General features: G+C 70.4%; 435 protein-coding genes, 18 tRNA genes, 1 other RNA gene, 4 pseudogenes and 1 riboswitch (1 of these 459 only partly in view). Of the genes and pseudogenes, 267 read left to right on the top strand and 191 right to left on the bottom strand.

Going from position 1 to position 453,510, the window contains the following annotated elements; translation table 11 throughout:
* Positions 1 to 118: 118 nt before the first annotated feature.
* The 5 genes from dnaA to H9L21_RS00025 all read left to right on the top strand — a co-directional run bounded on the left by dnaA (position 119) and on the right by H9L21_RS00025 (position 5,714).
* Positions 119 to 1,588: a chromosomal replication initiator protein DnaA gene (gene dnaA, locus H9L21_RS00005; RefSeq protein ID WP_373681481.1), complete on the top strand. Its 1,470-nt coding sequence runs from the start codon at positions 119 to 121 to the stop codon at positions 1,586 to 1,588.
* Between the two features lie 330 nt (positions 1,589 to 1,918).
* The gene (dnaN, locus tag H9L21_RS00010; protein ID WP_187411628.1) at positions 1,919 to 3,064 is read left to right on the top strand and encodes a DNA polymerase III subunit beta; all 1,146 of its coding nucleotides are present in this window, start codon (positions 1,919 to 1,921) and stop codon (positions 3,062 to 3,064) included.
* A gap of 27 nt (positions 3,065 to 3,091) precedes the next feature.
* Positions 3,092 to 3,994 carry a phosphogluconate dehydrogenase (NAD(+)-dependent, decarboxylating) gene (gnd, locus tag H9L21_RS00015; protein WP_154597275.1) on the top strand — a complete coding sequence of 301 codons (903 nt, stop codon included), beginning with the start codon at positions 3,092 to 3,094 and terminating at the stop codon, positions 3,992 to 3,994.
* Between the two features lie 117 nt (positions 3,995 to 4,111).
* Positions 4,112 to 5,239, top strand: coding sequence for a DNA replication/repair protein RecF (gene recF, locus H9L21_RS00020; protein ID WP_154597274.1), 1,128 nt, complete (start codon positions 4,112 to 4,114; stop codon positions 5,237 to 5,239).
* Positions 5,232 to 5,714, top strand: coding sequence for a DciA family protein (locus H9L21_RS00025; protein WP_154597273.1), 483 nt, complete (start codon positions 5,232 to 5,234; stop codon positions 5,712 to 5,714). Before recF ends, H9L21_RS00025 begins: the two co-directional genes overlap by 8 nt.
* 97 nt (positions 5,715 to 5,811) lie before the next feature.
* Here H9L21_RS00025 and H9L21_RS00030 read toward each other — a convergent pair whose 3' ends face one another.
* From H9L21_RS00030 to H9L21_RS00045, 4 genes are all read right to left on the bottom strand, one after another.
* Positions 5,812 to 6,609, bottom strand: a complete 798-nt coding sequence (locus tag H9L21_RS00030) for a phosphatase PAP2 family protein (RefSeq protein ID WP_154597272.1) — start codon at positions 6,607 to 6,609, stop codon at positions 5,812 to 5,814.
* A 21-nt stretch (positions 6,610 to 6,630) separates the two neighbouring features.
* A complete protein-coding gene (locus H9L21_RS00035; RefSeq protein WP_255467101.1) occupies positions 6,631 to 7,956 on the bottom strand; it encodes a sugar ABC transporter permease in 1,326 nt (441 codons plus the stop codon).
* A complete protein-coding gene (locus H9L21_RS00040) occupies positions 7,953 to 8,765 on the bottom strand; it encodes an ATP-binding cassette domain-containing protein (protein WP_154597270.1) in 813 nt (270 codons plus the stop codon). Before H9L21_RS00040 ends, H9L21_RS00035 begins: the two co-directional genes overlap by 4 nt.
* Before the next feature lie 63 nt (positions 8,766 to 8,828).
* Complete coding sequence (locus H9L21_RS00045; RefSeq protein WP_154597269.1) at positions 8,829 to 9,905, bottom strand: ABC transporter substrate-binding protein; 1,077 nt, start codon at positions 9,903 to 9,905, stop codon at positions 8,829 to 8,831.
* Between the two features lie 165 nt (positions 9,906 to 10,070).
* Here H9L21_RS00045 and H9L21_RS00050 point away from each other — a divergent pair, with 165 nt between their 5' ends.
* The 13 genes from H9L21_RS00050 to H9L21_RS00110 all read left to right on the top strand — a co-directional run bounded on the left by H9L21_RS00050 (position 10,071) and on the right by H9L21_RS00110 (position 24,024).
* The gene (locus H9L21_RS00050) at positions 10,071 to 10,859 is read left to right on the top strand and encodes a DeoR/GlpR family DNA-binding transcription regulator (RefSeq protein ID WP_154597268.1); all 789 of its coding nucleotides are present in this window, start codon (positions 10,071 to 10,073) and stop codon (positions 10,857 to 10,859) included.
* Between the two features lie 77 nt (positions 10,860 to 10,936).
* Positions 10,937 to 11,977, top strand: a complete 1,041-nt coding sequence (locus tag H9L21_RS00055) for a 2-hydroxyacid dehydrogenase (protein ID WP_222865806.1) — start codon at positions 10,937 to 10,939, stop codon at positions 11,975 to 11,977.
* Positions 11,974 to 13,422 (top strand): FGGY family carbohydrate kinase, encoded by a 1,449-nt coding sequence (locus tag H9L21_RS00060; protein WP_154597266.1) that lies wholly within the window; start codon positions 11,974 to 11,976, stop codon positions 13,420 to 13,422. Before H9L21_RS00055 ends, H9L21_RS00060 begins: the two co-directional genes overlap by 4 nt.
* Entirely contained in the window at positions 13,419 to 14,912 is a 1,494-nt protein-coding gene (locus tag H9L21_RS00065; RefSeq protein ID WP_187411629.1) for an FGGY-family carbohydrate kinase, read from the top strand. The genes H9L21_RS00060 and H9L21_RS00065 overlap by 4 nt, the downstream gene beginning before the upstream one ends.
* The gene (locus tag H9L21_RS00070; protein WP_154597264.1) at positions 14,909 to 15,517 is read left to right on the top strand and encodes a histidine phosphatase family protein; all 609 of its coding nucleotides are present in this window, start codon (positions 14,909 to 14,911) and stop codon (positions 15,515 to 15,517) included. The genes H9L21_RS00065 and H9L21_RS00070 overlap by 4 nt, the downstream gene beginning before the upstream one ends.
* Before the next feature lie 194 nt (positions 15,518 to 15,711).
* Positions 15,712 to 17,697, top strand: coding sequence for a DNA topoisomerase (ATP-hydrolyzing) subunit B (gene gyrB, locus H9L21_RS00075; RefSeq protein WP_187411630.1), 1,986 nt, complete (start codon positions 15,712 to 15,714; stop codon positions 17,695 to 17,697).
* Between the two features lie 138 nt (positions 17,698 to 17,835).
* Positions 17,836 to 20,331: a DNA gyrase subunit A gene (gyrA, locus tag H9L21_RS00080; protein WP_230081716.1), complete on the top strand. Its 2,496-nt coding sequence runs from the start codon at positions 17,836 to 17,838 to the stop codon at positions 20,329 to 20,331.
* Positions 20,324 to 21,307: a DUF3566 domain-containing protein gene (locus H9L21_RS15375; RefSeq protein WP_255467102.1), complete on the top strand. Its 984-nt coding sequence runs from the start codon at positions 20,324 to 20,326 to the stop codon at positions 21,305 to 21,307. Before gyrA ends, H9L21_RS15375 begins: the two co-directional genes overlap by 8 nt.
* 93 nt (positions 21,308 to 21,400) lie before the next feature.
* Positions 21,401 to 21,475 (top strand) — tRNA-Ile (locus tag H9L21_RS00090).
* A 143-nt stretch (positions 21,476 to 21,618) separates the two neighbouring features.
* Positions 21,619 to 21,694 (top strand) — tRNA-Ala (locus H9L21_RS00095).
* A 175-nt stretch (positions 21,695 to 21,869) separates the two neighbouring features.
* Positions 21,870 to 22,397, top strand: a complete 528-nt coding sequence (locus H9L21_RS00100) for a hypothetical protein (RefSeq protein ID WP_154597263.1) — start codon at positions 21,870 to 21,872, stop codon at positions 22,395 to 22,397.
* Between the two features lie 344 nt (positions 22,398 to 22,741).
* The gene (locus tag H9L21_RS00105) at positions 22,742 to 23,290 is read left to right on the top strand and encodes a DUF2238 domain-containing protein (protein ID WP_154597262.1); all 549 of its coding nucleotides are present in this window, start codon (positions 22,742 to 22,744) and stop codon (positions 23,288 to 23,290) included.
* The gene (locus H9L21_RS00110) at positions 23,287 to 24,024 is read left to right on the top strand and encodes a glycosyltransferase family 2 protein (RefSeq protein ID WP_222865807.1); all 738 of its coding nucleotides are present in this window, start codon (positions 23,287 to 23,289) and stop codon (positions 24,022 to 24,024) included. Before H9L21_RS00105 ends, H9L21_RS00110 begins: the two co-directional genes overlap by 4 nt.
* Here H9L21_RS00110 and H9L21_RS00115 read toward each other — a convergent pair.
* The 7 genes from H9L21_RS00115 to idi are packed head-to-tail and all read right to left on the bottom strand — an operon-like array spanning position 24,011 to position 29,656.
* Positions 24,011 to 24,886, bottom strand: a complete 876-nt coding sequence (locus H9L21_RS00115) for a prenyltransferase (protein WP_187411632.1) — start codon at positions 24,884 to 24,886, stop codon at positions 24,011 to 24,013. The genes H9L21_RS00110 and H9L21_RS00115 overlap by 14 nt on opposite strands.
* On the bottom strand, positions 24,883 to 25,194 hold the full coding sequence (locus H9L21_RS00120; RefSeq protein ID WP_154597261.1) for a lycopene cyclase domain-containing protein: 312 nt from the start codon (positions 25,192 to 25,194) through the stop codon (positions 24,883 to 24,885). Before H9L21_RS00120 ends, H9L21_RS00115 begins: the two co-directional genes overlap by 4 nt.
* A complete protein-coding gene (locus H9L21_RS00125; protein ID WP_187411633.1) occupies positions 25,191 to 25,520 on the bottom strand; it encodes a lycopene cyclase domain-containing protein in 330 nt (109 codons plus the stop codon). The genes H9L21_RS00120 and H9L21_RS00125 overlap by 4 nt, the downstream gene beginning before the upstream one ends.
* Positions 25,517 to 27,112: a phytoene desaturase family protein gene (gene crtI / locus H9L21_RS00130; protein WP_154597260.1), complete on the bottom strand. Its 1,596-nt coding sequence runs from the start codon at positions 27,110 to 27,112 to the stop codon at positions 25,517 to 25,519. The genes H9L21_RS00125 and crtI overlap by 4 nt, the downstream gene beginning before the upstream one ends.
* Positions 27,109 to 28,002: a phytoene/squalene synthase family protein gene (locus tag H9L21_RS00135; RefSeq protein ID WP_154597259.1), complete on the bottom strand. Its 894-nt coding sequence runs from the start codon at positions 28,000 to 28,002 to the stop codon at positions 27,109 to 27,111. The genes crtI and H9L21_RS00135 overlap by 4 nt, the downstream gene beginning before the upstream one ends.
* Positions 27,999 to 29,036, bottom strand: coding sequence for a polyprenyl synthetase family protein (locus tag H9L21_RS00140; RefSeq protein WP_154597258.1), 1,038 nt, complete (start codon positions 29,034 to 29,036; stop codon positions 27,999 to 28,001). The genes H9L21_RS00135 and H9L21_RS00140 overlap by 4 nt, the downstream gene beginning before the upstream one ends.
* On the bottom strand, positions 29,033 to 29,656 hold the full coding sequence (idi, locus tag H9L21_RS00145; protein WP_154597257.1) for an isopentenyl-diphosphate Delta-isomerase: 624 nt from the start codon (positions 29,654 to 29,656) through the stop codon (positions 29,033 to 29,035). Before idi ends, H9L21_RS00140 begins: the two co-directional genes overlap by 4 nt.
* Before the next feature lie 111 nt (positions 29,657 to 29,767).
* Here idi and H9L21_RS00150 point away from each other — a divergent pair, with 111 nt between their 5' ends.
* Positions 29,768 to 30,286, top strand: a complete 519-nt coding sequence (locus H9L21_RS00150; RefSeq protein WP_154597256.1) for a MarR family winged helix-turn-helix transcriptional regulator — start codon at positions 29,768 to 29,770, stop codon at positions 30,284 to 30,286.
* A gap of 10 nt (positions 30,287 to 30,296) precedes the next feature.
* Here H9L21_RS00150 and H9L21_RS00155 read toward each other — a convergent pair whose 3' ends face one another.
* The 4 genes from H9L21_RS00155 to H9L21_RS00170 form a co-directional block, all read right to left on the bottom strand.
* Positions 30,297 to 31,217 (bottom strand): LLM class F420-dependent oxidoreductase, encoded by a 921-nt coding sequence (locus tag H9L21_RS00155; RefSeq protein ID WP_154597255.1) that lies wholly within the window; start codon positions 31,215 to 31,217, stop codon positions 30,297 to 30,299.
* A complete protein-coding gene (locus tag H9L21_RS15325) occupies positions 31,217 to 31,693 on the bottom strand; it encodes a hypothetical protein (RefSeq protein ID WP_154597254.1) in 477 nt (158 codons plus the stop codon). The genes H9L21_RS00155 and H9L21_RS15325 overlap by 1 nt, the downstream gene beginning before the upstream one ends.
* Before the next feature lie 60 nt (positions 31,694 to 31,753).
* Entirely contained in the window at positions 31,754 to 32,608 is an 855-nt protein-coding gene (locus tag H9L21_RS00165; RefSeq protein ID WP_154597253.1) for an oxygenase MpaB family protein, read from the bottom strand.
* Between the two features lie 150 nt (positions 32,609 to 32,758).
* On the bottom strand, positions 32,759 to 33,244 hold the full coding sequence (locus tag H9L21_RS00170) for a universal stress protein (protein WP_187411634.1): 486 nt from the start codon (positions 33,242 to 33,244) through the stop codon (positions 32,759 to 32,761).
* A gap of 113 nt (positions 33,245 to 33,357) precedes the next feature.
* Here H9L21_RS00170 and H9L21_RS00175 point away from each other — a divergent pair, with 113 nt between their 5' ends.
* The 3 genes from H9L21_RS00175 to H9L21_RS00185 all read left to right on the top strand — a co-directional run bounded on the left by H9L21_RS00175 (position 33,358) and on the right by H9L21_RS00185 (position 35,754).
* Positions 33,358 to 34,515: a GAF domain-containing sensor histidine kinase gene (locus H9L21_RS00175; RefSeq protein WP_187411635.1), complete on the top strand. Its 1,158-nt coding sequence runs from the start codon at positions 33,358 to 33,360 to the stop codon at positions 34,513 to 34,515.
* 5 nt (positions 34,516 to 34,520) lie between these two features.
* Entirely contained in the window at positions 34,521 to 35,153 is a 633-nt protein-coding gene (locus tag H9L21_RS00180; protein ID WP_304518638.1) for a response regulator, read from the top strand.
* 157 nt (positions 35,154 to 35,310) lie between these two features.
* Entirely contained in the window at positions 35,311 to 35,754 is a 444-nt protein-coding gene (locus H9L21_RS00185; RefSeq protein WP_154597250.1) for a VOC family protein, read from the top strand.
* Positions 35,755 to 35,895: 141 nt separating this feature from the next.
* Here H9L21_RS00185 and H9L21_RS15575 read toward each other — a convergent pair whose 3' ends face one another.
* The 3 genes from H9L21_RS15575 to H9L21_RS00200 form a co-directional block, all read right to left on the bottom strand.
* Positions 35,896 to 38,583 carry an ABC transporter ATP-binding protein/permease gene (locus tag H9L21_RS15575; protein WP_154597249.1) on the bottom strand — a complete coding sequence of 896 codons (2,688 nt, stop codon included), beginning with the start codon at positions 38,581 to 38,583 and terminating at the stop codon, positions 35,896 to 35,898.
* Positions 38,583 to 39,665 (bottom strand): ABC transporter permease, encoded by a 1,083-nt coding sequence (locus tag H9L21_RS00195; RefSeq protein ID WP_255467104.1) that lies wholly within the window; start codon positions 39,663 to 39,665, stop codon positions 38,583 to 38,585. The genes H9L21_RS15575 and H9L21_RS00195 overlap by 1 nt, the downstream gene beginning before the upstream one ends.
* Positions 39,666 to 39,744: 79 nt before the next feature.
* A complete protein-coding gene (locus H9L21_RS00200) occupies positions 39,745 to 41,328 on the bottom strand; it encodes an ABC transporter substrate-binding protein (RefSeq protein WP_154597248.1) in 1,584 nt (527 codons plus the stop codon).
* 154 nt (positions 41,329 to 41,482) lie between these two features.
* Here H9L21_RS00200 and glyA point away from each other — a divergent pair, with 154 nt between their 5' ends.
* From glyA to H9L21_RS00215, 3 genes are read left to right on the top strand one after another with little or no spacing between them, the layout of a single operon-like run.
* Positions 41,483 to 42,760: a serine hydroxymethyltransferase gene (gene glyA, locus H9L21_RS00205; protein WP_154597247.1), complete on the top strand. Its 1,278-nt coding sequence runs from the start codon at positions 41,483 to 41,485 to the stop codon at positions 42,758 to 42,760.
* Positions 42,757 to 43,491 carry an SURF1 family protein gene (locus H9L21_RS00210; protein WP_154597246.1) on the top strand — a complete coding sequence of 245 codons (735 nt, stop codon included), beginning with the start codon at positions 42,757 to 42,759 and terminating at the stop codon, positions 43,489 to 43,491. Before glyA ends, H9L21_RS00210 begins: the two co-directional genes overlap by 4 nt.
* A 9-nt stretch (positions 43,492 to 43,500) precedes the next feature.
* Positions 43,501 to 43,839, top strand: coding sequence for a DUF3817 domain-containing protein (locus H9L21_RS00215; RefSeq protein WP_154597245.1), 339 nt, complete (start codon positions 43,501 to 43,503; stop codon positions 43,837 to 43,839).
* Positions 43,840 to 43,843: 4 nt separating this feature from the next.
* Here the strand turns inward: H9L21_RS00215 and H9L21_RS00220 are convergent, their stop codons facing one another.
* The 3 genes from H9L21_RS00220 to H9L21_RS00230 all read right to left on the bottom strand — a co-directional run bounded on the left by H9L21_RS00220 (position 43,844) and on the right by H9L21_RS00230 (position 45,414).
* A complete protein-coding gene (locus tag H9L21_RS00220; RefSeq protein ID WP_154597244.1) occupies positions 43,844 to 44,047 on the bottom strand; it encodes a helix-turn-helix transcriptional regulator in 204 nt (67 codons plus the stop codon).
* Positions 44,047 to 44,421, bottom strand: a complete 375-nt coding sequence (locus H9L21_RS00225) for a hypothetical protein (protein ID WP_154597243.1) — start codon at positions 44,419 to 44,421, stop codon at positions 44,047 to 44,049. Before H9L21_RS00225 ends, H9L21_RS00220 begins: the two co-directional genes overlap by 1 nt.
* A 219-nt stretch (positions 44,422 to 44,640) precedes the next feature.
* Positions 44,641 to 45,414, bottom strand: coding sequence for an enoyl-CoA hydratase/isomerase family protein (locus H9L21_RS00230; RefSeq protein WP_187411636.1), 774 nt, complete (start codon positions 45,412 to 45,414; stop codon positions 44,641 to 44,643).
* A 173-nt stretch (positions 45,415 to 45,587) separates the two neighbouring features.
* Here H9L21_RS00230 and H9L21_RS00235 point away from each other — a divergent pair, with 173 nt between their 5' ends.
* Positions 45,588 to 46,118: a peptidylprolyl isomerase gene (locus H9L21_RS00235; RefSeq protein ID WP_222865808.1), complete on the top strand. Its 531-nt coding sequence runs from the start codon at positions 45,588 to 45,590 to the stop codon at positions 46,116 to 46,118.
* 98 nt (positions 46,119 to 46,216) lie between these two features.
* Positions 46,217 to 46,981, top strand: a complete 765-nt coding sequence (locus tag H9L21_RS00240; protein WP_222865809.1) for a rhomboid family intramembrane serine protease — start codon at positions 46,217 to 46,219, stop codon at positions 46,979 to 46,981.
* 77 nt (positions 46,982 to 47,058) lie between these two features.
* Here H9L21_RS00240 and H9L21_RS00245 read toward each other — a convergent pair whose 3' ends face one another.
* Positions 47,059 to 47,307: a cell division protein CrgA gene (locus tag H9L21_RS00245; protein ID WP_187411638.1), complete on the bottom strand. Its 249-nt coding sequence runs from the start codon at positions 47,305 to 47,307 to the stop codon at positions 47,059 to 47,061.
* A 63-nt stretch (positions 47,308 to 47,370) separates the two neighbouring features.
* Between H9L21_RS00245 and H9L21_RS00250 the strand changes: the two genes are divergently transcribed.
* Entirely contained in the window at positions 47,371 to 48,114 is a 744-nt protein-coding gene (locus tag H9L21_RS00250; protein ID WP_154597241.1) for a DUF881 domain-containing protein, read from the top strand.
* A gap of 5 nt (positions 48,115 to 48,119) precedes the next feature.
* Here H9L21_RS00250 and H9L21_RS15380 read toward each other — a convergent pair whose 3' ends face one another.
* The 7 genes and pseudogenes from H9L21_RS15380 to H9L21_RS00280 form a co-directional block, all read right to left on the bottom strand.
* Positions 48,120 to 48,956: a PASTA domain-containing protein gene (locus H9L21_RS15380; RefSeq protein WP_255467105.1), complete on the bottom strand. Its 837-nt coding sequence runs from the start codon at positions 48,954 to 48,956 to the stop codon at positions 48,120 to 48,122.
* A 25-nt stretch (positions 48,957 to 48,981) separates the two neighbouring features.
* Positions 48,982 to 49,851, bottom strand: a pseudogene (gene pknB / locus H9L21_RS15385) (Stk1 family PASTA domain-containing Ser/Thr kinase); the annotation flags it as partial.
* A gap of 51 nt (positions 49,852 to 49,902) precedes the next feature.
* A complete protein-coding gene (locus H9L21_RS00260; RefSeq protein WP_255467106.1) occupies positions 49,903 to 51,348 on the bottom strand; it encodes a peptidoglycan D,D-transpeptidase FtsI family protein in 1,446 nt (481 codons plus the stop codon).
* The gene (locus H9L21_RS00265; protein WP_187411639.1) at positions 51,345 to 52,730 is read right to left on the bottom strand and encodes an FtsW/RodA/SpoVE family cell cycle protein; all 1,386 of its coding nucleotides are present in this window, start codon (positions 52,728 to 52,730) and stop codon (positions 51,345 to 51,347) included. Before H9L21_RS00265 ends, H9L21_RS00260 begins: the two co-directional genes overlap by 4 nt.
* Positions 52,727 to 54,040 carry a PP2C family protein-serine/threonine phosphatase gene (locus tag H9L21_RS00270; RefSeq protein WP_154597239.1) on the bottom strand — a complete coding sequence of 438 codons (1,314 nt, stop codon included), beginning with the start codon at positions 54,038 to 54,040 and terminating at the stop codon, positions 52,727 to 52,729. Before H9L21_RS00270 ends, H9L21_RS00265 begins: the two co-directional genes overlap by 4 nt.
* Complete coding sequence (locus H9L21_RS00275; RefSeq protein WP_154597238.1) at positions 54,041 to 54,532, bottom strand: FHA domain-containing protein FhaB/FipA; 492 nt, start codon at positions 54,530 to 54,532, stop codon at positions 54,041 to 54,043.
* A 19-nt stretch (positions 54,533 to 54,551) separates the two neighbouring features.
* Positions 54,552 to 55,262 (bottom strand): FHA domain-containing protein, encoded by a 711-nt coding sequence (locus H9L21_RS00280; protein WP_187411640.1) that lies wholly within the window; start codon positions 55,260 to 55,262, stop codon positions 54,552 to 54,554.
* Positions 55,263 to 55,457: 195 nt separating this feature from the next.
* Here H9L21_RS00280 and H9L21_RS00285 point away from each other — a divergent pair.
* Positions 55,458 to 55,540: transfer RNA gene (locus tag H9L21_RS00285), tRNA-Leu, on the top strand.
* Positions 55,541 to 55,621: 81 nt separating this feature from the next.
* Complete coding sequence (locus H9L21_RS00290) at positions 55,622 to 56,251, top strand: M15 family metallopeptidase (protein ID WP_154597237.1); 630 nt, start codon at positions 55,622 to 55,624, stop codon at positions 56,249 to 56,251.
* Between the two features lie 104 nt (positions 56,252 to 56,355).
* Here H9L21_RS00290 and H9L21_RS00295 read toward each other — a convergent pair whose 3' ends face one another.
* On the bottom strand, positions 56,356 to 56,658 hold the full coding sequence (locus tag H9L21_RS00295) for a DUF4235 domain-containing protein (RefSeq protein WP_154597236.1): 303 nt from the start codon (positions 56,656 to 56,658) through the stop codon (positions 56,356 to 56,358).
* Positions 56,658 to 56,948, bottom strand: coding sequence for a WhiB family transcriptional regulator (locus H9L21_RS00300; RefSeq protein WP_154597235.1), 291 nt, complete (start codon positions 56,946 to 56,948; stop codon positions 56,658 to 56,660). Before H9L21_RS00300 ends, H9L21_RS00295 begins: the two co-directional genes overlap by 1 nt.
* Before the next feature lie 129 nt (positions 56,949 to 57,077).
* Here H9L21_RS00300 and H9L21_RS00305 point away from each other — a divergent pair, with 129 nt between their 5' ends.
* From H9L21_RS00305 to H9L21_RS00320, 4 genes are read left to right on the top strand one after another with little or no spacing between them, the layout of a single operon-like run.
* Entirely contained in the window at positions 57,078 to 57,959 is an 882-nt protein-coding gene (locus H9L21_RS00305; RefSeq protein WP_154597234.1) for a MerR family transcriptional regulator, read from the top strand.
* Positions 57,960 to 57,963: 4 nt separating this feature from the next.
* On the top strand, positions 57,964 to 58,767 hold the full coding sequence (locus H9L21_RS00310) for a crotonase/enoyl-CoA hydratase family protein (protein ID WP_154597233.1): 804 nt from the start codon (positions 57,964 to 57,966) through the stop codon (positions 58,765 to 58,767).
* Between the two features lie 48 nt (positions 58,768 to 58,815).
* Entirely contained in the window at positions 58,816 to 59,580 is a 765-nt protein-coding gene (locus H9L21_RS00315) for a class I SAM-dependent methyltransferase (RefSeq protein ID WP_154597232.1), read from the top strand.
* A gap of 1 nt (position 59,581) precedes the next feature.
* Complete coding sequence (locus tag H9L21_RS00320; protein WP_187411641.1) at positions 59,582 to 60,184, top strand: IMPACT family protein; 603 nt, start codon at positions 59,582 to 59,584, stop codon at positions 60,182 to 60,184.
* A gap of 9 nt (positions 60,185 to 60,193) precedes the next feature.
* On the opposite strand, the gene H9L21_RS00325 is transcribed toward H9L21_RS00320, so the two are convergent.
* Positions 60,194 to 60,712 carry a TetR/AcrR family transcriptional regulator gene (locus tag H9L21_RS00325; RefSeq protein ID WP_154597231.1) on the bottom strand — a complete coding sequence of 173 codons (519 nt, stop codon included), beginning with the start codon at positions 60,710 to 60,712 and terminating at the stop codon, positions 60,194 to 60,196.
* Positions 60,713 to 60,838: 126 nt separating this feature from the next.
* On the opposite strand from H9L21_RS00325, the gene H9L21_RS00330 reads away from it, so the two are divergent.
* The 4 genes from H9L21_RS00330 (at position 60,839) to H9L21_RS00345 (ending at position 64,677) form a co-directional block, all read left to right on the top strand.
* Positions 60,839 to 62,344: an MFS transporter gene (locus H9L21_RS00330; protein ID WP_154597230.1), complete on the top strand. Its 1,506-nt coding sequence runs from the start codon at positions 60,839 to 60,841 to the stop codon at positions 62,342 to 62,344.
* A gap of 19 nt (positions 62,345 to 62,363) precedes the next feature.
* Complete coding sequence (locus tag H9L21_RS00335; RefSeq protein WP_154597229.1) at positions 62,364 to 63,170, top strand: hypothetical protein; 807 nt, start codon at positions 62,364 to 62,366, stop codon at positions 63,168 to 63,170.
* Between the two features lie 25 nt (positions 63,171 to 63,195).
* Positions 63,196 to 63,681 (top strand): NUDIX hydrolase, encoded by a 486-nt coding sequence (locus H9L21_RS00340; protein WP_187411642.1) that lies wholly within the window; start codon positions 63,196 to 63,198, stop codon positions 63,679 to 63,681.
* An 84-nt stretch (positions 63,682 to 63,765) separates the two neighbouring features.
* Positions 63,766 to 64,677, top strand: coding sequence for an EamA family transporter (locus H9L21_RS00345; protein ID WP_187411643.1), 912 nt, complete (start codon positions 63,766 to 63,768; stop codon positions 64,675 to 64,677).
* Here the strand turns inward: H9L21_RS00345 and H9L21_RS00350 are convergent.
* A complete protein-coding gene (locus H9L21_RS00350) occupies positions 64,607 to 65,161 on the bottom strand; it encodes a TetR/AcrR family transcriptional regulator (protein ID WP_255467108.1) in 555 nt (184 codons plus the stop codon). The genes H9L21_RS00345 and H9L21_RS00350 overlap by 71 nt on opposite strands.
* Positions 65,162 to 65,214: 53 nt before the next feature.
* Between H9L21_RS00350 and H9L21_RS00355 the strand changes: the two genes are divergently transcribed.
* From H9L21_RS00355 to H9L21_RS00365, 4 genes and pseudogenes are all read left to right on the top strand, one after another.
* Positions 65,215 to 66,747: a carboxyl transferase domain-containing protein gene (locus tag H9L21_RS00355; protein ID WP_187411925.1), complete on the top strand. Its 1,533-nt coding sequence runs from the start codon at positions 65,215 to 65,217 to the stop codon at positions 66,745 to 66,747.
* A 5-nt stretch (positions 66,748 to 66,752) separates the two neighbouring features.
* Positions 66,753 to 67,940 (top strand): annotated as a pseudogene (locus H9L21_RS00360) (ATP-binding protein); the annotation flags it as partial.
* 400 nt (positions 67,941 to 68,340) lie between these two features.
* Entirely contained in the window at positions 68,341 to 68,544 is a 204-nt protein-coding gene (locus tag H9L21_RS15390) for a biotin/lipoyl-containing protein (protein WP_255467109.1), read from the top strand.
* Entirely contained in the window at positions 68,541 to 69,467 is a 927-nt protein-coding gene (locus tag H9L21_RS00365; RefSeq protein WP_255467110.1) for a hydroxymethylglutaryl-CoA lyase, read from the top strand. The genes H9L21_RS15390 and H9L21_RS00365 overlap by 4 nt, the downstream gene beginning before the upstream one ends.
* A gap of 92 nt (positions 69,468 to 69,559) precedes the next feature.
* Here H9L21_RS00365 and H9L21_RS00370 read toward each other — a convergent pair whose 3' ends face one another.
* Positions 69,560 to 70,243, bottom strand: a complete 684-nt coding sequence (locus H9L21_RS00370; protein WP_154597226.1) for an EcsC family protein — start codon at positions 70,241 to 70,243, stop codon at positions 69,560 to 69,562.
* 87 nt (positions 70,244 to 70,330) lie between these two features.
* On the opposite strand from H9L21_RS00370, the gene H9L21_RS00375 reads away from it, so the two are divergent.
* The 4 genes from H9L21_RS00375 to H9L21_RS00390 all read left to right on the top strand — a co-directional run bounded on the left by H9L21_RS00375 (position 70,331) and on the right by H9L21_RS00390 (position 73,468).
* Entirely contained in the window at positions 70,331 to 71,293 is a 963-nt protein-coding gene (locus H9L21_RS00375; protein WP_154597225.1) for a phosphotransferase, read from the top strand.
* The gene (gene aat / locus H9L21_RS00380; protein WP_154597224.1) at positions 71,290 to 71,946 is read left to right on the top strand and encodes a leucyl/phenylalanyl-tRNA--protein transferase; all 657 of its coding nucleotides are present in this window, start codon (positions 71,290 to 71,292) and stop codon (positions 71,944 to 71,946) included. Before H9L21_RS00375 ends, aat begins: the two co-directional genes overlap by 4 nt.
* Before the next feature lie 98 nt (positions 71,947 to 72,044).
* A complete protein-coding gene (locus tag H9L21_RS00385) occupies positions 72,045 to 72,323 on the top strand; it encodes an HU family DNA-binding protein (RefSeq protein WP_146826569.1) in 279 nt (92 codons plus the stop codon).
* 71 nt (positions 72,324 to 72,394) lie between these two features.
* A complete protein-coding gene (locus H9L21_RS00390) occupies positions 72,395 to 73,468 on the top strand; it encodes a CPBP family intramembrane glutamic endopeptidase (RefSeq protein WP_154597223.1) in 1,074 nt (357 codons plus the stop codon).
* 70 nt (positions 73,469 to 73,538) lie between these two features.
* Here the strand turns inward: H9L21_RS00390 and H9L21_RS00395 are convergent, their stop codons facing one another.
* The 3 genes and pseudogenes from H9L21_RS00395 to H9L21_RS00405 all read right to left on the bottom strand — a co-directional run bounded on the left by H9L21_RS00395 (position 73,539) and on the right by H9L21_RS00405 (position 76,859).
* On the bottom strand, positions 73,539 to 75,854 hold the full coding sequence (locus H9L21_RS00395; protein WP_154597222.1) for an MMPL family transporter: 2,316 nt from the start codon (positions 75,852 to 75,854) through the stop codon (positions 73,539 to 73,541).
* Positions 75,855 to 75,897: 43 nt separating this feature from the next.
* Positions 75,898 to 76,491 carry a TetR/AcrR family transcriptional regulator gene (locus H9L21_RS00400; RefSeq protein WP_187411645.1) on the bottom strand — a complete coding sequence of 198 codons (594 nt, stop codon included), beginning with the start codon at positions 76,489 to 76,491 and terminating at the stop codon, positions 75,898 to 75,900.
* Between the two features lie 49 nt (positions 76,492 to 76,540).
* Positions 76,541 to 76,859, bottom strand: a pseudogene (locus tag H9L21_RS00405) (rhodanese-like domain-containing protein).
* A 158-nt stretch (positions 76,860 to 77,017) separates the two neighbouring features.
* Here H9L21_RS00405 and H9L21_RS00410 point away from each other — a divergent pair.
* The 4 genes from H9L21_RS00410 (at position 77,018) to H9L21_RS00425 (ending at position 81,567) form a co-directional block, all read left to right on the top strand.
* The gene (locus tag H9L21_RS00410) at positions 77,018 to 77,392 is read left to right on the top strand and encodes an ATP-binding protein (RefSeq protein ID WP_187411646.1); all 375 of its coding nucleotides are present in this window, start codon (positions 77,018 to 77,020) and stop codon (positions 77,390 to 77,392) included.
* Positions 77,393 to 77,430: 38 nt separating this feature from the next.
* Positions 77,431 to 78,270, top strand: a complete 840-nt coding sequence (locus H9L21_RS00415; protein ID WP_154597220.1) for a DUF5926 family protein — start codon at positions 77,431 to 77,433, stop codon at positions 78,268 to 78,270.
* 79 nt (positions 78,271 to 78,349) lie between these two features.
* A complete protein-coding gene (locus H9L21_RS00420) occupies positions 78,350 to 79,066 on the top strand; it encodes an HAD family hydrolase (RefSeq protein WP_154597515.1) in 717 nt (238 codons plus the stop codon).
* Positions 79,063 to 81,567, top strand: coding sequence for a glycoside hydrolase family 65 protein (locus tag H9L21_RS00425; RefSeq protein WP_187411648.1), 2,505 nt, complete (start codon positions 79,063 to 79,065; stop codon positions 81,565 to 81,567). The genes H9L21_RS00420 and H9L21_RS00425 overlap by 4 nt, the downstream gene beginning before the upstream one ends.
* Before the next feature lie 6 nt (positions 81,568 to 81,573).
* Here the strand turns inward: H9L21_RS00425 and H9L21_RS00430 are convergent, their stop codons facing one another.
* The gene (locus H9L21_RS00430; RefSeq protein WP_154597219.1) at positions 81,574 to 83,184 is read right to left on the bottom strand and encodes a bifunctional phosphatase PAP2/diacylglycerol kinase family protein; all 1,611 of its coding nucleotides are present in this window, start codon (positions 83,182 to 83,184) and stop codon (positions 81,574 to 81,576) included.
* A gap of 84 nt (positions 83,185 to 83,268) precedes the next feature.
* On the opposite strand from H9L21_RS00430, the gene serS reads away from it, so the two are divergent.
* From serS to H9L21_RS00450, 4 genes are all read left to right on the top strand, one after another.
* Positions 83,269 to 84,546 carry a serine--tRNA ligase gene (serS, locus tag H9L21_RS00435; protein WP_187411649.1) on the top strand — a complete coding sequence of 426 codons (1,278 nt, stop codon included), beginning with the start codon at positions 83,269 to 83,271 and terminating at the stop codon, positions 84,544 to 84,546.
* A gap of 3 nt (positions 84,547 to 84,549) precedes the next feature.
* Positions 84,550 to 85,335: an HAD family hydrolase gene (locus tag H9L21_RS00440; RefSeq protein ID WP_154597218.1), complete on the top strand. Its 786-nt coding sequence runs from the start codon at positions 84,550 to 84,552 to the stop codon at positions 85,333 to 85,335.
* 133 nt (positions 85,336 to 85,468) lie between these two features.
* Positions 85,469 to 87,439, top strand: a complete 1,971-nt coding sequence (gene acs, locus H9L21_RS00445; protein WP_187411650.1) for an acetate--CoA ligase — start codon at positions 85,469 to 85,471, stop codon at positions 87,437 to 87,439.
* A gap of 74 nt (positions 87,440 to 87,513) precedes the next feature.
* Positions 87,514 to 87,942, top strand: a complete 429-nt coding sequence (locus H9L21_RS00450; protein ID WP_154597216.1) for a phage holin family protein — start codon at positions 87,514 to 87,516, stop codon at positions 87,940 to 87,942.
* Here H9L21_RS00450 and H9L21_RS00455 read toward each other — a convergent pair.
* Genes H9L21_RS00455 through nth form a run of 4 tightly spaced genes read right to left on the bottom strand, consistent with a single transcriptional unit; the run spans position 87,920 to position 91,278 of the window.
* Complete coding sequence (locus H9L21_RS00455) at positions 87,920 to 88,735, bottom strand: hypothetical protein (protein ID WP_154597215.1); 816 nt, start codon at positions 88,733 to 88,735, stop codon at positions 87,920 to 87,922. The two genes, H9L21_RS00450 and H9L21_RS00455, sit on opposite strands and share 23 nt — an antisense overlap.
* Entirely contained in the window at positions 88,735 to 89,901 is a 1,167-nt protein-coding gene (locus H9L21_RS00460) for a MarP family serine protease (RefSeq protein ID WP_154597214.1), read from the bottom strand. Before H9L21_RS00460 ends, H9L21_RS00455 begins: the two co-directional genes overlap by 1 nt.
* 1 nt (position 89,902) lies before the next feature.
* Entirely contained in the window at positions 89,903 to 90,550 is a 648-nt protein-coding gene (locus H9L21_RS00465) for an NUDIX hydrolase (RefSeq protein ID WP_154597213.1), read from the bottom strand.
* Positions 90,547 to 91,278, bottom strand: coding sequence for an endonuclease III (nth, locus tag H9L21_RS00470; RefSeq protein ID WP_255467112.1), 732 nt, complete (start codon positions 91,276 to 91,278; stop codon positions 90,547 to 90,549). Before nth ends, H9L21_RS00465 begins: the two co-directional genes overlap by 4 nt.
* A gap of 81 nt (positions 91,279 to 91,359) precedes the next feature.
* On the opposite strand from nth, the gene H9L21_RS00475 reads away from it, so the two are divergent.
* Positions 91,360 to 92,037 (top strand): Crp/Fnr family transcriptional regulator, encoded by a 678-nt coding sequence (locus H9L21_RS00475; RefSeq protein ID WP_309221726.1) that lies wholly within the window; start codon positions 91,360 to 91,362, stop codon positions 92,035 to 92,037.
* Between the two features lie 97 nt (positions 92,038 to 92,134).
* On the opposite strand, the gene H9L21_RS00480 is transcribed toward H9L21_RS00475, so the two are convergent.
* Genes H9L21_RS00480 through sp36 form a run of 4 tightly spaced genes read right to left on the bottom strand, consistent with a single transcriptional unit; the run spans position 92,135 to position 94,323 of the window.
* Positions 92,135 to 92,896, bottom strand: a complete 762-nt coding sequence (locus H9L21_RS00480) for an MBL fold metallo-hydrolase (protein ID WP_255467113.1) — start codon at positions 92,894 to 92,896, stop codon at positions 92,135 to 92,137.
* A complete protein-coding gene (locus tag H9L21_RS00485; protein WP_222865810.1) occupies positions 92,893 to 93,705 on the bottom strand; it encodes an NUDIX hydrolase in 813 nt (270 codons plus the stop codon). The genes H9L21_RS00480 and H9L21_RS00485 overlap by 4 nt, the downstream gene beginning before the upstream one ends.
* Position 93,706: 1 nt before the next feature.
* Complete coding sequence (locus H9L21_RS00490; protein WP_154597210.1) at positions 93,707 to 94,165, bottom strand: RidA family protein; 459 nt, start codon at positions 94,163 to 94,165, stop codon at positions 93,707 to 93,709.
* A gap of 2 nt (positions 94,166 to 94,167) precedes the next feature.
* A complete protein-coding gene (gene sp36 / locus H9L21_RS00495; protein ID WP_153302903.1) occupies positions 94,168 to 94,323 on the bottom strand; it encodes a Sp36 family protein in 156 nt (51 codons plus the stop codon).
* A gap of 75 nt (positions 94,324 to 94,398) precedes the next feature.
* On the opposite strand from sp36, the gene bagA reads away from it, so the two are divergent.
* On the top strand, positions 94,399 to 95,379 hold the full coding sequence (bagA, locus tag H9L21_RS00500) for an ATPase BagA (protein ID WP_255467114.1): 981 nt from the start codon (positions 94,399 to 94,401) through the stop codon (positions 95,377 to 95,379).
* Positions 95,376 to 96,575 (top strand): ArsA family ATPase, encoded by a 1,200-nt coding sequence (gene bagB / locus H9L21_RS00505; RefSeq protein ID WP_154597208.1) that lies wholly within the window; start codon positions 95,376 to 95,378, stop codon positions 96,573 to 96,575. Before bagA ends, bagB begins: the two co-directional genes overlap by 4 nt.
* 11 nt (positions 96,576 to 96,586) lie before the next feature.
* On the opposite strand, the gene H9L21_RS00510 is transcribed toward bagB, so the two are convergent.
* Positions 96,587 to 96,844 carry a WhiB family transcriptional regulator gene (locus tag H9L21_RS00510; protein WP_154597207.1) on the bottom strand — a complete coding sequence of 86 codons (258 nt, stop codon included), beginning with the start codon at positions 96,842 to 96,844 and terminating at the stop codon, positions 96,587 to 96,589.
* A gap of 241 nt (positions 96,845 to 97,085) precedes the next feature.
* Here H9L21_RS00510 and H9L21_RS00515 point away from each other — a divergent pair, with 241 nt between their 5' ends.
* Positions 97,086 to 99,287: a transglycosylase domain-containing protein gene (locus H9L21_RS00515; protein ID WP_154597206.1), complete on the top strand. Its 2,202-nt coding sequence runs from the start codon at positions 97,086 to 97,088 to the stop codon at positions 99,285 to 99,287.
* A 68-nt stretch (positions 99,288 to 99,355) separates the two neighbouring features.
* Here H9L21_RS00515 and H9L21_RS00520 read toward each other — a convergent pair whose 3' ends face one another.
* From H9L21_RS00520 to H9L21_RS00530, 3 genes are read right to left on the bottom strand one after another with little or no spacing between them, the layout of a single operon-like run.
* Positions 99,356 to 99,817 (bottom strand): GatB/YqeY domain-containing protein, encoded by a 462-nt coding sequence (locus tag H9L21_RS00520; protein ID WP_154597205.1) that lies wholly within the window; start codon positions 99,815 to 99,817, stop codon positions 99,356 to 99,358.
* A 35-nt stretch (positions 99,818 to 99,852) separates the two neighbouring features.
* A complete protein-coding gene (locus tag H9L21_RS00525; RefSeq protein ID WP_154597204.1) occupies positions 99,853 to 100,596 on the bottom strand; it encodes a hypothetical protein in 744 nt (247 codons plus the stop codon).
* Positions 100,593 to 101,531, bottom strand: coding sequence for an ABC transporter ATP-binding protein (locus H9L21_RS00530; RefSeq protein WP_154597203.1), 939 nt, complete (start codon positions 101,529 to 101,531; stop codon positions 100,593 to 100,595). Before H9L21_RS00530 ends, H9L21_RS00525 begins: the two co-directional genes overlap by 4 nt.
* 98 nt (positions 101,532 to 101,629) lie before the next feature.
* On the opposite strand from H9L21_RS00530, the gene H9L21_RS00535 reads away from it, so the two are divergent.
* From H9L21_RS00535 to H9L21_RS00555, 5 genes are all read left to right on the top strand, one after another.
* Entirely contained in the window at positions 101,630 to 102,754 is a 1,125-nt protein-coding gene (locus H9L21_RS00535; RefSeq protein WP_154597202.1) for a sensor histidine kinase, read from the top strand.
* A complete protein-coding gene (locus tag H9L21_RS00540; protein ID WP_187411652.1) occupies positions 102,751 to 103,347 on the top strand; it encodes a response regulator transcription factor in 597 nt (198 codons plus the stop codon). The genes H9L21_RS00535 and H9L21_RS00540 overlap by 4 nt, the downstream gene beginning before the upstream one ends.
* Before the next feature lie 32 nt (positions 103,348 to 103,379).
* Positions 103,380 to 104,282: a metallophosphoesterase gene (locus H9L21_RS00545; RefSeq protein WP_154597201.1), complete on the top strand. Its 903-nt coding sequence runs from the start codon at positions 103,380 to 103,382 to the stop codon at positions 104,280 to 104,282.
* Positions 104,283 to 104,300: 18 nt separating this feature from the next.
* A tRNA-Pro gene (locus tag H9L21_RS00550) sits at positions 104,301 to 104,377 on the top strand.
* A gap of 442 nt (positions 104,378 to 104,819) precedes the next feature.
* Entirely contained in the window at positions 104,820 to 106,769 is a 1,950-nt protein-coding gene (locus H9L21_RS00555) for an acetoacetate--CoA ligase (RefSeq protein ID WP_154597200.1), read from the top strand.
* Positions 106,770 to 106,848: 79 nt separating this feature from the next.
* On the opposite strand, the gene H9L21_RS00560 is transcribed toward H9L21_RS00555, so the two are convergent.
* The 7 genes from H9L21_RS00560 to H9L21_RS00590 form a co-directional block, all read right to left on the bottom strand.
* The gene (locus tag H9L21_RS00560; protein ID WP_154597199.1) at positions 106,849 to 107,886 is read right to left on the bottom strand and encodes an aspartate-semialdehyde dehydrogenase; all 1,038 of its coding nucleotides are present in this window, start codon (positions 107,884 to 107,886) and stop codon (positions 106,849 to 106,851) included.
* Positions 107,883 to 109,172: an aspartate kinase gene (locus H9L21_RS00565; protein WP_154597198.1), complete on the bottom strand. Its 1,290-nt coding sequence runs from the start codon at positions 109,170 to 109,172 to the stop codon at positions 107,883 to 107,885. The genes H9L21_RS00560 and H9L21_RS00565 overlap by 4 nt, the downstream gene beginning before the upstream one ends.
* A 124-nt stretch (positions 109,173 to 109,296) precedes the next feature.
* Positions 109,297 to 109,893: a recombination mediator RecR gene (gene recR / locus H9L21_RS00570; protein WP_187411653.1), complete on the bottom strand. Its 597-nt coding sequence runs from the start codon at positions 109,891 to 109,893 to the stop codon at positions 109,297 to 109,299.
* A gap of 13 nt (positions 109,894 to 109,906) precedes the next feature.
* Positions 109,907 to 110,224 (bottom strand): DMT family transporter, encoded by a 318-nt coding sequence (locus tag H9L21_RS00575; protein ID WP_154597508.1) that lies wholly within the window; start codon positions 110,222 to 110,224, stop codon positions 109,907 to 109,909.
* A 10-nt stretch (positions 110,225 to 110,234) separates the two neighbouring features.
* Positions 110,235 to 110,301: riboswitch (guanidine-III (ykkC-III) riboswitch) on the bottom strand.
* Positions 110,302 to 110,309: 8 nt separating this feature from the next.
* Positions 110,310 to 112,922 (bottom strand): aminodeoxychorismate synthase component I, encoded by a 2,613-nt coding sequence (locus H9L21_RS00580; RefSeq protein WP_222865811.1) that lies wholly within the window; start codon positions 112,920 to 112,922, stop codon positions 110,310 to 110,312.
* Positions 112,923 to 112,932: 10 nt separating this feature from the next.
* Positions 112,933 to 114,936, bottom strand: a complete 2,004-nt coding sequence (locus H9L21_RS00585; protein WP_187411655.1) for a DNA polymerase III subunit gamma and tau — start codon at positions 114,934 to 114,936, stop codon at positions 112,933 to 112,935.
* A gap of 33 nt (positions 114,937 to 114,969) precedes the next feature.
* Positions 114,970 to 117,801 (bottom strand): beta strand repeat-containing protein, encoded by a 2,832-nt coding sequence (locus tag H9L21_RS00590; RefSeq protein ID WP_187411656.1) that lies wholly within the window; start codon positions 117,799 to 117,801, stop codon positions 114,970 to 114,972.
* Between the two features lie 266 nt (positions 117,802 to 118,067).
* On the opposite strand from H9L21_RS00590, the pseudogene H9L21_RS00595 reads away from it, so the two are divergent.
* Positions 118,068 to 118,271, top strand: a pseudogene (locus H9L21_RS00595) (integrase core domain-containing protein); the annotation flags it as partial.
* Positions 118,272 to 118,450: 179 nt separating this feature from the next.
* Here H9L21_RS00595 and H9L21_RS00600 read toward each other — a convergent pair.
* On the bottom strand, positions 118,451 to 119,047 hold the full coding sequence (locus H9L21_RS00600) for an HAD family hydrolase (protein WP_154597196.1): 597 nt from the start codon (positions 119,045 to 119,047) through the stop codon (positions 118,451 to 118,453).
* A gap of 121 nt (positions 119,048 to 119,168) precedes the next feature.
* The gene (locus H9L21_RS00605) at positions 119,169 to 120,146 is read right to left on the bottom strand and encodes an alpha/beta hydrolase (protein WP_154597195.1); all 978 of its coding nucleotides are present in this window, start codon (positions 120,144 to 120,146) and stop codon (positions 119,169 to 119,171) included.
* Positions 120,147 to 120,294: 148 nt separating this feature from the next.
* Between H9L21_RS00605 and H9L21_RS00610 the strand changes: the two genes are divergently transcribed.
* The 4 genes from H9L21_RS00610 (at position 120,295) to H9L21_RS00625 (ending at position 125,046) form a co-directional block, all read left to right on the top strand.
* The gene (locus H9L21_RS00610; protein WP_154597194.1) at positions 120,295 to 121,368 is read left to right on the top strand and encodes a glycoside hydrolase family protein; all 1,074 of its coding nucleotides are present in this window, start codon (positions 120,295 to 120,297) and stop codon (positions 121,366 to 121,368) included.
* Between the two features lie 82 nt (positions 121,369 to 121,450).
* Complete coding sequence (locus H9L21_RS00615; protein WP_154597193.1) at positions 121,451 to 122,758, top strand: threonine/serine exporter family protein; 1,308 nt, start codon at positions 121,451 to 121,453, stop codon at positions 122,756 to 122,758.
* Between the two features lie 70 nt (positions 122,759 to 122,828).
* Positions 122,829 to 123,944, top strand: a complete 1,116-nt coding sequence (locus tag H9L21_RS00620) for an acyl-CoA dehydrogenase family protein (RefSeq protein ID WP_154597192.1) — start codon at positions 122,829 to 122,831, stop codon at positions 123,942 to 123,944.
* A 1-nt stretch (position 123,945) separates the two neighbouring features.
* Positions 123,946 to 125,046 carry an acyl-CoA dehydrogenase family protein gene (locus H9L21_RS00625; protein ID WP_154597191.1) on the top strand — a complete coding sequence of 367 codons (1,101 nt, stop codon included), beginning with the start codon at positions 123,946 to 123,948 and terminating at the stop codon, positions 125,044 to 125,046.
* 107 nt (positions 125,047 to 125,153) lie between these two features.
* Here H9L21_RS00625 and lplAB read toward each other — a convergent pair whose 3' ends face one another.
* The 5 genes from lplAB to H9L21_RS00650 form a co-directional block, all read right to left on the bottom strand.
* The gene (gene lplAB, locus H9L21_RS00630) at positions 125,154 to 126,203 is read right to left on the bottom strand and encodes a lipoate-protein ligase LplAB (protein WP_154597190.1); all 1,050 of its coding nucleotides are present in this window, start codon (positions 126,201 to 126,203) and stop codon (positions 125,154 to 125,156) included.
* A gap of 64 nt (positions 126,204 to 126,267) precedes the next feature.
* A complete protein-coding gene (locus tag H9L21_RS00635) occupies positions 126,268 to 126,480 on the bottom strand; it encodes a DUF6458 family protein (protein WP_154597189.1) in 213 nt (70 codons plus the stop codon).
* 348 nt (positions 126,481 to 126,828) lie between these two features.
* Positions 126,829 to 126,916, bottom strand: a tRNA-Ser gene (locus tag H9L21_RS00640).
* Between the two features lie 53 nt (positions 126,917 to 126,969).
* Entirely contained in the window at positions 126,970 to 129,519 is a 2,550-nt protein-coding gene (locus H9L21_RS00645) for a DUF4153 domain-containing protein (RefSeq protein ID WP_154596100.1), read from the bottom strand.
* Positions 129,516 to 130,211, bottom strand: coding sequence for a response regulator transcription factor (locus H9L21_RS00650; protein WP_154596099.1), 696 nt, complete (start codon positions 130,209 to 130,211; stop codon positions 129,516 to 129,518). The genes H9L21_RS00645 and H9L21_RS00650 overlap by 4 nt, the downstream gene beginning before the upstream one ends.
* A gap of 124 nt (positions 130,212 to 130,335) precedes the next feature.
* On the opposite strand from H9L21_RS00650, the gene ffs reads away from it, so the two are divergent.
* Positions 130,336 to 130,432, top strand: an RNA gene (ffs, locus tag H9L21_RS00655) — signal recognition particle sRNA small type.
* Between the two features lie 3 nt (positions 130,433 to 130,435).
* Here ffs and H9L21_RS00660 read toward each other — a convergent pair.
* A complete protein-coding gene (locus H9L21_RS00660) occupies positions 130,436 to 131,200 on the bottom strand; it encodes a M14 family zinc carboxypeptidase (protein WP_187411657.1) in 765 nt (254 codons plus the stop codon).
* 144 nt (positions 131,201 to 131,344) lie between these two features.
* Between H9L21_RS00660 and H9L21_RS00665 the strand changes: the two genes are divergently transcribed.
* Complete coding sequence (locus H9L21_RS00665; RefSeq protein WP_187411658.1) at positions 131,345 to 131,647, top strand: type II toxin-antitoxin system VapB family antitoxin; 303 nt, start codon at positions 131,345 to 131,347, stop codon at positions 131,645 to 131,647.
* Positions 131,644 to 132,159 carry a LytR C-terminal domain-containing protein gene (locus tag H9L21_RS00670; protein ID WP_154596097.1) on the top strand — a complete coding sequence of 172 codons (516 nt, stop codon included), beginning with the start codon at positions 131,644 to 131,646 and terminating at the stop codon, positions 132,157 to 132,159. Before H9L21_RS00665 ends, H9L21_RS00670 begins: the two co-directional genes overlap by 4 nt.
* A 1-nt stretch (position 132,160) precedes the next feature.
* Here H9L21_RS00670 and H9L21_RS00675 read toward each other — a convergent pair whose 3' ends face one another.
* A complete protein-coding gene (locus tag H9L21_RS00675) occupies positions 132,161 to 133,666 on the bottom strand; it encodes a potassium/proton antiporter (protein WP_187411659.1) in 1,506 nt (501 codons plus the stop codon).
* A 32-nt stretch (positions 133,667 to 133,698) separates the two neighbouring features.
* Complete coding sequence (gene aroQ / locus H9L21_RS00680) at positions 133,699 to 134,145, bottom strand: type II 3-dehydroquinate dehydratase (protein ID WP_187411660.1); 447 nt, start codon at positions 134,143 to 134,145, stop codon at positions 133,699 to 133,701.
* A gap of 121 nt (positions 134,146 to 134,266) precedes the next feature.
* Here aroQ and H9L21_RS00685 point away from each other — a divergent pair, with 121 nt between their 5' ends.
* Together H9L21_RS00685 and H9L21_RS00690 are read left to right on the top strand one after the other, a co-directional pair.
* Entirely contained in the window at positions 134,267 to 134,794 is a 528-nt protein-coding gene (locus H9L21_RS00685; RefSeq protein ID WP_154596096.1) for a flavodoxin domain-containing protein, read from the top strand.
* 4 nt (positions 134,795 to 134,798) lie between these two features.
* A complete protein-coding gene (locus H9L21_RS00690; RefSeq protein ID WP_187411661.1) occupies positions 134,799 to 135,671 on the top strand; it encodes an LLM class F420-dependent oxidoreductase in 873 nt (290 codons plus the stop codon).
* 63 nt (positions 135,672 to 135,734) lie between these two features.
* On the opposite strand, the gene H9L21_RS00695 is transcribed toward H9L21_RS00690, so the two are convergent.
* From H9L21_RS00695 to H9L21_RS00705, 3 genes are all read right to left on the bottom strand, one after another.
* Entirely contained in the window at positions 135,735 to 136,412 is a 678-nt protein-coding gene (locus tag H9L21_RS00695; RefSeq protein WP_154596095.1) for a DUF6629 family protein, read from the bottom strand.
* Positions 136,413 to 136,480: 68 nt separating this feature from the next.
* A complete protein-coding gene (locus tag H9L21_RS00700) occupies positions 136,481 to 137,056 on the bottom strand; it encodes a hypothetical protein (RefSeq protein ID WP_154596094.1) in 576 nt (191 codons plus the stop codon).
* 145 nt (positions 137,057 to 137,201) lie between these two features.
* A tRNA-Ser gene (locus tag H9L21_RS00705) sits at positions 137,202 to 137,291 on the bottom strand.
* Positions 137,292 to 137,367: 76 nt separating this feature from the next.
* Between H9L21_RS00705 and H9L21_RS00710 the strand changes: the two genes are divergently transcribed.
* Positions 137,368 to 138,336: a YdcF family protein gene (locus H9L21_RS00710; protein ID WP_154596093.1), complete on the top strand. Its 969-nt coding sequence runs from the start codon at positions 137,368 to 137,370 to the stop codon at positions 138,334 to 138,336.
* Positions 138,337 to 138,344: 8 nt separating this feature from the next.
* Here the strand turns inward: H9L21_RS00710 and H9L21_RS00715 are convergent, their stop codons facing one another.
* The 4 genes from H9L21_RS00715 to H9L21_RS00730 form a co-directional block, all read right to left on the bottom strand.
* Positions 138,345 to 138,944 (bottom strand): CE1759 family FMN reductase, encoded by a 600-nt coding sequence (locus H9L21_RS00715; RefSeq protein ID WP_154596092.1) that lies wholly within the window; start codon positions 138,942 to 138,944, stop codon positions 138,345 to 138,347.
* Positions 138,941 to 140,038 carry an LLM class flavin-dependent oxidoreductase gene (locus H9L21_RS00720; RefSeq protein WP_154596400.1) on the bottom strand — a complete coding sequence of 366 codons (1,098 nt, stop codon included), beginning with the start codon at positions 140,036 to 140,038 and terminating at the stop codon, positions 138,941 to 138,943. The genes H9L21_RS00715 and H9L21_RS00720 overlap by 4 nt, the downstream gene beginning before the upstream one ends.
* Positions 140,039 to 140,137: 99 nt before the next feature.
* Positions 140,138 to 140,560, bottom strand: a complete 423-nt coding sequence (gene tadA / locus H9L21_RS00725) for a tRNA adenosine(34) deaminase TadA (RefSeq protein WP_154596399.1) — start codon at positions 140,558 to 140,560, stop codon at positions 140,138 to 140,140.
* 14 nt (positions 140,561 to 140,574) lie between these two features.
* On the bottom strand, positions 140,575 to 141,036 hold the full coding sequence (locus tag H9L21_RS00730) for a tRNA adenosine deaminase-associated protein (RefSeq protein ID WP_187411662.1): 462 nt from the start codon (positions 141,034 to 141,036) through the stop codon (positions 140,575 to 140,577).
* A gap of 46 nt (positions 141,037 to 141,082) precedes the next feature.
* Here H9L21_RS00730 and upp point away from each other — a divergent pair, with 46 nt between their 5' ends.
* On the top strand, positions 141,083 to 141,724 hold the full coding sequence (upp, locus tag H9L21_RS00735) for a uracil phosphoribosyltransferase (protein ID WP_154596091.1): 642 nt from the start codon (positions 141,083 to 141,085) through the stop codon (positions 141,722 to 141,724).
* Positions 141,724 to 142,725, top strand: coding sequence for an adenosine deaminase (locus H9L21_RS00740; RefSeq protein ID WP_154596090.1), 1,002 nt, complete (start codon positions 141,724 to 141,726; stop codon positions 142,723 to 142,725). Before upp ends, H9L21_RS00740 begins: the two co-directional genes overlap by 1 nt.
* A gap of 79 nt (positions 142,726 to 142,804) precedes the next feature.
* On the opposite strand, the gene pntB is transcribed toward H9L21_RS00740, so the two are convergent.
* Together pntB and H9L21_RS00750 are read right to left on the bottom strand one after the other, a co-directional pair.
* On the bottom strand, positions 142,805 to 144,193 hold the full coding sequence (pntB, locus tag H9L21_RS00745) for a Re/Si-specific NAD(P)(+) transhydrogenase subunit beta (RefSeq protein ID WP_187411663.1): 1,389 nt from the start codon (positions 144,191 to 144,193) through the stop codon (positions 142,805 to 142,807).
* 11 nt (positions 144,194 to 144,204) lie between these two features.
* Positions 144,205 to 145,743 (bottom strand): Re/Si-specific NAD(P)(+) transhydrogenase subunit alpha, encoded by a 1,539-nt coding sequence (locus H9L21_RS00750; RefSeq protein ID WP_222865896.1) that lies wholly within the window; start codon positions 145,741 to 145,743, stop codon positions 144,205 to 144,207.
* Positions 145,744 to 145,915: 172 nt separating this feature from the next.
* Between H9L21_RS00750 and H9L21_RS00755 the strand changes: the two genes are divergently transcribed.
* Entirely contained in the window at positions 145,916 to 146,806 is an 891-nt protein-coding gene (locus H9L21_RS00755) for an SDR family oxidoreductase (RefSeq protein WP_154596088.1), read from the top strand.
* 3 nt (positions 146,807 to 146,809) lie between these two features.
* Here the strand turns inward: H9L21_RS00755 and H9L21_RS00760 are convergent, their stop codons facing one another.
* Positions 146,810 to 147,460 carry an ACT domain-containing protein gene (locus tag H9L21_RS00760; protein WP_154596087.1) on the bottom strand — a complete coding sequence of 217 codons (651 nt, stop codon included), beginning with the start codon at positions 147,458 to 147,460 and terminating at the stop codon, positions 146,810 to 146,812.
* A gap of 87 nt (positions 147,461 to 147,547) precedes the next feature.
* Between H9L21_RS00760 and H9L21_RS15545 the strand changes: the two genes are divergently transcribed.
* The gene (locus H9L21_RS15545) at positions 147,548 to 148,270 is read left to right on the top strand and encodes a DapH/DapD/GlmU-related protein (protein ID WP_154596086.1); all 723 of its coding nucleotides are present in this window, start codon (positions 147,548 to 147,550) and stop codon (positions 148,268 to 148,270) included.
* A 17-nt stretch (positions 148,271 to 148,287) separates the two neighbouring features.
* Complete coding sequence (gene ku, locus H9L21_RS00770; RefSeq protein WP_154596085.1) at positions 148,288 to 149,115, top strand: non-homologous end joining protein Ku; 828 nt, start codon at positions 148,288 to 148,290, stop codon at positions 149,113 to 149,115.
* Positions 149,116 to 149,118: 3 nt separating this feature from the next.
* Here ku and H9L21_RS00775 read toward each other — a convergent pair whose 3' ends face one another.
* Complete coding sequence (locus H9L21_RS00775; RefSeq protein ID WP_255467491.1) at positions 149,119 to 149,850, bottom strand: GAF and ANTAR domain-containing protein; 732 nt, start codon at positions 149,848 to 149,850, stop codon at positions 149,119 to 149,121.
* 62 nt (positions 149,851 to 149,912) lie between these two features.
* Between H9L21_RS00775 and H9L21_RS00780 the strand changes: the two genes are divergently transcribed.
* Entirely contained in the window at positions 149,913 to 152,294 is a 2,382-nt protein-coding gene (locus tag H9L21_RS00780) for an ATP-dependent DNA ligase (protein ID WP_154596083.1), read from the top strand.
* A 42-nt stretch (positions 152,295 to 152,336) separates the two neighbouring features.
* Positions 152,337 to 152,783, top strand: a complete 447-nt coding sequence (locus H9L21_RS00785; RefSeq protein ID WP_154596082.1) for a hypothetical protein — start codon at positions 152,337 to 152,339, stop codon at positions 152,781 to 152,783.
* A 64-nt stretch (positions 152,784 to 152,847) separates the two neighbouring features.
* On the opposite strand, the gene H9L21_RS00790 is transcribed toward H9L21_RS00785, so the two are convergent.
* Complete coding sequence (locus H9L21_RS00790; protein WP_154596081.1) at positions 152,848 to 153,021, bottom strand: CsbD family protein; 174 nt, start codon at positions 153,019 to 153,021, stop codon at positions 152,848 to 152,850.
* A gap of 354 nt (positions 153,022 to 153,375) precedes the next feature.
* A complete protein-coding gene (locus H9L21_RS00795) occupies positions 153,376 to 157,035 on the bottom strand; it encodes an Ig-like domain repeat protein (protein WP_154596080.1) in 3,660 nt (1,219 codons plus the stop codon).
* A 316-nt stretch (positions 157,036 to 157,351) separates the two neighbouring features.
* Between H9L21_RS00795 and H9L21_RS00800 the strand changes: the two genes are divergently transcribed.
* On the top strand, positions 157,352 to 158,128 hold the full coding sequence (locus H9L21_RS00800; RefSeq protein ID WP_154596079.1) for an MBL fold metallo-hydrolase: 777 nt from the start codon (positions 157,352 to 157,354) through the stop codon (positions 158,126 to 158,128).
* Positions 158,125 to 160,182 (top strand): alkaline phosphatase family protein, encoded by a 2,058-nt coding sequence (locus H9L21_RS00805; RefSeq protein ID WP_154596078.1) that lies wholly within the window; start codon positions 158,125 to 158,127, stop codon positions 160,180 to 160,182. Before H9L21_RS00800 ends, H9L21_RS00805 begins: the two co-directional genes overlap by 4 nt.
* Before the next feature lie 109 nt (positions 160,183 to 160,291).
* Here H9L21_RS00805 and H9L21_RS00810 read toward each other — a convergent pair.
* Positions 160,292 to 160,367 (bottom strand) — tRNA-Arg (locus H9L21_RS00810).
* A gap of 123 nt (positions 160,368 to 160,490) precedes the next feature.
* Between H9L21_RS00810 and H9L21_RS00815 the strand changes: the two genes are divergently transcribed.
* The 3 genes from H9L21_RS00815 to H9L21_RS00825 all read left to right on the top strand — a co-directional run bounded on the left by H9L21_RS00815 (position 160,491) and on the right by H9L21_RS00825 (position 161,828).
* Positions 160,491 to 161,114 (top strand): TetR/AcrR family transcriptional regulator, encoded by a 624-nt coding sequence (locus tag H9L21_RS00815; protein ID WP_187411664.1) that lies wholly within the window; start codon positions 160,491 to 160,493, stop codon positions 161,112 to 161,114.
* 44 nt (positions 161,115 to 161,158) lie between these two features.
* Positions 161,159 to 161,248, top strand: a tRNA-Ser gene (locus tag H9L21_RS00820).
* 145 nt (positions 161,249 to 161,393) lie between these two features.
* Positions 161,394 to 161,828, top strand: a complete 435-nt coding sequence (locus H9L21_RS00825) for a hypothetical protein (RefSeq protein WP_154596076.1) — start codon at positions 161,394 to 161,396, stop codon at positions 161,826 to 161,828.
* A gap of 25 nt (positions 161,829 to 161,853) precedes the next feature.
* Here the strand turns inward: H9L21_RS00825 and H9L21_RS00830 are convergent, their stop codons facing one another.
* From H9L21_RS00830 to H9L21_RS00845, 4 genes are all read right to left on the bottom strand, one after another.
* Positions 161,854 to 162,297 (bottom strand): hypothetical protein, encoded by a 444-nt coding sequence (locus tag H9L21_RS00830; protein ID WP_154596075.1) that lies wholly within the window; start codon positions 162,295 to 162,297, stop codon positions 161,854 to 161,856.
* 1 nt (position 162,298) lies between these two features.
* Positions 162,299 to 162,387, bottom strand: a tRNA-Ser gene (locus tag H9L21_RS00835).
* A gap of 79 nt (positions 162,388 to 162,466) precedes the next feature.
* Positions 162,467 to 163,519, bottom strand: coding sequence for a hypothetical protein (locus H9L21_RS00840; RefSeq protein ID WP_154596074.1), 1,053 nt, complete (start codon positions 163,517 to 163,519; stop codon positions 162,467 to 162,469).
* Positions 163,516 to 164,289: a carbon-nitrogen hydrolase family protein gene (locus H9L21_RS00845; protein ID WP_154596073.1), complete on the bottom strand. Its 774-nt coding sequence runs from the start codon at positions 164,287 to 164,289 to the stop codon at positions 163,516 to 163,518. The genes H9L21_RS00840 and H9L21_RS00845 overlap by 4 nt, the downstream gene beginning before the upstream one ends.
* 34 nt (positions 164,290 to 164,323) lie before the next feature.
* Between H9L21_RS00845 and H9L21_RS00850 the strand changes: the two genes are divergently transcribed.
* Genes H9L21_RS00850 through H9L21_RS00860 form a run of 3 tightly spaced genes read left to right on the top strand, consistent with a single transcriptional unit; the run spans position 164,324 to position 166,429 of the window.
* On the top strand, positions 164,324 to 165,298 hold the full coding sequence (locus H9L21_RS00850; RefSeq protein ID WP_154596072.1) for an NAD(P)H-quinone oxidoreductase: 975 nt from the start codon (positions 164,324 to 164,326) through the stop codon (positions 165,296 to 165,298).
* 42 nt (positions 165,299 to 165,340) lie between these two features.
* Positions 165,341 to 165,856: a bacterial proteasome activator family protein gene (locus H9L21_RS00855; protein ID WP_154596071.1), complete on the top strand. Its 516-nt coding sequence runs from the start codon at positions 165,341 to 165,343 to the stop codon at positions 165,854 to 165,856.
* A gap of 33 nt (positions 165,857 to 165,889) precedes the next feature.
* Positions 165,890 to 166,429, top strand: a complete 540-nt coding sequence (locus H9L21_RS00860) for a winged helix-turn-helix domain-containing protein (protein ID WP_154596070.1) — start codon at positions 165,890 to 165,892, stop codon at positions 166,427 to 166,429.
* A 1-nt stretch (position 166,430) separates the two neighbouring features.
* Here H9L21_RS00860 and H9L21_RS00865 read toward each other — a convergent pair whose 3' ends face one another.
* Genes H9L21_RS00865 through H9L21_RS00890 form a run of 6 tightly spaced genes read right to left on the bottom strand, consistent with a single transcriptional unit; the run spans position 166,431 to position 170,972 of the window.
* Entirely contained in the window at positions 166,431 to 167,936 is a 1,506-nt protein-coding gene (locus H9L21_RS00865) for a sodium/solute symporter (RefSeq protein WP_154596069.1), read from the bottom strand.
* Positions 167,933 to 168,337, bottom strand: a complete 405-nt coding sequence (locus H9L21_RS00870) for a DUF485 domain-containing protein (protein WP_187411665.1) — start codon at positions 168,335 to 168,337, stop codon at positions 167,933 to 167,935. Before H9L21_RS00870 ends, H9L21_RS00865 begins: the two co-directional genes overlap by 4 nt.
* The gene (locus H9L21_RS00875; protein WP_154596068.1) at positions 168,334 to 169,071 is read right to left on the bottom strand and encodes a LytR/AlgR family response regulator transcription factor; all 738 of its coding nucleotides are present in this window, start codon (positions 169,069 to 169,071) and stop codon (positions 168,334 to 168,336) included. The genes H9L21_RS00870 and H9L21_RS00875 overlap by 4 nt, the downstream gene beginning before the upstream one ends.
* 10 nt (positions 169,072 to 169,081) lie before the next feature.
* Positions 169,082 to 169,711 (bottom strand): energy-coupling factor transporter transmembrane component T family protein, encoded by a 630-nt coding sequence (locus tag H9L21_RS00880; RefSeq protein ID WP_154596067.1) that lies wholly within the window; start codon positions 169,709 to 169,711, stop codon positions 169,082 to 169,084.
* Positions 169,708 to 170,397, bottom strand: coding sequence for an energy-coupling factor ABC transporter ATP-binding protein (locus H9L21_RS00885; protein WP_154596066.1), 690 nt, complete (start codon positions 170,395 to 170,397; stop codon positions 169,708 to 169,710). Before H9L21_RS00885 ends, H9L21_RS00880 begins: the two co-directional genes overlap by 4 nt.
* 2 nt (positions 170,398 to 170,399) lie before the next feature.
* Positions 170,400 to 170,972, bottom strand: coding sequence for a biotin transporter BioY (locus H9L21_RS00890; RefSeq protein ID WP_154596065.1), 573 nt, complete (start codon positions 170,970 to 170,972; stop codon positions 170,400 to 170,402).
* Positions 170,973 to 171,044: 72 nt separating this feature from the next.
* Between H9L21_RS00890 and H9L21_RS00895 the strand changes: the two genes are divergently transcribed.
* Positions 171,045 to 171,527 carry a TetR/AcrR family transcriptional regulator gene (locus H9L21_RS00895; RefSeq protein ID WP_187411666.1) on the top strand — a complete coding sequence of 161 codons (483 nt, stop codon included), beginning with the start codon at positions 171,045 to 171,047 and terminating at the stop codon, positions 171,525 to 171,527.
* Here H9L21_RS00895 and H9L21_RS00900 read toward each other — a convergent pair.
* Genes H9L21_RS00900 through H9L21_RS00915 form a run of 4 tightly spaced genes read right to left on the bottom strand, consistent with a single transcriptional unit; the run spans position 171,514 to position 175,361 of the window.
* On the bottom strand, positions 171,514 to 172,017 hold the full coding sequence (locus H9L21_RS00900) for a GNAT family N-acetyltransferase (RefSeq protein ID WP_187411667.1): 504 nt from the start codon (positions 172,015 to 172,017) through the stop codon (positions 171,514 to 171,516). The two genes, H9L21_RS00895 and H9L21_RS00900, sit on opposite strands and share 14 nt — an antisense overlap.
* 30 nt (positions 172,018 to 172,047) lie before the next feature.
* Positions 172,048 to 173,520: a GuaB1 family IMP dehydrogenase-related protein gene (locus H9L21_RS00905; protein ID WP_187411668.1), complete on the bottom strand. Its 1,473-nt coding sequence runs from the start codon at positions 173,518 to 173,520 to the stop codon at positions 172,048 to 172,050.
* Positions 173,521 to 173,539: 19 nt separating this feature from the next.
* Entirely contained in the window at positions 173,540 to 174,679 is a 1,140-nt protein-coding gene (locus H9L21_RS00910) for a sensor histidine kinase (protein WP_255467117.1), read from the bottom strand.
* Between the two features lies 1 nt (position 174,680).
* On the bottom strand, positions 174,681 to 175,361 hold the full coding sequence (locus tag H9L21_RS00915) for a class I SAM-dependent methyltransferase (protein ID WP_154596064.1): 681 nt from the start codon (positions 175,359 to 175,361) through the stop codon (positions 174,681 to 174,683).
* 60 nt (positions 175,362 to 175,421) lie between these two features.
* Here H9L21_RS00915 and H9L21_RS00920 point away from each other — a divergent pair, with 60 nt between their 5' ends.
* The gene (locus H9L21_RS00920) at positions 175,422 to 176,138 is read left to right on the top strand and encodes a Fic family protein (RefSeq protein ID WP_187411669.1); all 717 of its coding nucleotides are present in this window, start codon (positions 175,422 to 175,424) and stop codon (positions 176,136 to 176,138) included.
* Between the two features lie 223 nt (positions 176,139 to 176,361).
* Here the strand turns inward: H9L21_RS00920 and H9L21_RS00925 are convergent, their stop codons facing one another.
* Complete coding sequence (locus H9L21_RS00925; RefSeq protein ID WP_154596063.1) at positions 176,362 to 177,180, bottom strand: HAD family hydrolase; 819 nt, start codon at positions 177,178 to 177,180, stop codon at positions 176,362 to 176,364.
* 131 nt (positions 177,181 to 177,311) lie between these two features.
* Here H9L21_RS00925 and ssd point away from each other — a divergent pair, with 131 nt between their 5' ends.
* The 8 genes from ssd (at position 177,312) to H9L21_RS00965 (ending at position 182,215) form a co-directional block, all read left to right on the top strand.
* Positions 177,312 to 178,349, top strand: coding sequence for a septum site-determining protein Ssd (gene ssd / locus H9L21_RS00930; RefSeq protein WP_154596062.1), 1,038 nt, complete (start codon positions 177,312 to 177,314; stop codon positions 178,347 to 178,349).
* Positions 178,346 to 179,464 carry a TadA family conjugal transfer-associated ATPase gene (locus tag H9L21_RS00935; protein ID WP_154596061.1) on the top strand — a complete coding sequence of 373 codons (1,119 nt, stop codon included), beginning with the start codon at positions 178,346 to 178,348 and terminating at the stop codon, positions 179,462 to 179,464. Before ssd ends, H9L21_RS00935 begins: the two co-directional genes overlap by 4 nt.
* A complete protein-coding gene (locus tag H9L21_RS00940; RefSeq protein ID WP_154596060.1) occupies positions 179,461 to 180,249 on the top strand; it encodes a type II secretion system F family protein in 789 nt (262 codons plus the stop codon). The genes H9L21_RS00935 and H9L21_RS00940 overlap by 4 nt, the downstream gene beginning before the upstream one ends.
* Positions 180,246 to 180,950, top strand: coding sequence for a type II secretion system F family protein (locus tag H9L21_RS00945; protein WP_154596059.1), 705 nt, complete (start codon positions 180,246 to 180,248; stop codon positions 180,948 to 180,950). Before H9L21_RS00940 ends, H9L21_RS00945 begins: the two co-directional genes overlap by 4 nt.
* 117 nt (positions 180,951 to 181,067) lie before the next feature.
* A complete protein-coding gene (locus tag H9L21_RS00950; RefSeq protein ID WP_222865812.1) occupies positions 181,068 to 181,262 on the top strand; it encodes a DUF4244 domain-containing protein in 195 nt (64 codons plus the stop codon).
* Positions 181,263 to 181,329: 67 nt separating this feature from the next.
* A complete protein-coding gene (locus tag H9L21_RS00955) occupies positions 181,330 to 181,536 on the top strand; it encodes a DUF4244 domain-containing protein (RefSeq protein WP_154596058.1) in 207 nt (68 codons plus the stop codon).
* Positions 181,533 to 181,868, top strand: coding sequence for a TadE family protein (locus H9L21_RS00960; protein WP_154596057.1), 336 nt, complete (start codon positions 181,533 to 181,535; stop codon positions 181,866 to 181,868). The genes H9L21_RS00955 and H9L21_RS00960 overlap by 4 nt, the downstream gene beginning before the upstream one ends.
* Positions 181,865 to 182,215, top strand: a complete 351-nt coding sequence (locus H9L21_RS00965) for an Rv3654c family TadE-like protein (protein WP_154596056.1) — start codon at positions 181,865 to 181,867, stop codon at positions 182,213 to 182,215. Before H9L21_RS00960 ends, H9L21_RS00965 begins: the two co-directional genes overlap by 4 nt.
* Before the next feature lie 20 nt (positions 182,216 to 182,235).
* On the opposite strand, the gene H9L21_RS00970 is transcribed toward H9L21_RS00965, so the two are convergent.
* Together H9L21_RS00970 and H9L21_RS00975 are read right to left on the bottom strand one after the other, a co-directional pair.
* Positions 182,236 to 183,954: a BCCT family transporter gene (locus H9L21_RS00970; RefSeq protein WP_154596055.1), complete on the bottom strand. Its 1,719-nt coding sequence runs from the start codon at positions 183,952 to 183,954 to the stop codon at positions 182,236 to 182,238.
* Between the two features lie 139 nt (positions 183,955 to 184,093).
* Positions 184,094 to 186,379 (bottom strand): DEAD/DEAH box helicase, encoded by a 2,286-nt coding sequence (locus H9L21_RS00975; protein ID WP_154596054.1) that lies wholly within the window; start codon positions 186,377 to 186,379, stop codon positions 184,094 to 184,096.
* 85 nt (positions 186,380 to 186,464) lie between these two features.
* Between H9L21_RS00975 and H9L21_RS00980 the strand changes: the two genes are divergently transcribed.
* Both H9L21_RS00980 and H9L21_RS00985 read left to right on the top strand, forming a co-directional pair.
* Positions 186,465 to 186,797 carry an STAS domain-containing protein gene (locus tag H9L21_RS00980; RefSeq protein WP_154596053.1) on the top strand — a complete coding sequence of 111 codons (333 nt, stop codon included), beginning with the start codon at positions 186,465 to 186,467 and terminating at the stop codon, positions 186,795 to 186,797.
* A gap of 2 nt (positions 186,798 to 186,799) precedes the next feature.
* Positions 186,800 to 188,254: a DUF7059 domain-containing protein gene (locus H9L21_RS00985; protein ID WP_255467121.1), complete on the top strand. Its 1,455-nt coding sequence runs from the start codon at positions 186,800 to 186,802 to the stop codon at positions 188,252 to 188,254.
* Here H9L21_RS00985 and H9L21_RS00990 read toward each other — a convergent pair.
* On the bottom strand, positions 188,251 to 189,438 hold the full coding sequence (locus H9L21_RS00990; RefSeq protein WP_369412430.1) for an MFS transporter: 1,188 nt from the start codon (positions 189,436 to 189,438) through the stop codon (positions 188,251 to 188,253). The two genes, H9L21_RS00985 and H9L21_RS00990, sit on opposite strands and share 4 nt — an antisense overlap.
* A 113-nt stretch (positions 189,439 to 189,551) precedes the next feature.
* On the opposite strand from H9L21_RS00990, the gene topA reads away from it, so the two are divergent.
* From topA to H9L21_RS01015, 5 genes are all read left to right on the top strand, one after another.
* A complete protein-coding gene (topA, locus tag H9L21_RS00995; RefSeq protein WP_187411671.1) occupies positions 189,552 to 192,254 on the top strand; it encodes a type I DNA topoisomerase in 2,703 nt (900 codons plus the stop codon).
* Between the two features lie 85 nt (positions 192,255 to 192,339).
* Complete coding sequence (aqpZ, locus tag H9L21_RS01000; protein ID WP_154596050.1) at positions 192,340 to 193,116, top strand: aquaporin Z; 777 nt, start codon at positions 192,340 to 192,342, stop codon at positions 193,114 to 193,116.
* Positions 193,117 to 193,166: 50 nt separating this feature from the next.
* A complete protein-coding gene (gene tmk, locus H9L21_RS01005) occupies positions 193,167 to 193,829 on the top strand; it encodes a dTMP kinase (protein ID WP_154596049.1) in 663 nt (220 codons plus the stop codon).
* Positions 193,826 to 194,956, top strand: a complete 1,131-nt coding sequence (locus H9L21_RS01010; RefSeq protein ID WP_187411672.1) for a DNA polymerase III subunit delta' — start codon at positions 193,826 to 193,828, stop codon at positions 194,954 to 194,956. Before tmk ends, H9L21_RS01010 begins: the two co-directional genes overlap by 4 nt.
* Positions 194,953 to 196,473 carry an alpha/beta hydrolase gene (locus H9L21_RS01015; protein WP_154596048.1) on the top strand — a complete coding sequence of 507 codons (1,521 nt, stop codon included), beginning with the start codon at positions 194,953 to 194,955 and terminating at the stop codon, positions 196,471 to 196,473. Before H9L21_RS01010 ends, H9L21_RS01015 begins: the two co-directional genes overlap by 4 nt.
* A gap of 9 nt (positions 196,474 to 196,482) precedes the next feature.
* Here H9L21_RS01015 and H9L21_RS01020 read toward each other — a convergent pair whose 3' ends face one another.
* Complete coding sequence (locus tag H9L21_RS01020; RefSeq protein ID WP_187411673.1) at positions 196,483 to 196,770, bottom strand: chorismate mutase; 288 nt, start codon at positions 196,768 to 196,770, stop codon at positions 196,483 to 196,485.
* A 95-nt stretch (positions 196,771 to 196,865) separates the two neighbouring features.
* On the opposite strand from H9L21_RS01020, the gene H9L21_RS01025 reads away from it, so the two are divergent.
* The 5 genes from H9L21_RS01025 to H9L21_RS01045 all read left to right on the top strand — a co-directional run bounded on the left by H9L21_RS01025 (position 196,866) and on the right by H9L21_RS01045 (position 201,792).
* Positions 196,866 to 196,941: transfer RNA gene (locus H9L21_RS01025), tRNA-Thr, on the top strand.
* A gap of 111 nt (positions 196,942 to 197,052) precedes the next feature.
* A complete protein-coding gene (locus H9L21_RS01030; protein WP_154596047.1) occupies positions 197,053 to 198,498 on the top strand; it encodes a site-specific integrase in 1,446 nt (481 codons plus the stop codon).
* Positions 198,499 to 198,575: 77 nt separating this feature from the next.
* Positions 198,576 to 199,067 carry a hypothetical protein gene (locus H9L21_RS01035; protein ID WP_154596046.1) on the top strand — a complete coding sequence of 164 codons (492 nt, stop codon included), beginning with the start codon at positions 198,576 to 198,578 and terminating at the stop codon, positions 199,065 to 199,067.
* 161 nt (positions 199,068 to 199,228) lie between these two features.
* Entirely contained in the window at positions 199,229 to 199,435 is a 207-nt protein-coding gene (locus H9L21_RS01040; RefSeq protein WP_154596045.1) for a helix-turn-helix domain-containing protein, read from the top strand.
* A 1,466-nt stretch (positions 199,436 to 200,901) separates the two neighbouring features.
* Entirely contained in the window at positions 200,902 to 201,792 is an 891-nt protein-coding gene (locus tag H9L21_RS01045) for an HNH endonuclease family protein (RefSeq protein WP_154596044.1), read from the top strand.
* Positions 201,793 to 201,931: 139 nt separating this feature from the next.
* Here H9L21_RS01045 and H9L21_RS01050 read toward each other — a convergent pair whose 3' ends face one another.
* Both H9L21_RS01050 and H9L21_RS01055 read right to left on the bottom strand, forming a co-directional pair.
* A complete protein-coding gene (locus H9L21_RS01050) occupies positions 201,932 to 204,532 on the bottom strand; it encodes an AAA family ATPase (protein ID WP_369412431.1) in 2,601 nt (866 codons plus the stop codon).
* Positions 204,486 to 204,665, bottom strand: a complete 180-nt coding sequence (locus H9L21_RS01055; protein WP_187411675.1) for a hypothetical protein — start codon at positions 204,663 to 204,665, stop codon at positions 204,486 to 204,488. The genes H9L21_RS01050 and H9L21_RS01055 overlap by 47 nt, the downstream gene beginning before the upstream one ends.
* 1,065 nt (positions 204,666 to 205,730) lie before the next feature.
* On the opposite strand from H9L21_RS01055, the gene H9L21_RS01060 reads away from it, so the two are divergent.
* The 5 genes from H9L21_RS01060 (at position 205,731) to H9L21_RS01080 (ending at position 213,937) form a co-directional block, all read left to right on the top strand.
* The gene (locus H9L21_RS01060) at positions 205,731 to 206,960 is read left to right on the top strand and encodes a hypothetical protein (RefSeq protein ID WP_154596042.1); all 1,230 of its coding nucleotides are present in this window, start codon (positions 205,731 to 205,733) and stop codon (positions 206,958 to 206,960) included.
* Positions 206,960 to 208,036, top strand: a complete 1,077-nt coding sequence (locus tag H9L21_RS01065) for a YwqG family protein (protein WP_154596041.1) — start codon at positions 206,960 to 206,962, stop codon at positions 208,034 to 208,036. Before H9L21_RS01060 ends, H9L21_RS01065 begins: the two co-directional genes overlap by 1 nt.
* Positions 208,037 to 208,291: 255 nt before the next feature.
* Positions 208,292 to 211,171 (top strand): class I SAM-dependent DNA methyltransferase, encoded by a 2,880-nt coding sequence (locus H9L21_RS15400; RefSeq protein ID WP_230081302.1) that lies wholly within the window; start codon positions 208,292 to 208,294, stop codon positions 211,169 to 211,171.
* Between the two features lie 617 nt (positions 211,172 to 211,788).
* Positions 211,789 to 212,475 (top strand): hypothetical protein, encoded by a 687-nt coding sequence (locus tag H9L21_RS01075; RefSeq protein WP_154596040.1) that lies wholly within the window; start codon positions 211,789 to 211,791, stop codon positions 212,473 to 212,475.
* Positions 212,476 to 213,271: 796 nt separating this feature from the next.
* The gene (locus tag H9L21_RS01080) at positions 213,272 to 213,937 is read left to right on the top strand and encodes a cutinase family protein (protein WP_154596039.1); all 666 of its coding nucleotides are present in this window, start codon (positions 213,272 to 213,274) and stop codon (positions 213,935 to 213,937) included.
* Between the two features lie 161 nt (positions 213,938 to 214,098).
* Here the strand turns inward: H9L21_RS01080 and H9L21_RS01085 are convergent, their stop codons facing one another.
* Positions 214,099 to 216,150 carry a discoidin domain-containing protein gene (locus tag H9L21_RS01085; RefSeq protein ID WP_222865813.1) on the bottom strand — a complete coding sequence of 684 codons (2,052 nt, stop codon included), beginning with the start codon at positions 216,148 to 216,150 and terminating at the stop codon, positions 214,099 to 214,101.
* Between the two features lie 80 nt (positions 216,151 to 216,230).
* Complete coding sequence (locus tag H9L21_RS01090; protein ID WP_255467124.1) at positions 216,231 to 217,403, bottom strand: pyridoxal phosphate-dependent aminotransferase; 1,173 nt, start codon at positions 217,401 to 217,403, stop codon at positions 216,231 to 216,233.
* A gap of 243 nt (positions 217,404 to 217,646) precedes the next feature.
* On the opposite strand from H9L21_RS01090, the gene H9L21_RS01095 reads away from it, so the two are divergent.
* The 6 genes from H9L21_RS01095 to H9L21_RS01120 all read left to right on the top strand — a co-directional run bounded on the left by H9L21_RS01095 (position 217,647) and on the right by H9L21_RS01120 (position 221,678).
* Positions 217,647 to 218,297, top strand: coding sequence for a sortase domain-containing protein (locus H9L21_RS01095; RefSeq protein WP_154596037.1), 651 nt, complete (start codon positions 217,647 to 217,649; stop codon positions 218,295 to 218,297).
* A gap of 35 nt (positions 218,298 to 218,332) precedes the next feature.
* Positions 218,333 to 218,977 (top strand): orotate phosphoribosyltransferase, encoded by a 645-nt coding sequence (pyrE, locus tag H9L21_RS01100; RefSeq protein WP_187411676.1) that lies wholly within the window; start codon positions 218,333 to 218,335, stop codon positions 218,975 to 218,977.
* On the top strand, positions 218,974 to 219,582 hold the full coding sequence (locus tag H9L21_RS01105; protein ID WP_187411677.1) for a TrmH family RNA methyltransferase: 609 nt from the start codon (positions 218,974 to 218,976) through the stop codon (positions 219,580 to 219,582). Before pyrE ends, H9L21_RS01105 begins: the two co-directional genes overlap by 4 nt.
* A 31-nt stretch (positions 219,583 to 219,613) precedes the next feature.
* Complete coding sequence (gene fbaA, locus H9L21_RS01110) at positions 219,614 to 220,630, top strand: class II fructose-bisphosphate aldolase (RefSeq protein ID WP_154596036.1); 1,017 nt, start codon at positions 219,614 to 219,616, stop codon at positions 220,628 to 220,630.
* Between the two features lie 178 nt (positions 220,631 to 220,808).
* Positions 220,809 to 221,243: a universal stress protein gene (locus H9L21_RS01115; protein WP_154596035.1), complete on the top strand. Its 435-nt coding sequence runs from the start codon at positions 220,809 to 220,811 to the stop codon at positions 221,241 to 221,243.
* Between the two features lie 30 nt (positions 221,244 to 221,273).
* Positions 221,274 to 221,678, top strand: coding sequence for a DUF3151 domain-containing protein (locus H9L21_RS01120; protein WP_154596034.1), 405 nt, complete (start codon positions 221,274 to 221,276; stop codon positions 221,676 to 221,678).
* On the opposite strand, the gene H9L21_RS01125 is transcribed toward H9L21_RS01120, so the two are convergent.
* The 3 genes from H9L21_RS01125 to H9L21_RS01135 are packed head-to-tail and all read right to left on the bottom strand — an operon-like array spanning position 221,671 to position 225,368.
* Positions 221,671 to 222,570 (bottom strand): diacylglycerol/lipid kinase family protein, encoded by a 900-nt coding sequence (locus tag H9L21_RS01125; protein ID WP_154596033.1) that lies wholly within the window; start codon positions 222,568 to 222,570, stop codon positions 221,671 to 221,673. The genes H9L21_RS01120 and H9L21_RS01125 overlap by 8 nt on opposite strands.
* Positions 222,571 to 222,579: 9 nt before the next feature.
* Positions 222,580 to 223,980, bottom strand: a complete 1,401-nt coding sequence (locus tag H9L21_RS01130; protein ID WP_154596032.1) for a condensation domain-containing protein — start codon at positions 223,978 to 223,980, stop codon at positions 222,580 to 222,582.
* Positions 223,977 to 225,368 (bottom strand): condensation domain-containing protein, encoded by a 1,392-nt coding sequence (locus tag H9L21_RS01135; RefSeq protein ID WP_154596031.1) that lies wholly within the window; start codon positions 225,366 to 225,368, stop codon positions 223,977 to 223,979. Before H9L21_RS01135 ends, H9L21_RS01130 begins: the two co-directional genes overlap by 4 nt.
* Positions 225,369 to 225,618: 250 nt before the next feature.
* On the opposite strand from H9L21_RS01135, the gene H9L21_RS01140 reads away from it, so the two are divergent.
* The 11 genes from H9L21_RS01140 to H9L21_RS01190 all read left to right on the top strand — a co-directional run bounded on the left by H9L21_RS01140 (position 225,619) and on the right by H9L21_RS01190 (position 237,114).
* Entirely contained in the window at positions 225,619 to 226,902 is a 1,284-nt protein-coding gene (locus tag H9L21_RS01140) for an adenylosuccinate synthase (protein WP_154596030.1), read from the top strand.
* A 29-nt stretch (positions 226,903 to 226,931) separates the two neighbouring features.
* A complete protein-coding gene (locus H9L21_RS01145; protein WP_154596029.1) occupies positions 226,932 to 227,459 on the top strand; it encodes a hypothetical protein in 528 nt (175 codons plus the stop codon).
* A 122-nt stretch (positions 227,460 to 227,581) separates the two neighbouring features.
* Positions 227,582 to 228,112 (top strand): hypothetical protein, encoded by a 531-nt coding sequence (locus H9L21_RS01150; protein ID WP_154596028.1) that lies wholly within the window; start codon positions 227,582 to 227,584, stop codon positions 228,110 to 228,112.
* Complete coding sequence (locus H9L21_RS01155) at positions 228,109 to 229,047, top strand: hypothetical protein (protein ID WP_154596027.1); 939 nt, start codon at positions 228,109 to 228,111, stop codon at positions 229,045 to 229,047. Before H9L21_RS01150 ends, H9L21_RS01155 begins: the two co-directional genes overlap by 4 nt.
* Positions 229,041 to 229,796, top strand: coding sequence for a hypothetical protein (locus tag H9L21_RS01160; RefSeq protein WP_154596026.1), 756 nt, complete (start codon positions 229,041 to 229,043; stop codon positions 229,794 to 229,796). Before H9L21_RS01155 ends, H9L21_RS01160 begins: the two co-directional genes overlap by 7 nt.
* A gap of 53 nt (positions 229,797 to 229,849) precedes the next feature.
* A complete protein-coding gene (locus H9L21_RS01165) occupies positions 229,850 to 230,764 on the top strand; it encodes a hypothetical protein (protein ID WP_154596025.1) in 915 nt (304 codons plus the stop codon).
* Between the two features lie 66 nt (positions 230,765 to 230,830).
* Complete coding sequence (locus H9L21_RS01170; protein ID WP_154596024.1) at positions 230,831 to 231,382, top strand: hypothetical protein; 552 nt, start codon at positions 230,831 to 230,833, stop codon at positions 231,380 to 231,382.
* 9 nt (positions 231,383 to 231,391) lie between these two features.
* Positions 231,392 to 232,636, top strand: coding sequence for a phosphoribosylamine--glycine ligase (purD, locus tag H9L21_RS01175; protein ID WP_187411678.1), 1,245 nt, complete (start codon positions 231,392 to 231,394; stop codon positions 232,634 to 232,636).
* Between the two features lie 59 nt (positions 232,637 to 232,695).
* Positions 232,696 to 233,706, top strand: a complete 1,011-nt coding sequence (locus H9L21_RS01180) for an Lrp/AsnC family transcriptional regulator (protein WP_187411679.1) — start codon at positions 232,696 to 232,698, stop codon at positions 233,704 to 233,706.
* 49 nt (positions 233,707 to 233,755) lie between these two features.
* A complete protein-coding gene (gene purB, locus H9L21_RS01185) occupies positions 233,756 to 235,186 on the top strand; it encodes an adenylosuccinate lyase (protein WP_154596022.1) in 1,431 nt (476 codons plus the stop codon).
* On the top strand, positions 235,183 to 237,114 hold the full coding sequence (locus H9L21_RS01190; protein ID WP_154596021.1) for a DUF6077 domain-containing protein: 1,932 nt from the start codon (positions 235,183 to 235,185) through the stop codon (positions 237,112 to 237,114). The genes purB and H9L21_RS01190 overlap by 4 nt, the downstream gene beginning before the upstream one ends.
* 4 nt (positions 237,115 to 237,118) lie before the next feature.
* Here H9L21_RS01190 and H9L21_RS01195 read toward each other — a convergent pair whose 3' ends face one another.
* Both H9L21_RS01195 and H9L21_RS01200 read right to left on the bottom strand, forming a co-directional pair.
* The gene (locus H9L21_RS01195) at positions 237,119 to 238,012 is read right to left on the bottom strand and encodes a glycosyltransferase family 2 protein (protein WP_187411680.1); all 894 of its coding nucleotides are present in this window, start codon (positions 238,010 to 238,012) and stop codon (positions 237,119 to 237,121) included.
* Positions 238,009 to 238,632: a class I SAM-dependent methyltransferase gene (locus H9L21_RS01200; RefSeq protein WP_154596020.1), complete on the bottom strand. Its 624-nt coding sequence runs from the start codon at positions 238,630 to 238,632 to the stop codon at positions 238,009 to 238,011. Before H9L21_RS01200 ends, H9L21_RS01195 begins: the two co-directional genes overlap by 4 nt.
* Before the next feature lie 18 nt (positions 238,633 to 238,650).
* On the opposite strand from H9L21_RS01200, the gene H9L21_RS01205 reads away from it, so the two are divergent.
* Positions 238,651 to 239,403, top strand: a complete 753-nt coding sequence (locus H9L21_RS01205; RefSeq protein WP_230081301.1) for a glycosyltransferase family 2 protein — start codon at positions 238,651 to 238,653, stop codon at positions 239,401 to 239,403.
* On the top strand, positions 239,403 to 239,762 hold the full coding sequence (locus H9L21_RS01210) for a DUF2304 domain-containing protein (RefSeq protein ID WP_230081300.1): 360 nt from the start codon (positions 239,403 to 239,405) through the stop codon (positions 239,760 to 239,762). Before H9L21_RS01205 ends, H9L21_RS01210 begins: the two co-directional genes overlap by 1 nt.
* Positions 239,763 to 239,772: 10 nt before the next feature.
* Here the strand turns inward: H9L21_RS01210 and H9L21_RS01215 are convergent, their stop codons facing one another.
* Together H9L21_RS01215 and H9L21_RS01220 are read right to left on the bottom strand one after the other, a co-directional pair.
* Complete coding sequence (locus H9L21_RS01215) at positions 239,773 to 240,330, bottom strand: maltokinase N-terminal cap-like domain-containing protein (RefSeq protein ID WP_154596019.1); 558 nt, start codon at positions 240,328 to 240,330, stop codon at positions 239,773 to 239,775.
* A gap of 17 nt (positions 240,331 to 240,347) precedes the next feature.
* Positions 240,348 to 241,514: an MFS transporter gene (locus tag H9L21_RS01220; RefSeq protein ID WP_154596018.1), complete on the bottom strand. Its 1,167-nt coding sequence runs from the start codon at positions 241,512 to 241,514 to the stop codon at positions 240,348 to 240,350.
* Between the two features lie 71 nt (positions 241,515 to 241,585).
* On the opposite strand from H9L21_RS01220, the gene H9L21_RS01225 reads away from it, so the two are divergent.
* Positions 241,586 to 242,446: a phosphoribosylaminoimidazolesuccinocarboxamide synthase gene (locus H9L21_RS01225; protein ID WP_154596017.1), complete on the top strand. Its 861-nt coding sequence runs from the start codon at positions 241,586 to 241,588 to the stop codon at positions 242,444 to 242,446.
* Positions 242,447 to 242,528: 82 nt separating this feature from the next.
* On the top strand, positions 242,529 to 244,091 hold the full coding sequence (locus tag H9L21_RS01230; protein ID WP_187411681.1) for a long-chain-fatty-acid--CoA ligase: 1,563 nt from the start codon (positions 242,529 to 242,531) through the stop codon (positions 244,089 to 244,091).
* Positions 244,092 to 244,145: 54 nt separating this feature from the next.
* Here the strand turns inward: H9L21_RS01230 and H9L21_RS01235 are convergent, their stop codons facing one another.
* Genes H9L21_RS01235 through H9L21_RS15405 form a run of 3 tightly spaced genes read right to left on the bottom strand, consistent with a single transcriptional unit; the run spans position 244,146 to position 249,657 of the window.
* A complete protein-coding gene (locus H9L21_RS01235) occupies positions 244,146 to 246,707 on the bottom strand; it encodes a CDP-glycerol glycerophosphotransferase family protein (RefSeq protein WP_154596016.1) in 2,562 nt (853 codons plus the stop codon).
* A complete protein-coding gene (locus H9L21_RS01240; RefSeq protein ID WP_154596015.1) occupies positions 246,704 to 249,178 on the bottom strand; it encodes a CDP-glycerol glycerophosphotransferase family protein in 2,475 nt (824 codons plus the stop codon). The genes H9L21_RS01235 and H9L21_RS01240 overlap by 4 nt, the downstream gene beginning before the upstream one ends.
* A complete protein-coding gene (locus H9L21_RS15405) occupies positions 249,175 to 249,657 on the bottom strand; it encodes a hypothetical protein (protein WP_230081299.1) in 483 nt (160 codons plus the stop codon). Before H9L21_RS15405 ends, H9L21_RS01240 begins: the two co-directional genes overlap by 4 nt.
* 151 nt (positions 249,658 to 249,808) lie before the next feature.
* On the opposite strand from H9L21_RS15405, the gene H9L21_RS01250 reads away from it, so the two are divergent.
* Genes H9L21_RS01250 through H9L21_RS01260 form a run of 3 tightly spaced genes read left to right on the top strand, consistent with a single transcriptional unit; the run spans position 249,809 to position 252,177 of the window.
* Entirely contained in the window at positions 249,809 to 250,090 is a 282-nt protein-coding gene (locus tag H9L21_RS01250) for a GNAT family N-acetyltransferase (protein ID WP_154596014.1), read from the top strand.
* A gap of 5 nt (positions 250,091 to 250,095) precedes the next feature.
* Positions 250,096 to 251,301, top strand: a complete 1,206-nt coding sequence (locus H9L21_RS01255) for an Nramp family divalent metal transporter (protein WP_154596382.1) — start codon at positions 250,096 to 250,098, stop codon at positions 251,299 to 251,301.
* Between the two features lie 18 nt (positions 251,302 to 251,319).
* A complete protein-coding gene (locus H9L21_RS01260) occupies positions 251,320 to 252,177 on the top strand; it encodes an Fpg/Nei family DNA glycosylase (protein ID WP_154596013.1) in 858 nt (285 codons plus the stop codon).
* A gap of 56 nt (positions 252,178 to 252,233) precedes the next feature.
* Here H9L21_RS01260 and H9L21_RS01265 read toward each other — a convergent pair whose 3' ends face one another.
* Complete coding sequence (locus H9L21_RS01265) at positions 252,234 to 253,151, bottom strand: DUF6801 domain-containing protein (RefSeq protein WP_154596012.1); 918 nt, start codon at positions 253,149 to 253,151, stop codon at positions 252,234 to 252,236.
* A 184-nt stretch (positions 253,152 to 253,335) separates the two neighbouring features.
* On the opposite strand from H9L21_RS01265, the gene H9L21_RS01270 reads away from it, so the two are divergent.
* The gene (locus H9L21_RS01270) at positions 253,336 to 253,959 is read left to right on the top strand and encodes a hypothetical protein (protein ID WP_154596011.1); all 624 of its coding nucleotides are present in this window, start codon (positions 253,336 to 253,338) and stop codon (positions 253,957 to 253,959) included.
* Here the strand turns inward: H9L21_RS01270 and H9L21_RS01275 are convergent, their stop codons facing one another.
* Together H9L21_RS01275 and H9L21_RS01280 are read right to left on the bottom strand one after the other, a co-directional pair.
* Positions 253,960 to 254,685, bottom strand: coding sequence for an ABC transporter permease (locus H9L21_RS01275; RefSeq protein WP_187411683.1), 726 nt, complete (start codon positions 254,683 to 254,685; stop codon positions 253,960 to 253,962).
* Positions 254,682 to 255,398: an ABC transporter ATP-binding protein gene (locus H9L21_RS01280; RefSeq protein WP_154596010.1), complete on the bottom strand. Its 717-nt coding sequence runs from the start codon at positions 255,396 to 255,398 to the stop codon at positions 254,682 to 254,684. The genes H9L21_RS01275 and H9L21_RS01280 overlap by 4 nt, the downstream gene beginning before the upstream one ends.
* A gap of 109 nt (positions 255,399 to 255,507) precedes the next feature.
* On the opposite strand from H9L21_RS01280, the gene purL reads away from it, so the two are divergent.
* The 4 genes from purL to H9L21_RS01300 all read left to right on the top strand — a co-directional run bounded on the left by purL (position 255,508) and on the right by H9L21_RS01300 (position 261,348).
* Positions 255,508 to 259,362: a phosphoribosylformylglycinamidine synthase gene (gene purL, locus H9L21_RS01285; RefSeq protein ID WP_187411684.1), complete on the top strand. Its 3,855-nt coding sequence runs from the start codon at positions 255,508 to 255,510 to the stop codon at positions 259,360 to 259,362.
* An 88-nt stretch (positions 259,363 to 259,450) separates the two neighbouring features.
* On the top strand, positions 259,451 to 259,630 hold the full coding sequence (locus H9L21_RS01290) for a hypothetical protein (protein ID WP_154596009.1): 180 nt from the start codon (positions 259,451 to 259,453) through the stop codon (positions 259,628 to 259,630).
* A gap of 77 nt (positions 259,631 to 259,707) precedes the next feature.
* A complete protein-coding gene (locus H9L21_RS01295) occupies positions 259,708 to 260,325 on the top strand; it encodes a DUF47 domain-containing protein (RefSeq protein ID WP_187411685.1) in 618 nt (205 codons plus the stop codon).
* A gap of 18 nt (positions 260,326 to 260,343) precedes the next feature.
* Positions 260,344 to 261,348: an inorganic phosphate transporter gene (locus H9L21_RS01300; protein WP_154596380.1), complete on the top strand. Its 1,005-nt coding sequence runs from the start codon at positions 260,344 to 260,346 to the stop codon at positions 261,346 to 261,348.
* A gap of 105 nt (positions 261,349 to 261,453) precedes the next feature.
* On the opposite strand, the gene pstB is transcribed toward H9L21_RS01300, so the two are convergent.
* From pstB to H9L21_RS01335, 7 genes are all read right to left on the bottom strand, one after another.
* A complete protein-coding gene (pstB, locus tag H9L21_RS01305) occupies positions 261,454 to 262,233 on the bottom strand; it encodes a phosphate ABC transporter ATP-binding protein PstB (RefSeq protein WP_154596007.1) in 780 nt (259 codons plus the stop codon).
* 20 nt (positions 262,234 to 262,253) lie between these two features.
* Positions 262,254 to 263,321, bottom strand: a complete 1,068-nt coding sequence (pstA, locus tag H9L21_RS01310; protein WP_154596006.1) for a phosphate ABC transporter permease PstA — start codon at positions 263,319 to 263,321, stop codon at positions 262,254 to 262,256.
* On the bottom strand, positions 263,321 to 264,265 hold the full coding sequence (pstC, locus tag H9L21_RS01315) for a phosphate ABC transporter permease subunit PstC (RefSeq protein ID WP_187411686.1): 945 nt from the start codon (positions 264,263 to 264,265) through the stop codon (positions 263,321 to 263,323). The genes pstA and pstC overlap by 1 nt, the downstream gene beginning before the upstream one ends.
* Positions 264,266 to 264,346: 81 nt before the next feature.
* Positions 264,347 to 265,438, bottom strand: coding sequence for a phosphate ABC transporter substrate-binding protein PstS (gene pstS, locus H9L21_RS01320; RefSeq protein ID WP_255467126.1), 1,092 nt, complete (start codon positions 265,436 to 265,438; stop codon positions 264,347 to 264,349).
* Positions 265,439 to 265,580: 142 nt separating this feature from the next.
* Positions 265,581 to 266,444 (bottom strand): NUDIX hydrolase, encoded by an 864-nt coding sequence (locus H9L21_RS01325; RefSeq protein ID WP_154596005.1) that lies wholly within the window; start codon positions 266,442 to 266,444, stop codon positions 265,581 to 265,583.
* Between the two features lie 10 nt (positions 266,445 to 266,454).
* Positions 266,455 to 268,587, bottom strand: a complete 2,133-nt coding sequence (locus H9L21_RS01330) for an RNA degradosome polyphosphate kinase (protein ID WP_154596004.1) — start codon at positions 268,585 to 268,587, stop codon at positions 266,455 to 266,457.
* Positions 268,588 to 268,626: 39 nt separating this feature from the next.
* Complete coding sequence (locus H9L21_RS01335; RefSeq protein ID WP_154596003.1) at positions 268,627 to 268,815, bottom strand: hypothetical protein; 189 nt, start codon at positions 268,813 to 268,815, stop codon at positions 268,627 to 268,629.
* A gap of 131 nt (positions 268,816 to 268,946) precedes the next feature.
* On the opposite strand from H9L21_RS01335, the gene H9L21_RS01340 reads away from it, so the two are divergent.
* A complete protein-coding gene (locus tag H9L21_RS01340) occupies positions 268,947 to 269,978 on the top strand; it encodes an alpha/beta hydrolase (RefSeq protein WP_154596002.1) in 1,032 nt (343 codons plus the stop codon).
* A 1-nt stretch (position 269,979) separates the two neighbouring features.
* Here H9L21_RS01340 and mshD read toward each other — a convergent pair whose 3' ends face one another.
* Positions 269,980 to 270,771: a mycothiol synthase gene (gene mshD, locus H9L21_RS01345; protein WP_154596001.1), complete on the bottom strand. Its 792-nt coding sequence runs from the start codon at positions 270,769 to 270,771 to the stop codon at positions 269,980 to 269,982.
* Positions 270,768 to 272,195 carry a carboxyl transferase domain-containing protein gene (locus H9L21_RS01350; RefSeq protein WP_222865815.1) on the bottom strand — a complete coding sequence of 476 codons (1,428 nt, stop codon included), beginning with the start codon at positions 272,193 to 272,195 and terminating at the stop codon, positions 270,768 to 270,770. The genes mshD and H9L21_RS01350 overlap by 4 nt, the downstream gene beginning before the upstream one ends.
* A gap of 73 nt (positions 272,196 to 272,268) precedes the next feature.
* Here H9L21_RS01350 and H9L21_RS01355 point away from each other — a divergent pair, with 73 nt between their 5' ends.
* Positions 272,269 to 273,321, top strand: coding sequence for a mannose-1-phosphate guanylyltransferase (locus H9L21_RS01355; RefSeq protein ID WP_255467128.1), 1,053 nt, complete (start codon positions 272,269 to 272,271; stop codon positions 273,319 to 273,321).
* A gap of 3 nt (positions 273,322 to 273,324) precedes the next feature.
* Here H9L21_RS01355 and H9L21_RS01360 read toward each other — a convergent pair whose 3' ends face one another.
* Together H9L21_RS01360 and manA are read right to left on the bottom strand one after the other, a co-directional pair.
* The gene (locus tag H9L21_RS01360) at positions 273,325 to 273,741 is read right to left on the bottom strand and encodes a VOC family protein (protein WP_222865816.1); all 417 of its coding nucleotides are present in this window, start codon (positions 273,739 to 273,741) and stop codon (positions 273,325 to 273,327) included.
* Positions 273,742 to 273,769: 28 nt separating this feature from the next.
* The gene (manA, locus tag H9L21_RS01365) at positions 273,770 to 274,981 is read right to left on the bottom strand and encodes a mannose-6-phosphate isomerase, class I (RefSeq protein ID WP_154595997.1); all 1,212 of its coding nucleotides are present in this window, start codon (positions 274,979 to 274,981) and stop codon (positions 273,770 to 273,772) included.
* A 24-nt stretch (positions 274,982 to 275,005) separates the two neighbouring features.
* On the opposite strand from manA, the gene H9L21_RS01370 reads away from it, so the two are divergent.
* Positions 275,006 to 275,764, top strand: a complete 759-nt coding sequence (locus tag H9L21_RS01370) for an HAD-IIB family hydrolase (RefSeq protein WP_187411687.1) — start codon at positions 275,006 to 275,008, stop codon at positions 275,762 to 275,764.
* A 23-nt stretch (positions 275,765 to 275,787) separates the two neighbouring features.
* Here H9L21_RS01370 and H9L21_RS01375 read toward each other — a convergent pair whose 3' ends face one another.
* Positions 275,788 to 276,543 carry a winged helix-turn-helix transcriptional regulator gene (locus H9L21_RS01375; protein ID WP_187411688.1) on the bottom strand — a complete coding sequence of 252 codons (756 nt, stop codon included), beginning with the start codon at positions 276,541 to 276,543 and terminating at the stop codon, positions 275,788 to 275,790.
* 169 nt (positions 276,544 to 276,712) lie between these two features.
* On the opposite strand from H9L21_RS01375, the gene H9L21_RS01380 reads away from it, so the two are divergent.
* The 5 genes from H9L21_RS01380 (at position 276,713) to H9L21_RS01400 (ending at position 280,496) form a co-directional block, all read left to right on the top strand.
* Positions 276,713 to 277,141, top strand: a complete 429-nt coding sequence (locus tag H9L21_RS01380; protein ID WP_154595995.1) for a TlpA family protein disulfide reductase — start codon at positions 276,713 to 276,715, stop codon at positions 277,139 to 277,141.
* Positions 277,142 to 277,370: 229 nt separating this feature from the next.
* On the top strand, positions 277,371 to 277,808 hold the full coding sequence (locus H9L21_RS01385; protein ID WP_154595994.1) for a DUF4395 domain-containing protein: 438 nt from the start codon (positions 277,371 to 277,373) through the stop codon (positions 277,806 to 277,808).
* A 51-nt stretch (positions 277,809 to 277,859) separates the two neighbouring features.
* A complete protein-coding gene (locus H9L21_RS01390; RefSeq protein ID WP_154595993.1) occupies positions 277,860 to 278,708 on the top strand; it encodes a sulfurtransferase in 849 nt (282 codons plus the stop codon).
* 1 nt (position 278,709) lies between these two features.
* The gene (locus H9L21_RS01395; RefSeq protein WP_154595992.1) at positions 278,710 to 279,006 is read left to right on the top strand and encodes a DUF1416 domain-containing protein; all 297 of its coding nucleotides are present in this window, start codon (positions 278,710 to 278,712) and stop codon (positions 279,004 to 279,006) included.
* 170 nt (positions 279,007 to 279,176) lie between these two features.
* Positions 279,177 to 280,496 carry a putative hexosyltransferase gene (locus H9L21_RS01400; RefSeq protein WP_222865817.1) on the top strand — a complete coding sequence of 440 codons (1,320 nt, stop codon included), beginning with the start codon at positions 279,177 to 279,179 and terminating at the stop codon, positions 280,494 to 280,496.
* Positions 280,497 to 280,668: 172 nt separating this feature from the next.
* Here H9L21_RS01400 and H9L21_RS01405 read toward each other — a convergent pair whose 3' ends face one another.
* Entirely contained in the window at positions 280,669 to 281,136 is a 468-nt protein-coding gene (locus tag H9L21_RS01405) for an adenylyltransferase/cytidyltransferase family protein (RefSeq protein WP_369412432.1), read from the bottom strand.
* Positions 281,137 to 281,209: 73 nt separating this feature from the next.
* Here H9L21_RS01405 and H9L21_RS01410 point away from each other — a divergent pair, with 73 nt between their 5' ends.
* Positions 281,210 to 281,623: a CoA-binding protein gene (locus H9L21_RS01410; RefSeq protein ID WP_154595990.1), complete on the top strand. Its 414-nt coding sequence runs from the start codon at positions 281,210 to 281,212 to the stop codon at positions 281,621 to 281,623.
* A 3-nt stretch (positions 281,624 to 281,626) separates the two neighbouring features.
* Here the strand turns inward: H9L21_RS01410 and H9L21_RS01415 are convergent, their stop codons facing one another.
* Together H9L21_RS01415 and dtd are read right to left on the bottom strand one after the other, a co-directional pair.
* Positions 281,627 to 282,733: an LCP family protein gene (locus H9L21_RS01415; RefSeq protein ID WP_154595989.1), complete on the bottom strand. Its 1,107-nt coding sequence runs from the start codon at positions 282,731 to 282,733 to the stop codon at positions 281,627 to 281,629.
* Positions 282,734 to 282,793: 60 nt separating this feature from the next.
* Entirely contained in the window at positions 282,794 to 283,219 is a 426-nt protein-coding gene (gene dtd / locus H9L21_RS01420) for a D-aminoacyl-tRNA deacylase (protein WP_154595988.1), read from the bottom strand.
* Between the two features lie 48 nt (positions 283,220 to 283,267).
* Here dtd and H9L21_RS01425 point away from each other — a divergent pair, with 48 nt between their 5' ends.
* The 3 genes from H9L21_RS01425 to H9L21_RS01435 are packed head-to-tail and all read left to right on the top strand — an operon-like array spanning position 283,268 to position 286,465.
* Positions 283,268 to 283,762 carry a heme-binding beta-barrel domain-containing protein gene (locus H9L21_RS01425; RefSeq protein WP_154595986.1) on the top strand — a complete coding sequence of 165 codons (495 nt, stop codon included), beginning with the start codon at positions 283,268 to 283,270 and terminating at the stop codon, positions 283,760 to 283,762.
* Positions 283,755 to 284,681, top strand: coding sequence for a CAF17-like 4Fe-4S cluster assembly/insertion protein YgfZ (gene ygfZ / locus H9L21_RS01430; RefSeq protein WP_187411689.1), 927 nt, complete (start codon positions 283,755 to 283,757; stop codon positions 284,679 to 284,681). The genes H9L21_RS01425 and ygfZ overlap by 8 nt, the downstream gene beginning before the upstream one ends.
* Positions 284,681 to 286,465, top strand: coding sequence for a DEAD/DEAH box helicase (locus tag H9L21_RS01435; RefSeq protein WP_154595985.1), 1,785 nt, complete (start codon positions 284,681 to 284,683; stop codon positions 286,463 to 286,465). Before ygfZ ends, H9L21_RS01435 begins: the two co-directional genes overlap by 1 nt.
* 96 nt (positions 286,466 to 286,561) lie before the next feature.
* Here the strand turns inward: H9L21_RS01435 and H9L21_RS01440 are convergent, their stop codons facing one another.
* From H9L21_RS01440 to H9L21_RS01450, 3 genes are read right to left on the bottom strand one after another with little or no spacing between them, the layout of a single operon-like run.
* Positions 286,562 to 287,860: an endonuclease/exonuclease/phosphatase family protein gene (locus H9L21_RS01440; protein WP_154595983.1), complete on the bottom strand. Its 1,299-nt coding sequence runs from the start codon at positions 287,858 to 287,860 to the stop codon at positions 286,562 to 286,564.
* Positions 287,861 to 287,898: 38 nt separating this feature from the next.
* Complete coding sequence (locus H9L21_RS01445) at positions 287,899 to 289,437, bottom strand: endonuclease/exonuclease/phosphatase family protein (RefSeq protein ID WP_154595982.1); 1,539 nt, start codon at positions 289,435 to 289,437, stop codon at positions 287,899 to 287,901.
* A gap of 9 nt (positions 289,438 to 289,446) precedes the next feature.
* On the bottom strand, positions 289,447 to 290,919 hold the full coding sequence (locus H9L21_RS01450; RefSeq protein ID WP_154595980.1) for an endonuclease/exonuclease/phosphatase family protein: 1,473 nt from the start codon (positions 290,917 to 290,919) through the stop codon (positions 289,447 to 289,449).
* A gap of 144 nt (positions 290,920 to 291,063) precedes the next feature.
* Between H9L21_RS01450 and H9L21_RS01455 the strand changes: the two genes are divergently transcribed.
* From H9L21_RS01455 to H9L21_RS01465, 3 genes are all read left to right on the top strand, one after another.
* Positions 291,064 to 291,447: a helix-turn-helix domain-containing protein gene (locus tag H9L21_RS01455; protein WP_222865818.1), complete on the top strand. Its 384-nt coding sequence runs from the start codon at positions 291,064 to 291,066 to the stop codon at positions 291,445 to 291,447.
* Complete coding sequence (locus H9L21_RS01460; RefSeq protein ID WP_154595979.1) at positions 291,444 to 292,262, top strand: hypothetical protein; 819 nt, start codon at positions 291,444 to 291,446, stop codon at positions 292,260 to 292,262. Before H9L21_RS01455 ends, H9L21_RS01460 begins: the two co-directional genes overlap by 4 nt.
* Positions 292,263 to 292,329: 67 nt before the next feature.
* Positions 292,330 to 292,581, top strand: coding sequence for a DUF2516 family protein (locus H9L21_RS01465; protein ID WP_154595977.1), 252 nt, complete (start codon positions 292,330 to 292,332; stop codon positions 292,579 to 292,581).
* Here H9L21_RS01465 and H9L21_RS01470 read toward each other — a convergent pair.
* The 3 genes from H9L21_RS01470 to typA all read right to left on the bottom strand — a co-directional run bounded on the left by H9L21_RS01470 (position 292,575) and on the right by typA (position 295,849).
* Positions 292,575 to 293,519, bottom strand: coding sequence for a hypothetical protein (locus tag H9L21_RS01470; RefSeq protein ID WP_154595975.1), 945 nt, complete (start codon positions 293,517 to 293,519; stop codon positions 292,575 to 292,577). The two genes, H9L21_RS01465 and H9L21_RS01470, sit on opposite strands and share 7 nt — an antisense overlap.
* Complete coding sequence (locus H9L21_RS01475) at positions 293,516 to 293,851, bottom strand: PadR family transcriptional regulator (protein WP_154595973.1); 336 nt, start codon at positions 293,849 to 293,851, stop codon at positions 293,516 to 293,518. The genes H9L21_RS01470 and H9L21_RS01475 overlap by 4 nt, the downstream gene beginning before the upstream one ends.
* A gap of 120 nt (positions 293,852 to 293,971) precedes the next feature.
* Positions 293,972 to 295,849: a translational GTPase TypA gene (gene typA / locus H9L21_RS01480; protein WP_187411690.1), complete on the bottom strand. Its 1,878-nt coding sequence runs from the start codon at positions 295,847 to 295,849 to the stop codon at positions 293,972 to 293,974.
* Positions 295,850 to 295,960: 111 nt separating this feature from the next.
* On the opposite strand from typA, the gene H9L21_RS01485 reads away from it, so the two are divergent.
* From H9L21_RS01485 to H9L21_RS01495, 3 genes are all read left to right on the top strand, one after another.
* Entirely contained in the window at positions 295,961 to 296,407 is a 447-nt protein-coding gene (locus tag H9L21_RS01485) for a MarR family winged helix-turn-helix transcriptional regulator (protein WP_154595972.1), read from the top strand.
* Positions 296,397 to 297,968 carry a DHA2 family efflux MFS transporter permease subunit gene (locus tag H9L21_RS01490; RefSeq protein WP_154595970.1) on the top strand — a complete coding sequence of 524 codons (1,572 nt, stop codon included), beginning with the start codon at positions 296,397 to 296,399 and terminating at the stop codon, positions 297,966 to 297,968. Before H9L21_RS01485 ends, H9L21_RS01490 begins: the two co-directional genes overlap by 11 nt.
* Positions 297,969 to 298,061: 93 nt before the next feature.
* Entirely contained in the window at positions 298,062 to 298,700 is a 639-nt protein-coding gene (locus H9L21_RS01495) for a LysE family translocator (protein ID WP_154595969.1), read from the top strand.
* 4 nt (positions 298,701 to 298,704) lie between these two features.
* Here the strand turns inward: H9L21_RS01495 and H9L21_RS01500 are convergent, their stop codons facing one another.
* Both H9L21_RS01500 and H9L21_RS01505 read right to left on the bottom strand, forming a co-directional pair.
* Positions 298,705 to 300,006, bottom strand: a complete 1,302-nt coding sequence (locus H9L21_RS01500) for a glycoside hydrolase domain-containing protein (protein WP_154595967.1) — start codon at positions 300,004 to 300,006, stop codon at positions 298,705 to 298,707.
* 98 nt (positions 300,007 to 300,104) lie between these two features.
* Positions 300,105 to 300,181: transfer RNA gene (locus H9L21_RS01505), tRNA-Phe, on the bottom strand.
* A 162-nt stretch (positions 300,182 to 300,343) separates the two neighbouring features.
* On the opposite strand from H9L21_RS01505, the gene H9L21_RS01510 reads away from it, so the two are divergent.
* Positions 300,344 to 301,057: a hemerythrin domain-containing protein gene (locus H9L21_RS01510; protein ID WP_154595966.1), complete on the top strand. Its 714-nt coding sequence runs from the start codon at positions 300,344 to 300,346 to the stop codon at positions 301,055 to 301,057.
* Between the two features lie 55 nt (positions 301,058 to 301,112).
* Here the strand turns inward: H9L21_RS01510 and H9L21_RS01515 are convergent.
* From H9L21_RS01515 to H9L21_RS01540, 6 genes are all read right to left on the bottom strand, one after another.
* Positions 301,113 to 301,189, bottom strand: a tRNA-Asp gene (locus tag H9L21_RS01515).
* A gap of 71 nt (positions 301,190 to 301,260) precedes the next feature.
* Positions 301,261 to 302,127, bottom strand: coding sequence for a tRNA glutamyl-Q(34) synthetase GluQRS (gene gluQRS / locus H9L21_RS01520; RefSeq protein WP_187411691.1), 867 nt, complete (start codon positions 302,125 to 302,127; stop codon positions 301,261 to 301,263).
* Positions 302,128 to 302,157: 30 nt separating this feature from the next.
* Positions 302,158 to 302,892, bottom strand: coding sequence for an MBL fold metallo-hydrolase (locus H9L21_RS01525; protein WP_154595965.1), 735 nt, complete (start codon positions 302,890 to 302,892; stop codon positions 302,158 to 302,160).
* Positions 302,893 to 302,957: 65 nt separating this feature from the next.
* Complete coding sequence (locus H9L21_RS01530; RefSeq protein WP_154595964.1) at positions 302,958 to 303,431, bottom strand: nitroreductase/quinone reductase family protein; 474 nt, start codon at positions 303,429 to 303,431, stop codon at positions 302,958 to 302,960.
* A 61-nt stretch (positions 303,432 to 303,492) separates the two neighbouring features.
* Positions 303,493 to 304,083 (bottom strand): DUF2238 domain-containing protein, encoded by a 591-nt coding sequence (locus H9L21_RS01535; RefSeq protein WP_154595963.1) that lies wholly within the window; start codon positions 304,081 to 304,083, stop codon positions 303,493 to 303,495.
* Positions 304,084 to 304,125: 42 nt separating this feature from the next.
* A tRNA-Glu gene (locus H9L21_RS01540) sits at positions 304,126 to 304,201 on the bottom strand.
* Positions 304,202 to 304,282: 81 nt separating this feature from the next.
* On the opposite strand from H9L21_RS01540, the gene H9L21_RS01545 reads away from it, so the two are divergent.
* The 5 genes from H9L21_RS01545 to H9L21_RS01565 are packed head-to-tail and all read left to right on the top strand — an operon-like array spanning position 304,283 to position 308,737.
* A complete protein-coding gene (locus tag H9L21_RS01545; RefSeq protein ID WP_187411692.1) occupies positions 304,283 to 304,633 on the top strand; it encodes a metallopeptidase family protein in 351 nt (116 codons plus the stop codon).
* Positions 304,626 to 305,297, top strand: a complete 672-nt coding sequence (locus tag H9L21_RS01550) for a pirin family protein (RefSeq protein WP_187411693.1) — start codon at positions 304,626 to 304,628, stop codon at positions 305,295 to 305,297. Before H9L21_RS01545 ends, H9L21_RS01550 begins: the two co-directional genes overlap by 8 nt.
* 40 nt (positions 305,298 to 305,337) lie before the next feature.
* Positions 305,338 to 306,666 (top strand): FAD-binding oxidoreductase, encoded by a 1,329-nt coding sequence (locus H9L21_RS01555; RefSeq protein WP_255467129.1) that lies wholly within the window; start codon positions 305,338 to 305,340, stop codon positions 306,664 to 306,666.
* Entirely contained in the window at positions 306,663 to 307,949 is a 1,287-nt protein-coding gene (locus H9L21_RS01560; RefSeq protein WP_154595961.1) for a class I SAM-dependent methyltransferase, read from the top strand. Before H9L21_RS01555 ends, H9L21_RS01560 begins: the two co-directional genes overlap by 4 nt.
* Positions 307,949 to 308,737, top strand: a complete 789-nt coding sequence (locus H9L21_RS01565) for an exodeoxyribonuclease III (protein WP_154595960.1) — start codon at positions 307,949 to 307,951, stop codon at positions 308,735 to 308,737. Before H9L21_RS01560 ends, H9L21_RS01565 begins: the two co-directional genes overlap by 1 nt.
* Before the next feature lie 9 nt (positions 308,738 to 308,746).
* On the opposite strand, the gene mnhG is transcribed toward H9L21_RS01565, so the two are convergent.
* Genes mnhG through H9L21_RS01595 form a run of 6 tightly spaced genes read right to left on the bottom strand, consistent with a single transcriptional unit; the run spans position 308,747 to position 314,818 of the window.
* On the bottom strand, positions 308,747 to 309,076 hold the full coding sequence (gene mnhG / locus H9L21_RS01570; protein WP_154595959.1) for a monovalent cation/H(+) antiporter subunit G: 330 nt from the start codon (positions 309,074 to 309,076) through the stop codon (positions 308,747 to 308,749).
* Positions 309,073 to 309,345, bottom strand: a complete 273-nt coding sequence (locus tag H9L21_RS01575) for an MrpF/PhaF family protein (protein WP_154595958.1) — start codon at positions 309,343 to 309,345, stop codon at positions 309,073 to 309,075. Before H9L21_RS01575 ends, mnhG begins: the two co-directional genes overlap by 4 nt.
* A complete protein-coding gene (locus H9L21_RS01580) occupies positions 309,342 to 309,899 on the bottom strand; it encodes a Na+/H+ antiporter subunit E (protein ID WP_154595957.1) in 558 nt (185 codons plus the stop codon). The genes H9L21_RS01575 and H9L21_RS01580 overlap by 4 nt, the downstream gene beginning before the upstream one ends.
* Entirely contained in the window at positions 309,892 to 311,505 is a 1,614-nt protein-coding gene (locus tag H9L21_RS01585) for a Na+/H+ antiporter subunit D (protein ID WP_230081298.1), read from the bottom strand. The genes H9L21_RS01580 and H9L21_RS01585 overlap by 8 nt, the downstream gene beginning before the upstream one ends.
* Complete coding sequence (locus tag H9L21_RS01590) at positions 311,502 to 311,963, bottom strand: Na(+)/H(+) antiporter subunit C (protein ID WP_222865819.1); 462 nt, start codon at positions 311,961 to 311,963, stop codon at positions 311,502 to 311,504. Before H9L21_RS01590 ends, H9L21_RS01585 begins: the two co-directional genes overlap by 4 nt.
* Entirely contained in the window at positions 311,960 to 314,818 is a 2,859-nt protein-coding gene (locus H9L21_RS01595) for a Na+/H+ antiporter subunit A (protein WP_154595956.1), read from the bottom strand. The genes H9L21_RS01590 and H9L21_RS01595 overlap by 4 nt, the downstream gene beginning before the upstream one ends.
* Positions 314,819 to 314,962: 144 nt before the next feature.
* Here H9L21_RS01595 and H9L21_RS01600 point away from each other — a divergent pair, with 144 nt between their 5' ends.
* Positions 314,963 to 315,508 (top strand): hypothetical protein, encoded by a 546-nt coding sequence (locus H9L21_RS01600; protein ID WP_187411694.1) that lies wholly within the window; start codon positions 314,963 to 314,965, stop codon positions 315,506 to 315,508.
* On the top strand, positions 315,501 to 316,265 hold the full coding sequence (locus H9L21_RS01605; RefSeq protein WP_187411695.1) for an exonuclease domain-containing protein: 765 nt from the start codon (positions 315,501 to 315,503) through the stop codon (positions 316,263 to 316,265). The genes H9L21_RS01600 and H9L21_RS01605 overlap by 8 nt, the downstream gene beginning before the upstream one ends.
* 1 nt (position 316,266) lies before the next feature.
* On the opposite strand, the gene pgm is transcribed toward H9L21_RS01605, so the two are convergent.
* From pgm to H9L21_RS01620, 3 genes are read right to left on the bottom strand one after another with little or no spacing between them, the layout of a single operon-like run.
* Entirely contained in the window at positions 316,267 to 317,904 is a 1,638-nt protein-coding gene (pgm, locus tag H9L21_RS01610; RefSeq protein ID WP_154595953.1) for a phosphoglucomutase (alpha-D-glucose-1,6-bisphosphate-dependent), read from the bottom strand.
* Positions 317,905 to 317,944: 40 nt separating this feature from the next.
* On the bottom strand, positions 317,945 to 318,769 hold the full coding sequence (locus H9L21_RS01615; RefSeq protein ID WP_154595952.1) for an alpha/beta fold hydrolase: 825 nt from the start codon (positions 318,767 to 318,769) through the stop codon (positions 317,945 to 317,947).
* A complete protein-coding gene (locus H9L21_RS01620) occupies positions 318,766 to 319,452 on the bottom strand; it encodes a lysoplasmalogenase (protein ID WP_187411696.1) in 687 nt (228 codons plus the stop codon). The genes H9L21_RS01615 and H9L21_RS01620 overlap by 4 nt, the downstream gene beginning before the upstream one ends.
* Before the next feature lie 40 nt (positions 319,453 to 319,492).
* Between H9L21_RS01620 and H9L21_RS01625 the strand changes: the two genes are divergently transcribed.
* A complete protein-coding gene (locus H9L21_RS01625) occupies positions 319,493 to 319,900 on the top strand; it encodes a pyridoxamine 5'-phosphate oxidase family protein (RefSeq protein WP_154595950.1) in 408 nt (135 codons plus the stop codon).
* A 3-nt stretch (positions 319,901 to 319,903) separates the two neighbouring features.
* Here the strand turns inward: H9L21_RS01625 and H9L21_RS01630 are convergent, their stop codons facing one another.
* From H9L21_RS01630 to H9L21_RS01655, 6 genes are all read right to left on the bottom strand, one after another.
* On the bottom strand, positions 319,904 to 321,160 hold the full coding sequence (locus H9L21_RS01630) for a DUF1501 domain-containing protein (RefSeq protein WP_154595949.1): 1,257 nt from the start codon (positions 321,158 to 321,160) through the stop codon (positions 319,904 to 319,906).
* A complete protein-coding gene (locus H9L21_RS01635; RefSeq protein ID WP_154595948.1) occupies positions 321,157 to 322,617 on the bottom strand; it encodes a DUF1800 domain-containing protein in 1,461 nt (486 codons plus the stop codon). Before H9L21_RS01635 ends, H9L21_RS01630 begins: the two co-directional genes overlap by 4 nt.
* Entirely contained in the window at positions 322,617 to 323,573 is a 957-nt protein-coding gene (locus H9L21_RS01640) for a hypothetical protein (RefSeq protein WP_154595947.1), read from the bottom strand. Before H9L21_RS01640 ends, H9L21_RS01635 begins: the two co-directional genes overlap by 1 nt.
* Before the next feature lie 99 nt (positions 323,574 to 323,672).
* Positions 323,673 to 324,524 carry a DivIVA domain-containing protein gene (locus H9L21_RS01645; protein ID WP_154595946.1) on the bottom strand — a complete coding sequence of 284 codons (852 nt, stop codon included), beginning with the start codon at positions 324,522 to 324,524 and terminating at the stop codon, positions 323,673 to 323,675.
* 64 nt (positions 324,525 to 324,588) lie between these two features.
* On the bottom strand, positions 324,589 to 325,449 hold the full coding sequence (locus tag H9L21_RS01650) for a DivIVA domain-containing protein (protein WP_154595945.1): 861 nt from the start codon (positions 325,447 to 325,449) through the stop codon (positions 324,589 to 324,591).
* Positions 325,446 to 326,867, bottom strand: a complete 1,422-nt coding sequence (locus tag H9L21_RS01655; RefSeq protein ID WP_154595944.1) for a hypothetical protein — start codon at positions 326,865 to 326,867, stop codon at positions 325,446 to 325,448. The genes H9L21_RS01650 and H9L21_RS01655 overlap by 4 nt, the downstream gene beginning before the upstream one ends.
* A gap of 171 nt (positions 326,868 to 327,038) precedes the next feature.
* Between H9L21_RS01655 and H9L21_RS01660 the strand changes: the two genes are divergently transcribed.
* The 3 genes from H9L21_RS01660 (at position 327,039) to H9L21_RS01670 (ending at position 329,316) form a co-directional block, all read left to right on the top strand.
* A complete protein-coding gene (locus H9L21_RS01660) occupies positions 327,039 to 327,593 on the top strand; it encodes a hypothetical protein (RefSeq protein ID WP_154595943.1) in 555 nt (184 codons plus the stop codon).
* Between the two features lie 127 nt (positions 327,594 to 327,720).
* Entirely contained in the window at positions 327,721 to 328,752 is a 1,032-nt protein-coding gene (locus H9L21_RS01665; RefSeq protein WP_187411697.1) for an NADP-dependent oxidoreductase, read from the top strand.
* 75 nt (positions 328,753 to 328,827) lie between these two features.
* A complete protein-coding gene (locus H9L21_RS01670) occupies positions 328,828 to 329,316 on the top strand; it encodes a GNAT family N-acetyltransferase (RefSeq protein WP_154595941.1) in 489 nt (162 codons plus the stop codon).
* 110 nt (positions 329,317 to 329,426) lie between these two features.
* Here H9L21_RS01670 and H9L21_RS01675 read toward each other — a convergent pair.
* The 3 genes from H9L21_RS01675 to glnT all read right to left on the bottom strand — a co-directional run bounded on the left by H9L21_RS01675 (position 329,427) and on the right by glnT (position 331,935).
* Positions 329,427 to 329,499 (bottom strand) — tRNA-Lys (locus H9L21_RS01675).
* Positions 329,500 to 329,548: 49 nt separating this feature from the next.
* A complete protein-coding gene (locus H9L21_RS01680; RefSeq protein WP_154595940.1) occupies positions 329,549 to 330,553 on the bottom strand; it encodes an alpha/beta fold hydrolase in 1,005 nt (334 codons plus the stop codon).
* Between the two features lie 2 nt (positions 330,554 to 330,555).
* On the bottom strand, positions 330,556 to 331,935 hold the full coding sequence (gene glnT / locus H9L21_RS01685) for a type III glutamate--ammonia ligase (protein WP_154595939.1): 1,380 nt from the start codon (positions 331,933 to 331,935) through the stop codon (positions 330,556 to 330,558).
* Between the two features lie 121 nt (positions 331,936 to 332,056).
* Here glnT and H9L21_RS01690 point away from each other — a divergent pair, with 121 nt between their 5' ends.
* Together H9L21_RS01690 and H9L21_RS01695 are read left to right on the top strand one after the other, a co-directional pair.
* Positions 332,057 to 332,764, top strand: a complete 708-nt coding sequence (locus H9L21_RS01690) for a TetR/AcrR family transcriptional regulator (protein WP_154595938.1) — start codon at positions 332,057 to 332,059, stop codon at positions 332,762 to 332,764.
* Between the two features lie 119 nt (positions 332,765 to 332,883).
* Positions 332,884 to 334,191, top strand: coding sequence for an ammonium transporter (locus H9L21_RS01695; RefSeq protein ID WP_154595937.1), 1,308 nt, complete (start codon positions 332,884 to 332,886; stop codon positions 334,189 to 334,191).
* Positions 334,192 to 334,251: 60 nt separating this feature from the next.
* Here the strand turns inward: H9L21_RS01695 and H9L21_RS01700 are convergent, their stop codons facing one another.
* Positions 334,252 to 335,724, bottom strand: coding sequence for a polysaccharide pyruvyl transferase family protein (locus H9L21_RS01700; RefSeq protein WP_154595936.1), 1,473 nt, complete (start codon positions 335,722 to 335,724; stop codon positions 334,252 to 334,254).
* 143 nt (positions 335,725 to 335,867) lie between these two features.
* On the opposite strand from H9L21_RS01700, the gene H9L21_RS01705 reads away from it, so the two are divergent.
* The 4 genes from H9L21_RS01705 to H9L21_RS01720 are packed head-to-tail and all read left to right on the top strand — an operon-like array spanning position 335,868 to position 338,768.
* Positions 335,868 to 336,725, top strand: coding sequence for a Rossmann-like and DUF2520 domain-containing protein (locus tag H9L21_RS01705; protein ID WP_154595935.1), 858 nt, complete (start codon positions 335,868 to 335,870; stop codon positions 336,723 to 336,725).
* Positions 336,725 to 337,573, top strand: coding sequence for a pantoate--beta-alanine ligase (gene panC / locus H9L21_RS01710; RefSeq protein ID WP_154595934.1), 849 nt, complete (start codon positions 336,725 to 336,727; stop codon positions 337,571 to 337,573). The genes H9L21_RS01705 and panC overlap by 1 nt, the downstream gene beginning before the upstream one ends.
* A gap of 5 nt (positions 337,574 to 337,578) precedes the next feature.
* Positions 337,579 to 337,995: an aspartate 1-decarboxylase gene (panD, locus tag H9L21_RS01715; protein ID WP_154595933.1), complete on the top strand. Its 417-nt coding sequence runs from the start codon at positions 337,579 to 337,581 to the stop codon at positions 337,993 to 337,995.
* Positions 337,992 to 338,768, top strand: coding sequence for a type III pantothenate kinase (locus tag H9L21_RS01720; protein ID WP_187411698.1), 777 nt, complete (start codon positions 337,992 to 337,994; stop codon positions 338,766 to 338,768). The genes panD and H9L21_RS01720 overlap by 4 nt, the downstream gene beginning before the upstream one ends.
* 35 nt (positions 338,769 to 338,803) lie before the next feature.
* Here H9L21_RS01720 and H9L21_RS01725 read toward each other — a convergent pair whose 3' ends face one another.
* Positions 338,804 to 339,565 carry a glycerophosphodiester phosphodiesterase gene (locus H9L21_RS01725; RefSeq protein ID WP_187411699.1) on the bottom strand — a complete coding sequence of 254 codons (762 nt, stop codon included), beginning with the start codon at positions 339,563 to 339,565 and terminating at the stop codon, positions 338,804 to 338,806.
* 74 nt (positions 339,566 to 339,639) lie between these two features.
* Positions 339,640 to 341,202, bottom strand: a complete 1,563-nt coding sequence (locus H9L21_RS01730) for an MFS transporter (protein WP_154595931.1) — start codon at positions 341,200 to 341,202, stop codon at positions 339,640 to 339,642.
* Positions 341,203 to 341,267: 65 nt separating this feature from the next.
* On the opposite strand from H9L21_RS01730, the gene H9L21_RS01735 reads away from it, so the two are divergent.
* The 4 genes from H9L21_RS01735 (at position 341,268) to H9L21_RS01750 (ending at position 345,000) form a co-directional block, all read left to right on the top strand.
* Positions 341,268 to 341,726: a MarR family winged helix-turn-helix transcriptional regulator gene (locus tag H9L21_RS01735; protein WP_154595930.1), complete on the top strand. Its 459-nt coding sequence runs from the start codon at positions 341,268 to 341,270 to the stop codon at positions 341,724 to 341,726.
* A gap of 28 nt (positions 341,727 to 341,754) precedes the next feature.
* Entirely contained in the window at positions 341,755 to 342,324 is a 570-nt protein-coding gene (locus H9L21_RS01740) for a 1-acyl-sn-glycerol-3-phosphate acyltransferase (RefSeq protein WP_154595929.1), read from the top strand.
* 93 nt (positions 342,325 to 342,417) lie between these two features.
* Positions 342,418 to 343,875 (top strand): lysine--tRNA ligase, encoded by a 1,458-nt coding sequence (gene lysS / locus H9L21_RS01745; RefSeq protein ID WP_154596367.1) that lies wholly within the window; start codon positions 342,418 to 342,420, stop codon positions 343,873 to 343,875.
* A gap of 108 nt (positions 343,876 to 343,983) precedes the next feature.
* Positions 343,984 to 345,000, top strand: coding sequence for a heme-binding protein (locus tag H9L21_RS01750; protein WP_154595928.1), 1,017 nt, complete (start codon positions 343,984 to 343,986; stop codon positions 344,998 to 345,000).
* Here H9L21_RS01750 and H9L21_RS01755 read toward each other — a convergent pair.
* Entirely contained in the window at positions 344,979 to 346,340 is a 1,362-nt protein-coding gene (locus H9L21_RS01755; protein ID WP_154595927.1) for a dipeptidase, read from the bottom strand. The genes H9L21_RS01750 and H9L21_RS01755 overlap by 22 nt on opposite strands.
* 49 nt (positions 346,341 to 346,389) lie before the next feature.
* On the opposite strand from H9L21_RS01755, the gene H9L21_RS01760 reads away from it, so the two are divergent.
* The 6 genes from H9L21_RS01760 to H9L21_RS01785 all read left to right on the top strand — a co-directional run bounded on the left by H9L21_RS01760 (position 346,390) and on the right by H9L21_RS01785 (position 353,293).
* Positions 346,390 to 347,553 carry a DUF2776 family protein gene (locus tag H9L21_RS01760; protein ID WP_222865821.1) on the top strand — a complete coding sequence of 388 codons (1,164 nt, stop codon included), beginning with the start codon at positions 346,390 to 346,392 and terminating at the stop codon, positions 347,551 to 347,553.
* A 73-nt stretch (positions 347,554 to 347,626) separates the two neighbouring features.
* Positions 347,627 to 348,226 (top strand): hypothetical protein, encoded by a 600-nt coding sequence (locus H9L21_RS01765; protein ID WP_154595925.1) that lies wholly within the window; start codon positions 347,627 to 347,629, stop codon positions 348,224 to 348,226.
* Positions 348,223 to 348,975, top strand: a complete 753-nt coding sequence (locus H9L21_RS01770; RefSeq protein ID WP_154595924.1) for a zinc metalloprotease — start codon at positions 348,223 to 348,225, stop codon at positions 348,973 to 348,975. The genes H9L21_RS01765 and H9L21_RS01770 overlap by 4 nt, the downstream gene beginning before the upstream one ends.
* Positions 348,976 to 348,999: 24 nt before the next feature.
* Positions 349,000 to 349,989 (top strand): HEAT repeat domain-containing protein, encoded by a 990-nt coding sequence (locus H9L21_RS01775; RefSeq protein WP_154595923.1) that lies wholly within the window; start codon positions 349,000 to 349,002, stop codon positions 349,987 to 349,989.
* Between the two features lie 138 nt (positions 349,990 to 350,127).
* Complete coding sequence (locus tag H9L21_RS01780; protein ID WP_154595922.1) at positions 350,128 to 352,635, top strand: ATP-dependent Clp protease ATP-binding subunit; 2,508 nt, start codon at positions 350,128 to 350,130, stop codon at positions 352,633 to 352,635.
* A gap of 73 nt (positions 352,636 to 352,708) precedes the next feature.
* Positions 352,709 to 353,293, top strand: coding sequence for a GrpB family protein (locus tag H9L21_RS01785; RefSeq protein ID WP_222865822.1), 585 nt, complete (start codon positions 352,709 to 352,711; stop codon positions 353,291 to 353,293).
* Here H9L21_RS01785 and H9L21_RS01790 read toward each other — a convergent pair.
* Positions 353,277 to 354,164 carry an iron-sulfur binding domain-containing protein gene (locus H9L21_RS01790; protein WP_154595921.1) on the bottom strand — a complete coding sequence of 296 codons (888 nt, stop codon included), beginning with the start codon at positions 354,162 to 354,164 and terminating at the stop codon, positions 353,277 to 353,279. The genes H9L21_RS01785 and H9L21_RS01790 overlap by 17 nt on opposite strands.
* Before the next feature lie 46 nt (positions 354,165 to 354,210).
* Here H9L21_RS01790 and H9L21_RS01795 point away from each other — a divergent pair, with 46 nt between their 5' ends.
* Positions 354,211 to 354,972 carry a hypothetical protein gene (locus H9L21_RS01795; RefSeq protein WP_154595920.1) on the top strand — a complete coding sequence of 254 codons (762 nt, stop codon included), beginning with the start codon at positions 354,211 to 354,213 and terminating at the stop codon, positions 354,970 to 354,972.
* A 119-nt stretch (positions 354,973 to 355,091) separates the two neighbouring features.
* Here the strand turns inward: H9L21_RS01795 and disA are convergent, their stop codons facing one another.
* From disA to H9L21_RS01815, 4 genes are read right to left on the bottom strand one after another with little or no spacing between them, the layout of a single operon-like run.
* Complete coding sequence (gene disA, locus H9L21_RS01800) at positions 355,092 to 356,153, bottom strand: DNA integrity scanning diadenylate cyclase DisA (protein ID WP_255467130.1); 1,062 nt, start codon at positions 356,151 to 356,153, stop codon at positions 355,092 to 355,094.
* 41 nt (positions 356,154 to 356,194) lie between these two features.
* On the bottom strand, positions 356,195 to 357,544 hold the full coding sequence (gene radA, locus H9L21_RS01805; RefSeq protein ID WP_154595919.1) for a DNA repair protein RadA: 1,350 nt from the start codon (positions 357,542 to 357,544) through the stop codon (positions 356,195 to 356,197).
* Between the two features lie 56 nt (positions 357,545 to 357,600).
* Complete coding sequence (locus tag H9L21_RS01810) at positions 357,601 to 358,239, bottom strand: VOC family protein (RefSeq protein ID WP_154595918.1); 639 nt, start codon at positions 358,237 to 358,239, stop codon at positions 357,601 to 357,603.
* A gap of 42 nt (positions 358,240 to 358,281) precedes the next feature.
* A complete protein-coding gene (locus tag H9L21_RS01815; RefSeq protein WP_187411701.1) occupies positions 358,282 to 359,022 on the bottom strand; it encodes a DUF3109 family protein in 741 nt (246 codons plus the stop codon).
* Positions 359,023 to 359,124: 102 nt separating this feature from the next.
* Here H9L21_RS01815 and H9L21_RS01820 point away from each other — a divergent pair, with 102 nt between their 5' ends.
* From H9L21_RS01820 to H9L21_RS01830, 3 genes are read left to right on the top strand one after another with little or no spacing between them, the layout of a single operon-like run.
* The gene (locus H9L21_RS01820) at positions 359,125 to 361,029 is read left to right on the top strand and encodes an SGNH hydrolase domain-containing protein (protein WP_154595917.1); all 1,905 of its coding nucleotides are present in this window, start codon (positions 359,125 to 359,127) and stop codon (positions 361,027 to 361,029) included.
* A 26-nt stretch (positions 361,030 to 361,055) separates the two neighbouring features.
* Complete coding sequence (locus H9L21_RS01825; RefSeq protein ID WP_154595916.1) at positions 361,056 to 361,967, top strand: Ppx/GppA phosphatase family protein; 912 nt, start codon at positions 361,056 to 361,058, stop codon at positions 361,965 to 361,967.
* Positions 361,968 to 361,992: 25 nt separating this feature from the next.
* Entirely contained in the window at positions 361,993 to 362,787 is a 795-nt protein-coding gene (locus tag H9L21_RS01830) for a sugar phosphate isomerase/epimerase family protein (protein WP_308209243.1), read from the top strand.
* A gap of 21 nt (positions 362,788 to 362,808) precedes the next feature.
* On the opposite strand, the gene H9L21_RS01835 is transcribed toward H9L21_RS01830, so the two are convergent.
* Positions 362,809 to 363,156 carry a VOC family protein gene (locus H9L21_RS01835; RefSeq protein ID WP_154595915.1) on the bottom strand — a complete coding sequence of 116 codons (348 nt, stop codon included), beginning with the start codon at positions 363,154 to 363,156 and terminating at the stop codon, positions 362,809 to 362,811.
* Positions 363,153 to 364,103 (bottom strand): bile acid:sodium symporter family protein, encoded by a 951-nt coding sequence (locus tag H9L21_RS01840; protein WP_222865823.1) that lies wholly within the window; start codon positions 364,101 to 364,103, stop codon positions 363,153 to 363,155. Before H9L21_RS01840 ends, H9L21_RS01835 begins: the two co-directional genes overlap by 4 nt.
* 90 nt (positions 364,104 to 364,193) lie before the next feature.
* On the opposite strand from H9L21_RS01840, the gene H9L21_RS01845 reads away from it, so the two are divergent.
* The 7 genes from H9L21_RS01845 to H9L21_RS01875 all read left to right on the top strand — a co-directional run bounded on the left by H9L21_RS01845 (position 364,194) and on the right by H9L21_RS01875 (position 369,731).
* Complete coding sequence (locus H9L21_RS01845) at positions 364,194 to 364,751, top strand: LOG family protein (protein ID WP_154595914.1); 558 nt, start codon at positions 364,194 to 364,196, stop codon at positions 364,749 to 364,751.
* Positions 364,752 to 364,817: 66 nt separating this feature from the next.
* Entirely contained in the window at positions 364,818 to 365,600 is a 783-nt protein-coding gene (proC, locus tag H9L21_RS01850; RefSeq protein ID WP_222865824.1) for a pyrroline-5-carboxylate reductase, read from the top strand.
* Positions 365,601 to 365,604: 4 nt separating this feature from the next.
* Entirely contained in the window at positions 365,605 to 366,780 is a 1,176-nt protein-coding gene (locus tag H9L21_RS01855) for an acetoin utilization protein AcuC (RefSeq protein ID WP_154595913.1), read from the top strand.
* A 211-nt stretch (positions 366,781 to 366,991) separates the two neighbouring features.
* Positions 366,992 to 367,177 (top strand): helix-turn-helix domain-containing protein, encoded by a 186-nt coding sequence (locus tag H9L21_RS01860; protein ID WP_154595912.1) that lies wholly within the window; start codon positions 366,992 to 366,994, stop codon positions 367,175 to 367,177.
* Between the two features lie 134 nt (positions 367,178 to 367,311).
* Positions 367,312 to 367,413 carry a 30S ribosomal protein bS22 gene (locus H9L21_RS01865; RefSeq protein ID WP_019143756.1) on the top strand — a complete coding sequence of 34 codons (102 nt, stop codon included), beginning with the start codon at positions 367,312 to 367,314 and terminating at the stop codon, positions 367,411 to 367,413.
* Positions 367,414 to 367,416: 3 nt separating this feature from the next.
* Entirely contained in the window at positions 367,417 to 368,391 is a 975-nt protein-coding gene (locus tag H9L21_RS01870) for an NAD-dependent epimerase/dehydratase family protein (protein ID WP_154595911.1), read from the top strand.
* Positions 368,388 to 369,731 (top strand): lysophospholipid acyltransferase family protein, encoded by a 1,344-nt coding sequence (locus tag H9L21_RS01875; protein ID WP_154595910.1) that lies wholly within the window; start codon positions 368,388 to 368,390, stop codon positions 369,729 to 369,731. Before H9L21_RS01870 ends, H9L21_RS01875 begins: the two co-directional genes overlap by 4 nt.
* Positions 369,732 to 369,782: 51 nt before the next feature.
* Here the strand turns inward: H9L21_RS01875 and H9L21_RS01880 are convergent, their stop codons facing one another.
* The 4 genes from H9L21_RS01880 to H9L21_RS01895 all read right to left on the bottom strand — a co-directional run bounded on the left by H9L21_RS01880 (position 369,783) and on the right by H9L21_RS01895 (position 378,270).
* On the bottom strand, positions 369,783 to 371,615 hold the full coding sequence (locus H9L21_RS01880; protein WP_154595909.1) for a class I SAM-dependent methyltransferase: 1,833 nt from the start codon (positions 371,613 to 371,615) through the stop codon (positions 369,783 to 369,785).
* 108 nt (positions 371,616 to 371,723) lie between these two features.
* Positions 371,724 to 375,596 carry a glycoside hydrolase family 99-like domain-containing protein gene (locus tag H9L21_RS01885; protein WP_154595908.1) on the bottom strand — a complete coding sequence of 1,291 codons (3,873 nt, stop codon included), beginning with the start codon at positions 375,594 to 375,596 and terminating at the stop codon, positions 371,724 to 371,726.
* Entirely contained in the window at positions 375,593 to 375,880 is a 288-nt protein-coding gene (locus tag H9L21_RS01890) for a hypothetical protein (protein ID WP_154595907.1), read from the bottom strand. The genes H9L21_RS01885 and H9L21_RS01890 overlap by 4 nt, the downstream gene beginning before the upstream one ends.
* A 74-nt stretch (positions 375,881 to 375,954) precedes the next feature.
* A complete protein-coding gene (locus H9L21_RS01895; protein ID WP_187411702.1) occupies positions 375,955 to 378,270 on the bottom strand; it encodes an MMPL family transporter in 2,316 nt (771 codons plus the stop codon).
* Positions 378,271 to 378,351: 81 nt separating this feature from the next.
* Here H9L21_RS01895 and H9L21_RS01900 point away from each other — a divergent pair, with 81 nt between their 5' ends.
* On the top strand, positions 378,352 to 378,978 hold the full coding sequence (locus H9L21_RS01900) for a TetR/AcrR family transcriptional regulator (RefSeq protein WP_187411703.1): 627 nt from the start codon (positions 378,352 to 378,354) through the stop codon (positions 378,976 to 378,978).
* Here H9L21_RS01900 and H9L21_RS01905 read toward each other — a convergent pair.
* Complete coding sequence (locus tag H9L21_RS01905) at positions 378,971 to 379,852, bottom strand: HAD family hydrolase (RefSeq protein ID WP_154595905.1); 882 nt, start codon at positions 379,850 to 379,852, stop codon at positions 378,971 to 378,973. The genes H9L21_RS01900 and H9L21_RS01905 overlap by 8 nt on opposite strands.
* 52 nt (positions 379,853 to 379,904) lie before the next feature.
* Between H9L21_RS01905 and H9L21_RS01910 the strand changes: the two genes are divergently transcribed.
* The 15 genes from H9L21_RS01910 (at position 379,905) to ccsB (ending at position 396,802) form a co-directional block, all read left to right on the top strand.
* Positions 379,905 to 381,455: a class I adenylate-forming enzyme family protein gene (locus H9L21_RS01910; RefSeq protein WP_154595904.1), complete on the top strand. Its 1,551-nt coding sequence runs from the start codon at positions 379,905 to 379,907 to the stop codon at positions 381,453 to 381,455.
* Positions 381,452 to 381,706, top strand: coding sequence for a glutaredoxin family protein (locus tag H9L21_RS01915; protein ID WP_187411704.1), 255 nt, complete (start codon positions 381,452 to 381,454; stop codon positions 381,704 to 381,706). Before H9L21_RS01910 ends, H9L21_RS01915 begins: the two co-directional genes overlap by 4 nt.
* Before the next feature lie 61 nt (positions 381,707 to 381,767).
* Complete coding sequence (locus H9L21_RS01920) at positions 381,768 to 383,093, top strand: polysaccharide pyruvyl transferase family protein (protein ID WP_154595903.1); 1,326 nt, start codon at positions 381,768 to 381,770, stop codon at positions 383,091 to 383,093.
* A gap of 2 nt (positions 383,094 to 383,095) precedes the next feature.
* Complete coding sequence (locus H9L21_RS01925; RefSeq protein ID WP_154595902.1) at positions 383,096 to 385,141, top strand: acyltransferase family protein; 2,046 nt, start codon at positions 383,096 to 383,098, stop codon at positions 385,139 to 385,141.
* Between the two features lie 105 nt (positions 385,142 to 385,246).
* Positions 385,247 to 385,921, top strand: coding sequence for a redox-sensing transcriptional repressor Rex (locus tag H9L21_RS01930; RefSeq protein WP_187411705.1), 675 nt, complete (start codon positions 385,247 to 385,249; stop codon positions 385,919 to 385,921).
* Between the two features lie 76 nt (positions 385,922 to 385,997).
* On the top strand, positions 385,998 to 387,296 hold the full coding sequence (locus H9L21_RS01935) for a glutamyl-tRNA reductase (protein WP_154595901.1): 1,299 nt from the start codon (positions 385,998 to 386,000) through the stop codon (positions 387,294 to 387,296).
* Positions 387,293 to 388,216: a hydroxymethylbilane synthase gene (gene hemC / locus H9L21_RS01940; RefSeq protein ID WP_154595900.1), complete on the top strand. Its 924-nt coding sequence runs from the start codon at positions 387,293 to 387,295 to the stop codon at positions 388,214 to 388,216. The genes H9L21_RS01935 and hemC overlap by 4 nt, the downstream gene beginning before the upstream one ends.
* 65 nt (positions 388,217 to 388,281) lie before the next feature.
* Positions 388,282 to 389,889 carry a bifunctional uroporphyrinogen-III C-methyltransferase/uroporphyrinogen-III synthase gene (locus H9L21_RS01945; protein ID WP_154596357.1) on the top strand — a complete coding sequence of 536 codons (1,608 nt, stop codon included), beginning with the start codon at positions 388,282 to 388,284 and terminating at the stop codon, positions 389,887 to 389,889.
* An 80-nt stretch (positions 389,890 to 389,969) separates the two neighbouring features.
* A complete protein-coding gene (gene hemB, locus H9L21_RS01950) occupies positions 389,970 to 390,938 on the top strand; it encodes a porphobilinogen synthase (RefSeq protein WP_154595899.1) in 969 nt (322 codons plus the stop codon).
* A 23-nt stretch (positions 390,939 to 390,961) separates the two neighbouring features.
* Positions 390,962 to 392,281: a glutamate-1-semialdehyde 2,1-aminomutase gene (gene hemL / locus H9L21_RS01955; protein WP_154595898.1), complete on the top strand. Its 1,320-nt coding sequence runs from the start codon at positions 390,962 to 390,964 to the stop codon at positions 392,279 to 392,281.
* Positions 392,282 to 392,297: 16 nt separating this feature from the next.
* A complete protein-coding gene (locus H9L21_RS01960; RefSeq protein ID WP_154595897.1) occupies positions 392,298 to 392,948 on the top strand; it encodes a histidine phosphatase family protein in 651 nt (216 codons plus the stop codon).
* Positions 392,945 to 393,520: a TlpA family protein disulfide reductase gene (locus H9L21_RS01965; RefSeq protein ID WP_154595896.1), complete on the top strand. Its 576-nt coding sequence runs from the start codon at positions 392,945 to 392,947 to the stop codon at positions 393,518 to 393,520. The genes H9L21_RS01960 and H9L21_RS01965 overlap by 4 nt, the downstream gene beginning before the upstream one ends.
* Positions 393,517 to 394,278, top strand: coding sequence for a cytochrome c biogenesis CcdA family protein (locus tag H9L21_RS01970; RefSeq protein ID WP_187411706.1), 762 nt, complete (start codon positions 393,517 to 393,519; stop codon positions 394,276 to 394,278). Before H9L21_RS01965 ends, H9L21_RS01970 begins: the two co-directional genes overlap by 4 nt.
* Positions 394,275 to 395,849: a cytochrome c biogenesis protein ResB gene (gene resB / locus H9L21_RS01975; RefSeq protein ID WP_154595895.1), complete on the top strand. Its 1,575-nt coding sequence runs from the start codon at positions 394,275 to 394,277 to the stop codon at positions 395,847 to 395,849. Before H9L21_RS01970 ends, resB begins: the two co-directional genes overlap by 4 nt.
* Positions 395,846 to 396,802 (top strand): c-type cytochrome biogenesis protein CcsB, encoded by a 957-nt coding sequence (gene ccsB / locus H9L21_RS01980; protein ID WP_230081297.1) that lies wholly within the window; start codon positions 395,846 to 395,848, stop codon positions 396,800 to 396,802. Before resB ends, ccsB begins: the two co-directional genes overlap by 4 nt.
* 49 nt (positions 396,803 to 396,851) lie before the next feature.
* Here ccsB and H9L21_RS01985 read toward each other — a convergent pair whose 3' ends face one another.
* Positions 396,852 to 397,541: a hypothetical protein gene (locus H9L21_RS01985; protein WP_154595894.1), complete on the bottom strand. Its 690-nt coding sequence runs from the start codon at positions 397,539 to 397,541 to the stop codon at positions 396,852 to 396,854.
* A 95-nt stretch (positions 397,542 to 397,636) separates the two neighbouring features.
* On the opposite strand from H9L21_RS01985, the gene H9L21_RS01990 reads away from it, so the two are divergent.
* Both H9L21_RS01990 and H9L21_RS01995 read left to right on the top strand, forming a co-directional pair.
* Entirely contained in the window at positions 397,637 to 398,539 is a 903-nt protein-coding gene (locus H9L21_RS01990) for an ABC transporter ATP-binding protein (RefSeq protein WP_154595893.1), read from the top strand.
* Positions 398,536 to 399,594 carry an ABC transporter permease gene (locus H9L21_RS01995; RefSeq protein WP_222865825.1) on the top strand — a complete coding sequence of 353 codons (1,059 nt, stop codon included), beginning with the start codon at positions 398,536 to 398,538 and terminating at the stop codon, positions 399,592 to 399,594. Before H9L21_RS01990 ends, H9L21_RS01995 begins: the two co-directional genes overlap by 4 nt.
* Before the next feature lie 5 nt (positions 399,595 to 399,599).
* On the opposite strand, the gene H9L21_RS02000 is transcribed toward H9L21_RS01995, so the two are convergent.
* Positions 399,600 to 399,863 carry a PLD nuclease N-terminal domain-containing protein gene (locus H9L21_RS02000; RefSeq protein ID WP_154595892.1) on the bottom strand — a complete coding sequence of 88 codons (264 nt, stop codon included), beginning with the start codon at positions 399,861 to 399,863 and terminating at the stop codon, positions 399,600 to 399,602.
* A 97-nt stretch (positions 399,864 to 399,960) separates the two neighbouring features.
* On the opposite strand from H9L21_RS02000, the gene H9L21_RS02005 reads away from it, so the two are divergent.
* Both H9L21_RS02005 and cds1 read left to right on the top strand, forming a co-directional pair.
* Positions 399,961 to 400,227, top strand: coding sequence for a DUF4229 domain-containing protein (locus tag H9L21_RS02005; protein ID WP_154595891.1), 267 nt, complete (start codon positions 399,961 to 399,963; stop codon positions 400,225 to 400,227).
* Complete coding sequence (gene cds1 / locus H9L21_RS02010; protein ID WP_187411707.1) at positions 400,208 to 401,293, top strand: L-cysteine desulfhydrase Cds1; 1,086 nt, start codon at positions 400,208 to 400,210, stop codon at positions 401,291 to 401,293. Before H9L21_RS02005 ends, cds1 begins: the two co-directional genes overlap by 20 nt.
* Here the strand turns inward: cds1 and H9L21_RS02015 are convergent.
* Positions 401,277 to 402,164, bottom strand: a complete 888-nt coding sequence (locus H9L21_RS02015; RefSeq protein ID WP_187411708.1) for a 1,4-dihydroxy-2-naphthoate polyprenyltransferase — start codon at positions 402,162 to 402,164, stop codon at positions 401,277 to 401,279. The genes cds1 and H9L21_RS02015 overlap by 17 nt on opposite strands.
* A gap of 47 nt (positions 402,165 to 402,211) precedes the next feature.
* On the opposite strand from H9L21_RS02015, the gene H9L21_RS02020 reads away from it, so the two are divergent.
* Complete coding sequence (locus H9L21_RS02020) at positions 402,212 to 403,207, top strand: AMP-binding protein (protein WP_255467131.1); 996 nt, start codon at positions 402,212 to 402,214, stop codon at positions 403,205 to 403,207.
* A gap of 20 nt (positions 403,208 to 403,227) precedes the next feature.
* Here the strand turns inward: H9L21_RS02020 and H9L21_RS02025 are convergent, their stop codons facing one another.
* Positions 403,228 to 403,875 (bottom strand): SDR family oxidoreductase, encoded by a 648-nt coding sequence (locus tag H9L21_RS02025; protein WP_154595890.1) that lies wholly within the window; start codon positions 403,873 to 403,875, stop codon positions 403,228 to 403,230.
* A 93-nt stretch (positions 403,876 to 403,968) separates the two neighbouring features.
* Here H9L21_RS02025 and H9L21_RS02030 point away from each other — a divergent pair, with 93 nt between their 5' ends.
* From H9L21_RS02030 to H9L21_RS02045, 4 genes are read left to right on the top strand one after another with little or no spacing between them, the layout of a single operon-like run.
* Positions 403,969 to 404,910 carry an o-succinylbenzoate synthase gene (locus tag H9L21_RS02030; protein ID WP_255467132.1) on the top strand — a complete coding sequence of 314 codons (942 nt, stop codon included), beginning with the start codon at positions 403,969 to 403,971 and terminating at the stop codon, positions 404,908 to 404,910.
* Positions 404,911 to 404,922: 12 nt separating this feature from the next.
* Positions 404,923 to 406,461, top strand: a complete 1,539-nt coding sequence (menD, locus tag H9L21_RS02035; RefSeq protein WP_187411709.1) for a 2-succinyl-5-enolpyruvyl-6-hydroxy-3-cyclohexene-1-carboxylic-acid synthase — start codon at positions 404,923 to 404,925, stop codon at positions 406,459 to 406,461.
* A gap of 46 nt (positions 406,462 to 406,507) precedes the next feature.
* Complete coding sequence (locus H9L21_RS02040; RefSeq protein ID WP_154595888.1) at positions 406,508 to 408,094, top strand: GMC family oxidoreductase; 1,587 nt, start codon at positions 406,508 to 406,510, stop codon at positions 408,092 to 408,094.
* Position 408,095: 1 nt separating this feature from the next.
* On the top strand, positions 408,096 to 409,625 hold the full coding sequence (locus H9L21_RS02045) for an aldehyde dehydrogenase family protein (RefSeq protein ID WP_154595887.1): 1,530 nt from the start codon (positions 408,096 to 408,098) through the stop codon (positions 409,623 to 409,625).
* Positions 409,626 to 409,680: 55 nt separating this feature from the next.
* Here the strand turns inward: H9L21_RS02045 and H9L21_RS02050 are convergent, their stop codons facing one another.
* The gene (locus H9L21_RS02050) at positions 409,681 to 410,907 is read right to left on the bottom strand and encodes a hypothetical protein (protein ID WP_154595886.1); all 1,227 of its coding nucleotides are present in this window, start codon (positions 410,905 to 410,907) and stop codon (positions 409,681 to 409,683) included.
* Positions 410,908 to 410,998: 91 nt separating this feature from the next.
* On the opposite strand from H9L21_RS02050, the gene H9L21_RS02055 reads away from it, so the two are divergent.
* Positions 410,999 to 411,784 carry an SGNH/GDSL hydrolase family protein gene (locus H9L21_RS02055; protein ID WP_187411710.1) on the top strand — a complete coding sequence of 262 codons (786 nt, stop codon included), beginning with the start codon at positions 410,999 to 411,001 and terminating at the stop codon, positions 411,782 to 411,784.
* Here H9L21_RS02055 and H9L21_RS02060 read toward each other — a convergent pair.
* Entirely contained in the window at positions 411,773 to 412,945 is a 1,173-nt protein-coding gene (locus H9L21_RS02060) for a winged helix DNA-binding domain-containing protein (protein WP_154595885.1), read from the bottom strand. The two genes, H9L21_RS02055 and H9L21_RS02060, sit on opposite strands and share 12 nt — an antisense overlap.
* A 139-nt stretch (positions 412,946 to 413,084) precedes the next feature.
* A complete protein-coding gene (locus tag H9L21_RS02065) occupies positions 413,085 to 414,332 on the bottom strand; it encodes an isochorismate synthase (protein ID WP_308209244.1) in 1,248 nt (415 codons plus the stop codon).
* A 93-nt stretch (positions 414,333 to 414,425) separates the two neighbouring features.
* Here H9L21_RS02065 and H9L21_RS02070 point away from each other — a divergent pair, with 93 nt between their 5' ends.
* The 17 genes from H9L21_RS02070 to H9L21_RS02150 all read left to right on the top strand — a co-directional run bounded on the left by H9L21_RS02070 (position 414,426) and on the right by H9L21_RS02150 (position 433,291).
* Positions 414,426 to 415,118: a demethylmenaquinone methyltransferase gene (locus H9L21_RS02070; RefSeq protein WP_154595884.1), complete on the top strand. Its 693-nt coding sequence runs from the start codon at positions 414,426 to 414,428 to the stop codon at positions 415,116 to 415,118.
* A 119-nt stretch (positions 415,119 to 415,237) separates the two neighbouring features.
* Positions 415,238 to 415,597 (top strand): NADH-quinone oxidoreductase subunit A, encoded by a 360-nt coding sequence (locus H9L21_RS02075; RefSeq protein ID WP_187411711.1) that lies wholly within the window; start codon positions 415,238 to 415,240, stop codon positions 415,595 to 415,597.
* Entirely contained in the window at positions 415,597 to 416,151 is a 555-nt protein-coding gene (locus H9L21_RS02080; RefSeq protein WP_154595883.1) for a NuoB/complex I 20 kDa subunit family protein, read from the top strand. Before H9L21_RS02075 ends, H9L21_RS02080 begins: the two co-directional genes overlap by 1 nt.
* Entirely contained in the window at positions 416,148 to 416,894 is a 747-nt protein-coding gene (locus H9L21_RS02085) for an NADH-quinone oxidoreductase subunit C (RefSeq protein ID WP_154595882.1), read from the top strand. Before H9L21_RS02080 ends, H9L21_RS02085 begins: the two co-directional genes overlap by 4 nt.
* A complete protein-coding gene (locus H9L21_RS02090; RefSeq protein ID WP_154595881.1) occupies positions 416,894 to 418,225 on the top strand; it encodes an NADH-quinone oxidoreductase subunit D in 1,332 nt (443 codons plus the stop codon). Before H9L21_RS02085 ends, H9L21_RS02090 begins: the two co-directional genes overlap by 1 nt.
* An 82-nt stretch (positions 418,226 to 418,307) precedes the next feature.
* Positions 418,308 to 419,120: an NADH-quinone oxidoreductase subunit NuoE gene (gene nuoE, locus H9L21_RS02095; RefSeq protein ID WP_187411712.1), complete on the top strand. Its 813-nt coding sequence runs from the start codon at positions 418,308 to 418,310 to the stop codon at positions 419,118 to 419,120.
* The gene (nuoF, locus tag H9L21_RS02100; protein ID WP_154595880.1) at positions 419,113 to 420,423 is read left to right on the top strand and encodes an NADH-quinone oxidoreductase subunit NuoF; all 1,311 of its coding nucleotides are present in this window, start codon (positions 419,113 to 419,115) and stop codon (positions 420,421 to 420,423) included. The genes nuoE and nuoF overlap by 8 nt, the downstream gene beginning before the upstream one ends.
* Complete coding sequence (locus tag H9L21_RS02105; RefSeq protein ID WP_154595879.1) at positions 420,420 to 422,810, top strand: NADH-quinone oxidoreductase subunit G; 2,391 nt, start codon at positions 420,420 to 420,422, stop codon at positions 422,808 to 422,810. The genes nuoF and H9L21_RS02105 overlap by 4 nt, the downstream gene beginning before the upstream one ends.
* Positions 422,807 to 424,075: an NADH-quinone oxidoreductase subunit NuoH gene (nuoH, locus tag H9L21_RS02110; RefSeq protein ID WP_154595878.1), complete on the top strand. Its 1,269-nt coding sequence runs from the start codon at positions 422,807 to 422,809 to the stop codon at positions 424,073 to 424,075. The genes H9L21_RS02105 and nuoH overlap by 4 nt, the downstream gene beginning before the upstream one ends.
* Before the next feature lies 1 nt (position 424,076).
* Positions 424,077 to 424,631 (top strand): NADH-quinone oxidoreductase subunit NuoI, encoded by a 555-nt coding sequence (gene nuoI, locus H9L21_RS02115; protein WP_154595877.1) that lies wholly within the window; start codon positions 424,077 to 424,079, stop codon positions 424,629 to 424,631.
* Positions 424,628 to 425,461 carry an NADH-quinone oxidoreductase subunit J gene (locus H9L21_RS02120; protein ID WP_187411713.1) on the top strand — a complete coding sequence of 278 codons (834 nt, stop codon included), beginning with the start codon at positions 424,628 to 424,630 and terminating at the stop codon, positions 425,459 to 425,461. Before nuoI ends, H9L21_RS02120 begins: the two co-directional genes overlap by 4 nt.
* On the top strand, positions 425,458 to 425,751 hold the full coding sequence (gene nuoK, locus H9L21_RS02125; RefSeq protein WP_187411714.1) for an NADH-quinone oxidoreductase subunit NuoK: 294 nt from the start codon (positions 425,458 to 425,460) through the stop codon (positions 425,749 to 425,751). The genes H9L21_RS02120 and nuoK overlap by 4 nt, the downstream gene beginning before the upstream one ends.
* Positions 425,752 to 425,761: 10 nt before the next feature.
* On the top strand, positions 425,762 to 427,642 hold the full coding sequence (nuoL, locus tag H9L21_RS02130; protein ID WP_154595876.1) for an NADH-quinone oxidoreductase subunit L: 1,881 nt from the start codon (positions 425,762 to 425,764) through the stop codon (positions 427,640 to 427,642).
* On the top strand, positions 427,639 to 429,177 hold the full coding sequence (locus H9L21_RS02135) for an NADH-quinone oxidoreductase subunit M (protein WP_154595875.1): 1,539 nt from the start codon (positions 427,639 to 427,641) through the stop codon (positions 429,175 to 429,177). The genes nuoL and H9L21_RS02135 overlap by 4 nt, the downstream gene beginning before the upstream one ends.
* A complete protein-coding gene (gene nuoN, locus H9L21_RS02140; protein WP_154595874.1) occupies positions 429,174 to 430,817 on the top strand; it encodes an NADH-quinone oxidoreductase subunit NuoN in 1,644 nt (547 codons plus the stop codon). Before H9L21_RS02135 ends, nuoN begins: the two co-directional genes overlap by 4 nt.
* Positions 430,818 to 430,856: 39 nt before the next feature.
* Entirely contained in the window at positions 430,857 to 431,843 is a 987-nt protein-coding gene (locus tag H9L21_RS02145; protein ID WP_255467133.1) for a polyprenyl synthetase family protein, read from the top strand.
* 161 nt (positions 431,844 to 432,004) lie between these two features.
* Positions 432,005 to 433,291, top strand: coding sequence for a Fic family protein (locus tag H9L21_RS02150; RefSeq protein WP_222865826.1), 1,287 nt, complete (start codon positions 432,005 to 432,007; stop codon positions 433,289 to 433,291).
* Between the two features lie 4 nt (positions 433,292 to 433,295).
* Here the strand turns inward: H9L21_RS02150 and rarD are convergent, their stop codons facing one another.
* Positions 433,296 to 434,228 (bottom strand): EamA family transporter RarD, encoded by a 933-nt coding sequence (rarD, locus tag H9L21_RS02155; protein ID WP_187411715.1) that lies wholly within the window; start codon positions 434,226 to 434,228, stop codon positions 433,296 to 433,298.
* Positions 434,229 to 434,289: 61 nt separating this feature from the next.
* Here rarD and H9L21_RS02160 point away from each other — a divergent pair, with 61 nt between their 5' ends.
* The gene (locus tag H9L21_RS02160; protein ID WP_154595872.1) at positions 434,290 to 435,489 is read left to right on the top strand and encodes an MFS transporter; all 1,200 of its coding nucleotides are present in this window, start codon (positions 434,290 to 434,292) and stop codon (positions 435,487 to 435,489) included.
* On the opposite strand, the gene H9L21_RS02165 is transcribed toward H9L21_RS02160, so the two are convergent.
* Positions 435,480 to 435,971 carry a YajQ family cyclic di-GMP-binding protein gene (locus H9L21_RS02165; RefSeq protein ID WP_187411716.1) on the bottom strand — a complete coding sequence of 164 codons (492 nt, stop codon included), beginning with the start codon at positions 435,969 to 435,971 and terminating at the stop codon, positions 435,480 to 435,482. The genes H9L21_RS02160 and H9L21_RS02165 overlap by 10 nt on opposite strands.
* Before the next feature lie 67 nt (positions 435,972 to 436,038).
* Here H9L21_RS02165 and H9L21_RS02170 point away from each other — a divergent pair.
* From H9L21_RS02170 to H9L21_RS02215, 10 genes are all read left to right on the top strand, one after another.
* Positions 436,039 to 436,120, top strand: a tRNA-Tyr gene (locus H9L21_RS02170).
* A 103-nt stretch (positions 436,121 to 436,223) separates the two neighbouring features.
* Positions 436,224 to 436,526, top strand: coding sequence for a hypothetical protein (locus H9L21_RS02175; protein WP_154595870.1), 303 nt, complete (start codon positions 436,224 to 436,226; stop codon positions 436,524 to 436,526).
* A 20-nt stretch (positions 436,527 to 436,546) separates the two neighbouring features.
* Entirely contained in the window at positions 436,547 to 437,473 is a 927-nt protein-coding gene (locus H9L21_RS02180) for a glucosyl-3-phosphoglycerate synthase (RefSeq protein WP_187411717.1), read from the top strand.
* Positions 437,470 to 438,333: a dihydropteroate synthase gene (gene folP / locus H9L21_RS02185; protein ID WP_154595868.1), complete on the top strand. Its 864-nt coding sequence runs from the start codon at positions 437,470 to 437,472 to the stop codon at positions 438,331 to 438,333. The genes H9L21_RS02180 and folP overlap by 4 nt, the downstream gene beginning before the upstream one ends.
* Complete coding sequence (locus H9L21_RS02190) at positions 438,330 to 438,851, top strand: class III extradiol ring-cleavage dioxygenase family protein (protein ID WP_255467134.1); 522 nt, start codon at positions 438,330 to 438,332, stop codon at positions 438,849 to 438,851. Before folP ends, H9L21_RS02190 begins: the two co-directional genes overlap by 4 nt.
* A gap of 39 nt (positions 438,852 to 438,890) precedes the next feature.
* The gene (locus H9L21_RS02195) at positions 438,891 to 439,916 is read left to right on the top strand and encodes a quinone-dependent dihydroorotate dehydrogenase (RefSeq protein WP_187411718.1); all 1,026 of its coding nucleotides are present in this window, start codon (positions 438,891 to 438,893) and stop codon (positions 439,914 to 439,916) included.
* 86 nt (positions 439,917 to 440,002) lie between these two features.
* A tRNA-Thr gene (locus H9L21_RS02200) sits at positions 440,003 to 440,075 on the top strand.
* A 29-nt stretch (positions 440,076 to 440,104) separates the two neighbouring features.
* Positions 440,105 to 440,178: transfer RNA gene (locus H9L21_RS02205), tRNA-Met, on the top strand.
* A 57-nt stretch (positions 440,179 to 440,235) separates the two neighbouring features.
* On the top strand, positions 440,236 to 440,406 hold the full coding sequence (rpmG, locus tag H9L21_RS02210; protein WP_078699153.1) for a 50S ribosomal protein L33: 171 nt from the start codon (positions 440,236 to 440,238) through the stop codon (positions 440,404 to 440,406).
* 90 nt (positions 440,407 to 440,496) lie between these two features.
* The gene (locus H9L21_RS02215; RefSeq protein WP_154595867.1) at positions 440,497 to 441,522 is read left to right on the top strand and encodes a UDP-N-acetylmuramate dehydrogenase; all 1,026 of its coding nucleotides are present in this window, start codon (positions 440,497 to 440,499) and stop codon (positions 441,520 to 441,522) included.
* Positions 441,523 to 441,540: 18 nt separating this feature from the next.
* On the opposite strand, the gene H9L21_RS02220 is transcribed toward H9L21_RS02215, so the two are convergent.
* Together H9L21_RS02220 and H9L21_RS02225 are read right to left on the bottom strand one after the other, a co-directional pair.
* Positions 441,541 to 442,047, bottom strand: coding sequence for a DUF4190 domain-containing protein (locus H9L21_RS02220; protein WP_187411719.1), 507 nt, complete (start codon positions 442,045 to 442,047; stop codon positions 441,541 to 441,543).
* Positions 442,044 to 443,075: an adenosine deaminase gene (locus H9L21_RS02225; protein WP_187411720.1), complete on the bottom strand. Its 1,032-nt coding sequence runs from the start codon at positions 443,073 to 443,075 to the stop codon at positions 442,044 to 442,046. The genes H9L21_RS02220 and H9L21_RS02225 overlap by 4 nt, the downstream gene beginning before the upstream one ends.
* A 137-nt stretch (positions 443,076 to 443,212) precedes the next feature.
* Here H9L21_RS02225 and H9L21_RS02230 point away from each other — a divergent pair.
* The 11 genes from H9L21_RS02230 to H9L21_RS02280 form a co-directional block, all read left to right on the top strand.
* A tRNA-Trp gene (locus H9L21_RS02230) sits at positions 443,213 to 443,285 on the top strand.
* Between the two features lie 43 nt (positions 443,286 to 443,328).
* A complete protein-coding gene (gene secE, locus H9L21_RS02235; RefSeq protein ID WP_187411931.1) occupies positions 443,329 to 443,550 on the top strand; it encodes a preprotein translocase subunit SecE in 222 nt (73 codons plus the stop codon).
* A 17-nt stretch (positions 443,551 to 443,567) separates the two neighbouring features.
* The gene (gene nusG, locus H9L21_RS02240; RefSeq protein ID WP_222865827.1) at positions 443,568 to 444,383 is read left to right on the top strand and encodes a transcription termination/antitermination protein NusG; all 816 of its coding nucleotides are present in this window, start codon (positions 443,568 to 443,570) and stop codon (positions 444,381 to 444,383) included.
* A gap of 83 nt (positions 444,384 to 444,466) precedes the next feature.
* Entirely contained in the window at positions 444,467 to 444,898 is a 432-nt protein-coding gene (gene rplK / locus H9L21_RS02245; protein ID WP_154595866.1) for a 50S ribosomal protein L11, read from the top strand.
* A 109-nt stretch (positions 444,899 to 445,007) separates the two neighbouring features.
* The gene (rplA, locus tag H9L21_RS02250; RefSeq protein ID WP_154595865.1) at positions 445,008 to 445,724 is read left to right on the top strand and encodes a 50S ribosomal protein L1; all 717 of its coding nucleotides are present in this window, start codon (positions 445,008 to 445,010) and stop codon (positions 445,722 to 445,724) included.
* A 113-nt stretch (positions 445,725 to 445,837) separates the two neighbouring features.
* Positions 445,838 to 446,680: an SCO4651 family lipoprotein gene (locus H9L21_RS02255; RefSeq protein ID WP_154595864.1), complete on the top strand. Its 843-nt coding sequence runs from the start codon at positions 445,838 to 445,840 to the stop codon at positions 446,678 to 446,680.
* Positions 446,681 to 446,896: 216 nt separating this feature from the next.
* Positions 446,897 to 447,532 carry a 50S ribosomal protein L10 gene (gene rplJ / locus H9L21_RS02260; protein WP_154595863.1) on the top strand — a complete coding sequence of 212 codons (636 nt, stop codon included), beginning with the start codon at positions 446,897 to 446,899 and terminating at the stop codon, positions 447,530 to 447,532.
* A gap of 57 nt (positions 447,533 to 447,589) precedes the next feature.
* Positions 447,590 to 447,979, top strand: coding sequence for a 50S ribosomal protein L7/L12 (gene rplL, locus H9L21_RS02265; RefSeq protein WP_154595862.1), 390 nt, complete (start codon positions 447,590 to 447,592; stop codon positions 447,977 to 447,979).
* 361 nt (positions 447,980 to 448,340) lie between these two features.
* Positions 448,341 to 448,610, top strand: a complete 270-nt coding sequence (locus tag H9L21_RS02270) for a hypothetical protein (protein WP_154595861.1) — start codon at positions 448,341 to 448,343, stop codon at positions 448,608 to 448,610.
* 445 nt (positions 448,611 to 449,055) lie between these two features.
* Entirely contained in the window at positions 449,056 to 452,604 is a 3,549-nt protein-coding gene (gene rpoB, locus H9L21_RS02275) for a DNA-directed RNA polymerase subunit beta (protein WP_154595860.1), read from the top strand.
* A gap of 44 nt (positions 452,605 to 452,648) precedes the next feature.
* Positions 452,649 to 453,510: the start of a DNA-directed RNA polymerase subunit beta' gene (locus tag H9L21_RS02280; protein ID WP_187411721.1), read on the top strand. The gene runs 2,963 nt beyond the window's last position; only the first 862 of its 3,825 coding nucleotides appear in the window; the start codon lies at positions 452,649 to 452,651; the stop codon falls past the right edge of the window.

The following is a 453,510-nucleotide window of genomic DNA, read 5'->3' on the forward strand; positions in this document are numbered from 1 at the left end:
CAACAGTGTGAACAACCCCTCGGGCGGCCCGCCCTGCTCTCGGCCGCTCACGAAAAAATCCCGGGAAACCCGCCCGCTGTGGCGGAAGGAAGGCTGTGCAGTGCGCGACGAGGTTGAAGTGGACTTGGAGTCCGTCTGGCGCGATTCGGTCGCCACCTTGTCGCCAGGGGCGAAGGTCTTCGTCTACGGGGCCAAGCCTCTCTCGCTGCACAACGGCATCCTGATCGTCGCCGTCCAGGACGACCTCTCGCGCGCGCAGCTCGAATCGCGCGTCCGCCCGGCCCTGGAACAGGCGCTCACGACCCAGGCCGGTGAGGACATCCGCCTCGTGGTGACGATCGACCCCGAGGTCGTCGACGACGCACCCGAGCTCTTCTCCCCCGCGATCACGGTCGCCGAGGAACCGACAGACATCGACAAGTCGTCAAGTCGATTTGTCGACAGGGATGACGAGATCGAGGAGGACGACGACAGCCTCACCCCCAGCTGGGTCAGCCGGCCGGCCGCCTCCAAGGGCGGGCCGGGCCCGTCGCATCGCGCGAACATCGCCGAGGCACGACTGAACTCGCGCTACCAGTTCGAGAACTTCGTCATCGGCTCGTCGAACCGCTTCGCCCACGCCGCCGCGGTCGCCGCGGCCGAGGCACCGGGCAAGGCGTACAACCCGCTGGTGATCCACGGCGACTCCGGCCTGGGCAAGACGCACCTCCTGCACGCCATCGGGCACTACGTCATCAACCTCTACCCCTCGTCGCGCGTCCGGTACGTCAGCTCCGAGGAGTTCGTGAACGACGTCATCAACGCGATCGGTGAGAACCGCACCCCCGCGCTGCGTCGCAAGTACCGCGAGATCGACGTGCTGCTCGTCGACGACATCCAGTTCATCGAGAACAAGGACGCGACGCAGGAGGAGTTCTTCCACACCTTCAACGCGCTCCACAACGAGAACAAGCAGATCGTCATGACGTCCGACCGGCCGCCGTCGGAGCTGCGGACGCTGGAGGAGCGCCTGCGCAACCGATTCAGCTGGGGCCTGCAGACCGAGATGCTCCCGCCCGACCTCGAGACGCGCATCGCGATCCTGCGCAAGAAGGCCGCCACCGAGAAGCTGACCGCGCCGGCCGACGTGCTGGAGTTCATCGCCAGCAAGGTGCAGACCAACATCCGTGAGTTGGAGGGCGCCCTCATCCGCGCCACCGCGTTCGCCAACCTCAACGGCACGACCGTCGACCTGCAGTTGGCGCAGATCGTGCTCAAGGACCTGATCGCCGAGGGCGACGACCCCGAGATCACCGCCGGCATGATCATGGCGCAGACCGCGGCCTACTCGGAGTACACGATCGAGGAGCTGTGCGGCCCCAACCGCTCGCGCAACCTCGTCCTCGCCCGCCAGATCGCGATGTACCTGTGCCGCGAGCTCACCGAGATGTCCCTGCCGCAGATCGGCAGCGAGTTCGGCGGGCGCGACCACACCACCGTGATGCACGCCGAGCGCAAGATCCGCAAGCTCATGGCCGAGAAGCACGCCGTCTACAACCAGGTCACCGAGCTCACGGCACGCATCCGCCAGCAGGCACGGCAGTCCTGACGACTTTTGTTCTTCCCCACCTGGGGACACGGGTGTGGATGAACCGCCAGAATCGGTGCACCGGAGCTCCCAGGGTGTGAACACGATGTGAACGACAAACGTTCGTCCACAGCCCGACCGAGTCCCCCCACTGCGCCCACCACAACTTCATCCACAGGCAGAAAACACCGCTGACCAGCACAAACAAGGGTTGTCCACCGAATCCACAGGCCCTACTACGACGACGGAAAGTACAAAGAGCCAAATCCGAGTAGAAGTCACGACGCCCCATGGGTGTGGATGACCGCCCACCGTGGCAGGATTCGACTGACGAATGAGAGGCCCCAGAACGTGAAGTTCCGCATCGATCGCGACACCCTTGCCGACGCTGTCGGATGGACCGCCCGCAGCCTGCCGACCCGCCCGAGCGTGCCGGTGCTGACCGGGCTGTTGCTCGAGACCGTCGGCGACGAGCTCCACCTGTCGGGCTTCGACTACGACACCTCCACGCGCGCATCGCTGCCCGCGGAGGTCAACGACGAGGGGAAGGCGCTCGTCTCGGGCCGTCTCCTGGCCGAGATCGTGCGCGCGCTCCCCGCTGGGAAGCCGGTCGACGTCGTCCATGACGGCACCAAGGTCCAGGTCACGTGCGGCAGCTCGCGCTTCAGCCTGCAGACGATGCCGGTCGACGAGTACCCGCAGCTGCCGGCGATGCCCACCTCCACCGGAACCGTCAAGGCCGACGACTTCGCCACGGCGGTCGGCCAGGCCAGCGCCGCCGCCTCGCGCGACGAGATGCTGCCGTTGCTGACCGGAATCCGGGTCGAGCTCGAGGGCTCGACGATCTCGCTGATGGCCACCGACCGGTTCCGCGCCAGCCTGCGCGACCTGTCCTGGTACCCCGAGACCTCCGACATCTCGGCGCGCGCCCTCGTCCCGGCGCGCGTCCTGTCCGACACCGCCAAGGCACTGACCGCGGGCGGCGACATCACGATCGCGGTTTCCACCAGCGAGAACGGCGACGGACTCATCGGCTTCGAGGGCACCGTCGGCGGCGGCGTGCGCCGCACCACCACGCGTCTGCTCGAGGGCGACTTCCCGCGCGTCCGCCAGCTGTTCACGGCCCAGGCCGAGACGGTCGCGTACGTCAGCACCCACGCTCTGGTCGACGCCGTCAAGCGTGTCGCCCTCGTCGCCGAGCGCAACACCCCGGTCCGGCTCACGTTCTCCGAGGGCCAGGTCCTGCTCGAGGCCGGCAGCGGTGACGAGGCCCAGGCCTCCGAGAGCGTCGAGGCCACGATCGACGGCAACGACATCTCGATCGGCTTCAACCCGAACTACATGCTCGAAGGACTCTCGGTCATGACCGAGCCGGTCGTGCACCTGTCGTTCACCCAGCACACCAAGCCTGCCGCGATGTCCGGAGTCGCGGAGGTGGGAGCGGATCCCGATGGCGCGTTCCGCTACCTGATCATGCCGGTACGGCTCCAGAACTGAATCGCGCCAACGACGTCGGGAGGCGCCATGCACATCGGACTCGTCGGACTGGGGAAGATGGGCGGGAACATGCGTACGCGCATGCGCAACGCCGGTCTGACCGTGGTCGGATACGACCGCGATCCGGACGTCAGTGACGTCGGCTCGCTGGCCGAGCTGGTCGAGCAGTTGCCCAGCCCCAAGGTGGTCTGGGTGATGGTGCCCCACGGTGAGCCCACGCACAGCACGATCGCCGAGCTCAACGAGCTGCTCTCCGAGGGCGACGTGGTGGTCGATGGCGGCAACTCGCGCTGGACCGACGACGAGTTGCACGCCGAGATGCTGGGCGAGAAGAAGATCGGCTTCGTCGACTGTGGCGTCAGTGGTGGCGTCTGGGGTCTCGAGAACGGGTACGCGCTGATGGCCGGCGGCGACGCCGCGGACATCGCCAAGGTGCAGCCGGCGTTCGACGCCCTGCGCCCTGATGCCGAGAACGGCTTCGTCCATGCCGGCAAGACCGGCGCCGGGCACTTCAGCAAGATGGTCCACAACGGCATCGAGTACGCCATGATGCAGGCCTACGCCGAGGGCTACGAGCTGCTCGAGAAGGTCGACATGGTCGACAACGTCGCCGAGGTGCTCAACTCGTGGCGCGTCGGCACGGTCGTCCGATCGTGGCTGCTGGACCTGCTGGTCAAGGCCCTCGAGGACGACCCGGGCCTCTCGCAGATCCGCGGTTACGCCGAGGACTCGGGCGAGGGACGCTGGACCGTCGAGGCCGCCATCGAGAACGCCGTCCCCGCTCCGACGATCGCCGCCTCGTTGTTCGCCCGCTTCGTGTCGCGCCAGGACGAGTCGCCGGCGATGCAGGCGGTCGCGGCGATGCGTCAGCAGTTCGGTGGCCACGCCGTCCGTGCGACGCAGGAGAGCCCGGACGTCCCGCCGGCCTGATCCTCGAGCAGTCGCGTCCCGCGCCCGAGATGTGTAGCGGTAACCACCCGATTCGGGCCGAAAACGGTTCAAACGGGTGGACACCGCTACACATCTGGTCGGCCGTAGGCTGAGCGCATGCACGTCACTCGGCTCGAACTCACCGACTTCAGGTCGTACGAGTTCGTCGGGATCGACCTGCGGCCCGGTCCGGTGGCGTTCATCGGGGCCAACGGGCAGGGCAAGACCAACCTCGTGGAGGCGATCGACTACCTCGCCGGGCTGGACTCGCACCGGGTCTCGTCCGACACCCCGCTCGTGCGTGCGGGTGCCGAGCGGGCGATCGTCCGGGTGCAGCTCCAGCGCGACGACCGATCGGCCCTGCTCGAGCTCGAGATCACGCCCGGCAAGTCCAATCGCGCGCGGGTCAACGGCAATCCCCTGCCGCGGGTCCGTGACATCGTCGGCATCGCGCGGACGGTGCTGTTCTCGCCCGAGGACCTGGCCCTGGTCAAGGGCGACCCGTCCGACCGCCGGCGTTTCCTCGACCACCTGATCGTCATGCGGGCGCCGCGACTGGCGGGCGTCAAGGCCGACTACGACCGCGTCCTGCGTCAGCGCAACACGCTGCTCAAGACCGCCGGCCGACGCAGCAACGTCGAGATCTCGACCCTGGACATCTGGGACGAGAACCTCGCGCGCACCGGCGGCCAGCTGATCGCCGCACGGCTGGCGTTGCTGGACGCATTGGCTCCGCACGCCACCGAGGCCTACCGGGACGTGGCAGCCGGCGCCGCGGCCGATCGCCAGGTCGTGTCCCTCGTCTACAAGCCGTCGGTCGAGGGCGTCGAGGAACTGCGTGACGTCGACGACATCGCCAAGGCACTGCTCGACGAGATCGGCCGACGCCGTCGCGAGGAGCTCGAGCGCGGCATCAGCCTCGTGGGGCCGCACCGCGACGACGTCGTACTCGGGATCGGCGAGCTGCCCGCCAAGGGCTACGCCAGTCACGGCGAGTCCTGGTCCCTCGCGCTGGCGCTGCGCCTTGCGGCGTTCGCCCTGCTGCGGGACGAGGGCGACGACCCGATCCTGATCCTCGACGACGTCTTCGCCGAGCTCGACTCTGATCGGCGCTCCCGCCTGGCCGCCCGGGTCGCCTCGGCCGAGCAGGTGCTGGTGACGGCCGCCGTGCAGGGAGACGTCCCGCCCGAGCTGGTGGGTCAGGTCTTCGACGTGGCCCGAGGGGCGGTGACCCCACGTGACTGACGATGACGACGTGCTCCGGTTGGCCCGCGAGATCGCCGACGCGTACCGCACCGGGGGCCAGCCGGCGACCAGGCGGCGCCGGCCGATGCGGCGCACGGGTCCGGCGCGGCGCCCTGGTCGTGAGGATGCGGTCGCGCTGGGTGACGTCCTGGGCGAGATGGTGAAGAACCAGGGCTGGAACGACCGGCTCGCCGCGTCGCGCGTCTTCTCGGACTGGGCCGCGATCGTCGGCCCCGAGGTGGCCCAGCACTGCACGGTCGACCACTTCAGCGACGGGGTCGTGCACCTGGAGGCCGACTCCACCGCGTGGGCCAAGGAGCTCAAGCTGCTGGCGCCGCGGCTGGTGGCCAAGCTCAACCAGGAGCTCGGTGACGGTCAGGTGCTGCGGATCGACGTCCGTGGTCCGCAGGCACCCAGCTGGAAGAAGGGTCCGCGCTCGATCAAGGGACGCGGGCCGCGCGACACCTACGGATAGTGGGCCGGCCGCGCTCGCTTCGCTTCGCGCTCACTCCCGGCTCCGCAGAGCTCCGCCGGGCCGGCCCCTCGTCGCTTCGCTCCTCGCCATGGCGGGGTCACACCCGGGAGGCGTCCGGGCAGATCCAGGACATCAGCCAGATGGCGCACGCGGAGGCCAGGGCCACGGCGCCGAGCACCAGGGACGCCTGCAGGAATCCCTCGAGGCCCGACACCGGGCGCACGCCGATCAGGACGATCCCGATCAGCGACGCGACCGCTCCGCTGAGCGCCGTGAGGAACACCGCGGAGTCCCGCGATCGGCGGCCTCCGTGCACGAGAACGCCGACGGCGCACCACCCGAGGGTCACGAGCAGCGCGGCGACGACGTCGGCCGGCCGGTGCCAGCCCGCGACGATCGTCGACAAGCCGGTCAGGCCGGTGGCGAAGGTGCCCAGCCCGGCGACAGAGGCTCGCGCAGCGGGCGGGACGACGATCAACAGCGCGGCCACCGCGGCCGCGACGACCGTGACGTGGCCGCTCGGCAGGGAGTTGTGCACGCCGTAGCCCAGGTCCGCGCGGTCGAGCACGCCGTGCTTGAGCACCTGCGTGGTCACGTTCGCTCCGACGATGACGGTGAGGGCTGCCAGCGCGGCGCGGCCGTGCCGGCGCAGCGCGGCCAGCAGCAGGCACCCGACGGCGAGGACCGCCACCGTGCCGATCGAGACGCGACCCAGGATCGACAGCACGGTCAGCCGGGCCTCGCGACCCGCGGTGACCGCGAGCATCGCGTCCTCGTCCGCGGCCTGACCCGTCGTCGACCACAGCGCCACGCTCACCACGGCGAAGAACAGCGCGGCGGCACCGGCACCGACCACGAGGGCCGGTCCCACGACGGAGGATCTCGATCGGGTCATCGAACTCACCCCTCCAGCCTTTCAGACGGCGCAACGGCAACGGCCGCGTGCCGTCCGAGGGACGGACACGCGGCCGTGTGCGAGGTGCTGCGGAGCAGCTAGGCCCTGCCGTGACTGACCCGCGATCGCCGTGCGACCGAGTCCAGGATCACGGCGCAGCAGCACGCCACCGGTGACCATGAAGCGCCACGACGAGTCGAGGTTGACCAGGGTCAGGCCGCTGGAGATCGAGGAGATCACCAAGATGCCCAACAGTGCCGCGAAGGCCGACCCGCGGCCGCCGAAGAGGCTGGTGCCACCGATCACGGCCGCCGCGATCGCGTTGAGGTTCACGTCACCGGTGCCGCTGCTCTGAGCGGCGGCGGCGAGACGACCCGCGGCCAGGACTCCACCCAGCGCCGCCAAGGTCGAGGCCAGCATGAAGACGGTCATGTAGACCCGGTTCACGTTGACGCCGGCGCGGCGGGCGGCCTCCTCGTTGCCACCGACGGCGAAGACCGAACGGCCCCAGCGCGTGCGGGTGAGTGCGTAGTGCATCGCCAGGACGAGGCCGACGAACAGCACGAACATCCAGCCGATGCCGCGGGCCTGGTTCATGTACCAGGCGGCCGCGAGCAGGACGACGGCCATCGCACCGGCCTGCAGCGCGAGGTGCGACACCGGGACCGAGGACAGGCCGGCCGCAGCGCGAGCACGCGACCGTCCGAACCGGGCCAGGAAGAAGCCCGCCGCGGCCAGCACGACCAGGACGTACGACAGCGTCGCCGGCACGAACCACAGCTGGCCGAGCTTCACGATCGGGGAGTCGAACGGCAGGTTGATCGTGCCGCTGGGGCCGAGCACCTTCAGCTGCAGGCCCAGGAAGCCCAGCAGGCCGGCCAACGAGATGACGAACGACGGCACACCGAAACGCGTGTAGACGACCGAGTAGACGAAGCCGATCGTGGCGCCCGCGGCGAGCGAGGCGAGGACGGCCAGCCACACCGGCCAGTCGTGCTGGACGAAGGAGACGCCCAGGATCGCGGCCGACAAGCCGCTCACGGAGCCGACGGACAGGTCGATCTCGCCGACCAGCAGCACGCAGACGATGCCCAGCGAGATGACGCCGACCGCGGCCGACTCCATCAGCAGGTTGCCCAGGTTCGCACTGGACAGGAACGACGAGTTCAGCGACTGGAACACGGTCCAGATCACGACGAGGCCGACGATCACGGGCAGGACCCCGAGGTCACCGCCGCGGATCCGCTCGCCCAGCGAACGCACGAAGCCGCCGAGTCCCTCACTCGTGCGCAGGCGCTCGTCCTGCAGGTCGGCGGCGACGGGGCTCAGGCCCTCGGGGGTGGTCATCGGATCTCCTCATGGGTCGAGGCGGAACGGTCGGCACGGCGCGTCACGGCGTTGTCGGTGGCGCCGGTGATCGCCGCGACCAGCTCCTCGGTCGTGACGTTGCGGGCGTCGAAGACACCGTTGTTGCGGCCCAGACGCAGCACGGCGACGCGATCGGCGACGGCGCGGACGTCCTCCATGTTGTGGCTGATCATGATCACGGCGAGGCCGTTCTCACGCAGGCGCTCGACGAGGTTGAGGACCTCCGCGGTCTGGGCCACGCCCAGGGCGGCGGTCGGCTCGTCGAGGATGATGAGCTTCGGGTCCAGCAGCAGCGATCGGGCGATCGCCACCGTCTGGCGCTGACCGCCCGACAGCGAGGCGATCGGGATCCGCACGGACGGGATCTTGGCCGCGAGCTGGCGCAGCAGCTCCCAGGAGCGGACCTCCATCTGCACCTCGTCGAGGCGCAGCGGCGAGATCTCGCTGTTGAGGAAGAGGTTGCTGACGACGTCGAGGTTGTCGCACAGCGCGAGGTCCTGGAAGACCGTCGCGATGCCGAGGTCGATCGCGTTCTGCGGGCTCGTGATGCTGACCTCGCGGCCGTCGAACTCGAGCGTGCCGGACGAGGCCGCGTGGACGCCGGACAGCACCTTCACGAGGGTGGACTTGCCGGCGCCGTTGTCGCCGACGACGGCCACGACCTCACCGGCGTGGACGTCGAGGTCGACGTCGGTCAGTGCGGCGACGGCGCCGAAGTTCTTGCTGATCGCCCGAAGGCTCAGGATGGGGCGCCCGGACGCGGGGGTCGCCTCGGTGGGTTGGTTCATGTCTCTCCCTGTGGATCGACGACGGCCGGTCCCCACACGCGTGCGGGGACCGGCCGAGCGTGATCAGTTGATGCCGAGCTTCTTGCAGCCGGCGGCGTAGGCGCCGGTGCACACCTGGTCGGCGGTGTAGATGCCGCTGTCGAACATGACCTTCTTCACGTTCTCGGTCGTGACGACCTCGGGCGTGAAGAGCTGCGACGGAGTGTCGAACAGCTCGGTGTCGGCCTTCGGCTCCTCACCCTTCAGGAACGCGACGGCGGCCTCGGCGGCGGCGCTGGCGACGATGCTGATCGGCTTGGAGATCGTGTTGTACTGCTCACCGGCGATGATCCGCTGGATCGCGGCGACCTCGGCGTCGTTGCCGGTGACCGGCGGGACCGGGTCGATGCCCGCGGCCTTGAGGGCCGCGACGGTGCCGCCGCCGGTGCCGTCGTTGGCCGCGACCGCGCCCGCGATGTCGTCGCGGTACTTGGTGATCTGGCCCGAGACCCAGTCCTGGGCCTTCTGCGGGTTCCAGTCCGGCGTGTCGTACTCGGCCAGCACGTCGTACTTGCTGCCCTCGACGCCGGCCTTCATGCCCTTCTTGATGAGCTGGGCGGCGTCGTCCGTGGGCGACCCGTAGACCATCAGCAGGCCGCCGTCGGCCTGGTCGGCGTCGAGCTTCTTCACGAGCGACTCGGCGATCATCTTGCCGATCCCCTCGTTGTCGAACGACACGTAGAAGTCGGCCGGCTTGGTCGTGATCGGGCGGTCGTAGGTGATGACCGGGATGTCCTGCGCCTGGGCGTTGGCGACGATCGTGGCCGCGGCCTTCGTGTCGACCGCGTCGAGCACGAGGACGTCGACGCCCTGGGCGATGGCCGAGTTGGCCTGCTGCTGCTGCTTGTTCGGGTCGCCGTCGCCGTTCTGGTAGAGGACCTTGCAGTCCTCGCACAGTTCCTTGACCTTCTTCTCGAACAGCGGGCGGTCCTGCTCCTCGTAGCGCGTGGACGCGCGGTCCGGCATGAGGAACGCGATCGTGCCCGAGGCCTTGTCGCCGTCCTTGCCCTCGGAGTCGTCGCCCGAGCCGCAAGCGGCCAGCGTTCCCAGGGCCATGACCGCCGCGGCGACTGCCGCCATGCGGAAGCTCGTTGTCTTCATGTGTCTCTCTCTTCTGAACCGGGCGTCCGACCGAAGCCGTGCCTATACCATCGCTTGTGACAGCTGTCACACGCTGAATGCGGGGACCGTAACATTTAACACGTTAAGTCTGTCAAGTGGGCTGTTACCCCGACACACCGCGTGTTGACCCGAGGAAGGACACACATGACCGAGCAGGCTCCAGCCCGGCCATCGCGTGCTCAACGCCAGCGACGGATTATCGATCGCGTCGTCGAGCAGGGCTTCGCCAGCGTCGCGGAACTGGTCGAGGACGCGGGCGTCAGCGTCATGACGATCCACCGCGATCTCGACGATCTCGCGGGGCGCGGACTGCTCCGGCGCGTGCACGGCGGGGTCTCGGCGCTGCCCACCGGCGTCTTCGAGTCCAGCTCGGAGTTCCGGATGCAACGCCAGGTCGAGGCGAAGGACGCGCTCGCGCGCACGGCGCTGGGCTTCGTCGAGCCGGGGATGTCGGTGTTGCTCGACGACTCGACCACCGCCCTCGCCCTCGCCCGGCTGCTCCCGACGGTGGGCGCGGTCACCGTGATCACCAACTACCGGCAGGTGCTGGAGGTGTTGATGGACCAGGACGAGGTCTCGGTCATCATGCTCGGCGGGGCGTACTCGCGGACCCACGACTCGTTCATCGGCGCGCCCGACGCGTCGGGTCTGGCCACCTACGCCGTCGACGTCTCGTTCCAGTCGACGTCGACGATCGACGACGTCCGCGCCTACCACCAGGAGCAGGAGCTGGTGCTGATGAAGCGCGCCATGATCGGGGCCGGCGAGCGCAGCGTGCTGATGATCGACGGCTCGAAGGTGGGACGGCGCTCGCTGCACCGGTTCGCCGAGCTGTCGGAGTTCAGCGACCTGGTGGTGACGCCGGACGTTCCCGTGGCGATGCGCGAGACGATGGCCGAGCACGTGCGGCTCCACGTCACGGACGGCACGTGACACCGTCACAGTCCCGGTGATATAGATAACAACAATCTTGTTATCTCGGCGGGGCGTGCGCGCCGCCCTCGGAAAAGGTGAACCCATTGACCACGATCCTCTCGGCCGGCGACCGCTTCGTTCGCCCGGAACTGTTCTCCGACGCCATCCGTGCCGCGGTCGGTGACGCAGTCCCGCTGGACTTCCGGTCGACGTGCTCGGAGTGGCCGCACGAGCCCTTCGGTCCCGTCGAGAACGTCGACGAGGCGTCGGGCACGGTCGACGGCATGATCGAGGCGCTCCGCGGGGTCGAGATCGCCGTCACCCAGCTCGCGCCGTTCTCGCGCTCGATCATCGAGGCGTCGCCCGAGCTCAAGCTCATCGGTGTCAGCAGGGGTGGACCCGTGAACGTCGATCTCGAGGCTGCGACCCGTGCCGGCGTGATCGTCGTCAACGCGCCGGGCCGCAACGCTCAGGCAGCCGCCGAGTTCACCATCGGGCTGATCCTGGCTGCCAGTCGTCGCATCCCGGCCGCCCACGGCGAGCTGGCCCGCGGCACGTGGCGCGGCGACTACTACTCCTGGGAGGAGGCCGGCGGAGAGCTCGCCGGTGAGACCGTCGGCCTGATCGGCCTGGGTGCCATCAGCTCGATCGTCGCGCGCATCCTGCAGGCCTTCGGCGCCACCGTCATCGCGTACGACCCGTACGCCGCGCCCACCGGCGGCGTCGAGCTGGTCGAGCTCGACGAGCTGATCGCCCGCAGCGGGATCGTCAGCCTGCACGCCCGCCTGACCGACGAGACGCGGCACATCCTCGACGAGACGCGCCTGCGCGCGATGCGTCCCGGTGCGGTCCTGATCAACACCGCCCGCGGTGGTCTGCTCGACTATGCGCCGTTGCCCGAGCTGCTCGAGTCCGGTCATCTGCGCGCCCTCGGCCTGGACGTCTACGACATCGAGCCGCCGCCGGCCGACTGGCCGCTGCTGTCCGCGCCGAACGTCGTGCTCTCGCCGCACCTCGCCGGTGCCACGCGCGAGACGGCCGAGCGCGCCGCGTCGATCATCGCCGGCGAGGTCGCCGCGTACCTGGGCGGCGGCGAGCTGCGCCACGTGTGCAACCCGGAGGTGCTCCGGGGATGATCCTCGGCGTCGACATCGGCACGTCGGTCACGAAGGCCGCGCTGATCGCCCGCGACGGTCGCAGCGTGCGATCGGCGAGCCGCCCGTCGGAGCTCCTGCGTGGGCCCGGTGGCGTGGTGGAACAGGACCTCGACGACGTCGTGGCCTCGGTGGTCACCGTCGTCCGCACCGTCATGGACGGCACGGACGAGCCGATCGACGCGATCGCGCTGACCGGTCAGGGTGACGGCCTGTGGCTCCGCGACGAGCACGGTCGCCCCACGCGGCGCGCCATCTCCTGGATGGACGGCCGCGCAGCGGACCGCGTGGCGCGCTGGCGCAGTGAGGGCGTGCTCGACCGCGTGCACGCCCTCACCGGGTCGGGCGTCTTCCCCGGATCGCATGCGGCGCTGCTGGCCCACCTCGCCGAGCACGAGCCCGAGGTGCTGGAGCGCTCCGCCGTCGCCGGCTACTGCATCGATGCCGTGCTGCAGCGGTTGACGGGGGTCGTCTCCGTCGACGCGTCGGACGCGTCGCTGCCCTTCCTCGACGTCCGCACCCGCCGGTACGTCGAGGAGGCCCTCGTGGCGTGCGGCGTGGAGTCGTGGCGTCGCCTGCTGCCCGAGCCCGCCGCGCCCCGGGCGGTCTTCGCCCTGGACGCCACGGGCGCGCAGTTGCTCGGGCTGCCCGAGGGCCTGCCCGTGACGGCCGGTCCGTACGACGTCATGACGTGCGGCATCGGCGCCGGCGCGCGGCGGCCCGGGCAGGGCACCGTCGTGGTGGGCACGACGCTCAGCTGCGAGGCGCTGACCCGCGACGCGACGATCGATCCCGACAGCGAGCCGGCCGGGATGTGGCTGTGCACGCCCGACCCCGACCTGTTCCTGCGGACGATGCCGTCGATGGCGGGCACCGCGGCGATCGCGCACGCCCTCTCGCTGGTGGGTGCCGGCACGGCCGACCTGCAAGGGTTGCTCGAGCAGTCGGCACCGGGTGCGTCGGGGATCCGCGCCCTGCCGTTCGTCTCGGGCGCCGGTGAGCGCGCCCCCTTCGTGGAGCCGCGGGCCACCGGACAGATCCTCGGCATGACGCTGGCGCACGGCCCGGCCGACCTGGTGCGAGCCATGTGCGAGTCCGTGGCCTACGCCGCGCGGCACTGCCTCGAGGCCGCCGGCCTCGACGGTGAGCTCTCGGGATGCGGCGGCGGGCTCGGGACACCGGCCTTCGCCCAACTGATCGCCGACGCCACCGGGCAGGCGCTGCACGTCCCGTACGAGCCGTTCGTCGGCGCGCGCGGAGCGGCGGCCGTGGCCTGGGCGGCCCTGGGCACACCCGTCGACGAGGACGCCTGGGCGGAAGACCGACAGGTGATCACCCCGCAGGACGACCTGCGCGACCGGTTCGAAGCCGGATACGCCGCCTACTTGGCGGACGTCCGTGAAGCACGACAGAGATGGACGGCATGAGCAACGTGAACCCCGTGAGCATCGGCGTGGACCTCGGCACCCAGAGCGTCAAGGTCCTCGCCGTCGGCCTCGACGGAACGGTCCTGGCCGAGGCGGCGCGTCCGCTGACCAGCACCCGGGACGGAGTCCGCCACGAGCAGGACCCGCACGAGTGGCTCGCGGCGACGGCCGCCGCGACCGCCGAGGCTGTCGGCCGGCTCGACCCCGACCAACGCGCCGCCATCGCGGCGGTCTCGCTGTGCGGCACGTCCGGCACGGTGATCGAGGTCGACGCGGCGGGTCGTCCCGCAGGTCCGGCGATCATGTACGACGACGCCCGCGCCGCGGCCGAGGCGGCCGAGGTCGCCGCCGCCGATCCCGCTCGCTGGGACCGGCTCGGCTACCGCATCCAGCCCAGCTGGGGCGTCGCGACGATCGTGCACGCGGCCCGTGGCGGGCTGCCCGCGGGACATCGCTTCGCCCACCAGCCCGACGTCGTCGCGGCCGCGATGTGCGGCGGCCCGGTCGCCACGGACTGGAGCAGCGCGCTCAAGAGCGGGTACGACCTGCTCGAGCTGGCGTGGCCCACCGACGTCCTGGGCGGTCTCGGGGTCGACCCGGGCACTCTGCCCGACGTGGTGGCTCCCGGTGCCCCGCTGGGAACGGTCGCGGCGGACTGGGCCGAGCGGACCGGCATCCCGGCCGGCACCCCGGTGGTCGGCGGCATGACCGACGGCTGCGCCTCGCAGCTGGGCGCCGGCGCGATCGGCGACGGCGACTGGCACTGCGTCATCGGCACGACCCTCGTGCTCAAGGGCGTCACCTCGACACCGCTGAAGGACGACGGCGGCGCCGTGTACTCCCACCGCTCGCCCGTGCCGGGTCGGTGGTTGCCCGGTGGTGCGTCGAGCGTCGGCGCGGGCGCGTTGGGCGCGCTGCTCCCGGGCGCCGATCTACCGGGCCTGACGATCCAGGCCCAACGCCTGTGGGACGACGGCGCCTCCGTCGTGCCGGCCTACCCGCTGACCGGCACCGGCGAGCGGTTCCCGTTCGTGCGCCCGGACGCCGGCGGGTTCGCGCTGGTCGACGGTGTCGAGCGCGACCTGTCCGTCCTCGGCTTCGGGGCCGACGCGTACCTGTCGGTCATCGTCGGCGTGGCCGCGCTCGAGCGCACCTGCATCGACGTGCTGGCCGCCGCCGGCGGCTCGGTCGACGGCCGCTACAGCACCTCGGGCGGGGGCACGCGCAGCGACCTGTGGAACCAGCTCCGCGCCGACATGCTCCAGCGCCCCGTGACGATCCCCCGCTCGGCCGAGCCCGCGGTCGGTGCCGCGATCCTGGCGGCATCGTCGATCGTGGGCGCCGAGACCGAGGCCGACTGGACCGCCCTCGTGCGCGGTATGTCCGGTGTCGCGTCGGTCGTCGAGCCGCGTCGGGAGTCGTCCGAGCGGCTGTTGCAGGTGCACGGCCGCCTGGCCGATGCGTGGCGTGCCCGAGGATGGCTGGCATGACCTCCGTGATCCACCTGGCCCGGCACGGCGAGACGGTCTGGCACGCCGAGAACCGGTACGCCGGCTCCTCCGACGTGGGACTGACCGAGCGCGGGATGGAGCAGGCGCGCGATCTCGGCGCCTGGGCCGCGGCGCACGGGCCGCTCACGGTGCACAGCTCGGACCTGAGCCGTGCGGTCGTGACGGCGACGCCCGCGGCCGAGGCCCTGGGCCTCGAGCTGCAGGTCCGCCCGGCGCTGCGCGAGGTCGACTTCGGTCGCGGCGAAGGGCTGACCCGCGCCGAGATGGCCGAGCGGTTCCCCGACGACCTGGCTCGGTTCCTCGAGCGACCCGCCGAGTCGCCGCTACCGGAGGGTGAGCCCGGCCGGGCCGCCGTCGAGCGGGCGCTGCCCGAGCTGCGTGCGCTGGCGTCGCAGTCCGAGGCGCCGGCCCTCGTCGTGATGCACTCGACCCTGTTGCGGCTCGTGCTCTGCACGCTCGTGGGCATCGATCCGAACCGGTATCGCAGCGTCATGCCGAAGGTGCGCAATGTCGCGGTGACGACGCTGGAGCTCTCCGCCGACGGCCGGTCCGCGGCCCTGCTGGGGTTCAACGTCCCGGTCTGAGCCCGGCCGGAACGACCAGCGGTCCGTGAGGCCCGCGCGGAGGGGTCCGGACGATGGGTGCCTTGGTCGGCCCCCTGGTCGTGACTCCCAGAGGCCGTTATGAGCCGTTCAGCGGCATCTGTGGATGAACATCGGAGCCTCCACAAAAGGTGTCGTGTCGTGAGACGAACAGAATGGCCCCGTATACTGGATAGGTGACCCAGGCGCCCGAGACACCCAGCACGTACGACGCGAGCAACATCCAGGTCCTGGAGGGGCTCGAGGCGGTCCGCAAGCGACCGGGCATGTACATCGGCTCCACGGGTGAGCGCGGTCTGCACCACCTCGTGTACGAGGTCGTCGACAACTCCGTCGACGAGGCCCTCGCCGGTTACGCCACCGAGATCTTGGTGGTCCTGCAGGCCGACGGCGGCGTCAAGGTCGTCGATGACGGCCGTGGCATCCCGGTCGACGAGCACCCCGAGGAGAAGATCCCCGCGGTCACCCTGGTGCTCACCTCGCTGCACGCCGGCGGCAAGTTCGGCGGCGGCGGCTACAAGGTCTCCGGTGGTCTGCACGGCGTCGGCGTCTCGGTCGTGAACGCCCTGTCGTCCAAGCTGTACGTCGAGGTCAAGCGCGACGGCCACCGCTGGACGCAGTCCTTCACGTACGGCGTCCCGGACGGGCCGCTCGTGCGCGAGGAGGAGACCGACGAGACGGGCACCACCACCACCTTCTACGCCTCGGACACCATCTTCGAGACCACGACCTACGACTACGAGACCCTCAAGACGCGCTTCCGCGAGATGGCGTTCCTGAACAAGGGCCTGCAGTTGACGCTGCGCGACGAGCGCCACCTCGAGGACGATGCCGAGACGGGCGTCATCGACGACGTCGAGCGCGAGGTCACCTTCCGCTACGACGGCGGCCTGGTCGACTACGTGAACTACATCAACGTCGGCAGCAAGGCCCCGATCCACCGCGACGTCATCAGCCTCGAGCGCGATGACGAGGCCAACGGCCTGTCGCTCGAGCTGGCGATGCAGTGGAACGACAGCTTCAGCGAGTCGGTGCACACGTTCGCCAACACGATCAACACCCACGAGGGCGGCACGCACGAGGAGGGCTTCCGCGCGGCGCTGACCACCACGGTCAACCGCTTCGCCGAGACCAACAACCTCATCAAGCGCAAGGAAGACCGCCTCACTGGCGACGACATCCGCGAGGGCCTGACCGCGATCATCTCGATCAAGCTGGCCGAGCCGCAGTTCGAGGGCCAGACGAAGACCAAGCTCGGCAACACCGAGGCCAAGGGCTTCGTCCAGCAGGTCCTCAACGACGAGCTGGGTGCCTGGTTCGAGCGCAACCCCGCTGAGGGCAAGACGATCGTCCGCAAGTCGATCGACGCCGCCGCGGCGCGCGTCGCCGCCCGCAAGGCCCGCGACCTGGCCCGCAACCGCAAGGGCTTCGGCTCCGGCGGCGGCCTGCCCGGCAAGCTGATCGACTGCTCCAGCCGCAACCCGGAGGAGTGCGAGATCTTCGTGGTCGAGGGCAACTCGGCCGGCGGCTCGGCGCGCAACGGACGCAACCCCGCGACGCAGGCGATCCTGCCGCTGCGCGGCAAGATCCTCAACGTCGAGAAGGCCCGGATCGACAAGATCCTGCAGAACGCCGAGGTCCAGGCGATCATCAGCGCGCTCGGCACCGGCGTCCACGAGGACTTCGACATCGCCAAGCTGCGCTATCACAAGATCGTGCTGATGGCCGACGCCGACGTCGACGGCCAGCACATCACCACCTTGCTGCTGACGCTGCTGTTCCGGTTCATGAAGCCGCTCATCGACGCCGGTCACGTGTACCTGGCGCAGCCGCCGCTGTACAAGATCAAGTGGACCAACCACCATCACGAGCTGGCCTACTCCGACTCCGAGCGCGACGCCGTCATGGCGGCCGGCCTCGACGCCGGCTACCGGCTGCCCAACACGGCCCCGGTCCAGCGCTACAAGGGCCTCGGCGAGATGAACGCCAGCGAGCTGTGGGAGACCACGATGGACCCCGACGGCCGACTGCTGCGCCAGGTCACGCTGGCCGACGCGGCCGCCGCCGACGAGATCTTCACCATCCTCATGGGCGAGGACGTCGATCAGCGGCGCTCGTTCATCCAGCGGAACGCCAAGGACGTCCGCTTCCTCGACATCTGACCCCATGGACCACCGGTGGTCCGGCAGCACGGTGAGCACAGCGAGCCGCAATAGCCAGGCCACGGAACGAAGGACACAGAAGTGACCGACTCCCCGATCGAAACCGACCGCACCGAACCGGTCGAGCTGCAGGACGAGATGCAGCGGTCGTACATCGACTACGCGATGAGCGTCATCGTCTCTCGCGCGCTGCCCGACGTGCGCGACGGCCTCAAGCCGGTGCACCGCCGCGTCCTGTACGCGATGTACGACGGTGGCTACCGCCCCGACCGCGGTTTCAACAAGTGCAGCCGCATCGTCGGTGACGTCATGGGTCAGTACCACCCGCACGGCGACTCGGCGATCTACGACACCCTCGTGCGTCTCGCGCAGCCGTGGGTGATGCGGGCGCCGATGATCAGCGGCCAGGGCAACTTCGGCTCGCCGGGCGACGATCCCGCGGCCGCCATGCGGTACACCGAGTGCAAGCTCGCGCCGATCGCCATGGAGATGGTCAAGGACATCGACGAGGAGACCGTCGACTTCAAGGCCAACTACGACGGCCGCTCGCAGGAGCCGACCGTCCTGCCGGCGCGCATCCCGAACCTGCTGGTCAACGGCTCGGCCGGCATCGCGGTCGGCATGGCCACGAACATCCCGCCGCACAACCTGCGCGAGGTCGCCGAGGGCGTCCAGTGGGCGCTCGAGCACCCCGAGGCCTCCCGCGAGGAGCTCCTCGAGGCCCTGCTGGAGCGCATCAAGGGCCCCGACTTCCCGACTGACGGCCTGATCGTCGGCACCAGCGGCATCGAGGACATGTACCGCACGGGTCGCGGCTCGGTCCCGATGCGCGCCGTGGTCAGCATCGAGGAGGACACCAAGGGACGGATGCAGCTCGTCGTCACCGAGCTGCCCTACCAGGTGAACCCGGACGGCCTGATGCGCAAGATCGCCGACCTCGCCCAGAGCGGCCGGGTCCAGGGCATCAGCGACCTGCGCGACGAGTCCAGCGATCGCGCCGGCCGCCGCATCGTCATCGAGATCCGCCGCGACGCCGTGGCGCGGGTCGTGCTGAACAACCTCTACAAGCACACCGACCTGCAGACGAACTTCAGCGCGAACATGCTGGCGATCGTCGATGACGTGCCGCGCACGTTGACCCTCGACGGGTTCATCTCGCACTGGATCACCCACCAGATCAGCGTCATCCGGCGCCGCACCGAGTACCGCCTGCGCAAGGCCGAGGAGCGCGCCCACATCCTGCGCGGCCTGGTCAAGGCCCTCGACCTGCTCGACGACGTCATCGCGCTGATCCGGCGCAGCCCCACCGTCGACGAGGCGCGCCAGGGTCTGATGGAGCTGCTCGACATCGACGAGCTCCAGGCCACCGCCATCCTCGACATGCAGTTGCGTCGTCTGGCCGCCCTCGAGCGCCAGAAGATCATCGACGACCTCGCCGCCATCGAGCAGGAGATCGCCGCCTACAAGCTGATCCTGGCCAGCGAGGCCCGCCAGCGCGAGATCGTCGGCGAGGAACTGGCCGTCATCGTCGACAAGTATGGCGACGACCGACGCACCAAGATCATCGCCGCCGACGGCGACCTGTCCGACGAGGACCTCATCCCCGACGAGGACCTGGTCGTCACGATCACCAAGGGCGGCTACGCCAAGCGCACCAAGACCGATCTGTACCGGGTCCAGAACCGTGGCGGCAAGGGCGTGCGCGGGGCCTCGCTGCGCGGCGAGGACGTCGTCGAGCACGTGTTCTCCACGACGGCCCACCACTGGATCCTGTTCTTCACCACGGCCGGCCGGGTCTACCGTGCCAAGGCGTACCACCTGCCCGAGGGCGGCCGTGACGCCCGCGGCGGCCACGTCGCCGGCCTGCTGGCGTTCCAGCCGGACGAGGAGATCGCCCAGGTCCTGGCCATCCGCGACTACGAGCAGGCGCCGTACCTGGTGCTCGCCACCAAGCGCGGCCTGGTCAAGAAGACCCGCCTCACGGACTACAACAGCCCGCGCCAGGCCGGCGTCATCGCGATCAACTTCCGCGACGAGGACGACGAGCTGGTCGGTGCCGAGCTGGTCTCGCCCGAGGACGACATCCTGCTGATCAGCCGCAAGGCGCAGTCGATCCGCTTCCGGGCCGACGACGAGCAGCTGCGTCCGATGGGCCGCGCGACGTCCGGCGTCACGGGCATGAAGTTCCGCGACGACGACTCGCTGCTGTCGATGACCGTCATCAAGGCGGGCGCCGACGAGGAGGGCAAGGACGACGAGAGCCAGCAGCTCTACGTCTTCACCGTCACCGACGGCGGCTTCGCCAAGAAGACGCGCATCGACGAGTACCGCGTCCAGGGACGTGGCGGTCTGGGCATCAAGGCCATGCAGATCACCGAGTCCCGTGGGGAGCTGGTGGGTGGATTGGTCCTGCGTGACGACGATGACGTCATCAGCGTGACCGAGCACGGCCAGATCACGCGAAGCCTCGTGTCCGGTGTTCCTGTGAAGGGACGTGGCACGATGGGAGTGAGTTTCGTGAAGTTCAAGGGGAACGATCGGGTCGTGACCATCGCGCGCAACACCGATCTGACCGTCGAGGACGCCGCGGAGCCGGCCGAGGAGTCGAACACGAGTGGGGACGACAGTGACTGACCAGAAGCCCGGCGACGGCCAGCAGAACGGCACGCCACAGAACGGCACTCAGCCGAACGGTGCGAAGTCCAACGGTGTGCAGCCCAAGGCCAAGTCGAACGGCACGGGTCCGACGGTCTCGGCACGCCGTCCATTGAGCAAGGCCGAGTACGCCCGCACGACGAAGGCGGCCCCCGACGTCACGGCGGTGATCCCGGCGGTGCGTGACGACCAGCCGGCCCCCGGTGACGCCAAGGCGCCACCGACCGGAGACGACCGTCCCACACAGACGTTCAAGGCCGTCCCGCGTGAGGCACCGGAGAAGAAGCCGGCGCCCAAGCCGCAGCAGAAGGCGGACCAGTCCGCCCCGAAGCAGCAGCCGAAGGCCCGGCCGACCGAGTCCAAGAAGCCGGCCGCCCCTGCCGCGGCCGCCGGTGCCGCAGCTGCGGCCGCGAGCGCGCCCACCGCTCCCGCGCCGAAGGCCCCGGCTCCCGTGGTCCCCCGCCCGGGCGAGCCGAAGCCCGCTCCGGTGACGAAGACGGCGCCGGCCGCGCCGAGCAAGCCTGCTGCCAAGAGCACGCCGAGTACGTCCTCGACCACGTCGTCGGCCCCGGCCGCGGAGTCGGCCACGACCCGCTCGGCCCAGCTCAAGGTCAAGCACGTCGACCCCTGGAGCGTCACCAAGATGGCGTTCGTCGTCTCGGTGTCCCTGATGGTCGTCAGCGTCGTCGCGGTGACGGTGTTCTGGCTCGTCATGCAGATCACCGGCGTGTGGGGCTCGCTGAACGACAGCGTCTCCAACGTGCTCGCCGACGACGCCTCGGGCTTCGACGTCACCGACTACCTCGGCTTCGGCCGGGTCGTGGGCCTGACGCTGTTGGTCTCGAGCCTCAACGTGATCTTCATGTCCGCCCTGGCCACGATCGCTGCTCACCTGTACAACCTCGCCGCCGGGATTCTGGGCGGAATCGAGGTCACGTTCGGCGAACGCCGCTGACCACGGCGGCCGATCGGGTCCGCGCGCGCAGCACGCGCGGACCCGATTGGAAGTCCCCCAGGGGCTTGCGGTAATCTCTTCTATTGCTGCCCGGGGCCTATAGCTCAGCTCGGTTAGAGCGCTTCCCTGATAAGGAAGAGGTCGATGGTTCAAGTCCATCTAGGCCCACCCGAAGGAGGATCGACATGAAGAAGCTCCTCACCCTCGCGGCCGCGGTCGCCGGGGCCGTCTGGTTCTCCCGCCGCCGCAAGTCCGCCGCACAGCCCGATCCGTGGGCCGCGCACAGCGATACGGTCTGATCACTCCCACCAGGGGCCTTGGCGCAATTGGTAGCGCACCTGCTTTGCAAGCAGGGGGTTAGGGGTTCGAGTCCCCTAGGCTCCACCACCTTCCCCAGTCCTTCGATCGCGGGGCTGATCCGGCGCAGGGCGTCTCAGCCGCCTCAGCCGTCACGAACCGTCACCTTCCGACGAGCGGTATCGGTCCCACTGCGGTACCAAGGGTGGAGGGCTCGGCGCTCCAGTGTCGACCGACGCAGCCGCGCCCGTGGAGGAGAAAACCCATGGACAACATCGACACCTGGGTCTGGGTACTGATCGCCGTCGTGGCGGTGTTGCTGGTCGCCGCCCTCGTCTGGGCCCTCACCAAGGGCCGTCAGGCGAAGGAGCAGCGCCGGCTCGAGAAGGAGCGCGAGAACCGCGAGGAGGCCGCACGCCTGCGCGACGAGGCCCATGAAGCCACGGTCACCGCTCGCCAGACGGAGGCCGAGGCCGCCGCTGCCCGCGCGGACGCCGAGCAGGCCCGGCTGGACGCCGAGCGGCTCGAGCAGCGAGCCGGCAAGCTCGAGGGCGAGGCCACCGAGGTCAAGCAGCACGCCGAGCACCACTCGACGCAGGCCGACAAGATCGACCCGGACGTCACGACCGACAAGCACGGCAACGTGACCGAGACGTACGAGACGCGCGAGACGACGACGGCCGCCGACCCCGCGGTCGCCGGTGGCGAGTACCGCGAGACGCGCACGGACGTCACGCGCGACGAGGTCCTGCCGCCCGATCCGGGCCAGGGCCCCGACGCGACGCGTCGCTGACCGACCGATCCACGACCTCTCGGGTGATCCGCCAGCCAGGCGGGTCACCCGATGTCGTCGTGCCGGGTTCAGCAGGCCCATTGCGCGGGTGTCACCTCGAGACCGTCGCGGCGCGGCGCGGTGATCATCAGCGACGTCCCCTCGTCGAGTCCGGGGTCACCCACGACACGGTGACCTCCCCCGGTTCCTTCACGGCTGGGGACGAACCTGTGGACAGACGACGGCGTTGTCCCCAGGTGTGCACAGAGGTGTGGACAAACTACACGCATGTAGTTTCCTGTCATTTCACCGCAGAACGGCCGCCGCGCCCGGCCCGTGCACGACCGGCTCAGTAGGATGGCCGAATGCCGTTGACCGCCCCCGATGTCCTGCGCGCGGCAGGTGTCATCAGCCTCGTCGCGGCGACGATCGAGGGCGGGTGGCTCGGCTTCGCCCTGTTCTTCCTCGTCCTCGGAGCGCTGTTCGTTCCGCGGGCGATCGGCTCGTCACCGTGGCTCGACCTGGCGTACTGCGGCACCCTGCTGCTCGGCGGCTGGGCGGCCCAGCTCGACTGGTACGTGGCCATCCCGGCCCTGGATCTCGTGGTCCATGCGACCGCCACCGGGCTCATCGCCGTCATCACCTGGCAGGTGCTCGTGCGCGCCGACGCGCTGCCCCGGCACCGCGATCCCCGGATCGGCCGTCCCGCGCTCGGCGCCTTCGTCACGACCGCCACGGCCGCCGTCACCCTGGCCGTGCTCTGGGAGTTCGGCGAGTGGCTGGGTCACACGTACCTCGACGAGCGCATCCAGGTCGGCTACGACGACACGATCGGCGACCTGGCCGCCGGAGCGCTCGGAGCGGTGGTCGCCGCGCTCATCGTCAGCTGCACCGACATGGCGGAGCCGCAGTGACCCGTCCTCGTATCTCCGTCGTGATCCCGGTCCACGACGACGCCGTCGAGCTCGGCGCCTGCCTGCGCCTGCTGGCCCGCCAGACCGTGGCGCCCGACGAGGTCGTCGTGGTCGACAACGCCAGCACCGACGCCTCGGTCGAGGTGGCGCTCGCGTACGGAGCACGTGTCGTGACCGAGCCCCGGCTCGGCATCCCCGTCGCCGCGGCGTGCGGCTACGATGCCGCGACCGGCGACGTCATCGCCCGCCTCGACGCCGACTCGCGCCCCGAGCCCGACTGGGTCGCCCAGATCGCGCGAGCCATGTCCGACCCCAGGGTCGACGCCGTCACGGGCCCCGGCCGGTTTCACGACCTGCCCGCCGTCCTGCGACCTCCCGCCGCACTCGTCTACCTGGGTGCCTACTTCGTGCTGACCTACCTCGCGCTGGCGCACGTGCCCCTGTGGGGCTCGAGCATGGCGGTGCGGCGCACCAGCTGGCAGCGGGTCCGCGACGAGGTGCACCGGCTCGACGACGTCCACGACGACATGGACCTGTCCTTCGTCCTCGGACCGGAGTCGGTGATCCGCTACGACCGCGGCCTGCGCGTCGGGGTGTCGGCCCGGTCCCTGCGCGGCTGGCCGCAGTTGCGGCGCAGGATGGGGCGGGCCGTCACGACGCTGCGGCTGAACTGGGCCGTCCGCCCCCCGTGGACGCGTTGGCAGGACCGGATCCGGCGGATCAGCGCAGGCTGATCCAGATCAGCAGCTGGGTCACCAGGAAGCCGGTGAGGAAGTTGAGCCACAGGAACCTGCGCCAGCCCGCATTCGCCTGCTCGCACGTCTCGTCGGTGACCGACAGGAACGGAGCGATGTTCGCGGCGTACGGCAGCACCAGCAGCGCGGCCAGGGTCGCGGGCCACGGCAGCGCCAACAGACACACCCCCGCCAGCAGGTAGGCCGCCAGCGCGAACCACGTGGTGTTGCGGGCGCCCAGCACCGTGCCGATCGAGCCGATGTCCGCCGCGCGATCGGCCGTGACGTCCTGCACGGCGCCGAAGGCGTGGGAGCCGACGCCCCAGAGGAAGAAGCCGACGAGCGCGGCCACGACCGTGACACCGAGTTCGACCTCGTGACCGCGGGCGTCGGCCAGGGCCAGCCCGAACACCGCCGGGCTGACGAAGTGGGTGCTGGAGGTGATCGAGTCCAGGAAGGGCCGCTCCTTGAAGCGCAGGACCGGCGCCGAGTACGCCACCACGGCGAAGATGCTGATCGTGAGGACGAGATTGGACGCGACCGATCCGACGGCGGCGAACAGCACGACGAACGGCACGTTCGAGACCACCGCGGCCCAGATGGTGAGCCGGTGGACGCGGCGGTCCAGGACGACACCTTCGACGCCGCCCTTGCGCGGGTTGCGCAGGTCGGACTCGTAGTCGAAGACGTCGTTGATTCCGTACATGAGCAGGTTGTAGGGGATCAGGAACCACAGGCAGCCCAGCCAGAACAGGGCGTCGGGCCCGCCCCCGGCCAGCAGGTAGGCCGCACCGAACGGGAACGCCGTGTTGACCCAGGACAGCGGACGGGACGAGGCCAGCACCTGTCCCAGAGGGCTCACGCCCGTGCCTCGTCGCGGTCGAGCAGCAGCGTCAGCGCCGACACGAGGACGGTCGCCGCGATCGGCCACGCGAAGTCCTCGATCGGCGCGAGTCCCACGTGGATGCCGATGAGGGACGACTCGTCGAAACGGAACAGGTCCGCAGCGATCATGATGCTGTCGAAGACGGCGGTCAGCACGCACAGAACCAGGGCGGTCAGGCCGGTCGCGGCCCACCAGCGCCGATCCGGACGACGGACGAACACCGCGACGGCCAGGACAGGCAGGGTCACCGCGACGAAGACGGTCGCCAGTTGCAGGTAGGTCATCGGCGCACCGACTCGCGCTGGCGCAGCAGGAGACCGAACAGTCCGTGCAGCACGCCGGTGACGTAACAGAGGAAGACGATGAAGAACAGCTCCTCCAGCGGCAGGTGCGGGGCGAGCTCGATGCCGGTCATCGCGGGCGACTCGCCCCTGCCGTAGACGCCGATCTCCAGGGCCACGAGGTCCCAGACGAGGAAGAAGACGAAGCCGGAGGCCAGGACGGCGAGCGCGACGCGCGGGCCGCGGAACGCGAAGAGCCGCCACCGGTGGTCGACCAGACCCATGCAGAAGCCCGCACCGATCACCGAGGCGAGGTAGAGCCAGCTCACGCGACCACCGTAGTGCCGATTCCGGGTTCGGGTGAGGGTCCGGCGGACCGGTCGCCGCGCAGGCGCTTGAGCACCAGCTCGGCACTGATCAGGCACATCGGCAGACCGATGCCCGGGATCGTGCTGGATCCGGCGTACAGCAGCCCGTCGACACGACGCGAGGCGTTGTTCGCGCGCAGGAAGGCGCTCTGGCGCAGCACGTGGGCCGGGCCGAGCGCGCCGCCGGACCAGGCGTTGAGGTCGTCGGCGAAGTCCCGGGGCCCGACCGTGCGGCGGACGACGACACGCTCGGCGAGGTCCGGCACGCCGGCCCACTGGGCGATCTGGCCGATCGCCGCGTCCGCGACCTTCTCGACCGCGGGGTCGCCGGCGCCGTCGATCCCACCCCGCCCGAGCCGGACGTCGGCGGGCACGGGCACCAGGACGAACACGTTCTCGTCGCCCGCGGGAGCCACGGAGGGGTCGGTGGCCGAGGGCCGGCAGACGTAGGACGACGCCGGGTCGGGGACGCGGCCGGGACGGCCGAGGACGTCGTCGAAGTTCCGGTCCCAGTCGCTGGTGAAGAACATCGAGTGGTGCGCCAGCTCGGGCAGGCGACCCTGCACTCCGAGGTAGGCCAGGACGGCACCCGGTCCGGGATCGCGACGTTGCCACCACGACTCGGGGTACGTGCGCAGGTGCTCGGGCAGCAGCCGGGTCTCGAGGTGGTGCAGGTCGTTGGCGCCGACGACGACGTCGGCGGGTACCTGCTCGATGCCGTCGGACGTCCGTACGGTGACGCCGGTGACGCGGGCCTGCCGCCGCGACGGACGCCGCCGGTCGCCACGCTCGGTGTCGATGCCGACGACCGTCGCGCCGGTGTGGATGCGGACCCCGCGCGAGACGGCCAGGGCCGCGATCGCGTCGATGATGGTCGAGAAGCCGCCCTGGGGATAGCGGACCCCGTCGGCGAGGTCCATCCAGCTCATCAGGTGGTACATGCTCGGCGTCCGCGAGGGCGAGGAGCCCAGGAAGACGGCCGGGTACCCCAGTACCTGCCGCAGGCGCGGATCGGCGAACCGCGACCCGACGAACGACTCCAGGGAGCGGCCCAGCAGCTCGGCGAGGCGCGGCAGGCGTCGCACCACGTCCGGGTGCGCGAGGTTCGTCGGCCGGTCGAAGCTCGTGTAGAGGAAGTGGTCGATCGCCATCTGGTGCGTGTCGCTGCCCGAGTCGAGGTACTCCTCGAGCCGGGCGCCCGCCCCGGGCTCGAGCGACTCGAACAGGGCGACGTTCTCGGCGCGGGTGGCGCGCACGTCGACGGGCTGGTCACGGCCCTCGAAGAAGACCCGGTAGCCGGGGTCGAGCCGGACGAGGTCGAGCTGCTCGGCCGACGTCGTGCCCAGCAGGCGGAAGAAGTGGTCGAAGACCTCGGGCATCAGGTACCAGGAGGGACCGGTGTCGAACCGGAAGCCGCCACTGGCCCAACTGCCGGCGCGGCCCCCGAGCTCGGTCCGCTGCTCGAACAGGTCCACGGACCACCCGTCGGCGGCCAGCAGTGCGGCGGTGGCCAGGCCCGAGATGCCGCCGCCGATGACCGAGACGCGGCTCATCCGGCGCCCACCATCACCGCTCGCGCCACGATGCGCGCCTTCACCGGTCCGGGGACGCGGATGCGCTCGGTCCGGATGCGCTCGGGCGATGCGGCTCGCAGCCGGTGGGACAGCTCGGCGAAGAGCGCGTGGGCCGCAGCGACGGCACGACGACTGCCGACGGGAAGAGCCGGGATGACCGCGGCCGCGGCCCCCAGGTCGGCGTCGATGTCGTCGAGGAACCGGTCGCGCGCGGCCTCGTCGAAACGGTCGGGGTCCAGGCCCGGGAAGTAGCTGCGTCCCAGCTGGTCGCGGTCGGCGGCGAGGTCGCGCAGGAAGTTGACCTTCTGGAACGCGGCGCCCAGCCGCCGGGCGCCCGGAGCGAGGGCGGCGTACTCGCGGTCCGCCTCGGGGCGCCCGGTGAGGAAGGCTCGCAGGCACATCAGGCCGACGACCTCGGCCGACCCGTAGACGTACGCCGCGAAGCTGGCCTCGTCGTGCTCCACGCGGAAGAGGTCGGTGCGCATCGAGGCGAAGAAGGGATCGACCAGATCGGTACCGATGCCGCACGACCGCGCGGTGCGGGCGAAGGCGTGCACCACGAGGTTCGCGCTGTGCCCCGTGCGCAGGGACTCGTGGACCTCGGCCTGCAGCGCGTCGATCAGCCGCAGCTGGTCGGCCGGCTCGCCGAGAGGGCGCGGCGCGTCGACGATCTCGTCGGCGACCCGGACCAGCGCGTAGATGTTGCGCACGCGGGTGCGCACGGGCCCGTTCAGCAGGCGCGAGGCCATGCCGAACGAGGTCGAGTACCGCCTGATGACCAGCGCGGCGCTCTTCTCGGCGACCTCGTCGTACAGCTCGTAGCCGGTCGTGGGCTGCTGGTCGCGGTCGTGGGTCCAGGGTGCGCTCATGCGGCACCGGCCCGCGTGGACGGGACGTCGCTCCACGCATGGGTCAGGAGCGGCTCGAACAGGGCCGCGTCGAGCCCGAGCGAGCGGGACTGCTCGCGGGCGATCTCGATGTGCTGGTCGGCCAGCTCCTCGATGTGTCCGCGCGAACCGCAGGACTCCAGCAGCTCGCGCACGGTGGCCGCGGTGGTCTCGGTCAGGTGCGGGTCGCCCAGGTGCGGGGCGATCCGCGGCCACGAGGAGGTCTGCGAGGCGTGCACCATCAACGGGGTGCGCTTGCCCTCGCGTAGGTCCCCCAGCCGGTCTTTTCCGGTCTCGATCGGGTCGCCGAAGATCGCGCGGACGTCGTCGCGCAGCTGGAAGGCGATGCCGAGGCAACGACCGATCTCGCCGAGTGCCGCGACGTCGTCGTCGGTGGCGCCGGCCAGCACGGCCCCGGCCTGCATCGGCAGCACGAACGAGTAGGCGGCCGTCTTGTGCTCGGCGACGGCGAGGGCCTCCTGGGCATCGGGCATCCGCGGACTGAGCGCCAGCCGGACGTCGGCCAGCTCGCCGGCCGCCGACGCGTGCAGCGTGTCGTCCAGCAGGTCGAGGAGTCGCCCGGTCGTGTGCGCGTCGGCACCGCACGTCGCGACCGCGCGGATCGCCGCCGCCAGGGCGAGGTCGCCGGCCAGGATCGCGCCGGCGCGGGTGTAGGTGTCCTGGTCGTCGGGCGCGGTGTCGAGCGCGATCGCGTCGGCGCGGAACCAACCCGGGACGCTGGGCCGCCCACGGCGGGTGTCGTCGTTGTCGATCACGTCGTCGTGGACCACGAAGGCGGTGTGCAACAGCTCGGTGGCGGCGGCGGCCCGGTCGACCACGGACTCGGGCTGGGTGCCCGCGAACGCGGTGTGCACGCTCGTCACGAGCCAGGGCCGGAAGCGCTTGCCTCCCGAGGTGCCGACCTCGACGGCGGCCATCAGGGCGCCGTGGTCGCGGCTCAGGTCGGGGACCTGGGCCGGACTCACCAGGTCGTCGAGCTCGTCCTGCAGGCTCATGGTGCGGTCTCCGTCCCGACCGGGCGCAGCAGGTGCCACGCGTCGGACTCGTCGAGCGCGCGGGTCTGGGCGACGAGCCACGGGCTGACCGCCCACGGGGCGACGCGGATCGTGTCGCGCAGGTCATCGACGGTGATCCACGCCAGCTCGGCGACCTCGTCGGGATGCGGCGTGACGGCGCCGTCGGCGCGGGCGACGAAGACGGGGCAGAACTCGTTCTCGACCACTCCGGCCGCATCGACGGCACGGTAGGAGAACTCCGGCAGGACCGGGCGGATGTCGTGGGTGTCCACACCGAGCTCGCTGCGTCCATGGCGGCGCACGGCGTCCAGGAGCGACTCCTGTGGGCGCGGGTGGCCGCAGAAGGAGTTGGTCCACACGCCCGGCCAGGACCGCTTGGTCAGGGACCGGCGGGTCACCAGCAGCCGGTCGTCGGCGTCGAAGAGGTAGCAGGAGAAGGCCAGGTGCAACGGCGTGTAGTGGCTGTGGACGGCCGATCGGGAGGCCGTGCCGCGGGGCTGGTGGTCGTCATCGAGGAGCACGACGAGGTCCCGCGGGTCGCCCGGGGGCAACCGGTCGGGCTCGGGGCTCGCCGAGTTCTGGTGCAGCACGGTCTCCATGGGCGCCTCCTCGACGACCCTTGCAGATTATTGCTAAGCAATCTAGATATCAAGTTCTAAAAGAAAGTGTAGTCTGTGCAGGTGTCGTCGCACCACCCCCAGAACCCTCCGATGACGCACGAGTACACCGACGACGAGCGCGCCTTGCTGCGTGCGGTACGCCACCTCGTGCGGGCCGACCGTGACATGCGGGCGCGGCTGAGCGCCGCCATGCACGTCAATCCGACCGACCTGCGGTCGATCAGGCACGTCATGCGCGCCGTGGAGCCGGACACTCCGGACACTCCGGACACTCCGGACGCGCCCCGGGCGTCGCCCGGTGGCGTGACGCCGCGGAAGCTGGCCGATCACCTCGGCATCTCCACCGCGGCCGTCACGACCCTGGTCGACCGGCTCGTGGCCTCGGGTCATCTGACGCGGGCCCCGCACCCGACGGACCGGCGGTCGGTGATCCTCCTGCCGACCGACCTGGCCCGCAGCCAGATGGACGCCCACCTGGCCGACATGCACGACCGGATGAAGAAGATCGCCGCCGCCGTGCCCGAGAGCGCGCGGCCCGCGTTGATCGAGTTCCTCGAGGCGCTGACCCGCGAGATGGAGCGGGACCGGCTCGACGTCACCCGGCCGTGACCCTCGCGGCTCAGACGTGGGGCAGGATCTCCTCGGCCACGAGCCGCAGGTGGTCCAGGTCGGACAGGTCCAGCACCTGCAGGTAGATCCGCTCGGTCCCGGCGTCGGCGAACTGCCCGATCCGCTCGAGGATCTCGGCCGGGGTCCCGGCCAGGCCGTTCTCGCGCAGCTCATCGACCTCACGGCCGATGGCGGCGGCCCGGCGCGCGATCTGCGCCTCGTCCGCGCCGGCGCACAGCACGAGCGCGTTGGAGTACACGAGCGAGTCGGGATCGCGCTCGGCCGTCTCGCACGCCGAGCGCACCCGCTCGAACAGGGTGCGGGTCTCGTCGACCGAGACGAACGGGACGTTGAACTCGTCGGCGAACCGCGCCGCCAGGGCGGGCGTGCGGCGCTTGCCCTTGCCGCCGATGATCACCGGCACGCGGTCCTGGACCGGCTTGGGCAGGGCCGGCGAGTCCTGCACCTGGAAGTGCGTTCCCTCGAACGAGAACGCACCCGAGGTGTCGGCCCACAGGCCCGTGATGATCTCGAGCTGCTCCTCGAGACGGTCGAAGCGCTCGGGCGTGGCGGGGAACGGGATCCCGTACGCCCGGTGCTCGTCGTCGAACCAGCCCGCACCGAGCCCCAACTCGACGCGTCCACCGCTCATCTGGTCGACGCCGGCCACGCTGACCGCCAGCGGCCCGGGCAGGCGGAACGTCGAGCTGGTGACGAGCGTCCCGAGCCGGATCGTCGAGGTCTCGCGGGCCAGACCGGCCAGCGTGATCCAGGCGTCGGTCGGACCGGGCAGCCCGTCACCACCCATGGCGAGGTAGTGGTCGGAGCGGAAGAAGGCGTCGAAGCCGAGCCGCTCACTCTCCTGCGCCACGGCGAGCAGGTCGTCGTAGGACGCGCCCTGTTGGGGCTCGGTGAAGATCCGCAGGTGCATCAGGGGCGAGAACCGTCGACGGTGTCGTCGGCGCCCAACGGGTACGGCTGCGAGGCGAGGTCGTCCGAGCCCGCCTCGTCGATGTCGAAGGCGGCGGCGGCGTCGGCCTCGGCGGCGTCGGCGCGCAGGCCTTCGCTGCTGGTGCTGTACGCGGGAGCGGCCGCATCGGCATCGGCCGCGGCGGCCGACTGGCTGGACGAGGTCGAGGACGCGTCGTCCTTCGAGAAGTCGGCGGCGGTCTTGACCTTCTCGGTCACGGTGCTGGTGACGTCCTTGGCGGTCTCGGCGGCGCGGTGGCCCACGTCGCTGGCGGTGGTCTTCGCCGTGTCCTGCGCCTTCTGGGCGGTCGCCTGGACCGGTTCGGTGTTCCAGACCTTCTCGGCCTGCTGCTTGATCTGTTCGTAGCGGCCGCGGCCGGCACGGGTTCCGAGGACGTATCCGACGCCGACAGCGGTCAACAGCGCGAGCTTCTTCACGGGGGCACTCCTTGGATCGAGGTGGGTTCGCCCCCATTGTTGCCCGATTCGGCGGGAACCTCATGTGGAGCGCTCGGGGGGCGACATCGCCCAGCCGATCGCGCGGGTGACCACGGTGCCGCCCGCCCGGACGGCGGTCGCCTCCGTGATCGGCAGCCATGGCAGGCGCAACGGGACGCGTGCCCACCGCGGCAACAGGCCCACGGCAGCGGCGGCGAGCAGGCCGTACGGCGGACGGATCGCCCACGGAACTGGCGGGCGCAACAGCATGAAGCGGGCCGCCTCGCGGGCGGCGGGCGTGCTGTGGAGCTCGGGACGGTACGCGCGCAGGGCCTCCTCGAGTGCGGCGACGTCCTCGGGCAGATCGGTGGCACCCAGCAGTCGAGCGGTCACCGCGGACTGGGCCACGTAGCGATCACGCTCGGTGGCCGAGAGGCGGCGGGACCCGTACCGGTCGTGGGCCCGCAGGAAGGAGTCGGCCTCGGCCACGTGCACCCATCGCAGCAGGTGCGGGTCGGACGCGGCGTACGGACGACCGTCGTCGGCGGTCCCCCGGACCCGTTCGTGAATCCGTCGGACCGCGCCGATCGAGCGGTCGGCGTGCTCGATGGTGCCGAACGTCGTCTCGGCGAGGAAGCCGCTGGTCCGCTGCAGGCGTCCCCACGGGTCGCCGCGGAAGCCCGAGTGCTGGTCCACGCCGGCCATCGCCAGCGGGTGCAGGGACTGCAACAGCAGCGCGCGGATGCCGCCGACGAACATCGAGGCGTCGCTGTGCACCCGCCAGATGGGGTCGTCCGGGGTGAACCGCCTCGGGCCCTCGGTGGCGTGGATGCGCTCGCGGCGACGTGGGCCCTCAGGCCCCGCGACTCGGGCGAAGATCACCGATCCGGCGTGCTCACGGACCCTCTCGATCATGGAACCAACGTAGTCCCGGCGGCACAGTGCCGCCGGGACTGCGGGAGATGGGGCCTCCGAGGGGGGAATGAGGCCCCGTGCGAGGGCCGACGCCGGGGGGACGCGTCGACCACAACGGTGGAGCGGCCGGGACCTGGGTCCCGGCGCGCCTCAGTGGTCGACCAGCTCGTCGGCCGACTCCACGTCCAGCACGTCGCCCGTCGAGACGGTCGGCACCGCCACGACCACGCACTGGGCGTGCGTCAGGCAGTAGTGGCTGACCGAACCGAACAGGACCCGGCTGATACCGGTGTGGACGCGAGTCCCCACCACCAGCATGTCGGCCGCGCGGGAGGCCTCGACGAGGGTCGGGCCGGGGGCGCCCTGGACCACGTCGATGCGGCGGGGACGACCGCTCGGATCCTGGGCGCCGATGGTCTCGGTCACCCAGCGGGCGGCGTTCGAACGGGCGTCGGACTCGTAGGCCATCCACGGCACTTCTGCACCGGCCATGGCGACCGCGGCGTCGATCTGCCAGACGTGAACGATCTTCAGTTCGGCGTCACGCAACTCCGCCTCACGGGCTGCCCACTTCAGGGCGGAGGCTCCGGCGGGGGTCTCGTCGACGCCGACGACGATGGTGTTGTTGCTGCTCATCGAATCGTTCCTTTCGTACCTGTCCATTGTGCGTCGGCAGGTGAGGAGTCGGCAGGGTCGAATGTCACGAGTTGCTGGGACCTTGGGCCCGACCGGGTCGGTACGGTGGGCGCGTGGACGAACTGGACCGGATTCGGTGGGAGAACATCGTCGATGCCGCGGTCGCGGTGACGTCGGACCTGGACCTCGACAGCCTGTTGCGGCGCATCATCGACCAGGCCCGTGAGCTGACCGGTGCGCGGTATGCCGCCCTGGGCGTGCTGGGCCGCGACTCCGACGACGAGCTGGTCGAGTTCCTGGTCGAGGGCATCGATCCCGACACCGCGGAGTCGATCGGCCGGCTGCCCCGCGGCCACGGGGTGCTGGGGGTCGTCCTGCGTGACGGGTGTCCGCTGCGTCTCGAGGACGTCGCCTCGCACCCGGACTCGGTGGGATTCCCCCCGAACCATCCTCCGATGGGCGCGTTCCTCGGTGTCCCGGTCCGGGTCAACGGCGTGGTCTTCGGCGACCTGTACCTCACCGAGAAGACCGGTGGTTTCACCGCCGACGACGAGCGTCTGGTCACCGGCCTGGCCGCCGTGGCCGGCACGGCGATCAGCAACGCCCGGCTCTTCGACGAGCTCGCCAGCACCCGCGCCGAGCTGACGCGCCTGGCCGTCATCGAGGACCGCAACCGGATCGCCCGCGACCTGCATGACCTCGTGATCGGTCGGTTGTTCGCGGCCGGGTTGGCGGTCGACCGGGTCGCGCGCCACGTGCCCGAGCCCTGGGCCGAACGCGCCTCCCAAGCGGTCGATGACGTCGACCGGGCCATCGCCGACCTGCGCGGGGCGATCTTCGCCCTCGGTTCCGATCCGGCCACCGACGGCGCGCGTCTGGTCCGCATGCTGAAGGCCACGGCGGCGCCTCTGGGGTTCGCCCCGACGATCGAGGTCCAAGGTGACCTGGCGGTGTTGGACATCGGTCTGCGCAGCGACGTGCACGCGGTCATGAACGAGGCCCTCGCCAACGTGATCCGCCACGCGCACGCCTCGAAGGTGGACCTGTGCCTGGACGTCGAGCCGGACCGTGTCGTCGCGAGCGTGACCGACGACGGGATCGGCATGGGTGACCACGTGCCGGCCAGCGGCCTGGCGAATCTGCAGGAGCGCGCCCGTCGCGCGGGTGGCACGCTGACGATCGAGCCGGGTCCGGAAGGGGTCGGCACCCGCCTGGTCTGGAGCGTTCCGGTCGGGAACGGAGTTCAAACCGGAGCGGCTTCCGTAGGCTGACCCCCGTGACCGAAGCGACTGATCTGATCCGCGTCTTCCTGCTCGACGATCACGAGGTGGTCCGCCGCGGGGTCGGCGACCTGCTCGAGGACTCCGGGACCATCACCGTCGTGGGCCAGGCCGGCACGGTCGCCGAGGCGGCCGAGGCCATCGAGCGGCTCCAGCCGGACGTGGCCGTGCTCGACGCACGGCTGCCCGACGGCTCGGGCATCGAGCTGTGCCGGCGGGTTCGCCTGTCCGCCGAGAACACCGCCGTGCTCATCCTCACGTCCTACGAGGACGACGAGGCCCTGTTCGACGCCATCATGTCCGGCGCCTCGGGGTTCCTGCTCAAGCAGGTGCGCGGCAACGACCTGGTCGACGCCGTCCAGCGCGTCGCCGCGGGCCAGTCCCTGCTCGACCCGGCCGTGACCCGCTCGGTCCTCGAGCGGCTGCGCCACCAGGCCGCCCCCGATCCCCTCGCCGACCTCACCGCCCAGGAGCGCAAGGTCTTCGACCAACTGCGCCTGGGTCACTCGAACCGCGAGATCGCCGCGCATCTGTTCCTGTCCGAGAAGACCGTCAAGAACTACGTGTCGACGGTGCTCGCGAAGCTCGGGCTGGAGCGGCGCGGCCAGGTCGCCGCCTGGAAGGATTGACAACTGCCTGGCCGAGATACGGCCGCGAGCGGTCACGACTTGCACACCCCCTTGCCGCGGACCAAGTCGCCACCCCGGTCCTGGACCACTGCCTTCATCCGCCCACGCTGTGGATCGTCGGTACCAGCGGCGGTCGCCCGCATGGTAGGAGTGGTTGATGACCGACGACGTCATCCTCGGTATCGCGATCGACTGCACCGACCCCCGACTGCTGGCGCGCTTCTGGATGACGGCGCTGCCCTACGTCGAGGCGTCGCCCCCGGCCGGGTGGGCGTCCTGGGAGGACTTCCTCACCGCATGGGATGTACCCGAGTCCGAGTGGAACGACGGTGCCGCCATCGAGCCCGAGAACGGCTCCGGACCCACGATCAGCTTCCTGAAGGTGCCCGAGCCCAAGCAGACGAAGAACCGCGTCCACCTTGATGTGAAGGTCTCCGGCGGGCGCCACGTGGATCCGCAGACGCGCGAGAGCCGCATCCGTGCCAAGCAGGCTGAACTGCTCGCCGCCGGAGCCGTGAACCTCACCGAGCACCGGGCCGGCGACCACCTCGACCATTTCGTGATGGCCGATCCCGAGGGCAACGAGTTCTGCATCGCCTGACGGACGCGCCGGTCAGGCCAACGGTCCGCCCTGCCTGACCGCGAACGCCGCGAACCGCTCGCGCATGATCCCGTGGGTGGCCGCGTCCGGACGAAGGGCGTCGGCCAGGGGCGGTCTGGGTGTCGATCGCCGGGAACTCGACTACGCGCCGGTCAGCAGGTCACCGCGCGCAGCACGGCGGCGGCGCTGCTCGGCCGGATCGGGCACCGGCACCGCGGCGATCAGGCTGCGCGTGTACTCCTGGGTGGGACGGCGCAGGACCTGGTCTCGGTCGCCCAGCTCGACCAGCTTGCCGCGTTGCATCACGGCCACCCGGTTGGCCAGGGTGTCCACGACGGCGAGGTCGTGGGTGATGAACAGGCAGGCGAACTGCAGCCGCTGCTGCAACTCCAGGAACAGCTCCAGCACTCGCGACTGCACGGAGACGTCCAGCGCCGAGGTCGGCTCGTCGGCGATCAGCAGATCGGGATCCAGTGCCAGGGCGCGTGCCAGGCTGATGCGCTGACGCTGCCCGCCGGACAGCTCGTGCGGGAAGCGCTCGGCGAAGTCGCGCGGCAGCTCGACCGAGTCGAGCAGGCTCTGGACCTTCTCGGTCACCTGCGCGCTCGTCAGGTCGGTGTGCACCCGCAGCGGCTCGGCGATGCAGTCCAGGATCGACATCCGCGGGTTGAGCGACGCGGCGGGATCTTGGAAGACGAAGCCGAACCGGCGGCGGAACGGCCTCAGGTCGGCGTCGCTCAGGCCGGAGACCAGCTCGCCGCCCACGCGGACCGTGCCCGAAGTCGGCTGCTGGAGACCGACGGCGACCCGGCCGAGGGTCGACTTGCCCGAGCCGGACTCGCCCACGAGTCCGAGGACCTCGCCGCGGTGCACCTGCAGGCTGACGTGGTCGACGGCGCGGAAGACCGGCTCGCCCCAGCCGCCGGCGAACTCGACGACGACGTCGTCGAGGTCGAGCACGACCGGTGCGTTCTGCAGCGGTGCCGGTCCGGTCGCCGTGGTCCCCTCCGCAGCGCGCGTGCGACCGAGGTGGGGCACCGAGTCCAGCAGGGCGCGCGTGTAGGGATGCGCCGGAGCCGAGAACAGCTGGTCGACCGGAGCCGTCTCGACGATCTTGCCGCGGTACATGACCACGACGCGATCGGCCATGTCGGCGACGACGCCCATGTTGTGCGTGATCAGCACGATCGCGGTGCCGAGCCGGTCCCGCAGGTCCAGCAGGAGCTCGAGGATCGCGGCCTGGACCGTCACGTCCAGGGCCGTGGTGGGCTCGTCCGCCACGATCACGTCGGGGTCGCAGGCGATCGCGATGGCGATCATGACGCGCTGCTTCTGGCCGCCCGAGAGCTGGTGCGGGTAGTAGTCGACGCGCTGGTCCGGATCGGGCAGGCCGACCAGGTCCAGCAGTTCGACGGCACGGGCGCGGGCCTGCGACTTGCTGACGTCGCGGTGCGCGCGGATCGCCTCGATGATCTGCCAACCCACGGTGCGCACGGGATCGAGCGCGGTCGAGGGCTCCTGGAAGATCATCGAGATCTCGTCGCCGCGGACGGGGCGCAGGTCGCGCGAGCTCATCCCGATGAGCTCGCGCTCGGCGGCGTCGGACGTGCGCAGGACCGCCGATCCGTCGACGTTCGCCGTGCCGGGCAGCAGGCCCATGACGGCGCGGGACGTGACGGACTTGCCCGAGCCGGACTCGCCGACGACGGCCACGACCTCACCGGGCGCGACGTCGAAGCCGACGTTGTCCACCGCGACGATCCGGCCGGCGTCGGTGCCGAAGCTGACGCGCAGGTTCGACAGCGACAGGACCGCGGTGCGTCGCGGCGGCTGGCCGTTCGTTCCGACCGGGGCCTCGGTGCCCGATGCCACCTCGGGGGCGGGGGCCAGGTCCTCGGCGAGCTCGATCTCGAGCTCGCTCTCGGCCTTGTCGCCACCGCGGGTGCGCAGCAGCGGGTTCATGATGTCGTTGAGGCTCTCGCCGAGCAGTGTCACGCCGAGCACGACCAGCACGATGGCCAAGCCCGGGAAGAGACCCGTCCACCAGATGTCATTCGTCGCGTCGGGCATCGCCTTGTTGAGGTCGTAGCCCCATTCGGCGGCGGCCGACGGCTCGATGCCGAAGCCCAGGAAGCCCAGGGCCGCCAGGGTCAGGATCGCCTCGGAGGCGTTCAAGGTGGCGATGACCGGCAGGGTCTGCGCCACGTTCGACAGGACGTGCCGGCGCAGGATGCGGGGCGTGCGGACGCCCACGACCTTCGCGGCGTCGACGTACGGCTCGGTCTTGACCGAGACGGTCGCGTTGCGGATGACGCGGAAGTACTGCGGGATGAAGATGACGGTGATCGAGATCGCCGCCGACGCGATGCCGCCCAGGGCACCACTCGAGCCGCCCGAGACCACGATCGACACGACGATCGCCAGCAGCAGCGAGGGGAACGAGTACAGCGCGTCCATCACCAGGACGAGGGTCTTGTCGAGCCAGCCGCCGAGGTAGCCCGAGACCAGGCCCAGCGGGACGCCGATGAGGCTCGACACGGCCACGGCGAGCACGATGACCTCGACCGCGGTGCGGGCACCGTAGATCACGCGGGACAGCACGTCGGTGCCGCCGACGGTCGTGCCGAACCAGTGGTCGGCACTGGGCGGCTGCTGGGTGCCGAACAGCACTCCGTCGTCGCCGCGGACCTGGTTGAAGTCGTAGGGGGCCAGCCACGGCGCGAAGACCGCGAGCACGAGGAAGAACGCGATGAGGAACGCGCCGAGCAGCAGCATGAACCGCTGCAACCCGTGGGACTGCTCGATGACGCTCTTGCCGGGGTACCGCATCAGAACCTCACTCGGGGGTCGACGAGCGCCACGATGGCGTCGATGAGGAAACTCGCGATGCACACGACGAACGCGATCGCGGTGACGATGCCCTGCACGGCGAGGAAGTCGCGCCGGATCAGGTACTGCGCCAGCTCGTAGCCGATGCCCTTCCACTCGAAGGTGGTCTCGGTCAGCACGGCGCCGGCCAGCAGCATGGCGATCTGCATGCCCATGACCGTGACGACGGGGACGAGCGCGTTGCGGAAGGCGTGCTTGCGCTCGACCTGGCGCTCGGAGACGCCGCGGGCGCGGGCGGCCGTGACGTAGTCGGCGCGCAGCGTCTGCAGCAGGTTGACGCGCACGAGGCGCAGGAAGACGCCACCGGTGAGCAGGCCCAGGGCGAGGGCGGGCAGGACCGCGTGCTGCAGGACGTCCCACACGTACTTCGGCTCTCCCCACAGCAGGGCGTCGATGATCATGATGTTGGTCTGGGGCTCGACCTTGGCCAGCGTCAGCTCGGTGGCGGTCGAGGCGCGGCCCGAGGTCGGCCAGCCGAACGGCGCGGTGGCCAGCTTCAGCAGCAGGCCGACGAAGAAGACGGGCGCGGCGTACGCGACGATCGCGAACAGCCGCAGCAGCACGTCGGGCCAGCGGTCGCGGTACCGCGCGGCGATCCGGCCGAGCGGGATGCCGACGGAGAAGGCGACCAGGAGTGCCCAGAAGGACAGCTCGAGAGTGGCCGCGCCGTTGACGATGAGGATGTCGGTGACCTCGCGGTTGTCGGTCAGCGTCGTGCCGAAGTCCCCGCGCAGGATGTTGCCCAGGTACTCCACGTACTGGGTCAGGATCGGCCGGTCGAGGCCGGCCTCGGCCTTGCGCTCGGCGATCTGATCCGGCGTCAGTCGACCACCCTGCGCCGCGGTGATCGGGTCACCGATCACCCGCATGAGGAAGAAGACCAGGGTGACCAGCACCCACAGCATGGGCACGATGAGGGCCAGCCGGACCAGCAGGTAGCGCGCCAGCGGGCTCAGCCCGCCGCGGCGGGTGGGCGGCTCGGCCGACGGTGTGTCGGCGGCGACGAGGACGTCAGTGGTCACAATGCACTCCTGGCAGCGTGGAAGCGGGGTCCCGGCGCGCCGACCTGGCGCGCCGGGACCCCGTTCCTGGGTTGATCGGTTACTTCGACAGCGACGAGAACCGGAACTTGAACGACGCGTCGAGCGTGTCGTCCACGCCCTTGACGTCGGTGCCCGAGACCGCGACCTGCGCGCCGGTCAGCAGCGGGAGGATCGGGATCTGGGCGGCCACCATGTCCTGTGCCTTGGCCAGGGTCGCCTCGCGGGACGCCTGGTCGGAGTCGACGCGCTGGGCGTCGAGCAGCTTCGTCATCGCGTCGTCCTCGTAGTGCGACTGCAGGAAGTTGTTCGGCGCGAAGAACGGCGTCAGGTAGTTGTCGGCGTCCGGGAAGTCCGGGAACCAGCCCAGCTGGAAGGCCGGGTAGGCGTCGGCGACGCGCTCCTCGGAGTAGGTGTTCCACTCCGTCGACTGCAGGTTGACCTTGAACAGGCCGTCGGCCTCGAGCTGGCGCTTGACCGCCTGGTACTCCTGGTCCGAGCTGCTGCCGTAGTGGTCGGGGCTCCACTGCAGGTTGAGCGTGACGGGGGTCTTGACGCCCGCGTCCTCGAGGTACTTCTTCGCGGCGGCGGGGTCGGGCTTGTCGCCGTAGGCGTCCTTGAACGCCTCGGTGGCACCGGTCTGGCCCTCCGGGACGGCCGAGTACGCGGGCGTGAACGTGCCCTTGTAGACCTCGGAGGAGATCTCGTCGCGGTTGACCAACGAGGCCGCGGCCTTGCGGACGGCCAGCTTCTGCTCGGCGCCGTCGCCGGGCATCGTCTTGAGGTTGAAGACGATGTAGCGCAGCTCGCCACCGGGGCCCGTGTGGACCGTGACGTCGTCCTTCTTCTTCTCGAGGCTCTCGATGTCGGTCGGCGTCAGCGAACGGTAGGCGACGTCGATGTCACCCTTCTCGACGTCGAGCTTGAGGTTGTTCGAGTCGGCGTAGTACCGCATCGTCACGTCGGACTTCGGCTCGCCGTAGGTGCCGTCGTAGTCCGGGTTGATCGTGAACTCGGCCAGCTCGTTCTTCTTGTACTCGCCGATCGTGTACGGGCCGGCGAAGCCGTTGGCCTCGACCGCCTCCTCGTCGGAGAGCAGCTTGTCGGCGGGGTAGGTCTCCTCGTCGACGATCGGACCGGCGGAGGTGACGAGCACCTGGGCGAAGGTCTGGTCGTTGGGGGCCGCGAGCGTGAACGCCACGGTGGAGTCGTCGCGCGCCTCGACCTTCTTCATGGCGCCGAGCAGCGAGGCCGGGCCGTTGGGGTCGTTGATGTCGACGATGCGCTGGAACGAGAAGGCGACGTCGGAGGCGGTGAGCTCGTTGCCGTTGGCGAACTTCAGGCCCGACTTCAGGGTGCACACGTACACGGTGGGCTTCTCGAAGTCGCACTTCTCCGCGGCGTCGGGCGTGAGCTCGGTGCTGCCGGCCGGGAAGTTGAGCAGGTACTGGTACACCTGCGTCTGCACGGCCATGGAGCCGTTGTCGTACGAGCCGGCCGGGTCGATGGAGACCACCTTGTCGGTGGTGCCCACGATCAGGCCCGCGTCGCTGTCGTCGCTCCGGCCGGAGCCGCACGCCGCCAGCACGGAGCCGGCGAGGGTGGCAGCAGCCAGCACGGTGGCGCGTCGCCGCATGGAATTCATCCGATCCTCCTGTCGGGTGTCCACCATCTGGACACTCGGTCCAGACGGTACTCCCGACCGGCGGAGCGTGCCACGTCCTGAAGGTTGCGTTTCTATTAACCGCTCGCCGGACGGGCGAATCGGGGTGTCACCCCAGGGCGATACCCTTGGACTCATGAGCCATGACCAGCATCTCGCCGAGTTCGATCCCGACGTCGCGGCGCTCCTCGACGCCGAGTTGGCTCGCCAGCAGACGACGCTCGAGATGATCGCCTCCGAGAACTTCGCTCCGGTCGCCGCCCTCGAGGCGCAGGGCAGCGTGCTGACGAACAAGTACGCCGAGGGCTACCCCGGCAAGCGCTACTACGGCGGCTGCGAGTTCGTCGACCAGGTCGAGCAGCTGGCCATCGACCGGCTCAAGCAGCTCTTCGGCGCCGAGTACGCGAACGTGCAGCCCCACTCGGGCGCCTCGGCCAACGCCGCGGCCCTGCACGCGATCGCCACGGCCGGCGACACGATCCTGGGCCTCGACCTGGCCAACGGCGGCCACCTGACGCACGGCATGAAGCTCAACTTCTCGGGCCGGCTCTACAACCCGATCGCCTACCACGTCGTCCCCGAGACCGGCCTGGTCGACATGGACGAGGTCCGCGCCCTCGCGATCGAGCACCGTCCCCGCGTGATCATCGCCGGCTGGTCGGCCTACCCGCGCCAGCTCGACTTCGCCGCGTTCCGCGCGATCGCCGACGAGGTCGACGCCGTCCTGTGGGTCGACATGGCTCACTTCGCCGGCCTCGTCGCCGCGGGCCTGCACCCCAGCCCGCTGCCGCACGCGCACATCGTCACCACCACGACGCACAAGACCCTCGGCGGCCCGCGCGGCGGCGCGATCCTCACCAACGACGAGGCGATCGCCAAGAAGATGCGCTCGGCCGTGTTCCCCGGTCAGCAGGGCGGCCCGCTCGAGCACGTGATCGCCGCCAAGGCCGTCGCGTTCAAGATGGCGCTCCAGCCCGAGTTCGCCGAGCGCCAGCAGCGCACGATCGAGGGCGCCCAGATCCTCGCCGACCGGCTCCTGGCCGATGACGCGGTCGCCGCCGGCATCCAGGTCCTCAGCGGTGGCACCGACGTGCACCTGGTCCTGGTCGACCTGCGCAACTCCGAGCTCGACGGTCAGCAGGCCGAGGACCGTCTCGACCAGGTCGGCATCACCGTCAACCGCAACGCGGTCCCGAACGACCCGCGTCCGCCGATGGTCACGTCCGGTCTGCGGATCGGCACGCCCGCGCTGGCCACCCGTGGCTTCGGCGCCGAAGAGTTCCGTGAGGTCGCCGACGTCATCGCCGCGGCGCTGCAGCCCGGCGAGGTCGACATCGACGGCCTGCGCAAGCGCACGGCCGTCCTGGCCGAGCGCTTCCCGCTCTACCCCGGCCTCAAGCCGTTCACGTCATGATCGATCGGCCGGGACCCGGTGCGTGGTTCGCTCCGCGCCTGCTCGGCCTGCACCTGTTCGCGATCGTCGCGATCGGGTGCTGCATCTTCATGGGCACGTGGCAGCTGGGCGTGTACGACCAGCGCCAGGCCGACGAACAGGTCCAGGCCGCGGGCTCCGGTCCCGCCGACATCGAGTCGGTGTGGGGTCCGGGCGAGGTCTTCACGACCGACCAGGACCAGCGCGCCGTCACGGTGACGGGTCGGTTCCGGCCCGCCGCCGAGCAGCTGTGGGTCACCGATCGCACCGATGACGGTCGGTCGGGCGTGTGGCTGCTGGCCCCGGTCACGGTCGACGAGGCGCAGTTGATGGTGGTGCGGGGTTGGGCGCCCAAGCCCACCGCCACGTTCCCCGAGGTGCCGACCGGTCCCGTGTCCTTCGAGGCCGTGCTGCAGCCGGGCCAGGAGTCCGGGGCGGGCTGGGATCCCCAGGCCCGCACGATCGGCTCGGTGCGGATCCCGACCCTGCTGAACGAGCTCGGCTACGACAACCTGTGGTCCGGCTTCGCGATCGCGACCGATCAGAAGGTGGCCGGCGGCCTGGACGTCGCCGAGGTCCCGTCGCCCGACGTGTCGTGGACGGCCGGCGGCCGCAACCTCGGATACGGACTGCAATGGTGGGTGTTCGCGGTCTTCGCGCTCTTCATGTGGTGGCGCATGTCCCGCGAGATGGTGCTTGGCCGAGATCGGTAATCTGGGGCCGTGAACGATCGACTCCTGCGCGCTTACCAGGTCATGGCGACCATCGTCGGACTCAACCTCCTGATCGTGATGGCGGGCTTCATCGGCAAGATCGCCACCGACGCGGGCTCGTGGTGGAACCTCAACCAGGACATGTTCCTGGTCATCGACCAGGTGCACGGCTTCCTGTTCATGATCCTGATCGTCATCGTCGCGCGCCTGACCCTGCGCGAGAAGTGGTCCTGGGGCTTCATGCTCAGCGTCATCGTGCTGGCGTGCATCCCGTTCGTGTCCTTCTGGTCCGAGCGCCGCACCACCCTGCGCGTCCACGCCGGCCGCCAGCCCGCCGCTGCGGTCTGACGCTCTAGCCCTCGTCGTGCCCGGGGACGAACAGGTCCTCGATCCGGCACTCGAACACCTCGGCCAGCCGAAACGCCAACGGGAGTGAGGGGTCGTACCGGCCCTTCTCGATGGAGATCACGGTCTGGCGCGAGACGCCGAGCTCGTCGGCGAGGCGCTTCTGCGACCATCCGCGCTCCTCGCGCGTGCGCAGGACGTGGTTGAGCATCAGCCCTCCCGGCGCCTGATCCACACCAGTCGAACGCCGACGTCGGCCATCGCGAAGGTGGTCAGAGCGATGAGCGCGACCCTGAGCGAGACGGCCAGGTCGACGATCACCCCGGCGACCAGGACCACGCCCAGGACCAGCAGCAGGTCGGTGAAGGCGCCGCTCTGGGCGCGCTGCAGCCAGTGGGACTCGATCGTGTCGTCAGGGCGCTGCACCGCGTCGCGGATCGAGCCCGGGTCGACGAGGGCGACCCATGCCATCGCGAAGACCGACGGCAGCGAGACGAACGCCACCAGGAGGATCTCGCTGCGGCGCGACCCGTCGAGCCCCGCCAGCGCCCACAGCGCGAGCGCCCCCGACACCGAGAGCGCCACCCCGGTGCATCCTGCCAGCAGTACCGCGGTCCCACCCCCGAACCGTGACCGTCCCCACAAGCTTTGGTCCTTCACCTGCGACGTCATGCCTCGACCGTAGTGTCAAGGAGCTTTGACAGTCAAGGGACCTTGACCTCTCCGCCCCGAGATTTGCTTCTCAACTCACCTTTGATTGCCCCTCAAAGGTCGAAATAGGAGCAAATCTGGGAGGGGCGGAGGTCAGCGGCCGGCGAAGGCGGCGTTGCCGGGGCCGTCGGCGAGGAAGGAGGCCATGCCGTGCTGGAGGTCCTCGGTGTCGAAGAGCTCGGCGGCGATGGCGGTGGTGCGGGTGATCGAGCCGGGCACGCCCCCGGCCTCGAACTCGCGCAGGATCTCCTTGGCTGCCGCGAACGCGCGGGTCGGGCCCACCGCGAGGTCCGCGGCGAAGGCGTCGACGCCGGCGTCCAGCTCGTCGGGGGCGAAGACGCGGTTCACGACGTTCCAGCGCTCGAGGGTGGCCGCGTCGTACGGGGTCCCGGTGAACACGAACTCCTTGGCCCGCGCGACGCCGGCACGGCCCGCGAAGCGCTGCGTGCCGCCCATCGTGGGGGTGAGACCGATGACCCGCTCGACCAGGCCGAACTTCGCCTTCTCGGAGGCCAGCAGCACGTCACAGGCGAGCGCGACCTCGAGGGCCCACGTCAGTGTGAGGGCGTGCGCGACGAACACGGTCGGCACCGGCAGCGCCGCGAAGCGCTCGGGCAGCTCCAGCATGCGGTCGTAGAGCGCCTGGGTGTCGGCCTTCGTCTTCCGAGCGTGGAACTGGGCCACGTCCACACCGCCCGAGACGATCTTGCCCTCGGCGCGCACCACGAGGACGCGGGGCAGGTCGGCCTCGACCTGGTCGAGGGCCGCGTCGAACTCGTCGTGCAGCTCCAGCGAGTAGAGGTTCACCGGTCCGGACGAGAACGTCAGCGTCGTGACACCCGCGTCGTGGCGGAGGTCGACGGTCACCGGTCCGTCCTGGGATCGTAGGAGCCACCGCGGTCGGCGGTCGCCTTGCGGAGCACCACGACAGCGGTCGCCGAGGCGACCAGGAGCAACACCAGTCTCGACATGCCCCCACGCTAGCGGTCCTCGTTCGTCGGGTCGTGCAAGGATGGACTCAACCCCTGAAAGGACGTGAAGTGCCCATCAACGCAACGCTCCACACCAACCGTGGAGACATCAAGATCGAGCTGTTCGACCACCAAGCACCCAAAACGGTGGCGAACTTCGTCGGCTTGGCCGAGGGCACGAAGGAATGGGTCGATCCCGCCACTGGTTCGGTGTCGACGAAGCCCTTCTACGACGGGCTCACGTTCCACCGCGTGATCTCCAACTTCATGCTCCAGGGCGGCGACCCGCTCGGTGACGGCCGCGGTGGACCCGGTTACGAGTTCGACGACGAGTTCCACCCGGAGCTGCAGTTCGATCGCCCGTACCTGCTCGCCATGGCCAACGCCGGCACCAAGCCCAACGGCTCCGGAACGAACGGCTCGCAGTTCTTCATCACGGTCGCCAAGACCGAGTGGCTGAACCGCAAGCACTCCATCTTCGGCGAGGTCAAGGATCCCGAGAGCCGCGCCGTGGTCGACGCGATCGCCGCGATCGAGACCGACCGGTTCGACCGTCCGGCCGAGCCCGTCGTGATCGAATCCGTGACCATCGAGCGGTGACTCCCGAGGGCGCCGGTCAGCAGACCTGCTACCGGCATCCCGACCGGCCTGCGTACATCCAGTGCCAGCGGTGCTCGCGGTACATCTGTCCTCAGGACATGCGTGAGGCCAGCGTCGGCTTCCAGTGCCCCGAGTGCGTGAGCCGGGGCCAGGCGGCCGTGCGCCAGCCGCGCACGATCGCGGGCGGGGCCGTCACCGGCAGCGCCGGAGCCATCACCTACGCGATCATCGCGATCAACATCGCGGCCCAGGTCGTGGTGATGGCCACCGGCGGTGCCGGCAACCCCAACCAGAGCGAGTTCTTCCGCTGGGGCTGGATGAGCGGCATCGAGGTCGCCCAGGGCGACTACTGGCGCCTGATCACGGCCGCGTTCCTGCACGGCGGCCTGACCCACATCGCGCTGAACATGTTCGCGCTCTATCTGTTCGGGCCCTACGTCGAGCAGACCCTCGGCCGCGTGCGGTACGTCATCACGTACCTGACGCTCGCCATCGGGTCGTCGGTGCTGGTCTATCTGCTCGAGGACCCGTTCACGCCCACGATCGGTGCGTCCGGCGCGGTGTTCGGGCTCTTCGGCCTGGCGTTGATCTTCTTGATCCGCACGCGTCAGAACATCACCGGAATGGTCGTCATCTTGGCGATCAACGCCTTCTTCAGTCTGCGCTCGGGGATCAGCTGGGAGGGCCACCTCGGCGGCTTCCTCACCGGTGTCGCCCTCGGCCTGGTGTTCGCCTACGCGCCCCGCGATCGCCGCACGCTGGTGCAGGTCGTGGCCTTCGTGGTGCTGTGGGCGCTGTTCTTCGCCGCGATCGCCTGGCGCACCGACCACCTCGTCGGATCGCTCGTTCCGGGCTTCGCCTGAGCGTCGCGGCACCGAATCACACGGGTGTAGTTATCCACATGTGTGTGCACACCTGTGGGTAATCACATCGGTGTGATTCACTCCCACTTCATCGCGAAGCCGAAGGCCGCGAGGATGAATCCCATGCCGATCACGAGGTTCCAGCCACCGAGGTCGCTGTAGCCGGGGATGGTGACGTCGGTGTTGCTGATCGTGTAGAACACGACGATCCAGGCCAGGCCGATGACCGCGCACGCGACCATCAGAGGAGCGGCCCACCGGTTGCCGATGCGCACCGGCTTGGGGCCGTTGTCGTCGACGGACTTGCGCTTGAACCTGTTGAACACGAGCTTCTCCCGGTCGGGCGGCGGCGAGGCCGCGGTGTGACGTACTCCGCTAGCGTAGTCGCCGTGCGGGACACGCCACGTCATGAGGGGAACAACGCGACCGTCAGCAGGTGGAGCCTGCTGGCGCTGGCGCTGGCCTGCGTGTGCGGAATCGTGGTGGTCGCCGCCGCCGTGACGTCCAACGGATCGGACCTGCGCCCGGCCGGTGGAGACCTGAACTCGGTCCTGCGCGACCGGGCTCGTGAGGTCGAGACCCGGCGCGAGGAGGCGGCCCGGCTGCAACGCGAGGTCGACGCGATGAGCCGCAAGGTCGACGATGCGGACCTGCGTCGCGACCTGCGCCGCGTGGAGGCCCTCTCCGGCCCGGCCGGTCTGACGCCCGTCCAGGGACCCGGCCTGCGCATCGCACTGGAGGACGCCCCCCGCTCCGTCGAGTTCCCGGGACTGGACCCGAACCTGCTGGTGGTCCACCAGCAGGACATCCAGGCGTTCGTGAACGCCCTGTGGGCCGGCGGCGCCGAGGCGGTGACGCTCCAGGGCCAGCGGCTGATCAGCTCGATCGGGATCAAGTGCGTCGGCAACACCGTCGTGCTCGACGGCGTGCCGTACGCCCCGCCCTACGTCATCGAGGCGATCGGGGACCAGGCCGCTCTGCGCCAGGCGCTGGCCGCCTCGCCCGAGGTGGCGACCTACACGCAGTACGCCGAGCGCTACAGCCTCGGGCTCGACGAGCGCGCCGTGGACCGGATCAAGGCTCCGGCCTACGACGGCAGCGTCTCCATGCGGTACGCGACCGCCCTGGACTGACCTCCTCAGGGGAGGAGGTCGTCGTCCGTGGGCTCCGTGGTCGGGGTGGGCGTGGGCGTGGTGGGAGCCGGCGGTCGCGACACCGTGATGGTGATCGTCGTCCCCGGCGAGACCATGCTGCCGGGCTCGCGGCTCTGCGCCGTGACGGTGCCGTTCGGCGCGGTGCCGGACGTGTCGTTCTGCACCGAGACCTTCAGGCCGGCGTCCTCGAGCGCCTGGCGCGCGTCGTCCGCGCTCTGCCCGACGACGTTGGGCACGTCGACCTGACCACGCGAGACGATGAGCGTCACGGTGCTGCCGCGCTCGACGGAGGACCCCGGCGGCGGGTTGCTGTTGAGGACGCGGTCCTTCGGCTGGTCGCTGTCGGTGTTCTGACGCTTGACCTTGAGACCGTACTGGTCGCCCTCGAGCAGGTCCTTGGCCTCGTCGTACGAGTAGCTCGTGAGGTTCGGCAGATCGACCAGCTCCGGACCGGAGCTGACGACGAGGTCGACCGCGGTGCCCTCGTCGACCGTGGTGCCGGCCTCGGGATCGGTCGCCATGACCTGGCCCTCGGGGATGTCGGCGCTGGTCTGCTCGCGCGTGTCTCCCACGGTGAGGTTCTTCGACTCCAGCCGGTTCGTCGCGGTCTCGACGTCGAGGCCCTCGACCCGCGGCACGGCGACCTGCGGAGGCGCGTTCTCCTCGTCGCCGCCGTTGAGCATCAGGGCCACGCCGATCGCCGCCGCGATCGCCAGCAGGACGAGCGCCAGGGCCCACCACTTGGCGTGGCCCTTCTTCTCCTCCTCCTCGCCGCGGGGGCAGGACGGGGGCCGTGACGGCCGGTGCGACCTGCGTGGCACCGGCGGTGACCGGAACGGCCTGCGTCGGGGCGTCGACCGAGCCCCCGGCCAGCACCCGCTCGATGTCCTTGCGCATCTCGCCGGCGCTGGAGTAACGGTCGTCGACGCGCTTGGCCAGGGCCTTCGCGACCACGTGGTCCACCGCGACCGAGACGTCGGGATTGAGCTGCGACGGCGGCCGGGCCTCCTCGCGCACGTGCTGGTACGCCACGGAGACGGGACTGTCGCCGACGAACGGCGGCCGTCCCGTGAGCAGCTCGTAGAGCACGCAGCCCGTGGAGTAGATGTCGCTGCGGGCGTCGACGGTCTCGCCGCGGGCCTGCTCGGGCGACAGGTACTGCGCCGTGCCGATGACCGCTGCGGTCTGGGTCATTGCGCTCGAGGTGTCGGCGATCGCCCGGGCGATGCCGAAGTCCATCACCTTGACCTTGCCCTCGGGCGTCAGCATGACGTTCGCGGGCTTGATGTCGCGGTGGATGATGCCGGCGCGGTGGCTGTAGTCCAGCGCCGCCAGGATGTCGGCGGTGATCGACAGTGCGCGCTCGGGCAAGATCTTGCGGCCGTCGCGCAGCACGTCCCGCAGGGTGCGGCCCTCGACCAGCTCCATCACGATGTAGGGCACCGTGGCGCCGGAGGCGTCGGTGGCCTCGCCGGTGTCGTAGACCGCGACGATCGACGGGTGGTTCAGGGACGCCGCGGACTGCGCCTCGCGGCGGAACCGCTCCTGGAACGTCTCGTCGGCGGCCAGGTCGGCACGGAGCAGCTTGATCGCCACGGGACGGCCGAGCCGCAGGTCGTAGCCGGCGCGGACATCGGCCATCCCGCCGCGTCCGACCAGCTCGCCGACCTCGTAGCGGCCGCCGAGCGGCTCCATCTTCGCGTCACTCTCGGTCATGGTTTCCAGTCTCCCAAAGGGTGGATGAGGTTCATCGGAGCACTGCCTCCATCACGGCACGGGCGATCGGCCGCCCAGGCGGCCTCCGGCGATGTCACTGGTGTTCTGCGCGGACTCGACCAACACGGCGACGGCGACCTGGGGATCGTCGGCCGGTGCGAAGCCGATGAACCACGCGTACGGGGGTCGGTCGGGTGCGGACTCGGCGGTTCCGGTCTTGCCGCCGACGTCGATGCCGGGGATCGCGGCGGGGCTGCCGGTGCCCTGGTCGACGACGGAGACCATCATGTCGCTGAGCTCGCGGGCGTCGCCCGCCGACATCGGGCGCCCGAGCTCCTGCGGCTCGGGCTGCTCGAGGATCGAGAGGTTGGGCGCCCGCACGGTGCGGACCAGGTGCGGCTTCATCAGGACGCCGTCGTTGGCGACCGCGGCCGACACCATGGCCATCTGCAGCGGCGTGGCCGCGACCTCGAACTGGCCGATGCCGGACTGCGCGAGCTGCGGCGGCTCGAGCTTGGTGTCGGGATCGGCGGTGAAGCGGCTGGCGGCCGAGGGGAGGTCCTCGATGGGCCGCTCGCCGAAGCCGAACTTCGCGGCCTGGTCGGCCATCTTCTCCTGGCCGACCTTGCCGGCGAGCCAGCCGAAGGACACGTTGCACGACACCTGGAGCGCACGCTCGAAGCTGATCGGGTTGCCGCCGCAGCTGCTGCCGCCCTGGTTGGTGAGCTTGTAGCCGATGCCGGGGAAGCCCAACGTCGCTCCGCCGCGCACGTCGTCGTCCGCGGAGAGGCCGAGGTCCTCGATCGCGGCCGCCGACGTGACGATCTTGAACGTCGATCCCGGCGGCAGGGTGGTCTGGGTGGAGCGGTTGGTCAGCGGCTGCGTCTTGTCCTTCTCCAGCCGCTGCATCGTCCGCATCACCTTGTCGGCGTCGTGGCTGGCCAGCTGGTTGGGGTTGTAGGTGGGCTGGCTGACCATCGCCAGGACCGCACCGGTCTGCGGGTTGAGCGCCACGACCGCGCCGCGGGTCTCCTCGCCGAGGTCGGCCAGCCCTTCGAACGCGGCCTTCTGGGCGGCCGCGTCCAGGGTCAGCTCGACGCTGCCGCCCTGCGGCTGGTCGTTGCCGATGAGGTCGATGACCCGGTTGACGAACAGGCGGTCGTCGCTGCCGGACAGGATCGAGTTGTACGAGCGCTCGATGCCCGCCTGGCCGTACTGGTACGAGAAGTAGCCCGTCACCGGCGCGTAGAGCTTCGGGTCGGTGTACTTGCGCTGGAACTGCCACCGGTCCTTGACCGGGACCGACTGGGCGATCGGCTCGCCGTCGACGATGATGGCGCCGCGCTCGCGGCTGAACTCCTCGTCGATGACCCGACGGTTGCCGGGCTTCTCGTTGAGGTCGTCGGCCTGCACGAATTGGACGTAGTTCGCGTTGAGGAGCAGTCCCATGAACATCAGCAGGCAGACGACGGCCATGGCGCGGATGGGCTTGTTCACGACAGCTTCACCACCTGGGTGGCCTCGTCGCCGCTGATGGGGGTCGCCTCGGGCGCGGGCCGACGGGTCTGGTCGCTGATGCGCAGCAGCAACGCGACGATGATCCAGTTCATGATGATCGACGAGCCGCCGGCGGCCAGGAACGGCGCCGTGAGGCCGGTCAGCGGGATCAGCCGGGTGACGCCGCCGGCGACGACGAACACCTGCAGCGCGAACGAGACCGACAGGCCGACCGCCAGCAGCTTGCCGAAGGCGTCGCGGCAGGTCAGCGCGATGCGCAGGCCTCGCTCGACGATGAGCCCGTAGACCATGATCACGGCCATGAGCCCGGCCAGGCCGAGCTCCTCGCCGATCGACGACAAGATGAAGTCGGAGAACCCGAACGGCGTCAGCTCGGGGCTGCCCTGACCCCAGCCGCGGCCGAGCAGGCCGCCGTGGCCGAGCCCGTAGAGCGCGGTGATGATCTGGTAGTTCTGGTCAGGGTCGCTCCACGGATCGAGCCAGGCGTCGAAGCGGGCGCGGACGTGCCCGAATGCGAGGTAGCCGAACCAGGCGCCCACGGCGAACAGGCCGGTGCCGACGACGAGCCACCCCGGACGCTCGGTGGCGACGTAGAGCATCACGACGAACAGGCCGAAGAACAACAGCGACGAGCCGAGGTCGCGCTGGAAGACCAGGATGCCGACGCTGATCAGCCAGCCGAGCAGGATCGGGCCGAGGTCGCGTCCGCGCGGCAGGTCGACGCCGAGGATCCGGCGGCCGGCCAGGGCGAGCGCATCACGCTTGGCGACCAGGTAGCCGGCGAAGAAGATCGCGAGGGCGATCTTGGCCGCCTCGGCGGGCTGGAAGCTGAAGGGGCCCAGCTGGATCCAGATCTGGGCGCCGCGCTTGGCGCTGCCGATGACCGGCAGGATCGGCAGGATCAGCAGGGCGATCGCGGCGAGCCCGAAGGTGTAGGTGTACTGCTGCAGCCAGCGGTGGTCACGGATCAGCACCAGGACCGCGACGAACATGAGCACGCCCAGGATCGTCCAGCGCAGCTGGCCCTGCGCGAACGGACCGAACGGAGAGCCGATCGAGTCCAGGCCCAGGTCGATGCGGTAGATCATGACCAGGCCGATGCCGTTGAGACACACGACCAGGGGAAGCAGCACGGGGTCGGCGTACCCGGCGAACCGGCGGACCGCCAGGTGGGCGCCGAGCGCAACGAGGGCGTAGACGCCTCCGACCGTGTAGATGCCCGAGGGGACCGTGCCGTCGATGCCCAGACCCACCGCCGCGTAGGAGCCGATGCCGATCGCGATCGCGAGCAGCAGCAGTCCCAGTTCGGCGGTGCGGCGCTTGCGGGGGATCCAGGCCGGGGTCGCGCCCGCGGCACTCACGGGGTCTCCGTCGGCTCGGGCGTCGCGCGGGTGCGGCGCGGCGCGGGTGAGGGCGTGGGCGTCGGGGTCGGCGTCGGCTCGACGGCCTGGATGCTCAGGTTGGTGACGATGCGCTTGGCCTCGTCGTGGTCGGCGGCGGTGATGCCCGCCGCGACCCGGTCGCGCTGATAGGCCGGCAGGGTGTCGATCTCGATCTGCGTGACCTCGTCGAGGTGCGCCAGGGTGACTCCGGGAACCGAGAGGTCCACACCTCGGAAGATCGCCACCTGACCGTCCTGGGAGGCGACGAAGTACTGACGCTGGGACCAGTCGTAGGCGTACGCGCCCGCACCGCCGAGCAGGCCGACGATGACGACGGCGACCAGGGCCCAGCGCACCCAGCGTCGCCGCGGGACGGGACGGGGCGCGTAGCGCAGCTCCTCGGGGTCGGCTTCGACCGCACCGGAGTCGGCGGTGAGGCTCGAGGTCGGCGAGGTGGCGGCCCGGACCGAACCGGTGCGACCGCGTGCCTGGTTCGTCGCCGCGCCCACGATCTGGGGCTGACCGTCGGCGCAGACGAGGTCCTCGTCCTCGGGCTCGTCGGCCGACACGAACTCGGCGATGACGACGGTGACGTTGTCGTACCCCCCGGACTCGAGCGCGAGCCGGATCAGCTCGGTGGCGGCGACGTCGATCGTCTCGAGCTTCATCGTCCGCTCGATCGTCTCGTCGTCGACCATGTCGGTCAGGCCGTCGCTGCACAGCAGGTACCGGTCACCGGCCGAGGGCTGCAACCACGTGAAGTCCGGCTCGAAGTCGTCGCGGCCCAGGATCGCCTTGAGCAGCAGCGAGCGGTGCGGGTGGACGCGCGCCTCCTCGGCGGTGATGCGCCCTTCGTCGACGAGGCTCTGCACGAAGGTGTGGTCGATGCTGAGCTGGCTCAGGCGGCCCTGGCGCAGGCGGTAGGCCCGCGAGTCGCCGATGTGGGCCACGGCCAGCTTCTCGCCGTCCCAGAGCATCGCCTCGAGGGTCGTGCCCATCCCCTCGACGGCGGGGTCGTCACGGATCAGCTCGGCGAGGCGGTGGTTGGCGTGGGCGACGGCGGTGCGCATCGCCTCGAGCGCGTCGCCGTCCTCCTCGGGATCGAGGTCGCGGTCGATCTGGCGGATCTCGGCCAGGGCGGCCGAGGAGGCCAGGTCACCGGCGGCGGCGCCGCCCATGCCGTCGGCGATCACCAGCAGCCGAGGGCTGGCGTAACCGGAATCCTGATTGTTCGAACGGCGCAGACCGACGTCGGTGAGCGCCACGTAGCGGTAGGTCAGGGACGCCATCTACTTGCGCAACTCCACGATCGTCTTCCCCAACCGGACCGCGGTGCCGATGGCGACAGGCTCTGGAGTGGTCACGCGCTGGCTGCCGATGTACGTGCCGTTGGTCGACCCGAGGTCCTCGACGAACCACTGCTCGCCGTTGGTGGCGAACCGGGCGTGGCGGGTGGAGACGTAGTCGTCGTCGAGCCGGATCGCCGCGTCGGTGCCGCGGCCGAGCAGGACCGGCTCGGTGCCGACCGGCACGCTCTGGCCCGCATTGGGACCGTCGACGATCACGAGCTGGCTGGGGGCGCCCCGCGCGCGGCGGTTGCGCGTTCCGCCCTTGGCCGGCTTGACCGGCTTCTGCTTCTGCTTCTGCCCCTTGGGCGGCTTGGGGGTCTGGACCTTGGTGCCGAAGATGTCGGTGCGGATCACGGACACGGCCGAGAGCACGAAGAGCCACAGCACGGCCAGGAAGCCGAGCTTGATCAAGGTGAGGGTCAGTTCGCTCATCGGCCCCCCGCGTCCCCGGTCACCCGATCTCCTCGCTGATCTGGACCGCGATCGTCGTGTTGCCCAACCGGACGGTGGACCCGTTGCGCAGGAATGCTGCGTCCACGCGGCGTCCGTCGACGATGACCCCGTTGGTCGACCCGAGGTCGCGGATCTCGACGCCCGAGCCGAGGAACGAGATCTCGGCGTGGTTCCGGCTGATGCCCGGGTCGTCGATCTTGAGGTCGGCGCTGGAGCCCCGCCCGATCGTGATGCCGGGCGGATTCACCGGGTGACGCAGGCCTCCGATGTCGAGGACGACCTTGGCGCGGCGTACCGCGGTGTCGGTGATCGGCTCGCCGCGCACCGGGGTGACGGACGCGTTGGAGGCGCTGACGATCGTGAACCGGCCGGTGTGCAGATCCTCGTCGAGGGCGAACTCGATGTGGAGCGGCCCGGCGGCGGTGTAGTGCTGCTCGGCGATGTGCTCCTTGAGCAGCGTCGCCAGCTCGCTCGAGAGCGTCGCCCCGTACGGCGCGAGGCGCTCGTGGTCGGCCGGCGAGAGTTCGACGGTGAAGTCGTTGGGCACGAGCCTGCGCTCGCGGCTGATGATCGTGGCGTTCTGGTCGACCTCGCGCTGCAGGGCCGCGGCGATCTCGACCGGCTGGACGGCGCTGCGGAAGGCGCGCGCGAAGGCCCCGGTGACCGCACCTTCGAGGCGCTTCTCGAAGCGCTGCAGTACTCCGGCCACGGGTGCTCACCTCCTGGGCATGCGAACGACGGCGACGTCTGGTCCTGTTGATCGTATCGACACCCGACCACATCGGGGTCGTTCGCGCCTGCGACCCGCCGCACAGTGGGTCCACGGATCGCTGGGTGACCCACCGCGTTCGTGGTGCGGTGAGTGCCTGTTAGACTCTGACGTCGGTTCGGTTATCCGGACCATGCGCGAGTGGCGGAATGGTAGACGCGCTGGCTTCAGGTGCCAGTGTCCGCAAGGGCGTGGGGGTTCAAATCCCCCCTCGCGCACAGTGACAAGGGCCGGATCCCACGGGATCCGGCCCTTTCTCGTTCCCCGGTGACGACCGCGTGCGCCCGTAGCATCGTCAGATGCTCCTGTTGTCCGATCCATCCGTCGCGGCCGTCCCGGTGCACGACCTCGGCGAGCCGCTGGTCGACGTCCGTGAGCTCGGACTGGCCCTCGATCACCGCAAGGCGGACCCGCAGGGGTCGTGGGCGCGGGTGCGTGAGGGAGTGGGCCGGCGCCTGGTCCGCGCCCAGCAACTCCTGCCCGAGGGCTTCTCGCTGCTGGTTGTCGAGTGCCATCGACCGGCCGCCCTGCAGCAGCGGTACTTCGACGAGCACTGCGCGGAGCTCGCGGCGACGCGTCCTGGCCGCAATGCCGAGCAGGTGGCGATCGAGGCGAGCCAGCACATCTCGCCCCCGGGCGTGGCGCCGCACCCGTGCGGCGCGGCGGTGGACCTCACGCTGGCGGTGGACGGACGCGAGCTCGATCTGGGCACGCGGGTGAACGCCACGCCCGACGAGAGCGACGAGGCCTGCTTCACGGCGGCGACGAACGTCCCCGCCGAGGCGCACCGGCTGCGCGACGTCTTGGGCGCGGCGATGTCGGGCGCGGGTTTGGTGAACTATCCGCCCGAGTGGTGGCACTGGTCCTTCGGCGACCGCTACTGGGCCACCGTCACGGGCGCACCGGCGGCGCTGTACGCCCCGATCTGAACCGGGAACGCCGATGGCCCCGAGGAAGACCTCGGGGCCATCGGCGTTGCTGTTCTTATGACGTCGTCTCTACGTTGAGCCGACGTTCCGAGCGCGAGAAGCGCTCAGTCGCCGGGCCACTCGCCGGTCGCCTTGGCGAACGCCTTGGCTCCCTGACGCTGGACGATCGCCCGGATGCCGGAGAAGATCGCGCCCTGGACGACCGCGGCCAGCACGATCTCCTTGAGCGGGAACTCCGACTGGGTCGGCCCGGGGGCGTCCCCGGTGCTGTTCGGACTGGCCCGTTTCCAGATCTGCTTGAAGATCGCGGTGGCGATGACCCCCGCGACGATCGAGGAGATCAGTCCGATCGGCTGGTACAGGATCTTGGCCGACGTGCTGGCCTTGCCCTGCTTCGAGCCGGCCATCAGACCGCGGCCGACACGCGGCCGGCCAGGATCTCGGCGCGTTCGGACTCGGTGAGTCCGCCCCAGACGCCGTACGGCTCCTGGACGGCGAGCGCGTGCTCGCGGCACCGGTCGATGACCGGACACGTGGCACAGACCGCCTTGGCGGACTCTTCGCGACGGTGACGCTTCATGCCGCGTTCGGCTTCGGGTGAGAAGAAGACCGAGGAATCGACGCCCATGCAGGCGCCATCCCACTGCCATTCGTAGGACTCGATGATCGGCGACGGAAGTCGCTTGATGTTAACCATGAAACCTGCCCCTTCCCCAAGGGTGAGGATTTGACCCGGGCTGGGTGCACAACCCGGTCAAGTAGTCCGACCGTACTAGTCAATCTATTCACTTGGCAAGTAGCTTGAATAAGTTTTAGGATCTGACCCATGCACCGCCGGTGGACCGTGGGCGCGCTCTCCGAAATGCTGGGAATCGCCGCCCCGACGCTTCGCACGTGGGAGCGTCGATACGGCGTGGGGCCCACGTTCCGTACGACGGGCGGCCACCGGCGCTACACGATCATCGACGCCGACCGGGTGGCCACGATGGCCCGGTTCATCGAGGACGGACTCTCGGCCCACGACGCGGCCGACCGGGTCAAGCGACTGGCGCCGCACGAGCTCGCGGCCATCGTCGGGTCCGGCCCGGAAGGACTACGTGCCTCCGGCCACGAACAGGCGGTCTTCGAGATTCTCGCCGGCACGAAGGAGTTCGACGCGGCCAAGGTCCAGTCGGTCGCTGAGAACGCCATCGCGCGCTTCGGCATCGAGGAGGCCTGGGACGAGGTGATCGCCCCGGCGATGATCGAGGTCGGCGTGCAGTGGGCGGACGGCCGGCTGGGCGTCGCGTCCGAGCATCTCGTGACCGCCGGCATCCTGAGCGCGCTGAGGGCCGCGGCGCACGAGCACCCCACCCGGGGCCCGTCCCGGGTCGTCCTGGCGTGCATCGAGGAGGAGCAGCACAAGCTGCCCATCGTCGCCCTCGGCGCGGCGCTGGCCAAGCGTGGTCATCCCTGGACCGAGCTGGGCGCACGCCTGCCGATCGAGTCGCTCGAGGCGTTCGTCACGAGCAGCAGTCCCGCGGCCGTGTTCCTGTGGGCCTCCTACGTCGGGCCGTCCGAGGAGGACCTGGTCCGGCTGGAGTCCCTGGGCCGGAGCACGCGCCTGCTCCTGGGCGGCACCGGATGGCCCGACGGCATGGCCACCTCGCACTCGTTGTCCCAGGCCGCGGCGCAGTTGCATGAGGCGCTGAGCCAGCCCCTACCCTGATGCCATGGCCGAACCCCATGTCGTCACCGAGATCGAAGGGCCCATCGCCCACGTCTGGCTGAACCGCCCCGACAAGTTGAACGGGATCACGTTCGACGTGCTCGACGGGCTGATGGAGGCGGCGGACCGGATCGAGGCCGATCCCAACGTTCGCGTGGTCCTGCTCGAGGGTCGCGGACCGTCGTTCTGCGCCGGTCTGGACTTCGGCTCGGTGATGGGCGACAAGAAGCGCGTCACGCGTTACTTCCTGCCGAACCCGTTCAAGGGGACGAACCGGTTCCAGGAGCCCTTGTGGGCCTGGCGCCGGCTCTCGGTCCCGGTCATCGCCGTCACCCGCGGTCACGTGTTCGGCGGCGGCATCCAGCTCGCGCTGGCCGCGGACTTCCGGTTCACGTCGCCGGACTGCCAGTGGTCGATCCTCGAGGCGAAGTGGGGCCTGGTTCCGGACATGAGCGGCACCGTCGCCCTGTCCGAGTTGGTCGGCGCCGACCTGGCCAAGCGCCTCGTGATGACCGGCGAGATCTTCTCCGGCGAGAAGGCCGTCGAGTACGGCATCGCCTCGGGGGTCGCCGAGGACCCGCTCAAGCCGGCTCTCGAGCTGGTCGACCAGCTCCTGGCGCGCTCGCCGGACTCGGTCGCGGCGTCCAAGCGATTGCTCAACGAGACGCGTCGCGCGCAGCCCCGCCGGGCGTTCTCGCTGGAGCGCAAGCTGCAGCGTGCGATGTTCAAGTCGCCCAACACCGCCATCGCCCGCAAGGCCGGCATGGCCAAGACCGAGCCGGAGTTCGGCCCGCGCACCTTCGGCTGAGCCCGTGCGTCGGTGCTCTCGTCAGCCTGTGATTGTTAGGGTTGCCCGGTGAACGAGGACAAGCCGAGCAAGAAGGTCGCCGACCAGTACGACCGGGGTTACGACTACACCCAGTACTGGAACAACCGCGACTACGAGAACGCCGCCGAGCAGGTGGCGATTCGCCGTCTGTTGCGGGGCCGCCACTTCGCCAAGGCCGCCGACGTCGGCGGTGGCTTCGGCCGCCTCGCGCTGTTGCTGCGCGAGTACGCCGACCGGGTCACGCTCGCCGAGCCCAGCCAGACGCAGCTCGATGCCGCCGAGAAGTTCCTCGCCGGCACCGATGTCATCCGCGAGCGTCAGCAGGCCGACGCCCTGAAGTTCGACGACGGCGAGCTGGACCTCATCACGATGGTCCGCGTCATGCACCACATCCCCGAGCCCACTGACGAGTTCGCCGAGATCGCCCGCGTCCTCGCGCCCGGCGGCACCGCGATCATCGAGGTCGCCAACTACGGCCACTTCAAGAACCGTCGCGCCTTCAAGAAGGCCGGCAAGGCGCTGCCGAAGGAGCCCGTCAGCATCCGCACTGTCGCGGCCGACGAGCCCGACGCGATCGCGTTCGTCAACCACAACATCGACACGGTCGTGAGCCAGTTGGCCGCTGCGGGCCTGACTCTGCAGCGCAAGCTCTCGGTCTCGAACCTGCGCAGCCAGAAGCTCAAGCGGATCGTGCCGACGAAGGTCCTCGTGGCCGTCGAGCGCGTCCTGCAGAAGCCGCTGGCCGCCAGCGACTTCGGTCCCTCGATCTTCTTGGAACTGCGCAAGAACTGAGGTGGCGGCCTACCGCACGATCGATCGACCGCTCGGCGGCACCGCCGAGGCCGAGATCGTCGTGCTCCGGTCGCGTTTCCTGGCGCGGGCCGGCCGGGTCGAGGACGAGGCCTCCGCGCGCTCGCTGATCGCGGAGGTCCGTGCCACCCACCACGACGCCCGTCACCACTGCACCGCGTTCGTCATCGGCCCGGACGGGTCCCTGCGCCGGAGCAATGACGACGGCGAGCCCTCGGGCACCGCGGGCCGGCCCATCCTCGAGGTCGTCTCGGGTCGCGAGGTCAGCGACGTGGTGGTCGTGGTGACGCGCTGGTTCGGTGGCACGCTGCTGGGGGCCGGCGGTCTCGGGCGCGCCTACGGCGACGCCACCGCCGCGGTCCTCGACGTCGCCGGAACGCGCGAGCGGGTGCTGTGGCGCCGCGCCCGGATCGTGGCGCCGGTCGCCGAGGTCGGAGCGCTCGAGAACCGGTTGCGGCGCAGCACCGACGTCATCGAGGTGTCGTACGGCGCCGAGCAGGTCACCTACGAGGTGGCGGCGCCGGATCTGGGGGTGCTCGATCGACTCGAGTACGAGGAGCTGGACCCGGTCTGGCGCGACGCCTGACCCGTCGCGTCACGGCAGGCGCTTGAGCACCTCGCGCACGTGGGTCAGGGCGTCCGGGTGGGCCAGGCCGGTGGTGTCGTCGAAGTAGAGGCCGTCGCCGATCAACTGGATCGTGCGGGCGAGCGCGACGTCGCCGAGGTGCTCGTTCAGCACGTCGAACCAGGCCTCGCGGATCTCGGCCAGGGCCGTGCGGGCACCGGCGTCGTTCTCCTGCGCGATGCGTGAGGCGGCGATCAGGGCACGATCGAAGTCGCTGCCGGAGTCGACCGAGGTCTCGAGGTAGAACTCGACGGGCCCCTGGGGTGCGGACAGCATCTTCGCCACGTCCGCGCGCGCCTGTTCGCGCAGCCGCTCGACCATCCCGTCGACCAGCGCCTCGCGGCTGTGGAAGTGGTAGAGCAGTCCGCCCTTGGACACGCCGGCTTCGGCGGCCACCGCGTCGAGGGTGGCCGCGCGGCTGCCGGTGCTGACCAGGAGTCGCTCGAAGGCGTCGAGGACGCGGTCGCGGGTGCTGCGTTCCTCGGCCATGCACCCAGCCTAGTGAGTGCGGCTCGCGGCGGGGGCGACACGCCCGAAGCCGTGACCCCGGTCACGAAAACGACTGTGACACCAGTCCTTTTGGAACTGTACCGTCTGGACGGTATAGTTCTTCTGATGTCGTCGTTCACCTCCTCCACCACGCGCGCCGGCCGCCGCGAATGGACCGCGCTGGCCGTGCTGATGATCCCTGTCCTGCTCGTGTCGGTGGACAACACGGTGCTGTCCTTCGCCCTGCCGGAGATCAGTCAGTCGCTGCGCCCGGGCGGCAACCAGCTGATGTGGATCGTCGACATCTACGCCCTGATGCTGGCGGGGCTGCTCATCGCGATGGGCAGCCTCGGCGACCGGATCGGGCGCCGTCGCCTGCTCGTGATCGGCGCGGTCGGATTCGGTGGCGCGTCGGCCCTCGCCGCCTTCAGCTCGTCCCCCGAGATGCTGATCGCCGGCCGGGCGTTGCTCGGGTTCTTCGGTGCGACGCTGATGCCCTCGACGCTGTCGCTGATCCGCAACATCTTCGAGGACGCGCGCGACCGCCGGACGGCCATCGCCGCCTGGGCCTCGATGTTCTCCGGCGGCGCCGTGCTCGGCCCGGTCGTGGGTGGCTACCTGCTGGAGCACTTCTGGTGGGGCTCGGTCTTCCTGCTGAACGTCCCGATGATCATCGTCTTCGTGCCGCTCGCCCTGGCGACGATCCCGGAGTCCCGCGATCCCCAGCCGGGCCCGTTCGATCCGATCTCGGTGGTCCTGTCGCTGCTCGCGATGGTGCCGCTGGTCTTCGCGATCAAGCACGGCGCCGGCCACGGTCTGGACGACACGACCCTCGCGTCGCTGGCGCTGGGCATCGTGGCCGGGTGGCTGTTCGTCCGCCGCCAGCAGCGCAGCTCCTCGCCGATGCTGGACCTGACGCTGTTCCGCAACCCCGTGTTCAGCGGGGCGCTCGCGGCCAACGCGCTCAGCCTCATGGCGCTCGCCGGCTTCCTGTTCTTCGGTGCCCAGTTGCTGCAGCTGGTGCTGGGCCTGTCGCCGATGGAGTCGGCGTTGGTGCTCGTCCCGGGCTCGGTCGCCACCATGGTGGCCGGCTTCGCGGCCGTGCGCGTGGTCGAGCACATCCCGCCGCGCACCCTCGTGCCGCTGAGCTTCGTCCTGTCCGCCGGCGGTTACGCGCTCGCGGCGTTCACCGGGCACCCGACGGTGGTCTCGGTGATGGTGGCCTTCACCATCTTGGGCATCGGGATCGGACTGGCAGAGACGATCACGAACGACCTGATCCTGTCCAGCGTGCCGCCGCAGAAGGCCGGTGCCGCCTCGGCGATCTCCGAGACGGCGTACGAGATCGGCGCGGTCCTCGGCACGGCCGTGCTCGGCAGCGTGCTGACCGCGACCTTCCGGTCGAACCTGACCATCCCGTCGGTCGCGCAGTACGGCGAGAACGAGAACGCCTTCGAGACGCTCGGCAGCACGATGCAGTTCGCCGAGAAGTTCGGAGACCCGGTGCAGGGCTGGATCGAGGCGTCGGCCGCGTCCGCGTTCGACCTGGGCGTCCAGTTCACGGCCGGTGCCGCGATCTTCGTCGCGCTGGGCGCGGCCCTCGTCTCGCGACGGACCCTGCGACGCGGCTGATCGGGCTTACACTCGGCCCATGCGGGGGCGCATCGCACTGGCCGGGGTGATGCTGCTGGCTGCCGGTTGCTCGACGGAGCCCGAGCGCACCGACCCGCCTGACGGGCTGACGGCCGAGGTCATGCAGTACCGCGGCAAGCGGTTGACGCGCGAGATCGCCGTGGCCGTCTCGAACGACACCGACCGACGGCTCGAGCTGACGTCGATGCGGCTCACCTCCAACCGGTGGTCCGAGCCCGTCCGGTGGAGCGGCAGCGACGAGGTCGGGGCGGGGTCGGGCACCGGACTCGACGTGGACCCGCCGACCGGCACGTGTCCCGAGGGGGAGGGACTGACGGCCTCGGCCGACCTCACGTACCGGTTCGGGGACGAGGAACGGCGATCGGTGCTGCCGGTCGAGGACCCCTACGGCGTGCTGCGTGACCTCGTCGACGGCGACTGCGGTGAGCAGGCGTTCGACGAGGCGGTCACGATGACCGTCGGCGCACCGCAGGTCCGGGGCGGCACGTGGTCGAGCCGGATCACCCTCACTCCTCGGCGCCCGAACGACACCGTGCTGCTGGGCTTCGCACCCACGCTGCGGTTCGCCTTCGGCCCTCGGACGCCGGCGGAGGTGGAGCTCCCCCTCGATCGCCCGCAGCGGCTCACGCTCGACGTCGTGATGGGCCGGTGCGATCCCCACATCGTGGCGGAGGACAAGGTCGGATCCCGTTTCGGCGCCTGGGTGCGGACGCCGGGGCTCGAGTACGGCTACTTCACGCTTCCGCTCGACGACGAGATCCACCAGTCGCTCGAGCAGTTCTACGCGCAGCGGTGTCGCCCGTGAGCGTCGGCGCTGGAACACTGGGCGCGTGACCGAGCACTACCCCAGCGACGACCACGCCGGAGAGCGCAGCCTGCTCGTCGCGGCCGCCTACGTGATCCTGCGGCGCGGCGACGAGGTCCTCCTGCAGTTGCGGGAGGGCACGGGCTACCGCGACGGCCACTGGGCGCTCCTGGCCGGCCACGTCGATCCGGGCGAGTCGGTCCACGAGGCGGCCGTGCGCGAGGCGTACGAGGAGGCCGGTGTCACGATCGATCCCGCCGATCTGCACCCGCTGACCGCCCTCCACCGGTTCGAGCGCGGCGGGCCCCAGGTGGAGCAGCGGCTGGACGCGATCTTCGAGGTCACCCGCTGGAGCGGCGAGGCAGGGCTGCAGGAGGCGGACAAGGCCGCCGAGATGGGCTGGTTCCCGCTCGACGACCTGCCCGAGCCGACCGTCCCCCACGAGCGCGACGTGCTCGATCTGCTCGCGGCCGGCCGGCCCGTCCCCCCGGTGATCTCGCTGCCGCTGTGACCCCGCCGCCGCTGGCGCGATCATGACGAAGGTTGGCGGGCCGGGCCCGGGCCGGACCCGGTCGTGGCGTGCGAGCATGGATCGGTGACCCGCCGCGACAGCCTGCTCGCCGTCCTCGTCGCGGTGATCTGGGGCTGCAACTTCGTCGCCATCCACGTCGGTCTGGCCGACGTCCCGCCGTTCCTGTTCCTCGCCATCCGGTTCACGCTCGTGGCGCTCCCGCTGGTCTTCTTCGTGCCACGGCCGCAGGCGCCGTTCGGCGTCGTCTTCAGCATCGGCCTGTTCATGAGCTTCGGTCAGTTCGGGTTGCTGTACCTGGCCATGGCGATCGGGATGCCGGCCGGACTCGCCGCCCTGGTCCTGCAGGCCCAGGTGATCTTCACGATCGTGATCGCCGCGGTGGCGCTGGGCGAGCGGGCCTCCGTGCGCCAGGGTCTCGGCGCGGTCATCGGGACGGCCGGACTCGTCGTCGTGGCGTGGGGCTTCCACCAGGACGCGCCGCTGGTCCCGTTGCTGGTGACGGTGGGCGCGGCCCTGTCGTGGGCGATCGGCAACGTCATCGCCCGCGCCGCGAAGGTGTCCTCGGGGCTGTCGCTCGTGGTCTGGTCGGCGCTGGTGGTGCCGGTGCCCTGTCTGGCGGTGTCCCTGGTGGTCGACGGTCCGGCCGAGATGGCCGATGCGATCGGCCGGTTCGGCCTCGGGGCGTGGGTCAGCACCCTCTACACGGTCGTGCTGGCGTCGCTGGTCGGGTACACGATCTTCAACCGGCTGATGGCGACCTATCCGGCGGCCAGTGTGGTGCCGTTCATCCTGCTCGTGCCGCCGGTGGGCGTGCTGTCGGCCTGGGTCGCCCTCGACGAGGTGCCCAGCACGCTGGAGTGGGTCGGCGGCGTCGTGATGATGGTCGGGGTGGCGGTCGCGACCGTCACACTCCGGTCGCGAGCACGCCCGCTCGGGCCATCGACACCAGCAGCTCTGACATCGCCTCCGGGCTGATGCGCGCCGAGTGCGGGGTCGAGTTGATCAGTCCGAACACCGCCTGGGTCGCGGCGCGTGCGGTGGCGCGGTCCAGGTTCGGACGCAGCTCACGCAGGGTGTCGACCCAGGCGTCGATGTAGGACAACTGCAGCTCGCGGACCGTCTGCTGGGCGTCGATCGAGAGGTTGGCCCACTCGCGGTCCTGGACGACGATCAGCGCCGGGTGGGTGAGGGCGAACTCGACGTGCCACGCGATCAGCGCGTCCAGTGCCGCCTCGGGCCCGGTGGCCTCGGACCGCCGCTGGCGGCCGCCTGCCAGCAGCTGCTCGCTGATCGAGGTGAGCGACTGGGCGAGGAGGTCCTCCTTGCCGGTGAAGTGCTTGTAGATCGCGGGTCCGGAGATGCCGCACGCCTCGCCGATGTCGTGGACCGAGACGCCGTGGTAACCGCGCGCGGCGAACAGGCCCGCGGCCGTGTCCAGGATCTGGTCTCGACGGCTCACCACAGGAGCATAGCAAGGACAGGTTAATGAGTGTTAACCTTCGAGCCGTGGACATGCGAGAGCTCGTCGCCGAGCTGAGGGAACGTACGGCGACCGCGCGGCGAGGCGGTTCGGAGAAGGCACGCGACCGGCACGTCGCGCGCGGCAAGCTGCTGCCCCGGGAGCGGGTCGACCGGTTGCTCGATCCCGGCTCGCCGTTCCTGGAGATCGGCGCGCTGGCCGCGTACGACATGTACGGGGAGGATCCGTTCGCCGTGCCCAGCGCCGGCATCATCACGGGCATCGGCCGGGTGTCCGGCCGCGACTGCGTGATCGTCGCCAACGACGCGACGGTCAAGGGCGGCACGTACTACCCGCTCACGGTCAAGAAGCACCTGCGCGCGCAGACGATCGCGGCCGACAACCACCTGCCGTGCCTGTACCTGGTCGACTCCGGCGGCGCCTTCTTGCCGATGCAGGACGAGGTCTTCCCCGACCGCGACGACTTCGGCCGGATCTTCTTCCACCAGGCTCAGATGTCGGCCCGCGGGATCCCGCAGGTCGCCGCCGTCATGGGCTCGTGCACGGCCGGAGGCGCCTACGTGCCGGCGATGAGCGACGAGTCCGTGATCGTGCGGGACCAGGGCACGATCTTCCTCGGCGGCCCGCCGTTGGTGAAGGCGGCCACGGGCGAGGTCGTCACCGCCGAGGACCTCGGCGGCGGCGAGGTCCACGCCAAGATCTCGGGCGTCGTCGACCACCTGGCCGACGACGACGACCACGCCCTGCAGCTGGTCCGTTCGATCGTCGACACGTTCGCGCGACCGGCGGAGCCGACGATCACCCGCCGCGAGGCCCTGCCGCCGCGCGAGGACCCCGAGGGTCTCTACGACGTCGTGCCGGTCGACTCGCGGACGCCGTACGACGTGCGCGAGGTCATCAGCCGGATCGTCGACGACTCGCGACTGCACGAGTTCAAACCGCTCTACGGCGACACGCTCGTGTGCGGGTTCGCGCACATCGACGGCTGGCCCGTCGCGATCCTGGCGAACAACGGGATCCTGTTCAGCGAGTCGGCGCTCAAGGGCGCGCACTTCATCGAGCTGGCCAACCAGCGCGGCATCCCGCTGGTCTTCCTGCAGAACATCACGGGGTTCATGGTCGGCAAGGAGTACGAGAACGGCGGCATCGCCAAGGACGGCGCCAAGCTCGTCACGGCGGTCGCGTCCAGCGTCGTCCCGAAGTTCACCGTCGTCATCGGCGGCTCGTTCGGCGCCGGCAACTACGGCATGTGCGGCCGCGCCTACGACCCGCGATTCCTGTGGATGTGGCCCAATGCCCGGATCTCGGTGATGGGCGGCGAGCAGGCGGCCTCGGTGCTGGCGACCGTGCGCGGCGACTTCGAGTCCCCGGAGGCCGAGGAGCGGTTCAAGGCGCCGATCCGTGACCAGTACGAGACCCAGGGCTCGCCGTACTACTCGACCGCCCGGTTGTGGGACGACGGGATCATCGATCCGGTCGACACCCGCCGTGTCCTGGCACTCGGCCTCGCGGCCGCGTCGCACGCCCCCCTTCCCACGCCGAACTTCGGCATCTTCCGGATGTGAGTGACATGGCTCTGCACTCTGTGCTCGTCGCCAACCGCGGCGAGATCGCCGCCCGTGTCCTGCGGGCCTGCCGCGAGCTGGGCATCCGCTCGGTGGCGGTCCACGTCCCCGGTGACACCGCGCACATCGCACTGGCCGATGCCGTCGTCGAGGTGCCCTCGTACCTCGACGGGGCCGCCATCATCGAGGCCGCGCGGTCCACGGGGGCCGAGGCGATCCACCCGGGGTACGGGTTCCTGTCCGAGAACGCCGGATTCGCGCGCGCCGTGACCGACGCCGGCCTGGTGTTCGTCGGGCCCAGCGCCGACGTCATCGAGGTGATGGGCCGCAAGGACCGCGCGCGCGAGGTCGCCGAGCGGGCCGGCGTCCCGGTCATGCCTCGGTACGACCCGCAGGCCGTCCCCGCGGACGCCTACCCGGTCCTGGTCAAGGCGGCGGCCGGCGGCGGAGGCAAGGGCATGCACGTCGTGCGACACCCCGAGCAGCTGGCCGAGGCGCTCGCGACGGCGGCGCGCGAGGCCCGTGCGGCCTTCGGCGACGACACCCTCCTGGTCGAGCGGTACGTCGAGGGCGGCCGTCACGTCGAGGTCCAGGTCTTCGGCGACGAGCAGGGGAACATCGTCCACCTGCTCGATCGCGACTGCTCGGTGCAGCGTCGTCACCAGAAGGTCGTCGAGGAGGCCCCCGCGCCCGACCTCGACCCCGGGGTGCGCGACCGGATCCGCTCGGCGGCCGTGGCCCTGTGCCGCGAGGTCGGATACGTCAACGCCGGCACCGTCGAGTACCTCGTGATGGGCCAGGAGGCGTTCTTCCTCGAGATGAACACCCGGCTCCAGGTCGAGCACCCCGTGACCGAGGAGGTCACCGCCACGGACCTCGTGCACTGGCAGCTCGCGGTCGCGGCCGGCGAGTCCCTGCCGCTGACCCAGGACGAGATCACGGCGGTCGGTCACGCGATCGAGGTGCGCGTCTACGCCGAGGATCCGGCAGCGGGATTCCTGCCGCAGGCCGGCCGGATCCGCGAGGTCTGGTGGCCGGGCGCCCGCGTCGAGTCCGTCATCGGCGACGCCGAGGGCGCGGATGTCACGTCGTCGTTCGACCCGATGATCGCCAAGATCGTCGTGGCGGGCGACGATCGCGCCGAGGCGGTCGACGCGATGGTCGAGGCGCTCGAGATGACGGCCGTGTTCGGCATCCGCAGCAACGTCGGCTTCCTGCGCCGGGTCGTGGACTCCGCGACCTTCCGCGACGCCGGTGATGGACACGGGCTGGCTGGACACGGCTCCCGAGGAGCTGTTGACCACTCCCGCAGTGCCCGCCCACGCAGCGGCGGTCGCGGCCCGGCTGCTGTGGCCCGAGCCCGACGACGGCTGGCGCTCGGCGGGCCCCGCGGCGCCGCTGAGAATGCCCGTCGTCGACGAGGAGGGCATCCGGCACGAGGTGACCGCCTGGTCCGACCACGTGCTGCCGGCGACCACGGACGGCGCACGGGCCTGGGTTGCTGTCGAGGGCGAGACCTACGTGTTCGAGCGGCCCGACGGCACGCGGCGGCCACGCGTCCTGCACGCCGGCGACGCCGAGGTCACGGCCCCGATGCCCGGCACCGTCATCGCGGTCGACGTCGCGCAGGGCGATCGGGTCGAGGCCGGCCAGCGACTCGGTGCCGTCGAGGCGATGAAGATGGAGCTCGCCCTGACCGCCGCCCATGCCGGCGTCGTCACCGAGGTCGCCACGCTGGGTCGTCAGGTCAAGATGGGTGAGTTGCTGTTCCACGTCGAGCCGTTGGAGGAGTCGTGACCGCACTGCCGATGGTCGAGCGTGACCCGTCCCTTCCGGACCGCGTCACGATCTACGAGGTCGGTCCGCGCGACGGCCTGCAGAACGAGTCCGCGATCGTCCCTGTCGACGTCAAGGTCGCGTTCATCCAGGAGTTGGTCGCGGCGGGCCTGCCGATCGTCGAGGCGACCAGCTTCGTTCATCCGAAGTGGGTGCCCCAGCTCGCCGACGCCGCCGAGGTCGTGGACCGGCTGCCCGTCTCGGGCCGCGTCCCCCTCCCGGTGCTGGTGCCGAACGAGCGAGGACTCGACCGTGCCCTCGAAGCGGGCGTGCGCCACATCGCGATCTTCGCCAGCGCCACCGAGACGTTCGCCGAGCGGAACCTCAACAGCTCGGTCGAGGGGCAGTTCGCGATGTTCGAGCCGGTCGTCCGGCGCGCGCTCGCCGAGGGCGTGGACGTCCGGGCGTACGTCTCGATGTGCTTCGGTGACCCGTGGGAGGGACCCGTCGACCCGGCCCAGGTCGTCCGCGTGGGCCGGCGCCTGCTCGATCTCGGCGCGTCCCAGCTGTCCCTCGGCGACACGATCGGTGTCGGCACCCCCGGCCATGTCGCGCGGCTGGTCCGGGAGTTCGGCGATGCCGGGGTGCCGGTCGACCGGTTGGCGATGCACTTCCACGACACCTACGGGCAGGCGCTCTCCAATGCCCTGGCCGCGCTGCGGTGCGGGATCACGACGTTCGACGCCTCCGCCGGCGGCCTGGGCGGCTGCCCCTACGCCGAGAGCGCGACCGGCAACCTCGCGACCGAGGACCTCGTCTGGATGCTCGACGGTCTGGGGATCGAGCACGGCGTCGACCTCGCCGCGCTGGTCAAGGCCAGCGTGACGATGGCGAAGGCGCTCGGCCGCGAGAGCCCGTCCGCGGTCGTGCGCGCCCTGGCCTGACCGCCCCCCTCCCGAGATTTGCTCCCTTTTCCACCTTTCAAAGACTCTGAAAGGTGGAAAAGGGAGCAAATCTCGTGCTCGGGGAGAGGCGCTCAGCGCTTGCGCTTGAGGCGGCGGTCCCTGAGCTCGCTCTGGGCGTAGCGGCCGACCTGCCAGGTGCCGAAGCCGTCGGCGCCGGCGCCGACTGCCCCGCCGAGCAGCGGGATGCGCTTGCCGGCGAGCATCAGGGCCCGGCGACCGATGGTGCGGCCGACCAACTCCCCGGTGACCTCCTTGGCGATCCGGTCGTCGAGCAGCGGATCGTGCACGGGCGACGTGGCCAGGGCCATCGGCGAGGACGGCAGCCGCTTCTTCTTGACCATCTCGGCCACGGTGTCCTCGCCGAGCATCACCGCGAGGACGGCGTTGCGCACGCGCGGATCCTCGAGGTCGTAGCCGCGCAGGTGGGCGATGCTCGCGACGAGGTGGCACTGCACGATCGTGACTCCGACGACGTTCGCGGGCACGGTGGCCGGGGCGAGGGCGATGCCGCCGATGTTGGTGACGAAGCCCTGCACGCCCGCCAGGCTGGTGTGCGACCGCACGAGGGAGGCGACCGCCTTCTCGACGTCACCGCCGTGCGAGGCGAGCTTGGCCCCGGCGGTCTCGATCACGGGGCGCAGCGGCCCGACTCCGTCGATCGCCATGTCCAGAACCGCGCGGACGTATCCCGATGCCACGCTGGGCACGACGCGCGTGCCGGCCTCCTTGGCGATGCGGTCCTTCATCATTCCCATGCCGCAAGCATAGGAAGGATGCGCGAATGCGCCCCTCGGTCGCGTCGCCGCGGGCGATGCGGGGCGTGCCGCCCCTAGGGTTGGCCCATGGTGCACGAGCCGTTCTCCACGCGGGTGGCGACACCGCAGTGGCGCACGGAGGCGGAGGGGTGGATCCGGGCGGCGTTGGCCGACCACGCGATCGCCGTCACCGGCACCATCGAGCAGCCCCGGATCCGTCCGTGGTCGACCCAGCTGACGGTGCCGACCGACCGGGGCGTGGTGTGGTTCAAGGCGGCCTGCCCGTCGATGGCGTTCGAGCCGGCGCTGCAGCAGGCGCTCGCGCGTCTGGTCCCCGGCTCGGTGCAGCACCCGCTGGCGGTCGAGCGCGACCGTGGATGGATGCTCACCCTCGACCACGGCCCGACGTTGGCGGACCAGCGCACCGCGACGTTGGAGGACTGGCGGCTCGCGCTGGCCGAGGCGGCGCGGGTGCAGCGCGCCCTGGTGCCGCACCGTGCGGAGCTGCTGGCCACGGGGCTTCCCGACGCCGGCCCTGAGACGGTCGTGGGCCGGTTCGACCGGCTGTTGCAGCTCCACGAGCACGCGACGGCTGGGCACGGTGCCCTGGTGGCGCCGGAGCGGATCGTCGAGCTCCGCGGACGCCGTTCCGAGCTGGTCGACGCCTGCGCGGAGCTGGCCGAGTCGTCGGTGCCGTCGACGTGGCAGCACGGCGACCTGCACCCGGGCAACCTGCACGAGGACGAGCGGATCGCCTTCTTCGACCTCGGCGACGGGATGTGGGCGCACGCGATCGAGATCCTGTCGGTCCCGTACGGCGTGGTCACCGGCGAGGGCTCGGTCCCGTGGCCGGAGGTCGTGACGGCGTGGACCGAGGCGTGGGAGATCGAGCCCGCCGAGTTCGACCGGCTGTGGCGGGCCTCGGCGCTCACGCATGCGGTGAACCGTGCGGTGACGTGGCACCGCGCCCTGGTGACGGCCACCGGCGCCGAGATCGACGAGTGGGGCGATGCGGTCGAGCATCACTTGGCGTCCATGCTGGACGCATGAAGCCGGTCCCCCTGCCACCCTCGCCGTGGACGTTCGATCCACGCGACTGGCCCCAGGACGACTGCATCGCGTACGGCGCCGACCTGGAGCCCGCCACCATCGTCGAGGCGTACCGCCACGGCGCCTTCCCGATGCCCGACCGCGACCTCCTGCTGTGGTGGTCTCCCCTGGAACGCGGGGTGCTGCGGCCGGGTGACCTGAGGATCTCGCGGTCGTTGCGGCGCTCGCTGCGGGGCTTCACCTTCACCGTCGACACCGACTTCGAGGCCGTGATCGACGCCTGTGCCGACCCGAGTCGCCCGGGGTCGTGGATCACCGCGTCGATCCGGTCGGCCTACCTGCGCCTGCACGATCTGGGCTACGCGCACAGCGTCGAGACGCGCGACGAGGACGGTCGGCTGGTCGGCGGGCTCTACGGACTCGGCCTGGGATCCCTGTTCGCAGGCGAATCGATGTTCCATCGCCGCACGGACGCCTCCAAGGCGGCGCTGGTCGCCCTGGTCGATCGGATGTCGGTCCTCCCGGAGTGGCTCATCGACACCCAGTGGCAGACGGAGCACCTGGCGACGCTCGGTGTCCAGGTCGTCTCCCGGGAGTCCTACCTGGCGACGATCGAGACGCTCGTCGACCGTCCCGCGCCCGTTTGGGACTGAAATCTCGCGACACGCCGAAGGCCCCCGGGGGGAAGCACCCCCGGTGCGCTCCCTAGACTGCTGGACGTACCCATCACATCCATTTCAGGAGCAGAATCGTGGCACTTTCCCGCAACGATCTCGTGGCCGAGCTGGCCGCCAAGACCGGCAGCACCAAGAAGGACGTCGACGAGTTCGTCACCGCCTTCGCCGAGCTCGTCATCGACTCGGTCGCCAAGGGCGAGAAGATCTCCATCCCCGGTGTGCTCTCGGTCGAGCGCGTCGCCCGCGCTGCCCGCACGGGTCGCAACCCCGCCACCGGCGAGACCATCGACATCCCGGCCGGCTTCGGCGTGAAGGTCAGCGCCGGTTCGCGCCTCAAGGCTGCCGCGAAGTAAGTCTTCGCCCCGACGCCCCCGCCCTGTGCACACAGGGTCGGGGGCGTCGTGCGTTGTGTGAGGATGCGGGGGTGACGCCTTACCACCGGCTGGCCCGCGAATCGCCCGATTTCGCCCACTGGCGACTGCCTGTGGCGGCGGTGCTGGGAATCGTGTTCTACGGCTCGATCTCGGTCGGTCTGGCCATCGTGTTGATGATCGTCCTGGTGGCGTCGGGCGCCGACACGGACGCGTGGCTCGACTCGGCCAGCACGGACATCGCGATCGACGACCCGGGGATGCTGCTGTTCCAGCTGGGCACCATCGCCGCCCTGATCCCCTGTGTCCTGGTGCCGGTGGCCGTGGTGTGGCGCCGTCACGTCGGGTACCTGCACTCGGTCGTGGGCCACCTGCGCTGGCGCTGGCTCGGCCGCTGCGTCGCTCTCGGGTTCCTCGTCGTCGGGGTCACCCTGGGGCTCTCCGTGGTCGTCGCGGCCGTGGTCGGGGACGACTCCGTCCAGTTCGCGTCGCTCGACGGTCGGGCCGTCGCGTCGCTGCTGGTCGTGCTGCTCGTCGTCCCGTTCCAGGCCTCCGCCGAGGAGTACGTGTTCCGTGGGGCGCTGATGCAGCTCATCGGCTCCTGGACCCGCTGGGCCGTCGTGCCGGTCGTGGCCACCAGCCTGCTGTTCGCCGCCGGCCACGTCTACGACTTCTGGGGCCTGGTCTCGGTGTTCCTGTTCGGTGTCATCGCCGCGGTCATGACGATCCGCACCGGCGGCCTGGAGGCCGCGATCGGGCTGCACATCGCGAACAACACCGTCCTGATGGTCCTCGACGTGCTGGGCCTGGTCGACTCCAGCGGCGAGGGCGCGGGGTTCCTCAACGAGGTCGTGCCGTCGACCGTGATGTGCCTGGTCTTCTGGGCGCTCGTCGAGTGGTCCGCCCGCCGGGGCGACCTCCAGCGGCTGAGGCCATCGCTGCCCCCGTTGCCGGCTCCTGTCCCGGCGTACCGCGTGGTCCCGCCGCCGCCCTACGTGCCGCCGGGCGTGCCGCCGCAGGCGGTCGCCCCGCCCGCGCCGGTCGTCCCCGTGGCCCCGCCGCCCCGTGCCGAGGTCCCGCCCAACGCGCCGTCCTACCCGGGGGATCCGGGCGTGTGGGACCGCTGAGCCGGTCCTGTCACGACGACGACGGGCCGCCCTCGGACGAATCCGAGGGCGGCCCGTACGCCGTGTCGGCTCAGACCTTGCTGTAGTGGTCGTCCAGGTGCGGACGGTGCAGGTTCTCGCCCTCGATGTCGACGTTGGGGATGATCCGGTCCAGCCACTTCGGCAGGTACCAGGCCTTCTCGCCCATCAGGTACATCAGTGCCGGGATCAGCACGAGACGCACGATGAAGGCATCGAAGATCACCGCGGCGGCCAGCGCGAAGCCCATCGACTGCACGATCGGCTCGTCCATGAAGATGAACCCGCCGAAGACCGCGGTCATGATCAGCGCGGCAGCCGTCACCACGCGGGCGCTGTTGCGGAACCCGTCGACGACGGCCTCGCGGTAGGACGCGCCGTGGACGTGGGCCTCGCGGATCCGGGTCACCAGGAAGACCTGGTAGTCCATCGCCAGCCCGAAGACCACGCCGATCAGGAAGATCGGGATGAAGCTGACGATCGGCTGGCCCGGGAAGAAGCCGAACAGGCCCTCCTGGAAGATCGCGACCGTCGCACCCAGGGTCGCCATGACCGAGAGCAGGAATCCCAAGGTGGCGGTCAGTGGCACCAGCAGCGACCGGAACACCATGACGAGCAGCACGAAGGCCAGGCCGATGACGATGGCCAGGTAGAGCGGCAGCGCGTCGGCGAGCATCTGCGAGACGTCCGCCTGGATGGCCGTCAGGCCGGTGACGCCGACGGTGGTGCCCGTCTGCTCCTCGATCGCCTCTTCGCCGTCGCGCAACGATTCCAGCAGTTCCTCGGTCGCGGTGTCCTCGGCGCCGGTGGACGGCTGGATGAGGATCATCGCGCCCTTGTCGTTGGCTGCGGCCGTCATCGCGTTGGCGACGTCGTCCTGACCGCTCGCCCACGCCGTGACGGCCTGGTAGGCCGCCTGCTGCTCCTGCGGGTCCTCCACGCCACGGGCGTCGACGACCAACAGCATCGGTGACAACCGGCCCGGGCCGAAGGCCTCGGTGACGAGGTCGGACGCCTTGCGCTGGGTGGTGTCCTTCGCCGCCGTGCTGTCGGTGGGCAGCGCCAGGTGCATGTCCTTGACCGGAACGGCGAGCACACCCAGACCCACGACGACGAGCAGCACCCAGGCCAGCGGCGCCTTGCGCAGGAACCGCGCCCAGCGGACGCCGTTGTTGAGGATGTGGCCGTTGGCCTCGCGCGCCGGGCGGTACCGGCGGAACGTGCCGCCGAACGCCTTGGACTTCAGCAGGCCCAGGATGGCCGGCAGCAGTGTGAGGGCGACGAGCACCGCGACGGTGACGGTCGCCGCGGCGCCCAGGCCCATGGCGGTCAGGAACGAGATCCCGACGACGCTGAGCGCGACGAGCGCGATGATCACCGTCAGGCCGGCGAACACGACGGCGGAGCCGGCGGTTCCGACCGCGACACCGATGGCCTCCTCGCGGTCGTCGGTGTGGTCGAGCTCGTTGCGGTAGCGCGCCAGGATGAACAGCGCGTAGTCGATGCCGACCGCCAGCCCCAGCATGCTGGCCAGGGCGGTCGTGCTGGACGGGACCTCGGTGATGGCGGTCATCGCGGTGATGGCGGTGATGCCGATGCCCACGCCGATGCCGGCCGTGACGATGGGCATGCCGGCCGCCACGAGCGAGCCGAAGGTCAGCGCCAGGATCACCAGCGCCAGCGCGATGCCGATCAACTCGGACGAGGCGCCCGCGGGCTCCATCGCCTGCATGGCCGACCCGGAGACCTCGACGGTCAATCCCGCGTCACGGGCGTCGTCCATCGCGGCCGTGACGGCATCTTGCATCTCGGGCGTGACCTCGAGGACCGTGGGCACGTCGAACGTGAACGCGATCGTGCCGACCCGGCCGTCCTCGGACAGCGGTGTGGCGGCACGGATCTGCGACTGCGCCTGGGCCAGCGCCGCGTCGCGGTCGAACGGCTGGCCGGCGTCCTTCGCCTGGGCCTGTGCCTGATCGATGCCCGAGGTCACCTGCCCCTCGAGGCCGGCCGCGGCCTCGACGGGACCGACGACGCCCTCCTTGACGTCCTCGATCGAGGCGATGTCGGCGACGAGCGATGCCACCGCGGCCGCCTGCGGCTCCTGTGCGAGCTTCTCGCCCTCCGGGGCGGCCACGACGATCGTGGCGCTGGGCGCGTCGACGGCGGCCGCGGCGGGGAAGAGCTCCTGCTGCAGCTCGGCGGCCTCGACCGACTCGATGCCGGGGATCGAGAAGGTGTTGGACATGGGCTTGGACAGGTAACCCGCGACGGCGCCGAGGCCCACGAGGGCCACCAGCCAGCCGGCGAGGAAGATCGGCCAGCGCCGGTAGGCGGTCTTGCCGAGTCGATAGAGCAGGGTTGCCATGCGGCGGTCGTCTCCTGGGGTGGGGGGTCGGGGATGGTGGTGGTCAGGTGTGAGCCGGCTCGAACAGCGAGCTCGTGGTGTCGAAGGCGAGGTCGAGGCACTCCGCGAACGTCCGGGTCGGTGTGGCGAGAGCTTCGTCGAGGGCGGCATCGCACACGGTGACGACGACGGCGCTCAGCAGACGCAAGGTGAGCGGTTCGATCGCCCGGCCCTCGCGGCGGGTGATCGCCTCGGACAGCAGCCGCGACTTCTCGACGAAGCGCTCGTGCACGGCGGTCATCAGGCGGGGGTCGCTGCACAGCAGGCGCCGGATCGCGTCGATCTCGGCGGGGTCCGGGGAGTCGGCCGCCACGGTCGCGCGCACGATCTCCTTCACGTCCACCAGGAGCCGACCGGTCGGCCCGCCGGCCCGGAAGGTCTCCAGCAGGTCGGGCTCCACCTCGTGCTCGGGACCGAGCACGGCGTCGACCTTGCCCGGCACGTAGTTGAACAGGGTGCGTCGCGAGACGCCCGCCCGTTCGGCCAGCTGGTCCATGGTGAAGCCGTCGAGTCCGCGCTCCTGCGTCAGCTCGCGAGCGCAGCGCGTGATCGTCAGGAGGGTTCGCTCCCGACGCAGTTGCATTGCACTCTTCGACACGGAGTGCAGTCTTGCACTCCGTGTGCCCCGGTGCAATCGGGGGCGTCCGTCAGGTCACGACGGTGCGGCCCGCCGCCTCCCACGCGTCCATCCCGCCCTCGAGGTTGATCGCCTCGTGACCGCGGTGGGTCAGCCACGCGGCGGCGTGCGCCGAGCGCTGGCCGAGGTGGCACACGACCAGGACGGGGCGCTCGGGGTCGAGCTCATCGACCCGGAACGGCAGGTCGCCGAGGGGGGATGTGGAGCGCCCCGGGCAGGTGTCCCCCGGCCCACTCGAACGGCTCGCGCACGTCGAGCACGATCCACTCGGCCGGGACCGGATCGGGCACCTCGGTGGGCTCGAGACGCGTGAGTTCGTGGTCGGTCATGAGACGGTGGACCTCCGGGAGGGCCTTGAAACGGTGGCGGTTGAATGGTTAATTGTTAGTAGCCACGGGTGCGCGCCGGCGAAGGCGCGCCCTCGCATGAGGCTGCAGGTCACCTGCCGGGGGAATCGAAAGGGGGACAGATGGTGCACAGTCGCGATGTGGTGCGACTGCCATTCGAGTCTTCCACCCCGGGCATCGCCCGCACGAAGCTGGCCGCATTCTTGACCATCAACCGGATCGACTCCCCGGTCATCGACAACGCCCTGATCGTGCTGAGCGAGATGATCGCCAACGCCGTCGCGCACGGCACGCCCGACCAGGACGGCACGATGGAGATCTCCTGGAGCATCGACGACGGTCTGCTCAACCTCAGCGTCCGCGACGCCGGCCACTGCACCGAGATGGTGCCCCGCCCGTTCGACGAGGACTCCCTCGGCGGTCGTGGCCTGTCGATCATCAGCCGGGTCGCCGACAAGTGGTCGGTCGACCTGACCGGCGGCACCTGCGTGCGCGCCGAGCTCGCGCTGGCCTGATCACCGGCCCGCTGCGGCGGGCGGATAGCGTGTCGGTCATGGGCAAGAAGTCGAGGCGTACCAAGCCGGCCAAGCAGCGCATGCCATTCGTCGCGCGCACCTTCGAGGGACTGCCGTCGGAGGGTGACTGGGTCGCCCTGCGTGAGTTCGTGCCGTCCGCCACGGCGACGGTCGGCCTGCGCGACGGCGGCACCGTCCGGATCTGCTCGTTGCTGCCCGGCGCCGGTGCCGGACTCGTCCGTCCCGACGGCGAGATCTGGGTGGGTCTGCAGGTCATGCACAACCACGGCGACATCAGCCGCGACCTGGCCCACGTCATCGAGATCGCCCGCGAGACCGAGCCGGGCACCCCGATCCGCATGACGGCGCCGGGCGTCGGGGCGCGCCTGCAGGACCTCATCGACCCCGACAGCGACTTCGAGGTCGAGCTGCACGACGGCTTCGACTGGTGGCTCGTCGAGCAGGACCGTGACTCGTCCGCCGCTGCGGCCGCCCTGGAGGAGGCCAACGCCACGATCGCGCCCACCACCAAGCTGACGGCCACCGACTCCGCGTACGTCACGGACATGGGCGACCACTCCTACCTGCGCTGGATCATGCTCGACGACGAGGGACCGCTGCTGGACGCCTTCGCTCGCCTGCGCGCCGCCGGGAAGGACTCGCTGGGCGAGGGCACCGAGCTGATCGGGATCTTCCGGGCGCACGGCCTGCTCGTGCCGGTGTGGGAGCTCGACGGCGTCGGTGCCGCGGAGCTGGACGCGGCGGTGCCCGACTTCGCCGCCGTGCTGGACGAGGCGAAGAGCCGCACCGACGAGCTCAGCAGCGACGAGCGGACGGCACGGCGCGAGCTGATCAGCCGTCAGGTCACCATCCGCTGACTGGAATCCGTGGGGTTCTCGTCGCCCAACGCACGCGGGTGCACCCGCATTCACGCGGTTGTCATGTGGGCAGCCTAGGCTGGAAGACGTGGACTGGAACGACTATGACGCCGCGTTGTTCGATCTCGACGGAGTGATCACTCCGACCGCTCGCGTGCACCAACTGGCCTGGGCCAGGATGTTCACCGACTTCCTGCAGGGCCGGGACGTCGACCCCTACACGGAGGCGGACTACTTCGCCTACGTCGACGGGAAGCCGCGTTACGAGGGTGTCGCCTCGTTCCTCGGGTCCCGAGGAATCGAGCTCCCCCACGGGGACCCCTCCGACGACCCGTCCGCCGAGACGGTCTGCGGCTTGGGCAACCGCAAGAACGACTACTTCTCCGAGGTGCTGCGCACCGAGGGTGTCGAGGCGTACCCCGGCTCGATCGCCCTGCTCGACGCGCTCGAGGAGCGCGGCGTGAAGTCGGCCCTCGTGTCGAGCTCGCGCAACGCGCGGCCCGTGCTGGCGGCGGCCGGGTTGGCCGACCGCTTCGAGGTGGTCGTCGACGGCGAGGTCGCCGCCGCCGAGCACATCGCGGGCAAGCCCAGACCCGACACCTTCCTCATCGCCGCCGAGCGACTCGGCGTCGCCTCGAAGCGCTCCGTCGTCCTCGAGGACGCGGTCTCGGGCGTGCAGGCCGGCGCAGCCGGTGACTTCGGACTGGTGGTCGGCGTCGATCGGGGCGCCGGGGCCGACGTCCTGCGCGAGAACGGCGCGGACGTCGTCGTGTCCGACCTGGCGGAGTTGCTGTGAGCTGGCACGAGGCGCCGGAGACCGCCGACTTCCTCGACCGCTCCCGGTGGCCCGTCGATCCGTGGCGACTGGTCGAGACGCACCCCGACCAGACCGACCTGGGCGTGGCCGAGACCTTGTTCTCGGTGGCCAACGGCTACCTGGGCATGCGCGGCAACGTCACCGAGGGCCGTGACTCCCACACCCACGGCACTTTCATCAACGGCTTCCACGAGACATGGCCGATCCACCATGCCGAGGAGGCGTTCGGGTTCGCCCGTGTCGGCCAGACCATCGTCAACGTTCCCGACGCCAAGGTCATCCGGCTGTACGTCGACGACGAGCCGTTGCTGCTCAGCGTCGCCGACCTGCTCGAGTACGAGCGCTCCCTGGACTTCCGCGACGGGGTCCTGCGCCGCGAGATCCTGTGGCGCACCCCGTCGAACAAGCTGGTGAAGGTCGTCGCGACGCGCATGGTCTCGTTCGCCCAGCGGCACCTGGCCGTGCTGGAGTTCGAGGTCACGATGCTCGACGCCAGCGCCCCGATCGCGCTGTCCTCGCAGATCCTCAACCGCCAGGACGGCGAGGACGAGTACCACGTCCGCTCCAAGGCGATGGGTGAAGGACACGATCCCCGCAAGTCCGAGGGCTTCGACCGCCGTGTGCTCGAGCCGAAGTACCGCTGGGGCGACGCCGACGAGGGCCGCGTGGCCCTGGGGTTCCGGTGCTACGACAGCGGCATGACGCTCGCGGTCGCGGCCGACCACGAGTTGGTGACCGACAACCTCAGCGACACGACGGTCCAGGTCGAGGACGACCTCGCCAAGGTGACGTACCGGATCGCCGCCGAGCCCGGCGTGCCGATCCGGCTGACCAAGCTGGTCGCCTATCACACCTCCCGCGGCGTTCCGGCGCGCGAACTGGTCGACCGGTGCCGCCGCACGCTCGACCGCGCCTTCCATGAGGGCGTCCAGAAGCAGTACGACGACCAGCGGGCTTGGCTCGAGGACTTCTGGAAGCGCTCCGACGTCGAGGTCCCCGGCCACGTGGAGGTCCAGCAGGCGATCCGGTGGAACCTGTTCCAGGTCGCCCAGGCCAGCGCCCGCGCCGAGGGTGCGGGCATCCCGGCGAAGGGCCTCACGGGGTCGGGCTACAGCGGCCACTACTTCTGGGACACCGAGGTCTACGTCCTGCCGTTCCTGACCTACACGAACCCCGACCACGCGCGGAACGCCCTGCGTTTCCGGTACAGCCTGCTCGACGCCGGCCGCAAGCGAGCCCACGAGATGTCGCAGTCCGGGGCCCTGTTCCCCTGGCGCACCATCAACGGGGAGGAGGCCTCTGCCTTCTTCGCCGCCGGTACGGCGCAGTACCACATCGACGCCGACATCGCGTATGCCGTGGCGCAGTACTACCTCGCCACCTCCGACGAGGACTTCATGTTCCGTCAGGGGATCGACATCCTCGTCGAGACGGCCCGGATGTGGGTGGACCTGGGCTTCTGGCGTGACGAGGAGGTCGGCACCTTCCACATCCACGGCGTCACCGGCCCCGACGAGTACACGACAGTCGTCAACGACAACCTCTTCACCAACGTCATGGCCCGGTTCAACCTGGCTGCGGCCGCCCAGTCGGTGAAGCTGCTCAGTCAGCGCGACTCGATGGCCTACGACCGCATGGTCGTCCGGCTGGGGTTGAAGGACCACGAGGTCGGCGACTGGGAGCGGGCGGCGCGCAACATGGCGATCCCGTTCGACGAGGCACTCGGGGTGCACCCGCAGGACCAGCACTTCCTCGAGCGCGAGGTGTGGGACCTCGACAACACCCCGCTGGAGAAGCGGCCGCTGCTGTTGAACTACCACCCGCTGGTCATCTACCGGTTCCAGGTGATCAAGCAGGCCGACGTGGTCCTGGCGCTGTACCTGCAGGGCAACCACTTCACCAACGAGCAGAAGCGCGCCAACTTCGCGTACTACGACCCGATCACCACCGGCGACTCCACGTTGTCCGCGGTCGTGCAGTCGATCATCGCCGCCGAGGTCGGGTACCGCGACCTGGCCTACCGCTACTTCCTCGGCGCCCTGTTCGTCGACCTGGCCGACCGGCACAAGAACGCGACCGACGGCGTGCACGTCGCCTCGACCGGCGGCATCTGGAGCGTCCTGGCCTGCGGCTTCGGCGGCTTCCGCGACCACCAGGGCGAGTTCACGCTCGACCCCAGGCTCCCCGAGGCGTGGGACGAGCTGATCTACCGCCTCACGATCCAGGGCACCCGCGTGCGAGTGACGGTCCGTCAGAACGAGCTGGAGCTGTTCATCGAGGAGCAGCAGCCGAACGGGCTGGGTGAGTTGGTCGACCCGGTCTTCAGCGTGCGGGGCCGCACGGTCAAGGTCTCGCCGGGCGATCCGACGCTGGTCCCGCTCGACGGGCAGGGTCCGCACATCGAAGGGACCCCGCAGCCGGTCGCCGGGCGTCGCCGCGCGGACGGCACCGTGATCACGGCGATCGTCCCGGGAAGCTGACGCCGGCTACGGCGCCGGGGCGAGGCTGGCGGGAACCCGCACCAGCACGACGCCGGGGTGGACCTGGGCGGTGATCTCCTGGAACTCGCCGACCGGGTCGCCGTCCAACTGCATCGGCACGGGCTTCTCGGCGCGGATGTGCACCTTCTGGGCGCACAGCCGCGCCAGCCGCTCGTCGTTGGACTTGCGACGCATCAGCACGCGGGCCACGATCGACAGCCAGCCGATGAAGCGCTTCGGGGCGACGACCACGATGTCGAGCACCCCGTCGTCGATCTGGGCCTCGGGCAGCAGCGGGATGCCCGCCTGCAGGAATCCCACGTTGCCGATCACGACCGTGCGGGCGCGGAAGTGCCGCGGCGGATCGTTGTCGAGCGTGATGGCGACCTTGGTGCGCGGGAAGGTGACCGCCTTGAGGCCCGACAGGAAGTACGCGAGGTAGCCCACGCGCTTCTTGAGGTCCTCGTTGACGCCGGTCATGATCATCGCGTCCATGCCCAGGCCCGCCATGACCAGGAACGAGGTCTCGGTGCCGCCGTCGGTCGAGAAGCTGGCCAGGTCGATCGCGCGGTCCTGTCCGCCGAAGACCACGTCGAGCGCATCGCGGGTGTTGACGGGGATGTCGAGGTTGCGGGCCAGCAGGTTGCCCGTGCCCAGCGGCAGCACGCCGATCGCCACACCGGAGCGGGTGGCCTCCTCGCACACGGAGCGGACCGTCCCGTCGCCGCCCGCGGCGATGATGAGGTCGACGCCCGCGTCCAGGGCGGCACGGGTCTGCCCGTGGCCCGGGTCCTCGACGGTGGTCTCGAACCACCGCGGCTCGCCCCACCCGTGCAGCGCGCCCACCTGGCGCACCTTGGTCTTGAAGTCCTCGACGTCACCGACCTTGACCGGGTTCAGCACCACGGCGGCGCGGCGCTGGCCGGAGCCGGTCAGGACGGCGGTCTCGGCCGGGGCCCGGCCACTGCCGCTGACCGTCAGCCGCCACAGCAACAGCGGGACGAAACTGCCGAAGCACAGGCCGGCCGTCACGTCGCTGAGGAAGTGCACCCCCAGGAAGACACGGTCGGCCGCGACCACCAGTGCGAGGACGATCCACAGCGTCAGCAACAGTCGCCGGCGCAGACCGCGCCCGGTCAGGACGATCGTCAGCAGGGCGAGCACCGTGAAGAAGAGGCCGGCGCCGGCGGAGTGACCGCTGGGGAACGAGTGGCCGCCGATCTCGTGCAGGGGCAGGTCCCAGACGGGGCGCTCACGCCGGACGACCAGCTTGATCAGGGCGTTGCCGCCCAGCACCACGACGGCACTGACCACGACCCAGATCGCCAGCAGGCGCTCGTTGCGCCACCACAGCAGGCCGGCCAGGATCGCCAGCGCCACGCCGACGCTCCAGTTGCTGGTCACGGTCGCGGCGATGTCCAGCACGTCCACGAGCCACGGGCGTCCGTCCGTGACGTCGTACGCCCACTCGGCCACGTTCTGGTCGAGGTCGATCAGGGGCCGCCACGTGGTGGTGACGAGCACCGTCAGAAGGACGAACAGGACCGCCTCGACCGCCATCAGGAGGGTGGGGATGAACGGCCGGTCACCGTCGGCACGGCGCAGGTCGATCGTCACGGCAGTCCTCTCGTCGGTGTGGCGCCCGCCAAGCGTAACCGCGCCGCGACAGCTCGGCCGGTCGCGCCTCGCTAGGCTGGCGGGGTGATCGATCCCCGACTGTTGCGTGACGAAGCCGACCTGCTGCGAGCCGCCCAGGAGCGTCGCGGCGAGTCGTCCCAGCTCGTCGACGACCTGATCGCGGCCGACGAGGCCCGTCGCGCCGCCATCGTGGCCTTCGAGGCGGTCCGCTCCGAGCAGAAGCAGCTCGGCAAGCAGATCCCGAAGGCCCAAGGTGAGGAGAAGCAGGCTCTGCTGGCCCGCACCAAGGAGCTCAGCGTCGAGGTCAAGGCCGCGGAAGCCGCCCAGGCCGAGACCGCCCGGGCGTTCGAGGACCTGTTGAAGACGCTTCCCAACCCCACCGTCGACGCGCCGCCCGGCGGCGAGGACGACTTCGTCGTGCTGGAGGAGATCGGCACGCCCCGCGACTTCGCCGCCGAGGGCTTCGAGCCGCGCGACCACCTCGAGCTGGGCGAGATGCTCGGTGCGATCGACGTCGAGCGCGGCGCCAAGGTCAGCGGCTCGCGGTTCTACTACCTGACCGGCGTCGGCGCGCAGCTGGAGCTGGCGCTCGTGCAGCTGGCGATGAAGACCGCCGCCGACTGGGGCTTCACGCCGATGATCCCGCCCGCGCTGGTCAAGCCGCAGGCGATGGAGGGCACCGGGTTCCTGGGCCAGGCCGCCGACGACGTCTACCACCTGGAGAAGGACGACCTGTACCTCGTGGGCACCTCTGAGGTGCCGCTCGCGGCCTATCACGGTGGCGAGATCCTCCCCACCGAGTCGCTGCCGCGTCGCTACGCCGCCTTCAGCCCGTGCTTCCGGCGCGAGGCCGGCTCGTACGGCAAGGACACGCGGGGCATCTTCCGCGTGCACTGGTTCGACAAGGTCGAGATGTTCGTCTACACGACGCTCGAGGAGGCGGCCGCCGAGCACGAGCGGCTGCTGGGCTGGGAGAAGGCGTGGCTGGAGAAGCTCGAGCTGCCCTTCCGGGTCATCGACGTGGCGGCGGGCGACCTCGGGCTGTCGGCCGTCCGCAAGTTCGACTGCGAGGCGTGGATCCCGACCCAGGCGAAGTACCGCGAGCTCTCGTCGGCCTCGAACTGCACCGAGTTCCAGGCACGCCGGCTGGACACCCGCACGCGCGCGACCGGCGAGGACGGTACGTCGCACGTGGCGACGCTGAACGGCACGCTGTGCGCCATGACCCGCACGATCGTCGCCCTGCTCGAGAACGGCCAGCAGGCCGACGGCTCGGTCCGCCTGCCGGCGGCGCTGCACCCGTACCTGGGCGAGGTCCTGCGCCCGGTCGGGGACCGCTGAGCCATGGCGTGGCGTCCCCGGCTCGTCGCACTCGACGTCGACGGCACCATCGTCGACCATGACAACCAGCTGAGCCCCGCGGTCAAGGACGCGATCCTGGCCCTGCGCGAGCAGGGGATCCCCGTGGTCATCGCCACCGGACGCGCGGTGCCGGGCGTCTACGACGTGCTCGACAAGCTGGGCTTCCGCGAGGGTCTCGGCGTGGCCAGCAACGGCTCGGTGGTGTTCGAGGTCGACCCGTTCGAGGTCGTCCACACCACGACCTTCGACGCCCGTGAGGCCGTGCGCCGCGTCCTGGAGCGCGTGCCCGAGGCGCTCGTGGCGGTCGAGGAGGTCGGCGTGGGGTACCGCGTGAACCGCGCCTTCCCGCACGGAGAGATCAGCGGCGACATCATCCTCGACGAGGTCGAGCGCATGGTGTCCCAGCCGGTGACCCGCGTCGTCGTGCGCGCCCCCGACCACGACCGCGACAAGTTCTCCTCGCTCGTGGAGGACCTCGGCCTCGAGGGCACGAACTACTACATCGGCTACACGGCGTGGCTCGACCTGGCGCCAGAGGGCGTCTCGAAGGCCTCCGGGCTGGACGTCGTGTGCCACCGCATGGGGCTGACCGCCGCCGACGTGCTCGCCGTCGGCGACGGGAACAACGACCTCGAGATGCTCCAGTGGGCCGGCCGTGGCGTCGCCATGGGTCAGGCCCCCGACGAGCTCAAGGCGGCCGCCGACGACGTCACGGGTGCCGTCGAGGAGGACGGCCTCGCGGCCGAGCTCCGTCGCTGGCTGGACTGAGCCGGCACCGTTCACCGCAGCGCAGGAGCCGCTCAGCGGTGTGTGCTGGCGCACACCGGTGGGGATGGGGCACGGTGGAGTCGTCCACAATGGTGACCCGCGACACACCGCATCCCGCCCAGGAGGCCCACCCGTGACTCAGACCGGCATCGACAACCTCGCCACCGAGGACCGCATCTTCGAGCCCCCGGCGGAACTGGCCGCGAACGCCAACGTCAAGGCCGACGCCTACGACCGCGCCGCGGCGGACCGCCTCGGCTTCTGGGGTGAGCAGGCCGGCCGGCTGACCTGGGACACTCCGTTCACCGACGTCCTGGACTGGTCGAACCCGCCGTTCGCGAAGTGGTTCGTCGGCGGCAAGCTCAACGTCGCGTACAACTGCGTCGACCGGCACGTCGAGAACGGACTGGGCGACAAGGTCGCGATCCACTTCGTCGGCGAGCCCGGCGACACGCGGGACATCACCTACGCCCAGCTCAAGGACGAGGTCTGCAAGGCCGCCAACGCGATGGAGGAGCTCGGCATCGAGGCCGGCGACCGCGTGGCGATCTACCTGCCGATGATCCCCGAGGCCGTCGTCGCGATGCTGGCGTGCGCCCGCCTCGGCGCCCCGCACACCGTCGTGTTCGGCGGCTTCAGCTCCGACGCCCTGGCCAGCCGGGTCGAGGACTGCGAGGCGAAGCTGGTCGTCACCGCCGACGGCGGCTACCGTCGCGGCGCCCCGTCGGCGCTCAAGCCGGCGGTGGACGAGGCGATCGCGAAGCTCGGCGACGCCAGCCCGGTCGAGAACGTGCTGGTGGTGCGCCGCACCGGTGAGGACGTCGCCTTCGACGAGAACATCGACGTCTGGTGGCACGAGGTGGTCGACGAGTCCTCGACCGAGCACGAGCCGCAGGCCTTCGACGCCGAGCACCCGCTGTACGTCATGTACACCTCCGGCACGACCGGCAAGCCGAAGGGCATCCTGCACACCAGCGGCGGTTACCTGACCCAGTGCGCGTACACCTTCGACGCGGTGTTCGACCACAAGCGGGACACCGACGTCTTCTGGTGCACCGCCGACGTCGGCTGGGTCACCGGACACTCCTACATCGCCTACGGGCCGACCGCGAACGCGGCGACGCAGGTCCTCTACGAGGGCACGCCCGACACCCCGCACAAGGGCCGCTGGTGGGAGATCATCCAGGAGAAGGGCGTGACGCTCTTCTACACCGCCCCCACCGCGATCCGCACCTTCATGAAGTGGGGCGACGACATCCCCGCGCAGTACGACCTCTCGACGCTGCGCATCCTCGGCTCGGTCGGTGAGTCCATCAACCCCGAGGCGTACGTCTGGTACCGCACGAACATCGGCGGCGACCGCACGCCCGTCGTGGACACGTGGTGGCAGACCGAGACCGGTGCGCACATGCTCAGCCCGCTGCCGGGCGTCACCGCCGCCAAGCCGGGATCGGCGATGGGCCCGCTGCCGGGCATCAGCGCCGAGGTCGTCGACGACGCGGGCAACCCCGTCGGCAACGGCGAGGGCGGCTACCTCGTGCTCACCGAGCCGTGGCCGGCCATGCTCCGCACGATCTGGGGCGACGACCAGCGCTTCAAGGACACCTACTGGGCGCGCTTCCCGAACATGTACTTCGCCGGTGACGGCGCCAAGAAGGACCAGGACGGCGCCATCTGGCTGCTGGGGCGCGTCGACGACGTCATGAACATCTCGGGCCACCGCCTGTCGACCACCGAGATCGAGTCGGCGCTCGTCTCGCACCCCACCGTCGCCGAGGCCGCGGTCGTGGGCGCCACCGACGACACGACGGGACAGGCCGTCGTGGCCTTCGTCATCCTGCGCGAGTCCGCAGCGGAGTCCACCGATGAGCACATCGCCGCGCTGCGCGACCACGTCGCCAAGGAGATCGGGCCGATCGCCAAGCCGCGCCAGATCATCGTCGTCCCCGAGCTGCCCAAGACGCGCTCGGGCAAGATCATGCGGCGGCTGCTGCGTGACGTCGCCGAGAACCGCGAGGTCGGCGACGCGACCACCCTGGCGGACTCGTCCGTCATGGAGCTGATCACCGCCGGACTGAAGAAGCCCGCGGCCGACCAGGAATGACCCCAGCGGGACCCCCGCGCCCGCCGGGGTGGCCACGAAGGGCTGCCCCGGCGGGATTTGGGTACGCTCACACCATGACGAAGCCCACGGACGACCCCACGATCGGACGACTCGTCGCAGATGTGACCCGCGACCTGTCGTCGATCGTCCAGCACGAGATCGCCTTGGTGAAGTCCGAGTTGCGCGTCAGCGTGAAGGCCGGCGGCATCGGCGCAGCGCTCGTCGCGGCTGCCGCGTTCCTGCTGCTGCTCGTGCTGATCCTCGGCTCCGTCACCATCGCCTACTTCCTGACGATGACCGGTCTCCACGCGGCGTGGGCGTTCCTCATCGTCACGGTGTTCTACCTGCTCGTGGCCGTGGTCCTGCTGCTCGTGGCGTGGTCGCGGTTCAAGAAGATCCGGGTGCCCGAGAAGTCCATCGGCACGGCGCGTCAGCTGCCGTCGGCGCTCAAGCCCGGCAACCACGCGGCGGGGAACCGCGTCAAGACCGCCGCGCGCGGCTGACCAGTCCCACCACGATCAGCGCGGCGCCACCCAGCGCCACCCAGATCAACGTCACGTCCAGCGACGCGACGACGTGGTCGGTCAGCTCGTCGCGCAGATGGCGACCCGCCTCGGTGGTGGTGGCGGCCTGCTCGTCGACGAGGCGGGGCAGGGCGAGCCGGCCCAGGACCCACCACGCGGCGGCCGCCAGCACGGCACCGAGGCCCAGGGCGGCCAGTGTGGTGCCCCGTCGTCGCGACACCACGAGCGCCAGCAGGGCGGCGATCACCGCGGTCCCGACCGCGACGGTCGTCGTCGCCCTGGCGCGCGACGTCGCAGCCACGAAGTCGGCCGGGTCCTTCTCGCTCATGGTGACCAGTAGCTCACCGGGCGGCGGCAGGTCGACGGGCAGCTTCGCCGAGACCTCGCCGAGGGCGACCTCCACCAAGGGGGAGACGTCGGCCCGGACGTTCTTCGGGGTCGGCTCGGCGTAGAGCCGCTGGTGCGTGTCGCGGGCCACCTCGGCCCACGCCTTGTCCCAGTCCGGGGAGTCCGTCAGGCGCAGCACCCCGTCGCGGACGACGTCCGCGATCCGGTCGTGCAGGACGCCGGTCAGCCCGGTCCGGTCCGCGAACGCCTCGCCGGCAGTGTCGGCGGCCGCCCGCTGGACCTGCCGGTCGTCGCCGACCTGCGAGACCAGGTCGACGAAGCCGCTCTCGCTCTGGACGTGCGTGGCCGTCCAGCCCGCGCCGATGCCGACGAAGGTGGCCGCCGTGGCCACGCACCACAGCAGGGCGGTCGCGACGGTGCGCATCAGGCGCACTGGCCCGTCGACACCGTGGCCTCGGCCCGCGCCGCGGCCCGGGCGATCGGGATCGTCTCGGCCGCGGTCACCGCGTAACCGGTCTCCGGGTCGGAGATGGACGCCGCGAAGATCACTCCGATCACCTCGCCCTTCGTCGAGATCAGTGGCCCGCCGGAGTTGCCCGACCGGACGAGCGAGCGGATGGAGAAGACGTCGCGCGACACGCGGCCGTTCCCGTAGATGTCGGGACCCTTCAGGTCCAGTCGGCCACGGATTCGCGCGGACCGCGCGTCGAACGGACCGTTCTCGGGGAATCCGAGGACGGCGGCGGGGTCACCCTGCTGGGCGCCGGTCTCGAAGCGGAGGGGCTTCGCGTCCAGTCCGGGGACGTCGACGACGGCGAGGTCGAGATCGGGATCGAACCACACCGGCCGTGCGTCGTACCGGCGGTTGCCCACCGTGACGGTGGGCTCGTCCACCCCGGCCAGGACGTGCGCGTTGGTCATGATCCGGTCACGGGCGATGACGAAGCCCGAGCCCTCGATGGTGCGGTTGCACTCCGCCTCACCGAGCACGCGCACCACGCTGTCCCGGGCGGCACGGACCGACTTCAGCGCCAGCGTCTTGTCGTCCGGCGGCTCGGTGGCGGGGATGATCTCGGTCTCGAACGGGTCGAGGTACCGGGGGAAGACGTCGCCGGTGAGCGTGTCGGTGAAGGCCTGGAGGGCCTCGCCCGCGCGCTGCGGCATGAGCTGGTCGACGCGCTGCAGGACCGTCGAGTCGCGAACCGCCGCGCTGACGTACGGCAGCGTCGACGCGCTCACCGCGTAGCCCAGCGCCCAGGACGCGGCCATCACGACACTGGTGCCGAAGGCGGCTCCGAGCACGGCGTCGATCGCGCGCCCCGGGCCTCGGCGGATGCGCAGCGAGCGGCCGATCATGCTGCCGGTGAAGTTGCCCACGGCGGCGACGACGAACACGAACACGATCGACATGACCGCCGACAGGGCGTCACCGGACCCCTGGGTGAAGAACCGCGGCGCCAGGGCGATGCCGAGCAGGAAGCCGAGCAGCAGGCCACCGCCGGAGAAGACGTTCGAGACGAACCCGTGGACCCAGCCGGCGTAGGCGTAGACCACGAACGTCGTGATCAGGACGAGATCGAGCCAGTTCATGTCACTCCGGCAGGGGTCGGGTTCGGGTGGCGTCCCACGGGCGTTCCCACCCCAGGCGCTCGAAGAGTCGGGAGATGATGCCGGCGGTGAAGCCCCACAGCGGGGTCTCCGCGCCGATGTCGAAGGCGGGTCCGGTCCACCCGGAGGGGTGGACGACGCTGAACCGGCGCTCCGGGTCCAGCAGCAGGTCCAGCGAGGTCGGCAGGACCTGCTCGACCTCGTCGGGGCTGTGGGCGGTCAGCGGGTGCGGGTTCGTCCAGTAGCCCAGGACGGGCGTGACCGCGTGGTTGCTCGGCGGCAGCCACAGCGTGGGCAGCGTGCCGAAGACGACGACCTCGCTCGGGTCCAGTCCGACCTCCTCCTCGGCCTCGCGCAGCGCGGTGTGCACGGGGTCGCGGTCGGTGTCGTCCTGCTTGCCGCCGGGGAACGAGATCTGGCCGGCGTGGTTGCGCAGCGTGGCCGCGCGCTCGGTCAGCAGCAGCTCGCGGCCTCGCTCGCCCTCGGAGAAGAGCATCAGGACCGCGGCGGGCCGGGCGTCGGCCGGCGGGTGGGGGAACCGGGGAGCGAGCTGCTCGGCCTCGACGGAGCCGAGCAGGTCGGCGAGCGGTCGCAGCCAGTCCGGCAGCGACGTGGGGGGAGTCTGGGTCATGCGGGTCCCTGGGTGGTGACCAGCGCCTCGGCGATCTCCGGGTCGGTGGGGCCGATGCCGTACGAGGGGCACCAGTGGGCGACGGGGCACGCGCCGCAGGCTGGCGTACGGGCATGGCAGCGGCGGCGGCCGTGCCAGATCACGCGCTGGCACAGCATCGTCCAGTCGCGCTTGGGGAAGAGCGCCGCCACGGCGTGCTCGGTCTTGACCGGATCCTTCGCGGTCGCCTCGTCGACCCACTCCCAGCGGCGGACCAGCCGGGCGAAGTGGGTGTCGACGGTGATCCCGGGGATGCCGAACGCGTTGCCCAGGACGACGTTGGCGGTCTTGCGACCCACGCCCGGCAGGGAGACGAGGTCGGACAGGCGGGCCGGCACCTCGCCGTCGAACCGTTCGACCAGGGCCGAGGACAGTCCCATGATGCTCTCGGTCTTGGCACGGAAGAACCCCGTGGGGCGGATGATCTCCTCGATCGCCGTGCGGTCGGCCCCGGCGAGTGCAGCGGCATCGGGATAGGCGGCGAAGAGCGCCGGGGTGATCGCGTTGACGCGCCGGTCGGTGGTCTGCGCGGAGAGCACCGTGGCCACCAGCAGCTGGAACGGATTGTCGAAATCGAGCTCGCAGTGGGCGTCGGGATAGGTCGCGGCGAGCACCCGGTCGATCTTGCGTGCACGCCGTACCAACGAGGTCGCCGGACGGGGGGTCGCGGGGCTCGGATCGGCGGGCACGCTAACACCGTATCCGGACACGGCACACCCGCATGCAGACATCGTACGTGTGATCTGGGTTGCATGTGGGAAACTAGGAGAGTGACCGATGAAGTTCTGCGCCAAGCCCCTCTGTTCAACGGCCTCGACGACGACGCCTCCGGCGCCCTCGAGTCCTCCATGTCCGCGGTGTCACTGCGCCGCGGCGAGGTCCTGTTCGGCGAGGGCGACGAGGGCGATCAGCTCTACGTCGTCATCGAGGGCAAGGTCAAGCTGGGCCGCCGTTCGGTCGACGGCCGCGAGAACCTGATCGCGATCCTCGGCCCCGGACAGATGTTCGGCGAACTGTCGTTCTTCGATCCCGGCCCCCGCTCCGCGACGGCCACGGCCGTCACCGACGTCGAGCTGCGCAGCCTCGGTCACAGCGCGCTCAACCCGGTCCTGCAGTCGCACCCCGACGTGGCGTACGCGCTGCTGAACCAGCTGGCCGGCCGCCTGCGCCGCACCAACGAGGTCGTCGGCGACCTGGTCTTCTCCGACGTGCCCGGTCGCGTGTCCAAGGCGCTGCTCGACCTGGCCGCCCGCTTCGGCCGCGAGGCCGACGACGGCATCCACGTCAACCACGACCTCACGCAGGAGGAGCTGGCGCAACTCGTCGGCGCCTCGCGCGAGACGGTCAACAAGGCGCTGGCCGACTTCGCGTCGCGCGGCTGGCTGCGGCTCGAGCCCCGCTCGGTCATCATCCTCGACCTTGAGCGTCTCAAGCGCCGCTCGCGCTGACCCACGTCGGTTTACCACGGTCCCGTGGTAGTTCACCGCCTCCCCAAGGAAGTTTCCTTGGGGAGGCGCGTGTTTACCACGGTCCCGTGGTAAACCGTCACCCCCGCAGGTACTCCAGCTGGGCGCGCACGGACAGCTCGGCCGCGTCCCACAGGACCGGGTCGACGTCGGCATAGACCTTCTCGACCACCTCACGTGCGCTGACGGCGCCGGCGGCCATGGCGGACCGCACCTGCTCGAGGCGCTCCTCGCGGTGGGCGAGGTAGAAGTCCAGGACGGCGCCGGGGTCGTCGATCACGGGTCCGTGACCCGGCAGGATCGTCTCGACCTGCCCGTCTGCGACCAGCGCACGGAACCGCCGCATCGAGTCCAGGTACGGGCCGAGGGCGCCGTCGGGATGAGCGACCACGGTGGTGCCGCGACCCAGGACCATGTCGCCGCTCAGCAACGCCCGGTCCTGCGGCAGCAGGAACGCGACCGAGTCCTTCGTGTGACCGGGCGCGGTCACCACCTCGATCGTGAGCCCGTCGACCTCGAGGGTCTCGCCGTCGCGCAGGGGATCGGCCGAGCGGGTGTAGTCGGGCGAGATCGCCCGGGTCGGCGCGCCGGTGGCCCGGACGATCGATTCGAGGGCGTCGGTGTGGTCCCAGTGGTGGTGGGTGAACAGCACCAGGGCGACCTCGCCGGCGGCGGCCACGACGGCGTCGACGTGCTCCGCCAGGTCGGGCCCCGGATCGACCACGACCGCGCGGTCGGCGCCCGGCTCGCGCAGGATCCACGTGTTCGTGCCGTCGAGCGTCATGATCCCGGGGTTGTCGGCCAGGATGAACGACGCGCGGGGCGTCACGGAGGTGGTCACAGCTCTTCCTCACGATCGATGTCGAGCCACCACTGACCGTCCACCCGGACGAACCGGGGCTCGATGGGCTTGATGGTCCGCTCGGCCGAGGCCGTCAGCACGTCGCCGGCGGCCAGGGGTGCCAGTTCGCGGCAGGTCACGGCGGTGGGCGGCATCATGGCCGCCCGGCCGGCATCGACCAGCGCGAGAACGTCCGCCAGGGGCGCCCACAACGACTTGTCCGCCTCGGTGCTGACGGTGCCGATCCGCTGACCCTCGGGCAGGGCGGCGACGAAGAAGCGGGTGTCGTAACGGCGCGGCTCGAGCGCCGGGGTGATCCAGTGCGCCCACGCGCCCAGCAGGTCGGCGCGCAGCACGAGCTTCTCGTCGGCGAGGAACTGCGCGAACGACATCTTCTTCGCCTCGAGCTCGTCGCGGGCCCCGGCCAGATCGGTGGTGTCCCCCACGATCGAGTGCTCGTCGGGGCCGGCCAGCAACACGCCGGTCTCCTCGAAGGTCTCGCGCACGGCGGCGACGACCAGGCGCCGGGCCAGCTCCGGATCGCACGAGAACCGGACGGCCCACTCCTCGGGTTCCGGCCCGACCCACGTCATCGGCTCGCCATCGTCGTCCTGCACGCCGCCACCGGGGAACACGTACATGCCCGCCGCGAACGCCATCGAGGCCTGGCGGCGCATGAGGAACGCCTCCAGTCCGGCCTCACCGTCGCGGACGACCGCGATCGTGGCGGCGTCCTTGGGCTGGACGGCGTCGGCCGGGTCGAAGGTCTCGAGCCGCTTCAGGGCCTTCGGCGGGACGGGCACCAGCACGTCAGGCCACCTCGACGATCGCATCCACCTCGACGGGCGAGTTCAACGGCAGGACGGCCACGCCGACCGCGCTGCGGGTGTGCGACCCGGCGGCGCCGAAGGCCGCCGCGAGCAGGTCGCTGGCGCCGTTGGCCACGCCGGGCTGCCCCGTGAAGTCGGGGGCGCTGGCCACGAAGACGGTGACCTTGACGACGCGCACGACCGTGTCGAGGTCGGCGATCGAGTTGATGGCCGCGATGACGTTGAGGCCGCACAGGCGGGCGTACTCGTGGGCGTCCTCGGGCGACACCTCGGCGCCGACCTTGCCCACGGCCGGCAGGGCGCCGTCGACGAACGGCAGCTGGCCGGACGTGAAGACGTGCGACCCGCTGCGCAACGCGGGCACGTACGACGCCACGGGAGCGGCGACGTCGGGAACGGTCAGCCCCATCGATGCGAGGCGTTCGACGACGGCGCCCATGATCAAGCCACCGGCCGCTTGAAGTAGGCCACGAGGTTCTCCGGGTTCATGCCCGGGACGATCTGCACCAGCTCCCAGCCGTCGCGTCCGAAGTTGTCGAGGATCTGCTTGGTCGCATGGACGAGCACAGGTGCCGTCAGGTATTCCCACTTGGTCATGGCCCGACTGTATCGCCGGAACCACGACGGCTTCTCGACCGACGCGAGGGCCCGACCCTCGGTAGTCTCGACGGCGTGGCGAACTCGACCCCCTTGCACGTCGTGACCGGCAAGGGCGGCACCGGCAAGACGACCGTGGCCGCCGCCCTCGCGCTGTCCCTGGCCGACCAGGGCAAGAAGGTGCTGCTGTGCGAGGTGGAGGGCCGCCAGGGGATCGCCCAGCTCTTCGACGTGCCGCCGCTGCCCTACGAGGAGCGCCGCATCGCCACGAGCGATTCCGGCGGTCACGTCCACGCGCTCGCGATCGATCCCGAGGCTGCGCTGCTGGAGTACCTGCAGATGTACTACCGGCTCGGCCGGGCCGGGCGGGCGCTCGACAAGTTCGGCGTCATCGACTTCGCGACGACGATCGCGCCGGGCGTGCGCGACGTGCTGCTGACCGGCAAGGTCTACGAGGCCGCGCGGCGACGCACGAAGGACAAGTCCTCGGACTTCGTCTACGACGCCGTGGTCGTCGACGCGCCGCCCACGGGCCGGATCACCCGCTTCCTGGGCGTCAACGACGACGTCGCCGGGCTGGCCAAGGTCGGCCCGATCAAGACCCAGTCCGAATCGATCATGACGATGATGCGCAGCCCGCAGACGGCCGTGCACCTGGTCACGGTGCTGGAGGAGATGCCCGTGCAGGAGACCCTCGACGGCATCGCGGAGCTCACCCGGGCGGGGTTGCCGGTCGGCCACGTGGTCGTGAACCTGGTGCGCCCCTCGTTGCTCTCGCCGGACACGGTCGAGGCGCTCGAGGCCGGCCGCCTCGACGCCAAGGCCGTCGCTCCCGTGCTCGAGCGTGTCGGACTCCCGCGCCAGGCCGCGGCGACGCTCGTCGCCGACGGGTTCGGGCACGTCGAGCGGCAACGGCTGCAGAACGAGCAGCGGGCGATTATCGAGAGCTGCGGACGGCCGCACCTGAGCCTGCCGATGCTGACCGGCGGAATCGACCTGGGCGCCCTGCAGGATCTGGCCGACACGCTGGCTCCTCTGGTGGAGGACGCCCGATGAGCGGCCGCGCGACCACGACCCCCCGCGAGCGCCGTCCGCGCACCGAGCGCCGGATCTCCTCGGCCCACGAGCCGGTGCGCATCGACGTGGACGGGCTGATTGGCGACCCGCAGACCCGCATCGTGGTGTGCTGCGGCGCCGGCGGTGTCGGCAAGACCACGACGGCCGCCGCGCTGGCGCTGCGTGCCGCCGAGCAGGGACGCACGGTCTGCGTGCTGACGATCGACCCGGCGCGCCGGCTGGCGCAGTCGCTGGGCCTGCTCGAGCTCGACAACACCCCGCGTCCGGTCGCCGGGATCGACACGTCGGCCGGCGGCTCGCTCGACGCGATGATGCTCGACATGAAGACGACCTTCGACGAGGTCGTCGAGGCCCACGCCTCGCCCGAGAAGGCCGCCGAGATCCTGAGCAACCCCTTCTACGTCGCCCTGTCCAGCTCGTTCGCGGGCACGCAGGAGTACATGGCGATGGAGAAGCTGGGCCAGTTGCACGCCGAGGGCCGCTGGGACCTGATCGTCGTGGACACGCCGCCGTCGCGGTCCGCACTGGACTTCCTGGACGCGCCCGAGCGGCTGTCCTCGCTGCTCGACGGCCGGTTCATCCGGCTGATGCTGGCGCCGGCCCGGGGCCCGGCGCGGATGCTGTCGGCGGGACTGGGGATCGTGACGGGCGCCCTCAACAAGGTGCTCGGTGCGCAGGTGCTCACCGACATGCAGACCTTCATCGCGGCCTTCGACACGCTCTTCGGCGGGTTCCGTCAGCGGGCCGAGGCGACCTTCTCGCTGTTGCAGGCCGAGGGCACCGCGTTCCTGGTCATCGCCGCGCCGGAGGCCGCGGCGATGCGCGAGGCGGCCTACTTCGTCGAACGGCTCGCGGCCGACGACATGCCGCTGGCTGGCCTGGTCGTGAACCGCGTGCACGACGAGGCGGCCGCCGGTGTCAGCGCGGTGGACGCCGAGTCCGCGGCGCCGCGACTGGCCGGGGGGAAGGCGGCGGAGCGCCGGACGGCGGAGCTGCTCGACGTGCACGCCGAGCGGATGCGACTGGCCGAGCGCGAGAACCGGCTGCGCGAGCGGTTCAGTGCCGCGCACGGGAACGTCGAGATCGTCCCGGTGCCGGCGTTGGACACGGACGTCCACGACGTGGCGGGACTACGGACGATCGGTCATCACCTCGGCACCCCGCAGGGCGACTGAGACGGAGAGGGTCAGTTGGCGGGGACGAGCACGTCGCGCCAGCGGCGGACGTTGGGCTTGCGACGCAGCAGCGCGCGGCGCTCCCGCTCGGTCATGCCGCCCCACACGCCCCACTCGATGCGGTTGTCGAGGGCCTCGGCCAGGCACTCGGCGCGGACCTCGCAGCCGTTGCAGACGACCTTGGCGCGATTCTGCTCGGCACCCTTGACGAAGAGATCGTCCGACTTGCCCAAGCAGGCGGCGTCCTGAGACCAGTTTTCGTTCCACATGCGCAGAGACCTTTCCCGAGATCCCCCCGGTCCCCGTGACCGGAAGGAGAATTTGTTTCTGCTGTGCCACCAGCGTAGGGATGATCGGCTGAAGTGGACAGATTCGTCCGGGTAGTTGGTACATAGTTCCAAAGAGTCACTCCGTGGTTCGTCCGAATCGTCCGGTGCCCGCGCCGGACCGGCGGCTCACGGCATCGCAACGGTCCGTGGTCACATTGCGAAACTCCCGTATCCTCATGCCATGGCGTGGCAGGACATGGGCGAGTCGATCAAGAAGGTCGCCGAGAGCGAACCGAAGCCGACCTCTGTGTGGGGGGCGATCGGTTCGATCGCGTGGCTGTCCGTCCTGGCAGGCGTGATCATCGCCGTGATCTTCGTGCCCGGGACGGCCTTCGTGGCCTCCACGGGCAACAAGGCCACCAAGGACATCGTCGACCTGCCCCTCGCGCTGCAGGACCTGCCCAACCCGCAGACCACCCGCGTGCTGGCCTCGAACGGCCGTCGGATCGCGTACTTCTACCAGGAGAACCGCCAGGACGTCCCCCTCGAGAAGATCGCCCCCGTCATGCAGGAGGCGATCATCTCGATCGAGGACTACCGGTTCTACGAGCACGGCGCGCTGGACCTCAAGGGCACCCTGCGAGCCCTCATGAACAACGCCTCCGCCGGTGAGACGCAGGGCGGCTCCTCGATCACGCAGCAGCTGGTCAAGCTCACGCTCGTCCAGCAGGCCGCCACCAAGGAGCAGCGCGCCGCCGCCACCGAGGTGTCCACCGCCCGCAAGATCCGCGAGCTGAAGCTGGCCATCAACTACGAGAAGGAGTACTCGAAGGACGAGATCCTCGAGCACTACCTGAACATCGCCTACTTCGGCGACGGCGCCTACGGCGTCAACGCCGCGGCCTATCACTACTTCTCGGTCAGCCCCGACAAGCTGTCGACCTCGCAGGCCGCCACGCTGGCCGGCCTGGTCCAGAACCCCGAGCAGTACAACCCGCGCGTGTACCCCGAGCGCGCGCTGCAGCGTCGCAACACCGTGCTCGGTGTCATGGCCCGCCTGGGCAAGATCCCCACCGCCGAGGCCGAGAAGCTCAGCGCCACCACCATCGGATTGAAGATCACGTCCTTCCCCAACGGCTGCGTCGACTCGGTCGCGTCCTTCTCGTGCGACTACATCCGCCGCTACCTGCTGCAGGAGCCGGCGTTGGGCGCGACGGTCAAGGAGCGTCAGACGATGCTCGAGCGCGGCGGCCTGACCATCAAGTCCAACATCGACCTGTCGATGCAGGAGTCGGTCAACCAGGCCGTCAAGAAGTACGTCGGCCCCACCGACAAGGCCATCGGCTCGCTCGCGCTGGTCGAGCCGGGTACCGGCAAGGTCCGGGCCCTGGGCCAGTCGCGCTCGATGGGCAAGAAGAAGGGCGAGACCTACATCAACTTCTCCGTGCCGCGGAAGTACGGCGACTCGGCCGGCTTCCAGGCCGGATCGACCTTCAAGATGTTCACGACCGCCGCGGCGCTCGAGGACGGCATCCCGCCCAGCAAGTCGTACAACTCGCCCCAGACGATGACGATCCCGAGCGGGACCTACTTCGACTGCGACGGACGCGGCACGTCGGCCTGGCCGGTCAAGAACTCCACAGGTGCCGGCACGTTCAACATGGTCACCGGCCTGCGCACGTCCGTCAACACCTACTTCGCGCAGCTCGAGCGTGACGCGGGCCTGTGCAAGACGGTCAAGATGGCCAAGAAGATGGGCATCCCGATCACCGAGCCCGACCCCAAGGAGGGCAAGCCCGGCAGCTACGTCCCGTCGTTCACGCTCGGCCCGATCGACGTGAGCCCGCTGGACATGGCGGCCGCCTACGCCACGCCCGCCGCCGGCGGCGAGTACTGCGAGCCGGCCCCGGTCGCCGAGATCCTCGACCGCAACGGCAAGACCCTCAAGAAGTACAAGCCGGACTGCAAGCGGGTCATGAGCAAGAAGACCGCCGCGACGATCAACGCGATCCTCGTGGGCCTGCAGCAGCCGAACGGCTTCGGCTACCAGAACGGCACCGGCCTGAGCATCCCGTCGGCCGCCAAGACCGGCACGACGAACGACTCCAAGGCCGTCTGGTACGTCGGCTACACCCCCGAGATCTCGGCGGCGTCGATGATCGCCGGCATCACCAAGAGCGGCCGACCGTCCGGCCTGGTCAACACCAGCCTGCGCGGCGTGCCCGTGACGTTCAACCAGGCCGGCGGCTCGTCGCTGGCGGGTCCGCAGTGGAAGGCGGCGATGGGCGAGATCGAGAAGAGCCTCACGCCGGCCAAGTTCGACTCGGTGAGCCTGCCCAGTGCGCAGAAGGCCGCGGCCAAGCCTGACGCCCGTGGTGGCGATCGTCCGGCCCGTGGTGGCGACCGAGGCCGGGGCCGCGGCGGCGACCGCGGCGACGACTGAGTCACGCGATGTGAACGGACGAGCGGGGCCCGTGGTCACCCACGGGCCCCGCTCGTTTCACGCTGCGCTCAGGAGCCGAGCTGGCGCCTGACCTCGGCCGCGACGGCGCCTCCGTCGGCACGGCCCTTGGTCTGGGCCGTCACGGCGCCCATGACCTTGCCCATCGCCTTCATCCCCTCGCCCGCGGCGCCGGTCTGCTCGATGCTCTCGGCCACGATCGCCGCGATCTCCTCGTCGCTCAGCGGCTCGGGCAGGTACTCGGCCAAGATGGCGGCCTCGGCCCGCTCCTTCTCGGCCAGCTCGGGGCGGTTGCCCTCGTCGAAGGCGGTGGCCGACTCGCGGCGCTTCTTGGCCTCCGAGGACAGGACGGTCAGGACGTCGTCGTCCGTCAGCTCGCGCGCCTCCTTGCCGGCGACCTCGGCGTTCGTGATCGCCGCCAGCGCCATCCGGATGACCGAGGTGCGCAGGGCGTCCCGGGCCTTCAGGGCGGTGTTGAGGTCGTCGCGGAGTCGATCCTTGAGAGCTGACATGGCTCCAGTGTCCCACCCGTCGGCGAGGGTCTGCCTCAGTGCCGCGGCTCCCAGCGGAAGAGCCGGCGGGTGAGGTCGACGCCCACCCAGGTCCACAGCGCCAGGCCCGCGATCGCGAACCACGGGCTGCCGGCCAGCTCGAGGTCGTAGGCGGCGCGGACGAGGGTCACGACCGCTCCACCGGGTGTCAGGTCCAGGTACGGACTCTCGACCAGCGGCCCGGCGACCAGCGACCCCAGCACGACGGTGATGTAGGGCATCGTCGAGATCTGGGCGGCGCTCGCGTTCGGCGTGATCGCTGCCGTGGCCGTGGCTGCGGTCAGGGTCGACGCCACCAGGCCGACGACGGCGGCCAGGAGCCACCAGGGCCGCGAGGGGGCCGGGATGTCGAGCGCGACCAGGACGCCCGCGACCACGGCCACCTGGGCCAGGAACAGCACCAGGGGCGCCGCCAGCACGCCGGCGAGGATCGCACCGTCGCCCGTCTCGCCGGAGCGCAGCCGCTTGAGGAACAGGTCCTGGCGGCGGGTGACCAGCGTCGTCGTGGCCGTGAGGTAGATCGCGAACAGGGCGAAGAACGCCAGGACCATGCAGATCATCCCGACGGCGGCGTTCCGCGCCGTCTCGGCCTGCGCGATGACGAAGGCCGCGAACATCAGCGGGAACGCGGTCGCGCTGACCAGCGTGGCCTTGGACCGGGCGATCAGGCGCAGCTCCGTGCGGGCGATCACCCACGCCCGCGAGGCCGACGGTCGGGTGGTGGCGGTCGCGGTGCTCATGCGTTCTCCTCGATACGGTCCTGGCTGATGCGGGTGAAGACCTCGGACAGGCTCGCCTCCTGGGCGTGCAGGCGGCCGAGGCGGTGGCCGTGCTGGTCGGCCCAGCCCAACAGGCGGCCGAGGGCGGGCTGCAGGTCGGCGACCCCGAGCCGGACGAGGTCGCCCTGGACCTGCACGTCCTGCGGGTCGACGACGGTGCGCAGCTCACGCTCCAGGCGGGCCCCGTCCGCGACCGGCGCGCGGAACGAGATCTGCGCCGGCGCCGCCCCCACGATCTGCTCCAGGGTGCCCTCGCGGACGACGCGGCCACCGTGCATGATCGCGATGCGATCGGCCAGCGACTCGGCCTCCTCGAGGTAGTGCGTCGTCAGGACGACGGTGGTGCCGCCCGCCAGCAGGTCGCGCACGATGCCCCACGTGCGCTCACGCGACTCGGGGTCCAGGCCGGCGGTGGGCTCGTCGAGGAAGAGCACCTCGGGCCGGTTGAGCGTGGCGAGCGCCAGGTCGAGGCGACGGCGCTGGCCGCCGGACAGCTGGACGACCCGGGTGTCGGCGCGATCGGCCAGCTCGACGCGCTTGAGCACGTCGTCGACGGGGTCAGGGCGAGTCGTCAGCGCGGCCCACATCTCGAGCGTCTCGCGGACGGTCAGGTCGCCGGCGAACCCGGTCTCCTGGAGCATCATGCCGATGCGCGGCCGCAGGGCGGCCCGGTCGCGCTGCGGGTCGAGCCCGAGCACGCGCACCTGCCCGCCGTCGGCGCCGCGATGGCCCTCCAGGGTCTCCATGGTCGTGGTCTTGCCGGCGCCGTTCGTGCCCAGGAGGGCGAACAGCTCGCCGCGGTGGACCGCCAGGTCGAGGTCGCGCACGGCGACGAAGTCCCCGTAGGAGCACGACAGCCCGCGGGCCTCGATGACGGTGTCGTCGGTGATGTCCATGGCTCCACCTTGGCGTCACGGCGGCGGGACCGGCCAGAGTGCGCCGTCACCACAACTCATGACATCTGTCATGCGCCCTCTCGGATACGGTCGTCGGCGTGAGTCCGAATCCCGACGGCTTCGTCGCCACCTGGCGCTACACCGCGACGAGCCTGTGGCTCTACGTGGTGATGGGCCTGATCGGCCCGGTGGCTCGCGCCCTGGCGGACCTTGCAGAAGGCATCGCGGTCGTCCGCACGGTCGGGCTGCTCGTCGTCATCGCAGCGGTCGTGTGGTTCTCCTGTCGTCCGCTGATCGCGGCCGCGAAGGCGGGGCTCGGTCAGCAGCAGTTCTCCTGGGGGCAGCGGGTGAGATACCTGGCTCCCGCGTTGCTGGTCTTCCCGCTGGCGTGGCTGCCGCCCACCTTTCCGCCCGGCGTCGTCCTCGTGCCCTGGCTGGTCGTGTCGTTGCTGGCGATCGACCTCGCGCCGCGGTGGCGCAACAACGTGGTGCCGCTCGTGCTGGTGCTGCTCGTCGGGCTGTACGCCATCGGGGGGTGGGAGCAGCTGCGCGACCTCGACGACGAGGGCGGCTACGTGCTGGGCTACCTGGCCCTGTTCCTTCCGGTCGTCTGCATCTTCCAGGTCTGGCTGTGGCAGCTCATGCTGCAGGTCCGGTCGAAGGGCGAGGCCGAGGCCGACCTGGCCGCGGTGCGCGAGCGCCTGCGGCTCGCGGCCGACCTGCACGACGTCCAGGGCCACCACTTGCAGGTGATCGCGCTCAAGGCCGAGCTGGCCGAGCGCCAGCTCGACCGGGACCCCGAGGCCGCCCGCGCCTCGATGCACGAGGTCCAGCAGATCGCCCGGGAGGCCATCGCCGAGACGAAGGAGATCGTGCGGGGCTACCGCCGCACCAGCCTGCGCGAGGAGATGGCGAACGCCGCCGCCGTGCTCGAGGCCGCCGGCGCCGCCGTCGAGGTCGACTGCGCCGAGGAGCTCGAGCAGCCGCTCTTCGCCCTGGCCCTGCGGGAGGCGACGACGAACATCCTGCGCCACAGCGACGCGACCTCGGTGCGGATCGCCGCGTCGCCGCACCGGTTCACGATCACCAACGACGGGGCAGGCCCGTCGGCGTCGTCCCACGGGACGGGCCTCGCCTCGCTGACCGAGCGCGCCGCCGCCGCCGGTGGCCGACTCGCGGTGCGGCGCGATGACGGTCTCTTCACGCTGGAGGTGACGGTGTGATCCGCGTGGTGGTCGTCGACGACGAGGAGATGATCCGCAGCGCGATCGTGGCCCTCCTCGCGCTGGAGGAGGACCTCGACATCGTGGGCGAGGCCGGGAACGGCGCGGACGGCCTGGACCTGGTCCGTCTGCACGAGCCGGACGTGGTCCTGCTCGACCTGGAAATGCCGCCGACCGACGGGATCGAGGTGTCGACCCAGATCGCACCCCCGGCGCGCTCGGTGCTGATGACCCGCCATGCTCGTCCCGGCGTGCTCCGGCGGGCCATGGCCGCCGGGATCTCGGGTTTCGTGCCGAAGTCGAGCCCGGTGTCCACGCTGGCGCAGGTGATCCGCGAGGTCGCGGCGGGACGCCGCTACGTCGACTCCGAGGTCGCCGCGGCGGCGCTCGAGGCCGAGGCGTGCCCCCTGTCGGACCGCGAGCTCGACGCCCTGCGCCTGACCCGACGGCACGTGTCGATCGCCGAGATCGCCGGAACGCTGCACCTGGCCGAGGGCACGGTGCGCAACTACCTGTCGAGCGCGATGGCCAAGACCGACACGTCCTCGCGGTACGAGGCCGCCGAGCACGCCTACGAGCACGGCTGGATCTGAGTCCGCTGGCACCGCAGGACTAGGCTGCCCGCATGGCACTGGGACGGCTGCTGGCCGCGACGACCGCGCTCGGGCTCGGCACGCTGGGCTACTCGTACATCGAGGCGACCCGCCGGTTCGTGGTCCGCGAGTTCACCGCTCCCGTCCTGCCCGCGGGGCACGAGCCGCTGCGGGTGCTCCACCTCTCCGACATCCACCTGCTGCCCGGCCAGCTGCCGAAGCGCGAGTGGCTGGAGTCGCTCGCCGCGCTGGAGCCGGACCTGGTCGTGAACACGGGCGACAACCTCGCGCGCGCGGACTCCGTGGCGCCCTTGGTCGCCTCGCTCGCCGGACTGCTCGACGTCCCCGGCGTGTTCGTCTTCGGCTCGAACGACTACTTCTCGCCGAAGCTGAAGAGCCCCACCTCGTACCTGAGCGGCGGCACGGGGGTCGACGTCGGCGGCGACTGGAGCCGGCCTCGGGACCTGCCCTTCGAGGACCTGCGCGCCGCCTTCACGCAGCAGGGGTGGCTGGACCTCAACAACGACCGGGGCGAGCTGACGGTCAAGGGCACGCACATCGCCTTCACGGGTGTCGACGACCCGCACCTGCGGTTCGACCGGCTCGACCACCTGCCCGCCGACGCCACGGCGGACCTGCGCATCGGGGTGGCCCACGCCCCCTACCTGCGCGTGCTCGACTCGTTCAACGCCGCCGGGAACGAGCTGATCCTCGCCGGCCACACGCACGGGGGCCAGCTGCAGGTGCCCGGCTTCGGCGCCCTGGTCACCAATTGCGACATCGACCGGGGCCGCGCGAACGGCCTGCACACCCACCGCACGCCCGGTCACGACGCCTCGTGGTTGCACGTCTCGGCGGGCTGCGGCACCTCGCCGTTCACCCCGTTCCGGTTCTCCTGCCGACCCGAGGCGACAGTTCTCACCTTGACCGGGTAGAATCTCCAAGGTTGCACACGGGGTGTGGCGCAGCTTGGTAGCGCGCGTCGTTCGGGACGACGAGGCCGCAGGTTCAAATCCTGTCACCCCGACCAGTGCCTCAGCACGATGAGATCCTCGGAACCCTCGGGTTCCGGGGATCTTTTCGTTGTCGGTCCGCGACGCGCGGCAGGCTTCGATCGGCACGCAGCCTCACTGGTGTCGACTGCATCACAATTCCCAGCTTTTTCTCCAGAAACGGCCCTTGGTCACTGGGAGAGTTGGGCAAGATGTGGTCTGTTCGCCGGAGGGGGACCGGGAACCCGGCAGGCCCAGGAGCGTTGGTGTGACGCGATCGGAGCAGGGAGAACTGCCGTGAAGCCGTTGCGTCACCCGACCTGGTCGGAACGTTCCGGTGTGGGCGGGGGCACGCCGACGTCGAGACGATCGTCGACCTGCTGGGGAAGGCAGGGTCGCCGATCGTCTCGACGCATCGGTCCTGGGGCCGTCCTTCCGCGCCGCGCCGACACGGCGCCATCGCCGTCCTAGACTGCGGGCATGTCCGCCGACGTCCTCTGGAAACCGCCTCACCGGGGCACCACGCCGATCGAGCGATTCGCGGCGTGGATCGCGCAGAGCCGGGGCGTGGACGTCCCCGACTACGACTCCCTGTGGCAGTGGTCGGTCGACGACGTCGCCGGGTTCTGGGGTGCGTGGCTGGAGTACCTGGAGCTGCCGTACGACGGCGACGCCACCGAGGTCCTGCCGGACGCCTCGATGCCCGGGGCCCGCTGGTTCCCCGACGTCCGGTTGAACTACGCCGAGGCGATGCTGCGGCTGCCCGGCCGCGCCGACGACGACGTCGTGGTGGTCGCCCGCTCGCAGAGCCGCGACGAGGTCAGCCTGACGGCCGCCGGTCTGCGCGACCAGGTGGCGCGGGCACGGCAGGGCCTGATCGATGCCGGCGTCGGCCCCGGCGACCGGGTCGCCGCGTACTCGCCGAACATCCCCGAGACGCTCGTCCTGCTGCTGGCCGCGGCCAGCCTCGGCGCGATCTTCTCCTCCTGCGCCCCCGAGTTCGGCACGCAGAGCGTCATCGACCGCTGGCAGCAGATCGAGCCGGTCGTGCTGCTGGCCGTCGACGGCTACCGCTACGGCGACAAGGGCATCGACCGCCGCGAGCAGGTCGAGACCATCACCGCCGCCCTGCCCAGCCTGCGCACCGTGGTGTGGCTGCCGTACCTCGACCCCGCCGCGCCCGCGCCGGACCGGGCGATCACGTGGCAACAGTTCACGGCGACCGGCGGCCCGCTGGAGTTCGCGCGGGTCGCCTTCGACGCGCCGTTGTACGTCCTGTTCTCGTCGGGCACCACGGGCCTGCCCAAGCCGATCGTGCACGGGCACGGCGGCATCACGATCGAGCACCTCAAGGCGCTCGCCCTGCAGAGCGACCTGGGGCCCGCCGACCGCTTCTTCTGGTTCTCCACCACCGGCTGGATGATGTGGAACTACCTCGTCTCGGGGATCGGCGTCGGAGCCACCGTGGTGATGTTCGACGGCAACCCGGCCCACCCCGACATGGGCGAGCTGTGGCGCATGGCGGCCGAGGTCGGCGTCACGTACTTCGGCACCAGTGCGCCGTACCTGCTGCAGTGCCGCAAGGAGGACCTGCATCCCGCGCAGATCGCGGATCTGTCGTCCCTGCGTGCGATCGGCTCCACGGGCGCCCCGCTGCCCGAGGCGGGGTTCCGGTGGGTCTACGAGGAGTTCGAGCCGCACGTGCAGCTGTGCTCCGTCTCGGGCGGCACCGACACGTGCGCCGCCTTCGTGGGAGCCGCACCCACCGTGCCGGTCTACGCCGGCGAGATCTCGTGCCGCTGCCTGGGCTGCGACGTCGACTCCTTCGACGAGTCCGGGCAGCCGGTGCGCGACCAGCTCGGCGAGCTGGTCATCAAGCAGCCGATGCCCTCGATGCCGGTCGGCTTCTGGGGCGACGAGGACGGCTCGCGCTACCGCGCCGCGTACTTCGAGGACTTCCCCGGCGTCTGGCGCCACGGCGACTGGATCAACCTGACGTCGTACGGCTCGTGCACGATCACCGGGCGCAGCGACGCCACCCTCAACCGCGGCGGCGTGCGGCTGGGGACCTCGGAGTTCTACTCGGTGGTCGAGTCGCTGCCCGAGGTGGCCGACAGCATCGTCGTGCACCTCGAGGACGCCGAGGGCGGCGCCGGACGACTGCTGCTGTTCGTGGCGCTGGTCGAGGGCGCACGGCTGGACGACGCCCTGACGAAGCAGATCACCACCGAGCTGCGGTCCAAGCTCTCGCCGCGCCACGTGCCCGACGAGATCCACCAGGTGCGCGGCATGCCGCGCACGCTCTCGGGCAAGAAGCTCGAGGTGCCCGTCAAGAAGATCCTGCGCGGCACCCCGGTCGACGAGGCCGCCGCGAAGGGCGCCCTGCAGAACCCCGAGGTCCTGGACGACTTCGAGGCCTTCCGCGCATAACGAGATTTGCTCCGATTTCTACCTTTCAAACCCTCTGAAAGGTGGAAATCGGAGCAAATCTCGGGACGCGCGGGGTGGATCAGACGAGCAGTTCGGCGATCTGGATCGTGTTGAGCGCAGCGCCCTTGCGCAGGTTGTCGCCCGTGACGAACAGGACCAGGCCCTTGTTGCCCTCGACCGACTGGTCCTGACGGATCCGGCCGACGAAGCTGGGGTCCTGGCCGGCCGCGTCGAGCGGGTTCGGCACGTCGGTCACCTGCACGCCGGGGGCGGACGACAGGATCTGCGTCGCCTGCTCGGGCGTGATGTCGTCGGCGAACTCGGCATGGATCGACAGCGAGTGGCCCGTGAAGACCGGCACGCGCACGCACGTGCCCGCGACCCGCAGGTCGGGCAGGCCGAGGATCTTGCGCGACTCGTGGCGCAGCTTCTGCTCCTCGTCGGTCTCGTGCGAGCCGTCGTCGACGATCGAGCCCGCCAGCGCGACCACGTTGAACGCGATCGGCTTCACGTACTTCTGCGGCTCGGGGAACGACACGGCGTGACCGTCGTGGGTCAGCGCGTCGGCCTTCTCGACCGTGGCGAGGGCCTGCGAGTGCAGCTCCTCGACGCCGGCCAGGCCCGATCCGGAGACGGCCTGGTAGCTGCTGACGGTCAGCCGGACGAGGCCCGCGGCGTCGTGCAGCGGCTTGAGGACCGGCATCGCGGCCATCGTGGTGCAGTTCGGGTTGGCGATGATGCCGCGACCACGCGGGCCGTCGCCGGCCGGGATGTCGTGCGGGTTCACCTCGCTGACGACCAGCGGGATGCTGGGGTCCTTGCGCCAGGCGGACGAGTTGTCGATGACGGTGACGCCGGCCTCGGCGAAGCGGGGCGCCTCGACCTTGCTCATCGTGGCGCCGGCGCTGAACAGCGCGATGTCGAGGTCGGAGACGTCCGCGGTGGCGGTGTCCTCGACGACGATCTCCTGGCCGCGGAACGGCAGCGTCTTGCCGGCCGAACGTGCCGAGGCGAAGAAGCGGACGGACTCGGCGGGGAAGTCGCGGTCCTCCAGCAGCTGGCGCATGACGGCGCCGACCTGGCCGGTCGCGCCGACGACTCCGATGCGTGCGCTCATCGTCCGGTCCCTCCGTACACGACGGCCTCGGTGTCGGCCGCGCCCAGGTTGAACGCCTCGTGGGCGGCGTTGACGGCCGCGTCGACCTCGTTCTCGCCGACGACGACCGAGATGCGGATCTCGGAGGTCGAGATCATGCCGATGTTGACGCCCGCGGACGCCAGCGCCTCGAAGAACGTGGCGGTGATGCCGGGCTGCGAGCGCATGCCCGCACCGACGATCGAGACCTTGCCGACGGAGTCGTCGTACTGCAGGCGCTCGAAGCCGATCTGGTCCTTGAGGCGGGCCAGGGCGGTCATGGCGGTCTGGCCGTCGTCGCGCGGCAGCGTGAACGAGATGTCGGTCAGGTTCGTGGCGGCGGCCGACACGTTCTGGACGATCATGTCGATGTTGATCTGGGCCTCGGCCAGGGCGCGCAGCACGGGGGCGGCGTAGCCCACCTTGTCGGGGACGCCGACGACGGTGATCTTGGCCTCGCTGCGGTCGTGGGCGACCCCGGAGATGATGGCGTGCTCCATCGCCTGTCCTTCTTCCGTGTACTTGCTGACGTCTTCACTGGCCACGACCCACGTGCCGGTCCTGTCGCTGAACGACGACCGCACGTGGATGGGCATGGAGTTGCGGCGGGCGTACTCGACGCACCGCAGGTGCAGGATCTTGGCGCCGTTGGCGGCCATCTCGAGCGTCTCCTCGTAGGAGATCGCCGGGATGCGGCTGGCCGTGGGCACGATCCGGGGATCGGCGGTGAAGATGCCGTCGACGTCGGTGTAGATCTCGCAGACGTCGGCGTTCAGTGCCGCGGCGAGCGCGACGGCCGTGGTGTCCGAGCCGCCGCGACCGAGCGTCGTGATGTCCTTCGTGGTCTGCGAGACACCCTGGAAGCCCGCGACGATGACGATCGCACCGTCGTCGATGGCCGACTGCAGCCGGCCGGGCGTGACGTCGATGATCTTGGCCTTGCCGTGGACGTCGTCGGTGAGGACGCCCGCCTGCGAGCCGGTGAAGCTGCGCGCCTCCTGGCCGAGCGTCTCGATCGCCATGGCCAGCAGCGCCATGGAGATCCGCTCGCCGGCGGTCAGCAGCATGTCGAGCTCGCGGCCCGGGGGCAGCGGCGACACCTGGTTCGCGAGGTCGATCAGCTCGTCGGTCGTGTCGCCCATCGCGGACACGACGACGACCACGTCGTGACCGGCCTTCTTGGTCGCCACGATGCGGTTGGCGACTCGCTTGATGCTGGTGGCGTCCGCCACCGACGAGCCGCCGTACTTCTGCACGACGATGCCCATGGACATTTCCTTGCTTCAGAGGGTTTGCAGGCGCAGTGGGTCGGCGCCACGCTGCGCCGGCGTCAGTCTAGCCCGTGGTCGCTGGGATCCTCGGCTCCTGTCCCGGGGGTGGACGGGGTGCGCGTCAGCCGACGGCGGTGCGGCCCTCGAAGGCGCGCCCGAGGGTGACCTCGTCGGCATACTCGAGGTCGCCACCGACGGGCAGGCCGCTGGCGAGCTTGGTGACGCGCAGGCCGATCGGCACCAGCATCCGCATCAGGTACGTCGCGGTGGCCTCACCCTCGAGGTTGGGGTCCGTCGCGATGATGACCTCGGTGACGGTGCCGTCCTGCAGGCGCAGCAGCAGCTCCTTGATGCGCAGCTGGTCGGGGCCGATGCCGGCGATGGGGCTGATCGCGCCGCCGAGCACGTGGTACCGGCCGCGGAACTCGCGCGTGCGCTCGATCGCGATGACGTCCTTGCTCTCCTCGACCACGCACAAGACCGTCGCGTCGCGGCGCGGATCGGCGCAGATGCGGCAGGTCGTGTCGACGGTGACGTTGCCGCACACCGAGCAGAACAGGACCTTGGTCTTGGCGTCGACGAGGGTCTGGGCGAAGCGCTTCACGTCGTCGGGATCGGCATCGAGCAGGTGGAAGGCGATCCGCTGGGCACTCTTCGGGCCGATGCCCGGCAGACGTCCGAGCTCGTCGATGAGGTCCTGGATCACACTTTCGTACACGTCGTCAGCCTAGTCAGTGGTCCAGCATCTTCAGCCCGACGACGCACCCGACGAGGCCCAGCAACAACGCGATCTTGGCCACGGACGCGGGCTCGGAGCCCGTGAGCATCGCGTAGGTGACGGTTCCGGCGGCGCCGATCGCGACCCACACCGCGTACGCGGTGCCGGTCGGCAGGTCGCGCATGGCCCAGGCGAGACCACCCATGCTCACGACGACGGCACCGGCGAAGACGAGGGACGGACCGAGCTTCGTGAAGCCCTCGCTGCGGCCCAGGGCGGTGGCCCACACGGCCTCGAACAGACCTGATACGACCAGGACGATCCACGACATGACGCACTCCTTCGTGGCCGTCTTGTCGCGCTCCGGGTACGACTCCACTCGTCCGGCGGCCGTGAAGGGCCGTGGTCCCATCCTCTCAAACGACGCCAGGGGCGGGGTGCCGACGCAGGAAGGTCGCCAGCAGGTCGTGGCCGTGCGAGGTCAGGATCGACTCGGGGTGGATCTGGACGCCTTCGACGGGCAGGTCGCGATGACGCACGCCCATGACGATCCCGGAGCCGGTGCGGGCGGTGACCGTCAGCGGCTCGCGGACGTCCTGCACCACCAGGGAGTGGTAGCGAGCGCAGGTCAGCGGCGACGGCAGGTCGGCGAAGACCCCCAGTCCGTCGTGGTGGACCAGGGAGGACTTGCCGTGGACGACCTGCTCGGCGCGGACGACGGTGGCTCCGTGGACCTCGGCGATGACCTGGTGGCCCAGGCAGACGCCGAGGACGGGCGTGTGGGGCCCGAACCGGCGCACGACCTCGGCGCTGATGCCGGCGTCCGCCGGGGTTCCCGGCCCCGGGGAGACGACCACGTGGGTGAAGTCGCCGGCCAGCAGGTCGTCGACACCGACCTCGTCGTTGCGCACCACCTCGGTACGGCCGCCCAGTTCGCCGACGTACTGCACGAGGTTGAACACGAACGAGTCGTAGTTGTCGATGAACAGGACCCGAGCGGTCGCGGACGGGTCGGTCGACCTCGCGGGGGCGCGCGGTGCGGTCTCGCGATGCTCGAGGGCGCTCGCGAGGCGCGCCGTGACGGGACCGGGCGTCCAGCGGCCCACCCCCTCGCACGAGGTGACCGGCACGATGCCGCGCAGGGCGTTGGTGGCGAACACCTCGGTGGCGGCCGCGAGGTCGGCCGTGGTCATCCGGTGCTGGAAGACGGGCAGGCCCAGTGCGGACGCCAGCTCGATGACGCGCGCCCGAGCCGTGCCCGGCAGCAGCCGTCCGTCCAGCGCCGGGGTGTGCAGGCCGTCGTCCAGCACCGCGAAGAGGTTGGCGCGTGCCGTCTCGAGCACCGAGCCGTCGGTGTCCGTGACGAGCGGCTCGTGCCCCGGCACGACGGGGATGCGAGCGCGGTCGGCCCACTTGTGCGGGCCCAGACCGCCGGGGACCACACGCGCCACGAGCGACCAGGCCGCCTCGGTGGGCGTGAGCGGTGCGGTCGCCATCGAGATCCCGACGTCCCCGCCCTGCGGTGCGGCGTCGATGCGCAGGCGGTGCGGACCGATCAGTCCGGCCACGCGGGCGTGCACCGCCTCCTCCAGGCCGGCGCGCACGGTGGTGCCGTGGACGGCGCGGACGCTGGCGTCGAGTCGGGCGAGGTGGGCGTCGAGGTCGACGGCGCGCCCGTCGAGGACCAGGACGGTCTCGAAGGCCCCGAGGTGGACGTCGACGGGCCCGCTCGGACTCGGCTCGGGCTCCGTGGCCGGGGCGGCCGGTGCCGGTGGCGCGACCAGATCGAGCCGGCCACCGATCGCGTCGATCAGGGGTCGGGCCTTGTCGAGGCACTCGGCGTACTCGCCGGCCGGGTCGGAGTCGGCCACGATCCCGCCCCCGACGCCCAGCCACACCCGGGTGGTGCCGTCGGGCGCCGTCGCGAACTCGAAGGTGCGGATCACGACGTTCATCTCGAGACCGGCGGCGGCGCTGACGTGGCCGATCGCGCCGGTGTAGGCCTCGCGCCCCGTCGCCTCGAGCTCGGCGATGAGCTCCATCGCGCGCACCTTGGGGGCGCCCGTGACCGATCCGGGCGGGAACGTCGCGCGCAGCAGGTCACGGTCGGTCGTTCCGGCGGGCAGGTGGGCCACGACGTCGGAGACCAGGTGCCAGACGCTGTGTCGCTCGACCCGGTTCAGCGCGGGCACCCGGACCGAGCCCGGCACGGCGACTCGGCCGAGGTCGTTGCGCATGAGGTCGACGATCATCACGTTCTCGGCGCGGTTCTTGGCCGAGGCCTCGAGTTCGCGCGGATCGGTCGACAGGGCAGCGGTGCCCTTGATCGGGGAGGTGAGGACCTCGTCGCCGGTCCGGCGCAGGAACAGCTCGGGCGAGAAGCTGGCCAGCGCGCCCTCGGGCGACGAGACGTAGGCGGCGTAGGCGGGCTTCAGTCGCTCGACGCCCGCGCAGAACGCGTCGAGGGGGTCGCCCTCGAAGGTGGCCTCGAGTCGCGCACAGAGGTTGACCTGGAAGATGTCGCCGGCTGCGATGTGCCCCAGGGCGCGACGGATCGCCGCGCGGTGGGCCTGCGGGCTGGGGGTCATGTCGAACCTGCCGACGCTGAACGGGGCGGCCTCCGTCGGCGCGCTGACGGTCGCGATGAGCTCCTCGACCCGCGCGGGATCGGGGTCGCCGATCGACTCCAGCCACCAGGTGCCGCGCACCCGGCGCAGGACGAGGTCGTAGAACCCCGCGCGGTGGTCGGGCTGCGGCATCGGCCGGGGCGGCCCTTCGGGCAGGTGCTCGACCTGGCTGCCGAGGCGATAGCCCCAGGCGCCGATCCAACCGCCGCCGAAGCCGTCGGCGTCCAGTCGGGGCAGGTCGACGTCGTCCCACGTCTCGAGCAGCCGGACGGGCTCGCAGGCGATCAGCGCCTCGCCCTGGTGCCACGCGCCCAGCAGGGCGACGAGGCGGTCGCGGCCGCGGAGCCGACGCAGGACCTCGGGGGGCGTGGCGGTCAGGTCGAGCCGGCGCCGGACCGGCACGTGCGAGGGGTTAGCGGTAGGGGGTCTCGTCAATGACCTCGGCCCCCAGGTGCTCGGCGAGGAGCGCCTCCGCATCCTGCGAGCCGTCGTCGACGACGGGGTCGTTCGGGTCGACGCCGGCGTCGGGATCGACCCGTGTGATCGGGACGGGACCCTGACGCAGTGCCTCGCGGACCGACTCGGGCACCCGCGACTCGGTGGGTGCGGACGGTGCCGCAGCCGGTGCCGAGCCGCCGGCCGGCGCGCTGCCGGTGGGCGAGGCGGAGGGATCGACGATCGCCTCGATGCGCCACTGGACGGCCATGACGTCGGACAGCGCCTGCTGGACGATCTGGTCCGAGCCACTCTTGACGAACGAGTCACGCGCGCCGGTGTTGACCAGGGCGAGCGTCAGCGTGGAGCCGTCGAGCGCCGCGACCTGCGCGTTCTGGCTGAGCATGACCCACGTGAATCGACGCAGGTGCTGGACGCGCTCGAGGACCTGGGGCCACATCCGCCGCACGTCGGCGGTCGTGAGCTGCCCGGGAGCGGGAGCGGCGGGAGCGGGAGCCGCGGTCTCGACCGGTGTCGTCTCGGCGACGGGCGCCGGGGCGGGCTCGGCGGGACGTGCGACCTCGGCCGCCGGGGCGGCGGGCACTGCGCTGGTGCTGGGCGTGGCGGGCGCTGCGACCGGTGCCTCGGGACGCGGCTCATCGCGCTCGGCCGGTGTCTCGTCGGCAGCCGGGGCGGCCGGGGCGGGAGCGGGTTGAGCGGGAGCGGGCGTCGCGGCGGCAGGGGGAGCGGCCGTGGGCGCGGGCGCCGGAGCAGCGGGCGGCGCGACGACGGTCTCGGGCGCCGGGGCGGCTCCGGAGAGGCGTCGCTCGAGGCGGTCGAGGCGGGCGTGGAAGCCCTCGACGGAGTTGTCGGCACCGGGCACGAGGATCCGCGCGCACATCAGCTCGAGCATCAGCCGGGGGGCGGTGGCCCCGCGGAACTCGGTGATGGCGGTGCTGACGAGGTCGGCCGCCCGCGTCAGCTCGGTCGGCTCGAAGCCCGCGACCTGACGCTGCAGGACGGCCGTGCGATCGGCCGGGGTCTCGAGCAGGCCCGACTCGGCGGCGGTGGGAACGGCCTTGAGGATCACCAGGTCGCGGAAGCGCTGGAGCAGGTCCTCGGCGAAGCGGCGCGGGTCCTGACCGGACTCGATGACCTTGTCCACGACACCGAACACGGTGGCCGCGTCGCTGACGGCGAAGGCCTCGATCGCCTCGTCGAGCAGCGAGTCGGGCGTGTACCCGAGCAGCTGGACGGCCAGGTCGTACGTGATGCCGTCGGGGCCTGAGCCGGCGAGCAGCTGGTCGAGCACGCTGAGCGAGTCACGCACGGACCCGCCGCCGGCGCGCACGACGAGGGGCAGCGCGGTGGGCTCGAGGCGCACATTCTCGCTCTGGCACAGCTGGAGCATGTAGTCGCCGAGCAGCTTCGGCGGGACGAGCCGGAACGGGTAGTGGTGGGTCCGCGAGCGGATCGTGCCGATGACCTTGTCGGGCTCGGTCGTGGCGAAGATGAACTTCAGGTGCGGCGGCGGCTCCTCGACGAGCTTGAGCAGCGCGTTGAAGCCCTGCGGGGAGACCATGTGGGCCTCGTCGATGATGTAGACCTTGTACCGGCTGCTGACCGGGGCGAAGAACGCCCGCTCGCGCAGGTCGCGCGCGTCGTCGACGCCACCGTGGCTGGCCGCGTCGATCTCGATGACATCGATGCTGCCCGGGCCGCCGCGCGCGAGGTCGCGGCAGCTCTGGCACTCGCCGCACGGATCGGAGATCGGCGCCTTCTCGCAGTTGAGCGCGCGCGCCAGGATCCGGGCGCTGGTGGTCTTGCCGCAGCCGCGCGGGCCGCTGAACAGGTAGGCGTGGTTGACCCGGTTGTTGGCCAGGGCGTGACGCAGCGGTGCGGTCACGTGATCCTGACCGATGACCTCGGCGAACGTCTCGGGCCGGTATCGCCGGTACAGAGCCAAGGGGGGTGCGTCCACGGAGACCAGCCTAGACGCCCGCGCCGACAGTGGTCATCGGCGCCGCGCACGTCTCGTCGTGCCGACACCGGCGAGCAGGAGCGCCAGACCGCACGCGAACCACCAGGCGGTCGCCGTGCTGCCGGTTTCGGCCAGAGCCGCGTCGTCCTGAGCCTGCTTTGCGGTTGCCTCGGAGTCGTCCGCATGGTCCGTGGGCTCGTCGACGGCGACGGGCAGCGGCTCGACCTCGATCAGCAGGGTCGAGGTCGCTCCGTCGGTGTGTGTCGCGGTGATGGTGTGCGGTGACGCGTGCGGGAACGTGATCCGGTTGCCGGCGATGACGTCGGTCGGGACGGAGCTGGTGAAGGTCACGTCGTCGGTGACGTCGCCGAGGGCGTTGCCGAACCGGTCGGTGCCGGTCACCGTCACGACGATGGTGTCGCCCTGGCGAGCTGCGCCGGTGAAGCCCACTTCCATGCCGTCGACCTCGCCGAGGACGACCGCGACGTCCACCAGGAGGGTGGCGACGGTGCCGTTCGTGTGCGTCGCGGTGATGGTCCGCTTGCCGGCCTTGGTGAAGGAGACCTCGTCGCCGTCGATGACGTCGGAGGCGATGGAGCTGGTGAAGGTCACGTCGCCGGTGACGTCACCGAGGTCGTTGTTGAAGCGATCGGTGCCGGTGGCCGTCAAGGTGATCGTCTCGCCCTGGGCAGGAGTGCCGGTGGAGGCGAGATCCAACGTGACGACCTCGTCCAGGACGACGGCGACGTTGATCGCGAGCGTGGCGGTGGTGCCGTTGGAGTGGGTTGCGGTGACGATTCGGGTCCCTGCCTCGGTGAAGGAGACCTGGTCGCCGTCGATCACGTCGGAGGCGATGGAGCTGGTGAAGGTCACGTCGCCGGTGACGTCGCCCAGGTCGTTGCCGAACCGGTCGGTGCCGGTTGCGGTGAGGGTGATGGTTTCGCCTTGGGCAGCGGTGCCGGTGAGGTCGAGGGTGATGGCGGCGACTGGTCCGGGCTCGACGGTGAAGTCGAGGGTGGCGGTATAGGAGTGGCCGTCGATGGTGGTCGTGGCGGTGATGGTGCCGGTGCCGGCAGTGGTGCCGGTGAGGACCCAGGTGCTGTCGTCGTGGGTGAGGGCGACGCCTGCGGGGATGTCGATGGTCCAGTCGTCGGGGTCGATGCTCACCAGGTCGCCGTCGCCGTTGGTCAAGGTGAGGTCAACGGTGGTGGGTCGGCCAGCGGTGATGGTGATGGTGGTCCGGTCGAACGCGGCTGTTCCGGTGGTCCAGGTGGGGGTGAGTTCGATGGTGACGGGGTCGCCGGTGGTGCTGGTTCCGGGCAGCGGGGTGGTGTTGGTGAAGGGTGCGTCGGCGTGGGTCCAGCCGGCGAAGGAGTCGGCGCCTCTGGTGGGGGTGGCGGGCAGGGTGCGGTGGCCTGCCTGGACGGTCGGGCCGTAGACGGTGACGGTGCCCGTGGAGGCGGTCACGGTGTAGTGGTGGCCCGTGATGTCGATGGCGTTGGCGACGTCCGTCAGGGCGATGACGCCGTTGTTGGTGATGGTTCCGGTTCCGGTGAGTGATGCGCCGGTGGTGGGGGTGTCGTCGCTGCCGATGAGCTGGCCGGTGGCGCCGATGGTGATGTCGAGCCCGGAGGTGTTCAGCGCTCCGGTTGGGACGGCGAGTGTTCCGTCGATGGTGATGGCCAGCGGTGTGGCTGGGACTGGGGTGCCGGTGTGTCCCACGGCGGTGGCCGCGGTGGCTCCGCCGATTGCTGTGACGTGGGCGTCGGTACCGATCTCGATCGGCAGGGGCGTCGAGTTTCTGTGGGATCCGATCGCGCCGGCCTCTCCGAATCCTCGGGCTTTCACGGTGCCCCCGGTGATCACGATCGCACCACTGCTGACGCCACCGGGGGTAGCGCCGATGGCCACCGCCGTCCCATTGGTCCGGGCGTCTACGGTGCCGCCGTTGATGGTGATGGTGCCTGCCGCACCAGAGTTGCCTCCGCCGATGGCGGCGCCGTACGAGTCGGTTCCGGTGGTGGCGTCTACGGTGCCGCCGTTGATGGTGATGGTGCCTGCCGCACCAGAGTTGCCTCCGCCGATGGCGGCGCCGTACGAGTCGGTTCCGGTGGTGGCGTCTACGGTGCCGCCGTTGATGGTGATGGTGCCTGCCGCACCAGAGTTGCCTCCGCCGATGGCGGCGCCGCTCGAGTCGGTTCCGGTGGTGGCGTCCACGGTGCCGCCGTTGATGGTGACGGTGCCGCCCGACTGGTTGTAGCCTCCGCCGATGGCGGCGGCGTAGGAGTTGTTTCCGGTGGTGGCCTCCACGGTGCCGCCGTCGATCACCAGAGTTGCGCCCGGCGTTTGAATACCGGCAGCCATGATGTTCTCGGGGGAGGTGGAGAGGACACCGCCTTCGGTGGTGTCGTCGATGGTGAACGTCTTGCCTCGGTTGATCATTACACCGGCGACGTCGAGTTCGTGGCCGGACAGGTCGAGGGTGACATCACAGTTGACCGTCAGTGCCGGGCTGACGATGTCGGCGGCCAGGCGGACGGTGGCGTCGGTGCAAGAGGTCAGCGCGGTCGCGAGGGCGGTCGCAGAGGAGACACTGGACGCCGGGGCCAGATCACTGGGGACCGCTCGCCCATCGGTCGATCCGTCGCCGAGGTCGGTGTCCCCCTCGACCAGTCCATCCGCGCGAGTCCAGCCGAGGAATGACAAACCTGCGCGGGTCGCCGCCGGCAGTGCCTGGTCGGCCTTGGACGGGGAGTCGGTTGCCGTGGCGGGTTCGGGCTCGGTGGTGTTTGGCGAGTCCGTGGGCTTGGCCGTCGGCTCTGCCTCGAGGGCGGTGGCCGGGGCGTCGGCCGGCGAGACCGTCATCGGCGGAAATGCGGGTCCCTCGTCTGCGACGGCCGGGGTTGAGATCCCGATGAACGCTGCGGCGATGAGTGAAGCAAGCAGACGGGACCAGACAAGCACGCGAAACTCCGACCATGTCGATGACTCCCCGAATCTCGCCAAGGCTACGGGATTTGGTCCGCGATGTGTACCAATGGCGTGTCGCGGACATGTCCCTTCTGCGCGTCTGCGGTGCAGGTACGGGGCCTGAGGCACGCGGTAAGAGTGCTCTGGAGCGATGCTGACCGCCCTACCGGCCCCAGACCAACGGCAAGGTCGAACGGTTCAACCGGACCCTGGCCGCCGAATGGGCCTACGCCGAGATCTACTACTCCGACACTGCTCGCGCAGCGACCTACGATGCCTGGCTCCATCACTACAATCACCACCGACCCCACACCGGCATCGGCGAATCAACTCCGTCAGACCGCGTTCACCACCTCACGAGGTAGACGTCGTGGCGCGCGCCGACAGTGGTCATCGGCGCCGCGCACGTCTCGTCGTGCCGACACCGGCGAGCAGGAGCGCCAGACCGCACGCGAACCAGGATCTCCGAGATGGATCAGCTCCCCCGAGCGTCGGCGATCTTACTACCGCGGTCGGAAGAGCTGTCACCTGCGTCACATGCGGCTCACGCTCCCCGCAGGAGCGAGACCACGGCTGCCAGGTCGCTCACGACGTGGTCGGCTCCGGCGTCGCGCAGCTCCTCGGCCGAGCACGGCCCCGACGGGACGGCGATGCCGGTGACTCCGGCGATGCGCGCGGCGTCCATGTCGTGCACGTGGTCGCCGATGTAGGTGTCGGCGGACTCGCGCACCAGCACCTCGGCCTTCTGCTCGCGCCAGGCGTCGCCGATGACCGCGTCGTACGGCAGGCCGAGGTGGTCGAGGTGCAGCGCGGCGTTGTCGCCGGCCTTGGCGGTGATGACGATCGCGCGTCCGAGCTCGCGGGCGGCCGTGAGCACCTCGGCGGCGCCGGGCATCGCGAGGACCCGGGGGATCGCGATCTCGGGGTACATGGCGCGGTACCGGGTGAACATCTCGGGCACGGCCTCGGCCGGGAACCAGTGCTCCAGCTCCCAGGTCAGCGGAGGACCGAGTCGCGACACCGCCAGCTCGGCGTCGATGAACACGCCCGTCTGACGCGAGAGCTCCTCGTACACGGCGCGGATCCCCGGACGCGAGTCGATCAGCGTCATGTCCAGGTCGAACCCGATGGTGCGGCTCATGGCGCCACCCCACCTCCCACTTTTGGAAACGGATTCACGTGCATCGGCCGAATCGAGGTGAATCCGTTTCCAAAAGTGGGCAGGGGTGGGGCCAGCCGGGCCGCCGCGGCCCACGGAGTGCTCACGGGATCCAGCGGTCGAGCCACTCCGCGGTCAGGCGATACGCCTCGGCCCGCGGCTCGTCGTTCGAGAGGTAGACGTCGTGGCGCGCGCCGTGAACCGGCAGGGACGTGACCGCGTCGCCGAGACACCCGGACCAGCGCACGATCTGCCGCACGTCGAGCACGGCGTCGGAGGTGTCGGTCTTGGCGTGGTGGTTGCGGCTGAACCACGTGCGGTGCGACCGCAGCACGAGCGACGGCACGCCGATGTCCAGGCCGCGGTGCAGCTGGGCGTGACCGCGCCGCACGGCTCCCATCCAGCCGTACGTCACCGGGAAGCCCTCCAGCGGCTTCCACGCGATGTCGTAGTCCCACTGGCCGCCGCGGGACGAGTGCAGGCTCGCTCCGTAAGAGTCGGTGAAGGGCAGCTTCATCCGGTCGAGAGGCCGAGCCTTCGCCACGCTGCGGACGACCGTCGTGCCCACCGTGCGCATCCACGCCGGCCCTTGCAGGTCGAACCACGGGCTGTTGAGCACTATCCCGGCGATGCCGCGGGCGCGCGTGCCACCGGGCAGGAGGTTCATCCGATCGAGCCACAGGGGCAGGACCAGGCCGCCGGTCGAGTGCGCCGAGAGCACGATCGGCACGTCCGGCACCTCGGAGCGGACGATGCGCAGCGCCTCGTCGAGCTCGGCGTCGTAGAGGGACAGGTCCGAGACGAAGTGAGGCGTCTGCCCCTCGTCCAGCGAGCGGCCGCACTTGCGCAGGTCGAGCGAGTAGAAGGCGTAGCCGCGATCGGCATAGAACTCGGCCAGCTCGGTCTGGAAGAAGTAGTCGGAGAACCCGTGGACGTAGATGACGGCGGCCCGCGGCTCGCCCTCGAACCGGCGGCGGACGAGCGTCGCGCGGATGGCGCCCTCGCCGTCGGGGTCGGTGCCCAGGTCCAGCGTGAGCTGCTCGTACGGGTCCTGGAGGATGTCCTCGATCCAGCCGGTCATGGTGCTCCTTGCGACGTCCGTTGGCGCCCCCAGCGTAGGCGGCGAACGGCACGAGCACCGCTCGTCCTCATAATCGCCCGTCCGGGCCCGGGCCGTGATTAGACTCCGAATCGACCGGCCCGCCGGTCCCTTCATCCGGGAGAGAACCATGAATCGTCCGTACCGACGTCTCGTCCTGGCAGCGGTCTCCGCCGTCGCCGTTCTCGGTGCCGGAGCGCTCACGGCGCCCGCCGCCCAGGCGGCCGGCCCGGACGCCCCGATCCTGAAGAAGTGGGCCAATCCGGGTGTGGCCAAGCTGCCGTCGGGCGGGTACGTCATGACCCACACGACCTCGTGGAACAAGCCGGGCGCCTTCGCCACGGCTCCGCAGCCGAACGGTCCGTGGAAGCGCACCGGCACGACGCTGCTGACCGGCACGCCGGCATGGGCCAAGTCCGCCAAGCAGAAGCGCTCGGTGTGGGCCCCGTCGATCATCCGGGGCACCAACGGCCGGTGGGTGCTGTTCTACTCGGCGCTGGTCCCCGGTCGCGGCTCGCAACGCTGCATCGGCACGGGCACGTCGACCCGTCCCACGGGCCCCTTCGTCCCGGACGCGCGCCCGCTGTCGTGCTTCAAGGGCAGCGGCACCAAGCCCAAGGACCTGATTCCCAACGAGGGCACCACGAGCCTGATCGACGCCACCCCCGCCGTGGTGAACGGCCAGACCGTGCTGACCTACAAGACGTCGCACGGGTACACCAAGAACGGCAAGAAGTACTGGCACACGACGATCCGGATGGTGGCGCTGAACCCGGCCCGGCCGAACCAGCTCATCGCCAATCCGGTGAACCGGAACGGACGCAGCGTCCAGCTGACCAGCAAGCGCCACCGGTACATCGAGGAGAACCCCTCCTTGATCCACCGCGGCGGCAAGTACGTGCTGTTCACGTCCTGGGGCTGGTACGGCACGCACGACCGGTACTGGACGCAGTCGCGCACCAACCGGAGCCTGTGGACCGGCTGGCCCACGACGGCGCGCCGGGTGACCTTCCCGGCGGGCACGAACACGTGGGGCCAGGGCAACGCCCAGGCGATCGCCATCTCGCCGGGCACGTGGGTGCTGTTCTGGAACGGGCAGGAGCCCGGGTTCAAGCGCGGACAGGGGCCCAAGCACCTCTACGTCGGCAAGCTGGGCTGGAAGAACGGGCATCCGGTCGTCAGCAAGGTGCTCAAGCGGCGGTGATCCCGGCGCGCTGAGGCGCGTACGGAAGGAGACCGGACCGAGGCCCTGTCCACCGTTCCGTGTCGTCCGACATGGTGGACCCATGAGTAGTTCGGCACCTCAGACGTTGAGGATCATGGACTTCGCCCTCCGGGTCGGGGAGATGTTGCTGTCCAACGGTGCCGGAACGGCCGACGTCTCGGCCACGATGTCGTCGATCTGCCACCATCTGGGACTGCGCGGTACCTACGTCGATGTCACCCACATCATGCTGACGATGGTCCACGACCAGGAGCTCGACGAGCCGCCGCTGCTGCTGCGCCGCAACGTCGTGCGCCGCGAGACCGACTTCGAGGACGTCACCGCCGTCGACCGGCTGGTGGCCGAGCTGCTCGCGAACGAGATCGATCTCGACGAGGCGCGCTCGCGTCTCTCGGCGATCGCCACGAGCGGCCACGCGCGACCTCGCGCGATCGTGATCGGGTCCTCGGGCCTGGTCGGCGCGGGCGTGGCCCTGATGCTGGGCGGCGGGTTCTTCGTCAGCCTCACCGCCTTCGTCGCGGCCGTCGCCATCGAGCTGCTCCGGCGACTGCTCGAGGTGCGCCGGCTGCCCGACTTCTACATCCAGGTCGTCGGCGGGCTCTGTGCCTCGCTGATCGCCGTGTCCGCGGCGGCGCTCTCGCTGCCCGCGCCGCCGTCGCTGGTCATCGCGGCCAACATCGTCGTGCTGCTGGCCGGACTGGGCCTCATGGGCGCGATCCAGGACGCCCTGACGGGCTACCACCTCACGGCCGTGGCGCGGCTGCTCGAGGTCCTGCTGGCCACCGCCGGCATCGTGGCGGGCGTCAGCGGTGGCCTGATGGTGGGCCGGATGCTCGGTGTCGACCTCGGCTCGGGCACCGTCTGGCCGGATATGTCGTACCTGCCGTACGTGACGATCGGCGCGGGCGTCGCCGCCGCCGGCTTCGCGGTCCAGTCGTACGCGCCGTGGTCCTCCGTGCCGGCGATCGCCGTGATCGGAGCGGCCGCCGGCGCCCTGGCGTCGGCCCTCGTGCAGAACGGGCTCGACCGGCCGTGGGGCGCGGCGATCGCGGCGTTCGTCATCGGTGTGGTCAGCTATCCCGCATCGCGCTGGCTGCGGGTCCCGGCTCTGGTGATGGTCGTCCCGGCCATCGTGCCGTTGCTGCCGGGTCTGACGATCTACCGCTCGCTGGCCCAGCTGGCCGAGGAGAACCTCTCGGGCATCTCCTCGGGCATCACCGCGTCGGCCGTGGCCGTGGCTCTGGCCGCTGGCGTGATCCTGGGCGAGTACGCCGCCCAGCCACTCGGACGCGAGACCCGACGGCTCGAGCGCAGGCTGTCCGGCCCCCGCCTCGTGGGCCCGTTCCGCGCCAAGTCGCGACGCAAGTGACTCGCTGGTGTCAACGGGAGTTGCACAGTATTCTCACCGGTAAGCAAGCGCTTAGTGCGAAGGGGCACTCATGAGACTTCAGTTGTCAGCCGAGGACCAGGCATTCCGCGAGGAGATGCGTGAGTTCTTCACCACCCAGGTTCCGCAGGACATCCGCGACACGATGATCAACCACGGTGAGATCACCCGTGACCAGATCGTCCGGTCGCAGCAGGCCCTCAACGCCGCAGGGCTCGCCGTTCCGGGCTGGCCGGTCGAGTGGGGCGGCAAGGACTGGACCCAGCTCCAGCGCCACATCTGGCACGAGGAGATGCAGCTGGCCGGCGTCATCCCGCCGTTGGCGTTCAACGCCTCCATGGTCGGCCCCGTCATCGCGACCTTCGGCTCGCAGGAGATCAAGGAGCGGTTCCTCCCGGCGACCGCCAACCTCGACATCTGGTGGAGCCAGGGCTTCTCCGAGCCCGACGCCGGCTCCGACCTCGCCGGCCTGCGCACCACCGCCGTGCGCGACGGCGACCACTACGTCGTCAACGGCCAGAAGACGTGGACCACGCTCGGCCAGTACGGCGACTGGATCTTCTGCCTCGTCCGCACCGATCCCGATGCGCCCAAGAAGCAGATGGGCATCAGCTTCCTGCTGATCGACATGAAGACCGAGGGCCTCACGGTCCGTCCGATCGAGCTGATCGACGGCGGCCACGAGGTCAACGAGGTCTTCTTCGACAACGTGCGCGTCCCGGTCGAGAACCTCGTCGGCGAGGAGAACAAGGGCTGGACGTACGCCAAGTTCCTGCTCGGCAACGAGCGCGTCGGCATCGCCCAGGTCGGCGCCAGCCAGCGCAACCTGGCCACCGCCAAGGACAAGGCCAAGGAGATGGGCGTCTTCGACCAGTACGCGTCGCGCATCGTCGATCTCGAGAACCAGCTGAACGCGCTCGAGCTCACCGCCCTGCGCGTGGCCGCCGGCTCGGCCGGCGACAAGCCGCACCCGGCGTCGAGCGTCCTGAAGATCAAGGGCTCGCAGCTGACGCAGGCCGTCTCGGATCTCTTCGTCGACCTCGAGGGCCCGGCGGCCATCACGAGTCGTGAGACCCGCATCTTCCTCAACAACCGCAAGGTGTCGATCTACGGCGGATCCAATGAGATCCAGCGCCAGATCATCGCCGGCACGATCCTGGGACTGTGACATGGACTTCACCATCGATTCGGAGCAGAAGGCTCTCGTCAAGGCCGTCCGCGGTCTGATCACCAACGTCTACGACTCGTCCGAGACGCGTCGTGAGGCCACCGCGACGGACCCGGGCTTCACCGCGTGGGAGAAGCTCGCCGAGATGGGCGTGCTGAGCCTGCCGTTCGAGGCCAGCCCCGTCGAGGTCTCGCTGGCCGCCGAGGAGCTGGGCAAGGTCATCGCGCCCGACCCGTTCGTCGAGGCGATCGTCCTGGCCGGCGGCCTGATCGACGCGCTCGGCACCGACGAGCAGAAGAAGCAGTACGTCGACGCCGTCGCCGGTGGCGAGATCCTGCCGATCCTGGCGTGGATGGAGCCCGGTCGGCGCTGGTCGGCCGACGCGTCCTCCGTGACGTTCGCCGACGGTGTGCTCAACGGGGTCAAGGCGCCGGTCGTCCAGGCCGAGCGCGCCGATCTGCTGCTCGTGACGGCCGCGCTGCCCGAGGGCGGCACGGGCGTGTTCCTGGTCGAGGGCGCCACGGCGGTCGAGACCACGATCACCAACGACGGCGGCCGCGCGGCGACCGTCACGTTCGGCGACACCCCCGCGGTGCAGCTGGGCGAGGGTGGCGACCAGACCGCCGCGATCGAGAGCGCCCTGGACCGAGCCCGGATCGCCTACGCGCACGAGGCGCTGGGCGCGATGGAGACGGCCCTGACCACCACGGTCGGCTACCTCAAGACGCGCAAGCAGTTCGGCGTCACGCTGAACACGTTCCAGGCGCTCAACCACCGCGCCGCGGACATGTACGTGACGCTCGAGCTGGCTCGCAGCACCATCATGTGGGCCACGATCGTGGCGGCCGACGAGGACACCACGCCTGAGCAGCTGGCCACGGCGGCCTCGCACGCGGCACTGCAGACCAGCGTCGCCGGCAAGCACATCGGCCTGGACGCGATCCAGCTGCACGGCGGCATCGGCATGACCGCCGAGTACTCGGTCGGCCACTACGCGAGCCGTCTCATCGCGATCGAGCACCTCATCGGCGACGCGGACTTCCACCGCGCCCGCCTGGCCGCCACCGTCGGCGACCACGACGTGTTCGACCCGATCGGCTGAGCTCGGCACGGTCGGTTTACCACGGTCCCGTGGTACTTCAGCGCCTCCCAAGGGAAACTTCCCTTGGGAGGCGCTTGTTTACCACGGTCCCGTGGTAAACCGTCACGTCACGGAACCCGGTGGGTCCACTCCCGCTTCGAGAACTTCGCGTCGACGAGCTCACGGGCCTCGGCCAGCTCGGCCTCGGTGTAGTCCGAGTCGTGGGTGGCGTACCGGCGCCGGAAGGTCTGCAGGAACGCGTCGATGATGGCGTCGCGCGACAGGCCGGTCTGCGAGCGCATCGGGTCGACGCGCTTGTTGGCCGACCGGGTGCCCTTGTCGCTCATCTTCTCGCGGCCGATCCGCAGGACCTCGGTCATCTTGTCGGCGTCGATGTCGTAGGCCATCGTCACGTGGTGCAGGACCGCGCCGGCCGCGAGGCGCTTCTGCGCCGCTCCACCGATCTTGCCCGCGTCACTCGCGATGTCGTTGAGCGGCACGAAGTGCGCCTTCACGCCCACCTCGGCCAGCGCCTCGATCACCCAGTCGTCCAGGAACGAGTACGAGCGCTCGAAGCTCAGGCCCTCGACGAGCGACTTCGGGACCACGAGCGAGTAGGTGATCGTGTTGCCCGGCTCCATGAACATCGCCCCGCCGCCGGACACGCGCCGCACGACGTTGATGCCGTGCTTGGCCGCGCCCTCGGGATCGATCTCGTTGGCGTAGCTCTGGAACGATCCGATGACGACCAGGGGGCTGTCCCAGTCCCAGAACCGGAACGTCGGGGGACGGGTGCCGTCGGCGACCTCGCGGCCGATGACCTCGTCCAGCGCGACGTGCATCGCCGGGTCCAGCGTGACCGGGCCGATGACGTCGAAGGTGTGGTCGTGCCAGCCGGTGGCCTTGCCCAGGGCCCGCCGCACGGCGATGCCGACGGCCTCGGGCGTGAAGCCGATGAAGGCGGTCTGGGAGTCCACCGCGCCCTCGATGGCCGACGTGAGCTGTTCGACGGAGGCGTCCACGGACAACCCCGTCAGGGCCGCGTTGATGTCGAGGAGCGCCTCTTCGGGCTCGAGGAAGAAGTCCCCCGAGACGCTGACGTCGCTCAACCGGTCGTTGTGTACCTCGAGGTCGACCGCGACGAGCTTGCCGCCGGGGACCTTGTATTCACCACGCATGTACGCGTCAACGCCCGCCGGTCGCAGATGCTTCCGGCGGGCGTCGAGGCGAGGTGGTGGCGGGTCAGCGTGCAGGTGGGAGGTCGTCGCGCCCGCCGTCGCGGACGCCGCGGTCGCGCTGCGAGTTGACGATGAGCGTGAGCACGATGCCCAACACGCCAGCGGCCATCAGGATGTAGCCGATCATGGTGAGGTCGATGCCGGAGATGGTGTCCTGCACCGCGAACGCGAGGATCGCGCCGATGGCGATGAGAGCAATGGAGCCACCGAAGTACATGTCAGGGTCCCTTCCCTTGGGGACGGTCCACGCGAGTGCGTAAGCCGTTTTGTCTCGGATGACGGTCGCACGGATCGGGGCAGTCCGCATCTGCAGGAGCCCGGGGCGGCGGGAAAAAAAGCACCAGCGGGCGGCACGCTGGTGCGTACCGCCCGCTGGCTTCTGTCCTTGCTGGCGGAGACAAGCCCCCGCCGCGGTGCCGCCGGACACACCAGCGGGCGGCACGCTGGTGCGTACCGCCCGCTGGCTTCTGTCCTTGCTGGCGGAGACAAGCCCCCGCCGCGGTGCCGCCGGACACACCAGCGGGCGGCACGCTGGTGCGTACCGCCCGTTGGCTTCTTGCTTCGCTGGCGGAGGATAGGGGATTCGAACCCCTGAGAGCTTTCACTCAACCCGCTTTCCAAGCGAGCGCACTAGGCCACTATGCGAATCCTCCGCCGGAGAGTCTACGTGGACCGCGTCGCACCCGGCGAATCGGCCCCGTCCCGGTCAGTCGGCGGTCTGTCCCGGGCAGGGATCGTCGTACACCGCGTTGACACTCGCGGTGACGCCCAGGTGCTCGGCGCGGCTGCGACCGAGGTTCCACTCCAGCCAGCTCCCCGGGTCGGGCCGGACCGCCGTCAGCACGCAGTCGCGGTCGGCGCCGAGGCGCGACTCGAGGGTCGGCACCGCGTCGTCGGACAGCTGCGCCAGGAAGTACCAGTCGACCTTGCCGGTGGACTCGTAACGGTCGAGGTTGTGATCGGCGATCCAGGCGTCCGGGTTGATCGCGGCGATTCCCAGCAGCAGCACCACGCCGCTGAGCAGACCGAACCGCGGCAGCCAGGCCCCCCGCAGCCGCCAGCCGGCCGCGAGCGTCGCCAGCACCAGCAGGCCCAGCCAGCCCTCGAAGACGTCCACCAGCAGTCGCAGCTGGGTGAAGCCGTACGCCTCCTGGTAGAGCGACATCCGGTGGAGTGCCGACGCCACCACCAGCAGCGTCATCACGCACAGCAGGCCGAGGGCGCCGCGCAGCCAGGCTCGGTCGGCCGCCGTCTCGCGAGGAGCCTTGTGCGAGGCGGCCCAGACCACCAGCAGCGTCAACGCCGTGGCGACCGTCAGCTGGCCGAAGCCCTGGTGCACGTACTCGGCGTAGGTCAGCCCCGTGGTCCGCTCGAAGTAGGCGCGACCGCCGAAGATCGCCGCGGCCTGCGCCACCAGGAAGGCGATGAACACCGCGTCGATCACGAGCACCGGCACGAGCCACTCGAACCGCTTCGCCACGGGCCGGTTGTCCCACCGCACGGTCTCGACCTGCGGCGGATTCAGCGCGAGGTAGGCACCGGCCAGCGCGATCCCCGCGATCGCGACGGCCACGAACAGTCGCACGGCGAAGTCCGCCGAGCCGAGGTCGGGGACCAGCGCGCCGAACCACTCGGCGAACAGGGCGTCGGCGGACATGAACAGGGCGGCGAACACCACGACACCGAGGAGCGACCACAGGGCCGTGCGCAGGACGGCGATCCCGTTGCCGGTCCCGGTCAGCGTGCGCAGCGTGCGGCTCAGCCACGGCAGGCCGCGCAGTCCGGCGAGGGGCCAGGACATCGCGGAGAGGATGAACGTCGGGAGTCGGCGGGCGCCGGTGAGAGCCACGGTGGCGAGGCCGCCGCCGGCCATCAGGCACAGGATGACGATCCACTCGGCGTCGCGGATCACCGCGACCGAGGCCAGGGCCGTGCACAGCAGCGCGCAGGTGATCGTGAACGGCTCCCGTCGCCGCGGGCTCGCGAACAGCATCAGCAGCCCGGCCGCCATCAGCACGAGGAACGTGCCCAGGCCCAGGTCGTTGAAGGGCAGGGCGATGCCGGCCAGGACGCCCACCCCGAGCGCCCAGCCGAGCAGGCGCGGTCGTCCGGGCGTGCCGGGATCGGGCCAGAACCCGCCGAAGAGCGAGTCGGTCATGGACGGCAGCGGTGTCAGGGGTGGCTGCGGCGGCGGTGAGGCGGGCGTACGGGTCGGGGCCATGGGGATCTCCTTCGACGTGCCCGTCGGGACGGGGGACGGATGACGGGGGGCGGTGACCAGGACGCGGGCGCCGGTGCGTCCGGGCTCGGGATCGACGAAGCCGATCGACCCGCCGTGCAGGTCGGTCACCCAGCGGGCGATCGCGAGGCCCAGCCCGGTCCCACCGCCGCCCTCGGTCTCGGCGAGCGTGCCGAAGCGCTCGAAGGCGCGGTCACGTGACTCGGCCGGCACCCCCGGCCCCTCGTCGGCGACCTCGAGCCGCCAGTCGTCACCCGCCGCGGTGGCCTTCACCGTGACGGTTCCGCCGGCCGGGGAGTGCCGCAGGGCGTTGTCGACCAGGTTGGCCACGAGCTGGCGCAACCGCGCCGCGTCGGCCTCGACCACGAGGTCGGCAGGCTCGACGGTCACCGCGATCGTGACGTCGCGGTCGTCGTAGCGGAACTCGTCGGCCGCCGATTCGAGCAGCGCCGCGACCGCGACCGGTTCGGGCTCCATGGGTGCCGCGCCGGCGTCCAGCCGCGAGAGGTCGAGCAGATCGGACACCAGTGCCGAGAGCCGCTCGGCCTGGGCCAGGGCGCTGCGCAGGGCCGCGGGATCGGGCTCGCTCACCCCGTCGGCCAGGTTCTCCAGCAGGGCGCACATCGCGGTCAACGGCGTGCGCAGCTCGTGGCTGACGTTCGCGATGAGGTCGCGACGCTGCCGCTCGACCTGCTCCAGCTCGGCCGCCATCGCGTTGAACGCGCGGGCCAGGTCGCCGATCTCGTCGCGGGACGTGTCGGTGATCCGGGTGCGGTGCTCGCCGCGCGCCATCCGCGACGCGGCCACGGTCATCTGCCGCAACGGTGACGTCATCCCCGACGCGAGCAGCTGCGTGACGGCCAGGGCGAGCGTCACCGTCACCGGGCTGATGAGCCACATCGGGACGTCGTTGGCCGCGCCGAAGGTGGCCACGACGACGGCGACCGAGACGCTCGCGGCGACGAGCAGCCCCAGCTTGAACTTGACCGACCGGATCGGGTCCAGTGGGCCGCTCATCGCGGGGTCCCGACCTCGAGGGCGTACCCGACGCCGTGCACGGTGCGGATCCGGTCGGCGCCGATCTTGGCCCGCAGGCCCTTGACGTGGCTGTCGACGGTGCGGGTCCCGGACGCCTCGGCCCAACCCCACACCTCGGCGAGCAGCCGCTCGCGGGACAGGACGTCCCCGGGCGAACCGGCCAGGCACACCAACAGGTCGAACTCGGTGGGTGTCAGGTGGATCTCGTCCTGCGCGAGCCACACGCGCCGCGCCCCCACGTCGAGCCGCAGGTCGCCCCACGTGCGCACGGGCTCAGCAGGCGAGGACGCCAGCTCCGCGGCGCGGTCGACCCGGCGCAGCAGGGCGGCCACACGCGCCACCAGCTCCCTCATCCGGAACGGCTTGGTCAGGTAGTCGTCGGCACCGACCGCCAGCCCCACCAGCACGTCCGCCTCGTCGTCGCGGGCGGTGAGCATCAATACCGGGACCGGCCGGACGGCCTGGATCCGGCGGCACACCTCATGCCCGTCGAAGCCGGGCAGCATCACGTCGAGCACGACCAGATCGGGCTCGTGCTCCTCGAACGCCGCGACGGCGCCGGGGCCGTCCCACGCCCGCACGACCTCGTGTCCGTGGGCGGTCAGCCGGTCGGTCACGGCGGCCCCGATGGTCGGCTCGTCCTCGACGAGCAGGATGCGGCGTGCGGTCATGCCCCCAACCTAGGAGGCCCGATCGGCAGGATGCGGGGACGAATCGTGAAGATCCTGTGCAGGTCTGCGGGGCGCGGGTCCGCGGGGTCCGTCACGCGGCTGGAGCCTGACCCGTATATTGGTGTGCAGCCCCTCGCGTGGCGGCACATCACCCAACTCCCCCAGGGCAGGAATGCAGCAAGGGTCAGTGGTCCCTGCCGGGTACGCGAGGGGTCCTTGCGTTCCTAGGGGTGCACGCGTGCCGCGCGCATCAGGCCGCGGCTCGCGCCCTTCACGTACGCCGCACTGGGCTTGCGCCCGTACTCGACGGTGATCGCCGTCCCGTGCTTGGCGTAGTGGCGGTTGTACCAGCCGGTCAGCGTCGGCGAGGTGCCCTTGCCCTGCGAGACCCCGAAGTACTTGCGCTTGAGCTTGAGCTCCTTGGCCAGACGCTTCTCGAAGGCGACGTCCTTGCCGGCCTTGCCGATGCCCTTCAGCGGCTGGTGTAACGAGGTGATGTAGTCCGGCTTGTACTTCTTCAGGAACGCCATCATGGCGCGCGTCTCGCGCTCGCTGGCCTTCTTCGCGCCGCCGTACGTGCGTCCCTTCTTGCCCTTGATCCAGCCGCTCGTGGGCCAGTTCCGGTTGAGATCGACGCCGCGGGCGTTCGTGCGGGTCTTCCTCGCGGCGCCGTCGGGGTTCATCGTCGGGACGATCCACAACCCGGTGCCCGCCTTGGGCTTGACCCGCTTGATCGCGTGCAGCGCGGTCTTGCGGCCGGCCGGCTCGTCACCGTGCATCTGACCGAGGATCAACAGGACGCGCTTGGCGTTCGGGTGGCCCCGGTAGTAGCCGACGATGTTGCGCCCCTGGTGGCTCTTGCCGATCACGATCTTCTTCGTCACGTAGGTCGGCTCGGCCGCCTCGGCCGGGACGCTCACCAGTGCCGGTGCGAGCAGACCCACCGACAGGACGAGTCCCGTCGCGATCCGCGAAACCCCCGTGTACATCTGATCACCGCTTCTTCCTGGAGATGGACCTCCCGAGTCTCTCAGGTTCCCGCGCCGGCTGCCTGCGCTCCACCGCCCGGTGGCAGGACGCACCGGGGTTCGGACGGTGGCCCCGATTTGCGGCGAGCCCCTTAGACTGACGAGGTGACCTTTCGCCGCGTGGGGGACGGGCGACCGTACCCGGACCATGGACTGACCCAGCAGGACTGGGCTGCCATCGCGCCCACGCAGGTCCGTCTGGACGACCTCACCACCACGAAGAAGACGCTCGACCTCGAGACCCTGCTCGACAGCGACTCGACCTACTTCGGTGACCTGTTCGCGCACGTCGTCGGGTGGAAGGGCGAGCTGTTCCTCGAGGACGGACTGCACCGGGCCCTGCGTGCCGCGCTGCAGCAGCGCACCATGGTCCACGCCCGTGTCCACACGATCGGGAAGAACCAGTGAACAAGGCCGCACAGCGGTTGGTCGTCCTGGCCGCCGCGGGGATCTTCGTGATGGGCACGCTGCTGGGCATCAGGCTGTCGTTCGCCAGCCCCGAGCCGGTGTCGGAAGAGGCCGCCTGCGAGATCAAGAAGGTCGCGCGGGGCGAGGTCCTCAGCAGCAACCTCGTCATGGTCCACGTCTACAACTCGAGCCGGCGAACCGGTGCGGCGAACCGCGTCAAGATCAACCTGGAGCGGCGGGGCTTCCTCGGCGGTGTCGCGAAGAACAACCCCGGCAAGGTCCGGACCAAGAACGTCGCGATCCTCACCAACGAGCCCGACGACCCGCGTGTCCGCCTCGTGGCCGCGCAGTTCAAGGGCAAGGTCGAGCGGGTCCCGGCCGACTTCGAGACCGAGGACGGGATCTCGATCCTCATCGGCCCGAAGTACGCCGGCCTGAACAAGGACGCGAGCACCAAGATCGAGGCGGGTCGCGACGTGTCCGTCTGCGTCCCGGCCATCACGCTGCCGTAGCTCAGTCGCTGCGACGGGTGCGCGGATCCTGGTCCCACCCGGCCAGGCGGCCGTGGCGGGCGACGGAGCGCAGTCGCCGCTCGACCTGCTCGCGCAGATCGCGCGTGGTGACGATGAGCAGGTCGTCGCCGACCAGGATCCGCGAGGTGCGATGCGGCACGAACGTCGAGTCGTCGCGGACCACCATCGTGACCGAGGCGCCTCGGGGCAGGCGCAGCTCGCCCACCTCGACCCCCGCCAGTCGTGACGTCGGTGGCACGCGGATCTGCAGCAGGTCGGCCGAGACCCGCTCGAGCGGTGCGGCGTCGATCTCGACCTCGCGTCCCCGATCCGTCTCCACCCCGCACCAGCGCGCCAACCGGCCCAGTGGACCGGCCTGGATGATCGTGTAGACGACGACCGCGACGAACGTCGTGTTGAACAGGTCGATCGAGTGCGAGACGCCGTTGGCCAGCGGGATCGTGGCCAGCACGATCGGCACCGCGCCGCGCAGCCCGGCCCAGCTGATGAAGAGCTGCTCACGCCAGCCGACCCGGAACCAGGCGGTGCACGCGGCGACCGACGCCGGCCGGGCGACGAAGGTCAGCAGCGCGCCGATGCCGACGCCCGCGCCGATGTGCCAGGCCTGGATGTCGCTGGGGTGCACCAGCAGACCGAGCATGACGAACAGCCCGATCTGCGCCAGCCAGCCGATCCCCTCGACGAACGACCGCGTGGCCGAGCGGTGGGGGAGCTCGGTGTTGCCCAGCACGACGGCGGCGACGTAGACGGCCGCGAAGCCGCTGGCATGGATCGTCGCGGCCAGCGCGTAGGCCAGCACCGTCATGGCGAACACGACCAGCGGATACAGACCCGCGGCCGGCAGCGCGGCCCGCCGCAGCAGCTTGGCTCCGCCGGCTCCGACCAGCAGGCCCAGCAGGGCGCCGATCACGAGTTCGTAGACGACGAGGGCGAAGAACCCGGTCGCGCCGTAGTGGCCGATCTCGCCCACGCTGATCGCGGTGACGAGGACGACGATCGGGGCGTCGTTGAGTCCCGACTCGGCCTCGAGCACGCCCGAGACCCGCGACTTCAAGGGAACCGAGCGCAGCACCGAGAAGACAGCCGCGGCGTCCGTGGGGGACAGGACCGCGGCGATCAGGACGGCCAGCTCCCACTCGAGGCCGAAGATCCAGTGCGCTCCGGCGGCCACGATGATGACGCTGAGCGAGGTGCCCACCGTGGCCAGCAGGACGCCCAGGCCCAGCGAGGGGCGCATCTGGGACCAGTTCGTGGTCAGGCCGCCCTCGGCCAGGATCAGGATCAGCGCCGACAGGCCGAGCATGAGCGCCAGGTTCGCGTCGGCGAACTGCACGCCGGCCCCGTCGTACCCGATCAGGACGCCCAGGCCCAGGTACATCAGCAACGACGGCAGGCCCACGCCGACCGAGAGCCGCACGGCGAGCACCGCGAGGATCAGGACCCCGGATCCCACCAGCAGGATGACGTCGAGATCGTGCGCGCTCACGGCGTCGCCCTCCCTCGCATCAGCGGGTGATCCTAACGGCCGTCGATGTGGTCGATGAGTCGCTCGGTGGCCACGCGGTAGCCCGGCACGCCCTGGCCCACGACGTGCACGACGGCGACGTCGGCCACGTACGAGTGGTGCCGGAAGGGCTCGCGGGCCATCACGTCGGAGATGTGGATCTCGGCCACCGGCAGGGCCACGCCGGACAGCGCGTCGCGCAGGACGACCGAGGTGTGGGTCAGCCCGCCGGGGTTGATGACGATGCCGGCGCAGTCGTGGCGCGCCTCGTGGATGGCGTCGATCAGCACACCCTCGTGGTTGCTCTGGATCGCCCGGATCTCGTACCCGCGCGCCGTGGCGACCTCGGTGACGAGGGCCTCGACGTCGTCGAGCGTCTCGGCGCCGTAGATGTCGGGCTCGCGCGTGCCCAGCAGGTTGAGGTTGGGCCCGTTGACGAGCAGCAGCCGGCGCGTGGTCACGCGATCAACCTACCGTCGTGCCGATGTCGGGCCGGCGGGGTGGCGCGCGCCACGCCGTCGAGGAGCAGGTCGAGGGCTCGGTGCATCGCGGGGGAACCCCCTCGAGGCCTAACCTCGAGGTGTGGACATCCTGGTGGTGCATGCCTCCAAGTACGGATCCGCGAGGCGCTACGCCGAGTGGATCGCCGAAGCGCTGGACGCGCGCGTCGTGGCCTCCGACGAGGTCTCGCCCGACCACCTGGCCGAGCAGGACCTCGTGGTCTTCTGCGCCGCGATCTACGGGCCGCTGCTGCGCGACAGCGGCGTCCTCAAGGACGCGATGCAGATCGGCAGCTCGACCCGCTGGGTGCTCGTGACGGTGGGTCTGAGCGACCCGGACCTCTCCACGAAGCGCGACGAGCTGGTCGCCGCGAAGTTCGATCCCGCGCTGCGGGACCGGCTCGAGGTCTTCCATCTGCGCGGTGCGATGGACCGCGACCGGCTCAATGTCGTGGAACGCTCGATGATGGCCGGGGTGCGCAAGGCGCTGGCGGGGAAGCGCGCTCTCACGCCCGACGACCAGGCGATGCTGGAGGTCCTGAGCGACCCCGCCGTCGACCTGACGGATCGCGCGGCGATCGCGCCGATCGTGGAGTCGTGCCTACGCTGACGTCGTGCGATTCAGCGTTCACGTCTACGACTTCACCCTGCCCGGCGAGCCGGACACGCTCGGCCCGACCCTGGCCGAGACCGCTCGGACGGCCGAGCAGATCGGTGCCGACTCGGTCACCCTGATGGACCACTGGTTCCAGATGGAGAACGTCGGCCGGTCCGAGGACCCGATGCTCGAGGGCTACACGTCCCTGGGCTTCCTGGCCGGCGTCACCGAGCGGGTCAAGCTCGGCCTGCTCGTCACCGGCGTCACCTACCGCCACCCCGGGCTCCTGGCCAAGACGGTCACGACGCTCGACGTCCTGTCGGGCGGCCGGGCGATCCTGGGCCTCGGCGCCGCGTGGTACGAGCGCGAGCACCTGGCCCTGGGCGTGCCGTACCCGCCGCTCGGTGAGCGCTTCGAGCGACTCGAGGAGACGCTGCAGATCGTCCACCAGATGTGGAGCGACGACGACGGTCCGTACGAGGGCAAGCACTACCGGCTGGCCGAGACGATCTGCCAGCCCCAGCCGATCCAGCGGCCCCACCCGCCGATCGTGATCGGCGGCCAGGGCGAGAAGAAGACACTGCGCCTGGTCGCCCAGTACGGCGACGCGTGCAACCTCTTCCCGATCGGCGTCGACGGCATCAAGCACAAGCTCGAGGTCCTCGAACGCCACTGCGAGGACGTCGGTCGTGACCCCGCCGAGATCCGCCGCACGATGTTGCCGCCGGGCGACGCGGTCGCCGATCCCGACGCCTTCTTGTCCCAGCTCGAGCAGTACGCCGCCCTGGGCATCGAGACGGTCTCGGTCCAGCCCGAGGGCCCCGACCCGGTCCGCTGGGTCACCGAGTTCGGCGAGAAGGTCGCCCCGCGCCTGGCCGAGATCGGCTGACCCGACGCGCCGCACGCCGGATGCGGGTGCGCGCGGTGCCGCTCGTCGCGCTGATGCCGGGCTTCAGTGGACAGGCACCAGCGGCTGTCCGCGGAGCCGGTGCGGGTCGGGCAGGCGCCGCCGGCGATACATGTGCAGCAGCACCATCACCGACAGGAGAGCCGCGAGGACGCACCAGAGCGAGGCGAAGGCGTCGCGGTAGATGAGAGCGACCAGCGACAGCCCCACCAGGTTGAGCGCACCGAAGGCCACGATCGATGGGTAGCCCGACAACAGCGCCGGCCCCACCGTGGCAGCGATGTAGAGCACGGCCCAGAACATGCCGTGCTGGAGGTCGATCCGATACACGATGGCGTGGTCATGGCCCTCGACGACGAGCGGCCCGTTGAGCACGACATACGCCAGGTGGGCCGAGACCACCAGGCCGAGAGCGACGAACGGCGCCACCCGCAGCCGTGCGCCTTTCGGCTCGAGCAGGAGTACGGCGAGGGGTACCAAGGTCGGTAACACGGGGAAGGCGAAGAGCACGTAGGCCGTCGCCGCGGCTTGCATGACGCCTGCCGAGACGTGACCCTCCAGCCCCGCCCAGACGAGCGCCTCGGTGAGCTGATGGAGGGCGAACAGGAGCGGAAGGGCAGCGAACGGCACCTCCCGCACGTGCCGAACCTCGCGAAGGGACAGGGCGGCCACGGGGAGGAGTGCGACGCCTGCGACCACGTCGGCCTCGATCGAGAAACACATGCGAGACCCCCCTCCCGTGGACTGTCAGCCTACGTTCTGCCGGCTCCAGCGGCGAGCGGACCGAGTTCTCAGAGGAACGGGACGCGGGGCTCCTCGTACCGGTAGGCCCACGCGCTTCCCGTCCAGAGTTCGAGCTGGCCCGGGCGGTTCGGGGAGGGATAGTGGCCGGGCGGCAGCACCGACCAGTCGGGCTCGACGACCACGGAGCCGTCGTCCGCGAGTCGCCACAGGCCCCGCAGGTCCCAGGGTGCGCCGCGCATGCGGCTCGCCGGGAACCGGTACTCGGGGTCGCGGCTGAACAGAGCGACCATGTAGTCGACCCGGCAGTATCCCGCGCCGATCTCGTCCCACATGACGTGCCGGACCCGAACGAACATCCTCACGATGATGGCGAGCGCCAACGCGGTGACGAGGCCGAGGAGCCACGGTGGCGCGGGGGTGGCGTTGGCGAGAAGCAAGACCACGAGCAACAGGCTGAAGGTCGTCGCGACGATGGCCAGCAGTAGGCGACGGGAGTTCGTCGTCACCGTCGGCGGCGGGTCGGCCGGGGTCCGAGGGGTCAGGCCGAGCTCGACGGCGCGGTCGAATCCCGGCACGGTCCGCGGGTCGCGGGTGACCGCCTCGGAGAGCCAGGTCTCGCGCAATCGTCTACTCCTCGTACGGTGTCAGCAACGTATCCCGTCGACGGTGACCCACGGGGCCGAATCCAGCCGGATGCGTCGTCGCGGGCGACGGGGGACATGACAGAACCCCCGCCGGGCTCGCGCTCGACGGGGGTCCTGGTGATGCTGGCGGTGGCGGTGGGATTTGAACCCACGGTGGGCGTGAACCCACACACGCTTTCGAGGCGTGCTCCTTAGGCCGCTCGGACACGCCACCGCCGAGGAGTTTACGGCAGTCACCCCGGTCCGACCCAATCGGGGCGGAACGGGCCGCTCGCCCCTAGGGTCGGGGCGTGGTCTGGACGCTCGTGGCGCTGCTCGCGGTGGCCTCCGCGGCGGTCGCGTGGCGCGAGCCGCGGAGCCTCTCGGTCGGGGTCCTCGCGCTCCTCGCCGCGGGCGCGTCGGTGCTGGCGGTCGCCGGACCGGGTGGCGTGCTGGCCGCGCTGCTTCTCGCGCTGGCGTCCCTGGCGACGTTCAGCGTCCTGAGCGGGCTGACGATGCGTCGCCAGCCGGGCCAGGCCCGCGTCGGGCGGGTCGCGGTGGCGCTGGGAGTGGTCGCGCTCGGTTACTGCGCGGCCGTCCTGGGGGCCTGGGTTGGGGCGGCGGACGACCTGGTCGGCTGGCTCTTCGTGCTGGGCACGCCGGCGTTCTACGTCGCCTCCCTCTTCGTGGCGTTCGTCGGCTACGGCGCCGTCTACGGCCGCATCGTGCGCCGGTGGGCCCGTCCCGTGGACGTCGTGATCGTGCTCGGCGCCGGGCTCCACGGCGACCGGGTCAGCCAGGTGCTGGCGTCCCGGCTCGACCGCGCACGCGTCGCGCTGGAGCGCTCGCGGTCCCGCGGTCGCGACACGCACGTCATCTGCTCCGGGGGACAGGGCCCCGACGAGACGGTGCCCGAGGCCGTCGCGATGGCTCGGTACCTCGTGGACCGCGGCGTCGACGAGGCGCTCGTCCGCCGCGAGGACCGGTCGACGTCGACGGACGAGAACCTGCGGTTCAGTGCCGAGATCGCCGCGCACCACGGGCTCGAGCAGGGCCGGTTCGCCGTCGTGACCAACGACTTCCACGCCTTCCGCGCGGCGATGCTGATGCGGGACGCCGGGCTGGCCGGCCACGGCCTCGGCGCCTCGACCGGGCCGCGACTGTGGGCGGCCGCGGTGCTGCGCGAGTTCACCGCCGTGCTGTGGGAGCAGCGGCTCGTCCACGGAGCCGTCGCCGCGGTGCTCACGGGTGCCGCGGCCGTCGTGGCCGCGACACCCTGAGGCACGGATCAGTCTGGCTGGCTGATCGAGAGCATCGTCTCGCTGAACAGATCGATCTCGTCGTTCTTCGACCGGCCGGACCCCTGACCTCCGAGCAGGCTGGTCAGCTCGCCGGCGGCGCGCTCGATCCGGCTCTGCAGCGTGCCCTCGCCGGAGGATCCCCAGTCGTGCGGGCTCGCGAAGACCCCGGTCGGCACGACCACCGCCTGCAGGTAGGCGAACAGCGGTCGCAGCGCGAAGTCGATCACCATCGAGTGCCGCGCCGTGCCACCCGTCGCCCCCAGCAGGACGACCTTGCCGATCAGCGCGTCGTTGTCGAGCGCGTCGATGAACGACTTGAACAAGCCGGGGTACGACGCCTTGAACGTCGGGACGACGACGATCAGCGCGTCGGCCTCACCGACCTGGTCGTACACGTGCTGCAGTCGGGGCGCGGCGAACCCGGTGAGGGCCGCATCGGTGATCTCGTGCGCCAGCTCACGCAGGTTGACGACCTCGATGCTGGCGCCGCCGAGGGCGGTGCCAGCCGCCGCGGCGAGCCGGTCGGCCAGCAGGCGCGTGGTCGACGGCTCGCCGACGCCCGACGACAGGGCGACGATGCGGGTCATGCGGACACCTCCTCGGCGAGCGCGGCGTCACGCGCGGCGACGCGCGCGGCGTGGGTGGGAGCGTCAGGCACGTTCGCCGGCCGCCGCGCGTCGAACTCGGCGCGCATGGTGGGCAGGATCTCGCCGAGCAGGTCGAGCTGCTCGAGGACCGTCTTGAGCGGCAGTCCGGCATGGTCGACGAGGAACATCTGGCGCTGGTAGTCGCCGAAGTAGTCGGCGAACGCCAGGGTGCGCTCCAGGACCTGCTGCGGGCTGCCGACCGTGAGGGGCGTCTGCTCGGTGAAGTCCTCCATGCTCGGGCCGTGCCCGTAGACCGGCGCGTTGTCGAAGTACGGCCGGAACTCGTTGACCGCGTCCTGGCTGTTCTTGCGCATGAAGAACTGACCGCCGAGGCCGACGATCGCCTGCTCCGCCGTGCCGTGCCCGTAGTGGGCGTAGCGCTGGCGGTAGAAGTTGATCAGCCGGATGTAGTGCTCCTTCGGCCAGAAGATGTTGTTGGCGAAGTATCCGTCGCCGTAGAACGCGGCCAGCTCGGCGACCTCGGGGGTGCGGATCGAGCCGTGCCAGACGAACGGCGCCACCCCGTCGAGCGGAGCGGGCGTCGCCGTGAAGCCCTGCAGCGGCGTGCGGAACTTGCCCTCCCAGTTGACGACCGGCTCGGACCAGAGCCGGCGCAGCAGCTGGTAGTTCTCGATCGTCAGCTCGACGGCCTTGCTGATGTCCTTGCCGAACCACGGGTAGACCGGGGGCGTGTTGCCGCGGCCGAGCATGAGGTCCATGCGGCCGTCCACGAGGTGCTGCAGCGTGGCGTAGTCCTCCGCGATCTTGACCGGGTCGTTCGTGGTGATGAGCGTGGTCGAGGTCGACAAGATGATGCGCTCGGTCTGCGCGCCGATGTACGCCAGCGTCGTCGTCGGGCTCGAGGGAACGAAGGGCGGGTTGTGGTGCTCGCCCGTGGCGAACACGTCGAGGCCCACTTCCTCGGCCTTCTTCGCGATCGCGACCGTGTTCTTGATGCGCTCGTGCTCGCTCGGCGTGGTGCCGTTCGTGGGGTCGGTCGTGACGTCGCCGACGGTGAAGATGCCGATCTGCATGCTGCTCATGGGTCCAGTCTCCCAGAAGATAGTTAAAGATTCAACTAGTAGAACGCGCACGGGCCCGGGGTATTCCCCGAAGGGGTGCGGGGGAAACCGTCAGCGCCCGAAGAACGAGCGCAGCAGCACGGAGGACTCGGGAGCGAGCACCTCGGGAACGACCTCCGGCCGGTGGTTCAAGCGGCGGTCCCGCACGACGTCCCACAGCGAGCCGACGGCCCCGGCCTTGTCGTCCCAGGCCCCGAAGACGAGGCGGTCGACGCGCGCGGCCACGAGCGCGCCGGCGCACATCGTGCACGGCTCGAGGGAGACGACCAGCGTGCAGCCGTCGAGGCGCCAGCGACCCAGGCGACGGGCCGCCTCGCGCAGTGCCACGACCTCCGCATGACCCGTGGGGTCGGCGTCGCGCTCGCGGACGTTGCGGCCCTCGCCGATGATCGAGCCGTCGTGCACCACCACCGCGCCCACGGGAACGTCGCCACCGGCCGCCGCTTCGCGTGCCAGCTCGAGCGCCCGCTGCATGAACGGGACCCAGGTCACCCGACGATCGCCTCGAACTGGTCGCCGAAGCCGAGCTTGTCGGCCACGTACGCGAGCGCCTCGTCGGGGAACAGGTCATCGTCGTCGCACAGCAGCCCCAGCTCGACCGACGCGAGGCCCAGGTCGCTGACGATCTCGAGATCGCCGACCGGCACGGGCTCCTCGTCGCCGTCGGGTGCGTCGACCGCCTCGGCCAGGTCCACCGCGAGCGACCAGTCCCACGCCGCGGTGGCATCCGAGAGCAGGGCGCGCACGTGGTCGCCGCTGCGGCGCACGATGACGAAGAAGTCGTCGTTGACCGACGCCAGGCCGAGCACGCCGACGTCGGAGGGGAACCGCGCGAGGGCGCCGGTGAACGCCTCGAAGTCCTCGCCCAGGCGCGCCGGGAGTTCGACCACGGTCCACGCACCGTCGTCGCGGTACGCGGCGATCACGAAGTCCACATCGTCCTCGGCCACCCTGCGATGGTGACAGACGTCCACGTGCGGCCGCTACCCTCGACCCATGCGTGTCCACGTCGCCGACCACCCCCTCATCTCCCACAAGCTCTCGGTCCTGCGAGACGCGGGAACCGACTCCCCGACCTTCCGTCGGCTCACCGAGGAGCTCGTCACGCTGCTGGCGTACGAGGCCACGCGCGAGGTCAGCGTCGAGCCGATCGAGGTGACCACGCCGCTCACCACGACCCACGGTGTCCGCCTCACCAGCCCCGGTCCGCTGGTCGTCCCGATCCTGCGCGCGGGCCTGGGCATGCTCGAGGGGATGCAGCGCCTGCTGCCCACGGCCGAGGTCGGCTTCCTGGGCATGATCCGCAACGAGGAGACCCTCGAGGCCGAGACCTACACCGAGCGCCTCCCGGACCGGCTCGACGGCCGCCAGTGCTACGTCCTGGACCCGATGCTGGCCACCGGCGGCACGCTGGCGATGGCGATCGACTTCCTCGTCCGGCGCGGCGCCAAGGAGATCACGGCGATCACCCTGCTGTCGGCCCCCGAGGGCATCGAGCGGCTCGAGCGGGACACGGCCCACATCGACGTGCCGATCCAGCTCTTCAGCGCCGGTCTGGACGAGCGCCTCGACGAGAACGGCTACATCGTGCCGGGCCTGGGCGATGCCGGGGATCGGCTGTACGGCGTCGTCGACTGATGCAGGACTTCGTCGCGGCGCTGCCGAAGGCGGAGCTGCACGTCCACCACGTGGGCTCGGCCGCGCCGGACACGGTGGCGCGGCTGGCGGCCCGGCACCCGGACTCGCCCGTGCCGTCCGACCCCGAGGCGCTGGCCGAGTACTTCACCTTCACCGACTTCGCGCACTTCATCGAGGTCTACCTCTCGGTCGTCGACCTGCTGCGCACGCCCGAGGACATCTGGATCCTGACGCACGAGGTCGGTCGCGACCTGGCGGCCCAGAACGTCCGGTACGCCGAGCTGACGATGACGCCGTACACGTCGATCGCGCGGGGGATCGCCGCCGAGGCGTACGTCGAGGCGATCGAGGACGCGCGGCGGGCCGTCGAGCGCGACTTCGGCACGGCGCTGCAATGGATCTTCGACATCCCGGGTGAGTCCGGGCTGCCGGCGGCGGACGTCACCCTCGACACCGCGCTGCGCCTGCAGCCCGATGCCCTGGTGGGCTTCGGTCTGGGCGGGCCCGAGATCGGCGTGCCCCGGCCGCAGTTCGCCCCCCACTTCGCGGCGGCACGTGCCGCCGGCCTGCACAGCGTGCCGCACGCCGGGGAGTCGACCGGCCCGCAGTCGATCTGGGACAGCATCGACGAGCTCGGCGCCGAGCGCATCGGGCACGGCATCGCGGCAGCGCAGGACCCGGCCCTCCTGGAGCGCCTCGCCGCCGACGGGATCGTGCTGGAGGTGTGCCCGACGTCGAACGTGTGCACGCGCTCGGTGCCCTCGCTGGAGGAGCACCCGCTGCCGTCCCTCGTCGAGGCCGGGGTGACCGTCACGATCAACTCCGACGATCCGCCGATGTTCGGCACGACGCTCAACGCCGAGTACGAGATCGCCGCGGAGTTGCTGGGGCTGGACGAGGCCGGACTCCGGGCGCTGGCGACCGCTGCGGTCGACGCGAGCTTCGCGCCCGAGGACCTCAAGTCCTGGCTGCGCTCCGAGATCGAGGCCGCAAGCGCGTGAAATGCAGCGATGCGTACCTTTTCCGGGCGGAAAGGGTACGCATCGCCACACATCTGGCCCGCCGGAGGCGGGACGTGCGTCAGAGGGCCTTGATGATGTCCTCGACGCGGTCCTTGGCGTCGCCGAACAGCATCTGGCTGTTCTCGCGGAAGAACAGCGGGTTCTGGACGCCCGCGTAGCCGGCGGCCATCGAGCGCTTGAACACGATGACGTTCTTGGCCTCCCACACGTGCAGGACCGGCATGCCCGCGATGGGCGAGGTCGGGTCCTCGGAGGCGGCCGGGTTGACCGTGTCGTTCGCGCCGATGACCAGCACGACGTCGGTCTCGGCGAGGTCGTCGTTGATCTCGTCCATCTCCAGGACGATGTCGTACGGGACCTTGGCCTCGGCGAGCAACACGTTCATGTGCCCGGGCAGGCGACCGGCGACGGGGTGGATGCCGAAGCGGACGTCGACGCCCTTCTCGCGCAGGATGCTGGTCAGGCCGGCGACCGGGTACTGGGCCTGGGCGACGGCCATGCCGTAGCCGGGGGTGATGACGACGGACTTGGCGTCCGACAGCATCTCGGCGACGGCCTCGGCGGTGATCTCGCGGTGTTCGCCGTAGTCGGTGTCGTCGGACGGTCCGGCCTCGATGCCGAAGCCGCCGGCGATCACGGAGATGAACGAGCGGTTCATCGCCTTGCACATGATGTAGGACAGGTAGGCACCCGAGGAGCCCACGAGGGCGCCGGTGATGATCAGCAGGTCGTTGCCGAGCAGGAAGCCCGACGCGGCCGCGGCCCAACCGGAGTAGCTGTTGAGCATCGACACGACGACGGGCATGTCGCCGCCGCCGATCGAGGCCACGAGGTGCCAGCCCAGGGCGAGCGCGACGATCGTGACGGCGATCAGCAGCACCAGGGACGGGTTGATGACGAACGCGATCGTCAAGATGAGGAACAGCGCGAGCGCACCGAGGTTGATCCAGTTCTTGCCCGGGAGCACGAGCGGCGCGCTCTTCATCCGGGCGCTCAGCTTGAGGAACGCCACGATCGAGCCGGTGAGGGTGACCGCACCGATGAACACGCCGATGAAGATCTCGGCGTTGTGGATGTCCTCGAGCGACTGGGTCGCGAAGTCGCCGTGCGCGAGGTAGCCGTTCCAGCCCACCAGCACGGCGGCCAGGCCGACGAACGAGTGCAGCAGGGCGATCAGCTCGGGCATGCCCGTCATCTCGACGAGCTTGGCGCGCCACAGGCCGATCGCGGCACCGATCACCATGGCGACGATCAGCAGCGCCAGGCCGATGCCGGGCTCGGAGTCGACGACGAGGATGAACGTCGCGACGAGCGCGATGGCCATGCCCGAGATGCCGAAGGCGACACCGCGGCGGGCCGTCTCGTGCTTGCTCAGGCCGGCGAGGCTGAGGATGAACAGCAGTGCCGCGACGAGGTACGCGGCATTGGCCAAGGAGGAGGCAGTCACGGATCAGCCCTTCACTTCGAGAACATGCTGAGCATGCGTCGGGTCACGGCGAAACCGCCGAAGACGTTGATGCTGGCGACGAGAACGGCGACGAAGGCCAGGGCGCGGATCACCGCGTCGGAATCGCCGATCTGGAGCATGGCGCCGACCACGATGATGCCGCTGATGGCGTTGGTGACGCTCATCAACGGGGTGTGCAGCGCGTGGTGGACGTTGCCGATCACGTAGTAGCCGATCACGATCGACAGCGCCAGCACGGTGAAGTGCTGGGGCAGCTGTCCGGGCGCGTTCGCCAGGACCCACAAGAACGCGAGCACGCCGACGGCGATCGCGCCGATCTTGACCGCGGGGTTGACGGGCTTCTTGGGCTCGGGAGCCGGGGCCGGCTCGGCGGCCGCCACGGGCGCCGGAGCAGCCGAGACCTGGACCGGCGGCGGGGGCCACGTCTTCTCGCCGTCGCGCACGACGGTGACGCCACGTTGGACGACGTCGTCGAAGTCCAGGACGATCTGGCCGTCCTTGCCCGGCGTCAGCAACTTCATCAGGTTGACCAGGTTGGTGCCGTACAGCTGCGAGGCCTGGGTGGGCAGCCGGCCCGCGAGGTCGGTGTAGCCCAGGATCGTGACGCCGTTGTCGGTGACGACCTTCTGGCCGGCGACCGAGCCCTCGACGTTGCCGCCCTGCGCCGCGGCCATGTCGACGATGACGCTGCCGGGCTTCATGGTGGCCACGTCGGCGGCGGTGATCAGGCGGGGCGCGGGGCGGCCCGGGATCAGGGCGGTCGTCACGATGATGTCGACGTCGGCGGCCTGCTCGGAGTAGAGCTCGGCGGCCCGCTTGTCGTAGGCCTCGCTGGTGGCCTTGGCGTAGCCGTCGGTGGAGACCTCCTTGTCCTCGTCGGGCACGACGACCTCGAGGTACTCGCCACCGATCGACTTGACCTGGTCGGCGACCTCGGGACGGGGGTCGGTGGCACGGACGATCGCGCCGAGGCTGGAGGCGGCGCCGATCGCGGCGAGGCCGGCCACGCCGGCGCCGGCGACCAGGACCTTGGCCGGCGGGACCTTGCCCGCGGCGGTGACCTGGCCGGTGAAGAAGCGGCCGAACTCGTTGGCGGCCTCGATCACCGCGCGGTAGCCGGCGATGTTGGCCATCGACGACAGCACGTCCATCGACTGCGCGCGCGAGATGCGCGGCACCGCGTCCATCGCCAGGACCGTGATGGGACGCGACGCCAGCGTCTCGACCAGCTTCGGGTTCAGGCCGGGGCTGATCATGCTGATCAGCGTCGCGCCGTCGAGCATGAGGGCGATCTCGATCTCGGTGGGGGCGTTGACCTTGAAGATCACGTCGCTGGCCCAGGTGTCCGGCTTGTCGCTGATGGTCGCGCCGGCGGCTTCGTAGGCTGCATCGGTGAAGCTCGAGGCCTCGCCGGCGCCGTGCTCGACGGTGACGAGGTAACCGAGGTCGATCAGCTGCTTCACGGTCGCCGGCGTCGCGGCGACACGAGTCTCACCGGGGGCGGATTCCTTGACGACGCCGATCCGCATCGAGCCGAGCTCGGGTGGAGGGGTGCTCATCCCGCAGAGGATAGCCCGCCCGGATTCCCCCTCGGCCATGAGGTGGGTCACATGGACACCGTGCGCCACGATCCACCCGGTGGCGGACCGGATGTGACATTGCGGGTGACACATTCCACATACCGGCGGTATCTTGACGGGCATGTCCTCTCTGAAGCCCCAGCACTTCGCCGGCAAGGTCGCCCTGATCACCGGAGCGGCCCGCGGTATCGGTGCCGCCGTCGCCCGCGCCTACGTCGCCCATGGCGGGCGGGTCGCGCTCGTCGGCCTCGAACCGGACCTGCTGGCGTCGCTCAGCGACGAGTTGGGCGAGTCGGCCGCCTGGTGGGAGGCCGACGTCCGCAACAGCGAGGACGTCCGGGACGCGATCGACGCCGCGGCCGCCTACTTCGGCCGTCTCGACCACGTCGTCGCCAACGCGGGCATCGCCTCGTACGGCACCGTGCGCCAGATCGAGGACCAGGCCTTCGAGCGCGTCATCGACGTGAACCTCAACGGGGTCTTCCGCACGGCCAAGTACGCCATTCCGCACCTGGAGCGCACGAAGGGCTATCTCCTGGTCGTCTCGTCGCTGGCGGCCTTCTCCAACATCGCCGGCCTGAGCGCGTACGCCGCCAGCAAGGCCGGCAACGAGGCCCTCGGGATCGCGCTGCGCCAGGAGGTCGCCCACCTGGGCATCAAGGTCGGCCTGTGCCACCCCTCGTGGATCGACACCGACATCGTCCGCAACGCCGAGGCCGACCTGCCGTCCTTCAAGGCGATCCGGACCAAGCTGCCCTACCCGGCCAACACGACCACGGACGTCGAGACCTGCGCCGAGAAGATCCTCATCGGCCTGGCGAAACGCAAGAGCCGCGTCTACGTGCCGAAGGCCGTCCTGCTGGCGAACTGGACCAAGGCGTTCGTGAACTCGCCGGCCACCACGCCCTACGTGCGGCTGCTGACCCGCAAGACGGTGCCGGCCATGGAGGCCGAGGTGGAGGCCCTGGGCCGCTTCCACCACGCCCACACGCCGGTCACCGACCAGAAGTAGCAGTCAGTCGTCGTCGGTCTGGACCGACGCGGCCAGCGACACCATGTGGCCGATCCGGGCGATCTCCGAGGCCAGGAACTCGGGTCCGCCGTGGCGCCCGACGGCGACGAAGAACCGGGTGCCCGCACGCGTCACGGCGGGCGACCCCGCGAGGACCGTGGAGTCCCAGGCGGACACCTCGGGCAGCGGGCTCGCGTGCTCGACCGACAGCCACTCGTCGCACTCGGGGACGATCTTCGGGGCGGCGGACGACCCGTGCAGCAACTGCGCACCGTCCGGGCCGGGGCCGATCGCGAGCGCCCAGTCGGTGCGGAACGTCGACGGGATGACCTCGATGAGCCGGGCGATGGACAGGTCGGGCTCGTTGGTGAACGCCTCGACGGCCTCGAGGTCCATGCTGAGGTTGGCCCCTGCGTTGTAGCGGCTGATCCAGTGGACATGGACGCCCTCGAGGCCCTGACACGCCGTGATCAGCGCATCGGGCATGACCGTGTGGGGCAGCTCGAGGAGCACGTCGTCGACCGCGACGCCGTCGGGCCGGTGCTCGACGATCTCGATCGCCTCGATGTCGGCTCCGGCGCTACCGAGAGCCGTCGCGAGTGCGCCGAGGGAGCCCGGGACGTCGGGAAGCTCCACGCGCAGCAGAAACGCCATGACGGTCATTGTTCCGTGTCCGGGTTGCGGGGAGGTAACACGGGCACTGGCGCGTCCCCGGTCCGTCGAAGCCCTAGGCTGGCGATCGTGGTCGAGCACGCGCGCGGAACCGAGGGATTGCGAGTCGTCGGGTCGTCCCAGTTGCTGGCCGAGCCACCCATCCGCATGTTGGGCGATCTGCTGGTCCGCGGCGGCGTGACCCGGGTCGGTGCGTTCACGAGCCTGGCCCACGGCATCGAGTCGCAGTCGGCCACGATCGGTCGCTACTGCGAGTTCGCGCCCGACGTCCTGATCGGCGCGACCGGGCATCCGCTGACCTGGCTGGGGGTCAACTCCTTCCAGTACAAGAAGGCGACCTGGGGCTGGCACCCGTCGGCCGACCGATCCGAGGTGATCGACCCCGAGGCCGGTGGACGCCCCTCGTTCCGTGGTGAGCCGTCCGTCGTCGGCAACGACGTGTGGATCGGCGCCAAGGTCGTGATCCTGCGCGGAGTGACCATCGGCGACGGGGCCGTCGTGGCGGCCGGCGCGGTGGTGGCCGACGACGTCGCCCCGTACTCGATCGTGGGGGGAGTGCCTGCCCGACCGATCCGCGACCGGGTCGATCCGCAGACCCGCGAGCGGCTGCAGGAGCTGGCGTGGTGGCGGTTCTCGCCCAATCAGCTGGCCGGGGTGACGTTCGACGATCTGCCGCGCGCGCTCGACCAGTTGGACGAGCGCGTTCCGGACCTCGAACCGTACGAGCCGGGCTTCGTCCCCATCGAGCGGCCCGTGGCCACCGGGTCCAAGCGCTCGCGCTGGCGGCGCTGAGGGCCGATACTGGCCAGATGCGAGCCATCTGGAAGGGCGCGATCAGTTTCGGGCTGGTCCACGTGCCGGTGAAGGTCTACTCCGCCACCGAGAGCCACGACGTGTCGCTGCACCAGGTCCACGACGAGGACGGCGGCCGCATCCGCTACGAGCGCCGGTGCGAGATCTGCAAGGAGATCGTCGCCTACAAGCACATCGACAAGGCCTTCGACGACGGCGAGAAGACGATCGTCCTGACCGACGAGGACCTCAAGTCGCTGCCCGCCGAGCGCAGCCACGAGATCGACGTCGTCGAGTTCGTGCCCGATGACCAGATCGACGTGCTGCGGCTGGGCAATCCGTACTTCCTGGAGCCGGAGGAGAAGGCGCTCAAGCCCTACTCGTTGCTGCGCCAGGCGCTCGAGGAGACCGAGCGCACGGCCGTCGTCACCTTCGCCCTGCGCCAGCGCACCCGGCTGGGCGCATTGCGCGTGCGCGACAACGTGCTCGTGCTGCAGACGCTGCTGTGGGACGACGAGGTCCGCACCGCCGACTTCCCGGTCCTGGAGAACACGGCGAAGGTGACGCAGAAGGAGCTGGCGATGGCCGGGCAGCTGATCGAGTCGCTCGCCGGCGACTTCGACGCGAGCCAGTTCACCGACGACTACCAGGAACAGCTGAAGACCCTGATCGAAGCCAAGCAGAAGGCCGGCGAGGGCATCGACAGCGAGGCGACCTTCGGTGTCCAGGAGGACGAGGGCGCCGAGGTCGTCGACCTGATGGAGGCGTTGCGCCGCAGTGTCGAGGCGCGCAAGGGCGACGAGAAGCCCAAGAAGAAGCCGGCGAAGAAGAAGTCGTCGGCCTGACGGTCAGGTGGGCTGCGTGTCGCCGCTCGGCTGAGCCGGTATCTCGACCTTGACCGCGTGGGGGAAGTCGGTCACGGGGAGCTTGCGGTTCTCGACGACCCAGGTCGCGACGGCGTGCAGCTTCTGGTTGTGGTTCTGCGAGTAGCGCCGCAATACCTCGAACGCCCGGTCGGACTCGATGTCGAAGCGCTCCATCAAGATGCCCTGCGCCTGGCCGATGATCTTGCGCGCGTCGATCGCGGTCAGCAGACCCTGCTCCTGATGGGCGTTGGCCAGGGCGACCGAGGCGTGACGGGCGAAGATCGTCGCCGTGGCCAAGTCGTTCGAGTCGAACGCGTCCGGGCGGTCGGCGTACAGATTGAGCGAGCCGTAGCGCCGCTCGCGCGTCTCCAGCAGCACGCTCATGGCGCTGTGGATCCCCAGGTCGGCGACGGCAGGGCCCCACGCGGGCCAGCGTGCGTCGGTCTGGACGTCGTTGGACACGAAGCTGCCGCCGGACTCCAGGGCGTCCAGGCACGGACCCTCGTCGAGTTCGTGCTGCAACTGGTGTGACTCGACGACCCGGTCCGAGGTCGAGGCGGCAGTCTCGATCTTGGTGCGGTTGTGCACCAGCATGATGCCGGCGTCGTTGCAGTCGGCTGCGACTTTCGCATACTCGGTGATGAGGTCGACGGTCTTCGCCGTCGTGCGCTGCTGATGGAGGTCAAGAGCGACTTCGGAGAAGAAATCGGGCACGTTCAAGGCCGCTCCTTCACAATGTCTGAAGTATCAAGTCTACGGTGCAGGGGGTTCGCGAGATGCCACGGACCGCGCCCCAGACCGTCTCGGTCGACGGACGCCTGCTGCGACTCACCAACAGCGACAAGGTCATCTATCCCGCCACCGGGACGACGAAGGCCGACGTCATCGCGTACTACGTCGCGGTCGCGCCATGGCTGCTGCCGCACCTGGCAGGCCGCCCGGTGACGCGCAAGCGCTGGGTCAACGGGACCGGCAGTGAGGAACAGGTCTTCTTCGAGAAGAACCTGCCCGACTCCGCGCCCTCGTGGATCCGGCGGGTCACGATCAAGCACCGGTCGCACACGAACACCTATCCGATCTTCGAGTCGGTCGCCGATCTCGCGTGGGCGGGGCAGGTGGCCGCGCTCGAGCTGCACGTCCCGCAGTGGCGGGTCGACGCCACCGGCGTGGCCCAGAATCCCGATCGCCTCGTGATCGATCTCGACCCCGGCCCGGGAACCGGCCTGCCGGAGTGCGTCGAGATCGCCCATGCGGCCCGCGAGCTGCTCGCCGACGTCGGCCTGGAGTGCGTGCCCGTCACCAGTGGCAGCAAGGGCATCCACCTGTACGCGCCGCTGGACGGCCAGCACGACTCCGACTACGTGAACGCCTTCGCCAAGCAGGTCGCCCAGGCGCTCGAGGGCGTCATGCCCGAGCTCGTCGTCAGTGACATGTCCAAGGTCAAGCGCCAGGGCAAGGTCCTGGTCGACTGGAGCCAGAACAACGGCAACAAGACGACGATCTCGCCGTATTCGCTGCGTGGCCGTGCCGAGCCCACCGTCGCCGTCCCGCGCGACTGGGACGAGCTCGACGAGAATCTGCGTCACCTGACCCTCGATGAGGTGCCCGCCCGGCTGGCCGAGCGCGGCGACCCGATGGCCGCGCTGGCGGCGCCGATGACCGACCGGCTCGCGACCTACCGCTCGATGCGCGATGCGACCAAGACGCCTGAGCCGGTTCCGGACTCGGTCGTCCGCGGGCGCACCGGCGACCCGATCTTCGTCATCCAGGAGCATCACGCCAGTCGTCTGCACTGGGACTTCCGGCTGGAGCGTGATGGCGTGCTGGTCTCGTGGGCGCTGCCGAAGGGCGTGCCCGAGTCGTCCACGGGCAACCACCTGGCGGTGCAGACCGAGGACCATCCGCTGGAGTACGCCACGTTCGCCGGCGACATCCCGAAGGGCGAGTACGGCGCCGGGCACGTCACGATCTGGGACCACGGGCACTACGACCTCGAGAAGTGGAACGACCATGAGGTCATCGCGACCCTGCACGGCACCCGCGACGGTGGACTCGGCGGATCGAAGCGGCTCGCGCTGATCAAGACCGGCGAGAACTGGCTGATCCACCTGATGAAGGAGCAGAACGAGCCCGCCCCGCAGAAGAAGGCGAGGTCGAAGCCGCCCGAGGAGGCCGCGCGCTCGGGGTTCGTCCCGCCGATGCTGGCGGTGCTGGCCGGCGCCAGGGACGCCTCGGGCGACGAGTGGGCCTACGAGCTGAAGTGGGACGGCATCCGGTGCCTCGCCGTGGTCGGTGGCGAGAAGGTGCGGCTGTTCTCGCGCAACCACAACGACGTGAGCGCCAGCTACCCCGAGGTCGTCGAGGAGTTGGCGAGCCTGGGTCTGGACGCCGTGCTCGATGGCGAGATCGTGGCCTTCGACGAGTCCGGCGTGCCCAGTTTCGGTCGCCTGCAGCAGCGCATGGGCGTCACCAAGGCCGCCGACGTCGAGCGACTCCGGCGCACGGTGTCCACGCGGCTGCTGGTGTTCGACCTGATCGAGCACGACGGCACGTCCCTGCGGGACCAGACCTACGACGACCGCCGCGTGGCACTGGAGGACCTGGACCTCACCGGCGACGTGGTCCAGGTGCCGCCGGCCCATGGCGGCTCACTCGACGAGGCGGTCACGCTCAGTCGTCGCCACAAGCTGGAGGGCGTCGTCGCGAAACGGCGCAAGGCCCCGTACGAGCCCGGGGCGCGGTCGACGGACTGGCTGAAGATCAAGAACCAGGAGGCCCAGGAGGTCGTCGTCGGCGGCTGGCGCCCCAGCAAGGGTGGCCGTGGGATCGGCTCGTTGCTGCTCGGTGTGCCCGTCGAGGGAGGCCTGCGGTACCTCGGCAGGGTCGGCACCGGCTTCACGGAGGACGAGCGCCTGCGCCTGCGCCGGCTCCTGGACCCGCTGACCCGCAAGACGTCGCCATTCGTCGACGAGGTCGAGACTGCGGCGTCGCGTGACGCGACGTGGGTGACGCCGAAGGTCGTGGGCGAGGTCGTCTACGGCGACTGGTCGCCCGCCGGGCACCTGCGCCACGCCAGCTGGCGGGGGCTGCGGCCCGACAAGGAGGCCGCCGAGGTCGTGCTCGAAGGTTCTTCCGAGGTGCGTACGACTCCGTCGTGAGCCACGATGGGACTCCGACGACATCTGTGCGAAGGAGCCATTGTGGGCAAGGGCAAGAAGAGCGTGAAGGACACCGTCGTGGAGCAGCTGCCGGACGGCGCCGACCTGCGCGACCTGAAGGACCAGCTGATCGAGCGACTTCCGGACCGGGCCGAATGGCTGGCGCTGCGTGATGACCTCATCGAGAAGCTGCCGGAGAAGTCCGAGTTGCTCGACCTGCGCGACGGCCTGGTCGACAAGCTGCCGGACGAGGTCAGCGACCGGCTGCCGATCCAGAAGAAGCCGCGGTTCGCCGGTGTGAAGAAGGTCGCCTTCGTCGGGCTCCTCACCGCCGGGATCGCGGGCATCGCCGCATTCGTCAAGGCCAAGATGGCCGACGAGCCGACCTACACCGCGTCGACGTACACGACGCCGGGTCAGCCGACGGCCGGCACGACGTCCCCGACGGCCGAGTCCGGAGTCACCGGAACGGTGCCGCCGACCGTCTGAGTGCTCCACGAACGAGGGCCCCGGGAATCATCAGATTCCCGGGGCCCTCGTCGTAGGTCTGTGCTCAGTGCTTGAACGCGTCCTTCACGTTCTCGCCGGCCTGCTTGAGGTCGGACTTGGCCTGGTCGCCCTTGCCCTCGGCCTCGAGGCTCTTGTCGTCACTGGCCTTGCCGGTGGCTTCCTTGCCCTTGCCCTTGAGGTCGTCAGCGGTGTTCTTCAACTTGTCATCAAGTCCCATGACTCCAGCCTTCCTCTCGATTCTTCGTCCCCACCATGCGAACACGGATGGGGCCTGATCGCATCTCAGGCAGGGGTTCGCAGGCGACCTCCCGATGGTGCGCGCGCGTGAATTGTGAGGCGATTCGTGGCGCCCGGGACGCGAGTTGGACAGGATGAGCGGACCTCCCCTCACGAAAGAGTGACGGGCACGAAGTCCGGCTGGGCGCCGGTCACGAAGGTCAGCAAGGCGGTCAAGGCCGCCCCGGGTCGCCTCGGCGACCGGGGCGTTTCCCGTGGGTGGGCCGCTCGGTCGCGGCCCCGGACGTGACGAGGCCCCGGCAGCTGATCGCTGCCGGGGCCTCGTCGTGAGGGATCAGCGCACCCGCACCGCCTTGACGGTGGACTTGCTGGACCCGTAGTTGGCGTCACCGGAGTAGACGACCTTGACCCGCAGGCTCTGGCGCTTCTTGGGCGCCTTCACCGCGTAGGTCGCCTTGCCCGAGGACGGGACACGGACCGTCTTGGCCAGCTTGTAGCCGCCCTTGCCCTTCGCGACGTAGACCTTGGCGGTGCCCGTGGGCGCCACACTGGCGACACCGCCGCGGACGGCGATCTTGCCGCGCAGGGCCTTGCCGGCCTTGACCGACTTCGGTGCCGAGACGGACGCCGAGGTGCCCTTCTTGGTCACGACCAGCGACGTCGAGATCCTCGCGCTGGCGGCAGTGCGGTCGGTGCCGTCGTACGCGGCCGACACCGTGTAGCGACCGGGCTTCAGGGTGGCCGGCAGCGTCAGGGCGGCGGAGCCGTCCTTGGCGACCGGGACGGTCTTCGTGACCCCGCCGTAGCGGAAGGTGACCGTGCCACCGTCCGCGTCCCCGACGTTCGCCGACAGCTTCGCGGCCTGCCCGAAGACGGTCGAGGCGCTCGAGAGCGACATGACCATCGTGGGCTTGCCCTTCACCAGGGTGAAGGCGACCGGGTTGGAAGCCGAGCCCGCGGTGACGCCGGTCTCGGCGAAGCGCGCCACGAGGGTGTGCGCACCCGCCTTGAAGCCGGGCACCTCCACGGTGGCCGTGCCGTCGACGACCTCGGCGGTGCCGAGGGACGTGTCGCCGTCCAGGAACTCCACGGAGCCCGTGGTGTCCCCACCGGTGACGGTCGCCGTGAGGGTCACGGCCTCGTTGATCGCCGGGGCCTCGGGCGAGATCGACAGGCTCGTCGAGCTCGCGTCCAGGATCGAGACCGAGGTCTCGCCCGTGCGACCGGTGCCGCTGCCCGTGACCGAGACGGTCGCGGCGCCGCGGGTCGCGGTCTCGGGGATGGCGATCGCGGCGGTCACGACGCCGGTCGCATCGGCGGCCGTGACGACCGGGTCGACACCGTCGACCGTGATCGTGACGCCCTCGCCGGAGCGGAACCCGCCGGCGGTCACCGTGAGGCTCTCGCCGGGCTGCGGCTTGCTGTCACCGACCGAGACCTCGACGGCCTCGTCCTGGGCTGCCAGCTCGGCGCAGGCATCGCCCTGGACGCCCGCCGACGGCAGCGCCGTCGCCGAGCCCGTGACGCCGTCGTCCTCACGGACGATCATCCAGTCGAGGGCGTTGGCCCCCATGACGGCACCCTGGGTGTTGATGACCGAGGTCTTCACCGACGTGGAGTTCGCCGTGCTGGCCGCGGTGTCGCCGAGGATCGGCGCCGTGACGACCTTGCAGGTCTCGCCGGGGGCGAAGGTGACCTTCTCCATGGCGATGCCGGCGCGACCGGTGGCCGACCCGAGGGCCGACACGTAGCCGGTCACCGGGATCGACGCGGCGTCGTCGAGGTAGACCGCGATGTCGGCCGTGCCGGGAGCGTTGCCCTCGTCGACGACCGGGGCCTTCACGTTCAGCGTGGGGACGGTCTTGCTGTCCGCCGCGCCGACCGCCGAGCTCTCGAACGCGAGGTCCGACAGGAACACGCCACCGGCAGCCAGGCCGTCCGGCCCTTCGAGGGCGCCGAAGCGGACCTCACGGATGTCCGAGACGTTCAGGCCGGCGTCCTTCAGTGTGGCGACCGGCAGGTCGACCTGCTGCAGGACGATCTTCTTCAACCGTGCATCGGTCGAGGCGGGCAGTCGCGAGACGGCCAGTGCGTTCAGATCCGCCACCGGGACGGTGTGGGTCGCACCCGAGCCGTCGACGACGGTGACCGAGAGCGCCGTGCTGCTGTCGACGGTGTCGTCCGCGGCCACCTTGACCGACAGGCGCTCCATCGACGACGCGTTGCGCGCCTTCGCGGGAACGTTGACGCGCACCTCACTGGCCGTGGCCGCGTTGCCGGTGCCCGAGGACAGGGCCGTCCACGAGAAATTCGTGACCGGCGTGGCCGGGACGTTGCCGCCGTTCGAGGCAGGCGTCCAGTGCGGCTGGGCGCTGGTGCCCAGTGCCGAGGACGTGCAGGCCGCGAGCGACTGCGTCACGGTGCGACCCGGGGCGCTGGCGCAGACGGTGGCCGTGGCAGCGCCCTGGACCTTGACCAGCGAGCTGGCCTTCTCGAACGTCGTGATCGTCTGGCGCGCCGAGGCCGGAGCCGTGGAGACGCTGCGGATGTCGGCCGAGCCGAGCACCTCCGGAACCGAGGCGGAGCCGTCGAACATCGGCAGGAACTGCTTCTCGTCACCCATCGTGAGGCGGAACCAGCCGGCCATGTAGGCCGTGCCGGCGTCGTACTGCGCGTCGGCGCTCAGCCGGATGTTCGTGCTCGAGCGCGGGCCGCAGACGGCGTCGGTGGAGTTCGCACCCCAGTCGTCGGAGACGGAGTAGTCGTACTTCCCCGGCGTCCAGACGGTGTTGTAGAAGTTGTGGTTCGCGCCCATCATCCACACGCCGCTGCGCAGCACGTCGTCGTCGAACGCGTAGCGCGAGTCGTCGAGCATGTGCTGACCCTGCTGGTTGGAGACGTCACCGTCGCAGTACGGCAGGATCACGTTCATCGGCACGTTCGGCACCGTCATGCGGGCGAAGTCGACCGGCGCCAGCGGCAGGATCGACGTGATCTTCCACGGCTTCTCCAGGCCCTGGTTCAGGGTCGCCGCGGACGTGACGCCCTCGCCGCCGCGGGAGTGGCCCATCATGCCGATGTTCGAGAAGTCGAAGCGCCCCACGAGGTCGGCGGGGGCCAGCCCCGCGGTGCCCTCGGACAGGCCCGGCAGTGGGCTCTGGTCGGCGAGCGCCTGCGCGAGAGTGACGTCGGATTCCTTCTGCGCGTCGTAGTGGCTGACCGTGGCGCCCTCGTTGGCCTTCTTCAGCATCGAGAGGGTGTCGAGCAGCAGCTGACCGCGCGCCTGGGCGCCCTGGTCCAGCGCGAGCTGGTTGTCGTTGGAGTTGATCGCGTTGGCCGAGATCGACACGACGGCGTAGCCGTGGCTGGCCAGCGCGCGGCCGGTGCCGTCGTAGCCGGCGAAGCTCGGGACGTTGATCTGGTTCGGTCCGCACGGCCAGCGGTTCGGGTTGGCCGTCCCGGTGGAGCAGGAGGTGTGGCGGCCGTGCAGCAGCAGCACGACGGGGCGGGGTCCGCCGGTCTTCGGCAGGTAGATCTTGCCCTGCAGCTCGCCGCGGATGCCGCCGATGCCGGCCAGCGGGATCGACTGCGCTCCGAAGTTGTAGACGGCCTCGGTGTGCTCGTGGCTGCCGAGCGACGCCGGGTTCGCGTCGAGGGCCTCGGGGTCGGCCTGGGCGATCTCGTCGAGGGTGGCCATCTTCACGCGGGCGCCCGACGGCTTGCTGAACCAACCGGCCTCGACGTCGTCCGCGTCGACCACGGAGGCATCCGCCGTGAAGACCGACAGGCTCTTGCCGTCGGCGGACTCGGTGGCGATGCCGATCGGCGTGCCGTCGACCTCGATCGTGGGTGCGTCCGAGACCATCGGCAGGCGCTTCGGCAGGTCGACCGTGACCAGGTAGCCGCCGGCGGTGCGGGAGACGCTCCAGTCGGAGCCGGACGCCAACTCGCCGTCGGCCGCTTGGGCCGGCACGGCCGCGAGTGGCACCGCCATCAGTGCTGCCACGGGGCGAGGCGCCATCCTCGTTGCTTGATCATCTGATCCCTCTCAGGTGGGGGAAGCTCCGCCGGGGACGCGGAGCAGGGGCGGGATCGAGTCTCGACAGCGATGGTTACGCGGTGATGTCGTCCGGCGTTCATCGGAGCGCATCGATGTAACAAGTTTCCGGACCAGCGACTCCTCCTCGCCGCCGGTCGGAGCGCTCGTGTGCCGGGATGCGAGGGCTTTCGCCGGATGTCGCCCGTGGGCCTTGTGTTACGGGCACGGTCGGCGCTGGTCGGCCGGGGCCGCCGACGCGCACACTGAAGGCATGACCGCGGTCACCTGGTGGGGCCATGCCTTCGTGACGGTCGAGCTGCCCGGTGCGACCGTCGCGACCGATCCGCTGACGGCGCGTCGGCTGTTCCACCTGCGCCGCACGGGTCCTCCGCCGGGCCCTCGCGCGACGCGAGCCGACCTCGTCCTGATCTCGCACCTGCACCACGACCACCTGCACCTGCCGACGCTGCGCCGGTTCGACGACGACGTGCCGATCGTCGTGCCGCGCGGGGCGGTGCGCGCCGTTCGCTCCCTGGAGCGGTTGAACGTGATCGAGGTCGTGCCGGGCGACCGCGTCACCGCGGCGGGCGTCGACATCGAGGTGTTGCCCGCGCGGCACGACGGCCGCCGCGACCGGCGACCGCGCAGCGCGAGCGCTCCGGCGCTGGGATTCCGGTTCGCCCGGGCGGACACGACCTGCTGGTACCCGGGCGACACCGGGCCCATGGACTTCACGAGCGTCGCGTCGGTCGACCTCGCGCTGGTGCCGATCGGCGGGTGGGGGCCGTCCCTGGGGGACGAGCATCTGGACCCCGTGCAGGCCGCCGCGGCCGTCCGGGACGTGGGGGCGCGCTGGGTGGTCCCCGTGCACCACGGCACCTTCTGGCCCGTGGTGCTGCGCTCGACGGGCCCTACGCACGACCACTGGTTCGCCTCACCCGGCGATCGGTTCCGCACGGCGATGGCCGCGCAGGCGCCGGCGACCCGCATCGTCGGGACCTCGATGGGAGTCCGCACGGAGCTCACTCGTGGAACGATGACCATGTGAGCCACGCCACGGAGCGAGGGTGGGCCGCACCAGCACCCGAGCGCACCGGGGTGAGCTGGGTGCCGGGGGTCGGCGACGTCCTGCAGGCGGTGTGGACCGTCGTGGTGGCGGCGGTCGCGTTGACGCTGGGCCTGGCGGCCGTGGGGGTGAGCGTCACCGATGAGCTGCTCCTCGTCGTCGTGGTGTTCGTCGCGGTGTTCGTGCTCGACGCGATCGTGTCGCGACCCCTGCGCCTGCTGGCGTCGGGAGGGAGCGTCCTGACGGCGCTGGTGCTGGGCTTCGCAGCCCAGGTGCTCGTGCTCGGTGCGGCGATCGACCTGGCGGCGCACACGGACCTGGGCATCGGCGACACCCTGGTGGTCCTGCTGGTCGCCGGGGCGGTCATGGCCTGCGGGAGGTGGCTCTCCGGCGCCACGGACAGCCACTACGTCGTCGGGGCCGCCACGGGCGGCGGTCTGCGCCAGAGGTGGGCACGCGCCGGCGTCGGCCGGGAGGATCGACCGCGCGGCCTGCTGGTGGTGCAGCTCGACGGGGTGGCGCTGCCGGTCCTGCGACGGGCCCTGGCCGGCGGCCAGGCACCGAACATCGCTCGCTGGGTGCGCTCCAGCCACACGCTGACCGGCTGGTGGTCGACGATCCCGTGCACGACGCCCGCCAGCATGGCCGGCTTCCTGCACGGGAGCGCGGAGATCCCCGCCTACCGCTGGTGGGACCGCCGCGCCGGCCGCCTGCTCGTCGCGGGGAACCCGGCCGACGCCCGCGTGATCGAGGCGCGCTTCCCGGCGGATTCGGGGCTCCTGCGCGACGGCACCGCGATCAGCACGACCTTCACCGGCGGCGCGGCACGCTCGTACCTCACGGTGAGCCGTTCGACCCGCTTGCGCGACCTGGGCTCGGGATCGACCTACCTGTCGTTCTTCATCCGACCGTTCCTGCTCCCCGGCGCGCTCGTCCTGACCGTGGGCGAGGTGATCAAGGAGTTCCGCCAGGGCCACCGCCAGCGCGTGCGCGACGTCCGGCCCCGGATCCCGCGCAAGGTCGACTACGCCGTGCTGCGCGGCCTGACCAACGTGCTGCTGCGCAAGCTCGACCTGTCGCTGATCGCCGACGAGATGACGCGGGGGTCACCCATCATCTTCGTGGACTTCGTCGACTACGACGAGATCGCGCACCATGCCGGTCCGGAGCGGCCCGAGTCGATGGCGGCGATCGAAGGTCTCGACGGCGCACTCGCGGCACTGGAGGACGTCGCCCGGTCGGTCGCGACCCGCTACGACCTCGTGGTGGTGTCGGACCACGGACAGAGTCTGGGCGCACCGTTCTCGCAGCTCGCCGGTTGCTCCTTCGCCGATCGCGTGGTCGAGCTGATGAGGTCGGGAGGGTCGGACGCCACGGTGCTCACGACGACCGAGGAGGGCGAGCAGCGCGGCCCCGTCCATGCCCTGATCTCCGCCGTGGTCGGCGAGAACCGGGCACCCCCCGAGGGCCTCGTCGCCGGCTCCGACGACCCGGAGGTCGCCGTCACAGGCGGCGGCAACCTGGGCATGATCTGGTTCCGGCGCCTGTCCTCGAGGCCGAACCTCGCCGAGATCGACGCCGCGTGGCCCGCCCTCGTGCCGGGGCTGCTGGACAGCCCCGGCGTGGGCCTGGTGATGTCGACGGACGACGCCGGCGATCCCCTCGTGATCGGCCGTCACGGCGTGCGCGGTCTCGGCGGGTCCAGCGCCGCCAGCGGTGAGGACCCGTTGCTGGGCTACCCCTCGCGGACAGCGGCCGACCTGGCCCGCCTGCACGCGCTGACCGATGCCGGCGATCTCGTCGTCCTCTCGACGGTCGACGCGCTCGACAGGGTGCACGCCTTCGAGGAGCAGGTCGGCTCGCACGGAGGCATCGGCGGGCCTCAGAACGAGGCGCTCTTCATCCATCCGCGCGACTGGCCCCTGGACCCCGACCTCACCGAGGTCGTCCCGGAGTTGGGTGACACGCCCGTGCTCGTCGGCGCGTGGAACGTCCACCGCCAGCTGATGGCGTGGCGCGCCGCGACCACCCCGTGAGCGCCTCAGCGGAAGGCAGAGCCACTGGCCCCCCGAGCCGGCGCAGGATGACGGCCGCCGGGAAACGAAGAACGCCCCCCAGTGAGATCACTGAGGGGCGTTCCTGATGTGGTGCGCCCGAAGGGATTCGAACCCCTAACCTTCTGATCCGTAGTCAGATGCTCTATCCGTTGAGCTACGGGCGCGTACCCTTGCGGGCCTCGACGAGTCTACCTTGGACCCTTCCCGGGCGCGAAATCGGGTGCGAGGACCCCTTTTGCTCAGCATCGCGTAAATTGGTGGTGATGTCCGAAAAGCCCCGTGTTCCCATGCGTCGTGACGCTGTGGCGAACCGTGAACGCATCATCGACACCGCCGAGGTCTACTTCGCCGAGAACGGCCTCGACGCACCGATGCACGCGCTGGCAGCCGCCGCGAAGGTCGGCACGGGGACGCTCTATCGCAACTTCGCCTCGCAGGAACACCTGTGGCGCGCCCTGTACGACCGCCACATCGCGCTCTTCGACGACATCGCCGAGCGGGCGCTGCAGATCGAGTCGGGGTGGGAGGCGCTCGAGCTGATCGTCGACGAGTCCACCCAGGTGATGATCGACCGGCGCATCGTGGCCGAGGTGATGCGACGCCTGGCGATCAGCGATCCGGACTACCGCCCGACGAACCGGTGGGTCGGCACCCTGCGGACCGTGGCCGAGCGGGCCGTCGAGGAGGGCATGGCGCGCCCGGACCTGACCGTGGCCGACCTGAGTGCCGCTCCGTTGATGCTGAGCGCGGTCCAGACGGCCGCCCCGGAGAACCGTGCGTGGCTCGCCCGCCGGATGCGCACCCTGCTGCTGGACGGGATGCGCGCGCATCCGCACGAGGCGACACCGCTGGCGGATCTGCCCGAGGACTTCTACGAGCGCGGTGCCTCGATCGTCAAACGACTGCCCTGATTCGGCGGTCGGGGGTGCGGGTGGGTATCCTGATCCGGTTGTCTGGAGATGTCGCATAGTGGCCTAGTGCGCCCGCCTGCTAAGCGGGTTGAGGTTTAAACCTCTCGAGGGTTCAAATCCCTCCATCTCCGCCAATCAGTCACGTGGGAGCCCCCGTCGAGCGAGAGCCCGGCGGGGGTTCTCTCGTTCCCGGCCGCCGAGTTCGGCAAAAGCCGTGGCGGTTGCGCCGTGGGCTGATGTACTGGTCGTCGCCGAGCGACACCGGTACGGAGGAAGTCGATGACCCAGGACGCCCAGGGTTCGCCCGGACCGGGATTCACGCTGGCGGACCTGCTGTCCGTGCTCGGTGGCGTACCCGAGTACTCCGAGGACGGGTCCCGGCTGGTCATCGCGAAGTCCTCCTGGGGCGGCGGACGGGCCTTCGACGTCGAGATCGAGGGCGCTGTCGCCTACCTCAATGACGAGTTCTTCCCCACGAGTGCTCATCCCGGCCGGAAGGCCATCGCGGACGGCCTGTCCTACTTCGACCTGGAGATCCAGGAGTTCACCGGTACCACCCCTCCGGCAGGCGATCCGATCATCATCGACCGAGACGGCCCGAGACTGACCCACGACGTCTCGTGGGGGGACATCCTCCCGGAGCTGGCCGACCCCGGCGGCCAGTGGTTCGCGCGTGCCGACGACGTCGAGGAGGAAGACAGGCCCGCTCCTTGAGTCGCGGCTGTGCGTCGGGTGCGGGTCAGCCGGCGTCGGTCGGGTCGAAGCGCCGGTAGCCGTGGGCGGTGTTGAGCCGGTCGTAGACCTCGCGGATCAGCTCGGCCCGGCGACTGCGGTCGACCAGGCTGAGCGGGAATGCCGTGACGGCGCCCGCGCCGTCGGTGAAGCGCAGCAGGCCGTCGCTGACCTCGACGGACTCGACGCCCTTCCACGTTCCCTCGCCGTGGCGCCCTCGCGCGCGGTACCCGGCGGGGTCGAGCGTGAGGACCACGGGCGGTCGCAGGTTGGCGACGGCAGCCACGAGCAGCGCGACGAGGGCGATGCCCCCCGCCACGATCGCCACGCCGTTGGCGAGGTCGCCGCCTCCTGCGGTCAGGAAGGCGACGAGGACGCTCACGGCGGCCACGATGAAGCACACACCGGCGAGCACCATGAGGTGCGCCCGGTCGAGTCGGTAACGAGTCACGCAGAGGGGGCGGGATTCGAACCCGCGGCTGACATCACTGCCAGCGACCGCTTTCAAGGCGGTTCCGATCGGCCACTCCGGCACCCCTCCAGGGCCGCCACCGGAGCGACGACACCTGCACCGATTCTGGCATTCCTCTGGTCGCGGCGTCGGGAGCGGGCCGTGGGGCTCAGCGCAGGGGCGAGAAACGCTCCGGCTCGGAACGGCGGGACTGCTGGACCGCGCGGGCGGCGCGGGACGTCCGCGGCCGCAGGAAGACCGCACGGACGAGGAGCCCGAGAGCGAGTCCCAAGATGGCGCTGTAGAGCGTGGAGAGGGCGAAGTACGAGGGGTAGGCACGCGGGTCGATCAGCGAGTTGGCCACGATCACCGTGCCGACGACGGCGAAGACGCAGACCCACCAGCCCTCGCGATAGCGCGAGCGCATCGACGTGCCCACGACGAGCGCGGGGAAGCCGATGAGGAACTCGTACGGCCGAGGGACACCGCCGATGGTCTGGCGCAGCCACACGATCGCGTCGTCCAGGAGGTTCTTCAGTCCCGGCGATCCGGCGGTGCGCACGAAGCTGCCGTAGTAGAACAGGCCGACCGCCACGACGGCGATCACGATCAGCAGCTTGAGGTGGTTCCGGCCCAGGCCGTGCAGGCCCGAGCCCAGCCGCCAGACGATCGCGATCGCCAGGGTCACGGCGATGGCCATGACGATGAGGCCGAACGGCCGCACGACGACCGTGGCGTTCCAGGCCGCCACACCGACCGCGCCGCTGAGGGCCAACGAGAGCATGACGAGGTACTCGCGCAGGACCTCGAGGACGGAGTCCGCCGGACGCGTGAAGACGACGGCAGAGACGGACGAGAGGACGGCGGTGGCGCCCGCTGCGGCCGCCAGCAGGAAGTTCAGGTCGGAGACCAGGGCGGCCCCGGACAACAGCAGGGTCAGGCTCACCCAGATGCGCATGTAGCCGCCGACACGGTGGGTCAGAATCACCGAGAAGGCGACCAGCAGCACCGCCGCGCTGGGGCGCCAGAGCCACTGCGGCGCACCCACGTCCACGATCGCGGTGGTCGCGCCGAGGGTGCTGAGCACCCACAGGACGAAGGTCCCGAGCATCAGGAGGCGGGACCATCGCGCGGACGTGACGCGTGGCTCGCGGGTCGCCACCTCGTACGGCGTGGGGACCGACGTGTCGAGGCGACGTCGGCCGGGCTGGACGGTGGTCACAGGGTCTGCATCCTCCGGTTGGCGAGCGAGGGGTTGACCTCGCGGGACCGCCGCACGGCGTCCACCGCGATGTCTGCGGTGACCAGCTCGTTCCCCCCGGCGGCTTCCTCCACGATAGTTCCCCACGGATCGGCCACCAAGGAATGACCGCTGTAGCGCGATCCGCCCTGTCCGGCGGCGGCCACCCAGACGGTGTTCTCGATCGCCCGGGCCCGCAGCAGCGTGCGCCAGTGGTCGACCTTGTGCTCGCCGGCGACCCACGCGGCCGGGACCACGAACGCCTCGGCGCCCGCGTCGACCAGGGCACGCCCCATCTCGGGGAAGCGCAGGTCGTAACAGGTCATCAGGCCCACGGTCAGGTCGCCGACCGGCAGGACGACGGGGTCGACGTCGCCGGCGCGCAGGCGCTCGGACTCGCGGTAGCCGAAGGAGTCGTAGAGGTGGATCTTGCGATAGGTGGCGGCCAGGTCGCCGTCGGGCCCCATCGCGACGAGGGTGTTGAACGGCAGGTCGTCGGTGCGCTCGAACATGCCGGCCACGATCGTCGCGCCCAACCGGCGGGCCTCACGGCTCAGCAGGTCGACGAACGGTCCGTCCAGCGGCTCGGCGACGGCCGCCAGGTCGTGGTCGGAGGGCCCGAAGTCGTGCATCACCGCCTCGGGCAGGACCACCAGATCCTGGCCCTCGAGGGGCCGGAGCTCCTCCTCGATCCGGGCACGGTTCGCCGCCGAGTCGAGGGTCGCGGCCATCTGCACGAGCGTCAACTGCATACGCACCAGTGTGCCGGTCACTACCGTGGTGGGCATGCGAGCCGTCATCGTCGAAGAGCCCGGAGGCCCCGAGAGCCTCGTCGTCGCCGATTTGCCCGACCCCGCACCCGGGCCGGGCGAGGTGGCCGTCACGGTCGCCGCGGCGGGCGTCAACCGCGCGGACCTGCTGCAGCGACAGGGTCACTACCCGCCGCCCCCGGGCATCACGGACGTCCTCGGGCTGGAGTGCTCCGGCATCGTCGAGTCCGTGGGCGAGGGCGTCACCGACCACGCGCCCGGCGACGAGGTCTGCGTCCTGCTGAGCGGCGGGGGCTACGCCGAGCGGGTCGTCGCTCCGGCGGGTCAGGTCGTGCGCGTTCCCACCGGGACGACGCTGATCGAGGCCGCGGCCATCCCCGAGACGTACGCGACCGTGTGGTCCAACGTCTTCATGCTGGCCAGCCTGAGCGAGGGCGAGAAGCTGCTCGTCCACGGCGGTGCCAGTGGCATCGGCACCACCGCGATCCAGCTGGCCAAGGCCTTCGGGGCCACGGTCGTCACGACGGTCGGCAGCGAGGACAAGGCCCGGACCGTCCGCGAGCTCGGCGCCGACGTGGTCGTGAACTACCGCGAGGACGACTTCGTGGAGGCGTGCCAGGACCTCGGGGGCGTCGATGTCGTGCTGGACATCATCGGCGGCAGGTACCTCGCCCAGAACGTGGCCTCCCTGGCGCGCGGTGGTCGGATCGTCGTCATCGGCATGCAGGGCGGACGTAAGGGCGAGCTGAACCTGGGGGCACTGCTGGCGAAGCAGGGCACCATCGCCGCGACGTCCCTGCGGTTCCGCCCGGCCCAGGAGAAGGCCGAGATCATGGCCGACCTCGTCGAGCACGTCTGGCCGCTGATCGAGCAGGGCCGCCTGGGTCCGATCGTCCACGAGACCGTGCCGCTGGCGCGCGTGGCCGACGCCCACCGCATCCTCGAGGAGTCCTCGCACATCGGCAAGGTCGTGCTGGACGTCGGTGTCTGAGGTCGAGCGGCGCTCCTGCAGCGGCATGCCTAGGCTGAGGCCATGACCGACGACCGGATCATCGACCCGCACGGCCAGCCGGTGCCCGCCCCGCAGGACAAGTCCCGCACGGCGCTCACCGACCTCGTCGAGCAGCCCGCCAAGGTCATGCGCATCGGCGGCATGATCCGCCAGTTGCTCGAAGAGGTGAAGGCTGCGCCCCTCGACGACGCCAGCCGAGCCCGCCTGCGCGAGATCCACCACCAGTCCATCGACGAGCTCAAGGACGGCCTCGCTCCCGAGCTCGTCGAGGAGCTCGAGCGCCTCAGCCTGCCGTTCGACGCCGAGTCGCCGAGCGACGCCGAGCTGCGCGTCGGCCAGGCCCAGCTCGTCGGTTGGCTCGAGGGGCTCTTCCACGGGATCCAGGCGGCGCTGTACGCCCAGCAGGTCCAGGCCCAGAGCCAGTTGCACAACATGCGGCTGGCGCTTCCGGGCGGCGCGAACCGGGGCGAGGGTGGCGAGGGTGGCGAGGGCGAGACACCGGTCACCCCGGGTGATGCCGGCGGAATGTACCTCTAGACTGGAAGCACCCGCAACTCCAGGAGATGGGCAATGAGGCCGACCCTCCCGCCGTGCGCCATGGCGCCGGCGATGTACCAGGACGAGATCCTGTTGTCCCCGCCGTCCCGTCGCGACGTCACCGCCGAGCAGTGGCGCGACTACCAGGGCAAGAAGGCCGCGGCGCATCGCCGCTGTGCCGGCTGCTCGGTGCTCGACGACTGCCTCTACCGGGCCGTGGTCGAGGTCGACGTCTCCGGGTTCCTCGCCTGCACCAGTGAGGCCGACCGCCGGGCGATGCGCCGAGAGCTGGGCATCGAGGTCCGGGTCGACTCCGGCGCGTACGGCACCGCTCGCGTCGGTGGCGGGCCCGTCGACCACAACGAGGTCATGGGCGCCCGCCGGGCCCACCCCGACGAGACCTGCCGCGAGTTGGCCGAGCGGCTGGGGTGCTCCACCTCCACCGTCAAGCGCCACCTGCGCCAGGAGCGCGAGGGGCTCGTCGAGTCCTCCGTCGCCACGGTGGCCCAGAAGCCCACGATGGAGCAGGTGCTCGACGCGTTCGACCGTCTCGACACGTCGCGCAGCGTCTGACTCAGAATCGCCGGTCGACCTGCACCCGCTCGGGCGTGTGCAGGCGCACCATCGTGCGTCCGACCGTGGCGGGGACGGTGCCCCGCGTCGCCAGTGAGACGCCCACCATCAGGCCGAACCCCACCGGTACCGACCACAGCGCCGGCTGACTCATCAGCGTGTTCCACCATCCCTCGGTGTCGAGGGCGAGGGACACGAACGGGGCGACGCCCGCACAGACGCCGCCTCCCAGGAGCCCGGCGATCGCGCCGGCCGAGGTCAGGCCGCGCCACCAGATACCCAGCACGAGGAGCGGACAGAAGGTCGACGCCGCCAGGGCGAAGGCGAAGATGACCGAGCTGGCCACCGGGATCGGCTCGGTGACGAACGCCAGGGCGAGAGGCACGGTCACGCACAACGCGGCCGCCACCCGCAGCCCGGCGATCGAGGAGAGCCGTCCCCGCCACGGGCCGTGGCTGCTCAGTCCCTGACCCACCACGCCCGCCAGCGCCATCGTCACTCCCGACGAGGTCGACAGGAACGCGGCGAAGGCGCCGGCGGTCACCAGCGCGGTCAGGAACTCGCCGGCCGTCCCCGCGACGAGGCGACTGGGCAGTTCGAGGACGACCGCGTCGGCGCGTCCCGAGGCCACGAGGTCCGAGGCGTAGACCCGGCCCAGCACGCCGTAGATCGTCGGCAGCAGGTAGAACGCCGAGACCAGCACCAGGACGACCAGGGTCGTCCGGCGCGCCGCGTGGCCGTCGGGGTTGGTGTAGAAGCGCACGACGACGTGCGGCAGTCCCATCGTGCCCAGGAACGTCGCGACGATGACGGCGTAGGTGGAGTAGATCGCCTCGGGGCCGCCGTCGCCCAGCGGGACCCACCAGTCGACGGGCGCCTGGGTCCCGGGCCGGCCGTCGCGCGACCACGCCAGCAGCAGGAACATCACCGGCACGAGCAGGGCGGTCAGCTTCAGCCAGTACTGGAACGCCTGGACGAAGGTGATGGCGCGCATGCCGCCCAGGGCCACGCTCACGGTCACGATGACGGCCACGAGGACCGTGCCGAACCAGCGGGGAGCGTCCAGGACCGTCTGCAACGTCAGCCCGGCGCCCTGGAACTGCGGGATCAGGTAGAGCCAGCCCACCGCCACCACGAGCGCCGTCGACACGCGCCGCACGGCCAGCGACTGCAGTCTGACCTGGGCGAAGTCGGGGATCGTGTAGGCGCCCGAGCGGCGCAGCGGCGCGGCGACGAAGACCAGCAGCAACAGGTAGCCGACGGTCCAGCCGATCGGGTACCAGAGCATGTCGGCGCCGTGGGTCAGCACGAGTCCGGCGATGCCGAGGTAGGACGCGGCCGACAGGTACTCCCCGCTGATCGCGGAGCCGTTCAGCGAGGGGGAGACCGAGCGCGAGGCGACGTAGAAGTCGCTGCTCGTGCGGCTGATGCGCAGTCCGAAGCTGCCGATCGCCAAGGTGGCGATCGAGACCAGTGCGACGGCGGCGATGCCCCAGGCCGGGCTCATGGGCTCGTGTCGTTCGGCTCGACGAGCTGCGTGAACAGGCGCTCGGCCCGCTCGACGTGGCGGACGTAGAGCCAGCCCAGGACGATGACGCCGGCGTGGACGCAGCCGCCGAGCACGAGCCACGGCAGCGGGACGCCGAGGATGCTCGCGTCACGCAGGCCGGGTACCCACAGGAAGACCAGCGGCAGGCTGACGACGGTCAACAGCAGGGTGATGGTCACCGTGGCCGCGGCCCGCAACTGCGAGCGGATGAGGGACTGCATGTAGACCTCGCCGATGCCCGTCGCCTCGTCGATCTCCTGCCCGACGGTGCTGCGCACGTGGGGCGAGGCGGTCGACAGCGGGTTGGTGACGCGGACCCGCCCAGTGTGCTCCGGCGGGGGAGGGGCGGTGTCGGTCACGGGGTGTGCTCGCCGATCAGCTCGCGCAGGGCGCGGGTGTGCCGGCGGGCCACCTGCAGCTCGGTCGTCGTGCCGCCGGGCGCCGAGACGACGACGCTGGCCCGGCCCGAGCTCATCCGGACCGCGACGATGTGAGCGCGGTTCACGACCATGCTGCGGTGGATGCGCAGGAAGCCGGCCTCGGACCAGTCCTCGGCGAGGGATCCCAACGGGGTGCGGATGAGGTGGCTCGACCCGTCGAGGGTGTGCAACCGGACGTAGTCGCCCTGCGCCTCGGCGTGGGTGACCTTCGAGCGGGACACGAAGCGGGTCACGCCCGCCAGCTCGACCGCGATCGTGTCGTCGGAGTCCGCCGCGCCCGCATCGGTGTCGGCGACCGCCCGTCGGACGCTCTCGCGCAGGCGCTCCTCGCGGATCGGCTTGAGGAGGTAGTCGACCGCGTTGAGGTCGAACGCCTCGACGGCGTGGGCGTCGTGGGCGGTGACGAAGATGATCTTCGGCGGCGAGGAGAACCGCCCCAGCAGGCGGGCGATGTCGATGCCCGTGAGGCCGGGCATCGCGATGTCCAGGAACAACAGGTCGATGTCGCCGGAGTCCAGGCGGCGCAACGCCTCGGTGCCCGATCGTGCGGTGGCGATCGTGCCGATGCGGTCGTCGCGGCCGAGCAGCCACACGAGCTCGTCCAGCACCGGCTGCTCGTCGTCGACGACCAGTGTCCGCAGGGGGCGAGCCATGGCAGTGAGCCTAGTCACCCTCGTCCGGGTCATCGAGGATTCCGCGCGCATGGAGCGCATCGCCGGTGGCGTACGCGTGCGCGACGACGCGGATCGCCGCCGGCGTCAGCGTCGCCTTCGGGCTCCGGCCGAGGCCGCGGGCGTTGGCGGCGTCGCGGGTCTCGCCGAAGATCGTGAACAGGGTGGGGATCGAGGTCATCACCAGCGAGAACGCCAGCGCGACGACCTCGGGGTTCACGCCGAAGCGCCGGAACGGCCCGAGCCACCGCACGATCGAGTCGAGCATCTCGTCGGTCGGGGTCGTCGTCGTGAGGATCGCCGCGGCGACGACGAGTGCGAGCACGGTGGCGAAGACCTCCAGGGCCAACTGCCAGCCGTTCATCCACCACTGGAAGCCGACGGCGACCACCATGACGATCGCGACCGGACGCAAGGCCGCGGCGAGGGTCCGCGGCGACATCCCGACCCATAGGGCGGTCGCGATCGCGACGACGAAGACGCCGACCGGCAGCCACGGACCTCGGGCGGCGACGATGCCGATGCTCAGGACGAGCAGGCCGAGCAGCTTGGGGCCGGGCGACAGGCGGTGCAGGACGGTGTCGCCCGGCACGTACAGGCCCAGGCCCAGCGAGCGCCTCATGCCGGCACGCTGGCGCGGTAGTGCTCGACGGCCTCCGGAGCCGGTCCGTCGAAGGCGATCCGGCCGGACTCGACGACGAGGGCCCGGTCGCAGCGCGCGGCCAGCTCGAGGTCGTGCGTGACCAGGACGAGCTGCTGTTCGAGCGCGAAGAGCCGGTCGGCGACGAGGCGCGAGTTGCGCAGGTCGAGCAGGGTGGTGGGCTCGTCGGCCACGACGACCGACGGCTCGCAGGCCAGCACCCCGGCCAGGGCGAGGAGCTGCTGCTGGCCGCCCGACAGCGCGTGCACGCTCGTGTCGGCGCGGTGCGCCAAACCGAACTCCTCGAGGATCTCGAGCGCGCGCGCGGTGCGTCGGCGTCGGTCCTTGATCGTGCGCCGCAGCGACAGGGCGACATCCTCCGCCACCGTCGGCATGACCAGCTGCGAGGTGGGGTTGGTGAAGACGAAGCCGACCCGGCGGCGCACGGCCGAGGCGTCCTTGGCCACGTCCAGCCCGTCGACGGTCACGCTCCCGGAGCTGGCCTCGACCAGGCCGTTGATCAGCCGGACGAGGGTCGACTTGCCGCCACCGTTGCCGCCGATCACGGCCACGCGCCGCTCGTCGAGCTCGGCGGAGACGCCCTCGAGCAGAGTGATGTCGTCCTCGGGTCCGGGGACCCGGACGGTGACGTCGTCGAACCGGATCATCGTCAGCGGCGTCCCAGCAGCTGGGGGAAGGCCCGATGCACGGCCGTCGCGACGGCGGCGGCGATCGCGAGCTTGACGAAGTCGGCGGGCAGGAAGACGGCGAGCGTCTTGGCGGCCGTGCTGTACGGCAGGTTGGCCACCAGGCTCACGCTCAGGGCGCCGGCGAGCCAGTTCAACACGATGCCAATCGCGCCACCGATGACGATGGCCAGCGGACGCCGCGGACCGCGGAACCACTGGGCGGCGAGGCCCGCCGCGAGGGCCACGAGCGGGAAGGTCAGCAGGTAGCCGCCGGTCGTCCCGACGAACTGGCCCGCGCCGCTGCCACCCTGGACGAAGACCGGCAGGCCCGCGGCCCCGAGCGCGAGGTAGAGCACGACGGCGAGGAAGCCGCGCCGCGCACCGAGCACCGCACCGCACAGCAGGACCGCGAAGGGCTGCAGGCTGAACTCGACCCCGTTGACCGAGGGGAGGGCGAACTGCGCGCAGACGGCGATGAAGGCCGCGAAGGTGGCGACGAGTGCGACGTCGGTGGCGACGTGGCTGCGACCCGGGCGGGTGGTGGTGCCGGTCATGAGGGCTCCCTGCGTGGCGGACTGAACGGTGTTCACCTGAACGGCGTTCAGGCTAGCCGATACAGTGGTCCCGTGGCCAACTCCCTCGATGACGTCGTCTCCGGGGCGTTGCGCGTGCTCGACCAGTACGGGCTCGAGTTCTGCTCGATGCGCCGGGTCGCCGGCGAGCTCGGCGTCCAGCCCAGCGCGCTCTACCATCACGTCCCGGACAAGCAGACGCTGCTCGCGCTCATGGCCGACCGCATCGTCGCTGACGTCGAGGTGGGCGCGGATCCCCAGAAGGCCGCGCTCGCCCTGCGTGAGGCGATGATGGCCGTCCGCGACGGGGCCGACGTCGTCGCGACGGCGTCCGCGTTCCGGCTGGGCGACTCGCGGATCGAGAACGAGCTGGCCGCGATCACCTCGCCCGACGTGGCGCGCACGCTGCTGCTCTACGTCTTCGGCCACACCCAGGCCACGCAGATGCACCGCCAGGCCGCCCAGGTCGGCATCGTGGCCGAGGATCCCGACCTCGACGCCTCCTTCGCCCGAGGCCTCGCGCTCATCCTGCGCTGAACGGCTCCAGCGGCAGGTGCATCACGTGCAGGCCGACGAGGCCGTGCGCGCGCGAGTCGAACGCCTCCGGCACGGTGCCGATGATCTCGAAGCCCAGCGACCTCCACAGTACGACGGCGGCCGTGTTGGTCTCGACCACGGCGTTGAACTGGATCGCTCGGTAGCCGGAGTCGCGGTGCCACTGGACCACGTGCTCGCCCAGGCGGCGCCCGACCCCGCGGCCGCGCGCCTGCGGCGACACCATGAACGAGGCGGTGCCCACGTGGCTGCCGCGACCGGGCCGGTTGGGGCCCATCGCGGCGCTGCCCAGGACGATGCCGTCGTCCTCGAGGACCACGGTGCGTCCCGGCGCCGGCTTCGTCCACAGCTCACGTGCCTGCTCGGAGGTGAGGTCCAGCGGATAGGCGTAGGTCTCGCCCGCCCGGACGATCTCCTGGAAGAACGGCCACACCTGCGGCCAGTCGGACTCGGTCATCTCCCGGATCTGCACGGCCTCATCCCATCACGGCCGCTCGCGCGGTCACCAGGAGGCGTGCAGGGGGCGACCCTCGTCGTAGCCCGCGCTGGACTGCAGGCCCACGACGGCGCGCTCGGCGAACTCGGCCAGCGATCGCGCGCCCGCGTAGGTGAACGACGAGCGCACACCGGCGGTGATCTGGTCGATCAGGTCCTCGACGCCCGGACGCTCCGGATCGAGGAACATCCGCGAGGTCGAGATGCCCTCCTCGAACAGCGCCATGCGCGCCCGCTCGAAGCCGGCGGCGTCGCGGGTGCGGTTGGCCACGGCGCGCGAGGACGCCATGCCGAACGACTCCTTGTAGGCACGTCCGTCGGCACCGTGCATGAGGTCGCCGGGGCTCTCGTGCGTGCCCGCGAACCACGAGCCGATCATCACCGATCCGGCACCGGCGGCCAGGGCGAGCGCCACGTCGCGCGGCCAGCGCACGCCGCCGTCGGCCCACACGTGGGCACCGAGCTCGCGGGCGGCGTCGGCGCACTCGAGCACGGCCGAGAACTGGGGCCGACCGACGCCGGTCATCATGCGGGTGGTGCACATCGCGCCGGGACCCACGCCGACCTTGACGATGTCGGCACCGGCCGCGACGAGGTCGCGCACGCCCGACGCCGAGACGACGTTGCCGGCCGCGATCGGCACGCGGCGCCCCGTGGCGGCCTCGTGCGCGTCGCGGACCTCGCGGACGATCGGCAGGGCGTCGAACATCTTCGCCTGGTGGCCGTGCGCCGTGTCGACGACGAGGACGTCCACGCCGACTGCGACGAGCTCCTCGGCCTTGCGGCGCACGTCGCCGTTGATGCCGATCGCGGCACCGACGACGAGCCGGCCCTGGGGATCGGTCGCGGGGGTGTAGATCGTCGAGCGCAGCGCGCCCTTGCGGGTCAGCACGCCAGCCAGCGCACCGCCGTCGACGACGGGGGCGAAGGGCACGTGCTGCCCGGACAGCTCGTTGAACATCTCGCGGGGGTCGCCACCGGCCTCGAGCACGAACGGATCGGTCAGCATGACCTCGCGGACCTGGGCGAACCGGTCGATCTCGGCGGCCTGCTGCGGGGTGAAGACGCCGATGACCTTCATCTCGGGGCCCTCGAGCGACTCGACGACGACCGCACCGCCGTGGGCGCGCTTGGGGACGAGGCTCAGCGCCTCGCCGACCGTCATGGTCGGGGTGAGCACGACGGGGGTGTCGTAGACGAGGTGCGCGGCCTTCACCCGGCTGACCGTCTCGGCGACGATGTCCAGCGGGATGTCCTGCGGCAGGATCGCGATGCCGCCGCGGCGGGCGACGGTCTCGGCCATGCGTCGCCCGGCGACGGCGGTCATGTTGGAGACCACCAGCGGCAGGGTGGCGCCGGTCCCGTCTGCGGTCGACAGGTCGACGTCGAAGCGCGACGCCACCTCGGAACGTCCGGGGACCATGAAGACGTCGTTGTACGTCAGGTCGTGGCTGGGCTGCAGATCGTTGAGAAACCTCACCGCGCAAGTCTACGGACGATCAGTCGACCGTGGTGGGGGTGAACTTCGGGATCCGCAACGTGACCTTCGTGCCCAGGCCCGGCGCCGTCTCCACGACGAGGCCGTGGTCGTTGCCGTAGACGGTGCGCAGCCGCTCGTCGACGTTCGCCAGGCCCACCGACGGCGAGCTGGTGCGGCCGCCGAGCGCCGCCCGCACCGTCTCGGGGTCGGAGCCGACGCCGTCGTCCTCGATCGAGATGACGCACTCCGCGCCCGCGTCCTCGGCGATGACCGTCAAGGTGCCGGGGCCCGGCTTGCGCTCGAGTCCGTGGCGCACCGCGTTCTCGACCAGCGGTTGGATCGTCAGGAACGGCACCGTGAGGCTCAGGACCTCCGGGGCGATGCGGGTCGTGACGCGCAGCCGGTCGCCGAAGCGCGCCTTCTCGAGCACGAGGTAGCGCTCGATCGAGCGGAGCTCCTCGGCCAGGGTCGTGTAGTCGCCGTGCTGACGGAAGGAGTACCGGGTGAAGTCGGCGAACTCCAGGAGCAGCTCGCGGGCCCGCTCGGGATCGGTGCGGACGAACGAGGCGATCGCGCCGAGCGAGTTGTAGATGAAGTGCGGGGAGATCTGGGCGCGCAGCGCGCGCAGCTCGGCCTCCATGAGGGCGGTGCGCGAGGCCGACAGCTCGGCCAGCTCGAGCTGGCTCGACACCCAGCCGGCCACCTCGGTCGCGGTGCGTGCCATGCCGGCCGAGGCGCTGGCGTCGACCACGACGATGCTGCCCACGACCCGGCCCTCGACCGACACCGGGGCGACGATGACCCGGTTCGACGCCTGCGTCCGGCCGTGCTCCAGCGCGACCGCCACCAGCTCGGCGGTCTGCTCGGTCTCGTCCTCGCCGGCCCAGCCCAGCGGACCGTGGGTGTCGGTGAGGCCGACCGTGCGGGCGCCGATCAGCTGACGCAGGTGGGGCAGGGCCCGGGCGGCACTCTCGGCGTCGAGGCCGGCGCGCAGCGCGGGCGCGGCGAGCGACGCGGTGTGCAGCGTCTCATAGGTCGCTCGGTCCTCGGGCGATCCGAGACTGCGACGTCGGCTCAGCAGGATCCACCGGGCCAGCAGCGCCAGCCCGGCGAGCACGGCCGCGACGGCCAGGGCGATCGCGACGTCGACAGGGTCCACGTCAGTCCAGCGAGAGCAGGATCGCGGCCGGCGGGTCCGGCTCCGAGGCCAGCGCCGACTTGTCGACGACCGCCCGGATGCAGCGGGTCTCGTGCCGCAGGCGCAGCTTGGCGGTGCCGGTGGAGTACTCGCGCCACAGGTCGTGGACGGCACCGAGGGCGGACTCGGGCACCGAGGGGCGGCGGGTCTGCTCGGCGAAGCGGATCAGGTGGGGCAGGTCGAGCTCCTCCCACGCGTTGAACACCTCGACCTCGGGCGTGCCGAACAGGCCGGACGCCGAGAAGGTGTCGACCGCGGGCTCGGGGGCGTCGCGATCGCCCGTGATGGCCCGCAACCGGCGCATCCACGGGATGGAGTCGTCGTAGCGGCGGCTCATGCTCGACAGCAGGCCGCCGGGCACCAGCACCCGCGCGTACTCGGCCAGCGCAGCGGGCGACTCCTCGAAGAACGGGGTGATGACCACGTCGAAGGTCGAGGAGCGCAGCGGCAGCCGGTCGCCGCCGGAGCGGATGTACGACAGGTCCGGGTTGCGCACCTGCTCGACCTCGTCACCGAGCACCGTGACGTCGTGGCCCTGCTCGGCCAATTCGTACGCCAGACCGCCGTCTCCCAGGTGCAGCACGGTGGACAACCGGTCGCCCACCATCCACTTGGCGGCGCGCTGTGCAGGGATGACGTCCACGTTCCGAGGCTACCGTCGGGCACGGCTTGGGCCCGGACGCGCGCTGGGTACGCTGCTTTCGTGTCCGATCCCTTCATCGCCGCCGCCTCCCTCGAGGGCGTCCCGTCGGCGTTCCGCGCCGCCCGAGACGGGATGGACGCGATCTTGCGGGACCGCGGACTGCGCCGCAGCACGCCCGACGACACGGCGCGATCGCTGCTGATCGGCGCCTGGGCCACCGCGACCCTCGAGGGCAGCGAGTGCGACCTCGACGAGCTGGCCGCCGGCGGCGGTGACGCCACCGCCCGCGCCGCCGTCCGCCTCTCGACCGAGCTGTTGGGCCTGCTGCCGATCTGGCAGCGCTCGCCCGTCCAGGCGATGGCCCGGCTGCACGCGCTGGCCGCGGCCGGCTCGGTCCCCGACAGCGATCTGGGACGCCCGGTCAATCCCGAGGGAACCGCGCGACTGACGTTGTTGGCCAGCCTCCTGAGCCGCAAGACCGAGGCGCCCGGACTGGTCGTGGCGGCCCTGACGCACGCCGAGATCGCCGCCGCCGGCGCCTTCGTCTCGCACAACGGCGTCGTGGCCCGCGCGGCCGAGCGGCTCGTCCTGGTCGCGCGCGGTGTCGACCCCGCGTCGGTCACGGTGCCCGAGGCCGGGCACGTGGCGGCGGCTCCGGACTACTTCGGGGCGCTGGCCGCCTACGGCGCCGAGGAGACGGGCGTCCACCAGTGGCTGCTGTACGCGGCCGAGGCGTTCACGCGGGGCGCCGAGGCGTCCCCGCTGGCCTCGCGCTGAGGCTGCTCGCAGGACGACGGCGCCGGACAGGTCCGACGCCGTCGAGAGCCCGAACCGCTGCTACCAAGCGTGCTATTTCGATCATCGCCCCGGGGCCGCGTGCATCAGGGTGCGGATGTCCCGACCTGCGATTGCCCTGTAGGAAGGGAGGTCGCCGCGTGGGTACTGGGGTGCGGGCTGCTGTGGTGTTCTCCCGTCCCACTGTGCCCCGCGACGGCCCGGATCACAAGGTCTCGGGGCGAGCCCGTCGCCGCAGCGCGGCGGTGATGCCCAGCGCCAGCAGCGAGGCTGAGGCGGCGAGTCCGCCCAGCGCCATCGCCTTGCCGGTCGTGGACTCGGGCATCAGCCGCGAGCGCAGGGCGGTGGGCCGCTCGAAGGTCAGGATCGGCCAGCCCTCCTCCGTGGCGCGGCGACGCAGGCCCTTGTCGGGGTTGACCGCGAAGGGGTGCCCGACCGCCTCGAGCATCGGGATGTCGGTCTGGGAGTCGGAGTAGGCGAAGCTGCGGGAGAGGTCGTAGCCCTCGCGCTCGGCCAGCTCGCGCATCGCGGTGACCTTGTTGGGGCCGTAGCAGTACTGCAGGATGCGACCCGAGTAGCGACCGTCGACCTCTTCGAGGCGGGTCGCGATGGCGTGAGTGGCGCCCAGCATCTGCGCGATCGGCTCGACCATCTCGGACCCGGAGGCCGACACGATGATGACGTCGTTGCCGGCCTCGCGGTGCTGCTCGATCAGCTCGAGCGCCTCGGCGTAGACCAGCGGCTCGATGACCTCGTAGAGCGCCTCGCGGACGATCTGGCGGACGGCCTGGGCCTCCCAGCCCGTGACCATCTTGCTGATCTCCTTGCGCATCTTCTCGAGCATGTCGTGATCGGCGCCGCCGGTGCTGAACACCAACTGGGCGTACGCGCTGCGCAGGACGGAGCGCCGGCTGAGCAGACCCTCGGCGAAGAGCGACTTGCTGAAGGCAAGCGTGCTGGACCTCGCGATGATGGTCTTGTCGAGGTCGAAGAAGGCGGCGGGACGCCCCGCTGCTGTCGACATGCGTCCCACACTAGGCGCTCCCGCCTCGTGGACACCGACATTGGTCCACAACGTGCGTCACACCGGCGCGGCCGTCCACAGCCGGTCGCTGCCCTCTGCCGCCCGTCGCCCGGGGTCGCGAGGGTGGGGCCATGGACGATCGTGAACGCTCCGCCCCGCCCCTGGTCGTCACGCGGGACGAGACCTTCGCCGAGAGTGCCCGCCGGTGGTGCGCCGCCGCCGGGCACGAGCCGGAGACCGTCACCGACCTCGATCGGGTCCGCCGGTCCTGGCGCTCGGCACCGGCGGTCCTGGTCGACGAGCGTGACGTGGACTCGCTCCTGGCCGTCGGCCTGCCGCGCCGTGACGAGGTGCTCGTCGTGGCCGCCGATCCCGGCCTCGCCTGGCGCGAGGCACTCGACCTGGGCGCGCGCGACGTCCTGGCCGGAAGCGAGGATGCGGCGATCGTCGGTGCTCTCGTGCGGGCCCTGGACGGATCGGGCGAGGCCTGCGCGATCACGGTGGTCGGTGCCGTCGGCGGCGTCGGTGCCTCCACCCTCGCCGCCGCGACGGCGGGGCTGGCGGCGACCCGTGATCTCGCGCCGGTGCTCGTCGACGGCGACCCGATGGGCGGCGGCCTCGACCTGGTCGCGGGCGCCGAGCACGCGACCGGATCCCGTTGGGACGACCTCGACGGCGCCATCGGCCACGTCGGCGCGGCCGAGCTCGTGTCGAGCCTGCCGGTGCATCGCGGACTCGCGCTCGTCTCGTTCGCGCGCTCGGGACGGCCCGTGGAGGGTGCCACGCCCGTGATCGCGGCGGCGATGCGCGGATTCGACGTGGTCGTCGCCGACGTCCCGCGGCACCTGGACGGACTCGGCCGCGAGCTGGTCTCCCGCTCGGTTCTCACGGTCGTGGTCGTTCCTCGTCACGTGCGGGGCGTCGTCGCGGCACGTGCCCTCGTCGAGCGGCTCGGCGACTGGTCCGGTGCCCTGGCCGTCGTCACGCGCACGGCTCCCGGTGCCCTGGCCTCCGCGGCCGTGGGGCGTGAGCTGGGGCTGCCCGTGCTGGCCGACCTGGGGACCTCGCGGCGGTTGCCGGCCGACCTCGAGCACGGACTCGGACCGTTGCGCGCCAGGACCGTGCGCTCGGCGGCACGCCGGATCCTCGACACCGTCGGGCTGCGATGAGCCCGGTCGACGGAGCGGTCGTCGAACGGGTGCGGCGCCGGTTGGCCGGCTCGGGTGCCGAGCCCACGCCGCACACGGTGGCTGAGGCGCTCCGGGCCGAGGACCAGCTGTGGGGCAGCACCACGGTGCTCGCAATCGTCGAACAGCTGCGCAGCGAGGTGCTCGGGGCGGGGGTCTTGCAGCCGCTGCTGGCACTGCCGGGGATCACGGACGTGCTGGTGAACGGTTCCTCCGGTGTGTACGTCGACGCGGGTGACGGCCTGGTCCGTCGGCCCGAGGTCACCTTCGCGGACGAGCCGACCGTGCGCCGGCTGGCGCAACGGCTCGCGGCCTCCGCCGGGCGCCGGCTCGACGACGCGTCGCCCTGGGTCGACGGGCGGCTCGCGGACGGGACGCGCCTGCACGCCGTCCTGTCGCCGGTGGCCCGCACGGGCACCGTCATCTCGCTGCGGGTGCCCGCGCGCCGGACGCTCGCGTTGGCCGAGTTGGAGGAGCGGGGCTCGGTGGCGCCGGAGATGGGCCGGTGGCTGCGCGAGCTCATCGCCTCCAGACGCAGCTTCCTCGTCACCGGCGGCACCGGCTCGGGGAAGACCACCGTCCTGTCCGCCCTGCTCGGCCTGGTTCCCGCGACGGAGCGGATCGTCGTGGTCGAGGACTCCGACGAGCTGCGGCCCGACCATCCCCATGTCGTCGGGTTGGTCGCGCGGCCGCCCAACATCGAGGGCGCCGGGACGGTGGGCCTGCGGGACCTCGTCCGCCAGGCGCTGCGCATGCGGCCCGACCGGATCGTCGTGGGTGAGGTGCGTGGCGCCGAGGTGGTCGACCTGCTCGCCGCCCTCAACACCGGGCACGAGGGTGGGTGCGGCACGGTCCACGCCAATGCGCCCGATGACGTCCCGGCGCGGATGGAGGCGCTGGGCATCGCCGCCGGCCTGAGTCGCGACGCCGTCCACGCCCAGGTCGCAGCCGGACTGGACGCGGTCGTCCACGTCGTTCGTCACGCGGACGGACACCGCGAGGTCGCGGCCGTGGCGGACGTCGACGCGAACCACCGGGGGCGGTTGGTGGTGCGGTCCCGGCTCGTGGTGCGCCGGGGCCGGGTCGTCGACCCGTGAGAGCACTGTGCGCGGCTCTCGTGTTCACCACGGTCCTGGTCTGGCGGCCGCCGTGGTCGTGGGTGCGGGTGCGGGTGACGGCCGCTCGCTGGCCACGACCCGGACGGCGCGAGGGCGTGGTGGCGGTCGCCGGGGTGCTCTGTCTCAGCCTGGTGCTGCTTCCCGCCGCTCCCACCATCGTGGCGTGGACGTTGGTGGCCGTCGCCGTGAGCGCGGGCACACGCTGGCGCCGCGGCCGGGCCCGCCGGCGCCGCACCGTGGTGCGTGAGGAGTGCCAGGGCGTGATCGACGGACTCGTGGCCGAGCTGCGCACCGGCGCCCCGCCCGTCGTGGCGCTCCAGCGAGCGGCCGCCGACACGGGCGCGCTCGGCTCGGCCGCCGTGGCGGCGGCCGGCGGGGGCGATGTTCCGGCAGCGCTCGTCGCTGAGGGGCGGCGCGACGGCGCACACCCGCTGGCCGAGATCGGTCGGGCCTGGGCGGTCGCCGAATCGTGCGGAGCGCCGCTGTCCCCGACGCTGGAGCAGGTGCGCGAGACGCTCCGCGAGGAGCGAGAGCTCGAGCGTGAGCTCGCGTCCGGTGTGGCGCCGGCACGGGCCACGGCGGCACTGATGGTGGCCATGCCCCCGCTCGGTCTGGGACTGGGTTCCGGCCTGGGCGTCGATCCGCTCCACGTGGTGCTCACCACCGTTCCCGGGGCGCTGTGCGTGGCCGCCGGTGTCGGCTTCGCCCTGGCCGGGGTGCGGTGGATCGAACTCATCGCCGATGGTGTGGAGACCGGGTCGTGACGGGCGCCCTGCCGGCCGCCTTGTTGGTCGCGGCGGCGTTCCTCGTCGCCGTGCCCGGGCCGGCCGGGCGTCGGGCCCGGCGGGTGAACGGAGGCACCGCGGGCTTCGTCCGCCCCGGGCCGCCCTTGGTCGTCGCCGTCTCGGTCCCGGTGCTGGCGTTGCTCCTGCTCGGCCCGGTCGGGCTGGTCGTCGGCGTCGCGGTGGCGCCCTTCCTGCATCGGCAGGTCTCGGGGTGGGAGACCGAGCGGACGAAGCGGCGCCGGGCCATGCTCGTCCGTCAGGCGCCGCTCGCGCTGGACCTCGTCGCTGCGGTGCTGGCGGCGGGCCGCTCGCCGCAGGAGGCGGTCCGGCTGGTCGCGGTGCACACCCCGCCACCGCTAGGCGATGAGCTGCAGGCGCTCGCTCATCGCGTCCGGCTCGCCGCCGATCCCGCCGTCGCGTGGCGTTCGCTGGACGGCAGCGCCCTGGAGCCGGTCGGTCGGGCCTTCGCGCGGGCCGAGACCTCGGGGGCGGCGATCGTGCCGTTGATGCGCGACACCGCCGCGGACCTGCGTCGGCGGGCCTGGGCCGAGCGGCGGGAGACCGTCGGTCGGGTGGGCGTCCGCACCACCCTGCCGATGGGGCTGTGCCTGCTGCCGGCGTTCGTGCTCGTGGGTGTGGCACCGACGGTGCTGGCCGCACTGGGCTCGGTCGGCTTCTGAGTTCTCCCCAACCTGTCCCCGCGCGGCGGCGTTGTCCCCAACCGGCTCGGGCCGCCGCAGATCAGGCGTCCCGATCTCCATCTTCAGGTGTCACATCATCCGTTGAAAGGACATCCCATGAAGATGATCAACGCCCTGCGCCGCGTCGCCGCCCGAGCCGACGAGCGGGGCATGAGCACGTCCGAGTACGCCGTGGGCACGCTCGGCGCCTGCACCATCGGCGGCGTCCTGGTGAAGATCGGGCAGTCCGACTGGTTCGGCGATCTCCTGCAGGACGTCATCGGCAAGATCCCCGACCTGCTGCCGTTCTGACCTCGATCCCACGGCACCCGGGTGCACGGGTGCCGTGGGGCCCCACCCCCACCCAGGAGGTAGTGCGATGCATCGAATCGATCCGGACGGCCGCGGCGAGCGGGGCCAGGTCACCGCCGAGTACGCGGTGGCCGCTCTCGGTGCGGCGACGATCGCCGGGGTCCTCGTCGGCCCCGAGCCCATCCTCGCGAACTGGTTGCGCGAGTTCGTCCTCGATCACCTCGCCCGCTCGTTCTCGCTCACCCTGCCCGAGATCCTGAGGTGGCCGTGGTGACGCGTCGTGAGCGGGGGATGATCACCGCCGAGACGGCGATGGTGCTGCCGTTCGTCGTCCTCGTGGCCTTCGTGCTGACGTGGGTCGTGTCCTTGGGCCTGACCCAGATGCGCGTCTCCGACGCCGCCCGCGACGGGGCGCGGGTCATGGCGCGGGGGCAGGACGCGGGCGATGCCCGCCGGGTGGCCCGCGACAGTGCGCCGGGCTCCGCGGTCGACATCAGGCTGGCCGGGGGACGGGCCGGGGTCACGGTCCGGTTCCGGGCCCGGTTGCCGCTCGTGCCGGGGGTCCACCTCGACCTGGTGGGCCGGTCGGTGGCGGTGGTCGAGTGATCCGCGAACGGGGCTCGGCCACCGTCCAGGCGCTCGGGCTGACCGTCCTGGTGTGCTTCGTGGCCTTCGCCTGTCTGCAGGTCGCGCTCGCCGTCGGGCTGCGTCAGCGCGCTGCTGCGGCCGCCGATCTGGCCGCGCTCGCCGCCTCGCAGGCCAGTGTCGAGGGACGCGATCCGTGCGCCGTGGCTCGCGAGCTGGCGCAGGACAACGGGGCCAGGCTGCGACAGTGCCGGATGGACGCCGACGTCGCCACGGTCACGGTGCGCGCGGCGGGACCACGGTGGGCGATCGGCCGGTGGGCGGCCGAGCAGCGGGCGCGAGCCGCCCCGGCCTGGTACCTCGAGTGAGGCACCGGGCCGGGTCGGGCTCAGTCGTCCCGATCGGACTTCGTGGGGATGTCCTCCTCGGGCCAGCCCGTCGTGCTCTCCTCGACCACGAGGGAGAAGTCCTCACCGTGGCGGTCGACGCCGACGATGACGGCCTCCTCGACGAGGGTCTGTGCCAGGTCCTCGCGCAGGATGATCGGGTCCTCGCGCAGGTCGCGGTAGAGCGACACGCACAGCAGCACCATCACCAGCAGGAACGGCAGCGACGCGACGATCGTCAGCGCCTGCAGGCCCTGCAGGGCGACCGGGTCGCCCGGGTCGGCGATCAGCAGCATGATCGCCGCCACGGCGCCGGTCAGCGCGCCCCAGAAGATGACGTTCCAGGTCGACGGGTGGATCGAGCCGCGCTGCGTCAGGGTGCCCATCACCAGCGAGGCGGCATCGGCGCCGGACACGAAGAAGATGCCGACCAGGACCATGACGAGCACCGTCATGACCGACGCGAGCGGGTACTGCTGCAGCAGGTCGAACAGGGCGTAGTTGGAGTCCACGACCCCGTCGGCGCCCGTGATCGCCTCGGCGTCGTGGATGCCGGCGCCGCCGAAGATCGCGAACCAGACGAGGCTGACCATGCTGGGCACGAGCAGGACGCCGGTGACGAACTGACGGATCGTGCGACCACGGCTGATGCGCGCGATGAACATGCCGACGAACGGCGTCCAGGACACCCACCAGGCCCAGTAGAAGATCGTCCAGGCACCCAGCCAGTCCGCGAGGGCGGCGCCGTTGGCGTTCGTGCGCCCGGCCATCTCGGGCAGCATGGCCACGTAGTCGGCGATCGAGGTGGGGATCAGGTTGAGCATCGTCAGCGTCGGGCCGGCGATGAAGACGAACGCCGCCAGCACCAGGGCCAGCACCATGTTGATGTTGGACAGCCACTGGATGCCGCGGGCGACACCCGACACGGCCGAGAGGATGAACAGGATCGTCAGCACGACGATGATCACGACGACCAGGGTCTCGCCCACGCTGTCGACCCAACCGTTGTGCTCGATGCCGGCGCCGATCTGCAGAGCGCCCAGGCCCAGCGAGGCGGCGGAGCCGAACAGTGTCGCGAAGATCGCCATGATGTCGATCGCCTTGCCGAGCGGGCCGCGGGTCTGCTTGCGCCCGAGCAGCTTCGTGAAGGCCGAGGAGATCAACTGCGGGCGGCCCAGGCGGAAGGTGCCGTAGCCGATCGCCAGACCCACGACCGCGTAGACGGCCCACGGGTGCAACGTCCAGTGGAACAGCGTCTGGGCCATCGCGACCTGGGCGGCGCCGTCGGTGCCGGCCTCGACGGTGCCCGGCGGCGGCGAGAGGTAGAACGTCAACGGCTCGGCCACGCCCCAGAACATGAGGCCGATGCCCATCCCCGCGCTGAACATCATCGCGATCCACGACGTCGTGCGGAACTCGGGCCGCTCGCCGTCGCGGCCCAGCGGGATCTTGCCGTAACGGCTCGCGGCCACCCAGATGGCGAACACGACGAAGCCGGTGGTCGACAGGACGTAGAGCCAGCCGGTGTACTCGATCACCCAGGACTGGGCCTGTGCCGCACGGCTCCCGAGGGAGGCCTGGTCGACCAGACCCCAGGTGACGACCGCGAGCGCCAGGACCGCGGCGATACCGAAGACCGCACGGTCCAGCCGGGACTCCGGCTGTGGCTCGAGTTCCGGTTCACGGACGTCATCGATCGGTCGGTCGAGGCCGGTGGCCATGCAATCTCTCCTGAACAATGTGACGGGTGGGACGGTGCAAACCTCCCCACCGTTGCACGAGTCGCATGACCCGGCAATTCGTCAGCAGCGCGGCCGACCCGGGGAGAACGGGCGGCGGGAGAGCACTGCGGTCGCGTGCTCAGTCGAGGCAGGAGCCCAGCACGGCGTCCAGCAGAACGACCGCTCCGGCCTTGTCCAGCGGGTGATTGCCGTTGCCGCACTTCGGCGACACCACGCAGGACGGACACCCGTCGCGGCACGCGCAGTCACTGATCGTCTGGCGCGTCATCCGCAGCCACGCGGCCATCTGCTCGTAGCCCCGTTCGGCGAAGCCGGCACCGCCGCGGTGACCGTCGTGGACGAAGACGGTGAGCCGCCCCGTGTCGGGGTGGTGGGCGGTCGAGAGGCCGCCGATGTCCCAGCGGTCGCACGTCGCCAGCAGCGGCAGGATCCCGATGGCGGCGTGCTCGGCGGCGTGGGCCGCGCCCGGCAGCGCCTCGGGGTCCATCAGGCCCAGGGCGACGTCCGTGTCGAGCGTCCACCAGACCGCAGCCGTGGGCAGGGTGCGCTCGGGCAGGTCCAGCGGCTCCTCGCCGATGATCCGGCCCGTGCTGCGGTCGCGGATCTGGTAGCCCACGACCTGACTGACCACCTCGACGTCACCGAACGCGATGGTCGCCGGCCCCCACTGCACCTCGCGGCGCTGCTCGACGATGGTCACGGCGGTCGCGGTCCGGGCGCTCGTGGTGTGGTGCACCTCGGCCCGCCGCACGACGGCGGTGCCCTGCTCGGGGTCGTAGGCCTCGACCAGGTGGTCCTCGCCGCGGTGGACGTAGATTGCGCCCTCATGGACCTCGGCGTCGGCCGAGCCCGCGTCGACCGTGCCGACGAGGCGGCCCGTGCTGCCCTCGACGATCTGGACGGGGTGCCCACCCGCCGAGCGGATGTCGGCCAGGTCGGCCGCGCGCTCGCGGCTGGTCCAGAACCAGCCGGACGCGCGGCGCCGCAGCATCCCGGCGGCCTCGAGCGCCGCCACGCCCTCGCCGGCGCGGGGGCCGAAGCGGTCGAAGTCGGCCTCGGTCAGGGGCAGCTCCTGGGCGGCGGCCGCGAGGTGGGGTCCGAGGACGTAGGGGTTCTCGGGGTCGAAGACGGTCGCCTCGACCGGTGCGCCCAGCACGGCCTCGGGGTGGTTCACCAGGAAGGAGTCGAGCGGGTCGTCGCGCGCGATCATCACGCCGATGCTGTCCACCCCGGCGCGTCCGGCGCGGCCCCACTGTTGCCACAGGGCGGCGCGGGTCCCCGGGAACCCGACCGAGACGACCGCGTCGAGCCCGGCCACGTCGATCCCCAGCTCGAGGGCGTTGGTACTGGCCAGTCCGAGCAGGTCCCCCGAGCGCAGCCGCGACTCCAGTTCACGCCGCTCCTCGGGCAGGTACCCGCCCCGGTAGGTCGCGACCCGGTCGGCCAGCTCGGGGTGCACCTCGCCCAGCGCCCGTCGTGTCGTCATCGCGAGCTGCTCGGCGCCGCGCCGGGAGCGGACGAACACGAGGGTGCGGGTGCCGTCCACCACCAGGTCGGTCAGCAGATCGGCGGCCTCCGAGCCCGCGGCGCGGCGGAACTCGACCCCCTCGCGACTGGCCCGCAGAGGCGGCTGCCAGAACGCGACGGTGCGCGCCGCGTGCGGCGAGGCGTCCTCGGTGACGGCGGTGACCGGGGCGCCCAGCAGGCGTTCGGCCGAGGCGGCGGGCTCGGCGACCGTGGCCGAGGAGAGCACGAACAGCGGGTCGGCGCCGTAGTGCTGGCAGATCCGGCGCAGGCGTCGCAGGATCAGGGCGACATGGGCGCCGAAGACCCCGCGGTAGTGGTGGCACTCGTCGATGACCACGACGCGCAGCCCGGCCAGCAGACGAGCCCACCGCTCGTGGGTGGGCAGGATCGTGCGATGCAGGATGTCGGGGTTGGCCAGCACCCAGTTGGCGTGGTCGCGCGCCCAGGCGCGCTGCTCGCGGCTGTTGTCACCGTCGACCGTGGCCGGGCGCAGGCCCGCGGCGACCGGCAGGCGGCGCAGCTGGTCGGCCGCCAGCGCCTTGGTGGGCGCTAGGTAGAGCACCGAGGGACGGCGCGCACCGGACAGCGACGAGCCGCCGCGACCGTCGCGCAGCGCCTGCAGGGCGGCGGCCTGGTAGACGAGGGACTTGCCCGACGCGGTCCCGGTGGCCACGACGACGTGGCGTCGGTCGTGCAGCGCGGCCAGCGCCTCGGCCTGGTGTCCCCACAGGACGTCGGCACCCTCGGCGGCGAAGAGCTCACGGACCTCGGGGTCGATCCACTCGGGCCACGGTTCGACGACCGGTTCGACCGCGGGGTGGTGCTGGATGTGCACCAGTCGCTCGCTGTGACGCGCGAGAGCCGGGTGCAACTGCATGCTCGAAGTCTCCCGCACGGACCTGACGGGGGCGCCGCGCGTCGTTCATGTGGGGAGAATCGGTTCCAGATGATTGAATGCGGTCATGGATCTGACGCTCACCGAACGTGAGTCGCCGCCGTTCCACGTGGTCGAGGTCGCGGGGGAGATCGACGTCTACACCGCGCCGCGCCTGCGCGAGGTCGTCGTCGGCGCGATCGACGACGGACACACCCGGCTCGTGATCGACATCGAGAACGTGGCCTTCCTGGACTCCACCGGACTCGGGGTGCTCGTCGGCGCGCTCAAGCGCGTCCGGGCGGACAACGGCTCGCTCGACATCATCTGCACCAGCGAACGACTGCTGCGCATCTTCGCCATCACCGGGTTGGACAAGGTCTTCGGCCTGCACGCCTCGATCGACGAGCTGGTCTCCTGACGGTGACCGACACGCATGTCGCGCGACTGCGTGAGGCCATCGCCGGCTTCACCGTCGACGCCGTCCACGGGGTCCTGGGCGATGAGGCGTGGCGAGCGCTGGCGCGCTCCGAGACCGTCCCGGGCCTGCGTGCCACGGCCGACGGGTCGTCGCTGTCCACCCTGATCCGGCTCTTCCAGCTGCAGGCACCGGTGCCGCGCTCGGCCGCGGAGGCCGCCTTCGGCCCGGCGTGGACCGCCGCCCAGGCGCTCGGCCTCGTCACGGTGGACGGGGACGAGGCGCGGGCGCTGCTCGACCTGCGCCCCTACGGCGACGAGGAGCACGACTGGTGGGTCGTCTGCGACCTCACTCCGGGCCTCGACGGTCGCGAGAACCCCCGCGACCCGCTCTACGTGCTCGGCATCAGCGAGGCCTCCTCGTCGCTCGCCCAGCTCACGGTGCGGCCCCAGGTGGGCCGCGCGCTCGATCTGGGCACGGGCTGCGGCGTGCAGGCGCTCCACCTCACCGGACATGCCCGCGACGTCGTCGCGACCGACGTCAACCCGCGCGCCGTCGAGTTGGCCGCGCTGACGGCGGCCCTGAACGGACTGGACGTCGACGTGCGCGCGGGCAGCCTGTTCGAGCCGGTGGCCGACGAGCGCTTCGACCTGATCTGCACCAACCCGCCCTTCGTCGTCTCGCCGCCCGAGGGCGACCGGCTCGTCTACCGCGAGACCGGGTTCCCCGGCGACGAGGTGGTCCGCCGGATCGTCATGGGCGCCGACCGTCACCTGAACGACGAGGGCTGGTGCCAGCTGCTGGCGGCGTGGATCCACGAGGACGGCGTGCCGTGGCAGGAGCGGCTGGCCGCGTGGATCGAGCCGACCGGTCTCGACGCGTGGGTGGTCCAGCGCGAGCGGGTCGACCTGCCCGAGTACGCCGAGATGTGGCTCGCCGACGCCGGCCTGCGGCATGCGCCGGGCCACGTCGAGCGCTACGACCGCTGGCTCTCCTGGTTCGCCGAGCAGGGCACCGAGGCCATGGGCTTCGGCTGGATCACGCTGCGCAAGGCCGGTCGCGACGTCCCGCAGGTGCGGATCGAGGAGTGGACGGCGCCGGTCGCCCAGCCGGTCGGCGCGGACTTCCTCGCCTGGGCGGGGCGCGCCGACGCCCTGGCCTCCGGTGACCTGCTGGCGCACCGGTGGCGTCTCGGGACCGACGTCCTGCAGGAGACGGCCGGACCCGTCGGCGCCGAGGACCCCGCCCTCATCCGCGTGCTGCGGACGGGCGGACTGCGGCCCTCGCGCCAGGTCGACACGATCGAGGCCGGCCTGCTCTCGGCCTGCGACGGCGACCTGACCGCCGGGCAGATCCTCGACGCGCTGGCGCAGATCCTCGACCGCGACCCCCGCGAGTTGCGGCAGGTCTACACGCCCGTGGTGGCGCAGCTCGTGGCCGACGGGTTCCTCGTCGACTAGACGTGGACGCGCGACCCGGGGGTCGAGGAGGCTCGCGGTCCGCGCTGACCACCGATCGCGACCAGCGCGATCAGCGCCGCGATCGCGCCACCGGCGGCGAAGCCCGCGGCTGCGCCCCACTGGTCGATCGCGGTCCCGACGAGCGGGGCCCCGAGGGCGCCGCCGGCCGTGAACGCCGACGCCTGCCAGCCCATCGCCTCGCCACGCCGGGCCTCGTCGGTCAGCCGCGAAATGTACTCGCTGCAGGCCGTCATGATCGGCGCGCACAGCAGCCCGGCCGGGATGGCGGCCAGCGCGAGGGTCCACGGCGCGTGCGCGATGCCGACCGGCATGGTCAGCAGCCCCATCACCAGCAGCAGGCGGGTCGGGCGGATCGACGCCGGCCGCATGCCGTAGACCAGCCCGCCGACCAGCGACGAGAGCCCCCAGCCCAGGTACACGACGCCGACCAGTCCGATCGCGTCCAGCTCGCGCAACGAGGCGATGATGCCCAGGTCGGTGGCCATCAGCGCGATCATCGCGCCGGCGGACACCAGGAAGAGGAAGACCAGGTCGCGCGTGACCCAGCCGAACCCGCGGACGCGCGGCGCCAGCGGCTCGTCGGTGCTGCGCGTCGGCGGATCGAGCCACCACAGGATCGCCAGGCCCACGCCGACCGTCGCCCCGACGGCGACCAGCGCCGTCTGCGGGGAGGCCGCGACGACCAGGGCGCCGGCGGCGGCCGGACCGATGATGAAGGACGCCTCGGCCATCACCGAGTCGAGCGCGAAGGCGCTGCGGTGGTGTGAGGTCGGCAGGTTCGCCGCCAACGAGACGCGCACGATGGAGTGGACCGGCGCCAGGAACAGGCCGGCCACGAAGGCCAGGGGGAGCAGCCAGAAGTAGGTCGCCATCGTGGCGAGCGGGTACACGACGAACAGGACGGCGATCGAGGGGAGCAGGGCGCGCCGGACCCCGAGCGCATCGATCAACCGGCCCCGCCACGGAGCACCCAGCCCGGCGCCCACGGTCTCGACCGCGGCGACGATCCCGGCCTCGCCGTAACTGCCGCCGAGCCCTTCCACGACGAGCAGGGTCAGGACCAGCGGAACGGCCATCATGGGGATTCTCGCGAGGAATGCGGCAAGGTAGAGAGGGACGGTGCCGGGTGCCCGAAGCACCTGTCCGTACGTCACCTTCTCCACTTGGTCGATTCTCCCACGGCCGGGACCGGTGAGGAAAATGCTTGAGCAGAGGCGCTACGGTGGGCCTCCATCGGCCGCACATCCCCCACCTGGCGGCCTCAGAGGAGCCCAACGTGACATCACTGGTGATCGTCGAGTCGCCCAACAAGGTGCGCAGCATCGCTGCCTACCTCGGGGACGGCTATGTCGTTTCGTCGTCGGTCGGGCACATCCGTGACCTGCCGCAGGGGGCCGACCAGATCCCCGCCAAGTACAAGGGGGAGTCGTGGGCGCGGCTCGGCGTCAACATCGACGAGGGCTTCGAGCCGGTCTACGTCGTGCCGGCCGACAAGAAGAAGCAGATCACCGAGCTGAAGCGGCTGCTCAAGGACGCCGACGAGCTCGTCCTGGCCACTGATGAGGACCGCGAGGGCGAGGCGATCGCCTGGCACCTCTTCGACGAGCTGAAGCCCAAGGTCCCGGTCAAGCGCATCGCGTTCAACGAGATCACCAAGGAGGCGATCCAGCGCGCGATCGCCAACCCCCGCGACATCGACCAGGACCTCGTCGACGCGCAGGAGACCCGCCGCATCCTCGACCGTCTCTACGGCTACGAGATCAGCCCGGTCCTGTGGAAGAAGGTCATGAGCGGCCTGTCGGCCGGTCGCGTCCAGTCGGTCGCCACCCGCCTCGTCGTCGAGCGCGAGCGTGAGCGCATGGCGTTCCGCTCGGCCGACTACTGGGACCTCGAGGCCACCTTCGGCTGCGACCTGGAGCCGTCGCGCTTCCCCGCGAAGCTCGCGACGATCGACGGCAAGCGCGTCGCATCGGGCTCGAACTTCGACAGCACCGGCACGCTCAAGGGCAACGCCGTCCACCTGGACGAGTCCGCAGCCCGCGCCCTGGCCACCGCGCTCGAGGGCCGCGAGTTCGCGGTCCGCTCGGTCGAGTCCAAGCCGTACACCCGCCGTCCGTACGCGCCCTTCCGCACCACGACCCTGCAGCAGGAGGGTTCGCGCAAGTACGGCTTCGGCGCCCAGCGCACGATGTCGATCGCCCAGAAGCTCTACGAGGGCGGCTACATCACCTACATGCGTACCGACTCGGTCACGCTGTCGCAGACCGCGCTCACCGCGGCGCGCGCCCAGGTCAAGGAGCTGTACGGCGCCGACTACCTGCCGGACAAGCCCCGCGTCTACACCTCCAAGGTCAAGAACGCCCAGGAGGCGCACGAGGCGATCCGTCCCGCCGGCGAGAGCTTCCGGACGCCGAAGGAGACCGGCCTGTCCGGTGACGAGCTCAAGCTCTACGAGCTGATCTGGAAGCGCACGATCGCGTCGCAGATGGCCGACGCCAAGGGCAACTCGGTGTCGATCCGCATCGGCGCGGCCACCGAGGACGGTCAGGACGTCGAGTTCAGCGCCACCGGCCGCACGATCACGTTCCACGGCTTCCTCAAGGCGTACGTCGAGACCACCGAGGACCCCGACGCCGAGAACGACGACAAGCAGACCAAGCTGCCCAACCTCTCCGAGGGCGACAGCGTCACGGCCGTCGAGCTGGCTGCGGCCGGACACCAGACCAAGCCGCCGGCCCGCTACACCGAGGCCAGCCTCATCAAGGAGCTGGAGGACCGCGAGATCGGTCGTCCCTCCACCTACGCCTCGATCGTCAACACGATCCAGAACCGCGGCTACGTCTACAAGAAGGGCACGGCGCTCGTCCCGGCCTGGGTCGCGTTCAGTGTGATCCGGCTGATGGAGCAGCACTTCCCGCGCCTGGTGCAGTACGAGTTCACCGCCGAGCTCGAGGGCGTGCTCGACGAGATCTCGCACGGTCGCGAGAACCGCGTCGCCGTGCTCGAGAGCTTCTGGTCCGGCGAGGACGAGAAGGACACCGGCCTCAAGCGCCTGGTCGACAACCTGCCCGAGATCGACGCGCGTGGCCTGGCCACGTTCGACCTCGGTGAGGACATCGCGGTGCGCGTCGGCCGCTACGGCCCGTACGTCGAGGGCCCGCCGATGGTCGAGGGCAAGGACGGCACGCCCACGCCCACCCGCGCCAACATCCCCGAGGACCTGCCGCCCGACGAGCTCACGCTCGAGAAGGCCAAGGAGCTGCTGGCCACCCCGGCCGGCATGGAGAAGGTGCTCGGCGACCACCCCGAGACCGGCCTGCAGGTCGTGGCCAAGAACGGCCGCTACGGCCCGTACGTCACCGAGGCCCTGCCCGAGGACGCCAAGAAGGGCGCCAAGCCGCGCACGGCCAGCCTGTTCAAGTCCATGGACCTCGACACGATCACGCTCGAGGACGCCGTCAAGCTGCTGACGCTGCCGCGCGTCGTCGGCACCGACGAGGAGGGCACCGAGATCACGGCCCAGAACGGCCGCTACGGTCCCTACCTCAAGAAGGGCACCGACTCGCGCTCGCTGGAGTCCGAGGAGCAGCTGCTCACCATCACCGAGGAGCAGGCCCGGGCGATCTACGCGCAGCCCAAGACCTACGGCCGTCGGGCCGCGGCGGCGCCCCTCAAGGAGCTCGGCGAGGACCCGACCAGCGGTCAGCCGATCGTCGCCAAGAACGGCCGGTTCGGCGCGTACGTCACCGATGGCGAGTACAACGCGACGCTGCGCAAGGACGACGACATCGAGACGCTGACGCACGAGCGGGCCGTCGAGCTGCTGGCCGAGCGTCGGGCGAAGGGCCCGGCCAAGAAGGGCGCCAAGAAGACGACGAAGAAGTCGACCGCCAAGAAGACCACGGCCAAGAAGACGGCCACGAAGAAGACGGCGGCCAAGAAGACGACCACCAAGAAGACCCCCGCGAAGAAGGCCTGACCGCCGGCGGGACCTCGATTCGAGGTCTCGCCCGGCGGGGTGCGTCTGTCGTACGGTGAGAGGAATCCTCACACCAGGAGCCGCGATGAGCCAGGCACCGGAGTACACGATGAGCCAGCGCCTCGGCGCGGAGGCGCTCGGCACCTTCTGGTTGGTGTTCGGTGGCTGCGGCACCGCGATCTTCGCCGCCACGGCCATTCCGGCCGACGCCCAGATGGCGGTCGGCGTGGGCTGGCTGGGCGTCGCCTTCGCCTTCGGTCTCACGGTCCTGACCGGCGCGTACGCGTTCGGTCCCGTGTCCGGCGGCCACTTCAACCCGGCCGTGACCGTCGGCCTGGCGATGGCCAAGCGGTTCTCCTGGCGTGACCTGCCCGGCTACGTCGTGGCCCAGGTCGTCGGCGCCACGGTCGCGGGCGCCGTGCTGCTGGTGATCGCCGAGGGCATCGCCGGCGGGTTCGATCCCGTCGAGTCGGGCTTCGCCAGCAACGGCTACGGCGACCGCTCGCCGATGGGGTACAATCTCGGCTCCGTGATCGTCGCCGAGGTGGTCCTGACGGCCGTGTTCCTGTTCGTGATCCTGGGCGCGACCGCCAAGCGGGCGGCCGTCGGCTTCGCCGGGCTCTCGATCGGCATGGCGCTCACGCTGATCCACCTGATCAGCATCCCGATCTCGAACACGTCGGTGAACCCGGCGCGCTCGCTGGGCGTCGCGTGGTTCGCGGGCTCCGACGCGCTCCTGCAGGTGTGGGTCTTCATCCTCGCGCCGATCGTGGGCGCGGCCATCGCGGGCTTCTCCCACGACTACCTGCTCGGTCCGGACAACGACCCCGAGCCGGTCGAGCCGCCGGCCGCCCCGAGCTGAGCCTGCGGCCGCTCCCGCGCGGTGTCGGGCGCCCCGACTAGGCTCGCCCCATGCAGCCTTCGCAGGACCCCCTCGTCACCGAGGTCGGCGTTTTCGTCGCATTCGAGGGCGGTGAGGGCTCCGGCAAGTCCACCCAGTCGCGTCTGCTGGCGCAGTGGCTCGAGTCCTCCGGTCACTCCGTCGTCCTCACCCGCGAGCCCGGTGGCACCGCCGTGGGCACGATGCTGCGCTCGATCCTGCTCGACCCGGCCACCGGCGACCTGTCGCCGCGCACCGAGGCGCTGATCTACGCCGCCGACAAGGCCGAGCACGTCGACACGATGATCCTGCCCGCGCTGGCCGACGGCGCGGTGGTCATCACGGACCGCTACGTCGACTCGACCCTGGCCTACCAGGGCGCCGGCCGGGCGCTGCACGTCGCCGAGCTCGAGCCGCTGGCCCGGTGGGCCACCGCCGACCTGCGCCCGCACCTGACGGTCGTCCTCGACATCGACCCGCGCGTCGGCCTGGGCCGCGCCGGCGAGCCCGATCGGATCGAGGGCGAGCCGGTCGAGTTCCACGACCGGGTCCGCCACCACTTCCTCGAGCTGGCTGCCGCCGACCCGGCGCACTACGTCGTGCTCGCGGCCGACGAGGATCCCGAGACGATCCACCACCGCGTCCGCGCCGCCGTGACGCCGTGGCTCGGCCAGGCGCGCGAGGTGGCGTCGTGACCGCCCCCGTCTGGGAGGAGCTCGTCGGTCAGGACGACGTCGTCGGAACGTTGAGCGCGGCCGTCGCCGGGCAGATGACCCACGCCTGGCTCTTCACCGGCCCGCCCGGGTCGGGTCGGTCGAACGCGGCGGTCGCCTTCGCCACGGCGTTGCAGTGCGAGCGCGGCGGCTGCGGCCAGTGCCACTCGTGCGTCACGGCCGCCGCGGGCAGCCACCCCGACATCGCCATCATCAACACCGACGGCCTCAGCATCGGCGTCGACGCGGCCCGTGACGCCGTCCGTCGCGCTGCGCTGCACCCCTCCCTCGGCCGGTACCAGGTGCTCGTCGTCGAGGACGCCGACCGGCTCACCGACCAGGCGGCCAACGCCCTGCTCAAGGCCATCGAGGAGCCGGCGCCGGGCACCGTGTGGCTGTTGTGCGCGCCGTCGGTCGAGGACGTCATCACGACCATCCGCTCGCGCTGCCGCCCGGTGCTGCTGCGCACGCCGCCGGCCAGCGCCATCGCCCGTCTGCTGCACGAGCGCGACGGGATCGATCCCCAGGTCGCCCGCAAGGCCGCGGCCGCCGCACAGGGGCACATCGGTCGGGCCCGAGGCCTGGCCCGCGATCCCGAGGCTCGTCGTCGCCGCGCCGAGATCCTGGCGCTGCCGGTGGGCCTGCGCGGGCTGGGCGACTGCCTGCGCGCTGCCCAGCGGATCGACCAGGAGGCCACCGCCCGGGCGAAGGAGCGCTGCGACGTCCTGGACGCCCGCGAGCTGTCGAACCTGCAGGAGTCCTGGGGTGTCGAGGAACGTGGCCGGCGCCCCGCCGGGTACGCCGGTGCGCTCTCGTCGATGACCAAGGAGCAGGAGCGGCGCCGCAAGCGCATGGCCCGCGACGCGATCGACGGCGTGCTGCTGGACCTGCTGTCGTTCCAGCGCGACGTCCTCACGGTCCAGCTGGCCACCGGTGCCGAGCCGATCAACGCCGACGTGGCCGATGACATCGCCGATCTCGCGGCTCGCAAGACCCCCGAGGAGACGCTGGCCGCGATCGACGCGATCGTCGCCTGCCGCGAGGCCCTGCAAGCCAACGCCGCGCCCCAGTTGGCGCTCGAGCACATGATGTCGAGGTTCCTGGGATGAAGCGGTTCACGATCATCGCGCTGGTGTCGGTCCTGGTCGTCGCGCTCGTGGCGGGCGCGGTCAGCGCGATCTTCCTGGTCGAGCGCCAGGCGCCCGACCCGAAGCGCACGGACGAGTCCGCTCCCGCCGGGCTCGAGCGCTTCTACGGCCAGGACGTGACGTGGACCGACTGCGACGACGACCGGTGCACGACGGTCGAGGTGCCGATCGACTACGAGAAGCCCGATGGCGAGACCTTGCGCCTGGCGGTGCGCCGTGTGCCGGCCACCGGCAAGGGCGGCTCGGCGATCTTCGCCAACCCCGGCGGCCCGGGCGGCTCGGCGCAGGACTTCGTGGGCTACCTGGCCTCCGAGCTGCCCGACTCGCTGCGCCGCACCCATGACGTCGTCGGCGTCGACCCGCGCGGCGTCGGCCAGAGCACCCCGCTGCAGTGCCTGTCCGACCGGGGCTTCGACGCCTTCATCGACACCGATCCCGATCCCGACGACCAGGCCGGCATCGACGCGCTGGCGCGCTCGGTGCGCGGGATGGGCGAGGCGTGCCGCGAGAACTCCGGCGAGCTGGCCGCGCACGTCTCCACCGAGGAGGCCGCGCGCGACCACGACATCGTCCGGGCGGTGCTGGGCCAGAAGAAGATGTGGTGGTTCGGCTTCTCCTACGGCACCCAACTGGGCGCCACGTACGCCAACCTGTTCCCCGAGAAGGTCGAGCGGATGGTGCTCGACGGAGCGGTCGACGTCAGCCTCGATCCGGTCGGTCAGGGGCTGGGCCAGGCGAAGGGCTTCCAGCAGGCACTCACCGCCTACCTCGAGTACTGCATCGAGAAGGGGAAGTGCCCGGTCGGGGACTCGGTCGCCGAGGCCACCACCACGATCACCGAGCTGATGACGGCGCTGGGCACGACCCCGCTGAAGGTCGACGGCCGCGAGCTCAGCCAGGGTCAGGCGTTCTACGGCATCGCGATGGCCCTGTACTCGCAGGAGTCGTGGCCGTACCTCACCAACGCCCTCAGTGGGCTCGTCGAGGGCGACGGCCGCGTCCTGCTCGTCCTGAGCGACGCCTACTTCGAGCGCAAGCAGAACGGCACCTACGCGAACAACTCCGGCCAGGTGATCTACGCGGTCAACTGCATGGACACCGACGACGCGCCCGACGCGGCGCAGACGAAGGCGTTGATCCCGAAGTTCCGCGCGGTCTCACCGGTGTTCGGTGCTTCACTCGGCTGGGGCGTCATGGCCTGCCACGACTGGCCGATCAAGGCCACCCACCCGCAGCAGGCCGTGAAGGCCGAGGGTGCTCCGCCGATCCTGGTCGTGGGCACCAACCGCGATCCGGCCACGCCGTACGAGTGGTCCGTGGCGATGGCCGAGCAGCTCGAGTCGGGCGTCCTGCTGACGCGTGAGGGCGATGGTCACACGGCGTACACGTCGGGCAACGAGTGCATCCGCAAGGCCGTCGACGCGTACTTCGAGGACGGCACCGTCCCCGATGACGGAACGGTCTGCGCCGAGCAGTGAGCCCCGCGATCAGTCGCGGATGGCCTCGTGGTGGCGGATGACCTCGCTGATGATGAAGTTCAGGAACTTCTCCGCGAACGCCGGATCGAGGTCGGCCTCGATCGCCTTCTCGCGCAGTCGCTCGATCTGACGCGACTCGCGGGCGGGGTCCGCCGGGGGCAGGTCGTGCTCGGCCTTGAGCCGCCCGACGCGCTTGGTGCACTTGAACCGCTCAGCCAGCAGGTGAACGAGCGCCGCGTCGATGTTGTCGATGCTGGCGCGGATGTCGTCGAGCTCGGCCTGGGTCGGTGCGTCCACGCGCCGATCATACGGTCCGAACCCGGGTTGTCCTTCAGGTGTCCGGACGGGGTATAGTCCACTTTTGGTTCGGCGGGCGATCCTCGCCGAATCGCGCCGCCTTAGCTCAGTCGGTAGAGCATCTCACTCGTAATGAGAAGGTCGTCGGTTCGATTCCGACAGGCGGCTCCAGAGTTTCCGCTGGTCAGGCAGGGTTGGAGCCCTTTCTGATGGTCAATCAGCGCGGCTCGATTGTGGCGTTCGTGCCACAACGTGCCATAGCGCGCCTGAAAGGCCCGACCGATGACCAGCAAATCCACCACCACACGTAACCCCTCGACCGCCCGGCGGCGGTCCTCGCGCCGCACATTCGGCGCCATCCGCAAATTGCCCTCCGGCCGCTACCAGGCCCGGTACCAGGGGCCCGACGGACGAGACCACACCGCGCCGACCACCTTTGCCCGCAAGGACGACGCCGACGCGTGGCTCGCCACCGTCCGCGCCGACATGGTGCGCGGCTCTTGGCGCGATCCTGACGCCGGATCGGTCACCGTGGCGACCTACTTCGCCGAATGGCTCGAAGGCCACCAAGTACGCCCCCGCACCCGCGAGAACTACCAGCAAGCCGCCGACCGCTGGCTCCTGCGCGACCTCACCCGGCCCGCCGCGCAGGGACGACCCGCCCGGACCATGAACCTCGGCGCCTACGAACTGCGCCACCTGACCCCGGCCGTCATCCGCGAGTGGCTGGCCATCGCCGACGCCGACCAGCGCGCTGGAGAGATGGCCCGGCGTCGGTCGGCCGAGATGAGCCGCCGCAGCCGCCAGGTGACCGGTGACGCCCGCTGGTGGGCACACCAGAACGGATACCAGGTCAGCTCGTCCGGCCGATTGCCCCGCGCGGTCCTGAACGCCTGGCAAGCCGCCGGATCGCCCACCAGGCCCGACCCCGACCCCACGCCGCCGGAGCGACCCCACCGCGCCCAGGTCATCACCACCGCCTACCGGGTCCTGCGCGCCTGCCTCAACACCGCCGCGAGCGACGGTCTCATCCTGGCCAACCCCTGCCAGATTCCCCGCGCCGGACTGAGCCACACCGCCGAACGCGAACCCGCCACGCCAACCCAGGTCAATGCCTTGGCGGCCGCCATGCCCGACCACCTGTCAGCAGCCGTCCACGTCGCCGCCTGGTCCGGCCTGCGCGCAGGCGAGCTCTTCGCCCTGGCCCGCGAGCACGTAGACATCGACGCCGGAACCGTCCGCGTCACCCGCGCCCTGGTCGAACTCGACGGCCAGCCCATCACCTTCGGCCCGCCCAAGACGACCTCCAGCCTGCGCACCGTCGCCCTGCCCCCGCACGTCGTGCCGATCCTTGCCGAACACCTCGACACCCACACCGCACCAGGACCAGACGCGCTGGTCTTCACCGACATTGACGGAAGCCCGCTGTCCACCGACCGCCGCACCGACCTGTTCCGCCGCGCCCGCCAGACCATCGGCCGCCCCGACCTGCGATGGCACGACCTACGCCACACCGGCGCCACGCTGGCCGCTCAAGCAGGTGCCACCACCCGCGAGCTCCAGCACCGATTCGGCCACTCCACCTACGTGGCCTCGATGCGCTACCAGCACGCGAGCGCCGAGCGAGACCGCGAAATCGCCGACCGCCTGTCGCGCCTGGCAGCCAACCTCACCGCCGAGAACGTGGTCCCACTCAATCGCCACGCGAGGCAGGACCGTCACCCATGATTAACGTTGGTCTGACAGTAAAAAATTGGATCAAGCCAGATTCTAGCGATTGTGCCGTTTGTGCGTAGTGTGGAGACATGACCGGCACCAACAGGACGAACGAGGCGTATGGCGCCGACGTCCTGCGTGTTGTTCACGACCAGCGCAAGGCACAGCGCCAAGCCATCCTGCATGAACTCGCGATGGTCGGCCTGCCCCGAAGCAGCAACACCGCCCTAGTCCGCGTGCGTCGCGCCACCGCGAACCGTGCAGCGACGACCGCCACCGCCACCGCTGAGGACTACCGCAAGGCCGGCGACCGAGCCAACGCGACAATCTGGGACGCCCGCGCCCGTCGGCTGACCTCGGCAGCCGCGATGCTCACCACCTGGCTCGACTGGCTGGAGCGCGACGCCGCCCCCGCCCATCGCGACGCGGTCAGCGAGCCCCACAGCGGATGGGGCGAGATCGCAAACGTGCAGGCCCACAGGCGACGCGACGACGGCCCTTACGTCGTCATCACACAACCTCGGCGCACTCCGCTCGCGCCTCGCGCCCCTGCTCTCAGCGGCAAGCACGTCGCGGCCTGAGCACAGGACCCCTCGGCACGCCCGGACATTGACCCCGGTCGGCCGAACCTCCCGAAAGGCACGGCGCGCAGCACGCGATACCCGCGAATGCTGTGACCGCGACGCGCTCCACCCGGCTCACCCCTCGAACGGGGACAGCCGCTGCGCGCCAGGCGCACGCCATGACCACCACCCCGGCAACCGACTACGCCAACCCCGACCCCCTGCTCACCGTGGCCCAAGCGGCTGAATACCTGAGCCTTTCCGACCCTCACATCCGCCGTGCCATCCGCTCCAATGAGCTCGAAGTCGTGCGATTCGGCCGGGCGCTCCGCATCCGCTCATCGCAGGTGCGGGCTTACTTGGAAGCAAGGGAAACGGGCCGATGAGTCGCCGCCCTGCAACACCCCACAACCACCGGCAGGCATACCGACACCTGACCGTGTCAGGGCCCGCCCCTCAACCGGCTCACGACCACATGAACCTCGTCGGCGTCGACGGGAGCATCACCCCTGCGGAGTTGAACCAACGTGGCGAGCTCCTCCGCACACGAACCCCCGGACCGCACTTCGTGGACATCTGCCACCGCGACGCTCGGCCCGAGCTGACAAACTTAGCCCCCCGTTGCACGGAATCTGAGGACCACGCCCTCATGCCCGAGCGGGCGCGGCTGACGTCAGTGATCGACCCAGAATCCACGACATGCGTGATGACTCAACCCGAACCCCTGGCCACCACGCCGACATCGTGGGTCTGGTGCCAGCACTGTGAACCACTAGGCCGCGAGGCCCACCTCCAAGGCGGAATCACGGGCGACGCGACGCACTGCGTCATCGTCCGTCGCCTGCGATCGGGGGTGGTCGATGCGGCATAACAACTGATCGAACGCCGGTGTAGCGATATACGCGGGACCGGCCGGGATCGAAAGTCCCAAACAACTCACGGTGCCGAACTGGGAATCACGTCGGCAGGTTGTCTCAGAGACCGACGCCCAGGGAAAGCGTCCGGTGGTACGGCACCCGGACTCACCCCCACTCGCCTTGACGTCAGGCGACCCGGGTGGCTCTAAACCCGTTGCACACCACCCAGGAATGGGACTGGGACAGCGGGTGGGTCAGGCACGCCCTGATCCAAGGGGCACCCTCAAACGGGGGGACTCTGGGGGGGACAGGTCCACAGAGCAAAACAAGTCCGCCGCAAGGCGGTCCGAGATTGAAAGGTCAGCCGACGGACCACCGAGCCCACCTTCGGACCGGTGGCCCTCCTGTTCCCGAGTGTCGCGGTGCAGAGAGAGGCTGGGCCGTGCGGTGGGCCCGGGCGTACTCGCAACGTCCGGTAACACTGACTCTGGCAACCAGGAGCCACCTGCCATCTATATGAGGCCTGGCTGATGCCACATCTGCTGACGATGACCCGCCACCCTCAGGACTGCTGGCTGTTGGTGTGCCCACTCCTGATGGATGCACTGATCCATCTGCTTCCTTCTCATCTGACATGCAGTAGGGAATGACAAGGATCAACCCATCGCAGCGGCGCCATGTGCCCACCCTCAAAGGACTCCGCATGGCCCAGATGGGGCAGAGAACCCAGCCCGACGTCTGCCAACCGATTCGGGCGAACTGCAAGAGGCGCCGGGTTTCTTTGAGGCGACGACCCGATCCCCAGAAGCGGCGTCGGCCGCTTCGGGCCGGCCGGTTTCTTTGACGGCCGGCCAACTCACCCTAAGCGGCCTGCTTCTTTCCCCCTCCGGAACGCAGGACAAAATGGGACATATGTACCAACTGGGGATGGCTAGAAGGAGCTATTTGGAAGTGATCCGCGCAAGTCGACGGAGCCGTACACCTAGCCTTCGACTATGCGTCGCCTCCTAGCACTACTGCTCTCCCTGCCTCTCGTCTTCGGGCTCTTCGCGGCCACCGCGATGCCCGCCGAGGCCGCAGCCAAGCGCGTCCCTGCCGCGAATCTGCTGGTGAAGCTGAAGGTGGACCAAGAGCGCCGTGTCTACTCCTACGACCGCGACGACTTCGACCACTGGGTGACGAAGAAGGGCAAGTGCGACACCCGTGAAATGGTGCTGATCGCGGAGTCCAAGAAGAAGGTCAAGAAGAACAAGAGCTGCACGGTGAAGTCGGGCCGCTGGATCAATGAGTACAACGGGCGCACCGTGAAGTCGCCTCGCTCGCTCGACATCGACCACCGCGTCGCCCTCGCGGAGGCCTGGCGCTCCGGCGGTTACAAGTGGAATGCCAACATGCGACGCGGCTTCGCCAACGACCTCAAGTACCGCCACTCCCTTCTGGCAGTGGGCCGCAGCACCAACCGCGCTAAGTCTGACCGCGACCCCGCTGACTGGGAGCCCGCCAAGGGCAAGTGCCAGTACGCGGCACGCTGGATCGCGGTCAAGTACCGCTGGAACCTGACCGTCGATCAGGTCGAGAAGAACGCGCTGGAGCACCGCCTCGAAACGTGCGGCAAGAAGCGCACCATGGTCGAGAAGCCCGCCAAGGGCAAGGGCGAAGCCAAGAAGAAGAAAAAGAAGAAGTCCGGCGGCGGTGGAGGTGGTGGCGGCGCCGTGCCGCCCGTGTCCGGGTACGACTGCCCCTCCAGCCACCCGATCAAGGGCAACGCCAGCTCGATGATCTACCACGTGCCCAGCGGTGCCTACTACAGCCGCACAAAGCCGGAAGAGTGCTTCGCCTCCGAATCCGCCGCCCGGTCCGCCGGTTATAGGAAGTCGCAGCGCTAATCTGCCAAAACGTCCCACATGGATCGCATCGCCGCCTGGGCGTTGCGAGGGCGAAATCCAGCGCCGAAGAGGCGTTCGCAAGGCATGCTGGGGGTCGCGAGATGCTGCGGGTCGCGAGAGATCGATCTGCCCCCCACGGCTATTTCAACAGGCCACCTGGCCAGTGTTTTTCGTGAGCGTTCTTGAGCTTCTTGATTTCTTTCATAATTGTCTTGAGCGTTGGAGGCTGAGGAACATCCGCATCGTCATGCGCGGCTGGGTTTAAGTTCTTCCTCCAGGTTTCCCAACGGCCGCGCTCGCTCGCGTCAAGCGCAAACCCGAGCGCATCGACGGCCAACTTGCTGAGGACGTTGTCATCTACTTCGGACACTCTCGTTGGGGTGCCCTCTTGGGTCCGGCCGGTGGCGATGATCTGCTTCGCAAGCCGCTCGGCTGCTCGGCGGAGGGCATTTGCGGCGTTCCGTCTTCCGTCGACAGACGAGCTGGCGATTGCGTCCTGCGCCGCGAGAATGTGTTGGCCGAACACGTCGGTTTCATTTGTGACGGCTGTTCCTTCAGCCATATTCGACAGCGACAGCTCATAGTGCTCCAAGCCTCGGTGGCGGTGCACGTCGACTGTGTTCAGTGCCAGTTTCGGGTCATGAGTACAGACGATGACTTGAATTCCTTCGTCCAGAAGCGCGCTCAGGGTGCCCACGGCGAAGGTCAGTCGATGCTCCGGGTCATACCCCGGCAGCGGATCATCAAGAATGACGAAGGGACTCCCGATTAGGCACTGTCGCGCGAGAAAGGCTGCCAGTCCCAAGGCGTTGAGTTGGCTGTCGCTGAAGACTCCGACTGCGTTGCGAACCTCCGGAAGCGCATCCGTTGTGCTCGCAAGTTCTGCAGTGAGGTCAACGTACCGACGGCCAGATGCCCGTCGGCCAACGCCGCCGAATCGGACTAGTTCGTCCGGTCGGAGGGTCGCCCACCAGCGATCAATTTCCGCGCCCATCATGTCGAACCGCTCGTCAAGAAGAGCTCCCTCGGCGGTTTGAATCAATCGATCAATCGCTTGGACTCGCTGTCTTACCTCTTCGCGCTTCCTGGTCGCTTCCAGTTCGCGCTGCAGGTCGTCCCGATGCTCGAGCAGGTCCAGAACTTCTCGTAACCCTGGGGGAAGATGGGCCAGGTGGAGTTTTCCCCCCAGTTCTTCGCTCAGACGATCAACCGATGCGGCCAGGTTTTCGATTTCGATTCGGAATGAATCAACGCATTCGTTGACCTCTGACAGCAACGCAACCAACTCATCCCGAATTGGAGCACGCTCCTGAACCTTGGCGTTCGTCGAAGCTACGACAGTCTTGACCGGGTGCCAGAGTTCCCGAAGCCGCTCGAGTTGGTAGCCAGCACGGGAAATCGCTCCTCTAGCGGAGTCGCCCGAACTGAGGTCTGACGTGCCAGCCGGGACTTTCTCAACGAGGGAGGCATGATGCGCGGCAACGTCTTTCCACTCGTCTGCCCATTCGTGTGCCTCGGGAAGGACGGCCCTCATGGCCCGCCCGGTCGCCTCGACGCTACCGAGGATGGCCTGCAACTGGTGAGCGACTCCTGATGCGGCGGCCCGCACGTCTTTCGAGGCGGCTAGTTGCTCGCGAAGACGCTGGATGCGGTCAGGTTCGAGGGTCCCCTGCTCGCACACCGGGCACTCGGCGGGTTCGGACAGGCTGCCGAGCTGGGGATGGCTCACGACTGCTTCGAAGATGGGCGCGAGGCGCGCGACATCTAGGTCGACACCCCGAAGTCGATCCGCGTAGACGTCGACACTGCGAGCCAAGGGCGTGTGGTCCACCCGGGTCGGCATGTTCGAGGTCGTCGGGGTCAACGCACCGATAGGGAAAACCTTCTCTTCAGCACGTTGCTTTGCCGCGCGCAACTCTCCAATTACGGCTTCGGCGGTTTCGCCCCGGACGGAGGGGCTGACGGCTTTGGCGACCGAAATGAGCTCTGCTGTCATGGTGTGCCGGCTTATGGATTTCTCAACGCGATCGATCGCTGAACTCGCCACTGGCTCCGCCCAGGCGGAGTCGCGGAGTTCTGCGAGCCTCACCATCCATGGCAGTGGCGGAAGGTCAGCGACGCGGCCTTTGGCGCGTGCAATGGCCTCCCGGACCTGGTCCAAGTCGGTCAACTCAAGTAGCGCGCGGAAGTAAGCTGCCCGCTGCTGCGGCGCCGTAGAGAGGACGTATCTGAGATTGTGCTGGAGAAGGACAGGCGCGGCTAAGGGAGGATCACCAAGTGGGATGCCAAGTGAATCCAGGTCGCTGACTTGATGCGAGTCGATCGTGATCGTGCTCGCGCAATCTGTCGTCGTCGAATAGTCGGCTGTCAATGTTCGCCGGATTGTTCGCTCTACTCCGTCGGGGCATCGGATGTCAGCTTCAACCCAGACGTCGGGATCCTCACTTGGCAGGTGGACGTTCTTTAGTATCCGCTCGTACTCGGATTTGGCTCCACCAAAGAGGCTTCTGCGACTAATGAGCCCTGTGAATAGAAACTCGACCGCTTCGGCGGTCGCGGTCTTTCCTTGACTGTTCTCGCCCCTGATCACCGTGATGGTCGGGGCCATCTCAATCTCACGTACCTCGCTCCCGTAGGAGCGGAACCCTCGAACGCGCAGCCGGAGGATTCGCGTCGGGGAGTTGAGCACCGGCTCACTGGTCTCCATCGCGTTCCTCCAGCCAGAGGTCCACCAGAGCATCAACGTTGGCGTTGGCTTCGGCCGAGTCCTGCGCCTTCGCAAGCGCATCTACAAACGCGTGGACATCTGTCGCCGACTCTCTTGGTGGCAACTTGTTCTGCAGCGCGTTCAAGTTCGGAATCAAGTCACTCATCAACGCCCCCCCGGATCACCTGAGGAGCATAGGACCGCCGACGTGTCTTTCACATCGTTTCGTTATTTCGGGGACGGATCGAGAGCCGTGAGGGGTCTGGAGGGCGATATGCCGACTGGGTCGGTCCGTCGTCGCACAGCGGTCGCCGCGACGCCGTGCCGCAACGGGAAGGGCACGTGGCCAAGGCGGGGCTTCTCGATGATGACTCGCCTCTGCTCGGCGCTTGGAAACTTCGTGCCATAACGTGCCATGGGAGACGAACTGGAACCCTGCAGATCGCCTGAGACGATGTTCGCCTGTTGGAGTTTATGCAGGTCAGAGTTGATTTCAGCGCTCTGGCCTCCACGAATGCCCCAGTCATAAACCGGACTCTCGAGAAGAATGGTGGGACTCCCGGCGAGTGGGTCCGTCCCTACGTCGTACTACAGAGGGCCAATGGGAAAAAGACGTAGAGCCCCCGGAGGCCGCTCGGGAGGCCTTTTTCCGACTAGCGTGGGTGAACGGGTTCATCTCGTAGGGCACGCTCTACCCATACTCGCGGGAGCGCTCCGACCGGATTGCTGAGATTTGGGTCGGCTTCATTGACATGGGCTTTCGTGGGGTGGCTTCAGGACGCCGTCGGTGCCATGCCCTGAGTCTCCCGAACCTCGGTGGATTCGTTGAAGCCAATTGGCTGGCCAACGTACACGAACCTTCTGCGTCTTTATAGCTGAGGGGTGGCCGTTTGGCGTGGCAGATTTTCGCTCCTAGCGCTCAGGACGGGGAGCGATTGGAGCGCGCCATGCCATAACGGTGGGGAAGGGCATCTCAGACCATCTGAGACGAGGTCCTTCCTTCGGTTTATGCAGTCACTGGGCATATCTGCTGACCTGTGCGGATGCCACAGACGATTAGGGGGGCTTGACGTCTACGCCCCACTGGTTCCTTCCGTCGTTGTGGACGCGTGGTTGCAGTGAGTGCAATCCGCCCCCTAACCTCGCGGCTAAACCAAACGGTTCAGCGCTTCGGGGGGAGCTCAATATGGGGAAACTACGCAACACAGTCTTGAGGTCGGTTGGCGCCGCAGTGACGGTCGGTCTGGTCTCTTGGGGAACGCCGGCGATCGGTGCGGACCCGGCGACATCGCGCGAGGTCACGCACGTTTCCGCGCCTTTGACTGGGAAGTCGACCCTGGATGCTCTTCCGGATTCTGCGCCCATCGCTGTTGGAGCGCGGAGTTCGAGCACGCTCAGTGCTCCTTCTACTGCGGACGGTGAGATCAACGCGCCGACTCCGACGGGTGGAAGCGTAGGGATCGGACTACCGCTGAGCAACGCTTCAATCGCGGACACCACTCAGGCCGGGTCGGCGATCTATCTCGATGCGCGCGATGAGGTAGATCTGACAGTTCAGGCAGTCGACGTCGCCGACCTGAAAGCCATTGAGAGCGCCGTCCGGGCGATCATCACGATCCATGATGCGCAGGCGCCCACGACGTACGCGTTCCCGCTCGACCTTCCGCGCGGGGCGAAGATCGCGAAGCAGGCTGACGGTGGCGTCCAAGTTCGTAACGCAACCGGTGGTGTTATCGGCATCGTCACGACGCCGTGGGCTGTCGACGCGTCGGGCCGAGAACTGCCGACCCGGTTCGAAGTACGCGGAAGCAAGCTGATCCAACATGTCGATCACGGCGGCGCAAAGTACCCCGTCCTGGCTGATCCGGTGTGGTTCGTCCCGGTGGCGGTGATTGGTTCGCGCGTGGCCGTCAAGGTCGCTGTTAAGGCGCTGACGAAGAAGGGCGCCAAGCGTGCCGCGAAGAAGATCGCGAAGAGGCATGGTCACCGGGTCAAGTCCGTGGGCGCGCCGATCAAGGGCAGTTTCCGGACCGCGGGGAACTTCAAGATCACGCTTGGTCAGATTCCGACGAGAGGCAACGGCTTCAAGACCTTTGCCGCCTTCAAGAAGAAGTACGGGGGTGCGGGCAAGAACCGCGAGTGGCACCACATCGTGGAGCAGTCCACGCTCAAGCGGAAGAACAAGGCGATTCGCCCCAAGCGGTGGGAAGTCCACAATCGGATGAACATCGTCTCGATTCCCAAGGGCATCCATCAGAAATGCATCAGCGCACTCATGGGAACCAAGCTCAAGAACATTCCTGCGTGGCAACTCAAGAGGCTCGGTCTCCCGCTCACCAAGAAGAGCGCCAACCTCACTTTGCGTGGCTCCCTAGCGGGCTATTCCTACCGAAACATGCACCTGCTTGGATTGCGACTACTCGACCTGTGCGGCGTTGACGTGGTGGGAGACGGCATCTAGTGACTGAGGAGACGATTGCGTTGCGACAGATCGACGAGCTTGAGCGCCTTGCCTCCACCGGGCTGCCCGTGTGGAGCGAGGAACTGACCGACCAAGTGGATCCCGTTCTCGCCGAACTCGATCGTGTGATCGGTGACGATCCCGCGGCACGCGATGAGGTGCTCAAGTACGTGAGCGGGGGCGGGAACCCCGTTGTAGCCGAGTGGCTCCGGCTTCACTTCCGCCCGGACCTCTCGCTCGACGAGGAGAACCTGACCGGGACGATCCAATGCGCGGGCGTGACCATCGCGACCAGACCGGCCCTGTTCCTGGCCCAGGACTCGATCTCCGTCCCGGAGAAGAAGCTCCGCAAGCTCAAGCGACCGTGGGAACACGCACCGGGATGGTTCTTCGGAAAGCCCCAAAGGTCGCCAGCGACGGACGCGTGGCCCCTCGCCTCGGACGGCACCGCCCTCGACTTCATCGTGCAGATCGACCTCGCCCAGGCCGCGGGCAGCTTTCCGGGATTTGAGTCCATCGGACTACCCGATGACGTCACGCTTCAGATCTTCGTGGACCTCGACACCGAGGACGGCCCGGTCGACCACCGGGTGATCGCCTTCCGCTCCGGGGAGGGCGCCAAGGGTGTCCTGAAGCCACCGCGTGGCAATGATGTCAATGAAGCCGATCCGATCCTCATCAACCCGGTGGGAGCGCTCACGCTCGCAATCACGGACGATCACACCTCTGGCGTCGAAGCGGTTCAGGGCGTGCTGCGTGAGTACGCTGACAGCGCGCCGTACGAGATGAACCTGTTCTCCCACGCCACGGACTCGCCGGGCCTTGGCCCGGAGCAGGGCTATGTACCGATGGCGCGCCTGGGAGGCGTCGAGGTCGAGGACGCAAAAGTGCGGCGCCGGGGGGCGGCCGACGCGCTCAAATGTCGACCGGAGGACATCTTCGTCCTTTACGACGGACCAGTCGATCCCGAACCAACTCCGGTCCCGGACCCCGACCGCAGCCGATTCACGGTCCTGATCGAGCGAGCACGACTAGACGCCCGTGATTTCGACGTCACCTACGCCATCTGGTCCTAAACGCAGCCGACAAGCCCCCGGGTCGTCCGATGCTTTCGAAGTTGTGGAAAGACCGTTAAGACCGGGCCCCACGGGCCAGACGGTCGTATTCGTGGGTGACATGCACGTGGCGTCCAACCGCCCACTATGACGGTCCAACGAACAATTCGGGCAGAAGAGACTAGGGTTGCGGCGCGTCGGTCAGAGCGGATCGCGAGGACCGAGATCCTGGTGACCAGCCAAGGTCACGGCCCCTTAGGGAGAGAATGGGTGAGGATGTCGGGTAACGAAAGCCTTGTCGGGTTGTCTCTGAACGAGATCCGCAAGCGCGTCGCGCAGTTCGCGCACGACTACAAGGATGCGTCCCGAGAAAAGTCTGAGTCCCAGACGTTCTGGGGTGCGTTCTTGCGTTGTTTCGGCATTGACGTTCCGCACCAGCATGGTGTCGTCTTCGAGCACCCGGCCCGCCGCGCCTCCACGGGCAACATCGGCTCCATCGACGTGTTCCAGCCAGCCATGCAGGGCGGCAAGCACTCCCGCGACGGCTTCCTGATTGAGCAGAAATCTAAGGGGCGGGTTGTTACCCCGACCGGAGCCCAGCGTTCCAACGCTGAGGAGCAGGCTCAGGACTACCTCGACGGCGGCGAAATCCCCGCCTACCAGACGCCGCGCTGGGTCATCACCTCCGACTTCAGGACGATTCAGGTCACTGACCTCTCCAAGCCGGTGCGTGCCACTGGCCGCACGAAGACGTTCCCCACGAGGGATCTGCCTTACTTTGTGGAGGACTTCCTGTGGTTGACCGGTGAGAACGTCGACGAACTGGTCGCCTCCGAGCAAGCCGCTGCTTCGGTGGCTGCTGCTCGGTTGATGGCGAACCTGTACACCACCATGACCGGGGACGCGGACACTGGAGATGACACCAGCACTCCGGAGGAGGAAGAGGAGCGCACCGCTGAGATCAGCGTCCTGCTGACCCGTCTGCTGTTCCTCATGTTCGCTGACGACGCCTCCATGCATCGGTGGCGTTCCGGTCAGTTCAAAAACTGGATCAAGACTCGCACCCGCCCTGATGGGTCAGACCTCGGCGCGCAACTTAACGCGCTGTTTGACACGCTCAACACGCCTGAGATCCGCCGGTCCAAGCGTCTCGACGAGGCCATGGCCGCGTTCCCATACGTCAACGGGGAACTGTTCGCCATTCGCATGGCCACAGAGTCGTTCACCGCTGAGATGCGTGATGCACTCCTAGAGGCGTGCGAGTTCGACTGGTCCCGCATCTCACCGGCGGTGTTCGGGTCCCTGTTCCAGACCGTGAAGTCTCGCGAAGCGCGGCATGCTGCTGGCGAGCACTACACATCTGAGGAGAACATCCTCAAGACCCTGCGGCCTTTGTTCCTCGACAACCTGCGTAAGCGCATTGAGTCAGCCACTTCGGCACCGCAGTTGGAGCGCATCCACGAGGAAATGCGCCACATGCGGTTCGTGGACCCCGCCTGCGGTTGCGGCAACTTCCTTGTCGTCGCCTACCGCGAGATGCGGGCACTCGAACTCGACCTGCTGATCCGGTTGCGTGACCGGCGTGGCGAGTCCAACCAGACGGTGCTGGATGCAGCCGAACTGCTGAACGTGTCCTTGGACCAGTTCGTCGGCATCGAACTGAACTGGTGGCCAGCCAAGATCGCCCAGACCGCGATGTTCTTGGTTGACCATCAGGCCAACCAGGCCATGACACACGCGTTGGGTGGGGCACCGGACCGGTTGCCCATCGAGATTGCAGCAACGATTCACCACACCAACGCCCTGACCTCCGACTGGGAAAAACTCCTCCCCGGACCGGGACCTCTAACGTTCGTGTTCGGCAACCCGCCGTTCCTCGGACGCGACCGCACTACCGAGCCTCAGAAGGCTGAACTGCGAACCGCATGGGAGACGGAGAACGTCGGCCACCTTGACTTCGTGACGGCTTGGCACGCCAAGACCCTCAAGTACATGGCCGACCGCGAGGGAGAGTGGGCCTACGTCACTACAAACTCCATCACCCAAGGTGAGCCCGTCGAAGCGCTCTTCCGTGCTGTCGAAGAAGCCGGATGGCACATCAAGTTCGCCCACCGCACCTTTCGGTGGACGTCGGAATCCCGTAGCGATGAACGAGCAGTCGTCCACGTCGTCATTGTCGGCTTCACGCGGGACACCTCTGTGCCCCCTCGACTGTTCTCCTACGCCTCGGTGAGCGCCTCCCCGGAAGAGGTCAAGGTCGCCCATCGCATCAACGGCTACCTCTCCGACGCCGACAATCTCTACGTCGTTGGCCGATCAAAGCCCCTCTCTCCGGAGCTGGCTCCAGTCGCCTACGGGTCGATGCCACGTGACAGCGGGAACCTCATCGTGGAGCCTGAGGACTACGACCTCGTTGCCAAGGACCCAGTGGCGGCGAAGTATGTGCGCCGCTACGTGGGAGCGCGCGAGTTGATTCACAACGAGCACCGTTGGTGCCTCTGGATGGTGGACCTGGACGCGGCAGACGTGAACCGCTCACAGGTGCTCAGGGAAAGACTCAAGGCGAACGCCGAGTTCAGGTCCAAGTCGAACGCTGCCAGTACCCGCAAGGCAGCACAAACACCGCAGCTTTTCGTCCAGAACGGCCAACCGAAGGTGCCCTACCTGTGCATCCCCGCTCACTTCTCGGAGACACGCAGGTACGCCACGGTGGACCACTTCGACGCAGACGTCATCGCCAGCAACGCCAACTTCACCACCATTGACCCTGATGGGTTTGTGTTTGCTGTCATCTCCTCGACCATGTTCATCACTTGGCAGCGGAACGTAGGTGGACGCTTGAAGTCCGACCTGCGGTTCGCAAAGGAACTCGTGTGGAACACGCTGCCGCTGCCCACCGTCGACGGCGCGCTTCGCAAGCGGATCATTGCTGCGGGCGAACGGGTTCTCGCGGCTCGCGCCCTGCATCCTGACCGATCGCTAGCCAACCATTACCACCCCTTGGCTATGGCTCCCGAACTGCTCAAGGCACACCAAGACTTGGACAAGGTCGTTGACAAAGCCTTCGGCTGGGACGGGCGCACGCGACTTGACGAAGCCAAGCGTCTTAAGATGCTGTTCGAGCAGTACGCCGCACTCATCGCCACCGAAGCGTAGAAACCGGCCTGCCAGCAGTAGCCGCACGTGCCGCGAACGAGGGCTGCCGGGTGATGATTCAGCGAGCCGCCCCGCGAGACCGCGGCCCGCACGAGGCCGTCCATACTCCCGCGTGATCATTGCGCGATGGAACGCTCGCCGAGGGCCTCGCGTCATAACGCCGCGAGTGTCCTCCCGGTAAGACGCACCGGTTCCAGTCCGGAAGCTCGGAATCTGAGCGACGGGCGCGTCGGTGCTATGAACGCTCGTAAGTGATGAGCGGGAGGTGGTTGAGCTGGTGGGCGTCCGGGTGGCTGTGGGTGTGCCAAACAGGGCGGGTGTTTGTGTCTCAGGGTGAGTGGACATGACAATGTCAGGCGCGAGGGTCGCGCGAGACCGAGCACACGTTCGCCGCGAGCGCGCATGGATCCACGGAATCCGGGACGACCGCGTCCTGACCTGAGTACGCTCGCGGCGTGCCAAATAGCGATCCAGACGCATCATCCACCGCCACCCGCGGTCCAGGCATAGACGCCTTCGACGCTGTCTTCACATGCGTCGCGACGTGCATTGCGACCTGGTTCGGGCTGAACGCCGTGACGCAAGTGGGATTCGATGCCGTGGGCATACCGCGACCGATGAGCCTGTTCCCGTGGGGAATCATCGCGATATCGATCCCACTGGGCCTGAGCATCTCGACCGTACTGCTCTGGATCCGGAGCAAGCGACCGCCGGCCGTTGACTCTCGCGCGCCCGAGTTCCCGCCCGGCGACACCGGAGCGCCATCTCCGGGACGTCTCGGCGCGACGCCTCCGACAGTGACCGCCGCCAACCCCGGCCAAGACCCGCCGGGCTTGTCTGGACTGGTTCTCCGCACTCATTTCAGGAAGCTCCGAGAGTCCGAGCTCGGCCAGCGTCTGATGTCCGCTATGCAGATGTCGGGCCACAACGATGGGTCACCGAGCTCGCGGGATCGTGCGGCGGACGTGTACTTCGACTTCTTCTCGGTGATGGGCGCCGGTGGCGAGGTCGTCGCACCGGACGAATTCGCGGACGCAACGGTCGACAGCCCGTACCCCAACCTGTTCAACGTTGCTGCCTACAACGCAATGACCCAGTTCGACGATGACGAACTTCTCGAGCTCTATAAGGGTGACCCGGGGCGAGTTACGGACCTGGGCGCGTACGTCGACGCGTTCTTTCCCACCTTCCTGTCTGAACTCCCGCGTACGGCGACCGGAATTCGGGACATCCAGGTCTATAAGGCGAAGATGTTCTTAGTCGTCACGGGCATGAGCATGTACCTCGACGAAAAGCGCCGCTGAGGGGCTCAGTCGGGGTGGGCCCTCGCCGGTGCATACACAGGCGCATGGCTGACACCACGTCCGAGTCCTCACCCCTGATGACCCGTGGTCTCCTAATCGGACCCCTGGCGACGTTCCGCCTTCCTCGTTCGAGTGAGGAGGAGGACGCCGACGCCGTCTGAGGCGTCGATCCCTGCGGGCGATCTGCGGTCGAGAAACCACCTACAGCGCTCGATCCGCGTGGCTCCAGGGCATTCCTCCGTCACGCGTCACTCCGCCGCGAACGGGGCTCGCTAGGTTCGGCGACCGGTGGCTGGGGCGGCCACTAGTTGCCTCGGGTTCGTCGAATCACGACGTGGCACACGACCCTCCCCGTGAGAACGGCGTCCTTTAGATCGCCCTTGGTGCGGCGGCCAGACGGGGCGTTCCGTGGTGCCCTGCGTCGGCTCGGCGTCTGGAACGCTTCGTGCCATAACGTGCCATAACGTGCCATAACGGGGGACGAACCAGGGCATCTCAGACCATCTGAGACGATGCCCGTCTGGTAGAGTTTATGCAGGTCAGAGGGCATATCAGGCCCCTGACCTGCACGAACGTCACAGTCGTCTAACCGGACTCGTAATGAGAAGGTCGTCGGTTCGATTCCGACAGGCGGCTCCACTTTTCCCCGCGCTTCGCGCGTCTCTTCCCCGCATCGGACCGGTGTCCGGCCCGCGAGAATCAGCCTCCGTTCCCAGCCTCTTCTGGGTTACCGTGCAGCGAGAGTGTGATCTGGATCGCACCGTTCTCGGGCTGACTTCGACGCGAGGAACCGCCCATGAAGAACGTCCGACGTCTCTGTTCACACCTGGCCGCAGGCCTGCTGGCCCTCACAGCTGTCGCCCTTCCGGCCGCGGCGGCCGCTCCCGCCTCGGCCGCCGACGACTGCGCCGAGGTGCACGTCATCGTCGTCCGCGGGACAGGGGAGCCCGGCACCTACGGCTGGATCGTGGGGGACGGGCTGGTCCGCAAGATCCGCGCGCAGGTCCCCGGCGCGAAGGCGACGGCGCTGGACTACCCGGCCAGCATCGGCAGGGACTCCGCCCCGGCCGGGATCACCGAGCTGGTGTCGACGGTCCGGGCACGCGCCGCCGCCTGCCCGGACGAGAAGCTCGTGCTGTCGGGGTACTCGCAGGGCGCGCAGGTCGTCAACGGAGCGCTCGGCGTCGACCTGGCCGGCACGCCCAACGGACCGGTCCCCGTGCCGGCCGTCGTCCCGGCCGAGCTCTCGTCGCACATCGTGGCGATCGCGTTGTTCGGCGACCCGCTGCGGATCGTCGGCCGGTCGGTCGCGGAGCCGTATGCGAGCCGGACGGTCAACTTCTGTCAGGCCAAGGACCTCGTGTGCGACCCCGCGCCCGACAGTCGTTTCCTGCCGCATCTGGGCTATCTCGTCAACGGAGACCTCGGCCGCGCCGCAGCCTTCGTCGCCGATCGGGTCTGAACCACGCGCCGGAGAAAACATGAGACCCGCCTCATGTTCGTTGCTCTGCTAACGATAGGGTCGCCCCATCACTTCCGGGCTTCGGTCGAAGTGAAGCCGGAGCAGCACCGGCGACAACCGCCCCGGCCACCCTTGGTGGTCCGGGGCGGTCTCCGTTTCGGTCAGCTGAAGACGCCGAGTTCCTTGATGGAGTAGCCGTACTTCGTGGCCCGCTCGACGCCCTGCACGCGCACGAAGCGGGCCGAGACCGGGCGATCGAGCCGCACGGTGTCCAGGCCGCCGTCGCCCCGGCCCACGATGGCGACGTCGCGCCACCGCTTGCCGTCGAGCGAGGTCTGCACGCGGTACTGCCGGGCGTGCGCCTGCTCCCACTCGATCGTCACCTTGCCCACCTGTCGTGCCGACAGGAACTCGACCTGCAGCCAGGCGTCGTCCTGACCCCACCGGCTCGCCCATCGGGTCGAGGTCTTGCCGTCGATGGCGTTGCCGGGCTTGAGGTCCTTGAGCAGGTTGCGCTCGGTCGAGCTGGCCGAGGCGATCGCCCCGGAGGCGAGGTTCGCGCCCGGCTCGAAGTCGGCGGTCGCGCCCCACGTGCGCAGGTATGACTCGGAGCCCGCGGCGAGGTCGTCGACGATCTCCGAGCCCTCCAGCACGCGCAGGCTCTCGATCCAGTCCGGCACCAGTCCGTAGTGGGGGACGCCCTCCGCGTTGTAGTCCCACGTCCGTTCGCCGGTGACCTGTCGTTCGAAGACCGTGCCGTCACGACCGGTGAACGGGTAGGAGATCTTCGCGGCGTCGGTCGGCGGCGCGGCCGTGCCGCCGAAGCCGTTCATGTCCGTGCCGTAGCCGTACGCGACGCCGTACTTGTCGCGCAGCGGCTTGGTCTCCTTCCACTGGGCCGCGAACTCGGTGGCGGTGTGGCCGTACTGGCTCGCGAAGCCGCCGAGGGCGTAGAGCCGTTCCATGTACGGCTCGGCCATCCAGTCGTGGCTCGACACGGCGCCGGGGTAGGCCTCGGCCTCGAGGATGTCCAGGGCCCGGCCGGCGGCCTTCGCGCTCATGTGGTCCATCTCGACGATCATGTTGCGCTTGATCATTCCGCGCAGCGCGTACTCGCCCAGCTCGGTGAGGCCGCGGGGGTTGCAGTGCGGGCCCTTCGGGTAGACCGGCAGGACCGCAGGGAGGCCCGGCACGGCGGCGATCTCGCTCGGCAGCACGCCGCCGATCACCGTGTTGTCCGCGACCTGGCCCTCCTTGCAGGTCGTCGGGTTCCACCACGTGCCGGTCGTCAGGAACTGGCCGACGTTGACCAGCAGGCCGGCCGTGCTCTCGTCGTAGCGGACGCCGCACAGGGCGTTGTCGAACTTGTGGCACAGGAACATGCTCGACACGCCCTTGCCCTTCAGCTCGTCGAGGCCCTTGTCGATGTCGGCCTTCGTGCACTGCGGGGCGCCGAGGACCTGCTTGCACCCGAACGGCTCGGACACCTCGACGCCCAGGACGACCGCGAGCTTGCCGTCGGCGACGACCTTGCGGGCCTGCTCGGGCGTCTTCACGACGCGGTACCAGCCCTTGCCGGCGCCGCCGTACTGCTTGTCGACGTAGTTCTGCAGGTCGTACGTGGCCTTGATCTGCCGCCGCACGGTGTCCATGTCGTCGCAGCTGTACTTGTTCGGTCCGGCGACGATGCCCAGGATCGGGCACAGCCCGGGGTTGGACACCATGTCGTTGACCATGACCCGCTGGCCGCCGCGCCACGCCCGCTCGACCCACTTGTAGTACATCTGCTGGTGCGTGAACGAGGAGTACGTCGGCCAGTCCTTGAACGTCGGCCAGCCGACCGTGTCGTGCTTGTCGAGGATGCCGCGGCCGGCGGCGGAGTTCGTCAGGTTCTCCAGGATCGAGACGCCGTGACGATCGCAGTCCTTGAGGGCGTCGGCGATGCCCTTCTCGCTCCAGGTCGAGCCGCACACCGCGTTCCCACCCATGCCCAGGTCCATGAACATGTGGGTGTGGGCGTCGATGTAACCGGTGACGTTGCCGTCGGCGTCGGTGCCACGCTCCGGCTCACCGGTGGCGTTCACCTCCGACTCGGGGCTGGGCGTCGCGGTCGCCACCCACCATCCCGATTCCGCGGTGGCCCCGGTTCCGCCGGCGATCACCACCACGGCTCCGAGTACCGCCACCACCAACGCCTTGATCGTTCGCCCCACAGGAGTCCCCCTCCGAAAGTTCGCTTCCGAGGACTCTAGGGCGTGATCTGGGACACCTGCAAACGTGAGTTGCAGAAGAGTCAGTTGAGGCGCGAGATCAACCGCAGGCGCTCGACGGCCTCCGTCAGGACGGCGTCGCGCTTGCAGAACGCCCAGCGCACGAGCGTCCGGCCCGGATTGGATCCGTCGGGACGGTCGTCGAAGAAGACCTGGTGGGGGATGGCCACGACCCCGGCCAGGGTCGGCAGCGAGCGGCAGAACTCGAGCCCGTCGGTGAAGCCCAGCGCGGCGACGTCGGTCGTGGCGAAGTAGGTCCCGTCGGGCACGAAGACCTCGAAGCCGGCGGACCTCAGTCCGGCACACAACAGGTCGCGGCGGCGGCGCAGGTCCGCGGTGAAGGACGAGTAGAACGAGTCAGGCAGGTCCAGCGCCTCCGCCACCGCGTGCTGGAAGGGCGCGCCCGAGGTGTAGCTGAGGAACTGCTTCGCACCGAACAGCGCGGACACGAGGTGGGCCGGGCCGGTGGCCCACCCCACCTTCCAGCCGGTGAACGAGAACGTCTTGCCGGCGCTGCTGATCGTCAGGGTGCGCTCGGCCATGCCCGGCAAGGTCGCGATCGGCACGTGCGGCACCCCGAACGTCAGGTGCTCGTAGACCTCGTCGCTGATCACCACGAGGTCGTGCTCGACCGCGACCTGCGCGACGGCGGCGAGCTCGTCGGCGGTCAGCACGGCGCCGGTCGGGTTGTGCGGGGTGTTGAGGACGATCGCCGTGGTGCGTGGCGTGACGGCGGCGCGCAGATCGTCGACGGGCAGCCGGAAGTCCGGAGCGCGCAAGGTCACGGCACGGTGTCGCGCACCGGCCATCTGGATGACGGCCCGGTACGAGTCGTAGTAGGGCTCGAGCACCAGGACGTCGTCGCCGGGATCGACCAGGCCCAGCACCGCGGCGGCGATGGCCTCGGTCGCCCCGGTCGTGACGACGACCTCGCGCTCGGGGTCGACATCGATGCCGTGGAAGCGATGCTGGTGTCGCGCGATCGCCTCGCGCAGGGCCGGGATGCCCAGTCCCGGCGGGTACTGGTTGTGGCCCTCGGCGATCGCGCGGCGGGCCGCGTCCTTGATGACGTCCGGCCCGTCCTGGTCCGGGAATCCCTGGCCCAGGTTGATCGCGCCGGTCGAGGTGGCCAGCTGCGCCATATCGGCGAAGATCGTGACCCCGAGGCCGTCGAGTCGCGCACTGAGCTGCTTCACGCCTCGACGATAACGGCGGGCGTTGGCCAGGGCCGCTGACGGAGGCAGAAAGTAAAAGGTCGGCCCGCCGTTCTCGGGGGGTGAAACGGCGGGCCGACGGCAGGATCGACGGCTCTGAAGAGCTCCTCGAACCTGCATGTCCATCATACATGCGGGCACATGGCGCCGAAGTGAAATGGGCAAGATGAATGTCACATCTTCAACTTCCCGTGCAGGTCTGGACAGGGTCCGGACAATGGAGTCATGTCAGCGACCTCCACCCGCGCCCGCGGGTCACGCTCCCTGCTCGTCGTGGGCCTCGTCCTGGTGCTCGCGGGCCTGGGCGTCCTGGGCTGGGTGGGCTGGCAGTACTTCGGCACGAACGTCGTGTCGCAGCGCCAGCACGAGCGGATCCGCAGCGAGATCGTCGAGGAGTGGAAGAAGCCCTCCGCCGAGAAGAAGATCGACGGGCGTGGGCTGTTGCGCGTGCCGCGGTTCGGCGACGACTTCGAGGTGCCGATCCTCGACGGCGAGGACGACGCGACGCTGTCCAAGGGGGTCGGGCGCAACCTCGACAGCGCCCTGCCCGGCGAGATCGGCAACGTCGTGCTCTCGGGACACCGCATCACCCACGGCGAGCCCTTCCGCAAGTTCCTGGACCTGCGTATGGGTGACGAGGTCGAGATCGAGACGCGGACCCACGTCTACACGTACCGGCTGCTGCAGGACGGCGACGAGATCCGCGTCCCGTTCACCACGTCGTGGCCGCTGTGGCCCGTGCCCGATCCCGACGCCGCCGGCGAGAAGCCGACGCGGGCCGTCGTCACCCTCGTGACGTGCTCGGAGCTGTTCCGCACCGACGATCGCAACGTGGTCGTCGGCGAGCTGGAGAAGACCACCCGCAAGGACGCCTGAGGCCGGGGCCGGTGCGGCCGTCCTAGGCTGTGCGCGTGCACGACTACCAGCGCCGCTTCATCGAGTTCGCCCTCGAGCACGACGTCCTGCGCTTCGGCGAGTTCACGCTGAAGTCCGGTCGCACGTCGCCCTACTTCTTCAACGCCGGATCGTTCGACACCGGCTCGCGACTCTCGGCGCTCGGCGGGTTCTACGCCGACGCCGTCGCCGCGGCCGGACTCGAGTTCGACGTGCTCCTCGGCCCGGCCTACAAGGGCATCCCCCTCGCAGCCGCCACGGCGGTGCAGCTGGCGGACGCCCACGGCCGTGACGTCCCGTGGTGCTTCAACCGCAAGGAGGCCAAGGACCACGGCGAGGGCGGCCTCTTCGTGGGCGCCGAGCCGCGGGGCCGTCTGCTGGTCGTGGACGACGTCATCACCGCGGGCACCGCCATCCGCGAGGTGATCGCGCTGGTCGACGGACTCGACGCGACGGTCGCCGGCGTCGTGGTCGCGGTCGATCGCCGCGAGCGCGGCACGGGCGAGCTGTCGGCCATCCAGGAGGTCGAGCGCGACCACGGGATCGCCGTCACCTCCATCGTGACGTTCGACGACATCATCGAGTACCTGCAGGAGACCGGCCGCTTCGCCGAGCACCTGCCGGCCGTCCGCGCGTACCGCGAGCGCTACGGGGTCGCGTGACCGTCGGCCCCTGGCGAGGTCCCTGGCCCGAGGACCCCCGGCTGGATCCCGAGCTGCTGCGCGAGGGCGACACCCGCAACGTCGTCGACCGCTACCGCTACTGGACCGTCGAGGCGATCGTCGCCGACCTCGACCAGCACCGGCACCGCCTCCACGTCGCGATCGAGAACTGGCAGCACGACTTCAACATCGGGTCGATCGTGCGGACCGCGAACGCGTTCAACGTCGGGGGAGTCCACATCGTCGGCAAGCGACGCTGGAACCGGCGCGGCGCCATGGTGACCGACCGCTACGTGCACGTGCACCACCACGAGGACGTCGAGTCCTTCGCCGCCTGGGCCCGCGACGCCGGCCTGACCGTCGTCGGCGTGGACAACCTGCCGGGGGCGGTGCCGCTCGAGACCACGACCCTGCCGCGCGACGCGGTCCTGCTGTTCGGGCAGGAGGGTCCGGGCCTGACCCCTGAGGCTGCTGAGGCCTGTGAGTCGATGGTGGCGATCGCCCAGTTCGGCTCCACGCGCTCGATCAACGCCGGTGCCGCGGCCGCGATCACGATGCACGCCTGGATCCGTGAGCATGCCGACCTGACATCGGTGGAATACTGACAGCAACGAGACTTTCCCCACAGGAGGACCCATGCCCGTCGCCACTCCCGAGGTCTACGCAGAGATGCTGGACAAGGCGAAGAACAACTCCTTCGCCTACCCCGCGATCAACGTCTCGTCGTCGCAGACGCTGAACGCCGCCCTGGCCGGATTCGCCGAGGCCGGCAGCGACGGGATCATCCAGGTCTCCACCGGCGGTGCCGACTACTTCTCCGGCCCCACCATCAAGAACATGGTCTCGGGCTCGCTGGCCTTCGCCGCGTTCGCGCAGGAGGTCGCCAAGAAGTACCCGATCAACGTCGCGCTGCACACCGACCACTGCCCCAAGGACAAGCTGGACGGCTTCGTCCGTCCACTGCTCGAGGCGTCGACCGAGCGCGTGAAGAGCGGCGGACTGCCGTACTTCCAGTCGCACATGTGGGACGGCTCGGCCGTGCCGCTGGCCGAGAACCTCGAGATCGCCCAGGAGCTGCTGGCCAAGGCGCACGCCGCGAACGTCATCCTCGAGGTCGAGATCGGCGTCGTCGGTGGCGAGGAGGACGGTGTCGAGGCGGAGATCAACGACAAGCTCTACACCTCGCCCGAGGACGCCATCGCGACCGTCGAGGCGCTCGGTCTGGGCGAGAAGGGCCGCTACCTGACGGCGCTGACGTTCGGCAATGTGCACGGCGTCTACAAGCCCGGCAACGTCAAGCTGCGTCCCGAGGTCCTCAAGGCCGCCCAGGAGGCCGTCGCCGCCAAGTTCGGCAAGGAGCGCGCCTTCGACTTCGTCTTCCACGGCGGATCGGGATCCCTGCCCGAGGAGATCAGCGCCGCCGTCGACTACGGCGTCGTCAAGATGAACGTCGACACCGACACCCAGTACGCGTTCACGCGTCCGGTCGCGGGCCACATGTTCCAGAACTACGACGGCGTCCTCAAGGTCGACGGCGAGGTCGGCAACAAGAAGGCGTACGACCCGCGCGCCTGGGGCAAGGCCGCCGAGGCCGGCATGGCCGCGCGCGTCGTCGAGGCCTGCCAGAACCTGCGCAGCGCCGGCACGCACTGACGCAGCAGCAGCACGCGAAACGGCGGGGACGAGTCGATCGTCCCCGCCGTTCCCATGTCCCCACGCCGGGGGACCGTCCGGGGGATGGAATCCCGCTGCGAGCGGGCCCGTCGGGCCCCCGGGACCACTACGCTCCGGGTGGAAGCCGGTCGTCCACCGCCCGGCCGGAAGGGGAATCATGGCCAAGATCGTCGTGACCGGCGTCGACAACTCCGAGACCGCTGCCGCTGCCGCTGACAAGGCCGCCGTCCTCGCGTCCGGCCTGGGCGCCCGGCTGCACATCCTGTCGGCCTACGGGGCCTTCGAGGCCGAGCGGATCGCCCACGGGAAGGCCGAGGTGCTGGTCACCAGCGAGCTGACCGCCAAGGGCGTGGCCGAGGACGTGTTCACCGAGCTGCGCAAGAACTTCCCCGACCTGGAGATGACGTACGCACCCGCCGAGGGCAACCCGGCCGACGCGCTGGTCAAGGCCGCCGCGGAGCTCGGCGCCGACGTCATCGTCGTGGGCAACAAGCGCGTGCAGGGCCTGACCCGCATCCTGGGCAGCATCGCTCGGGACGTCGCCGCGCACGCCCCGTGCGACGTCTACATCGCCCACACCCACCAGAGGTGAGGCTGGGCGGTCGCGTCTAGGCTCGCCAGCATGACGAACCTGCTGGGAGAGCCGCCCGAGACCCTGCTGCCGGAGGACCCCGGTGCCGCCCTGCTGGCCGAGGGTGCCGGGCCCGAGGAGGTGGCCGAGCGCCATCCCGACTCGGTCGCCGCCTGGGCCCGACTGTCCGAGGCCGCGCTCGCGCAGGGACGCGATCTCGAGGGGTACGCGTTTGCGCGGACGGCCTACCACCGGTCGCTGGACTCGCTGCGCCGCAACGGGTGGAAGGGCTTCGGCCCGGTCCCGTGGTCGCACGAGGCGAACCGCGGCTTCCTGCACTCGCTGGCCGTGCTGGCCACCGCGAGCGAGCGCCTGGGCGACGACGCCGAGGCGCACCGCTGCCGCGAGTTCCTGCGCGAGTCCAGCCTCGAGGGCTACGAGGCGCTCGTCAGCTGACTCGACTGGCCGAGCCGGTCTTCGGCAGGCGCATCCGCAGGCCGCCGGGCGTCACGGCCCACGCGTGCTCGGTGCGCATCTCGGTGAGCTCGCCGTCGGTGGTGCACCGGACGGCCTCGCCGACGACCTTGACCGAGGTCGCCCGGGTGTAGTGGACGAAATCGGCGCCCGGGTGCGTCCCGCGGCGCAGGTGCAGTGCGTAGGCGATGCGCTGCGGCACCCGGCCGGCGAACGCCACGGCCACGTCCATCAGGCCGTCGTCGATGACGGCGCGCGGCAGCAGCTCGCCGCCACCGCCGACGAACCGGCCGTTGCCCACCGCCACCTGCGCGACCTGTCCGCTGAGCGTGCGGTCGTCGATCGTGACGTGCACGTCGGCGCCGCGGGTGAAGAGGGTCGACAGGGCGCCCAGCACGTAGGCGAGGGGGCCGAGCGCCCACTTGACCGGCTCGGCGCGGGCGGCGGCCTCGGCGCCGATCCCCACGTGAGCGGCGTTCACGACGACGATGTCGTGGTCGTCGACGATGAGGTCGATGTCGCGCTCGGTGCCGGCGCCGAGGTCGCGGGCAGCCAAGACGGGGTCCTCGTCGAGCTCGAGCGTCCGGGCGAAGTCGTTGCCCGTGCCCAGCGGGACCAGCCCCACCGCGGTGCCCGGCAGTCGGCCGGCGTCGTACAGCGCCTGGACGACGGCATGCAGGCTGCCGTCGCCGCCCATGGCGACGACGAGGTCCACGTCGGGATGCTCGGCGAGCGTCCGGGCGAGATCGTCGGGGTCCTTCGTGGCGACGTGCTCGACGTCAGCGGCGTGCCGCAGGGCGCCGAGCGCCTCCTCGATCACGGTCTCGTCGGACGAGCCTGCACCGGCGTTGCTGACCGCGAGCCATGAGTTCACTCCTCGACGCTACCGGTTCAGCGTCTCGCGCAGGATTCCCGAGGCGTGCGTGAAGAACCGATCCACGTTCTCGATCGCCGTCGGCGTCTGCGGAACGCTGCACATCACGTACAGGTCGGTGGGCGTGCGGTTGATCCACACGTTGACGTTGTCGTCGTAGCCCTGGCCGGTCGTGCCGTAGAAGCGATCGGCGGCCCACTGCTCTTGGCCCGGGATCATCCGGCCGTCGAGGTAGGACACGATCGCGGGACGGCTGGTGTCGTCGGGCGAGAAGCCGAAGACCTCGCGGATGACCTCCATGACCCGCAGTGCGGGCACCGGCTCGCAGACGCGGGCGTCGCGGAACTTCTGGCGTACGCCGCGGGCGATCTCGAACAGGCCGTCGCCGGGCCCGACGGGGATGTGGATGGGCAGGACGTTGACCATCCAGCCCATCGTCGTGAGCGTCTCGGGGGTGTTGCGGGTCGCGACGGGGTTGAGGAAGCGGTAGGCGCTCTTGCCGGCCAGGTCGCGCGCGGCCATCGCGAAGGACGCGTAGATGACCGAGGGGAAGGTGGCGCCCTCCTGCTTCGCGATCTCCTCGAGTCGCTCACACTCCTCGCCGGTGAGGATGTCGTAGTCCATCGGCACGAGCCAGAACCGCTCGCCCTCGGCGATCCCCAGGTCCATCGGGAAGCCGTCCATCGCACCGGCGCCGTCCATCGCGTAGTCGGCCCAGAACTGCATGGCCGGGTGCTCGATGTCGTACTGCTGGGCGTCGGCGCGCTCCTGCTGGGCGTACGTCATGTAGCCCAGGGTCGGCGGCAGCTCGGTGTACGGGCGTCCGGTCTCGGCTGCGTACAGCTGGGACAGCTCCATGTACGCCAACAGGACGCTGAAGCCGTCGCCGTAGCAGTGGTCGAGCCCGCAGAAGATGGTGGAGCGATCGGTGCCGCGCACCCCGGCGATCGCGTAGCCGAAGTTGTCGATCGGATCCACGGCGTCGGTGAAGTTCTTGAGGATGACCTGGTTGACCTCGTCGCCGGAGTGCGCCCCCAGGGGCGTCACCGACACGGTGAGCTGCCCGGGGTCGATCGCGTGGCGCGTCATCTCGCCGTCGGGGTCGGTGGGGTCGTCGCGGAACGTGCCCCACATGACCTCGTGGCGGCGCAGCCACGAGGTGACGGCACGCTCGAGGGCGTCGACGTCGAGCGCGCCGGGCACGTCGAAGCACAGGCCGAGCCAGTTGGCGTCGGCTGAGCCCACGCGCTCCATCGCGCGGCGCAGCCGCACGTGCTGGTCCTGCATGTAGGACGGGCGCTGGCCGTTGGCGGGCGCCTCGGCCAGGGCGGCGCGGGACTCCTCGGACGGACGGAGCAGGAAGACCTCGCCGTCGATCGTCTCGAGCTCCTCGATCCGAGCCATTCTCATGCCAGCGCCTCCATGGGGTCGTTCACCTGGCGCGTCACCGCGACCATCTGGTCGCGCATGCGGCCCATCACCCGGTCGAGCCACTCGGTGCACGGCGGCGTGTCCGGGGCGCGGTGCGCCAGCTCGGTGCCGTAGGGCATGGCGTTGATGTAGATGTGCATCTCGTCGCTGGGCTCGACCTCGCCCAGGAAGACGGTCGAGTCCATCTCCTCCCAGTCCTCGCGACCCGGGACGTGGCGCGAGTCCATGAAGGACAGCACGGTGGCCGGGCGCATCGAGGTACCCAGCAGGCGGTTGGCCAGGGGCAGGGGGACGGTCTCGGCGGTCTTGCCGAACATCCACGCCTGGGCCGTGCGACGGATGGCCTCGGCCAGGGGCAGGTCCGCGCCCAGGTCGACGGTGATCGGGACGACGCCGGAGAACCAGCCGATGGCCTTGTGCCACTCGGGCCGGTTGCGGTTGTGGGTGGACATCAGGACCGTGATCCGGTCGTCGTCCTCCTCGGCAACCATCGCGCGCAGCAGCACCGCGGTGTACGCCAGGGGCTGGGGCGCGCGGTGCTGGTCGCACCACAGCCGGAAGGCCTCGCTGAGCTTGGGTCCGGCGAACGTGGGGAACCGCAGGCGGTGGCGCAGCTCGTCGCCGCGCCGGACGCCCGTGGCGCGGGGCAGTCCGGGCAGGTTGCCGGTGGCGTCGACTGCCCGCCGCCACGGCTCGAGGGCGGGACTGTCGACGGTGATGGAGCTCTGGACGGCGCGTTGCTCGACGGCGAAGTCGACGTAGCTGCCGACGGGCGCGGGCAGCGGTGCGTGGTTCAGCTCGGCCTCGAGGTGCTGCTTGAGCTCGCCGATCGTCAGGTAGGCGCTGTAGCCGTCGAAGGTCACGTGGTCGAAGGCGGCGAAGACCGTGATGTCACCGTTCTCCTCGGTCACGGTGAGGACGGTGGCGTTGGGCCACGAGAGAGGACCGGTCCGGTCGTCCAGCTCGGCCATGACCACGTCGAAGGCCTCGCCGCGGTCGTCGTAGTGGCCGAGGTGGCGGGGCTGGAAGCCGATCATGTCCGGCTCGACGATGCGGCGCTCGAAGGTGTCGTCGTCCCGCCGCACGAACATGCAGCGCAGACTCTCGTGACGGGCACAGAAACGGCGCAGGGTGCCGGCGAAGGAGACGAAGTCGGCCCCGTGCAAGGTGGCGCGCATCCCGATCCAGGGGTTGACCTCGTCCTCGGGCCGGCGGGGCACCCCCGCGACCTGCAGGCGGCGCTCCTGGTCGGGCGTGACGGGTCGCGGATCGGGGGCGGTCGTCGCGAAGGCACGCAGCGTCGAGGAGCGCGGCACCCACAGGTGGACATCGCCCGCGGGGACGAGTGTCAGACGGTGGGGATGCATGGGGTCTCCTTCTGCCGCCGGGATGGGGCCGGGGGTTTGCAACTCACGGTTACATGAGTCGTTGCACGGAGGCTACTGCACTTCGGCGTGACGTCGGTCACTACGTTAGAAATGGTGCAGATGCCTGATATTTGAGCGCAGAAGGCCCGTCCGGCCCCACACTCATCGCCCGCGGGCGGCGTCCTCGGTAGGATTGGCGGGCACGAGCCCCTCTCACGGGGCTTTCCGTCTGATGGAGGGGTGGCAACGCATGCCCGCAGTCGTGATCGTCGGAGCCCAGTGGGGTGACGAGGGCAAGGGCAAGGCGACCGACCTTCTGGGCAGTCGCGTGGACTACGTCGTGAAGTTCAACGGCGGCAACAACGCCGGTCACACGGTGGTCATCGGCGACGAGAAGTACGCCCTGCACCTGCTGCCCAGCGGCATCCTCTCGCCCGGTTGCGTCCCGGTCATCGGCAACGGCGTCGTGATCGACCTCGACGTGCTGTTCCAGGAGATCGACGGACTGAACGAGCGGGGGATCGACACCTCGCGCCTGCTGGTCAGCGCCAACGCGCACATCATCGCCGACTACAACCGCACGCTGGACAAGGTCAACGAGCGCTTCCTGGGCAGCCGCCGGATCGGCACCACCGGTCGCGGCATCGGCCCGACCTACGCCGACAAGATGAACCGGCTCGGCATCCGCATCCAGGACCTCTTCGACGAGAAGATCCTGCGCGCGAAGGTCGAGGGCGCCCTGGACCTCAAGAACCAGATCCTCACCAAGATCTACAACCGGCGCGCGGTCTCCGCCGACGAGATCGTCGAGTCGCTGCTCAGCCACGTCGACCGGCTCCGCCCGATGGTCGCCGACACGACGCTCGTGCTCGAGGAGGCGCTGAAGGCCGACAAGACCGTCCTGCTGGAAGCCGGCCAGGCCACCTTGCTCGACGTCGACCACGGCACCTACCCGTTCGTGACGAGCTCCTCGGCCACGACCGGCGGCGCCTGCACCGGTTCGGGCATCCCGCCGACCCGCGTCACCCGCGTCATCGGCATCGTCAAGGCCTACGCCACGCGCGTCGGTGAGGGCCCGTTCCCCACCGAGCTGTTCGACGAGGACGGCGAGCGCCTGCGGATCAACGGCGGCGAGTTCGGCACCACGACCGGCCGCCCGCGGCGCTGCGGCTGGTACGACGCGCCCGTCGCCCGGTACGCGGCCCGGATCAACGGTGTCACCGACTTCGTCCTGACCAAGCTCGACGTCCTGACGGGCTGGGAGCAGATCCCGGTCTGCGTGGCGTACGACGTCGACGGCGAGCGGGTCGACGAGATGCCGATGACGCAGACCGGCTTCCACCACGCGAAGCCGATCTACGAGTACTTCCCCGGTTGGACCGAGGACATCAGCGGCGCTCGCGAGTTCTCGGACCTGCCGGCGAACGCCCAGGCGTACGTCCGGGCCGTCGAGGCGATCAGCGGCGCCCGGATCAGCACCGTCGGTGTCGGCCCGGGCCGCGAGCAGACGATCGTCCTGCACGACCTGCTCTGAGGTCCGGCGCCGTCATGGGGGGAGACGTGGTGAACGACGTCCGGTACGAGTGGCGTGCCCACCGGTGGTCCCGGTGGGGGCCGGCCCGCCTGGTGAGGCGCCGGGACTCGATCGAGGTCCAGCTCGGCGACGTCGTCGTCATCATCGATCTGACCGACCGTCGTCCCGCCGCCGAGCGGCAGGCCGACCCGTACCGCAGCGTCTTCGCCGCCGGTGTTCCCGTCACGTGGAACGGTGAGCAGGTCGCGACCGTCACGACCTCGTCCGGCGGTCGCACCGGTGTGGCGCGACGGCAGCAGCTCGCGGTGACCGGTGACGACCGGTTCGTGCTGCCGGGCCTGGCGTTCACCCATCGCGGGCTGCCGTTCCTGCTGACCCTGCGCAGCGGCGCGGGGAACCTCGTCGCCTCCCGGCGGTGGGCCTCGCCGCTGAACATGGCCGTGACCGAGTGGTCGATCGTGCGCGAGCACGACCTCGTCCCCCCGAAGGTGGCCCGTGAGGCCCGGCCCGAGCACATCGCCCTGTGGCTCGCGGTCAAGGAGGCCCTCGCGGTCTGATGCGCCTGCGCCAGCTGGTGGAGTGTCGCTAGGGTGTGGTCCCATCGCGGGTGACTCGGGGTCACGCCCCTCGGTGGCTTGCGACGGGGAGACCTGCCGATGAGCGCCTGGGGGAGACGACGTTGAGCGACAGAGTCCGGTACGAGTGGAGCCGATTCAGCCGGAGCTGGTGGGGACCGGTGCACGTGGTGGTCCGGGTGAACTCGGTCGAGGCGACCGTCGGGAATTCCACCGTGGCGTTGGACCTCACCGACCGGCGGTCGAAGGCTGAGCAGGAGAAGCAGCGCTTCGCGAGCCGCTTCCTCGACGGGGTGCCCGTCGAGCTCGACGGGAGGCAGGTCGCCGTCGTCACGAACGAGCCGGGCGGTCCGATGGGCCTGTTCTTCCGGCGGGCCCGCCAGCAGATCAGTGGCGACCCGTCGTTCGTCCTGCCGGGGATGCGTCTCACCCTCCGCGGGTTGCCCACCTTCCTCACCTTGAAGGACGATTCCGGGACCTTGGTGTCCACGCGTCGGTGGGGCGCTCCGTGGGACGACTTCACGTGGCACTACACGCTGCCGGGCCAGTATGGCGTCGTTCCGCCGTGGGTGGCGCCTGGCACGCGCCCCGAGCACGTGGCCTTCTGGTTCGCGATGAGGGAGACGCACCGATGACCGTCGAGCTCGACTACGAGAAGCTCACCCTGGCCGCCACGCGCGCCGAGGCGCTGGCGTCCCGGATCCGCACGAACGCCGCCGCGGCACGGCAGGCGAGCCCGGTCCACCTGGCCAGCCTCGACGGCATCGAGAAGAAGGCCGACTGGCTCGAGGAACAGGTCAAGGTCCTGAGCGGCCTGGCCGACACGGCCCTCCTGCTCGACGAGTCCGGACAGGTCGACCTGCCGCTCGAAGAGGTCGGCGCCGTCCTCGAGGAGGTGCTGGGCTCGTACCTCACGGCCAGGTTCAACGACAACTACGGGCTCGGCGACAACACGGACTTCCCGTGGATCGAGGTCGCCCTGGGCATCGACGCGATGAGGGGGACCAGTCAAGGGGTGGCCCCGGTCTTCCAGACCACGCGAACCGGCCGGCTGCTGCTCAACCGCATGCTGGAGCAGGGTGGGCGCAGCGCACAGTGGGCCGATTGGATGCTCAAGGGCGGCGGCAAGCGGCAAGCACTGCCGAAGGCCCTCGGGGGAGCGATACCGGCGTGGGCGGGCCAGGGAAAGATGCTGCCCACCGGTGGCTGGGCGGACCCGTTGGCGAAGGCGGGCAAGGGCGGGCTCGCGGCATTCCGTGTCCTCGGTGTCGCCGGAGGCGCGCTGAGCACCGCCAACGGCGCGCACAACCTCTACCAGCAGGGCCGCCCCGACAAGGCGTTCAAGCGCGAGGGGGCCGGATACGTCGCCGACGTCGCCGAGACGGCCTTCGCCGCCTCGGGCACCGCGTTCCTCGTCGCTCCGAACCCGGTCACCGGCGCAGCCGCCGTGGGCAGCGGACTGGTCTGGGCCGGTGCCGAGGTCGTGGACAATTGGGACGACATCACCGAGAAGACGTCCGCCATCAGCAAGAAGGCCTCGAAGGCCTGGGACAAGGTCACCCCGTGGTGACCCCCGTGAACGACGACACCGCCAAGACTGGAGCTGCTGTGCCTCACCTCGACGAGACCTTCCTGCAACTGACGGTCGGCTACGACGACCTGCTGCTGCTCGCGGAGGTGCACGCGGGCACGACCGCGCCCGGCGACGTGCCCGCCCGGCTGCGCCAGGCAGGACTCGTCGGGTCTGCCGGCCTCAACCCCACGGCCGCCGGCCTGGTCGAGGTCGCCGTGGCTCCGGCGCGGTCCGTGGTCGTCGAGCGCTTCGACGGATCGACCCTGTCGCCGATGTTCATCGGCTGGCTGCCGGACGGGCGCGCCACCACCAGTGCGCCGGACGCCGAGGGGGCGGTCGTCGTGACGGCCACCGAGTTCGGCCTGCTGCGCGACCAGTTGCGTCAGTGGCTGGGGATCTTCCATCGCGAGGTCGCCGGCGACCGCCAGGTCGTCACCACCGACACGACCGTGCTCGACGCCGCCGTCTCGGCGCGCGGTGTCGAGCCCACCGGCGACGCGGCCCTCGACGCGATCATCGAGAACTGGCGGCTGGCGTGGCGCGCCAACGGCAACTGGGCGCAGCGCGGCATCGACGCAGGCGTCACGATCGTCGACGCGGGCGGCCAGGGCTGGTACCGGGTCGACCACCCGCCGCGCGAGGGCGCCGAGCCGGTCGACGTCACGCTCGTGCCGCTCGACCTGGAGGCCGTCCTCGCGGCGCTCGGCGACGTCGTCACGGGCCGCACCGCCGCCTCCGACGACTGACTCTCTCCGCCCATCCCACCGTCCTCCGCTCGGGAGAGGAACGCACGCCCCCCATGACCGTCGAACTCGACTACGAACTGCTCACCACCGCCGCCACGCGCGCCGAGGAGCTCGCCCAGAAGATCCGCACCAACGCGGCGTCGGCGCGCAGCGCCAGCCCCGTCGCGCTGCCCAGCCTCGACGGCATCGAGAACAAGGCGACGTGGCTCGAGGAGCAGGCCACGATGCTCTACGGACTGGCCGACGTGGCGGTGCTGCTCGACGCGTCGGGCGAGGGCAAGGTGTCGATGTCGCTCGCCGGCATCCAGGAGCAACTCAACGACATGCTCGGCGAGTACCTGGGCGCTGAGTTCGGCAACATCTTCGGCAACGACGACGACTTCCCCCTGATCTCCCTGGCCACGGCTCTGGGCAAGATGACGAAGATGTCGCGCGGCGTCGCGCCGGTCTTCCAGACCGGTCTCGTGGGCCGCACGATGCTCACGAAGCTCGCGCAGCAGTCCGGGCGGGCGGGCGACTGGGCGCGCTGGATGCTGAACGGCCCGCGCCACCTCGCACCGCCCGCGAGCCTGCTCAAGCCGCCGAAGTGGGTGAACACGCCCGGGTCGCCCCTGCGCAACGCGGGATGGGGCAGCCCGTCGAGCTTCCGGACCAGCGGCCTGGGCGCCCTGCGCGGCCTGGGCATCGTCGGTGGTGTCGTCAGCACGGGCGCCGGCGTGGCGAATCTCGTCCAGCAGGGCAACCCGATCGACGCCTTCGAGCGCGAGGGCGCGGGGTACGTCGCCGACGTGGCCGAGACGGCCTTCAGCGCCTCGACGACCGCCTTCCTCGTCGCGCCCAACCCGGTGACGGGCGCCCTGGCCGTCGGCAGCGGCCTGGTGTGGGCCGGCGCCGAGGTGGTCGACCACTGGGACGAGATCAGTGAGACGGCCTCGAAGGCCTGGGACACCATCAGCTTCTGGGACTGAGGACGCATGACCGATCTCCACGCGTCCCCGGACGCACCGCAGCGGGACGAAAGGGACGAGCCGCCGATGACCGAATCGCTCGCGACCGAGCAACCGAGCCGTCAGGACTCCGCCGAGCTGACGCGGGTGCTGCGCGTCCTGGAGCGCCAGCGCACACGCCCCGAGGTCATGGCCGAGTTCTTCGCCGGGGTGGGGGCACGGGGCGTCGTGATGGCGCTGGCCACCACGGTGTCGGAGCCGTCCCGCGAGGACGTGGCCGGCTGGGACCGCCTGCCCGACCTGCTCCGCGACGGCCTGTACGCGGCGGTCTCGTGGCCCGGGTTCGACGCGGAGGCCTTCGGCGCCGACCTGGCCGAGCTCTTGCGCGACACGGACGACAGCCGTCGCGCCACCATCTCGGCCATCACGTCCTTCCTGCTGGCGTCGGGCCGGTACGACTCCCGCCTGTTGGCCGGCTGGAGCCGCGCGTTCGACGAGCTGAGCCTCCCGCAGGACGTCCCGCTGACGTGGGGGTCCTTCCTGACCGGGGTCGACGAGCCGCAGCCGTGGAGCGCTCTCGCCGTGATCGCGCGCCAGAGTGCGGCCGCGGATGGACAGGAGACGGACGCCGCTCGCTAGGCTCGGCGCGTGAAGGTTCTCGTCATCGGCACCGGCGGCCGTGAGCACGCCCTGGCCCTGGCCCTGTCCCGCGACCCCCAGGTCACCGAGGTGCACGCGGCGCCCGGCAACCCCGGCATGGCCGCAGTCGCCTCGCTGCATCCCGTCGATCCGCTCGACGGTGCGGCGGTCGCCGACCTCGCCTCGCGGATCGGTGCGGATCTCGTCGTCGTCGGTCCCGAGGCGCCCCTGGTGGCCGGTGTCGCCGACGCCGTCCGCGAGGCCGGCATCGCCTGCTTCGGCCCCAGCGCCGAGGCCGCCCAGCTCGAGGGCTCGAAGGCGTTCGCCAAGCAGGTCATGGCGGCGGCGGACGTCCCCACCGCCCTCGCGCGCGTGTGCGAGACGCCCGACGAGGTCGCGGACGCGCTCGACGCGTTCGGGGCGCCCTACGTCGTGAAGGACGACGCCCTGGCGGCCGGCAAGGGTGTCGTCGTCACCGAGGACCGTCAGGTCGCCCTGGACCACGGCGTCTCGTGCGACCGCGTCGTGATCGAGGAGTACCTCGACGGCCCCGAGGTCTCGCTGTTCGCGATCACCGACGGCTCGACGGTGCTGCCGCTGCAGCCCGCCCAGGACTTCAAGCGCGCCCGTGACGGTGACGAGGGCCCGAACACCGGCGGCATGGGCGCCTACACGCCGCTGGACTGGGCGCCCGAGGGTCTCGTCGCCGAGGTGTCGCGGCGCGTGCTCGTGCCGACGGTCCAGGAGATGGCCGCGCGCGGCACGCCCTTCCAGGGACTGCTCTACGCGGGACTGGCCCTCACCGGCCGAGGCACCCGGGTGGTCGAGTTCAACGCGCGCTTCGGCGACCCCGAGACCCAGGCGCTGCTCCCGCTGCTGAAGACCTCGCTCGCGGCGCTGCTGCACGGCGCGGCGACCGGGACGCTCGGCGAGGTCGGCCTGCCGCAGTGGCACGACGGTGCCGCGGTGACGGTCGTCATCGCTGCGGAGGGCTACCCCGAGGCCCCCGTCACGGGCGACCGGATCGAGGGCGTCGAGAAGGCGGACGCGCTGGAGGGCGTCGACGTGATCCACGCCGGCACGAAGATGGACGAGGACGGCAACCTCGTGACGGCGGGCGGCCGGGTCCTGTCGGTCACGGGCGTCGGAGCGGACCTGGACGAGGCGCGTCGGCGTGCCTACGCGGGGGTGGACCTCATCTCGATCCGGGGCGCCCACCACCGCACCGACATCGCGGCGTCCGTCCCCCGCTGACGCTCCCGCCCCTCGGTCGATCCATGGACTCGGCCCGCCGGGCCGCTATTCTCCGACGCATGTATGGATCGGCGCAGTGCCTGCCGGAGCTCCCGGACATCGATCTCGCGCTCGTCCACGCCCTCCAGGTGGCGCCTCGCGCCCCGTGGAGCGCGATCGCGCGCACGCTCGGCGTCGATCCCGCCACCGCGGCACGGCGGTGGGACCGGCTCGTCGAGGAGCGCCTCGCCTGGTTCGTGGTCCGGCCCAGCGCGGAGCAGTTGGCGCCCGATCGTGACGGTGTCCTGCTGAAGCTGCGCTGCCGCCCCGGCGCCGAGGCCCGGGTGGGTGAGCGGATCGCGGCCGTGCCCGAGGTCTACGCCGTCGACCTGCTGGCCGGCGACGACGACCTCGCGGTCGTCCTCATCGGTCGCGGGATCGCGACGATGCGCCAGACGGTGGAGGAGCTCGTGGCGTCCGATCCGGACATCGTCCGCACGCGGATGTACTTCCTCGCCGAGGTGCACCGTGAGGACGGCCAGTGGCAGCTCGACGTCCTGACCGAGGAGCAGAGGAGCGGCCTGGCACGACCGCGGACGGGCCCGGCGACGCCGCCGGACGCCGAGACGCTCGAGAAGGTCACGCAGATCCTGCGGGAGGACCCCCGCATGAGCGTGGCCGACATCGGCCGTCGCCTCGACAAGCCCGAGCCGACCGCTCGCCGACTGCTCGAGCGCGTCCTCAGCTCCGGTGCCCTGCGGCTGGGGTGCGATGTCGTGGCGTCGGCGGGTGGTGCGGGTCGCGCCGTGCTGCTCGAGGTCTGCACCGACGACCCCCACGCCGCCGGCCGGGTCATCGGCGCCGAGAGGCCCGTGCTGCGCTGCGCGGCGGTGATCGGTCCCGCGAACCTCGCCCTGGTGGCGCGGTTCGCCTCGCTGGACGCGGTCTACGACCTCGAGACGAGGGCCGCGGCCAACATTCCGGGCTGGCGGGTCCGCAACCGCGCGACGGTCGTGCGCAGTGTCAAGCGCCAGGGTCACGTCCTCGACGACGACGGACGCGTGGTCCTCGATCCGTACGGAGCCGCCTGACGGTTCGCGGGTCGAGCATGCTCCCGCGTCGGCCGCCGGTCCTGCGACAATGGGGCGCGTGACCACCCCGAACGTCCTGGCCTCCCGTTACGCGTCCGCCGAGCTGGCTCGGATCTGGTCGCCCGAACACAAGATCGTCCTCGAGCGTCAACTCTGGATCGCCGTGCTCAAGGCGCAGCGCGACCTCGGCATCGAGACGCCGGACGGCGTGATCGAGGCCCACGAGGCGGTCGTCGACCAGGTCGACCTGGACTCGATCGCGGCCCGCGAGCGGATCACCCGCCACGACGTGAAGGCCCGCATCGAGGAGTTCGCGGCCCTCGCGGGCAGCGAGCACATCCACAAGGGCATGACCTCGCGCGATCTGACCGAGAACGTCGAGCAGCTGCAGGTGCGCGCCTCGCTCATGTTGGTGCGCGACCGCGCGGTCGCCGCCCTGGCGCGACTGGGCCGGCTGGCCGCCGAGCACGCCGAGCTCGTGATGGCCGGCCGCAGCCACAACGTCGCCGCGCAGGCCACGACGCTGGGCAAGCGCTTCGCCACGACCGCCGACGAGCTGCTCATCGGGATCGAGCGCGTCGAGCAGCTGATCGCCCGTTACCCGCTGCGCGGGATCAAGGGCCCGGTGGGCACGGGCCAGGACATGCTCGACCTGCTCGGTGGCGACGAGTCCAAGCTGGCCGACCTGGAGCAGCGCGTCGCGGCGCACCTGGGCTTCGAGCGCACCTTCACCAGCGTCGGCCAGGTCTACCCCCGGTCGCTGGACTTCGACGCCGTCAGCTCCTTGGTGCAGCTGATCGCCGCCCCGTCGAGCCTGGCCCTGACGATCCGCCTCATGGCCGGCAACGAACTGGTCACCGAAGGCTTCAAGCCCGGCCAGGTGGGCTCCTCGGCCATGCCGCACAAGATGAACACGCGCTCGTGCGAGCGGGTCAACGGCCTCGCGGTCGTGCTGCGCGGCTACGCCTCGATGGTGGGCGAGCTGTCCGGCGACCAGTGGAACGAGGGCGACGTCTCGTGCTCGGTCGTGCGCCGGGTCGCGCTGCCCGACGCCTTCTACGCCGCCGACGGCCTGTTCGAGACCTTCCTGACGGTCCTCGACGAGTTCGGCGTCTTTCCCGCGGTGATCCAGCGCGAGCTGGACCGGTACCTGCCGTTCCTGGCCACGACCAAGGTGCTCATGGCCGCCGTCCGTCACGGCGTCGGCCGCGAGACGGCCCACGAGGCCATCAAGGAGCACGCGGTCGGCGTGGCCCTCGAGATGCGCGAGAAGGGCACGGCCGAGAACGACCTGCTCGATCGGCTCGCCGCCGACGAGCGACTGGGCCTGACGGCCGACGACCTGCGCCGGCTCGTCGCCGAGCCGCTGGCCTTCACCGGCGCCGCGGTGTCGCAGGTCGCCGCCGTGGTCGGTCAGGTCGGGGCCGTCCTCAAGCGCCACCCGGAGGCGGCCGCCTACAGTCCGGGCGACATTTTGTGATCCGCTGGCGCGCCTGGCCCCGGTTCCTGGACGGTGCCCTCGAGGGCACCGTCCTGTCCTTCGCGGCGTGGACGCTGTTCTACCTGATCGCGCTGAAGACGCAGTGGTCGCTGCTCCCGGCCGCGTGGCCCTGGGTCGTGCTGACCGCCGGTCTCGTCGTGGTGGGCGGTCTGCGCGCGGTGCGGACGGACCAGCCGCGCGTCTGGTCGTCGGAGGCCCGGCGTCCTGTCGGAGGCCTCGTCCTGCTCGCCGTGGTGCTGGTGGCCACGCTCGCCCTGCTGCTGTTGCGCGATCACGACCTGGTGTGGCCGCTCGCGGTGGCCGCCGGTGCAGCGCTCGTCCTGCAGTTGGTCCCGTGGCTCGGCGCTCGCGAGCCCGACCCGGTGGACGATGCCCCTGCGGAGCCAGACGTCCCGATGGGTGCCCACCTCGTGGCGCTCGCGGTCAGCCTCGGCCTCGGCGTACTGACGCTCTTCCTGGTCCGGCCCGACGCGGACGACGTCTACTACGTGAACCGCGCGACCTGGGTGGCCACGCACGGCACCCCCACGCTGCGCGACACGATGTTCAGCTCGGGGGAGTGGGAGTCCACGTACGGAGGAGGTCTGCCCACGCCCTCGATCGAGGCGCTCCAAGGCGCCCTCGCCCACGCGATCGGCGTCCAGGCCGCCACCTTCTCCTACCTCGTGATGGCCCCGGCGGCAGCCGTCCTGATCGGCTGGACGTCGTGGCGGCTGGTCCGCGGCTGGGCCGCGCGCCGGGCGCTGCCGGCGTTCCTCGTCGCGATCGTCTTCCTGCTGGCGAGCGCCGACACGATCGTGGGCAACTACTCGCTGGGCCGCATCTGGCAGGGCAAGGCACTCGCGTACGCGGTCCTCGTCCCCCTCGTGTGGTGGTGGCTCTCGCGTCTCGCGCGCAGGATGCGCACGGTGGACGTGATCCTGCTCGCCGCCGCGGGCGTCGCCTTCGTCGGCCTGTCCACGACGTCGGCGCTGCTGGCGCCGGTCGTGGCGGCCGCTGCCGTCCTGGCGGCGCTCGTGCTGCGGTCCCGATCGCTCGCGATCGGTGCGGTCGCGTTCGCGGCGGCGCCGGTGGTCAACGGGCTCGTCCAGGCACTCGCCCCGATCACCGTGGGCACCACCGACGACACCACCGTCATGGCGGCGCCGGTCGCGTTCAACATCGCGATGGGCGCCACCTTCGCCCTGGCGGCACTGGCCGTCCTGGCGCTGGTGCTGCTGCCGAGGACGGCGCCCGGTCCCGCCGGCGTCCTGCTCGGCTGTGGGGCGCTCGCCACCATGGTGTGCTTCCTGCCCGGCGTGTTCCAGTTGGCCCACGCCGCCACCGGGGCCGGTCCCGTGGCATGGCGGCTGGCGATCGCCCTGCCGCTGTGGATCGCCGTCGGCCTGCTCGTGACCCTGCCGGTCCCCGAGCCCGGCGGCGCCGCGCTCGTGGTCGCCGTCACCCTCGTCCCCGTGCTGGGCGGCACGTGGCTCTGGCAGCCGGAAGACGCCCAACTCACGCCGCGGCCGGCGTGGAAGGTCTCGCCCGAGGCCCTGGAAAACGTGCGGGCGCTCGAGGCGCTCGACCCGCCCCGCGGGACGTGGTTGCTGCCGCCGAAGGAGATGGAGATCCTGGCGATCTCCCGCGGCGACACCCACGTGGTCGCCCCGCGGGACTTCTACCTGATGAGCCTCCCCAAAACCGAGCACGACTGGCACGCCCGGGTCCATCTGCTGTCCCTCGTGGACGGTGGCGAGCTGCCTTCGGCGGGCACCGTGCGCGAGTCGTTGGCGACCCTCGACGTCACCGTCGCCTGCGTGCCGGAGGACCTGTGGCGCGCCCGCACCAGGTTGCGCCGGGCGGTCGGCGAGCCGCTCGTCACGGTCGGGGACATGCGATGTGCCGGGGTGACACCACGGTCCTGAGCCGTCAGCGCACGGCGTGCCGCAGCAGCCCGCGCACCGCCGCCCAGTCACGCTGGCGCAGCGCCGCGGGCACCAGGGTGAGCGCGTGCAGGCGCGAGGTCAGGTGCCAGCGCGCGGCCCGGGCGGCGCGCGGCCAGCCGTGGGCGGCCATCACCTCGGCCGACTCGGCGAAGAACATCCGCTCGCCGGCGAACCGGGTGCCGTCGTACAGGCCGGCGACCGAGGCGCTCTCGAGGTGCCGGCGGTACTCGAACGCCACCTCGGGCTCGAGCAGCAGCACGGCACCGTCGGTGATGAGCTCGCGGATCAGGCCGAGGTCCTGGATCAGCGGAAGGTCGTCGCGGAAGTCCTTCCCCGCCAAGGTGTCGCGGCGGAACACCAACGAGGGCCAGTAGAGCCAGTTCGCCCGCAACAGGCTGGCGGCCAGCTCCTCGCCCGACAGCAGCTGGCGACCGGCGCTCCGTGGCATGAACAGGCGCTGCTTCACGGTGTCGGCCAGGGTCGACACCGGTTCCCCGTGCTGATCGATCACCTGGACGCCGACCTCGATGATCGTCGCCTCGGGCACCTCGCGGCGGGCGCGGGCGACGACCTCGACGAACTGGGGCAGCAGGCGGTCGTCGCAGCCGAGGAACACGACGTGCTCGCGCGAGGCGAGCTCCAGGCAGCGGCGGAAGTTGCCCGTGACGCCGAGGTTCTGCTCGTTGCGCAGGTACGTGATGCGGGGATCGGCGAGGTCGGCGAAGTACTGCGCCACCGACGGGTCGGGGTAGTCGTCGTCCACGACCGTCAGGTGCCAGTTGTCGTCGGTCTGGGCCAGCACGCTCGCGACGGTCTCGCGCAGCAGCGCCGGCTCGCCCCAGAAGGGGACGAGGATGTCGAGGGGCTCCTGGGTCACCGAGGGTTCTCCGCGAGGAAGTTGAACTCGTTGTGGGTGAAGACGCGTCCGACCACGCGCGGGAACGGGAACGAGTACCGCTGGGTCTCGCGCAGGCCGAGGTCGTCCGCGATCTGGCGCAACGCGTCGAAGTCGGTGAACGCCACGTGGGTGCTGTCCGAGGCGTAGCCGCGCTCCTGCGGCGTGATGAACATGATCGTGCCGCCGGGCTTGATCGCCGGGAGGTACGACGCGAGGATCTCGGTCGCGTCCTCGGCGGGCAGGTGCTCGATCAGGTGGGCGGCCAGCAGCCCGTCGTACGAGGCCGGGGCGTGGGCGTCCTCGTCGGCGAAGAACTCCTCGACGGTGAACGCGGTGAGCCCACGATCGCGGCACACGCCGATGGAGTGCGGGTTGTGGTCGACCCCGACCGACTCGGCGGAGAGGTGGGCCAGATTGCGGCCCGTGCCGCAACCGACGTCGAGGATGCGCCCGTCCAGGCGGCGGCGCAGGTTCCACCGGTAGGGGGCCTGGACGTCGAGCATCCGCTTCCACCCCCGGGTGGAGAGACGCTGGAGCCGCTGGGCGTACTCCAGTCCCGCCGTGGGCGGTTCGCCGGAAGGTCCGTCGCTGTAGTCCATTGTCCTAGACTGCCGTGCATGCCCAGCGATTGGATGAAGCATCGCCGTGTGCTCGTGGTGGTTCCCGCGTGGAACGAGCAGGAGTCCATCGCCCGGACGATCGCCGAGTTGCGTGAGAGCCAGCCCGACGTGGACCTGCTCGTGGTCGACGACGGCTCGGGTGACCGCACGGCGGAGGTGGCTCGCGCGACGGGCGCGACCGTGTGCCAGCTGCCCTACAACCTCGGCGTGGGCGGCGCCATGCGCACCGGTTACCGCTACGGCCTGCGGCACGGGTACGACGTGGTCGCCCAGCTCGATGCCGACGGTCAGCACGACCCCGCGTACCTGCCGGACCTCGTCGCGGCGCTGGACGACGCCGACGTCGTGATCGGCGCCCGGTTCGCCGGAGCGGGCGAGTACCGCGTGGGCGTGATGCGCGGTCTGGCGATGCGACTCCTCGCCGGCGCGCTCAGCCGGATCGCGGGGACGAAGCTCACCGACGCCACGAGCGGCTTCCGCGTGGTCAACCGGCGCGCCCTCGAGGTGTTCGCCGCGCACTACCCGGCGGAGTACCTCGGCGACACCGTCGAGTCGCTCGTCATCGCCGCCCGCAGCGGGTGCACGATCCGGCAGGTGCCGGTCGCGATGCGTCCGCGGGCCGGCGGCACCGCCAGCCAGACACCGTTGCGCGCCGTGATCTACCTGGCGCGTGCGATCGTGGCCCTCGGCCTGGCGCTCGTGCGCCGGTGGCCCGCCACGCTCGAGACCCAACCGAAGGAGCTCGTCTGATGGCCCCGTACGTGCTGGGTCTGGTCGGGGCGATCGTCACGCTCGCGTTCGTTTTCGAGCTGCTGCGTCGCCGCCACCTGCGCGAGAAGTATGCGGTCCTGTGGGTCGCGATCGGACTGGGCGGACTGCTGCTGTCGCTCTTCCCGGTGGCGCTGACGAGGCTGTCCGAGCTGGTCGGCGTCGAGCTGCCGTCGAACCTGCTGTTCTTCGGCGCGCTGTTCATCCTGTTGCTGATGAACGTGCAGCACAGCTTCGAGGTGGGCCGGCTCGAGGAGCGCACGCGCACCCTGGCCGAGGAGGTCGCCCTCCTGCGCCTCGAGCAGCAGCAGCAGCGCGACGGCGTCGACGACGACCGCTGAGCCCCGAGGCTCAGTCCACGCGCGCCAACCAGGCCAGGACGGCCGGCTCGGGCTGCCCGGTCCACGTGGCGCTCAGCGTGCCCGTGGCGTCGGCCGGCACCGTCCCCGGCACGAGTCGGACGACGTGGAGCTCGCCGGAGCCGTCGCCGGATCCGCGCACGGCGGCCGTCGTCGGGCGCCGCGGCAGCGTGTGGCCGTCACTGTCCACGAGGTCGACCTCGGTCCCTGCGTGCCGGATCACGGCTGTCGTCTCGGCGACGTAGACCGGGTCGCTCGGTCCGTCGTAGACCCAGCGGTGGCCCAGGACCGAGTGCTCGAGCTCGCCGACGAGGACGCCGCCGTCGAGGGGTGCCGAGCGGTAGGTCACCGGGACCTGCGCGACACCGCCGGGGACCGGCAGCAGGAATGTCTCGATGCCCACCTCGCCGGTCGGGTCGTCGAGGCGGAAGTTCGCCCGGAAGGGGCGCACCTCGGCGTCGTGCGGCCACCAGGACTGCGTGGGCAGCCAGGCTGCCAGGAGGTCGGCCTTGCTCGGGGTCAGCTCGGAGGTCGGGTGAACGATGCCCATGGCTCAGGGTGTCACCTTCAGGCGGTGCGCGTCACCCGTGTGGCGGCCAGGATCGCCGCCGCGACCGAGAGCAGCGCCGCGCCGATGATCGGCGCGAGCGGATGCAGCGCGTAGAGCCCGGCGCCCAGGATCGGGCCGCCGACGTAGGTCATGCCGACGGTGGCGGCGAGCTGTCCGGCGACCGCGGCATGCTCCGACGGCTCCACGGCCAGCGTGGCGCCGGCGTTGTAGCCCGGGAGCGCCAGGCCCAGTCCCACCGCGACGACCACCATCGACGGCAGCAGGGTCGCGAGGTTCGGGGCGAAGATCGCCCCGCCGTAGCCCGCGGCGGCGACCAGGCTTCCCGCGACCAGCAGTCCGCGCGGCCCGCCGGGGATCCGCGGCGCGAGGAAGGCCTGGGTCAGGGCGAAGCCGATGCCGATGAGCACGCCGGCGAGGGCGACGACCTGGGCCGTGGCCGAGTTCGACAGGCCCAGCCGGTCCTGGACCAGGAAGCCCATGATGATCTCGACGAGAGCCAGACCGAGGAAGAGCGACGCGCCGGCGACCAGGTACGGCAGCACCCGCGGGTCGCGCCAGCCGAGCCGCTCGCCGTGCGGGCGCTCCTGGCGCTCGGGACGGGGGAGCAGCCAGACGGCGACGAGGGTGGCCGCGACCAGCACCGGTGCCACGTGCACGGGCAGCAGCAGGCCGCCGATCGCCAGCAGGCCGCCGAGCGCGGGTCCGACGACCAGCGAGATGCCCTGCATCGCCCCGAAGGCGCCCATCGCCTTGGTCCGGGCGATCGCACCTTGACTGGCCGAGGCGAGGTAGGTCAGTCCCGCGACCGGGACCGCCGCGAAGCCCAGGCCGTAGAGCACGCCGCGGGTCAGCGCGAAGACCGACAGCACCAGCCAGCGCGGCAGCTCCTCGTGCGCGGCGATCTGGACCATCACGGCGAAGCCCACGGCGCCGAGCGTGGCCAGGACGAGGCCGCGCACGAGCACGGAGTGGACCCCGTGGCGGTCGACCTGGCGGCCCCACCACGGACCGGTCAGCACGAGCATCGCGGCCGAGAGCGTCATCACGGCACCGAGGTCGACCTCGCCCAGGCCGACGACCCGGGTCACCGGCGCGAGGACCGGCACGAGCATTCCCTGGGCGCTGTAGACCACGAGGGCCGCCGTCAGCAGCGTCGCGGTCATGGTCCTCGTCGATGGCACCGGCACAGCCTGCCACGGATACGACGGGGGAGGGGGCCCACTAGCCTGTTCCCATGCCGCTGGAGATCCCCGGAGCCACCCACCTGCACTCGGGCAAGGTCCGCGACCTGTACACGTACGGCGATGCCCTGTTGATGGTCGCGTCCGACCGGGTCAGTGCCTACGACTTCATCCTCGAGCCGGGGATCCCCGACAAGGGCGAGATCCTCACCCGGATGAGCCTGTGGTGGTTCGACCAGCTGGCCGATCTGGTGCCGCACCACGTGATCAGCACCGACGTGCCGGCCGAGGTCGCCGGCCGTGCCCTGATCGTCGAGCGGCTCGACATGTTCCCCGTCGAGTGCGTCGCCCGCGGCTACCTGACCGGTTCGGGTCTGGCCGACTACCGCGAGACCGGCGCCGTGTGCGGCATCCCGCTGCCGGACGGACTCGTCGACGGCTCGCGCCTCGACACCCCCATCTTCACCCCCGCGACGAAGGCCGAGCTGGGCGAGCACGACGAGAACGTCTCCTTCGAGGCGGTCGTCGAGACCGTGGGCGCCCCGATGGCCGAGCGGCTGCGCGACCTCACGCTGGCGGTCTACGGCCGTGCCGAGGAGATCGCCCGCGAGCGCGGGATCATCCTGGCCGACACCAAGCTCGAGTTCGGAGCCCGTCCCGACGGCACGATCGTGCTCGCCGACGAGGTGCTGACCCCCGACTCGTCCCGGTTCTGGCCGGCCGACCGGTACCAGCCTGGACAGGCCCAGCCGAGCTACGACAAGCAGTTCGTCCGCGACTGGCTGACGTCGCCCGAGTCGGGCTGGGACCGTGCCTCCGACACGCCTCCGCCGCGGCTGCCGGACGAGATCGTCGAGCGCACGCGCGACCGGTACATCGAGGCCTACGAGCGGCTCACCGGCCTCACCTGGTGACCCGGGGCCTCGCGCCCCGTCCGGAGGCTTCCTTCGTTACAGTTCTGATGTAACGAAGGCCACACACCGGAAAGAAGGCACCGTGACCAACCTCGCCGCCATCCTCGACGACACGACCGCCAAGTACCCCGAGCGCACCGCGATCGTCTTCGGCGACACCCGGTTGAACTACGCGCAGCTCAACGGCGCCGCGAACCAGGTGGCCAACCTGCTCGTGGCCCGCGGGATCAAGCCCGGCGACAAGGTCGCGATGTCGATCCCGAACGTCCCGTACTTCACGATCGTCTACTTCGGCATCCTCAAGGCCGGCGCGTCCGTCGTGCCGCTGAACGTGCTGCTGTCCGAGCGTGAGGTCGCCTACCACCTGGACGACTCCGACGCGGTGGCCTTCTTCGCCTTCGAGGGCACGCCCGACCTGCCGATCGGCGACCGCGCCTGGGCCGGGTTCAACGAGGTCGAGGGCTGCAAGGACTTCTTCCTCATCAAGCTCGACTCCGCCGCGCCCGAGCCGATGGAGCCGCCGGAGTACTACGGCCCGCTCGTGGCCGCGCAGTCGCCGCAGTTCACCACGGTCGAGCGCGACGACGACGACACCGCGGTGATCCTCTACACGTCCGGCACCACGGGCCAGCCCAAGGGCGCCGAGCTCATGCACCGCAACCTGCTGGCCAACGCCAAGCTGGGCGTCTCGCTCTTCGGCGCGACCGAGGACGACCCGGACACCTACCTGGCCGTGCTGCCGCTGTTCCACATCTTCGGCCAGACGGTGATCCAGAACAGCGCCGTCCTGTACGGCGGCACGATCGTCTACCTGCCGCGCTTCGAGCCCGAGGCCGCGTTGTCGCTGCTGCTCAAGGAGAAGATCACCTTCTTCGCCGGCGTGCCCACGATGTACTGGGGCCTGCTGCAGGCGCTGGCGGCGTCCGACGGCGGCGTCGACGTCGAGGCGATCGCCAAGAACATGCGCGTGGCGGCCTCCGGCGGCGCGGCCCTGCCGGCCGACATCCATCGTCAGTTCGAGGAGAAGTTCGGCATCGTCATCCAGGAGGGCTACGGCCTCTCCGAGACGTCGCCGGTCGCCTCGTTCGGCGTGCGCGGCGAGCCCGTCCGCGTCGGCTCGATCGGTCGTCCGGTCGAGGGCGTCGAGATGAAGCTCATCAACGACGACTGGAGTGACCTGCCGCACGACCCCGAGGCCATCGGCGAGATCGCCATCAAGGGTCACGGCATCATGAAGGGCTACTACAACCGGCCCGCGGCCACCGCCGAGGCGATCCAGGGCGAGTGGTTCCGCACCGGCGACCTGGCCCGCATGGACGACGACGGCTACTTCTACATCGTCGACCGCAGCAAGGACATGATCATCCGCGGCGGCTACAACGTGTACCCGCGCGAGCTCGAGGAGGTGCTGATGACGCACCCGGCGGTCTCGCTGGTCGCCGTCATCGGCGTCCCGCACGAGTCGCACGGCGAGGAGATCAAGGCGGTCGTGGTCAAGAACCCCGACGACCAGACGACCGAGGCCGAGCTGCGCGAGTGGGCCAAGGGTCAGTTCGCCCAGTACAAGTACCCGCGCATCGTGGAGTTCCGCGACGAGCTGCCGATGACGGCGACGGGCAAGATCCTCAAGCGCGAGATCGACTGAGCCGGTGTTGCGCCGGGGAGCAGGACTCCCCGGCGCAACACCCGCCGGTCACGACTACGCGTCGTCCGGCAGGTACAGGGACCGGACCTTCTCGACGACCCGCGCGGCCGACCCCGCATCGAGGTGGTCGTGGAAGATCCGACGGCGCCAGGCGTACTCGTCGGCCGTGGCGGGGTCGGGCTCCTCGAAGAACCCGTCGAGAGCCGTGGCCAGTTCGTCGAAGGTGCGGCACACGGCGCCGGGCAGCACGCGGTCGAGGTCGTAGAACAGTCCACGCTCCTCGTTCGCGTAGTGCTCGAGGTCGTAGGCGAAACTCGCCATCGGCCGGCCCGTCAGCATGAAGTCGACCAGGCAGCTGGAATAGTCGCTGACCAGGCCCGAGGCCACCCGGTAGAGCACCTCGAGGTCGGGATAGCGCCGACTCGACAGGTCGATCGCGCCCAAGGGTGCGAGTTGGTGCCAGTACGTGCGCGCCGTGTCGGCCATGTGCTCGCGCACGCCCAGGACGGCGTGATGACGCTCCAGCCAGGCTCCGAGCGTCTCGAGGTCCTCGGGGGTGAACCGGTAGTAGGCGTCGGCCTGCCCGTCCTTGAACGTGGGCAGGAACATGACCAAGCGACGATCGCCCACCTCGGCACGCAGCCGCTGCTCCGTCTCGAGGAGGTCCGCGGGCAGCCGCGACTCGTCACAGGTGATGTAGTCGTTCCGCGGCAGTCCGGTGTTCCAGACCTCGGTGTAGGACAGCGGCCAGAACGCCGTCGTCATTGCCAGCATGTCCATGCGGCTGGAGGCGATCACGGCCCGCGAGCCGCCGTTGTTGCGCAGCAGCGCCCGCTCCAACTCGGGCGAGATCGTGGCCGTCGCCGAGCCGAATCGCTTGAGCGGAATCCCGTGCCACAGGTTGACGAAGTTGTGCCTGAGCGGTGACAACGGCCAGTGCGCGTTGACCCTGGGCCCGTGCTTGACGAAGATCTGGCCGGCCCGCAGCAGGTACTCCTGGCCGGCGCGGCTCATCAGCGGGACGGTCACGACGTTCTCGCCGGACAGCTCGACCCGCCGCGAGCGGGTCAGGATGATCTTCTTGATCGACGGGTCGTCGCGGACCTCCTCGAACACCGCACGCTCGTTGCCGGCCAACGTGTGGTCGTAGGCGCACACCGGGAACGCCCACCAGTGGTCGAACTTCGGGGTCCACTCGTCCTCACGGCGGAAGCGCGGCCACGACAGTGGGTCGTCGTAGTCCACGGTGCCGTCAGGGCGTGACTTCACAGCGAGGCTGCGGGCGAGCCGGTCGTCGGCGCTCACGCGCAGCAGATTGCGCTCGAACGTGTCGGTCCGGGCGTTCGGCACCCGCTGGGCGACCTGTTCCTTCCACGCCGCCAGGTCGGGCATGCGGCGGGGGTTCTCGGAGATCAGGTTGCGCTTGAGCAGGGGGAAGCCGTGGTCGAGCAGAGTCCAGTAGTCGGTCGTGTAGACGGGCAGGTACGGGTAGAGCCCGTCGACGAACGTCTCGAAGTCGAACCCCTGTGCCATCAGGTACCGGCTGAGCCCCACCTCGTACTTGACGATGACGACCGACTTCACCGTCTCACGCGCGACGGAGTCGAGGCGTCGCCGGAATCCGGCGTCCCTGATCACCGGCTGCCGGAAGGCCAGGAAGTAGGAGCTGAGGTGGAGGTGGTCGATGGGGTCGATCTCATTGACGGTGCGCCACCGTTGCTTGGCCTCGGCGAGCGGGAGCGGCCGGTCGTCGCCGAGGTCGCGCGCGTAGGCGCGCCGGGTGGCGTGCAGGCCCCACCAGTCGGCGCGGGTGGCGGACATGGTGGCGAAGACCTCGTCGAGGGGCCGCAGGAGGTACGCACTGTCATTCGCCAACAGCAACTCGTCGTACGTCTCGAGCGTGTCCCACCCGACGAGGTCGCGCGCGAGGATCGACCACGAGCCGAAGTCGTAGGCGCCGTGCCTGATCGCCCACGCCCCGAGCGTCACCTCCGAGAGCTTGGCCAGCTCGGTCGCCGCCATCGTGGAATCGGCCAGGTAGTAGACGTCGGCATGGCGCGACAGCTCGGTGAGGTAGTCGACCACATAGTCGTCGACGATGCCGTCGGCGTCGTACGCGGCGAAGAGGCAGACCCTGCGCACGGGCGTGCCGGCGGCGAAGGTCGTCGCCGGACGCGGCTGCACCTCGGGAGGCAGCGTGGGCAGGCCGTCGTGACGGCCCCGCACCAGGTGGTGGACGAGGGGGTTGATGTCGTCGCGGCGGGGATCGAGGTGCTCGTTCCAGTACCACCACAGGTCGAAGTCGGACCGCGGATTGACCAGCCGTCTCCATCCGGTGGTGCAGAAGTGCTTGTAGGGCGAACGGTCGACACCCTTCTGTCCGGCGAGGACGCGGCGGTAGGAGTCGACGTCGAGGGCGTCGGCGCGCTTGATGACGGCGATCTCGCACGCGGTGGCGACGTCGGGAGACACCGGCGTGGCGGGGTCCTGGTAGGTCAGGCCCTCCTCGAGCACGCGATCCACCAGGGTGCGGGCCCCGGCGGCGTCGGTGGCCCGGGTCGCGTCCCACTGCGCGACGAAGCTCGACCACGCCGCCCGGAACTGCTCAGGACTCATGCGAGCACCTCCTTCGGCGTCAGGGCCAGCAGGCGCTCCACGACGCGGCGCGTGTTGTGGCCGTCGCGGTGGTCGACCAGCAGGTCGCGCACCCGGGAGTATTGCCGCGTGGTGGTCGGGTCGTCCAACGCCTGCTCGAGAGCCTCGACGAGGGACGACGTGTCCCGGCACACCGGCCCGGGGAACATGTGGTCGAGGTCGTACAGCAAACGGTCGGAGAGCTCGTCGGCGTCGTGCGCGAAGCTGATGACGGGGCGGCCCGTCACCGTGAAGTCGAGGGCGGCACCGTCGACGTCGGTCAGCAGCACGTCGGTGGCCCGTAGCACGGCGTGCACGCTCGGCCATCGCAGTTCTGAGAGGTCGAGGGCGTGCTCGCCGAACGCTTGGGTGTAGGCGCGCTCCAGATCGGTGATGGGCTCGCGGATGGCCAGAACCGCCCCGGCTGATGCGACGGCGGACGCGATGCGGTCGACCTCCGCCGGGCTGAAGCGGTACGGCTCGGCCTTCGAGCCCGTGCCACGCAGGGTCGTCGAGAACAGGACGAGCCGCCGTCCGGCCAGTTCCTCGCGCAGCCGGTCCTCCTGCTCGCGCAGGTCGGCCGGGAGGTCGTCACCGATCAGGAAGTCGTGCGCGGGGATCCCGGTCCGCCAGGCGTCGGCGTAACGGGTGGTCCAGTTCGACGCCACGGCCGCAAGCTGGTCGGCGTCGGAGGAGGCCAGGACGGCGTCGAAGATCCGCGTGGGAGCCTCGTGCAGCATCTGCAGCGGGCCCTCCGGGCTGAGCTGCAGGTCAGGGGGTGTCCGGGGCGAGGCCGCGGTCCGGCTGTACTTCAGCAGGGTCAGCCCACGACGGACGGCGATCACGTGGTGGCGCTCGGTGCTGACCCGGACCTGGGCGGCCCGGATCGGGCGCTCGACCAGCAGGACGATGCCCGAGCGCATGAGCGCGTGTCGGCCCTCGGGGCTCAGGACCGGGTGGACCTCGACGTTCTCGCCGGCGAGCCTCACGTGCCGCGACCGGGTCAGAATGACCTTCTTGATGGAGGGGTCGTGGGCGACGTGCTCGAAGATCGCCCGGCTGTTGTCCGGCAGCAGGTGGGTCGCCCGGTCGACGACGAACGCCCACTGGCGCATGTCGCGGGACGCGGCGGCGTCGAGCTTGGTGAATCGGCGCGGCGTCATGTCCCAGTCGGGCACGTGCACCTCGCCGTCGGCACCGCGCTCGACCGCGAAGCTCCGCGCCAGCCGGTCGGCGGCACCGGTGCGCCACAGGTTCGCCTCGAGAGCCTCCACGGGCGCGTCCGGGGTCAGGCGCAGCACGATGTCCTTCCAGTGCGCGAGGCCGGGGACGTCGTAGTGGTTCTGGTAGAGCAGGAACCGCTTCAGGAAGGGGAAGCCGCGTTCGATCAGCTCGAAGGCCCACGAGCTGTAAACCGGATGGAACGGGTACAGGGCGGGGACGAACGTCGAGAACCGGTGGCCGCGCCCGATCAACAACCGGGTCAGCCCGATCTCGTACTTCTGGATGATCAGTCGCTTGCGCTGCTGGGGGACGACACCGTCGACGAGCCGGCGGAAGACCGGGTCGTCCAGGACGGGCCGGCGGAAGACCAAGAAGTACGACGCCAGGTGGAAGTCGTAGATGGGGTCGTCCTCGTACCGGGCCAGCATCTCGTCGCGGACGACGTCGAGGGGGATCGGCTCGGTGAACTGGTTCGACGGCAGGTGCTTGGTGGCGGCCAGACCTTTCGTGGCCTGCAGGCCCCACCAGTCGCACCGCTCCGCGTCCATCTGCCGGAACACTTCGTCGAGCGGCCGCAGCAGGTACGAGGAGTCGTTGACGAACAGCACCTCGTCGTAGTCCTGCAGGCGGTCCCAGCCGACGAGGTCGCGCGCGAGCATCGAGTACGACCCGAAGTCGTAGGCGCCGTGGCGGACCGACCAGGCCTCGGTGGCGACCTCGCGCAGCTTGGCCAGCTCGCTGTCGGGCAGGTAGCTGTCGAACAGGCAATACACGTCGCTGAAGCGCGCCAGCTCACGCACCAGGATCAGCGTGGCCTCGTCGACGACGCCCTCGGCGTCGAAGCCGGCGAACAGGGTGGCACGGCGCACGGGACGGTCGTGGGGCAGCTCCGCCCCGGGGCCGGACGGGGCCGTCGTCGGCGGCTTGGTCGCCAGGCCCAGATCGCGGCCGACGAGTGCGTAGTGGACCAGCGGGTTGACGGACTCGTCCGCCGGATCGAGGTGGGACGCCCAGTACCACCAGATGTCGAAGTCGCGGTTCGGCGCGAACAGCAACCGCCAGCCCGTCTCGCAGAAGTGCTCGAGCGGATCGGTCACGGGCTCACGCAGCTCGGGCAGCGAGGCCACGTAGTAGTCGGCGTCGAAGTAGGGCTCGACCAACGCCATCTCCGCCGCGAGACGCTCGCGCTCGCCCATCGCGTCGAGCGCGGCCAGGTCCTCGGCGCTCACTGGTGGGTGCGGAGGTGGTTGAGGAGCGGGTTCGTCCTGCTGCGCACCACGAAGGGGTGACGGGCGAGGTAGTTCTTGGTGCTGAACTCCGGGCCCGGATCGCGGCCCTCGGCGACACCGAAGCGAAGGTAGTGCAGTGCAGGGCTCAGGCCGGTCGAGATGATCTCGGGATACGTGCGCAGGTACCACGGGCCGTCGAAGAGGGACGAGGCGCGCAACTCGCGGGCGTCGGCCAGCTCTTGTGGGGTGGCGGCGTTCGGCAGGACGCGTCGCTTGAGCCAGCCCTTGGGGCCGGTGGCGACGGACTCGGCGCGGGTGAGGTGCTTGTCGAGGGCGCGCGAGATCGCCACGGCCTGATTCTCGGCGTGCTCCGTGGCGGCGATCTTCTCGGCCTGCGCCTCGTACTGCTCGCGGACCGTCGCGAGCTCGCGACGGCACTGCCGCAGGCTCTCGTCGAGCCCGACGTCCTCGGTGTTCACCTGCGCGTCCCCCTCCCGCTTGACAACCCGCCCAGCATAACGACGACAGGAAGCCGGGGCGCGGGAGCGCGCTGTCCCCCGGGTGGTCGGCGCGATCGGCGCGGTCCTGACGCGGGATGAGGCGTGCCACCTGGTGTGGCAAGGTCGACCCATGACGGTCGACATCACGTACAACACGTCCGAGCAGCAGTACGAGATCACGGTCGACGGCGCGGTGGCCGGCCACACCGTGGCACGGGACGAGGGCGACGTCGTCGTCTTCCCTCACACGGAGATCGACGAGCGCTTCGAGGGCCGGGGACTGGGCGGCAAGCTCGTCGGACACGCCCTTGACGACGTCCGGTCGCGGGGCAAGAAGGTCCGGGCCCACTGCACCTACGTCAAGCACTTCATCGAGAAGCACCCCGAGTACCAGGACCTCCGGGCCGAGTGACCGTCCTGCTCCGTCGTCGGCTCACGTTGCTGGGGCCGGCGTTCATCGCCGCCGTCGCGTACGTCGATCCGGGCAACGTCGCGACGAACCTGACCGCCGGGGCGCAGTTCGGGTACACGCTCGTCTGGGTCATCGTTCTCGCCAATCTCATGGCGGTCCTGCTGCAGTACCTCTCGGCGAAGCTGGGCCTGGTGACCAGGCGTTCGCTGGCGGCCCAGGTGGGCGGCCGCGTCTCGCCCCGCACGCGGTTCCTGTACTGGCTGCAGGCCGAGGGGATCGCGATCGCGACCGACCTGGCCGAGGTCATCGGCGGTGCGATCGCCTTCCAGCTGCTGTTCGGCGTGCCGTTGCCGATCGGCGCGGTACTGACGGCCCTGGTCGCGATGGTCGTCCTGACCATCGGTGACCGGCGCGGTCAGGGCGCCCTCGAGCGACTGATCATCGGGTTCCTGCTGCTGATCGCGGTCGGCTTCCTCGCCGGGCTGGTCGTGGGTCCGCCGTCCGCCGCAGGCGTGGCCGGAGGCCTGGTGCCGCGGTTCGACGGCGCCGAGAGCGTGTTGCTGGCGTCGGGCATCGTCGGCGCCACGGTGATGCCGCACGCGGTGTACCTGCACTCCAGTCTCACGGCGGACCGGCTGGGGCGCCGCGGCGAGGACTCGTCCGTCCGCGAGTTGCTGGCCGCGACCCGGACCGACGTGGTCCTGGCGCTGATCCTGGCGGGCGTCCTGAACCTCGGTCTGCTGCTCATGGCGGCGGCGAACCTGCAGGGCATGCCCGGCACGGACACGATCGCCGGCGCGCACGAGCTGATCGGCAGCGAGATCGGCGCCGGCGTCGCGCTGCTGTTCGCGGTGGCCCTGTTGGGCTCGGGCATCTCGTCCACGTCCGTCGGCAGCGCGGCCGGCGCCGAGGTGATGCGCAGCCTCACGCCGTGGGCGCTGTCGCCGCTGACGCGTCGCCTGATCACGCTCGTCCCGGCGTTGGTGATCCTGATGCTGGGGATCGATCCGACCCGGGCCCTCGTGGTCTCGCAGGTCGTCCTGTCGATGGGCATCCCGTTCGCCGTCGTCCCGCTGGTCTGGCTGACGTCGTCCCGCGGCGTCATGGGCGAGTACGTCAACCACCGGGCGACGACGGCACTGGCCGTCCTGGCCGCCGGCGCGATCGTGGTGCTGAATCTGGTTCTGCTGTGGCTGACGTTCGGGGGTTGAGACTCCTAGGCTGGCGCCATGCCTGAGATGCCCGAGGTCGAGGCGCTGGTGCGCTGGCTGGGCGAGAAGCTCGACGGAGCCGTCGTCGCCGAGATCGAGCCCGCGTCCTTCGCGGTGCTCAAGACCTACGACCCGCCCGTCTCGGCGTTCGCGGGCCTGACCGTCTCGGCCGTGCGCCGGCACGGGAAGTTCATCGACATCGACGTCGACGGCCTCCACCTGGTGATCCACCTGGCCAAGGCCGGCTGGCTGCGCTGGAGCGACCACTTCGGCGACGCCCGGGTGAAGATGGGTGGTCCCATCGCGCTGCGGCTGCGCGCCGATCGCGGCGACGGCCCGCACGAGGGGTTCGACCTGACCGAGGCGGGCACCCGCAAGGGCCTGGCCGTGTACGCCGTGCGCGACCCGCAGGAGGTCCCCGGTGTCGCGCGGCTCGGACCCGACCCGCTGGGGTCGGGATTCGACCTGCGCCCGCTGCTGCAACGCCGGATGCAGGTCAAGCGGCTGCTGCGCGACCAGACCGTGATCGCAGGCATCGGCAACGCCTACAGCGACGAGATCCTGCACGCCGCGCGGCTGTCGCCGTTCGCGATCGCCGAGAAGCTCGACGAGGACGAGATCGGACGGCTCGAGTCGGCGGTCACCTCCGTGCTGACCGACGCTGTCGCGGCGGCCGACGGCAAGCCGGCGTCGGACCTCAAGGACGCCAAGCGCGAGCGGATGCGCGTGCACGGCCGGGCCGGCGAGACGTGCGACGTGTGCGGCGGCACCATCGCCGAGGTCGTCTTCGCGGACTCGTCGCTGCAGTACTGCCCGACCTGCCAGACCGGCGGCGCACTGCTCAAGGACCGCAGCACCTCGAAGTTCCTGAAATAGACGAAGGGGGCGAGCGCCTCGCGGCGCCCGCCCCCTCCTTCAGTGGTGTGACCGGGTCACTTCTTCTTGACGGTGACGATGACCTTCACGCGCGCGCTTCCGCCCTTGCCGTCGCGGACGGACACGTAGAACGCGGTCTTGCCCTTGAAGTTCTTCTTGGGCTTGAACTTGAACTTCGGGCCCTTGCCGCTGACCTTGCCGGCCTTCTTCTTGACCTTGCCCACCTTGTAGGTCAAGCGGTCGCCGTTGGCATCCTTCGCGCGGATGACGAAGTTCTTGGCCTTGTTCTTCTTGGTCACGACCTTGACGGTCCTGGGGGCCTTCGGCGCGACGTTCGGCGCCTTGACCGCGCGGATCGAGCCCAGGGCGCGGTCGGCGGGGCCGACACACGTCAGGGTCGAGGGCGCGGTCCCGTCAGCGACCTGCAGGGTGGCGGAGATGGTGAAGCGCGCGGGCATGCCGAGCGCGACGCTGCCGGCGGTGTACGCCGGAGCCTTGATGGCCGGGACGGTGCCGGAGGCCGGGATCGTCCAGGGCACGTTGGCGACCTGCGGGATCGCGGTGTTCGGTGCGGCCAGACGCGGGATCCGGACGTTCATGGACTTGCCGGCCGTGGTCAGGACGAGGGCGGCGTCGGTCGAGGAGCCCGAGGCGGCCGTCCCGCCGATCACGTCCACGGTGGCCTCGCGCAGCTTCTCGGGCATCGTCAGCGTGATCTTGACGGCGCGAGCCGGGATCGTCTGACCCGGGTAGACGGTGGTCGGGACCTTGGTCGAGATCGAGACACCGATGTTGTGCTGCCTGAGGTTCAGGCCTCCGGCGACCACGTTGCAGTCGTAGACGAAGTCCTTCGTCAGCGCGACATCGGCGGCGTTCGCGGGGGACGCGAGGCCCACCGTGGCGAACGTTCCGCCGACGAGGGCGGCGGTGATGGGGAGCGCGACGCGGCGCGCTACGAGGGAAGAGCGGGTCACGATGGACACCTTTCGGACGGTGCCCGCCGAGGTCGAACTCCGGCGGACGAGAACTGGCTGCGCGGTAACGTAGCACAGCGAACTGTGAGTTACCGCACACTCTAACTCCGAAAGGTAACTCCGGGGTACAGGTGGTGGATCCTGAGGTCCGCGCCCCCCATCGACGCCCGCCTAGGCTGGAGCCATGGGCATCGGAAACACGGGACGTCGGGTCAATGCCGCGGTGGGCTCCATGGCCGGACGGGTGGACGGCCACACCCTGGAGGTCGCGAACCATGCCGCCCGGGTCCTGACGCTCGCGGTCCGCGTGCTGCGCTGGCCGACGCTGGTCGTCCTCGTGCTGGCGTGGCCGTTCATCGCCGGGCTGGCCGTCATCTCCGTGGCCGCCGACGACACGTGGCTGAAGGTGGTCGCCGGCGTGCTGGCCGTCCTGGGTGGCGCGATCTCGGCGGCATTCGGCTTCCGGCGCAACCGGATCCTCACGGCCGTGCAGGACGAGGAGGAGTTCGCGACCGAGCTGGGCATCGCCGTGGCCCTGAGCGACGACGTCGGAGAGGCGCGGCTGGCGCTGGGCCAGCTGGCCGGCACCGGTGGCGGCGCCCGGGTGTTCTCGCGGCTCAAGGGGCTCTGGCGCGGGCTGGGCGTCGGTCCGGGCGTCCTGCAGGGAGCGAACGACCTGCCCCGCGCACGCTGGTTCTTCCCGCCGAAGATCGGCACCACGATCACGCTGTTCTTCCTGGCGCTGTGGGTCGTCCCCGTCTCGTTCGTGAGCTGCCTGCTGCTGGCGATCGCCCTCGCCGCCCGCTAGTCAGGGCGTGCGGCGACGCAGCGTCAGTGACGCGAGCGCCACGGACCCGATCGCGAAGGCGATGAGGACCAGCAGGTCCGTGACGCGCTCGCCGGAGGTCTCGCCGGCGGCCAGCGAGGTGAAGGCGTCGGTCGCGTAGGTCAGCGGCATGACGACCGAGAGCCACCGCAGCACGTCGGGCATCTGGTCGACCGGCACGAGCAGCCCGCACACGAGGATCTGCGGGATGATCGCCAGCGGCATGAACTGGACCGCCTGGAACTCCGTGCGGGCGAATGCCGACGCGAGCAGGCCGAGCGCGGTGCCGACCACCGATCCGAGGATCGCGAAGACCAGGCCCTCCCAGGGCCGATCGAGCCCCAGATCCAGCGCCCACTGCCCGACGGCGAGGCTGATCGCCGACTGCACCAGGGCGACCAGGCTGAACGCCAGCGCGTAGCCGCCGATCAGCCCGCCGCGAGGCAGCGGCGTCGTCAGCAACCGCTCGAGCGTGCCGGACGTGCGCTCGCGCACCATCGTGACGCTCGTGATGAGGAACATCAGGATGAACGGGAAGAGTGCCAGCATCTGGGGACCGACCCGCGCGAACACCTCCGGCTGGTGGTCGAAGACGTACCGGAACAACAGCAGCAGGATCGTGGGCAGGAGCAGCAGCATCACGACGCTGCGGGGGTCGTGGCGCAGCTGCCACACCACGCGGAGAGCCGTGGCGAGGGCGCCGCTCACGGCTCGTCCGACGTCGCCAGGGCCAGGAAGGCCGACTCGATGTCCGTCGTCCCGGTCGCCGCTCGCAGGCCGTCGGGAGTGTCGTGGGCGATGATCCGGCCCTGCCGCATCAGCAGGACCTCGTCGCAGCGATCGGCCTCGTCCATCACGTGGCTGGAGACCAGCAGCGTGGCCCCGGCCTGCGCGAGCTCGGCGAACATCCGCCACAGGTCGCGGCGCAGCACGGGGTCGAGCCCGACCGTCGGCTCGTCGAGCAGGTACACGTCCGGCGACGGCAGCAGTGCCGCCGCCAGCGACACCCGGGCCCGCTGGCCGCCCGAGAGGTCGCGGGTCAGCTGGTGGCGGCGGTCGGCCAGGTCGACCGACTCGAGGACCTCATCGATGCGATCGGCGCCCACGTCGTGGATCGCGGCGAAGTAGGCCAGGTTCTGGGTCACGGTGAGGTCGTCGTACACCGAGCTGGCCTGGGTCACGTAGCCCACGCGACGCCGGTTGAGCGGCGACCCGCCGGCCCCGCCCAGCACGTCCACGGTGCCCGACCGCACGACCTGGACGCCCGCCAGTGAGCGGATGAGCGTGGACTTGCCGCAGCCGCTCGGCCCGAGCAGTCCGGTGATCCGACCGGCGGGAATCGTCAGATCCAAGCCGTCGAGCACCGTCCGGCCGCCACGCTGGACGACGAGTTCCCGGACCTCGACGGCGGCGTCGGTCATGGGTCGACCATCGCACCCCGGTCGCGGACCCGCAAGAGCCGGACGACGCCCCTCGGGACCGGTTCGGACGCCCCTCGGGACCGGTTCGGCGGGCCACTAGGCTGGGCGCGTGTCGCGCGACGTCGAACTCACCGTGGTCGAGGGCGGCAATGCTCTCTCGCCCTTCCGAGCCCGTGCCCTGCTGTCCCGTCTGCAGGAGGTGGCCCCCGGGCTGACCGGCGTCCGCGCCCGTCACGTCCACTGGATCGCCAGTGAGAGGCCGTTGGACGCGGCCGTCGTCGAGACCCTCTCGCGGCTGCTCGACTACGGCGACCCGGCCGAGGGCGGACCCGACGGCACCCTCGTCGTCGTGGGACCGCGTCTGGGCACGATCTCGCCGTGGTCCAGCAAGGCCACCGACATCGTGCACAACTGCGGCATCGACGTGCGCCGCGTCGAGCGGGTCACCGAGTACACCCTGACCGGCGCCGAGCCGACCGCCGAGCAGCTACGCGCCTGCGCGGACGTGCTGCACGACCGGATGACCGAGACCGCGCTGACCTCCCGCGAGGCGGCGGCGGATCTCTTCGACGAGCGCGAGGCCGAGCCGATGCAGCGCATCGACGTGCTCGGCGGCGGCCGCGCGGCGCTCGAGCAGGCGAACACCGAGTTCGGTCTGGCCCTGTCCGACGACGAGATCGACTACCTCGTCGAGTCCTTCGGCGACCTGCGCCGCAACCCCACCGACGTCGAGCTGATGATGTTCGCCCAGGCGAACTCCGAGCACTGCCGCCACAAGATCTTCAACGCGGACTTCGTCGTCGACGGCGAGCCCCAGGATCGCTCGCTGTTCGCGATGATCCGGCACACCGAGCAGGTGGCGGGCCACGGCACCGTCGTCGCCTACAAGGACAACGCCTCGATCATGCAGGGCGGCCCGGCCACGCGTTGGCTGCCCGAGTCCGCCGACCGGCCCAGCCGCTACACGGCGCGCGAGGACGAGGTCCACGTCCTGATGAAGGTCGAGACCCACAACCACCCGACCGCCATCTCGCCGTACCCCGGTGCCGCGACGGGCGCCGGCGGCGAGATCCGCGACGAGGGGGCGACGGGCCGCGGGTCGCAGCCCAAGGCGGGACTGACCGGCTTCGTCGTCTCCAACCTGCACCTGCCCGGCACGGACGAGCCGTGGGAGACCGAGCAGTACGGCCGGCCCGAGCACATCGCCAGCCCGCTCGACATCATGACCGAGGGCCCGATCGGCGCCGCCGCGTTCAACAACGAGTTCGGCCGGCCCGGACTGGGCGGCTTCTTCCGGGTCTATGAGCAGACCGTCGACGGTGTCCGCCGCGGCTATCACAAGCCGATCATGAGCGCGGGCGGTCTCGGGTCGATCAGCGCCGAGATGACCGAGAAGATCGCGTTCCCGAGCGGCACGCTGCTCGTGCAGCTGGGCGGTCCGGGCATGCGCATCGGCATGGGCGGCAGCGCGGCCTCGTCGAAGGCCGCCGGCGCCAATGCCGCCGAGCTGGACTTCGACTCGGTCCAGCGCGGCAACCCCGAGATCGAGCGCCGGGCGCAGGAGGTCATCAACCACTGCTGGTCCCTGGGTGAGGACAACCCCATCCTGTCGATCCACGACGTGGGCGCCGGTGGACTCTCGAACGCGTTCCCCGAGCTGGTCGACGACGCGGGCGTCGGCGCGACTTTCGACCTGGCGTCGGTGCCCGTCCTCGAGACCGGTCTGGCCCCGAAGGAGATCTGGTGCAACGAGAGCCAGGAGCGTTACGTCCTGGCGATCGCGCCCGAGTCCCTCGAGCGGTTCGCGGCCCTGGCCGAGCGTGAGCGCTGCCCCTTCGCGGTGGTCGGCGTGGCCCGCGACGACGCCCAGCTCGTGGTGACCGCCGCCGATCCGGCCGACGAGTCGCCCGTCGACATGCCGCTGGAGGTGCTGCTGGGCAAGCCGCCGAAGATGACGCGCGACGCCACCCGCGTCGAGCGCTCCACGGCGGAGCTCGATCTCGCGGGCATCGACGTGCGCGAGGCCGCCCACGCGGTCCTGCGGCACCCGTCGGTCGCCTCCAAGCGCTTCCTGGTCACGATCGCCGACCGCACGGTCGGCGGGTTGACCCACCGTGACCAGATGGTCGGTCCGTGGCAGGTGCCGGTCGCGGACGTGGCCGTGACGCTCGCCGACCACGTGGGCTTCAGCGGCGAGGCCATGGCCAGCGGCGAGCGCACCCCGCTGGCCGCGGTCGACGCGCCCGCCTCGGGCCGGATGGCCGTGGGCGAGGCGATCACGAACCTGCTCGCCGCCCCCATCGACCTGCCGGGCGTCAAGCTGTCGTGCAACTGGATGGCCGCCTGCGGCGAGGACGGCGAGGACGCCGCCCTCTACGACACGGTCCACGCCGTCGCGATGGAGCTGTGCCCCGCGCTGGGCATCTCGGTGCCGGTCGGCAAGGACTCCCTGTCGATGCGGACCCGCTGGACCGACGAGTCCGGCGAGGACAAGCAGGTCACGGCGCCCGTCTCGCTCGTCGTCACCGCGTTCGCCGCGCTGCCCGACGTACGTGGCACGGCCACACCCGAGCTGCCCGCCGACGCGGCGCTGCTGCTGGTCGACCTGGGCGCCGGCCGCAACCGGTTGGGCGGGTCGATGCTGGCGCAGGTGCGCGGCGAGTTCGGAGGCCGGGTGCCCGACCTGGACGATCCCGCCCGCCTCGTGTCCCTCGTCGACGGCGTCAACGCGCTGCGTGAGGCCGGCCTGCTGCAGGCGTACCACGACCGCTCCGACGGAGGCCTGTGGGCAGCCGTGTGCGAGATGGCGTTCGCCGGCGGCGTGGGTGTCGACCTCGACGTCGACGACCTGGCCGCACTGTTCAGCGAGGAACTCGGCGCGGTCCTGGCCGTTCCGGCGGTCCGTGTGGACGAGGCGACGGAACTGCTCGCCCGGCACGGCCTCGGTGAGCTGACGCGGCGCGTCGGCACGTCGACGACCGACCGGCTCGTCCGCGTCCCGGGCCTGGGGCTCGAGGAGTCGCTGACCGAGCTGGCGCAGACGTGGGACGAGGTCTCGTGGCGCATCTCCCGGCTGCGCGACAACCCCGAGTGCGCCGACGCCGAGCACGCCTCGATCGGCGCGCCCGAGCCGCTGCTGACCCTCGAGACGACCTTCGACCCGACGGACGACGTGTCGGCCCCGTACCTCGTGGGCCGCGCGCGCCCCCGGGTGGCGATCCTGCGTGAGCAGGGTGTCAACTCCCACGTCGAGACGGCGTACGGCTTCGCCCGCGCCGGCTTCGACACGTACGACGTGCACATGACCGACCTGCAGTCCGGCCGGTTCGACCTGTCCGACGTGGTCGGCCTGGCCGCCTGCGGCGGGTTCTCCTACGGCGACACCCTGGGCGCCGGTGAGGGCTGGGCCCGGTCCGTGTTGTTCAACCCGGCCCTGACCGAGGCGTTCGCCGGCTTCTTCTCCCGGCCCGACACCTTCGGCATCGGCATCTGCAACGGGTGCCAGATGTTCGCGGCGCTCGCCGACCTGATCCCCGGCGCCGAGGCGTGGCCGCGGTTCACGCGCAACGTCTCGGAGCAGTACGAGGCGCGGCTTGCGCTGGTCGAGGTCCTGGACTCGCCGTCGATCTTCTTCTCCGGCATGGCCGGGTCGAAGGTGCCGATCGCGGTCGCGCACGGCGAGGGGTTCGCGAACTTCTCGGTGCGCGGCGACGCCGAGACGGTGCACCGCGCGGCGCGGTTCGTCGACGTGCAGGGGCGGGTCGCCACCGCGTACCCCGCCAACCCGAACGGGTCGCCCGACGGACTCACCGCCGTGACGACCCCCGACGGTCGGTTCACGGCGATCATGCCGCACGCCGAGCGGGTGCAGCGCAACGTGCAGATGTCCTGGACGGCCGGGGACCTCTCCGCGGAGAGTCCGTGGCTGCGGATGTTCCGCAACGCCCGGGTGTGGGTCGACTGAGGTCCGCAGCGGCCAGCGCGCATAGTTCCATCGGGCGGTTTTGCTCGCGCGGCTTCGGCTCCCCTTCACATCCGCGTACTCTCGGAATGTGGCCCTGTACCCCCCCGGCGAACGCATGAGCGAGCCGCTCGACGACCGGCTGCGCGATGATGCTGCGCTGGCCGAGATCGAGTTGACCTCTCGTCTCATGATCGCCGCGTCGGGTGCCGCGGCCCCGCTCAGCCAAGCGGAGATCGACGTCCTCCTGGGCGTCGATCCGCGCCCCTGACCGCCTCGGTTGACGGCGTGTTCTGCTGAGCGCCTACGATGAGAGAGTCTGCCCGCCCCCTTCCGAGGAGCCCACGCGTGCGTTTTCGCATTCGACCGGTCGAGTCCACGTTCTACGACCTGTTCACCGAGTCGGCCAACCATCTGGTGGCGGGTGCCGCCATCGTTGCGCGGATCCTCGACCCCGAGACCGACAAGACCGCCCTCGCCGCTCAGATGAACGACGCCGAGCACGCGGCCGACGACACCACCCACGCGATCATCAAGCTGGTGAACAGCACGTTCATCACCCCGTTCGACCGTGAGGACATCTACGCCCTGGCCAGTGGTCTCGACGACGTCATGGACTACATGGAGGAGGTCGTCGACAGCACGGCCCTCTATGGCGTGACCGAGTTCCCCGAGGCCATGGCTGCCCAGATCCAGGTGCTCCAGACCGCCGCCAACGTCACCGCCGAGGCCATGCCCCGACTGCGGACGATGAAGGATCTCGAGGAGTTCTGGATCGAGATCAACCGCCTCGAGAACGAGGGCGACCGCAACCACCGCCGCATGCTCGCCGACCTGTTCGACGGCAACTACAAGGCGATGCAGGTGCTCAAGCTCAAGGACATCGTGGAAGCGGTCGAGCACGCGATCGACGCGCTCGAATCTGTGGCCAACACGGTGGAGCAGATCGCGGTCAAGGAGTCCTGAGTGGACCTCGTCACCGTCATGGTGATCACGGTCGTCGTGATCGCCCTCGTGTTCGACTACACGAACGGTTTCCACGACGCCGCCAACGCGATCGCCACCTCGGTGTCGACGCGCGCCCTCACGCCCCGCGTGGCACTGGCGATGGCGGCCGTCCTGAACTTCGTCGGTGCCTGGCTGGGTGTCGAGGTCGCCAAGACGATCCAAGGCATCATCGACATCGATGGGCTCAACAGCGTCACCGATGCCGACCGGGCCCATGCGCTGACGATCGTCCTGGCGGCACTCGTCGGCGCGATCACCTGGAACCTCATCACGTGGTACTTCGGCATCCCCTCGTCGTCCTCGCACGCCCTGATCGGCGGCATCGTCGGTGCCGGTCTGGCGTCCTCGACCGTCGTGCACTGGGACACGATCATCGACAAGGTCGCGATCCCGATGGTGCTGAGTCCGGCGTTGGGCTTCATGCTGGCCTTCGGCCTGATGACCGCCCTGATGTGGATCTTCCGCCGTGCCATGCCGTCACGCATCAACCGCGGATTCCGGCACGCGCAGACGGTCTCGGCCGCGGGCATGGCGCTGGGCCACGGCCTGCAGGACGCCCAGAAGACGATGGGCATCATCGTGCTCGCTCTCGTGGCCGGTGGCTTCCACACCGGGGACGACGTGCCCCTGTGGGTCATCGTCGCCGCGGCCAGCGCGATCGCCGCGGGCACGTACTCCGGCGGTTGGCGCATCATGCGCACGCTCGGCCGGCGCATCATCGAGCTCGATCCGCCGAAGGGCTTCGCTGCCGAGGCCACGGCCGCCAGCGTCCTCTACGTCATGGCGATCGGCCTGCACGCTCCGGTCTCGACGACGCACACGATCACCTCGGCGATCATGGGTGCGGGCGCCACCAAGCGCTTCAGCGCCGTCCGGTGGGGCGTGGCCAAGGGCATCGTCGTCGCCTGGGTGGTCACCATGCCCGCCGCCGCCCTGGTCGCTGCCGTGTTCTACTTCGTCGCCCGTCCGTTCCTGCCTTGATGGGCCGAGCGCGCTCGCTTCGCTTCGCGCTCACTCCCGGCTCCGCAGGCCCGGCCCCCTCGTCGCTGCGCTCCTCGCCATGGCGAGGAGCGCACGGCTGACGGATCAGCCGAAGCGGCCCTGGATGTAGGCCTCGGTCGCGGGGTCGTCGGGGTTGGCGAACATCTTCTCCGTCGGCCCCAGCTCGACCAGCCGGCCCGGCTGGCCCACGCCGGCCAGGTTGAAGAACGCCGTCTGGTCCGAGACCCGCGCCGCCTGCTGCATGTTGTGGGTGACGATCACGATCGTGTAGTCGGTCTTGAGCTCGTGGATCAGGTCCTCGATCACGCTGGTCGAGATCGGGTCCAGCGCCGAGCAGGGCTCGTCCATCAACAGGACCTCGGGCTCGACCGCGATGGCGCGCGCGATGCACAGCCGCTGCTGCTGTCCGCCCGAGAGCCCCGAGCCCGGGCGGTCCAGCCGGTCCTTCACCTCGGCCCACAGGCCCGCGCTGCGCAGCGACTGCTCGACGATGTCGTCGGCCTCGGACTTCTTCATCCGCTTGCTGTTCAGTCGCTGTCCCGCCAGCACGTTCTCCGAGATCGACATCGTGGGGAACGGGTTGGGCCGCTGGAACACCATGCCGATCTTGCGGCGGACGTTCACCGGGTCCATCTCGGGCGCGTAGAGGTCCTCGCCGTCGACCAGGACCTTGCCCTCGACGTGGGCGCCCCGGATGACCTCGTGCATGCGGTTGAGCGAGCGCAGGAAGGTCGACTTGCCGCAACCGGACGGGCCGATGAACGCCGTGACGGCGCGGGCGGGGATGGTGATGTTGACGTCCTGCACGGCGAGGAAGTCCGAGTAGTAGATGTTCAGGTCGGTGACGTCGATGCTCTTGGCCATGGTGGGGTCCTTCCGGGAGGTCAGCGCTCGCCCTGCGGCGAGAAGAAGTGGGAGACGAGGCGCGCGACGAGGTTGAGCGCCATGACGATCAGCAGCAGCACGAGCGCCGCGCCCCAGGCGCGTTCGATGCTCGGCTCGGCCGGGACGCCGGGGTTCATCAGCGCCGAGTAGGTGAAGACCGGCAGTGTCTGCATGCGGCCGTCGAAGAGGTTGAAGTTCACCGAGTCGGTCATGCCGGCGATGATCAGCAGCGGCGCGGTCTCGCCGATGACCCGGGCGATCGCCAGCGTGATGCCGGTGACGATGCCGGCCAGGGCGGTCGGCAGGACCACCTTCACGACGGTGCGCCACTTGGGCACGCCCAGGGCGTAGGAGGCCTCGCGCAGCTCGTTCGGGACCAGCTTGAGCATCTCCTCGCACGAGCGGACGACCACGGGGATCATCAGCACGGACAGCGCCACCGAGCCGCCGATGCCCAGCCGCACGCCCTCGCCGAAGAAGAGCACGAACAGCGAGTAAGCGAACAGGCCCGCGACGATCGACGGGATGCCCGTCATGACGTCGACCAGGAACCGGATCGCCGACGCGAGCCGGCTGTCGTTGCCGTACTCGATCAGGTAGATCGCGGTGAAGAGCCCGATCGGCACCGAGATCACGGCGGCAGCGCCGGTGATCAGCAGCGTGCCGATGATCCCGTGGTAGATCCCGCCGCCCTCGCCGACGACATTGCGCATCGAGTAGCTGAAGAACTCCGCCGAGAGCGCGCTGGTGCCCTTGCCGACCACCGTGATCAGGATGCTCACCAGCGGGATGAGGGCCAGCACGAAGGCGCTCGCGACCAGGTGCGTGACCAGGCGGTCGGTGGCCTTGCGGCGTCCCTCCACGACCGTCGACCACACGGGCACGATCGCGGCGACGCACCAGGCCAGCAGGATGCCGCGGACGGCCCCCAACGGGGTGAGGAAGCCCGCCAGTGCCGTGACGGCGGCGAGCGTCCACAGGACGGGCGGTCCCCACGTGGGCAGGCGGCGGCCGCGCAGGTCGGCACCGAGGCCGGTGGTGGCGGGGCGGGTCAGGGTCGTCGTCATCAGTTGGCTCCGGAGAAGTCCTTGCGGCGGTTCACGATGGCCCGCGCCGCGAAGTTGACGGCGAACGTGATCACGAACAGCACCAGGCCGGTCGCGATCAGGCCGTTGACGGTGAGGCCGCTGGCCTCCTTGAAGCTGTGCGCGATGTTGGCCGCGATCGTGGACGGGTTCGTCGAGCTGATCAGGTTGAGGGTGACGACGCCCGAGGCCGACAGGACCATGGCGACCGCCATCGTCTCGCCGAGGGCGCGGCCCAGGGCCAGCATGGCGGCCGAGACGATGCCGGACCGGGCGTACGGCAGGACCGCCATCGTGGTCATCTCCCAGCGCGTGGCGCCCAGGGCGAGCGCCGCCTCCTCGTGCAGACGGGGCGTCTGCAGGAAGATCTCGCGGCAGATCGCGGTCATGATCGGCAGCACCATGATCGCCAGCACGAGCGCGGCCGTCAGGATCGTGCGGCCCGTGGCGGACGCCGGGCCGGCGAACAGCGGGATGAACCCGAGGTGCTCCTCCAGCCACGCGTAGACCGGTTGCATCGCCCCGGCCAGCGTCACCATGCCCCAGGCGCCGTAGACGACGCTGGGCACGGCCGCGAGCAGGTCGATCACGTAGCCGATCGGCGCGGCGAGGCGGCGCGGTGCGTAGTGGCTGATGAACAGCGCGACGCCGATGGCGACGGGCGTCGCCATCAGCAGTGCCAGCGCGGCGGCCCAGAGCGTGCCGAAGACCAGGGGACCGACGTAGGGCAGGAACGATGTGCCGTACTTGACCTCGTCCGGCGACGCCGTGATGCCCGGCAGGCCACGGATGGCCAGGAAGATCGCAACCCCGGCCAGGGTGGCCAGGATCAGCAGGGCGGCGCCGCGGGACAGGCCGGCGAAGACCCGGTCGCCCGGACGCTGCGGCGGCGTGGTGCGCGGTCGTGGTTCGGTCGTGCTGCTCACGTGGAGCCCTTCCTTGCTCGGATGGTGGGCTGGAGCCCATGACCCGGCCGAGAGCGTGTGCCCTCGGCCGGATCGAAGGCGTCAGCCGATCGTGTCGACGGCGGTCTTGACCTTGGCGGCGAAGCTCTCCGACAGGGGAGCCGAGCCGGCGGCCTTCTCGCTGGCCTGCTGGCCCTCGGGCGACGCGACGTAGGTCAGCCAGGACTTCACCAGCTCGGCCTCCTTCGCGTCCTCGTACGTCTGGCAGGCGATCTGGTACGAGACCAGGACGACGGGGTAGACCCCGGCGGCGTCGGTCGTACGGTCGATCTTCAGCGCGATGTCGGTCTCGGCGCGGCCCGGCTCGGCCTCCGCCGTGTCGAGCACCTTGGCGGCCGCCTCCTCGGTGGGACCGACGTACTCATCGCCGACCTTCACCTGCGCCGTGCCGAGGTCGCCGGCCTGGCTGGCGTCCGCGTAGCCGATGGTGCCCTGGCCGGCCTTGACCGCCGAGACCACGCCCGACGTGCCGTCGGCGGCCTCGCCGCCCTTGAGCGGCCAGGTCTCGACGACGCCGCCGCTCCAGGAGCCACCCGACGCCTCGGTCAGGTAGTCGGTGAAGTTCTTGGTGGTGCCCGAGTCGTCCGCGCGGTGCACCGTGGTGATCTTGGTGTCGGGCAGGTCGGCGTCCGGGTTCAGCTCGGCGATCGCCGGGTCGTCCCACTGCTTGATCTTGCCCTCGAAGATCGCGCCGAGCGTCGCCGCGTCGAGCCGCAGGTCCTTGACGCCGTCGAGGTTGTAGATGACGGCGATGGGGCTGACGTAGACCGGGACGGACACGACGTCGGAGCCGCAGCGCTCCTTCGCGGCCGCGAGCTCCTCGCCCTCCAGGTAGGCGTCGGAGCCCGCGAAGGACAGGCCGCCGGCGATGAACTGCTCACGGCCGCCGCCGGAGCCGACCGGGTCGTAGTTGACGGTGACGTCCGGGTTCGCGGTCTGGAAGCCCTGCCTCCACGCGCCGACCGCGGACTCCTGCGAGCTGGCGCCCCCGCCGTTGAGCGTTCCGCTGAGCGAGCTGGCGGACGCGCCGTCCGCCGAGGCGGACTCGTTGCCGGCCCCACAGGCGGCCAGGCCGAACAACAACGTGGAGCTGGCTGCCGTGGCGGCCAGGGTGCGCATGGACTTGCGGTTCACGGGTGTTCCCTCTCTGCGAACAAGTGACTCGGGGCGGAATGCCTCGGTCACCGTCACCGTAGGAATCGCAGGTGTATCGGTGCTGCGACGAGGGTGAACGGAAGGTGAACCGTCGGGGAATCTCCGGCGGCGGTGTCGGCGGTCAGATCAGCTCGGAGGCCAGGACCTTGCCCTTGCGGTGGTGGACGACCAGTCCACGCCCGGCCGGCAGCACCGGTCCGCTGATGTCGAGCGAGGCGTAGATCGCCGGCAGGGTCGGGCGGTGCGTGCAGGCGACCGTGGGTCGCTTGGTGCCCAGAAGGGCCTCGACGGCCCGGTCGACCTTCCCTGCGGACGCGCCTTCGACCAGCCGGTCGTCGATCTCGAGCAGCTCGTCCGTGGCTGCCACGTACGGATCCACGGTCTGGACCGTGCGGGTGGCAGGTGAGCTGACGATGCGTCGCACGCCGAAGGCGGTCAGGAGGGGGACGAGCTCCTTCGCGCGGTCGTGGCCGGCGGCGGCCAGCGGACGGTCGAGGTCCCCACCGCTGAACTCGGCGCGGGGGACCGACTTCGCGTGCCGCAACACGATCAGGGTGCGGGCCTTGTGCGCCTTCTGCGCCACGAGGTCCTCGAAGGACTCGAGCAGCCGTCGGTCGTGGGAGTACGTCAGCCGCTTGCGCGCCTCTCGCGGCGCGAACCAGCAGACCTCGTCGACCTCCTGGTTCGGACGGAAGTCGCTGCGGTCGTCGAGCGGCCGGGCGACCCACCACGAGACCTGCTTGATGCCGCCGCGGACCCGGTAGGCGACCTCGGGCAGCGGGTGGACCAGGCGCACCCGGTACCCGGTCTCCTCGGCGATCTCGCGGACGGCCGTGACGGGCAGCGGCTCGTCCGGGTCCGCCTTGCCCTTCGGGAAGGTCCAGTCGTCGTAGTCGGGCCGGTGCACGACCAGGACCTCGATCCCGCCAGCGCCGGTCTTGCGCCACACGATGCCGCCGGCGGCCGGGATGATCTTGCTCGCCATGGGTTCGCTCTCAGGCCCGCGCGCGCCGCGCGCGCGCCCGCTCGATGAGGACCTCCTGGACGTCGGTCCCGTCGACGCGGGTCCACGCACCGTCCGGGCCCAGGTGCCACGACAGCGTCGCGTCGGACGCCATCAGCGCCAGCAGGTCGAAGAGCTGCTGGACATGCTCGGGCGACGGCACCTTCACGAGGACCTCGATGCGCCGGTCGAGGTTGCGGTGCATCAGGTCCGAGGAGCCGATCCAGACCTCGCGCTCGTCGTCGGCGCCGAACGCGAAGACCCGGCTGTGCTCGAGGAAGCGGCCCAGGACGCTGCGCACGCGGATCCGCTCGGACAGCCCGGGCACCCCGGGCCGCAGCGCGCAGATGCCGCGGATGATGAGGTCGACCTCGACGCCGGCGCGCGACGCCTCGTAGAGCTTGTCGATGATCGCCTCGTCGACCAGGGAGTTGAGCTTGAAGGCGATGCGGGCGGGCCGGCCCTCGCGGTGTCGTGCGATTTCGCGGTCGATCCGGTCGAGCAGCCCCGATCGCAGCAGTCGCGGAGCCACGAGCAGCGAGTCGTAGTCACTGGTCAGCGCGAAGCCCGAGAGGCTGTTGAACAGCTCGGTCAGGTCGTGGGTGATCTCGGGGTTCGACGTCAGCAGGCCGAGGTCCTCGTAGAGGCGCGCGGTCTTGGGGTTGTAGTTGCCGGTGCCGATGTGGGCGTAGCGGCGCAGGCCGTCGGGCTCGTCGCGGATCACCAGGGCCAGCTTGCAGTGCGTCTTGAGCCCCACCAGTCCGTAGACGACGTGGCAGCCCGCACGCTCGAGCTTGCGGGCCCAGCGGATGTTGGCCTGCTCGTCGAAGCGCGCCTTGATCTCGACGAGCACCAGGACCTGCTTGCCGGCGCGGGCCGCGTCGATGAGCGAGTCGATGATCGGCGAGTCGCCCGAGGTGCGATAGAGCGTCTGCTTGATCGCCAGGACGTGCGGATCGGCGGCCGCCTGCTCGACGAACCGCTGCACGCTCGTGGCGAACGAGTCGTACGGATGGTGCACGAGGACGTCGCGCTTGCGCAGGGCGCTGAACATGTCGGCCGGGCTGGCCGTCTCGACCTCGGCGAGGTGCTCGTGCGTGCCCGGGACGAACGGCGGGAACTTCAGGGCAGGCCGGTCGAGGTCGGCGATCTCGTTGAGGCTGGTCAGGTCCAGGGGCCCGCGCAGGCGGAACACCTCGTCGTCGGACACGCCCAGCTCGCCGACCAGCAGCTCCAGCACGGAGTCGGACATCTCCTCGTCGACCTCGAGGCGCACCGGCGGGCCGAACCGGCGCCGCAGCAGTTCCTTCTCGAGCGCCTTGAGGAGGTTCTCGGCGTCGTCCTCCTCGACCTCCAGGTCCTCGTTGCGGGTCACCCGGAACGTGTGGTGGTCGATGATCTCCATGCCGGGGAAGAGGCTGTCGAGGTTGGCCGCGATGACGTCCTCCAGGGCGACGAACCGGCCGTCCGAGGCCTCGACCCATCGTTGGATGACGGGCGGCACCTTGACCCGCGCGAAGTGCTGCTTGCTCGTGCGGGGGTTGCGCATCACCAGGGCGATGTTGAGCGACAGCCCCGAGATGTAGGGGAACGGGTGGGCCGGGTCGACGGCCAGCGGGGTCAGGACGGGGAAGACGCGCTGGTGGTAGAAGGCCGTGACCCGGTCCTTCTCCTCGTCGGTGAGCCCTGACCAGCGCAACAGGTGGATGCCCTCGTCGGCCAGCGCCGGCAGGAACACCTCGTGCAGCAGGTTCGACTGCCGTTCGGTCAGGACCCGGCTGGCCTGCAGGCTGGAGGCCAGGACGTCGCGCGGATTCAGCCCGCTGGCCGACGGCACGGCGACCCCGGCCGCGATGCGTCGCTTGAGGCCGGCGATCCGGACCATGAAGAACTCGTCGAGGTTGCTGCCGAAGATCGCCAGGAACCGGGTGCGCTCCAACAGCGGCAGCGACTCGATCTCGGCGAGCTCCAGGACGCGGGCGTTGAACGCGATCCACGAGAGCTCGCGGTCGAGGAAGCGGTCGTCGGGCAGGGCCCCGTCCGTCGCGTCGTAAGGCGGGTCGACGTCGAATTCGTCGGGCGATGCGGCGAGCGGTTCGGGGACCGTCAGGTCCGTGGACTCCATGAACTCACGATGCCACGGTCTGGTGAATAACGCGTGAACTCAGCCGAGCGCTCGGACCGCCAGATAGCCACCGCCGATGATCACGGCCCACAGCGGCACCGAGAGCAGCACCAGCAGGACCATCGAGCGGCGGAAGCCCGGTCGGGCCACGGGCGTCTCGCCGAGGGGCGCTGCCAGATCGGGCTCTGGCTCGCGCGGGTCGACCTTGATGGCTTTTGCGTGGCTCATCGGCGTTCCTCTCGTTCGCCTGCATGACGGGGCGAACTGGCTTTCATGATGCGCCATCACGGGCCGGGCCGCCCGGTGAACACGCCGATTGCGTTGCGGGTGCGTCACACGGGGCTGCTACCTTCGCCCCCATGAGCGTCTCCAGGCGGGTCCGACGTGCTGCTGTGGCCGCGGTGGGAGCCGCTCCGCTCCCCCTCAAGAGGATCGTCTTCGGCGCCCCGATCCGCCGCCAGGACCTGACCCTGCATCCGGACATGCAGGCCATGCTGACGCTGATGCGGTTCGAGAACCCCGACCCGGCGGCGACTCCGATCAGTCGCCAGCGTCGCGACCTCGCGCGGGCCGATCGGCTCGTCGGCGGCGACCAGCCGATCGGCGCCGTCACCGAGCGGCAGATCGCCGGCGCCGGCGGCCCGATCCGGATGCGCTTCTACACGCCGCGCGACCTGCGTGGACCGTCGCCGGCCCTGGTCTGGTTCCACGGCGGCGGCTTCACCCTGGGCGACCTCGAGAGCCACGACTCGCTGTGCCGGTTCCTGGCCGAGCAGGCGATGGTGCGCGTCGTCGCGGTGGACTACCGGCTCGCGCCCGAGCACCCGTTCCCGGCCGCCGTCGACGACTGCGTCGAGGCGTGGACGTGGATCGCGCGCAACGCCTCCGGGCTGGCGATCGACCCCGACCGGATCGCGGTCGGCGGCGACAGCGCGGGCGGCAACCTCGCCACCGTCGTCGCCCAGGAGATGGTGCGCACGGGCGGCCCGTCCCCGCGGTTCCAGTTGCTGGTCTACCCGGTCACCGACTTCACGAGCGTCACGCAGAGCCGCCGCGAGTTCGCCGAGGGGTTCTTCCTCACCGACGCCCTGATGGACGAGTTCGACAACGCCTATCTCGTGCGTGGGGAGGATCGCTCGGATCCCCGGATCTCGCCGATCAAGGGCAGCCTCGAGGACCTCCCGCCGGCCCACGTGGTCACGGCCGGCTTCGACCCCCTGCGCGACGAGGGCGAGGCGTACGCCGAAGCGCTCCGTGCGGCCGGGGTGCCCGTGACGTCGGTCCGAGAGGAGCGACTGATCCACGGGTTCGCCACCATGGTCGGCTACGGCACTGCGGCGCCCGCCGCCGTCCGGCGGTTGGCGGCCGAGCTGCAGCGCGGACTCGTCTGACTCAGTCGGCCGCGTAGAGGACGTCGCGGGCCTTCTCGGTGAACCCGAGCCGGCGGTAGACCGCCAGGGCCGGGTCGTTGTCGCCCTCGACGTAGAGGTCGATCTCGCCGACGCCGCTGTCCCACAGGTGCCGCAGCCCGATGGCGGTCAGGGCCTTGCCGAGTCCGCCGCCGTGCGCCGAGGGGTCGACCCCGACGACGTAGACCTCCCCGACACCGTCCTCGACCTTCGTCCAGTGGAAGCCGACGACCTGCCCGTCGCGCTCGGCGACGAAGAGCCCCGCAGGGTCGAACCAGGACTCGGACCGACGCCGGTCGAAGTCGGCCCGGTCCATGGCGCCCTGCTCGGGGTGGTGGGCGAAGGCACGTCCGTTCACCGCCACGACCGCGTCGGCGTCGGCCTCGGTGAAGGAGCGCAGCGTGACGCCGGCCGGGACCGGCACCTCGGGCACGCCGCGGTCCGTCGTGGAGAGGACCAGCAGCGTTCGCGCCGCGCGCAGCCCGGCGGAGGCTGCCAACGCCTGCGCGCCCGGCAGGTCGCCGTGGGCCCAGAAGCGCGTCTCGCCGCGCTCGACGAGATCGTCCACGAGGGCACGGCCGCGGCCCTGGCGCCGGTACCGCGGGTGGACCACGAACTCGACGGGGGCGTCACCCACGGCGACCGCGCCCACGACCTCGTCATAGCGCTCGAGCCGCAGCGGGGCGCCGTCGCGCAGGGCGATCGTCGTCGCCTCGTTGAACGGAGCCACACCGTCGGCGGCGCGGGCCAGGTCGGCCAGGTCGATCAGGCTCATGGGTGCTCCCGCAGGACTCGTAGCTGATGGGCGACCTCGGCTGCCATGGCCCGGGCGAACGACTCCGGATCGTCGTCGTCGGGCTCGGGAACGAGGTGGTGGACGGCCCCCGACTCGTGCAGGTCGAAGGCACTGATGCGTTGCTCGATGGCCAGCTGCGCCGCATGGTCGACGTCTCCGAAGACGATCGCGCTGGCGCCCTCGGGCGGCAGGGGGGACAGCCAGGAGTTCTCGGCGGCGATCGTGCGGGTCGCCGGCAGCAGCGCCAGCGCGCCCCCGCCGCAACCCTGTCCCAGCAGGACCGAGACCGACGGGACCCGCATCGTCGACATCGAGCTGATGCACCGGGCGATCTCGCCGGCGATCGCGCCCTGCTCGGCCTCGGGCGACAGCTCGGCGCCGGGGGTGTCGATGAACGAGACCAGCGGCAGCCCCAGCTCGTTCGCCAGCCGCATCCCGCGCCGCGCCTCGCGCAGGGCGGCGGGGCCCATCGGCTTGATCCGGCTCTGGGTGGTGCGGTCCTGACCGATGACGACGCAGGGCTCGCCGTCGATCCGGGCCAGGGCGACGATCATCGCCGCGTCGCGTTCACCCCGCTCGGTGCCCTGCAGGCGGATGATCACGTCCGAGCCCCAGCGCAGGACCTCGCGGACACCGGGCCGGTCCGGGGTGCGGGTCAGCAGGACCGAGTCCCAGGTGTCGTGTCGGCGCGCGGTGGCCGCGGGCCGCCGCGACCGGCTGGACTCCGTGGGCGGGTCGATGAGGATCGACAGGGCGGTGTCGACCATCGAGGGCAGTTCCTCGGGCATCACGACGGCGTCGATGATCCCGCGGTTGGCGAGGTTGTCGGAGGTCTGGATCCCGGGTGGGAACGGTGTGCCGTTGAGCAGCTCGTAGACCTTCGGGCCGAGGAACCCGACGAGCGCGCCCGGCTCGGCGATCGTGATGTGACCCAGCGAGCCCCAGGAGGCGAAGACGCCACCGGTCGTGGGGTGGCGCAGGTAGACCAGGTACGGCAGTCCGGCGGCCTTGTGGTCCATCAGCGCGCGGGAGATGTCGACCATGCGGACGAACGCGGGCGTGCCCTCCTGCATGCGTGTGCCGCCCGAGGCGGTGGTGGCCAGCACGGGGATGCCCTCGGCGGTCGCGCGGCGCACCGCGCGGACGATCCGGTCGGCGGCGACCTGCCCGATCGATCCGGCCAGGAACCGGAACTCGTTGACCAGCACGGCGACCGGGCGGCCGCGCATGAGCGCCCGGCCGGTGATGACCGACTCGTCGGTGCCGGCACGCTCGGCGGCGGCCAGCAGGTCGGTGCGGTAGGGCTCGGGGTGGACGTCGTGGTCGACCGGCTCGTCCCACGACTCCCACGATCCGGGGTCGAGGACGAGGTCGATCAGCTCACGTGCGGTCAGGCGGGACACGGCACCCAGTATGGCGGTGACGGGGTCGCGGCATCGATTCCGTGGCGCACGGCGGACCACTACAGTGACCGCCGTGTCCTCCTTCCACGCCATCATCCCCGCCGGCGGGGCGGGAACGCGCCTGTGGCCGCTGTCGCGCCGCGCCCGGCCGAAGTTCCTGCTCGACCTCGAGGGGACCGGCCGGACGCTGATCCAGCAGACCTGGGACCGGATGCTGCCGCTCACGGGCACCGAGCGCATCCACGTCGTGTCGGGTGCCGACCACGGCAGCGCCATCGCCGCGCAGCTGCCCGAGTTGGTCAACCTGCTGCTCGAGCCGTCCCCCCGCGACTCGATGCCTGCCATCGGCCTGGCCGCCGCGATCATCGAGCGGGCCGATCCCGACGCGATCGTGGGCTCGTTCGCGGCCGACCACCGCATCCCCGACCCCGACCGCTTCGTCGAGGCCGTCCGCGAGGCGATCGCCGTGGCCGAGGAGGGCTACATCGTCACGATCGGGATCGAGCCGACCGAGCCCTCCACCGCATTCGGCTACATCGCCGCGGGCGATGCGCTTGACGGGTTCGCGTCGGCGCGCGCGGTGCGCAGCTTCGTCGAGAAGCCCGACGAGGACACCGCCCGCGGCTACCTGGCCTCGGGAGACCACGTCTGGAACGCCGGCATGTTCGTCGCCCGCGCCTCGGTCCTGCTGGACTCGCTGGCCCGGTTCCAGCCCGAGCTGGCGGCCGGACTGCGGGCGATCGCGGCGACCTGGGGCACCCCGGCGTTCGTGGCCGAGCTGGGCCGCACCTGGCCCACGCTGACGAAGATCGCGATCGACCACGCCGTCGCCGAGCCGGTCGCGGCCGAGGGCGGCATGGCCGTCGTGCCCGCGCCCTTCGGCTGGGACGACCTGGGCGACTTCGCCTCGATCGCTCCGTTGGGCTCGTCGCCCGACGTGCTGTGGGTCGACGCCGACGGCGTGGCGCGCGGTCGCGAGGGCGTGCAGATCGCCGTCCTGGGCCTGCGCAACGTCGCGGTCGTGCAGACCGACGACGCGGTCCTGGTGCTCGACCTGGCGCAGTCGCAGCGGGTCAAGGACGTCGTCGCTCTGCTCAAGGACGCCGGGCGCGACGATCTGCTCTGACGGTCAGGGCGCCGCTGGGTCGTCGTGCATCCACGGCGTGAAGCAGACGCCGATCAGGAGGCCGTCGGCCGACTGGAAGCGGGCCACGACCTGCTGCCAGGGCTCGGTGCGCGCCTCGTGCACGAGCCGGTAGCCGCGATCGGTCAGCTCGCGGGCCGCGTTCTCGACGTCGTCGACCTCGAACTCGATGGTGGCCTGCGGAACCGGGTGCGTGTCGGGCCAGGTGTCCTGGCCGAAGCAGGCCTGGGCGGCCTCGCGCAGGGGCCAGACGCCGAAGTGCTTGGTGCCCGCGACCTCCTCGGAGTAGACGTACTCGGAGTCCGGGTCGGTGACGGGAGGCCGCAACGGCAGTCCGAGGGTCTCGGCGAAGAGCCGCTGGTCCTGTGCCGGGTCGCTCGTGATGACGGTGACACCTGCCACGAATCGAACATCCATCGCCGTGGTCCGATCAGGGGATGGCGCGGACCGGTCGGTGGCCGACGAGGTCCTTGAGCTCGGAGTCCGGCGTGTTCGGTCCGGGCAGGTAGATCTGGGCGACCTCGCCCGTCCCCACCGCCGTGAGCTCGCCGTCCTGGGCGTCCGTGTAGATGGTCTCGCCACGACTGAGCGAGATCTTCTCGCCCTGCTCGTTGAGCACCTGGACGCCGCCACCGATGCACATGATGATCGAGTGGGTGGCCGAGATCAGGGAGACGCCGTCGGGATCGGCGGGCGAGACCTGGGTGACCGCGAGCGCGAACTCCTCGACCGCCGGGTGGTAGACCTCGGTCGAGAAGGACGGATAACCCGGCTCGACGCGCGCGACGCGCGACATGCCGGCCTCGAGGCAGCGGATCAGCCCGTCGGGGTCGAGCGCCTTGCGGGTCAGGCCCGCGCGCAGCACGTTGTCGGAGTTGGCCATGGCCTCCAGGCACAGGCCGGACAGATGGGCGTGGATGACGCCCGTGCCCAGGAACACCGCCTCGCCGGGCTGCAGGGTGAACCGGTTGAGCAGCAGGGACACCACGATGCCGACGTCGTCGGGGTGGTGGCGGGCGATCATCGCGGCGGTGCTGTAGGCGCGCTTGATGTCGACGCCGTCGTGGACCAGGGCCTTGCACTGGATCACCAGCTGGGCGATCTCGGCGGCCGGCGGCGGCGCGATCAGCAGGTTCTCGAGCACGCGGACGATGCCCTTGAAGCCGGTCTTGGCGCGCAGGGTCGCCGACGCGGCGTTGATCGCGGGCGAGTCCAGCTGCGAGAAGACGCGCAGGATCTCGGCCGTCGGCCGGAAGCCCACGAGCGTGTCGAAGGTGCTCAGCGCGTAGACCATCTCGGGCTTGTGGTTGCGGTCCTTGAAGACCCGCTGCGGCGAGTCGAGCGGGATGCCGGCGGCCTCCTCGCGCTCGAATCCCTCATGCGCCTCGGCGGCACCCGGATGCACCTGGATCGACAGCGGCTGCTCAGCCGCGAGGATCTTGAGCATGAACGGCACCTCGCCGGCGACGTCGGAGAGCGGCCTCAGTCCCGTGGGCGTCTCGATCTGTGACGGTGCCAGGGGATGGGTGCCGAGCCACATCTCGGCGACGGGCTCACCTGATCCTGTGCGCCCCAGAAAACGCGGAATGTCGCTGGTCGAGCCCCAGTCGTACGCCTGGGTCATGTTGTGCAGACGGCGCATGGCCCCAACAGTAGACTCCCTCGCGTGCCCGGACCCCAACTCGTCGCCTTCGATCTCGATGACACGCTCGCGCCGTCCAAGTGCCCCATCCCCGAGCCGATCGGCGAACTGCTGGTGCAGTTGGCCGAACGCGTCCAGGTCGCGGTCATCTCGGGCGGTCAGCTGACGCAGTTCCGCACCCAGATCGTCGAGCGCCTGCCGCAGGCCTCCGACGAGGTGAAGGAGCGGATCCACCTGCTGCCGACGTGCGGGACGCAGTACTACCGGCTCCGCGGCGACGAGATCGTCACGGTCTACGCGCACGCCCTGACGCAGGACGAGCGCGACCGCGCCCTGGCGGCCGTCGAGGCCGAGGCCAAGCGGCTCGGGCTCTGGGAGTCGCAGACGTGGGGCGACATCCTCGAGGACCGTGGCTCGCAGATCACCTTCTCGGCCCTGGGCCAACAGGCGCCGATCGAGGCGAAGACCGCATGGGATCCCGACGGTACGAAGAAGAGCGCCCTGCGTGACGCCGTCGCCGCGCAGCTGCCCGACCTCGAGGTGCGATCGGGCGGGTCGACGTCCGTCGACATCACCCATCGCGGGATCGACAAGGCCTACGGGATGAAGCAGCTGGCGGACGCCACGGGGATCAGCCTCGACGACATGCTGTTCGTCGGCGATCGGCTCGATCCGGACGGCAACGACTACCCGGTGCTGGCACTGGGGGTGCCCTGCCACGCGGTGGAGGGCTGGGAGGACACCGTGGCCTACCTCGAGGAGCTCATCCCCACGTTGGGCTGACCGGCGGCGCGGTCAGCCGGCGATCAGGCTCGGCCGCTGACCTGCTGGCGGGCGTCGCTCTGACGCTCTGCGGAGCGCTCGGCCGCGCGGTCACCGGGCTCGCGACGCGAGACGAAGCGGTAGCCGACGTTGCGGACCGTGCCGATCAGCGTCTCGTTCTCGGGGCCGAGCTTGGCGCGCAGGCGACGCACGTGCACGTCCACCGTGCGGGTGCCGCCGAAGTAGTCGTAGCCCCACACCTCCTGCAGCAGCTGCTGGCGGGTGAAGACGCGGCCCGGGTGCTGGGCCAGGAACTTCAGCAGCTCGAACTCCTTGAACGTCAGGTCCAGGACGCGGCCGTCGAGCTTGGCGGTGTAGGTGACGTCGTCGACCACGAGGCCGCTGGCGCTGATGATGTGGGTGTCGTCGTCGGACTTGTCGCCCTCGGCGGCGACGCGGCCCATGCCCAGACGCAGGCGGGCCTCGAGCTCGGCGGGGCCGGCCGTGGTGAGGATGACGTCGTCCATGCCCCAGTCGGCGGCGGCGACGGTCAGGCCGCCCTCGGTGAGGATGAGGATGAGGGGGCACTCGATGCCGGTCGTGCGGATCACGCGGGTCAGGCTGCGCACCTGCGCCAGGTCGTGGCGCCCGTCCACCAGGACGGCGTCGCACGTCGGTGCGTCGATGAGCGCGCTGGCTTCCGCGGGGAGGATCTTGACGTGGTGGGGGAGCAGGGCGAGTGACGGCAGCACCTCGACCGAGGACTGGGTGCTCTTCGTCAGCAGCAGCAGGTGGGACACGTGACTGGCCTCCTATACACGTCGAGGCCCCGATGAACGCATGGTGTTCATCGAAGCCTCATTGCTGCGTCGACCATACTTCATGTGACGTGGCTGTGACGACGGTGGCGCAGAATGCGAACGACGTCACATCGGTGTGACACGGCCGGGACGGCCGGGAGGAGACGAGATGACCGGGGTCCAGGTGCTGATCGGCGCGGTGGTGGTCGCCGGGGCGGCGGCGCTGCTCATGCGCTGGAAGAACGGGCGATTCTCGGTGGCTGCCGCCGACCCGCAGGACGACGGTGAGCGGCTCGATCCCGACGACCTCGGCGTGCCGCTGGGGGAGCGGGCCACGCTCGTGCAGTTCTCGAGTGCGTTCTGCGCGCCGTGCCGTGCGACGCGGCAGGTGCTGTCCCAGGTGACGTCCCTGGTCCCCGGCGTGGCCGCGGTCGAGATCGACGCCGAGGCGCAGCTGGATCTCGTGCGACGGATGAACGTGCTGCGCACGCCGACCGTCCTGGTGCTCGATGCGCAGGGCCGGGTCGTGGAGCGTGCCTCCGGTGCTCCCACCCGCGATCAGGTGCTGGTCGCGCTCGATCGCGCGTTCTCGCGCTGACGTCCCACCCGCGTGGCCATCTCGCCATGCGGACACCTGTCTTGCAGAGTGAGATTCAGGCGGGGTCGGGTCCGGCGAGGGCCCTAGTCTGACGCCATGTTCACGACACACCTGACCCGACGACGCGCGGTGGACAACTGCCGCACGCGTTCGGCGCTGTGTCGTATGCGCTGACCGTCTCGCCCTCGTTCGCCTTCGTCAGCCCCTCACTCCTGTTCGGAGAACCTCCATGTCCCACGACACCGTGGTCGACCCGCGTGCGCTCCGCTTCGGCGCGGCACTGACCTCTGCCGTCCTGGCTCTGGTCCTCGTCACGCCGTCGCCGGCCCGCGAGATCGTGCTGGGCGCGCAGACCGTCGTCTTCGCGCTGGGTGTGTTCGTCTCGCTGGGGGCCTCGCCGTGGTCCTGGCTGTTCCGCGCAGTCGTCCGGCCGCGGATCGGCGCACCGGACCGGACCGAGGACGTGCGGCCCTCGCGCTTCGCCCAGGCCGTCGGACTGACGTTCGCGCTGGTCGGACTGGTCGCCCTGCTGGCCGGTGCCACCACCGTCGGACTCGTCGCCGTGGGCTTCGCGTTCGTCGCCGCCCTGCTCAACGCCACCACGGGCTTGTGCCTGGGCTGCGAGCTCTACCTGACCACCCGCCGCCTCGCCAGAACCCTGGCCTGAGCGCCTGAGCCAACCGTCGCCACCATCACTTCGCAGAGGAAAAGGAACACCATGAGCCGCGAGACCGCACTCGTCACCGCCGACTGGGTCGAGGACCACCTGAACGATCCGAGCGTCGTCCTCATCGAGGTCGACGAGGACGCCGAGGCCTACGACAAGGGCCACATCCCCGGCGCGATCAAGCTGGACTGGAAGAAGGACCTGCAGGACGGCGTCCGGCACGACTTCATCAGCAAGGACCGCCTCGAGCACTTGCTGAGCGAGAAGGGCGTGTCCACCGACGACACCGTCGTCTTCTACGGCGGCAACAACAACTGGTTCGCCGCGTACGCCTACTGGTACCTGAAGTACTACGGTCACCAGAACCTGCGCCTGCTCGACGGCGGCCGCAAGAAGTGGGAGCTCGACAGCCGCGAGCTCACGGCCGACACCGTCACCCGCGAGGCCACGACGTACACGGCGCAGGAGCCGAACGAGGACATCCGCGCCTACCGCGACGAGGTCGTGGCGGCGATCGGCACGCAGAACCTCATCGACGTGCGCAGCCCCGACGAGTTCGCCGGACGCCTGCTGGCGCCCGCGCACCTGCCGCAGGAGGCCGCGCAGATCGGTGGCCACATCCCCACCGCCGGCAACGTGCCGTGGAGCAAGGCCGCGAACGACGACGGCACCTTCAAGAAGGACGAGGACCTCAAGGCCCTCTACTCCGACGCCGGCCTCGACGAGGGCAAGGACACGATCGCCTACTGCCGCATCGGCGAGCGCAGCTCGCACACGTGGTTCGTCCTGAGCGAGATCCTGGGCTACCCGAACGTCAAGAACTACGACGGCTCCTGGAGCGAGTACGGCTCGCTGCGCGGCGTGCCGGTCGCGGTCGGCGATGAGCCGGGGGAGGCCTGACATGTGCGGAGCGATCAAGGGAGGACCGAGCCTGGAGGGCGTCGACGTGACGAACCAGGCCGTCATCCAGGGCGTCGTCCTGCGCGATGAGCAGCCGGTCGGCAACGCGTACGTGCGCCTGCTGGACCGCAACGGCGAGTTCACCGCCGAGGTCCCCACGTCGGCCACCGGTCAGTTCCGGTTCTTCGCGGCCCCGGGCACCTGGACGCTGCGCACGCTCGCGCCGCGTGCCGAGGTCGTCGACTCGCAGGTCGTCGCCGCCAAGGGCTCGGTCGCGGACGTCGCGGTCGCCATCTGAGCTGACGACACGAGAGGCCGGGACCCCCTGGGGTCCCGGCCTCTCGTCGTCCCGCGAGCGTCTCGCGGCGCCTTCCGCCCGCGCCGTCGCGCCCGTATCCTCGGCGTCGGCACGTGTCGCCCGGCCTTGCGAGCACGGACCGCACGCTCCGGGACGAGCAAGGGAGAACCATGGCGCTGACGTTCGCGGACGAGTCGCAGGAGACCGAACCCTCGCGCGAGGCACGGCGGGTCTCCCCGGTCGAGCGGGCCGCCGTCCCGGGCGCGGCGATCATGACGGCCGCGACCCTGGGACTGATCCAGGTGTGGGCACTGGCCGGCTGGGCAGGTCAGAACGACAAGAGCCTCCACGACGTCATGATCAAGTGGGACGCGGGCTGGATGACCAAGATCGCCGAGTTCGGCTACTTCGGGTTCTCGGTGTCGCCGGATCCGCGGGAGCTGGTGCAGTGGCAGTCCGTCGCCTTCTTCCCGGGGTACCCGGTGCTGGTCAGGATCGTCTCGGCGCCGTTCGCCGTCTTCGGTGGTGAGAACGCGGCCTTCGCCGGGGCCCTGGTGGTGTCCGCGGCGGCATCGCTGGTGTTCGCCTGGGGCCTGGCCCGGCTGGCCGTGGATGTCTGGCAGCGCTCCGGCCCGGTGCCGCGCCGGGTCGTGTCGGTCAGGGCGCAGGCGGCCATGGCGGTCGCGGTCTGCGTCCTGGCCTTCGGCGCGCCGATGGCCTTCATCTACTGGATGCCCTACTCCGAGGCGCTGTTCAGCGCCTGCGTGGTGTGGACCCTGGTGATGGTGCTACGGCGGCGCTTCCTCGCCGCCGGGATGCTGACCCTGTGTGCCGGCCTGACCCGGCTCACCGTGGTCGCCGTGCTCCTGATGCTGTGCGCCGTGGCCGCCGTCGAGCTGTGGACGTGGGCCAGGAAGCGCGCCCCCTTCCCGGCGGCCGCGGTGTCAGCCCCGGTCGTCGGGAGCCTGGGCATCGCGGCCTACGTGGGCTGGGCGGACCGGCAGGTCGCCGACATCGGCGGGTACTTCGCCGCTCAGGAACGGGGGTGGAACTCCCAGTTCGACTTCGGCGCGGGGAGCTGGACCTGGATCCGTGAGCACCCCGTCGTCCGCGACCTGGGTGACCACAACGCCGTCGCCTACGTCCTGTCGAGCTGGATGATCGTGTTCGTGTTCGCCCTGTGCGTGGCCTCGCTGTGGCCGCTGCTGCGGGGATGGCTGCCGTGGCAGGTCTGGTTGACGGCCGTGCTCGTCGCCGGCAGCGTGCTGGGCTCGAACGGCATCATGCACGCGCGTCCGCGGTTGCTGCTGATGCCCGTCCTGTTCCTGTTACTGCCGTTCGTCATGCGCGCGGTGCAGTGGGCGGCGACGCCCGACCGCCCGGCGCGTGGGCGCCGCGGAGCTCTGTTGGCGGTCGCGGGGGTCCTGTGGTGCGCGTTGGGGTTCTGGGTCTTCGGCTGGATGACCGTCGAGTTCCAGTACGGGATCTGACCCCGCCCTCCCGAGATTTGCTCCTTTCTCCACCTTTCAACCGCGGTGAGAGGTGGAAATGAGAGCAAATCTCGGTGGCTACCTCGTGCTCCCCGACGGCGAGCGGACGGCGTTCGAGCTGGCTGCTGCCCGGGGCCGGCGACGCCCCCGGCCAACCCTCGGGAGGCGGCGGTCAGCTGAGGTCGCGGTAGTGGTCGAGCAGCCGCGAGAGGACGCCGAGCGCCTCCTGCATCTCCTCGATGTGACTCGGGTCCAGGACCCGCAGCATCTCCTTGAGGCCGGTGGTCGAGATGCCCTTGGTGCGCGGCAGGTACTCGACCCGGCACAGGTCGGACAGGTCGTCGAACTTGCCGGTCCAGTCGTCGCCCATCACGAACAGGTCGACCTGGTGCTCGACGATGTCGCGACGCTTCTGCTCCCACGACTCCTCGGGCAGGACGAGATCGACGCCCTTGATCGCGCCGACGATCTCGGCACGGTCGGCGTAGGGCACCACGGTGCTCTTGCCCTTGCCGGAGTTGAACTCGTCGGTGGAGACGCCGACGATCAGTCGGTCCCCCATGGAGGACAGACGCTCCAGCAGGCGCAGGTGGCCGATGTGGAACAGGTCGAAGGTGCCGTAGGTCAGGACGGTCGTCACGGACTCAGGATACGGACGTCCGGTGCGAGGGCGTCCGGCGGCGAATCCGGGCGCGTCGGGATACGTTCGGGCCATGACCGACTGGCAGGACCCTGAGGCCGTGTCCCTGATGTTGGACGAGCTCGAGACCTGGGCCGTGGTGGGGTTGTCGCCCAACCCGTCGCGCACCGCGTACTCGATCGCCCAGCTGTTGCAGCGCCGCGGCAAGCGCATCGTCCCCATCCATCCCGACGCTCCGACCGTGCTGGGGGAGCAGGGCTATGCCACGCTCGCCGAGGTGCCCTTCCCGGTCGACGTCGTGAACGTCTTCCGTCGCTCGGACCAGGCCGGTCCCTTCGCGGACCAGGCGGTCGAGATCGGGGCGAAGGCCGTGTGGTTCCAGCTCGGAGTCATCGACGAGGCCGCGTTCGACCGGACGATCGCCGCCGGCGTGCCGATGGTCATGGACACCTGCCCGGCGATCGAGTGGAACCGCCGCGCACGCTGAGGATCAGGAGACCTCTTCGGCGTCCGGCAGGACGTCGTCGGGGTACTTCTTGAGGTACTTGCCCATCTTGTCCTTGCCCAGGGCCGTGAACAGCTCGGCGAGCTTGTCCTGCTGCAGGACCACGACGCTGCCGTAGACCGGGATGGTCTCGGTGCCCTGGACCGGTGCGGTCATGAACGTGACGTCGTCGGTGGTGATGCCGCGCAACGACAGGGCCAGCTTCGCCATCGCCGTGCCGGACCAGCCCTCGTCGACCGTGAGGTTGTCGGTCAGCGCCGACACCGTCTTGGTCAGCTTGTTCGGGTTGGTCGTCACGCCCGAGCTGAGCATCTTGCCCATGAGGGCGCGCATGAAGTTCTGCTGGCGCTTGATGCGGTCGAAGTCGCCACCGGCCAGTCCGTAGCGCGTGCGGACGTAGTCGAGCGCCTTCTTGCCCTCGAGCGTCTGCTTGCCCGCGTTCCACTGGATCTTCTGCTGCGGGTCGTAGAAGGAGCGCGGGATCGTGACCTCGACACCGCCGACGGCGGACGACAGGTCCTTGAAGCCCGCCCAGTCGATGATCGCGAGGTGGTCCATCTTCAGGCCCGTGAGCTTCTCGACGGTGTTGATGGTGGCGACGGGGCCGCCCATGGCGAAGGCCGCGTTCAGCTTCTCCGAATGGGTCGTCTTGCCCTCGGCGTCGTAGATCGGGACGAGCGAGTCGCGCGGCAGCGAGACGAGGTAGACCTTCTTCCGATCGGCCGGGATGTGGACGATCATCAAGGTGTCGCTGCGGTACTTGCCGACGGGCCAGTCGCCGGAGGCGGCGTCCTCGGCGATCGTCGTGTTCTTGGGCTGACCCTTCTTGGGCTCACCCTTGTCCGAGCCGAGCAGCAGGACGTTGAGAGCCCGGCCCTCGTCGGGATCGGGGGCTTCCTTCGGGTTCAGCTTCACCGTCTCGACGTCGTCGAGCTTGCGCTTGAGATTCCAGGCGTAGGCGGCGCCGCCGACCAGGGGCAGCAGGACGATCAGCACGACCGCCCACACGACGGCGGGATGGCGCTGGCGGAAGGAACGACGGTTCGACGCACGGGATCCGGGTTTCCGGACCACCTCGGGTGCGTCACTCACCAGTGTTCTCCTCGTCGTCGACAACCTCCCCAGTATGACGGCCCATACTGAGAGAATCCCTCAGGAATCCAGCACCATCGTGACGGGTCCGTCGTTCACGAGGTCGACGGCCATGTCGGCGCCGAACACGCCGCGCTCCACCGGCACTCCGGCGGCCCCGACGGCGGCGCAGAACCGCTCGTAGAGCGGCTCGGCGACCGGACCCGGGGCGGCTGCTCCCCACGAGGGCCGGCGGCCCTTGCGGGTGTCGGCGTAGAGCGTGAACTGGCTGATCGCCAGGACACCGCCACCGGTCTCGTCGACCGACCGCTCGCCCGCCATGATCCGCATCCGCACGATCTTGGCCGCCAGTCGGTCGGCATCGTCCGGCGTGTCCTCATGGGTCACCCCGAGCAGGACGACCAGGCCGGGGCCGTCCAATCGGCCCACGACCTCGTCCTCGACCCGTACCTCGGCCCGGCTGACCCGCTGCACCACCGCACGCATGGCAGGAGCGTATCGGCGCCTTGGAGACCGGCCGATAGCATGGAACCCATGGCCTTCCAGATCCCCAGCGACCTCCACCCCGATCTGATGCCGGTGGCGTGGCTCCTCGGGACGTGGCACGGCAACGGCCGGGGCGACTACCCGACGATCGAGGCCTTCAGCTACGAGCAGGACGTGGTCTTCGCGCACGACGGACGGCCCTTCCTGCACTACTTCAGCCGCGCCTGGATCACCGACGACGAGGGCGAGCGGGTGCGCCCCGGTGCTCTCGAGACCGGCTTCCTGCGTCCGTCCGGCGAGGGCAAGGTCGAGCTCGTGCTCGCGCACCCGACCGGCTACGCCGAGATCTGGTACGGCGAGACCGACGGAGCCCGCATCACGCTGGCCACCGACGTCGTCGCCCGCACCGTCAGTGCGAAGGAGTACACCGCCGGCCAGCGGATGTACGGGCTGGTCGAGGGCGCGCTGATGTACGCCTACGACATGGCCGCCGAGGGCCAGCCGATGCAGTCGCACCTGTGGGGGAAGCTCGAGCGTGTCTAGCCCGCTGCTGAGCCGACCCGGCGCCGTCGAGGCCGAGGGACCCGATGCCGGCGTCGCCGCGCACTACGGATCGTCCTTCGCCGCCGAGCAGCGCACGCTGCTGTCCGGCGACGGCTTCGTCGACCTCTCGCACCGTGACGTCCTGCGCATCACGGGCCCGGACCGCCTCACCTGGCTGCACTCGCTGACGACGCAGTACCTCGAGGGCCTGGCCGTGGGCCGGTGGACGGACGTCCTGCTGCTCTCGCCGCAGGGCCGCATCGAGCACGACTTCAGTGGCCTGGACGACGGCGAGACCTTCTGGGCGCACACCGAGCCCGGCGCCGGCGCCGCCCTGACCGAGTTCCTCGACCGGATGCGCTTCATGTCGCGCGTCGAGGTCGCCGCCGTCGACGACCGGTTCGTCGTCGGCCGTTACGCCGGAGGTCTGGCCACCGAGTTCGTCCAGGACCTCGATGCCGTCCCGGGCACCCCGGTCGGCGTCTACGCGTGGGAGGCGCTGCGCATCGCCGCGGGCCGCCCCCGGTTCGGTCTCGACACCGACGAGCGCACCATCCCCAACGAGGTCGGCCTGCTGGGATCGGCCGTCCACCTCGACAAGGGCTGCTACCGCGGACAGGAGACGGTCGCCCGGGTCCACAACCTCGGCCGTCCGCCGCGCCGGCTGACCCTGCTGCACCTCGACGGCTCCGTCGACCACCTGCCCCCGCACGGCGCGGACGTCCTGCTCGGCGACAAGGTCGTCGGACAGGTCGGCAGCGCCGCCCGGCACCACGAGCTCGGGCCGATCGGCCTGGCTCTTCTCAAGCGCAACACCCCGGTGGATGCAACGCTCCTGGCCGACGGCGTCGCCGCCGCACAGGAGCCGATCGTCGACCCTGACGCAGGCCTGCACGTGCGGGCCGGATTGAACATGTGATGACCGAAGCCCCCTCCGAAACCCTCTCGTTCGACGACCTCGGCCTGGACGACTCGCTCGTCCAGGTCGTGCGCGCCCTCGGCTACGAGACGCCGAGCCCCATCCAGGCCCAGGCGATCCCGGCCCTGCTCCAGGGCGGTGACGTGGTCGGGCTGGCCCAGACCGGCACCGGCAAGACCGCCGCGTTCGCGCTGCCGATGGTGCAGCGCCTGGACCCGGGCTCCTCGCACACCCAGGCCCTCGTGCTGGCGCCCACCCGCGAGTTGGCCCTGCAGGTCAGCGAGGCCATCCAGAGCTACTCCTCCGGCACCGGACTGAAGGTCCTGCCGGTCTACGGCGGCCAGAGCTACGGCGCCCAGCTGTCCGGGCTCAAGCGCGGCGCCCAGGTCGTCGTCGGCACCCCCGGTCGCGTGATCGACCACCTCGAGCGCGGCTCGCTCGACCTCTCGGCCCTCGAGATGCTCGTCCTGGACGAGGCCGACGAGATGCTCAACATGGGCTTCGCCGAGGACGTCGAGCGGATCTTGGCCGACACCCCGGAGTACAAGCAGGTCGCGCTGTTCTCGGCCACGATGCCCCCGGGCATCCGCCGACTCGCGAAGAAGTACCTGCACGACCCGCAGGACATCTCGACCCCGCAGGCCACGCGCAGCACGACGAACGTGCGCCAGCGCTGGATGCCGGTCTCGCACCACAACAAGCTCGACGCCCTGACGCGCGTGCTCGAGGTCGAGCAGGGCGACGCCATGCTGATCTTCGTCCGCACGAAGTCGGCCACCGAGGAGCTCGCCGAGAAGCTGCGCAGCCGCGGCTACACCGTGGCGGCACTCAACGGCGACCTCGCCCAGGCCCAGCGTGAGCGCACCGTCGGCCAGCTCAAGAGCGGTGTCGTCGACATCGTCGTCGCCACCGACGTGGCAGCCCGCGGACTCGACGTCGACCGGATCACCCACGTGGTCAACTACGACATCCCGCACGACCCCGAGGCGTACGTGCACCGCATCGGCCGGACCGGCCGCGCCGGTCGTTCGGGCGATGCGATCGTGTTCGTCACCCCGCGCGAGCGCGGCATGCTCAAGTCCCTCGAGCGGGTCTCGGGCCGGCCGGTCGAGCAGATGGCCGTGCCGACCCCCGACGAGGTCAACGCCAAGCGCGCCGACCGGTTCGCCGCCTCGATCACCACGGCGATGGGCGACCCGGAATTCGAGGTCTACAAGGGCCTCGTCGAGCAGTACGCGCAGCAGCATGACGTCGACATGACCGACATCGCCGCCGCGCTGGCCGTCATGAGCCAGGACGACAAGGCGTTCTTCCTGCGCCCCGACCCGCCGCAGGAGAAGCGCGAGCCGCGGGAGCCGCGCGAGAAGCGTGAGCGCACCGAGCGCCCGTCTTCCGACGGCATGGCGACCTACCGGCTCGCCGTGGGCAAGCGTCACAAGATCCGGCCGTCGATGGTCGTCGGCGCGCTCGCGAACGAGGGCGGACTGAAGCGCTCGGACTTCGGCAAGATCACCATCGGTGTCGAACACACGCTCGTCGAGCTCCCGGCCGACCTGCCGGACGAGGTGTTCGACCTGCTGGCCAACACGCGGATCTCGGGCAAGAAGATCGACATCGCGCCCGATTCGGGCCGTCCCGGTGGCGAGCGGAAGAAGCCGTACTCCAAGCCGGCCGGCAAGACCTACTCCAAGGGCTCCGGGTCCTCCGGGTCGTACTCCAAGCCCGCCGGGAAGGGCAAGCCCGAGTCGGCCGGCACCAAGAAGCCGCGGCACAAGAAGGACTGACCGTTCACTGCCGTCCCACGGGACGTCGTCGCCTCCCTGGGGAAACTTCCCTGGGGAGGCGCTGGTTTACCACGGGACCGTGGTAAACCGCGGGCCTCAGGACACCTGCGCGCGCACCAGCAGCGGGTGGTGGTCCGACGGCAGCGGGGCGACGAAGCGGCCGCCGGACATCCGTCCGGCGTTGGCCCAGGAGACGACGCGGCTACGCCCGGGGCGGACCCAGGCCTTGTCGACGTGGTCGCCCCACGTCACGCCCACGACGGGCTTGGTCAGCCACCGCGGGTTGGCCGTGTTGAAGTGCTGGCGGCTCAGCGAACGGGCCTGTTCGTACGCGTCGTAGAACCCGTTGGCGTGCATGACGCTCTCGAGGCGGTTGTTGCCCGCGCGGCTGCGGTTGGTGTTGAAGTCGCCGAGGACGACGACCGGCATGCTGCGCACGTTCCGGCCCCACCAGGCGAGCTGGGCGCCGAGCGCCGAGAAGATGTCGGTCGCCTGGGTGGCGCGGCGGGTGGCCATCGAGCGCTTGTCGTCGACCTGCAGATGGACGGCCACGAACACGACCGTCTGGCCGCTGGCCCGGTGACGCAGCACGGCCCACGGGGCCTGCTTGCCGGGCGGATCCGCGATGCCGTCCACCGGCAGGATGCACGGCTCGGCGCGCACGGGCTTGCCGTCGTCGCCGAGGACGAGGTTGTTCTCGGGGTCGACCGCGAGGGGGCACTCGGCCGACTGCTGCTCGGGACTCAGCGTCTGCTCGACCTGCTCGAAGGCGGCGGTGCGGTAGAGGATCCGGTTGTCCTTGCCGCCGAGCGTCTCGGTGTACCCGGGGATGATCGTCGTTCCCCAGCGGCTGGCCTCCTGGAGCGCCAATACGTCGGGCTTGAGGCGCTGCACCTCGCGCACGACGAGCGGGGCCCGGGTGCTCCACCGGCTGCAGGCGTTCGAGCAGACGTTGTAGCTCATCAGGCTGTAGACCGGGTGGCGTGCGGTGCTGAGCGTGGCCGAGGCGGCAGGCGTGACGCGGGCGATCCGGGCCGAGCGGCTGCCGGCGCGCTTGCCGTTGAGTGCCCTGACCTGGACCCAGTAGACCTTGTTGCGCTTCAGCTTCTTGATCGTCGCCTTCGGCGAGCGGACCGTGGTGCGGGGCTTCTTCTGCTTCGCGACGTGGGCCTTCGAGTTGCCCACGAACACCTGGTAGCGGGTGGCCCGGGAGGCTCGGGGCCACGACACCGAGATCCGGGCGTACTTCTTGCCGGCGGACGTGTAGGTCGCGGTGCCGGTGACCGACACCAGACCGACCTTGCCGGGCTTCTTCGGCGCCGCGACCGCAGGGGTGCCCAGCGTCGCCGCGGCGAGCACGGCGGTCAGGGCACAGGCCAACAGGCGAAGACGCATGAGCCCGAGCCTAATGCGCGAATGTCACTTCCGTCACATCATTCCCGGAGGGGGAGAGTGGCGGAGGGCGAGGAGGTGGTGGTCGGGGCGACCTCTTCACGGAGTTTCGCCGGCACCTTGACGACCTCGCTGGGATCCTTGACGGCGTCCTTCTCGGCGCGTTCGAGGGTGACCGTCGCCGCGATCATGTTGTGGTCCGAGAGCCACGTGCCGACGTACGTGGTGCCCGACAGGTTGGCCCACTGACGCCAGGCGGGGACCTCCCAGTCGCTCGACACGTAGATGTGGTCGACGTGGTCGTGGGACATGATCGCCTTGTCGCCGCGTCGGCTGCCGGTGTTGACCTGGGCGTTCTGCGTCTCGTCGGCGACCTCGACGGTGTCCTTGTACCCCGACGACCGGACGATCGGCCCGACGGTGTCCCCGCTGCGGTGCGTGCCGGAGTTGAAGTCGCCGGCCAGGACGACGGGGTCGTCCTGGGTGTTGATCCCCGCGAGGCCACCCATCAGGCTCCGCATCTCGGCGGCCCGCTCGCCGTTCTTCTTGTGCCCGCTCAGCAGGTGGACGCTGACCACGATGAACGGACGCTCGGTCAGCTTGTCCTCGAGTCGGGCCCACGTCGCCCATCGGCCGTGCCCCAGGGACCAGCGGCCACCGCCGAGCTGGGTGAACTTCTCCGGCGAGTAGGACAGGTAGCGCGAGTTGCCGCCGCCCTCGGCGGCGACGAGGTTCTTCGGGCCGCCGCTGAACGCCGCGCGGGTGGTCGGGCCGACGCGCTGGCCGCCGGCCTCCTGCAGGGCCAGGATGTCGACGCCGGAGGCATGGACCTGGGCGGCCTGGCCGCCGACGCGGCCACCGAACCCGGAACAGGCCTCGGAGCAGATGTTCCACGACCCGATCGAGAACTCGGAGTCCGCCGGGGGAGTGGTGACCTTCGTCGGCGGGCCGAACCGGCTGACACCGGCCTCGCCCACCGCACGCACGCGGACCCAGTACGTGCGCTCGGGCTTCAAGGAGTCGGTGGCGAACGCCGTGCCGCCCCGGGTCAGCCGCTCGACCTTCTTCGGCAGCTTCTTCCTGGACGTCGAGACGGCGACGTCGTACGTGGTGGCGTAGTCGGCCGGCTTCCACTTCACGACGGCGCCCTCGGGCGCGGTGCGCTTGACCTTGGGCCGTGGCGGCACGCCGGGCAGCAGGGTCACGGTGCCCTCGACGGCGACCTCGGTGGTGCCCGCCTCGACCGACTCGACCCGGTAGCTGACCCGGCCCTTGGGGTCGGCCGCCTCCGGAGCGGGGAGCTTGGCCGTCGGCTCGGTGGTGACGATCGTGCGAGCGGGCCTCGTGAGGTCGTCGCCCAGGGAGACGCGGTACTGACTGCCGTTGCCCGACCAGGCGAGGGACACCTCCCTCGGGGCGACCTCCACCGACAGCACCTTGAGGTAGGGCCGCTCGATCCCGGCGAGACGGGTGACCGGTCCGTTCCCCTCGGCGTCGGTGGTGGTGGCCATCAGGGCGGCCCCGCCGATCAATGCACCCCCGGTGCCGAGCAGGCACAAGGAGCGGAAAAGACCGGGCATGCCCGCATCCTACGGGGTCGCGAGCACCAGCTTCGCGACGACGGGATTGTGGTCGGACGGGAACGGCGTGGCGTACTGACGACCGGTCGGAGTGTCGGTGAAGTTCGCCGGCATCAGCCAGGACTCGACGGTGACTCCGGACCGAGGCACGTAGATCCCGTCGACGTGGTGACCGTTGGCCTTCGGCGTCGGGACACCGGCATTGGCGCTGTTGAGCTCGGCGTTGAGCCGGTCGGTCGTCCGGGTCAGCGCGTCGACCACGCCGTGGCGCTCGAACTCGCGGCGGGGCGCGTCGTAGCCGCCGGGGTAGTTGGACTGATTGGCGTTCGACGCGTTGGAGTTCCAGTCGCCGCCCCACACCACCGGCAGGCCGTGCGGGTTCACCGCCGAGATCCGCGAGATGAGTCGCTGGGTCTGCTTCCGGCGACGGTCGTCCTTGGCGACGCCCTTCAGCGGCTCGAGGTGGGCATCGACGACGATGAAGGCCGTGCCCGCCTGGCGGTCACGCAACAGGTTCCACGTCGCGTACCGCTTGGTCTCGGAGTCCAGGGTGATCCATCCGCCGTCGAGGGCGGTGAACCGCGACGACCGGAAGTAGATGGTCTTGGCGCTCTTGTAGGCCCCGCGGGTGAACCCGGGCAGCGCGGTGTGGAACGCCGTCTTCGTCGCCGACTCCTGGGTGACGATGACGTCCGGATCGGCCGACCGCACGACCGCGGCGGCGAGCGGCTTGCGCACGGTCCACTTCGGCACGTACCGCAGGAACCAGGCCGGGCTGTCGGCGGAGCGGCACCTGTCCTCGCCGCACAGGTTGTAGGTGGCCACGGTCGCCCGCACGGGCGTCGGTGCCAGCTTGGCCGTCGAGACGGGGCCCCAGGCGCCCTTGACCGAGCCGTTCACGCCGCGCACCCGGGCGAAGTAGGTCATGCCGCCGTTGAGGCCGGTCACCGTGCCGGCCGTCTTCTTGCGGCCGACCGTGTGGACGCCGGTGGTGAAGCCCCGATCGGTGGCCACCTGGAGCTGGTAGCTCGTCGCGCTGGTGGTGGGCGACCACTGGTAGCCCAGCCGGTCGCCGCGGCCGCCGACGACGCGGTTGGCCGTTCCCTTCGCGACGCGCAGGTTCGCGCGCTTCCACTTGGTCGCGGCGGAGTGCTTCTTGCCGCGGTACGAGCGCACCCGGTAGTAGAAGTCGTGACCCGAGTTGGGCTTCAGCTTCTTGAAGGTCACGGAGGTCTTGCGGGTGCGGACGCTGCGGACGCACCGCTTCGCCCCGGGATCGGTCTTGACGCACACCGCGAACGAGGTCGCGCGCTTCGGCCGCTTCCAGCGGATCGTCAGGGTCGTCGTCGTGGTCTTGGCGGTGATCTTCGAGACCTTCGCGGGCTTCGCGGGGGCGGCCTGGGCGGAGGTGGCAGGGGCGACCAGGAGGGTGCTGGTCAGGGCGAGCGCCACGAGAACGCGGCGGAGCAACGAGGTAGGCATGGGGGTCGGGCTGGGGAAAGAGGGCACCGCCCGAGGGCACCTTCGGCGCCCACAGGGTAACCCGGCGAGGCCGCGAAGCGGAGCAACGTGTCCGGTGCATCACAGTTGCTTGCACTTGCTAACTTTTGCAAGCACGCTGGGGCCATGGGGAAGCTGAACATGCCAGATGCAGTCGGATCGGCCATGGGGTCGCTCGGCGAGTACCTGCGTGACCAGCGGACCCAGGCGCAGATGTCACTGCGACAGCTGGCCGAGCTCGCGGACGTGTCGAATCCGTACCTCAGCCAGATCGAGCGTGGCCTGCGCAAACCGTCCGCCGAGGTGCTGCAGCAGATCGCGAAGGCACTGAGGATCTCGGCCGAGTCGCTCTACGTCCGCGCCGGCATCCTCGATGCCGAGCAGTCGGGGGCCTACTTGGTGGAGGACGCCATCGACCGCGATCCGCGGTTGACCACGCGCCAGAAGACGGCTTTGCGGGACATCTACCGCTCATTCGTCGGAACCGCAGACCTCGAGGAGAGACCATGAGCATCACCGACACCATCAACGCCCAGATCAAGTCGATGCTGGACGACATCCGCGCCCTGCCCGCCTCCGTCAAGGGATTCGACGTGAGCGGCCTGCAGAAGAAGGCCGAGACCCTGGCGCAGACCGCGCTCGGATCGGTCACCGCCACGTACTCGGACCTGGTGAAGAAGGCCGACGACCTCGTCGACCTGGCCAAGGGCCTGAGCGTCGACGACGTCCGCACCGCCGCCGAGGACCTCGCCGCCCGGGCGGAGGCCGTCGTCAGTGAGCTGCGCGGCAAGGTCGACGACGTCACCCTCGACGACCTGAAGAACACGGTCGACGACTTCCGCGAGAAGGCCGACGACCTGGTCGGCGACCTCAAGGACAAGGCCGAGGAGATCATCGACGAGCTGACCGCCAAGGCCGAGGAGCTCACGGGCAAGGCCGCCGAGGCCGTCGAGGACGCCACCGGCACCGCCGGCGCGGCAGCCTCCTCCTTCGCGAACTCGGCCCGGACCCGCTCGGCCACCGCGCCCGCGGCGAAGAAGTCCGGCACGGCGAAGACGTCCGACACGGCCACGAAGAGCACCACGACCGCCAAGAAGGCGGCCGCGAAGTCCAGCACGAACGGCGCGAAGGCCCCGGCCAAGAAGGCCTCCACGGCGAAGAAGGCCACGGCCAAGAAGGCGCCCGCGAAGAAGGGCTCCACGACGGCCAAGAAGACCTCGACGTCGGCCAAGAAGGCGCCGTCGCAGGCCAGTGGCACCACCTCGTCGGCCGCCAAGAAGACCACGACCGCCAAGAAGGCGCCGGCGAAGAAGGCTTCGTCCTGACCCACGCGGAACGCAGAATCAACGGTGGGCACCACTCGCGAGTGGTGCCCACCGTATTCTTCCCCCCATGGCTCTCGTGACCCCGTTGATCTGGTGGCTGCTGTTGGCGACCAAGGTCTTCGCCCTGGTCGACTGCGTGCGGCGCAAGCCCTATGACTTCGAGATGGCCGGCACCTTGCCCAAGAACATCTGGTTGGTGATCCTGCCGGTCTCGATCCTGGTCGACATCGTCTTCCAGAACCCGCTGGGGATCCTGCCCCTGCTGGGCACCGTGGCGGCGCTCGTCTACCTGGCGCAGACCCGAGGCTCGGGTTACTGAGCGCGAGCCCGTCCTCGCGCGGTGACGTACGCCTTGCGGAATCCGTCGACGATCTCCCACAGGCTCACCAGGGCGACGATGGCCGCGGACCACTTCATGGAGGTCGCGATGTACTCGGGGTCCCATGACGACAGGTGCGCCACCAGTTCGGGATTGATCAGCGCGTTGTCGAGCAACAGGGCGATGGTCGGGATCGCGAAGAGCAGGCTCAGGACGACGTTCGCCCACGCCGTCGTCCAGGTCCACCCGCTGCGGTACACCCAGAGCAGGTGCAGCAGCTCCAGCGCGAGCACCCCGAGAACCCACGGCAGGTACCAGGACCAGAGGTCGGGGTCGATCATCGCGATGCGGTCCCCGTCCTCGAAGAACGGCGAACCGAAGTGCTGCCACAGGATCGCGGCGGCGAAGAGCGGGAGGAAGACCAGGCCCGCGACGAGGTCCGAGACGCTGGTACCGGGCTTCGGTTCGGACAGTTGGTCGATCGACCAGGTCTGCGCCCCGGCCGACGTGTTCGTCCAGTCCAACACCGCGAACACGAGGGTGGTCCAGAAGATGACGTGGACGGTCACGTCGAACAAGGTCCCCACGCCATCCCCGACGATCGTGCCGATCGAGTCACCGTCGAAGGCGGCGACGATCACCACGATCGCGGCGACGATCGGGCCCACGATCGCGGCCAGCAGCATCGTGAGCCGCAACCACGGGAAGAACAGGCGCGGCCCGATGAGCACGGGCGCGCGGCCGGTGTAGTCGACCGCCACCCGCAGTGGGTCACCCAGCTCCTCGAGCGTCTCCCTCTCGGCAGCCGGGGTGGCGCCGCGGGCGGCCACGGTGTCACCGATGCGCTCACGGAGCTCCTCCGCGACCTCGGTGCGCGTCTTGCCGGGCAGCCACCGCGTGGCGGCATACACGTAGCGGTCGGTCAGGGTCGTGGTCATCGTGTTCCTCCGTCGGTCAGTCGCCCGAGGGCGGTGTCGAGCTCGTGCCAGTCGGCGAGCAGCGCCTCGATGAGGCGCTCACCCTCGGCGCTGGTGCGGTAGAACTTCCGAGGCCTGGCCTCGTCGGTGTTCCAGTCGCTGGTGAGCAGTCCCTGCTTCTCGAGTCGGCGCAGCAGGGGATAGAGCGTGTTGCCGTCGACGGTGATCCCCGCCTCGGCCAGTGACTCGAGCAGGCCGTAGCCGTATCCGGGCTCGCGCAGGCTCAGCAGTGACGCGAGCACCACCGTGCCGCGGCGCAACTCCTGCACGTGCTGCTGGGTCAGGTCGTCCATGTGTCACACCATAGTGTGTGGCACACACTATGAGCAAGACGCACAGGTCAACAATCTCCGACAACGACGAACCCCTCCCCGGCCGGAGCCGGAGAGGGGTTCGGGTGGAGCCGAGTCAGCTCACTTGCGCTTGCGGGCGGTGCGGCTGCGCTCACCGGCGTCGAGGACGACCTTGCGAATGCGCACGTTGGTCGGGGTGACCTCGACGCACTCGTCCTCGCGGCAGAACTCCAGGCACTGCTCGAGCGACAGCTTCTTCGGCGGGATGACCTTCTCGAAGTTGTCGGCGGTCGAGGAGCGCACGTTCGACTGCTTCTTCTCCTTGGTGATGTTGACGTCCATGTCGTCATCACGGGAGTTCTCGCCGACGATCATGCCCTCGTAGACCTCGGTGCCGGGCTCGACGAACAGCGTGCCGCGCTCCTGCAGGTTGGTCATGGCGAACGACGTGACGGCGCCGGCGCGGTCGGCCACGAGCGAGCCCGACGGACGCGTCGAGATCTCGCCGAACCAGGGCTCGTAGCCCTCGGAGATGTGGTGCGCGATGCCGGTGCCGCGGGTGTCGGTGAGGAACTCGGTGCGGAAGCCGATCAGGCCGCGGGCCGGGACCAGGAACTCCATGCGGACCCAGCCGGTGCCGTGGTTGACCATCTGCTCCATGCGGCCCTTGCGGACGGCCAGCAGCTGGGTGATCCCGCCGAGGTACTCCTCGGGGGCGTCGATCGTCAGGCGCTCGACGGGCTCGTGGATCTTGCCGTCGATCTCGCGCGTGACGACCTGCGGCTTGCCGACGGTGAGCTCGTAGCCCTCGCGACGCATCTGCTCGACGAGGATCGCCAGCGCCAGCTCGCCGCGGCCCTGGACCTCCCAGGCGTCGGGACGCTCGGTGGGCAGGACCTTGATCGAGACGTTGCCGATCAGCTCGGACTCGAGCCGGTCCTTGACCAGGCGGGCGGTGACCTTCGTGCCCTTCTCGCGACCGGCCAGCGGCGACGTGTTGGTGCCGATGGTCATCGAGATCGCGGGCTCGTCGACGTGGATGAGCGGCAGCGCGACCGGGTTCTCGGGGTCGGCCAGCGTCTCGCCGATGTTGATGTCGCTGATGCCCGCGATGGCGACGATGTCGCCGGGGCCGGCGGACTCGCCCGGCTTGCGGTCGAGGGCCTCGGTGATGAGCAGCTCGGTGATCTTGACGCGCTCGACCGAGCCGTCACGCTTCATCCACGCGACCTGCTGGCCCTTCTTGAGCTCGCCCTCCTCGACGCGCACGAGGGCCAGGCGGCCCAGGAACGGGGAGGAGTCGAGGTTCGTGACGTGCGCCTGCAGGGGCGCGCCCTCGGTGTACTCGGGGGCCGGGACGTGCTCCATGATCGTCTGGAACAGGGGGATCAGGTTGTCGCCGTTGGGCAGCGTGCCGTCCTCGGGGCGCTCCAGCGAGGCGACGCCGGCCTTGCCGGAGGCGTAGACGACGGGGAAGTCCAGCGCGTCGCCGGCGGCATCCTCGGGCAGCAGGTCCATGAACAGGTCGTACGTCTCGTCGACGACCTCGGCGATGCGGGCGTCGGGACGATCGACCTTGTTGACCACGAGGATGACGGGCATCTTGGCGGAAAGCGCCTTGCGCAGCACGAAGCGCGTCTGCGGCAGCGGGCCCTCGGAGGCGTCGACCAGCAGGACGACCGCGTCGACCATCGACAGGCCTCGCTCGACCTCACCACCGAAGTCGGCGTGGCCGGGGGTGTCGATGATGTTGATCGTGACGACCTTGCCGGGGACTTCCTCGGAGCCGGGGCCGGAGTACTTGACCGCCGTGTTCTTCGCGAGGATCGTGATGCCCTTCTCGCGCTCCAGATCACCCGAGTCCATGACCCGGTCGGTGACTTCCTGGTGGTCGGAGTAGGCGCCCTGCTGTTGAAGCATCGCGTCGACGAGAGTGGTTTTGCCGTGGTCGACGTGGGCGACGATGGCTACATTGCGCAGATCAGAGCGTGTGGGCACTCCAACGATTCTACTGCAGGGCCATGAGGTGCTTTCCCCTCCGGGGCGTGAAGAGCGTCACGAAGGTCACACCTTCCGATTACTTGCATCTGGGTTAGTGTTTTGCGGGTCATGACCGCCTCCCCCCACGCCTGCGCATTCGATGCCGTCCGAGAGTTCCTCGGACGGGTCTTCACCACGGCCGAGGGCGAGTCCCTCGAGGCCGTCGCGAAGCTGAAACTGTCCTTCACGCAGGCCAGAGTGGTCTTCACGCTCGCTCACCACGACGGTCCCGTCGCCATCGGCGACCTGGCCGGGGCGGTGGGTCTGTCGGCGGCAGCCGTCGGACGCAACATCGAGCAGCTGGTGCGCAAGAAGCTCGTCGTGCGCACCGAGAACCCCGAGGACCGCCGGGTCAAGCTCGTCGCCGTCTCCGCACTCGGACGGAGTCTGGCCCAGAGCCACCTCAAGTCCAAGGAGGACGCCGTGCGCACGCTGCTCGACGCCCTCGAGCCCGAACAATGCCTCGCGCTCGTCGAGGCCCTCAAGCCACTGAAGGAAGAAGACCATGGCAACTAGCACCCCGGCCGCGCCGCCGGAGTACCCCGACAAGATCGATGCGGCGGTCCTCAAGATCGCCGGCGTCGTCGTGCTGGGATCGATCATGTCCATCCTGGACATCACGGTGGTGAACGTGGCCCTTCCCACGTTCCAGGAGGAGCTGGGCGTCGAGAACTACTCGACCGTCGCCTGGACCGTCACCGCCTACACCCTCGCGCTCGCCGCCGTGATCCCGCTGACGGGGTGGGCGGCGGACCGCTTCGGCACCAAGCGCCTCTACATGCTGGCGCTGGGCCTGTTCACCGCCGGCTCGGTGCTGTGTGCCGCCGCGTGGAACATCGAGACGCTGATCGGCTTCCGGGTGCTCCAGGGCCTCGGCGGCGGCATGCTCATGCCCCTGGGCATGACGATCCTGACCAAGGCCGCCGGACCGGAGCGGATGGGCCGGCTCATGGCCATCTTGGGCATCCCGATGCTGCTCGGCCCGATCCTCGGTCCGATCATCGGCGGCTTCCTCATCGACAACGCCTCCTGGCACTGGATCTTCCTGATCAACCTGCCCCTCGGCCTCGGCGCGCTGATCTACGCCTGGCGGGTGCTGGAGCAGGACGCCCCGCACCCGAGCGAGTCGTTCGACTTCATCGGCATGGCGCTCATGAGCCCCGGCCTGGCGCTGTTCCTCTACGGCGTCTCGTCGATCCCCGACGCCGGTGGCATGGGCGAGCCCAAGGTCTGGGCGACGATGCTGGTGGGCGGACTGCTGGTTGCCGCGTTCATCGTCTACTCGTTCAAGCCGAAGCACCCGTTGCTGGACTTCCGGCTGTTCAGGAACTACAACCTGTCCATCTCGACGCTGACGATGTTCATCTTCGCCGGCGCCTTCTTCGGCGGCCTGCTGCTGGTGCCGACCTACTTCCAGCAGGTGGGCGGCGAGACGCCGTTGAAGGCCGGCCTGCTCGTGGCCCCGCAGGGCCTCGGCGCGATGCTGACGATGCCGCTCGCGGGTGTCCTGGCCGACCGGTTCCCCGTCGGCCGGGTCGTGCCGTTCGGTCTGGCCCTGATCTGCGGCGGCATGTTCGCCCTGACCTCGCTCGAGGCCGACACCGGCTACGGCTACATCATCGCGGCGCTGTTCGTGATGGGCCTGGGCATGGGCCTGACGATGATGCCGCTCATGACGTCCGCGCTGCGGACCCTGCAGTCGCACGAGGTGGCTCGCGGCTCGACGTTGCTCAACATCAGCCAGCAGATCGCCAGCTCGGTGGGCGTCGCGATCATCTCGGTCGTCCTGACCAACCAGATGAAGGACAGCCGGGCGATCCAGGCGGCCCAGGCCCTGTCGAAGGCGGAGGCCGACCAGGTCCCCGCCGACCCGTCGCTGCTGGACTACGTGCAGTCCCTCGGCGCGAGGTTCGAGTCGCTCGTGCTGTCGGACATGGCGCACGCGTTCGCGGCCAGCTTCGTCGTCGCCTTCTGGCTGTGCGTCGTGGCCCTCGTGGTCAGCCTCTTCCTGCCGAAGCGGCGTGAGGCGGCGCGCCTGCTGGACGACCAGGGCCAGCCCCCGGTGATGATGCACTGATCCACGGATCGCCCGAACGGCCCACCCGGACTCCGGGTGGGCCGTTCGTCGTCCGGATCCTCTCGCCGCGAAAGCGCGGTCTACGCTCCGGACATGCCCACCCTCGAGACGCTCGCGACGTTCTGTCTGGCGGCCTTGGCCCTGATCCTGCTCCCCGGGCCCAGCGTCCTGTTCGTCATCGGCAGATCGCTGGCCCACGGGCGCCGCACCGGGATCCTGAGCGTCCTGGGCAACGGCCTGGGCGGTCTGCCGGTCGTCGTCGCCGTCGCCCTCGGACTGGGGGTGATCGTGGCGGAGTCGGCGGTCGTGTTCAACGTCGTCAAGGTGGTCGGTGCCGTCTATCTCATCCACCTCGGCATCCGGGCCTGGCGCAGCGGGCCCGCAGAGTCGGCGCTCACCGAGGGTGCGCAAGGACCGGTCGCCTCACCCGGACGGGCGCTCCTCGAGGGCTTCTGGGTGGGCGTCTCCAACCCGAAGACGATCGTCTTCTTCGCCGCGGTGCTGCCGCAGTTCGTCGACCGGGACTCCGGAGCGGTCAGCACCCAGATGCTCGTGCTGGGCGTCGTCTTCTTGCTGATCGCCCTGGTGTGCGACTCCGGCTGGGCGCTGTTGGCCGGGACGGCCCGCGCCTGGTTCGCCGGCTCACCGAGCCGGCTGGCGACGGTCCGGCGCGCCGGCGGCGCCATGATGATCGGGCTCGGCGGCCTGCTGCTGACGAGTCAGCGGCACTGAGGGATCAGCGTCGACCGCGCTGCAGCGCCGCCCACACCGTGGCATCGGCGACCTGGTAGCCGGGCAGGCCGACCCTCGTGCGGTAGGAGCGGACCGCCGCGGCGGTGCGCGCGTCGTAGATGCCCGTGACCTTCACCTTCTGGCCCGCGGCGCGCAGGGAGCGCTGCAGCCGGTGGACGGGCTCGCCGACCTTGCCGCGCTTGAGGGCGATGGGGGTCTTGCCGCGCGACAGCAGGGCGGTCCACAGCGGTCGTGTCGCCGCGCCGTTGCGCGCCCACCCGAGATCGGTGCGGTAGGAGTTGACGGCCTTGGTCGTGCGGGCGTTCCAGCGGCCGGTGATGGTCGACTTGTGGCCGGCACGGCGCAGCAGGCACTGCAGGAGCTTGACGTCCTTGCCGCGCGAGCCGGCCTTGAGCGACCGGTAGCGCGTCAGGGTCGGCGACATCTTGCAGACCTTCTGCTCCTTCTTGGCGCGCGATCCGCCCCCCACGGCCAGGACGTTCTTGTCGATCGTGACCCGGTGTCCGCCGTAGGAGACCGCGACGTTGTTGTGGTACTGGTGCACGCGGTCGCGCTTCCAGAACGTGTTCGACAGGTAGGGACCGCCGTTGGTGTTCGCCCGCTTGTTGGTCCAGGCGAACCACATCTGGTCGGGGAAGTCGAAGCCCTTGCGCTGGGCGTGACGCGCCTCGTCGACGGCCGCGATCGCGGCCGAGCCGCTGGAGTACAGGCCGACCTTGTAGCCGCGCTTGTGGGCCCGCTGGACGAACGCGTCGATGAAGGTCAGGACGGCGGCGTCGCAGGGGCGGTTGGCGCGGTCGTACCACTCGATGTCGAGGTAGACGGCGTTCTTCTTCGCGAACCCGAAGTAGGCGGCACGGCGCGTGGCCTCGTCCGCGTCGGCCCGGGCCTGCCGGCGGGCGAGCGTGCCGTTGTACGACATGTGCCGCTTCGTCGACTTCGAGTCGAAGCACGGCGCCTGGTAGCCGACGTGGATCGGCAGGAACAGCCAGCCGCGGTTCGCCTGGCGCTTGACCCACGCCGGGCTGAGGTGGGGCTGCTTCGAGTCGTCGCAGTAGCGCGAGTTGCCCGAGGTGTAGATGCCCACGACCGTGTACGGCGACGTGACGTTCCACGCGTCCATCACCTGGTTGGACGGCGAGACGCACGTGTCGAAGGCGTAGCCGGTGAACCGGGCGGGCGACCGGGGATCCGCCGCGTGAGCGGGCGACGCCATCAGCGAGGCGACGAGCAGGGGGCCGAGCACCAGGGCCAGACGGCGGGCGATCGGAGCGACGGCGGACATCACACCAGCGTAGGTCCGGGCCGCCGGGGTGCCAACCGTTCGGCGGAAACCCTCGCGGGAAAAGGAGAATCCCCGGCGTGGAGCCGGGGATCTCGAGGTGGTGGCCAGGGCCGGGGTCGAACCGGCGACCTTCCGCTTTTCAGGCGGACGCTCGTACCAACTGAGCTACCTGGCCGTGCTCTGACGAGCGACGTTCACCCTACCTCACCCACCGACGCGGATCGCAATCGGTCGGTATCAGGGTCGTCCTGCGACGCCTCTCCCGCTGGTGAGCCCCCGAGGTGCGCCGAGGTGCGCGTCGGGCCGGCCGAGAACACACGACGCGAGAGAAGGAACGATGTCCCCCACGCCTCTGCTGCTGCCCGGTCAGGCCGCCTCGCCGCCCGGGCCCGCCGACATGACCATGATGTACGTCCTGCACCACGCGTTCCGCCGCGACGTGCAGGACTTCGCCCGCGCTGCGGAACAGATGCCGACGGGCGACCGTGATCGGTGGGTCCTGCTGGCGAACCGGTGGCAGCTCTTCACGCACGAGCTGCACCAGCACCACACCAAGGAGGACGAGATCCTCGGGCCGCTGCTGCTCGACCGGGTGCGCGCGGCCGGTGACGCCGAGGCCGAGCGGGTGCTGCACGAGATGGAGGCCGAGCACGCCGTCCTCGACCCGCTGCTGGCGGCGGCCGCCGCCGCGTTCGAGCGGCTGTCGGCCGGAGGCGACGACCGCGCCCACGATCTGCTGCGCGACACCCTCGGCGAGCTCGGGGCCGTCCTGGGCCATCACCTCGGTCACGAGGAGAGCGCGGCCATCGAGATCCTGCAGCGGTACGTGGGCGGGAACGAGTGGCACGAGCTGGAGCGGACGCACTTTCGGACGAAGCAGACCCTGGCCGAGGCGCGCTGGTTCGTGCCGTGGGCACTCAAGGGCCTGCCGGCCGAGGCCGAGCACCGGGTCCTGACGCTGGCCGGTCCGCCGTTGCGGATCATCCATGCCGTGTCGAAGCGCCGTTTCCGATCCCAGGAACAGGAGGCGTTCGGCGTCCTCGACGCGTGACGACGGCCCCGTGAGACGACGAAACCCCGCCCCCTGAGGGGCGGGGTTTCAGCACTGGCGACCCCGACGGGACTCGAACCCGCGACCTCCGCCGTGACAGGGCGGCGCGCTAACCAACTGCGCCACGGGGCCTCATGCTGTGCGGCTTAACCGCGACCGCAAGACTACCTGACGCCCTCCGGAGACACCAAAACGGGGGTCGGTCAACGCGTGACGATCCACGGATCCAGGCTGATCTTCCAGGGGTCGAGCTCGGCCAGGAGTGCCTCGGGGGAGCGCGCGCGGACGCCGAGCGACGCACCGATGAGCGACCACGCCTCGTCGGGGGTCAGGTCGCGCAGGGTGACCGCCCTGTCGCGCTTGGCCAGCCGGCGGCCCTCGGCGTTGAGGGCGAGCGGGACGTGCGCGTAGGTCGAGGCGGGCAGCCCCAGGGTGTGGGCCAGGTAGGCCTGGGCGGGAGCCGCGTCCAGCAGGTCCGCGCCTCGCACGACCTGGTCGACTCCCTGCTCGCCGTCGTCCACGACGACCGCCAGGTTGTAGGCGTGGGCGCCGTCGCCGCGGCGCAGCACGAGGTCGTCGACGTGGCCCGTGATCTCGCCGCGCAACTCGTCGCGGACCGTCCACTCGTCGGCCTCGGCGCGCAGCCGGATGGCCGGTGGGCGCTCGGTGCGCTTCGCAGCGCGCTGGGTCTCCGTCAGGTCCCGGCAGGTGCCCGGGTAGGAGCCGGGCGGAGCGTGCGGGGCGCGCACCGCGTCGGCGATCTCGCGACGCGTGCAGAAGCACTCGAAGGTCAGCCCGGCTGCGGTGAGGCGCGCCAGCGCGGCGGCGTAGAGGTCGTCACGCTCGGACTGGCGGACGACGGGCGGGTCCCACGTCAGCCCGAGGGCGGCGAGGTCGTCCAACTGGCTGCGCTCGAACTCGGGTCGTGAGCGCTGGCGGTCGAGATCCTCGACCCGGACCAGGAAACGGCGGCCGCTCGCTCGCGCGAACAGCCACGCGAGGATCGCGGTGCGCAGGTTGCCCAGGTGCAGGTCGCCCGACGGAGACGGGGCGAAGCGGCCGGCGGACACGTCACCGAGCCTAGTGCGACCGCGGTGGGCTCAGGCGACTCCGCTGCTCCGGGCCGATGCGACGGCTGCCTCGGCGCCCTGCGTCCACGGCTCGCCGTGCCCCGGCAGCACGAGGCGGGCGCCGGTGGCGGCGATCCGCTCCAGCGAGCGACGGGCCTGCACCGCGTCCTTCGTGCCGGCACGAGCGACGATCCGTGGGCCACGGCGGCCCGTGTACGGGTCGAGCGTCACGAGCGCGTCACCGGTCAGGACCGCGTCCAGGGCGGGGATGTGCAGGGCGCAGTGCCCGTCGGTGTGGCCGGCGGTGGGGATGACGGTGATCCCGTCGGGTGCAGCGTTGACCCCGAGGGACGCCACCTGCTCGACCCCCTCGACTCGCAGCGCACCGGCTTTGACCATCCGGGCCAGGATCGGCGCCGCCTTCGGGTGCCGGAGCGGGTAGAGCAGTCGGGGGCGGCCGGGGCGGTAGCGGTACGGATGGGCCGCGATCCGGTGGTCGCCCGGGTGCACCCAGACCCGGGCGCCGGACGCGCGCCGGGCCTGCGCCGTGAAGCCGAGATGGTCGAAGTGGGCGTGGGTCAGGACGATGTCGGTCACGTCGTCCCACCCGCGGCCGAGGGAGTCGAGCGCCTCCTGGGCGTAGCGCCAGGTCCGGGGCAGTCCGGTGTCGACGAACACGAGCCGGTCGCCCAGGGCGATCAGGTAGCAGTTCGTGCCGGCGTCCTCGATCAGGACGATGCCGGGCTCCAGGCGCGAGATTCCCATGTCAACCCTCCGGTGGCGGCTTTCGGAGTGCGTACCCAGCCGAGCCGTCAGCAATCCCGGTCGCGTCAGGACGGGGGAGCGGGGCGCTCCGTCAGGCGGACGACGGGGATCACGCGGTCGGTCTTGTCGTTGTAGCCAGCGAACTGCGGGGCGGCCTCGACGATCGAGCGCAGCGCGGCCTCACGCTCGGCGCCGTGCAGCTGCTCGGCGCTGACCGCGATCTTGCGCGGCCCGATCTCGAGGGTGACGTCGTCGGGGTGTGCGGCGATGTTGTGGAACCACGCGGGATTGTTCCTGGCCCCGTTCGCCGAGGCGACGACCAGGTAGGACCCGTCCCCGCCGGGGAACCAGCCCACGGGGTTCTCGCGGGGGAGTCCGCTCCTGGCGCCGATCGTGGTGAGGACCGCCAGCTTCATCGGTCCCATGGACGCCGTCGCCGACCGCCGTGCGCGGCGCGCGACGAAGCGGTTCACCAGACGCGTGAGGGGACCGCCGTGGGTCTTGCCGCCGCGGGTTCCGCCGTGGGCCTCGAAACTCATGTCGTCCTCCGTCGGTCGGCCTCATCGCCAACCTACTGACGCCCGGGCCCGAGGGCGAGGGCTAGGACTGGCGCTGCAGGTCGGCGGGGGTGCGCAGCCAGCGCCAGTAGACCCACGCCGCGATGCCCGAGCCGGAAGAGTTGAGGATCATGTCGGCCATCGTGTCGGCATAGCCGCGGGAGTGGTGCGTGGACTGCAGTTGGTCCGAGGTCCACTCGCCGATCTCCCACAGGGAGCCGATGCCCAGCCAGGTCAACCACAGGACGATCGGCAGCAGCACCGCGGGCTCGGCGCGGAACCGGTGCAGCATCAGCCGGGCGATCGCCAGGGTGCTGACCAGTGAGAAGGTGAAGTGCGCGAAGTCGTCGTACCACCAGATGCGGTCGTAGAAGTTCAGGCCCCAGCCGGCGACGGCCCCGAGGATCACGGTTGTCATGCCGGTCATCACCAACGGGTCCCGCAGCGCCTGCCACAGCGCGACGCAGCCCATCACCGCGGCCGCCATCGTGAAGCGGGTGAAGTGGTCCGACGCCGTCAGTCCGACGAGCACGGCACTGAGCATCGTCACGACGGTGAAGAGCAGGGCGGCCCAGTGCAGACGAGGCTGCTGCTCCTCCAGGTCGGCGGCGGACGGGACGATCGGCTGAGACATGGGTACCGAGACAGGTTCTGGTCGGGGACGGGGCGGTGCCGGTGGTACCCCCTACGGGATTCGAACCCGCGCTACCGCCTTGAAAGGGCGGCGTCCTAGGCCGCTAGACGAAGGGGGCCGGACAACCCGTCCAGCATAGGGCACGGTGCACCGGCGCTCGCCACACGCTCGCGCCGGGCCCCGCCTCTAGACTCGGCACGTGATCGACGTCGACCCGGACCGGTTCGAGGAGCTGGTGACCGCCGCGCTCGCCGACGTCCCCGCGGAGCTGGCCGATCGGCTCGACAACGTGGTGCTGTTCATCGAGGACGACGCGCCGCCGGAGGACCCGCACCTGCTGGGGCTCTACGACGGGATCCCGCTGACCGAGCGCGACTCCACGTACGCCGGCGTCGTGCCCGACCGCATCTTCGTCTACCGCAATCCGACCCTCGCGATCTGCGAGACCGAGGAGGACGTCGTCGAGGAGGTCCGGATCACGGTCGTGCACGAGATCGCCCACTTCTTCGGGATCGACGACGCCCGCCTGCACGAGTTGGGCTATGCCTGAGTCCCGTGTCCTGCGCCGTGCGGCCGACCGGTTCCACACCGTCGCCGACGGCACCGAGACGTTCCACTCGTTCTCCTACGGGCGCCACTACGACCCCGACAACATCGGCTTCGGTCCGGTGATCGCGATCAACGAGGAGCGCATCGCGGCGGGAGCCGGGTACGACGAGCACCACCACGCCGACGCCGAGATCGTCACGTGGGTGCTCGACGGCGTCCTGGACCACGAGGACTCCACCGGCCACGGGGGGCAGGTCCGACCCGGCGTCGCGCAGCGCCTCAGCGCCGGCGCAGGTGTCACGCACGCCGAGCGCAACGCCAGCGACGTCGCCGCGCTGCGGTTCGTGCAGATGATGGTCCGCAGCACGAACGAGGACGAGCCCGAGTACGCCCAGGCGACCGTCCCCGCCGGGCCGGGCGTGCACGAGACCGTGCCGGTCCACGCCGACGCCCGGCTGGTGGTGGCGCGCCCCGGTCCCGATGCTCCCGTCGAGCTCGAGGTGGAGCACGCAGCGCTCCTGCACGTGACCCGTGGACCGCTCTCGGTCGACGGCACGGTGCTCGATCCGGGCGACGCGTTGCACGTCGCGGGGCCCACCCGGCTCGGGCTCACGGGCCGGAACGGCGAAGCGCTGGTCTGGCTGATACCGCATTCTCGGGGATAGCCTGCGAAGTATGCAGGGGTGGACGCAGCATCAGGACGCCGTGGCCGCCCTTCGTGCGTCGTGGGACGCCATCGGTCCGGGCCAGCCCGTCCGGCTGGCCAAGAAGACCTCCAACCTGTTCCGTCCCCGCAGTCGGTCGGCGGGTCCGGGCCTCGACGTCTCGGGTCTGGACGGGGTCATCGCGATCGACCCGGACGCCCGCACCGCCGACGTCCAGGGCATGTGCACCTACGAGCGCCTCGTCGACGAGACCCTGGCGCACGACCTGATGCCCAGCGTCGTGCCGCAGCTGCGCACCATCACGTTGGGCGGCGCCGTCACCGGCCTGGGCATCGAGTCCACGTCGCTGCGACTGGGTCTGCCGCACGAGGCGGTGCTCGAGATGGACGTGCTGACGGGCTCGGGCGAGATCGTCACCGCCACGCCCGACAACGAGCACGCCGAGCTGTTCGCGGCGTTCCCCAACTCCTACGGCAGCCTCGGGTACGCCGTCCGGCTCAGGATCGAGCTGCAGCCGGCGCCGCGTCAGGTCCGGCTGCGGCACGTGCCGTTCGCTGGAGCCGCCGACGTCGTCAAGGCGCTGGCCGAGATCGCCGACGCCGGCCGGTGGGACGGCGTTCCCGTCGACGCGGTGGACGGCACCGCATTCAGCCCCGACGAGATCTACCTGACCCTGGCGCAGTTCACCGACGCCGACCTGCCGACCAGCGACTACACGGGCCAGGACGTCTACTACCGCTCGATCCGGCAGCGTCACGAGGACGTGCTGACGATCCACGACTACCTCTGGCGCTGGGACACCGACTGGTTCTGGTGCTCGGGCGCGTTCGGCGCCCAGAACCCGTCGGTGCGTCGCCTGTGGCCGCGGCGGTGGCGCCGCAGCGACGTGTATCACCGGCTCGTCGCTCTCGACGGCACGGTGGGCGTCAGTCGCGTCCTGGACCGGATCAAGCACGTGCCGGCGCGCGAGCGGGTCATCCAGGACATCGAGGTGCCGCTGGACCGGCTGGAGGACTTCCTCACCTGGTTCGACCGGGAGGTGGTGATGCGTCCGGTCTGGCTGTGCCCCTTGCGGACCCGGCGCGCCTGGCCGACGTACCCCCTGACGCCCGGCGACGTCTACGTCAACGTGGGCTTCTGGGGCACCGTCGTGGTCCCGGCCGGATCCGAGCCCGGCGCGGTCAACCGCAAGGTCGAGGGCGAGGTCCACCGGCTGGGCGGGCACAAGTCGCTCTACTCCGAGGCGTTCTACGACCGCGAGACGTTCGGCGCTCTCTACGACACCGCGGGGTTGGACCGGGTCCGGTCCACGTACGACCCCGACTCGCGGCTGAACACCCTCTACGACAAGGCGGTGAGGAACTCATGAGCATCGTTCCCGAGACTCGTTTGACGATCGGCGAGGCGCTGTTCCGCCTCCTGCGCGATGACGTGCCCGTCCGCTTCGAGGCCTTCGACGGCAGCGTGGTGGGCCCCGAGGACTCGCCCATCCGCCTGCGCCTGCTCAACGAGCGGGGCCTGTCGTACCTCATGACCGCTCCGGGGGACCTCGGGTTCGCCCGTGCGTACGTGTCCGGCGACCTGCAGATCGAGGGCGTCCACCCCGGCGACCCCTACGAGTTGTTGAAGGCCGTCATGAGCCGACTGCGGTTCCGGGTGCCCCCGGCCACCGAGATGGTCCAGATCGCCCGCAGTCTGGGGTTCGGCAACCTCAAGCCGCCGCCGCCCCCGGCCGAGGAGCACGTGCCCCGATGGCGACGGGCGCTCGAAGGACTGCGGCACACCAAGGTCCGCGACGCCGAGGCGATCCAGCACCACTACGACGTGTCGAACCGCTTCTACGAGCTGGTGCTGGGCCCGTCGATGACCTACACGTGCGCCGTGTTTCCCAAGGCCGATGCCACGCTCGAGGAGGCGCAGGCCGAGAAGTACGACCTCGTGTGCCGCAAGCTCGACCTCAAGGCCGGCGACCGCCTGCTCGACATCGGCTGCGGCTGGGGCGGCATGGTCCGGCATGCGGCGCAGCACTACGGGGTGCGAGGCATCGGCGTGACGCTCTCGCAGCAGCAGGCGCAGTGGGCCCAGGCCGAGAACGAGCGCCAGGGTCTGTCCGACCTGGCCGAGGTCCGGCACAGCGACTACCGCGACGTGACCGAGACCGGCTTCGACGCGCTCAGCTCGATCGGGTTGACCGAGCACATCGGGGTCCGCAACTACGGCGACTACTTCGCCTTCGCCCGCAGCAAGGTCAAGGTCGGCGGACGGATGCTCAACCACTGCATCACGCGGCCCGACAACAAGGGCCGTGCCTCGGCCGGTCAGTTCATCGACCGGTACGTCTTCCCCGACGGCGAGCTCACCGGCGTCGGCACAATCGTCGTCGCGATGCAGGACGCCGGCTTCGAGGTGCGTCACCTCGAGGACCTGCGGGAGCACTATGGGCTGACCCTGGCAGGCTGGTGTCAGAATCTGGTGGACCACTGGGACGAGGCGCTGGACGAGGTCACCCTCGGCCGTGCCAAGGTCTGGGGCCTGTACATGGCCGGGTCCCGCCTGGCCTTCGAGCGAAATGAGATCCAGTTGCACCACGTCCTGGGCGTGAACACCTCTGCCGACGGCGACGCCGCGTACCCGCTGCGAGTCGACTTCTGATGCGCATCGCGACATGGAACGTCAACTCGATCCGCAGCAGGATCGACCGGGTGGCGTCCTGGCTCGAGCGCCATGACGTCGACGTCCTGGCGATCCAGGAGACCAAGTGCCGTGAGGACCAGTTCCCGGCGATGCAGCTGGCGGCGCTGGGCTATGAGTACGTGCACGCCGGGATCAACCAGTGGAACGGCGTGGCCATCGTGTCGCGCGTCGGCCTGGAGGACGTCGAGCGCTCGTTCGGCGTCGACCAGCCGATGTTCGAGGACGTGCTCGAGCCGCGCGCGATCGGGGCGACCTGCGGCGGGGTGCGGATGTGGAGCCTCTACGTGCCCAACGGGCGCGATCTCGAGCACGGTCACTACCAGTACAAGCTCGAGTGGCTGGCCCGGTTGCGCGACTCTGCCGAGCAGTGGCTCGCGAAGGAGCCGGAGCTGCCCATCGCGCTGACGGGCGACTGGAACATCGCGCCGCAGGACGACGACGTCTGGGACATGGCCGTCTTCGAGGGGAAGACCCACGTCTCGGCCCCGGAGCGCGCCGCCTTCCAGGCCATGGTCGATGCCGGTTTCGCCGACGTCGTCCGGCCGCACACGCCCGGGCCCGGCGTCTACACGTACTGGGACTACACGCAGCTGAGCTTCCCGAAGAAGAAGGGCATGCGGATCGACTTCGTGCTCGGCTCGCCGGCGCTCGCCGAGCGCGTCACCGGGGCGTGGATCGATCGCGAGGAGCGCAAGGGCAAGGGCGCCAGCGATCACGCGCCCGTCGTCGTCGACCTGGCCGACTGAGGGCGTCGCTCAGTCGCCCTCGTCGACGACGAGCTTCTCGCGGTCGACCTTGCCGGTGCGGAAGGTGGCGCGGGCGACCATGTGCGCCGAGACCGGCGCCGTCAGCAACTGGAACAGCGCGACGACGGCGACCAGGGTCAGGTCGCTCATGCTGTCGATGCGCAGGGCGAGTCCGGCCAGGATCAGCAGGAGGCCGAATGTCTGCGGCTTGGTGGCCGCGTGCATGCGGGTGAGCACGTCCGGGAACCGGACGACACCCACGGCGGCGACCAACGCGAACGCGGCGCCGAGGACCAGCAGGATCCCGGCCACGACGTCGACCACGTCGCCCCAGCTCATGTCGGACCTCCGGCGGCCTGCGAGGCGGCGTAGCGGGCGATGCTGACCGATCCGAGGAAGGCGACCAGGGCCAGCGCGACCAGGATCGGCAGCGTGGTGCTGTGACGCCCCACCGCGGCCTCGACGCCGATGGCGCCGACGCAGGCGGCCGTGAAGACGTCGGCCGCGACGGTGCGGTCGAGCATGGTGGGACCGCGCACGATGCGGACCAGGCACAGCAGCCCGGTGAGCCCGAGCAGGATCGCGCAGATGATGGCCACGACGGTCATGAGGCATCCTCCCGGAGTCGTCGTTCGCTCTCGCGGACCTCGGCGTCGGTGCCGATGGCCCTGAGCAGCCGGTGTTCCTGCATCCGCGCCTTCTTCCGCGCGGCACGGACGCGCTCGGGGGTGGCGGCGTCCAGGACGTGCAGCCACATGCGCCGGCCCTCGGAGTCGAGCTCGATCAGCAGCGAGCCGGGAACCAGCGAGATGAGCTCACCGGTCAGGGTCTGGCGCAGCTCGGAGTGGCTGACCAGGTCGATCTGCAGCACCGCGCTGGGCGGTGGCGTCGCCGGCCGGATCGCGAGCCACGCGACGTTGAAGCTCGCCAGGGCGAGGTCGGCCAGGAAACGGCTCAGCAGGACGACGGTGGGCCACGGGCGGAGCGCGCCGTCGACCGACACGCGCGGGAACGGGAAGACCATCACGATGACCGCGCTGACGATCAGTCCGCCGACGAGGTTGATGGGGGTCACCGCGCCCCACAGCAGTAGCCAGACGATCGTGAGCCAGATGATCACCGGGAGGTGCCACAGGCGCAGTCCGCGCACCCGATCAGCCATCGCCGAGCACCGCCTCGATGTACGGGGTGCGCTCGTGCAGCTCGGCGGCGGCACGCTCGGCCACCGAGAACATGGGAGCAGCGAAGACGGTGAGCGCCACGGTCACGAGGCCCAGCGCGATCGTGGGCATGGCCATCCGCGCGGGGAGCCGCATGCCCTCGGTGTCGTTCTTCCACGTGGTCTCGCGCTGCGTGGCCGTCGAGATGCTGCTGCGACCGTGGAGCGATCCACCCAGGACGAGCGGGTCGAAGGGGACGGGGGTGTCGTCCTCGGGATCCTCGAGCGGCTGCCAGAAGGCGCGGTTCCAGATCTTGGCCACGGCGTAGAGCGTCAGCAGGCTCGTCGCGACGGCGGCGCCGACGCCGACCAGGACCAGCCAGTCGCCGGCGTCGACACCGGCCTCGATCAGGGCGAGCTTGCCCAGGAAGCCCGAGAACGGCGGAATGCCGGCGAGGTTCATGGCCGGGACGAAGAACATGATGGCGAGCACCGGGGCCATGCGCGCGAGGCCACCGAGCCGGTCCAGGTTGGTCGTTCCGGCGCGATACTCGACCAGTCCCGCCACCAGGAACAAGGTGGTCTGGACCGTGATGTGGTGCACGATGTAGAAGATCGAGCCGGCGATGCCCAGCTCGCTGGCGATCGCGATGCCGAACAGCATGTAGCCGATGTGGCTCACCAGCGTGAAGGACAGCACACGCTTGATGTCGGACTGCGCGACGGCGCCCATGATCCCGACCACCATCGTCAGGATCGCCGCCCACATCAGCAGGGTGCGCAGCTCGTGGGTGGGGAAGAGCAGCGTCTGGGTGCGCAGCATCGCGTAGATGCCGACCTTGGTCAGCAGGCCCGCGAACACGGCCGTGACGGGCGCCGGTGCGGTGGGGTAGGAGTCGGGGAGCCAGGCCGAGAGCGGGAAGACGGCGGCCTTGACCGCGAACGTCAGCAACAGCAACAGCTGCAGCATCGTGGCGACGGGGTCGGACAGCTCGGGCAGACGCAGGGCCAGCTGGGCGAAGTTGACGGTGCCCGTCGCGGCGTAGACCGAGGCGACCGCGATGAGGAACAGTGCCGACGACGCCAGGCTGACGATGATGTAGATCGTTCCCGAGCGGACGCGCGCCTCGGTGCCACCGAGGGTGATGAGCACGTACGAGGACGCCAGCAGGATCTCGAAGCCGACGAACAGGTTGAACAGGTCGGCCGAGAGGAAGGCGTTGGAGACGCCGGCGCTCAGGACCAGGAACGTGGGGTAGAACACCGACAGCGGAGCGTCGCGACCGAACTCGACGATGCCCTGGCCGATCGAGTAGAGCAACACGCACAGCGTGACGATCGTCGAGATCAGCAACAGCAGGGAGCTCAGCCGGTCGGCGACCAGGCTGATGCCGATCTCGGCGGGCCACCCGCCGACGTTGAACGCCTGCGGGCCGTGCTGGTCGGCACGGAACAGCAGCACGCTGGCCGACGCCACGACCGCGATGAGCGTGATGATGCTGATCAGGCGCTGCGCCGCGGCCGAGCGACCGAACGCCAGACACAGCCCGGCGCCCAGGAGCGGCAGGATCACGGGGGCGAGGACCAGCTGGTTCAGCAGGCTCGTCATGCGGGCACCTCGTCATCGGGCGCCAGCGACGGGTCGCCGGCGTAGCCCTCGTCGGGAAGTTCGGTGTCGTCGACGTCGTCGAACGTGGTCGAGACCTCGTCGCGCTCGGCGCGGCGGCGGATGAGGTCGTCCTCGAGGTCGTCCTGGACGTCGTCGGTGCCGGTCAGCTGCCAGGCGCGGTAGGCCAGCGCCAGGCCGAAGCCGGTCGTGCCCAGCGTGATGACGATCGCCGTCAGCGCCATGGCCTGGGGCAGTGGGTCGGCCATCGGGTCGCCCGACAGGCCCAGGATCGGCGCCGCGCCGGCCGGGCCGGAGACGACGAGGAACAGCACGTTCAGGCCGTTGCCGATGAGCACGAAGCCCACGAGGATGCGGGTCAGGCTCCGCTCGAGCACGAGGGTCACGCCGGAGCCGACCATGACCCCGACCACGGCGATCAGCATCAGGTTCGCGGTCACGCGGTCACCTCGCTCGTGTTCTGGTCGGCCGCGGCGTCGTCCTCGTCCTCGATCTGGGCGTCGATGCCGCTGCCGAGGCTGCGCAGCACGTCGAGCGCGAGGCCGACCACCACGAGGTAGACGCCGATGTCGAAGAAGACCGAGGTCACGAGGTGCAGTTCGCCCAGGAGGGGGATCTGCACGTCGACGATCGCGCTCTGCAGGACGCCGCCGCCCAGCAGGGTCGGCAGCAGGCCCGAGAGGGCCGCGACCGCCAGGCCGAGGCCGAGCACGAAGCCCGCATCGACGGGAGCGGCGTTGTCGAGCTCCTCACGTCCACCGGCGAGGTAGCGCACCATCAGCGCCAGTCCGGCGATCAGTCCACCGGCGAAGCCGCCGCCGGGGGAGTTGTGGCCCGAGATCATCAGGTAGATCGAGAAGACGATGACGGTGTGGAAGATCAGCCGGGTCACGATCTCGAAGACGATCGAGCGCCGCTGGTCGTGCAGGTTCGCCGCGAGCCAGGCGTTGGAGTCGGGCGTGACGAGTCGGCGCGGGCGGACCTGGCGCATCGAACGGTCGGTCAGCAGGAAGATCAGGCTGGCGATGCCGGTGGCGGCGACCACCAGGACGCTCAGCTCGCCGATCGTGTCCCAGGCGCGGATGTCGACCAGGGCCACGTTGACGATGTTCTTGCCGCCGCCGTACTCGTAGGCGGGCTCGGCCCAGCCGGCCGAGATCGGCGTCGCGGTGCGGGCGTTGGTGGCCACGAAGGCGAAGCCCGACACGGTCAGGCCGACCGCCGTGCCGAGGCCGACCCGCCACCAGCGGGCGATGTTGAACGGGCGGTCGCTGAAGAACGGGGGGAGGCGGCGCAGCACCAGCACGAAGGTGACCAGCAGGAAGGTCTCGACCAGGACCTGCGTCAGCGCCAGGTCGGGTGCGCCGTGGGCGACGAAGAGGATCGCGGTGCCGTACCCGGTGACGCCCAGCAGCAGCACCGCGCGCAGGCGGCGGCGCGAGCGCACGGTCAAGATGGCGGCCGCGGCCATGATCAGGCCCGTGACGATCTGCAGGGGGTTGTCGGCGAGGCGCACGTCGGGCGTCTCCCACGCGCGGATGAGCGCGGTGCCGGGAACGACGACCAAGGTGACCAGGATGATGCCCAGGTACACCGGCAGCGAGCCGCGCTGGGTGCGACCGGTGACCTCGACGGCGAGACGGTCCACCCCGCGCATGAGGGCCTGGTAGGAGCGCTCGGCGTCCGGCATCGGCAGTCGGTCGACGATCGCGTGCTGGGCCGCTGCGACGGGTCGGCGCCACATGAACAGGGCCAGGCCGGCGATGACGGCGATCACCGAGAGGCCCAGGGCCGGGGTGAGGCCGTGCCACAGCGTCAGGACCGCGTGGTGGGTGCCCTCGGGGAACTGGTCGGCATAGGTGGCGATCCGCGGCGTCAGGGCCGGACCGGCGAAGCCGGCGACCAGGCTCGCCGCGGCCAGGATCCCGGGCACGATGGTGAACCCGGCGGAGAAGGCGCGGGGGTGGCACGGCTCGACGCCCGCCTTGTCGGCGAAGGCGCCCCAGACGAAGCGCGCGGAGTAGGCGACCGTCAGGATCGATCCGACGACGATGCCGACGAGCGCAGCCACGCCCCAGCCGCGATGGCCGAGGTCCGTGCCGAGATCGACGAAGGCGGCCAGCGCGGCCTCCTTGGCCGTGAAGCCGAACATGACCGGCAGGCCGGCCATCGACGCGGCCGCGAGGGCCGTGATGACGAACAGCGCCGGTCGCGCGCTGCGCAGACCGGAGAGCTCACGCAGGTCGCGGGTGCCCACCGAGCGGTCGATGATGCCGACGACCAGGAACAGGGCCGACTTGAACAGGCCGTGGGCACACAGCAGCGCCAGCGCGGCGAAGGCGGCCGAGCGGGTACCGGCGCCGGCGACGGCGACGAGGAAGCCGAGCTGGCTGACCGTGCCGTAGGCCAGCAGCAGCTTGATGTCGTACTGGCGCAGGGCACGCAGTCCGCCCAGGATCATCGTGGCGATGCCCAGGGACACCAGCACGGGGCGCCACCCGGGGGTGTCGGCGAACACGGGCGCCAGCAGGGCCACGAGGTAGACGCCGGCCTTCACCATGGCGGCGGCGTGCAGGTAGGCGCTGACGGGGGTGGGCGCCGCCATCGCGCCGGGCAGCCAGAAGTGGAACGGCACGAGGGCCGACTTCGAGAGGGCGCCCACGAGGATCAGTGCGACGAACGTGGTGACGGCCGGTCCGGCGGCGGGCGGGTCGGCCAGCAGCTCGCTGAGTCGCGGCGTCCCGCTCAGCAGGTGCAGGCCGACGAGCCCGACGAGCATGGCCAGACCGCCGAAGGTCGTGACGATGAGGGCGTTCAGCGCCGCTCGGCGGTTGGCGCGCCGCTCCGGGTTGTGGCCGATCAGCAGGAACGACAGGACGGTCGTGAGCTCCCAGAAGATGTAGAGCACGTAGACGTTGTCGGCCAGGACCAGGCCGAGCATCGCACCGGCGAACGCCGTGAGGACGCCGGAGAAGCGCCAGATCTCACCGTCGTGGGGGCGGAAGTACCAGGCGCAGTACGCGAGCACGAGGGCGCCGACGCCGGTGACGAGCAGGGCGATGATGCCGCTGAGCGCGGTCACCGCGAGATCGAGGTTGAGGCCGATCTGCGGGATCCAGGTCAGGTGCTCGTAGGTCGGATCGCCGTCGGTCGCCCGGGCGACGGGTCCGAGGAGCCATACGAATGAGGCTGCTGGGACCAGTGCGAGAACGAGGAAGGCCCGCCGATCCAGCATGCGGACGAGGGCAGGGGCCGCCGCTGCGACGAGAAAGTGCAGGGCGACGAGGAGGACCATGGGTTCGGCCCAACCCTACCCGGTGGCCCCCTGTGAAGTGTCCGGCAGGAGTGCCAGAATGGGCGCATGGCCGACCCCGCGAAGTCTCAGGATGTCGGCCAGCCTTCGCAGGGCCCCGGGACTCGGACCGGAGCCGAAATCTGGGTGCGGCGCATCGTCGTCGTGCTCGCGCTCGTCGTGATCGCCCTGGTGATCTACGGGGTGCTCGCCGCGGCACTGCCCCGGTGGTGGTCGCGGCGGGTGGCCGATCAGGTCGACGGTCGGATGACCGTCGGCGTGTTCTGGGGCCTGTTCTACGGATTCGTCTTCAGCTTCCTCCCGGTGCTCGTCGCGTGGCAGGCGCGGCGACCGTTCCTGAAGTGGCCGTGGAAGATCGCCGTCGTCGTGCTGGGGGTGGCGCTGGCCGCCCCGAACTGGTTGACGCTGTCGATCAGTCTGGGTCAGAACAGCGCCTCGGACGCCGGCTGGATCAAGTTGGTCAACGATGCTCCCGGATTCCAGTGGGCGACGTTGTTCGGCGCCGTGGCCGGTGTGCTCGCCGCGCTGGCGCTGATCGTCCTGATGTTCGAGTCGGGACGGCGCAAGCGCCAGGTGTCGAAACTGCGAAATGAGCTGGCCGAGAGGGACGCCCCGCCTGCGGGGACGGCCGAGTCGAACGATTTGCACCGAGAGGATCCACCCCATGCCTGACGCGTCCGCCCGCCCCACGTCTGAACCGGCACGCTCCGGTTCGGGACGGCGCGCCAAGAACGTTCTTCCGCCGCGAGAGGACCCGAACGTCTGGTACCGCCAGCCGTTGGCCTCGCTCGACTTCGAGACCACCGGGGTCGACCCGCACCGCGACCGGATCCTGAGCTTCGCGGCGCTGTCGGACGTGGGCGGCGACCTGATGGGCATGGTCAACCCGGGTGTGCCGATCCCCGAGTCCTCCGCCGACATCCACGGCATCACCGAGAAGGACCTCGCCTCGTCGCCCATGTCGGCCCAGGCGCTGCGCCCGGTGCTGGCATGGCTGCACGACCTCGTGCAACGGCGGATCGGCCTGGTCGTCTACAACGCCTCGTTCGACCTGACGCTGCTGCGCGCCGAGGCCGTGCGTCACGATCTGGGCGAGCCCGACTGGGACCGTCTGCTGGTCGTCGATCCGTTCGTCATCGACTGGGGTGTCGACCGTGAGCGCACCGGTCAGCGCCGCCTGGGCGACGTCGCCGCGCACTACGGCGTCCGGCTGGACAAGGCCCACGACGCGGCCCAGGACGCCCGGGCCGCCCGCGAGCTCGCGATCGCGATGGGCCAGACGTACCCGAAGGTCGTCGCCTCCAGCCTGACGATGCTGATGGCGCAGCAGCGCTACTGGATCGCGGCGCGCACGATGGAGTGGAACCGGCGGGCGCACGAACTCGGCCGGGGTCTGACGATCCCCGACCAGAACTGGCCGTTCGCCTGACTCAGGCGCCGGCCAGCGCGGTGTCCACGACCGCCTTGGCCGCGGCCTGCACCTCGGCGAGGTGCTCGGGGCCGCGGAACGACTCGGCGTAGATCTTGTAGACGTCCTCGGTCCCCGACGGCCGCGCGGCGAACCACGCCGAGTCCGTCGTGACCTTCACGCCACCGATCGCGGCGCCGTTGCCGGGCGCCTCGGTCAGCACCGCGGTGATCGGCTCGCCGGCCAGCTCGGTGGCCTCGACGTCGTCGCTGCTGAGGCTCGCCAGCCGTGCCTTCTGGGCGCGGTCGGCCGGGGCGTCGATCCGGGCGTAGGCGGGATCGCCGTGACGCTCGACCAGGCGGCGGTACAGCACGCTGGGGGAGCTGCCGGTCGTCGCGATGATCTCCGCGGCGAGCAGGGCCAGGATGATCCCGTCCTTGTCCGTGGTCCACACGCCGCCGTCGCGCCGCAGGAACGAGGCTCCGGCCGACTCCTCGCCACCGAAGCCGAGCGAGCCGTCGACCAGGCCGGGGACGAACCACTTGAAGCCGACGGGCACCTCGACCAGCGGGCGGCCCAGGTCGGCGGCGACCCGGTCGATCATCGACGAGGACACGAGCGTCTTGCCGATCTTCGCGGAGTCGGGCCAGCCCGGTCGCGCACCGCCGAACAGGTGCTCGATCGCGACGGCCAGGTAGTGGTTGGGGTTCATCAGCCCGGCGTCGGGCGTGACGATGCCGTGGCGGTCGGAGTCGGCGTCGTTGCCGGTGGCGACGTCGAAGCGCTCACGCTGGGCGATCAGCGAGGCCATCGCGTCGGGTGACGAGCAGTCCATGCGGATCTTGCCGTCCCAGTCCAGCGTCATGAACCGGAAGGTCCCGTCGACGACGGGGTTCACGACGGTCAGGTCCAGGCCGTGGCGCTCGCCGATGGCCTCCCAGTAGGCGACGCTGGCGCCGCCGAGCGGGTCGGCGCCGATCCGTACGCCGTGGGCCGCGATCGCCTCGAGGTCGATCACGTGTGGCAGGTCGTCGACGTAGGTGCCCAGGAAGTCGTAGGGCCGGCAGGCGGCGCGCGCCCGCGAGAACGGGACGCGCCTCACCCCGGCCAGACCGGCGGCGATCAGCTCGTTCGCGCGCGCGGCGATGGCCGAGGTGGCGTCGCTGTCGGCGGGGCCGCCGTGGGGCGGGTTGTACTTGAAGCCGCCGTCGGCCGGCGGGTTGTGCGAGGGGGTGACGACGATCCCGTCGGCCAGCCCGGTGCGCCCGCCCCGGTTGGCGCGGATGATCGCGTGCGACACGGCGGGGGTGGGGGTGAACCCGTCGCGGTCGTCCACCAGCACGTCGACGTCGTTGGCGACCAGCACCTCCAACGCGGTCGACCAGGCCGGCTCGGACAGCGCGTGGGTGTCGCGCCCGATGAACAGCGGCCCGTCGAAGCCCTGCTGGGCGCGGTACTCGCAGATCGCCTGCGTCGTCGCGGCGATGTGGTCCTCGTTGAACGCCGTGGCGAGGCTGGACCCGCGGTGTCCGCTCGTGCCGAAGGCCACGCGCTGGTCGACGACCTCCGGATCGGGCTTCAGCGTGTAGTACGCCGTGACGAGGTGGGCCAGATCGACGAGATCACCGGCGTCGGCCGGCTGTCCTGCGCGCTCGGTCATGGGATCCATCATGCCCGCTGCGGCGCCCGGGCGACGTCGGCTACCGGCCGAGCACCCGTGCGAGCACCTCCGTGGCGACCAGATCGGGGTGGGTGTCGGGCAGCCAGTGGCCCCCGTCGACCTCGACGAAGCGGTAGTCCGCCGTGACGTGGTCGCCGCAGCGTTCGGCGCCGTAGCGACCGAGCGCCTGGTCGGACGCGCCCCAGACGAACGTCGTCGGGACCGTGACGGCGGGCGTAGCGGACAGCTCGGGGCCCATCGCGCGGTACCAGTTCAGGGTCGCCGTCAGCGCGCCCGGCTGGGAGAACCGGTCGGCGTAGGCCGCTTCGTCGTCGGGCGCCACGGCGCCGCCGTACATCGCGCGCAGTCGGGCCCCGTCGTCCTCCAGCAGGATCTGCTCGGCCTTGCCCGGCCGGCGCAGCAGGCCGATGTAGGCGGCGCGCTGCTGCTGGTCCGGATCCGTGGAGAGCGCCTCGTTGTAGGCGGCCAGATGAGGGACGGACACGGCCGTCAGGCTCAGCACGCGGTCGGCGTGCCCGGTGGCGACGACCCACGAGACGGCGGCGCCCCAGTCGTGGCCCACCAGGTGGAAGCGGTCGTGGCCGAGCGCCGCGGCGATGTCCACGACGTCCTGCGCGAGCAGGTCGGAGCCGTAGTTCTCGACTCCCTCCGGCCGGGCACCGGGGCTGTACCCGCGCTGGTCGGGCACGATGACGCGCAGGCCCTGCGCCGCGAGGCGATCGGCGACCTCCCGCCAGGAGCGACGGTCCTGCGGCCAGCCGTGCAGGAGCACCACGGGCGTCCCGTCCTGCGGTCCCAGGACGTCGACGTCGAACGTGAGGTCGCCGACCTCGACGACGCTCATCGGACCGGCTCCTGCAGGAACGTGCCGCTGTCCGCGGGTGGGGTCCGGTCGGGCCGGGCGGGCAGCCGCACCGCTGCGGTCGCGAGCAGGAACAGCGCCGCGGAGTAGGTGAGCATCACGACGAACCCGCCGGCGACCGCGTCCTCGGGGACTCGTTCGGCGATGCGGGCGGCGATCAGTCCGTCACTGAACAGGAACAGCAGCGCACCGAGACCGGCACGGAGGTCGACCGAGAGCGCGGTCGCGGCGGTGGTCGACAGCAGCAGCGCGTACACGAGCACCGGGACCCGCAGGCCGGACTCCAGGCCCGTCCAGACCCACGCCAGCAGCAGGACGGCGCCCACCGCCAGCGCCGCCGGGATCCACAGCCGGCGGCGCAGCGAGGCCAGCGCGCCGTGGCGCACGAAGAACGTCACGAAGCACCCGTGGGCGATCGCGAACGCCGCCATGCCGGCGATGAAGAATCCGTCGATCTCGAGGAAGAGGTCGCCCAGCAGGCAGAAGAACAGTGCGGCCGCGATGATCCTGGGGCCGCCCTGGTCGATCACCCACGCGATCAGCAGCGGCGCGATCAGGCACTTGGAGATGCTCTCCCACGGTTGCGCCTGGGCGAGGACCAACGCCAGATGGACCACGACGGCCACGCCGAAGGCGGCGAGCCAGGGGCTACGAAGCGGATTCATGGCCACACGGTAACGCGGACCGGGCGTGCACAATGGAAGCATGAGCACCGGGACGATCCAGGATTTGGAACATGAGGAGTGCCGCGAGCTGCTGCAGGTCGGCCGTTTCGCGCGGATCGCCTTCGAGGGCAGCGACCAGTTGGAGCTGTTGCCGGTCAACTATGCGTACGCCGACGGGATCATCCTCATCCGTACGAGCGAGAACGCGGGCCTGGCCAGCATCGTCGAGCGTCGCTTCGTCCTCGAGGCCGACCACCACGACGACACCTTCCAGACGGGGTGGAGCGTGGTCGTGCGCGGGACCGCGGCCATCGCCAGCCGGGAGCAGATCGAGACCTTCGGCGGTCGCCTGCCGAACTCGTGGGCCGGCAGCGAGGGCACGGCGGTGCACATCGCGATCACCCCGACCGAGCTGCGCGGCCGTCGCGTGCGCTCGTACCCGCGCTGACGATCAGTAGGGCGACATGAAGCCCAGCGACGTGTGCGTCAGGCCCGGGAACACGGTGCCGACACCCACCTCGGGGAAGCGCGTCCGCAGGATCTCGGCCAACACGCTGCGGTAGTCGGTGGTCACCGCCAGGTCTCCGTCGACCTGCTTGCCGGCCGAGAGCGTCGGCCAGTTCGCGTAGTACCCGCCCTTGACGCCCGCGCCGAAGGCGAAGACGGCGTTGCCGTAGCCGTGGTCGAGTCCGGCGGCGCCGTTCTGGCCCAGCCGGCGGCCGAACTCGCTGAGCGTCACGATGGTCACCCGCGACGCATGGGTGCCCAGGTCGGTCAGGAACGCCGCGATGCACTTCGACATCTGCTCGATCTGGTTGCTGATCCGCCACGTGATGTCGACGTGGTGGTCCCAGCCGCCGAAGTCGACCGCGATGGCACGCACGCCGACCCCGGCCCTGATCAGGGCCGCCGAGCTGGCCAGGGCCTTGCCGAGCTCGTTGTGCTGGGGATAGACGGCCCCGTGCTGCGGACCCTTTTTCTCCTCGGCCGCGATCATGCCGGCGCGCTTGTCGAGGGCCAGCGCCTCCTGGCCCGCGCGGCCGATCACGGTGCCGGCGTCGCGGTACATCGTCGAGAGCATCGACCGCAGCCGAGGGCCGAGATCCTGGTGGTCGGCCCACGGAGCCGACAGCGAGGTGAAGTCCGACGTCGCGAAGGACGGCTCGGGTCCGATCAGCGACGTGGGCATGACGGTCGACCCGACCTGGATGCCGTCGAACACGTCGTTGGAGGTGAAGCAGCCGATGACGCGGTTGAGCCAGCCGATGCGCTCGGACGATCCGGGATCGGCGTCCTCGACCAGCTCCATCGCCTCGAAGTGCGAGCGGTTCGGCGTGGGCAGCCCGACGGCGTGGATGGCCGCCATCTTCCCGCTGTTCCACAGTCCCTCGAGGGGCTTGAACGACGGGTGCAGCCCGAAGGTGGCGTCGGCGCCCATCAGCTGGGCCTTCTTCACGGCGATGTTCGGTCGGGCCGCGTAGTAGGCCGGCTCGGCGTGGGGGACCATCATCGACATGCCGTCCGCGCCGCCGCGCAGCGACAGCACGATGAGGATGTTGCCGTTCGTGGCGCCGTACGCGGTCGAGGCCAGCACGTCGCCGAACATCGAGGTCGTGACCCCCGCCATGGCGAGCAGGCCGGCCGACTTCAGTACATTGCGCCGGCTCACCCCGTAGTCGGCACAGGACGCGTCGTGTCCGTCGTTCATCGCAGCATCGCCTCCGGGGCGCTCAGGATCGCGGTGCGGACGAGGGTCAGCATCCAGGTCATGTGACCCTCGTTCCGCTCCCACTCGGCCTTGAAGACGTGCGACGGGGCCTTGCCCATCAGCGTCGCGACCCCGTCGACCGTCTCGGCGGTGGCTCGGCGGCCGGTCATCATGACCGCCTGGTGGTGCACGAGATCCTTCAGCGCGATCGGCCACACGGGCGGGACGAGATCGCGTGGCAGGGGGCGGGTCCCCTTCTTCACGGCGCCGTTGGTGTTCGCCATCCAGGAGCGCGCCGTCCATGCGCGCAGCAGCCGCGCGGGGGACAGGTACGTGTCGGACTGCTCGGGGGAGCCGTCGGGTCGCGGCCACTGGAACGGCGCCTGGCCGATCCAGCTGCACAGCCAGCTGAACGAATCCACATGGCTGTCGGGGCCTGCGCCGGTCGGCACGATGTCACAGGCGCGCTGGGTGGCCAGCACGTCCTCGGCGGGGGTGCGCGCCTTCTGGAACTTCGAGGCCAGGAATCCCGGGTCCCGCACGAGGGTGCGCAGGCACGCCGCGATGTCGCTGCCCGAGGACAGATACGTCGCGGCGACCGCGTCGACCGAGCTCTGGGGCGGCTCGTCGCGGATGAACCGCACGCACAGGCGCCGAGCGATCCGCGCGGCCGTCGCGGGCCGCATCGCGAGCCAGTCGAGGTAGGCGTTCAGTTCGGCACGGCCGTCGGCGGAGCCGTTCGTGAACGTCCTGCCCATCACGGTCACCGGGCCGACGTGGTGCCTGGCCGGGTCGTATCCGGCGGCGAAGTCCTGGTTCACGCCGACGGTGAACCCGGTCAACAACCGGGCCGAGCTCTTGACGTCGTCCTCGGTGTACCCCGCCGTCCGTCCGACGGTGTAGAGCTCGAGCAGCTCACGACCGAGGTTCTCGTTGATCTGTGTCCTGGTGTTGCGGTGGTTCGACAGGTAACCCGACATCGCCGGATGGGTCACCGCGGCACGCAGCAGTTCGCGGTAGGTCCCGAGGGCGTGCGGCCGGATGGCGTGGCTGTCGTAGTGCAGCCGCCACGGGAAGCTCGATCCCTCGCCGACCGGGATGTGCAGCAGGTTCGACCAGAAGTCGACCATCATCTCGTGCACCTGGTTCGTGGCGACCACACGCCGGGCCAGGGAGTACTTCACCAGGTCGTCGCCGTACTGCCACCCGCCGTACCGTTCGGCCTTGTTGTTCTCCCAAGCCGTGGCGGGGGAGTCCTTGAGCCGGGGGAACCAGTCCAGGACCGCGGCGGCCGCGGGGTCGGGGCCCGGCTTCAACTGGGCCGCGAACCAGGCGTCGACGCTGGTGTACCGCAGGACGTCGGCCTCGAGGCGCAGGTTGTACCCGTAGGTGAAGCGCCGGACGAGGTGTTGCGCCGCCTCGGACAGACGCGGCTGCGTCCCGGGCAGGGCGGGCATCAGCAGGCCCCCGACTTCGTCGTGGCGGAGGCGTCCGAGGAGACGAGCACCGTCAGGTACCGCGTGCCGCCTGCTGCGAACACCGCGACGCCGTACTCGAAGCCGGGTGCCCGGTGGCACGCGGACAGCAGGCGGCCGGTCTCGCCGTAGGGCGAGGCGAGCCACGTGTCGACGGCGAGGTCGACGGCCGCCGCCGTGGTGCCGGCGACGCCGATCGCGTGCGTGACGGCCTGGACGGTCCGGCCGGGGCAGGAGGCGGCGGGCAGGGGGCGTCCGGCCGCGCGGTGTGCCGCGGCGCCGGGGTCGACGGCGCGTTTCGTCGTGGCCATCCACCGCGCGTGGTCGCGGGCATACGTCGTCAGGCACGCTTCGGCGCCGAGGTCGCGGGCGCCCTGCACGTCGGCACGGGCGTACGTCGCGCGGGCCGCGCGGACGTCCGCGAGCAGGGCCTTCTCGTCCGCCGTGAGCACCGCCGGCCGCGAGGGCACGGTGCGCGGAACCTCGCGGACGGTCACCTTGACGGTCGTCGACTTCGCGGCGGCGTGGGTGTGCTTCCTGCCACCGGTCTGGTGCCGGATCCGGGGCGCCTGGGCCCGGTACGAGAACGTGCCGACGGTCGGCTTGAGCCGGATCGTCGTGGTGGCCCGGACGGTGCGCTTGGTGACGGTGCGCCACGCCTTGCGGGCGGGGTCCCACCGCTGCAGGCGCACCGCTCGGGGGTGCTTCGTGGAGGTGCGGAGCCGGAAGGACACGGTGGCACCGCGGGTGATCGTCTTCGGGGTGGCCGCCAGCCGCAGGGCGGGCTTCTTCGCCGCCGCGGGTCGCGCCAGCGAGGTGCGCTCGGCAGGTGCGGGGGAGTCGGAGCGCTCCTGCGCCACGACGACGGTCCCGCCGATCAGCACGGTCACGACGAGTCCCACCGCCAGGGTGGGGCCGATGTGACGAATGTGACCCATGGTCGAAATGATGACTCAGAGAGTGCCGAAAGGACAGCACAATCCGCAGATGCGAACGGCCCGCCCCCGAAGGGTGCGGGCCGCCGGATGTCGCGGGGGTCAGGACTGGTCGTTCGTGACCTCGAACAGCGAGCCCTGGGGCTCCTGCACGTCGTCGCCGGTGAGGTGCGCCAGAGCGCGGCGGACGTTGGCGAGCTGGGCGTTGATGCTCTCGCTGCGTCGCTCAATCTCGGCGACCTCCCGCTCGGCCTCCAGTCGGATCCGCTCGGCCTCCTGCTGTGCCTCGGCGACGATCGCGGTGGCCTGACGGTGCGCCTCGTCGGCCCGCTCGCGATCGAGGCGCTCGGCCTCGGTGCGCTCGGCCTCGGCCTTCGCCCGCCAGCCGGCCATCTCCTGCTCGTGCTCGGCCAGGACGCGCTGCTGCTCGGCGGTGATCCGGTCGAGCTCGGTCTGGGCGGCGCCCGTCACGGCGGCGGCCTTCTCGGCGGCCTCGCTCACGATGCGGGCGGCCTCCTGGTCGGCGGCGTCGCGCGTGGTCCGGGCGTACTCGTCGGCCTCGGTGCGGGTCGTGAGTGCGTACGCGTCGGCCTCGTCGCGGGTCGCCTGGGCGTAGTCGTCGGCCTCGGTGCGCGTCGCGACGGCGTAGGCGTCGGCCTCCTTGCGGAGCTTGCGGACCGCGTCGGCGGCGTCGGTGCGCTGGCGCTCGATCTCCTTGGCCGTCCTCTTGCGCAGCTCCGCCGACTCCTCCTCGGCGAGCGTGAGGATCTGGCCGACCCGATCCCCGAGGTGGGCGAAGTTCGGCTCGGTGACGGCGGCGAGCTTGTTCTCGACCTCGGTGATCTGGTTGCGCAGACCCTTCGCGTGCTCCTTCAAGGTGGCGATGTGGGCGTCGACCTCGGCGGGGTCGTAGCCACGGAGAACGGTCTTGAAGGAGGAAGTCGAGGAGCTCATGGTGTGACCATTGTTTCAGAGTGGACAAGGCCCGTGCACGGTGCGCCAGCCTCGCTCCAGCGTGTCACGAAGAGCGGGGTGATGTCTCCTCCGAGCGTGCCGGCGAGCCCGTCAGACTGCTCAACATCTGGCGCAGATTGGCCAGCTGGTCGTTGATGCTGTCGCGGCGCTGCATGGCGGCCGCCACCTCGCGCTCGGACTCGGCGCGGATGCGGTCGGCCGTCGACTTCGCGTCGTTGACCATCGTGGTGGCGCGGGCCTGGGCGTCCTCCAGGACCCGACGAGCCTCGCGTTCGGCGTCCGCCCGCTCGGCCACGGCCGCGGACTGCTGCTCGGTGACGCGGCGCTCGAGCTCCTCGAGCTTGGCCCGGTGCTCGATCTCGGCCTCCTGGAAGGAGTGCTCGGCGGCCTCGCGGCGCTGTGCCATCGCGATCTCGAAGTCGGCGTTGGCAGCGGCCGCCTTGGCGCGCTGCTGCTCGACCAGGACCTCGGCCTCCTGGCGCATGGTGGCGACCTCGCGCTCGGTCGCGTCGATCAGGTCGGCCGCGGTGGCACGGGCCTCCTGCAGTGCTCGTGCCGCATCAGCCTCGGCGTCGGACCGGGTGGCCTCGGCGTGCACCTCGGCCTCCTCGCGCAGCCGTCGGAGCTCGTGCTGGGTCGACGTGCGGGCGGCCTCGAGCTCGGCCTCGGCCGACGCGCGCAGCTCGGCGGCCTCGTCGCGTGCCAGGGAGAGGATCTGGATCATGCGCTCGCCCAGGTGCTCGAAGGAGGCGGGCTGGTCCGCGATCTCGGCGGCGGCCGGCGCGCTGTCGTTCTCGCGGCGCAACTGCTCGATCTGGTCCTCCAACTCGCTCAGGCGGCTCTGGACCTGGGCGGGATCGAAGCCCCGCAGGACGATGCGGAAGTCGGCGTGGGTCTCGGTCATGTGAAGGGGTTCTCCTCGTTGCGGTGGCGGTCGATGTCGCCGGCCGAGAGCACGGTGATCACGTCGGAAAGTCGGTTCAGCTCGTCGGCGGCCCGGTCGCGGGCGACCAGGACGTCGTCGGCCTCGGCGCGCGCCCGCTCGAGCACGTCGCGGGCCTCCTGCTTCAGCTGGGCCGCGCGCTCGCGCGCCTCGTCGAGCAGTCGCGTGGCCTCGTCGCGGCGCTCCTTGCTCTCGCGGAGGGCATGGCGCTGGGCGGAGAGGACCTCGTCGCTGACCCGCTCGCGCAGCAGACGGGCGCCCGACTCGGCCTCGGCGAGCCGCCGGGTGGCCCGCTCGTGGGTGGCGTCGGCCATCGCCTGCGCCTGGGCGCGGACCCGGGTGGCGTCCTGACCGGCCTCGACCAGGATGCGCTCGGCACGCTCCTGGGCGTCGGACAGCACGTCGTCGGCCGCGCCGGCCAGGTCGGCGGCGGCCGCCTCGGCCGCCGCGAGCTGGGCGGACAACCGGGTGCGGGCCCGCCCGATGATCTCGACGACCGAGACCCGCGTGCGGTGCAGCAGGGCCGCGGCCTCGCGATGGCCCTGCTGGCGCATCCGCTCGGTCTCGAGCTGTCCGTTGCTCAACAGCAGGTCGATCGTGGCGCGGGTCTCGTCGAGCTCGCCCCGTGCGGCCGCGATCGTCCGTTCGGACTCGGCCTTGGCGTCGGCCACCCGCGAGGCGGCCTCCTCGCGGGCACGCGCGAGCAGTTGCTCGGACTCGGCGCGCGCTCGGTCGGCCTCGTCGATCGCGGACTCCACGACCATCTCGGCATTGCGCTCGGCGGCCCGGGTGATCTCGAGGGTGTGCTGCTCGGCCTCGAGCACGATCCGCTCGACGTACTCCTCGGATTCCGCGGTCCGTCGCTCGGCGTCGCCCTCGGCCGTCGCGACGAGCTCGACGGCGCGTCGCTCGGCCCGATGGGTGACCTCGTCGGCCTTCTCGCGGGCCTCGGCCAACAGCCGGCCGGCCTCGACGGCGGACTCGGTGAGGATGGCGTCGGCGCGCTCGCGAGCGTCCGTCAGCAGGGCGAGTGCCTCCTGCTCGGAGGTCTCGCGCCGCTGCTCGGCGTCGCGGACCAGGATCGTGGCCTGCTCGCTGGCATCGGCGACGATCGTGGCGGCGTCCTCGGACGCGCGATCGAGCTGCTCGGTGACCGTGGAGAGCTGGGCCGAGGCGGTGTCGCGCACGTGGCGGGCGTCGTCGTACAGCAGTCGCGCCTCGGCCTGCAGTCGGCGCGCCTCGGTGGTCATCCGCTCGGCCTCGGCGGCGGCCGCGGCCTCCAGTTCGGCCGCCACCTGCTGGGCGTGCCGCAACAGGCCGGCGACACCGCGGGCCTGCTCGGTGGCGGGACCGGTCCCGGTGGTGTGCTCTGCCGACATGATGCGTCAGTCTCGCACGCGCCGGGGCCACTGATCGAGGGCTGAGACGGCCTTTTTCGCCCGGTGAGACAGGGTCTTCGTCACAGCCGGCGTCAGGACCCCGCTCCGCTCGACGGGCGAGGGCGCCCGCGCCGTTCTACGGTGGGGCCCGTGATGCGCAAAGTGATTCCTGTGATTCTGATGGCGGCTCTCGCGGCGGGGTGTGGCGGCGGTGACGGAGACGCTTCGTCCTCGTCCAAGCCCGACTCGAGCTCCAGTGAGTCGCCCGCGATCACGACGGGCCAGGAGGTCAGCGGCACCGGGTACACCTTCCGCGCACCCGAGGGTTGGGGCGACCCGCCCCAGGAGGTCCCGGGCATGCAGCTCGACAGTCTCGTGGTGGACCTCGGTGACGACGACGGGTTCAACGACAACCTCAACGTCCTGCTCTCGCCGGCAGGGCCCATGAAGGCGTCGCAGGCCGAGACCGCGGGCAAGAACGAGCTGACCGGCATCGGGGCGTCGGACGTGAAGGTGCACGACCGGACGGAGGTCGCGGGTCGCGAGACCGCCCACCTCTCGGCGGGCATGTCGTTGAACGACGCCGTCTACGAGATCGACCAGTACTACATCGCCGGCGAGGACCAGACGTACGTGGCGACCTTCTCGTTCAGCAAGACCGCCAGCGCCGACCAGCGACAGGCCGCCATCGACCACGTGCTGAACAGCTGGTCCTGGGCCGACTGAGGCCTGGGCCAGGGTGGGTCCCCGCCCGGCCGAGCGGACCGGCCGGGACGGGTCCCTACGATGGCTGGAGCCGGCTGACCGCGACGACGCGGGCCCGGACCACCGCCGCGAAGCGGCCACCCCGACCGTGAGGACGAGCATGACCACCACGACCCGCGAGATTCATCTGGCCCAGCGTCCCTCCGGCCTGCCGGGACCGGAGACCTACCGGTTCGTCGAGCGCGAGCTGCGTGAGCTGCGCGAGGGCGACGTGCTGGTCGAGAACATCGTCCTCACGGTCGACCCGTACATGCGGCCGCGGATGAACGACGTGAAGTCGTACGTCCCGCCGTTCAAGCTCGACCACGCGCTCGACGGCGGCGCCGTGGGCGTGGTCGTCGAGTCGCGGTCGGAGGCGCTGCCCGTGGGCACCGTCGTGAGCCACGGCCTGGGTTGGCGCGAGCACGCCGTCCTCGCGGACAAGTACGCCAAGAGGATCGAGTTGAACGGCCTGCCGTCCTCGTACTTCCTGGGCGTGCTCGGCATGCCGGGCATGACCGCCTACGCGGGCCTGTTCGACGTCGCGGCCTTCCAGCCCGGCGACTCCGTCTTCGTGTCGGCCGCAGCCGGCGCCGTGGGCAGCCTCGTGGGCCAGTTCGCCCGCCTCGGCGGCGCCGACCGCGTGGTCGGCAGTGCCGGCTCGGCCGAGAAGGTCGCCCTGCTGGTGGACGAGCTGAAGTTCGACGCCGCGATCAACTACCGCGACGGCGACGTGATGGGCCAGGTCGGCGCCGCGTTCCCCGACGGCTTCGACGTGTACTTCGACAACGTGGGCGGCGACCACCTGGAGGCGGCGCTCGAGCACATCAACGAGCGCGGCCGGATGGCGCTGTGCGGCTCGATCTCGGGATACAACGACCCGAACGCCAGCGGCCCGCGCAACATGTTCAAGGCCGTCGGCAAGCGCCTGACCATGCGCGGCTTCATCGTCAGCGACCACGAGCACCTGCGCCCCGAGTTCGAGCAGAAGGTGGGCCAGTGGCTCCGCGACGGCGACCTCGCCTACCGCGAGACCACCTGGAACGGCCTCGACGCGATGCCCGAGGCCTTCGCCGGCCTGCTCACCGGCGCCAACACCGGCAAGGCGATCGTGCGCCTGCGCGAGGATCCGGCGTCCTGACCTGCGCCAAGGACAGGCTCAGCGCATTCGCCGGTACCGGGAAATCGTCGCGAACCTCGAAGGAAACCCCAGCCCATGATTCAGATCGTTGCCTACGACCCGAAATATCGGGATGCGCTTTTGGAACTGTCGATCCGGGCATGGGAGCCCGTGTTCCCCATGCTCAAGAACGAAGTGTCGCCGTTCGTCTACCGGGCGTTCTACGTGAACGGGTGGCGCGAGCGGCAACGCACGGACCTCGCCGAGGTTTTGGACAATGAACCGGAGGGCATCGATGTGGCACTGGACGGCGACCGACCCGTGGGGTGGGTCAGCACACGCCTGCACCCGGAGGACAGCATGGGTGAGGTCTATGTCATCGTCGTCGATCCCGACTCCCAACGCCAGGGAGTCGCCCGCACGCTCATGGAGTGTTCTTTCGCTCGAGCACAGCAGGCCGGAATGACCATGGTGATGGTCGAAACCGGCGGCGACAGCGGCCACGCCCCGGCCCGCGCCGCATACGAGTCCATCGGCTTCGAGCGGTGGCCGGTCGCACGGTACTTCAAAGACCTCAGCGACTGAGCTCCAACCCAGACTCGACACCACCGACGACCCAGCGCAGACGGCGACGGACGCGAGGACCCTCGTGCAGGGCGACTCTTCGCATGCCTGTTTCCGTGAGACTGCTTGGGTGGGCCCCGTGGGACTCGAACCCACAACCCGCGGATTAAAAGTCCGCTGCTCTGCCAATTGAGCTAGAGGCCCCGCGCCGAGGCGCAGGGACCAGTCTGCCAGTCGCGACGGCGGTGCGGACTCACCCGTCGCCGAGCAGGTCCCGGACGGCCCGGGCGATGAACGCGGTCTCGGCCGCGCGCACGCCCGGACGTCCGGCGACGTGGCCGAGGTCGGACGCCAGCGGCCGCAGCTCGGCCCCCGGGACGAGGCTCGCCTCGACGGCGGAGTCCGCGACCGTGAAGTACAGGTCCGTCGTGGAGGGCATGACGATCGTGTGCGCCGACACCGCCGCCAGGGCGCTCTCGTATCCGCCTCGGTCCCGGCCGACGTCCCCGGACTGCCAGGTGTCCATCATGGCCAGCAGGTCGTTCGCGTCGCGGGCCGCGTGGTCCTGCGCCCAGTCCTCCAGCACGTGCTCGACGTCGGCGTAGCCCAGGTCGCGGAACGCGCCGTCGTGGAAGAAGTCGCGCGAGTACGCCCAGCCGGCGTAGCCGCGGCCGAACGCGCGCAGTCCCGCCACCGGCGGCTCGGCGTATTCACCGTCCGCGAAGGCCGGGTCCGCCCGCAGGGCCGCGCGGACGCCCTCGAGGAAGACGTGGTTGTGCGGAGAGCACCGCGCCGCGCCGCAGATCGGCAGCAGCGCGTCGACCCGGTCGGGGCGACTCGCCGCCCACTCGTACGCCTGCATCGCGCCCATCGACCAGCCCATGACGAGGCGCAGGCGGTCGATGCCGAGATGCTCCAGCAGCAGCGCCTGGGCGTCGACCTGGTCGGCGACCGTGACGGTGGGGAAGCGCGGACCCGCCCAGGGCTCCGGCGCGTTCGACGGCGAGGTCGAGACGCCGTTGCCGAGCATGTTCACGACCACGACGAACCAGCGATCGGTGTCGAGGACCCCGCCCGGGCCGATCCACGGCAGGTAGCTGTCGTGGGTGCCCGTGTAGTACGTCGGCACCAGCACGACGTTGTCCCGGTCGGGCGCGAGCGTCCCGTGCGTGACGTACGCGAGCTCGGCCCGCAGGCTCGCGCCGGACTCCAGGGGAAGGGAGTCCAGCGCGAGCCGCTGCGGCGCGGAGACGGTCATCCTCAGAAGAACCGCAGGTAGCGGTCGGTCTCCCAGGAGGAGACGTGCGACTGGTAGGACTCCCACTCGGCCCGCTTGAGGTCGATGAAGGAGTTGTAGAGCGCCTCGCCGAAGACCTCGCGCGACAGCGAGTCGGCCTGGAACTCGTCGATCGCCTCCGAGAGGTTGCGCGGCAGCATGTCGATGCCCAGCTCGGCGATCTGCGCGTCCGAGTACTCGTACATGTTCTCGCGGTGCGGTGCGCCCGGGTCGATCCGCTCGCGCACGCCCTCGAGGCCGGCGGCCAGGATCATCGCCGCACCGAGGTACGGGTTGCAGCTGATGTCGGCGGCCCGGCACTCGACGCGTCCGCCGGCGAGCGGGACGCGCAGCATGTTGGTGCGGTTGTTGTCGCCGTAGCTGACGAAGACGGGCGCCCAGGTCGAGCCGGACGTCGAGCCCTTGCGGACGAGGCGCTTGTAGCTGTTGACGGTCGGTGCGATGACCGCGCTGATCGCCTTCGCGTGGCGCAGAATGCCGCCGATGAAGTGATAGGCGATCTCCGAGACGCCCACCCCCTTGGTGTCGTCGCCCTGCTCGAAGAGGTTCGCGCCGGTGGCGAGGTCGGCGAGCGACATGTTGAAGTGCGCGCCCGATCCCGTGCGGTCGGCGAACGGCTTGGCCATGAAGGAGGCGAAGTGGCCGTGCTTGCGGGCGATCTCGCCGGCCATCAGGCGGAAGAACGTCACGCGGTCGGCCATGGTGAGGGCATCGGAGTACGTGAAGTCGATCTCGAACTGGCCGCGCGCGTCCTCGTGGTCGAACGAGTAGACGTCCCACCCCAGCTCGTCCATCGCCTCGACCAGCTCGGTCAGCCACGCGAAGTTGTCCAGTGTCGTGCTCAGGTCGTAACAGGGCTTCTCGGCGGTGTCGCGGTCCGAGACCTCCTCGATGCCGTCGGGACCGTCCTTGAGGATGAAGAACTCGGTCTCGATGCCGAGGTTGAAGCCCAGGCCCAGCTCGGCGGCCGCGTCGAGCTGGCGCTGCAGGATGTGGCGGGCGCCGGCCTCGTACGGCTGGCCCTCGGTGAAGAGGGTGGAGGGGTAGTAGACGACCTCGGGCTTCCACGGCAGGCGGAAGCCGCGGGCGAGGTCGGGGTGGGCCGAGACCTCCTCGTCGCTGATCTCCTGGGGGACGCCGTCGAGCGCCGCGCCGGTGAAGAGCTCGGAGCCGCCGGCCATCTGCGGCAGGTGCCCGATCGGGACGACCTTGCCCTTGAGGCGGCCGTGGACGTCGGTGAAGCCGGCCATCGCGTACCGCACGCCGGAGGCGGCGAGCTCGGCCTGGAGTGCGGTGACGTCGACGACCGGGGTGGTCGAGGGAGTCGTGTCGGTGGCGCTCATGGGATGTCCTCCTGCGATACGGTTTCAATGACTTATCGAAAGAGTGCCGACCGGATATTTCGATAGGGCATTGAAACTGTTGCCGGGAGGTTAACTTCGCCGGCCCGAGCCAGGAGGCGACATGACCGAGAGCTCCGGAGCAGCGACGCGATCGGTCGGGCGTCCGCGCCGCACGGGCACGGCGGGACAGGATCCGCGCCAGGAGATCCTCGATGCGGCGTCGCGGTTGTTCGTCGAGCGCGGTTACGCCGCCACCACGATGACCGAGGTCGCGCGCGCGGTCGGCCTGGGCCAGTCGTCGATGTACTACTGGTTCCGCTCCAAGGAGGACCTGCTCAAGGCGCTGGCCAGCGCCAACCGCGAGTCGCTCGAGGTGGCCGAGCGGCTGGCCGGCAGTGCGGTGCCGGCCGCCGTGCACCTCTATGCCGTGCTGCATGCCGACGTCCGCCAGATGTGCGGCGGCACGCTCGACTTCTACGACCTCGAGCGCGTCGCCCGGGCCCAGCCCGAGACGTTCGCCGAGATCCTCGACGACTACGGCCGGCTGCGTGCCGCGATCGAGCAGATCATCGGGGCCGGCATCGCGTCGGGCGAGTTCGCGCCGATGGACCCGCGGCTCGCGACGGTGGCCTGCCTCGCCCAGACCGAGGGTGTCCAGCACCGCTTCCGCACACCCACGCCCGACACGGCCGACCGGCCCTCCGCGCTGGGGGATCCGTCGGCCGCCGCGCGGCTCGCCGCGAGGACCGCCGTACGAGCCCTGCTGGCCGACCCGGCACAGCTGGCCGACGTGGAGCGCCGAGGGCTGGCGGAGCTCGTGGAGGATTAACGGGACGGAAACAGATTCGATGCGTCATTGAAAAGTGCGGCTCGCACTCTTTCAATGGCGCATCGAATTTCGTGTCGGTGCGTCAGCCCATCGCTCTGACCCACCGGAGGCGCACGCCCATGGACCCGACCAACGCCGCCAACACCGCTTGGCTCCTCACCGCGATCATCGCGGTGATCCTCATGCTGCCCGGACTCGTCCTCTTCTACGGCGGCATGGTCTCGCGCCGCACCACGACCAACATGATGATGATGGTCTTCGGGGCGTTCGCCCTGACCGCGTTCATCTGGGTGGCCTTCGGCTACTCCGCCGTCTTCGGGGACTCGGTGGGCGGCCTGGGTGTCATCGGCAACCCGTTCGAGCACGCCGGGCTCGGCTCGCTGCTGGTCGCGGAGGACGGACAGGCGCTCCCGCCGCTGGCACTGGCCACGATCCACCTGGGCTTCGCCGGCCTGACGATCGGCATCGTCGCCGGCGCCGCGGCCGACCGCATGAAGTTCGGCGCGTGGATGATCTTCGCCGCGATCTGGGTCGTGCTCTGCTACCTGCCGGTCGCGCACTGGACGTTCGCGTTCGACGGTGACGGGACGACGGGTGGCTGGCTGGCCAACGTGCTGGGCGCGGTCGACTACGCCGGCTCGACGCCGATCCACGTCAACTCCGGCATCGCCGCCCTGGCGCTGGCGATCGTGCTGGGGCGCCGTCGCACCTGGCCGGTCCAGCCCAAGGCGCACAACCTGCCGCTCGTGCTGGCCGGCGTCGGCCTGCTGCTGACCGGGTGGCTGGGCTTCGACGGCTCGGCGCTGGGCGCGGCCGACAACGACGCCGCTGTCGCGATCTTCAACACGCTCGCCGCCGCTTGCGCCGGAACGTGCGCCTGGCTCGTCGTCGAGAAGCTGCGTGACGGACACGCCACGACGCTCGGGGCGTGCTCGGGCGCGATCGCGGCCCTGGTGGCCATCACTCCCTCGTGCGGCACGGTGTCGCCGGTCGGCGCGCTCGGCGTCGGCTGCGTGGCGGGCGTCGTCTGCTACTTCGCGGTCAGCCTCAAGCAGCGGTTCGGGTACGACGACGCACTGGACGTCGTCGCGCTCCACCTCGTGGGCGGCATCGTCGGGGCGCTGCTGATCGGCCTGATCGGGCACCCCGACTCGCCGATCGGCGAGGCCGGCCTGCTCTACGGCGGCAGCATCGACCTGGTGGGCAAGCAGGCCGTCGCCCTGCTGGCGACGTGCGCCTGGACCTTCGTCCTGACGCTCGTGATCGCCACGGCCCTGCAGCGCACGATCGGCATCCGGGTCACCGAGGAGCAGGAGCGCGAGGGCCTCGACCGGTCCCTGCACGCCGAGAACGCGTACGAGGACTTCGGCGAGATGGCGCACCAGCCGCGCGGCCATGCCGAGCAGCAGCACTACCTCGAGGTCTGATCCCCGAGCAGCACCCACGAGCGCCCCGGACGTCGGCCGTCCGGGGCGCTCGTGCGCGGGTCAGCGGCTGAGCCGCCGGCGCAGTCTGCGGAAGACCCGCAGCGCGAAGCCGCGCAGGGTCGTCTGCTCCATGCGGTTGAGCCGCGCGCTGAGATCGTCGATCCGCTCCTGCTGTCGCTTCAGCTTCGCGTCACGCTGCTCACTCAACCGCGCGTGCCGCGTGCCGGCGCCCTGGTAGGTCGGGGTGTTGAACGGGTACTCGTACCGCTTCGGATGCCGGGTCAGGTCGATCACCGAGGCATGGCGCATCCACTCCAGGCGGGACGCGATCTCCGACAGGTCGGGTGCCGCCAGGGTGTGCACGGCGGGCGGGAACGACGCCTCGGCCAGGCGCGTGTCGAATTGCGTCGCGTCGCGGCCGGGCTGCCAGCGGTGCTCGAGGCCGTTGCGCTCCAGGAAGGCCGCGTAGCGGGAGAAGCGCTCGGGAATCGCCTCGTTGAAGGCGGCGAGGTCGGTGGCCTCGTACAGCTCCTCGACGCTGATCGGCGCGTCGAAGTGGGGCTGGAGCCGGTGCGGCATCCGGTGGTACTCGGCCAGCTCGAGGGTGCGCGAGTCGTGGGCCAGCATCAGAGCGGGCGTGCCGGCCAGCAGGGCGGCGACGTTGCCGTGGAAGCGTGTGCCGTACACGAAGTCCTGCTCGGCGAGGAAGTCGTACCAGGACCAGGTGTCGACGAAGAGCCGCATCCGATCCTGTTGGTAGAGCGGGTGCCGCAGGTGCGTGGGCACGAGCGGGTCGGTCACGTGCGGGTGTGGGACGCCCCACAGCAGCAGCCGCAGGTCGTGCTGGTCCTGCCCGACGTAGGTCAGGTTGGGGTGGTGCGCGGCCTGTTCGGTCGCGAAGGCACCGATGCCCGGCACCTCGGGGGTGAGGTTGAGGCCCAGCGGAGAGTCCGCTCCGAGCGACTCGACCTTCCGGTGCACCTGGTGGTCGGGCCCGTGCAGGAACAGCGACGGGCAGCCGATGACGTCGACCGCGTCGGCCGGGAATCCCAGGTGGACGAGGAAGTCGCGGGTGAACTCGCCGCGGACGCCGATCGAGGGCGAACGCTCGAGGACGGCCGCGACGAACCGCTGCGTCACGTCCCGCACGTCGGCCAGGGCGTCGAAGGACCGGTCGGCCGGGGCCTGGGCGCCGATGCCGATCACGGTCGTGGGGATCGTCAGCTGCTCGATCAACCGGGTCAGGTTCTCGAGCTTGTCGGCGAAGTCGGCCCGGAACGAGTTCGCCATCGGGATGACGAAGTGGTCGAACTCCTCGTTGATGCGCGCCGCGTCCTCGGGCGAGGCCGCGCGACGCTCGCTGAGGGTGGAGTTCGCGACCAGCTCGTGGGGCGCGACGTCGAGCGCCTTCCACACCGAGTGCTGGAAGAGGAAGTTGCCGCTGTTGGAGTTGAAGACGTCCTGCGTCAGCGTCGTCTCGGGTACGACTGCCGTGAACGGGTCCTTGCCCGCGCGGATCAGGATCCGAGCCATGTCGATCAGTGTGGCAGAGCCCCGGGTACCCGGATAGGCGTGTCGGTGGTCACACCCGATGGTGGCGGCGAGGATCGCGGGGGTACAGTGACGGCGTCACTTTGTCTGGTACCCGCTCGGGACTGGAACGAAAGGCAACACACATGTCGCACCCCAGCGTGGGTGTGGTCGGCGCCGGCCGTGTCGGTGCTGTCCTCGCCGCCCGACTCCAGCGAGCCGGACACCACCTCGTCGGCGTCAGCGGACGCTCGGCTGCCTCGCAGCTGCGCGTGCAGACGCTGCTGACCGACGTTCCCGTGCTCGAGCCCGCCGAGGTCGCGGCCCGCGCCGAGATCGTGATCCTGGCCGTCCCCGACGACCTGCTGGCGGACGTCGCCGCCGACCTGGCCCCCCACGTGGGCCCCGGTCAGCTCGTCGCTCACACCAGCGGTCGTCACGGCCTGGCCGTCCTGGAGCCCTTCACCCGGGTCGGCGCGCGAACCATGGCCCTGCACCCGGCGATGACGTTCACCGGCACCGAGGTCGACCTCGAGCGCGCCTGCGTCTTCGGCGTCACCGCCGAGCCGGGGGTCCGCGACGTCGCGGAGACCCTCGTGGCGGCCCTCGACGGCTCGGTCATGTGGATCGACGAGGCCGACCGGGCGACCTACCACGCCTCGCTCGCGCACGGTGCCAACCACCTGACCACGATCGTGACCCAGGCGATGGACCTGCTGCGCCAGATCGGTGCCGAGGACCCGGCCGCCGTGCTGCGCCCGCTGCTGACGGCCGCGCTCGACAACACGCTGGCCTACGGCGACGCGGCGCTGACCGGGCCGGTGGCCCGCGGCGACGTCGACACCGTCCGCGCTCACGTCGCGCAGCTGACCGACCCGTCCGTGCGGCGCACGTACGCGGCGCTGGCCACCGCCACCGCCGACCGGGCCGAGTCCACCGGCCGGATCGACACCGACACGGCCGACGCCGTCCGCACGGCCGTCATCCGCGAGAAGGTCCGCTGATGCCCACCGTCGTCCGCACCGCGGCCGAGCTCCGCGCCGCCACGGCCGGCGCCGGCACCGTGGCGCTCGTTCCCACGATGGGCGCCCTGCACGACGGCCACGCCAGCCTGATGCGCCACGCGCGCCCGCTGGCCGACACCCTCGTCGTCTCGATCTTCGTCAACCCCACGCAGTTCGCCCCGGGTGAGGATCTCGACGCCTACCCGCGCACCTTCGACGCCGATCTCGAGCGTTGCGAGGCCGAAGGGGTCGACGTCGTCTTCGCCCCGACCGTCGAGCAGATGTACCCGCACGGGCTCGACGAGATCATCACGGTCGATCCCGGCCCGCGCGCGACCATTCTCGAGGGGGCCCAGCGGCCCACCCACTTCCGCGGAGTCCTCACCGTCGTCGCCAAGCTGTTCGGGCTCGTGCGTCCGGACGTCGCGGTCTTCGGCGAGAAGGACTACCAGCAACTGAGCCTGATCCGGCTGATGGCGCGCGAGCTGTGCCTCGGCGTCGAGGTCGTCGGCTGCCCCACCGTCCGCGAGGACGACGGACTGGCCATGAGTTCGCGCAACCGCTACCTGGGCGCGTCCGACCGCGAGCGGGCCGCCGCGATCTCGTCCGCCCTGCGCGCCGGCGTCGACGCCGCCCCCGACGGCCCCGAGGCCGTCCTCCATGCCGCCGAGAAGGTGCTGGCCGACGCCGGCATCGACCCGGACTACCTCGTGCTCACCAGCCCCGACCTCGGACCGGCGGAGCCCGGCCGGGAGGCGCGGTTGCTGGTGGCCGCTCGAGTGGGCCAGCCGCGCCTGCTCGACAACTGCGCGATCCCGCTCGGGACCGCGAAGAACCAAGGGAAGTGACCCCGATGCTGCGCACCATGATGAAGTCCAAGATCCACCGCGCCACGGTGACCCAGGCCGACCTGCACTACGTCGGATCGGTGACCGTCGACGAGGACCTGCTCGATGCGTCCGACATCCTGCCCGGCGAGCTCGTGCACATCGTCGACGTCACGAACGGCGCCCGCCTCGAGACCTACACGATCGCCGGCCCGCGGGGCTCGGGCATCATCGGCATCAACGGCGCCGCGGCGCACCTCGTGCACCCCGACGACATCGTCATCCTCATCGCCTACGCGCAGGTCGACGACGCCGAGGCCCGCGAGCTGCAGCCCAGCGTCGTGTTCGTCGACGCCGACAACCGCATCGTCACCCTGGGTCACGACGCCGCCGAGGTCCCGGCGGACTCGGGTCTCAAGCGAGGCGACCTGGTGACCGTGTGACGCTCCTGGCGATCGACGCGGGGAACGCCGAGACCAGCATCGGGCTGTTCGACGGCGACGAGCTGGCCGCGGACTTCGTGGTGGCCTCCGACGAGCGCCGCACGTCCGACGAGTGGTTCCTGGTCGTCGACGGCTTCGTCCGTCGCGCCGGTCTGCCCGAGGTCGACGAGATCGCCATGTGCTGCACGGTGCCCGCGCTGCTCGTGGCGCTGCGCAAGGCCTACCGCCGGTACTACGCCGACGTGCCCGCGTGGGTCGTCGGCCCGGGGGTCAAGACCGGGGTGCCGATCCACACCGACAACCCGCGCGAGGTCGGCACCGACCGGGTCGTCAACGCGCTGGCCGCCAAGGAGCTCTACGGCGGTCCGGCGATCGTCGTCGACCTGACCGGCACGGCCACGGTCGTGGACGCGATCGACGCCGAGGGCCGGTACCTCGGCGGGGCGATCGCCCCGGGTGTCGAGGTCTCGCTGGAGGCCCTCGCGCGCCGCAGCGCCCAGCTGCGGAGCGTCGAGATCAGCACGCCGCGCGACGTGATCGGCAAGAACACCGTCGAGGCGCTGCAGTCGGGCACGGTGTTCGGTTTCGCCGGCCTCATCGACGCCATCGTCGAGCGGATGATCGACTCGCTGGGCGAGGATCCCGAGCACGTCTCGGTCATCGCGACCGGCAGTCACGCCGCCGTCGTCCTGAGCGAGTGCGAGACCATCACGGCCCGCAACCCCAAGCTCACCCTCGAGGGCCTGCGGCTCGTCGCCGCCCGCAACCGCTGAGCGGCCGTCCCCAGTCCCGAGATTTGCTCTGACTTCTACCTTTCAATCGGGTTGGAAGGTCGAATTGGGAGCAAATCTCGGGAGGGCAGGGCGGCTGCGACGTCGTTGGTCGTGACGGCGTCCACGCCCATGGCGCGCAGGCGCTCGATCTGACGCAGGTCGTCCACCGTCCAGGCGGTGACGGTCCCGCCGGCGCGGTGGACGCGCTCGACGAGGCGCTCGTCGACGCGGCGGGCGTTCACGTGGAACTCGTCGAACCGGCCCACGTCCTCGGCCGAGGGCTGACGCCGCGAGACCAGGCCGACCAGCGGGTGCACGGGCAGCGCCGCCTCGGCGAGGGAGCGGTCGAAGCTCATCAACGTCACGTCGGCGCGGCCGCCGAGCTCGTCGAGCACCGCGCGCACGTAGGCGCGCGGGTCGACCGGGGCCGGCTTGAGCTCGACGGCGAACCGCACGTCGGTGTCCCGGAATGCCTTCACCACGTCGCGCAGGGTCGGCACGGGGGTCCCGGCGAATGTCGGCGACTTCCAGCTGCCGGCGTCCAGCCGGGCCAGCTCGGCCAGCGTGAACCGCTGGACCGAGACCCCCACCTTCGAGCGCTGCACGTCACGCAGGTTCGTCGTGCGCATCGGGGACCGGTCGTGCATCAGGACGATCGAGCCGTCCGCCGTCGGCTGGACGTCGAACTCGACCCCGTGGGCGCCCAGTCGCGCGGCCTCGCGCAGCGCCGGCACGGTGTTCTCAGGGTGCGTGGCGCTCTGGCCACGATGGCCGTAGATCCGCAGGTCTCCACTCATGTCTCCACGGTGACTCGCGAACCTGACCATCAGGTAAACGCCACCTGTGTGTCTGCCCAATTCCACCCGACGGCTCAGGGGTGGCCGGCGCCGGTCTCGGCGGTCTCGACCAGGATCTCCTCGACCGTGTGGTGCCGGGGCTCACGCACCGCGACGACCACGAGGGCGGCGATCACGGCGCAGAACGCGGCGGCCACCCACAGGCCCAGGTGCATGCCGCCGACGAACGCACCGTTGATCGACGGCACGCCCTCGAACAGGACGCCCGCGGCTCCCGCCTCCGCGGCCTCGTCCGGCAGCCGCGCGGCGCCGACGGCGGGCGCGACCTGTCCCGCGACGATCGCCGAGAGCACGGCGGTGCCGATCGCGCCGCCGATCTGGATGCACGTGGTCTGGAAGCCACTGGCCACACCGGCCAGGTGCACGGGCGCGCCGCCGACGATCAGGTCCGCGCCCGAGGGGATCGCGAAGCCGGAGCCGAAGGCGATGACGACGAACGGCAGGGCCATCAGCAGGTAGGACGAGTCGAGGTCGACCAGGGTCAGCGCGGCCAGGCCGACCGCCATGAGGGCCAGGCCCAGGGCGGCGACGCGGCGCGGGCCGATCCGCGAGGTCAGCACGGCGCCCAGGGGAGCGGCCGGGATCGAGAAGGCGCTCATCGGCAGCATCATCAGGCCGGCCTTCGTGGTGCTGTTGCCCAGCGAGTTCATCAGGAACAGCGTGATGAGGAAGGTGACGCCCAAGATGGCGAAGAAGTTCGCCACGAAGACCAGGCCGCCCACGCTGACGCCGGAGGAGCGGAACAGGTCCAGCGGCAGCAGCGGCTCGGCCACGCGGCTCTCGACGATCACGAAGAGGGCCAGCAGAACGACCGAGGCGACCAGGACGCCGAGGGTGGTGGCGCTGCCCCAGCCCCACGCCTGCGCCTGCACGACTGCGAACACGATCCCGAAGAGGGCCAGGGCCAGCAGCACGATGCCCGGGTAGTCCAGCCGCCCGGACTTCTCGGTGGCCGTCTCGCGGATGAAGACCCCGGCGAAGACGATGCCGATGAGGGCGATCGGGGCGTTGATGTGGAAGACCCATTCCCAGCCGAGCTGCTCGACCAGGATGCCGCTGACCAGCGGACCGCCGGCGATCGCGACGGACGAGACGCCGCCCCAGATGCCGACGGCCATGCCGAACTGCTCACGCGGGAACGTGGCGCGCAGCAGGGCGATCGTCTGCGGCATGAGCATCGCGGCGCTCAGGCCCTGCAGGGCACGGAAGACCAGGACGCCCTCGACGCTGCCGGACAGGCCGATCGCGACGCTGGCGATGCCGAACAGCAGGACCCCGGTGACGTACATGCGCTTGCGGCCGAACCGGTCGCCGAGCTTGCCGCAGGGGATGAGGAAGACGGCCAGGGCCAGCAGGTAGGAGTTGATGATCCACTGCAGCTGGCCGAAGGTGGCGCCCAGATCGGCCTGGATCGCGGGGTTGGCGATGTGGACGACGGTGGAGTCCAACCCGACCATGAACAAGCCGAAGCACACGGCGACGAGGGTCAGGCCGGGCCGGCCCTGGCGGGACCTGCGGCGGGTGGTGGTGGTCGTCTCGTCCGGATCGGCGGACGAGTGGGGTGCAACGGGGTTCACGTGCGGGACTTCCTCGGACTATTGATTATGATTCGATAATCATAACTCGCCGGTAGGATGGCGGCATGTCCGGATCGAGTGGGCCCGATCACGCCCGGCTGGCTGCTCTGGCCGACGTGATCCATGACCTCGCGCACCAGCTCGACATCCGCAACCCGCAGTTGCGCGACGTGGTGCCCCTGACGGGAACCGAGATCGCGGTCATGCGCGAGATCCACCGTCAGCCGGGCTCGACGCCGAGCCAGATCGCCGCCGCGGCCGGCCTGCAGCGCAGCAACGTCAGCACCGCGGTGCGCATCCTGGAGGCGGGCGGACTCGTGGTGCGCGAGCAGGCCGAGGGCAATGCCCGGTCGGTTCGCCTGGTCCCCACCGAGAAGGCCGCCGAGAGCGTGGGCCGGATCCACGACTTCTGGGCGGCCCGGCTCGAGGTGGCGCCGACCGAGGCGCTCGAGATCGCCGACTCCGCGCTGGACGCCCTCGCCCGCATCGCCGACGCGCTGGGCCGGGCGGACCGCGCCGACTGATCTGCGGCCGGCGCGCTAGCCTCCCGGCATGAGGATCTTGCGCCTGATCGCCGACGTGTTCTGGTCCGTCAGCCGGTGGAACTTCCGTTCCGAGCCCGCACCGAAGGGCTCGGGCATCCTGCTCGCGGGGCCGCACACCTCCAACTGGGACTTCGTGCTGATGCTGGCCATCGCCTGGAAGTGCGGCTTCCGTCCGTACTTCCTGGGCAAGAAGGAGCTCTTCCGCGGTCCGGCCGGCCCGATCATGCGCGCCCTGGGCGGCATCGCGGTCGACCGCAAGAACCCCGTCGGCGTGGTCGACGACCTCATCGCGCGGGCCAAGGCCGGTGACGACTTCCAGGTCGTCATCACGCCCGAGGGCACGCGCGGCGGCGTCGAGCGCTGGAAGTCGGGCTTCTACCGCATCGCGATGGAGGGCGACCTGCCCGTGACGCTGGGGTACTGCGACAGCAAGACCATGACCGCCGGCCTCGGTCCCACGATCACGCTGACCGGCGACGTCAAGGCCGACATGGACGTCATGCGCGCCTTCTACGCGGACAAGTGGGGCGTCCGCCCCGAGCGCCGCGTCCTGCCGCGCCTGGCCGAGGAGGGCTGAGCACGGTCCCGGCCGGGCCTCGGTGGGGTGCAACTAGACTCGGGCCTCGTGACCCAGACGCCTGAACTTCCCGAGGACGACCTGCCCGAGCAGATGCGGGTGCGCCGGGAGAAGCGCCAGCGGATGCTGGACGCCGGCGTCGATCCGTACCCGCTGCTGGTCGAGCGCACGCACACGATCCGCGAGATCGTCGAGGCCAACGATCCCGAGCAGCTGGGCCCCGACGCCCACACCGGCCAGGTCGTCTCGATCGCCGGCCGCGTCATCTTCCTGCGCAACACCGGCAAGCTGTGCTTCGTCCGGCTGCGCGAGGGCGACGGCTCCGAGATCCAGGCCATGCTCTCGCTGGCCGAGGTCGGCGAGGAGTCGCTGGCGCAGTTCAAGTCGCTCGTCGACCTGGGCGACCACCTGGCCGTCACCGGCGAGGTCATCACCAGCCGCCGCGGCGAGCTGTCGGTCATGGCCACGCGGTGGCAGGTCGCGGCCAAGACGCTGCGTCCGATGCCGGTCGAGCACAAGCCGCTGTCCGACGAGGCCCGCACCCGGATGCGCTACCTCGACCTCATCGTCCGCGAGGACGCCCGCCAGAACGTGCGCGTCAAGGCCGCCGTGCTCAAGTCGCTGCGCGCCACGCTCGACCGCCACGGGTTCATCGAGGTCGAGACGCCGGTCCTGCAGCACACCAACGGCGGCGCCGCGGCGCGTCCGTTCCACACGCACCTCAACGCCTTCGACGAGCCGCAGCTGCTGCGCATCGCGCTCGAGCTGCACCTCAAGCGCGCGCTCGTGGGCGGCATCGACAAGGTCTACGAGATCGGCAAGACCTTCCGCAACGAGGGTGTCGACAACACCCACAACCCCGAGTTCATGATGCTCGAGGCGTACGAGGCGTACGGCTCCTACGACACGATGGCGTCCCTGGTCCGCGACCTGGTCGTCGACGCCGCGCGCGCCGTCGGCAAGACCGTGGTGACCGGCCGCGACGGCTCGTCGATCGACCTCGAGGCGCCGTGGCGCCGCGCCACGATCCACGAGCTGGTCGGCGAGGCCGTCGGCGAGACCGTCGATGTCGAGACGTCCGAGGAGCACCTGCGCGAGCTGGCCGAGCGCCACGAGGTCTCGCTGCAGGACGGCTGGGGCGCGGGCGAGATCGTGCTGGAGCTGTTCGAGAAGCTCGTCGAGCACACCCTGATCCAGCCCACGTTCGTGTGCGACTACCCCGAGGCCGTGCGGCCCCTGGCCAAGAAGCACCGCAGCACGCCGGGTCTGGTCGAGGCGTGGGACCTCATCATCAACGGCGTCGAGCTGGCTCCGGCGTACTCCGAGCTCAACGACCCCGTGATCCAGCGCGAGCGGCTCGAGGAGCAGGCGCGCCTGGCGGCCGCCGGCGATCCCGAGGCGATGGACGTCGACGAGGACTTCCTGCGGGCCCTGGAGTTCGGCATGCCCCCGGCCGGCGGCATCGGCCTGGGCGTCGATCGTCTCGTCATGCTGCTGCAGGGCATCGGCATCCGCGAGGCCATCCTCTTCCCGGTGCAGCGCCGCGAGTAGGTATCACCGGTTCTGCGGCTGATCTCGTCATCGACGACAGTCCGCAGGGGCGTCCTCGGGGCGTCGGAGGCGGAGTCCTTCGACACCTCGAGGTGCCTCATGAGAACCATGTCCGAACAACTCCGCTCGCTGCAGTCGCAGGAGCGCAGCGTCACCGCGGCCGTCACCGGCGACGAGGATCTCGGCCCCTTCGCGCTGCTGCCCGGCGTGTGGGCCAACGAGCCCGATCTGCCCGGCCGCGGCTGGAACATGATCGCCCTGCCGTTCGGGCCGCCCGAGGGGGCGACGTTCCGGCCGGCGTACCGGCTGCTGCTGCACCAGTACAACGAGCGGCTGATCTTCAGCCTCGTCGACAAGGCGGTGCCGAACCGCGGCATCGGGCCGGTCGCGGACGGCGTGACGCCGAACGCGGACCAGTTGCTGGTCGCGTTGGACTACGAGCAGGGCATCAACCAGCTGGTCGGCGAGGACTTCCCGTCGTCTGGCCTGGCGGGGCAGCCCGGCGGCGCGATCCATCACGAGCCGGGTCTGTTCCTGAACATGTCCGACCCGCTGAACGAGGACAGTGTCGACATCGCCCGGCTCGCCACGATCCCGCACGGTGACTCGGTGCTGGGGCTGGGGACCGCCGTGGTCGAGGACGGACCCGCGACCGTCCCGCCGGTCAACGCCCTACCGCTCGGCGTCGACCAGGACATTGAGGCCAACCCCTACCTGGCTCCCTACAAGCACTTCCACGACAACCCGTTCCGGAGCCTGTTCGACCCGACGGACCCGACCGCCCTGCTGGAGGTCGCGAACGAGGGCGTCGACATCATCCGGACGACGAAGCTCGAGTTCGACAGCACCGTGTCCACCGGAGGAATCTCGAACATCCCCTTCATCGTCCGTCAGGCGAACGCCTCGGAGATGAAGTCGACCTTCTGGATCCAGGAGGTCCGGCGCGAGGACGGCGGCACCGACTTGCGGCTGCAGTACGTGCAGGTCGTCCAGCTGGACTTCTTCCCCCGGTTCGACGGCGGCCCCGGCCGGATCAAGTGGCCCCACGTCAGCATCAACACGATGACGAAGGTCGACGAGACGCCGGTTCCGGGTCCCGGTGGCTACCCCGTGATGGCGGCCTGATCGGCGAGGTTGCGCAGCAGCAGCGCCTCGGCCAGCACGACCCGCTCGAACTCGGCCAGGTGCAGGCCCTCGTTGGCGCCATGGGCACGGGTGTCGGGATCCTCGACACCCGTGACCAGCACGCTGGCCTCGGGGAAGGTCTCGAGGAACTCCGCGATGAACGGGATCGAGCCGCCGACACCCATGTCGACCGGGGCGGTGCCGTCCCAGGCCTCGGTGAACGCCGCGCGTGCCGCCTCGTACGCGGGGCCGGTCGCGTCGATCGCCGTCGCCTCGCCGGTGTCGACGACCGTGAAGGTCAGCTCGGCGCCCCACGGGACGTGCTGCTCGCAGTGGCGACGCAGGCACTCCACCGCGTTGGCGGCAGTGTCGCCGGGGGCGATCCGCAGCGAGACCTTGGCGCGGGCCGCGGGCACCAGCGTGTTGCTGGCGCCGTCGACCTTCGGGGCGTCCAGGCCGGTGATGGCCAGCGCCGGCTTCGTCCAGAGCCGCTCGACGGCCGAGCCCGACCCCATCCACTCCACGCCCGGGTTGGCGCCGGACTCGGCGCGCAGCCGCTCCTCGGGGTAGTCGACGTCCGCGGCCGGTGCGCTGTGCAGCCCTTCGATCAGCAGGTTGCCCTCGTCGTCGTGGAACGAGGCGATCAGCCGGCTCAGGGTGATGAGCGCGTCGGGCACGAGGCCGCCCCACATGCCCGAGTGGACGGCGTGGGTCAGGGTGCGGACCTCGACGTCGGCGCGCACCAGACCGCGCAGGCTCGTGGTCAGGGCGGGGACACCGATGTCCCAGTTGCCGGAGTCCGCGATCACGATGACGTCGGCCGCGAGCCGGTCGCGGTGGCGGCGCAAGAGCTCGGGCAGGGTGTCGGAGCCGACCTCCTCCTCGCCCTCGATGAACATCGTCACGCTGACCGGCAGCTGGTCGCCGAAGACCCGCAGGGCGCCCAGGTGGGCGGCGATGCCGGCCTTGTCGTCGGCGGCGCCGCGTGCGTAGAGCCGGTCGCCGCGCTCGGTCGGCTCGAACGGCGGCGAGTCCCACTCGGCGTGGTCGTTCTCGGGCTGGACGTCGTGGTGGGCGTAGAGCAGCACGGTCGGCGCGCCGGCCGGTCCTGCCTTGTGGCCGATCACGGCGGGAGCGCCGCCGTCCTCGCGGGCGCTGACGATCTCGACGTCGTCGAAGCTCTCGGCCCGCAGCAGCGCGGCGACCGCCTCGGCGCTGCGCTGGACCTCCGCGGCGCGGGCGGGATCGGCGCTGACCGACTCGATGCGGACGAGGTCCTCGAGATCGCGACGGATCCCGGGAAGCAACTGCTGGACCGTGGCGCGGATGTCGAGAGTCATGACATCCAACTTAGGTCGGGGGGAACGACGTGCTCCGCGAGGGCTCGCGTTGACGGCAGCACGGGAGCCCCACATCCTGAAAGGGCAGCACCGCGCCCGGGGCTTCCCCGAGCGCCCTCCCGACCGTGAGGTGGTGGGCGTCGTGAACTACTGGATCAGCGTCTTGTTCCGGGCGATCCCGATGGCGATGGCGGCGGTGTGCGTCGGCCTGGGCGCGTACGTGTGGAACGCGGGCGACCAGCCGGGCAATCTCGTCGCCGGCCGGGTCGTCACCTTCCTCGCGGCGATCTGCATCTGCCTGTTCTGCACGGCGGCCACGATCATCCGCCAGCTGATCGGCCGATTCAACGCGGTCGACCGCGTGCTCTACCCCGTGCTCGGCTACGCCAGTGCCGCCGTGGCGGCCGGCTATGGCATCTCGGTGTTCTCCGGCGCCAGCTCCCAGGGCGCCGACCCGGACTACGTCTCGGGCCACGTCGTGCTCGGTCTGGGCCTGATCAGCGCCTGCGTCGCCACGGTCGCCACCGCCTCCACGAAGTTCTCGCTGATCCCGGCCAACTCCGCCCGGGCCGCCGGCGGCGCTCCGCCGGACGGGGCCTTCCCGAGCGCGGCGGCCGCGGTGCTGTGCGCCGTCCCGGTCGTCCTGGCCCTGATCGCCTGGGGCCTCTCGATCGTGAACCTCACCCAGACGGTCACCCCGTCACGGTTCACGGTCGGCCACGTCCTGGCCGGCATCGCGATGGTGTGCACCAGCCTGATCGGTCTGGTCGTGAGCATCGTGCGCCAGATCCAGAACACGTACGGCGCGCGCGACCGGACGGGGTGGCCGTGGCTCGTGATCGCGATGGGCTCGCTCAGCTCGGTGTGGGGGATCGTGCTGCTCGTCCTGGACCGGGAGCCCTACTACCGGACGCCCGGCTTCGTGATGATCGGTCTGGGCCTGGTGTGCTTCAGCATCCTGAGCAAGGTGGGACTGCTGGCCTTGGTGTGGCGGCGGACGTTCGCGCTGGCCAACCGGGTGCCCCTGATCCCGGTCGTGACCGCCCTGTCGTGCCTGTTCCTGGCGGCGTTCGTCTTCCAGGCGGCGGTGACGGACTCGAACGTGTTCGTCGCGGCGCGCGTCCTCACCGGGCTCGGCGCGATCTGCTTCACGCTCTACTCGATCGTCTCGATCCTCGAGAGCGGTACGTCGGGCTCCTCGTCCAGCGACTGAGGCGCACCGGTATCAGCCGGCGCAGGGTGGCTCTCCCCGAAGACGACCCACCCTTCCCGATTGGACCACCGACATGACCGACATCCGCTTCGAGGGCGACTTCATCCACCTGGAGGGCCTGGTCGTCCGCGCGACTGCCAATGACCTGATGCTGGACGCCTCCGCCCGACGCACGACCGGGACGCCCTTCCGGCGGGCCCTGGTCCACGACTTCGACGACGGCCTGACCCTCAACTGGGACCACGACTACCCAGGAGGCGTCAGCATCAACGGGTGCAAGCAGATCCTCGGGTTCAACAACCGTGACTGGCTGATCGTCCGCAGCCGCATCCACCAGCAGTTCGGCACCGACTTCATGCTCGACGGCGGCGCCGAGCGGCGTGGACGCGTGATCAGCCGGCTGCGGCGCAACCCGTTCCGACGGGCGCTCGTGCACGGCTTCGGCGATCAGCTGGTCGTGAACTGGGACCACGACTACACCGGCGGGGTGGTCGTCAACGGCCGGGTCACGATGCCCGACGGTGTCGTCGTCGCCGGCCAGGACGTCGCTGCGACGCTGACGTCGCTGACGAGCCGCGTCACGGAGCTGTCGACCGAGCTCACTGCCACCACGGCGGCGATCGCCGACCTCACCACGCGGCTCGCCGCGCTCGAGACGGAGCCCACGCCATGAGCGTCCGGTCCGTCCGCGAGGCGATGGACGCGATGGGCCTGGGAGGTGTCGGCAACCTCTCCGTGATGCGCGACGTCCTGGGATTCTGGCGCGGGACGACCCCGCCCGACCCCGCCACGGGGACCCCCGTCGAGGTCCGTCTGGGCGAGGCCTTCACCGCGCTGGAGCGCAAGCACGTCCACCTCAACCTCATCGAGGTCGGCTTCGACGCCGCATCCGTGGGCCTGGCCGTCGCCGACGAGCGCGTCGACTACGCCGTGCACCGGATCCGTCGGATCTACGCCGACGCGTCGATGGGCCTGGGCCGGGTCCAGTACTTCTGGCTCGGCCTGCCGGAGGCCGACGGGTACGAGGACCTCGGCAGCGAGTCCGAGGCCGACGACCTCTCCGACGACTGGAGCGTCGGCAACGACGGCATCGACATGTTCCTCGTCGCCAACATCAGCGACGACTTCGTGGGCATCTCGCCCGTGCCCGGCGACTGCGGCAAGGGCGGCAAGTCGGACGGGCTGGTCGGTGGCGAGGTCGGCCGGGAGCCCGAGGGCTTCTCCCGGACGGCGGCCCACGAGCTCGGGCACTTCCTCGACCTCTCGCACAACCACGGCGACTCCTGCCCGACCGCCACCTCGGCCCGCGAGAACCTCATGGCCCAGACGCGGTGCGTGATCAGCGTCCGCAGCTCGGTGCTGCTGACCTCCGGCCAGGGCAGCACCGTCCGCGGCCGCTGCCAGACCCACGCGGGCCACTGAGCCCGCCCTCGGAAGGACACACCCATGCCTGACATCACCCCTCTGGACCAGCGGGACGACGCCGACCTCGTCGACCTCGCCCACCATTCACGCGGGGACATCGCCCGCGAGTCACTGTCGGCCCTCGCGCGCCGGTCGTCCGACCGGGTCATGCCCGTCGCGGTCGACCTGCTCACCGCGCACGCCGAGCCGCGCGTGCGGGCCCTGGCGGCCGTGACGCTGGGCCGACTCGGCGACCCCGACGTCCCCGTGGCCCTCGCGCGGTCGCTCGGCGACGCCGATCCCACCGTCGTGCGGCGCGCCGCCCAGTCCCTGGCCCGGGTCGGAGACGCCTCGGCCCTGCCCGAGTTGGCGCGCGTGCAGCTGCCCGCGGCCACCCCCGCCGGGCGCGCCGTGCTGACCGCGCGGATGCTCATCGGCTACCGCGTCGGACGGACCGAGGTGCTGGCCCGTCCCGCGGAGGTGGCCTCGTTCGGGCGCCGGCGCGGCGAGGAGATCGCGTTCGGCGGTCGGGCGAAGACGGCCAGGGCCACGATCCTGGCCGCCGTCCGGGCCGAGGTGCCCGCGCTGCCCTTCGCCGCGAAGGACGTGCGTCCGTTCACGTGCTCCGGTGCCGCGGGAGCGCTCGCGCTGGCCGAGGACGTCGACCGACTCGACCTCGCCGGACCCCGGATGCTCGGCGTGCTGGTGCGCGAGCGAGTGTGCTCGGAGCGCTACTCGCTGGACTGCTACCTGCTCAGCGACGACCGGGACGGCACGGGCGGGACCCGCCCGTGGTTGTGGCTGGTCCGGCCCAGTGGCCGGGTCGTGCACGTCGGCCGTGCGGAGATCGCAGCCGACGGGGCACGGTTCGAGGTGACCGGATCCGTGGCGCCCTACGCCAACCCCGTGAAGGTGGTGGGGGAGCGGGCCGGCAACGGCGAGCTGACCATCGAGACCGCACTCGTGGGCAAGCCCGCGGCGGACGCGGCGAAGGCCGCAGTCCCTGCGAGTCGGGAGGCGGTGATGCGGTGACGGGCCCCGTCATTCCGCCCACAGCGAACAATGGAAGCCCCGCGACGCTGTGACGGTTGAGTTAAGCATCTGGACATGGCGAGGCGGGTCACGTGGAGCCGTCTATGCTGAAAAGACCAGTCCAGCAGAGGGGACGACATGTTCGAGAGATTCACTGACCGGGCCCGACGGGTCGTGGTGCTTGCGCAGGAGGAAGCGCGCATGCTCAGCCACAACTACATCGGCACCGAGCACATCCTGCTGGGCCTCATCCACGAGGGTGAGGGCGTTGCCGCCAAGGCTCTGGAGAGCCTCGACATCTCGCTCGAGGCCGTCCGTGGCCAGGTCGAGGACATCATCGGCCAAGGCCAGCAGGCACCCAGTGGCCACATTCCATTCACCCCGCGTGCCAAGAAGGTGCTCGAGCTCAGCCTGCGCGAGGCGCTGCAGCTGGGTCACACCTACATCGGTACCGAGCACATCCTGCTCGGCCTGATCCGCGAGGGCGAGGGCGTCGCCGCCCAGGTCCTCGTGAAGTTGGGCGCCGACCTCAACCGCGTCCGCCAGCAGGTCATCCAGCTGGTCAGCGGGTTCCAGGGCAAGGAGGCCGAGACCTCCGGCGCCGCGTCCGAGGCGCCCGCCGCGGCGTCCAGCGCCGTGCTGGACCAGTTCGGTCGCAACCTGACCCAGGCGGCCCGCGAGGGCAAGCTCGACCCGGTCATCGGTCGGGACGACGAGGCAGAGCGCGTCATGCAGACGCTCAGCCGCCGTACCAAGAACAACCCGGTCCTCGTGGGCGAGCCCGGCGTCGGCAAGACCGCCGTCGTCGAGTCGCTGGCGCAGGACATCGTCCGTGGCGACGTGCCCGAGACGCTGAAGGACAAGCAGATCTACACGCTTGACCTCGGTGCGCTCGTGGCCGGCTCGCGCTACCGCGGCGACTTCGAGGAGCGCCTCAAGAAGGTGCTCAAGGAGATCCGCACGCGCGGCGACATCATCTTGTTCATCGACGAGATCCACACCCTCGTGGGTGCGGGTGCCGCCGAGGGCGCGATCGATGCCGCCAGCATCCTCAAGCCGATGCTGGCGCGTGGCGAGCTGCAGACGATCGGTGCGACGACGCTCGACGAGTACCGCAAGCACTTCGAGAAGGACGCGGCGCTCAACCGCCGCTTCCAGCCGGTGCTGGTCAACGAGCCGTCGGTGGCCGACTCGGTCGAGATCCTCAAGGGTCTGCGCGACCGGTACGAGGCGCACCACCGCGTCTCGATCACCGACGACGCCCTGGTCGCCGCGGCGACCATGGCCGACCGTTACGTCAGCGACCGGTTCCTGCCGGACAAGGCGATCGACCTGATCGACGAGGCGGGCGCGCGACTGCGCATCCGTCGCGCCGCGACGCCGCCGGAGTTCAAGGAGTTCGACGAGCAGATCGCCGACGTCCGCCGCCGCAAGGAGGGCGCGATCGACGCCCAGGACTTCGAGCTCGCCGCCAGCCTGCGCGACGAGGAGAAGAAGCTCATCGCCGCCAAGCACGAGCGTGAGCGCGCCTGGAAGTCCGGCGACCTCGACCAGGTCGCGGTCGTCGACGAGCACCTCATCGCCGAGGTCCTGGCCAAGGCGACCGGCATCCCGGTCGGCCAGCTCAGCGAGGAGGAGTCCAGCCGCCTGCTGCACATGGAGGACGAGCTGCACAAGCGCGTCATCGGTCAGGACGAGGCCATCAAGGCCCTGTCCCGGGCGATCCGCCGCGGCCGTGCCGGCCTGAAGGACCCCCGCCGTCCCGGTGGGTCGTTCATCTTCGCCGGACCCTCGGGCGTCGGCAAGACGTGGCTGTCCAAGGCGCTGGCGAACTTCCTGTTCGGCGACGACGAGGCGCTCATCCAGCTCGACATGAGCGAGTACAGCGAGAAGCACACCGTCTCGCGGCTGTTCGGTTCGCCTCCGGGCTACGTCGGCTACGAAGAGGGTGGCCAGCTCACCGAGAAGGTGCGGCGGAAGCCCTTCAGCGTGGTCCTGTTCGACGAGATCGAGAAGGCCCACCCGGACATCTTCAACTCGCTCCTGCAGATCCTCGAGGAGGGTCACCTCACCGACGGTCAGGGTCGCGTCGTCAACTTCAAGAACGCCGTGATCATCATGACCACCAACCTCGGTGCGCGTGAGATCTCCAAGGGCGTCAACCTGGGCTTCTCCCAGGCCGGCGACGTCGCGGGGACCTACGAGAAGATGAAGGAGCGCGTCGCGACGGAGCTCAAGCAGCACTTCCGTCCGGAGTTCCTGAACCGTGTCGACGAGGTCATCGTGTTCCCGCCGCTGACGCAGGAGGAGATCCTGCAGATGGTCGACATGATGGTCGGTTCCCTCGAGGCCCGTCTGGGCGAGAAGGACATCGACATCGAGCTGACCACGGCGGCGAAGATCAAGCTGTCCGCGGACGGTTTCGATCCGGTGCTCGGCGCGCGTCCCCTGCGGCGCACGGTGCAGCGTGAGGTCGAGGACGTCCTGGCCGAGAAGCTCCTCTACGGAGAGGTGCGTCCGGGCCAGATCATCCTGGTCGACGTCGTCGACGGTGAGTTCACCTTCACCGGCACGTCGAAGGCCGATCTCGAGCTGCCCGAGGTGCCGCCGGCCGTCGAGGCCGGAGCCGGCTCCGAGGACAACTGACGCATCACCCACGCAAGGCCCGGGTCGTCCGACCCGGGCCTTCGTGCGTCCGGCGGCGGGTAGCGTCGGGGCGGTGGACCGCGACCGACTCCTGGAGTTCGACGACGATGCGCCCCCGCCGGGTGCGAGCCCGTGGGTGCCCGGCTTCGGGCCGGGCCGCGACCTGACGATCGTCGAGCACGACCCCCGCTGGGCTGCGCAGTACGTGGTTCTCGAGCAGCGGGTCCGCCGGGCCCTCGGCACGGTGGCGTTGCGGGTCGAGCACGTCGGCTCGACCTCCGTGCCGGACCTGCCGGCCAAGCCGATCGTCGACGTCGACATCACGGTGCCGGACCCCGAGGACGAGTCCACGTACGTCCCGGCGCTCGAAGCGGCCGGCTTCGTGCTCGCGGTGCGCGAGCCGTGGTGGCAGGGTCACCGGTTGTTCCGCCACGCGGATCCGCGCGCGAACGTGCACGTCTTCGGCCCGGACACGGCCGAGCCGTACCGTCATCGGATCTTCCGGGACTGGCTGCGCACGCACCCGCAGGACCGCGAGCGGTACGCGGCCGCCAAACGCGCCGCAGCGGCCGCTGGCGGGCACGTGATGGAGTACAACGCCCGGAAGCAGGAGGTCCTGAGGGAGATCCTCGTGCGGGCGATCAACCGGGCAGGATGAAACGCCCCTCGGAGTCGAGGTCCAGCAGCCCGTCGTCGAGCAGCGAGTCCAGGCACCGCTCCCGCTGGGTGGCGTCCGACCAGGCGGCGACCATGAGCTCGGGAGCGACGGGACCGTGGGCGTCGCGGACGATCGCCATCAGCCGGCCGCGGCACTGGCGGTCGGTGCCGTGCCACGCTTGGCCGCGGCGCGGCGGCCCGTCGTGCTCGGGATGTCCCTCGGCGCGCCACCGGCACAGGTCCGAGACCGGGCACGCCTCGCAGCGGGGCGCCCGTGCGGTGCAGACGACCGCTCCGAGCTCCATCGTCGCGGCGGCCCAGCGGGCCGCCGTCGCCTCGTCGTCGGGCAGCAGGGACGCCGCCACGTCGCGCTCAGCCCGGGTGACGCCGGCGGCCGGGTACTGCACGCCCTCGACGACGCGCGCGAACACGCGGCGCACGTTGGTGTCCAGCACGACGGCGCGACGGCCGTGGGCGAACGAGGCGATGGCGGCCGCCGTGTAGTCACCGACGCCCGGCAGCAGGAGCAGCTCGTCGTAGGAGTCGGGCACCCGGCCGTCGTGGCGCTCGACGATGGCGACGGCGGCGGCGTGGAGCCGCAGCGCCCGGCGGGGGTAGCCCAGTCGGCCCCAGGCGCGGACGGCGTCGCCGGACGACGCGGCGGCCAGGGCGGCCGGGGTGGGCCAGCGCTCGAGCCAGGCCTCGAAGACCGGCAGCACGCGGACGACGGGGGTCTGCTGCAGCATGAACTCCGAGACCATGACGCGCCACGGCTCGGGGTCGTCGCGCCACGGCAGCGCCCGGCGGTGCTCGTCGAACCAGTCGAGGACGCGTCGGTGCAGCTCGTCGACCGGGGGAGTGGGGGCAGGCATGGCGCGTCGATCCTTTCACGCCGTGACGGCCAGATAACGTGGACCGGTGAGCAACCCACGGGTCGGACGGGACGTGTACTGGCGTCGACGCCTGCTCGTGCTGGCGATCCTCATCGCGATCGTGTGGGGCGTCCTGCAGCTGATCGGTCTGGTGCGTGGCGACGACGCCGGCAAGGCCGAGGCGACCCGCCCCACCCCCACTCCGACGACCGCCCCCACGGCGCCGCCGACCACGCCTCCCGCGGACCAGGTCGCGGTGGCGATCGAGACCGACGAAGCCGTCTGCGAGCCCGAGAACGTGCGCATCGTGCCGTCGGTGCCCGGCGGGCAGTTCGCCGGCGGCCCGGTGGCGATCGACCTGATGCTGACGTCCCTCGACGGCACGGCGTGCACCTTCCGTCCCAGCACCCGCGAGCTCCTCGTCGTCGTCGACACCGAGCGGGCCCCGATCTACGACTCGTCGGTGTGCCGGGCCGCCTTCTTCGACCAGTCGGTGTCGATCCCTGCGGGTTGGAGCACCGTCGCGCCGGTTGAATGGACGGGCCGCGGCTCGGGTGCCGGTTGCGGGTCGAGTGAGGGCTTCGCGCCGCCGGGCACCTACACGCTCAAGATCGGCACGTACGGCGGTGAGCCGGGCGAGGTCACGTTCAAGCTCGCGCGCCGCGCTCCGGAGACCCCCGAGACCAAGCCGACGCCGGCCCCGGCGAAGAAGCCCGGGTCGGAGCCCACCCAGAAGGCCACCTCCGAGCCGACGCAGAAGCCGGCCCCGAGGCCCAAGCCGAGCTCGACGGCCCCGGTCCCGCGCTGAGCTCGTCCCGGTGCACGCCGCGACTGGCGGGCACCGGCGCGTGGGTCAGACGTAACGCTCGAGGCAAGCCTCGAGCGACGTCCGGTGCACCCCGCGACTGGCGGGCACCGGCGCGTGGGTCAGACGTAGCGCTCGAGGATGCTGGACTCGGCGAGTCGCGACAGGCCGTCGCGGACACCGCGGGCGCGCAGCTCGCCGACACCCTCGACCGTCTGGAGGTCGTCGAGGCTGGCGCCCAGCAGGCGCTGCAGGGTGCCGAAGTGCATGATCAGCCGCTCGACGACCGTCGGGGGGAGGCGGGGGATCCTGGCCAGCAGCCGGTAGCCGTGCGGCGAGACCGACGCATCGAGCGAGTTGCCGTCGCCGATCTGCAGCGCGGCGGCGACGATGCCCAGGTCGAGGACCTCCTGGGACTCCAGCTCGGCCAGGGCGTCGAGCACCTTCTCGGCCTGGGCGTCCGACCCCGCCGGCAGGTAGTCACGCACGACGAGCGTGCGCTCGGCGTCGACACCGCCGACGAGCTCGTTGAGCTGCAGGGACAGCAGGCGTCCGTCCGAGCCGAGCTCGAGCACGTAGGTCTCGATCTCGTCGGAGATCCGTCGCACCATCTCGAGACGCTGGGCGACGGCGGTGACGTCACGGACGGTGACGAGGTCCTCGACCTCGAGGGCGGACAGCGCGTCGGAGACCTCGTCGAGGCGCGTGCGGTACCGCTCCAGCGTCTGCAGGGCCTGGTTGGCGCGGCTGACGACCGTGGTCGGCTCCTCCAGGACGTACCGCTGGTCGCCCAGGTACAGCGCGATCATCGTCATTGAGGCGGACACCGAGATCACGGGGATGCCCGACTGCCGGGCCACGCGCTCGGCGGTGCGGTGACGGGTGCCGGACTCGGTCGTGGGGATCGACGGATCGGGCATCAGGTGGACGGCTGCGCGCATGATCCGCGAGGCCGACGAGTCCAGGATGATCGCGCCGTCCATCTTGGCCAGCTCGCGCAGACCCGTGGCGGTGAACGGCACGTCGAGGGCGAAGCCGCCGGTCGAGATCGACTCGATGACCCGGTCGTGGCCGATGACGATCAGGGCGCCGGTGCGCCCGCGCATGATCCGCTCGAGGCCCTCACGCAGCGCTGTTCCGGGCGCGACGGAGGTCAGCGTCGCCCGCAGGTCCGGAACCGCCACGACAATCCCCACTTTCGGCCATGCACGTGATCGGCATCATCCTAGGGCAGTGCCCGCAGCGCAGCCGCCAGATCTCCCGTGCGGAGCACGTTCAGGCCGACGCGCTGCAGGTCCTCGGTGCCCCGCGGGACGATCGCGTGGGTGAAGCCGATCCGGGCCGCCTCGCGCAGGCGGGCCTCCAGGCCGCGCACCGGCCGCACCTCGCCGGCCAGCCCGACCTCGCCGAGCGCGACCAGGCCGCCGGGCAGGGGCGAGCCGCCGGCCGCCGAGATGACCGCGAGCGCGACGGCCAGATCCACCGCCGGCTCGTGCAGGCGGGCACCGCCGACGGACGCGGTGTAGACGTCCTGGTTGCCCAGGGCGACGCCCGTCTTGGACAGCACCGCCAGCAGCATGGCAACGCGCGAGGAGTCCAGGCCGCTGGAGGAGCGTCGCGGGGACGGGGTGGTGGCGGCGACGGTGAGCGCCTGGACCTCGGCCAACAGCGGCCGGCGGCCCTCCATCGTGACGGTGACGCACGTCCCCGGCACGGGCGACTCGTGACGCGAGACGAACAGGCCGGTCGGGTCGGGGACCTCGACGATGCCGGCGTCGACCAGGTCGAAGCAGCCGATCTCGTCGACGGGGCCGAACCGGTTCTTGGTGGCGCGCAGCAGGCGCAGCCGGCTGGTGCGGTCGCCCTCGAACTGCAGGACGACGTCGACCAGGTGCTCCAGCACGCGGGGACCCGCGACCGAGCCGTCCTTGGTGACGTGGCCGACCAGCAGGGTGGCGATGCCCTCGGCCTTGGCGCGGCCGATCACGGTCGCCGCGACCTCGCGGACCTGCGTGACCCCACCGGGCACGCCGTCGATCGCGGACGAGCCGATCGTCTGGACCGAGTCGACGATGAGCAGGCTGGGCTTGACCGCGTCGATGTGGGTGAGCAGGCCGCCGAGGTCGGTCTCGGCGGCGAGGAACAGCTCGTCGGCCAGGGCGCCCGTGCGCTCGGCGCGCAACCGCACCTGGGCGGCCGACTCCTCGCCCGAGACGTAGAGGGTGCGGCGGCCGGCCCGCGCCCAGCGTGCCGCGACCTCGAGCAGCAGGGTGGACTTGCCGACTCCCGGCTCGCCGGCCATCAGCATCACGGCACCGGCCACGACACCGCCGCCGAGCACGCGGTCGAGCTCGGGGATGCCCGAGCCGACGGCGGCCGCCTCGGTGGCCGCGACCTGCGCGATGGGGACGGCAGGGCTGGAGACCGGCGCGGCGGACGTGCGGCCGGAGCGGGAGCTGCCGCCGACGGCGTCGACCGTGCCCCAGGCCTGGCACTCGCCACAACGGCCGACCCACTTGCCGGTGGTCCAGCCGCACTCGGTGCAGGCGAAGGCTGAGGGGGTCTTGGGAGGCATGGGATCAGCCTAGGTGCGGGGACCGACAGACCGGCGCGTCGTGCACCGGCCGGAACTCAGATGCGGACCGGACCGTTCGGGGTGTCGAACTCGGCCGCCAGGATCCCCGGGGCGCCGTTCGGGGCGACCCAGCGGACCTCGATGTCCTCCAGTGCGCCGACGGCGGGCTCACCCATCCAGTCGGACAGGCGCTCGGGGCTGCCGGCGATCTCCAGCCCGGTCAGGGCGATCCCGGTGTCGGCCATCTGCGAGGGGTGCTCCTCCGGCGGCACGTCCCAGCACATGACGAAGGGCAGCTGCGGATCCGCACGCATGCCGTGGATGCCGATCTGCTGCCACGTCAGGTTGTAGCCGTCGGGCCGGTGCCGGTTGCCGGGCACGGCGTGCCGACCGAGCCGGTGCTCGACGGGCTCGATGTCGTCGACCGAGACACACCAGCCCAGCCACCCGCCACCGAGCTCGGAGCGTGCCTTGACGGCCTGCCCGAACGCGGCCTTGTCCGACGCGGGGTGCTCGAGTGCCTCGACGACCTCGAGGTACTGGCGGTTCTTCAACGGCAGGATCATGTTGTTCGTGCCGAAGCGCGGGTGGATGCCACCGGCCAGGAACACGGCGCCGAACTTCTCGCTCAACTCACTCGTGGTCGCCATGAGACCGGCAGGACCGACGGCGAACGACAGATGATCGAGGTGCATAGGGCATTGTTGCCCGTCACCGGTTCGGCCGGAACCTCAGGGTCACCTTCGGTCTGCCGGGTGGGGCACGGGCCGCCCGGCGGCGACGAACCGATCGCAGTGCCGGACCAGCTCGAGATAGCCGGCCTCGCCCATGAGCGCCGTCAGCTCGGCGCGGTTGCCGACGTAGACCGGGTCGGCGGCGACGTGGGCGTCGGTGTTCGACGAGCAGTACCAGTCCAGATCGGCTCCGCCGGGCCCCCAGCCGGCGCGCGTGTACTCGCCGATACTGACCTCGGTGTAGGTCGATCCGTCGCCGGGATCGACCTCGCGGAACTCACGTCGCAGCGGTAGCTGCCAGCACACGTCGGGCTTCGTCGTGTGGGGTTCGAGACCGGTCGCCAACGCGTGGGCGTGCAGGGCGCAGCCGTAGCCGCCGGGGAAGTCGCGCGAGTTGTGGAAGATGCAGGCGCCGTCGGCGACACGCGTCTTCAGCTCGCCGTCGGCGTCGCGCTCGGTCCAGCCGTCGCGGCGGCCGACGTCGTGAAGCTCCCACTCGGTGGGATCGAGCTCCTCGACGAACGCCGCGACCCGGTCGTGGTCCTCCGCGTCGCTGAAGTGGGCGCCCAGGGTGCAGCATCCCGAGTCGGGGGCCGAGGCGTAGATGCCCGGGCAGCCGGCGCCGAAGATGCAGGTCCAGCGCGAGGTCAGCCAGGTCAGGTCGCACCGGAAGACCTCGGTGGGATCGTCGGGGTTCGCGAACTCCACGAAGGAGCGCGGGAATCCCAGGTCGACCTCGGCCACGGGACACAGGTTAGGACACCACCCCCGAGGCACCTAGGGTTGACGACCGTGACGGGGTGGGGACGGATCACGACGAGCTGGTGCACCATCGCAGGCGCTGCGATGGTGCTGCTGGTCCTGGGCGCGTACTGGCCCGGCCGGCTGCCCGGTGCCTCGGCCGGCGCCGAGGTCCTGCTGGTCGCGGCCGGTGCGCTGATGGCGCAACTGCTGTTGGTGGAGCGCGACCGCCCCCTCGGTGCCGTCGTCGCGACCGGCGCGCGGCTCGCGGTGCCGCCCCTGCTCGTCCTCGTGGCCACCGGGATCGCCGTCCAGCGCCTCGTCGACCTGCGCGAGTGGGCCGGACCCCTGCGCGACGTGCGCGATGCCGCGATCGGGATCGTCAACCTCGGACCGATCGACGAGGCGTCGCCCGTCGCCGGATTCTGGATCATCGCGCTGCTGGCGCAGTCCGCCGTGCTCCTGCTGCTCCTGCGTCCCCTCGTGAGCCGCTGGAGGACCCGGGCGGGCCTGGCCCTCGTGGCGGTCCTGACGGCGGCGTCGTTCGGCTGGTGGGTCGTCGGTGGCGACGACCTCGCCGCCGCGAGGTTCTGGCCGGTCGGCTGTGGCGTCCTCGTCGCCCTGCTCGCGGGAAGGTGGCCGCTCCCGAGCGGACCGGTCGCCGCTGCGGCGGGTTGGCTCGGCGCGCTGGGACTGGGCGCGGTCGCCCTGGTGGGACCCGTGCCGAGGCTCGAGGTGCTCGCCGGAGTGGCGGCAGGCGTCGTCCTCGTGGCGACCGCCCGATCCTCCACGTCACCGGGTGGGCTCCTGCGCGGACGCACGGCCACGTGGTTCGCCTGGCTCGCCTGGGCCGGGTTCTGCTGGGCGTGGCCGGCCCTGAGCCTGGCGCCCGAGGCTGCGGACCGCGACCTCGGTCTGCGCGACCGGGCCGGCCTGCTCGTGGTGGTGGGGGTGGTGGCGCTGCTGACGTGGGCGCTCGTCGCGGGCGTGAGGTCGGTCGTCCGGCACGGCGTCGCGTGGGCGGCCCTGGCGGCTGCCTGCCTCCTGGCGGCGGTCCTGGTGACGGTGCCCGGATCCGAGCGGCTCGACGCCATCGAGACGGACGCCGCCCGGACCGAGGCGCTGCTGACGGCCGACCTGCCCGAGTGCTTCGGTGCCCTGACCATGGCGGCCCGGGCCGAGGGCCGCGACTGCCGCAACGGCGAGCTCGAGGGCGTCCTGCACCCGCCGTTGGACCGCGCCGGGGCCGACTTCGAGGCGTACCTCGACTGCTGGTCGCGGCCCGACGACGCGAACCTCAACCTGTGTGACCTCGGCGGACCTGCGCAGGGGCCGCGGGTCCTGGTCCTGGGCGACTCGCACGCGCGCGTCCTGCTGGGGGCGTTCCGCCGCCTGGCCGAGCACGGCGTCATGGAGGTCACCGCCGCGGCCAAGGCCAGTTGCGCGTGGTCCACGCTGCCGGTGCGCGACAGCAAGGACCCCCTCCGGGGCCCGCTGTGCGACCAGTGGCGGGCCAAGCTGACGACCTGGCTGGAACAGCATGTCGACGAGTACGACGTCATCGTCACCACGGCGTACGCCGGCCGGATGAAGGGGTCGGAGTCCGCCCAGGTCCGCGGGCTCGTCGAGGCCTGGGAGCCGGCCGTGCGGGCCGGGGTGCCGATCGTGGCGCTGCGCGACAACCCGCGGCTGCCCGGTGACACCCTGGAGTGCCTGAGCGGCACCGAGCCCGACGACTGGGCACGGTGCGACGTCGCGCGGGACGACATCGTGCCCGACTTCGATCCGTTCGAGCCTGCGGCGGCCCGCGTCGACGGGGCGCACTTCGTGGACACCTGGCCCTTCTTCTGTCGCGAGGACGTCTGCCCGGCGGTCATCGGCGGCGTGAACGTCTTCCGTGACTACAACCACGTCTCGGCGACCTACGCCGGGACGCTGGCGGCACCGCTCCACCGCGAGATCGCCCGCACCGGGGTGCTGGACGCCGTGCACCGCTCCGCTGCGGGGTGAGGGCTCCCGGTGTCAGACTGTCGCCCATGCGCATCGGCGTCCTCGACATCGGCTCCAACACCGGCCATCTGCTCATCGTCGACGCCTTCCGCGGCGGCCCGCCCCTGCCGGCTCACTCCTTCAGTGAGCCGCTGCGCCTGGCCGAGAACCTCGACGGCGACGGCCACCTGACCGACGCGGGCATCGACCGGCTGGTCAAGTACGTGGTCGAGGCCGGCTCCCAGGCGGAGGACAAGGGCGCCGAGCGGGTGCTGGCCTTCGCCACCTCCGCCGTGCGCGACGCGGGCAACGCCGAGGAGATCATCGAGCGGGTGGCCCGGACGAGCGGCATCCGGTTGCAGATCCTGCCCGGCGAGGACGAGGCCCGGTTGACGTTCCTGGCGGTGCGCCGCTGGTTCGGCTGGTCGTCCGGCCGGCTCGGGGTCTTCGACATCGGCGGCGGCTCGCTCGAGCTGGCCGTCGGCTCGGACGAGACGCCCGACACCGCGGTGTCGCTGCCGTTGGGCGCCGGCCGGCTCACCCGTGAGTGGCTCGACCGCGGCCTGGAGTACGACGACCTGCGCCGTGAGGTGCGCCGCGAGATCGGGGCGGTCGCCGGGGGCCTGCTGCGCGGGGGTGGCTTCGACCACGCCGTGGCGACGAGCAAGACGTTCCGCTCGCTGGCGCGCATGTGCGGCGCGGCGCCCTACAGCGGGGGCCCGTACGTCCGTCGCCGGCTCGCGCACCGCGACCTCGTGACGCTGTGCCGCCAGCTGCGCGGAGCCTCGGACGAGGAGGTCGCGGCCATGCCCGGCGTCTCGGCGACGCGCGCGCACCAGATGCGCGCCGGGGCGATGGTGGCTGAGGCGACGATGGAGCTGTTCGGCATCGAGGAGCTCGAGATCTGCCCCTGGGCGCTGCGTGAGGGCGTGCTGATCGAGTACCTGGACCACCTGTGACCGGCCTCGTTCTAGGCTGGGTGTCGTGAGCCAACGCTCGAGTCATCCGATGGTCTCGCTGTCGACGTCGTCGGTCTATCCCGACGGCACGGCGGCGGGCTTCGAGGCGGCCGCCCGCCTGGGCTACGACGGGGTCGAGGTGATGGTCGGCCTCGACGAGGTCAGCGCCGACACCACCGCGGTCAAGGCGTTGGCCCAGGCCCACGACATCCCGATCGTCTCGATCCACGCCCCCTGCCTGCTCGTGACGCAGCGCGTGTGGGGCACCGATCCGTGGGGCAAGCTGCACCGCAGCGCCGAGATGGCACTGGACGTCGGTGCGGACACCGTGGTCGTGCACCCGCCGTTCCGGTGGCAGCGCGAGTACGCCCGCGGGTTCGTCGAGGGCATCGCCCGGCTCGAGGACGAGTACGACGTCGCCTTCGCCGTCGAGAACATGTACCCGTGGCGGTCGGGCAAGCGTGAGTTCCAGGCCTACGCGCCGGGCTGGGACCCGGTGCCCTTCGACTACGAGAACGTGACCGTCGACTTCTCCCACAGCGCCACGGCCCGGATCGACTCGCTGCAGCTCATCGAGGACCTGGGCGATCGGCTGGCCCACATCCACCTGACCGACGGGTCGGGGTCGATGAAGGACGAGCACCTCATCCCCGGTCGCGGCGCGCAGGGGTGCGACCGAATCCTGGGCCGGCTGGCCGACCAGGGCTTCACCGGCCACGTCGTGGTCGAGGTCAACACCCGCAAGGCCGAGGACCGCGACGCCGACCTGCTGGAGGCGTTGGCCTTCGCTCGGCTGCACCTCGCGCCGACACCCGTCTGAGCGGACTGCGGCCGGGCCGGCTCAGTGGCGCGGCGCGACGCAGAACTCGTTGCCCGCGGGATCGGTCATCGTGACCCAGCGGAAGCTGTCGTCGCCACGCTCGGCCACGAGCCCGGCTCCCGCGGCGCGCAGCCGCTCGACCTCGGCCGCGAGGTCGTCGGTGACGACGTCCAGGTGCAGCCGGTTCTTGCCCGGTGTCGGCTCCTCGACCTTCTGGAAGGCCAGGGTGGGTCCGCCGGGGACCGCCACGATGACGTACCAGCCGTCGTTCTCCTCGGTGACGGTGCCGCCGGTCTGCTCGGCCCACCAGGTGGCCAACGCCGTGGCGTCGGTCGTGTCGCACGTGATCATCGCCGGAGTGATCGTCATGCCTGCACGCTACGGCCGTGCCCGGACAGTCTGGTGGCGATGACGGACCCGACGATCAGCTGCAGTTGGTGGTAGACCATCAGCGGCAGGATCATCAGCGGGAACGTGGTCGCGGAGAACAGCACGCTCGCCATCGGCAGACCGGCGGCCAGTGACTTGTTGGTGCCGCAGAAGTAGACGGCCACCTGCGCCCCGCGCCCGAAGCGCCGGCCGGCGAGCCAGCACACCGCCGAGGAGACCGCGAGCAGTCCGACGCAGACGGCCGCCACGACGACGCCGTCACCCCAGTCCAGCACCTGCCACACGTCCGCGTTCGTGCCGCGGCTGAAGCCGGCGTAGACCACGAGCAGGACGGTCGACCGGTCGAAGCGACGCAGGCCCACGTCGTGTCGCAGGAGCCACGGGCGCAGCCATCGCCGGGCCACCTGCCCGGCCAGGAACGGCAGCAGCAACAGGCCGATGATCCGCAGGACGGCCTGGGCGTCGACGCGAACGTCACCGCCCAGCATCAGCGCCACCAGCAGGGGAGTCAGGAACACGCCCAGCAGGCTCGACACCGAGGCCGCGACGACGGCGATCGCCCGGTCCCCGCCGGCGATGGACGTGAACGCCACCGAGGACTGCACCGTGGACGGGACCAGGCACACGAACACCAGTGCCGCCAGCAGTTGCTGCGAGATCAGCGCCGGCGCCAGGGGGGACAGGGCCAGGCCCAGCAGCGGGAACATGACGAACGTCGAGACGACGATGACCCCGTGGACACGCCATGCCTTGACCCCGTGCAGGACCTCGCCGGTCGACAGGCGGGCGCCGTAGAGGAAGAACAGCGCGACGATCCCGACCTGGACCAGGACCGAGACGACCTCGAGTGCGGTGCCCTGGGCGGGGAGCACGATCCCGAGCCCTGCGAGGCCGAGGATCATCACGACGAAGGGGTCGATGCGCACGCGGCCACGATAGGCCCGCCGTGCCGGGCATCACGCGCCGGTTCCGGCGCGCCGACGGGTCCTTCCCGGCAGACTGACACCGTGAGCCCCATGAGCGAGAGAGCAGTCCGCGCGGTGTGCCTCTTCTGCGGTGCGCGCGACGGAGCCAGGCCCGAGTACGTCCGGGCGGCGCAGGAGTTCGGCGCCGGCCTGGCCGAGGCCGGGGTGAACCTCGTGTTCGGCGGCGGCAGCATCGGCATCATGGGCGCCGCCTCGCGGGCGGCGAAGGCCGCGAACGGCCGCGCCATCGGTGTGATCCCGAAGTCGCTGCTGGAGCGCGAGGGAGGCCGCCCCGGCGAGCCTGACCTGCACGTCGTCGACACCATGCACGAGCGCAAGGCCCTGATGCACGAGCTGTCGGACGCGTTCGTCGTCCTGCCCGGCGGACTCGGCACCTACGAGGAGTTCTTCGAGATCTTGACGTGGCGCCAGTTGGGCATCCACGACAAGCCGATCGTCGTGGTCGACATCGACGGGTACTTCGGGCCGCTGCGCGACCTCGTCGCCCACGGCGTGACCGAGGGGTTCATCAGCGAGGAGGACCACGAGCTGTGCCGCATCGTCGACTCGGTCGACGAGGCGCTGGCCGTGCTCGGCATCGCCCGGTGAGTGCCTGACGGCACGCAATCTCGGGTCGCGGCCACGATGACGCCGTCGGGAACTAGGCTCAGCCCCATGAGGATCGCGGTCGTCGGTGGCGGCGTCATGGGTGGCACGTTGGTCGAGGCGATGGCGCGTGCCGGTCACGACGACATCGTGGTGATCGAGCGCAGCCCGGAACGCCGCGCCGAGCTCGAGGCGCAGGGCCGCTCCACGGCCGCCGACATCGAGGCCGTGGCGGGCGCCCAGGTGGTCCTACTGGTGGTCAAGCCCCAGGACGTCGCAGCGGTGCTCCCGGCACTCGCGAGCGACCTCGATCCGGACGCGACCGTGGTCTCCCTGGCCGCCGGCGTGCGGACGGCCACCATCGAGGACGTCCTGCCGGACACGGTGGCGGTCGTGCGCGCCATGCCGAACACGCCCGCCGTCATCGGCCGCGGGATGTTCGGGGTCTCGCCGGGGAACCGGGTCTCGAGCGAACGCCTCGACACCGTCGTCGACCTGCTCGGCGCGGGTGGCGAGGTCGTCGTCGTCGACGAGTCGCGCCAGGACGCCGTGACGGCCGTGTCGGGCTCGGGGCCCGCCTACGTCTTCTACCTGGCCGAGCAGATGATCGCCGCCGGGATCGACGCCGGCCTGGATCCGGAGGCGGCCCGCACCCTGACCGTCCAGACCCTCCTGGGCTCGGCGGAGCTCCTCGCGGGATCCGACGACCAGCCGGCCGAGCTGCGGCGCCGGGTGACCTCGCCGAACGGCACGACGCACGCCGCGATCACCACCTTCGACGACCAAGGCGTGGGCGAGGGGATCCGTGCCGGCGTTCGCGCCGCCGCCGCCCGCTCCGCGGAACTAGGCTGACGCCATGGAAGATCGCGCCGTCGTGGTGTTCGACGAACGCCTGACCGAGTACGACTTCGGGCCCTCGCACCCGATGGCGCCGGTGCGGGTCAAGCTGACGATGGCTCTGGCCGACGAGCTGGGCGTCCTCGAGGGCCTCGACGTGGTGGGTGCCCGCCAGGCCACCGAGCAGGAGCTGCTGAGCGTCCACACGCACGACTACGTCGAACGGGTCGTGAACCTGAGCAAGCACCCGACGCACACCGACTCCGCGCACGGCCTGGGCACCGAGGACAACCCGGTCTTCCGCGGCATGCACGACGCCAGTGCGCTGATCGCCGGCGCCAGCCTCGAGGCGGCCCGCCTGGTCTGGACCGGCGAGCGCAAGCGGGCGATCAACGTCAGCGGCGGCCTGCACCACGCCATGCCCGGGCGGGCCAGTGGCTTCTGCGTCTACAACGACGTCGCGATGGGCATTAAGTGGATGCTCGACCACGGCGCCCAGAAGATCGTCTACATCGACGTCGACGCCCATCACGGCGACGGCGTGCAGGCGATCTTCTACCACGACCCCCGGGTGCTGACGATCTCCTTGCACGAGTCGCCGAAGACGCTCTTCCCGGGCACCGGCTACTCGACCGAGATCGGTGCCGAGGGAGCCGAGGGATCGGCCGTCAACGTGCCGCTGCCGCCGGGCACCTCGGATGCGGGCTGGCTGCGCGCGTTCCACGCGGTCGTGCCGGCGATCGTGCGCGAGTTCGGCCCCGAGGTCATCGTCAGCCAGCACGGCTGCGACTCGCACATGGACGATCCGCTGACGAACCTGATGCTCAGCGTCGACGGGCAGCGGGCCTCCTACCTCGCGGTGCGCGACCTGGCCGAGGAGGTCACCGAGGGCAAGTGGCTGGCCACCGGTGGTGGCGGCTACGCGGTCGTGGACGTGGTGCCGCGCGCCTGGGGCCACCTGCTGGCGATCGTCAGCGGGAATCCTCTCCCGCCCGAGACCGAGACCCCGGAGCGCTGGCGCCGGGCCGTCGAGGAGCTGCGCGGCCAGCCTGCGCCGACCCGGATGACTGACGGTCGCCGGGCGCTCTACCGCCCCTGGGAGGAGGGCTACGACCCCGCGTCGTGGCTCGATCGCTCGATCCAGGCGACCCGGACGGAAACTTTTCCTCTGAATGGCCTTGATCCCTCGTATTGAGGTAATTTCCCGGTGTAACTGGGTGTTTCAGTGTACGCAGGCGGTACAAAAGGCGGCCGGGATAGGCGTAAGGTACGCCGGGCATCGACGAGTTTCAAATAATGTGTTCCCACCGGACTCATCTGCCACTAGTCTTCACAACAAGCACGCGCGCTCACTCTCCGGTGGGGAAGCCGGAGAGCGCGCGTGCCCCTGGGAGGATGGTGTGGAGATGTCTGAGGGAACCCGTTTCATGACCGTTGCCGAGGTCGCGGACCAGATCCGTGTCTCGAAGATGACGGTGTACCGACTCGTGCATTCCGGCGAACTCGAAGCCGTGCGTGTGGGCCGTTCCTTCCGTGTGCCCGAGCACGCGGTCGAGGAACTGCTGAGCAAGTCGTTCTACCAAGCCGGCTGACGCGTCCGGCGGTTCGCAGGGGGGCGGACCGCCGGGGCGACAGTCGTGCCTACGCCACCGCGTGTGCGCCAGGTGGATGCGATCGCCTAGTGTTTGGTCTGTCCTGTGTGTGAAAGATCAGATTGAGGTGAGTCGTGGGTTCTGTCATCAAGAAGCGCCGTAAGCGGATGTCGAAGAAGAAGCACCGCAAGATGCTGAAGCGCACTCGCGTCCAGCGTCGCCGTCTGGGCAAGTGACCGATGTCCGGGGTCGTCCTCGTCACGGGCGCGGCCACGCCCGGCGTGGCTCGCGCCGCGCGGCGCATCGCTGAAGCGGGTGACGTCAGGGTCGTAGCAGTCGACACGACCTTGCCCACCGACGATCTCGGGTCAGTCAAATTCGTGCGTGCGGACATCCGCACGCCGGTCATCTCCAAGGTTCTCGCCGTCGAGGACATCGACACCGTGGTCCACATGGATCTGGCGCCGATGCGCTCGCGCGGTGGCGGAAGCGCCACCAAGGAGATCAATGTCATCGGCACGATGCAGGTGCTGGCGGCGTGCCAGCGGGCCGACACGGTCCGCCGCGTCGTTCTGGCCAGCAGCGCCGCCGTCTATGGCGCGTCGCCGCGCGACCCGGCGGTGTTCACCGAGTCCGCGACGGCCCGCGGCGGCACGAAGTCGGGCTTCGCCAAGGACATCGTCGAGGTCGAGGGGTACACCCGCGGCTTCGCTCGGCGGCGTCCCGACGTGTGTGTGACGACCCTGCGTATGGCGCAGTGGCTCTCTCCGCACTTCCCGACGGTCCTGGGCACCTACTTCTCGAACCCGGTCCTGCCGGTGCCGATGGGCTTCGACGCCCGTCTGCAGCTGTTGCATCCCGATGACGCGTTCGAGGTGATCTCCCGCGCCGCGCTGGAGGACCACCCCGGCACGTTCAACGTCGCGGGCGACGGCGTGCTGATGCTGACGCAGGCGGCTCGCCTCCTGGGCAAGCCGACGCTGCCGATCCCGCCGGTGGGCTTCGGCTCGGTCCTGCGCCGCATGGTGCACTTCATGGGCTCTGACGTGTCCCCGGGCGTCCACCGTCTGCTGACCTACGGCCGCGTGCTGGACACCACCGCGTTGCGGGAGATCTTCGGCTACAGTCCCCGGCACACGACGCGCGAGACCTTCGAGTGGTACGCCGAGACGGCGCGCCCGGGTCTGTTGCACGCATGGGGGATCACGCGATGAACGACAACCTGAAGGGGATCGGCACGTCCGGTCCGGCCGGTCGAGGCAACGGCTCGACGTCGCCGTCGCGCGCCGCCCGGTCGTTGGCCGGACCCGCCGCAGGCAAGTCGGCAGCGCGCAAGCCCTCGGCGAAGAAGGCTGCTGCGGCGGCGGACGACGGGAAGCCTGCCGCGAAGAAGGCGGCCCCGAAGAAGCCTGCCGCGAAGAAGACTGCGGCGGCCAAGAAGACCGCAGCCGCGAAGAAGACCACCGCGACCCGGAAGACGGCCGCGAAGAAGGCGACGAAGCAGACGGCGGCGGTCCAGCCGACCGAGCCGTCCGGCGTACGCGAGTCCGTGGCGCCGGAGCCCGCCGAGGAGCCGACGACCTCGACCCGCGAGCGCCATCTGCACGCCGTGCCCGAGGACGACGGACCCGGCCAGCAGGAGCCTCCGCGCGAGGCGACCGCCGATCTGGATCCCGAGGACGTCGCCGCCGCGTTCGCCGAGGGAGCGCGCCGTCTCCTCGGAACCGACTGGCAGGCGACGATGACCGACATCGCCGTCAGCCTGCGTCGTCGGCTCTCGGGTGACTACTCGGTCGATGAGTTCGGGATGGATCCCGAGGTCGTCGACCTGCTGTCGCACCTGGTCGAGCCGCTGGCCGAGAGCTGGTTCCGCCTCCAGGTCCGCGGGATCGAGAACATCCCCGCCGACGGTGGGGCGCTGCTCGTGGCCAACCACTCCGGCACCGTGCCCGTCGACGGCCTCATCACCGGCTACGCGGTGCGCAAGTACGCCGGGCGGCCGATCCGGCCCCTGGGCGCCGACCTGGTCTTCCGGCTGCCGTACGTCGGTCAGATCGCGCGCAAGATGGGTGCCACCCTCGCGTGCGCCGAGGACGCCGAGCGACTGCTCACCTCCGGCGAGCTCGCCGCGGTGTGGCCCGAGGGCTTCAAGGGCGTCGGCAAGCCGTTCAGCGAGCGCTACAAGCTGCAGCGGTTCGGCCGCGGCGGCTTCGTCTCGTCGGCCATGCGGGCCCAGGTGCCGATCATCCCCGTCTCGATCGTCGGTGCCGAGGAGATCTACCCGCTGATCGGCAACATCCCCTCGCTCGCGCGACTGCTGGGCGTGCCGTACATCCCGATCACGCCGTTCTTCCCGTTGCTCGGCCCGCTGGGACTCGTCCCGCTGCCGAGCAAGTGGATCATCGAGTTCGGTGAGCCGATCCGGACCGACGCGTACCCGCCCGAGTCCGCCGACGACCCGATGCTGCTGTTCAACGTCACCGACCAGGTGCGCGAGACGATTCAGCAGACGCTCTACAACCTGCTCGTCGAGCGCGGCAACCCCTTCGTCTGACGCCCGAGCCGGGCGGCGCGGCATGTCCCGCGCCGGCACCTCTGCTCCGGCTCAGCCGATCCGCCGACGCAGCGCCCGGCGCGCCCGCTGTGCGATCCCCGCGCCGCCGGACGGCGGGTCCGCCGGCGTGGCCGGGCGGGACTCCTGGGGCTGCGCCTGCAGGACGAGGATCATCTGGTGGGGGTCCACCGCGTTCCAGTCGCGACCCACGACCTTCCAGCCGTGGCGCTTGAAGAACAACGGCGACACCGTGGCGTCGCCGGACCACGGGGCGGGGTCTCCGTCCTCGGGGAGGTGGGCGATGCCGTGCTCGCGGTGCTCAGCACGCAACGCGGCCGGGTCGGCGCCCCGCTGCGGCGCCCGCAGGGCCCAGAAGTCGGTCGGACGCACGGTGATGACGAAGATGCCGCCGGGCTTCAGCACCTGGCGGGTGGCCTCCAGCACGGCGAGCGCACTCGGTACGGGCAGGTGGGTGAAGAGGGAGAACGAATAGGCCAGGTCGAACATCGTGCCGTCGACCGGCATCACGTCCGGTGCCTCGTCGCACTGGCGCAACTGTGCCGCCACGCCGCTCTCCCGGCATGCCTCCAGCGCCGCGGGGCGGGCGTCGACTCCCCACAGCGCGGACGGATCCGTGTAGCGGTACATCAGCCGCAGGTCTCGGCCGTAGCCGACGCCGACGTCGAGGATGGTCCTGCCCTCGAGACGTTTGCCGGTGTGTCGCAGGTAGGCCGTCTCGACCGAGCGGACGAAGGCGGTCGCCTGGGGGAGGAGGTCCTGACCGGACGCACCGGTCCACCCCTGCTGCACCGCCGGGGAGGCCATCGCCGGGAGGAGTCGGCTCAGCCCCGGGTGCGCCGGGTCGGGCAGGCTCCACATGAACTCCGCGAACTCGTCGACGGACAGTCGGCGCAGCTGCTTCACGGCGCGTCCGGAGTCCTGCGGCTCGGCGAGGGACAGCTCCTCGGCGCGCTTGACGATCCGCTGGGCCGGGTGGGTCAACCGGGGTCGGTGCCGCGGCTGAGCGGTGGCGGCGACCGATGGCGGCGGCGGCCCCTCACCGAGCAGATCGGCGTACTCGGCCCGGTTCCACGGGTGATTCCAGTTGCTGATCGGCGTGGCCCAGTCCGGCCCGTACGTGATCTGCAGGTACTCCTCGAGCCGGGCGGGCATCTTCACCTTGACGCCGAGGAAGTCGACCTCCTGGGCAGGCAGGACCTGATCGACCGCCAGACCGCGGCGCGCGCTGGGGAACCACGAGACCCGATCGCCCTCGATGAGCCCGACGAACACGTCGACGTGGTGGTCGTCGCCCCACCTGGCCTTGCGATGCGTCGGCAGGTCGCCGGAGACCTCACACCCGGCGTCGAGCAGGACGGCCGAGGTCAGCTCGAGTGCCTCGGTCAGCGACGGCACCTCGGCGGAGTCGAACGCCACGATGAGATCGAGATCGTCGTCGTGCGGGATGAAGTCGCCGTCGCGCACGTGCGCGAGCACCGAGCCGAACCCCAGCATCACCCCCGCGCCGACTCCCTCGAGCATCTCGATGATCCGGTTCGCCCCCTGCAGGTACCGGACCTTCTCGTCGTGCGACCAGAAGCGGAAGCTGCGCAGGACGCCGTGGTTGGTCCACTCCCGGCCTTGCCCGAACAGGTAGTTCACGTTCAGCGACTCGATGAACTCCCGCTTCTGCAGGTCGTCGAGCGCGGCCGTGCCCCGCAGGCCGTGGTATGCGTCGGTCCGATCACCGGCCAGGACCTGACGGGTCAGCAGCTGCACGACCTCCTGCCACGGCACCCCGGGCTCTGCGACCGGCGTGTCCGGGTCGGTGACCAGTTGCCGGATCGCCGTGTCGACCCACGTCCGACTCCACGTGCTGGACATCAACGCTCCCCAGGCGAAGCCGCGGCGGCCAGGACGCACGGGGGAAGGACCGTCATGCGACGACCCTAGGGGATCGCCGAACCGGAGCCTCGTGGGCCGGCAGCGGGGTCACAGGTCGCACAGATCGGGATGCGTCTGCACCGTGGGGTGTTCCTCGGTCGCGAGCCCGAACTGCAGGTAGAGGGACTGTGCGTACGTCGCGGCCATGGCCTGTTCCTGCTCGCCCAGTCCGTACCGCCGGATCGTGTCGCGCTGCACCGAGACGATCTGACGGAGGTGGTCGAGGTTGAAGCTGCTCATCGTCACGCCCTGGTCGTGCCGCCGGTGGAGGTTGAGGGACTCGGGGACGAACGCGATCCGCCCCCGCTCCAGGAGCCGCAGATAGGCGACCCAGTCGCCCGCGTTCCGGTGACCGACGATCTCGTCCCCGTGCTTGCACAGCGTCTCGAGCCACGCCTCGCGCCGGAAGACCGCGGTGCTGACGTTCGGCACGGTGTTCTTGAGGTACAGCGCCGACCGGATCTCGTCCGTTCCGTCGTGGCAGTACGGCTCGGACCAGCGTGCGGCACCGAGGTCGGCGACGTAGTCGAGGTAGTCCGACGCGACCACGTTGCCGTGCACGTCGAGGATCTTGGACTGGCAGTAGCTCATGACGACGTCCGGATCGGCGAAGGCCTCCGTGACGCGTTGGAGGAAGTCCGGGTGGGACAGGTCGTCGGCCTCCGCCACCCAGACGAAGTCACCGGCGGCGAGCTCGACGCCGGCTCGCCACTGCCGGAAGACCGATCCGGAATTGGTCTCGTTCACGACCAGGCGCACCGGCATCGACGAGGTCCGGGCGAACTCCTCGAGGACGGCGAGGCTGTCGTCGGTGGAGGCGTCGTCGAGGACGATCACCTCGTAGACCGGCAGCGTCTGCGCCGCGATGCTCTCGAGGCGGGCGTAGAGCAGGTGCCCGTAGTTGTAGTTCGGGACCACGACCGAGACTCGGGGCAGGTCCATCCCCGCGAGGGTGGTGAGGTCGAAGAGGTAGTCCGAGAACCGGAACTCGTCCTGCACGATCTGCCGGCCGAGGGCGCCCATGGCGGCGGCCGCCGCGGTGTCGGTCGTCAGGTCGAGCACCGCACGGGCCATGGCGGCGGCGTCGAACTGGTCCACGAGCACGCCCACGCCGCGTTCGACCAGCTCCTGCGCGCCGGTGGCGTCGCGGAAGGCGATCACCGGCAGCTGCGCGTCCATCGCCTCGAGGACGACGGAGGGGAAGGGGTCCTCGCGCGACGTCAACAAGAAGACGTCGGCAGCGGCGTAGTAGAGCTCGGGGTCCTCCACCAACCCGGTGAAGACGAACCGGTCCTGCAGGTCGTCGGCGGCGATCCGCGCGTGCACCTGGCCCACCAGGTCGTCGTGGGCCAAGTGGCCGACCCAGACCGCCGCGGCGCGCGGATCGGCCCGGAGGATCTCGGCACAGGCCTCGGCGAAGAGGTCGAACCCCTTGCGCTCGTCGCCGTAGCCCACCCCGAGCACGATGCGGGCATCGACGGGCAAACCGTGGCGACGGTGCACTGTGTCGAGGGGCCCCGCGTTCGCCGGGTCGCCGGGTGAACGCGTCAGGTAGAGGCCCTGCGGACGGGTCACCGCCGTGGGCACGGGCCGGCCGGTGAAGTCCTCGAAGTGGCGCTGCACGACGGCCGAGGGGAAGACGACGACGTCGGAGTTGTCCGTCAGGTCGCCGGCCGCCTGGTCGAGCCCCATCTGCTGCAGGACGCCCGACATCTCGTGCACGAGGGACACGACCGTGAAGCCGGCCCCGCGCAACCAGGGCGCGAGCGCGCCCGAGACCGTGGTGTTCGCCAGAGCGACGGATGCGCCGCGTTCGCGCAGCGTCCGCAGCAGCCCGACGATCCGCTCGGGCGCGTCCTGCTGGAGGTCGATCCGGTGCACGGCGCCCGTCTCGGCGAAGCGCTCCGTCAGCACGCCCGGTCCGAGGAGGATGACCTCGATCGCGAACCCCAGCGATCGGTACCCGCGCGCCAGGTTCAGCGCGAGACGCTGAGCGCCGTGCGGGTGGGCGTCGTGGGAGACGATCACGATGGACGGCCGCCCGTCGGCCTCGGCGTCGACGAGGCCGGAGACCCGGCAACCCGTCGCGATGGCGCTCAGGGGCACGGCGGCCTCGAGCACGTCGTCGAGGGCGGGGATGAACTGCGCCGAGCCGGGGTCGGTGTGGGTCTCGTCGAACGCGAGCGATGCCAGCGGGCGCAGGGCGCTGAGGCGGGCCGCGAACGACCGCGGCGCCCGCGACCCGAAGGTCGCCGCTTCGGAGGCGTCGAGGCCCAACCGCGCTGCGACCCCGCGGACGTGGGACTCCAGGTGGTCGTGGGTGGCGATGTCGTCACCGATGAGAGCGATGCCCAGGTCCCGATCGGCCAGGAAGCGCAGGCGGACGGCGCCGGGATCGAATTCCTCCGGCTCGTCGGCGTCCAGGCGAACGACGACGTCGACACCGCGCGCCTCCCACTCGGGGACCCGCTCCAGCAGCTGCGTCACGGTGAAGTCACGCACCACCTCGACGACGCTGTCCTCCGTGACCTGCGTGGGGGCGGCGCCGCAGTCCAGCCCGACCCTGAGCGCCTCGAGCCAGGCGTACCCGTAGCGTTCGTCCGGCTCGAGATGGGCCCCCTCGGCCCATTCGTTCCACGCGTTGACGAACACGAACCGGTCCTGGTCCGATGCGCTCCTGCGCCGGGTGTCGCGCACCGCATGGGTCACCCAGCGGGCGAACCTCTCCGGCGAGCTGCCGGCGATGACGGTGGCGGTCTTGCCCCGGCGGGCGGTGTTGTCCCACGAGGGGCAGACGCCACGGAAGCGCCGGTACGGCGTGCCGGAGTAGGCGAAGCTCCGGTCGACGAGGTCGTCCCAGCGGAAGACGTGCCCCTCGAACGAGGGGAAGTGCGGCGTGGAGTGGGTCGTCTCGCGGATGCCGCTGTTGTTCGGCGGGAACTCGATGGCGGCGTCGAACCCGTACTCGCCCGGATCGGTGGACTCGAAGGACTGGGTGTAGGCCAGGTAGATCTCGCCGATGCCGTTCTCGCGGCACCAGGTGCGCCACCGCTGCGACGTGGCCTTCGGGTCGGGGAGCAGGTTCGGCCGGTAGACCAGCAGCACCGGTCGCCCGTCGATGCGCTCGTACCGAGGGTCGCGCAGGTAGTCGGCCACGTGCTCGATGAAGGCCAGGTCGTCCTCGGGCGAGTGCTCCTGGGCGATGAGGATGTCGTGGTCGCGACCGTCCCAGCGACGCGACCAGTTCTCGTTCGCCCAACACACCATGAAGGGCAGGTCCAGGGTGGGGTCGTCGAGATAGTTGCGCAGCGGGGTCTCGAGGAGGCGGTGGCCGGCGAACCAGTAGAAGTAGAAGCAGAAGGCCTCGACGCCGTAGAGCTTCGCGAGCTCCACCTGCCGTCGCTGGACCTCGGGGTCACGCAGGTCGTAGTAGCCCAGCTCGCCGGGCACGTGGGGCTGGTGCTGCCCCGGCAGGTACGGCCTGGCCGGGCGGACGTTCGTCCACTCGGTGAAGCCCTCGCCCCACCACCGGTCGTTCTCGGCGATCGGGTGGAACTGGGGGAGGTAGAAGGAGACGACGCGCGCGGGTCGATGCGTCGGCGCGTCCCCGCCGTACAGCGGGACCGCGGGCGTCGTGTCCCGGATGTCCTGGACGCCCTGCGGCGGCGCGAGGTGCCGTCCGCCGGACCTGCCGTACAGCTCGTAGTGCACCAGGGCGTTCATCCGGGCCTTGGCGACGTCCCGGTTGAGTGCCAGGTACGCGCTCGTGCTGAACTCCGGGCCCGGGTCGCGCAGCATCCGCCCGCCGACCCTGAGGTAGTGCTCCGCCGGGTCCATCTCCAGGTCGGCGACATCGGGGTAGGTCGCCAGGTACCACTCGGCGTCGAAGTACTGCGAGCGGCGGATGGCCTCCAACCTCATCGAGCCGATCCCGTGCCTCGGTTCAGGCGTCGTCGCAGCCGAGCCGTGAGGTTCGACTGCGCCTCGTGCTCCGCGAGGCGGGCCTTCAGGGTCGCGATGCGCTTTTTCGCGACCGCCTCGCGCCGCTTCGACGCGACCAGCAGCCGCGAGAGCTCCGCCGTCTCGGCGTACCGCTGGTCGAGCGCCGCCTGGAGTTCCTGTTCACGGGTCCGAGATGCCGCCACGAAGGCTGCGAACTCGGCTGACAGCCGCGCAACTTCCGGAGACAGAGTTGGTTCAGGCATGGGACAACCCTAAGCGGAGAACCGCCCCCTCGGCGAGAAGAGTGAGACGTTTGTCGCAATCGGCGCCCGCGGGATCACTCCTTCGCGCCGAGGCGCTTGAGCAGCTGGTCGCCCTCGATGTCGAGGTCGGGCAGCGCCCGGTCGAGCCACGCCGGCAGGCGCCAGGCGCGGTCACCGAACATGGCCATCAGTGCCGGCACGAGCGTCATGCGCACGAGGAACGCATCGATCGCGATCGCGATCGCCAGGGCGAAGCCGATCTGCTTGATCATCGGGTCGCCGTTGAAGATGAAGCCGGCGAACACGGCGGTCATGATGACCGCCGCCGCGACGACGACGCGGCTCGAGTGCGTGAAACCGTCGATCACCGACTCGCGGCCGCTGTGCCCGTGCACCCACGACTCGCGCATCGACGACACCAGGAACACCTGGTAGTCCATCGCGAGGCCGTACGCGATGCCGGTCACGAGGATCGGCAGCAACGCCATGACGGGGCCCGTCGAGTCCAGCCCGAAGAGGCTGTTGAACCAACCCCACTGGAACACGGCGGTGGTGGCGCCCAGCGTGGCGAGGATCGTCAGCAGGAAGCCGGCGGTCGCCTTGAGCGGCACGATGATCGAGCGGAAGACGATCGTCAGCACGATGAGGGAGAGCACCACGACGATGGCCAGGTAGATCGGCATGACGTCGCTCATCTTCTGGGCGATGTCGATGCCCATCGCGGTCTGGCCGGTGATGCCCAGGTCCACGTCGTACTTCGAGGCGATGCCGTCCTCGAGGTCGCGCAGCTCGTGCACGAGGGTCTCGGTCGACGGGTCCGTCGGGCCGTTCTCGGGGATCAGCGAGACCAGGACGGTGCGGCCGTCCTCGCTCATGCCGGACGGGGTCGCGGAGGCGACGCCCTCGGTCTCGCCCAGCTCGCCCACGATCGCGCCGGCGGCACGCTGGTCGACCGGCTCGTCGGAGCGGGACGACAGCACGACCAGCAGCGGGCCGTTGAGGCCCTCGCCGAACGACTCCTCGACGGCGGCGTAGCTCTCGCGCTGGTCCGTGCCGGAGTTGTAGTTGTCGCCCGCCGGCAGGCCCAGGCGCATGTCCAGAGCGGGGATCGCCATGGCGAGCGTGACCGCCACGACGGCCCCGGCCGCGAGGAAGCGGTGCTTCGACAGGAAGGTGACCCAGCGACGGGCGGTGGCGTGGTCGACGCCGGCCGACTCGCGCTTGGTGAACTTCGACCGGGCCTTGTCCGAGACGATGCGCTCGCCCACGAGGCCGAGCAGCGCCGGCAGGGCGGTGAGGGCGACGGCCACGGAGACGGCCACGGTGGCGGCGGCGATGATCGCCATGATCGTCAGCAGGCTGATGCCGATGACGGTGAGGGCGGCCAGCGCGATGACGACGGTCGTGCCCGCGAAGAACACGGCGCTGCCCGCGGTGCCCACGGCACGGCCGGTGGCCTCGTGGGCGCTGAGGCGCTCGCGCATGATCAGGCGGCGCTGGCGGTTGACGATGAACAGGGCGTAGTCGATGCCCACGGCCAGGCCCAGCATCAGGCCCAGCACGACGCTCATGGAGCCGAGCTCGTAGAAGTGGCCCAGCGCGTACGCGCCACCCACGCCCACGCCGACGCCCAGCAGGGCGGTCACCAGCGGCAGGCCCGCGGCCACGACGGAGCCGAGCACGAGGAACAGCACGATGGCCGCGACGACGATGCCGACGACCTCGCCCAGGCCGACGACCTCGGGGATCTCCTGCAACGAGGCGCCCGGAAGCACCTCGATGTCGGTGCCCTCCAGCGGTGCCTTCGCGGCGTCGAGGGTCTCCTCGATGGCGCCGGTGGGCAGGTCCATCGTCTGCTTCGTGAACTGGAACTGCGCCATCGCGACGTCGCCCTTCGGCGAGATCGTCACGCCGGGGACCAGCTGGTCCTGCACCACGAGGGGCACGGGCTGGTCCAGTGTGCGGCCGGCGCGGACCGCGGCCAGCGCCTGCTCGGCGGCCTTCACCTGCGCGCCCATCTGCTCCTGCGCCGCAGCCTGGTCCTGCGCGGACCCCGCGAGATCGGCGGGGTTCACGACGTACTCGTCGTCGTAGATCCCGTCCATGGACTGCGCCAGGGCGCCGGCCAGCTGCGGGTCGAAGAAGGAGGCTCCGTCAGGGGCGCGGTAGACGATCTGTCCGGCGCCACCGGCGGCGGCCGGCATCTCGTCCTCGAGCTGCTCGAGCACGTTCTGGGCCGGGACGCCGTTGATCGTCACCTCGGTGCTGAGCTTCGGCGCGTTCAGCGCGATCGAGCCGATGATGACGGCGAGCAGGACGAGCCAGGCGCCCAGGAAGCGGAACGGGTGCGCGAAGGCGGTCTTGCCCCAGCGGTACAGGAGAGTGGACACAGGTCTTCCTCACGAAGTGATAGGTGACTCTCACATCGTAGAATGGGCCATGAAACCGGACCAGTCAGGGTGAGGAGACGTATGTCACGGCGCGACTCGCGGGCCAACGCCGAGCGGATCCTCGATGCGGTCCAGCGCTTGTGGGCCGAGGACGCCACCCCGTCGATGGACCAGATCGCCGCCGAGGCAGGCGTGGGGGTCGCCACCGTCTATCGCCACTTCCCGAATCGGGCGGCGCTCGAGAGCGCGGCCTTCGGCCGCATCTTCGCCGAGGAGCTGCTGCCGCTGGTCGAGGACACCGAGAACGAGGACGCCGACCTGCTGGACGTCGTCGCACGGTTCGTCGACGTGATCAGTCGCTACACCCCGGTGCTGGGGGAGGTGGGCGTCAGCCAGGTCACCGACGAGGCCCTGACCGACCTCGCTGAGCCGTTCGTCGAGCTGCTGCGGCGAGGCCAGACGAAGGGAGTCCTGCGCCGTGACCTCGAGCCGCTCGACATCTACTGGCTGCTGCGGATGGTCGTGCTGGGGCTGAACTCGCCGGTGTCGAGCCCCTCGGTGCGCCGTCGCTACCTCGCGATGCTGTTGCAGGCCCTGTCCCCGGACGTCGAGCAGCCGCTGCCGCCCCTGACCGAGCAGGACTACGACCGGCTGAACACGCCCGCGAGCCGCAGGCGCCCGCCGGTCGCGGGGGATCGAGCTACCTGAGGCGTCGCACCTGTCGGCCGAGGAACCAGGCGGCCGAGCCCACGGCGCCCGCCGCCGCGGCCTTCGCGCCGGCCGAGGCGACCTTGCGACCCGTGCGGTAGTCACGGATCAGCCAGCCGTTCTCCTTCGCGTGCGCCCGCAGGGTGCCATCGGGATTGACCGCGCAGGGGTGCCCGACCAGGGAGAGCATCGGGATGTCGTTGGCGGAGTCCGAGTAGGCGTGGCAGCGCGAGAGGTCGAGGCCCTCGGACTCGGCCAGCGCGCGCACGGCGATGGCCTTGCTCTCGCCGTGCAGCATCTCGCCCACGAGGCGCCCGGTGTAGACGCCGTCGACGTGCTCGGCGACGGTGCCGAGCCCGCCGGTCAGACCCAGCCGTCGGGCGATCACCTGGGCGATCTCGACGGGGGCGGCGGTCATGAGCCACACCCGCTCGCCGCGGTCGAGGTGCCACTGCGTCATGGCGCGGGTGCCCGGCCAGATCTTCTGCGCCATGTACCGGTCGAAGACCTCCTCGCCGATCTCCTCGAGCTCGCGGACCTCGTGACCGGCGATGAACTGCAGCGCCGCGTTGCGCGCCTGGTCGATGTGCTCGGGATCCTCGACGCCGACGTACTTGAAGTAGGCCTGCTTCCAGGCCGCCGAGGCGATGTCGCGGGTCGAGAAGAACTTCCGCTCGTGCAGGCCGCGGGCCAGCAGGAAGATCGACGCGCCCTGCATGATCGTGTTGTCGACGTCGAAGAACGCCCCTGCGGTCGGGTCGGCCGGCTGCGCCAGCGCCTGCTCGACCTCGGCGGCGGCCGCCGCGGCCTGCCCTGCCAGGATCGAGCGCGCCTGCAGATTCCGGGGCGGATCTGCTCCATGGCGCGGGGACATGGCGTCACTGTATCCACGAACGCGAGCCGCACGATGTGGTTGACTCGGCGCCATGGCCGTCAACCTCAGTGACGATCTGCGCGAGACCGCGCGTCGTGACCCCGGGGGCATCGCCCTGATCGAACCGCGCTCCGGCCGCCGCGTCACGTGGGCCGAGTTCGACCAGTGGGCCGATCGGGTCGCCCAGACCCTGCTCAGCCGCGGCGTCCTCGCCGGCCAGCGCGTCGCGTTGGTGATGGCGAACGGCATCGACTTCGCCGTCGCCTACTACGGAGTCCTGCGCGGGGGCATGGTCGCCGTGCCGATCAATCCGCGGGCCACCCCGCGCGAGATCTCGCGCATGGTCGAGGCCTGCGCGCCCAAGATCGTCGTGGGTGACGCGCAGTCGATCACCCAGGTCCGCCAGGCGGACACGGGCGAGTCGCTCATCGTCGTGCACCGTGCCGCGCCCGAGGGCGGCGAGCTGCGCTTCGGCGCCTTGCTCGAGCACGCCGTCGACAGCACCCCGGTGGCGCCGGCGGACCCCGAGTCGCTGGCCGTCGTGCTGTTCACCTCCGGCGCGACCGGCCTGCCGCGCGGCGTGATGTTGACGCACCGCGCGCTCACCGCCGACATCGACCAGCTGCTGCGGATCGACTCGCCGCCGGTCATCACGTCCGACGACGTCGTCCTGGGCCTGCTGCCGATGTTCCACGTCTACGGGCTGAACTGCGTCCTGTCGCTGTCGGTCCGGGTGGGGGCCACCGTCGTGCTGGTGGAGGAGTTCGACCCGTCCGGCCTGCTCTCCGAGATCGCCGAGCACGGCATCACGAACCTGCCGGTCGCCCCTCCGGTCATCTCGGCCTGGGTCGGTCTGGAGGGCCTGCGCGAGGCACTCGCCGGAGTCCGCCTGATCGTGTCGGGCGCCTCGGCCCTGGACCCCGACCTCGCCGAGGCGTTCCACGCCCTGTCCGGCCGGCCCGTCGAGCAGGGCTACGGCCTCACCGAGACGGCGCCCGTCGTGACGACCACCATCGGCGACGGTCGCGAGCCCGGCGTCGTGCCGCCGGCGGGCTCCGTCGGCCGGCCGCTGCCGGGGATCGAGATCGCGCTGCGCGACTTCCTCGGCCAGCCCGCGGCCCCGGGCGACCCCGCCCAGGTCTTCGTCCGCGGCGACAACCTGTTCTCGGGCTACTGGCCCGACGGCGAGGACGGCCCGGACGCCGACGGCTGGTGGGGGACCGGCGACATCGGCCTGCTCGACGACGCGGGCAACCTCGTCCTGGTCGACCGCCTGCGCGAGACGATCGTCGTCTCGGGCTTCAACGTCTACCCCTCCGAGATCGAGGAGGCCGTCGCCGAGGCGCCGGGCGTCGCGTCCGTCGCGGTGATCGGCGTGCCCGACGACCGCACCGGTGAGGCCGTCGTCGCCTTCGTCGTTCCCGAGGATCCCGAGAGCGACGCCGTGCCGGTCGAGACCGCCGTGCGTGAACTGGCCGCGCAGCGACTCGCGCGGTTCAAGGTCCCGACGCGGATCCTGGTCGTGGCGGCGCTGCCGCACTCGCCGACCGGCAAGGTGGCCAAGGGCCGCCTCCGCGCCCTGGCGCGCAAGGAGCTGACGTGACCGTTCCGCACGCCGACGACGCACGGGTCGTCGTCTACTCCCGCGAGGGCTGTCACCTGTGCGAGGCAGCCGAGCAGGTCGTGGCCCAGCTCGTCGCCGAGACGGGGGACACCTGGGCCCGCGTCGACATCGACACCGACCCCGACCTGCAGCAGCGGTTCACCGACCAGGTGCCCGTCACCTTCGTCGACGGCCGTCAGCACGACTTCTGGCGCGTCGACCCGCGCCGGTTGCGGGCGGCTCTGGCCTGAAGTGTCGGGCTGATTCGAGGCTGCCGCTGCGGCCGTTGACCGCGTCCGCGAAACTTGCTCCGTGTCTGATCGCATCTACGTCCGCCGTTACGTCGACCCGCTGAACCCGCCGTCGATGGACGATTTCCGTCCGGGATTCGGCCGGAACTCCGGCAATCTGATCTTCGCGGCGTCGGCGCAGCGGACGCTGACCGTCGACGGGGTCGACGTCGAGACGAACAATCTGAACACCCTGAGGCGCAGCGTCGACCGCTTCAACGACGAGGGCCGCCACGTCGTCATCCCGCTGGCGAACGCGTTCCGGCCGGACTACCTGCCCCAGCTGACCGCCCTGACCGAGGCCATCGAGCGACTCACCGTCCCGGTGACGATCCTGGGCGTCGGGGGCCAGTTCCACCTCGACGGGACGGTCGAGACGACGGACGAGGTCGACGACGCGGCACGGCGCTTCATGCGGGCGATCCTGGCTCGCGGCCCGGCCCTCGGCGTCCGCGGCGAGCGCACGGCGGGCTACCTGAACTCGCTCGGCTTCTCGGAGGTCGACGTGATCGGCTGCCCGTCGATGTTCCTGCGCGGGTCGGACCTGAGCATCCGCGAGGCCGCCCCGGTGTTCGACAAGCGGACGAAGGTCAGCCTGAACCTCACGCCGCACGTCCCGATCCCCGACGGCTGGGTCGACGCCGTCTTCCGCCGCCACCCCCGGGCGGAGTACGTCGCCCAGGACCGCAGGGACCTCGACGCGATGCTCGGCGGGCCCGCCGTGAAGGGGGGCTCGCCGGAGTACCCCTCGTCGGTGCGGCACCGCGCGATCCGGGACAACCGGGCGGTCTTCCACTGCCACGCCCCCACCTGGATCGACTCGATGGCGGACCGCGACTTCACCGTCGGCCACCGGATCCACGGCAACATCGCGTCGCTGCTGGCCGGGACCCCCGCCCACGTGATCGTGCACGACAGCCGCACGCGCGAGCTGTGCGAGTACTTCGAGATCCCGCACACGCACGTGTCGCGCCAGACGCTCGAGGACACCCCGGAGCGACTCTTCGGGGCCTCCGACTACAAGCCGTTGATCGCGAACCACCCCGAGCGGGTGGCGCGCTTCGCCGGCTTCCTGCAGCGTCACGGGCTGCGCCACGTGCTGGACCTGCCGGCCGGCGAGGCCCCGTTCGACCGCGCCGTGGCCCAGGTCGAGGTCCGCCCCGGCCTGGTGATCCGACCGCGCTCGAGCGAGCCCGAGATCCTCGACCTGCGGGCCTGGAACACGGCGCGCGCCGCCCACCAGGGCCTTGCTCGGGCCGAGGCCAGGATCCAGGCGCTCGAGGAGCAGTTGAAGGCCGCGCAGTCCTCGCGCTCCGGCCTGCGCGGCCTGCTGCGCCGCGACCGCTGACGATGCGCCCCGAGATCCAGGCCCTGCGGGCGATCGCCGTCCTGGCGGTCGTCGGCTTCCACCTGTGGCCGGGCCGCCTCAGCGGCGGCTACATCGGCGTCGACGTCTTCTTCGTCATCTCGGGGTTCCTCATCACCGGCCACCTCCTGCGCGAGGTCGACCGCGAGGACCGCGTCGACCTGGCGCGCTTCTGGGCCCGTCGGGCCCGCCGCCTGCTTCCCGCGGCGTACCTGGTCCTGCTGGTCTCGGCGATCGGCGTGCTGCTGTGGCTGCCGGCGGCGCAGTGGACGCAGAACTTCCGCGAGATCATCGGCTCGGCGCTCTACGTCCAGAACTGGGTCCTGGCCGCCGACTCGGTCGACTACCTGGCGGCCGACGGGATCCCCTCGACCGTCCAGCACTACTGGACGCTCTCGGTCGAGGAGCAGTTCTACCTCGTCTGGCCCCTGCTCGTCGTGGCGGCGCTCGTCGTCGCGCGCCGCACGGGCCGCGCCCGGCGTCCCGTCCTGCTGGCCGTGCTCGCGACGGTGACGCTGGCCAGCTTCGTGTACTCGCTGTGGCTGACGTCCCAGCACCCGCAGCTGGCGTACTTCGCCACGCCCGCCCGGGCCTGGCAGTTCGGGGCGGGCGCCGTGCTGGCGCTGCTCGTGGCCGCCGACCGGATCCGGTTGCCGCGCCGCGCCGCGATCGGGGCCTCGTGGCTCGGATTCGGCGTCATCGCGGTGTGCGCCCTGGCGTACGACGAGTCGACGCCGTTCCCCGGGACCGCGGCCATCGCGCCGGTGCTGGCGACGCTCCTGGTCATCGCGGCGGGCGCCCCGAGCGGCCGGCTCTCGCCGACTCCGCTGATGGCCTGGCGCCCGGTGCAGGCCACCGGCGACCTGTCGTACTCGATGTACCTGTGGCACTGGCCGCCGCTGATCCTGCTGCCCGAGATCCTCGACCGCGAGCTGGGGTTCGGTCCCCGGGTCGGCATCCTCGTCGGCACCTTCGTCCTCGCCTGGCTGACGGTCCGGTTCGTCGAGAACCCCATCCGCTTCGGCACCCGCTGGGGACTGCGCCGCCCGGCCGTGACGGGCCTGGCGTCCCTCGCGGCGGCCGCCGTCGTGGTCGCGGTGGCGACGTACGGCTGGCAGGCCGGGGACGCCGAGGAGCAGCGCGCCCAGGAGCTGACCCGGCGGGTCAACGCCGACATGCCCGACTGCTTCGGCGCGGCCTCCATGCCGGCGGCGGGGGAGTGCGACAACCCCGAGCTGGCCACCCTGCGGGTCCCGGCCGGTCCCGACGTCGGTCGCGACTTCGGCGGGCACCGCGAGTGCTGGGTCGTGAACGACGAGACCGAGCTCAAGTCGTGTGAGTTCGGTGACGCCACGGGCGTCCCGCACGTCGTCCTGCTCGGGGACTCCCACGCCCGCGCCCTGCTGCCGGCGTTCCTGCGCCTGGCGGAGATCGGCGAGCTCACCCTCACGACGCAGCTCAAGGGCGGCTGCGCCTGGTCGACCGACCTGCCCGGCCGCACCGCCGTGCCGGAGGTCCTGCAGACGTGCCCCGCCTGGCGCGAGAACGTCGCGGACTGGATCCGCGAGCACCGCGACGACATCGACCTCATCGTCACGACCGGCTACTCCCGCAACCTCGCCGGCTCACCGCAGCAGCGCGCCCGCGGCCTCTCGAAGGCGTGGAAAGAGGCGACATCGCTGGGGATCCCGGTCGCCGCCGTGGTCGACAACCCGGACCACGAGTCCCCTCCGGCGAAGTGCCTGGACCGCGTCGACGCGTGGGACGAGACCACCTGTGCGGTCCGCCGCGAGGACGCGTTCCCCTACGGGGACGCCTTCGGCGACGCGGCCCGGATGACCCCGGGGGCCGAGCGGATCGACATGACGGACTTCTACTGCCTGCGCGACGTCTGCCCCTCGATGATCGGCGGCGTGAACGTCTATCGCGACGGTCATCATTTCACTGCGACGTTCACCCGATCGCTCGCTCCGTTCCTGTGGAACCGCATCACGGAGCGGGTCGGACCGCTCGTCAGTGGCGACGCGTGAACGAGGGCTGCCGCTGCTCTCGATTTTGTGAAAGGGTTCCCAAACTCCTAGACTGACGGCGCGTCACGGCCCAAAATTCCCGTCATTCCGCGGCGCAGGAGCACCGTGACCATTCTTCGCAGCCCCGCTGGGATCCCCGACGCCACCGTCGCCCGGCTCCCGCTGTATCTGCGTGCCCTCGACGAGCTCGCCGCCTCCGGGACGGACGTGTGCTCGTCCGAGCACCTCGCCACCGCAGCCGGCGTCAACTCCGCGATCGTCCGCAAGGATCTGTCGCACCTGGGCTCCTACGGCACCCGCGGCGTCGGCTACGACGTCCGCTTCCTGGCCGGTCACATCGCCACCGTCGTCGGGCAGACCCAGCCCTGGCCCGTCGTCATCGTCGGTGCCGGTCACCTCGGCTCGGCCCTGGCCGCCTATCAGGGCTTCGGTGCCCGTGGCGTCAAGGTCGCCGCGGTCGTCGACGCCGACCCGGCCCTCGTCGGCACGGTCGTCGGTGGCCACGAGGTCCGCTCGATCGACGCGCTGACCGACGTCATCGAGTACGGCGAGGTCTCGCTGGCGATCATCTCCACGCCGCCGGCCGCCGCCCAGAGCGTGGCCGATGCGCTCGTCGCCGCCGGCATCACGAGCATCCTGAACTTCGCGCCCACCGCCCTGCAGGTGCCGCCCCACGTCGACCTGCGCCAGGTCGACGTCGCGGCCGAGCTGCAGATCCTGGGCTACCACGCACACCACCGCCGTCAGGCGGACCCGGCCGAGGAGGCGGTTCTCTCATGAGCGAGCGTCAGCGAGTGAACCGACGGCACCGCATGCCGTCGCCCTCCTACCGTTCCTTCCCCACGGGGGTGGCGGCATGAGCGTTCTCGTCGTCGGGCTGTCCCACAAGTCGGCGCCGGTCGACCTGCTCGAGCAGGTCTCCCTCGACACCGATGCGACGGTCAAGCTGTCGCACCAGGCCCTCGAGATCCCGGCCATCACCGAGGCCGCCGTCATCTCCACCTGCAACCGGGTCGAGGTCTACGTCGAGGCCGAGCGCTTCCACGGCTCGGTCGAGGACGTCGCGCAGCTGCTGGCCGACCAGTCCGGCCTGCACCGCGACGCGCTGCTGCCGCACATCTACGTCCACTACGACCAGGCCGCCGTCGCGCACCTGTTCCGCGTGGCTGCCGGCCTGGACTCGATGATCCTGGGCGAGACCCAGATCCTCGGCCAGGTCCGTGAGGCGCTGCACCGCGCCCAGGCCGAGTCCACGATGGGCGCCGGCCTCAACGCGCTGTTCCAGCAGGCCCTGCGCATCGGCAAGCGCGGCCACGCCGAGACCGGCATCGACCGGCTCGCGCCGTCGATCGTCACCGCCGCCCTGGCCGCGGCTTCCGACGCGGTCTCGGCCCCGCAGGCACGGTTCCTCGTCGCCGGCGCGGGCACCATGAGCCGCCTGGCGGTCCGCACCCTGATCGAGAAGGGTGTCGAGCCGTCCCGGATCTGGGTCGCGAACCGCACCTTCCAGCGTGCCGTCGAGCTCGTCGCCAGCCACGGCGTCAGCGCCGTGCGCTGGGAGTCGCTCGACGTCGAGCTGTCCGGTGCCGACGTGCTCCTCACGTGCACGGGCGCCACCGGATTCGTCTTCGACCGTGAGCGGATCGCCCGGGCCACCCCGGACGGCCGCGACATCGCCGTCATCGACCTGGCCCTGCCGCGCGACGTCGCTCCCGACGTGCGGGACCTCCCGAACGTCTCGGTCGTCGACATCGAGGTGCTGGCCGAGCGCGCCGCCGCCGACTCGGTCGCCGAGGACGTCGAGCAGGTCCGCCGCATCGTCCAGTCCGAGGTCGACGCCTTCCTCGCCGGTCGCCAGCAGGCCAAGGTCACCCCGACCGTGGTCGCGCTGCGCACCATGGCCACCGAGGTCGTCAGCGCCGAGACCGCCCGACTGCAGTCGCGGCTCGGCGGCCTCGACGAGGCCCAGTTCGACGAGGTCCGCCGCGCCATGCGCCGGGTCGCCGAGAAGCTCATCCACCAGCCCACCGTGCGCGTCAAGGAACTCGTCGAGGGCCCCGAGAACCTCACCTACGCCGACGCCCTGGCGCACCTGTTCCGGCTGGACCCGGCCGCGGTCAACGCGGTCACCGATCCAGGAGGTGACGCCACATGATCCGTCTGGGAACCCGTGGCAGCCTGCTGGCCACCACGCAGTCGGGCTGGATCGCCGACCGTTTGCGCGAGGCGCACGGCGTCGAGGTCGAGCTCGTCGAGATCTCGACCCTCGGCGACCGCTCGAGCGCTCCGCTGGAGCAGATCGGCGGCACCGGCGTCTTCGTCGCGGCCGTCCGGGAGGCGCTGCTCGAGGGCCGCGTCGACCTGGCCGTGCACTCGCTCAAGGACCTGCCCACCGCGCCGGCCGACGGCCTCACGCTGGCGGCGGTGCCGCAGCGCGAGGACCCGCGCGACGTGCTGATCGCGCGCGACGGGCTCACGCTCGGCGAGCTGCCTCGCGGTGCCCGCGTGGGCACCGGCAGCCCGCGCCGGATCAGCCAGCTCAACGCTCTGGGACTCGGGATCGAGACCGCGCCGCTGCGCGGCAACGTCGACACCCGGATCGGCAAGGTCACCAGCGGCGACCTCGACGCGATCGTGCTGGCTCGCGCCGGTCTGCTGCGGCTGGGCCGCGCCGACGAGGCGACCGAGATCCTCGACCCGATCCAGATGCTGCCCGCTCCCGGCCAGGGAGCCCTCGCTTGTGAGTGCCGTGTCGATGATGACGCGACCACTGCACTGCTCGCCGTGCTCGACGACCCGGACACCCGGGCCGCCGTCACGGCTGAGCGCACCCTCCTCGCCACCCTCGAGGCTGGGTGCACCGCGCCGGTCGGAGCCCTCGCCGACGTCGTCTGGGGGGACGACGGAGACGAACTCTGGCTACGCGCCGTCGTCGGAGATCCCTCCGGCGCACCTGTCATCCGACGATCCGCCGTCGGTTCTCCTGCAGAGGCGGCCGCCCTCGGGCGTCGCCTGGCCCAGGAGATGTTGGCCGACGGCGCCGATCAACTCATGGGATCAGCGACCACCGCATGACCTCCCACTCGCACGAGACTCCGCCACTGATGAAAGCAAGGAAGAGCGTGTCAACCACCTCCGCGATGCCCACGTCCCCCTCGACCCCCGCGACGACCACCCGACCCTCGGTCGGTCGGGTCAGCTTCGTCGGGGCCGGTCCCGGCGACGCCAGCCTCTTGACCGTCCGAGCCGCCGAGCTGCTGGCCGAAGCCGATGTCGTGATCATCGAAGCCCCTGAACAGCAGGCGCTCGTCACGAACGACGCCGAGATCGTCGACGGCGGCACGAACGCCGCCGGCGAGCTCCTCAACCACACCGCCCGAGGCAAGCTCGTCGTCAAGCACGCCAAGACCGGTGCGCACGTCGTGCGCCTCATGGTCGGCGACCCGTTCACCTACGCGACCGGACCCGAGGAGGCGATGGCCTGCGCCAAGGCGGGCATCTCCTTCGAGGTCGTCCCGGGTGTCTCCTCGGTCTCGGCGGTCCCCGCCTACGCCGGGGTGCCGCTGACCGACAAGCAGCACCGTGAGTTCAAGGTCGTCAGCGTCGGCGACGCGAACGTCGACTGGAGCGAGGCCGCGCGTCACGAGACGCTCGTCCTGCTCTCGGCCGTGAACCGCATCGGCGAGGTCGCCACCGGCCTGGTCGCGGCCGGCCGCTCGGCCGAGACGCCCGTCGCGATGACCCGCATGGGCACGACGACGCGTCAGGAGACGGTCGTCTCCACGCTGGCGAACATCGCCGCCGACGCCGCTGCCTCGCAGATGGCGCCGCCCGCGATCATCGTCGTCGGCGAGATCGTCGCGCAGCGCGAGGCGCTGTCGTGGTTCGAGACCAAGCCGCTCTACGGCTGGCGCGTGCTGGTGCCCCGCACCAAGGAGCAGTCGCAGGGTCTCGCGGCGCGGCTGCGCATGTACGGCGCCGTGTCCGAGGAGGTCCCGACCATCTCGGTCGAGCCGCCGCGCAACCCCCAGCAGATGGACAAGGCCGTCCGCGGCCTCGTCGAGGGTCGCTACGAGTGGGTCGCCTTCACCAGCGTCAACGCCGTCAAGGCCGTCCGCGAGAAGTTCGAGGAGTACGGCCTCGACGCCCGTGCCTTCAGCGGCCTGAAGATCGCCGCCGTCGGTGAGAAGACCGCCCAGGCCATCGAGACCTGGGGCATCCGCCCCGACCTCGTGCCGTCGGGCGAGCAGTCCGGCCGCGGACTGCTCGAGGACTGGCCGCCGTTCGACGAGCTGCTCGACCCGATCAACCGGGTCTTCCTGCCGCGCGCCGACATCGCCACCGAGACCCTCGCCGCCGGCCTGGTCGAGCTGGGCTGGGAGGTCGACGACGTCACCGCCTACCGCACCGTCCGGGCCTCGCCGCCGCCGGCGCCGACCCGCGAGGCGATCAAGTCGGGCAAGTTCGACGCCGTGCTCTTCACGTCGAGCTCGACCGTGCGCAACCTGGTCGGCATCGCCGGCAAGCCGCACGCGACGACGATCATCGCCTGCATCGGCCCGGCCACGGCCAAGACGGCCGAGGAGCACGGCCTGCGGGTCGACGTCCTGGCCGAGCACCCGTCCGCCGAGGAGCTGGCCGACGCCCTCGCCCAGTTCGGCGAGCAGCGTCGCGTGCAGTTCCTCGAGGCCGGCGAAGCCGTCCTGCGCCCGTCGCAGAAGAAGCCGTCCTCGCGCCGCAAGGCCTGAGGCCCGTCTGTCGGGTCGGTCTGCCCGGTCACGTGGATTCCCCGCGTGACCGGGCAGACCCCGGCCCCGAAGGAGGCAGCATGATCGAACGTCCTCGCCGGCTGCGGTCGTCCGCGGCCATGCGCCGGCTCGTCCGCGAGACGCGTCTGGCGCCTGCGCAGCTGATCCTGCCGATGTTCGTGGCCGAGGGCGCGTCCGAGCCCCGGCCGATCACGAGCATGCCGGGCGTCGTCCAGCACTCGCGCGAGTCCGCGCGGAAGGCCTACGCCGAGGCCGTCGAGCTCGGTCTCGGCGGCGTCATGCTGTTCGGTGTCCCCGAGCGCAAGGACGCGCAGGGCTCCGGCGCCTGCGACCCGGCAGGCATCCTCAACGTCGCGATCGCCGACGCCCGGGCCGAGGTCGGCGACGACCTGCTCGTGATGAGCGACCTGTGCCTCGACGAGTTCACCGACCACGGCCACTGCGGCGTGCTGGACGACCAGGGCCGCGTCGACAACGACGCGACGCTCGAGATCTACGGTCAGATGGCGGTCGCGCAGGCCCAGGCCGGTGCGCACGTCGTCGCGCCCAGCGGGATGATGGACGGCCAGGTCGCGGTGATCCGCGCCGCCCTGGACGAGGTCGGTCACCTCGACACCGTCGTGCTGGCCTACGCCGCCAAGTACGCCTCGGCCTTCTACGGGCCCTTCCGCGAGGCCGTCGACTCGTCGCTGCAGGGCGACCGGCGGACCTACCAGCAGGATCCCGCCAACCGCCGCGAGGCGCTGCGCGAGACGCTGCTCGACGTCGAGCAGGGCGCCGACATCGTCATGGTGAAGCCGGCGATGTCGTACCTCGACGTGCTCGCGGACGTGCGCGCCGCCGTGGACCTGCCCGTCGCCGCCTACCAGGTGTCCGGCGAGTACGCGATGATCGAGGCCGCCGCGGCCCAGGGCTGGATCGACCGCGATCGCGCCATCGACGAGTCGCTGCTGTCCATCCGCCGGGCGGGCGCCGACATCGTCCTGACCTACTGGGCGGCCGAGGTCGCCCGCCGCCTGACCCGCTGAGCGCATCCACGCAAGGAGCACACATGAGCACCACGGCATCCGAGGCACTGTTCGCCCGGGCGAAGCAGGTCTCGCCCGGTGGGGTGAACTCCCCGGTCCGCGCGTTCCGCGCCGTCGGCGGCACCCCGCGCTTCATGGCCTCCGGGTCGGGCGCCTGGCTGACGGACGCCGACGGCAACCGGTTCGTCGACCTCGTCGGCTCGTGGGGCCCGATGCTGCTCGGGCACGCCCATCCCGAGGTCGTCGAGGCCGTCACGGCCGCCGTCGCGCGCGGCACCAGCTTCGGCACCCCTGCGGAGCCCGAGGTCCTGCTGGCCGAGGAGATCGTCGGCCGCACGCCGGTCGAGCGCGTCCGCATGGTCTCGTCGGGTACCGAGGCCACGATGTCGGCCATCCGGTTGGCCCGCGGGTTCACCGGTCGTGACCGGGTCGTGAAGTTCAGCGGTTGCTACCACGGTCACGTCGACGCCCTGTTGGCCGAGGCCGGCTCGGGCGTCGTCACCCTCGGCATCCCGGGCACGCCCGGTGTCCCGGCCCACGTCACGGCCGACACGATCGTGCTGCCGTACAACGACCCGGCCGCCGTCGACGCGGCGTTCGAGCAGTACGGCGACCAGATCGCGTGCGTCATCACCGAGGCCGCTGCGGGCAACATGGGCGTCGTCCCGCCCCAGCCGGGCTTCAACGCCCACCTCTCGCGCGTCTGCGCCGAGCACGGCGCCCTGTTCATCACCGACGAGGTCATGACCGGCTTCCGCGCGGCTCGCAGCGGGTTCTGGGAGATCGACGGCGCGACCGAGGGCTGGCAACCGGACCTGATGACCTTCGGCAAGGTCATGGGCGGCGGCTTCCCGGCGGCCGCGTTCGGCGGTCGCGCCGAGATCATGGACCTGCTCGCCCCCGTGGGCCCCGTCTACCAGGCCGGAACGCTCTCGGGGAACCCCGTCGCGACCACCGCCGGCCTCACGACCCTGCGGCTGGCCACCCCGGAGGTGTACGAGCGGCTCGCCGCGACGTCGGGGCAGGTCCAGAAGCTCGTGACCGACGCGCTGGCCGAGGCCGGCGTGCCGCACGTCCTGCAGAGCGCGGGCACCATGTTCAGCGTCTTCTGGGGCGTCTCGACGCCCGTGATCGACTTCGCCGGCGCGCAGGCGCAGGACACGGCGGCGTACACCGCGTTCTTCCACGCCATGCTCGACGCGGGGGTCTACCTGCCGCCGAGCGCCTACGAGGCGTGGTTCCTGTCCGCCGCACACGACCCCGAGGTCGACTCCGAACCCCTGTCTAGACTGGCTGAGGCGTTGCCCGCCGCCGCGCGCGCGGCCGCAGCAGCGGTCCGCTGACACGAAGGAACACCAGATGAGCACCCGCACGATCGTCCACCTGATGCGCCACGGCGAGGTCCACAACCCCTCGGGGGTCCTGTACGGACGGCTGACGGGCTACAACCTCTCCGATCTCGGCAACGAGATGGCCGCCACGGTCGCGGAGTCGTTGAAGCTGAACGACATCACGCACCTGGTCGCCTCCCCGCTCGAGCGGGCCCAGCAGACCGCCCGCCCCGTCGCCGACATCCTCAAGCTGCCGATCCACACCGACGAGCGGGTGATCGAGGCCGGCAACAAGTTCGAGGGCCGCACGGTCGGCGTGGGTCCGAAGGCCTTCCTGAACCCGCGCTTCTGGCCGTGGCTGTGGAACCCGTTCCGTCCGTCCTGGGGTGAGGCGTACGCGCACATCGCGGCCCGCATGCTGCTGGCGATCGACGACGCCCGGGAGGCCGCGCGCGGCCACGAGGCGCTCATCGTCTCGCACCAGCTGCCGGTGTGGATCGCCCGCAAGTCCTACGAGAAGGGCCGCTTCGCGCACGACCCGCGCAACCGTCAGTGCTCGCTGGCCAGCCTCACGACCCTGACCTTCGAGGACGACGCGTTCACGGGCCTGGTCTACAGCGAGCCCGCCGGCCACCTCATCCCCGACGCCCTGCGTGGCAAGTTCGTCGGAGGAGCATGAGTCTCGTGCGATCCTCGCGACTCGTCGCGGTCGCGTTGCTCCTGCTCGTCCTCTCGGCCTGCGTCGGCGGTGTCGAGGACACCGGTGACGACGGCTTCATCAGCGGCAGCGGCGAGATCACCTTCATCGACCCGGGCAAGCGCAAGCCGGCGCCCGTGCTGAGCGGCACGGACCTCGAGGGGCAGCCGCTCAGCACCGAGGACTTCGCCGGCAAGGTGCTCGTGGTGAACCTCTGGGGTTCGTGGTGCGCACCGTGCCGCAAGGAGGCCCCGGCCCTGCAGAAGGCCTCCGCTGAGCTGGCCGACCAGAACGTCCAGTTCGTCGGGCTGCTGACGAAGGACGACCCGGCCTCGGCCAAGGCGTTCAACGCCAAGTTCGACATCACGTACCCGAGCATCGACGACTCCGCCGGCCGCAACCAGGCGGCCTTCGCCGACACCCTGCCCTCGATGGCGATCCCCACGACGTGGGTCATCGACTCCAACGGCAAGGTCGCCGCCCGCGTGATGGGCGAGCTCACCGACGCGACGCTGCGGGGACTGGTCGAGCAGACCAAGAAGAGCACGCAGTGATCGGAACCGACGTCGGCGACTGGTTCCTGGACACGGCGGTCTCGGGCAACCTCGTCCTCACGGTGCCGGTCGCGCTGCTGGCCGGTTTGGTCTCGTTCTTCAGCCCGTGCGTCGTGCCACTGCTGCCGGGTTACCTGTCCTACGTCTCGGGCGTCGCGGTCACCGAGCTGGAGTCCGTGCGCCGCCGCCGCATCGTCCTGGGCGCCGTGCTGTTCGTGCTGGGCTTCAGTGCCGTGTTCGTCGCCGGAGGGGCCCTGTTCGGCGCCGTCGGCCAGGAACTGTTGCCGTACCAGCGCGAGATCTCGATCGCCGCGGGCGTGCTGCTCGTGGTGATGGGCATCGCCTTCCTGGGGTTCGTGCCGCTGCTGCAGCGTGACGTGCGGGCGCACGGCGTCCGCCGGGTCGGCCTGCTCGCGGCGCCCGTGCTGGGCGTCGTCTTCGGGGTCGGCTGGACCCCGTGCATCGGCCCCACGCTGACCGCCGTGCTGGCCCTGTCCGCCAACGAGGCCACCGCCGGGCGGGGAGCGTTCCTGACGCTCGTCTACTGCCTGGGCCTCGGCGTGCCCTTCGTGCTCGCGGCCCTGTTCCTGAGTCGCTTCCTGCGCGTCACCGGCTGGGTCCGCCGCCACCAGCGCGCGGTCTCCGTCGCCGGCGGCGTGCTCCTGATCGTCACCGGCCTCCTGCTCGCCACCGGGTGGTGGCAGGACCTGGTCATCTCCCTGCAGCACTGGATCGGTGGATTCGAGGTCCCCCTGTGAGCCCCCGCGAACGGCGTGCCGAGAGCGCCTCCGAACTGCGTCCCCTGGAGTTCCTGCGCTGGGCGTGGCGCCAGCTGACGTCGATGCGCACGGCGCTGCTGCTCCTGCTGCTGCTGGCCGTGGCGGCCGTCCCGGGATCGTTCATCCCGCAGCGCGGCGTCGACGCCTCGGCGGTGCAGCGGTACTACATCGACCACCCGAAGCTGTCCCCGATCCTGGAGAAGCTGGGTGCCTTCAGCGTCTTCTCGTCGGTGTGGTTCAGCGCGATCTACCTGTTGCTGATGATCTCGCTGATCGGCTGCATCCTGCCGCGCACGAAGGTCTACGCGAAGGCGTTGCGGGCGCGGCCGCCCCGGGCGCCGCGGAACTTCTCCCGGCTCCCGGCCTCGGCGCAGTTCGAGACCACCGCCGCGACGTCCGACGTGTTCGCCGCCGGCCGCCGTGTGCTCGGCCGGGCCCGGATCGACGTGGTCGAGGACGGCGACGCCGGCGAGCTGCGGGCCGAGAAGGGCTATCTGCGCGAGCTCGGCAACCTGGTCTTCCACATCTGCATCGTCGTCGCGCTCGTCGGCGTGGCCATCGGCTCGCTGTGGGGCTACCGCGGCAACGTCGTGGTCGTCGAGGGCGAGGGCTTCAGCAACACGCTCTCGCAGTACGACGAGTTCTCCTCCGGCTCGCTCTTCGACGCCGACACGGACCTCGAGCCGTGGTCGCTCGAGCTCGACGACGTGCTGACGCGCTTCTACGTCGAGGGCAACAACCGCGGCGCCCCGAAGCTCTTCCGGGCCACCGGCACGTACTCCGAGGGCGGCGAGGATCGTGGCGACTTCGAGATCGAGGTCAACCACCCGCTGTCGATCGGAGGCGAGGACGTCTTCCTCGTCGGGCAGGGCTATGCGCCCGTCCTGCGCATCACCGACGCCTCGGGGAAGGTGGCCTTCGACGGTCCCGTGCCGTTCCTGCCCTCCGACGCGACGTACACCTCCACGGGTGTCGTGAAGGTGCCGGACGCCAACGGCGACCAGCTCGGGTTCCAGGGCTTCTTCCTGCCGACGGCGTTCTCCACCGATCCCGCGAAGCCGTCCGTCTCGGTGTTCCCCGGTGCCCTCAACCCGCGCATCGGCATGAACCTGTGGACGGGCGATCTCGGCCTGGACGACGGCACGTCGCAGTCGGTCTACTCGCTCGACACGTCCAAGATGACGCAGGTCAAGGACGGCGACGGCAACTTCCGCGTCGACCTGGGCCCCGGCGAGAGCCAGAAGCTCCCCGGCGGCGGCTCGATCGAGTTCGTCGAGCTGCGCCAGTTCGCCCGGTTCCAGATCGGCCACACGCCCGTCGTGTGGCTGCCGCTGTTCGGCGTGGGCGTGGGCATCCTGGGCCTGAGCGCCTCGCTGCTCGTCCGACCGCGGCGGACCTGGATCCGCGCCCGGCGGGACGGATCACGTACCGTGGTGGAGGTTGCTGTGCTGGACCGCGTCCCGCGTGACGACCTGCCCGCCGACATCGACGACCTGGTGTCCCGGCTCCGTGCCGAACTGGGTGACACACCCGAGAAGGAACTGTCATGACGACCGACCAGATGGCCCAGCTGTCGAACTACCTCACCGGTTCGGGCTTCGTGGTGCTGTGGATCGCGTTCTTCTGCCACGTGGCCGAATGGATCGCCGCCCACCGCATCGCCGCTCCCGCCGCCGTCGCGGCCGGATCGGCCGGTGCCGAGTCCGCCGGTGCCGTCGCGACCGACGACGGCGAGCAGGCTCCGCCGGCGCCCGACCGGTTCGTGGGCGTCGCGGTCTCGCTCACCGGCCTGGCCGCGCTGCTGCTGATCGGCAGCTCGGTCACCCGTGGCCTGGCCACGCAGCGTGCTCCCTTCGGCAACATGTACGAGTTCGGCGTCACCGGCACCGCGATCGCGCTGAGCGTCTACATGATCCTGGTGTGGCGCGCGAAGATCCAGTGGCTCGGCGGTGTCGTGCTGGCGGTGTGCCTGTTCATCCTGGCGATGTCGATCTCGACCTACACGCCCGCCGGCCCGCTGGTGCCCGCGCTGAACACGTTCTGGAAGTACATCCACGTCGGCTCGATCATGGTCGCCGCGGCGATGTTCATGGTCGGCGGCGCGGCCAGCGTCCTCTACCTGATCAAGCAGCGCGCGGAGGATCGCGGAAGCGTGGGCCCCGTGCTCAGCCGGTTCCCGGCCGCGGCCCGCATCGACCAGTTCGCCTTCCGCTTCAACGCCGTCGGCTTCCCGCTGTGGACGTTCGGTGCCCTCATCACCGGTCCGATCTGGGCCCACCTGGCCTGGGGACGCTACTGGGGCTGGGACCCCAAGGAGGTCTGGGCGCTCATCACCTGGATCGTCTATGCGGGCTACCTGCACGCGCGGGTCACTGCCGGATGGAAGGGCAAGCGCGCGGCGTACCTGGCGCTCGTCGGCTTCGCCACGTTCATCTTCAGCTACTACGTGGTGAACCTCATGGCGTCGGAGTTCGGCGTCTTCAGCCAGCACACGTACGCGTAGGAGAGATGCGGGCGGCGTCGCTGGTGCGAGCCGCCCGCGTCCTGAGGTCTCAGTACGAGACCCACTGCGTGGTCAAGGGTGCTGTGGTGCAATGGGCCACCGTGAACAAGCACGAGAACGATTTGGACTGCACCCGCTTGAGTGTCTTGTAGTTCTTGCCTTGCCGCTTGACGTAGATCTCGTGGCTCGGCACCGCACGGACGCTCCCCGCATAGATCGACACACGCTTCTTCTCGACGCGGAGGACGAACTTCGACGCGATCGGCTTGATGGTGGAGTTGCAGAACGGGTTCTTCGCCTTGAGCGCGATCTCGACGAGCGCGCCCTTCGAGTCCTTGCGGACGGTCTTGGCGGAGAACGTTCCCGTCGCCTGACGCTGTGACTCGAACTTCCACTTCCCCTTGACCTTCTTGTATCGGTTGGTCTTCCCCACGAACTTGTAGGTGACCTTCGCCGTCTTCTTCGACCAGTCGAACAGGACGACCATGTCGAGTCGGGCGCCCGGGTTGGTGGCCGACCATGACCGGTTGTCGCCGGAGAAGCGGTAGGGCGTCTTGCCCTTCGGGGTACATGGTCCGTTCTGGGCGAGGTTGGTGGCCGGCGTGTACTTCGGGCTGATGAAGGCTCGGTAGCGCAGGAACAGGTCATTCTTGTCAGCAGCGTGGCTGGGCGCCTGGCAGGACAGGGCGACGATGATGGTGGTCAGGACGACCGCGATGGCGCGAGTCTGGAATTTCAAGGGATCCCCCGATCGACTGTGTGGAGTCGGATCATTGCATGCGGAGGTTCGGCCCGGTAGGACCTGAGGCCGCTCTGGTCATCTAGGGTCGCCCCATGGGTGCACGCATCGAGGTCGCCGGCCTCACCAAGACGTACGGCGATCTCGTCGCGGTCGACGACCTGACCTTCACGGTCGAGACCGGTGAGTTCTTCGGGCTGCTGGGCCCGAACGGCGCGGGGAAGACCACGGCCCTGGAGATGATCGAAGGGCTGCGCAAGCCTGACGCCGGCACCGTGTCCATCGACGGCCACGACCCGTGGAAGCGCGACCCGGCCCTGCAGCGCCGCCTCGGGGTGCAGCTGCAGTCGTCGGCCTTCTTCGAGCGACTCTCGGCGCGTGAGCAACTGTCCACGTTCGCCGCGCTGTACGAGGCGCCGGCGGAGCGGGTCGACGAGCTCCTGGTCGAGGTCGGGCTGGAGGACAAGGCCGACGCGCGGGTCGAGAAGCTCTCCGGTGGGCAGGCGCAGCGGCTGTCGATCGCGTGCGCGCTGGTGCACGATCCCGAGATCGTCTTCCTCGACGAGCCGACCGCCGCCCTGGATCCGCAGGCCCGCCGCAACCTGTGGGACTTCCTGGAGGGCCTCAACGAGTCGGGACGCACCGTCATCTTGACGACGCACTACATGGAGGAGGCCGAGTTCCTCTGCGACCGGGTCGCGATCATCGACCGCGGTCGTCTGCTCAAGCTCGACTCGCCCGCCGCGCTGGTGCGCGATCTCGACGCCCCGACCCGCATCAGTCTGGCTCCCGGCGCGATCGCGGAGAGCGAGGCTGCGGCCATCGCCGGTGTCGAGCAGGTCACGGTCCACCCCGATCGCACGGAGATCTCCACCCGCCGACCCGCCGAGGTGCTGGCCGAGCTGGCGCGGCGCGATGCGCTGAACGGACTCACCGCCTCGGGGGCGACCCTCGAGGACGTCTTCTTGGACCTGACCGGACGGGAGTACCGCTCGTGAGGTCCTTCCTGTCGCTGACCCGGGCGATGTTCCTCGGGTTCGTCCGCGACCGCATGACGCTGTTCTGGGCCGTCCTGTTCCCGCTGATGTTCCTGGTCGTCTTCGGCGGCCTGCTCGACGACCAGGGCGCCAGCAAGCTGCCGGTCGGGCAGGTCGGCGCAGTCGCGGCGTTGGACCGGATGCCGCCCGAGGCGCGTGCGGCGCTCGAGCAGAGCGTGGACATCGAGAAGGTCACCGACGAGGACGAGGCGTTGCGCGAGGTGCGCGACGGCGACCTCGCGGCCGTCGTCAGCGAGGACGGCGACCGGTTGGTCGTCCACTACTCCCAGGCCGACCAGGTGGCCGCGGCCCGCGTGCGCGCCACGTTCCAGGGCATCGTCGACGCGGCGAACCTGACCCAGGCCGGAGTCTCGCCCACGTACTCGCTCGACACGCGTCAGGTCGAGGACGAGTCACTCGAGGCGATCCAGTACGTCACGCCGGGGCTGCTCGGCTGGGCCATCGCCATGAGCGCGACGTTCGGCGCCGCCACGAACCTCGTGAACTGGCGCCGCAGCGGACTGCTGCGCCGGCTGCGGCTCGCGCCGGTCCGGACGCCGTCGGTCGTCCTCGCCCGGGTGGGAGTCAGTCTCGTGGTGGCGCTGGGCCAGACGGCCATCTTCATCTCGCTGGCGGTCTTCGGGTTCGGCCTGCAGCTGACCGGCTCGTGGCCCCTCGTGATCCCGCTGGTCCTGGCCGGGACCCTCGCGTTCCTCGCCGTCGGCCTGCTCGCCGGATCGGTCAGCCGGACCGAGGAGGGCGCCGTCGGCCTGGCCAACTTCATCGTCCTGCCGATGGCGTTCCTGTCCGGGTCGTTCTTCTCCCTCGAGGGGGCGCCGGACTGGCTGCAGGCGGTCAGCCGGCTGCTGCCGCTGCGGCACCTGAACGACGGGATGCTCGACGTGATGGTGCGCGGCCACGGCCTCGAGGCCGTGTGGCAGCCGATGGGCATCCTGCTGGCCTTCGCCGCCGTCTGCACGCTGGTGTCGGCGCGGCTCTTCCGCTGGGACACCTGAGTCGGTCAGAGGCCGCGCAGGTAGTCCGGGTCGTCGTCGGGCCCGAGCGGGCGCGGGGGCCCGGGACGCCGCGGCCCACCGGTGGAGCGACCCTTGGCCACGCCGAAGATGATCCACAGCAGGGCACCCGCATAGGGCGCCAGCGCAATGAGCAGCGCCCAGCCCCACTTCGGCAGGTGCTGGACGCGATCGCGGGGCGTGGCCACCAGGTCGTAGAGGCAGTAGACCGCAAGGACCACGGCTGCGAGTACCAGGAAGACCTTGCCCATGGGGCGAGCGTACCGACCCCGATCCAGCCGCGCGGGGTGACGCCGGAGGCCGTCACCGCCCCCGGGCCACTCGGGGCCAGCCACTAGAATTCGGGTCATGAAGGCCTTCTGGACGTACACGCTGGCTCGACTCGGGGTCTTCCTCGCCACCTGGGCGGTCCTGTGGGGGCTGTCGCGACTGGTGTTCGAGGGTGGCGCGGTGCTGGACCTGTGGGTCCTGCTGATCGCGCTGATCGTGTCGTCGATCATCTCGATCATCGCGCTGCGCTCGATGCGCGACCGTGTCGCACTCAAGCTGCAGGAGCGGGCTCGGTCCCTGAACGACCGGATCGAGGAGTCCCGTCGTGCCGAAGACGTCGACTGACGAACGCGCCTGGCTCGACGAGGCGGTGCGCCGTGTCGAGGCCGATGCGAACCGCAGTGCCGACACCCACCTGCACGCGCTGGACCTGCCGTTCCCCGGCGTGCAGATCTACCTCAAGGACGAGTCCGTCCACCCGACGGGCAGCCTGAAGCACCGGCTCGCGCGGTCGCTGTTCCTTTACGCGCTGTGCAACGGCTGGATCCACCGCGGGTCCACCATCGTCGAGGCCTCCAGCGGCTCGACCGCGGTCTCCGAGGCCTACTTCGCACGGTTGCTGGGCCTGCCGTTCGTGGCGGTCATGCCGCGGGGGACCAGCGCCGAGAAGATCGCGCTGATCGAGTGGTACGGCGGTCGCTGTCACTTCGTCGACGGCCCGCGTGAGATGTACGCCGAGGCGCAGCGGCTGGCCGACGAGTGCGATGGGCACTACATGGATCAGTTCACGTACGCCGAGCGCGCCACCGACTGGCGCGGCAACAACAACATCGCGGAGTCGATCTTCGCGCAGATGGCCGCGGAGCCGCACCCGATCCCGTCGTGGATCGTCGTCAGCGCGGGCACCGGAGGCACGTCCGCCACGATCGGCCGGTTCGTGCGGTACCGGCGCTTCGCCACCCGGCTGCTCGTCGCCGATCCCGAGAACTCGGCGTTCTTCGACGGCTGGGACCAGGACCGCTCGGACGTCACGACCGACGTGGGCCCGCGCATCGAGGGCATCGGCCGGCCCCGCGTCGAGCCGTCGTTCGTCGGCGGCGTGGTCGACGACATGGTCCGGGTGCCCGATGCGGCATCGATCGCCGCGATGCGCTGGACCTCCGACCTGATCGGACGGCCCGTCGGCGGCTCCACCGGCACCAACATGTGGGCGGCGCTGGGCCTGGCCGCCCAGATGGTCGAGGAGGGTCGCGAGGGATCGATCGTCACGCTGCTGTGTGACGGCGGCGATCGCTACACCCACACCTACTTCGACGACCGCTGGGTGGCCGAGCACGGGCTCGACCCGACGCCGCACCTGCGGCAGTTGGCCGAGCTGACCCGGACGGGGACGTTCACACCGGGCCGATGAACAGCCCGACCGTCAGGCCGACGGCGTAGAGCAGCTCGCCCATCCCGGTGTCCTTCAGGACGGGGATGAGCGCCGGTCCCGCAGCGCCCGTGCGCACCATCGCGGCCGCGCGCCCGGCGGCCGGCATGCCGATCCACGCCAGCAGCGCCCACGGGGTCACGGTCGCGCACCAGGCCACGACGATGACGAACGCCACCATGACCAGCGCGATGTAGAACCAGCGGGTGCGCTGGTCACCGAGCAGCACCGCGAGCGTGCGCTTGCCCGTCTCGGTGTCGGTCGGGATGTCCCGCAGGTTGTTGGCCACGAGGATCGCGCACGCGAGGGCGCCGACGCCGATCGCGCCGGCCACACTGACCGCGTTGACGTGCCCGAGCTGGACGTACGTCGTGCCCAGCACGGCGACCAGGCCGAAGAACACGAAGACGCTGACCTCGCCGAGGGCGCGGTAGCCGTAGGGGTTCTTGCCCCCGGTGTAGCCCCAGGCGGCCAGGATCGCGAGGACGCCGACCGCGATGAGCCACCACCCGGAGGTCGCGGCCAGCACGAGGCCGAGCAGTCCGCCCAGACCCAGGAATCCGAAGGCGGCCGCCTTGACCTTCTCGGGGGCCACGAGTCCCGAGCCGACGAGGCGCAGCGGGCCGACCCGGTTCTCGTCGGTGCCCTTGATGCCGTCGGAGTAGTCGTTGGCGTAGTTCACGCCGATCTGCAGGGCCAGGGAGACGCCCAGCGCGAGCAGGGCCTTCCACCAGACCGCACCGTCGTCGAAGGCCGCGGCGCCCGTGCCGACGGCGACGGGGGCGATGGCGGCGGGCAGGGTGCGCAACCGGGCACCCTCGATCCACAGGTTCAGTCCGGTCGGCGTGCTCACCCCGTGAGTCTAGGAGGGCCCGGCGGGCACGGATCTACAGTGGTCGGGTGGCCGCCTCCCTCGCTCCCGTCACCGGCTCGGCGCGCGAGGTCGCGCGCCTGCTCCACCCGTGGGTCGAGCACGGGGGCGATCCGCTGGTCGTGCTCACCTCCGGCAGCACGGGCGAGCCGAAGCCGATCCGGCTGTCGCGCGACGCCGTCCTGGCCTCGGCGCACGCCGCACTGGAGCGCCTCGGCGGACCCGGCCAGTGGCTCTCGGCACTGCCGCCGACCGGCGTCGGCGGGCTCCAGGTGCTGGTGCGCTCGATCCTCGCGGGCACGGAGCCCGTGTACCTGGACGACCACCTGGACATGGAGGCGGCCGTGGCCGCCCTGACCGGTGAGCGTCGCTACGCCTCCCTCGTGCCGACGCAGCTGTTCCGGCTGGTCGAGTCCGGCCGTGCCGAGGCGCTGGCGTCGCTGGACGCGGTCCTGCTCGGCGGTGCGGCCGCCCCGCGGGCCGTGCTGGAACTCGCCGCCGAGGCTGGCGTGCGCATCGTGCGCACGTATGGGATGACCGAGACCTGCGGCGGCTGCGTCTACGACGGGGTGCCGCTGGAGGGGGTGCGCCTGCGGATCGAGGACGACGGCCGGATCGCGATCGCCGGACCGGTCCTGGCCGAGGGCGTGGGGGAGTGGCTCGTGACCAACGACCTGGGCCGGATCGACGAGCACGGGCGCCTGAGCGTCCTCGGCCGAGCCGACCAAGTGGCCGTCAGCGGCGGGGTCAACGTGCCGCTCGCCGCGGTCGAGTCCGCGCTGCGTGACCAACCCGACGTGCTGGACGTCGTCGTGGTGGCCCAGGCCGATCCCGAGTGGGGCCAGCGCGTCGTGGCGTACGTGGTGGGCGATCTCGACCGCGAGCGCGCCGGCGCAGCGCTCCAGCGCCTCGGGTACCCGCGGACGTGGACCCCGCGGGCCGTCCACCGACTCGACGCCCTGCCGCTGCTGCCGAACGGCAAGCCCGACCGGCGGACGCTGGCGGGGGGCAGCCTCCCCGGCTGACCGGAGAGACTGCCGCGTGCTCAGAGGCTCGCGAGGGCTTCGGCGATCGGGGTGTCGCCGCCGATGGCCTCGAACTGCTTGCCGATCGTGTGGTCGTCGACCAGGGCGGCCGCGACCAGGGCGGCGACGTCGGCGCGGGGGATCTCGGCTCGATCGGTCGTCTCGGCCACGGTGACCCGGCCGGTGCCGTCGTCGTCGGTCAGGGCGCCGGGCCGGATGATCGTCCAGTCCAACGAGCTCGCGCGCAGGGCCTCGTCGGCACCGCGCTTGGCCTCGACGTAGGCCTGCCACACCTCGCCGGCGTCCTCACCGGGATCGGTGTCCACGCCCATGGCCGAGATCTGGACGAACCGCTTGATCCCCAGCCGCTCGGCGGCCTCGATGGACTTCAACGAGCCCTCCAGGTCGACCGACTTCTTGCGCTCGATCTTGCCGTCCGGACCGCCGCCCGCGGCGAAGACCACGGCGTCGCAGTCGGTGAACGCCGTCGCGAAGTCGTCGACCGTCGCCGCCTCGATGTCGAGCAGCCGGATGGCCGCTCCCGGCAGGTCGGCCTCGTGGTCGGGGTTGCGGACCAGGGCGACCGGCAGGTCGCCCCGTTCGGTGAGCAGGGGGATGAGCAGGCGGGCGACGTGGCCGTGCCCGCCGACGATGGCGATGTCAGACATGCGTCCACCGTAGGCACGGCGGCACCGCTTCGCAGGGTGGCGAATATGTGGGTGCGCTGGAACGAGGAGCCCGCACCGTGGATACTCTCGTGGGTGGAGTTCCGCACCTACTCGATCCGGATGCGTACGCGTTTCCGTGGTCTCGAGAACCGTCAGGGGATGCTGGCCGAGGGCCCGGCCGGCTGGGCCGAGTTCAGCCCCTTCCCCGAATACGACCATGTCGCGTCGCTGCCGTGGCTGCAGGCCGCCATGGAGGCGGCCACCAAGCCGTGGCCCGAGCCGGTGCGCGAATGTGTGCCCATCAACGGCATCGTCCCGGCGGTCGGCGACGGTGCCAATGCCGCCCGGATCGCGGTCGAGAGCGGCTGCGGCACGATCAAGCTCAAGGTCGCCGAGGCCGGCGAGACCCTGGAGCACGACGTCGAGCGGGTCGCGGCGATCCGTGACGCGCTGCCCGGCGGACTGATCCGCATCGACGCCAACGGCGGCTGGAGTGTCAAGGACGCCGTCAAGGCGATCAAGAAGCTCGACTACGTCGCCGGAGGGCTCGAGTACGTCGAGCAGCCGTGCGCCACGGTCGAGGAGCTCGCGCAGGTGCGACGCAAGGTCAACGTCCCGATCGCGGCCGACGAGTCGATCCGTCGGGCCGCCGATCCCTTCCGGGTGCGCGACCTCGACGCCGCCGACGTCGCCGTGCTGAAGGTGCAGCCGCTGGGCGGGGTGCGGGCCTGCCTGCGCATCGCCGAGCAGATCGGCATGCCCGTCAGCGTCTCCAGTGCGGTCGAGACCTCGATCGGCCTGGCCGCCAGCGTCGCGCTGGCCGCGGCGTTGCCCGAGTTGCCGTACGCGTGCGGGATCGGCACCGCCCACCTGCTCACCGGCGACGTCGTCACCCACCCGCTCAAGCCGGTGGACGGCCACCTCTACCCGACGCGCCCGGTCCTCGACGAGGAGGCGTTCGCGCTGGTCGCGGCCCCGCCCGAGACCGACGAACGCTGGCAAGCCCGTCTGGCCCACGTCCGGGAGATGTTGTGAGGGAGAGATGTCGTGAGTGATGACAGAGCGGTCGAAGTCGCCCGGCGCCTCGTCGCCGCCCTGCTCGCGCAGGAGGTCACCGAGGCCGTGCTGTCCCCGGGGTCGCGGTCAGGCCCTCTCGCACTCGCGCTGTACGCGGCCGACGAGCAGGGCCTCATCCGCCTGCACGTGCGCGTCGACGAGCGCGAGGCCGGCTACCTCGCACTCGGCCTGGCCAAGGCCTCGGGCCGACTGACGCCCGTCATCACCACCTCCGGCACCGCAGTGGCCAACCTGCATCCCGCGCTGCTCGAGGCACTGCACGCGGGCGTCCCGCTGCTGGCGGTCACCGCCGACCGGCCCGCGCGGCTGCGGGGGACCGGCGCCAACCAGACGACGATCCAGCCCGGCATGTTCCCCGGGATCACCTTCACCGACCGCATCACGGGTCTGGCCGGGGCCGTGCGCGAGGGTGGGCCGGTCCACCTGAACGTCGAGCTCGACGAGCCGCTGGTCGAGTCGGTGTCGTGGCAGTTCCCGCAGAACTCGTGGTCGATGAGCGCGCCCGTGTCGGGCCGCACCCAGGTGCTCGAGTCCGGTCCTCGCACCGTCCTGGTCGCGGGGGACGGCGCCGATCCGGCGCTCGCCGCCGTGGCCCAGCAGGCCGGGTGGCCGATTCTGGCCGAGCCGTCGTCGGGCCTGCGCAGCGCGCCCACGTCCATCGCCTGCGGCCGGATCGTGCTGGGCGGCCGCCTGATCGAGCGGATCGAGCGGATCGTCAGCGCCGGGCACCCCACGCTCTCGAGGCCGGTCACCAACCTGCTCACCCGGACGAACCTGCCCACCGTGCACGTCGGCGACGCCTCGACCTTCCCGGGCGTGCCCGGTGCCAACGTCACGTTCGCCGACCGGATCTCGGTGCGCGGCTCGGGCGACGAGTCCTGGGTGCGCAGCTGGATCCAGGCCGGCGACCGCATCGAGAACGCGCTGCTCCACGCCGAGCAGTTCGTCGTCGCGAAGGCCGTCTGGGAGGCGGCCACGCCAGGGCTGCTCGTGCTCGGCTCCTCCAACCCCATCCGCGACGTCGACCTCGTGGCGCCGGTGCGCGTCCCGGGGCCGCGCGTCCTGGCGAACCGGGGCCTCGCGGGCATCGACGGCACCGTCTCCACGGCCATCGGCGCGGCGCTGACCAGCTACGGACGGGCCATCGCGCTGATGGGCGACCTCACCTTCCTGCACGGCGCCAACGGGCTGCTGATGGGTCCGATCGAGCCTCGTCCCGACCTGACGATCGTCGTGCTCAACGACGACGGTGGCGGCATCTTCCACACCCTCGAGCAGGGATCGCCCGAGTACTCCTCGGCCTTCGAGCGGGTCTTCGGCACTCCGACCCGGACCAAGATCGACGCCTTGTGCGCCGCGCACGGGATCAAGCACCGGCTCGTCCAGGCCAGTCAGCTCGAGGGATACCTGAGCCGGACCCCCGTCGGCATCGAGGTGCTCGAGGTCCAGGTCACCCGCGCCGGGAGGCGTGCGCTGCAGTCGGTTGTCTCGGGTCTCGCCGCCGTCTAGGTTTGTGGCCAGCGTCACACCGAGTTGCGCTGGAGCAGGAGTGGGCATGGCCGACGAGGCGTTCGACTACATCATCATCGGCTCGGGCAGCGCCGGCGGCGTCCTCGCCGCGCGACTGACCGAGGACCGCGACCGTCGCGTCCTGTTGTTGGAGGCCGGTCCCGCCGACGACGACGAGATGATCAAGGTCCCGGCCGGTTTCAGCACGCTGTTCAAGACGCGCTGGGACTGGAACTACGAGACCAGCCCGCAGAAGCACCTCGCCGGCCGGCGGGCCCACTGGCCCCGCATGAAGGGCCTCGGCGGATGCTCGTCGATGAACGCGATGATCTACATCCGGGGCAACGCCGCCGACTACGACGAGTGGCGCGACTCCTACGGTGCGACGGGGTGGGGCCATGACGACGTCCTGCCGTACTTCATCAAGTCCGAGGCGAACCAGCGGCTCGCGGGCCCTCTCCACGGCACGCAAGGCCCCGTCGTCGTCGAGGACCGCCGGTTCACCCACGAGCTGACCGAGGCGTTCGTCGAGTCCGCCGTCGCCGGCGGTCTCAAGCGCAACGACGACTTCAACGGCGCCGAGCAGGAGGGCGCCGGCATCTACCAGGTGACCAACCGCCGTGGCGCGCGCTGGTCGGTGGCCGACGCCTACATCCGCCCCGCGATGACCCGGCCCAACCTGACCGTCCGCACGGGCGCGCTGGTGTCGCGCATCCTGCTCGAGGGGAACCGGGCCACCGGCGTCGCGTACCGCAGCACCGCCGACGGGCTCGAGCACGTCGTGCGGGCCGAGGCCGAGGTCATCGTGTCGGCTGGCGCGATCAACAGCCCCCAGCTGCTCATGCTCTCGGGCATCGGGCCGGGAGCGCACCTGCGCGAGCACGGCATCGACGTCGTGGTGGACTCGCCCGGCGTGGGGCAGAACCTGCAGGACCACCCCGTGGCCGGCACGCTGATCCACACCCGCAACACCACGGACCTCGCCGAGGCGATCTCGGTCAAGAACCTGCTGCGCTGGAAGGCCACCCGTTCCGGTCCGCTCGTCTCGAACGTCGGCGAGGGCGGCGCGTTCTACACCTCGCGCGACGACCTGGCGCTGCCTGACATCCAGATCCACGTCGCGCCGACGGCGTTCTACGACAACGGCATCCACGAGCCGGTCCGGCGCACCGTCACGATCGCGCCCACCCTGGTGAACGTCCAGAGCCGCGGCAGCATCCGGCTGCGCTCGGCCGACCCGACGTGGCACCCGGCGATCGATCCGGCCTACTTCGACGACCCGGCCGACCTGGACGCGATGCTCGGCGGCTACCGCCGGATGCTCGACCTGGTCTGGCAGGGCCCGCTGACCCGTCTGCTCGACGAGCCGTGGGAGCCGGCGATGCGTCAGCCGACCGACGACCAGATCATCGACGTCGTCTCGCGCCTGGGTCAGACGCTCTATCACCCGACCTCCACGTGTGCCATGGGTACCGTCGAGGGCAGTGTCGTGGATCCGCAGTTGCGAGTCCACGGCGTCGAAGGCCTTCGGGTCGCCGACGCGTCGGTGATGCCGCGGGTCACGCGTGGCAACACCAACGCGCCCACCATCATGATCGGCGAGAAGGCCGCCGATCTCATCCGAGGAGCCTGACATGACCGCCACCATCGAGCCCGACGTCGCATCGTCCGACGAACCCCAGCCCACCTTCGACTCGTTCAACCCCGCGACCGGCGACGTCGTGGGCACCCATCCGATCGACGGCCGCGAGCAGGTCGAGGCCGCGGTCGCCGCCGCACGCGAGGCGACGGGCTGGTGGCAGGGCCTGGGCTTCGAGGGCCGCAAGGAGTACCTGTTGCAGTGGCGCAGCGTCCTGACGCGGCGCCTGCACCAGGTCGCCGACCAGGTCCACCGCGAGGGTGGCAAGCCGCACGGCGACGCGCTGTTGGAGGCCGGGCTGGCGATCGACCACATCGCCTGGGCCGCGAAGCACGCGCCCAAGGTGCTCGGCCGCAAGAAGGTCGCGTCCGGCCTGCTGATGACCAACCAGGCCGCGTCCGTCGAGTACCAGCCGCTCGGCGTCGTCGGCGTCATCGGACCGTGGAACTACCCGGTCTTCACGCCGATCGGCTCGATCGCCTACGCCCTCGCGGCCGGGAACACGGTCGTGTTCAAGCCCAGCGAGTACACCCCGGGCGTCGGACGCCTGCTGGTCGACACGTTCACCGAGGTCGTCCATGGTCGTCCCGTCCTGAACCTCGTGACGGGCCTGGGCGAGACCGGCAGCGCGCTGTGCACCGCGGACGTCGACAAGATCGCCTTCACCGGATCGTCGGCGACGGGCAAGAAGGTCATGGCCGCGTGCGCCGAGAACCTGACCCCGGTCGTCATCGAGGCCGGCGGCAAGGACTCGATGATCATCGACGAGGACGCCGATCTGGCGTCCGCCGCCGAGGCCGCGCTGTGGGGTGGCCTGTCCAACGCGGGCCAGACCTGCATCGGCACCGAGCGCGTCTACGTCCACGAGCGCGTCTTCGACCCGTTCATGGCCGAGCTGCTGCGCCAGGCCGAGGGACTGCGCCCCGGGTACGACGACGGCGGCGTCTATGGCCCCTCGACGATGCCCAAGCAGCTGGACGTGATCCGCAGCCACATCGAGGACGCGATCGCCCGCGGCGGCCGGCCCGTGCTGGGCGGTGCCGACGCGGTCGGCGAGCGCTTCGTGCAGCCGACCATCCTCACCCACGTCCCCGAGGACTCCCTCGCGGTGACCGAGGAGACCTTCGGTCCGACGCTGGTCGTCAACCCGGTCAAGGACATGGACGAGGCCGTCGAGCTGACGAACGCCACGAAGTACGGCCTGGCCGGCGCGGTGTTCGGCAAGAAGCACGCGATGGACATCGCGTCGCGGATCCGCTCAGGGATGACCTCGGTGAACTCCGTCATCGCGTTCGCCGCCGTGCCCGGGCTGCCGTTCGGCGGGGTCGGCGACTCGGGCTTCGGCCGGATCCACGGACCCGACGGCCTGCGTGAGTTCACGTACCCGAAGGCGATCACGCGCCAGCGGATGAAGCCGGTCATCATGTTGCAGTCGATGGCCCGCGACGAGAAGACCGAGAGCCGGTTCGCGCAGTTGCTCACGGTCCTGCACGGCGGCACCGGCACCCTGCCGAAGCGCCGCTGAGCGTGGTCGAACGCCCCGAGTCCGCGAGGGCTCGGGGCGTTCGGTCCGTCGGGTGCTACTTGCGGACGCGGAAGTTCTTCTTCACCACCGGTCCGTAGCCCTGGGCGTTGCGTGCCTGGACGTAGACGGCGTCCACGCCTCGGCGCAGCTTGGCCCGCTTCACGACGAGCGACCTCCGCGAGCCGCTGACGGTGCGCTTGACCAGGACCTTGCCGCCCTTGCGGACGATGACCCGGTAGGCCGTGATCCGGGCGCCGCCGTTCGAGGCGGGAGCGCGCCAGCTGATCTTGCGGTTCTTCGAGACCGCCTTGCCGCGGACCTTCAGGGCGCGCACCTTGCCCGGCCTCGTGACCGGCTTGCGGAACAGGTCGGGGAAGACCGAGTACTTCGCCTGGAAGAAGTGAGCGACGGCGAACGACCCGTTGCCCAGCACCGTGAGCCCGGTCGCGAGGCTCAGCCCGGAAGCCGGACCGCCGAGCACCTTCAGCGGCGCCTCCGCGCCGTCGGCGTTCGGAGCGAACACCCGGACCGTGGCAGGGCTGAACGTGGCGACGTGGACGCGCCCGGCCGCATCGGTGTCGAGACCGTTGATCTCGGTGTTCGGCAGGGCGTTGGTGACGGACTGGATCGGCGTCGCGCCCGCACCGTCTGCCGAGCGCGAGTAGGCCCTCAGCTGCGTGCCGTTGGGCACCCACACCTTCGAGCCCGACACGGCCAGTGACTGGCCGGTTCCGAGACCTGTGACGGAGCGCTCGGTCGGCGCGGTCGCGCCCGTCGCCGAGGGAGCGTAGACGTTGTAACGGTCGGACTTGCGCACGTAGATCTCGCCGCCGGCCACGTCGACTCCCCATGCCGGTCCGGCTCCGGTGCCGAAGGTCTTGACCGGTGCCACGTTCCCGTCCGCGTTCGGCGCGAAGACGCTGACCGTGCCGTCGATCTGCGAGACGTAGAGGAAGCCGTTCGCGTCCAGCGCCACGTCCCGCGGCCCGTTCAGGCCCGTTGCGGCACCGCTGATCCGCCGGAGCGGAGCAGAGGGTCCCGACGCGTTCTTGCGGTGCACGACGACGGAGTCGTTGTTCTGCGAGGCGACGTAGATGTTCCCGGCCGCGTCGTCCTCCATGCCGATCGGACCGGCCAGCTCGCCGCTGACGGTCTTGGCCGGTGGTACGTCCACGGGCGCCGCGCCGGCGGGCGTCGCGGTCGCCGCGATCAGGCCGGCGACGAGTGCACCGGTCGTGCCGAGGGTCAGCCCTCGGACCGAGGTCTTCTTCAGCGGGGTCATGTCGGTCTCCAATCAGGACGGGAGCGTTCCTCCCATGACGCTGGTGAGCCCGCGACATCGATCGTGAGACGGCCCCCCGTAATCTCAGGTGGTGACTTTCTCGCGTTACGTGGCCCTGGGCGACTCGTTCACCGAGGGCGTCGGCGATCCCGATCCGGCCCTGCCGAACGGCGTCCGTGGCTGGGCCGACCGCTTCGCTGCGGCGCTCGATCGCGCCCAGGGCGGGGGCCTGCTGTACGCCAACCTGGCCATCCGCGGCCGCAAGCTCGTGCCGATCGTGGCCGAGCAGATCGAGCCCGCGATCGCGCTGGCGCCGGACCTGGTGACGATCTACGCCGGCGCCAACGACATCATGCGGCCGAAGGTCGATCTCGAGGCGATCCTGGCCGAGTACGACCGCGCCGTGGAGCGGCTCGTGGCCTCGGGCGCCCATGTCGTCATGTTCACCGCGGCCGACCCGGGGGACACCCGCACCTACGCGATGGTGCGGCACCGGTTCGAGCGCTACTGCGAGGCGGTGCGCCAGATCGCCGCGCGCCACGGAGCCACGCTGGTTGACTACTGGCACCTGACCGACTACCGCGACGCCCGCCTGTGGGACACCGACCGGATGCACATGTCGGCGGCGGGCCACCAGCGCATGGCCATCGCCGTGCTCGACGCCCTGGGCGTGCAGCACGACCTGGTGCCGCTGGTGCTGGCCGATCCTGCGCCGCTGACGTGGCCCGAGCGGCTCAAGGCCAACGTGCAGTGGGCGATCGAGTACCTCGGCCCGTGGATCAAGCGGCGGGTGACGGGTCGGTCCAGCGGTGACGGGCTCTCGCCGCGCTACGCGCAGCTGACGCCGATGACCCAGGTGCGCGGTTCAGTCGCGTAGGTCATGCTCGACCGGGCTCCAGCCCCGGGCCCGGGCCTTGATGACGGTACCGGCCAGCTGCGTCTCGAGGTCGTGGGCGCGCGCCTCGATCGCGGCGGCCGACTCGGCCCCGACGTCGGTCAGCAGCCGGACCGCGACCGTGCCGTCGTCACGGATCGCCCACCCGCCCACGATCTGGCCGTCCTTCCAGACGGTGGGGCCGGCGTTGCCGTTCGTGTCGAAGACCTGGTCGGCGTGCGGGCCCAGGTACCAGTCGCGGTGCTTCCAACCCATCGTCGTGGGGTCGAGCGCCGGCAACAGGGCGACCCACGGCTCCGGATCGGGGGTGGGGTCGAGGTCGTCGGCCAGCACGAGCCCGGTGCCGTCGTCCAGCTCGACCTCGGCGGTCGCGAGCCTCGCCAGCGCCGCGATGGTGTGACCCTTGGTCCAGCCCGTCCACCACTTCAGGTCCTCGGGGCGGGCCGGGCCGAAGCGCGCCAGCCACCGCCGGGCCACCAGGGCGCGCGCCTCTTCCGCATCGGGCACGTCGGTCAACTGCGGCAGCCATTGCCGCATCGAGGACCAGCGGAACTGCGTCGACGCCCACGTCCCGGCGGGCCGTGCGCGCACCACGTGGCCCTGGGCCGACATCACGGTCAGCAGCCGGCTGGCGATCGACTGCCGCGTCGCGTACCTGGTCCCCGCGGAGATCTCGATCCGGATGGCCAACAGGGGATCACTCGCGGCCAGGTCGGCGCTGCTGAAGACGCCGAGCCGGTCGACGGCGGCCAGGGCGGCCGCGTGCGCCCGCTCGAGCCACTGCTCCGGCTCGGCCAGCGCCGAGCCGGCCACCAGGGCGACGAGCTTGCGGTACTCGGACTCGGCGACGGACTGGCGCGTGGCGCCGAGGTAGGCCCCGGCATCGGCCGCGGGCACGGCGAACACGGTGCGCCGCATGACCAGCAGGCGGACCAGGGTGCGGTCGTCGTAAAGGGCCCGTTCCACCTCGGCCACCGACGGCTCGGCCATGCGGGCCAGGACCGAGAGCATCATCGAGGCCGGATCGGTGCTGTGCAGGGCCGTGACCGCCGCGGTCACCTCCTCGGGGGTGCCCACGGGCGCGGCGAGTGCATGGCGCACGCCCAGCCGTCGCCGCCGCTCGGCCGTGTCGAATCGCCGCATGCCGCGACCGTACCGGCTCCCTCGGACGGCTCGGTGTCGGTTTACCACGGTCACATGGGAATCCAGCGCTTCCCCAGGGAAACTTCCCTGGGGACGTGCGGGTTTACCACGGTCCCGTGGTAAACCGACGAGCCCGCGGTCAGGTCAGGGCGTCGCGGACGGGGATCAGCTTGGCGTCGGCCTCGGCGAGCTCGTCGGCAGGCGCCGAGTCGGCGACGATGCCGCACCCGGCGAACAACCGGGCGCTGCGACCGTCGGGTGCCACCTGCGCCGAGCGCAGGCCGATGCCCCACTCGCCGTCCCCGGAGGCGCCGATCCAGCCGACCGGGCCGGCGTACCGGCCCCGGTCCAGGCCCTCGATCTCGGCGATGACCCGCACGGCGTCCGCCGTCGGCGTGCCGCCCACTGCGGCGGAGGGGTGCAGCGAGGCCACGAGCGCCAGGACACCTGCGTCGTCGCGCAGCACGCCGGTGACGTCGGTGGCCAGGTGCATGACGTTCGGCAGGTGCAGGACGAACGGCGCCTCGGGGACGTTCATGCCCGTGCAGTGCGGTGCGAGCGCGTCGGCGACCGAGCGCACGGCGTACTCGTGCTCCTCGAGGTCCTTGCTCGACCGTGCGAGCGAGGCGGCGAGCCCCAGGTCGCGAGCGTCGTCGCCGGTCCGCCGGATCGTGCCCGCGAGGACGCGCGACGTGACCAGGCCACCTTGCAGGCGGACGAGCATCTCGGGCGTCGAGCCGAAGAACCCGTCGACGTGGAAGGTCCAGCAGCTGGGGTAGGTCCGGGCCAGCCGGGCCAGCGGCGAGCGCACGTCCAGCGGCTCGTCGAAGGTCGCCTCGACCGATCGGGCCAGCACGACCTTGTCGAGGCCGCCGGCCTGGATGCGCTGGACGGCCTTTTGGACCGTCGCCGTCCAGGCCGCGCGGCGCCGGGGGTCGTCGGCGAAGCTCGTGCCGACGGGGGAGGAGGGCGTGGTCGCGGTCAGGTCGGGGACCGGGCCGAGGGAACGACCGATCGTGGTGACCCAGCACCGTCCGTCGCGGCGCCCCACGACGATCTCGGGGACGGTCAGGCTCGAGCCGGGCCGGTCGGCGAAGGTGAAGCTGCCGAAGGCGACCAGGCCGCTGCCGGGCAGCTCGACCTCGTCGCGGACCACGGAGGACTCGACGACGTCGGCCCACCAGTCGTCGGCGGCATCGAAGCGACCCCGCCCGTCGGGGCTGAAGCTCGCGGCGCGACCCCAGCCGACGACGCCGTCGCCGCCGTGCACCCAGGCCAAGGCGTCGGGGGAAGGCGGCAACAGGCCGAGCAGGTCGCCCGGGTCGGCGATCTCGCGGGACCTGGCGACGAGCGGCTCAGGCCGTCCATCGGTCGCCAGCGTGCTCACTCGCGCCAGCCTACTCGCGGCCCGGTGAGGCCGGTGCGGGACCGGGGAACGGCCCGGGCGACCGCTGTCCGCCCGACGTGAGAAGGTGGCCAGATGAGAGCCGGGCTGGACAAGGATCCCCGTGACGTCGCGCGCATGTTCGACACCGTCGCGGCACGCTACGACCTGACGAACGACGTCCTCTCCTTGGGACAGGACCGCCGCTGGCGCACGAAGGTCGTCGAGACCGTCGCTCCGCGCCGTGGCGAGCGGATCCTCGATCTGGCGGCCGGCACCGGCACGTCGAGCGCGCCCTTCGCCGAGGCGGGCGCCCACGTGGTGCCGTGCGACTTCTCCATCGGGATGCTCGAGGTCGGCAAGCAGCAGTACCCCGGCCTGAACTTCACGGCCGGCGACGGCATGGCGCTGCCCTTCGCCGACGGCGTGTTCGACGCCGTCACGATCTCCTTCGGCCTGCGCAACATCCACGACCCCCTGCAGGGTCTGCGCGAGCTGCTCCGCGTGACGCGCCCCGGCGGCCGGATCGTGGTGTGCGAGTTCTCCACCCCCACGTGGAAGCCGTTCGAAACGGTCTACTCCAACTACCTGATGCGGGCCCTGCCGGCGATCGCGCGCACGGTCTCGTCCAATCCCGAGTCCTACGTGTACCTCGCCGAGTCGATCCGCTCGTGGCCCGACCAGCGCGGCCTGGCGATCCGGATGACCGAGGCCGGGTGGGGGCCCGTCACGTGGCAGAACCTCACCGGCGGAATCGTCGCGGTGCATCGCGCCGAGCGCCCGATGTGAGGCCGTTTCCCAGTTAGTGTTGCCTAACTCACACGTCCGTGGGACGCGGTTACTAGAGTGGTGAACCCAGAGCCTGTGAAGATCTTCACAAGGTTCGTCGGCGGGTGACTGGAGGTGCCGTGAACGCATACATCCCGATCTTGGTGCTGGGCGGTCTCGCCCTGGCGTTCGCGCTGTTCAGCGTCGGTGTCGCACCGTTCACCGGGCCGTCCCGGTACAACCGCGCCAAGCTCGACCGTTACGAGTCGGGCATCGAGCCCAGCCCCCTGCCCGAGGGCGGCGGCAAGGTCTCGATCAAGTACTTCTTCACGGCGATGATGTTCATCGTCTTCGACATCGAGGTCGTGTTCCTGCTGCCGTTCGCCGTCGCGTTCGACGAGCTCAGCTGGTTCGCGTTCTTCGCCGTCATGCTCTTCCTGCTCAACATCACGATCGCGTACGTCTATGAGTGGCGTCGCGGCGGAATGGACTGGACCTGATGGGCCTCGAGGAAAAACTCCCCAGTGGCGTCCTGCTCTCCACCGTCGAGGGTTTGGCCGGCTACTTCCGCAAGGCGTCCTTCTGGCCGGCCACCTTCGGCCTGGCCTGCTGCGCCATCGAGATGATGACGTTCGGCGCCCCCCGCTACGACTCCGGTCGGTTCGGCATGGAGGTCTTCCGGCCCTCCCCGCGCCAGGCCGACCTGATGATCGTCGCCGGCCGGGTGAGCCAGAAGATGGCCCCCGTCCTGCGCCAGATCTACGACCAGATGCCCGGCCCGAAGTGGGTCCTGGCGATGGGTGTGTGCGCCAGCTCCGGCGGCATGTTCAACAACTACGCGATCGTCCAGGGCGTCGATCACGTCGTCCCGGTCGACATGTACCTGCCCGGCTGCCCGCCCCGCCCCGAGATGCTGATCGACGCGATCTTCAAGCTGCGCGACTCGATCCAGCACACCCAGCTGGGCGCCGACCGCAACGCCGAGATCCGTGAGCAGGAGGCTGCCGCCCTGGCGGCGCTGCCCACCTCCTCGCAGATGGGACTCATGCGATGAGCGACGAGAAGCAGAAGAACCAGGCGCCGAAGCGTGACGAGACCCAGGACGCCTCATTCGAGACGCGGGCGGAGCTGAAGAAGTCCGACGCCGTCGAGCTCGAGGTCGTCGAGGTCCGCCAGGGTGCCTTCGGTGTCCACGGCACCGGCGACACCACCGGCTTCGGCGGACTGCAGCGCCCGGTGGTCATGCCCGGCGCGTCGATCCCGCCGTACGGCGGCTGGTTCGACGAGGTCGCCGAGCGGCTCGCCGGTGGCGAGGGCCTGGCCGACGCGATCGAGAAGGTCGTCGTCCACCGGGGCGAGATCACGTTCTTCATCCGTCGCGAGCTGCTGGCGCAGGCCGCGCGGCACCTGCGCGACGACGCGGCACTGCGCTTCGAGCTGCTCAGCGGCGTCAGCGGCGTGCACTTCCCCGGCGACACGGGCCGCGAGCTGCACGCCGTCTACCACCTGCTCTCGATGACCCACAACCGCCGCATCCGCCTCGAGGTCACGTGCCCCGAGGGCGATGCCCGCATCCCCAGCATCGTGGGGACCTACCCGACCGCCGACTGGCACGAGCGCGAGACGTGGGACATGTTCGGGATCGTCTTCGACGACCACCCGCACCTGACCCGGATCCTCATGCCCGACGACTGGCCGGGCCACCCGCAGCGGAAGGACTACCCGCTCGGCGGCATCGACGTCGAGTTCAAGGGTGGCTTCATCCCCGCGCCCGACAGCCGAAGGAGTTACTCCTGATGGTGACCACCGACCCGTACGCCGACACCTCCGAGTCCTCCTCCGGCCAGGTCTTCAACGTCACCGGCGGCGACTGGGACACGATCAACGCCGACAGCCTCGAGGGTGACCGGCTCGTCATCAACATGGGCCCGCAGCACCCTTCGACCCACGGCGTGCTGCGCCTGATCCTCGAGATCGACGGCGAGCAGGTCCACGACGCCCGCGCCGGCATCGGCTACCTGCACACCGGCATCGAGAAGAACATGGAGTTCCGCACCTGGACCCAGGGCGTGACCTTCTGCACCCGCATGGACTACGTCGCCCCGTTCTCGAACGAGGCGGTCTGGGTCGGTGCGGTCGAGCGCCTGCTGGACATCGAGGACCAGATCCCCGAGCGCGCCCAGATCATCCGCGTGCTGATGCTCGAGCTGAACCGCATCTCCAGTCACCTCATCGCAATCGCGACCGGCGGCATGGAGATCGGCGCGCTGACCGTCATGACCTGCGGGTTCCGCGACCGTGAGGAGATCCTCAAGTCGTTCGAGCTCATCACGGGCCTGCGCATGAACCACGCGTACTTCCGTCCCGGCGGCGTCGCCCAGGACCTGCCCGACGGTGCGGTCACCCAGCTGCGCGACCTGGTCGCGCTGCTCAAGAAGCGCCTGCCCGAGTACGCGGCGCTGTGCAACGCCAACCCGATCTTCAAGGGCCGCCTGAAGAACGTCGGCCACCTCGACCTCGCCGGAGTGCTGGCGCTGGGCATCACCGGCCCGATCCTGCGCTCGACCGGCCTGGACTGGGACCTGCGCGTCAAGCAGCCCTACTGGGGCTACGACACGTACGACTTCGACGTCATCACCCGCGACGAGCCCGACGCCTACGGCCGCTTCATGATCCGCCAGCTGGAGATGTGGGAGTCGCTCAAGATCGTCGAGCAGTGCATCGACCGGCTCGAGTCCACCCAGGGCCAGCCCGTCATGGTCGCCGATCGCAAGATCGCGTGGCCTGCGCAGCTCTCGGTGGGCGCGGACGGCCAGGGCAACTCGCCCGAGCACATCGCGCACATCATGGGCGAGTCCATGGAGGCGCTGATCCACCACTTCAAGCTGGTCACCGAGGGCTTCCGGGTCCCGGCCGGCCAGGCCTACTTCGCGGTGGAGTCGCCCAAGGGCGAGATCGCGTGTCACGCGGTGTCCGACGGCGGTACCCGCCCGTTCCGGGCGCACTTCCGCGACCCCTCGTTCGTGAACCTGCAGGGCGTCTCGGCGATGAGCGAGGGCGGCATGCTCTCGGACGTCATCGTCGCGGTGGCGTCCATCGACCCCGTGATGGGAGGGGTGGATCGCTGATGTCGTTGATCAACGTGACCGCCCTTCGTGGTCGGGGCTCAAGAACACTGGTCGAGGCCAGTGGTGACGGGAGTGGTTGTTCGTGACGGACCAGATTTCCGAGGGGCTGTCGGACCAGACGATCGCCGATCTGCACGAGCTGGCCGGGCGATACCCGCAGGCCCGCAGTGCGCTGCTGCCGATGCTGCACCTGGTGCAGGCCGATCAGGGCCGCGTCACGTCCGAGGGGATCGCCGTCTGCGGCGAGATCCTGGGCCTGACCGAGGCCGAGGTCAGCGCCGTGGCGACCTTCTACACGATGTACAAGCGCCGCCCGATGGGCAAGCACCACGTCGGCGTCTGCACCAACACGCTGTGTGCCGTCATGGGCGGCGACGAGATCTTCGAGCGGCTCTGCGGCCACCTGGACGTCGGCAACGACGAGACCAGCGAGGACGGCCAGATCACGCTCGAGAAGGTCGAGTGCAACGCGGCCTGCGACTTCGCGCCGGTGATGATGGTCAACTGGGAGTTCTTCGACAACCAGACCCCCGAGTCGGCCGTCGAGGTCGTCGACCGGCTCCGTGCCGGTGAGACGGTCCAGTCCACCCGCGGCGCCACGATCACCTCGTGGCGCGAGGCCGAGCGTGTCATCGGCGGCTTCGAGGACGGCCTGGTCGACGAGGGACCGGCCGCCGGTCCGGCCTCGCTGGCGGGCCTCGAGATCGCCGCGGAGCGTGGCTGGTCGGCTCCGCCGCTGGACGCCTCGGGCGCCGAGGCGACGCGCGAGTCCACGGCCCAGGCCGTGGACGAGGCCGACACCCGGCGTGCCGAGAGCGAGAACGTGGTCGAGCAGTCCGCGGCCGACGTCCGTGGCGGCGAGGACCCGGACGAGAGCGAGGCGACCCATGACTGACGTACTGACTCCGGTCCTGACCGCGAACTGGGCGGACGACCGCGCCTGGACGCTCGACGCCTACACGGCTCGCGGCGGCTACCGCGGCCTGGAGAAGGCGCTGACGATGGAGCCGGATGCCATCATCGAGCAGGTCAAGGACGCCGGCCTGCGCGGCCGTGGCGGCGCCGGCTTCCCCACGGGCATGAAGTGGGGCTTCATCCCGCAGGACAACCCGAACCCCAAGTACCTCGTGGTCAACGCCGACGAGTCCGAGCCGGGCACCTGCAAGGACATCCCGCTCATGATGGCCAACCCGCACGTGCTGGTCGAGGGCGTCATCATCGCCTCGCGCGCCATCCGGGCTCACACCGCGTTCATCTACGTGCGCGGCGAGGTCCTGCACGTCATCCGCCGCCTGCGCGCCGCCGTGCGCGAGGCCTACGCCGCCGGCCACCTGGGCCGCGACATCCACGGCACGGGCTACGACCTGGACCTGATCGTCCACGCCGGTGCCGGCGCGTACATCTGCGGCGAGGAGACGGCGCTGCTCGACTCGCTCGAGGGCCGCCGCGGCCAGCCGCGTCTGCGCCCGCCGTTCCCCGCGGTCGCCGGTCTGTACGCCTCCCCGACGGTGGTCAACAACGTCGAGTCCGTCGCCTCGGTGCCGGGCATCATCGCCGGCGGTGCCGACTGGTTCGCGTCGATGGGCACCGAGAAGTCCAAGGGCCACGGCATCTTCAGCCTCTCGGGACACGTCGCCCGTCCGGGCCAGTACGAGGCTCCGCTGGGCATCACGCTGCGCGAGCTGCTCGAGCTCGGCGGCGGCATGCGGCCCGGCTCGGAGCTGAAGTTCTGGACCCCCGGTGGCTCGTCCACCCCGATCCTCACCGCCGAGCACCTCGACGTCCCCCTGGACTTCGAGGGAGTCGGCGCCGCCGGCTCGATGCTGGGCACCCGCGCCCTGCAGATCTTCGACCAGACCACGTCGGTCGTGCGGTGCGTCCTGCGCTGGACCGAGTTCTACAAGCACGAGTCCTGCGGCAAGTGCACGCCGTGCCGCGAGGGCACGTGGTGGCTCGTCCAGACGCTGCGTCGCATCGACGACGGCCAGGGCCAGCCCGGCGACATCGAGCTGCTGCTGGATCTGTGCGACAACATCCTGGGCCGCGCCTTCTGTGCCCTCGGCGACGGCGCCACCAGCCCCATCACGTCGGCCATCGAGTACTTCCGCGAGGAGTTCGAGGCCGGCATGACCACGCCCAGCCGCGACCTGTTCCCGCCCGCGGCCTCCACCCTGTTCGCGAAGGAGGGCGTCCGATGACGCTCACCGAGTCCAACGGCGCCGACACGACGCCGGTCGAGCTCATCACGCTGACGATCGACGACGTCGAGGTCAGTGTCCCCAAGGGCACCCTCGTCATCCGCGCCGCCGAGCTGATCGGCACCGAGATCCCGCGCTTCTGCGACCACCCCCTGCTCGCGCCCGTCGGCGCCTGCCGCCAGTGCCTGGTCGAGATCCCCGACGCCGGCAACGGCCGGGGCATGCCCAAGCCGCAGGCCTCGTGCACGATCGAGGCCGCGCCCGGCATGGTCGTGCGCACCCAGGTCACCTCGCCGGTCGCCGAGAAGGCGCAGGAGGGGATCTTGGAGTTCCTGCTGGCCAACCACCCGCTCGACTGCCCGGTGTGCGACAAGGGCGGCGAGTGCCCCCTGCAGAACCAGGCGCTGTCGCACGGTGCGGCCGAGTCCCGCTTCATCGAGACGAAGCGGCTGTTCCCCAAGCCCCTCGCGCTGTCCAGCCAGGTCCTGCTCGACCGCGAGCGTTGCGTCCTGTGCCAGCGCTGCACGCGCTTCCAGTCCGAGATCGCCGGCGACCCGTTCATCGCCCTGCTCGAGCGCGGTGCGCAGCAGCAGATCGGCATCGCGCCGGACGTGCCGTTCGGCTCCTACTTCAGCGGCAACACGATCCAGATCTGCCCGGTCGGTGCGCTGACCAGCGCCGACTACCGGTTCCGCTCGCGCCCGTTCGACCTGATCAGCGTCCCCTCGGTCTCCGAGCACGACGCCTGCGGCTCGGCGATCCGCGTCGACCATCGCCGGGGCAAGGTCATGCGCCGTCTCGCCGGTGACGACCCCGAGGTCAACGAGGAGTGGATCACCGACAAGGACCGCTTCGCGTTCACCTGGTCGCGCCAGGCCGACCGGCTCACCACGCCGCTCGTGCGCAACCCGCAGACCGGCGAGCTCGAGCCCACCTCGTGGCCCGGCGCCCTCGCCGTCGCCGCCCGCGGTCTCGCGGCGGCGGCCGGCAAGGCCGTCCTGACCGGTGGCCGGCTCACGGTCGAGGACGCCTACGCGTACGCCAAGTTCGCGCGCGTCTCCCTCGGCACGAACAACATCGACTTCCGGGCCCGCGCCACCTCCAAGGAGGAGGCCGAGTTCCTCGCGGCCAAGGTCGCCGGCACGCCCGTCGGCGTCAGCTTCGCCGACCTCGAGCGCGCCGACACGGTGGTGCTCGTGGGCCTCGAGCCCGAGGACGAGGCCGGCACCCTGTTCCTGCGCCTGCGCAAGGCCAGCCGCAAGGGCGTCAAGGTCATCGCGATCGCCAGCCACACGACCCGGGGCCTGACCAAGATGAACGGCACCCTCGTGCCGGCCGTCCCCGGCGGCGAGGCGGCGGCCCTGGCGGCCCTCGACCTCCCGGCGGGCAGCGTGATCCTCGCCGGCGAGCGACTGGCCACCGTGCCCGGCGCCCTCTCGGCCGTCGCGGCCCGCGCCACCGAGACCGGTGCCCGCTGGGCCTGGGTCCCGCGTCGTGCCGGCGACCGCAGCGCGCTCGACGCGGGCTGCCTGCCGAACCTGCTGCCCGGCGGCCGCCCCGTGGCCTCGGCCGAGGCACGCGCCGACGTCGCGGCCGACTGGGGCGTCCCCAGCCTGCCCGCCGAGCCCGGCCTGGACACCGAGGCGATCATCGCCGCGGCAGCCAGCGGCGAGCTCGGCGCCCTCGTGGTGGCCGGCGTCGACGTCGACGACCTGCCCGACCCGGCCCTGGCCCGCGACGCCCTGCGCTCGGTGGACTTCCTGGTCAGCCTCGAGGTCCGCGAGTCCGCGGTCACCGCGCTGGCCGACGTGGTCCTGCCGGTCGCGCCCCCGGTCGAGAAGGCCGGCACCTTCATCAACTGGGAGGGGCGCCTGCGGCCCTTCGACCAGGTTCTCTTCGAGTCGCGCGCCCTGCCCGACGTGCGGGTCCTCGCCGGCATCGCCGAGGAGCTCGGCCGGCCCATCGGCCTGCGCACCCCGCAGGACGCCGCCGCCGAATGGCACGAGCTCGGCCCCTGGGACGGCAAGCGGGCGCCGTTCCGCGGCCGCAAGCCGGGTGCCCCCAAGCTGGTCTCCAAGACGCTCGTCCTCGACACCTGGAAGCTGATGATCGACGACGGTCGCCTGCAGGACGGGGCCGAGACCTACCGGCTCACCGCCCGCGTCCCGGTGCTGCGCGCCAACGCGGCGACCCTCGCGGTCCACGGCGTCGAGCCGGGCACGACGGCCACCCTGACCGGCCCGTCCGGATCGGCGCACCTCATCGCCGAGGTCGCGGACCTGCCCGACGGCGTCGTCTGGGCACCCACGAACTCCGGCGTCCACCTGGGCGCCGCCCTCGGCGTCGGACACGGCGGCCGGGTCAGCCTGGCGGGAGGCGCGGCATGACTCTGGACCAGCTCTTCGGCAACGACCCCGGGTGGGTCGTCGCCCTCAAGGCACTGTTGATCTTCGTCTTCCTGGTGCTCTACACGCTGTTCAACATCTGGTTCGAGCGACGCGTCGTGGCCCGGATGCAGCACCGCATCGGCCCGAACGTCAACGGCCCCTTCGGCCTGTTGCAGAGCCTCGCCGACGGCGTGAAGCTCGGCCTCAAGGAGGAGATCTTCCCCAAGGCCGCGGACAAGGTCGTCTACTACGTCGCGCCGATCATCGCGGTCGTGCCGTCGTTCCTGGCCTGGGCGGTCATCCCGTTCGGCCCGGTCGTGAACTTCTTCGGTCACGAGACCCCGCTGCAGCTGACCGACCTGCCCGTCGCCGTCCTGTACGTCCTGGCCGTCACCTCGGTCGGCGTGTACGGCATCGTGCTGGCCGGCTGGTCCTCCGGCTCGATCTACGCCCTGCTCGGTGGCCTGCGCTCCAGCGCCCAGGTGATCAGCTACGAGGTCGCGATGGGCCTGTCCCTGGTCGCGGTCTTCATCTACGCCGGGTCGATGTCGACCTCCGAGATCGTCGCGGCGCAGGAGGACATCTGGTTCTTCATCCCGCTGCTGCCGTCGTTCATCATCTACGTCATCGCGATGGTCGGCGAGACCAACCGCGCCCCCTTCGACCTCCCCGAGGCCGAGGGCGAGCTGGTCGGTGGCTTCCACACCGAGTACTCGTCGTTCAAGTTCGCGATGTTCTTCCTGGCCGAGTACATCAACATGGTCACCGTCTCGGCGCTGGCCACGACGATGTTCCTCGGCGGCTGGCGCGCCCCGTTCGGCATCGCCCAGATCTGGGAGGGCGCGAACGAGGGCTACTGGCCCGTCCTGTGGTTCTTCGGCAAGACGCTCGCGTTCATCTTCTTCTTCGTCTGGCTGCGTGGCACGCTGCCTCGCATGCGCTACGACCAGTTCATGCACTTCGGCTGGAAGTGGCTCATTCCGATCGCGCTCGGCTGGATCGTCGCCCTGGCGTTCATCCGCAAGCTGCAGGTCGAGGACATGCTCGACCAGAACGCGATGCTCATCGCCGCGGGTGTGGCGGGGCTCTTGCTGGTCGTCACGTTCTTCCTGCCGACCCGCGACGAGGACGACGAGCCCGAGGTGGTCGAGCCACAGGAGTTCGACGCCTTCGCCGGAGGCTTCCCGGTCCCGCCGCTGCCGCACCAGCGCGAGGCCATTGCCACCGCACCGACCACCTCGCAACCCACGGATGGGGGAGAGTGACATGAGTACGCTCAAGGAGACCCTCTGGGACCCGATCGCCGGCTTCGGCGTCACGTTCCGGACGATGTTCAAGAAGCCCGTGACGGAGAAGTATCCGTTCGAGAAGCTGCCCACGGCACCGCGCTTCCACGGTCGCCACCAGCTCAACCGCTGGCCCGACGGCCTCGAGAAGTGCGTCGGTTGCGAGCTGTGCGCCTGGGCCTGCCCCGCCGACGCGATCTACGTCGAGGGCGCCAGCAACACCGAGGACGAGCGGTTCAGCCCCGGTGAGCGCTACGGCCGCGTTTACCAGATCAACTACCTGCGCTGCATCCTGTGCGGGCTGTGCATCGAGGCCTGCCCGACGCGCGCGCTGACGATGACCAACGAGTACGAGCTGGCCGACGACAACCGCGCCGCGCTCATCTACGAGAAGAACGACCTGCTCGCGCCGCTGCTGCCCGGCATGGTCGAGCCGCCGCACGAGATGATGATCAGCGACGACCACCACGACTACTACCGGGGCAAGTCGCTGCCGATCGTCGAGACCACCAGCGGACCGGAGCAGTCCCGGTGACCGCGTTCTGGATCCTCGCCCCGGTCATGGTGCTGGCGGCGATGGGACTCATCCTCTCCCGCAAGGCCGTGCACGCGGCTCTGTGCCTGGCGATCGTCATGATCTGCCTGGCGATGCTCTACGCGGCGCAGGGCGCCCCGTTCCTGTTCGCGGTGCAGATCATCGTCTACACCGGCGCGATCATGATGCTGTTCCTGTTCGTGCTCATGCTGGTCGGCGTCGAGACCGCCGACTCCATCGTCGAGACGATCAAGGGACAGCGCGTCATGGCCGCCGTCGTGGGCATCGGCTTCGCGCTGCTGCTGTCGCTGGGCATCGCGCAGACGGTGTCCTCCGCGGTCGTCGGCCTGGGCGAGGCGAACGCGAACGGCAACCTGCACGGTTTGGCCTCGCTGCTGTTCACCGACTACGTGCTGGCCTTCGAGTTCACGGCCGCGCTGATGATCGTGGCGGTCCTCGGCGCGATGGTGCTGGCCCACCGCGAGCGCCTCGTCGCACCGCCGACGCAGGCCGACCTGCAGGCCCGCCGCATGCGCGACTACGCCGAGTCCGGCAAGCACCCCGGCAACGCGCCGACCCCGGGCGTCTTCGCTCGCCACAACGCGGTCGACACCCCGGCCCTGCTGCCCGACGGCACCCCGTTGCCCGAGTCGATCCCCGGCACGCTCGTCTCGCGTCACCAGTTCGAGCTGCACGACGCCGAGGACGTCAACCGGGTCGTCGGCGAGATCGCCGCGGTCGACGTCGACCCCGACGAGCGACCGGTCACCACCGAGAAGCCGGACGTCCCGAAATCGGCCGACACCGATGACGAGGGGGATTCGAAGTGAACGAGTACCTGACCCTCTCGATGCTGCTGTTCTCGATCGGCGCGGTGGGCGTCCTGGTGCGCCGCAACGCGATCATCGTGTTCATGTGCATCGAGCTCATGCTGAACGCCACGAACCTCGCGTTCGTCACGTTCGCGCGCCAGCACGGCAACCTCGACGGGCAGGTGGCGGCGTTCTTCGTCATGGTCGTCGCCGCCGCCGAGGTCACCATCGGCCTGGCCATCATCGTGTCCATCTACCGCACGCGACGGACGACCTCGGTCGACGACGCGAACCTGCTCAAGGCCTAAGGAGCTCGCGTTGCTGGACCTTTCCTGGCTGCTCATCGCCATCCCACTGGCGGGAGCCGCGCTCCTGCTGACCTGGGGCAAGGAGTCCGACCGTTTCGGACACCTCATCGCGACGGCGTGCTCTGCCGCGTCGTTCGTGCTGGGCGTCGTGCTCTTCGCCCAGCTGGCCGCTCGCGACGAGGGTGACCGCTCGGTCACCACGACGCTCGGCACCTGGATCGACGCCGGCGCGTTCCACGTCGACTTCTCCTTCACGTTCGACACGCTCTCGAGCCTGTTCGTCCTGCTCATCACGGGCGTCGGCACGCTCATCCACGTCTACTCGATCGGGTACATGGAGCACGACGAGCGCCGTCGCCGCTTCTTCGCCTACCTGAACCTGTTCATCGCGGCGATGCTCACGCTCGTGCTCGCGGCGGACTACCTCGTGCTCTTCCTGGGTTGGGAGGGCGTCGGCCTGGCGTCCTACCTGCTGATCGGGTTCTGGCAGCACAAGCCGTCGGCCGCCGCCGCCGCCAAGAAGGCCTTCGTGATGAACCGCGTGGGCGACCTGGGCCTGGCGCTGGCGATCATGACGATGTTCGCCTGGTTCGGCACCACCTCGATCGCCGCGGTCAACGAGCAGGTCGGCTCGGTCTCGGGCAACGTCGCCACGGCGCTCGGCCTGCTGTTGCTGCTGGGCGCGTGCGGCAAGTCCGCGCAGTTCCCGCTGCAGGCCTGGCTGCTCGACGCCATGGAGGGCCCCACGCCCGTCTCGGCACTGATCCACGCGGCCACGATGGTCACGGCCGGCGTCTACCTGGTCGTGCGGTCGCACGACATCTTCGACGCCTCGTCCACGGCCCGCAACGTCGTCATCGCCGTCGGCGTCATCACGCTGCTGATGGGCGCTTGGATCGGTTGCACGAAGGACGACATCAAGAAGGCCCTGGCCGGCTCGACGATGAGCCAGATCGGCTACATGATGCTGGCCGCGGGCCTCGGCCCGGCCGGCTACGCCTTCGCGATCTTCCACCTGCTGACGCACGGCTTCTTCAAGGCCAACATGTTCCTCGGCGCCGGCTCGGTCATGCACGGCATGAACGACGACGTGAACATGCGCCACTACGGCGGCCTGCGCAAGGTCATGCCGGTCACGTTCTACACGTTCGGCATCGGCTACCTCGCCATCCTGGGCTTCCCGGGCACCTCGGGCTTCTTCTCCAAGGACAAGATCATCGAGGCCGCGCTGGGGCACAACATCTGGGTCGGCCTGGCCGCTCTGCTGGGTGCCGGCGTCACGGCGTTCTACATGACGCGCCTCATGCTGATGACGTTCTTCGGCCAGCGCCGCTGGCGCGAGGAGGTGCACCCGCACGAGTCGCCCTCGGTCATGACCGTCCCGCTGATGGTGCTGGCGGCGCTCTCGCTGCTGGCCGGCATCATGGCGCTGGGTGGTTGGATCGAGGACTGGCTCGAGCCGGCCACCGGCCACACCGAGCACCACGACCTGCCGCTCCCGGTCATCGCGATCACGCTGATCGTGCTGCTGGTGGTCGCCGCAGGCGTCGCGCTGGCCTGGCTCACCTACGGCCGCGATCGCGAGATCGCCGGCGAGACCCCGGCGGACTCCGAGGTCTCGGTGTTCACCCGCGCGGGCCGCGCCGAGCTGTACGGCAACGCCGTCAACGACACCCTCGTCGTGCGGCCTGTCACCCACTTGACCCGCGCGCTGGTGTGGGTCGACGCCAAGGTGCTCGACGGAGTCGTGACCGGCTCCGCCGACGGCATCGGCGGTATGTCCCGTGAGCTGCGCAAGCCGCAGACCGGCTTTGTCCGTTCCTATGCACTGATGGTGCTCGGAGGTGCTCTCGTGGTCCTGCTGGGCCTGCTGGCGGTGACGCTCGCATGATGCTGTCCCTGCTCATCGCCGTTCCCCTGTTGGGCGCCCTCGTGGTCGCCCTGCTCCCGCGGACGTCCGACGGAGCCACCGCGCGCTACGTCGCCTTCGGTGTCTCGATCCTCACCCTGGTGATGTCGCTGACCCTGTTGTTCCGATTCGACATCGACAGCGGTGGCTACCAGCTGACCGAGGACCTCGAGTGGATCGGGGCGCTGGGCGTCCACTGGGCCCTCGGCGTCAACGGCATCGGCCTGACGATGATCTTCCTGACGACGGTGCTCACGCCGATCGTGCTGGTCGCGTCCTGGCGCGACAAGGAAGCCGACCCGGCGCGCACCAACACGTACTTCGCGTGGATGCTCGTCCTCGAGGCGCTGGCGATCGGCGTCTTCGCGGCCACCGACGTCTTCGTCTTCTACGTCCTGTTCGAGGCGACGCTCATCCCGCTGTACTTCCTCATCGGCGCGCACGGCTCGGGCCACCGCAGCTACGCCGCGGTGAAGTTCCTCATCTACAACCTCGCGGGCGGCCTCATCATGCTCGCCTCGGTCGTGGGCCTGTACGTCCTCTCGACGCAGCAGGGCGGCCCCAGCTTCCTGCACGCCGACCTGATGAACCTCGAGATGTCCCAGACCACCGAGCGGTTGCTCTTCTTGGGCTTCTTCATCGCCTTCGCGATCAAGGCTCCGCTGTGGCCGCTGCACACGTGGCTGCCCGACGCCGCCGCCTCGGCGACGCCCGGCACCTCGGTGCTGATGGTCAGCATCGTCGACAAGATCGGCACGTTCGGCATGATCCGCTGGTGCCTCGAGCTGTTCCCCGGGGCCTCGGAGTGGGCCAGCCCGGTCGTGCTCGTCCTCGCGGTCATCAGCATCCTCTACGGTGCGCTGCTGGCCGTCGGCCAGGACGACCTGCGCCGCCTCATCGCGCTGACCTCGGTCTCGCACTTCGGCTTCATCATCCTGGGCATCTTCGCCTTCACCTCGGTGTCGATGACCGGCTCGGTGCTCTACATGTTCAACCACGGGCTCTCGACCGCGGTGCTGTTCCTCGTGGCGGGCATGCTCATCGCTCGCCGCGGGTCGGCCCGGATCAGCGACTTCGGTGGCGTCCAGAAGGTCGCCCCGGTGCTGTCGGGCGTCCTGCTCATCGGCGGTCTGTCGAGTCTCTCGCTGCCGGGTCTGGCGCCGTTCGTGTCCGAGTTCCTCGTGCTCGCGGGCACCTTCACCCGGTCGATACCGCTCGCTGCCGTGGCCACGCTGGGCATGGTGCTGGCCGCCGTCTACATCCTGGTGATGTACCAGCGCACGATGACCGGTCCGCTGAACGAGGCCACGGCCGGATTCCACGATCTCTCACGGCGCGAGGTCGGGGCCATGGCGCCGGCGATCGTGCTCATCATCGGCCTGGGCTTCGTCCCGCAGCCCTTGCTGCAGGTCATCGATCCCGCGGTCGAGCCGGTGGTCACCACCGTTGGGGTCGGTGACCCGCCGCAGCGCGCGCCCATCGACCTCACCCAGCAGACGGAAGGAGCCCACGAATGATCGGCGCACTTTCGTCCGCCCTGCCCGGCGCCCTCGCGGCGGCCGGCCCCGACATCGCCGCGGCCGAGTTGGACTACCGCCAGCTCTCGCCGCTGATCGCGGTCTTCGCGGTCGCGATGATCGGCCTGATCGTCGAGATCACGGTCCCGCGCCGTGCCCGCTTCGTCACCCAGGCGGTCGTCGCCGTCGCCGGCACGCTCGTCGCGCTCGGCCTCAGCGTGTGGGTCTACCTGGGCCTCGACGAGGTCCCCGAGGCCCGCTGGCCGGCCCTGGGCGGCACCGGCGCCGAGGGTGCCGTGTCCGTCGACGGTCCCGGTGTCCTGACCTGGGCGATGCTCTTGGTCTTCGCCGCGCTGTCGTTCCTGCTCTTCTCCGAGCGCAGCCACGAGCGTGGTCTGAGTGACTTCGTCGGCCGCGCGGCCGACGCTCCCGGTTCGCCGGGCGAGGCCGAGGCCACGCAGGCCCGACTCGAGCACACCGAGGTCTTCCCGCTCGCGGTCTTCTCGCTCTCGGGCATGATGCTGTTCGCCGTCTCGAACGACCTCATCACGATGTTCGTGGCCCTCGAGGTGCTCTCGCTGCCGCTGTACGTGCTGTGTGGGGTGGCGCGCCGTCGTCGCCTGCTCAGCCAGGAGGCCGCGATGAAGTACTTCCTGCTGGGGTCCTTCGCGTCGGCGTTCTTCCTCTACGGCGCCGCGCTGGCGTACGGCTACGCCGGCAGCCTCAACCTCACCGAGATCGACACCGCCGTGTCGGCCCGGGGCGACGAGACGCCGATCCTGCTGGGCGCCATCGGCCTGCTGCTGGTGGGCCTGCTGTTCAAGGTCGGCGCGGTCCCGTTCCACAGCTGGACCCCCGACGTCTACCAGGGCGCGCCGACGCCGGTCACCGCCTTCATGGCCGCGGCCACGAAGGCCGCCGCGTTCATCGCGATGATGCGCGTGCTGTTCGTCGCGTTCGGCGGGGCCTCGTGGGACTGGCGTCCCGTGCTGTGGGTCATCGCCGTCATCACGATGCTGATCGGCTCGATCGTCGCGATCAGCCAGACCGACGTGAAGCGCATGCTGGCCTACTCCTCGATCGCGCACGCCGGTTTCATCACGGTCGGCCTGTCGGGTGCCTACCTGGGCGACCAGGAGGGGCTGGCGATCACCTCGATCTCGTCGGTGCTGTTCTACCTGCTGGTCTACGGCATCAGCACGATCGGCGCGTTCGCGATCGTCACGGTCATCCGTGACTCCGCGGGCGAGACGACGCACCTGTCCAAGTGGGCCGGACTGGGCAAGGAGTCGCCGTTCCTGGCCGGCTCGTTCGCCCTGTTCATGCTCTCGTTCGCGGGCATCCCGCTGACCGCCGGATTCATCGGCAAGTGGGCGGTCTTCAGCGCCGCCTGGGGCGGCGGAGCGTGGCTGCTGGTCGTGTTCGGCGTGCTGTGCAGCGCGATCGCCGCCTACTTCTACGTGCGGTTCATCGTCCTGATGTTCTTCACCGAGCCGGTCGGCGACGGCCCGACCGTGGCCGTCGCGGGTGTGCCGACTACCGTGGTCATTGCCTTGGCCGTGATCGCAACGGTCGTGCTGGGCGTGGTTCCGGGTCCTGTCCTGGACCTGGTCCAGAACGCCGGCGCCTTCGTGCGCTAGCAGGGCATGTCGTCGGCGGTCATCGGAAGGAAGTGGCACGTGGCCAGCGTGGGGTCGTTCGCGGATGGCGCGTTGGAACAGCGGGTGTCGGACGGGGTGACCCGGGTCGAGGACCTGCTGGCGCGCTCGGTCCACAGTCCTGAGCCGTTGGTCGCCGAGGCCTCCTCGCACCTGCTCCAGGCCGGTGGCAAGCGGTTCCGGCCGCTGCTGACGCTGCTGTGCGCCGAGTTCGGCGACCCGGCCGCGCCGCAGATCGTGCCGGCCGCGGTCGTCGTCGAGCTGACCCACCTCGCGACGCTCTACCACGACGACGTCATGGACGAGGCGTCCATGCGCCGCGGTGCGCCCAGTGCGAACGCGCGCTGGGACAACTCCGTCGCGATCCTCGTCGGCGACTTCCTGTTCGCCCGGGCGTCCTCGCTCGTGGCCGACCTCGGTCCCGAGGCCGTGCGGATCCAGGCCGAGACCTTCGCGCGGCTGGTGCACGGACAGCTCCGCGAGACGCTGGGCCCCGGCCCGGACGAGGATCGCCTCCAGCACTACCTGTCGGTCGTGGCCGACAAGACCGGCTCCCTGATCGCCACGGCGGCCCGGTTCGGCGCGATGATGTCCGGCGCCGGTCCCGACGTCGAGCAGACGCTGCTCGAGTTCGGTGAGCGCATCGGCATCGCCTTCCAGCTGGCCGACGACATCATCGACGTCGCCAGCGACGCCGGCGACTCGGGCAAGGTGCCCGGCACGGACTTGCGTGAGGGCGTGCCGACGCTGCCGACCCTGCTGGTCCAGGCCTCGCCCGTGAACGGCGACGAGCGGCTCCGCGAGCTGCTGGCCGGCCCGATCGCCGACGAGGACGACGTGCAGTGGGTCATCCGAGCCCTGCGTGAGCACCCGGCGATGGACGAGGCGCGTGCCTACGTCCGGGCCGAGGCCGACGCCGCTCGCACCCTGCTCGCCAAGCTGCCCGAGGGCGCAGCCCGCGACGCGCTCGACGAGATCTGCACCCGCGCCACCGACCGCCTCGGCTGACGCTCGGGAGGGGGTGGCGCTGGTCCTGGCGCCCTGCCGCTGGGATGGACTAACGAGGAATCCCTCCTTGACTATTCCTCTTTTCAACCGAAACGGTACATTAGGTTTCACCCATGCCTTGAAAAGGTGGAAACCCGATGTCTCAGCCTCGACGGTCTGCCGTGACACCCCATGGCGACGAGGTCTCACGCGGCCCCCAAGCAGGCGACGCGTTCGCGCCTTCGGCGGCACCACGCTGGCCCGGCGTCACCAAGATGATCGAGCGCTGGTACACCAATCCCCACCAGCCTGGAGCCAACGGCGCCCGGCCGCCGCGGGCCGACAGGGAGCTGACCTCCATTGAGGTCGAGGTGCCGGCCGAGATCGCCCAGCTGGATCTCGTGCTGGACCAGGAGACCGTAGCCGCGTGCGAGGAGGCCGCCGTGGCCATCGCCCGGCTCGACGCCAAGGGACACGCGCTGGCCGGAATGAGCGACATGCTCGTACGTACCGAGGCGAGCGCATCGAGCAAGATCGAGCGCATCTACGCCGACCTCGACGAGCTCGCCCGGGCCAGCCTGGGCGCCGAGGCGGGGGAGCGCGCCAAGTCCACGATCAACGCGGCACGCGCGATCGCCACGATGACCGCGCACGCCGACGCCGACGGCATCACCGAGGAGGCGCTGCTCGCAACGCACCGCGCGCTCATGGAGGACGTCCTGCTGGAGGGCGCGAGCGCCGGCAAGTACCGGACCGTCCAGAACTGGATCGGCGGGTCCGACCACAGCCCTCTGGGTGCTGTCCATGTACCGCCCCCGCACCGGATGGTCGAGCCGCTCATGGCCGACCTGTTCAGCTTTTGCGGACGCACGGACGTCGCCGCAGTCGCCCAGGCCGCCATCGGCCACGCCCAGTTCGAGGCGATCCACCCGTTCAACGACGGCAACGGCCGCACCGGCCGAGCACTCATCGGCGCCGTGCTTCGCCGCCGTGGGGTCACCAGCACCATCACCGTGCCGATCGCCGCCGCGATGCTCGCCGACGTCGACGACTACTTCGAGCACCTGGCCCGCTACCGCAGCGGTGATCTCGACGCCTGGGTGTCGTACACCGCGAACGCAGCGACTGTCGCGGCCAAGGCCGCCGACCAGTCCGCGGTGCGGCTGGCCGAGCTGCCCGCCCAATGGATCGACCAGGCGAACCCCCGCAAGGGGTCCGCCGCGCTCACGCTGCTCGGAGGTCTGCTCCGGCATCCGGTCATCGACCTGGAGGCAGCCGAGAAGATCACCAACACCACCGCGAACAACACCCTGCGCGGCATCGGGCGCCTGGTCGAGGCCGGCGTGCTCCGCGAGATCACCGGTGCTGAGCGCTACCGGGTCTGGGTGTGTGGGGACGTCGTCGACGAGGTGGCCGAACTGGAGCAGCGGATCGGGTTGCGGTCGCGTCCGTCGTCGCGCTGGCGCTGAGGGCTCAGATCGCCGTGGAGTCCGCGGCGCACTCGTCGGCCAGCCGGCGGTTGCGCCGATGCGTGTGCAGGGCGTCGTAGGTGAAGATCACCAGGGCCGACCACACGATCACGAATCCGACCCAGCGGGCGGTGCCCATCTGCTCGCCGAAGATGGTCAGGCCGAAGATGAACTGCAGGATCGGTCCGAGGTACTGCAGGATGCCGATCGTCGTCAGCGACAGGCGCGTCGCCGCGGCACCGAACATCAGCAGCGGGATGGCCGTGACGATGCCCGTGCCGATCAGCAGGACCGCGTTGAGCGTGCCGTCGTGGCCGAAGACCAGCGTGCCGCGCACCTGCAGGAAGATCAGGAACGCCACCGCGAACGGCGTGAGGATCGTCGTCTCGACCGACAGCGCCTCGATCGTGCCGAGGTTGGCCCGCTTCTTGAGGAACCCGTAGGTCGCGAAGCTCGTAGCCAGCAGCAGCGCGATCCACGGCGGCCGGCCGTAGTCCACGGTCAGCACGACGACGGCGATGGTGCCCAGCGCGACGGCCACCCACTGGAGGCGGCGCAGGCGCTCGCCCAGCAGGAACACGCCCAGCAGGACCGTCATGAGCGGGTTGATGAAGTAGCCCAGGCTCGTCTCGATCACGTGGCCGTTCGTGACGCCCCAGATGAAGCCGCCCCAGTTCAGCGTGATGACCACGGAGGCAAGGGCCAGCGGCACCATGAGCCGGCGCTGGCGCACGATCGCGCGGAAGGCCGGCCACTTGTGCGTGATCGTCAGCAGGCCGAGGCAGAACACGAAGGTCCACACGATGCGGTGGGCCAGGACCTCGTAGGCCGAGGCGGGCTCGAGCAGGGGCCAGTACAGCGGGAAGAAACCCCAGCACAGATAGGCCGCGACGCCGTAGAGAAGTCCTGCCCGGGAATCGGTGTTCGTGCTCGCCACGAGGTAACTCAACACCCGATGCAGGGTGCGTGAAACCGCGGGGTCGCCCTAGAGTCTCGCCATGACGCTGCGGACTCGCTTCCTGCTGCTTCTCGCGCTGCGTTGGCTGGCCACCGGTCTCCTGCTGCCGGTCTCGCTGCTGCTCCCCCTCGAGCGCGGACTGACGGTTGCCGAGGTGGGTCTGGCGATGGCGGCCCAAGGCGTGGTGGTGCTGCTGTGCGAGGTCCCCAGTGGTGCGCTCACGGACGCGTGGGGACGCCGTCCGGTCTTCGTGGCCTCGGGGGTCGTGGCGATCGCGGGGTACTGCGTGGCGTTCACGGCGCAGTCGGTCCTGGCGTTCGCGCTGGCGTGGGCTGTCCTCGGCTTGTTCCGCGCGCTGGACAGTGGCCCGCTGGAGGCCTGGTTCGTCGACGCCGAGCACGCCCGGGGCGCTGCGGACGAGGTGCCTCGCGGCCTCGCCGCGGCCGGGGGAGTGATCAGCGCCTCGCTGGCCGCCGGCGCCCTCATCTGTGCCGGGCTGCTGCGGGTCTCGCCGTGGTCCGCCGAGGCCACGCTCGCGATGCCCTACCTCGTCGCGATGGGGATCGTCGTCGTCCAGATCGTCTGCGCCTGGCGCCTCATGGACTCGGTCGCCCGCAGCGCACGGCCGTCCGGAGCGGCCTGGCGCGCGTCCCTGGTCTCCGGCGTGCGGGTGGCCTTCGGGCGGCATCTGCGGCTGCTGTCCGCCTCGATGGTGCTCGTGGGCCTCGGCGTCGCCGCCCTCGAGCTGTTCATGCCCGTGCGGCTCACGGAGTTCTCAGCCGGTGCGTCGTCGGCGGCGTCCCGGCTCGGCGTCGTCTCGTCCGCCGCGTGGGGGCTGGCGGCCCTGGGAGCGGCGATCACGACGCGGCTGCTGAACTCGGTCGGACCCGCCGTCCTGACGCCGACCCTGTTCGTGGTGGAGGGCCTGGGGCTGGTCGCCATGGCGGCGGCCACGGGAGTCGGGATCCTCGTCGCCGGCTACTGGCTCTGCTACCTCGTGCACACGTCGTCGGGCGCGATGTACAACTCGCTCGTCCACCGCCGGGTCGACGACGCCCAGCGTGGCACCGCGCTGTCAGTGGCGTCGATGGCGTTCCTGGGCGCGGGCGCCGCCGGGGGAGTGGGGCTCGGCGCGCTGGGCGAGGCGACGAGCGCGTCGTGGGCCCTCGCGACCGGCGCGTGCTTCATGATCGCGGCGGCAGTGCTGGTCGTCGCCGCCGTGCGCCGTCCTCAGCGGTAGTTGGTGAACTGCACCGCGAAGTCGAGGTCGGCGCCCTTCACCAGCGAGATGACCTCCTGCAGGTCGTCACGGGACTTGCTCGTGACGCGCAGCTCGTCGCCCTGGATCTGCACCTTGACGCCCTTGGGGCCCTCGTCGCGGATCAGCTTGCTGACCTTCTTGGCCTGCTCGGTACTGATGCCCTCGCCGAAGGTGCCGTTGATCTTGACGTCCTTGCCCGACTGGCGCGGGTCGTCGGCCTCGAAGGCCTTGAGGCTGATGCCGCGCTTGATGAGCTTGGTCTGGAAGACGTCGAGGATGGCCAGCGCGCGCTCCTCGGCGTTGGCGGTGATCTCGATGCCCCACTCGCCCTTCCACTCGATGGACGCGCCGGTGTTCTTGAAGTCGTAGCGCGTCGCGATCTCCTTGGCCGCCTGGTTGAGGGCGTTGTCGGCCTCTTGGCGGTCGATCTTGCTGACGATGTCGAAGGAGGAATCGGCCATGACCCCCACCCTAGCCGCCCTGATTTCTGGGTTCGCCGAGCGCTGGGGTAATCTTGCCGACTGTTGCGGCAGGTTGCCCGAGCGGCCAAAGGGAGCTGACTGTAAATCAGCCGGCATTGCCTACAGAGGTTCGAATCCTCTACCTGCCACGTGACCCGAGCCCCCGACCGAACCGGTCGGGGGCTCGTTCGTTCCTCGGGACGTCCGGTTCTGCCGATGGTCTCGGTCGGCCGGAGCCCCTATCGTCGGGGCATGGATTCAGCGGACGCCGATCGCCGACCCGGCGCGGACCGGTCGTTGCACTCCCTCTACGAGCTCGTCCCCGACGCGTACGAGCTCGACCTGCTGGAGGAGGCGCGCCGCCCGCCGGTCGCGCTCCTGCATGACTGGGCCGCGGCGTTCGCGCGCGTCCACCGCGAGACGATCGCCGCGATGGGTTACGACGAGGTCGAGGCCCCGGCCGGGCCCGACGGTCCCGCTCCGTCGCCCACGCAGGCGTGCTTCCTCGTCGAGCGGCTGCTCGGCGGAGAGGTCGTCGACGACGAGACCTGTTGACCCGCGGGTACGGTGATCAGGTGGCACAGACCTGGTTCGACCGCAGGACCCACGCGGGCCGGCGGTGGACCGTCGAGGAGCTGCTCGAGGCCAAGCGGGCCTCCGGCCAACGCCTCAGCGTCGTGATCCCGGCCCGCAACGAGGCCGCCACGGTCGGCGACGTGGTGGGGCGCATCCACGAGGACTTCGTCCGGCGCTGCGACCTCGTCGACGAGCTGGTGGTGATCGACGGCGAGTCCACGGACGACACCGCGCGGATCGCGGCCGAGGCCGGCGCGACGGTCCACTCCCTGGCCGCCGTCCGTCCCGAGCTGGGCACGCGCGTCGGCAAGGGCGAGGCGATGTGGAAGGCGCAGTTCGTCACCACCGGCGACCTGATCGGCTTCGTCGACGCCGACCTGACGGAGTGGGACACGCACTTCGTCCCGTCGCTGTTCGGGCCGCTGCTCACCGACGCTTCGGTGGCGCTCGTCAAGGGCTTCTACGAGCGACCTTTCCGCTCCGGCTCGACGGACGACCCGAACGGCGGCGGACGCGCCACCGAGCTCGTCGCGCGCCCGCTGCTGGCGCTGGCGCGACCCGAGCTCACGGCGGTCGTCCAGCCGCTCGCGGGGGAGTGGGCGGTACGCCGCTCGGTGTACGAGACGCTGCACGTGCCGATCGGCTACGGCGTCGAGCTGGCGGCGTTGATCGACGTCGCCGACAGTCTCGGCCTGGACGCCATCGCGCAGGTCGACCTCGGTCGCCGGGCGCACTCGCACCAGTCGCTGCACGACCTGGGGCCCATGTCGGTCCAGCTCATGGCCGCGGTGTTCAAGCGCATCCGTCAGGCCGTCCCCGCGGACGTCACCCTGCGTCAGTTCCGCGCCGTCGCGGAGGGGTACGCGCCGGTCGTCCACGACATCGACGTCACCGAGCGCCCGCCGGCCGTGCAGGTGGCGCGATGACCCTGCGCCTGGGACGGCACTCCTTCGACGACGACCGCACGCTGATGATGGCGATCGTCAACCGCACGCCCGACTCGTTCTTCGACCGCGGTGCCACGTGGGCCGAGGACTCCGCCTTCGACCGCGTGCGCCAGGTCGTCGACGAGGGCGCCGAGATCGTCGACATCGGCGGCATCAAGGCCGCCCCCGGCGAGGAGATCGACGCGCAGGAGGAGAAGCGGCGGGTCGTCGGCTTCGTCGAGCGGGTCCGCGAGGCCTTCCCCGACGTCGTCATCAGCGTCGACACGTGGCGGTCCGAGGTCGCGCGGGCGGTGTGCGAGGCGGGTGCCGACCTGCTCAACGACGCCTGGGGCGGCGCCGATCCGCTGCTCGCCGAGGTCGCGGCCGAGTTCGACGTCGCGATGGTCTGCACGCACACCGGTGGCGTGACGCCGCGGACGCGGCCGCACCGGATCGAGTACGAGGACGTCGTCGCCGACGCGATCGCCTCCACGGTGGCCCAGGCCGAACGTGCCGTGTCGCTGGGAGTTTCGCCCGAGAGCCTGCTGATCGACCCGGCGCACGACTTCGGCAAGAACACGTTCCACTCCCTGGAGGTCACCCGCCGCCTCGACGAGATGGTCGCGACCGGCTGGCCGGTGCTCGTGTCCCTGTCGAACAAGGACTTCGTCGGCGAGACGTTGGACCTCCCCGTGGGCGAGCGGCTGCTGGGCACGCTCGCCGCCACCGCCGTCGCCGCGACGGCCGGCGCGCGGGTCTACCGCGTGCACCAGGTGCCCGAGACGCGTCAGGTCGTCGACATGGCCTGGACGATCGCCGGCCGCCGGCCGCCGGCACGTGCGATCCGAGGGCTCGCGTGATCCGCCGGCTCGTCATCGTGCCGCCGGTCCCGGCTCTCCTGCCGCGGTACGCGAGCCTGCACGACCCCGTGGCCGAGCTGCGCGCGTCCGCGACGGGCGTCGTCCGCGCGATGACCGCCGACGCCGACGCGGTGGCGATCGTCGGCCAGGACCCCTTCGCCGAGCCCGTGGCGCGGGCCCTGCTGGACGCCGCCGGCTTCTCCGGGCGGATCGAGCCGGAGGCCGACGTCGTCCTCGTCATGGCCAACGGCAGCGCCAAGCGCAGCGAGAAGGCCCCGGGGCACCTCGACGAGCGGGCCTTCGACTTCGACGACGTGGTCGACCTGGCGATCCGGTCCGGCGACGGGCGGCGCCTCGCGGCGCTGGACGCCGATCTGGGGGCCGAGCTGTGGGCCAGCGGCATCGGAGTGCTCGCCGACCTCGGCGACACGCTGGGCGGCCCGTGGCGGGTCTCGGTGCCCTATGCCGACGCCCCCTACGGCGTCCTGTGGTGGGTCGCCGCCTGGGTGCGCGACTGACCGGAGGCGTGACGGAGGCCGTGTCCTACGCTGAGGGCCGTGGCCTACGACGCACTGTTCGACTCCGTCTTCGCCCGCATGGATCCCGAGCGGATCCACGAACGGGCCTTCGCCGCGATCCGCGCCGGACGGCCCGTGACGCGGCTGGCCTACCGCGTCGAGCCCAGCCCGGTCACCGTCATGGGGATCGAGTTCCCGCACCGCTTCGGCCTGGCGGCCGGCTTCGACAAGAACGCTCGCGGTGTCCTCGGCCTGCTGGCCCTGGGGTTCGGGCACGTCGAGATCGGCACCGTCACGGCCAAGCCGCAGCCGGGCAACGAGCGGCCTCGGCTGTTCCGCCTCGTCGACGACCACGCCATCGTCAACCGGATGGGCTTCAACAACGACGGCGCGGCGGTGGTCGCGTCGCGACTGCACCGGCTGCGCGGCACGGCCGCCGGCCGGCGTGCGGTGATCGGCGTCAACATCGGCAAGACCAAGGTCGTGCCGGCCGAGCACGCCGCGCAGGACTACGTCGAGAGCGCCCGGCTGCTCGCGCCCTACGCGGACTACCTCGTCGTCAACGTGTCCAGCCCCAACACGCCCGGCCTGCGGGACCTGCAGGCCGTCGAGTCCCTCGAGCCGATCCTCGCCGCCGTCAAGGCCGTCGCCGACGGGAACCACGCCGGTCGGGTGCCGCTCGTGGTCAAGATCGCGCCGGACCTGGCCGACGAGGACGTCGACCGGGTGACGGACCTCGTGCTGGCGTTGGGCCTGGACGGCATCAGCGCCACGAACACCACGATCGCGCGCCCCGACGACCTGCGGACGCCGCGGTCGATCGTGGAGGCCGCGGGTGCGGGCGGACTGTCCGGCCCGGTGCTGGCCGACCGTGCGCTCGAGGTGCTGCGCGCGATCCGCTCGCGCGCGGGTGACGGGCTGACCCTGATCGGCGTCGGGGGAGTGACCGACGAGGCCGATGTCAGGGCCCGCATCGAGGCGGGCGCGGACCTCGTCCAGGGGTACACCGGGTTCGTCTACGGCGGTCCCTCGTGGCCGTCGAGGCTCGCCCGGGCCGCCCGATAATGCCTGCGATTGCAGGGGGCGCCGAACAAGTGCCCACCCCGATTTGGGAACCCGGCACCTGACCCGGTATCTTTACTTGTCGGCTTGCCCCTTTAGCTCAGTCGGCAGAGCGTTTCCATGGTAAGGAAAAGGTCTACGGTTCGATTCCGTAAAGGGGCTCTGAGAGGCGGGGTGACTCGTCGCTCCACGGCTGGGTAGCTCAGGTGGTTAGAGCACACGACTCATAATCGTGGGGTCGCGGGTTCGAGTCCCGCCCCAGCTACCGACAAAGGCAAGAAACGAAGCCCGTTCGCAAGGGCACGACCAGAAGAGGCACACCGTGGCCAGCAAGAGCTCCGACGTTCGTCCCAAGATCACCTTGGCCTGCACCGAGTGCAAGGAACGCAACTACATCACGAAGAAGAACCGTCGCAACGACCCCGATCGCCTCGAGGTCAAGAAGTACTGCGCGCGCTGCAACGCCCACCAGGCGCACCGCGAGACGCGCTGACGTTTCTCCTGCGACGACCCCCGTGCCTGCCGGCGCGGGGGTCTTCGGCGTTCAGAAAGGGGTCCTCCCGTGACTGCTAGCGTCACCCGTATGGACTTGTCCGAGGTCACCACGCTGCGCCTGGGCGGCCCCGCACGGACCGTGGTCGAGGCGACCTCGGAGGCCGAGTTGATCGACGCGGTCCGCGCCGCCGACGAGGCCGGCGAGCCGGTCCTGCTGGTCGGCGGTGGCAGCAACCTGGTCGTCTCCGACGCCGGCTTCGACGGCACCGTCGTGCTGGTCCGCACCCGCGGCATCGACGTCTCGGCCGATGCGTGCAGTGGCGCGATGGTCACCGTCGCCGCCGGCGAGGACTGGGACGCGTTCGTCGCCCACGTCGTCGAGCACGACTGGGAGGGCGTCGAGGCGCTCTCGGGCATCCCCGGGTCGGTCGGTGCCACGCCGATCCAGAACGTCGGCGCCTACGGCCAGGAGGTGGCCGACACGATCGTCAGCGTCCGCACGTGGGACCGCCACGAGAAGCGGGTGCGCACGATCATGTTCACGGACCTGGGGTTCGCGTACCGCCACAGCCGCTTCAAGGGCGAGCCCGACCGGTTCGTGGTCCTGACGGTCGCGTTCCAGTTCCGCTTCGCCGGAGGGCTGAGCGCGCCCGTGCGCTACGGCGAGCTGGCCCGGCGTCTCGGTGTCGAGACCGGTGAGCGGGCCCCGCTGCAGCAGGTGCGCGAGACGGTGCTGGAGCTGCGTCGTGGCAAGGGCATGGTGCTCGACGCCGACGATCACGACACGTGGAGTGCGGGATCGTTCTTCACCAATCCGATCCTGTCCGCGGACGCCGCGGCGGCCCTGCCCGACGAGGCGCCGCGCTTCGAGCAGCCGGACGGCACCGTCAAGACCAGCGCGGCGTGGCTGATCGACCATGCCGGCTTCGCCAAGGGGTTCGCCCGCGGTGCGGTGGGCCTGTCCGGCAAGCATGTGCTGGCGCTGACGAACCGCGGCGGCGGCACGACCGCCGAGCTGCTCGACCTGGCGCGAGAGGTGCGCGACGGCGTCGAGCGCACGTTCGGGATCCGGCTCGTCAACGAGCCGGTGCTCGTCGGCGACGCCCTGGTGTAGGACGCCGCCGACGGCGACTCAGAACAGCGAGACGAGCGACACGCCGGAGTAGTCCGTGCCCGACGAGGTCGACGAGCTGGCGATGCCGATGATGGCGATCGTGATGATTAAGGCGAACGCGAGGACGGCCAGGATCAGCATCACGGAGCCGATGATGCCCAGGATGCGGCCCGCCTGCGCCTCGCCGCGGCCCTCGTAGACGCCGGGGTTGGCGTCGATCTCGGCGACGACGCGGTTGCCCATGACCCACGCGAACGGGGCGAGCGCCCCGCACACGATCAGGCCGAGGATGCCCAGGATCAGGATCAGGGTGGCCTTGGGGTGCTTCGGCGGGGGAGTGCCCCACTGCTGTCCCGCGACCGGGTACTGGCCGGGCTGGGGCTGCTGGGCACCGTAGGGCTGCTGCTGGCCGGGGTAGGGCTGCTGCTGACCGGGGTACGTGGGCTGCTCGGAGCTCGGCTGGGGATCGTGCGGCTGCTCGCCGGACGGCTCGCCGGGATACGACGGCGGCTGGTTCTCGCTCATGGCGTCATCGTTCCACGTTCGTCGGCCAGCCAGGCCTCGACACCCTGCAGCGCGCGGGTACGCAGGTCCTCGGGCGCCATGGAGGCCCGCAGCGACCGTTGTGCGAGGTCGGCCAACTCCTGGTCACTGAAGTTCTGCGCGGCTCGCAGGAGGGCGTACTGGCCCGCCAAGCGGGTGCCGAACAGCAACGGGTCGTCGGCCCCCAGGGCGATCTGCACGCCCGACGCCATGAGGTCACGCACCGGCACCTCGTCGATCGTCCCGTAGACGCCCAGGGCGACGTTCGAGGCGGGACACACCTCCAGGGCGATCCCGGATGCCGCGAGCGACTCGAGCAGGCGCGGGTCCTCCACGGCGCGGACGCCGTGGCCGAGCCGGTTCGGCTCCAGGTGGGTCAGGCACTGGCGGACGTGGTCGGGGCCGCGCAGCTCGCCCGCGTGGGGCGCCAGCACGAGGCCGGCGCGCCGGGCGATCGCGAACGCCGGCGCGAAGGAGGCGGTGTCGCCGCGGCGCTCGTCGTTGGAGAGCCCGAACCCGTGCACCCCGCGACCGGCGTACTGGGCGGCCAGGCGCGCCAGCGTGCGTGCGTCGAGCGGATGGCGGGTGCGGTTGGCCGCGACGATCACGCTCATGCCCAGCCCGGTGCGCGCCGACGCGTCGCGGACGGCGTCGATGACCAGGTCGGTGAACGCCGTGATGCCGCCGAACCGGGCCGCGTAGCCGGAGGGGTCGACCTGGATCTCGGTCCAGACGGAGCCGTCGGCGGCGTCGTCCTCGGCGGCCTCGCGCACGAGCCGGCGCACGTCGTCCTCCGTGCGCAGGACCGAGCGCGCGACGTCGTAGAGTCGCTGGAAGCGGAACCAACCCTTCTCGTCGGCCCCGGACAGTCGCGGGGGCCACTCCTCCACGAGGGCGGCGGGCAGGTGCACGCCGTCGCGCTCGGCCAGCTCGATGAGCGTTCCGTGGCGCATCGAGCCCGTGAAATGCAGGTGCAGATGAGCCTTGGGCAACGTCGTCAATGGCCGCACACCGCCATGCTGTCACGGCCTCGGCGGCGCGGCCGACGAGCATCCCGCGGGGCCGAGTTTCGCTTTCTCGGCCCGGCCGCGTACACTTGAGGAAACCGGCGAAACTACCCTGTTTCGTCATGCCCGGAATCGGGCGAAGGGCACTGGCGCAACTGGTAGCGCATCGGTCTCCAAAACCGAAGGTTGGGGGTTCAAGTCCCTCGTGCCCTGCAAGGTCGGCCCCCGGGCCGACGACGTTCGACGAAGGAGCACCGTGAGCGAGAATCACGAACTGGCCGGGACGCGCACCAAGCGCACGTCCCCGCTCACGTTCTACCGCCAGGTGGTCGCCGAGCTGCGCAAGGTGGTCTGGCCGACCCGCCCGCAGGTCGTCAATTACTTCTTCGTCGTGCTCGTCTTCGTGTTGATCATGATGGCGTTCGTCGCCGCGCTGGACTTCGGGTTCGGCAAGGCCATGTTCCAGATCTTCGCCTAACCCAAGGACTGAACTTCGTGACCTCCGCATTCGACGAGACCGACGCCACCGTGGACGAGACGTCCACCGACGAGGTGTCGGCCGACGAGACCGCTGCCGACACCGACAGCGTGGACGAGGCTGCCGTCGAGGCGGACGCCTCCGACTCCGACCAGGCCGAGACCGACCAGGCCGAGGCTGACGAGACCCCCGCCGAGGACGAGGCCGAGAAGGCCTCCGACCCGCTGCAGGAGTTCCGCGACCGGCTCTGGAGCCAGCCCGGCGACTGGTACGTGATCCACACGTACGCCGGCATGGAGAAGCGCGTCCAGCAGAACCTCGAGAACCGCAAGGTCGCGCTCAACGCCGAGGACTACATCCACGAGATCGTCGTGCCGACCGAAGAGGTCGCCGAGATCAAGAACGGTCAGCGCAAGCTGGTCCGTCGCACCGTGCTTCCGGGCTACGTGCTCGTGCGCATGGACCTGACCGACGACTCGTGGGGCGTCGTGCGCCACACCCCGTCGGTCACCGGCTTCGTCGGCAACACGCACCAGCCGGTGCCGCTGAGCCTGTCCGAGGTCGAGAAGATGCTCGCCCCGGCCGTCGAGGCCGAGGCCGCTGCCGAGGCGGCCACCGCCGCGGCCGAGCCGCAGCAGCCCGCCCAGGCCCGTGTCGAGTTCAGCGATTTCGCCCCCGGCGACTCGGTGCTCGTCATCGACGGCCCCTTCGCGACGCTGCACGCGACCGTGACCGAGATCAACATCGACGGCCAGAAGGTCAAGGGCCTCGTCGAGATCTTCGGCCGCGAGACCTCGGTCGAGCTGCCGTTCGACTACATCCAGAAGGTTTGATCGCCCCGCGATCGAAGGTCCCGGCGTCGCATGAACGAGCGGCGTCGGACACAGAACGAACAACACAGTAAGAAGGACCCGAAATGCCTCCCAAGAAGAAGGTCGCGGCTGTCGTCAAGGTGCAGCTGCAGGCCGGCAAGGCCAACCCGGCACCGCCCGTCGGTACCGCGCTCGGCCCGCACGGCGTCAACATCATGGACTTCTGCAAGGCGTACAACGCCCAGACCGAGTCCATGGCCGGCAACGTCATCCCCGTCGAGATCACGATCTACGAAGATCGCTCGTTCACGTTCGTCACCAAGACGCCGCCGGCCGCTGAGCTGATCAAGAAGGCCGCCGGTCTGGCCAAGGGCTCGTCCACCCCGAACTCCGACAAGGTCGGCAAGCTGACCCGGGACCAGGTGCGCGAGATCGCCCAGACCAAGATGCCCGACATCAACGCCAACGACATCGATGGCGCGATGAAGATCGTCGAGGGAACCGCCCGCTCCATGGGCGTCACCGTCGACAACTGATCACCCCGGTGGTCTCCCGACCGCCGATCCCCCGTGGGAGGGCCAGCTGGGCCCGCACCACACCTGGTAGCAACAGACAGCAATGTCTTGAAGAAGTAAGGAACCAGTCATGACACAGCACAGCAAGGCGTACCGCGCCGTCGCCGAGAAGATCGATCGCGACGCGCTCTACACGCCCCTGCAGGCCACGACTCTGGCCAAGGAGTCCGGCTCCAAGAAGTACGACTCGACCGTCGACGCCGTCGTGCGTCTCGGCGTCGATCCCCGTAAGGCCGACCAGATGGTGCGCGGCACCGTCAACCTGCCGCACGGGACCGGCAAGACCGCCCGGGTCCTGGTCTTCGCCACCGGCGCCAACGCCGATGCCGCTCGTGAGGCCGGCGCCGACTTCGTCGGCTCCGACGAGCTCGTCGACAAGATCAACGAGGGCTGGCTCGACTTCGACGCCGTCGTCGCCACGCCGGACATGATGGGCAAGGTCGGTCGCCTCGGCCGCGTCCTCGGTCCGCGCAACCTGATGCCGAACCCCAAGACCGGCACCGTCACGACGGACGTCGCGAAGGCCGTCGGCGACATCAAGGGCGGCAAGATCGAGTTCCGCGTCGATCGTCACGCCAACGTGCACTTCGTGGTGGGCAAGGCGTCGTTCAGCGCCGAGCAGCTCGCCGAGAACTACGGCACGGCGATCGAGGAAATCCTGCGTCTGAAGCCGGCCAGCTCGAAGGGCCGCTACATCAAGAAGGCCACGATCTCCACGACGAACGGCCCCGGCATCCCGGTCGATCCGTCGCGCACGCGCAACTTCGCGTCCGACGACGAGGCCTGAGCCACCAGCTCCACGAACGACGCCGTCTCCCTTCGGGGAGGCGGCGTCGTCGTCGTGTGGGGCAGTCGTCGTGAACCGGCCGAAGTTGGGGCACGCGCGGGTAGTCTCGGCCCATGAGGAAGTCGCTCGCGATCCTGCCCGCCGCCACGCTGCTGGTCCTGTCCGCCGCCTGCGGGGGATCCGGTGGTGATGACGCCACGCCTGCTGCCGCCACCGTGTCCGCGTCACCGTCCGCCGCGGTGGAGCCCGCCGCCGACAGCCCTGCCGAGCTGACCCGCGACAACTTCGTCGAGCGGATCGGCGCCGCCCAGGCGAAGGCCGGCAGCACGCACCTGCAGATGTCGACGGACGCGAACGGTCGCAGCATGTCGCTCGACGGGGACGTGCAGCTCGGCGAGGACGTCCAGGACGCGCGCACCCGCCTGACGATGGACGTCGGCCAGATGGCGATGGAGTTGCGGATGGTCGACGGCGTCGCCTACCTCAATCTCGGCGCCATGAGCCAGGGCAAGTTCGTCAAGGTCGACCTCACCGACCCGAAGAACCCGCTGGCCCGTCAGTACGGCTCCCTGACCGGCCAGATCGACCCGACGGAACAGTTGAAGACCTTCCGCTCGGCCCTGGTGGAGTTCGAGAACCAGGGTGACGGCGGCACCGTCGACGGCGTCGAGACCACGAAGCTGCGGCTCGTGCTCGACACGACCAAGGTGATGAAGAAGCAGCCCGCGGGGTCGGCGGGGTCGAAGGCCTCCGTCCCCGAGCAGATCGAGTACACGCTCCTGGTCGGCTCCGACGACCTCATGCGTCAGATGACGATGGACTTCGGCGTCGACCCCGTGACGATCGACTGGTCGAAGTGGGGCGAGCCCGTCGAGGTCGAGGCCCCGCCGAAGTCGGAGATCACCGACAGCAGTGCCCTCACGCCCCTTGCCGGCCTCGGTGCCGCGCGCAGCTGAGCGCACCGATTTGGAGTTGCGGCACCGGTCCGCCTAGACTGGTCGAGCCGAAGACCGCCGGTGGTGTCTCCCACGAGTCACCCGAAGCGCCCGAGAGGGTGGCCTGCGTAGGTTCAGATCAGGGTTCGTCCCTGCGTTCACACCGAGCGTCCTGTGCCTGCGCACAGGACGCTTTTCTCGTGCCAGGTGGTCTTCGCATGACAGTGAAGGAGACCCATGGCACGCCCGGACAAGGCAGCAGCCGTCGCCGAGCTCGCGGACAACTTCCGCGAGTCCAACGGCGCGGTGCTCACCGAGTACCGCGGCCTCAACGTCAAGCAGCTGCATGAATTGCGGCGCGCGCTTGGCGATGCCGCGAGCTATGCCGTCGCCAAGAACACGCTGACCAAGATCGCCGCGCGGGATGCCGGAATCGAGCTCGACGAGTCGTTGCTCACCGGTCCCACCGCGATCGCCTTCATCACGGGCGATCCGGTCGACGCTGCGAAGGGTCTGCGTGACTTCGCGAAGGCTAACCCCGCTCTCGTCCTGAAGGGTGGCTTCCTCGATGGGAAGACGCTCTCCGCGGACGAGGTCAACAAGCTGGCCGACCTCGAGTCGCGTGAGGTTCTCCTCGCGATGCTCGCTGGCGGCCTGAAGGCCAACCTGGCCAAGGCCGCGGGGCTGTTCAACGCCCCGCTCTCGCAGGCGGTCCGCACCATGGCGGCGCTGCAGGCGAAGGCCGAAGCCGATCCGTCGGTCCTGGCTGCGGGAGCTCCCGCCGCCGAGTCCGCCGAGCAGGCACCTGCCGACGAGGCCCCCGCGGCCGAGTCGGACACCGAGAACGTCGAGACCGACGTCACCGAGGGCTGAACCGCCCCGATCACCATCGGGACCCCCTCGGGGTCTCATTGTCGAAAGGACGCCACTATGGCGAAGCTGAGCACCGATGAACTGCTGGATGCCTTCAAGGAAATGACGCTGATCGAGCTCTCCGAGTTCGTGAAGCAGTTCGAGGAGACCTTCGAGGTCACCGCCGCCGCTCCGGTGGCCGTGGCCGCCGCGGGCGCCCCCGCGGGTGGCGGCGACGCCGCTGCCGCCGAGGAGAAGGACGAGTTCGACGTCGTCCTCGAGGCTGCCGGCGACAAGAAGATCCAGGTCATCAAGGAGGTCCGCGGCCTCACGAGCCTGGGCCTGAAGGAGGCCAAGGACCTCGTCGAGAGCGCCCCCAAGGCCATCCTCGAGGGCGTCAACAAGGACGCCGCCGAGAAGGCGAAGGAGGCCCTCGAGGCCGCCGGCGCCACGATCACCCTCAAGTGATCTTCGGCTGACTGCTTGAACGAAGCGCCCATCCCGGAAGGGGTGGGCGCTTCGTTGTTCTCCTCACCCCTTTGACGCATCAGCACCATGACGCATCAGAGCCCTTGACGCATCTGCGCAAGACCGACAGAGTCCGGCGTGGACGCGGGCAGCAGGCATTGCTCAACGGGAGCGTCGCGGGAATCGTCGGGACCATCTGTGTCGTCGGCACACTGGTTGCATGCGCGGTCGCCGGAGCGATTGCCGCAGCAGCCTTGGTCTACTTGAACAAGTACGGGATGTGCCCGTCGTCGAAGAAGAACCTTCGCGTGTACGTCTACAGCCGCACGGCGAAGTGCGTTAACTGACAGAGGTGAGTCCCATGGTCTGGCCTTCGGTGGTCGTGCTCGGATTCCTGGCGATTCTGCTGGTCCGGCTCAAGGTTCTCGAAGCAGAGCGGCGCAGCGCGAGGGTGAGTTGGGTGCGGATGATCCTGACCGTCCTCGCGGGTGTCGCGGTGTGGATGCTCGCGGGTGGGCTCGGATCGCTGCCCGACTCGTCAGGTAGTTATCTCGGCGTGTTGTTGGTGGGCATCGCCGCCATACCTTCGATGCTCGCTCGCCGCTCCAGGACATCGGCCCCAGCGAGTTAGCAGGGGCTCACCAGTGCGAAGCGCCTACCCCGTCCGGGGTGGGCGCTTCGTCGTGTCCGCGTTGGCAGCGGTCGCGGGTCTCAACCAGAAGACCGCCGAGAATGCGCTCGTCCCCCCGGGGGCGGGCGCATTCGGCGTACCTGATATGGGCTGAATTCGCCGCAATGGCAGGGGGGAAACGAATGATCGTCCCCGATCCTGTCGGCCTTGTCAAGGCCCGGGGTTGATATCGGTGTGTCGTCGGGTTAGTCTTAAGGTTCGCACCCACTTTGCCATGCCCTGAAACTGTGCTGTCCGTGGTGGACAGGCCTTGACAGGGCTCCTGAAGCGTGCGCGCTCGCGGCACCAGCCGCGTGACTTCGTGCGGCGAGAGCCGCGCGTCGACAACTGAAGAGTACAGAACCGCCACGTTCATCGCATGCGAGTTCCTTCGGAAGGACTTCTCTTGGCCGCCTCGCGTACCGCCGCACACCCGAACCACAGCAGCAACCCGCGTATCTCTTTCGCGAAAATCGCCGAACCGCTCGAGGTTCCCGAGCTCCTCTCCCTGCAGACCGACAGCTTCGACTGGCTGATCGGTAGCGACGCCTGGCGCGAGCGCGTCGAAGCCGATCTGGCTGCGGGCCGCAACGATGTCTCGGCCAAGTCCGGCCTGGAGGAGATCTTCGAGGAGATCAGTCCCATCGAGGACTTCTCCGAGACGATGAGCCTGTCGTTCCGCGACCACCGGTTCGAGCCGGCCAAGTACTCCGTCGAGGACTGCAAGGATCGCGACGTCACGTACGCCGCCCCCCTGTTCGTCACCGCCGAGTTCATGAACAACGAGACCGGCGAGATCAAGAGCCAGACCGTCTTCATGGGCGAGTTCCCGCTCATGACCGACAAGGGCACCTTCATCATCAACGGCACCGAGCGTGTCGTCGTCTCCCAGCTGGTCCGTTCGCCGGGTGTCTACTTCGAGCGCACCGCCGACAAGACGTCCGACAAGGACATCTTCACGGCGCGCGTCATCCCCTCGCGCGGTGCCTGGCTCGAGTTCGAGATCGACAAGCGCGACATCGTCGGCGTCCGTCTCGACCGCAAGCGCAAGCAGTCCGTCACGATGCTGCTCAAGGCGCTCGGCTTCACCGAGGAGCGCATCCTCGAGGAGTTCGGCCAGTACGAGTCCGTCCGTCTGACGATGGAGAAGGACTCCGTCCGCAGTGACGTCGTCCGCGAGGAGCTCGAGAAGAAGGCCCGCGACGCCGCCGTCACCAACGAGATGGTCGACGCCGAGGTCACGCGTCGCTCGCTCATCGACATCTACCGCAAGCTGCGTCCGGGCGAGCCGCCGTCGGTCGAGGCCGCGCAGACCCTGTTGGAGAACTACTACTTCAACCCGAAGCGCTACGACACGGCCAAGGTCGGTCGTCACAAGATCAACAAGAAGCTCGGCACGGACGCCGCCTTCGACCAGCAGACCCTGACGCTCGACGACGTCGTCGCCACGATCCGCTACGTCGTCGCGCTGCACGACGGTGCCACCGAGCTCGAGACCCCGGCCGGCACCATCCCGGTCGAGGCCGACGACATCGACCACTTCGGCAACCGCCGCATGCGCACCGTGGGCGAGCTCATCCAGAACCAGCTGCGTACGGGCCTGGCCCGCATGGAGCGCGTCGTGCGCGAGCGGATGACGACCCAGGACGTCGAGGCCATCACGCCGCAGACCCTGATCAACATCCGTCCGATCACCGCGGCGCTGAAGGAGTTCTTCGGCACCAGCCAGCTCTCGCAGTTCATGGACCAGAACAACCCGCTCGCGGGCCTGACGCACAAGCGTCGTCTGTCGGCCCTCGGCCCGGGTGGTCTGTCGCGTGAGCGCGCCGGCTACGAGGTCCGCGACGTCCACCCGTCGCACTACGGCCGCATGTGCCCCATCGAGACGCCTGAAGGCCCGAACATCGGTCTGATCGGCTCGCTGGCGTCCTTCGGTCGGATCAACCCGTTCGGCTTCGTCGAGACGCCGTACCGCCGCGTCATCGACGGCAAGGTCAGCGACCAGATCGACTACCTGACCGCCACCGACGAGGACCGCTACATCGTCGCGCAGGCCAACTCGCTGCTCAACGACGACGGCTCGTTCGCCGAGGACGCCGTGCTGGTGCGCCAGCGTGGCGGCGAGGCCGAGCTCCGCCCGGCCGCCGAGGTCGACTACATGGACGTGTCGCCGCGCCAGATGGTGTCGGTGGCCACGGCCCTGATCCCGTTCCTCGAGCACGACGACGCGAACCGCGCGCTCATGGGCGCCAACATGCAGCGTCAGGCCGTCCCGCTGATCCGCAACGACGCCCCGCTCGTCGGCACCGGCATGGAGTACCGTGCCGCCGTCGACGCCGGTGACGTCACCGTCGCCAAGAAGCCCGGCGTCGTCAAGGAGGTCTCGGCGGACTCCGTCGAGATCATGGAGGACGAGGGCACGTACACCACGTACCGCCTGGCGAAGTTCCGTCGCTCGAACCAGGGCACCTGCACGAACCAGCGCCCGCTGGTCCGCGAGGGGCAGCGCGTCGAGGCCGGCACGCCGCTGGCCGACGGTCCCTGCACCGATCACGGCGAGATGGCGCTGGGCACCAACCTGCTCGTCGCCTTCATGCCGTGGCAGGGTCACAACTACGAGGACGCGATCATCCTGTCCCAGCGCGTCGTCCAGGACGACCTGCTGACCTCGATCCACATCGAGGAGCACGAGGTCGACGCCCGCGACACCAAGCTGGGCCCGGAGGAGATCACGCGCGACGTCCCGAACGTCAGCGAGGAGACCCTCGCCAACCTCGACGAGCGCGGCATCATCCGCATCGGCGCCGAGGTCGGCAACGGCGACATCCTCGTCGGCAAGGTCACGCCCAAGGGCGAGACCGAGCTGACCCCCGAGGAGCGCCTGCTGCGCGCGATCTTCGGCGAGAAGGCGCGCGAGGTGCGCGACACCTCGCTCAAGGTCCCGCACGGCGAGTCCGGCACCGTCATCGGCGTGCGCGTCTTCGACGCGTCCGAGGGTGACGAGCTCAGCCCCGGCGTGAACCAGCTGGTCCGCGTCTACGTGGCGCAGAAGCGCAAGATCAGCCACGGCGACAAGCTCGCCGGCCGTCACGGCAACAAGGGCGTCATCGCCAAGATCCTGCCCATCGAGGACATGCCGTTCCTCGAGGACGGCACGGCGGTCGACATCGTCCTGAACCCGCTCGGTGTGCCCGGTCGTATGAACGTCGGCCAGGTCCTGGAGAACCACCTGGGCTGGATCGCCAAGTCGGGCTGGGAAGTCCCGGCCGACGTCAAGGACGAGTGGGCCGAGCGCCTGCGCAAGATCGGTGCCGACTCGGCTCCGCCGAACACGAACATCGCCACCCCGGTGTTCGACGGTGCGCGCGAGGACGAGATCTCCGGTCTGCTGTCCAACACGCGTCCCAACCGTGACGGCAACCGCATGGTCCAGCCCGATGGCAAGGCGGTGCTCTTCGACGGTCGTACCGGCGAGAAGTTCCCCGGCCCGATCAGCGTCGGCTACATGTACATGCTGAAGCTGCACCACCTGGTCGACGACAAGATCCACGCGCGCTCGACCGGCCCGTACTCGATGATCACCCAGCAGCCGCTCGGCGGTAAGGCCCAGTTCGGTGGCCAGCGCTTCGGTGAGATGGAGGTCTGGGCCCTCGAGGCCTACGGCGCCGCCTACGCGCTGCAGGAGCTGCTGACGATCAAGTCCGACGACATCGTCGGCCGCGTCAAGGTGTACGAAGCCATCGTGAAGGGCGAGAACGTCCCCGAGCCGGGAATCCCCGAGTCGTTCAAGGTTCTCGTCAAGGAGATGCAGTCGCTGTGTCTCAACGTCGAAGTGCTCTCGGCCGACGGCAGCGCCGTCGAGATGAAGGACTCCGAGGAGGAGTTCTTCCGCGCCGCTGAAGAGCTCGGTATCGACCTGTCCCGCCGCGAGCCGTCGTCCGTCGACGAGCTCTGAGCACCGGACACCCACTCAGAACTTCGAAAGGGAAAGAAGACACCGTGCTCGACGTGAACTTCTTCGATCAGATCAAGATCGGTCTCGCGACCGCCGACGACATTCGCAATTGGTCGTTCGGTGAGGTCAAGAAGCCGGAGACGATCAACTACCGCACGCTCAAGCCCGAGCGTGACGGACTCTTCTGCGAGAAGATCTTCGGTCCCACCCGGGACTGGGAGTGCTACTGCGGCAAGTACAAGCGCGTGCGCTTCAAGGGCATCATCTGTGAGCGCTGCGGCGTCGAGGTGACGCGCTCGAAGGTCCGCCGTGAGCGGATGGGCCACATCGAGCTCGCCGCCCCGGTCACGCACATCTGGTACTTCAAGGGTGTGCCCAGCCGTCTGGGCTACCTGCTGGATCTGGCTCCGAAGGACCTCGAGAAGGTCATCTACTTCGCGGCCTACATGATCACCTCGGTCGACGAGGACGCGCGTCATCGTGACCTCGACAGCCTCGAGGCCAAGATCCGCCAGGAGATCGACCAGATCGAGAACCGCAAGAACGACGCGATCAACTCCCGAGCCCTCAAGCTCGAGGAGGACACCGCGGCGCTCGAGGCCGAGGACGCCAAGGCGGCCGAGCTGCGCAAGGTCCGCGATGCGGCCGAGCGTGAGATGGGCCAGCTGCGCGATCGTCACGACCGTGAGATCGCGCGCATCCAGGAGGTCTGGGACCGCTTCAAGAACCTCAAGGTCCAGGACCTCGAGGGTGACGAGATGCTGTTCCGCGAGATGCAGTACCGCTTCGGCAAGTACTTCGACGGCTACATGGGCGCTGCGGCGATCCAGAAGCGCCTGCAGGACTTCGACCTCGAGGCCGAGGCCGAGTCGCTGCGCGAGATCATCGCGACCGGCAAGGGCCAGC

Source organism: Aeromicrobium senzhongii, from assembly GCF_014334735.1.
In the GTDB taxonomy this organism is placed as follows: Bacteria; Actinomycetota; Actinomycetes; order Propionibacteriales; family Nocardioidaceae; genus Aeromicrobium; species Aeromicrobium senzhongii.

Coding starts and splice junctions, on each gene's coding strand:
- gnd (WP_154597275.1), top strand. CDS start 3,092: ATGCACATCGGACTCGTCGGACTGGGGAAGATGGGCGGGAACATGCGT.
- recF (WP_154597274.1), top strand. CDS start 4,112: ATGCACGTCACTCGGCTCGAACTCACCGACTTCAGGTCGTACGAGTTC.
- H9L21_RS00030 (WP_154597272.1), bottom strand. CDS start 6,609: ATGACCCGATCGAGATCCTCCGTCGTGGGACCGGCCCTCGTGGTCGGT.
- H9L21_RS00035 (WP_255467101.1), bottom strand. CDS start 7,956: ATGACCACCCCCGAGGGCCTGAGCCCCGTCGCCGCCGACCTGCAGGAC.
- H9L21_RS00040 (WP_154597270.1), bottom strand. CDS start 8,765: ATGAACCAACCCACCGAGGCGACCCCCGCGTCCGGGCGCCCCATCCTG.
- H9L21_RS00045 (WP_154597269.1), bottom strand. CDS start 9,905: ATGAAGACAACGAGCTTCCGCATGGCGGCAGTCGCCGCGGCGGTCATG.
- H9L21_RS00050 (WP_154597268.1), top strand. CDS start 10,071: ATGACCGAGCAGGCTCCAGCCCGGCCATCGCGTGCTCAACGCCAGCGA.
- H9L21_RS00060 (WP_154597266.1), top strand. CDS start 11,974: ATGATCCTCGGCGTCGACATCGGCACGTCGGTCACGAAGGCCGCGCTG.
- H9L21_RS00065 (WP_187411629.1), top strand. CDS start 13,419: ATGAGCAACGTGAACCCCGTGAGCATCGGCGTGGACCTCGGCACCCAG.
- H9L21_RS00070 (WP_154597264.1), top strand. CDS start 14,909: ATGACCTCCGTGATCCACCTGGCCCGGCACGGCGAGACGGTCTGGCAC.
- gyrA (WP_230081716.1), top strand. CDS start 17,836: ATGCAGCGGTCGTACATCGACTACGCGATGAGCGTCATCGTCTCTCGC.
- H9L21_RS00100 (WP_154597263.1), top strand. CDS start 21,870: ATGGACAACATCGACACCTGGGTCTGGGTACTGATCGCCGTCGTGGCG.
- H9L21_RS00105 (WP_154597262.1), top strand. CDS start 22,742: ATGCCGTTGACCGCCCCCGATGTCCTGCGCGCGGCAGGTGTCATCAGC.
- H9L21_RS00120 (WP_154597261.1), bottom strand. CDS start 25,194: ATGACCTACCTGCAACTGGCGACCGTCTTCGTCGCGGTGACCCTGCCT.
- crtI (WP_154597260.1), bottom strand. CDS start 27,112: ATGAGCCGCGTCTCGGTCATCGGCGGCGGCATCTCGGGCCTGGCCACC.
- H9L21_RS00135 (WP_154597259.1), bottom strand. CDS start 28,002: ATGAGCGCACCCTGGACCCACGACCGCGACCAGCAGCCCACGACCGGC.
- H9L21_RS00140 (WP_154597258.1), bottom strand. CDS start 29,036: ATGAGCCTGCAGGACGAGCTCGACGACCTGGTGAGTCCGGCCCAGGTC.
- idi (WP_154597257.1), bottom strand. CDS start 29,656: ATGGAGACCGTGCTGCACCAGAACTCGGCGAGCCCCGAGCCCGACCGG.
- H9L21_RS00150 (WP_154597256.1), top strand. CDS start 29,768: ATGACGCACGAGTACACCGACGACGAGCGCGCCTTGCTGCGTGCGGTA.
- H9L21_RS00155 (WP_154597255.1), bottom strand. CDS start 31,217: ATGCACCTGCGGATCTTCACCGAGCCCCAACAGGGCGCGTCCTACGAC.
- H9L21_RS00165 (WP_154597253.1), bottom strand. CDS start 32,608: ATGATCGAGAGGGTCCGTGAGCACGCCGGATCGGTGATCTTCGCCCGA.
- H9L21_RS00170 (WP_187411634.1), bottom strand. CDS start 33,244: ATGAGCAGCAACAACACCATCGTCGTCGGCGTCGACGAGACCCCCGCC.
- H9L21_RS00185 (WP_154597250.1), top strand. CDS start 35,311: ATGACCGACGACGTCATCCTCGGTATCGCGATCGACTGCACCGACCCC.
- H9L21_RS15575 (WP_154597249.1), bottom strand. CDS start 38,583: ATGCGGTACCCCGGCAAGAGCGTCATCGAGCAGTCCCACGGGTTGCAG.
- H9L21_RS00200 (WP_154597248.1), bottom strand. CDS start 41,328: ATGAATTCCATGCGGCGACGCGCCACCGTGCTGGCTGCTGCCACCCTC.
- glyA (WP_154597247.1), top strand. CDS start 41,483: ATGAGCCATGACCAGCATCTCGCCGAGTTCGATCCCGACGTCGCGGCG.
- H9L21_RS00210 (WP_154597246.1), top strand. CDS start 42,757: ATGATCGATCGGCCGGGACCCGGTGCGTGGTTCGCTCCGCGCCTGCTC.
- H9L21_RS00220 (WP_154597244.1), bottom strand. CDS start 44,047: ATGCTCAACCACGTCCTGCGCACGCGCGAGGAGCGCGGATGGTCGCAG.
- H9L21_RS00240 (WP_222865809.1), top strand. CDS start 46,217: ATGCGTGAGGCCAGCGTCGGCTTCCAGTGCCCCGAGTGCGTGAGCCGG.
- H9L21_RS00270 (WP_154597239.1), bottom strand. CDS start 54,040: ATGGCGTCCCTGACCTACCGCTACGTGGCGCTCACCGACGTCGGTCTG.
- H9L21_RS00275 (WP_154597238.1), bottom strand. CDS start 54,532: ATGAGCGAACTGACCCTCACCTTGATCAAGCTCGGCTTCCTGGCCGTG.
- H9L21_RS00290 (WP_154597237.1), top strand. CDS start 55,622: ATGCTCCTGTTGTCCGATCCATCCGTCGCGGCCGTCCCGGTGCACGAC.
- H9L21_RS00295 (WP_154597236.1), bottom strand. CDS start 56,658: ATGGCCGGCTCGAAGCAGGGCAAGGCCAGCACGTCGGCCAAGATCCTG.
- H9L21_RS00300 (WP_154597235.1), bottom strand. CDS start 56,948: ATGGTTAACATCAAGCGACTTCCGTCGCCGATCATCGAGTCCTACGAA.
- H9L21_RS00305 (WP_154597234.1), top strand. CDS start 57,078: ATGCACCGCCGGTGGACCGTGGGCGCGCTCTCCGAAATGCTGGGAATC.
- H9L21_RS00310 (WP_154597233.1), top strand. CDS start 57,964: ATGGCCGAACCCCATGTCGTCACCGAGATCGAAGGGCCCATCGCCCAC.
- H9L21_RS00325 (WP_154597231.1), bottom strand. CDS start 60,712: ATGGCCGAGGAACGCAGCACCCGCGACCGCGTCCTCGACGCCTTCGAG.
- H9L21_RS00330 (WP_154597230.1), top strand. CDS start 60,839: ATGTCGTCGTTCACCTCCTCCACCACGCGCGCCGGCCGCCGCGAATGG.
- H9L21_RS00335 (WP_154597229.1), top strand. CDS start 62,364: ATGCGGGGGCGCATCGCACTGGCCGGGGTGATGCTGCTGGCTGCCGGT.
- H9L21_RS00355 (WP_187411925.1), top strand. CDS start 65,215: ATGCGAGAGCTCGTCGCCGAGCTGAGGGAACGTACGGCGACCGCGCGG.
- H9L21_RS15390 (WP_255467109.1), top strand. CDS start 68,341: ATGCCCGGCACCGTCATCGCGGTCGACGTCGCGCAGGGCGATCGGGTC.
- H9L21_RS00370 (WP_154597226.1), bottom strand. CDS start 70,243: ATGGGAATGATGAAGGACCGCATCGCCAAGGAGGCCGGCACGCGCGTC.
- H9L21_RS00375 (WP_154597225.1), top strand. CDS start 70,331: ATGGTGCACGAGCCGTTCTCCACGCGGGTGGCGACACCGCAGTGGCGC.
- aat (WP_154597224.1), top strand. CDS start 71,290: ATGAAGCCGGTCCCCCTGCCACCCTCGCCGTGGACGTTCGATCCACGC.
- H9L21_RS00395 (WP_154597222.1), bottom strand. CDS start 75,854: ATGGCAACCCTGCTCTATCGACTCGGCAAGACCGCCTACCGGCGCTGG.
- H9L21_RS00415 (WP_154597220.1), top strand. CDS start 77,431: ATGGGCAAGAAGTCGAGGCGTACCAAGCCGGCCAAGCAGCGCATGCCA.
- H9L21_RS00440 (WP_154597218.1), top strand. CDS start 84,550: ATGGCGTGGCGTCCCCGGCTCGTCGCACTCGACGTCGACGGCACCATC.
- H9L21_RS00450 (WP_154597216.1), top strand. CDS start 87,514: ATGACGAAGCCCACGGACGACCCCACGATCGGACGACTCGTCGCAGAT.
- H9L21_RS00455 (WP_154597215.1), bottom strand. CDS start 88,735: ATGCGCACCGTCGCGACCGCCCTGCTGTGGTGCGTGGCCACGGCGGCC.
- H9L21_RS00460 (WP_154597214.1), bottom strand. CDS start 89,901: ATGAACTGGCTCGATCTCGTCCTGATCACGACGTTCGTGGTCTACGCC.
- H9L21_RS00465 (WP_154597213.1), bottom strand. CDS start 90,550: ATGACCCAGACTCCCCCCACGTCGCTGCCGGACTGGCTGCGACCGCTC.
- H9L21_RS00490 (WP_154597210.1), bottom strand. CDS start 94,165: ATGGGCGCCGTCGTCGAACGCCTCGCATCGATGGGGCTGACCGTTCCC.
- sp36 (WP_153302903.1), bottom strand. CDS start 94,323: ATGACCAAGTGGGAATACCTGACGGCACCTGTGCTCGTCCATGCGACC.
- bagB (WP_154597208.1), top strand. CDS start 95,376: ATGAGCGGCCGCGCGACCACGACCCCCCGCGAGCGCCGTCCGCGCACC.
- H9L21_RS00510 (WP_154597207.1), bottom strand. CDS start 96,844: ATGTGGAACGAAAACTGGTCTCAGGACGCCGCCTGCTTGGGCAAGTCG.
- H9L21_RS00515 (WP_154597206.1), top strand. CDS start 97,086: ATGGCGTGGCAGGACATGGGCGAGTCGATCAAGAAGGTCGCCGAGAGC.
- H9L21_RS00520 (WP_154597205.1), bottom strand. CDS start 99,817: ATGTCAGCTCTCAAGGATCGACTCCGCGACGACCTCAACACCGCCCTG.
- H9L21_RS00525 (WP_154597204.1), bottom strand. CDS start 100,596: ATGAGCACCGCGACCGCCACCACCCGACCGTCGGCCTCGCGGGCGTGG.
- H9L21_RS00530 (WP_154597203.1), bottom strand. CDS start 101,531: ATGGACATCACCGACGACACCGTCATCGAGGCCCGCGGGCTGTCGTGC.
- H9L21_RS00545 (WP_154597201.1), top strand. CDS start 103,380: ATGGCACTGGGACGGCTGCTGGCCGCGACGACCGCGCTCGGGCTCGGC.
- H9L21_RS00555 (WP_154597200.1), top strand. CDS start 104,820: ATGTCCGCCGACGTCCTCTGGAAACCGCCTCACCGGGGCACCACGCCG.
- H9L21_RS00560 (WP_154597199.1), bottom strand. CDS start 107,886: ATGAGCGCACGCATCGGAGTCGTCGGCGCGACCGGCCAGGTCGGCGCC.
- H9L21_RS00565 (WP_154597198.1), bottom strand. CDS start 109,172: ATGGGCATCGTCGTGCAGAAGTACGGCGGCTCGTCGGTGGCGGACGCC.
- H9L21_RS00575 (WP_154597508.1), bottom strand. CDS start 110,224: ATGTCGTGGATCGTCCTGGTCGTATCAGGTCTGTTCGAGGCCGTGTGG.
- H9L21_RS00590 (WP_187411656.1), bottom strand. CDS start 117,801: ATGACGGTCTCGCCGGCCGACGCCCCGGCCACCGCCCTCGAGGCAGAG.
- H9L21_RS00600 (WP_154597196.1), bottom strand. CDS start 119,047: ATGAGCCGCACCATCGGGTTCGACCTGGACATGACGCTGATCGACTCG.
- H9L21_RS00605 (WP_154597195.1), bottom strand. CDS start 120,146: ATGACCGGCTGGATCGAGGACATCCTCCAGGACCCGTACGAGCAGCTC.
- H9L21_RS00610 (WP_154597194.1), top strand. CDS start 120,295: ATGAATCGTCCGTACCGACGTCTCGTCCTGGCAGCGGTCTCCGCCGTC.
- H9L21_RS00615 (WP_154597193.1), top strand. CDS start 121,451: ATGAGTAGTTCGGCACCTCAGACGTTGAGGATCATGGACTTCGCCCTC.
- H9L21_RS00620 (WP_154597192.1), top strand. CDS start 122,829: ATGAGACTTCAGTTGTCAGCCGAGGACCAGGCATTCCGCGAGGAGATG.
- H9L21_RS00625 (WP_154597191.1), top strand. CDS start 123,946: ATGGACTTCACCATCGATTCGGAGCAGAAGGCTCTCGTCAAGGCCGTC.
- lplAB (WP_154597190.1), bottom strand. CDS start 126,203: ATGCGTGGTGAATACAAGGTCCCCGGCGGCAAGCTCGTCGCGGTCGAC.
- H9L21_RS00635 (WP_154597189.1), bottom strand. CDS start 126,480: ATGTACTTCGGTGGCTCCATTGCTCTCATCGCCATCGGCGCGATCCTC.
- H9L21_RS00645 (WP_154596100.1), bottom strand. CDS start 129,519: ATGAGCGGCCCACTGGACCCGATCCGGTCGGTCAAGTTCAAGCTGGGG.
- H9L21_RS00650 (WP_154596099.1), bottom strand. CDS start 130,211: ATGACCGCACGCCGCATCCTGCTCGTCGAGGACGAGCCGACCATCGGG.
- H9L21_RS00660 (WP_187411657.1), bottom strand. CDS start 131,200: ATGTACACGGGGGTTTCGCGGATCGCGACGGGACTCGTCCTGTCGGTG.
- H9L21_RS00695 (WP_154596095.1), bottom strand. CDS start 136,412: ATGTGTTTCTCGATCGAGGCCGACGTGGTCGCAGGCGTCGCACTCCTC.
- H9L21_RS00715 (WP_154596092.1), bottom strand. CDS start 138,944: ATGACCCGCATCGTCGCCCTGTCGTCGGGCGTCGGCGAGCCGTCGACC.
- H9L21_RS00720 (WP_154596400.1), bottom strand. CDS start 140,038: ATGCAGATCGGCATCTTCACCGTCGGCGACGTCACGACCGACCCCACG.
- tadA (WP_154596399.1), bottom strand. CDS start 140,560: ATGCAGCGGGCGCTCGAGCTGGCACGCGAAGCGGCGGCCGGTGGCGAC.
- upp (WP_154596091.1), top strand. CDS start 141,083: ATGCGTGTCCACGTCGCCGACCACCCCCTCATCTCCCACAAGCTCTCG.
- H9L21_RS00740 (WP_154596090.1), top strand. CDS start 141,724: ATGCAGGACTTCGTCGCGGCGCTGCCGAAGGCGGAGCTGCACGTCCAC.
- H9L21_RS00750 (WP_222865896.1), bottom strand. CDS start 145,743: ATGCGGATCGGCGTCGTCAAGGAATCCGCCCCCGGTGAGACTCGTGTC.
- H9L21_RS00755 (WP_154596088.1), top strand. CDS start 145,916: ATGTCCTCTCTGAAGCCCCAGCACTTCGCCGGCAAGGTCGCCCTGATC.
- H9L21_RS00760 (WP_154596087.1), bottom strand. CDS start 147,460: ATGGCGTTTCTGCTGCGCGTGGAGCTTCCCGACGTCCCGGGCTCCCTC.
- ku (WP_154596085.1), top strand. CDS start 148,288: ATGCGAGCCATCTGGAAGGGCGCGATCAGTTTCGGGCTGGTCCACGTG.
- H9L21_RS00780 (WP_154596083.1), top strand. CDS start 149,913: ATGCCACGGACCGCGCCCCAGACCGTCTCGGTCGACGGACGCCTGCTG.
- H9L21_RS00790 (WP_154596081.1), bottom strand. CDS start 153,021: ATGGGACTTGATGACAAGTTGAAGAACACCGCTGACGACCTCAAGGGC.
- H9L21_RS00795 (WP_154596080.1), bottom strand. CDS start 157,035: ATGGCGGTGCCACTCGCGGCCGTGCCGGCCCAAGCGGCCGACGGCGAG.
- H9L21_RS00800 (WP_154596079.1), top strand. CDS start 157,352: ATGACCGCGGTCACCTGGTGGGGCCATGCCTTCGTGACGGTCGAGCTG.
- H9L21_RS00815 (WP_187411664.1), top strand. CDS start 160,491: ATGCGTCGTGACGCTGTGGCGAACCGTGAACGCATCATCGACACCGCC.
- H9L21_RS00825 (WP_154596076.1), top strand. CDS start 161,394: ATGACCCAGGACGCCCAGGGTTCGCCCGGACCGGGATTCACGCTGGCG.
- H9L21_RS00845 (WP_154596073.1), bottom strand. CDS start 164,289: ATGCAGTTGACGCTCGTGCAGATGGCCGCGACCCTCGACTCGGCGGCG.
- H9L21_RS00850 (WP_154596072.1), top strand. CDS start 164,324: ATGCGAGCCGTCATCGTCGAAGAGCCCGGAGGCCCCGAGAGCCTCGTC.
- H9L21_RS00855 (WP_154596071.1), top strand. CDS start 165,341: ATGACCGACGACCGGATCATCGACCCGCACGGCCAGCCGGTGCCCGCC.
- H9L21_RS00860 (WP_154596070.1), top strand. CDS start 165,890: ATGAGGCCGACCCTCCCGCCGTGCGCCATGGCGCCGGCGATGTACCAG.
- H9L21_RS00865 (WP_154596069.1), bottom strand. CDS start 167,936: ATGAGCCCGGCCTGGGGCATCGCCGCCGTCGCACTGGTCTCGATCGCC.
- H9L21_RS00875 (WP_154596068.1), bottom strand. CDS start 169,071: ATGGCTCGCCCCCTGCGGACACTGGTCGTCGACGACGAGCAGCCGGTG.
- H9L21_RS00880 (WP_154596067.1), bottom strand. CDS start 169,711: ATGAGGCGCTCGCTGGGCCTGGGCCTGTACGTGCCGGGCGACACCGTC.
- H9L21_RS00885 (WP_154596066.1), bottom strand. CDS start 170,397: ATGATCCGGTTCGACGACGTCACCGTCCGGGTCCCCGGACCCGAGGAC.
- H9L21_RS00890 (WP_154596065.1), bottom strand. CDS start 170,972: ATGACCGGCACCACCACCCGCCCGGGTCGCAGCCACGTCGCCACCGAC.
- H9L21_RS00925 (WP_154596063.1), bottom strand. CDS start 177,180: ATGTCGACAGCAGCGGGGCGTCCCGCCGCCTTCTTCGACCTCGACAAG.
- ssd (WP_154596062.1), top strand. CDS start 177,312: ATGGACGATCGTGAACGCTCCGCCCCGCCCCTGGTCGTCACGCGGGAC.
- H9L21_RS00935 (WP_154596061.1), top strand. CDS start 178,346: ATGAGCCCGGTCGACGGAGCGGTCGTCGAACGGGTGCGGCGCCGGTTG.
- H9L21_RS00950 (WP_222865812.1), top strand. CDS start 181,068: ATGAAGATGATCAACGCCCTGCGCCGCGTCGCCGCCCGAGCCGACGAG.
- H9L21_RS00955 (WP_154596058.1), top strand. CDS start 181,330: ATGCATCGAATCGATCCGGACGGCCGCGGCGAGCGGGGCCAGGTCACC.
- H9L21_RS00970 (WP_154596055.1), bottom strand. CDS start 183,954: ATGGCCACCGGCCTCGACCGACCGATCGATGACGTCCGTGAACCGGAA.
- H9L21_RS00975 (WP_154596054.1), bottom strand. CDS start 186,379: ATGCAGTTGCACCCGGCTCTCGCGCGTCACAGCGAGCGACTGGTGCAC.
- H9L21_RS00980 (WP_154596053.1), top strand. CDS start 186,465: ATGGATCTGACGCTCACCGAACGTGAGTCGCCGCCGTTCCACGTGGTC.
- aqpZ (WP_154596050.1), top strand. CDS start 192,340: ATGAGCCAGGCACCGGAGTACACGATGAGCCAGCGCCTCGGCGCGGAG.
- tmk (WP_154596049.1), top strand. CDS start 193,167: ATGCAGCCTTCGCAGGACCCCCTCGTCACCGAGGTCGGCGTTTTCGTC.
- H9L21_RS01015 (WP_154596048.1), top strand. CDS start 194,953: ATGAAGCGGTTCACGATCATCGCGCTGGTGTCGGTCCTGGTCGTCGCG.
- H9L21_RS01030 (WP_154596047.1), top strand. CDS start 197,053: ATGACCAGCAAATCCACCACCACACGTAACCCCTCGACCGCCCGGCGG.
- H9L21_RS01035 (WP_154596046.1), top strand. CDS start 198,576: ATGACCGGCACCAACAGGACGAACGAGGCGTATGGCGCCGACGTCCTG.
- H9L21_RS01040 (WP_154596045.1), top strand. CDS start 199,229: ATGACCACCACCCCGGCAACCGACTACGCCAACCCCGACCCCCTGCTC.
- H9L21_RS01045 (WP_154596044.1), top strand. CDS start 200,902: ATGCGTCGCCTCCTAGCACTACTGCTCTCCCTGCCTCTCGTCTTCGGG.
- H9L21_RS01050 (WP_369412431.1), bottom strand. CDS start 204,532: ATGCTCTGGTGGACCTCTGGCTGGAGGAACGCGATGGAGACCAGTGAG.
- H9L21_RS01055 (WP_187411675.1), bottom strand. CDS start 204,665: ATGAGTGACTTGATTCCGAACTTGAACGCGCTGCAGAACAAGTTGCCA.
- H9L21_RS15400 (WP_230081302.1), top strand. CDS start 208,292: ATGTCGGGTAACGAAAGCCTTGTCGGGTTGTCTCTGAACGAGATCCGC.
- H9L21_RS01075 (WP_154596040.1), top strand. CDS start 211,789: ATGAGCCTGTTCCCGTGGGGAATCATCGCGATATCGATCCCACTGGGC.
- H9L21_RS01080 (WP_154596039.1), top strand. CDS start 213,272: ATGAAGAACGTCCGACGTCTCTGTTCACACCTGGCCGCAGGCCTGCTG.
- H9L21_RS01095 (WP_154596037.1), top strand. CDS start 217,647: ATGTCAGCGACCTCCACCCGCGCCCGCGGGTCACGCTCCCTGCTCGTC.
- fbaA (WP_154596036.1), top strand. CDS start 219,614: ATGCCCGTCGCCACTCCCGAGGTCTACGCAGAGATGCTGGACAAGGCG.
- H9L21_RS01115 (WP_154596035.1), top strand. CDS start 220,809: ATGGCCAAGATCGTCGTGACCGGCGTCGACAACTCCGAGACCGCTGCC.
- H9L21_RS01120 (WP_154596034.1), top strand. CDS start 221,274: ATGACGAACCTGCTGGGAGAGCCGCCCGAGACCCTGCTGCCGGAGGAC.
- H9L21_RS01130 (WP_154596032.1), bottom strand. CDS start 223,980: ATGAGAATGGCTCGGATCGAGGAGCTCGAGACGATCGACGGCGAGGTC.
- H9L21_RS01135 (WP_154596031.1), bottom strand. CDS start 225,368: ATGCATCCCCACCGTCTGACACTCGTCCCCGCGGGCGATGTCCACCTG.
- H9L21_RS01140 (WP_154596030.1), top strand. CDS start 225,619: ATGCCCGCAGTCGTGATCGTCGGAGCCCAGTGGGGTGACGAGGGCAAG.
- H9L21_RS01155 (WP_154596027.1), top strand. CDS start 228,109: ATGACCGTCGAGCTCGACTACGAGAAGCTCACCCTGGCCGCCACGCGC.
- H9L21_RS01165 (WP_154596025.1), top strand. CDS start 229,850: ATGACCGTCGAACTCGACTACGAACTGCTCACCACCGCCGCCACGCGC.
- H9L21_RS01170 (WP_154596024.1), top strand. CDS start 230,831: ATGACCGAATCGCTCGCGACCGAGCAACCGAGCCGTCAGGACTCCGCC.
- H9L21_RS01180 (WP_187411679.1), top strand. CDS start 232,696: ATGTATGGATCGGCGCAGTGCCTGCCGGAGCTCCCGGACATCGATCTC.
- purB (WP_154596022.1), top strand. CDS start 233,756: ATGGGGCGCGTGACCACCCCGAACGTCCTGGCCTCCCGTTACGCGTCC.
- H9L21_RS01200 (WP_154596020.1), bottom strand. CDS start 238,632: ATGGACTACAGCGACGGACCTTCCGGCGAACCGCCCACGGCGGGACTG.
- H9L21_RS01205 (WP_230081301.1), top strand. CDS start 238,651: ATGCCCAGCGATTGGATGAAGCATCGCCGTGTGCTCGTGGTGGTTCCC.
- H9L21_RS01210 (WP_230081300.1), top strand. CDS start 239,403: ATGGCCCCGTACGTGCTGGGTCTGGTCGGGGCGATCGTCACGCTCGCG.
- H9L21_RS01215 (WP_154596019.1), bottom strand. CDS start 240,330: ATGGGCATCGTTCACCCGACCTCCGAGCTGACCCCGAGCAAGGCCGAC.
- H9L21_RS01220 (WP_154596018.1), bottom strand. CDS start 241,514: ATGACCGCGACGCTGCTGACGGCGGCCCTCGTGGTCTACAGCGCCCAG.
- H9L21_RS01225 (WP_154596017.1), top strand. CDS start 241,586: ATGCCGCTGGAGATCCCCGGAGCCACCCACCTGCACTCGGGCAAGGTC.
- H9L21_RS01235 (WP_154596016.1), bottom strand. CDS start 246,707: ATGAGTCCTGAGCAGTTCCGGGCGGCGTGGTCGAGCTTCGTCGCGCAG.
- H9L21_RS01250 (WP_154596014.1), top strand. CDS start 249,809: ATGACGGTCGACATCACGTACAACACGTCCGAGCAGCAGTACGAGATC.
- H9L21_RS01260 (WP_154596013.1), top strand. CDS start 251,320: ATGCCTGAGATGCCCGAGGTCGAGGCGCTGGTGCGCTGGCTGGGCGAG.
- H9L21_RS01270 (WP_154596011.1), top strand. CDS start 253,336: ATGGGCATCGGAAACACGGGACGTCGGGTCAATGCCGCGGTGGGCTCC.
- H9L21_RS01280 (WP_154596010.1), bottom strand. CDS start 255,398: ATGACCGACGCCGCCGTCGAGGTCCGGGAACTCGTCGTCCAGCGTGGC.
- H9L21_RS01300 (WP_154596380.1), top strand. CDS start 260,344: ATGGTGATCACGGTCGTCGTGATCGCCCTCGTGTTCGACTACACGAAC.
- pstB (WP_154596007.1), bottom strand. CDS start 262,233: ATGGCCAAGAGCATCGACGTCACCGACCTGAACATCTACTACTCGGAC.
- pstA (WP_154596006.1), bottom strand. CDS start 263,321: ATGACGACGACCCTGACCCGCCCCGCCACCACCGGCCTCGGTGCCGAC.
- H9L21_RS01325 (WP_154596005.1), bottom strand. CDS start 266,444: ATGGCGAGCAAGATCATCCCGGCCGCCGGCGGCATCGTGTGGCGCAAG.
- H9L21_RS01330 (WP_154596004.1), bottom strand. CDS start 268,587: ATGGAGTCCACGGACCTGACGGTCCCCGAACCGCTCGCCGCATCGCCC.
- H9L21_RS01335 (WP_154596003.1), bottom strand. CDS start 268,815: ATGAGCCACGCAAAAGCCATCAAGGTCGACCCGCGCGAGCCAGAGCCC.
- H9L21_RS01340 (WP_154596002.1), top strand. CDS start 268,947: ATGAGCGTCTCCAGGCGGGTCCGACGTGCTGCTGTGGCCGCGGTGGGA.
- mshD (WP_154596001.1), bottom strand. CDS start 270,771: ATGAGCCTGATCGACCTGGCCGACCTGGCCCGCGCCGCCGACGGTGTG.
- manA (WP_154595997.1), bottom strand. CDS start 274,981: ATGCGCCGTCTGCACAACATGACCCAGGCGTACGACTGGGGCTCGACC.
- H9L21_RS01380 (WP_154595995.1), top strand. CDS start 276,713: ATGACCGGGGTCCAGGTGCTGATCGGCGCGGTGGTGGTCGCCGGGGCG.
- H9L21_RS01385 (WP_154595994.1), top strand. CDS start 277,371: ATGTCCCACGACACCGTGGTCGACCCGCGTGCGCTCCGCTTCGGCGCG.
- H9L21_RS01390 (WP_154595993.1), top strand. CDS start 277,860: ATGAGCCGCGAGACCGCACTCGTCACCGCCGACTGGGTCGAGGACCAC.
- H9L21_RS01395 (WP_154595992.1), top strand. CDS start 278,710: ATGTGCGGAGCGATCAAGGGAGGACCGAGCCTGGAGGGCGTCGACGTG.
- H9L21_RS01400 (WP_222865817.1), top strand. CDS start 279,177: ATGGCGCTGACGTTCGCGGACGAGTCGCAGGAGACCGAACCCTCGCGC.
- H9L21_RS01410 (WP_154595990.1), top strand. CDS start 281,210: ATGACCGACTGGCAGGACCCTGAGGCCGTGTCCCTGATGTTGGACGAG.
- dtd (WP_154595988.1), bottom strand. CDS start 283,219: ATGCGTGCGGTGGTGCAGCGGGTCAGCCGGGCCGAGGTACGGGTCGAG.
- H9L21_RS01425 (WP_154595986.1), top strand. CDS start 283,268: ATGGCCTTCCAGATCCCCAGCGACCTCCACCCCGATCTGATGCCGGTG.
- H9L21_RS01435 (WP_154595985.1), top strand. CDS start 284,681: ATGACCGAAGCCCCCTCCGAAACCCTCTCGTTCGACGACCTCGGCCTG.
- H9L21_RS01440 (WP_154595983.1), bottom strand. CDS start 287,860: ATGCGTCTTCGCCTGTTGGCCTGTGCCCTGACCGCCGTGCTCGCCGCG.
- H9L21_RS01445 (WP_154595982.1), bottom strand. CDS start 289,437: ATGCCCGGTCTTTTCCGCTCCTTGTGCCTGCTCGGCACCGGGGGTGCA.
- H9L21_RS01450 (WP_154595980.1), bottom strand. CDS start 290,919: ATGCCTACCTCGTTGCTCCGCCGCGTTCTCGTGGCGCTCGCCCTGACC.
- H9L21_RS01455 (WP_222865818.1), top strand. CDS start 291,064: ATGGGGAAGCTGAACATGCCAGATGCAGTCGGATCGGCCATGGGGTCG.
- H9L21_RS01460 (WP_154595979.1), top strand. CDS start 291,444: ATGAGCATCACCGACACCATCAACGCCCAGATCAAGTCGATGCTGGAC.
- H9L21_RS01465 (WP_154595977.1), top strand. CDS start 292,330: ATGGCTCTCGTGACCCCGTTGATCTGGTGGCTGCTGTTGGCGACCAAG.
- H9L21_RS01470 (WP_154595975.1), bottom strand. CDS start 293,519: ATGACCACGACCCTGACCGACCGCTACGTGTATGCCGCCACGCGGTGG.
- H9L21_RS01475 (WP_154595973.1), bottom strand. CDS start 293,851: ATGGACGACCTGACCCAGCAGCACGTGCAGGAGTTGCGCCGCGGCACG.
- H9L21_RS01485 (WP_154595972.1), top strand. CDS start 295,961: ATGACCGCCTCCCCCCACGCCTGCGCATTCGATGCCGTCCGAGAGTTC.
- H9L21_RS01490 (WP_154595970.1), top strand. CDS start 296,397: ATGGCAACTAGCACCCCGGCCGCGCCGCCGGAGTACCCCGACAAGATC.
- H9L21_RS01495 (WP_154595969.1), top strand. CDS start 298,062: ATGCCCACCCTCGAGACGCTCGCGACGTTCTGTCTGGCGGCCTTGGCC.
- H9L21_RS01500 (WP_154595967.1), bottom strand. CDS start 300,006: ATGTCCGCCGTCGCTCCGATCGCCCGCCGTCTGGCCCTGGTGCTCGGC.
- H9L21_RS01510 (WP_154595966.1), top strand. CDS start 300,344: ATGTCCCCCACGCCTCTGCTGCTGCCCGGTCAGGCCGCCTCGCCGCCC.
- H9L21_RS01525 (WP_154595965.1), bottom strand. CDS start 302,892: ATGGGAATCTCGCGCCTGGAGCCCGGCATCGTCCTGATCGAGGACGCC.
- H9L21_RS01530 (WP_154595964.1), bottom strand. CDS start 303,431: ATGAGTTTCGAGGCCCACGGCGGAACCCGCGGCGGCAAGACCCACGGC.
- H9L21_RS01535 (WP_154595963.1), bottom strand. CDS start 304,083: ATGTCTCAGCCGATCGTCCCGTCCGCCGCCGACCTGGAGGAGCAGCAG.
- H9L21_RS01550 (WP_187411693.1), top strand. CDS start 304,626: ATGCCTGAGTCCCGTGTCCTGCGCCGTGCGGCCGACCGGTTCCACACC.
- H9L21_RS01560 (WP_154595961.1), top strand. CDS start 306,663: ATGAGCATCGTTCCCGAGACTCGTTTGACGATCGGCGAGGCGCTGTTC.
- H9L21_RS01565 (WP_154595960.1), top strand. CDS start 307,949: ATGCGCATCGCGACATGGAACGTCAACTCGATCCGCAGCAGGATCGAC.
- mnhG (WP_154595959.1), bottom strand. CDS start 309,076: ATGAGCTGGGGCGACGTGGTCGACGTCGTGGCCGGGATCCTGCTGGTC.
- H9L21_RS01575 (WP_154595958.1), bottom strand. CDS start 309,345: ATGACCGTCGTGGCCATCATCTGCGCGATCCTGCTCGGGCTCACCGGG.
- H9L21_RS01580 (WP_154595957.1), bottom strand. CDS start 309,899: ATGGCTGATCGGGTGCGCGGACTGCGCCTGTGGCACCTCCCGGTGATC.
- H9L21_RS01585 (WP_230081298.1), bottom strand. CDS start 311,505: ATGACGAGCCTGCTGAACCAGCTGGTCCTCGCCCCCGTGATCCTGCCG.
- H9L21_RS01595 (WP_154595956.1), bottom strand. CDS start 314,818: ATGGTCCTCCTCGTCGCCCTGCACTTTCTCGTCGCAGCGGCGGCCCCT.
- H9L21_RS01605 (WP_187411695.1), top strand. CDS start 315,501: ATGCCTGACGCGTCCGCCCGCCCCACGTCTGAACCGGCACGCTCCGGT.
- pgm (WP_154595953.1), bottom strand. CDS start 317,904: ATGACCGAGCGCGCAGGACAGCCGGCCGACGCCGGTGATCTCGTCGAT.
- H9L21_RS01615 (WP_154595952.1), bottom strand. CDS start 318,769: ATGAGCGTCGTCGAGGTCGGCGACCTCACGTTCGACGTCGACGTCCTG.
- H9L21_RS01620 (WP_187411696.1), bottom strand. CDS start 319,452: ATGAATCCGCTTCGTAGCCCCTGGCTCGCCGCCTTCGGCGTGGCCGTC.
- H9L21_RS01625 (WP_154595950.1), top strand. CDS start 319,493: ATGAGCACCGGGACGATCCAGGATTTGGAACATGAGGAGTGCCGCGAG.
- H9L21_RS01630 (WP_154595949.1), bottom strand. CDS start 321,160: ATGAACGACGGACACGACGCGTCCTGTGCCGACTACGGGGTGAGCCGG.
- H9L21_RS01635 (WP_154595948.1), bottom strand. CDS start 322,617: ATGCCCGCCCTGCCCGGGACGCAGCCGCGTCTGTCCGAGGCGGCGCAA.
- H9L21_RS01640 (WP_154595947.1), bottom strand. CDS start 323,573: ATGGGTCACATTCGTCACATCGGCCCCACCCTGGCGGTGGGACTCGTC.
- H9L21_RS01645 (WP_154595946.1), bottom strand. CDS start 324,524: ATGAGCTCCTCGACTTCCTCCTTCAAGACCGTTCTCCGTGGCTACGAC.
- H9L21_RS01650 (WP_154595945.1), bottom strand. CDS start 325,449: ATGACCGAGACCCACGCCGACTTCCGCATCGTCCTGCGGGGCTTCGAT.
- H9L21_RS01655 (WP_154595944.1), bottom strand. CDS start 326,867: ATGTCGGCAGAGCACACCACCGGGACCGGTCCCGCCACCGAGCAGGCC.
- H9L21_RS01670 (WP_154595941.1), top strand. CDS start 328,828: ATGATTCAGATCGTTGCCTACGACCCGAAATATCGGGATGCGCTTTTG.
- H9L21_RS01680 (WP_154595940.1), bottom strand. CDS start 330,553: ATGACCGTCTCCGCGCCGCAGCGGCTCGCGCTGGACTCCCTTCCCCTG.
- glnT (WP_154595939.1), bottom strand. CDS start 331,935: ATGAGCGCCACCGACACGACTCCCTCGACCACCCCGGTCGTCGACGTC.
- H9L21_RS01690 (WP_154595938.1), top strand. CDS start 332,057: ATGACCGAGAGCTCCGGAGCAGCGACGCGATCGGTCGGGCGTCCGCGC.
- H9L21_RS01695 (WP_154595937.1), top strand. CDS start 332,884: ATGGACCCGACCAACGCCGCCAACACCGCTTGGCTCCTCACCGCGATC.
- H9L21_RS01700 (WP_154595936.1), bottom strand. CDS start 335,724: ATGGCTCGGATCCTGATCCGCGCGGGCAAGGACCCGTTCACGGCAGTC.
- H9L21_RS01705 (WP_154595935.1), top strand. CDS start 335,868: ATGTCGCACCCCAGCGTGGGTGTGGTCGGCGCCGGCCGTGTCGGTGCT.
- panC (WP_154595934.1), top strand. CDS start 336,725: ATGCCCACCGTCGTCCGCACCGCGGCCGAGCTCCGCGCCGCCACGGCC.
- panD (WP_154595933.1), top strand. CDS start 337,579: ATGCTGCGCACCATGATGAAGTCCAAGATCCACCGCGCCACGGTGACC.
- H9L21_RS01725 (WP_187411699.1), bottom strand. CDS start 339,565: ATGAGTGGAGACCTGCGGATCTACGGCCATCGTGGCCAGAGCGCCACG.
- H9L21_RS01735 (WP_154595930.1), top strand. CDS start 341,268: ATGTCCGGATCGAGTGGGCCCGATCACGCCCGGCTGGCTGCTCTGGCC.
- H9L21_RS01740 (WP_154595929.1), top strand. CDS start 341,755: ATGAGGATCTTGCGCCTGATCGCCGACGTGTTCTGGTCCGTCAGCCGG.
- lysS (WP_154596367.1), top strand. CDS start 342,418: ATGCGGGTGCGCCGGGAGAAGCGCCAGCGGATGCTGGACGCCGGCGTC.
- H9L21_RS01750 (WP_154595928.1), top strand. CDS start 343,984: ATGTCCGAACAACTCCGCTCGCTGCAGTCGCAGGAGCGCAGCGTCACC.
- H9L21_RS01755 (WP_154595927.1), bottom strand. CDS start 346,340: ATGACTCTCGACATCCGCGCCACGGTCCAGCAGTTGCTTCCCGGGATC.
- H9L21_RS01765 (WP_154595925.1), top strand. CDS start 347,627: ATGACCGACATCCGCTTCGAGGGCGACTTCATCCACCTGGAGGGCCTG.
- H9L21_RS01770 (WP_154595924.1), top strand. CDS start 348,223: ATGAGCGTCCGGTCCGTCCGCGAGGCGATGGACGCGATGGGCCTGGGA.
- H9L21_RS01775 (WP_154595923.1), top strand. CDS start 349,000: ATGCCTGACATCACCCCTCTGGACCAGCGGGACGACGCCGACCTCGTC.
- H9L21_RS01780 (WP_154595922.1), top strand. CDS start 350,128: ATGTTCGAGAGATTCACTGACCGGGCCCGACGGGTCGTGGTGCTTGCG.
- H9L21_RS01790 (WP_154595921.1), bottom strand. CDS start 354,164: ATGCCTGCCCCCACTCCCCCGGTCGACGAGCTGCACCGACGCGTCCTC.
- radA (WP_154595919.1), bottom strand. CDS start 357,544: ATGCCTCCCAAGACCCCCTCAGCCTTCGCCTGCACCGAGTGCGGCTGG.
- H9L21_RS01810 (WP_154595918.1), bottom strand. CDS start 358,239: ATGCACCTCGATCATCTGTCGTTCGCCGTCGGTCCTGCCGGTCTCATG.
- H9L21_RS01820 (WP_154595917.1), top strand. CDS start 359,125: ATGGTGCTGCTGGTCCTGGGCGCGTACTGGCCCGGCCGGCTGCCCGGT.
- H9L21_RS01825 (WP_154595916.1), top strand. CDS start 361,056: ATGCGCATCGGCGTCCTCGACATCGGCTCCAACACCGGCCATCTGCTC.
- H9L21_RS01835 (WP_154595915.1), bottom strand. CDS start 363,156: ATGACGATCACTCCGGCGATGATCACGTGCGACACGACCGACGCCACG.
- H9L21_RS01845 (WP_154595914.1), top strand. CDS start 364,194: ATGAGCGAGAGAGCAGTCCGCGCGGTGTGCCTCTTCTGCGGTGCGCGC.
- proC (WP_222865824.1), top strand. CDS start 364,818: ATGAGGATCGCGGTCGTCGGTGGCGGCGTCATGGGTGGCACGTTGGTC.
- H9L21_RS01855 (WP_154595913.1), top strand. CDS start 365,605: ATGGAAGATCGCGCCGTCGTGGTGTTCGACGAACGCCTGACCGAGTAC.
- H9L21_RS01860 (WP_154595912.1), top strand. CDS start 366,992: ATGTCTGAGGGAACCCGTTTCATGACCGTTGCCGAGGTCGCGGACCAG.
- H9L21_RS01870 (WP_154595911.1), top strand. CDS start 367,417: ATGTCCGGGGTCGTCCTCGTCACGGGCGCGGCCACGCCCGGCGTGGCT.
- H9L21_RS01875 (WP_154595910.1), top strand. CDS start 368,388: ATGAACGACAACCTGAAGGGGATCGGCACGTCCGGTCCGGCCGGTCGA.
- H9L21_RS01880 (WP_154595909.1), bottom strand. CDS start 371,615: ATGTCCAGCACGTGGAGTCGGACGTGGGTCGACACGGCGATCCGGCAA.
- H9L21_RS01885 (WP_154595908.1), bottom strand. CDS start 375,596: ATGAGGTTGGAGGCCATCCGCCGCTCGCAGTACTTCGACGCCGAGTGG.
- H9L21_RS01890 (WP_154595907.1), bottom strand. CDS start 375,880: ATGCCTGAACCAACTCTGTCTCCGGAAGTTGCGCGGCTGTCAGCCGAG.
- H9L21_RS01900 (WP_187411703.1), top strand. CDS start 378,352: ATGTCACGGCGCGACTCGCGGGCCAACGCCGAGCGGATCCTCGATGCG.
- H9L21_RS01905 (WP_154595905.1), bottom strand. CDS start 379,852: ATGTCCCCGCGCCATGGAGCAGATCCGCCCCGGAATCTGCAGGCGCGC.
- H9L21_RS01910 (WP_154595904.1), top strand. CDS start 379,905: ATGGCCGTCAACCTCAGTGACGATCTGCGCGAGACCGCGCGTCGTGAC.
- H9L21_RS01925 (WP_154595902.1), top strand. CDS start 383,096: ATGCGCCCCGAGATCCAGGCCCTGCGGGCGATCGCCGTCCTGGCGGTC.
- H9L21_RS01935 (WP_154595901.1), top strand. CDS start 385,998: ATGAGCGTTCTCGTCGTCGGGCTGTCCCACAAGTCGGCGCCGGTCGAC.
- hemC (WP_154595900.1), top strand. CDS start 387,293: ATGATCCGTCTGGGAACCCGTGGCAGCCTGCTGGCCACCACGCAGTCG.
- H9L21_RS01945 (WP_154596357.1), top strand. CDS start 388,282: ATGCCCACGTCCCCCTCGACCCCCGCGACGACCACCCGACCCTCGGTC.
- hemB (WP_154595899.1), top strand. CDS start 389,970: ATGATCGAACGTCCTCGCCGGCTGCGGTCGTCCGCGGCCATGCGCCGG.
- hemL (WP_154595898.1), top strand. CDS start 390,962: ATGAGCACCACGGCATCCGAGGCACTGTTCGCCCGGGCGAAGCAGGTC.
- H9L21_RS01960 (WP_154595897.1), top strand. CDS start 392,298: ATGAGCACCCGCACGATCGTCCACCTGATGCGCCACGGCGAGGTCCAC.
- H9L21_RS01965 (WP_154595896.1), top strand. CDS start 392,945: ATGAGTCTCGTGCGATCCTCGCGACTCGTCGCGGTCGCGTTGCTCCTG.
- ccsB (WP_230081297.1), top strand. CDS start 395,846: ATGACGACCGACCAGATGGCCCAGCTGTCGAACTACCTCACCGGTTCG.
- H9L21_RS01990 (WP_154595893.1), top strand. CDS start 397,637: ATGGGTGCACGCATCGAGGTCGCCGGCCTCACCAAGACGTACGGCGAT.
- H9L21_RS02000 (WP_154595892.1), bottom strand. CDS start 399,863: ATGGGCAAGGTCTTCCTGGTACTCGCAGCCGTGGTCCTTGCGGTCTAC.
- H9L21_RS02005 (WP_154595891.1), top strand. CDS start 399,961: ATGAAGGCCTTCTGGACGTACACGCTGGCTCGACTCGGGGTCTTCCTC.
- H9L21_RS02025 (WP_154595890.1), bottom strand. CDS start 403,875: ATGTCTGACATCGCCATCGTCGGCGGGCACGGCCACGTCGCCCGCCTG.
- H9L21_RS02040 (WP_154595888.1), top strand. CDS start 406,508: ATGGCCGACGAGGCGTTCGACTACATCATCATCGGCTCGGGCAGCGCC.
- H9L21_RS02045 (WP_154595887.1), top strand. CDS start 408,096: ATGACCGCCACCATCGAGCCCGACGTCGCATCGTCCGACGAACCCCAG.
- H9L21_RS02050 (WP_154595886.1), bottom strand. CDS start 410,907: ATGACCCCGCTGAAGAAGACCTCGGTCCGAGGGCTGACCCTCGGCACG.
- H9L21_RS02060 (WP_154595885.1), bottom strand. CDS start 412,945: ATGCGGCGATTCGACACGGCCGAGCGGCGGCGACGGCTGGGCGTGCGC.
- H9L21_RS02070 (WP_154595884.1), top strand. CDS start 414,426: ATGAGAGCCGGGCTGGACAAGGATCCCCGTGACGTCGCGCGCATGTTC.
- H9L21_RS02080 (WP_154595883.1), top strand. CDS start 415,597: ATGGGCCTCGAGGAAAAACTCCCCAGTGGCGTCCTGCTCTCCACCGTC.
- H9L21_RS02085 (WP_154595882.1), top strand. CDS start 416,148: ATGAGCGACGAGAAGCAGAAGAACCAGGCGCCGAAGCGTGACGAGACC.
- H9L21_RS02090 (WP_154595881.1), top strand. CDS start 416,894: ATGGTGACCACCGACCCGTACGCCGACACCTCCGAGTCCTCCTCCGGC.
- nuoF (WP_154595880.1), top strand. CDS start 419,113: ATGACTGACGTACTGACTCCGGTCCTGACCGCGAACTGGGCGGACGAC.
- H9L21_RS02105 (WP_154595879.1), top strand. CDS start 420,420: ATGACGCTCACCGAGTCCAACGGCGCCGACACGACGCCGGTCGAGCTC.
- nuoH (WP_154595878.1), top strand. CDS start 422,807: ATGACTCTGGACCAGCTCTTCGGCAACGACCCCGGGTGGGTCGTCGCC.
- nuoI (WP_154595877.1), top strand. CDS start 424,077: ATGAGTACGCTCAAGGAGACCCTCTGGGACCCGATCGCCGGCTTCGGC.
- H9L21_RS02135 (WP_154595875.1), top strand. CDS start 427,639: ATGATGCTGTCCCTGCTCATCGCCGTTCCCCTGTTGGGCGCCCTCGTG.
- nuoN (WP_154595874.1), top strand. CDS start 429,174: ATGATCGGCGCACTTTCGTCCGCCCTGCCCGGCGCCCTCGCGGCGGCC.
- H9L21_RS02160 (WP_154595872.1), top strand. CDS start 434,290: ATGACGCTGCGGACTCGCTTCCTGCTGCTTCTCGCGCTGCGTTGGCTG.
- H9L21_RS02165 (WP_187411716.1), bottom strand. CDS start 435,971: ATGGCCGATTCCTCCTTCGACATCGTCAGCAAGATCGACCGCCAAGAG.
- H9L21_RS02175 (WP_154595870.1), top strand. CDS start 436,224: ATGGATTCAGCGGACGCCGATCGCCGACCCGGCGCGGACCGGTCGTTG.
- folP (WP_154595868.1), top strand. CDS start 437,470: ATGACCCTGCGCCTGGGACGGCACTCCTTCGACGACGACCGCACGCTG.
- H9L21_RS02215 (WP_154595867.1), top strand. CDS start 440,497: ATGGACTTGTCCGAGGTCACCACGCTGCGCCTGGGCGGCCCCGCACGG.
- H9L21_RS02220 (WP_187411719.1), bottom strand. CDS start 442,047: ATGAGCGAGAACCAGCCGCCGTCGTATCCCGGCGAGCCGTCCGGCGAG.
- rplK (WP_154595866.1), top strand. CDS start 444,467: ATGCCTCCCAAGAAGAAGGTCGCGGCTGTCGTCAAGGTGCAGCTGCAG.
- rplA (WP_154595865.1), top strand. CDS start 445,008: ATGACACAGCACAGCAAGGCGTACCGCGCCGTCGCCGAGAAGATCGAT.
- H9L21_RS02255 (WP_154595864.1), top strand. CDS start 445,838: ATGAGGAAGTCGCTCGCGATCCTGCCCGCCGCCACGCTGCTGGTCCTG.
- rplJ (WP_154595863.1), top strand. CDS start 446,897: ATGGCACGCCCGGACAAGGCAGCAGCCGTCGCCGAGCTCGCGGACAAC.
- rplL (WP_154595862.1), top strand. CDS start 447,590: ATGGCGAAGCTGAGCACCGATGAACTGCTGGATGCCTTCAAGGAAATG.
- H9L21_RS02270 (WP_154595861.1), top strand. CDS start 448,341: ATGGTCTGGCCTTCGGTGGTCGTGCTCGGATTCCTGGCGATTCTGCTG.